Raw genomic sequence first — 419,539 nt, forward strand, 5'->3', positions numbered from 1 at the left:
GATGACCACGGCAGCACCTCTCCCCCGGCGAATCAGCGCATTCGTCCGATGGGTCGTGCGCACTCCCTGGCCCGTCTTCTCGCTGAGCATGCTGCAGGCCGACATCATCGGCGGCCTGTTCGTCCTCGGGTTCCTGCGTTACGGCCTGCCGCCCAACGACCGGATCCTGCTGCAGGACTTGCCGACGGTCAACGTGGTGATCTTCGTCTGCGCGGTGATCCTGCTGTTCCTCGCCGGATTCGCCTGGAACCTCAAACTGCTGGTGCCGGTCTTCCGCTGGCAGCGCCGGGACAACCTGCTGGTCGAAGCCGATCCGTCCACCACCGAGTTGGCCCGCACCCGCGCGCTGCGGATGCCGTTCTACCGGACCGTCACCACGGTCGCGTCCTGGGCGCTCGGCGGCATCGTGTTCCTCATCGCCAGCTGGTCGGTGGCCCGCCACGCCGCTCCGGTGGTGATGGTCGCCAGCGCACTGGGCGCCACCGCTACCGCGATCATCGGCTACCTGCAGTCCGAACGCGTGTTGCGGCCGGTGGCAGTGGCGGCGCTGCGCAGCGGTGTGCCGGAGAACGTGCGCGCCCCCGGCGTCATCCTGCGGCTGATGCTGACCTGGGTGTTGTCCACCGCGGTGCCACTGCTGGCGATCGTGCTGGCCGTGATCTCCGACAAGATCTCCCTGCTGCACACCACGCCGAACGTGCTGTTCAACCCGATCCTGTTGCTGGCATTGGCAGCGCTGGGCATCGGCGCGACCAGCACGTTATTGGTATCGATGTCGATCGCCGACCCGCTGCGCCAGCTTCGCTGGGCGCTCTCGGAGGTGCAGCGCGGCAACTACAACGCCCACATGCAGATCTACGACGCCAGCGAGCTGGGCCTGCTGCAGGCCGGCTTCAACGACATGGTCCGCGAACTGTCCGAGCGGCAGCGCCTGCGCGATCTGTTCGGCCGTTACGTGGGTGAGGACGTGGCCCGCCGCGCGTTGGAGCGAGGCACCGAGCTGGGGGGCCAGGAACGCGACGTCGCGGTGCTGTTCGTGGACCTGGTGGGTTCCACCCAGTTGGCCGCGACCCGACCTCCGGCCGAGGTGGTCCACCTGCTCAACGAGTTCTTCCGGGTCGTGGTGGAGACCGTCGGCCGCTTCGGCGGGTTCGTCAACAAGTTCCAGGGCGACGCCGCGCTGGCCATTTTCGGCGCACCCATCGAACACCCCGACGGCGCGGGCGCGGCGCTGGCAGCGGCACGTGAACTGCACGACGAGCTCATCCCGGTGCTGGGCAACGCCGAATTCGGGATCGGAGTGTCCGCCGGCCGGGCGATCGCCGGCCACATCGGCGCCCAGGCGCGATTCGAGTACACCGTGATCGGCGACCCCGTCAACGAGGCGGCCCGGCTGACCGAGCTGGCCAAGCTGGAAGAGGGCCACGTGCTGGCCTCGGCGATCGCGGTCAGTGGCGCGCTGGACGCCGAAGCGCTGTGCTGGGACGTGGGCGAAGTGGTCGAGCTACGCGGTCGCACCGCACCCACCCAGTTGGCGCGTCCGCTGAATCTGGCCGCTCCCGACGAGAAGCCGTCGAACCAGGAACCCGAGCGCGAGCGTAACGCCCCGGCGAAGAATCTCGCCTGAAATCGCAGCCGCGTCACCCACGCGCGCTCCGCAGAGATCAGCTGCGCTTGGCAGCCTTCTTGGCCGGGGCCTTCTTCGCCGGGGCCTTGCGGGTGGTCTTCTTCGCGGTCCGCTTCACCGGACCACGTGCCCGCCGATCGGCCAGCAGCTCAGAAGCGCGCGCGTCGGTGATCGACAGCACGTCGTCACCCTTGCGCAGGCTGGCGTTGGTCTCACCGTCGGTGACGTAGGGGCCGAACCGGCCGTCCTTGATCACCATCGGCTTACCCGACGCCGGGTCGGTGCCCAGCTCGCGCAGTGGCGGCGCCGAAGCGGCTTGCCGCCCAGAGCGTTTGGGCTCGGAGTAGATCTTCAGCGCCTCATCGAGGGTGATGGTGAACATCTGATCCTCGGTGGCCAGCGACCGAGAGTCGGTGCCGCGCTTGAGGTATGGGCCGTAACGACCGTTCTGCGCGGTGATCTCCTCGCCGCTGGCGGGATCCACCCCGACCACCCGGGGCAGCGACAGCAGCTTCAGCGCGTCCTCCAGCGTGACCGTCTGCAGATCCATGCTGCGCAGCAGCGAGCCGGTGCGCGGCTTGGGACCGGTCGGCTTCTTGCCCTTCTTGGCCGCCGACCCGTCGCCGCCGTCGTCTTCGGGTTTGGGCAGGATCTCGGTCACGTAGGGTCCGTACCGGCCGTCCTTGGCGACGATCTCGTGACCCGTCTCGGGATCCACACCCAACACCCGGCCCTCCTGCGGTGTGGCGAAAAGCTCTTCCGCCACAGCCAAAGTCAGCTCGTCGGGGGTCAGCGAGTCGTTCAGGTTGGCGCGCTGCGGGGTGGGCTCGCCGTCCTCGCCGATCACGGTGCGTTCCAGGTACGGCCCGTTCTTGCCGACCCGCACATAGACCGGGCGGCCCTCGGCGTCGTCGAAAACCTTGATGGAGTTGACTTCTCGGGCGTCGATACCTTCCAGGTTGACGCCGACCAGCTTCTTCAGCCCGCCGGAGCGGGCCACCGAGTCGGGTACCCCGTGGTCGCCGCCGAAGTAGAAGTTGTTGAGCCAGTTGGTACGTCGCTCGTTGCCCGAGGCGATGGCATCGAGCTCGTCCTCCATCGCGGCGGTGAAGTCGTAATCCACCAAACGGCCGAAATGCTGTTCCAGCAAGCCGATTACAGCGAACGCCACCCAGGACGGCACCAGGGCGCTGCCCTTCTTGTACACGTAGCCGCGGTCCTGGATCGTCTTGATGATCGACGAGTACGTCGACGGGCGCCCGATGCCCAACTCCTCCAGCGCCTTGACCAGCGAGGCCTCGGTGTAGCGCGCGGGCGGGTTGGTGGCGTGACCGTCCGGGGTCAGCTCGATGGCATCGAGCCGCTGCCCCTCGGTCAGCTGCGGCAGCCGGCTCTCGGCGTCGTCGGCCTCGCCGCCGGCCAGCTCGTCCACGGTTTCCACATACGCCTTGAGGAACCCGGCAAAAGTGATGGTCCGACCGCTAGCCGAGAACACCACCTGCCGACCGTTCGATTCGCCGGCGATCCGCAGGCTCAGCGTGGTGCCCCGCGCGTCGGCCATCTGCGAGGCCACCGTGCGCTGCCAGATCAGCTCGTAGAGCCGGAACTCGTCACCGTCGAGCTCGCGGCGCACCGCGTCCGGGGTGGCGAACGTCTCGCCCGCGGGCCGGATGGCCTCGTGCGCCTCCTGAGCGTTCTTCACCTTGCGGGTGTACTGGCGCGGCGAGGGTGAGACGTACTCGTCGCCGTAGAGCTGGCGCGCCTGGTTGCGTGCGGCGTTGATGGCCGACTCCGACAGCGTCGTGGAGTCGGTACGCATATAAGTGATGTAGCCGTTCTCGTAGAGCCGCTGGGCGATGCTCATGGTGCGCTCGGAGGAGAACCGCAGTTTGCGTCCCGCCTCCTGCTGCAGCGTCGAGGTCATGAACGGCGGGTACGGCCGCCGGGTGTAGGGCTTCTCCTCCACCGACGCCACGGTCAGCTGCGCGCCCTGCAGGCCGTTGGCCAGCTCGGTGGCGCCGGCCTCGTCCAGGACGGTCACCTCCTCGGCCTTGCGGAGCACGCCGAGCGAGTCGAAGTCCCGGCCGGTGGCCACCCGCAACCCGTCGACGTTGGTCAGCCGGGCATTGAAGGTAGGCGGCGTGGCCTTGGGGTCGGAGACGCTGGCGTCCAGCCTGGCCAGGATGTCCCAGTAGGAGGCACTGCGGAACGCCATCCGGTCGCGTTCGCGCTGCACGATGATGCGGGTCGCGACCGACTGCACCCGGCCGGCCGACAGCTTGGGCGCGACCTTCTTCCACAGCACCGGGCTGACCTCGTAGCCGTACAGCCGGTCCAGGATGCGCCGGGTCTCCTGCGCGTCGACCAGGTCGATGTCCAGGTCGCGGGGGTTCTCGGCGGCTTCCAGGATGGCCGGCTCGGTGATCTCGTGGAACACCATCCGCTTGACCGGCACCCGAGGTTTTAGGGTCTCCATCAGATGCCAGGCGATCGCCTCGCCCTCACGGTCACCATCCGTGGCCAGATAGAGCTCGTCGACGTCCTTGAGCAGGCCTTTGAGCTCGGTGACGGTGCTCTTCTTCTCCGGGCTGATGATGTACAGCGGCTCGAAGTCGTGATCGACGTTGACGCCGAGGCGTGCCCACGGCTCTGATTTGTACTTGGCCGGCACGTCGGCGGCGGCTCGGGGGAGGTCGCGGATGTGGCCGCGGGACGACTCGACGATGTAGTTGGACCCCAGGTAACCGGCGAGTTTGCGCGCCTTGGTGGGCGACTCCACGATCACGAGTCGCCGGGTGCTCCCGTTCCTGCCGCTGCTCGCCCTCTCGGGGCCCCCGTCAGCCACCTGCGCTTACGCTCCATCTCCTACTTCGGCCCCCTGGCGGAGCCGCCCCACAGGGAAAAGACGGTACGCCGCCGTACCTCTCCTCGCGGGCAACTGACAATTTCGCACCAATAGGCGGGCCTGCGCAAACCGGCTGACCCCGGGACGCACGGCGGCGGCCCCTCAGACCCGGGGCCACTGGTCGGCGGCCTCGGGGTCGTCGGGAGCGTCCCCAACGTTCTCTACCAGGCGCGATAGCCTGCGCCGGCCACTGATCCGAAGCGCTGGGCGGGCGCCCCGAGTGCCGATCAGGGTGGGTGCGATTCCGACCCGCATCAGAGCCGACGCCAGCGGCGAATGAGTGTCGGGCGCGTGCGGGTCCAGACCGAGCAGATACCGGTCCGCCTCGACGCTGCCCGCCGCCAGCGTCCACGCCCGCAACTCCCGCGGCCCGGGCAGCCAGCGCGGCGGAACCGTCTTGACCGCGCCGCGCGTCCACTCCTTGGCGATACCACGCAACCGCGGATCCACCGCCGTCCGCACCAACGGGTGATCTTCGTCGGTCCGGGTGATCTCGGGTACCAGACCGGCTTCGGTGATCATCTCGGCCAATGCGGCGGCGCGCCATGACTGCTCCACCACCACCGACAGCCTCGCGCCGGCGCCGACGGTCACGATCTGGCCCGGCGCGGCCAGCAGCCCGCACAGATCCTCGACCGCGGGCGGCACCGATTCCGCGGCGAAGAAGGAAAGCTGGCTCACGCCACAGACAGTAGGCCAGCAAGCCGGTCGGCCGCTGCTCCTTATCCGGCGCGGCGGTGAAAGGCGCCGGAGCGACGAAAACCCCCCGGGCGGTTCCCGCAGAAGCGGAGCGGCGCCGGGGGGTTGCGTCAGAATCTGCCCGGTTTAAAGGGAGCGGACTCCGGTGGCCTGGGGGCCCTTGGGGCTATGGCCGATCTCAAACTCGACCTTCTGGTTCTCTTCGAGGGTGCGGAAGCCCGTTCCCTGGATCTCCGTGTAGTGGACAAACACATCTGCGGAACCGTCCTCGGGGGCGATGAAGCCGAACCCCTTCTCCGCGTTGAACCACTTCACAGTTCCCTGTGGCATTTCTCGATCTTTCCTTTACTTTCTGGGTGCGGGGCGCCGCCTTTCGGTGCCCCGGGCCCGTTGCGACCGCCATACCTAGCGGAGTCGCCGGAACTTCACCCGACAGATAACCTCGCAGGAACCGCGATCGCAACGTCGATCCTGCGAAAGTTTGACACGAACACAGAAGCTACGACCGCAATTAGTCAACCACGTTCGTCGCGTCCGCGACAGCCTTGTTGGCTGCGTAGATCGCCGAACGGAGGCGCAATTTACGTCGGTGTCACCTAGCGGCCCCACCAGCACACCAGGAAGGCAGGCGATGGCCAGTTTCGGCAGCGAGCTACTCGCCGCCGCGCTCGCCGGTACCGCGCCCGGGGAACGGCCGCTGCGCCACGTCGCCGAGCTGCCGCCCAGGTCGGGCCGGCCGGGTGATTGGCCGCACTGGGTTCCGCCCGGGGTCGTTCGCGCGTTCACCGATCGCGGCATCCGAGCCCCCTGGTCCCATCAGCTGCAGGCGGCCGAACTCGGGCACGCCGGCCGCCACGTGGTGATCAGCACCGGCACCGCGTCGGGCAAGTCCCTGGCCTACCAACTGCCGGTGCTGTCCGCGCTGGCAGGCGACCCGCGCGCCCGGGTGCTGTACCTGTCGCCGACCAAGGCGTTGGGCCACGACCAGCTGCGCACGGCACATGCCCTGGTCGCCGGTGCTGAACTCGCCGACGTGGCGCCCACCGCCTATGACGGCGACAGCCCCGCCGAAGTGCGCCGCTTCGCCCGGGAACGGTCGCGGTGGCTGTTTTCCAATCCCGACATGATCCACCTGTCCATCCTGCGCAACCATGCCCGCTGGGCGGTGTTGCTACGCGGGTTGCGCTTCGTAATCGTCGACGAATGCCATTACTACCGCGGTGTTTTCGGCTCCAACGTGGCGATGGTGCTGCGGCGGCTGCTGCGGCTGTGTGCCCGCTACTCCTGCTATCCGACGGTGATCTTCGCCAGCGCCACCACGGACTCCCCCGGCGCGACGGCAACCGAGTTGATCGGGCAGCAGGTCGCCGAAGTGCTCGACGACGGCTCGCCGCAGGGCGGGCGGACCGTCGCGTTGTGGGAGCCGGCGCTGCGCACCGATCTTCTCGGCGAGCACGGCGCCCCGGTGCGGCGATCGGCCGGCGCCGAGGCGGCGCGAATCATGGCCGACCTGATCGTCGAAGGTGCCCAGACGTTGACCTTCGTGCGGTCGCGGCGGGGCGCGGAGCTGACGGCGCTGGCAGCGCGGGCGCGGCTGGACGAGGTGGCGCCGCAGTTGTCGGGGTTGGTGGCGTCGTATCGGGCGGGCTACCTCAGCGAGGACCGCAATGCGCTCGAGCACGCGCTGGCCGAAGGCCGGCTGCGCGGCCTGGCCACCACCAACGCCCTGGAGCTGGGCGTCGACATCGCCGGGTTGGATGCCGTCGTACTGGCCGGGTTCCCGGGCACGGTCGCCTCGTTCTGGCAGCAGGCCGGCCGGGCGGGCCGGCGCGGTCAGGGCGCGCTGGTGGTGCTGGTCGCCCGCGACGATCCGCTGGACACCTACCTGGTCCATCACCCCGCGGCATTGCTGGGCAAGCCCGTGGAACGGGTGGTGATCGACCCGCGCAACCCGTACCTCCTGGGTCCGCAATTGCTTTGCGCAGCAACAGAACTACCGCTGGACGAGGCCGAGGTCCGAGCGCTGGACGCGGTGGACGTCGCGGACGGCTTGGTCGATGACGGTCTGCTGAAACGCCGCGGCGGCAAATACTTTCCCGCCCCCGGTGTGGATCCTCATGGCGCAGTGGATATCCGGGGATCCATCGGAGGCCAGATCGTCATCGTCGAAGCCGACACCGGACGACTGCTGGGCAGTACCGGGGCCGGGCAGGCCCCGGCCTCGATTCATCCTGGAGCGGTATATCTGCATCAGGGCGAAAGCTATGTCGTCGACTCCCTGGACCTCGAGGAGGGCATCGCCTTCGTCCACGCCGAGGATCCCGGATACGCCACGTTCGCGCGGGAGATCACCGACATCGCCGTGTCCGGCGCGGGGGAACGTTCGTCGTTCGGGCCCGTCACGCTGGGTCTGGTCCCGGTGACCGTCACTCACCAGGTGGTGGGCTACCTGCGTCGCCGCACCGACGGTGAAGTGATCGACTTCGTCGAGCTCAGCATGCCGCAGAGTTCCCTGCCCACCGTCGCGGTGATGTACACGATCGATCCGGAAGCACTGGACCGCAACGGAATCGAACCGACCGCCGTTGCGGGTTCGTTGCATGCCGCCGAACATGCGGCTATCGGGTTATTGCCGTTGGTCGCCAGCTGCGACCGCGGCGACATCGGCGGGTTGTCCACCGCGCTCGGGCCCGACGGCCTGCCCACCGTCTTCGTCTACGACGGCCATCCGGGCGGGGCCGGGTTCGCCGAACGCGGATTCCACCAGGCGCGCGTCTGGCTGGGCGCCACGGCCGCGGCCATCGAGGCCTGCGAATGCCCGAGCGGATGCCCGTCCTGTGTGCAGTCTCCCAAGTGCGGCAACGGAAACGATCCGCTGGACAAGGCCGGTGCGGTGCGCGTGCTGCGCCTGGTGCTCGCGGCGCTGGGCCCGCACTGAGGCGAAAGCCATCGTTTCCGCTCCCCCAGCCGGGGGAGGAGATTTCATCCTCCGAATCGCGCGTTCGGGCGAAGGTCCCGCGGACCCATATGGACCACGGTGAAAAAGGGGCGAACCGCCTCGATCACCGAATCCCGCTGACGCGAAGAGGATGCAACCCATGTCGTACTTGATGACCACTCCGGAGGCACTGGTAGCGGCGGCATCGGATGTCGTGGGTATCGGTTCGACGCTGCAGTCGGCCAATGCGGCGGCCGCGCTCCCGACCACGTCCGTGTTGGCCGCGGGTGCCGATCAAGTGTCGGCAGCGATGGCAGCGCTGTTCTCCGCGCACGGGCAGGCTTATCAGCAGCTGAGCGCCCAGGCGCTGGCGTTTCACGACCAGTTCGCCCGGATCCTGGGCTCTGGGGCGGGCGCCTACGCCGCCGCCGAAGCCGCCAACGTCTCGCCGCTGCAGACAGCGCTGGACGCGGTCAACGCGCCCATCAGGCGGCGACCGGACGGCCGCTGATCGGCAACGGCGCCAACGCCGCCCCTGGTAGCGGCGCTAACGGCGGCGACGGCGGCTGGTTGTTGGGCAACGGCGGGGCGGGCGGCTCCGGGGCCGCGGGCACCGGCCAGCGGGGCGGCAACGGCGGAGCCGCCGGACTGATCGGCTCGGGGGCGCCGGCGGGGCCGGCGGCACCGCCACCGGTAACGCAGGCGGAGCCGGCGGGACCGGCGGAGCCGGCGGCTGGCTGTGGGGTAGTGGCGGAGCCGGCGGCCTCGGTGCGGCGGGCACCGTCGGTGGCGCCGGCGGGTCCGGTGGATCGGGCGGGCTGTTGGGTTCCGGGGTATCGGTGGCACCGGCGGCGACGGCACCGACGGCAACATCGGCGTCGGCGGGACAGGCGGTGCGGGTGGCACCGGCGGGCTGCTGTCCGGCCTGGTCGGCGGGGGTGGCGGCAACGGCGGCGGCGGCGGATCCGGCCAGATCAGCGGAGACCCGGGGTGCCGGGGCGGCGGTGGACACTTCGTCGGCGCCGGCGGCGCAGGCGGTGCCGGCGGATACGGCGCCAGCGGTGGTGTCGGCGGAAACGGTGGCAGCGGGGGATCGCTGTACGGCAACGGCGGCGCGGGCGGCACCGGCGGCGCCGCCTTCTACGGCACCGGAGGCGAAGGCGGGGTGGGCGGAAAGGCGGGGCTGCTGTTCTCCAACGGCGGTGGCGGCGGAGCGGGCGGGTTCAGCTACTACGACGATGCCGGCGCCGGCGGAGCGGGCGGCGACGCCGGACTGTTGGGCTTCGGCGGAACCGGCGGCGCCGGTGGATACTGCTCCGGCCCCCATGTCGGTGGTCCCGGCACGGGTGGTGACGGCGGCTCCGGCGGCCGCGGCGGGCTGTTGTTCGGCAACGGCGGCGCCGGTGGCGCCGGCGGCGAGGGTGGACCCAGCTCCGGTGGTGCCGGCGGCAGCGCAGTGCTGGTCGGCAACGGTGGCAACGGCGGGCTGGGTTCGACGATCGGCTCCGGCGGTATCTCGGGGACATTGCTGGGCTTGGACGGGTATAACGCGCCGACCAGCGGAACCAACCCGTTGCACGTTGCCCAGCAACAGTTGCTCAACGCGATCAATGCACCCGTCGAGTCGCTGACCGGACGGCCACTGATCGGCAATGGCGATCCCGGCGCCTTCGGCACGGGCGCAGACGGCAAGGCGGGTGGCTGGCTGCTCGGCGACGGTGGCGCCGGGGCTGCTGCCGAAGGCGGCAGCGGTGGCCACGGCGGCAACGGCGGCGCCGGCCTCTTCGGCACCGGAGGCGGTGGCGGCGCCGGAACGATGCAGGGAAGGGGACCGGCGGTGGCGGCGGCACCGGCGGAAGGGGCGGCTTGCTGGCCGGCGACGGCGGTGGCGGCGGAATGGGCGGCGGCGCTTTGAACGGGGTGGCGGCGCGGGCGGTGCCGGCGGCAGCGGCGGCTTGTTCGGCGCCGGGGTGCCGGCGGGGTCGGCGGAACCTCCATCGGTGGGCCGGTCGCGGGGGCCGGCGGTGCGGGCGGATCGGCGGGCCTGTTCGGCATCAGCGGTGGCGCCGGCGGCGACGGCGGGTTCGGCATGGACGGCCGTGGCGGGGCCGGAGGGTCGGCGGCAACGCCGGACCGCTAGGTGGCTCGGGCGGGTTCGGAGGTGCCGGTGCCAATAACGCCGCCGGCGCCGGTGGCGATGGCGGCAACGCCGGGCTGCTGTTCGGCAGCGGCGGATCCGGTGGTGCCGGCGGATCGACGATCGGTGCGCTCGGCGTGTCCGGGCCCGGTGGCGGCGCCGGCGGCGACGGTGGCAATGGCGCGCGACTGTTCGGCGGCGCCGGCGCCGGGGCTTCGGCGGAAACGCGTTCACCGCCGCCGGCGGGCCGGCGGCTCGGGCGGAGACGCCGGGCTGATCGGCAGCGGCGGCGCCGGCGCAGCCGGCGGATTCAGCTACCTCGGGGCGGCGGGCGGCGCCGGCGGATCCGGCGGCAACGGCGGCACGCTGGCCGGCCCCGGCGGCGCCGGCGGCGCCGGCGGCGCGGGCAACCCGAACTACGTCAACGGGCACGGTGGCGACGGAGGGGCCGGCGGCGGCGCGGTCTGGTTCGGCGACGGCGGCAACGGCGGCAACGGCGGGATAGGCGTCACCACCGGGGCCCCCGGCGCGGGCGGCGACGGCGGAAAGCTAGCCGGCCAGGACGGGCACGACGGCCTCTCCTGACCGCAGTCGCACCCGGAGAATTTTGCGGAAAACGGATATTCCCTTCCGGCGGAATTCCGTTTACGGTGCAACGTAGCCGTCCGCGCCGCGCACGGCCATCAGACACTGGCCGAGTCTGTCGAGCATCGATTCGGAGGTGTCGTTTGTCGCTTGTCAGCGCAGTCCCCGGCGCCATCAGTACCGCCGCCGCGAATGTCACCGGCATCGGTGCGACGATCAGCGCTGCCAACGCCCTGGCTGCGGCACCCACCACCGCCGTACTCGCCGCGGCCGGGGACCAGGTGTCCGCCGCCGTAGCAGCCCTGTTCTCCGTTCACGCGCAGACCTATCAGACCCTCAGTGAGCAGGCCGCGAACTTCCACGCCCAATTCGCACGGGCGATCGAGTCGAGCGCGAACGCGTATGCCTCCGCCGAGTCGGCCAACGCCTCGTCGATCGGCAACGTCGACATCGCAAAAACCGGGTCCGCCGCCGGCCCCGCCTGCGAGTACGTCGGGACCTTTCGCTCCGTCGCGGCTGAGCGCAGTGCGCCCGGCCAGACCGCCGCACCTACGGGCACCGATCGGGCCGCATCGGGCGCAGCGTCCGCCGAAACCGGTCCAGTCGTCGCCGGCGGCGGCAGCGGCGGACTGCTGCTCGGCCCCAGCCGAGCCGTGGTGGCGGGTAGCGCAGGCATGGGCAGCGCCGCAGCGGGCGGTTCCGGCGGAATCCTGAGCCGGCTACTCCAAGGCGGCGAACGTCGTGCCCGGGCCGGCGGGAGCGGCCGGGTCAGCGCGGGGACGGGCGTCGGGGTGTTGCTCACTTCACCGCAGACGCAGGACACGCTCCGTATTGCCACTGCGTGTTCGGCACCGGAACGCAGGCGCCTCGATTCACCGGCATGAGATCTCCCCGGACGACTGAATGTGCTGCAGCACAACACATTCAGAGCCGGAAAGATCGCATCCGTAGCGAACCGGGTCACGAGATCCGTGCTGTGATCCGTTGGATGGGCGACCGACCCCTCGAACGGTCGACCTCCACGGACACGCTTGGCGACGGTCGGACGACACACAATCCGTCGCATTCTGCGAATCATCGCGAGTGCAGCAGAAACCTACCCGGCAGTAAGCGCCAATTGCAACACATTGCGCCGCGATTCACGAAAGTCGCCGTGCGCGAATCCGTCTGACGGTATGACAAGCGCCCTCTGAGAAGACTCCGATTGTTGCGCTACCGTTGAAAGCCTACCGCTTCACTTAACTAGCCGACGTCGGCAGACCTTTCCTGCAACGGGGACAACGGATTTGACTCACGGGTCGATCCCGCCGCCGCACATCGCCGCGCACTGCGCTTCCCCGATCGCACCGGCGCCCGGTTAGCCGCCGAATCTGTTTGGTGCACAAGGCGATTCGGCTGTCACCGGCCCCGGCGGGGTTTGTGGCAGCCGGACCACATCAATGCGAAGGGTTGGACCGACCGACGGACCCGCCCCGTCAAGCTACCGACTCGCGATCAGTAAACTGCCGCTATGGGCCACGACTGGTTGCTCGTGGAGACGCTGGGCGACGAACCCGCCGTCGTCGCGCAGGGACGTCAGCTCAAGAATCTCGTACCGATCACCACGTTTTTGCGCCGAAGCCCGTATCTGGCCGCCGTCAAAACGGCGATCGCCGAGTCGGTGCAGACCGGGCAGGCGCTGACCAGCATCACCCCGAAGAGCGACCGCGTAATCCGCACCGAGCCGGTGATCATGTCCGACGGACGCATCCACGGCGTCCACGTGTGGAGTGGCCCGCCGGACGAAGACCCACCCGAACGTCCCGTCCCGGGTCCGCTGAAGTGGGACCTGACCCGCGGGGTGGCCACCGACACTCCCGAGTCGTTGTCCAACAGCGGCAAGAACCCCGCGGTCGAGGTCACCTACGGCCGGGCCTTCGCCGAGGATTTGCCGTCGCGGGAACTCAACCCGAACGAAACCAAGGTGCTGGCCATGGCGGTCCGAGCCGAGCCGGGTCTGACGCTTTGCAGCACTTGGGATATCACCGACTGGCAGGGCAATCCGATCCGCATCGGGTTCACCGCACGAAGCGCGGTGGAGCCCGGGCCCGACGGCCGTGACCATCTGGTCGCCCGAGCGATGAACTGGCGCACGGAGCGCAAGGGGCCGGCGGTGGTCGCCGACGACCTCGCGCAGCGGATCCTCAATGGCCTCGCCCAAGCTGGTGTCCATCGCGCCCTCGTCGACCTGAAGAACTGGACGCTGCTGAAGTGGCTCGATGAGCCGGCCCCGTTCTACGATTGGCGCGGCACCGATTCCGACAGGCAGCGGGTTCACCCCGATGACGAGCAGTTAATGGCTTCCATGACAGCCGAATTCGCCGATGGGGCCACCAGTCGGGTGCTGCGATTGCCCGGAAACGACACCGAGTGGGTTCCGGTGCATGTGACCGCCAACCGGATCGAACTCGAGCCCGACACCTACGCCGGTCTTCTCGCGCTGCGACTGCCCACCGACGAGGAAGTCTCCCGGGCGCGGTCACAGGACGTACCGACCGACTCCGGCCCGAGCTGATGGCATCGGCGCGTAGCTGATCGGCGACGGAAGGAAATGGCGCCGACCGGCACCGGGGATCCCGGTTCGGCCTGGCTCACCGGCGCGGTGCAGTACCCGGCCCCGTCCTGACCGGGCCCGCCCGCGCGGATGCGCGAGCAACACCGGCGAGTACGGCGGGCACTTCGACGGTGACGACGATGTCGAGATCGTCCGCCGCGCACCGGACATCGCCGACCCGCATCTGACGAGCTAGCGATGTCGCGCTTGCGCATGCCGCGGCGTAGCCCTGCGGAAGGCGCTCGGCACCGGCCAGTGCGGCCAGGTCGGCGGCGGCCTGGGCGCGGTGCCGGGCCACCACAGCGGACCCCAGGCACACGCCCGCGGCGGTGAGACACAACAGCCCGGCGACCAGAAAAGCGGCGAACACCGTCGCCGAGCCACGTTCATCGCGGCTCGGCGACCGATACCGCCCTGGCCGCAATATCCAAGGCAGGCAGCAACTTCGAGTGCGCCACCACGGTGGCGATCCACAGATCGCCGTCACGGCGAACGACGACTTGCGCCCCGGCCGGAGCGATACGGCGGGCAACCTGCTCGGCAGCGTCGCCGTCGCCGCGGGCCGACAACCGCGCCGCCTCACGAGCCGCGTCCACGCAGCGCACCTGCATCGACACCGCCGTAATACCGGCCAGGCACAGCACCAGCACCGCCACCAGCGCAGCGATGGCCAACGCGGCCTCGACGGTGCTCGAACCAGCACTGGCGACTAGACCTTGGTGCTGAGCGCGCGCCCGATGATGTGGTTCAACGCCGAAACGACGGAGTCGCCGGTCACCACGGTGTAGAGGATGGCACCGAATGCCGCCGCGGCAATAGTCCCGATGGCGTACTCGACCGTGGACATCCCCGACTCGTCGGTCGCCAGCACTGCCACGCGTGCCGCGAATCCTCGAAACATGTTGAACATCAACCACTTCCCTTCTCACAACAGACCTGACTGCAGGACATGGCCGGCCAATCCGGCCACCACCGGGACGATCCCCAGGCCTACGAAGGCGGGCAGGAAGCAGAGGCCGAGCGGACCGGCGATCAGGACGCCCGCGCGCTCGGCGGCTGCGCCCGCCGCGTGCGCGGACTCCTGCCTGGACTGGACCGCCAGTTCGGCGACGCCGTCGGCAAGCGCGGCCCCCGACGAAGCCGAGCGCCGCGCCAACCTCAGCAGGGCGTCGATCTGCGCATCAGCAGTCCCACCGGCCAGATCGGCCGGCCTGGACCAGGCGACGTCGGCGGGGGCACCCAGCGCCAGCAGATCGGCGGCGCGGCGCAGGACCTGCGCCATGTCCGTCGGCGCCGAACCGGCCGCCGCCGCTGCCGCAGTCGACACCGCCATACCCGCGCCGAGACAGACGGCAAGCACATCCAGGCTCGCTGCCACCGCCAGCCGATCCGGCGGGGCCGATCGGTGCGGCCGCTGTCGGCTCACGCGCGGGTGTGCTCCGGCGCGTGCGCGCACTACCGCCGGACCGGCACCGAACAACAGTGCCGCCGCCAGCAACAATGCCGCGGTGCTCATGTGTGGGCTCCCGCTCGCCGGGTCATCCCGACACCACCCGATCACCGATCCGGTCCGACCACAACAGCCCGCAGCACAGCAGCACCACGCCCGCCACCAGAAACCAACCGCCTACTCCCCCGCCGCACAGGAACCGTAGCGGCTGGGCCCCGATCAGCTGTCCGAGCAACATGCCCAGTACCGGCAGGCCGGCCAGGATGGCGGCGGTGGCGCGGGCGCCGGCCAGCCCCGAGACGACTTTCGCCGAAAACCGCTGCCGCTCGGCGACATCGCGTTGCGCGGCCCGCATCAGCGTGCTGATCGCCAGGCCGTGTTCGCCGGCAAGCTGCCAGAACACGGCGATGCGCTCCCACTGCGCGGGCAGCGCCGACGTCTGCCCGGCGGCGCGTAAACCGGCCGGGACATCGGCCCCAGCCGGGCGCGCGCGGCGACTGCCCGCATGGCGCGCGAAACCGGGCCGCCGCTCTCGTCGGCGGCGACGTCGAACGCATGGACCGGGTGGGCGCCCACCCGGAGCTCACCGACCAACACCTCGAGCGAGGCTTCCAGCGCCCTGCCCTCCGCTGCGGCACTGCGGCTGCGCCGACGCCGCAGCGCCCGCACAGCCACGGTCGCGGCGGCCATCGCCCCCGCCACCGCGGTCGTTAAGGGCAACACCGCCAGGGCGACCGCGACAACGCCGACACAACCCCAACCGACGGCCCCGGCATCCGCGGCGAGACGCCGTCGCCCGGACCCACCCGCAGCGAGCCGGCCCCGCGGCGAACCGGGTGCCACCAGCAGAGCCACAGCCAGCAACACCAGCCCGGTCATGCCGACCTCCCGGTCGGTAGCAGGGCAAGCAGCTCGCCGGCCTGATCGGTCTTTCCGCCCTCGGCGTGCCACGCCGTGACCGCGTGGACGTGACCGTCCCGGCCGCGGCGCAGCACGGCGATCTGGTCGAGCCGGCGGCGCCCGGCTCCGTCGCGGCAGACATGCAACAGCACCCGTACCGCCGCGGCGAGCTGGCTGTGCAGGGCGGGGCGGTCCAAGCCGCCCAGCGCGCCCAATGCCTCCAGCCGGGCCGGCACCTCGCTCGGGCTGTTGGCGTGCACGGTGCCCGCGCCGCCCTCGTGGCCGGTGTTCAGCGCGGCCAGCAGATCGACTACTTCGGCGCCCCGGACCTCACCCACCACGATCCGATCCGGCCGCATCCGCAGCGCCTGGCGGACGAGTTGGCGCACCGTCACCTCGCCGACGCCCTCGACGTTGGCGCAGCGTGCGACCAGTTTGACTAGATGCGGATGCCGCGGCGCCAGCTCGGCGGCGTCCTCGACACAAACGATCCGCTCGGTCGGCGGGACCGCGCCCAGCATCGCGGCCAGCAGCGTGGTCTTGCCCGCCCCGGTGCCGCCGGTGATCAGGAATGCGAGCCGCGCGGCGATGACGCCGGCCAGCAGTTCACCGGCCTCGGGTGTGATCGCCCCCGCCGCCCTCAGCGCCGCCAGACCTTGAGTCGCCGGGCGCAATACGCGCAACGACAGGCAGGTACCCGCGCTCGCCACGGGCGGGAGCACGGCGTGCAGGCGCACCGTGCTCCCGTTAGCCCCGATTCCGCTCAGCTGCTGCCCGTCCACCCAGGGCTGGGCGTCGTCGAGCCTACGGCCGGCGGCCAATGCCAGCCGTTGCGCCAGCCGTCGCACGGCCGCCTCATCGGTGAATCGAATGTTGCTGCGCCGCAGCCCTTCTCCGTCGTCCACCCACACGGCATCGGGCGCCGTCACTAACACGTCGGTGGTGCCGTCGGCACCCAACAGCGGGTCCAGGATGCCGGCACCGGTCAGTTCGGTCTGCAATAACCGGAGATTGGCCAACACTTCGGTGTCGCCGAGGATGCCACCGGATTCGGCGCGAATCGCCTCGGCCACCAGGCTGGGCTTCAGTGGACCGGCCTCGGTGGCCAGCCGCTCACGGACACGTTCGATCAGCGAGCCGGTCATGCCGCACGACCACCCGAACTCGTTCGGCCACTTGACAATACGCCGAGGACACGACGGGACGCCGAAGCCAGTGCCGAGCGGCGGCCCATCCGCAACCCACCGCGCTCGAGCCGTTCGGCCAATTGCGGTTCGGCCCGCATCGACGCCAACAGCGGCACGGCGGCGATCTCGGCGACCTCCGCGGCACGCAATCCTCCCGGCGACGGCCCGCGCACCACCAGCCCGACATTGGGGTTGATCGCGGCCAGCACGGGAACGATGGTCGCGGTGGCAGCACAGGCCCGGACGTCGCATCGGGTGACCAGCACCACGAGGTCGACGCCGTCCAGCGCGACGTGCGTCGCCTCGGTCAGGCGGCGCGGGAGATCGCAGACCACGGTGACGCCACCGCGGCGACCGGCCTCGACGATCGCATCGACCGGCCCAGCCTCGAGTTCGTAACCACCCCGCCGGGTGCCGGACAGGATGCTCACCCCGCCGTGCCGCGGCAGCACCTCGCGCACGGACGGCCAGCTCAGCCTGCCGCCCTGCAGTGCCAGATCTGGCCAGCGCAGCCCGGGCGCGGTCTCGCCGCCCGTCAGCAGATCGATGCCACCGCCCCACGGATCGAGATCGAGCAGCAGCGCCTCGCCTGCCGTCTGCGCCAGGGCGACCGCGAACAGCGATGCCCCGCCGGCCCCGCAGCCACCGATGACGGCGACAGCCTGACCGCGCAGGCTGTGCTCGCGAGCCGACTCGGCGGCTTCGGCCAATGCGCGGACCAGCGCCTGTTCTTGGGCAGGCACTTGCAGGACGAGTTCCGCGCCGACTGCGACCGCCGCGGCCCAGGTGGCCGTCGCCGGTGCGCCGTCGCTCAATACGCTGACGTGGGTGCGCCGCGGCAGCCCGGCCCGACCGCACAACTCGGCGGCGGGGGCGTCCAGGACCACGGCTGTTGCCGCTGACCAGGTCTTCCTGCTGACCTGCCCGCCGACATGGACCACCCGCACGCCGACGGCCGCGGCGACGCGGTCCAGTTCCGCACGCAGCTCCGGCTCCGCCAGCATTGCCAGCACACCGGCGCCGGCCCGCGCGGGACGAGAAGAGTTGGTCACATCTCTACCGTGCGGGCACTCGGGGAAGCACACCAGTGCCGCGACCGGATTTGTGGAGAAAGAACGGTCTGTGCACAAATCGTTCGCTGGGCGGCCGGGCTGTCCCCGACGATTACGATTCCCGCAACGAACCCCAGGCGGACGCAGGCAAAAGTGACCGGTGGTCAGTCAGAAATTTTTACCCTGGAAAAGGGACGACCCCCGCCAGGGGGGGAGGAGGCGAGGGTCGTCGTGTATCAGCCCCGGGGGGTCGGGCTGATACACCCTCGGCTCAAGGCCGAGTAATGCTTACTATACACATGCCAGCCGGGCTCAACGCAAGTACTCAGCCGAAACGAAAGTGCCGTTTGAGCCGTGAAAACGCCCACGGCAGAAAGACAAGCCGGGAATTAGAAGCCCGTTCTGACACCGATCCGCGCCAAAGATCCCGGCTGCGTCGAATCGCCGACCTATGCTGGATCGGTGACCGTCCCCGACTCGGCCGCGCACGGACAGAGCTCTCCGCAAACACCGGGACCGGCTGTTCCCGGTGTCCGCACCGCGGCGTTCTTCGATTTGGACAAGACCATCATCGCCAAGTCCAGCACGCTGGCTTTCAGCAAACCCTTTTTTGCGCAGGGACTACTTAACCGGCGGGCTGTGCTGAAGTCCAGCTACGCGCAGTTCATCTTCCTGCTCTCCGGGGCCGACCATGACCAGATGGACCGGATGCGCGCTCACCTGGCCAACATGTGCGTCGGGTGGGACGTCGAGCAGGTCAAGTCGATCGTCGCCGAGACGCTGCACGACATCGTGACTCCGCTGGTGTTCGCCGAGGCCGCTGACCTGATCGCGGCCCACAAGCTGTTCGGGCGCGACGTCGTGGTGGTGTCCGCATCGGGCGAAGAGATCGTCGCGCCGATCGCCCGGGCGCTGGGCGCCACGCACGCGATGGCCACCCGGATGGTGGTCGAGGACGGCAAGTACACCGGCGAGATCGCGTTCTACTGCTACGGCGACGGCAAGGTGCAGGCGATCCGCGAGCTGGCCGCCCGCGAGGGTTACCCCTTGGAGCACTGCTACGCCTACTCCGACTCGATCACCGACCTGCCGATGCTGGAAACGGTGGGGCACCCGTCGGTGGTCAACCCCGACCGTGGTCTGCGGCGAGAAGCCCTCGAACGCGGCTGGCCGGTGTTGTCGTTCTCCCGGCCCGTGTCGCTGCGCGACCGAATACCGGCGCCCTCGGGGGCGGCCATCGCGACGACGGCCGCCGTCGGTGTGACCGCGGTGGCGGCCGGCGCCGTCACCTACGCGCTGTTGCGGCGTTACGCGTTCTGACGGCGCCTGCCAGCACTGCCGTCGCAATTTTCCCAACCGTCCCGTCAGCAAACGCACGGACGGGAAATTCGCTGCAATTGCCGAACTTTCACCCGCGACAGGGGTTGCTGTGCCTGTGGTCTAGTAGTACAAAGGAACCACGGCAGCCCGGTGAGGCCAAGGTCGATCCGGAAGAGAAGGTTCGTTCTCCCGACCCGGGCACCCAGCACGGTTCTCGGCACCCACGCGGAGTCATAGCCGCGATAATGGCAGAAGTGTTGCGGGCCTGCGTAATTGCGAATGACGGAATGCCCCGACGGCCCTTTGGGTGGGGTCGCAGCAGGAAGTTTCGCAAACGCGCCGAGGCCACCCACGCAGCCCACATATGCACGCTTGGTACCCGGGAACCGTGTTGGCGGGCGGCGATTCGAATTCATTCGTATCGCCGCCCGCTTCGCATTTTCCGGTGCGCTATCTTTTCGGGCCCCCAGCTACCGAATCGGCAATCGCCACAGCTTCCTGCGCGCCGGCCCGCAACGCCCGGCAACACAGCACCAGCCAGGCCGCCACGCCGTCGGGGGAACCGGACGCGAACTTCAGCGCGGCGTCCCGGTAGGCCGCGGGCTGACGCATCCACATCACCTCCGGCACACCCAGCCCATGCGGATCCAGGCCGCCGGCAATGGTCACCAACCGAGACACCGCACGGGCGACGACACCGTCGGCGCTGCCGAACGGCTCGAGTGTCAGCAACTCCCCGTGCGCCACGGCGGCAACCACCGGCGCCGAAGCCGCAGTGGGTCGGGTGACGACGTCGGCGAGCAACTCCAGCCGCGGGCCGATCTCGGGTGCGGCACGCGGGCGGCCCAGCCGTGCCTCGTCGACCTGGTCGGCGGCCGCCAGCATGTGCAGCCGCGCCAGCGCCTGCAGTGGCGCTTTCCGCCACACGGCGACGAGTGACCCCTCGCCGCCTTCCAGGGCCTGGGCCACCCGCAACGCTCCGCCGAACACCGGGTCGCTGACGCCTGCGGCATCCGCGACGTCGTCGAGCTGCACCGGACCGCCGTCGAGCACCGAGGAGGCCCGGGCCGCTCGCAACGACGCCTCCGCGGCCGTCACCGGCCAGCCGCGCAGGTTGGCCCGGTGCCGATGGGCCCGCCCCAGCGCCTCGCGCGCCCGGTCGCTGGCTTCAGCGACACCCGGCAGGTCCATCAGCGGCGCCAGCGGATCCGTCACAGCTTGAAACCTACTGGCAAGGCGCCGAAGAGGCGCCGGGGATGGCTTCCAGCAGTTGCCGGGTGTATTCGTGCTGAGGTGCGCTGAACACCCGCTCGGTAGGGGCCTGCTCGACCACCTGGCCGGCGCGCATCACCAGCACCCGGTCGGAGATCTGCCGGATCACGGCCAAGTCGTGGCTGATGAACAGATAGGTCAGCCCCAGCTCGGCCTGCAGTTCGGCCAGCAGGTCCAGGATCTGCTGCTGCACCAACACGTCCAATGCCGACACCGCCTCGTCGCACACCAGCACGTCGGGCCGCAGCGCGAGCGCGCGGGCGATCGCGACGCGCTGGCGCTGCCCGCCCGACAGCTCACGCGGCAGCCGGTTCAACACCGAGGACGGCAGCGACACCTGGTCGGCCAGCTCCCGCGCCGCGCGTCGGCGCTGCCCGCGGTCACCGAGCCGGTGGATGCGCAGCGGCTCCTCGATGGCACGTGCCACCGAATACATCGGATCCAGGCTGCTGTACGGGTTCTGGAACACCGGCTGCACCCGACGACGAAAAGCGAGTTCGGCAGCCCGGTCCATGGTGGTGACATCGGCGCCGTCGAACAGCACGGACCCTGACGTCGGCTTGAGCAAGCCGAGCACCATGCGCGCCAAAGTGGATTTGCCCGAACCTGATTCGCCGACCACGGCGAGGGTACTGGCCCGCGGCAGCCGGAACGACACCGCATCGACGGCGCGGAACTCGCTGCGCCGCCACGGTGCGCCGCGGGTTTCCCGATAGGTCTTGGTCAGCTCCGATACCACCAGGATGTCGGCGCCGCCTTGCTCGCCGACCCGGGCGGGGCGTTTGTCCCGGACCCTCAGCGACGGCGCGGCAGCAACCAGCCGGCGCGTGTACTCGTGCTGCGGTTCGCTGAGGATCGACTGCGCCGCACCGGATTCCACTACGACGCCGCGATGAACGACCACCACCGACTCGGCCCGCTCGGCGGCCAGCGCCAGGTCGTGGGTGATCAGCAGCAGCGCCGTTCCCAACTCGTCGGTGAGCTTGCGCAGATGATCGAGCACCTGCCGTTGTACGGTGACGTCCAGCGCCGAGGTCGGCTCGTCGGCGATGAGTAGTCGGGGCCGCCCGGCCAGCCCGATGGCGATCAGCGCACGCTGACACATACCGCCGGACAGCTGGTGCGGGTAGCGGCCCGCCTGCTTGGCCGGATCCCGCATCCCGGCCTCGGCGAGCAGCTCCACCGCCCGTTGCCGCGCCGCGCGACGATCGGTGTTGGCGCGCAACGCTTCCCGAATCTGGAACCCGACCTTCCAGACCGGGTTGAGGTTCGTCATGGGATCCTGTGGCACGTAGCCGATTTGGCGGCCGCGGATGGAGCGCATCGCCCGCTCACCCGCCGAGGTGATGTCGCGCCCGTCGAAAACGATGTGTCCGGCGGTGATTCGGCCTCCCGGGGAGAGTAGGCCGAGAATCGCCGCCGCCGCAGTGGACTTACCCGAGCCCGACTCCCCCACCACCGCGACCGTCTGACCCGGCAGCACCGAGAACGACATGCCGCACACCGCGGGTTGGTCGCCGAAGCTGACTTCCAGGCCCTCGACCGACAACAGCGGGTTCATGCGCGCCACGCCCTCGACGCCGGGTCCAGGCCGTCGCGTAGCGCATCGCCCATCATCATGAACGCCAGCACCGTGATCGCCAGCGCGCCGGCGGGATAGAACAGAATGGGTGATCCCGCCCGCAACCGCATCTGCGCCACGTTGATGTCCCCGCCCCACGAGACCACCGATGTCGGCAGTCCGACACCCAGGTAGGACAGGGTGGCTTCGGTGACGATGAAGGCGCCCAGCACGATCGTGGCGACCGCGATCACCGGCCCGATGGCGTTGGGTATCGCATGCCGCAGCAGAGTCTGAAATCTACCCAGCCCAAGGGCTTTGGCCGCCAGCACATAGTCACTGGAGCGCACCTGCAGCACCGAACTGCGCGCGATCCGGGCCACCTGCGGCCAGCCGAACAGAGCCAGGATGGCGATCACCGTCCACACCGTGCGGTGATGCAGCACCTGCATCAAGACGATCGCGGCCAACAGCAATGGCAGCGCGAAGAACACGTCGGCGACGCGCGACACCAGCGCATCCACCCAACCGCCGTAGAAGCCGGCCAGTGCCCCGAGCGCACCCCCGACCACAAACACCAGCAGCGTCGCGCCCAGTCCGACCGTGACCGATGCCCGCGCCCCGTAGACGGTGCGCGCGTAGATGTCGTGGCCTTGCAGGTCGGTGCCGAACCAGTGCGCCGCCGACGGCGGGAGCAGGCTCTGGCTCGGATCGGCGTAGCCGGGGTCCGCGCCGGTGAACAGCGCCGGGAACGCCGCAACCGCCAGGATCAGCACGATCAGCGCCGCGGAGATGACGAACTTCGGCCGCCTATACATAGCGGATCCGCGGGTCCAGCGCCGCGTACAGCAGGTCTACCAGCAGATTGCTGAGCAGGTAGATCAACACCAGAACCGTCACGATCGACACCACGGTGGGCGCCTCCTGCCGGGTGACGGCCTGGTACAGCACACCCCCGACGCCGTGGATGTTGAAGATCCCTTCTGTCACGATGGCGCCCCCCATCAGCGCTCCCAGGTCCGCGCCGAGGAAGGTCACCACCGGGATCAGCGAGTTGCGCAGGATATGGACCGTCACCACCCGTGGTCGCGACAGCCCCTTGGCGGTGGCGGTGCGGACGTAGTCGGCGTGGGCGTTGGCCGCGACCGCGGAGCGGGTCAAGCGCACCACGTACGCGAATGACACCGAGCCCAGCACGATTCCAGGCAGCAGCAGCCGGTCGAAGCTGGCCTGCCCGCCGACGGTGACCGGGGCCCACCCCAGCCGTACCCCGAACACGAACTGCGCCAGGAAGCCCAGCACGAAGATCGGGATCGCGATGATGATCAGCCCGGTGAGAAGAACGGTGGCGTCGAAGGAGCCGCCCTGGCGCAGCCCGGCGATCACCCCGAAGCCGATGCCCAGCACCGCCTCGATCACCAGCGCGATCAGCGCCAGCCGGATCGTCACCGGAAAAGCGTGTGCCAGAACGGCTCTCACCGGCAGACCGGAATACGCGCGGCCCAGGTCGCCGCGCAGCAGCCCGCCCAGATAGCGCAGGTACTGCACCAGGAACGGGTCGTCGAGATGGTACTGCGCACGCAGTTGCGCGGCCACCGCCGGACTCAGCGGCCGGTCGCCGGCGATAGCCGCGATCGGGTCGCCGGGTAGCAGGAACACCATCCCGTAGATCAGCAGCGTGGCACCTAGGAAGACCGGCACCATGGTGGCCAGGCGGCGCAGCACATACCAGCCCATCTCAACCCTTCACCAGGTTCTCGTAGTCGGGCATCCCGTTCCAGGTGGGCCTGACGTTGCTGACCTGGTTCGACCATCCGATGACACTGATGTAGTACCACAGCGGCACGCTCGGCATGTCGCGCAACAGGATTCGCTGTGCGACATTGGTCAGCACGTCTGCGTCGCGCAGATTGGGCGCCGCCTGGGCCGCCGCCAGCGCGGCGTCGAATTCCCGGCTGGAGTAGCCGACGTCGTTGGATCCCGCTCCGGTGGCGTACAGCGGGGCGAGGAATTCGATCATCGACGGGTAGTCGCCGATCCAGCCGGCCCGGAACGCGGTGTCGATGGTGCGGTTGCCGACCTGGGTGCGAAAGCCGGCGAAGGTGGGGTAGGGCGCACCGGCCGCGTCGATGCCCAGCACGTTTTTGATGCTGTTGGCCACCGCGTCGACCCACTCCTGGTGGCCGCTGTCGGCGTTGTAGGCGATGGCGTAGCGTCCGCTCCACGGCGAGATGGCGTTGGCTTGCGCCCAAAGTTTGCGGGCCCGTTCAGGATTGAAGTCCAACGCGTCGTTGCCCGGGATGTTCGGATCGAACCCGGGTAGCGAGCTGGCGGTGAAATCCCTTGCCGGGCTGCGTGTTCCGTTGAAGATCTGCTGACAGATCTGCGGGCGGTTGATCGCCGCCGACAAGGCCAGCCTGCGCAACCGGCCCTCCTCACCGCCGAAATGCGGCAGCCGCAACGGGGTATCCAGCGATTGACTGACAGCCACCGGGCTCTTGAGCCAGTTGCCGCCCAGATCGCGTGGATAGATGGTCAGCGCGCTGGACGGAATCGTGTCCAGCACATCGAGATTGCCGGACAACAGATCGGAATAGGCGGTCTCGAGGTTACCGTAGAACTCGAACCGCAGACCTTTGTTGCGGGGTTGGCGGTTGCCGTGATAGTCGGGATTGGGTCGTAGGTCCAACCGGACGTTGTGCTCCCAGGCCGGGCCGTCGGAGCCCTCGGCGAGCCGGTACGGGCCGTTGCCGATCGGGTGTTGCCCGAACGCGGTCAGGTCGCGAAATGCCGAGGGCGGCAGTGGGTAGAACGCGCTGTGGCCCAGACTCAGCACGAAGTCCACCGTCGGCGCCCGCAACTGCACCGTGAACTCGAGATCGCTGAGCACCTGCAGCCCCGACATGGTGGTCGGTCGTCCGGGGCCCGGCGGGCCGGCCACCTCGTCGAACCCGGCTATCGGACTGAAGAATTGTTGCTGCAGTTGGGCATTGGCACTCGCTGCCCCGTAGTTCCACGCGTCGACGAACGAGTGCGCCGTTACCGGAGACCCGTCGGTGAATTTCCAGCCCGGTTTGAGCACCACCCGGTAGTTGACGTTATCGGTGGTCGCCACGGACTCGGCGACCTCCGGGGCCGGCCGGCCGGCGGCGTCATAGGACATCAGCCCGGCGAAGAGCCGGTCGATGATGCGACCGCCGTTGCTGTCGTTGGTGCCGGTCGGGATCAGCGGGTTGGGCGGCTCGCCGCCGTTGACGACCACCAGATCGGGCGTCAGCACACCGCCGCCGCAACCGCACAGGCAACCGGCCAGCAGGGTGGCCACCAGCAGCACGGCCCCCATCCTCCGATGCATAACAGCGACCTTAAGGGGTGCGCCGCCCGAGCCCCGGTCGCGGCGGAAGATGTACGCCAGGTGACCGGGAATTGAAGGATGACCGCCGGTGCCGGGTGCGGTATTACGCTCACACCCGTGACCACCACCGATGCCGAACACCCCACGGCCTATCCGCCCCCGACGCAGTTCGCCGAGCAGGCCAACGCCCGGGCCGCGCTCTACGACCAGGCCGAGCAGGACCGCCTGGCGTTCTGGGCCGAACAAGCCGAGCGGCTGACCTGGGACACTCCCCACACCGAGGTGCTGGACTGGTCGGACGCGCCGTTCGCCAAGTGGTTCGTCGGGGGAAAGCTCAACGTCGCTTACAACTGCGTGGACCGCCACGTCGAGGCCGGCAACGGGGATCGGGTCGCCATCCACTGGGTCGGCGAGCCGGAGGGCCACGAGCGCACGCTGACCTACGCGGACCTGCAGCGGGAGGTCGCTAAGGCGGCCAACGCGCTGGCCGGCCTGGGCCTGGTCGCCGGGGACCGGGTGGCCATCTACCTACCGCTCATCCCGGAAGCCGTGATCGCGATGCTGGCCTGCGCCCGGCTGGGCATCATGCACACGGTGGTGTTCGGCGGCTTCACCGCGCACGCGCTGCGGGCCCGCATCGCCGACGCCCAGGCCAAGCTGCTGATCACCGCCGACGGTCAGTTCCGCCGCGGCCACCCGGCTCCGCTCAAGGAGGCCGCCGACGAGGCCGTCTCGGTCGAGGACAGTCCCGTCGAGAACGTGATCGTGGTGCGGCGCACCGGAATAGACGTGGAATGGAACGACGACCGCGACCTGTGGTGGCACGAGGTGGTCGACGAAGCGTCGCCCGAACACACCCCGGAGGCGTTCGACGCCGAGCAACCGCTGTTCCTGCTGTACACCTCCGGCACCACCGGAACGCCCAAGGGCATCGTGCACACCAGCGGCGGCTACCTGACCCAGTGCGCGTACACCATGCACGCCGTCTTCGACGTCAAACCGGAGCGTGACGTGTTCTGGTGCACGGCCGACATCGGCTGGGTCACCGGGCACACCTACGGCGTCTACGGTCCGCTGTCCAACGGCGTCACCGAGGTGCTCTACGAGGGCACCCCCAACACACCCAGCGAGCACCGGCATTTCGAGATCATCGAAAAGTACGGCGTCACAATCTATTACACAGCGCCGACGCTGATCCGTACGTTCATGAAGTGGGGCCGGGAGATCCCCGACGCGCATGACCTGTCCAGCATCCGGCTGCTGGGTTCGGTCGGCGAGATCATCAACCCCGAAGCGTGGCGCTGGTACCGCGACGTCATCGGCGGCGGACGCGTGCCCGTCGTCGACACCTGGTGGCAGACCGAGACGGGTGCGGCGATGATCTCCCCGCTGCCCGGTGTCAGCAAGGCCAAGCCCGGCTCGGCGATGACCCCGCTGCCGGGCATCTCGGCCAAAATCGTCGACGATCACGGCGAGCCGCTACCGCCGGACGAGGACGGCGAGACACACGTCACCGGCTATCTCGTCCTGGATCAGCCGTGGCCGTCGATGCTGCGCGGCATCTGGGGCGACCCGGAGCGGTACCGCAGGACGTACTGGTCGAAGTACCCCGAGCACGGCTATTACTTCGCCGGTGACGGCGCCCGGTTCGACCCCGACGGCGACATCTGGGTGCTGGGCCGCATCGACGACGTGATGAATATTTCCGGGCACCGCATCTCCACCGCCGAGGTGGAGTCCGCGCTGGTCGGGCACCCGGGGGTGGCCGAGGCGGCGGTGGTCGGGGTCACCGACGACACCACCGGCCAGGCAATCTGCGCGTTCGTGGTGTTGCGCGGCAACTACGAGGCCACCGACGGCACCGTCGAGGAACTGCGTGCCGAGGTCGCCCACGAGATCTCGCCGATCGCCAAGCCGCGCGAAGTCCATGTGGTGCCGGAGTTGCCGAAGACCCGCAGCGGCAAGATCATGCGCCGGTTGCTGCGCGACATCGCCGAGAACCGCGAGCTGGGCGACACCTCGACGCTGCTGGATCCCAATGTGTTCGACGCGATCCGCGAGGCCAAGTAAGCGCGTCAGGAAATCGGCACGAAACCGGAGCCGGGCCGGTTCTTGGCGACGATGTCGGCCAGGTCGGCGTTGATCGACATCACCACCGCCGGCGTGTGCAGCGGAATGTATTTGGTGATGCAGCTGGGCAGGCTGTCGCTGAAGGCGCCGTGGATCATGCCGACCAGCTGGCTGTCCACCGTGACCGGCGCCCCGGAGTCGCCGGGCCCACCGCACACCTGCATCAGGATGGTGCCCGGGTCCTGGCCGGGTCCCCAGGTCACGCCGCACGAGTTACCGGTGGTGCGGCCCTGCTTGCAGGCGACCTGTCCGAACGTCGGGTCGGGTCCGATGCCGTTGATGGCGAAGCCGTTCAGGTTGGCCACCGGCGTCACCTTGGCCGGGTCGAACTTGATGACCGCGTAGTCGAGGCTGTCGTTGCCGGCGACCATGGTGCCCACCGGACCCCGGTTCTCGGCGTCCTCGGCAGCGACGGGAGCGCCCGGGCCGCCGCAGTGCGCCGAGGTGAAACCGATCAGGTCACCACGATTGTCGTGGCCGATCGCGGTCAGCGTGCACAGCGTGCCGGTGTTGACGACGATGCCCGCGCCACCACCCAGCGGCACCTTCTCGTCGGCGTTGGCGGTGCCGGCCGGCGCCAGCAGCAGGCCCAGGAACACGGCCAGGACGGCCGCGATGGCGGGTACGGGGCCGCTAGGCGCCTTCGGCAAAGTATTACTCCCGTCGGGATTTTGAACCTGGAGAAAGTTCGGAGACCAGTGCGTCAGTGTAGAGGATCGTCCCATGGCGGCCGGGGCCGTTCCGAGCAGCCGACAACCTCAGTTCGCGGGCCGATCCGGCGTCGTTCACGGACGGTTCGGCTGGCCTCGTCCGGCAACGGTTCACATGGCAACATAAGCGGCGACGCGGCGCGCCGGTGGGGCGCTGGACGAAGGCGTGAAACGGAGAGGACCGTCTGTGAGCAAACCCGATAAGAACGGTGTGCCCAACACGCTGACCACGATCCCGCTGGCCGACCCGCACGCCCGGGCCGGTGAGCCGACGGTGGGCGACCTGATCAAGGATGCGACCACGCAGATGTCGACGCTGGTGCGCGCCGAGGTCGAGTTGGCCCGCGCCGAGATCACCCGGGACGTGAAGAAAGGCCTGACCGGCAGCGTCTTCTTCATCTCCGCGCTGGTCGTCCTGTTCTACTCCACCTTCTTTCTGTTCTTCTTCCTGGCCGAACTGCTCGACACCTGGCTGTGGCGCTGGGTGGCGTTCCTGATCGTCTTCGCGATCATGGTCGTGGTCACCGCGGTGCTGGCACTGCTGGGCTTCCTGAAGGTGCGCCGGATCCGGGGGCCGAGCAAGACCATCGAATCGGTGAAGGAATTGCCCAGCGCGTTCACGCCGGGTCACGACAAGACGCCGTCGACCTCGAACGTCCCGGCGATCACCTCGGACAAGACACCCACCGATCCCTCGGGTTGGTAGATGCCGGCTCCAGATCCGTCGATGGTCCGCATCGGCGGGCCTTGGCGCCATCTGGACGTGCACGCCAACGGTATCCGGTTCCATGTCGTCGAGGCTGTTGCCGACGATGTGGAGGCTGGTGTGCCGGCCACCGCGCGGCCGCTGGTCATCCTGCTGCACGGGTTCGGCTCGTTCTGGTATTCCTGGCGCCACCAGTTGCGGGAGTTGCGCGGGGCCCGGGTGGTCGCGGTCGACCTGCGCGGCTACGGCGGCAGCGACAAACCGCCGCGCGGCTATGACGGCTGGACGCTGGCCGGCGACACCGCCGGGTTGATCCGCGCGCTCGGGCATTCCTCGGCGACGCTGATCGGCCACGCCGACGGCGGGCTGGCCTGCTGGGCCACCGCGCTGCTGCATTCGCGGCTGGTCCGCGCCATCGCCCTGGTCAGTTCGCCGCACCCGGCCGCATTGCGGCGAGCCACGCTGACCCGCCGCGACCAGGGTCGCGCGCTGCTGCCCACACTGCTGCGTTACCAGACGCCGCTGTTTCCCGAGCGGCTACTGACCAGGAACAACGGCGCCGAGATCGAACGGCTGGTGCGTAGCCGCAGCAGTGCCAAATGGGTTGCCTCCGAGGATTTTTCGCAATCCGTCGACTACCTGCGCCAGGCCATCCGGATCCCGGGGGCCGCGCATTGTGCGCTGGAGTATCAGCGGTGGGCGGTGCGCAGCCAGCTGCGCACCGAAGGCCACCGTTTCATCAAGTCGACCGTGGCACCCCTCGGCGTGCCGCTGCTGCACATTCGCGGCGACGCCGACCCCTACGTGCTGGCCGCGCCCGTCGAGGGGACCCAGCGCTACGCGCCGCACGGACGCTATATATCTGTGGCCGGCGCCGGGCATTTCAGCCACGAAGAGGCTCCGCAGGAGATCAACCGGCACCTGATGAGGTTCCTCGATCAGCAGCGGGTCAGGTGACGCAGGCGCCGGTGTTGACCTGCTGGGTGGCGCCGATCTTGGTCAGCTGACTGTTCACTTCCTCGGCGGTCAACACGAAGCCGGTGTCGGCGTCGTCGACCGCGGCGCCGAACACCACGCCGAGCACGCGACCGTTCAGGTCGATCAGCGGCCCGCCCGAATCTCCTTGTTCCACATTGGCTCTGATCGTGTAGACGTCGCGGGTCACCTGCTGCGGGCTGTGGTAGATGTCGGGTCCGCTGAGCTTGATGATCTCCCGGATCCGGGCCGGGGTGGCAGTGAAGTTGCCGCCGCCCGGGTAACCGAGGACAACCACGTCGGTGCCGGTCTTGGCCGGGGCGGTGGCGAACTCGAGTGGCGCCGACGGCAGTCCCGGCACGGCGAGTATGGCGATGTCCACCTGAGGGTCGTAGGACACCACGGTGGCGTTGTAATCCTTGCCCGCCACCTGCAGCGAGACATTGTTGGATCCGGCCACCACGTGCGCGTTAGTCATCACCCGCTCCGGAGCGATCACGAAGCCGGTGCCCTCCAAGATCTTCTGGCAGCTCGGCGCCATGCTGCGGATCTTGACGACGCTGGGCGCGACGGTGGCGACCACCGGGTTGTTGGCCAGCGCCGGATCCGGCGAAGCGACCGGAATGATCGGGGTTCGGCTGAACGGCGGCAGCACCGCCGGCAGACCGGAGATGTTGAGCAGCGCCGAAAGCCGCTTGGGCACCGTCTTCAGCCAGGTCGGGGCCACCTCGTTGACTTCGGCGAGCACCCGCGAGCCACGGACCGCGGCGGCCAGCTCCGGCTGATCTTTGGACTGGGTCAGCGGTGTCGCCAGCAGCCAGGCCGCCGTGAGCACCACCACGAGCTGCAGCCCCACCCCGATCACCGAGTCGACCAGGCGGACCGGCCGGTTGCGGATCGCACTGCGCACGGCCCGGCCCAGCACCACGCCGGCGACCTCGCCGACCACCACCAGGGCCAGGATCACGAACAGCGCGGCGAACAGTTTGGCGCGCGGCGCCGAGATGTGGCCGACCAGGTGCGGCACCAGCAACACCCCGGCCATACCGCCGAGCACCACCCCCGCGAACGACAGCATGGAACCCAGTGCGCCGGACCGCCATCCGGAGATCGCGGCGATGAAGGCCACCGCCAGCACCGCGATGTCGAGCCACTGCGACGGGGTCATCGAGTTCATCGGTCGTCACCGACCAGCACCATCGCGTCATCCAGCTCGCGCAGGTCGTCGGTATCCCACGGCTGGGACCAGCCCGCGACGTCGAGCATCGCGGAGATCACCTGCCCGGTGAAGCCCCACACCAGCATCTGGTTCAGCAGAAACGCCGGCCCGGCCCAGCGCTTGCCCAACGTGCCGCGGTAGACCATCAGCCGATTCTCCGGGTTGATGAACGCGCGCACCGGGACCCGCGCCACGATCGCGGTCTCGGCGTCGTTGACAACGGTGACCGGCCCGGGATCCGGCGAGTACGCCAGCACCGGGACGACGTGGAAGTTCGACGGCGCGATGAACGTCCGTTCCATGGTGGCCAGCGCATGCAGTCGGGTGACGTCGATCCCGGTCTCCTCACGCGCTTCCCGCAGCGCGGTCGCGACGGGACCGTCGTCACCGGGATCCGATGCGCCGCCGGGGAAGGCCGCCTGCCCGGCGTGGTGGCGCAGCGTGGAGGCCCGCACGGTGAGCAGCAGGTCGGCGTCGTCGGGTACGCCGGTCTCGGCAGGGGTGTGGTGCGGTCCGGAGAAGAGCACCAGCACGGCGGCGTCCCGGCCGGTGCGGCGCAGCGACGACACCGATCTGGCCGCGGTCACCATGGCGAGAACGTCGGCCGGCAGGCGGCGGCGGTACGCGTCGGGGATCTGGTCGACGTTGTCGACGAGGGGCCGAAGCCACGGCGGGCCCACGTCCGGAGTCAGGGGAATCGCTGCGGTCACCGGCGCCTCCCTCCTAACCCGCGCCATCTCCTACCGCGGCCGCGATCTCGTCTGCACTGTCGAAAGCCCGCGGCAGGGTTTTCGCAACGCTACCGTCTGGCCGCAGCACCACCGTCGCGGGCATCACGTTAACCATCCGCAGCGCGGACGCCACCCGGCGGCGGCCGTCCTGCAGCGTCGGCAACCGAACGCCGAGCTCGGCCAACCGGAGCAGCGCGGCCGTCTCGTTCTCGTCCTGGTGCACCGTCAGCACCAGCACGTCGTCCCCGGCCCGCCGTTGATATTCGGCCATGGCGGGCAGTTCGGCAGTGCACGGCCCACACCAATACGCCCACAAATTGACCACCACGCGGCGCCCGGCCAGCGCTTTCGCCACGTCGACGGGAGCGCCGTCGGCCGCACACTCCACTACCACGCCGCGCAGTGCCGGCGGCCCGTCCCCGCTGCCGGGGGCGGGACAGGGCGGCAGCCCGGCGCGCTGGCGCGGGCCGGCCAGCGCCGCGGGGGTGTCGTCGTCGCGGTGTTCACGCAGGGCAGGCGCCGGGGTCCCGGACGGCGTGGTGTCGTCCCGCAGTTGGGCCACCAGGGCCGCCACCATCGCGGCGGCCACCGCCAGTATCGCGACGGTCCAGCGGACTCTGGGTGTCAAAGCCCGGCCAGGGCCAGCAGATGGTCGGTTTCCGGGCCGTTGACCAGGGGCGCGGCCAGCAGCGGTTCGGTGGGTCCCAGCCCGAAGGACGGGCAGTCCTTGGCCAGCACGCACACCCCGCACGCGGGTTTGCGGGCGTGGCAGACGCGGCGACCGTGGAAGATCACGCGGTGGCTGAGCAGCGTCCATTCTTTGCGCTCGATGAGTTCACCGACAGCGTGCTCCACCTTGACCGGGTCCTCTGCTGCGGTCCACCGCCACCGCCGCACCAGTCTGCCGAAGTGGGTGTCGACGGTGATGCCGGGAATGCCGAACGCGTTGCCCAGGATCACGTTGGCGGTCTTGCGGCCGACGCCCGGCAGTGTCACCAGTTCTTCCATGGTCTTGGGGACTTCGCCGTCGAACCGCTCGACGAGCGCTTGGCCCAGCCCGATCAGCGACGACGCCTTGTTGCGGTAGAAGCCGGTGGGACGGATCAGCGCCTCGAGTTCCTCGCGGTCGGCCTGCGCGTAATCCAGGGCCGTGCGGTAGCGGGCGAACAGCGCCGGCGTCGTCAGATTGACCCTTTTGTCGGTGCTCTGCGCGGACAGGATGGTGGCCACGGCCAGTTCCAGCGGCGAGGTGAAGTCCAGTTCGCAGTAGACGTGTGGAAAGGCTTGCGCCAGTGCGCGATTCATCCGCCGTGCCCGGCGCACCAAACCGGCGTGGGTCTCGGTCGCGAAGCGCTTGGCGAGCACCGGACCGGGCGGGACGGGCTTGGTTTTGGAACGCCCGGATGATTTCGCCGCTGTCACCTACGACAGAGTACTGATTTCGTAATCTCGCTGAGACCTTCGCAGTGTTTACTCTCCTTGTGTTGTGGTTGCTGGTGGCCTGCATTCCGGGGTTGCTGATGCTCGCGACGCTCGGGCTCGGGCGCTTGGAGAAGATGCTCGCCGAGGGCAGCGTGACGGCCACCGACGTCGCCGATTTTCTGGACCAGGCAGACGCAGTCGACATGCGCACGCTGGCACGGGAGGGCATGCCCGAGGCGCTGGAGTACCTGCACCGCCGCCAGGCGCTGGGTTTGGCGGCGGCCCCGCGGCCCAAGCAGCTGACCGGTCGCCATCACGCCGAGACATTGTTTGCCGTCGAATACGTCGGACGTATCGAATCGGGCGCGTCCGCCCGGCACGCGGCCGGCTTCGAGTCGATTTACCGGGCCAACGCACAGGTTACGGTGACTCGACACGTCAATCGTGTGTAGCGTTGGCAGGTCGCGCCGTTTGGCCTACCTTTAGACTCGTGTCGACCGTCACAGGTTGGCCTGCCCATATCAACTTCGTTAGAACCTGAACAGGCAAGAAGAGGCAACGTGGACGAGATCCTGGCAAGGGCAGGAATCTTCCAAGGGGTTGAACCCAGCGCAGTCGCTGCGTTGACCAAGCAGCTGCAGCCCGTTGATTTCCCCCGCGGACACACGGTTTTCGCTGAAGGCGAGCCGGGCGACCGGCTGTACATCATCGTCGCCGGCAAGGTGAAGATCGGTCGCCGCTCACCGGACGGCCGAGAGAACCTGCTCACCATCATGGGCCCGTCGGACATGTTCGGCGAGCTGTCCATCTTCGACCCGGGTCCCCGGACGTCCAGCGCGACGACGATCACCGAGGTACGCGCGGTTTCGATGGACCGTGATGCGCTGCGGGCCTGGATCGCCGACCGCCCGGAGATCGCCGAGCAGCTGTTACGCGTGCTGGCCCGCCGGCTGCGCCGTACCAACAACAACCTGGCTGACCTGATCTTCACCGACGTGCCGGGCCGGGTGGCCAAGCAGCTGTTGCAGCTCGCTCAGCGGTTCGGCACCCAGGAGGGTGGCGCGATGCGGGTGACCCACGACCTGACCCAGGAGGAGATCGCCCAGCTGGTGGGCGCGTCGCGGGAGACGGTGAACAAGGCGCTGGCCGACTTCGCGCACCGCGGCTGGATTCGCCTGGAGGGCAAGAGCGTGCTCATCTCGGACTCGGAGCGACTGGCCCGCCGGGCTCGCTGACCCGTCGAGCCCTGCTCAGCCGCGCAGGTGGTCCAGCTGCACCTGCACCGACCATTCGGCGGCGTCCCACAGTTTCTCGTCGACGTCGGTGTAGACGTGCTCGACCACCTGCCGCGCACCGGCGTCCTCGCCGAGTTCGCGCAGGGCGGCGCGCACCTGCTCCAGCCGCTCCTGCCGATGCGCCAGGTATCCCTGCGCGACGGCTTCCAGATCGGGCAGCTCCGGCCCGTGCCCGGGTAATACCGCTCGGGCGCCCAGCCCGCGCAACCGGTGCAGCGATTCCAGATACGCGGTCAGGTTGCCGTCTTCTTTGTCCATCACGGTGGTGCCGCGACCCAGCACAGTGTCGGCGGTCAGGACCGCATCCTCGAGCACGAACGACAACGAGTCGGCGGTGTGCCCGGGGGTGGACATCACCTTGATCTTCACTCCGGCGGCGTCGATCACTTCACCGTCGATCAGGTGGCCGCCGAGTCCGCGCAGGAAACCGCTGCCTGCCGAGCGCACCGTTGCCCCGGTCAAGTCGACCAGCTTGTCGATGCCGTCGGTGTGGTCGACGTGACGATGGCTGATCAGCACCAGGGTGATGCGGCCCAGCGCGGCAACCCGGGCAATGTGCTCGTCGTCGTCGGGGCCGGGATCCACGATCACCAGCTCGTCGCTGCGCGGGCCGCGCAACACCCAGGTGTTGGTGCCCTCCAGCGTCATCAGCCCGGGGTTGTCGCACAGCAGCACCGAGACGGTGTCGGTGACGGGGCGCAGCTGACCGTAGGCGGGATGGGTGAGCGCTGTCGTGTCGGGCATCGGCCGCTAACCGACCTCCACGATGAGCTCCACCTCCACCGGCGCGTCCAGCGGCAGTTCGGCCACACCGACGGCCGAGCGCGCGTGCTTGCCGGCGTCGCCGAACACTTCGGCCAGCAACTCGGAGGCCCCGTTGACGACGCCCGGCTGGCCGTGGAAGCCCGGCGCGGAGGCGACGAATCCGACCACCTTGACCACTTGGGTCACCGCGTCGAGACCGACCAGCGCATCGACGGCGGCCAACGCGTTGAGCGCGCAGGTGCGTGCCAGCGACTTGCCGACATCGGGGGCCACGCCGGCGCCGACCTTGCCGGTGCCGGTCAGCTTGCCGTCCACGAACGGCAACTGGCCCGCGGTGTAGACGAGGTTGCCGGTGCGCACGGCGGGAACATAGGCCGCCAGCGGTGCGACCACCTGCGGCAGTTCCAGGCCGAGTTCGTGCAGCCGGGCTTTGGCGCTCACTTAGGGCGCTTCAGATAGGCGACGTGCTGTTCGCCGGTGGGTCCGGGCAGCACCGACACCAGTTCCCAGCCGTCGGCGCCCCACTGATCGAGGATCTGTTTGGTGGCGTGGGTGAGCAGCGGAACCGTGGCGTACTCCCATGTGGTGGGTTGGGTCATGCCGCGAGCTTATCGGCCAAACCGGTAGGGCTAGCATGCGATGGTGGCAAACACATCGAGCGGCGGTAGCTCCGTCGGGTGGCCGTCGCGGTTGTCCAAGGCCCGCCTCCATTTCGTCACCGGCAAGGGCGGCACCGGGAAGTCGACGATCGCGGCAGCGCTGGCACTGACCCTGGCCGCGGGCGGCCGCAAGGTGTTGTTGGTGGAAGTCGAAGGGCGCCAAGGCATTGCGCAACTCTTCGACGTGCCGCCGCTGCCCTACCAGGAAGTCAAGATCGCCACGGCCGAACGCGGCGGCCAGGTCAACGCGCTGGCGATCGAGCTCGAGGCGGCATTCCTGGAGTACCTGGACATGTTCTACAACCTGGGCCTGGCGGGTCGCGCGATGCGCCGGATCGGCGCCATCGAGTTCGCGACGACGATCGCACCCGGCCTGCGTGACGTGCTGCTCACCGGCAAGATCAAGGAGACGGTGATCCGGCTCGACAAGAACAAACGGCCGCTGTACGACGCGATCGTCGTCGATGCGCCGCCCACCGGTCGCATCGCCAGGTTCCTGGATGTCACCAAAGCGGTTTCGGACCTGGCCAAAGGGGGCCCGGTGCACTCGCAGGCCGAGGGTGTGGTGAAGCTGCTGCACTCCGACCAGACCGCCATCCACCTGGTGACGCTGCTGGAAGCGCTGCCGGTGCAGGAAACGCTGGAAGCCATCGAGGAACTCGCCGAGATGCAGCTGCCGATCGGGAGCGTGATCGTGAACCGCAACATTCCCGCGTTTCTCGACGCCGGGGACTTGGCCAAGGCCGCCGAGGGGGTCGTGGACGCGGACTCGGTGCGCGCCGGGCTGGCCACCGCCGGCATCGAACTCGACGACGACGATTTCGCCGGTCTGCTGACCGAGACCATCGAGCACGCCACCCGGATAGCTGCCCGCGCCGAGACCGCGCAACAGCTCGACGCGCTGCAGGTGCCACGGCTGGAGTTGCCGACCATCGCCGACGGCGTCGACCTGGGCAGCCTGTATGAACTTTCCGAAGTGCTTGCACAGCAAGGGGTTCGATGAACATGACGCACCCGCATAAACCCGAAACCCTTGACATGGCAGCACTTCTGGCCGACACGTCCAATCGTGTGGTGGTGTGCTGCGGCGCGGGCGGCGTCGGTAAGACCACGACCGCGGCGGCGATCGCGCTGCGGGCGGCCGAATACGGCCGCACCGTGGTCGTTTTGACCATCGACCCGGCCAAGCGACTCGCACAAGCGTTGGGCGTCAACGACCTTGGCAATACGCCACAACGGGTGCCGTTGGCTCCGGAGGTGCCCGGCGAGCTGCACGCGATGATGCTCGACATGCGCCGCACGTTCGACGAGATGGTGGTGCAGTACTCGGGATCCGATCGGGCGCAATCGATTCTGGACAATCAGTTCTATCAGACCGTCGCCACGTCACTGGCCGGCACGCAAGAGTACATGGCCATGGAGAAACTGGGGCAGTTGCTGGCTCAGGACCGCTGGGACCTGGTGGTGGTGGACACCCCGCCGTCGCGCAACGCGCTGGACTTCCTGGACGCTCCCAAACGGCTGGGCAGCTTCATGGACAGCCGGCTGTGGCGACTGCTGCTGGCGCCCGGCCGGGGCATCGGCCGCCTGGTGACCGGGGCGATGGGGTTGGCGATGAAGGCGATGTCGACAATTCTGGGCTCGCAGATGCTCGGCGACGCCGCGGCGTTCGTGCAGTCCCTGGACGCCACCTTCGGCGGCTTCCGCGAGAAGGCCGAACGCACCTACTCATTGCTCAAGCGCCGCGGCACCCAATTCGTGGTGGTGTCGGCCGCGGAGCCCGACGCGCTTCGCGAAGCGTCGTTCTTTGTCGACCGGCTGTCTCAGGAAGGTATGCCGCTGGCGGGACTGGTGCTGAACCGTACCCACCCGACGCTGTGCTCGTTGCCGGTCGAGCGGGCCATTGACGCCGTCGAGAAGCTGGAGGCCGACGATTCGGAGACGGCATCCTTGGCCGCCGCAGTGCTGCAGATCCATGCCGACCGCGCGCAGACAGCAAAGCGGGAGGTCCGGCTGTTGTCCCGGTTCACCGGCGCCAACCCGCACGTTCCCGTCATCGGCGTGCCGTCACTGCCGTTCGACGTGTCGGATCTGGATGCGTTGCGCGCCCTGGCCGACCAGATCACGTCGGTCGGCTAACTCCCGAAATCGGTTTCACCTGCGGTGATGGGTCTGACTACCCGCGTTATTTGACGCCGATGCAATGGTAACGGCCGTCGCCGTGCCCGTTCACCCCGGTAAATAGCGCCCTGACCTGCGTAAACAGCGGATCCCGGTTAGTTTGCTGGGCTATCGTGTAATAGAAATGTAATGATGAATACGCCAGGCCGAACGTCGTCCGACTCCGCTAGCTGAGCGCCCCGCCTAGGGTCGGCATCCTGCCGGGGACGGGCCTGACCGGCCGAGCCGCGTTTCGTCGCCGCGGTCACGGGGAGCCGCTCCGCATACCCGGCGAGCTGCGACGATATGGCCTCACCGCAGCGTTATTCGACGCTGGTTCAACGGCGCCCAATAACGGCGCATCGGTCAGCAAGCCAAAAAATGCCTACTGAGCTGCGAAAACAGCGTCATAGCACGCCGACTCCGAGGCATGCTGTAACGGAAATGAAATGATGAACGGGGTTGCCCGCCGGGGGTTCAGACCGGTTGTCAGATGATGCTGCGCCGCTTGCGCTTGTCGAAGTAGTCCGACCACGAGACAACCTCGGGGTGCTGCTTGAGCAGAGCCCGGCGCTGACGCTCGGTCATCCCGCCCCAGACGCCGAATTCGACCTTGTTGTCCAGGGCGTCAGCACCGCATTCCTGCATGACCGGGCAGTGCCGGCAGATGACCGCGGCCTTGCGCTGCGCGGCGCCTCGTACGAAGAGTTCGTCGGGATCGGTCGTCCGGCACAACGCCTGCGATACCCAGGCAATGCGGTCGTCCGCCTCGACGCTGCGCAGCAGGTTGCCGGTGGACGTTAAGTTCGTCTTGCGTGCGCCCGGGCTTGTTCCTGACACGAGCTGATCCCTTCCTTTCGGTCGCTAGCGGCGACCGCCCTCCTCGGGTACCAGCCAAGGTGCGATTTGAGACACTCCGCGCGCATCGCTGTTACCTGAATCTCACTGCGTATATAAGTTAGGTGGTCGAGCGCCAATTGCGCAACAGTACGATAACGCTTTTTCTGGCACAACCGTCCCGTCTTCGGTCGGCCAGCCGGGCAAAACGATCCAACTCGTCCCTTTTTGTGGCCCTGACCTGTGCCATCGGCGCGACCGCGACGACCACCTCGGCGGCAAACCTGTTCAACACCTGCTGAAGAATTTTTTTCCACCCGCGCGGCGTGGGCACGTGACGAAGGGCCGCTACTGTAGTACGCATGTCCGAGCGCCCCCCGGTCGCACTCACGCTGGCGAAGCTGGCAGGGTGCTGTCTGCTGGCCAGCGTCGTCGCCACCGCGCTGATGTTTCCATTTGCCGGCGGGGTGGGCTTGATGTCCAACCGGGCCTCCGAGGTCGTCGCCAACGGCTCGGCGCAGCTCCTCGAGGGCCAGGTCCCTGCCGTGTCGACGATGGTCGACGCCAAGGGCAACGTCATCGCCTGGCTGTACTCCCAGCGCCGCTTCGAAGTGCCGTCGGACAAGATCGCCAACACCATGAAGCTGGCGATCGTGTCCATCGAGGACAAGCGGTTCGCCGATCACAACGGCGTGGACTGGAAAGGCACGCTGACCGGGCTGGCCGGCTATGCGTCCGGCGACACCGGCACCCGCGGCGGCTCCACGATCGAGCAGCAGTACATCAAGAACTACCAACTGCTCGTCACCGCGCAGACCGACGCGGAGAAACGCGCGGCCGTGGAGACCACGCCCGCGCGTAAACTGCGCGAGATCCGGATGGCGCTCACGCTGGACAAAACCTTCACCAAACCGGAGATCCTGACCCGCTACCTCAACCTGGTGTCCTTCGGCAACAACTCCTTCGGAATTCAGGACGCGGCGCAGACCTACTTCGGCGTCAACGCCATCGACCTGAACTGGCAGCAGGCCGCACTGCTGGCCGGCATGGTGCAGTCGACCAGCACCTTGAACCCGTACACCAACCCCGAAGGCGCGCTGGCCCGGCGCAACCTGGTGCTGGACACCATGATCGAGAACATCCCCGACCAGGCCGACGCGCTGCGGGCGGCCAAGGCCCAGCCGCTGGGGGTGCTGCCGCAGCCCAACGAGTTGCCCCGGGGCTGCATCGCGGCCGGCGATCGCGCGTTCTTCTGCGACTACGTCCAGGAGTACCTGTCGCGCGCCGGGATCAGTAAGGAGCAGGTGGCCAGGGGCGGCTACCTGATCCGCACCACGCTGGATCCCGACGTCCAGATTCCGGTGAAAGCGGCCATCGACAAGTTCGCCCCACCCACCCTGAGCGGCATCTCGAGCGTGATGAGCGTGATCCTGCCGGGCAAGACCTCGCACAAGGTGGTGGCGATGGCCAGCAACCGTAAATACGGTCTGGACACCGAGGCCGGCGAAACCATGCGCCCCCAGCCCTTCTCGCTGGTCGGCGACGGCGCCGGGTCCATCTTCAAGTTGTTCACCACGGCCGCGGCCATGGATATGGGGATGGGCATCAACACCAACCTCGAAGTGCCCGGGCGGTTCCAGGCCAAGGGGCTGGGTAGCGGTGGCGCCAAAGGATGCCCGAAGGACACCTGGTGCGTGGTCAACGCCGGCAACTATCGCGGCTCGATGAACGTGACCGAGGCGCTGGCCACGTCGCCCAACACCGCGTTCGCCAAGCTGATCTCGCAGATCGGCGTATCGCCCGCGGTCGACATGGCCATCAAGCTGGGCCTGCGGTCCTACGCCAACCCCGGCACCGCACGCGACTACAACCCGGACAGCAACGAGAGCCTGGCCGACTTCGTCAAGCGCCAGAACATCGGCTCATTCACCCTGGGCCCCATCGAGGTCAACGCGCTGGAACTGTCCAACGTGGCAGCGACGCTGGCCTCCGGTGGCATGTGGTGCCCGCCCAACCCGATCGACAAGCTGATCGACCGCAACGGCAACGAGGTGTCCGTCACCACCGAGACCTGCGAGCAGGTGGTGCCCGAGGGGCTGGCGAACACGCTGGCCAACGCGATGAGCAAGGACGCGGTGGGTGGTGGCACGGCGGCGGGCTCGGCCGGTGCGGCCGGCTGGAATCTGCCGATGTCCGGGAAGACGGGCACCACCGAGGCGCACCGCTCGTCGGGCTTCGTCGGATTCACCAACCGCTACGCGGCCGCCAACTACATCTACGACGACTCGCCGTCGCCGACCGATCTGTGCTCCGCCCCGCTGCGGCACTGCGGCAGCGGCGACCTGTACGGCGGTAACGAGCCGGCGCGCACCTGGTTCACCGCGCTGCAGCCGATCGCGAACAACTTCGGTGAAGTCCACCTGCCGCCCACCGATCCGCGGTACGTGGAGGGTTCGCCGGCCGGCCGGGTGCCCAGCGTGGCCGGCCTCGACCTCGAGCAGGCCCGCCAGCGGCTGCGGGACGCCGGCTTCCGGGTCGCCGACCAGCCGAACTCGGTCAACAGCAGCGCCAAGTACGGCGAAGTCGTCGGGACCTCGCCCAGCGGCCAGACGATCCCCGGTTCGATCATCACCATCCAGATCAGCAACGGCATCCCGCCGCCACCGCCGCCACCGCCGGAGGGTCTGCCGCCGGAGGTGGTCGGATCGCAGGTCGTGGAGATACCCGGCCTGCCGCCCATCACCATTCCGCTGCTGGCCCCGCCGCCACCGGCGCCGCCGCCTCCGTAATCCCTGTTCGACGCGGGAAACGCGCCTCGACGCGGTGACCGGCAGTATCCTGCCTGCATGGCTGATGTACTGCCCGTCTTGTTACGCACCGGCGCCGCACTGGCCGGATCGGCGGTTGCCGGAATCGGTTACGCCTCGATAGTGGAGCGCAACGCGTTCGTGCTGCGCGAGGTGACGATCCCGGTCCTGAGCCCGGGTTCCACGCCACTGCGGGTGCTGCATGTCAGCGACCTGCACATGACGCCCAACCAGCGCCGGAAACAGGCCTGGTTGCGTGAGCTGGCCGGCTGGGAGCCCGATCTGGTGGTCAACACCGGCGACAACCTGGCCCACCCCAAGGCGGTTCCCGCGGTGGTGCAGGCGCTGGGTGATCTGCTGTCCCGGCCCGGTGTGTTCGTCTTCGGCAGCAACGACTACTTCGGCCCACGGCTGAAGAACCCGGCGAACTACCTGACCAACCCCGACCACCGGGTCAAGGGTGAGCCACTGCCCTGGCAGGACCTGCGGGCGGCATTCACCGAGCGCGGCTGGCTGGACATGACGCATACCCGGCGCGAGTTCGAGGTGGCCGGCCTGCACATCGCCGCGGCGGGCGTCGACGACCCACACATCGACCGGGACCGCTACGACACCATCGCCGGCCCGGCCAGCCCCGCCGCCAACCTGAAGCTCGGGTTGGTGCACTCGCCCGAACCGCGGGTGCTGGACCGCTTCGCCGCCGACGGCTACCAGTTGGTGATGGCGGGGCACACCCACGGCGGGCAGCTGTGCCTGCCGTTCTACGGGGCGCTGGTGACCAATTGCGGCCTGGACCGTTCCCGGGCCAAGGGTCCGTCGCAGTGGGGTGCGAACATGCGGCTGCACGTCTCCGCCGGCCTCGGCACGTCACCGTTCGCCCCGGTGCGGTTCTGCTGCCGCCCCGAGGCCACCCTGCTGACGTTGATCGCCACCCCGATGGGTGGCCGGGACGCGACCAGCAACCTGGGGCGCTCGCAGCCCACCATGTCGGTGCGTTGACCGATCGGGCTCGGGTCGCGGTTCGCACTCGGTCCCGCGATTGGGCCGACAACGCGATTCGGCTGATCGAGGCGGACGCTCGGCGTAGCGCCGACACCCATCTGCTGCGCTACCCGCTGCCCTCGGCGTGGGGTCACGACTGCGGAGTGGCGTTGTATCTCAAAGACGAGACGACGCATATCACCGGCAGTCTCAAGCACCGGCTGGCCCGGTCGCTGTTTCTGTACGCGCTGTGCAACGGGTGGATCGACGAGGGCACCACGGTGGTCGAGGCGTCTTCGGGTTCCACGGCGGTGTCCGAGGCTTATTTCGCGGCGCTGCTGGGTCTGCCGTTCGTCGCGGTGATGCCGTCGGCAACCAGCGCCGCCAAGGTCGGACTGATCGAATCCCAGGGCGGCCGTTGCCATTTCGTGGAGCACTCGGGCGAGGTCTACGCCGAGGCGGCGCGGGTCGCCGCGGAGACCGGCGGGCATTATCTGGACCAGTTCACCAACGCCGAGCGCGCCACCGATTGGCGGGGCAACAACAACATCGCCGAGTCGATCTATCTGCAGATGCGCGACGAGACACATCCGATTCCGGCTTGGATCGTGGTGGGGGCGGGTACCGGCGGCACCAGCGCCACGATCGGCCGCTATATCCGCTACCGGCGGCACGCGACCCGGCTGTGCGTCGTCGACCCGGAGAATTCGGCGTTCTTTCCGGCGTTCGCCGAGGGGCGCTACGACATCGTCACCGGCGCGTCTTCGCGGATCGAGGGGATCGGCCGGCCGCGGGTCGAGCCGTCGTTCCTGCCGTCGGTGGTCGACAGGATGGTCTCGGTGCCCGACGCGGCCTCGATCGCGGCTTCCCGTCATGTCAGCGCGGTGCTGGGGCGCCGGGTGGGGCCGTCCACCGGCACCAACCTGTGCGGCGCGTTCCAACTGCTCGCCGAGATGGTCGCCGACGGCCGTAGCGGATCGGTGGTGACGCTGCTGGCCGACAGCGGCGACCGCTACGCCGACACTTACTTCGACGACGACTGGGTGGCCGCCCAAGGCATCGATCCGAGCGGTCCGGCGCAGACACTGGCCGAGTTCGAGCGTTCCGGCCGCTGGGCATAGCCCGTGCCCCCTCTCGCCCCCGGGACCACGCGTTTGGCGGCGCGCGGGGGCGGTGCGATACGCTGTCGAGGCTTCAAGCGGGGTGTGGCGCAGCTTGGTAGCGCGCTTCGTTCGGGACGAAGAGGCCGTGGGTTCGAATCCCGCCACCCCGACTCAGTTTCTCAGCAGGTCACAGCGCATGCCGCCAGACCAGCACCGACAGCGCGGCCACCCAGGCCGCCGAGATCAGCAGGCCCGCGACGGCTTGGCCGCGCCCCTCGCCGGGATTCTTGATCTGGACCAGCGCGGTGATCGCACAGATCACGCTGAGGCCGACCGCGCCGATCATGGAGAACACGAATGCCGTCGAGGCATAGATATTGGTCGCGGGTTCCGGCGTCGCTCCCGGGGCGGTCGGCGATCCGCTGATGGCTCTGGTCATTTCGGCAATTTCCTTCCGTCAACAATTGACGGTCCCAACCGCCGCTTGGAAATCGCTCAAAGCTTTCTAAACGTACTCGCGATCGAAAAAGCCGATGCGGGCCGGGGGAGAAAACCCCCGGCCCGCATCGGCCCTGCTAACAGCGCTAGTACCAGACCCTGCGACCGCCAACGGGGCGCCCGACCGCGCCCAGGATCCACAACACCACGCCGACGAGCAGCAGGATGCCACCAATCGTGTACAGAATGCTGATGCCGGTGAAATAGCCCACCACCAGCAGAACAATGCCCAGGATAATCACGTCGCGCCCCTTCTGTTGAACGCTGTCGAATTGATCGAACGAGGTGTGAATACCCCACTGTTCGAAGCTCCAATCGCGAATTTTCGCGGCAGATTCTGCGAGGATCCGAGGCCGAGTTCTAGCTCGCCGCGCGCGGCCGGAACCGCACTCTGGTGCCGCGGCGCGGCGCCAGCATGATGGATCGCCGCACGATCCGCTCCGGCGCGGCGTCCACGGCGCTGAACTCGCCCTCGCGCAGCAGCACCTGCAGCACGGTGATCAGCTCACGCATCGAAAACGCCGCGCCCAGGCAGCGTTTGACGCCGCCGCCGAACGGTACCCAGGCGTAGCTCTGGGGTGCGGATCCCGAGAAAGCGCTCCGGCCGGAACTCGAGCGGGCTCTGGTAGACGGCCGGGTTGCGGTTGATGGCGATGATGTGCACGACGATGCGCGTTCCGGCCGCGACCGTATATCCGCCGATCGGAAAGGGTTTCGCGGCAACCCGCGCTGTCAGCGGCGCCGGCGGACGCACCCGTAGCGTCTCGTCGATCACCGCGGTGGTGAACGCCTCGTCGCCGCTCAATGCCTCCTCGCGCACCCGCCGCAGCGCGTCGGGGTGATGCAGCAGCAGATCGAAGATCCAGGCCAGCGTGGTCGCGGTGGTCTCGTGACCGGCCAGCATCAGGGTGACCAGATCGTCGCGAATCTGGCTGTCCGACAACCCTTCTCCGTCTTCGCCGCGAGCGTTGACCAGCAGCGAGAGGATGTCGCGTCGCGATACCGGATCGGGGTCGCGGCGGCGCCGCGCGGCGATGAGCGGCAGCACGACGGCGTCGATTTCGCGGTTGGCCCGGGCGCGCGACGGCCACACCCGCAGGGTGCCGAGTCCGCGCAGCGCATAGCGAACCGTCAATTGCTCTGACACACCGAGGTTCAGCAGTCTTTCGAAGGGCTGCCCCAGCCGTCGTACTTCGTCGGGATCTTCGGCACCGAAGGTCACCCGCACGATCACGTCGAGCATCAATGCCCTTGCCGCATGCAGCATTTCGAACGGGCGGTCGACGGGCCAGTCCCGCATCGCAGCCCGCGTGCACGCCTCGATGATCGGCACGTAGCCGTTGAGCGCGGTGCCGTGCAGCGGCGGCGTCAACAGTCGGCGACGCCGCAGGTGTTCGGGCTCCTCTTGCACGAACATCGAGCCGGACCCGTAGATAGCGGCGGCCGGCCCCACCCCCTCGCCCCCGAGTAACACGTCGGTGGATGCGGTGAACACTTCCTTGGCCAGCGCCGGGTCCGAGACGATGGCGACGTCCCCCAAACTGAGGATCGGCATCGTCATGATCGGCCCGTACCGGCGGATCAGCCGCAACATTCGTCGCTCGCCACCCACCAGGTAGGCGAGCGCGTAGGCGGCCGCGAAGAGGCTGCGCAGCCGGCGGGGAGCGGGTAACCCGGGTGGAGAAGCCGGCGGAGCTGCCACCCTCCCGACCCAACACGGCCGGGCGGGTCAGGTCAACAACCGGCGGGCGTGCGGCGACCGATCAGGCGCAGTCTGCGCAGATCTGGCGCCCGCCGCCGGAGACGCGCAGCCGGTTACGGTGCTGCACCAGGAAGCAGCACGAGCAGGTGAACTCGTCGGATCGCTGCGGAATCACCACCACCGACAGTTCCTCTCCGGACAGATCGGCGCCGGGCAGTTCGAAGAACGGAGATTCGTTGGGGTCATCGTCGATGACGGCGGTGGCCAGCTTCGGCAGCGGGCCCAGCTCGCGGAGGGCGCTTTTGTCTGCGGCGTCGGCCTCGGTCACCCGGCGGGCGTCGTAATCACTGACGGTCGGCATGGGGGTTCCTTCCTGCTGAGTGACCGGGTTACGCACCTCGCGGTGGCCCGTTGGCGCAGGAAGTACCCCGTTCGAAACCGAATCACACCCGGCAGATCGAACAATTCGCGATTACCGCGCAGGAGCGTGCACGGCGGACCAGCCATTCGATTCGCGGCTGCGGCCGCGCGACACCCAAGCCATGCCGAACCATGGCGCCATGATGGCCAGCACCAGCGCGACGCCGGCCACCAGCAGGTGCCCGGTGAGCAACGCGACTACGCCGACTATCAAGCCGACGGCCCAGACCCCGGCCGCGGCGAGGCCGGGCAGCGTCACCGTCGGTACCTCGGATTCGCTGCTCGGGACCGGCCCGTGGACGGCCGTGTCGGTTGCGATGTGTCCCATTGTCACTCCCCCAGCGAACCCGTCATCAGCACCTGGCTACTGTAGCCTATGGATACTGTTGACTCACGCGGCAATTTGCTCGCGACCCGCTAGGGCTACCCGATTCATCGGACCGGTTAAACCCAGCCGCGATGAGACGGCGGATAGCGGGTATAGCTTCGTGCTGTGAGCGACACTGCGCTGCTAGTTATCGACATGTTCAACGATTACCGCCATGAGGACGCCGACGAGCTGGCCCACAGTGCGGCCCGCGTCATCGACCCGCTGCTCGGGCTGATCGAGAACGCCAAGGACAATGCTGCCGTCGACCTCATCTACGTCAACGACAACCTCGGCGATTTCACCGCCGACCGTGGGGCCATCATCGACAACGCCCTGCAGGGGAAGCACCCCGAGCTGATCGAACCACTGGTGCCCACGCCCGACTGCCCGCTCATCACCAAGGTCCGGCACAGCGTGTTCTACTCCACCGCGTTGGACTACCTGCTGCATCGTCTCGACACCAAGCGCATCGTGCTGGCCGGTCAGGTCACCGAGCAGTGCATCCTCTACAGCGCACTGGACGGTTATCTGCGTCACTACGAGGTCGTGGTCCCGCCCGACGCGGTCGCCCATATCGACGAGGAGCTGGGGTCGGCCGCACTGAAGATGATGGAACGCAACATGAGTGCGGAGTTGCTGCCCGCCGCCCGCTGCTTTGCGAAACAAGAAAGGCAACCCCGATGACCGAACGCAAGAAAGCCGAATCCGACGTGGAGGCCGACGAGCACACCGCCAACTCGCGCGCGGGCCGTGGCGACGACGGCGAATACGTGGGACGCACCGCGGCCGACGACGACTTCGACGCCGGCGAGACCGGCGCGGAGGCGCGCAGCAAGGATCGGTGACCACCGCCCCGACGACTACCGGCGCACCTCGGTGACCAGGGCCCGGTGATCGGAGATCGGCATCAACTCCGCGGTCGCGGCAACGCCGTGCAGATCCGGGTCGTCGGTCAGGATGTGATCGAGTTGCCGCTGGGGTGCGGCGGCCGGAAAGGTCGGCGCCGTGGCCAGCGCGCGCATCCCCGACCAGCGGTGCACCGCCGCGGGAGTGAGGTTGAGATCGCCGATCAGCAGTCGCGGCCCGGGCAGCCCGCGCAGGTCGCGGGTCAGGCGCCGCAGCTGGCGCAAATTCCAGCCGGGCACAAAGGACAGATGGGTGTTGGCCACGGTCAGCGGCCCCAACGGAGTCTGCAGCCGGGCGATCACCGCCGCCCGCGGCTCCTCGTCCACGATCAGCACCCTGTTCGGGCCGGGCAGATACATCGGAAACCGAATCGGGATCCGGGGGAACCGGACCACCTGCCAACTGGTCGCGGGGAACCGGGACAGCAACGCGATCCCGTAGGCGGCGGTCCCGGGTTGTTCGCGACCCGTCGCCGCCATCCAGGTGGCCCCCGGCGTGCCCGAGATCGCGGCCACGAACCGGTGCTCGACGGCGCCCATCGCTTCGGCTGCCGCCGCGGTCAAGTCCGCGTGCCCGGAGCGGGGCTGGTCGAGGTCGACCTCCTGCAGTGCCAGCACGTCGGGATCGAGTCGCCGCACGCAGTCGCGCAGCCGCTGCGGGTCGACTCCGTCGCCGACGGTGCGTCCGTGCAGGATGTTGAAGGTCGCCACTCGCATGGCTAGGCCCGCGCTCCCGGCACCTCTTCCCGCGCCGCCACCGACCTGGCGTCGCCGGTGTCGAACACCTCGATGACGACGTCGTCGTCGCGGTAACAGCCCAGCGGCTCGAGCCCCGGTGTCGCCGCGATGACGGCGTGGGCGGCGTCACCGGTCAATGGATAGTCGGCGACGGGATGGCGCCAGTGCGCGGCGATCACGGTGGCGCCCGGCGCCAACCGAGGGCACTCCCGGCGCAACACCGTCGCCAGGGTGTCGGCATTCAGGTAGTACGCGACCTCGCTGAGCACCACCAGGTCGAACGGGCCGGCCGGCCACCGCTCGTCCAGCGATCCGCGGGACAGGCTCACCCGGTCGCGGCAGCCGTGCTCGCGTAGCCGGGCGTCGGCACCGGTTACGGCCGCCTCGGCCACGTCCACGGCGGTGATCCGCTCGCAGCGGGCGGCCAGCAGCGTGGTCAGCGCACCGATCGAGCAGCCCGGCTCGAAAGCGTGCCGGTACCGGCTGCGCGGTAGCAGGGCCACGGTGATCGCGTACTTGCGTTGCTCGTACCAACGCGAGGACAACTGCCACGGATCCTGGGCGTCGGCGTACATCCTGTCGAAGTACGCATCTGGCAAACGCGGGGTGTGCGCAGTCACAGAAACACCATCTCCCCCACCGCCATAAGCCGCTCCAGCACGAAGGGCGGCAGCACCGCGTCCGGTCCGTGCGGCTCGAACTGACTTCGAAAGCATTGTGCGGCTTGTCTTTTACGTTGCACGGCCCAGTCGTCGAGCGGCACCGTCCGGGGCCCGATGCCACGGCACGTCCGGGTCCCCCCGGAATTGCCCAGTGCCACATCCACACTGGGTATTCGATGAGTTCGACGCCGGTGCGTGCGCAGGCCGCGGCCGCGGCCCGCCCGACGGCTTCGTGATCGGGGTGGCCGTCGCCCCGCCAGGTCGCCGCACACCACGTTCCGGGCGGCCGACCGTCCAGGCACCGCGTCAGCAGCGCCGCCAGCCGATCCTCATGGTCGGTCAGCCGGCCGTCCGGCAGTCCGAGGCGCAGCGGGCTACCGACCTTTAAAATCTCTGCAGCACAGCGCAATTCGTCGCGCCGTCGCGCCTCCCAAAGTAAGCCGTTCGGCCGCCGACGCAGCCGGGTCCGCGCCACCCCCCGTCGCTGACCGCCACCAGTTGCACCGGCACGCCCGACGCGGCGAGCTGCGCGGCCGTCGCCCCGATGCCCAGAGTCTCGTCGTCGGGGTGCGGAGCGACCACCACCAGACCGGCGCACTCGTCCAGCTTCAGTGCCGGTGGCCGATCGGCCGCCAGCCAATCCTGCACGGCGGTACCGCCTCCGGCCAGCGGCCTGGCCGCAAACCGCGGCCCGTTGGTCTTCAACGCCCGCGCCGCCCGGCCAACCGCCCCAGTTCGGCCAGGTCGCGTTCGGCGTGACTCTGGCGTATGTAGATGCTCAGGTCGGCGACCCGCTGGGCGTGCCGACCGTCCTGGCACAGCGGTCCGGGCCCCAGCGCCCGTCCGGTGCGCGAGATCGCCTCGTCGACGGCATGTTCCACCACCGCGCGGACCCGGCGCGCCAGTAGTTGCGCCGTGCCGGCTTTGTCGAAGGGATCCGCGTCGACCTGCCCGGCGGCCAGGGCCAACACCGCGTCGCCGGCGGTCAGCGCGGCGTCTACCGCCCCCAGATGCGCCAACGCGTATGCGTCGGCGGATTCGCTGCCCGCACTGCGATACAACGGCTCGGCCACCCGCCGCGCCCCACCCAGCCAGCAGGCGGCGACACCGATCGCGCCGTGCCAGAATCCGGCGCGGCTCAGGTACCCACCGGGCGCCCCGACCAGGACTGCGTGCACGTTGTTGAACTGCACCGACCGGGTGTCGCTGCCGGCCATCCCGGGATTCCACCAGGTACTGGGCAGCGGTTTGACCCCGGCATCGGTGAGTGTGACCGCGAACAACCCGCGGTCACCGCCCTCCATCCGAGCGGTGACCAGTGCATTCGTGCAGAACCCGGCACCCGAGCACCACACCTTGGTGCCGTTGAGGACGAACCCGTCACCGGCGACCTGGGTGGCGGTCAGGACCGCCTCCGACGCCTCGGCCGCCCAAACACCCCACAGCTGACCGGGTTCCGGTGGTTTGCCGCCCAGCTCGTGCAGGATCGCGACGGCGTCGACGTGCGCCTCGGCGATCCGGGCGGCGGCGATGTCTTCCTCGGCCAGTCGGCCCAGGCGCTGCCAGCGTTCCGCGGTGCAGCCCGAGCCCGGCAGCGGCAATTCCAGCCGCCCGGTTTCCAGCCAGTGCCGGACCAGCCCCGCCGTCATGCGGGCTCCCCCGCCTTGGGGTGCACCGCAGTCCCCCGCCCCGCGCTGGTCAGGGAACGCAGATGACGGGCGAATCCGCGGGGTGCCCGCCCTTTGGTGCGCGCCGAGGTGACGACCGATTGCGCGGTGTCCCGGTGAATGCGGTAACCGGCCGTCTCGAACCGCGCCACCAGGTCCACGTCCTCGTCGGAGGAAAGTGAACGGAATCCCCCGACGGCCCAATAGGCGCGGGAGCTGAAACCCATGTTCGCGCCGTGCACGTGGTCGTGGCCGCCGTCCACCCGCTTGTTGTAGGCCTCCAGATACCGGCGCACCACGTCCAACCCGTGCGGCCGCCAATCGGCGACCCGCACCAGGCCAAGGAACATCTCTGCGCCACAACCCAATTGGCGGCTCAGCCAATCCGGTTCCACGGTGCTGTCCGCGTCGGTGGTGGCATACCAGGCGGCGAGGTCGGTCCCGCACAGGGTGCGGGCGTAATCGAAGCCGGCCGCGCGGGCGGCACCGACGTTGCGCGCGTCGATGCGGACGAAATGCACATCCGGCCCGTACCGGCCGGCGAGGTCGGAACTGTCGTCGTCGCTGGCGTCGAGCACCACCACGATGGTCACCGGAGCGTGTACGCACAGGGCCGCGGTGACCATGGCGCGCAGACAACCCGGCAAACTCGCGCGTTCGTTGTGGGCGGGTATCACCACGGCCACCTGCTCGTAGGTAGGCGGCATAGCGGTGGGCATGGTTCGCTAATTTCCCGTTTCGATACCGGTTAAACCGTTGCCGGACAGCATCACAGGTTGCCGGACGCGTCGGCGGGGTATCCGTCACCATCATGTCCGACACCCCGCCAGAGGCCGTTGCGCTACGCGACGCACTTCGGTGCGCGGCGTCGGCGCTCAAGGAGCACGGGCCGCCCTTCACCCTGGCCGGGGGCTACGCGTTATGGGCTTACGGTGCACCCGAACCGACGCACGACGTCGACCTGATGGTCTGCGAGGACGACGTTCCCGCTGCGGCGACCACGCTCGGCAAGGCCGGTTTCCGGATCGAACGACCACCCGAGGATTGGCTGTTCAAAGCGCATCTCGGCGATGCGATGGTCGACGTGCTGCACTGCGTCAACGGCAGGACGGTGACGCCGCAAGTATTGGGCGCAGCGGAACAGCGTGTGGTGCTGGCCATTTCGATGCCGGTGTTACCTCCCACCGAGGTGTTCATCCAGAAACTGCGCGCCCTGACCGAACACCACTGCGATTTCGCATCGTTGCTGCCGGCGGCGCGGGCGGTTCGGGAAAAGCTGGACTGGCCCCGGATCGAGGCCGAGACAGCCGACAATGCCTTCGCTGCCGCTTTTCTGATGCTGGTCGAACGTCTCGGCCTGCGCGACTGAGCGGCGCACGGCACCAAGGCTCAGTGGTTGCGTAGTTTCGCGACCAGCTTGTCCTTGGTCAGACTTGAGTAGCCGGTTACGCCAAGCTCTTTGGCCCGCTTCTTCAGCTCCGGCACGGTCCAGTCGTCGTAAGAGCCGGCCTTGCCGCCTTTGCGGGCAACTTTCGACTTCCCCTGTCCGGCGGCCGCGTTGGAGATCCTCGCGGCCTTCTCCTTCGAGTCGCCCTTCTTGCGTAAGTCTTCGTAGAGCTTTTCGTTCTTGATCGACGAGTTCGGCATGAGAAGTAACCTCCTGCGCACTTTTTTTGATACCGCAGGCAGGATGCCCCGTCCGGGGCCGGTCAAACCGCGGCAAACCGCCTTGCGCCGACAGGACACCACGCGACGGACTAGCCAATTAACGAACCGTTTGGCCAGCGCCGATTATCGGCGATATCAGGCCGGGTACCCGCAGAACTTGAAAACTTTGCCTCAACATTCCGCACGTAATGGTGACCAGATGCAGATCGCGATCGTCTGCGGCGATGACGAAACCGCCGTTGGTGGCGGGTTCGGCGGCTCTGAGCTGGCCGAATTCGGCGCCGCGCTCGCGGCGCAGCACCACACGATCAACGCATACCGGCCGCACGCCGAAGTTCCAGCCGAGCCGTCGGCGCCGACTCTGGTGCTTCCCCACCTCGGCGCGTGGGCCGACCAACTCGACCGCGCGTGGGCGGCGAATCCGCCCGACGTCGTACACGCCTTCGGATGGCTGGGTGGCTTGGCGGCTCAACTGGCCGCTCGCCGACACGAACTGCCCCTGGTGCAGAGCTTCCACGGTCTGGCCGAGTCGAGCATCCCGGGTGAACGGGTGCGCCTGGAGCCGCTGCTCGTCCGCAACGCGAACTGGGTGACCGGTGGCAGCAGCGCCGAGGTCGACGCGCTGGCGCGACTGCGCCGCAGCCGCGCCCAGCTCTCGGTGCTGTCCAGCGGAGTCGATGTGGATCGGTTCGCTCCCGCCGATCCGTCGGCCGCCGACGGGCCGGTCCGCATTCTGCAGGTGGAGCCGAATGCTCTGCCGCAGCACGGCTTCGACAAAGTGATTCGGATTCTGCCGATCCTGCCCGGCGTGGAACTCGTCCTGGCCGAGACCGACGCCGGCGACCCTCGCCATGACCGGGAACGCACCGCGCTCAACCGTCTGGCCACCGGGTTGGGAGTGCAGGATCGCGTTCGGTTCGCGGGTTCGGTTGCCGCCGAGGAACTTCCGGCGCTGGTGCGCTCTGCCGATGTGGTGGTGTGCGCAGCACGGCACGCTCCGCAGGCGACAACCGCGCTGCGGGCGATGGCCAGTGGCGTGGTGGTGGTGGCGACCGCTGTCGGCGCACTCACCGACACCGTCATCAATGGTGTCACCGGCCTGCTGGTCTCCCCGGCCAAGCCGTACGAACTGACCGCGGCCCTGAAATCGCTGCACGGTCAGCGATTTCAGCGTCAAAGCATGGGCGCGGCCGGCCGGGCTCGGGCGATATCACGCTTCACCTGGGATCGAATCGCCCTCGACGCGCTCGGCGTCTACCAGCGGGCGACCGCCGACCGCACGAAGTCCAGCGCGATAGCTTAGGCCGCGTCGCCCGTGTCGATTACGACCGCCGGCGATGCGATCCGCTACGAGGAGTTCCGCACCGCTGACACCGCCGCGATGCGACGATTCTTCGCGGACGCCTACCCGCCTAGCTGGCGGGTCGGCGCCGTGTCCGACGGTGCGCAGCTGACCCACCGGCGCTTCGCGACGGATTCGGTGACGCTGAACGAAGTGCTGATCGACGGCCGGCTGAGCTGCGAAATCGAGGCTTTCGACACGGTGCTGGCAATCCATCCGCTGTCAGGTTCCATGGCGGTGACGGCTGAACCGAAGCGTGGGCTGGAGACTGTGGTCATCGCCGCCGACGCTCTGCCGTGCGCGATCGATGTCGAGGACGCGCGGTTTCGGGTCGTGGGCCTGGGTATGAGAGAGCTGAGCAGGGTCGCGTCGGAGGGGAAAAGCATTCCGCCCCAACATGTTCGGTTCCTGGACTATAAACCGCGATCGGCCGCCGCCGCGAACAGCTGGACCAGGGCGCTGGACTACGTCGTCACCAGCTTCGGCGACGTGGATAGCGCGCGTCAGCCGTTGCTGGTCGGGGCGGCCGCGCACCTGCTGAGCGCCGCCCTACTGGACTGCTTCCCCAACAACGCCGGCACCGGGCAGGATTTGCTGAGCGAGCCGGACCTGCCGCCGGCGTTGAAAGGGGCGATCTCGTTCATTCACCGCCACTGCGCGGACGGCATCGGCGTCAACGACGTCGCCGACTCGCTGCGAATGACGCCGCGCGCGGTGCAGTACCTGTTCCGGCGCCACCTGGCCACCACGCCTACGGAGTATCTGCGCCGCGTGCGCCTGCACCACGCCCATCAGGAGCTGCGGGCCGGTGATCGATCGACGGCGACGGTGGGTGAGATAGCCCAACGCTGGGGTTTCAGCCACACCGGCCGATTCGCCGCGCTGTATCGCCGCAGCTACGGCCAGAGTCCGCAGGCCACCCTGCATCAGCAGGGCTAGTCAGCGCACCTCGCGCGGGGTGCGCACCAACCGATCTAATCGGAACGCCGCGTCTTCGTCGTGGTCGCCGTTCCCGGCGATCTCGGCGACCACGAGTTCGGCGATGTTGCGCAACTTGACGTTTGATTCCTGCGACATCTTCACCAACCGTTCGAATGCCGCATCGGAGTCGATGCCGTACCTCAGCATCAGGATGCCCATCGCCTGGTTGATCACCGCGCGTCGGGAATCCACGGCCAGCAGCGCCTCGCTGAGGTGCTTTTGCAGGTCAGCGTCGTACTGCTCGGTGATGTCGATGTAGTAACCGCCGATTCCGAGCAGCCGTCCATCCGGCCCCGGGAACCGGTCCCCGACCACCACCACGACGTGCGTTTCGCCGCGGGTGTCGACGATGCGGTGCCGGCTGCTGAATGCGGTGCCGTGCCGGCGTACCTGCTCGATCAGTTCGGCGACGCTCGGTTTGTCATCCGGGTGCTTATGTTTGAGCAGTAGTTGGGTGGTGGGCGTCACGCTGCGCGGTTCGTAACCGTGCATGCGGGCAACTTCTTCGGACCATTCCCACCGGTCTTCACGCGTCAGGTACCGGAAGCGCCCCACCGGCGGCCACCGCCGGCCCCTCTTTCGCCGCGAATCTGCGCACACCAGCTCAATAGTATTCGGACCTGCTGGTGCTGCGGTGTGAATGCAGAGAACCGAGTCCCCCGACCAGCCGGTGGAAGTCAGGCCGTCTTTGCCAGAGCGGACGGGCGGGATACCTTGTCATCCTTCGCGATTCGCTGAATCATCGCGCGGGTGGCTTTCTCCAGCACCTGTTGCGCCGCCGCCGGACGACGGGCCCGGCGGGCGCGCTGCGCCGCCGCAGCGATCGTGACGCCCTGCCGGTACGCACTGACCACTCGGGGATCCACATACGAGCTTCGCGCCACCGCGGGTGTGTTGCCGAGCTCCGCGGATACCTCGCGCATGACGGCGGCCTCGACTCGCTTGGCCACCCGCTGCGAGACGGCCGGGTCCGCATCGACGAAGGCGGCCGCGGCCAACACGGTGCCGTGCCAGGTGCGCAGGTCCTTGACGCTGTAGCCGTCGCCGAGGAGTTCCTTGAACCGCGTGTTGAGGTCGTCGGCCCGGACTTCCACCCAGTCGGAACCGTTGCGCCACACCAACAATCGGTCGGTGCCGCCAGTTCTGCGTAGCAGTGCCCGCACCGCGCGGACCACCTCGGCATCCTTGATCTCATAGGTGCGCTGGACTCCGCTCTTGGCGGGGTAGTCGAAGGCGACCGCGTCGCGGCGCACGCTCACGTGCTCACGCAGCAGGGTGGCCAGGCCGTACGACTCGTTCTCCTCGACGTATCGTTCGCCGCCGGCCCGGAAGTAGCCGAGATCCAGCAGATGCAGGCCGAGCGCCAGGACGCGTTCCCGGGACATGCCGCGGCCCTTGAGGTCACGCGCGATCCGCTCGCGCCACGCCGGCAACTCCGTGGACAGCTCGAGCACCCGGTCGAACTTCTCCTCGGCCCGTTCCTGCTGCCAGCTCTGGTGGTAGAGGTACTGGCGCCGACCGGCCGCGTCGGTGCCGACGGCCTGGATGTGCCCATTGGGAAACGGCGATATCCACACTTTGCGCCAGGCGGGCGGAATGACGAGGTCTTTGATGCGTTGTACCGCGTCCGGATCGGTGAGCAGGTCACCGTCGGGGCCGTAGTAGGCGAAGCCCTTGCCGCGGCGCTTGCGCGTAATCCCCGGCTTGTCCAGCACGCTGCGGCGTAGCCGCATCTTGGTCCTCCGCGCGTTCCCGACTCGAGTCGGCTGCAAGCTGAGTTACCCGCGCGGCCGACGGCTACACCTGCCGGCGTCCGGACTCTGGCAGGTCGCGGGTGCGCAACAACAGCGGCACCACCAGCCAGGAGAACCCGAACAGTGCCAGCGCACACGCCCCGGCGACCAGACCCGCGGCGGTGCCGGCTACCGAATCGAAGATGATGACGGTCACCCCGGTCAGCGCCAAGCCCAGCAGCACCAGCCCGCCGTAGGCGCACCGGTGCGCCGCCGACACCAGCACCGAGATCCGATGTCGCCGAAACAGCAACCGGTGCAAGCCCACTGGTGCGATCAGGAACACCGTCGCGGCCACCGAACAACCGACGGTGACCAGGTAAACCGCTCGCATGTCGTCGCCCAGCACGTCGAACCGGGCCTGGAACGGCAGAGTCAGCAGGAACCCGGTGAGCAACTGCACGCCGGTCTGCACCACCCGCAACTCTTGCAGCAGGCTGTTCCAATTTCGGTCCAGCCGTTCGACTTCGGTCTCGCCGCGCTCCCGGTGGTCCCAGCCCTGGTCTTCCTCGGGATGATCGACATCCATGGCCTGATAATGCCGAACGACCCGCCACTGCGCTGTGGCGGGTCGTTCGCGGGTTGTTGCGGGAGATCAGCCGGCCATGAACTCGTGGTAAGCCGATTCCAGGTGCGGCGGCAGCGCCGACACGTTGCATTGCTGTTCGGTGTCGCCGATCGGCGCCAGAATCCCACGCAGATCGTGGTATTCGTTCGGGTGCGCGGTGAAGTAGGCCCGAATGTTGGCGGCCGCGTCGCCGCGGGGCTGGCCGTAGGCGGCCATGACCACCTGGTTGGCGCCCGGGTGACCGGCCAGGTACTGCTGCGCCGCGCCCTGCACCGACGACACCGTCGCGTTGACACCTTCGGGGCTGCAGTCGGGTGCCGCCGCAGCCGACGGCGCACCGGCGATCCCGACCGCGATTCCCCCGAGCAGGCAGCCGGCGCTGATGCCGGCAATTCGCCGACGCGCGACAATACTGCTGATTTTCATGATGATTTGTTCCTCCGAATGAGTGAACCGATTTCGTGGAGCGCCCGAGTCCCCTGAATCCAAAGTAACCACGCGGGAACCGATGCGGCCGCTCTGTTCGCCGACGACGAACGTGCGTTTGAAACTGCCGCTGACGCTTATGTGACGCAACGCAACCTAAGTGGCGGAAAACGCTAAGCAAACTGGCAAATTTACGCCGGAGAATTGAGAATCCTTAAAGACCGCGAAGAATTCTTAACGGTCTGTGACCTTTATTCGTGACCCAACCGTGACGTCGGCCTCACCGGTTGAGCTTGCCTTCACGCACGCCGGTCAACCCGTCCTCCAGCGTCGGATACAGCGGAAAGGTCTTGTCCAGGCCGGTTAGGTGAATCGGACGTCGGGTCGCCGGGCCGCGTGCCACCACGCCGAACTCGGCGCCGTCCCCGAGTTTCTCGTAGGTGGACGCCAGAATTTTCAGCCCTACCGAGCCCAGGAAGTCAACCCCGGACAGGTCGATGATCAGCGCACCCGGATTGTCGGCAATCACGCCGCCGATTGCCTCTTCCAGGGCCGGCGCGGTGACCAGGTCGATTTCGCCGCCGATGCTGAGCACCACTACCCCGTCATGGTCGGAGACCGTGGCGGTGATCGAATCAGGAGCTGACAATGGCGATCCTTTGTCCGGGTCTTCGGTGTGCTGCCAGCCTAACGTGCGGCGCTTACCGCGAGAAGAAGAAGACCTCAACACGCCCGAGGTCACACCCCCAAGCTAGTCTCGCCATAGCGCGACCACTGGGTAGAGCTTTTCGCACGCGCCAGAGGGCTTGGAGGGACGGATGTCCGATTCGCCGACAGATCTCAGCACCGCCAGTACCACGGCCGGCGTCTCCAGCGAGGGTTTGCTGCCCCAGCTGGTCCAGCATCTGCGTCGAAACCGGACCGCCCTGCGCGAGGAGTGGGCCCGCCGGATCACCGAGGCCGAACTGCTCACCGCGATGACCCCGGAGGAGATCTTCTCCGAGGCCACCGCCGTCTACGACAACTATGTCGAGGTGCTCGAGACTGGCAGCGTCGAAGCCCTGCAGGACTATGCGCGCGATCTCTCTTGAGCGCATCATTCCCCGCGGCGTGGAAACCGACGAGGTGCTGGGCATCGTGCTGTTGCTGCGCGACGTGCTGGCGCGCTCGTTGTTCGAGAAATACCAGGCCGAGTTCGACATGCTCAACCGCGTCCTGGACGCCTACGAGCCGGCTGCCAACCGGATCGCCAACACCGTGGGCGTCAGCTTCGTCCAGGAACGCGAGCGCATCATCCGCCAGCAGCAGGAAGCGATCCGCGAGCTGTCCACGCCCGTGCTTCAGGTCCGCGAACAGCTGCTCATCCTGCCGATCATCGGTGTGCTGGACAGCCAGCGCGCCCGGCAGGTCACCGAGCAGCTGCTGCGCGCCATCCGCGCCAACCGCGCCAAGGTGGTGGTCATCGACATCACCGGTGTGCCCACCATCGACTCGACGGTGGCCAACCACCTGGTACAGACGGTCGACGCGTCCGGGCTGATGGGTGCCAGTGTCATCATCACCGGACTGTCCTCGGAAATCGCCCTGACCTTGGTGACGATCGGTCTCGACCTGTCCAAGATGAACGCCGTCGGCGACTTGCAGGGCGGTATCGAGGAAGCCGAACGCCTGCTGGGTTACGAAGTCACCCGCACCGGCGAGTAACGGCCCCGAAAACAGCCCATGCCAGTACCGATCTTGAAACAGGGCGCGATCCTGATCGCCACGGTGCAGGCCGCGCTGACCGACTCCGACACCGAGCGGCTGCGCGAAGACCTGATGGAACGGGTCAGCCGGTTCCGCGCGCAGGGCATTGTCGTCGACGTCACCGCGATCGACGTGATGGATTCCTTTGCGGCGCGGTCGCTGCGCACCATCGCGCACATGACCCGGCTGCGCGGGGCCACCACCGTGATCGTCGGTCTGCAGCCGGAGGTGGCCTTTGCCATGGTGCAGCTCGGGCTGGCCTTCGACGACATGAGCACCGCGCTCGACCTCGAAGAAGGCATCGCGCTGCTGCACAAACGTCTGGGACTGAACAGATCGACGATCGGGCGCGACGGTGGCGGGTGAGACAGTGGTCGCCATCAACACCTCCGACGACATCGTCGCCGCCCGCAAAGCCGGGCACCAACTGGCGCTCGATCTGGGTTTCTCGCTTACCGACGTCACCATGATCGCGACCGCGATCTCCGAAATAGCCCGCAACATCACCAGCTATGCCGGTCGCGGCCAGGTTCGGGTGGCGGTGGCCGAGCGGGAGGGCCGCAAGGCGCTGGTGGTGCGGGCCGAAGACGACGGCCCCGGCATCGCCGACATCGACCGCGCCATGGAAGACGGCTACACCACCGGCCGTGGTCTGGGCATGGGCCTGCCCGGGGCCCGCCGGCTGATGGACCGGTTGATCGTGGAGTCCGCGCTGGGCCGCGGCACGGTCGTCGAAATGTGGAAATGGGTTCCGGCCCGTGGGTGACCCAGTCCGATCCGCGGGCCGCTTCGGGCCCATCGAGTGGGCGATCGCGAGTCGCTCGCGTCCCGGGGAGCAGTACTGCGGCGATCAGGCGATCGCGGCGGCCATCGACGGCGACACCGACAGCCCCCCGAACCCGAGCCCGGTCGCGGCTCTGTTCGGCGTCATGGACGGCCTCGGCCACGGCCCGGACGCCGCCCGCGCCGCCGAAACCGCCGCCGAGGCTCTGGCCGGAGCCCGCGGCGAGCGACTCGAGGTGCTGATCGAGCTGTGCCACCGCGTGTTGGGCGGCACCCGCGGGGTCGCCATGACGCTGGCACGGATCGACTTTCAGACCGGCCAGATGAGCTGGACCGGCGTCGGCAACGTCAGCGCCCATCTGGTCGCCAAAACCGTCAGCGGTGTCCAGAGCCGCGCCAGCGCGCGCCTGGTCGGCGGCATCGTCGGCTATCGGATACCGGAAACCCGCCCCGCACAAGTGGTTTCGATTCGGACCGGGGACCTGCTGGTGATCACCAGCGACGGTATCGCCGACGATCACCTGGAGCACCTGGATTTCGCCGCGTCGGCCAAAGACATCGTCGAACAGATACTCACCAAGCACGCCAAGGAAACCGACGACGCCATGGTGCTGGCCGCCCGCCACCGGGGGATCACGACATGAGCGCGGCGGCGGATTTCCACACCCAGTACCGGGACACTCTGCGCAGCTACCTCGACACCCGCGACGAGAATTTGCTGGCCGCCGGGCACGAACTGGGGCGCCGGGCGCTGCAGGAACAGATCAGCATGCTCGGCATCGTGGAGAGCACATTCCGGCTGCTCAACGAGCTGTCCAAGACCGGCCCCGCCGACCGGGCCGCCGCCGTCGAGTTCCTGCTGCAGACGTTGGCCCCGCTCGATGTCGCGACCCGCGGATTCTTGGATGGCGCAAAGCGTTTCGCGCAGGAGCGCGCTCGTGCCGAAGACCTGGCCGACCGCGACAAGTTCCGCACCGCACTGGTCAACTCGCTGCAGGAGGGCTTCTTCGTCGCCGACCGCAACGGCGCGGTGATCGAGATCAACAACGCCTTCGCCGAGATCCTCGGGTACGGCGCAGCGGGTCTGCCCTATCCGTGGCCGCAAGCCTGGCTGGTCGACACGGAGCGCACCTATCAGGAGCAACAGCGGCTGCGTACCGAGGGCAGCGCCGAGTACGAGATCCCGGTCCGGCACCGCGACGGGCGCCTGGCCTGGGCGGCGGTCAGCATCAACGCCGTCCGCGGCCCCGGCGACGAGGGCGATGTCTACGTGGGCACCGTCCGCGATGTCACCGCCGAACGCGCGTTCGCTGCACGGGAGAGCGCGGTGCTGCGCCTGGCCACCTCGGTAGCGGTGGCCAAGAGTGTGGCCGAGGTGCTCGCGATCACCCTCGACGAGTGCCGGGCCGCGGTGGACGTGCAGCGGGTGGTCGCGGTGATGTGGCCGGCCGGCGAAGGCGAGCCAACCGTCCAGGTCGCCGGTGATCCGCCCGAATCAGGTTGGCGCACCATGGATCCCACGCTGCGGCAGACGTTCATGGACGCCCGCCACCAGTTGCCGCTGACCGCGAAGACCGTCGAGTGGCCGGACATGCCCGGCAAGACCCGCGGCATGGTCGCCATGCTCTCGGGCACCGGGGACGTGGCGCTGTGGCTGGAGCTGGGCACGCCGCGCTGGGTCAGTGCCGAGGATCGGCTGCTGGTCACGGTCCTGATCGGTCACCTCAGTCTCGCCATCGGGCATGTCCGCCAGTTCGAGATCGCCCGCGAAACGTCACTGACGTTGCAGCGGGCGATGCAACCGCCGATGAAGCCGCCGCCGGGCTTCGCCGTTCGCTACGAACCCGCGGTGCTGCCATTGGAGATCAGCGGCGACTGGTACGACGTGCAGCCCATCGATGAGCGTCGTATCGGCATCGTCGTCGGGGACTGCGTAGGGCGCGGTTTGCCGGCCGCCGCGATCATGGGGCAGCTGCGCAGCTCGTCGCGGGCGCTGCTGCTCACCGGCGCCCGACCGGCCGTCCTGCTCGAGCAACTCGACGCGGCGGCATCCACCATCCCGGACGCCTACTGCACGACGGTGTTCCTGGCGATTCTGGACGTCGAATCCGGGGTGCTGGAATACAGCAACGCCGGCCACATGCCGGCAGTACTGGTCCGAACACAACCGGGGCCCCAAACGGTGACCACCATGCTGACCGACGCCCGTTCGGTTCCACTTGCGGTGCGCCGCAACGAAACTCGACCGCAGGCCGCCGAAGTTCTGGGGCCCGGTTCGACGCTGATGCTGTTCACCGACGGTTTGGTCGAGCGGCGACACGAGTCGATCGACGAGGGTCTGGCCCGGGTCGCGGACGTCCTGACGGATTCGGCGCACCTGCCGATCGACGCCGTCGCCGACGCCGTGCTCGAACAGCTGGCGCCGGAAGCCGGCTACGACGACGACGTCGCGATGGTGGTGTATCGCCACCAGCTGCCGCCGCTGCGCATCGAAACCGAGGCGACGGCTGACCGATTGGCCGCGATACGGCGTCAGCTGACGCCCTGGCTGGAAACGACGAACGTCTCCGAGGAGCAGGCCTCCGACATCGTGCTGGTGGTCTGCGAGGCGGCCACCAACTGTGTCGAGCACGCCTACGCCGGCCAGGACGCCGGGAAGATGCTGCTCGAGATGGAGGCCACCGACGGTGCGATCCACGCCCGTATCACCGACTTCGGCTCCTGGAAGACGCCGGCCGCCGACCCGGGCAACAGCGGCCGGGGCCTGGTGCTGATGCGGGCCATGAGCGAGTCGATGGATGTAGTGCAGGGACCGGACGGCACCACCGTGGACATCGTCTTCCGTTTGCCCGGCCCGCAGACGGGTAAAGCATGAGTGTGAATCCCACGTCGATCGCCGTCGAACCCGCCCTGCCGGCGGCGCACGGTCCGTTGTCGACGACGGTGCGCCGCACTCTGACCGCACCGGCCGCCCGCGAGCAGTCCGGCCGGATCAGCGCCGCGGTGCGCGACGCCGACCCCTACGGCCTGGACCTGCAGCTGGCCTTATATATGTGCTACGAGCTGCACTACCGGGGCTTCGCCTCGGTTGATCCGGACTGGGAGTGGAACCCCACCTTGCTGGCATTTCGTGCCGAGCTGGAGCGGGCATTCCTGGCCGGCGTGCGCCGCGACGTGGGTCCGATCGAACCCGGGCACACCGCGGCGGCCGAGATGGACGCGATCGCCGTGGAACCGAAAGACGGCAGCGGACCCTCCTACTTCCTCCGTGACCACGGCACCTGGGAGCAGATGCGCGAGTACTTCGTGCACCGCTCGCTGTATCACCTGAAAGAGGCGGATCCGCACGCATTTGCCATCCCCCGGCTGACCGGTACCGCCAAGGCGGCTTTCGTGGCCGTCGAGTTCGACGAGTACGGGGCCGGGCAGGGCAGGCGGATGCACCAGCAGCTGTTCGCGGACCTGATGGATGCCGCCGACCTGGATTCGACGTATCTGCGCTACCTGGACGTGGTGCCCGCCGAAACGCTGGCGGCGGTGAACTTGATGTCACTGTTCGGCCTGCACAGAAAGCTGCGCGGCGCGGCCGTTGGGCATTTCGCTTCCACCGAGATCACCTCACCGCCGGGCTCACGGCGGATGGTGCAGGCGCTGCAGCGGATGCAGGCCCCCGAGGCGTGCGTCGAGTTCTACCGCGAGCACGTGGAGGCCGACGCGGTACACGAACACGTGGTACGCCGAGACGTGGTGGGCGATCTGGTGACGCGCGAACCGCAGTTGGACGGCGACATCGTGTTCGGCATTCGGGCGCACGCCCTGGTGGAGGATCGGTTGGCCGACGTGCTGATGGCCGCGTGGGCGCGCGGCGAAAGTTCGCTGCGGCGTCCGCTCAGCTGAGCATTTCTTTGACCTTGGCGCTGCGGCATCTGCGGTGGCTGGTGTCGCACAACGGGTAGTCCTGGCTGCGCCGGCAGGTGCAGATCGCCACCATGAACCGGTCGGATTCGACGACACCGCCGTCGGGCATCTCGATACGCACCGGGCCGGAAACCAGCACCGGCCCGTTCGGCACCACCTGTACCCGGGTGGTACTCACGGCTTGTCGGCCCTGATCACCACGAGTTCTTCGGTGCGGCAACCGGATTCGATCTGACCGGTCTCCTCCAGCCAGGCGGCCCGCGCCGTCAGGACCGGACCGAACGGAATCAGCCGCCGGGCCACCACATCGGCTTGCATACCGGCGGCGCGCAGCGCATCCAGCGTCCGCTGCACTCCGGCCAGCGCGGAGTGCACCAGGAGTGCGGATCCGCCCCGCCGCAACAGTTTCGGCGCGGCCGCACACAGCGGGTCCAAGATGCTTCGGCCGTCGGGCCCGGCGTTCCACGCCCATGAGGGTCCCGCCGACGCCGGAATCAGGTCCGAGTCGTCCACCGGCGGAGTGGGCACATAAGGCGGATTGGAGACCACCACGTCGAACGGACCCTGCTCGATGGCGAGTGCCCAAGAGCCGTGCCGCACATCGACTTCCACTCCGGCCTGTGCGGCGTTGCCGCGCGAGTGACGCACGGCGTGCGGGCAGATGTCCAGTGCGGTCACACTCGCGCAACCCATCTCGGCGGCGGCGATCGCGACGAACCCGGTGCCGGTGCACAGGTCGATGACGTGGCGCCCCGCGATCACGCCGGTGCGGCGCATCGTGTCGACGAGTAGGTGGGAATCGTGCTGCGGCTGGTACACCGGTTCGGCGACCAGTGAGTCTCCCGGCGCAGGGTACGTGATCGTCACGGAAAGCCTCTCTGCCTTTGCCGTGGCGGTCACGGCCCTGCCGTTTTAATGCCCGATTATCAACGGGTTAAACCGGACGCGGGACGCTGCACCGGCTGCGGCACTACTGCGACGAAGTCGCTTCTGCCTGCGTCAATTGCCGAAGAAGTGCCGAGCAGAACGCGTCCAGATCTTTCGGGGAGCGACTGGTGATCAGGTTGCCGTCCACCACTACTTCCTCGTCGAGGACTCGGGCGCCGGCGTTGCGGAGGTCGGTGCGGATACTCGGGTACGAGGTGAGACTACGGCCCGCGACCACACCGGCTTCGACCAGCGTCCACGGGCCGTGGCAGATCGCCGCCACCGGCTTGCCGGATTCGACGAACTGCCGCACGAACGCGACCGCGGAGTCGTCGAGTCGCAGCTTGTCCGGATTGACGGTGCCGCCGGGCAGCACCAGCCCGTCATAGTCGCTCACCGATGCGTCCGCGACCGTGCGGTCGACTGGAACCGTTCCGGCCGGCTCCAGGTCGTGATTACGTGCCTGGATCTCGCCGTCCTGCAGCGACACCAACTCGACCTGCGCGCCGGACTTGGTCAGCTCCTCGCGCGGCCGCTCCAGTTCGATCTTCTCCACGCCGTCGGCGGCCAGAATCGCAATCTTCTTGCCGTGTAGGTCATTTGACATGGTTTTGTGCTCCTCTAGGGATTCAGCACCACCTTGGTGCAACTGTCCTGCTTGTGTTTGAAGATCTCGTATCCGTGCGGGGCCTGGTCGAGTCGCAGATGATGGCTGATGATCACTGCGGGGTCGATCTCACCATTGCGGATTCGCTCCAGCAGCGGCCGCATGTAGCGGTGCACATGGCACTGCCCCGTTCGGATGGTCAACGAGCGGTTCATCACCGCACCGATCGGGAACTTGTCCATCAGGCCGCCGTACACCCCGAGGATCGAGATCGTGCCGCCGTTGCGGCAACTCATCACCGCTTCCCGAAGTGCATGTGGCCGTTCGGTTTCCAACCGGACCGCCTGCTTGACGCGGTCGTAGGCGTCGATCGCCGACGAACCGTTGCGGGCTTCCATACCGACGGCGTCAATGCATTTGTCGGGTCCGCGCCCGGCGGTCAGTTCCCGCAGTTCTTCGAGCACCGAGGTTTCGGCGAAGTTCAGCGGCGTCGCGCCCAGGCGCTGCGCGAGCTCCAGCCGGTACGGCACCCGATCGATGGCGATCACCTGCCCGGCGCCCAACAGCAGGGCACTGACGATCGCGAACAGGCCGACCGGCCCGGCGCCCCACACCGCCACCACCTCGCCCGGCGCGATGTCGCACATCTCTGCCCCCATGTAGCCGGTCGGCAGAATGTCGGACAGAAACAGCGCCTGGTCGTCGGTGAGGTCGTCGTCGATCTTCAGCGGCCCCACATCCGCGAACGGCACCCGTACGTATTCCGCTTGCCCCCCGGCGAATCCGCCCAGCATGTGCGAGTAGCCGTACAGGCCGGCCGGTGAATGGCCCATCAGTTTCTCGGCGATTCCCGCGTTCGGGTTGGAGTTCTCACACAGTGAATACAGTTTGCGCTGGCACGCCGAACACGCCCCGCAGGCGATGGGGAACGGGACGACCACCCGGTCGCCGACGGCCAGGTTGTCCACTCCCTTGCCCACCTCGACCACTTCGCCCATGAATTCGTGACCCAGCACGTCGCCGTGCTTGACGGTGGGAATGTAGCCGTCGTAGAGATGCAGATCCGAACCGCAGATGGCGGTCGAGGTGACCCGCACGATGGCGTCTCGGTCGTTGAGAATCTTGGGGTCCGGAACCGATTGCACCTCAACGCTATTGCGTCCCGCCCAGATGGTGGCTTTCATCACTACCCTTCCCGGCCGACCGGCTGAGCGGCCTGCTGATGCATTTGCCGGAACGCAACGGTGCCGTCCGGGGATCCGTCGGAACGCATCACCTGACCCGTTTCCAGGATCTGCTTGAACCGCCGCAGATCGTCGTTGACTTGCTGGTCCGGCGACTCCCCGAGCAATGTCGCCACCGCCTTGCCCAGCGCCCCACCCGGCAACTGATATCCGATGGTGACGCGGACCTCGGTGCCGTTGCCCGAATTGTCGGGGGAAAATTCGACACTTCCGCTGTTGGCGATGCCCGAACCGGGCAGTGACTGCCAGGCGATGCGTTTGCCGGGCTGATCTTCGACGATCTGTGCATCCCATTGCACCGGCTGCCCGATCGGTGCGTTGGCTACCCAATGCGTCCGGCCGTCGGGGTCCTCGGTCACCGACTCGAGGTGATACATGAAGCGGGGCAGGTTGGCGAGGTCGCGCCAGAACCGGTAAACGTCATCAGGGGAACGCATTACGGTGACGGCCGCGCGCAACGAATAGTGCCGTTGGCTGCCGGCGTGACGGGGCTGCTCGTCGCCGCGGGAGGTGCACAGCGCGGCGTACAGATCGACACCGCCGATGGCCGCGAGCGCGATTGCGGTGACGGCACCGCGACGACGTGTTCCCGGTGCACGACGGGCAACACCGACCGCGAGCACCGCGAGGTCCAGGACGTCGCCGGCGACCCGGGTCCACACCGTCTGCGGCGGGCCGACCAGAAGTGCTGCGCCATGGCCGCATTCGCGCACCCCGAGTGCTCGGATGACCGCCCTTGACCGCCGGGTGTCCTCGACGCCCGCGACGGCCGCTACGCCCGAGGGCGCCAGGATTTCGGACAGGCCCAACACCCAACTGGCTACTCCGAGGCCCTTTACCAGGGTTGCGGTCCGGTCCGTTGTGGAATCAGTCATCGCCAAGCGATACCCGCGCGTTGGTCGCCCAAACTCGCGCTCCTCAGTTCGACGCGCTTCGGAGCGCGTCGAGCAGGGGCTCGGCGGCTTCCTTCAAGAACAATTCCTGGTGTTGGCCGCCGATCTGAATGAGCGCTATATCGCTGAAGCCGGCCTCCCAGTAGGGCTTTACCGCTTCGACGATCGCGTCCAGGTCCGGGCCACAGGGAATGCTGTCCGCGACGTCCTCGGGGCGCACGAATTGGGTCGCCCCGGCGAACCCTGCTGGGGTGGGCAGGTCGGCGTTGACCGTCCAGCCGCCGGCGAACCAGCGGAATTGCTCGTGCGCGCGCTCGATCGCGGCCTCGCGGTCGGGGTCCCAGCAGACCGGTATCTGGCCCACTACCCGTCCGGCGCCGGGCCATCCGGTCCCTTGGCGCGCCACATGCCAGGAGTCGACCAGTTCTTTGTCGGGCTGCACCGCGACCAGATGGTCTGCGAGCTTGCCGAATTTCTCCACGCCCTTGTCGCCCGCCATGGCCACGGCGATGCCGGGTGGCACCTCGGGCAGATCCCACAGGCGGGCGGAATCCACCTGGAAGTACTCGCCGCGCCAGTTCACCAGTTCGCCGCCGAACAGCTCGCGGATGATCTTGATGGCTTCGCGCAGCATGTCCTGCCGGCGCTCGATGGCGGGCCAGCCCTTGCCGACCACGTGTTCGTTGAGGTTTTCACCGCTGCCCAGACCGAGGGTGAACCGCCCGTCAGCCAGGATCTGCACGGTGGCCGCCTGCTGCGCGACGACCGCCGGGTGGTACCGCATCGTCGGACAGGTGACATAGGAGTAGAGGTCCACCCGCTCCGTCGCGTGCGCCACCGCACCCAACACGGCCCACGCATTGGGCGCGTGGCCCTGCGAGGTCAGCCAGGGTGAGAAGTGATCGCTGCAAACCTCGAAGTCGAAGCCGCGCTGCTCAGCCGTAACAGCATCGCGCACAAGGTCTTTCGGGCCGCATTGCTCCGTCATCAGGGTATAGCCGAACCGTGCCATCTTTCTCGGGTACCCCGGGCAGCGGGGCGCAAACGGCTGTGCGTCAGAAGGGTGGTGGTTCGTCGTCGGGCGGGGCGGGGCCGGCGTGGCTGAGGTAGCCGACGTCTCCGGCGGTGCGGGTGGCGAGGCGGGCTTGGCGGTTGTGGCGGCGTTCGGCGGCGATGCGTGCCGCGCGGTCTTGGGCGCGGGTGCGCCGGCGCTTGGGCATCATGGCGGTGCGCTCGGCGCAGTAGTCCGCCGGTAGTGGGGTGTCGGTCTCGGGGCTGGGCATCCCGCCGACGGCGGCGCACAGGCTGGGGAACAGCAGGGCGCTGCCCGGCGTGGTGACGTGAGTGTCGCCGGCCGGGGAGGTCAGGATCAGGGTGCCGTCGGCGAGTTGTTTCTCCCGCCAACCCCAGAAGGTCTTCACCAAATGATGTGTGCGGCAATAACATTTGAGGTTCCCGGCGTGGGTGGGCCCACCCTGGGCATACGGGATGGTGTGGTCCACATCGCAGCGGGTCGCCGGCACATCGCAGCCCGGCCAGCGGCACGTCAAGTCCCGGCACCGCACGAAATCGGCCAGCGCCTTCGACGGCACATGCCCCGGCTCCGGGGGCCGGTAGCCGGGGTGGATCAGCGGTACCTGGGTGGCGCCCGCGGCCAGCTCGGCCAGAATTTCGGGGGTGATCAGCCCCTCGGCGCACACGTGAGTGACGAGCCCGGGCCTGCCGTCCAGCGCGGCCTGCTCGGCGATGACGTGAATGACCGTCGGTGCGGCCGCGGTGCGCTTCCCCGCGGTGCACTCGGTGCGCCCGCAGCGACACCCCAACCGATCCGCCCCGCCGGCCAGCGCCCCCAGGGCATCCGCGCGTCGCTGATCGGGGCTGCGCGGATCCTGCGGGCACACCGTGGCCGCCAACGCGCTCAACCGCTCCTCCAACGCCCGCGCATCCGGGGTGAACAACGCGCCCTCGACATAGGTGACGCCGTCATGATCGGCGGTGAACTCGACCCGACGGCCCGCCGCGCGCTCCTGGCGCCGGCGCACCGCATCAGCGTCGACCTGGGCCACGATCGAATCCACCTTGCCGCCCAACCGCCCCGCGGTCAACGACGGCCAGCGGGTCAGATTGGCCGCGATCAGCCCGTCCACCCGGGCCAGCACCTCGGGATCGGTGAGCAACTCGGTGCGCGAGACCACCGTGGCGAACGCACAGAAATCGATCTCCCCCGCCGCGAACAACGCACCCACCTTCGGCACCCGCTCGCGCATCGCACGCGCCCAGTGCAACTTGGTCTGCGCACGGCGCTGGCTGATCCGCAACCCCGCCGCCACCTCCGCAGCCACGGCCTCCATGGTGTCGATGGCCCAATCCTCGGTCTCCGCCGAGCGCGCCAACCGATCCGCGAACAACCCACCGATCGCCACCAACTGCGCCGCCGCCGCCTGATTCTCCACCCGCCCGGCCGCACAGATCCCCGCCATCCAGCCCCGAGTCTGCTCCGTCTGACCCGCCAGCGCCTCACGATGATCCATCACGCCGTCCATATAGGCGCGAAACCGCGCCAACTGCTCCTCGGAGTCGGCACTCCCCGAGATTGACTCGAACATGTGTTCGATTGTAGCAGAATCCGCCGACCACGCTCAGCGGCCCAGACGTAACCCCAGATCAGAGCCGGTCTTTGACTGCCGACGACAACCGTGAACCGTCAGCCTTCCCCTCGGCGATCCCGGTGGCGACCTTCATCACCTGGCCCATCTGCTTCATGGTGGGCCGATGCCCAAGCGTCTCGGCCACCTGGGCGATCGCGGTCTCCACGACGTCGACCACCTCGGCGTCGGTCAGCGGCGTCGGCAGATATGCATCGATGATGCGCGCCTCGGCGTGCTCGTTGGCGGCCAACTCACCGCGCCCGTTCTGGGTGTAGATCTCGGCCGCCTCGCCGCGCTTGCGGGACTCCTTGGCCAGCACCTTGAGCACGTCGTCGTCGCTGAGTTCTTTGGCCTGCTTACCCGAGACCTCCTCGGTCTGGATCGCGGCCAGCACCATGCGCAACGTCGCCGTGCGCAACTTGTCCTGCGTCTTCATCGCTTCGGTCAGGTCCGCCCGAAGCCGGGCTTTCAGTTCCGCCATACCTGAGACGCTAGACCTACGTTGAGAAATGCAGCGACCGCCTACAGGATGGACCCCATGACGAACGACGACAGCCGCTTCCTGCAGTGAGCACGCTGCCGCCTGGTTCCCCGGGAGGACCCCCGCCCGCCTACGGGCCACCGCCCGCCTACGGCCCGTCCCCGGCCTATGGCCCGCCCCCGGTTACGGCCCGCCCCCCACCTACCTACGGCCCACCGCCGGGCTACGCCACCCCGCCACCGGGCTACCAAGTCCCGCCGTTCGGCTACGGCCCACCACTCATCCCCGGTGCCGTCAAACCCGGCATCATCCCGCTGCGCCCCCTGACGCTCAGCGACATCTTCAACGGCGCCGTCGGGTACATCCGCGCCAACCCCAAGCCCACGCTGGGGCTGACCGCGGCAGTGGTGGTCGTCGTCCAGGTCATCTCGCTGCTCGCTACCCTCGGGCCGCTGACGGCCATCAACGACTTCGGATCCGGCCGATCCGAGGCGAAGACGGCCGTACTGGTCGCATACCTGGGCACGGTGGCCGGCAGCGCCCTGGTCGCCTGGCTGGGCGGCATCCTGCTCAGCGGAATGCTGACCGTGGTCGTCGGACGGGCGGTATTCGGATCCCCGATCACCGTCGGGGAGGCCTGGGCCAAGGTGCGTGGTCGCCTGCTCGCGCTGCTCGGACTGGCTCTGCTGGAGGCCGCCGGGATGGCGGTCGTCGTCGGGCTGGTGGTGGTGATCCTGGTCGGGGTCGGGGTGGCCGCCAATGCCGGCGTGGCCGTCCTGCTCGGCTTCCCACTGCTGCTACTGGTGCTGGTGTTGCTCGTCTACGCCTATACCGTGCTGATGTTCGCCCCGGTGCTGATCGTGCTGGAAAGAATGCCGGTGTTCGACGCCATCACCCGATCGTTCGCGCTGGTGCGCAACGGCTTCTGGCGGGTCCTGGGCATTCGTCTGCTGGCGAGCCTGGCGGTGGGCCTGATCGGCGGCGCCATCTCAGCGCCGTTCAGCATCGTCGGCGAGATCTTGACGATGGGCGGCACCGGCGTCACCGCACTTCTCGCCGGCACCACGCTGACCAGCATCGGCAGCGCCATCAGCCAGATCGTGACCGATCCGTTCCTGGCCGGCGTGGTGGTGTTGCTCTACACCGACCGGCGGATTCGTGCCGAGGCGTTCGACCTGGTACTGCAGTCGGGCGCCGCTGGTGGACCCGCCGCGGGGGCATCCACCGACAACCTGTGGCTGACCCGGCCGTTCTGACGAGAGCCAACCGTGCCCGCCATAGACATCGACCGCGATGCCGCCCACGAGGCAGCCCAACGCGAACTGAGCAAGCCGATCTACCCCAAGCACTCGCTCACCCAGGAGATCTTCGCCAAGATCACCGAGTTTTTGTTCCGGGTGTTGCAGAGGACGTCGTCGGTACCGGGCGGCTGGTTCACCGTCACCGTGTTGTCCATCCTGGTGGCGGCCGGCGTCGCCGCGGCGATTTACGTCGCGCGACGCACCATCCGCACCAAGCGGGGCGGTGACTACGAGCTATTCGATGCCGGTCAGCTGACCGCAGCGCAACACCGAGCCACCGCGGAAAGCTTTGCGGCCGAAGGAAATTGGACCGCAGCGATACGGCATCGGCTGCGCGCGGTGGCCCGCGAACTCGAAGAGACCGGGGTGCTCACCGCGGTTCCCGGCCGCACCGCCAACGAACTGGCTACCGACGCCGCCGCGGCGCTCCCCCGCCTGTCGGGCGAATTATCGCAGGCGGCAACCGCTTTCAACGACGTGACCTACGGTGAACGACCGGGCACCCAGGCGGCGTACCAGATGATCGCCGACCTCGACGACCACCTGCGCTCGCGCTCGGCCGTGAGCTCGACGGTGCAACAACCCGCGGCAACGAACTCGTGGGCGCAGATCCGATGACCGGGTCACCTCGCGGCGCGCCGGCCGACGCCACGCAAACACGACGCCCGTGGCGCGCAATCCTGCTGGGGCTGACCGCCATCGCGATCGTTGCCGCGATCACCACTTATCTCACGGCGCCCCGTCCGGGCGGCACGATGGACCCGGAAGCCACCAGCTCGTCCGGTGCCCACGCACTGGTGACACTGTTGCGCGACAACGGCGTCGAGGTCGTCGTCGCCGAAACCGTCGCCGACGTCGAACATGCGGCACGCCCCGACACGCTGTTGCTGATCGCCCAAACCCACTATTTGAGCGACAACGCCCTACTGGCCCGGCTGGCCAAAGTTCCTGGCGACCTGCTGCTGGTCGACCCCACCACGCGCGCCCGCACGGCGTTGACGCCGCAGTTACGCGCCGGTGGCGCGGACAAGTTCGCCACCGAACCCAATTGCACTTTGCCGCAAGCTAATCGAGCCGGATCGGTGAATTTCGGATCGAGTAACGGCTACCGGGCCCGAGGCCAACTGGACCTGGTCAGCTGCTACGGCGGAGCGTTGGTCAGCTACCGAGACGGCAACCGGACCGTGACGGTGGTGGGCAGCAGCCAATTCATGACCAACGACGGACTGCTCGAAGAAGGCAACGCCGCGTTGGCGATGAACCTGGCCGGCATGCGTCCCCGCGTCATCTGGTTCGCACCCCAGCACGCGGAAGGCCACACGTCGGCGCACGGCTCGATCATGGATCTCATCCCGGACAACGTGACGTGGATCGTCTGGCAGCTGTGGCTGGTGGTCGCGCTGGTGGCGGTGTGGAAAGGCCGGCGGGTGGGCCCGCTGGTCGCCGAGGAGCTGCCGGTCGTGGTTCGCGCGTCGGAGACCGTCGAGGGACGGGGCCGGCTGTACCGATCCCGGCGGGCCCGGGACCGCGCCGCGGAAGCCCTGCGCACCGCGACCCTGCAACGTCTGGTGCCGCGACTCGGATTGGGCCCCAACGCGACTCCGCCGGCGGTGGTGACCACGGTGGCACAGCGCAGCGGGGCGGACCCGGATTTCGTCCAGTACCACCTGTACGGCCCACCACCGAACAGCGACAGCGACCTCAGACATCTCGCTCTCGCGCTCGACGACATCGAAAGGCAGGTCACCCACTCGTGACACAACCGGATCCGGCACGCGAAGCACTGCTGGGATTGCGCAACGAAATCGGCAAGGCCGTGGTCGGACAGGAAGGGGTGATCAGCGGCCTGGTCATCGCCCTGCTCTGCCGAGGGCACGTGTTGCTGGAAGGTGTTCCCGGAGTCGCCAAAACGCTGATGGTCCGCGCCCTGGCCGCAGCCCTGCAACTGGAATTCAAGCGGGTGCAGTTCACCCCGGACCTGATGCCCGGCGACGTCACCGGGTCGCTGGTGTACGACACCCACACTGCGGAGTTCGCCTTCCGGCCCGGCCCGGTGTTCACCAACCTGCTGCTGGCCGACGAGATCAACCGCACCCCGCCCAAGACGCAGGCCGCGCTGCTCGAGGCGATGGAGGAACGTCAGGTCAGCGTGGACGGGGAGCCCAAGCCGCTGCCCGACCCGTTCATCGTGGCCGCCACGCAGAACCCGATCGAATACGAGGGCACTTATCAGCTGCCCGAAGCGCAGCTGGACCGTTTCCTGCTGAAGCTGAACGTGACGCTGCCCCCGCGCGACGCCGAGATCGCCATCCTCGGCCGGCACGCGCACGGTTTCGATCCGCGCGACCTGTCCGCCATCAAACCGGTGGCCGGTCCGGCCGAGCTTGCGGCCGGGCGGGCGGCGGTGCGCGAGGTGCTGATCGGCGACGAGGTGCTCGGTTACATCGTCGACATCGTGGGGGCCACCCGCTCGTCCCCGGCCCTGCAGCTAGGGGTGTCGCCACGCGGTGCCACCGCGCTGCTGGGTACCGCCCGGTCCTGGGCATGGCTTTCGGGACGCAACTACGTCACTCCCGACGACGTCAAGGCCATGGCCCGCCCGACGCTGCGGCACCGCATCATGCTGCGCCCGGAGGCCGAGCTCGAGGGCGCCACACCGGACGGCGTACTCGACGGCATCCTGGCCTCGGTCCCGGTACCCCGCTAGTGCGGCCACGATGATCCTGACCGGGCGCACCGGCCTGCTGGCGCTGATCTGCATCTTGCCGATCGCTGTAGCGCCTTGGCCGGCAACGGCTTTCGCTGTCCTGTTGGCGGTGCTGGCCCTCGTGGTGCTGTTCGATGTGCTGCTGGCGGCCAGCCCCCGCCGCCTGCGCTACCACCGATCACCGAACAGTTCGGTCCGGCTCGGCCAACCGGCACAAGCCGGCCTGTTGATCCACAACGACGGCAGCCGCCGTTTTCGCGGTGTGGTTCGCGACGCGTGGCCGCCCAGCGCGCGGGCGAACCCGCGGGTGCACCGACTCTCGATCGCGGCGGGCCAGCATCAGCAGGTGAGTACCGAACTGCGTCCCGTTCGTCGCGGCGACCAGCGTGCGACGGTGGTGACGGCACGGTCGATCGGACCGCTCGGCCTGGCCGGACGGCAGAGCTCGCAGCCGGCGCCGGGCCACGTCCGGGTACTACCGCCGTTCCTGTCCCGCAAGCATCTGCCCGCGCGCCTGGCCAGATTGCGCGAGATCGACGGACTGCTACCCACCCTGATCCGTGGGCAGGGAACCGAATTCGACTCGCTGCGTGAGTATGTCGTCGGCGACGACGTCCGCTCCATCGATTGGCGGGCCAGCGCCCGGCGCACCGACGTGATGGTCCGCACCTGGCGGCCGGAGCGGGACCGCCGCGTCGTCATCGTGCTCGACACCGGCCGGATGGCGGCGGGACGGGTGGGGGTCGACCCGACCGCGGGCGATCCGGCCGGCTGGCCCCGATTGGACTGGGCAATGGACGCCGCACTCCTGTTGGCGGCGTTGGCATCTCGCGCCGGCGACCATGTCGACTTCCTGGCCCACGACCGAGTCAGCCGAGCCGCGGTGTTCGGCGCGTCGCGCACCGAACTACTGGCTCAGCTGGTCGACGCGATGGCTCCGCTGCAACCCGCCCTCATCGAATCCGATTGGCGGGCAATGGTTGCCACCATATTGCGCAGGACCCGTCGGCGGTCGCTGGTGGTGCTGCTGACCGACCTGAACGCGACCGCCCTCGACGAGGGGTTGTTGCCGGTGCTGCCGCAACTGTCGGCCAGGCACCATGTGCTGGTCGCCGCGGTCGCCGACCCTCGCGTCGACCAGTTGGCGGCCGGGCGTTCCGACGCCGCCGCGGTGTATGACGCGGCGGCGGCCGAACGGTCCCGCAACGAACGGCGGGCCATCGCCTCCAGGCTGCGCCGCAACGGGGTGGAAGTGGTCGACGCGCCGCCGGCGGAGATCGCTCCCGGACTGGCGGACCGCTATCTGGCCATGAAGGCCACCGGGCAGCTCTAACCGGTGGGGACGACGTCGGGAGCGTCCTCGATGTCCCCCGTCTCTCCGGCGGCCACACCGCGGCGGCCGAAATAAACCACGTAGGACAGAAACGCCAGCTCGGCCAGCGCGCCGATACCGATGCGCACGAACGTCGGCAGCGGCGACGGCGTCACTAATGCCTCGATCAGGCCGGACACCAGCAGCACTCCCACCAGTCCGACGGCCACCGAGACGATCCCGCGTCCCTGCTCGGCGAGCACCTGTCCGCGCGGCCGATCCCCCGGCGAGATCACCGACCAGCCCAGCCGCATCCCGGCCCCGGCGGCCAGGAACACGGCCGTGAGCTCGAGCAACCCGTGCGGAAGCAGCAGACCCAGCAACAGTCCGCCCTTGCCGGCCGGGAACATCAGGCCGGCGATCACCCCGACATTCGCGGCGTTCTCGAAGATGATGAACGGGATCGGGAGACCCAACACGACCGACATCGCGATGCACTTGGCGGCCACCCAGGAGTTGTTCACCCAGACCTGCAGGGCGAACGCCGCGGCGGGGTGGTCGCTGTAGTAGGACTCGACGTCGTGGTTGATCAGTTCGTTGATCTCGGCCGGCGTCCCGACCACGGACTGCACCTCCGGGCTTGCAGCCACCCACCAGCCCATCACGATGGCGACGACGAAGAACCCCACCGCGCTGGCCAGCCACCAACGCCAGGAACGGTAGGCCACCACCGGAAACGACACCGTCCAGAACCGAACGAACGTACTGCTCATCGGAGCGTGGGCGCCCGTGACCGCGGACCGGGCGCGGGCGACCAGGCTGGACAGTCGACCGGTCACCACGGAGTCCGAGGACACCGACCGCAGAATGGAAAGGTGCGTGGAAACCCTTTGGTAGAGCTCGACGAGTTCGTCGATCTCAGCGCCGGTCAGCGAACGGCGACGCTTGATCAACTGGTCGAGCCGGTTCCAGGTGCCCTGGTGGGTCAGCAAGAACGCGTCGACGTCCACCCTGGGCAGCCTACCCATCGACGGCCGCAGGCCGACCGACGAAGCCTGTAGCGTTCCGTGTTATGTCGGAGGTGGTGACCGGGGACGCCGTGGTACTCGACGTCCAGATCGCACAGCTGCCGGTGCGCGCACTGAGCGCGATCCTCGACATCCTCGTGGTGGCTTTCGTCTACTTCGTCGGCTTGATGCTGGCCGCAGCCGCGATGTCGCAGCTGGACGAGGCCTGGATCGTGGCGTTCATCATCATCTTCACGGTGCTGGCCATGGTCGGCTATCCGGTCATCATCGAGACCCTGACCCGGGGCCGTTCGCTGGGCAAGATGGCGTTGGGGCTGCGCGTCGTTTCCGACGACGGCGGCCCGGAGCGGTTCCGGCAGGCGCTGTTCCGGGCGCTCGCCGCGGTGGTCGAGATCTGGGTGCTGCTCGGCAGCCCTGCGGTCATCTGCAGCTTGTTCTCGTCGAAGGGAAAGCGGGTCGGTGACTTGTTCGCCGGCACCGTGGTGGTCAGCGAACGGGGTCCACGGCTGGCGCCGCCGCCCATGATGCCGCCCCAGCTCGCGGGCTGGGCGGCGTCGTTGCAGCAGCTGTCCGGGCTCAGTGCCGGTCAAGCCGAGGTTGCGCGTCAATTCCTTTCTCGCGCAATGCAACTCGATCCACAGCTGCGGGCGCGGATGGCGTATCGGATCGCCGCCGACGTGGTTTCGTGCATCGCGCCGCCGCCCCCACCCGGCGTGCCGCCCCAGCTGGTGCTGGCCGCGGTTCTGGCCGAACGGCACCGGCGCGAGCTGGCCCGGATGCAACCGGTCGCGGGGCCACAATTCGCGCCACAGCAATTCGCGCCACAGCAATTCGCGCCGCAGCAATTCGGGGGGCCGCAATTCGCGCCGCAGCCGCAGGCCACCGCCCCCCCGGCCCGAGCCGCAGGCGCCGCCTACCGAACCGGACGGCGGCGGGTTCGCCGCGCCGAGCTGAACCTACGCGAAGCTAGAACTGCGCCACGCTGACCGCAAGATAGGCGACGTCGGCGACCAACAGCGCCAATCCGCCGAGCGGCACCACTACTCCTGCGCGCCGTTTGGCAGTGAACACCGAGGCGACGATCACCAGCAACGCCACCAAGGGTGGCCCGTAGAAAGCGGCGTCGAAGTTCAACCCGGCACCCAGATGCGGGCAGCGGCTCTCAGTGCAGGAATCGGTGCTCATCACCGCCCCCAGCGCGAACAGCATCACTATGGCGGCAGCAGGCACCGTGAGTAGGGCCAACACCCAGTTGACCCGGGTGCGGGCCTTGCCGGCGTCCCCGCCGGCCGGATCGGTGCCGCGGCTGGGACCGCGCTGCGTCGCCAGATCGCGATTGTTCCCAGTCATGGGTCAGGTGCTACCCATTGCGGGGGGATGCAAACTCGGCCTCGGGTGTGAAGTGAGCGCGTCGGCCGTGAACCCCGGGCGAGAAGACTCCATAAATCCCCTGGCCGCCCCACCCAACGCGGCAGCTACCCGCTCAACGCCACAACTTCATCACGCAACCCCGAGTCGCGCCGAACACGACAAACCGCGACGATGCAGCACCACCTGCGATGTTGCATCGCGTTAGTTTACGATATATCGTGATAGTCACCAACACATCGGAGTCGCCTCCCGCGCCTCCGCGCAACTTAGAAGGACTACCAACATGAACACCCCATTCACTCCTCCCTCCGGACCGTTCGGCACACCAGGATTCGGCTTCGGTGCCGGCCCCGCGCAGCGCCGCGCATTTCACGGCGCCCGACGACAGGCCCGGCGGGAATTCATCGAAAACCTCCGGGAAAACGCCGGCGGCCACGACGGGCCCTTCGGACCCGGCTTCGGCGGCCCCGGTTTCGGTCCCGGCTTCGGCGGCCCCGGCTTCGGCTTCGGCCGTCCTGGCTTCGGCGGCCCGCGTGGCGGCGGGCGCCGCGGTGGCCGCGGTCGCCGGGGCGACGTACGCGCGGCGATCCTGGTGCTGCTCGCCGAACGGCCCATGCACGGTTACGAGATGATCCAGCAGATCGCCGAACGCAGCAACGGAATCTGGAAGCCCAGCCCCGGCTCGGTGTACCCGACGCTGCAACTGCTCGACGACGAGGGACTGATCACCGCCAACGAAACCGACGGCAGCAAGAAGCTTTTCGAGCTCACCGACGAGGGCCGCGCCGCCGCGGAAAAGGTCGAGACACCGCCGTGGGACGAGATCGCCGAAGGCGTGGACCCGGCGCACCTCAACCTGCGCACCGCCGCGCGCCAGCTGTTCGGAGCCGTCGGGCAGTCGGCTCAGGCGGCAAGCACCGAGCAGCAGCAGCGCATCGTCGACGTGCTCAACAACGCCCGCCGCGAGATCTACGGAATCCTCGGCGAGGACTGAGTCCCGCAGCGAACAGCGGACCCTGGACCACGACGAACTCAGGACACGTCGACCCAGTTCAGGGTCCGCTGCACCGCTTTGCGCCAGCCGGCGTACCCCTCGGCGCGTTGCTCGTCGTCCCAGTTGGGCGTCCAGCGCCGGTCCTCTCGCCAGTTGGCGCGCAACTCCTGCGGACCACTCCAGAAGCCGACCGCCAGGCCAGCCGCGTACGCGGCGCCCAGCGCGGTCGTCTCGGCAACCACCGGACGCACCACGTCCACCCCCAGCACGTCGGACTGGATCTGCATGCACAGGTCATTGGCGGTGATGCCGCCGTCGACCTTCAAGATCTCAAGGCGCACACCGGAATCGGCCGCCATGGCGTCCACCACGTCGCGGCTCTGGTAGCAGATCGCCTCCAGCGTCGCGCGGGCCAGATGCGCGTTGGTGTTGAACCGCGACAGGCCGACGATCGCGCCGCGCGCATCGGATCTCCAATACGGCGCGAACAGGCCGGAGAACGCCGGCACGAAATACACCCCACCGTTGTCGGCGACCTGCCGTGCCAGGGACTCGCTCTGCGCTGCGCCGCTGATGATGCCCAGCTGGTCACGCAGCCACTGCACCGCCGATCCGGTCACCGCGATCGAACCCTCAAGCGCGTAAACGGGTTTGGCGTCGCCGAACTGATAGCAGACAGTGGTCAACAACCCGTTCTCGGATCGCACGATCGTCTCGCCGGTGTTCAGCAGCAGGAAATTGCCGGTGCCGTAGGTGTTCTTGGCCTCACCGGACTCCAGACACACCTGCCCGACCATCGCCGCATGCTGATCGCCGAGAACACCCGCGATGGGCACCTCGCCACCGATCGGACCGGTGTCCGCGGTGACACCGAACGGCTGCAGCGGAGACGACGGCCCGATCGTCGGCAGCATCTCGCGCGGGATATCGAACAGCAACAGCAGTTCGTCGTCCCAATCCAGCGTCTCCAGGTTCATCAGCATGGTCCGGCTGGCGTTGGTGACGTCGGTGGCATGCACGCCGCCCCGTGGGCCGCCGGTCAGGTTCCACAGCACCCAACTGTCCGCGGTGCCGAACAACGCCTCGCCACGTTGCGCGGCCTCGCGCACGCCGTCGACGTTCTCCAAAATCCACTGCAACTTCCCGGCCGAGAAGTAGGTCGCCGGCGGCAGCCCCGCCTTGCGGCGGATCACCGCACCGCGTCCGTCGCGGTCCAGCGCGGTGGCGATGCGGTCGGTGCGGGTGTCCTGCCACACGATCGCGTTGTAGTAGGGCCGGCCGGTCTTGCGATTCCACACCAACGTTGTCTCGCGCTGATTTGTAATACCCAGTGCTGCAATGTCTTTCGCGGTGATACCGGACGAGTTCAATACCGTCATCAACACCGAGACGGTGCGTTCCCAGATCTCGACCGGGTTGTGTTCGACCCAGCCGGCGCGGGGCAGGATCTGGTCGTGCTCGAGCTGGTGGCGCGCCACCTCGGCGCCGTCGTGATCGAAGATCATGCAGCGGGTGCTGGTGGTGCCCTGATCGATGGCTGCGATGAAGTCGGCGGACTCGGCCAACGAAAGTCTCCTAGGGGCTGGCGGGCGGCGCTGCATGTAATCGTCCATGATTGCTCATGTGGCCATAGACATCGAGGGTGACATCGAGCGGATGCCACGCGGGGGACCCGGCGCGTCGTGGCTGGACCGGCGGCTGGAGACCGATCGGCTGGAGTACATCGACCGCGACGACGTGGACCGCAAGAAGCGCGCCGCGATCCGCTCACTGGACCGGGTGGGACGACTGTTCGGCCTGCACAAGACCGTCGCACGAATCGTGCTCGACGAAGTCCGCGACGTTGCGGCGCCGCGGATCCTCGAACTCGGCTCCGGTCACGGCGCGTTGTCGCGGACGTTGCTGGCAATGCACCCCGAGACGCAACTGACCATCACCGATGTCGATCCCTCGCTGGTGGCCGCGATCGCCGCCGGGGACCTGGGCTCGCATCCGCGCGCCACCGTCCGCACCATGGACGCCACCGCCATCGACGCGCCCGACGGCAGTTACGACCTCGCGGTCTTTGCCTTGTCGTTCCATCACCTGCCGCCGGGGCGGGCGTCCCGGGTGTTTGCCGAAGGGACCCGCGTCGCGGACAAATTGGTAATCATCGATCTGCCCCGGCCGTCGCCGATCCTGCATATCGTGCGGTTGGCGCACATGCTGCCGCTGATGATGTTCCCGATGCCGCACGACGGCGTGATCAGCTCGCTGCGGTCCTACAGCCCGTCGGCGCTGCTGGCGCTGGCTCGGCACGCGGACCCAGCGATCGATGTCACACTGCGCGGCGGAAAAGTGTTCAACAGCACGCATCGCCCGCTACCACAGATCGTGATCGCCACCCGCGGACCCGGCCGGTTGCGCAGCGACCGGTAAACCTGTTGCATCGGCGGTGTGGGCGAGGAGATCAAACGCACCACGTATGGCCGCGAGCATCGGCGGGCATACCGGCGCAAGGTGCAACTGTGTCTGGATGTCTTCGAGACGATGCTCGCCCGGACCCCCTTCGATTTCGAGCACCCGCTCACCGGCATGGAGATCGAGTGCAATCTGGTGGATGCCGCCTACCAGCCCGCGATGTCGAACCGGATCGTGCTGGACGCGATCTCCGACCCGGCCTACCAAAGCGAATTAGGCGCCTACAACATCGAATTCAATGTCCCACCGCGGGTGCTGCGGGGACACACCGGGCTGGATCTGGAAGCCGAGGTCCGGGCCAGCCTCAACGACGCCGAGACCAAGGCCAACGCCGGCGGCTCGCACATCGTGATGATCGGGATCCTGCCTACGCTGATGCCCCAGCACCTGCACGACAACTGGATGAGCGAATCCAGACGTTACACCGCCCTCAACGAGTCGATTTTCAGCGCGCGCGGCGAGGACATCCCGATCAACATCGCCGGACCGGAACCGCTGAGCTGGCGGGCGGCCTCGATTGCACCCGAATCCGCTTGCACCAGCACGCAATTGCACCTGCAGCTGGCCCCGGACGACTTCGCCGCAAACTGGAACGCCGCCCAGGTGCTGGCCGGTCCTCAGCTCGCGCTGGGCGCCAACTCGCCGTACTTCTTCGGGCATCGGCTCTGGTCGGAGACTCGCATCGAACTGTTCGCGCAATCCACCGATACCCGGCCCGAAGAGCTGAAAACCCAGGGCGTGCGGCCGCGGGTGTGGTTCGGCGAACGCTGGATCACCTCGGTCACCGATTTGTACAAGGAGAACATCCGCTACTTCCCGCCGTTGCTGCCCGAGCTTTCCGACGAGGATCCGGTCGCCGAACTGAGTGCCGGGCGATGCCCGCGACTGTCGGAGCTGCGACTGCACAACGGCACCGTCTACCGGTGGAACCGGCCGGTGTATGACGTGGTGGGGGGCCGGCCGCACCTTCGGCTGGAAAACCGCGTCCTGCCTGCGGGCCCGAGCGTGGTTGACATGCTTGCGAATTCGGCGTTCTACTATGGTGCGCTGCGAACCATGTCCGAGGCCGCGCAACCGGTCTGGTCGCAACTCAGTTTCGCTGCGGCACAACATAATTTCCTGGAGGCCGCCCGGCGCGGCATCGAAGCCCGGCTGAGTTGGCCGGGTGTCGGGGAGGTCGGCGCCCGCGAACTCGTGTTGGACGTTCTGCTGCCGATGGCCCAGGAAGGACTTCGGCGGTGGGGTGTCGACGCGGAGGTGCGCGATCGCTTCCTCGGTGTGATCGAGGGACGGGCCAAGACCGGACGCAACGGAGCGAGCTGGCAGGTGTCCACCGTCGCTGCGCTGGAAGACGGCGGGATGACCCGGCCGCGGGCGCTGGCCGAGATGCTGCGCCGCTACTGCGAGCACATGCACGCCAACGAGCCGGTCCACACCTGGGATACTCAGCGGCTCAGCTGAATTCAGACGGCCAACTCGGCTCAGTAGTTCTGCAGCAGAATCCCGGCGAGATCGGAACCGATGTTGTCCAGCCCTGAGACAAAGTTGGCCACGGCGGCCCCCAAGAAGCCGATGTTGTTCAGGCCCGAAACCGCGCCGCCCAAGACCGTTATGCCTGAGGAATTCTCGCCGAAAACGTTGTAGCCCGACACTCCGGCAAGGCCCAACGGGTTACCTGTGAAGATGCCCGAGACATTGGAGCCGTTGTTGAAGAAGCCGGAGACGTTGCCACTCCCAGTGTTGAAGAAGCCAGAGCTGGTGACGATGCTGTCGGTCGTGTTACCGAAGCCCGGAGCCGGCGGAATCTCGAACTCGAAGAGCTTCTGGCTGGAGATGTGGATGGGCGGGATGTAGATGTCAGGCAGGTTGAAGGCGCCAACTCCAATGGGCGGCACCACGATGTCCGGCAACTGGAACGCCTGGGTAATGAGCTGCGGCAGGGTGAACTGGCCGAGCGCGATGGGCGGGATCCCGATCTGCGGCAGCGAGAACGCCTGGGTAAGCAGCTGCGGCAGGGTGAACTGGCCGAGCGCGATGGGCGGAATGCCGATCTGCGGCAGCGAGAACGGGGACGAAGTGAACTGCGGCAGGCTGAACTGCCCGATGCCGATCGGCGGGATGGTTACCGACGGTGTCTGGAACTGCGGCCAGCTGATCTGCGGCAGATCGAACGAGCCGAGTTGGATCGGCGGGATGGTCAGCGCCGGAGTCGAGAACTGCGGCCAGCCGACCTGCGGCAGGTTGAACGAGCCGAGTTGGATCGGCGGGATGGTCAGCGCCGGAGTCGAGAACTGCGGCCAGCCGACCTGCGGCAGGTTGAACGTGCCGAGCTGGATCGGCGGGATGGTCAGCGCCGGAGTCGAGAACTGCGGCCAGCCGACCTGAGGCAGATCGAAACCGCTCAGGCTGATCGGATTGATGGTGATCGACGGGATGTTGAAGCCGGACAGCCCGATGGACGGGATGATGTAGTTGCCGCCATTGTTGCTGATGTTGATGGTCGGCAACGTCATCGCCCCGATACCGATGCTCGGGAAGTTGAACGCGCCGATGGAGCCTCCGCCGATGCCCGTGGAGAAACTGAACGACTGGAGCTTGATGTCGTAGTTCGGGGCCAGGAAGTTTCCGGTGTCGAGGCTGAGCAGCGTTTGACCACCAGCAGTGCTGAACGGACTGATCGAGATCGACGGAATATTGAACCCTGGAACAGTTATCGTCGGCAGGCTCCACCCGGTGATAGTGACCAGAGGCGTTTGAATCGGCGGGATGATGATCTCCGGTAATTGAATGCCCGGAATCGCGATGGTCGGCGTGGTGATCGCCGGCAGGTTGAACCCACCGACGTGAATTCCTGCCGGCGAGGTGTAGGCCGGAACGGTGATCGACGGAATACCGATCGACGGCAGCCCGAAGCTGCCGATATTCACATTCGCCGGCGTCGTATAGGCCGGAATCGTGATCGACGGAATACCGATCGACGGCAGCCCGAAGGCGCCGATGTTGATGTTCGCCGGCGAGGTGTAGGCCGGAACCGTGATCGACGGAATACCGATCGACGGCAGCCCGAAGCTGCCGATATTCACATGCGCCGGCGTCGTGTACGCCGGGATGGTAATCGAGGGGATGGTGATCGCGGGTAGGTTGAACGCGCTCAATGCGGCGTTCACCGGAGAGGTAAACGCACCGATGTTGATCGGTGGAATGGTGATCTGCGGCAGGTTGAACGCCGTGAGCAAGCCCTGCGGCGACGTGAACGCACCGATGCTGATCGGCGGGACGGTGATCTGCGGCAGGTTGAACGCCGTAAGCAAGCCTTGAGGCGACGTGAACGGCCCGATGCCGATAGGCGGGACATGGACCTGGGGCAGATCGAAAGCCCCCAGCTGGATTGGGGAGAGGTGGATCGCAGGCAGAGTGATATCGGGCGTGGTGACGGCGACATAGACCCCGCCCTGCCGCACGCCAGTCCAGAAGAACCCGTTGTTCTGTTCACCGGTGTTGAACGCACCGGTGTTGTAATCGCCCCAGTTGGAATAGCCGGTGTTGGTGTTACCGATATTGAAGCTACCGGTGTTGTACGATCCCGGGTTGAAGTCGCCGCTGTTGTAATTGCCGGTGTTGTAGGTCCCGGTATTGCCGATGCCGGCGTTGAACGCTCCGGTATTGATGCTGCCCGAGCTGATAAATCCGGTGTTGGCCAGGCCTGAGTTACCGATGCCGGTGTTGAAGCTTCCCGAATTGAAGAGACCGACGTTCCCGTTTCCTGAATTGAAGAAGCCGATGTTGTTGGTGCCGGAGTTGCCGAAGCCGATATTGCCGGTACCGGAATTAAAGGCATTGAAGTGGAACTGGCCGGTCGACGTGTCGTAGTAGGCATTACCCAGACCCACCAAGTTGTTGCCGGAGAGGCCGAAGCCGATATTGAAGTTGCCGTTGTTGCCGAAGCCCTTGTTACCGGAACCGAAGTTCCCGTAGCCGATGTTGGACGTGCCCAAGTTGCCGGAGCCGACGTTCCAGCTACCCAAGTTGGCGCTACCGAAGTTGGACTGGCCGAGGTTTCCGTTGCCGATGTTGCCGTTGCCGAGGTTGCCCAAGCCGAGGTCGAACCCGCCGAAGTTCGCCCAGCCGAAGCTTGTCTGCAGCGACTCAGCCGCGGCCGGCAATGCTGCGACCGCAGCCGGCGCGGCGGACAGTTGAGTGGCGATACCCCCCACCAGACCCTGCAGCGACTGGGTGAACGGCGCCAATGCGGCGACCGCGGCCGACGCGCCGGCGTGATAGCCGAACATCGCGGCCACATCCTGCGCCCACATCGACTCGTAGGCGGCTTCGGCCGCCGCAATGGCAGGCGCGTTCTGCCCGAACAGGTTGGAGAGGACCAATTGCACGAAACCCGAACGGTTGGCCGCCACGGCCAGTGGATGCACCGTCGCGGCCACCGCCGACTCGAAAACACTGACCACCGCTTTGGCCTGGGCTGCCGCGCCGGAGGCCTGGGTGGCCGCCGCGCTCAGCCACCCCGCGTACGGTAGCGCCGCCGACGCCATCGCCGCGGACGCCGGCCCCTGCCAGGCCTGACCCGCCAGACCCGACGTCACCGACGTGAATGATTCAGCGGCAGTGGACAATTCGGCGGCAAGGCCATCCCAGGCCGACGCGGCCTCCAACAGCGGGCCGGCCCCGGCGCCGGTGAACAGGCGCAGCGAGTTGATTTCGGGTGGCAACACTGAGAAGTTCATCGAGCACCTTCCACCGGAGTCCTGGCGTCCTGCCAATACGACAAGGAGGTGGAGCGTGAGGCGCCCGTCCCTCCACTCCAATCCGTACCGAGCGAAAAGTTACTCCACACACGCCCAATATGACAGTAGTTAGAAGCGGTTTTTAAAACTTTCCGTACGGAACCTGTGCTCCAAACCGGGTGACGGTTTCGTCAATTAGCGACGGTGGCCGCTGTCGCTTCGATCAGCGCTTCGGCGAACATCTCCAAATCCGCGGCGGTGGTATCGACGTGCGGAGAGATGCGCAGCACGGGCGCAGTCAACTCGAGCGGCGCCCGCGGTATTCCGGCGAAAGTGGTCAGAATGCCGCGTTCGGCCAGCAACCAGGACCGCACCCCGTCGGGATCCGCGCCGTTTAGCGGCGCCAAAGTTGTTATAGCGCTAGGCTCTTCGACCTCCTCGACCACCGCCCAGCCCGGCACATCGGCCAGCAGCCGGCGCGCCAGCGCACCCAACTCGGCCAGCCGAGCCTGCACCGACTCCGGGCCGCCCGCCAGATACTCCCCTACTGCCACCGAAAACCCCACTCGCGCAGCGACATTGGCTTCACCGAAGCCGAACGGCACCGGCAACCGCGGCGTCAGCCCCGCCATCAGCTCGACCCGCCCCACCAACACCCCCACCCCGCGGGGCCCGGCGAGCCACTTACGCGAGGACGAATAGGTGACGTCGGCGCCCACCGCGCAATCGATCTGACCCAACGCCTGGGCGGCGTCCACCACCAGCGGCACGCCGATCTCGCGGCACAGCTCCGCCACCATCGCCAACGGTTGCACGGTGCCACGATGACTGGCCACCGGCGTCAAATGCACCAGGTCGGGCGGATTCTCCTGCAACTGCAGCGCGGCGTCGTCGAGCGCCAGCCGGCCGTCACCGAGTGTCGGCAGCCGGCGCACCTCGAACCCGTGCGCGCCCATCACGGTCAGGTTGGGACCGTACTCACCGGGTAGGCAGGCCAGCGTCCGCCGGTCGGCCGGCCAACTGCCCAGCAACAGATCCAGCGCATGCAACGATCCGGTGGTGAACACGACGGTGGCGTCCGGCAGGCCGCACAGGGATGCCACCGCGGCACAGCCCGCATCCAGGACCGACGCGGCCGCCTCGGCAGCCACGTAGCCGCCAACCTCCGCTTCGTGCACGGCGTGCCGGGCCGCCGCATCCAGCGCGGCGAAGCTCTGCCTCGAGCAGGCCGCGTTGTCCAGGTGCAGGCCGGCGAACTGCGGTCGAGCATCCCGCCATCGCTCGGCCAGCGGCGCACTCATTTCGCAGCCAGCGAAAGACCGAAGTCCCCGGCTTCGTCGGTCCACCACCGGGTCGCCTGCAGACCCACCTCGGCCAGTTCGGCGCGGACCGCGTCCGGCCGGAACTTGCAGGACACCTCGGTCAGCATCTCCTCGCCGGCCTCGAAGTCGACGGTCAAATCGAGCGCAGCGACCCGCACCCGCTGAGCGCGAACCGAGCGCAACCACATCTCGATGCGTTCCTCCACGGCGTTCCACCGGGCCACATGCTGGTAGGCGTCGACGTCGAAGTCGCCGTCGAGTTGGCGGTTGATCACCGCCAGCACGTTGCGGTTGAACCGTGCCGTCACACCGGCGGCGTCGTCGTAGGCCCGGACCAACCGTTCGGCGTCCTTGACCAGGTCGGTGCCCAGCAGCAGGCTGTCCCCCGGTCGCATCACGTCCGACAGCGTTGACAGGAACTCCGCACGCGGGCCGGGAGTCAGATTGCCTATGGTGGAGCCCAGGAACACGAACAGCCGGCGCCCGGCGCCGGGAATCTCGGCCAGGTGTTCCTCGAAATCGCCACAGACAGCCCGGATTTCGATGCCGGGGTATTCGCGCTGAATGGCCGCCGCGGCCGCGGCCAACACGCCGGCGTCGACGTCGAACGGCACGAATCCGCGCAGCGCCCCGCGGTCGCGCAGCGCGTCGAGCAGCAGCCGGGTCTTCTCCGAGGTGCCGCTACCCAACTCGACCAGGGTGTCGGCCCGGCTGGCCGCCGCGATCTCGGCGGAACGGGCTCGCAGTATGGCGGCCTCGGTGCGCGTCGGGTAGTACTCCGGCAACCGGGTGATCTGGTCGAACAGGTCGCTGCCGGCGTCGTCGTAAAACCACTTGGGCGGCAACGATTTCGGGGTCTGCTGCAGACCGACGAACACATCCCGCCGTAACGCGTGCAGGGCGGCGTCTTCGGCGAGGTGATTCGACAGTGTCAGCGTCATCAGGATCCTTTCGGCTTTCGGTCCAGCGGCGTCATCGTCACGCCCCCGTCGTCGACGTGCACCAGGTGGCGATCCGGGACGTCGGCCCAGGCGGGGTCGTCGTCGTAGGGCTCGCTGGCCAGCACCACCCCGTCGTCGCGGCGCAGGATGAACAAAGTGTCGCCCCAGGTAGTGGCGAGCAGTCGAGAACCGTTGGCCGCCAGGATGTTCAGCCTTGCCTGCGGGTCGTCGGCGCCGATGGCCAGCACGGTCTCGCCCAGTGCGTCCAGCCCCGCGGCGAAAATCGTTGCCGCCAAAACCGCGCTGTCACAAACGGACTCGGCCTCTCTGGTCAACGGCAGCACGGCGCGGTCGACGACACCGTTGTGCGACAACAGCCAGCGCCCGTCGGTGAACGGTGCGGTCGCGCTGGCCTCGAGCGGCATCCCGACGGTCGCGGACCGCACCGCCGCCACCACGCAATGACTGTGCAGCGCAGGGGCAATCGAGTCGAATGAGCTGTCACCCCACAGCGGGGCCGCGCTGCGCCAGCGACGTGGTGTGCCACCGTCGGACACCGGATCGAAGAAGCCCACACCCCAGCCGTCGGCGTTCATCAAGCCGTGCTTCTGCCGGCGCGGCGCGTACGACTGCACCCGCAGCCCCTGCGACGGATCGAGCACCAGCGAGGAAACTGCGACCCGCGCGCCCAGCCAGCCCAGGTGCCGGCACATCAGACCGACCACGCAAGGCGCACACCGGAAAAGATCTGACGACGGTACGGGTGATCCCAGTTGCGAAAGCTGGGCCGCAGAATGGCCGCCTCCACCGCCCACGATCCGCCCCGCAACACCCGGTAGTCGCCGTCGAAGAACGGCTGCGAATAGCGTTCGTAGATCATCGGCACGAATCCGGGCCACGGCCGCAACGGCGAGCTGGTCCACTCCCAGACGTCGCCCAGCATCTGCTCGGCCCCGTACGCCGACGCCCCGCAGGGGTACGCGCCGACCGGGGCCGGGCGCAGTGCCGTACCACCCAGGTTGGCGCGGTCGGCGGACGGCTCGTCGGTGCCCCACGGGTAGCGGCGGCGGGAGCCGGTCGCCGGATCCCAGGCGCACGCCTTCTCCCATTCGATCTCGGTGGGCAACCGGGCACCGGCCCAGGACGCGTAGGCCTGTGCCTCGAAGTAGCTGACATGCTGCACCGGCTCGTCGGCGGGAATGTCCTCGACGTGACCGAACCGGGTCCGGGTGCCGGCGTTCCAGAACTGCGGGGCAGTCAGGCCAGCCTGCTCCCGGTGCTGCCAGCCGCGGCTGGTCCACCAGCGCGGCTGCGCGTAGCCGCCGTCGTCGACGAACTCGCGCCATTCAGCGTTGGTGACCGGCACCCGGCCGATCCGGAACGCCGGAACGTCGACGACGTGCGCGGGGCGTTCGTTGTCCAGCGAGTACGGCTCGTCGGCGAGGTCCACACCCAGCACAAAGGGGCCGCCCGGTACCAGCACCGAAGTGCCCTGGATCCCGGGTCGACCGGGCGGCAGGCCGGCGGTGTCCCGCAGCAGCGGTGGGCCCGTGCGCAGGTTGAGGGCCTGCAACATTGTTTCGCCGTGCTGATTCTCGTGGCTCACCACCAGGCCGAACTGAAAATCGTCGGCATCGGCCGGTAACGCGTCCAGGGCCTCGAGAGCGGCCGAACGAACGGTGCGGCAGTACGACCTCGCCTGGGCCGGGGACAGCAGTGGCAGCTGCACCCGGCTGGCGCGCGAGTGCACGAACGCGTCGTACAGCCCTTCCACCTGCGGGGGCAGCATCCCGGGCCGATCCGGATTGCCGCCCCGCAACAGCCACAGCTCCTCCTGCTGACCGATGTGCGCCAGATCCCACACCAGGGGACTCATCAACGGGTCGTACTGCCGCCGCAGTTCGTCGTCGCTGAAATCAACCAACCGCAAGGTGCGGTCGCGCGCCCGCTCCAGGTCGTCGGCAAGCCGCTGCCGTGCGATCACAGCTCCCCTACCGCTGCCCGGGCAACCGTTGCGGCGATGCCGTGCGCCACCACCCGGTCGGCGAAGTCATCCGCCGGGCAGCGGCCGGCTTCGACACCGGCGATCAACCGCTGCATCCCGTCTGCCAGCGACTCGGGCGCCCGCTCAGCCGCGATCGCCACACACCGGTTGGCGGCCGCCCACAACCGGCGATCACGCAAACCAAGCCGGGCCGCGGTGTCCCAGGCCGTGGCGACCGGCTCGACCGCCTCGGCCGCCAGGTCGGCGGCGACGGGGTCGTCGAGCAGGGTGGTCAGCATGAACACCAGCGCGGGCCAGATGGCCTCGGGCACGCTGTCCAGATAGCGGACCTCCAGCCACTGCCGCGGCCGGACCGGCGGGAACAGCGTGGTCAGGTGATACTCCAGGTCCGCGACGGTGGGGCGGCGGTCCCCGAGCTGCACCAGGCCGTCCACCCAGTCGGTGAACGCCACGTAATGCGTCACCGGCACGGCGTCGGGAGCGTGCACCAGCATCACCGGGGCCTTCAACGCGTACCGGGCCCAGTCGGTGCCGGGGTCGTCGCCACTGACGGCCAGGATCGGCCCGCAGCGCGCGGAATCCATCTGGCCCCACACCCGCTGACGGGTCGACTGCCACCCGGAGAACTCGCCGCTCAACATCGGCGAATTGGCGGCTATCGCGACCATCGTCGGCCCCAGAGCGTGGGCCAGCCGCACCCGGGCCGCCCAGCCCGCCCGCGGCCCGGCGTCCAGGTTCACTTGGATCGATGCTGTCGAGGTCATCATCGCCGCACCTGCTGCGCCGCTGTGGCTGGCGGCGAAGAACTGCTCCATGGCGCGGTAGCGAGCGCCCGGGTTGATCCGAGCGGGCGGCCGCAGCGGGTCCGCGCCTAGGAAAACCAAGCCGAGCCCGGCATCGGCGAATGCGGAGCCGAGCACCGCCTGGTCGGTGCGCATGGCCGCGATAGCCGGCAGCACACCGTCGGCGGGCGGACCCGAAAGTTCCACCGCGCCACCGGGTTCCACCGTTATGTTGCTACCGCCGGGCAGCCGGCGCAGCCATTTGATGACGTCGGAGATCTCGTCCCAACCCGGCCGGCGGCGGGGATCGGCAGGGTCGAAACAGTGCGCTTCGAGTTCCAGGCCCACCCTGCCCACCGGACCGTCGACCAAGCATCCTTCGGCGATGTGCCGGGCGGCGGCCGCCGAGCCGGTCAGCTCGGTGTCGATCAGTTCCAGCTGCGGCGCCGCAGCGGTGGTGGTGGCGATGCGTGTCATGTCACGCTCCCTCCGGGGCAGCTAGGCGCTGGGCGCGCAGCTATCGGAACGATAACCACCATCACTACATCTTGCAGATGGGTCCGACATATTCCCGTACGGTTTGGGTGCACGGGGTAGACAAGTACCCAATTTCCGGACCGTCTACTGGCTCGGCGCGGCCCAGCGGATCAGCCGAGGTTCGCCCGCACCCCCTCCTCGACCTTCTTGCCCAGATCGGGGTCGACGTTGCGCCAGTACTCGAACACCCGCGATAGCACCGGCTCCTTCACGCCCTTGGAAACATGGCCGATGATGTTGGTAGCCAACCGATCCCGGGCTTCGTCATCGAGCACTTCGCGCACCAGCGTGCCCGCCTGTCCCCAGTCGTCGTCCTCGGCGCGCAGCGTGTACGCCGAGCGGATCATCTCGCCGTCGGCAAACCAACGCACCTCGGCGGCACGGCGCGGATCCGCGTGCGGCCCGCCGAAGGAGTTCGGCGCATACACCGGGTCGGACACGTTCTTCATCCGCATCGCGCCGTCCTTGGAGTAACTGTTCACCTCCACCTTCGGCGTGTTGACCGGAATCTGCTTGTAGTTGGTGCCGAGGCGGGCGCGGTGCGCATCGGCGTAGGAGAACCCGCGCGCCAGCAGCATCTTGTCGGGGCTCAACCCGGTCCCGGGCACGATGTTGTTCGGTTCGAAGGCAGCCTGCTCGATCTCGGTGTGATAGTCGGTGACGTTGCGGTTCAGCGTCATCTTGCCGACGTCGATTAGCGGATAGTCACCGTGCGGCCACACCTTGGTGAGGTCGAACGGGTTGAACCGATAGGTCTTGGCGTCCTCGAACGGCATGATCTGGACCTTCAGCGTCCAGGACGGGTGATTGCCGGCCTCGATCGACTCGTACAGGTCCCGCTGGTGGTAGTCGCCGTCCTCCCCGGCCAGCCGGTCGGCCTCGTCCTGGGTCAGAAAATCGATGCCCTGATCGGTGATGAAGTGATACTTGACCCAGACGATCTCGTCGCTCGCGTTGATCCAGCTGTAGGTATGGCTGCTGTAACCGTTCATGTGCCGCCAACTCTTGGGGATACCACGGTCCCCCATCAGCCACGTCACCTGATGTGCCGACTCCGGAACCAGAGTCCAGAAGTCCCACTGCATGGTGTGGTCACGAACGTTGCTGGCCTGCAGGCGCTTCTGGGAGCGGATGAAATGCTGGAACTTCATCGGGTCGCGGATGAAGAACACCGGGGTGTTGTTGCCCACCATGTCGAAGTTGCCCTCGCTGGTGTAGAACTTCAGCGCGAAGCCGCGCGGGTCGCGCCAGGTGTCTGGGCTGCCCCGCTCGCCGGCCACCGTCGAGAACCTGGCGAGCATCTCGGTCTTGGTGCCCGGCTGGAACACCGCGGCCCGGGTGTACTGGCTGACGTCGTTGGTCACCTCGAACTGACCGAACGCGCCGCCGCCCTTCGCGTGCGGCTGACGCTCCGGGATGCGCTCACGGTTGAACTGCGCCATCTGCTCGATCAGGTAGTGATCCTGCAGCAGAATCGGCCCGTCGGGCCCGATGGTCAACGACTGCTCGTCGCTGGGAGCGGGGGCGCCCGCATCGGTGGTGGTGTAGCGCTCCGTCATCTCGCTACCTCCTTTAACTGGGCTGTGTTAACGGAAGGTCAAGAGCGGCACGGTATTTGACGACAGACGCGGAGCAACTCGCCGAATCCGGCCGACATCACTGGGTTACCCGTCAACCCCGCGCCGAAACGGCGCAGTCAGCGGCCCGGCGGGGTCGGGGGTGCGCTCGGGGAAGTGGGCGACTGAGCAGGCCCGGAACTCGGCGGTCCGCCCGGTCCGCCCGGGAATCCCGGGCCCATGCCCGGAGGCGGCGGCCCTGGGAATCGGTACTGGTAGCCGGGGCCGCCGGGGCCCTCAGGTGCGTAGTAGCCGTGATGGTGATGCCAGTGACGGTGGTGGCAGCTTCCGCCCCACAGAAGTGCGGCACCGACCATGAACAGGGTCGACACGATGAAGATGGTGCCGGCGACGATCACCACCCACGCCGCTGCCGCGTAGAGCCGGGGGGGCTTTTCCCGGTAAGGCGGGGGCACGGGCTCGGCGTAAGCAGGCGGAGCTGGCGCGGCTGGCGGTGGTGCTGCATCACTCATGTCTTCGAGCATTGCTCAGCGCCGCGACGAGGTAAAGGGCTGCTACCGCAAAGTTGCCATGAATTGATGTAGCCCGGCGCTCGAGTGAGCGCCGGGCTATCGGTGACAGGTTTGATCAGCGGCCGGGAGCCGGGGACGGAGTGGCCGAAGGCGAGACGGACGACGGCACCTGGGCCGGCCCGCCCGGGCCGCCGGCGCCGCCGGGTCCGCCCGGACCCACTTCGGGGCTGCCGCCGCCGCGGAATCCGCTGCCGGGGAACCCGCCGTGATGCATCATCGCGTGCTTGTGGTGATGACCGTGGTGGTGGCCGCCGCCGTGCCCAGCCATCAGCCCCAGCCGGAAACCGGTGAAGAAGATGACCGAGACGACGAAGGTGATGCCGGCGACGATGGCGACCCAGGCGGCGGCCTTGAAGACCCTGGGTGTCCTGTGCTCGTGCACTTCGGTTGCCGGAGGCGTTGCTACCGCGGTAGAGGTCCGCGTGGTTGGGGTGTCAGAAATTTCGCTCATGACACAGATGATGGCGGGGCAACCAGTAGTGATCGCTATGGAGAACTTATGTAGCAGCTATGAGCGCGTGCCCGCTCAATAGGGCAGCCGGCCCACGTTGGTGGTGAGGATTCCCGCTACCCCGGTGCCGCTGTTGAACAAGCCCGACAGGAACCCGCTGGCATCACCAATCGGCAGGCCCAAGAACAGCTCAGAAATTCCGGTGTTGAAGAAACCGGACGTGAATCCGCTGTGCACCGAACCACCCGCCACCGAATTTCCGAAGCCAGAACTGCCACCGGTGCTCGGAGCCGGGCTGATGGAATTGTTGAAGCCGGAGACGAAATAGCCACTGTTGCCGTAGCCCGACACCGTCTCACCGGAGTCTGTGGTGACGCCGAATCCGGTGTTCACCGCGCCCGAATTCCACGATCCCGTGTTGATGTTGCCGGAGTTGCCGCTACCGGTATTTGCACCGCCGGAATTGCTGAACCCGGTGTTGGTGGGGCCACCATTGCCGAAGCCGGTGTTGAAACTGCCGCCGTTGCCGATGCCGGTGTTCACACTCCCGCCGTTGCCGAAGCCGAAGCTGCCGGCTCCGGAGTTCCCGAGGCCGATGTTGGCGGTGCCAGAGTTACCTATCCCCGCGGTATGGACCCCATATCCGCCGGACGTGTCGACACCGGAGTTGAAGATGCCGATGTTGCCCGAGCCGGAGTTGAAGAACCCGATGTTGTTGGAACCGGAATTCCCGAAGCCGATATTGCCGGTGCCGGAATTCAAGCCGGCGAGGACGAACTGGCCTGTTGCCGAGTTGTAGTACGCGCTGCCGACTCCGATCAGGTTGTTCCCGGTCAGCCCGAAACCGATGTTGTTATTGCCGGTGTTACCGGCCCCTTGATTACCGTTGCCGGTATTGCCGATGCCGAGGTTGTTGTTGCCGGTGTTGCCCAATCCGACGTTGTTGTTCCCCTTTGACGGGATCGGCGATAACGGCCCTCCGGCGCCCAACGGTCCACTGTTGCCCATACCGATATTGCCCGAGCCGATATTTCCGCTGCCGAAGTTGGCGCTGCCGATGTTGCCGCTGCCGACGTTGGCATCGCCGAGATTTCCGCCGCCGAAGTTGCCGCTGCCCTTGTTCCCGCTGCCGATGTTGGCGCTACCGGTGTTGCCGTTGCCCAGGTTGCCGGTGCCGGACTTGTTGCCGATCCCGACGTTGGGCAGACCGCTCAACAGGTTCTGCAGCACACTCTGCGCCGGGCTCAACTGCGCGGCGGCCGCGGACACACCGGTGTAGTAGTCGAACATCGCGGCGACATCCCTGGTCCACATCTGCTCATAGAACGCCTCGACAGTGGCGATTGCGGGCGCGTTGAACCCCAGCCAATTCGATCTGACCAACTGCACCAACGCATTTCGGTTCGCTGCAATCTCCAGCGGATGCACGATCGCCGCCCGGGCACTCTCGAACACACCGGCGACCGCATCGGCCTGGCCGGCCAACGAACCCGCGTGCGCCGAGGCGGCGGTCAGGAAACTCGCATAAGGCGCCGCGGCGGCGGACATCGCCGCTGCCGCCGGGCCCTGCCAGGCCTGACCGCTCAATCCGGAGACCACCGACGAAAAAGATCGGGCGGCGGAGTCCAATTCCTCGGCCAGACCCGCCCAGGACGCGGCGGCCTGCAACATCGGTGCCGATCCAGCACCGGTGAACAGGCGCAAGGAGTTGATCTCCGGCGGCAGAATCAAGAAGTTCACGAGTTGGACCTCCCCACGTGCGCCCGATCACGACGCCCTAACCCTATGAGGAAGATGGCGAGAAGGTTTGATATTCGTTTGAAAACCGTCTGAATTGTTCTACAACTGCGCAGCCAGCAGCTCCGCGATCTGGATCGTGTTCAACGCGGCGCCTTTACGCAGGTTGTCTCCCGAGATGAACAGCGCCAGACCACGCCCGTCGGGAACCCCGGGGTCCTGGCGGATGCGGCCGACCAACGATTCGTCGATGCCCGCGGCGGCCAGCGGGGTCGGTACGTCGACCAGCTTCACACCCGGGGCGCCGTCGAGCAGCTCGCGCGCCCGCTCCGGCGAGATCGGTCGGGCGAACTCGGCGTTGATGGACAGCGAGTGCCCGGTGAAAACCGGCACCCGCACGCAGGTTCCGCTGACCAGCAGGTCGGGAATGCCCAGGATCTTGCGGCTCTCCGAACGCAGCTTCTGGTCCTCGTCGGTCTCGCCGGAGCCGTCGTCCACCAACGACCCGGCCAGCGGCACCACGTTGAACGCGATCGGGGCGACGTATTTGCGGGGGGCCGGGAAGTCGACGGCGCTGCCGTCGTGCACCAGACGTTCCGCTCCGTCGATCACCGCGCGCGCCTGGGTCGCCAACTCCTCCACCCCGGCTACGCCGCTACCCGAAACCGCCTGGTAGGAAGACGCGATGAAGCGGGTCAGCCCGGCTTCCTCGTGCAGCACCTTGAGCACCGGCATCGCGGCCATGGTCGTGCAGTTCGGATTGGCGATGATGCCTTTGGGTCGGTTGTGCGCGTCGCGCTCGAAGTTCACCTCGGAGACCACCAGCGGCACGTCGGGATCCTTGCGCCACGCCGACGAGTTGTCGATCACCGTCACCCCGGCAGCGGCGAACCGCGGCGCCTGCACCTTCGACATCGCTCCGCCGGCGGAGAACAACGCGATGTCCAGGCCTGTCGGGTCGGCCGTCTCGGCGTCCTCGACCTCGATCTCCTGGCCGCGGAACGGCAGCTTGCGACCCTGCGAGCGGGCCGAGGCGAAAAAGCGCACCGACGAGGCCGGGAAGTCGCGTTCGTCGAGCAGCGTGCGCATCACCTGGCCCACCTGACCGGTGGCACCCACTACACCGATGGCGACCATTAGCGCCCCGTCCCCGCATACACCGTGGCCTGCTCCTCACCGCCGAGGCCGAACGCCTCATGCAACGCCACCACAGCCTTGTCCAATTCCGTGTCCCGGCAGAGCACCGAGATGCGGATCTCGGAAGTGGAGATCAGCTCGATATTGACGCCCACCGCGGCCAGGGCCTCACAGAACGTCGCGGTGACGCCAGGATGGCTGCGCATGCCGGCACCGATCAGCGACACCTTGCCGATGTGGTCGTCGTAGAGCAGCTGGGTGAAACCGATCTCCTCTTTGAGCGAGTCCAGTTTGGCCACGGCGGTCGGTCCGCTGTCGCGTGCGCAAGTGAAGGTGATGTCGGTCTTGCCGTCCTCGACCTTGGAGACGTTCTGCAACACCATGTCGATGTTGACGTCGGCGTCGGCGACGGCCCGGAACACCTTGGCGGCGTAACCGGGGATGTCGGGGATGCCGACGATGGTCACCTTGGCCTCGCTGCGGTCGTGGGCCACTCCGGTCAGGATGGGGTCTTCCATGGGTATGTCCTTGATCGATCCGACGACGACGGTGCCTAATTTGTCCGAGTACGACGACCGGACGTGCACCGGAAGGTCGTAGCGGCGGGCGTATTCGACGCAGCGCAGCATCAGCACCTTGGCGCCGCAGGCCGCCATCTCCAGCATTTCCTCGAAGGTGACGGTGTCCAGCTTGCGGGCGTTGGGGACGATGCGCGGGTCGGCGCTGAAGATGCCGTCGACGTCGGTGTAGATCTCGCAGACATCCGCGCCCAGCGCCGAGGCCAGCGCGACGGCGGTGGTGTCCGAGCCGCCGCGGCCCAGCGTGGTGACGTCGCGGGTGTCCTGGCTGACGCCCTGGAATCCGGCGACCAGAACGATGCACCCCTCCGCAAGCGCGGCCTGCAGCCGGCCGGGCGTGACCTCGATGATCTTGGCGTTGCCGTGCGTGCCGGTGGTGATGACCCCGGCCTGCGAGCCGGTGAAGGAGCGGGCGTGGGCACCCAGCGATTCGATCGCCATCGCGACCAGAGCGTTAGAGATGCGCTCGCCGGCGGTCAGCAGCATGTCGAGTTCGCGCGGCGGCGGGACCGGGCACACCTGCTGGGCGAGATCCAGCAGATCGTCGGTGGTGTCCCCCATCGCAGAGACCACCACGACGACGTCGTTGCCCTGCTTCTTGGTCTCCACGATCCGCTCGGCAACGCGGCGAATCCGGTCGGCGTCGGACACCGAGGATCCGCCGTACTTCTGCACGACGAGCGCCACTGTCAATTCTTTCGTTCGGATTGGCCGCACTGGGTGCGATCGAGTAAGCACAGAATACTTGGGGCGGCTCGGCACGGACGATCGGCTGTTGCGCACCTATCGGTGCAAGCTTATGGTGAGGAAGCCTTTCCGTCTCACTGCTTTGATGGCGGCCAAATTATGAGCGGCATCATTCCGCGGCTCTACTCGCCTGTCACCGGTCCAGCACCGGCCGTCACAGGTGGGACCGCTGGCACCGACTGTCCGGGATTGGTCGCCGAGCCCGCCGATAAATCTCCCGGCCGTGGCGTGCTTGCCGGTGCGTTTACGCTCCTCGAAGCGCTTGCTCAAGCCGACGACGGGTTGGGGCTCACCGCTCTGGCGCGCGTAAGTGGTCTGGCGAAGACCTCCGCGCACCGGCTCGCGGAGCAACTCGTCGAGCTCGGTGCCGCGCAGCGAGTCGGGCAGCGCTACTACGTGGGGCCACGGCTCGGGCGCATCGGCCAACACTGGCAGCCTGACCCCGAGCTGAGGAAAATCGCCCATGCCCCGGTGCACGACTTGGCCGTCAGCTCAGCGTGCGAAATGTCGGCGCTGGTCGTTCTCTACGGCGACAGACTGCGGGTGATAGCCGCCACGGCGCGGCGAGGCTGCACCTTCTACCCCGATGCGCTCGACCGAGAAACCGTGGCTCGCACGGCCGCCGGCCGAATCCTCTACGCAGTGCGACCCGGGGATCCCCCACCCCCGTCCTGCTGGAAGTCGCACGAATGGCAACAACTTCGCGAGCAGCTCCTCGATGTACGCGCGACCGTGTCCGACCTTCAGGACACAATGCCCGGGACCTGTTCAGTGTCGGCTCCGGTGCGGAACCGTCACGGCGAATGTCTGGGCGCGGTCTTCGCTCTCGAGTACGCGGCTGGCCCATCCCCGAAGCTCGGTGAACTGGTGCTGCGCACGGTCCGCCGGATCGAGGCCGCGTTGCCCTGAAGGACGGGCGGCGGTCCGCTGAGCGGAACGCTTACTTGTCTCATCATTGTGGCGGGTGTGGGGTGAGCAACCTCGGGGAACTGACATGGAGAACGCAGCCGACCTGGGCTACGAACTGCATGGCAAAGATCAACCGGAGCGCCGATCATGCCCTCTGAGGTACCGCCACCCCGAAAGAGGTCGGCCTACCCGAACACACCAGTGATCAACACCGCTCCTGGACCCGTGCTGATCCGCTCTCACGGTCCGCTGAGCGGACCCAAATGTTGCACGGCGACACGGCCTGGGCGCCCAATACCACTGGAGCTCGGAGCAACAGCCGTCCCAGGCGTCGCTGAGCTTCCCGAACAAGGGGGAGCAATATGCCATTACCTCTTACCTATCCAGGCGTATACGTCAATGAACTGCCGAATCCCGTGCGGCCGATCGTGGGCGTGCCGACGTCCGTTGCTGCGTTTGTAGGACTCGCCCCGCAGGGCATAGTCGACTACCCGTTCCAAGTGAACTGCTGGGCGGACTACGAGAACCAGTTCGGCGGCCTGGACAGCGATTGGCCGATGAGTTACGCCGTCTACCTGTTCTTCCTCAACGGAGGCGCTACCGCGTTGATCGTGCGCGCCGACAACCCAAGCGACACCACGAATTACTCCGTGGCCTCCCTCTCGCTGTCCTCCGACATCACGCTTCAGGCCAGCTCGCCGGGCGCCTGGGGAACCAACCTGTGGGCCACGGTCGATACCACGGCCCTAGTCAATCCGGCGGTCAACCAGTTCAACCTGACCATCCGGCAGGTGCAGCAATCGACCTCGGGAGCCCAGGTGGTGTCGCAGGAGGTCTACGCGGGGGCCAATCTGATCAAGGGCACACCTCAGTACCTGCCGACGCTGCTGGCGGGATCGCGACTGGTCACTCCCGCGGCGACAAATGGATGGACCAAGGCCCCCTCGAACACACCGAGCGGCACGTCCGTACCGGGCACGTCGACCCCGGGCGCACAGTTCGCGGCGCCGAAACCCGCAGCCCCAGCGGACCCCGCCGACGACGCCGATGCACAGCCTCCCGTCCCGCTCGGCGACCCCGCCAAGAAAACCGGTATCTACGCGCTGACGAAGGCCGATATTTTCAACATCCTCTGCCTTCCGGTCGATCCCGCGAACACCTACGATCCGACCACCATTCTTGAGCCCGCCGCCGCGTTCTGCGTGCCGCAGCGGGCGATGCTGATCGTCGATCCGCCGAAGGAATGGGCGTCGGTCGCCCCCCTCGACTTCCACGCCATCAGCACTAATCCACCGCTGACACCCAGCGCGAATGCGGCGGTCTACTACCCCAACCTCACGCTCCCCGACAACACCGGCGCCACCATCACCGTCGGGCCCTGCGGCGCGGTGGCAGGCGTATGGGCGGCCACCGACAGCGGCCGCGGCGTCTGGAAGGCGCCGGCCGGTACCGCCGCCGCCATCACCGGAATCACCGACTTCACCGCGCACATCGACGACGGTGAGAGCGGGACCATCAACCCGCTGGCGGTCAACGGGTTGCGCACCATGCCCGCAGCCGGGCCGGTGATCTGGGGTGCGCGAACCACAGTGGGCGCCGACCAGGCCCAGAACCAGTGGAAGTACCTGCCGGTGCGCCGGCTCGCCCTATTCATCGAGGAGTCACTGCGCCGCGGGACCCAGTGGGCGGTGTTCGAGCCCAACGCAGAGCCGTTGTGGTCGTCGCTGCGACTGAACGTCACCGCGTTCATGCAGGGCCTGTTCCGCAAAGGGGCGTTCGCCGGCTCCACACCCGCCGACGCCTACCTGGTGCAGTGCGACGTCAACAACAACCCCCCGGATCAGGTGGCTCTGGGCATCGTGAACGTCTTGGTGGGTTTCGCACCGCTCTACCCAGCCGAGTTCGTGATCATCAACATCCAGCAGCAGCAGCCCGGACAGTCGTAGGCCCAGGAGGAACGATGGCGGAGTTCAGTGTCAATGCCCAGCGGGTGATGTCCCAGGAGCGGTGTAAGGGCGTCACGTAGGCTCCCTGTTTTGCGTTGGTGATTTTATGCGATCGATGACGAATTGGATGCCGCCACGGCGAGCATGTCTTGGTCTTACTTAGATCGCCTCAATGCTCACTGACGCCGGTTTCGGATTGCCGGTCGAATCCGTTGCAGCAGTTGGAAGTCCCGTCGGTGGCAAGTCGACCGTTGTGTCCGACAGACCGTGCATCCGATCACCCCGGCGCGATGGAAAGAATCACCGGAATCATCGAGGTTTTAACCCTGTGCTGCTGATGGCTCGTGAATAGATACTCGATCGGACCGCCCACTCCTCGAACGGGAGGACATCTTTGACCACGACCGTGCCCCAAGGCCGTCAACTGCACCTCGCTGGGTTTTTCTCGGCTGGCAACGTGATCCGCCCGGTGCGTGGCGTCCGTGGGCGCCACAGATAACTCTCAGCGGTGAGTATTACAAGCGGATCGCTCGGACGTTGGAACGCGGGAAGTTCGATTTGTTGTTTTTGCCGGACGGTTTGGCGATCGAAGACAGTTACGGTGGGGATCTTCAGACCGGCGTCGGCCTGGGCGGTCAAGGCGCGATCGCCCTGGAACCGACCAGTGTTGTTGCAACAATGGCCGCGGCGACCGACAGATTGGGTTTGGGCGCGACGGTTTCCACGACGTACTACCCGCCCTACCACGTCGCGCGGATCTTCGCGACGCTGGACCATCTGTCGGATGGCCGGGTGTCCTGGAATGTGGTGACGTCGCTTAACGACTCGGAGGCGCGCAATTTCGGGGTCGACAAGCACCACAAATTTTGATATCCGCTACGTGCCGACGAGTTCACGGGGTCATTGAAGGCTGGCCGGAACTCCTGGGGCGACGATGCTCTGCTGTTGGACAAGGCGGGCGGGCGGTTTTGCCGATGAAAAAGGTCCATACGTTGCTGGGCACCAGTACAAATGGTTGTCGGTTCGCGGCCCGGTGCAGTCCCAGGTCACCGCAGGGCGACCGGTTATGCAGGCAGGATTGTCTGCCAGTCGGCGCTTCGCCGGGCGGTGGGCCGAAGCAGTGCCGTATCTCGCCGAATCTGGACATCATGCGTGCGACCTGTGGGACCTGCAGGCGAGAATGTGGCCGCCGCTGGCCGCGCGATCGGACGAACGAAGGTTTTTCACGGCGATCATGCCGGTCCTCGGAAACTGCGGCCATCATGCCCGAGACCGGCTGGAATACATCAACTCGCTGGTGCATCCTGAGGTCGGTCTGTCGACCCTGTCGAGTCATAGCGGGATTGATCTCTCGGCGTATCCGTTGGACATCAAGTACGCCGATATCGTGGCCGACCTTGGTGACCGGCATGTGCCGACCATGTTGCAGATGTTTTCCGCGACCGCTGGCGGCAGCGACTTGTCGCTCGGGGAACTGGGACGGCGATACGGGACCAACGTCGGGTTCGTGCCGCAGTGGGCGGGAACAGCCGAGCACATCGCCGAGCAACTCGTCAGCCATTTCGAGGCTGGTGCCGCAGACGGGTTCATCATCTCTGCGGCCTATCTGCCCGGCGTCTACGACGAGTTCGTTGATCAGGTGGTGCCGTTGCTGCAGGAGCGCCTGGTGTTCCGCACACCAGTACGAGACTACCTTTACGCGACGCATCTCGGGTTGAGCCGCCCCACCGGTAGGAGCGTGCAATGACCACGACTCCGGTCGAGCGTGATGTCCTGGCCTACAGTAACTGCCCGGTTCCCAATGCGCTGCTGACCGCCTTGGAAGCGGGTTTGTTGGCGCAGGAGGGTATCGCCCTGGAGGTGTTGAGCGGCGCCCAGGGCGCTTTACACTTCACCTAACGACCATCCCGCCTACACCAGGTTCGGTGGGGAGATCCCGCCGTTAGTCAGCGAGGGGCTGCGGGCACCGGGCGTACCCGCCTGGCAAAATTACCCTTCGCCGGGCCTGCAGGAGGCTTTACGTGTGCGCGGACAGTCCGGTGCGGTCGCCCGCCGAGTTGGCGGGCCGCCGGGTCGGGGTCTCGGCGGCGGCGATTCGCATCTTGCGCCGCGAGCTGGGTGACTATCGCCAGCTCGACCCGTGGCGGCAGACATTGATCGCCCTGGGCACCTGGGAGGCTCGGGGCCTGCTGTCCACGCTGGAGCGCGGCGGTGTGAAACTGGGCGATGTCGACCTGGTCGCCATCGAGACTCCCGGCGTGGATCTGCCCGCGGACCGGTTGAGCGCCGCCACCAGCGTCAAGGGCGCCGATCTGTTCCCCGCGGTGGCCCACCACCAAGCCGGCGTCCTAGACGCTGGCACAGTCGACGCGCTGTTCAGCTGGTTGCCGTGGGCTGCCGAACTGGAAGATCTCTACGGCGCTCGTGTACTGGCCGACCTCAGCGGCGACCAACGCAACCTATACGCCAGCGTCTGGACGGTCAGCGCGCAACTGGTCGAGACCCACCCCGATCTGGTGCAGCGGCTCGTCGACGCCGCGGTGCGCGCTGGCCAGTGGTCCCGTCACCACCACGACGAGGTGGTGACAATCCATGCCGCCAACCTCGGCGTGGCGCCCGCGGCGATCGACCGAGGATTCGGCCCCGACTTCGCTGACGCACCTGATACCGCTGGGCCGAATCACCATCAACCTGCTGGACCAGACACAGCGGTTCCTCCTCGACAACGTACAGTCGATCACTTACGGTCGATCTTGAGCAATAGACACACCGGAGGTTCTTAGCCGCAAGCCTGAACCGATCGACACCAGGCGGATCAGCGGCGGCGACCCAACGCGAAGCCCCCGGCCAGCAAGTATCGCCGAGCCCGTTGCCGTAGCGCGTGATCTGGCCCGGACATGGCAGGACGGCCTCATCGAGCGCGACCGTGCGGATCGGCCACCACCGAACGCGAGGACCTGCGCGCCAGCGGCCTACTGTCGCTGGCAGTTCCGCAACAGTTCGGGGATGGGTGCTGACTGGCCCACCATCTTCGGGTGATCGCGGGATCGCCAAAGTAGACGGCTCCTTGGGTCATCTGTTCGGTACCACACCGTGTGCATCGCGTTCATCGAGCTCTTGGGGTCGAGCAGACGAACCGAACGTCTACCGCCAGAGTGGCGCAACGCAACTGGTGGGCCGGCAACGCATCCGGCAGAACAGCGCAGCCACGTGCTGGACTGGAAGGTCAGTGCCACCCCACGAAGACGGAAGCTACTACCGATTTGAAGGCACCAAGCACTTCACCAGCGGCGCCACGGATTCGAACCTGCTGCTCGTCTTTACGGGTAGTTCCGGGCGTCAGCGCAGCAGAGGATCGATCATCACCGCGGTGATCCCGACCGACCGAGCCGGCGTCACAGTCGGCGGCGACTGGGACGCCCTGGAGCATGCGTCGCACCGACAGTGGCACCGTGAGTTTCACGACGTGGAGGTGCGCGCTGACGAGTTCTCGGAATTCAACGCCATCATCAGCGGCTTCTTCAGTTCAGCCCGCCAGCCTGTTCCGGGCCACTGGTCGGCTGAGCTTCGCCAGCGTCTGCCGCTGGGATCGCGCGAGCTCGACGCCGCGCGCGACCACCCGAACCCAAGCCCGCCCGTGGACGCAAGCCGGTGTCGCAGGCGTCGAGGATCCCTACGTCGTGCGCGCCTACGGCGAAATGGGCATTGCCTACCAAGGCGCGGACGCCGCCGCGCGAGACGCCGCGCGACTGTTGCAAACCGTCTGGGACAAAGGCCGACAACTGACCGCCGAGGATCGCGGTGAGCTCTTCGGTGCGTGTCGGAAGCGTTGGGTAATTGACCTCTGGGTCGCCCTCGATCACCAGCCGCATCTTCGGGTCATCGGAGCCCGCGGCACACCCCCGGTACGGATTCGACCGATTACTGGAGAAACATCGCACCCTTACCCTGCACGACCCGGTCTCCTACAAGATCGCGAAGTCGGCAACTACATGCTCAGCCGCTACCCGGTGCCCGGCTTCACGTCATAGCCGTTCGGGTGGAGGCTCGCTCCACCTGGAGAGCAGATAGTCGGCCTGTGACAATCGATTCTATGCGGTGGCAGCTGAATCGGTTGGCGCCACGCCGGTTTCGGCGTGAACTCCCGAATTCCGTTGCGGGAGTTCGGAAAGTGGGTCATGCAGCGACCTGCGCAGGTTGGCCAGCAGCCGCAGCCCGGCGGGCAATCGTGGTGGGCTACGCCACCCGGCCGAGGCGCGATCGAGCACCGCCCACACCAGCTTCAGACAGGAAACCTCGCCGGGCAGCCGACCGATGACCTTGACCCGGCGGCGGGTCTCACCGAACGTCCGCTCGATGAAATTGGAGTGCCGCACCCGGGTCCAGTGCTCACGCGGGAACCGCAGGTAGGCCGTCAGCGAGTCACGGTCGCTGAGCCGGGCCTACGCTGCCGGATAGGAGTCGCGCCAACGCCTTTCGAACACGTCGAGCCGCTTCTGCACATACCCGACCGCGTCGAGGCCGGGCTCGATCGTGTCGGGCACCTCGAAGATCGACCAGTAGTCGGCCTTGACCTCCGCTTGGGCGTTCTTGGGCACCTTGGCCAACACGTTTCTGGCGCGATGCACCAGACACCGCTGCCGCAGCGCCGCGCCCATGGTGCGCTCGACCGCGCCGATCAACCCGGCCGCACCGTCGCTGACCAGCAGCAGCGGACACGCCAACCCACGCTCACCGAGCCCGGTCAAAAACCCCTCCCACGCGTCACCGGACTCGCTTGAAGCGGCCTCCAGCCCGACGAACACCGGGTTGCCGTCGGTGTCGATACCCCACGCGGCCAGCACCGGGTCGGCCGACGCGTTGGCGTGGTATTTGAAGTGGCTGCCGTCGAGGAACAGGTAATCCAGCTCGATGTCGTCGAGCCGGCGAGCGCTCCAGGCCTCGAACTGGTCGCGGATGTCTTCGCAGATGCGCACCGTCGTTTGACACCGCGGCGGTCTCGCCGAGCGCCTCAGTCAAGGTGGCCTGCACATCGCGTGTCGACGGTCCGCGGGCCGGCGATCTGCCAGCGACTCAACGCGATGGTCTTAGTCACCCATACCGAACAACTGGGAGGCGAAAGCGCTCAGCGGTGCCGCGCACGCTCAGCCGCTCAACGTCACCGGAGCCGGCGGTGGTTTTCACCGTGGTCAGGCGGTACCTGCGCATCCCGGCGCCCAGGCGCGCACTGCCTGCGGCCCGCTCATAGCGGTCCCGGCCCAAAAACGCGGTCACCTCGGCCTCGATCGCGGCCTGCAACAGCAACCGGGCGCCGAGCACCGCGACCTGCTCGATCGCACCCGCCAGGTCCTCGCCGCCGGCGAACACCTCATCAATTTCTGCCTGCAACCGCTGCGCAGGCGATATCCTCTTCGACACGGACGTGGGTTCCTTCCTTCAGACTTGCTGGTCTTCGAGGGAACCTACGTCCGAACCCTTTTACACCGCTGGAGGGACACAACCTGCCCAGCGGGTCGATCCCTACAAGAACTTCAAGTTCCGGGTCAAGTGGGACGGCGCCTACGTCGCAGGGATCTCGAAGGTCAGCTCGCTGAAGCGGACCACCGAAGTGGTCAAGCACCGCGTGGGCGCCGACCCGAGCACGACCCACAAATCGCCCGGCCGAACCGAATACGAGGCGATCACGCTCGAGCGCGGGGTGACTCACGATCCGGCCTTCGAACTGTGGGCCAACAAGGTGTGGGACTACCAAAACGCACAGGCACTAGACGCCAACCAGGAGGTGTCGCTCGCGGACTTCCGCAAAGACCTGATCATCGACGTGTTCAACGAGGCCGGCCAGAAGGTGATCTCCTACCACGTGTACCGCTGCTGGGTGTCGGAGTACCAGGCGCTGCCGGATCTCGATGCGAACGCCAACGCCGTAGCGATACAGCACCTCAAGCTCGAGAACGAGGGCTGGGATCGAGACCCGGCCGTGGTCGAGCCGAGAGAGCCTTCGTTCGCCGGTTGATGAAGCGAGCTGACGGGGGAACGCGATGGAGACGAGTGCCGCACGCCTGCTCCAAGCATGGGAAGTGGGGGCCGCCGTTGCGCCGTTGGACCGGGCGCCATCGCTGCTGAGAACTCTCGACGCGCTGCCCGCGAGCGTGCCGGTCGATGAGCTGACGGTCGGTCAATGCGACGCCAGGCTCTTCGAGCTGCGCCGGACGGTTTTCGGAGAGACCCTGGATGCCGTCACGACCTGTCCGGCCTGCCAGACCGAGGTCGAATTGAACCTGCCGCTCGGCGAGCTGCAGCCGACCGGCAAGCATTCCGCCACGTCGACGACGGTGCACGCGGACGGGTACACGCTGCGCTGCCGGATTCCCAGGAATGCCGACCTACGCGCGCTCGATCTTCTCCACGGCCGGGCGACGCCCCGCGACCTGCTGGACCGGTGCCTGCTCGAGGCGGCCTCGCCCGCGGGCGACCCGGTCGCCGCACATCAACTGCCGGACGCAACCGTGGCTACCGTCGTCGAGGCGTTGGCCGACAGTGACCCCGGCGCCTGCATCGCCCTTCGGGTGTCCTGCACGTGCGGTAACCAATGGCTCGACGAGCTCGACATCCGCAGCGTGCTCTGGAACGACCTCACGGAATGGGTTGGACGAATGCTCTCCGAGGTGCATCGGCTGGCCCAGGCCTACGGCTGGTCGGAGACCGAGATCTTGGCTATGAGCGGGTGGCGCCGACGGTGGTACCTGGAGGCGCTGGGATGGTGATGCCCTACATCTCGCGGCTGCGCCCGACGACGGGCTTGCGACCCCGGCCGCGGTCGCGGTTCGAACCGCCGCCCGCGCTGCCCATCGACGGGCCTGCGTCGAACGGCCACGCTCTGCTCGGGCCGCCGGCACCGGACATCGAGCCGGTCACTCCGGAGACCGAGTTCGAGCCGGAACAGTGGTCCCCCGCCGAAAGTGATCCGGCGGCAGCCGAACCGGTCGCCGAACCCATGGTTGCCCCCACGAACCCGGCCGTTGAGGGTTCAGCGCTTGTCCGACCCCCGGCCCACGAACCCGATCCGAACCATCACCTGGTGGCACCCTCCGCGAAAACCCTGGAACCGCCACCGCGCCGGCCCGCCGCCGCGCCGGGTGCCAGCGCGGCCGAACCCGTCGCGGTCGCGAACCAACCGGTCAGGGCGCCCGTCGCAGCGGTGCGTCCGCCCGCCACGGCGCCGCCGCACGCCAACGCGGCCGCGCCACCAGATGCCAAGCCTGCGCAGGTTACCGAACCCGCGCCGTCCAACGGATCGCCACCGCCTATCGAACCGCCGCGGCAGTCCCGGCCCGCCGAGGCCCACCGTCCCGCGCCGACACCCCAGCCGTACCCCGGACCACCGGAAGCGGCGCCGACCGAAACAGGGCCAGAGGGGCCGTCCGACAACGTCCCCGCGCTCGCCAGGTGGCAAGGCGATCTCCGCGTCGACCTGGCGACCACCGAACCGCCGCAGCACCAGCGACCGGTGCACGCATCGTTGCCGGCGCCGCCACCGGCAGTGCCGCCGTCCGGTCACCACCCCGCCCACACCGACGTTTCGGTGACGATCGGCCGGATCGAGGTCCGGGCCCCGGCCGCCGACGCCGCACCGACGCCTCGCCAACCAGCCGGGCCGCGACGCCGTCCGCCCACCCTCGACGACTACCTCGCTTCGAGAACCAGGGCGAGAGGTCGCGCGCGATGAGCAACCATGCCGCGATCGCGGCAGTCACGGCGACCCTGACGAACATGCTCCAGTCGGCGGTTTCGGCAGACGAAGCGGTGAGCAGCGGAAAGGTGACCGCCCGGCCGCCTGACCGGGCGCGTCAGGGCGCAGCGGTCAATCAGGTCAACCTGTTTCTCTACCGGACTTCGATCGACGCCGCATGGCGAAACCAGGACCCGCCCGGCATCCGACCCGGTGAAGTGGGGCAGCCGCCGCTGCCGCTGGTGCTTTCCTATCTGATCACCGCCTACGGCGAAAACGACGACGAGATACTGGCCCACCGGCTGCTGGGCATCGCGATGGGCGTGCTGAACGACTGGCCGCTGCTGTCACGATCGCAGATCGCCAGCGCGCTGCCAGCTCCCGGATCGGGTCTGGAGAACCAGGTCGAGCGAATCCGGATCACCCCCGATCCCCGGCCCCAGGACGAGATCTCGCGCATGTGGGTGACATTCGGGACGGGCTACCGGCTCTCCGTCAGCTACGACGCCGCCGTCGTCCTCATCGACAGCACCCGCTCGCCCGTCGCAGCACCGCCCGTGCTCACGCGGGGACGGCAAGACACCGGCCCGGTAGCCGCCGGCTCCCCCTTTCCCCAGCTTCAACTCGCGGTGCCCCCGAACGGCCAGCCGGCGGCCCAGCCCGGCGACGTGCTGACTCTGACCGGCAGTTACCTCGACGCGGTCACCGCGATAGAACTGAGCCATCCGCTGGTCGATCAACCGGTCGCTTTGACGCCGCTGAGCGTCACCCCGGCTGCGGTAACAGTTCAGCTCCCCGATCCGCCGACCCTGCCGGCTGGGATGGCGACGGTCATGGCAACCTTCGACGCCCTGATGGACCAGACACTGTCCCCCGGCGCCGGACCGGTGACGGTTGCCAGCAACGCCGCACCCGTCGCGTTGGCACCCAAGCTGGTCAGTGCCACAGAACCACAGCTCAAGCTGACCAAAGCCGGTACCGGAAGCTTGACCGTGAGCTGCGTTCCCGCTGTGCAGCCGCATCAGAGCGTCGCCCTGATCGTAGGTAGTCAACTGGTGACGCCGGCGCCGATCCAGACGGCCACCGAACAGCTCACGTTCAACCTGCAGGGCTTCTCGGCCGGCACCTACCTGCTCCGCTTGCGGGTCGACTCGGTGGACAGCATCCCCCTGACCGCTCCCGCGGCAGCCGCGAACGGCAACCAGCCGGCGCCCATGCAATTCGATCCCAACCAACAGCTGGTGCTGACATGACCGCGGCGACCGGAGCTCGCGAAACAACGAACGAACCGGCCGACTGGGAAACGACGAACAATGCCTATCTGACCGCGGGACTGGCGTGGACCCGGGACCAGCTCAGCGGCGCTGCCTCGGATGCCGAGGCGTCACCGTGGTGGGAAATCGGCAGCGAGGCGGAGCCTCCGCCGGCGCTCGAGCTGCTGGGAGATCGGCTCGGGTTATCCCGATTCGAACGCCTCGTCCTGATACTCGCCGCCGCCATGGAACTGGACCCGAACACCCCCGCGCGCTGTGCCGACGCGAGCGGAAATCCGCACACCACCTACCCGACGATGGCGTTGGCACTGACAATGCTGCCCGGCGCCACCTGGGATGTCGTGTCGCCGCAACGGCCGCTGCGGTATTGGCGGCTCATCGAATTCGACGAACCCCGCGCCGATGCATTAACCGCCACCCGGTTCCGCATCGACGAGCGCATCGTCAGCTTCATCAAGGGGCTGAACGTGATGGACGAACGGCTCGCGGCGATCGTCTCCCCGGTGCCGATGGAGCTGACGCCGTCCCTGCCGCCGACGCACGAGCGGGCGGTCGCAGACATCATCGTGGCGCTGACCGAGGAGGGCGACGAGCAGCCGCCTGCCGTCCAGTTGGTCGGAGTGGACGCTTCGGTGCGCCGATACCTGGCCGGCACGGCGGCGCAGCGCCTGGGCCGCGATCTGTATGAGATCACGGCCGAACGGGTGCCGACGCACCCGCAGGAACTGTCCGACCTGATCCGGCTGTGGGAACGCGAGACACTCCTGCTGCCGGTGCTGATGTATGCCGACACGGCGGAGGTCTCCCGCGAAAGCTCGATTGGAATCGACGCGCTGTTCGAACGGGTGCGCAGCCACGTCTTGCTCGGCACCCGCGAACCCCGGCCGCTGCGATCACGCCGCCTGCGCGTAATCGACACGCCCCGACCAACCCCGGCCGAACAGCAGGCGTTGTGGCAGGAACTGCTGCCCGACGACACCGAAACGCCGCAGCGGCTGGCCGCCGAGTTCGACCTGAGTCAGCTGGCCATCACCGACGTTGTGCGCCAGTGCGGCCAAAATGGGAGGGGGTGCGGCGGGCCTCTGGTCGGCCTGCCGCGCGCAAACCCGGCCGCGATTGGACACACTGGCGCGTCGCGTCGAACCGTCGGCGGGGTGGGATGACCTCGTGCTCCCCCGACGCCGAACTCGCCCTGCTGCGACACATCGCCGACCAGGTGCGGGGCCGGGCAACGGTGTTGAGCTCCTGGGGCTTCGGCGAACGGATCACTCGCGGAAGCGCCGTGACAGCGCTGTTCGCCGGCGGCTCGGGCACCGGTAAGACCCTGGCTGCCGAGGTGATCGCCCACGAGCTCGAACTCGACATGTATCGCGTCGACCTCGCGGGAGTGGTGAGCAAGTACATCGGCGAAACCGAGCAAAACCTGCGGCGCGTCTTCGACGCCGCAGAAGAAGGCGGGTCGCTGCTGATGTTCGACGAAGCAGACGCGTTGTTCGGCAAGCGCAGCGAGGTCAAGGACAGCCACGACCGCTACGCCAATATCGAGGTCAGCTACCTGCTGGCGCGGATGGAGGACTACCGCGGGATCGCGATCCTGGCGACCAACCTGCGCCACGCCCTCGACGACGCGTTTCTGCGGCGGCTGCGATTCATCGTCGACTTCCCCTTTCCCTCACCGACCGAGCGGGCCCGCTTGTGGGCGCAGGCGTTTCCCGCCCAGGCACCGGTCGACGAGTTGGACCTCGAGCGCCTCGCCAGGCTCGCCGCCAGCGGCGGAATGATCCGCAACATCGCGATCAACGCAGCGTTCTGCGCGGCAGGACAGGGGACGAGGGTCGGCATGGAACTGGTGCTCGAGATGGCCCGGATCGAGTTCCGCAAACTCGAAAGGCATGTCAACGACGCCGATTTCAGGATCGAGGGAGCACCGGCATGAGGACCGATGTCCGGATCGATCACCTGGTGCTGGACGGGGTCGAATTGTCCCATCGGCAGCGCGACGCCCTCGGGCCGGCGATCGCGCGCGAATTGCGCAGGCTGGCCGACCGGCCAGTAGTTGGCCCGGCGGATCAGGGCGCCGCGGATCGCGGGCGGGACTCGACCGTCATCGAGATCGCACGTCAGGTCGCCGGCAGCGTTCACCGGGCCGTCAGCGCGGTGCGACCGCCGGCGGCAGTGACGCGTTCGGACATTCGCAGGGGACGCCGATGACCACTACCGGCTTCCCGGGGACACCCAAGACGCTGCGCGGCGGCCTGGTGCGAATCGACCCGAACGCGCGGACCCTGCTCGACGTGGTCGTCTTCCAATACAACCCGGACACGCTCACCCGGACGCTTCAGCCACGGGCGATCGGCGGCGAGCCCGGAGATCGACTCGAGGTGCTCCGATTCATCGGTCCCCCGCACGAGACCATCAAATTCGACGCCGAGATCGATGCGACCGACCAGCTGGAGAATCCGGCTGACAGCGCAAACCAGCCGGTCGTCACCTACGGGTTGCTGCCGGCGCTGGCGGTGCTCGAGCGGCTGGTGACACCCAGCGTCGCCGAACTCCTGGCGACCGACGCCCTGTTCGACAGCGGCACGCTCGAGGTCTCGCCGATGGAGGCGCCGCTGGTGCTGCTCGTCTGGGGAGTCAAACGAGTCGTGCCCGTGTTGGTGAGCAACCTGTCGTTCACCGAAGAAGCCTTCGACACCAAGCTGAGGCCCATCCGGGTCAAGGCCAGCATCGAATGCAAGGTCCTGACCAGCAGCGATCTTCCGCTGCAGCACGTCGGCGGAAACCTCTATATCGCCTACCGGCAGGCGGTGGAACAGCTGGCCGCGATGGTGACCAGCTCCGACGTTCGCCCCCTCGGATTGGAACACCTGCCATGAGCGTCAGCCGTTACGCGAATGTTGGGCAGGCGGTGTGGACCGCGCCCGACGGCTCTGAAGTCCCTTACCTACTGCGGCGGCTGCTGCCCGCGCTGGGATCCCTGCCGGCAGGCGGCGAGCACCGGGTCCGCCCCGGCGAACGGATCGATACGATCGCGAACTCCGCGCTCGGGGACGCGACCCTGTCGTGGCTCCTCGGCGACGCCAACCTCGCCACTCGCCCCACCTTGCTCGCAACCCCGGGCCGGCTCCTGGCGATACCGCCGCGGGGCGGCGCGCAAGGAGCCTCAGGTGCCCAGTGAGCTGACGCTGAGTCTCATGGTGGGCATGGGACTGGATCCCGCGCCCCGCGCGGTGATGGAGGCGCTTACCGACGTCAGCGTGTCCGTCGGCGCCGGCGGGTCCACTCCCAGCGGTTTCGATCTCAAGTTCGCCACCAGCAAGCTCTCGCCGATCACCACCCAGCTGCTGCCGACCGGCTATTTCGACCCGCCCACCCGCATTGTCATCGCGGCGACCCTGTCGGGGTCGACGACCGTTCTGATGGACGGCGTCATCACCCAGCAGGACGTGGTGCCCAGCGACGAAGCGGGCAAATCGGTGCTCTCACTCAAGGGCGAGGACCTGACCCGGATGATGGACGTGATCGACTTCAGTTCGATGATCGCCTACCCGGCGATGCCGGCCGAGGCGCGAGTCGCGCTCATCTTGGCCAAGTACCTGCCCGTCTACGGAATCGTTCCGCTTGTCCTGCCCAGCGTGCTGATCAACGTTCCGCTGCCCAACGAGACCGTCCCCCAGCAAAGCGGAACGGATCTGCAGTACATCAACACGCTGGCAGAGCAGGTGGGCTACACGTTCTATCTGCAGCCGGGTCCGGCGCCCGGGATGAGCATGGCCTACTGGGGACCCAAATTGCAGATGGCGATACCGTTCCTGGCCACGCCGCCGCCACTGGCGATCGACTGGGACGGACGCAGCAACGTCGAATCCCTGCAGTTCTCGTTCGACGGCTTCAAGAAGACGCGTTTCTTCGTGTGGGTTCAACTCCCCGACGTCCCGGTCCCCCTGCCGATTCCGGTCCCGGATGTGACGCCGCTCAGCCCTCCACTCGGGCAGAAGGATCCGCTCCCGCTAAAGGTGACACCGCTCAGCGGGCTATCGGGCTACAACCCGATTCAGGCGGCAGCCATCGCACTGGCGAAGACGGCCGACTCGGCCAACGTGGTCACTGGGCAAGGGACCCTCGACGTGTTGCGGTACGGGTCGATCCTGCCGGCACGGACGGTGGTTCAGGTGCAGGGGGCCGGAATCACCTTCGACGGAGAGTATTTCGTCTCCACCGTCACTCACACGATCAAGCCGGGCTCCTACAAGCAGAACTTCACCATGCAGCGCAACCGGCTGGTCGGCGGGAATTCCGCTGATCCGGCGAGTTATGGCCTCGGCCAACAACTCCCGGCATTTTCCAGTTCGGCGGCAACGGCCACGCCCGCGTTGCCTAGCCCAGGCCCGGCCCTGCCGGTTCCGGCGCCCGCCGGGCCGGCCGTTCCCGTGAACACCGGTGCTAGCACCGCGTCGTCCCTGCCGGCCTCACCGGCCGGCTGATCGATCGGAGAGCCCATGCCCGACAACAGTGTTTCTGGCGCCGTCCACCACACCACCATCGATCCGGACACGGCGCGGGAGCAGGACCCCGAACCGCCGGTGGCCAAGCGGTATTGGGGCAAATACCGCGGCACCGTGCTGGACAACGTCGACGTCCCACCGTCCGGGCGCCTGCTGGTCCGCGTGCCCGGAATCGTCACGGCCAACTGGGCCATGCCGTGCGTTCCGATCACCGACGTGCTGATGGGCACCTACCTGCGGCCGCGCATCGGCGCCAACGTGTGGATCGAGTTCGAACGCGGCGACGCGGACAAGCCGATCTGGGTCGGCTGTTACTGGGGTGACGGCGAAATCCCCACCATGGCCGAGGAATACAACGCCTACCCCGAAGTCACCGCGATCAGCATCGAGAGCGCCACCGCCGGAATATCGATCGCCGACGAGCCGATCCTCGGCGGCGGCGATACCCCCGGCTGCGTCAACATCATCGCCGGCAAGGGCGCGGTGGCCATCGCACTGACGCCGGGCAGCATCGACATCACCGCACCCGAGGTGACGATCACCACCGCCAGCTTCAACGTGATCACCGCCACCGGGACGTTCTCGGTCGAATGAGCACAGTCAACGTCGCCTTCCCCTACGGTCTGGATGGCCGTGGCCGAACGGCCACAGCGAGCTACGGCGACCACGTCGAGCAAATGCTCTTGCTGCTCCTGCTCACCCGCCCGGGAGAACGCGTCAACCAGCCCACGTTCGGCTGCGGACTGCTCGATCAGGTGTTCTCCCCGAACTCCCCGGAAATCGCCGCCGCACTGAACGTGACAATCGCGGCGGCGATCAACCTCTGGCTGCAAGACGTGCTGTCGGTGACTTCGCTTGGCGTGAGCAGCCAGGATGGCGTGCTGAGCGTGAACATCGGCTACGTCGTGCTGGCCACCGGCGCTGCGACCAACCTGACGCTGGCCGTCCCGGGGGGGGGCCATGAGCACCGAAATGCGGTGGGGCGACCTGGTGGTCAGCGGTGACGCGCGGCGGCGCACGCTGCATGAACGCCACGCCAACGGCCTGGACGGGGTGGAAGTCCACGACGGCGGCCGTCGGCTGCTCGTGTACTTCTTCGAGCACGCGCCGAGGGGGCTGCAAGCGGGCAACATCAGGATCGAGGCCCCCCGGGGCGCCCGGCCGGTGCGGGCGGTCGAGGTGCGCCGCGCCGAGGAGGCCGGGGGGCGACCTCGAAGACCGCCTGATCGTCGAACTCGACCACGCCGGCACGGCAGGCCCTTACCTGCTCCGGGTCGTCGAACGCGGGCCGGACGGGGCGCCGGGCTCAAGAACACATCACGGCATCGACCCGCGCTACGCACAGGTGCGGTTCGTCTTCGACGTCGACGAACCGCGGCCGCCGGTCCACCGGGGGCCGGGCGGCGGGCCCTTCTCCGACAACGCGGTGTCCTACCTCTACCGCGACTACGCGGGGCTGCGACAGCTCATGCTCGACAGACTCGCGGTCACCCTGCCCGAGTGGAGCGAGCAGCACGAGCCCGATATCTGGATCACCCTGGTCGAGCTGCTCGCTTACATCGGCGACGACCTGAGTTACTACCAGGACGCCGTGGCCACCGAGGCCTACCTGCAAACCGCCCGCAACCGGATCTCGGTGCGCCGACACGGCCGCTTCGTCGGCTACCGCCTGCACGAGGGTTGCAGCGCCAGGGGCTGGGTGTGTATCCGCGTGAGTACGCCGGTCTCCTTGCCGCTGACCGATATTCGTTTCGCCGCGGCGGGGGTCCTCAGCGACGACGGCCCGCCGGTGCTGAATGCGGACACGCTGCCCCCGGACGTTCTGGCGTCCTTCCCCCAATACAGCCCGGTGTCCGTCCAGCCAGGTGCGCAAGGGCCGCCGGCAGTCGCCGAGCTGCTACCCGCCCACAACACGATCGACTTTTGGAGCTGGGGCGAGGACGACAGTCACCTGGCCGCGGGCGCGACCAGCGCCGTACTGGTGGACGGGCAGGATTCCCGCGCCGCGCCAAAGGTCACCAAACGCCCACCGCAGCGGACCTTGCAACTGCATGCGGGCGACGTGCTGGTCCTCGAACAGACCAAAGACCCAGACACCGGCGGGGTGGGGCCCGCAGATCCCGCCCTGCGCCAAGCGGTCCGCCTCACCGGAACGCAGCTATTGACCGACCCGCTGTTCGATCAGCCATTGCTGGAAGTGCAGTGGGCCGCCGAGGATGCGCTCCGCTTCGACCTTGCCGTGACGGCAGCGGGCCACCTCTGCGGCCAGGCTTCGGGCAACGTGGTGTTGGTGGCCAACGGAGTGGCTGCCGCGGATCCACTCGATCCGTCCGCGCCGGCACTTTCCCGGCCAGGGCTGAGCTACGCGACACCATTCCCCGACCCGCGGACCGTCGGCCGCCACCAAGCCCGCCGGCTGCATTCCATCTACCACCGTTGGCGCGAGCAAATCGCGCATTGGCGCACCCAGGCCGACCACGGCACCCCGCTATCCACCGAACACCTGGAGATGCTGGCCCTGCAGGTTGGTGACGACGCGCTGGAGCGGCTCGGGCTCGGCGCCACCCGCCGCGGACTCCGCAAAGACATCCGGGCCGAGCTCGACGCCGACGCGCTCACCGAGTTACTCGCACGCGCCGACCGCCTGCTGGCGGGCCGCCGCCGGAGGCTGGACTATCTGGCCCGGGTCGCGGCGGGCACCGGCCCACTCGACGCGGTGCTGATCGACGAGCTCCAGCAGGATTGGGGGACGGAGCTGACGGCAGCGCTCGCGCCGGGGCAACCCGGCTCCTGGGGACCCGCCGCGACGGCGATTTCGCAGGACCCGCGCGCAGCGCTGCCGATACTCCAACTCACCGATGGCGCGGGCAACAGCCGGCGCCCGGTACTGGACCTGATCGGCGCCGCACCGACGGATCGAGTCTTTGTCGCCGAAGTGAACGACGAGGGAATCGCCCAGCTGCGGATCAACAACCCGCCGGCTGCGGCCGGGTCGCTATCCGGGGCGTATTGGGTGGGCAACGGCGCGGCGGGCAACGTCGAGACCGAGGCGATCAACGCGTTGGTCTGGGTGCCCGGCGAGCAGGCCGGCTCCGTCAAACCGCCCGCATTGAGCGGCATATCGGTGATCCGCAACCCTCTTGCAGTCGTCGGCGGAATCGAGGCCGAGAACGTCGCAGCCGCAAAGCTGGCGATCCCCGGTTGCTTCGCCGTCGGGCAGCAGCGGGCCCTCACCGCGGACGATTACGCGGCGCTGGCCGCCGCGCTGCCCGGGGTCCGGCGTGGCGCAGCCGAATTACGCTTCACCGGTTCGACGGTCGTGGTCGATGTGGCCGTCCAGCCCGACTTGGGCGAGGACCCTTCCGACGAGCTGCTCGCCGAGGTGCGCAGGTCGCTTGCGGCGGTGCGCCGGATCGGCCAGCAGGTACGAGTGCTGGCGCCGCACTATCGGCCAGTGGCCGTGGAACTCGAGGTCGGCCTCGGCCGCGGTGCGATCCGACGCGACGTTGCTCACCACCTCGCGCGGCTGCTCTCCGGCGGCTGGCTGCACGACGGTACGCCGGCGTTGTTCAACCCGGCGAAGATGGGCTTCGCCGCGCCCGTGTACTCCAGCCCGATACTGGCCGCCGTCGGCGCCGTCGCCGGCGTCGACTCGGTGACGCTCACCCGGTTCGGGTTCCTGGACCAGCCGGCCGCGAGCGGATCCGCGACGCCGGCTTCGCCGCTGCAACTCGGGGCGCTGCAGATCGCGCGCCTGGACAACGATCCCACCCGACCGGAGCACGGCTACGCGCTGGTTTCGCTGGAGGGCGGACGATGACCGGCGCCTTTGTCCCTCCGCACAACTCGGCCCGCCGCGCCGCGCTGTTCGAGCAGCTGATCGTCGCGTTGACGTCCAGCGACACACCGGCGTTGGGTCTCCAGACCCGCGTCCCGGACGACCCCACCATCGCACTGCTGGACGCCTGGGCAACCGTCGGCGACGTGCTCGGCTTCTATTCGGACCGGATCGCCGATGAGGGGTACCTGTCTTCCGCTGTCCAGTCGGGTTCGATCCTGGCCATGGCCAACCTCGTCGGTTACCAACCGGTACCGAGCCTGGCCGCGCAGGTGCACATGGCCTACACGCTGGCCCCTGATGCGGCCGACGGCGCGGTCCAGTTCAGCCCCGGTCTGCTGTTCCAATCGGTGCCCGGTCCGGGTCAGCAACCGCAGACCTTCGAATCCGCCACCAAGCTGACCGCACGGCCCAGTTGGAACCTGCTGACGGTCAAAACCGGCCAACCGGTTCAACCCACCGACACCTCGCTGGTGGTTGACAGCACCACCGCGAAGCTGGGCCCCAACAGCGTGCTCTTGCTGCAGGCCGGCACCGGCCAGTACCCGGTCGCCGTCCAGTCCGCCACGGTTGACTACACGGCCAAGGTCACCAATGTGACGCTGCAGCAATCGGCGATCCCGCCGCCGAAGGATCGGGCCGACAGTGTTGCGGCGGGTTCTTCGCAGGAGGTTCAGCCGCCTGCCAACACGACGGCCGCGATAGACGCTCTGCTCACTGACGGCCTCAGCAAGCCGGTACGAGCACCCAGCTCGTCGTACCCGCAGCCCCAGACATCGGGCAACGGCGCTCGAACACCCGCGTTCAGCACCGGCTCCGACAGCGTGCCGCGGCTGCTGGCGGCCCTGCAGCCGTCCATCGCCCCAACGCTGTATGCCGCGCTCGGCTCCACCACCATTGGATCAGCGCCGGTGACGGGCGCATCGGTCATGGCGGTCGCGGCGGCCCCGTTCGGCGGCGCCGCCCCTCCGCAGCCCATCTTCAATGCCGGCGGCCAGCCGTCCGGCAGCCGCGACTGGCCGCTCGGCGATACCTTCGACCTGCAGTTCAGTGTCACCGCGGCGGACTTTCTGCTTTTGCACCAGGCCGCGTTGGAGGCGCTGGGCATCAGGTTGGATCCCGCCCGGGCCGGCCTACTGCAACGCATACTCGGACGCATCGAACAGGATCGGACAACCGAATATCCAGTCCTGGACGTGCAATGCAGTGCCGGGACGTTCACCAGCCAGGCCACGATCACCGTCAACCCGCGCGCCTTCCCACCGTCGCCCGCCACCCCAACGCCGGCCTCTTTCGGCGCAGTCACGCTCTCGACAAACCCGGACCGCACGATTGCACTGGCCTACGCCGGCTACACGACGGCCGACCCGGCTTCGACACCCACACCCCCGCCGACGCCCGCGCTGACCGTGAACCTCGGTCTCAATCCCACCACCGGCGCGGTCACCCTGGCATTCACCGGCGGCCCGAACCAAGGCTCGTTGATCTGGGATCCCGCCGTGAACACCGTGTTCAACGGGCAGGTCGGGAACGCGCAAGTGACGATCGCCTGGTCGACCCCCACCGACGCGCCGCACTCGATCGCTCTCTCCATCGCGACGCCGCTGCCGCCGGCCGACCCGACGCTGCTGCTGCTTGACGGGAACTACCCGGGAATCACCGCGGGCAGCTCGGTGCTGATCCACCAAGCGGAGACCGACATCTCGGTCGCCACGATCGCGCAGGTCCAGTCGGCTGACACGGTGTCCGTGAGTGGCTTCGGGATCACCGGCAAGGTCACGCAACTGAAGCTGGACAGGGCCTGGCTCGACAGCGGAGCCGTACTTCAATCCGCACTGCGGCCGGTGACCGTTTACGCACAGCCGACCGTGCTGCCGCTACAGCCGGCGCCGGTGACCGACGACGTGGCCGGTGTTTCGATCGACCTCGGCGGCCTGGTCGCCGGCATGGATCCGGGCCGCCTGATCGCCGTGACCGGCACCCGCACCGATGTGCCGGGCGCGTCGGTTCCGGGCGGCGAGATCGCGACGGTCGCGTCGGTGTCGATGACCGCCGACGCCGGCGGCGCGCCCTACAGCACCCTGAACCTGGCGCAGCCGCTGGCCTTTAGCTATCAGCGCGCCACCGTGCAGGTCTACGGCAATGTAGTCTGCGCCCACCAGGGCGCGACGATCAAACAAGTGCTGGGTAGCGGCCAACCCGCGCAGGTGCCGCAGAGCTTCACGCTGTCAGCCGGGCCGCTGCTCGCCGACCCCGCGTCGTCGGTATCCGGCTACCGCTCCACCCTGTCCGTGACCGTGGACGGGGTGGGCTACGCCCAGGTCAACCGCGTCGACGACAACACGTCGGCGCAGGCTTTCGTGGCGAGAACCAATGCGTCGGGGCAAACCACGGTCGTGTTCCCGTCGCCGCTTCCGCCCGGCACCGGAAACGTCAACGCCACCTACCGGACCGGTGACGGCAGTCAGGGCAATGTGCCTTCCGGCCAGATAACGCAGCTGCTCAGCCGCCCGGCAAGCCTGAAGGGCGTCACCAACCCGTTGCCGGCCGTGGGTGGCACCGGCGGCGACGACCAAGACTCCGTGCGGGCCGCGGCGCCGTCGGGCCTGAGCTCGCTCGGGCGTGTTGTGACCGTCGGTGACTACGCCGCGCTGGCCGGGTCGGTTGCCGGCGTCGGCAAAGCCAGCGCCGCCCTGACCCCAGCCGGGGTGGTGGTCACGATCGCCGGGACCGATCCGACAGCACTGAGCCCGCAAGGGGGGCTGTGTGCTGGTGTCGCCGCCGTCCTCGCCGCGGCCGGCGACCCGATGGTGCCGGTGCGGGTGCTGCCGGCCGATGTATACCTGATAGCCCTGAGTGCCAACGTGGTCGACGATCCAGCCGCCAATTGGGAGGACACCGTGACCGCGGTGCAGGGAGGCCTGCAGACGAGGTTCGGCTACGCTCGACAGAACCTTGGCCAGGACGTCGCGGTCAGCGATCTACTAGCCGCGGCGCACACCGCCCCGGGCGTGCTGTCGATCACGATCACCGGGCTGGCACTGGTGCCCGCGACGGCCTCTGCAACGGACCTGTCCAGGAAGCTGCCGACGCTGCTCACCCAGCCGGTGCCGGCGGTGGCCACGCTTGCCGCCGTCGCGGCTCAGTGGGGACTACCAACCACCCCCGGCGCGCCGACGCCGGCCGCGGTCGCTTACATCTCCGATGCGGTTCCCGGCATCGTGACCCTGAACGAGCAGACATCGTGAGCACCGACCGACAGAGCACACCCGTGTCGCTGTACAACCTGCTGCCCGCGATCTATCGGATGCGCGACGCGCAACAACAGGACACGCCGCTACTGGCCCTGCTGACCGCGATCGCCGGACAGGTCGACCAATTCGACGCCGACATCGGGCAGCTCTACGACAACTGGTTCGTCGAGACCTGTCAGCCCGAGTTGCTGCCCTATTTCGCACAATTGGTCGCGCTGTCACTCGGGCCGAGCTTGCCGACGAGCGCTTCAGACGCCGGCGCCGACGCCGTCTGGCGCCGCGCCCAGGTCGCTGACGCACTCACCGACCGCAGACGTAAGGGCTCCTACTCGGTGTTGCAGGACTTGGCGAGGCAGGCGACCGGCTGGCCCGCGCTGGCGGTCGAGCTGCGCCAAGTCGCGCTGGCCACCCAGTCGGTACGGATGCCCGGCGTCGGGCGGCGGCGGCTGGTCGACTTGGGTGATTCGCAGGCTCTTGAGGTGTTGGGGACGCCGGCCTCGGACGCGGCGCCGATCGCCGACCTGCGCCGCCTGTCGTCGCACCGGACACCCGGCACCGTCGATCCGTCGGGTGTGGCGGTGTGGTTGTGGCGACTGGTTCCCGACCGGGTGAGCCAGGCCCCGGCCGCGAACGACGGCGAGGAACACCGCTTCACGTTCGACCAGCTCGGGAGAGCTCTTCCGCTCGCCGTGGTTCCGGTCAGCGCCCCCCACTGCCCACCTGCTACGGAGTTCGACGTGGCCACGACCATCACCCGGCGCGCCCTCGAGCTGCGCCTGGACGACTACTACGGACCCGCGCGCAGCATCTGCCTGTATCGCGGCGGCCAGGCCGTACCCCGCTCACAGATCCTCGTCGCCGACCTGAGCCGCTGGCACGAGCGAACACCGGACGGCCACGTCACCATCGACCCGCTCCTGGGCCGAATCGCGTTCCCGGCCCGGCGCCCACCGGACGAGGCGATCTCGGTGACGTACGCGCACCTCGGCATCGGAGCGATCGGCGGTGGCAGCTACCAGCGCCCGCTCGCAGCGACCGCGGACTATCAGGTCGGCCCTGGGCACCACGCCAGCATCGAGAACGCGTTGCGGGCCTGGCATGCGGCCAACAAGAGCGGGAAAAAGCCCTACGCGGTAATCGAAATCAACGACGACGGCGTATACCGCGAGCACCTCGACATCAGGCTCGCCGCCGGCGAGCGATTGCAGATCCGGGCCGCGCAGGGACGCCGCCCCGTGATCATCCCCGTCGAGGCCGGCGGTGGCCGCGCCGACCGGTTCCGGGTGCGGGGCATCGACGATCCCGGCGCCGCCGATCTGCCGCACTTCTCGCTCGACGGTGTGTGGGTGGCGCGTCATTCGCTCGACCTCTACGGCAGCTTCGATAGCGTGGCTCTGCGCCACTGCACGCTGGTACCGGCGGGCAGCCTGGCCGACGTGGAAGCGCCCGACCAGCGCGAGCTGCCCAGCCTGATCGTGCACGGCGCGCCGTGCCCGCTGTCGATCTCGTCGTCTGTCGTCGGCAAGATCCGCGTCGAAAGCCCCGAGACCGGGTTCGACCCGCTACCACTGAGCGTTTGCGATTCGGTGCTCGACGCGTCGGGCCGGCACAGGTGCGCCGTGCTGGGGGCCGACGATCGGCCGGCCTGGGTGCGCCTGTCGCTCTCCCGGGTGACCGTCCTGGGAGGCGCCGACGTGCACAGCGTCGGGCTCGTCGAGGACTCGATTATCACCGGCGCCCTGGACTGCGAGCGGCGCCAGAGCGGGAAGGTGTCCAGCTGCTACATCGCGCCGGGCTCCCGCACCCCCAAGCGCATGAATTGCCAACCCGACACGGCGCTCGCCCGCGCGAAGCTCTCCGGGTTGGCAGTCCATCAGCGCCTGCGGCGGGCGGCCCGCATCGTCGAGCGCCTGGTGCCGCGCTTCGATGCCGTCCAGTTCGGCCAGGCCGCCTACGCGCGGCTCGCCGAGAGCGCGGCTCAGGAGCTCACGCACGGCGCTCACGACGAAGGCGAGCTCGGGGCGTACCACGACCTGTGGCAGCGGCAGCGAGTTGCCGACCTGCGGTGCCAGTTAGAACAGTTCACTCCCGTCGGAGTCGACATCGACCTCCGCTTTGCGACCTGAAGGAAGACTCATGTACGGCGATTTCTCAAGGCTGCCAGTCGGTTTCGCGGACCCGTTCTCCAGCGTGTTGGCCCAGCAGGGCCGGCTGCTGCTCGACGCGGAACTCAACGAGCAGAACGCGATCCTGCTGGACTACCTGCGCGACCTGACCACCGACCTGATCGGCCCCTTCGGTGGCCCCGCGCACCGGGCCGGCTTCTCGGTCGAGCCGGTTATCGAGGACGGCACGCTCCGGGCCGTGCGGCTCGGACGCGGGCATTACTACGTTTACGGTCTGCGCTGTCAGGCTCCGGCGCCCTACCAATACGCCGAAGAGGAGCTGCCGATCGGCGAGCACGAACCGCCCGCCGTCATCTTTCTGGTGGTCTGGGAACAGTCGGTCAGCGCGCTGCAAGTACCCGAGCTCATCGACCCCGCGCTCAGTGCCAGCGTGCCGGACACGACGCGACGCAGCCAGGTGAAGTGGCGGCCGCTGGCCCGGCGCAAACTGCCGGTCGGCGACACCGACCTTACGGAACTCAAGCCAGACCAGATCATCCGCGCCTTCCACGAGTTCAATGCCAACCCGACCCACAAGCCGAGGCTGGGCGCTCGAGCCCACGCAGGCGGTGAGACCCGGCCGGGGCCAGCCACCGCCGCGACACCTTGGGGTTACCGCGGCGTCGAGAATCAGCTCTACCGCGTCGAGGTGCACCGTGGCGGTGACGCCGAGGAGGCGACCTTCAAGTGGTCGCGGGACAACGGCAGCGTCGAGTTCGGCATCGAGGAGCTGAGCGAACCCGACGGCGACGTACGCACCGCCATCCTGCAACGTGTCTGGTACGACGCACGGCAGGGTCTGGCGGTCGGGGACTGGGTGGAACTGGTCGACGACCACTGGGCGCCGGTAGGCACGGCGCCCGCATTGATGCAGGTACAGGGCGTCAGCCTGGCAACACGACAGGTCATGCTGTACGACACCGAAAAGAATCGTGCGGTCAACTCCACACTGCACCCGATCCTTCGCCGCTGGGACCAGCAACCCGACACCGAGGCGCCGGGCCACGGGATTCCGGTGCGGCTGGCCCAGCACGAATGGTTCGACCTCGAAGACGGGGTGCAGATCACGTTCGAGGCGCCCGAAGCCCAGTACGAGCGGGGGGATTACTGGACGATCCCCGCGCGAACGGCCACCGGCGGCGTCCTCTGGCCGCAGTCACGGGACAGTTCGCCCGCTCCCCTGGCGTTGCCCCCCGAAGGACCCACCCGGTATTTGGCGCCGCTGGCCTTGCTCCCGCAGCCGCCGGGTAAACCGGTCGAACTTCGAGTGCTGTTCGGATATCGGGTCCGCGAACCCGAAACGGGTTCGGAAACAGCCGTATCCCCGATGCCGCGGCAGCGACAGGCCGACGAGATAGCGACCACCGCCGTCCAGGCTGTGACCATTCGATTCTCATTGCGGTCCGTCTCGACGCTCGACCCGGGCACTATCCACCCGATCTTGGACGGGACAACCATCGGCCGGGCGGCCGACGCAGGAATCCACATTGACCATCCCGACATTTCACGCCACCACGTTGCCTTCAATATCGCCGACGGGATCCTGTCCGTCATGGACCTCGGCTCCACCAACGGCACCGAGGTCAACGGCCACGAGCTCGCGCCGAGAGTGCCGGTGCCGCTGTCGCCCGGCGACCTGATCCAGGTCGGCTCCCCCGAGCTGCAGTTCCGGGTGGAGGCGGCTTAAGTTGACGGACGGCGTGTTACGGAACCGTGGCTACGGTGGTCTGCCCCGGGTTCACCACCGCGATCGTGCCGGCCCAGGCGCACTGGCAGGTGGCCATCTCGTCGAAGACGGGGTCTCCGCAGACGGCGGCCGCTTGGGGCGGGGTCCATGGGTCCGCCGTGGCTGGGACGCAGGGGGCCGGGGTGAACGCACCGGCCTTGGCGGCGGTGGCGGCTATCACCGCCGGATTGGTCGGCGAGTTGCACATCCCGAAGGTCGGGATGTTGGTAAGCGGCAGGACGTCGGTGACAGTGGCGAGTTGGATGCCCGGCACCGGCGCGGAGGCGACGTGCGGCGGGCCCGGCGTCACGGTGAGAATCGACGGAGCGACTCCCATGTCGCACATTATTTGGGCGCCATTGGCGACGAGAATTGCCATGTGTTAATAGTTTCAGAACGACAGACGGTATTCAACAAATTTCCCCCTAATTCGGCCGATTTTGTCCCCAGCCGCCGCGATCAGCTTCGTGGCGAATCAATGGTTGAGTGCAGTGGCACCAAACTAGAATGCCGATAAAATAAATGAGGGACAACCAACATGACACGAGCTTTTAAAGCCGAACCGGCGTCGGCGCAGCCGACTCATCCACTTCGTGCTGTCGAAAAGATGCGATCTAGCCCAGGATTTGCGCTTGACCGCGACCTTCGGAACCGCATGGAGCATCGGTACGGCCGTGACTTCAGCAAAGTACGGCTACATGCTGACACTGCGGCAGCCGAGTCGGCGCATGCCATTCATGCTCGCGCGTACACGGTCGGACAACACATTGCCTTCGGCGCCGGGCAGTTTGCCCCTCATAACTCCGACGGCTTAAGGCTAATCACCCACGAACTCGCGCATGTGGTTCAGCAGACCGGATCAGACACGGCAGAGCCAGTCAAGCTGGACAATCCGGCTCACGCAGTCGAACGCGACGCGGAACGCGGCGCCGAGAGCGGTCGTGTCGCGGAGCGCACTCAGTCGAACGTTGTCCACCGCTCCTTCATCGGTTCATTACTTGGTGGGGTCGCCGGTGCGGGCGCGGGCGCTGCGTTAGGCGGACTGGTGGGTGGCCCTATCGGTGCCATCGTTGGGGGGTTTCGTCGGCATGGTGGGTGGCGCTATCGCGGGCAATGCCGCCACAACAAAGGAACGTGCGTTAACTACTGACGAGATCAATTACGCAAAAGAGATTTTCGTCAACAGTCTCGACTACTCCAAGATTCGAATCACACGAGACAGTATGTATGCGACGGGAGCACCGCGAACGATCGGTAATACTATTCACTTAAAATCTAGCTGGGGACATTTCAAAGGAGATGGCCTGGAGCTTACAGAGGAGGGCCGGGACAACTCTGATCCACGAAATGACACATGCTTGGCAATTCCAAAATGGCGGCCTAGCCTACATACCCCAAAGCGTGATTGCTCAAATCAAGGCTGCGTTGAAGGGTGGCGACCGAGGCGGAGCTTATGATTGGCGAGCGGCGCATAAAGAGAAGTTGCCATGGAGCAAATGGAACCCTGAACAACAGGCTAGCGCAGTCGAGGACTACAACAAGCTGCTCAGGGCAAGCAAAGACAAAACAGCAACACCTGACCAGATTGCCGAACTCGCCGTGCTCTCAACTTACGTGCGCTACGTCGTCAACCGGCAAGGAGCGCCTTCATGGTAAAGCGAACTATTCACAAGGTCAGGCTATTCTAATAGTATTACTGAATATTGCACGCAATCTCGTGAAATCGAAATCGGAATCGCTGAATAAATCTGCATAGTCGACCGGCGCCTTGATTCACGGCAAAGAGATCTCGCCATCTTCCCAGAAGCGAATTGCCCGTGCGATCTCATCGCACTCCGAACCAGGATCATCTCTATAACATTCACCGTACTTAAGCATCGCGATTAGGTTCAAGTACGTCACAATCGCCTCTCGTTCCCTGAGCGTGAACTGCGCCGCCCGCGTAAGAAAATATTCGTCATCGACCGGCAACGCAGGCGGAAAAAAGTTCGAATAAGACGAAGCTCACGATATCGTTGTTATCGAAGCAAAAAATTGTGTTCTGAGCTTGCTGGCTCATTGCTGAAATCCAGATCCGCGGCAGGCGTAAGACTAGCCAACATATAGGCAGGCATATAATAGCGAAACGCCTGACTGGTAAATAGAGGCAATGAATCGGCGAAATTCCCGATCATGTCCACTGAGACCTCTTGCCAACTCTTACCTCTGAAGTTCTCAGCAATCTGATCGCACTCTGGATCCTCACCTGGCTTGGCGACAACCAATATGTCGTCGCCCGGATAGGGCGTCTCGGCAAACGCCTCACGGATCGTCGCCATCGCGGACGAGTGCGCCTCAGTCACGTCGTCTCATGGTGTGGTCAGCTTCTTCTTTGCGAGCTCTTCGCATTCATGGAGCATCCTATAGAGAGCGCCGATCTGTTTCATATGTCCGTGGTAGTTTTTATCACCTTTCTGCCAACAATTCCACTGATATTTCTCCCGCGCAGAAATGCAATCATAGAGCTTTGCTATTTTCTCAATCATTGCCTCATGCGTATCTGTCTTCAAGCAGCTGAACTTACCTCGGTTCTTGCACGCTTTTTCCACCTGGCGATACAGGTCTGCCTGCACCGCCTCAGTGCACTTCTTGCTTCGTTGCCGCGGTACCGGCGCAGGGACTGGCGGCGCGCTCGGCGCGTGCGAGGTTCCAGGGTCGACATGTTCTCGCTCGCCCGCTATCGGAGGTTGCGGCGCGGAATGTTCCGCAGGCGGCGCATTTGGACCCGGGGCACCCGGTTGCGCCTCAATCCACTTCCTCAAAGTCTCAGCATCCGCGTCGTTGTGGCCGGGAATCTGAGGCATCCCGGTCGTCGGTCCGCCCGGCAATTGCGGGGATTGCAGAGGGCCCTGCGGACCAGGCGCTCGCGGCTGATGGCATCCGCCGATACAAACCTGGAGCGGATCCGGCAAGACCACGAATCCGTGCCGTTGTAGTGCCACTTGAAACGTTGCAAAGCCGATCAGATCCACTGCGGCGAGTATTACGTAGACACCTAGCGCCACCGGAATCGCGACTGCACCAATTCGTGCCGCCGCCGCTTCGGCTTCTCGCGCTGCCTGCTCTTCTGCAACCCGCGCAGCTTGAGATGCCCAGCGTTCAGTCGCTTTGGCTGCCGCCGACTGTGCCGGCGGCGCCGCGGCTGGAGGTGCTGTCGCTGGACTCGCACCAGCCCCGCCGGGTGCTAGGGCGGGCGCAGTCGCGGCAGCGAATCCCGCCGCGGGCGCGGTTCCCCCGGCGCTTCCTGCATCGCTTCCGCGCTCGCCCGCTTTTCCCGACTCTTCACCGAGTCCCGCCTTCAATCGCCCCGTGCGATATGCGGTGTAGGCCTCCGCCGAGGTTAGGAGCTTCTGACAGCTACCCTGCCGACATCTCCGCAACGCGTTCGCGGCCTCAATCATGCCCATACGTCGATATGTCGCTTCCAGTTCCGGCGACCACTTTTCGAATGGGACACCGGGCGGCCCAGTCGTAAAATTCGAATCGTGGACGCCACCGGTCGGCTGGCGTTGCACCCTTACGCCGGTGCGACCGGCCGACATCCGTCCGCCGCCCATGGGGCGCGCGCTCCCCTGCTGCACCGTATGTGCCAGCTCATGTGCGAGCAGGCGCCTACCGCTCTGCGTGCTGACGGAAAATTGATCTTGACCAAATACAACATGCGGGCCCACCGTGTACGCGAGTGCTCGTATCGATCGCGCGGACTCTGCGGCTCTTGTGTCCGCATGAATCCGTACTCGGGAGAAGTCACACCCAAACCGTTCTTCGAAGTCCCCGCGTGCAGCCCCTTCTAGCGGGACGCCAGGCGATTGCAGGACATCTTGGACGGCTGGCGAGATATCCAGGCTTCCGGTTGTGCTTCCAGACATCGCTTTGCGCGCAATTTTCTTTTCTTCTTCGTTCCGTTCACACGACGCGCACTTGTGATGCAGTTGCCCCTGGGTCTGGTCTTCCTGCTCGCATGATGCGCACTTTCGTTGAATGCCTGCAGCACCTAACTGCGCTGAGACTCGATGTCCGACATTCCGCACTCCGTGCCCATGCAGGGCCTCGTCAGCCATTTGATCTGCTTCCCGCTCCTGCGGATCGTCTATCGGCCCGATTTCAAGCTTTGCTTGTAGGGGGACCGAAGACCAGGAGCCCGAGCTAGATACCCAGCCTCTAGCGAAAGACGGATTGCTGTCGAACAAAAGTGTGTGAAGGCCGTCAGAGGCGGCGGCAGGAACTCCGCCCAGATGTCGATCCTTATCAGCAAAGCCCACGTTTACGGCGGGATTCTGCTCCCGGAGTTCACCGTCGGGCGCGGCGGATCGTAAATCCCGCGCTCCGGTCCTTCGATCCCTGGACTGTCCAAATCGCGTCGGACCACCGAGTGGGGGGATTTTGGGCTCCGCTAGGAACTCGGCAAACATCGATTCTCCCGCCCCCCTACTCGACGTGGAATTAGCATCGAAATGGCGCTCGACGCCGCACATCTCACCTTAGTCGCAATGATCCGCAGAGTCACTAGGGGTGAGCGGCTAGATCACGGTCGCCTGTCAGCCAGCGGCACGTAAGACGTCGAGCCAGATCGGCGTAACTGACCAGCCGCGGCAGAAACCAACGGCGACGAAATCGATGGTAGGCGTTTGGGACGCTTTGCGAGAGGTTTCGGAACCGTACGCCTGCTGGGTATTCTATGTTGTAGTCGAATAGTCAATTTCTCGACGCAACCGAGTCAATTTAATGGACGGTAGAACCCTGAATTAAGTGTGCTAAACAGGTAATTTTATTTTAGCCAATCCGGATTGCAAAGATCCGCGTCGGCTGCCCGGAATCCAGCCTTGTCGCCGGATGACGGACACCTGCGAGAGCAGCGCGGCCAGCGACCGGGAGCAACGCGGGACATCACAGCACCTTGACAGGCGCATGGGCGAAAATCGCGGGACTACCGCGCGCGTCGACCCGCCTGCGGGCTCAAGGACCGTAGCCACCTCCCCCTGCCATTTTGGCGCCCGACCCAAGCGCGGTAGAGTGCAGGGCGTGCAGCGGGTGCTCCTTCTCGGACGCCGCGACGGGGTCTGATCCAGACCGGCTTCCCGTCGCGGGTGTTCGCGATGCGCCGGTCTGAGGTTCACTCTTAAAACCCCAGGAGCACAATCGTGACTACCAATCCAGACGCTTACGTCTCAGCTCGCACCGTCATCAAGCCCGCGGGACCCCCGCGACCCGGCCAGCCCTCGTGGAACCCCCAGCGCGGCAGCGCGATGCCGGTCAACAGGTATCGGCCGTTCGCCGAAGAAGTCGAACCCATCCGGCTGCCCGACCGGACCTGGCCCGACCGGGTCATCGAGCACGCGCCACTGTGGTGCGCGGTCGACCTGCGCGACGGCAACCAGGCGCTGATCGACCCGATGAGCCCGGCCCGCAAACGCCGCATGTTCGACCTGCTGGTCGGGATGGGCTACAAGGAGATCGAGGTCGGCTTCCCCTCGGCCAGCCAGACCGACTACGACTTCGTCCGCGAGATCATCACCGACGGCGCGATCCCCGACGATGTCACCATCCAGGTGCTGACCCAGTGCCGGCCCGAACTGATCGAGCGCACCTTCCAGGCGTGCGACGGAGCGCCGCAGGCAATCGTGCACTTCTACAACTCGACGTCGATCCTGCAGCGCCGGGTCGTCTTCCGCGCCGACCGCGCGGCAGTGCAGAAGATCGCCACCGACGGCGCCCGCATGTGCGTCGAGGAGGCCGTCAAGCATCCGGGCACCCGGTGGCGCTTCGAATACTCCCCGGAGTCCTACACCGGCACCGAGCTGGAATACGCCCGTGACGTGTGCAATGCGGTGGGCGAAGTCATCCAGCCGACCCCGGACAACCCGATCATCTTCAACCTGCCCGCCACCGTGGAGATGGCGACGCCCAACGTCTACGCCGACTCGATCGAGTGGATGAGCCGCAACCTGGCCAACCGCCAGTCCGTGATCCTGAGCCTGCATCCGCACAACGACCGCGGAACCGCCGTCGCCGCAGCCGAATTGGGTTACCAGGCCGGCGCCGACCGGATCGAGGGTTGCCTGTTCGGCAACGGCGAACGCACCGGCAACGTCTGCCTGGTGACGCTGGGGCTGAACCTGTTCTCCCGCGGGGTGGACCCGCAGATCGACTTCTCCAACATCGACGAGATCCGCCGCACAGTGGAGTACTGCAACCAGCTGCCGGTGCACGAACGCCACCCCTACGGCGGTGACCTGGTCTACACCGCGTTCTCCGGCAGCCACCAGGACGCCATCAACAAGGGCCTGGACCAGATGAAGATCGATGCGGACGCTGCCGACGCCGACGTCGAGGACATTCTCTGGCAGGTGCCGTACCTGCCGATCGATCCCAAAGACGTCGGGCGCACCTACGAGGCGGTAATTCGGGTCAACTCGCAGTCCGGCAAAGGCGGGGTGGCCTACATCATGAAGGCGGATCACGGCCTGGCCCTGCCGCGGCGACTGCAGATCGAGTTCTCGCAGGTGATCCAGAAGATGGCCGACGGTGATGGCGGCGAAGTCTCGCCCAAGGAAATGTGGGAGGCCTTCGCCGAGGAGTACCTGGCCCCGATCCGGCCGCTGGAGCGCATCAAGCAGCGGGTCGACGCCTCCGAGGAAGACACCGGCAGCACCAGCATCGCCGCGACGGTCAAGATCGACGGGGTGGAGACGGAGATCAGCGGCACCGGCAACGGGCCGTTGGCGGCGTTCGTCGACGCGCTGAGCACCGTCGGATTCGACGTGGCGGTGCTGGACTACAGCGAACACGCGATGAGCTCGGGCGACGACGCCCAGGCGGCTGCCTATGTGGAGGCTTCGGTTACGGGTCGAGGCACATCAGGCCCATCAGGCCCCGCGGACGGGAAGACGGTGTGGGGTGTCGGTATCGCTCCGTCGATCACCACCGCCTCGCTGCGCGCTGTGGTGTCGGCGGTGAACCGCGCCCTGCGCTAGTCCTGCGCGGCGGGGCAAACCCGGCCCTCAGGGGTGCAGGGTCAAGGGCCGGGCTTGCGGTACTTTAAGACACAAGTTGAATAGCCCCAATGTCTTTGGCGCAAACGTCAATTCGCGACGGGCCTGGAACTGGGTTACGTCAGAACAGGACAAACTGCTCGTCGGCCGTCGTGACGTCGGCGAACTGTTCCATGCTGCGGCCACCGACGACGGAACTCACTCCGTCCATGAACTGCGCGTCAGAAACCACCGGAACACCCAGCTGGCGCGCGTGGTAACCCTTGCCCTGCACGGGTGCGTCGTCGTTGCAGACCACCAGCGAGGTCGCGTTGTCGACGTCGTCGCTGTAGGCCAGGCCGGCGTGCAACATCCGCTCGACGAGTTCTTCGTGGGTCCGGCGCACCTCGGTGGCCAGCGCCACCCGCATGCCCTGCACCAGCGGCCGGCCCGAGACGTAGCGACCCGGGTTCAGATACGGGCAGGGCATCCGGGCGGCCAGGGCCTTCAGCGGCCGCAGCTCGTCGTGGGTCACCCGGCCGTTGGGCCAGCGGCTGCGGGTCACCGGGTGCACCGGCAGCCAGATGTCGCGGTCACGGGCTCGCTGCAACGCCGACGCCAGCACGCCGGTCAACACCATCGCGTCGTCGAACGCGTCGTGCGGACGTTCCTGGGTGACACCCCAATGCGCTGCCAGCGTCTCCAGCCGCAGGTTCTCGACGCCGAGGTCCAGGCGCCGAGCCAACTCCACCGTGCACATCACCGAGTCCACCGGCAGCACGGCCCGCGCCATCTCCGCCTCGGCCGCCAGGAACGAGTAGTCGAAGGCGACGTTGTGTGCCACCAGCGTCCGGCCGCGCAGCACCTCGATCACGTCGTCGACGATCTCGGCGAACTGCGGCTGGTCCTCGAGCATCGCGGCCGTCAGCCCGTGCACGTGCGTGGGCCCCGGGTCCACACCCGGATTGAGCAGGCTGACCACGGACTGCTCCACCCGGCCGTCGGCGTCGAGGCCCAGCGCGGCGATGCTGAGGATCCGCGCTTGACCCGGACGGAAGCCCGAGGTCTCGACATCGATGACGGCCCATCCCCCGTCCGGCTCCCGTGCGGGCCGGCCCCAGGAAATCCGGTGCATGGCTTGAGAATGGCACGTCCGACCGACATCGCCGACAACGCGGCGCGCCGTGTCGGGCTCTAAACTTCCCGGGGTGATCACCGCGCGCGCACGTCTGGCCCTGGCCGCCGGCGCGAGCGCGCGCTGGGCGTCGCGGGTCACCGGTCGCGGTGCGGGGGCCATGATCGGCGGCCTGGTGGCGATGAGCCTGGATCGCTCGGTGCTGCGCCAGTTGGGAGCCGGCCGGCGCACCGTCATCGTCACCGGCACCAACGGCAAGTCGACCACCACCCGGATGACCGCGGCGGCCCTGGCAACCCTGGGGCCAGTAGCCACCAACGCCGAAGGCGCCAACATGGACGCCGGGCTGGTGGCCGCGCTGGCCGCAAACCGGCGGGCCGTACTGGCCGCCCTGGAAGTGGACGAAATGCACGTCCCGCACGTTTCGGATGCGGTCGAGCCGACGGCCATCGTGCTGCTGAATCTGTCGCGCGACCAATTGGACCGGGTCGGTGAGATCAACGTCATCGAGCGGGCCCTGCGCGCCGGCCTGGCCCGACATCCGGACGCGATCATCGTGGCCAACTGCGACGACGTGCTGATGGCCTCGGCCGCCTACGACAGCCCGAATGTGGTGTGGGTGGCCGCCGGCGGATCGTGGGCCAACGACTCGGTCAGCTGCCCACGCAGCGGTGAAGTGATCGTGCGGGAAAACGGGCACTGGTACTCCACCGGCGCCGATTTCAAGCGGCCCAGCCCGCACTGGTGGTTCGACCCGGAGGACGGCGGGAAGCTGTACGGACCCGACGGGCTGACCCTGCCGATGCGGCTGGCACTGCCCGGAACGGTCAACCGCGGCAACGCCGCCCAAGCGGTCGCCGCCGCCGTCGCATTGGGCGCCGACCCCACCAAAGCCGTGGCCGCGGTGGCCGGCGTCGACGAGGTGGCGGGGCGGTACCGCACTGTTCAGGTCGGCGCCCATCGGGTGCGGATGCTGCTGGCCAAGAACCCGGCCGGTTGGCAGGAAGCGCTGTCGATGGTGGACAAGCATGCCGACGGCGTGGTGATCGCGGTCAACGGGCAGGTGCCCGACGGGGAAGACCTGTCCTGGCTGTGGGATGTCCGGTTCGAGCATTTCGAGGAGACCCGCGTCGTCGCCGCCGGTGAGCGCGGCACCGACCTCGCGGTGCGGCTCGGGTACGCCGGCGTCGAACACACCCTGGTGCACGACACGCTTGCGGCCATCGCGTCCTGCCCGCCCGGGCGGGTCGAGGTGGTCGCCAACTACACCGCGTTCCTGCAGCTGAACCGCCGGTTGGCCCGTCATGGCTGACTCGACCGTTCGCATCGGGCTGGTGCTGCCCGACGTGATGGGCACTTACGGCGACGGCGGTAACGCCGTGGTGTTACGTCAGCGGTTATTGCTGCGCGGCATCCCCGCCGAGATCGTCGAGATCACCCTGGCCGATCCGGTGCCCGACTCGCTGGACCTCTACACGCTGGGCGGCGCCGAGGACTACGCGCAACGGCTGGCCACCCGGCACCTGATCCGCTACCCGGGCCTGCAGAAAGCGGCCGGACGCGGTGCCCCGGTGCTGGCGATCTGCGCGGCCGTCCAGGTGCTCGGGCACTGGTATGAGACGTCGTCGGGAGAACGGGTGGACGGTGTCGGGATGCTGGACGCCACCACCTCGCCGCAACACCAGCGGACTATCGGCGAATTGTTGTCCAGGCCCTTGCTATCCGGACTGACCCAGCAGCTGACCGGTTTCGAGAACCACCGCGGTGGCACGGTGCTGGGTCCCGCGGCCGCCCCGCTGGCCGCCGTCACCAAGGGCGCCGGTAACCGGGCCGGCGACGGCTACGACGGCGTGGTCCAGGGCAGCGTGGTGGCTACCTACATGCACGGGCCATGTCTGGCCCGTAATCCGGAGCTGGCCGACCTACTGCTCTCCCACGCAGTCGGCGAGCTGACGCCGCTGGAACTGCCCGAGGTGGAACTGCTGCGTCGCGAACGGCTAGCCGCGCGTTAGCCAGAGCAGTACCTTCAGCTGATGAGTGTTGCCGCCGCGACGCGACGCGGGTCCGCGCTGGGCGCGGCCGCGTGCTGCCTACTGGTCGTATTCGCCGGCACCGCGCAGGCCGACCCGAAAGCCAAACCCGGCGGCATGCACGGCGACCCGGTCGCCGCCGCACCCTACTGGCGTTATCAGAAGCAGGACCTCGACTGTGGGGAGATGGCGGTGGCCGACGTCATCGGCCAACTCACCGGCAACCTTCCCTCCGAGGAGGAGATCACTGCGGCGGCCGAAAACATCCCCAGCACAAGCCATTCCGGGCCGATCTACACACCCACGACCAGAACCAGCAACCACGACCTGCCGGTGCTGCTGGCGCACTACGGGATCAAGTCCGACGGGTCCGAAACCAACCTGGTCGCCGTGGAGCGGGCGCTGGATCAGGGACGGAAGGCGATCGTCGGAGTCAACGACAAGATCCTGTGGGACGAAGGCGGTAACCGCACCAAGGAGAACCACTTCGTCGTCGTCACCGGAATCGACACCGACGCCGCCGTGGTGCACCTCAACGACAGCGGCATCAAGGCCGGCCGCGACGAGCAGGTCTCCCTGGACACCTTCGAAGCGGCGTGGGCCACCAGCGGCCACTTCGCCGTCATCACCCGATAGACAGGGCGTCAGACCATGGCGCGGCGACCGGTGAGCGCCCTACCCAAGGTCAATTCGTCGGCGAACTCCAAATCACCACCCATCGGCAGCCCGGACGCGATCCGCGAGACGGTCAGGCCCGGGATGTCGCGCAGCATCCGCACCAGATAGGTGGCCGTCGCTTCGCCCTCGGTGTTGGGGTCGGTGGCGATGATCACCTCGGTGATGTCGACGTCGTCGACCCGCTCGCCGATGCGGGTCAGCAGCTCGCGGATGCGCAGCTGCTCGGGACCGATCCCCGACAACGGATCCAGCGCCCCACCCAACACGTGGTAGCGGCCGCGGAATTCGCGGGTGCGTTCGACCGCCTGGATGTCCTTGGGCTCCTCGACCACGCACACCAGCGAGCCATCCCGGCGCGGGTCGGCGCAGATCCGGCACCGCTCGTCGTCGGACACGTTGCCGCAGACCGCGCAGAACCGCACCCCGTCGCGAACCTTGCCCAAGACGGCCGTCAGGCGATCGATGTCCGGCGGTTCCACCGACAGCAGATGAAAGGCGATGCGCTGCGCGCTCTTGGGTCCGATGCCCGGCAGTTTGCCGAGTTCGTCGATCAGATCCTGAACGGGCCCCTCAAACATGCAGTCAGACACCCGGCACTTGGGGCGGCGGCGGCCCCGGCGGCGTGGGAGCGGCGGGCGGGCGCATGCCGCCGGCCAGCGCACCCAGCCGTTCCTGGGCCATCCGGGTGACCTGCTTGGAGGCGTCGCCCATCGCACCGACGATGAGATCCTGCAGGGTTTCGATGTCGCTGGGGTCGACCACCTTGGGATCGATCTTCACGGCGATAACCTCACCGCTGCCTTTGACGACGACCTGGACCAGCCCGCCGCCGGCTTGACCGTGCACCTCGGAGTTTGCCAGCTGCTGCTGGGCCTCGAGCAGTTTCTGCTGCATCTGCTGCGCCTGCGCCAGCAGCTGCGACATATCGCCTCCGGGTTGCATGACAGTCCCCTCGCATCTTGGTCTCGAGTTGGTTTCGCCTGCGGGTGTCGGGCGATTTGAAACATTCAGCCTAGTCCGAGCGGAGTTACGTTGACGCGGTGGACGTCAGACTGAGCCTCCGTGTCGGGATCGCCGTACTGCTGGGGGCGCTGTCCGCCGGTCTCACACCGTTGCACCCCACCGCCACGGCCGCCCCCGGCAGCCTCGCCGGCATGGTGGTATTCATCGATCCGGGTCACAACGGCGCCAACGACGCGTCCATCTCGCGTCAGGTGCCGACCGGACGGGGCGGCACCAAGGACTGCCAGGCCAGCGGCACCTCGACCAACAGCGGATACCCGGAACACACCTTTACCTGGGACACCGCGCTGCGACTGCGGGCCGCGTTGAACGCGCTCGGTGTGCGGACCGCGATGTCCCGCGGCAACGACAACGCGCTGGGTCCCTGCGTGGACGAGCGCGCCAACATGGCCAATGCGTTGCACCCCAACGCGATCGTCAGCCTGCACGGCGACGGTGGGCCGGCGTCCGGGCGGGGATTTCACGTCAACTACTCCTCGCCGCCGCTGAACGCGGCTCAGGCCGGGCCGTCGGTGCAGTTCGCCCGCGTGATGCGCGATCAGCTGCAGGCCTCGGGCCTGACCCCGGCCACCTACATCGGCCAAGGCGGGCTGTACGGACGCTCGGATCTGGCCGGCCTGAACCTGGCGCAGTACCCGTCGATTCTCGTCGAGCTGGGCAACATGAAGAACCCGGCGGACTCGGCGCTGATGGAGTCGGCCGAAGGCCGGCAGAAATACGCCGACGCGCTGGTCCGCGGCGTCGCCGGCTTCCTGGCCTCGCAGGGCCAGGCGCGTTAGCCGGGCTGGCCTTCCAGCCGGCTCTTGAGGTTGCTCAGCGTCTCGGCCTGAATCTTCTTCAGCCCCAGCGGCGCGAACGTCTTCTCGAAGAAGCCTTTGACGCCGCCGGCACCGGTCCAGGTGGTGGTGACGGTGACGCTGGCCCCGGGCCCGGCCGGGGCCACCGTCCAGTTGATGACCATCGACGAGTTCTGGTCCTTCTCGATGACGGTGTGGCCGGCGACGTCCACGTCCACCTGGACGTTGCGCACCCGCGACTCGGTTGCTTGCAGCCGCCACTTGGCGACCGTGCCCTTTCCCTGGCCGCCCTGCAGCACCTGGTACTCGCTGTACTGCGAGGGAAGAATCGCCGGGCGGACGTTCTGGTAGTCGGCCAACGCGGCGAGCACGGCCTCGGGCTCGGCGTTGATCAGGATCGTGCTGGCTGCCCTCACCTGTCCCATCAGGTGCACTCCTCTTTTCTGGTCGTGTCGTGTGTCCGGACCACGATATCGGTGCTAACCGTCGATGCGGCGCGCGCCCAATTCGTTCTGCAACAGCTCCAATGCGACCTCCTCGGGGTCGCGTCGCGGCTCGGACGGGTCGCTGCGACCGACCTCGGCGAGCATGCTCTCTTCGTCCTCGTCCGGTACGGCGACCACCGCGGGTGCCGGCTCCTCGACCGTGGGCGGTGGCGCGATCTCGGCCGCCGCCGGCGGACCGGTCTCACAGCGCACCCGCCAATTCACGCCCAGGGCATCCTTGAGCGCCTCGACGATCACGTCGGCATTGCGCTGTTCGGACAGCCGTTTGGCCAGCGGCGCCGCTTCGTGGGTCAGCACCAACGTGTCGCCTTCGACCCTCAACACTGTGGCTCCCGAGAGCATCACCGCGGTGGTTCGGCTGCGCTCGCGCACCTTGTCGCGGACGGTCGGCCACATGCTGCGCACCGCGGCGGCATTGGCTCACCCGGCGCCGCGGCCGGGTTCGCGGTTGCCGGGGCCGGGGCAGGTTTGGGTTCGGGCGCGGGTGGTGGTGGCGCGGTGGGCGGCGGCGGCGTTGCGGCCTGCGGCGGGGCGGGCGGCGCTGAGGTGGGCCGTTGTGTCGGGGGCTGTTGAGCGGCGACAGAGCGCCGGACGGGCGCGGGACGGGTCGGCGGCACATACGCGGGCACGCTGGGCTCCGCGGCACCGTCGGCGGCCGGAATCGACATCGCCAACCGCGTCTCGATGCGTTCGACACGCTGCAGCAACGCCGACTCGGTGTCCGTGGCCGACGGCAACAACAGCCGCGCGCACACCACCTCCAACAGCAGCCGCGGCGCCGTCGCGCCGCGCATCTCACCCAGGCCGGCCTGGACGACCTCGGCGTAGCGGGTCAGCGTCGCCGGCCCCAGCCGGGCCGCCTGCTCGCGCATCCGGTCCAGCACGTCCTCGGGCGCGTCGACCACACCGCGCGACACCGCATCGGGAACCGCCTGCAGCAGGATGAGGTCGCGGAAACGCTCCAGCAGGTCGGTGGCGAACCGCCGGGGGTCGTGCCCGGCGTCGATCACCGATTCGACGGCTCCGAAAAGCGCCGCAGCGTCCCCGGCGGCGAGTGCGTCGACGGCGTCGTCGATCAGCGCGACGTCGGTGGCGCCGAGCAGTCCCAGGGCCCGCTGGTAGCTGACCCGGCCGCCGTCCGATCCGGCTACCAACTGATCCAGCACCGACAGGGTGTCGCGGGGCGAGCCCCCGCCGGCGCGGATGACCAGTGGGTAGACCGCGTCGTCGACGACGACGCCTTCCTGCTCGCAGATCCGCCCGATGAGGCCCCGCATGGTGCGCGGCGGCAGCAGGCGGAACGGGTAGTGATGGGTGCGGGATCGGATGGTGGGCAGCACCTTCTCCGGCTCGGTGGTGGCGAAGATGAAGATGAGGTGTTCGGGCGGCTCCTCGACGATCTTGAGCAACGCGTTGAAGCCCGCCGTGGTCACCATGTGCGCCTCGTCGACGATGAACACCCGATAGCGGGACTGGGCCGGCGCATAGAAGGCGCGGTCGCGCAGTTCGCGGGTGTCGTCGACGCCGCCGTGGCTGGCGGCGTCCAGCTCGACCACGTCGATGCTGCCGGGGGCATTGGGGGCCAGCGCCTGACAGGAATCGCAGACACCGCAGGGGGTCGGCGTCGGGCCTTCGGCGCAGTTCAGCGACCGGGCCAGGATCCGCGCCGAGGACGTCTTGCCGCAGCCCCGCGGGCCGGAGAACAGGTAGGCGTGGTTGATCCGGCCCGCTTGCAGGGCCACCGACAACGGCTCGGTGACGTGCTCCTGCCCCACCACCTCGGCGAAGGTTGCCGGTCGATACTTGCGGTAGAGAGCCACGGTGAGCAGGCTACCCAGCCTGTCCGACGATGCGCGCCCGCAGGGCGCGAGGAGGAGGCGGGCAATCCGGCACAGCCTGTCCGACGATGCGCGCCCGCAGGGCGCGAGGAGGAGGCGGGCAATCCGGCACAGCCTGTCCGACGATGCGCGCCCGCAGGGCGCGAGGAGGAGGCGGAGAGCGGGTCGCCAGGCAGTGTGAGAATACCGACCCTTCCGGCCCGCCAGATTGAAATCCGGCCGGTCCGTCAACCCAACCTGTGACAAGACTGCGAAAGGCGAGCCTGACGATGCCGGACGACGTCCGCCCAGGCCGTCGATAAAGGAGCCGTTGATGACGCGTCACGCTGCTGGTTACATAGGCGAACGGGCATTGGTTGTCACACGAAAGGCTTCGAGTAAGGGGTTCATCAGATGATCGGCGGCGAGGTGCCGGGCCGCCCCTCGGCGCTGGAGAGCGACGAACTCGTTCCGGTCGGGACGCCCATCGACCTGGAGAATTGTGCGCGGGAACCGATCCACATTCCCGGCCACATCCAGCCACGCGGGGTGCTTGCGGTGGTTCGCGAGCCCGGATTCGAGCTGCGCCAAGTCAGCGCCAACGTCGGCGAGCTGCTGGGTCGGTCCGTCGACGACGTGTTGGGAAAACACCTGTCCGCGCTGATCGGCGTCGAGCAGGCCGCACGGATCGAACACGCGGCGGCGGCTTTCGGCGACCTGCGGCAACGCAATCCTCTCGAGTGCCAGATCTACGTCGACGGCGAGCCGCGGGCATTCGACGCCATCCTGCGCCGGGAACCGGACGGGATACTGCTGGTCGAGCTGGAAATCGCCTACGGCGAGCGGCCTTTCTCCTTTCCGAACACTTACCAGGCGGTGCGCAGCTCCATCGAGGATCTGAACGGCGCCGCCACCCTGGCCGAGCTCTACGACACCACCGCCCGCGCGGTCCGCGACCTCACCGGCTTCGACCGCGTGATGGTGTATCGCTACGACCAGGACTACAACGGCGAGGTGGTCGCCGAGTCCAAGCGCGACGACCTCAACTCCTTTCTCGGGTTGCACTACCCGTCCACCGACATCCCCGCGCAGGCCCGCGCGCTGTACGAGAAGAACTGGATCCGGCTGATCTCCGACGTCGACTACACGCCGACTCCGCTGGTGCCGGCGGTGGATCCAGACAGTGGCCAGCCACTGGACCTGACCTACGCGACGCTGCGGGCCGTCTCACCCATCCACATCGAATACCTGCAGAACATGGGCGTGCACGCGTCGATGTCGATCTCGCTGCTGCGCCACGGCCGGTTGTGGGGCCTGATCGCCTGCCATCACTATGCGGGCCCGCACCTGCCGCCGTTCGGCACCCGGGCGGCGGCCGAATTCCTGGGTTCCACCTTGTCGCTGCGGCTGGTCGATCGGTTCGAGGACGACCAGTTGCACAAGCGGCTGGCCGCCCAAGCGGTGCTCACCAAGATCATCGCCGCCACCCTGGACGACGGCGAGCCGCTGCCGTCGGCCCTGCTCGGTGCGCCAAATCTGCTGGACCTGATTCCTGCCGAAGGCGTCGTCGTCAACATCCAGGGCGACCGTCGGGAGCGCGGCACGGTGCCGCCGCCGGACGTGGTGGCCATGGTCGCCGCCTGGGCCCGCGGCGCGGGCGAAGAGATCGCCAGCAGCGAAAACCTGGTGACCGATCTGCCCGCCCTGGACCTCGACCCGCAGTTGGCCGCCGGCGCGCTCGCGCTGAACCTGCCCGACGGGCAGTACGCCATCTGGTTCCGCCGCGAGGTGCTGCGTTCGGTGGACTGGGGCGGCGACCCGTACAACAAGGCGATCGCGGTCAACGAAGGCGATTCGGTGCGGCTGAGTCCGCGCAAGTCGTTCGAGCGCTGGCGCGAGATCGTGCACCAGCGCAGTGATCCGTGGACGCTCAGCGAAACCGAATCCGCGGAGACGCTGCGACGTCACCTGGTGGAGTCGCTGTACCGCCGCACCCGGGGTGCGTTGCGGATGGCCGAAACGCTGCAGCGCAGTTTGCTGCCCGAGTCCATACCGCGACTGGACAGCTGGCACCTGTCGGCGCACTACGAGCCGGCCGCGGGCGACAACGTCGGCGGCGACTGGTACGACGCATTCCAACTGCGGGACGGCCGCTTGGTCCTGCTGCTGGGCGATGTCGCCGGTCACGGCGTCGCGGCCGCGGGAATCATGGCGCAGTTGCGCAACGCCCTGCGGGCTCAGCTGTTTGCCGGCGCCGCACCCGCCGAGGCGCTCAACCAGCTCAACGACTTCTGCGTGCACATGCTGCCCAGCGCGTTCGCCACCGTTATCGCCGCCCGCATCGATTTGGGCTCGGGCCAGGTGGAGGCCGCATCCGCCGGCCACCTGATGCCGTATCTGACCGACGCCGCATCGGCAGCCACCCAGGCCCCGATCCGGATTTCGCCGCCGATCGGGATCCGGGGCGTGACCTACACGCCGAGCACGTTCGTGGTCGCGCCCGGACACGGGCTGGTGATGTACTCCGACGGGCTGGTGGAGCGCCGCCGCAAGTCGATCGACGACGGTCTCGACCGGTTGGCCGAGACCCTCAGCCGCGTCGGCAATGCGTCCGCCACCCGGATCTGGCGGGCGATGTCGACGGTGTTGGGCAACACCGACGATGACGTCGCCATCGTCAGCCTGCGCCGCCCCTGATCAGCCGCTGATCACCGATACCGAACCGGTCGTGTAGTTGGTGACGTACACCACGCCGGTAAGGGGGTCTACCGCCACGCCGTACGGCGTGGTACCGACCGGGATGGTGGCGCTGACGGTGTTGGTACTGGGGTTGATCACCGACACCGTGCCGTCGACGGCGTTGGTGACGAAGACGTAGCCATTGGTCTGATTCGCCGCGACCGCGAACGGCCCAGTACCCACTCCCACGGTGCCGGTGACGGTGTTGGTCGACGTGTCGATCACCGACACGGTTCCGCTGCGGCTATTGGCGACATAGACATTGCTGTCCGGGCCGACGGCAATTCCGCGCGGTGCGTCGCCGACATCAATGGGTGACCCGGTGACGAAGTTGGTGTTCGGGTTGATCACCGACACGGTGTCGCTGTTGTAGTTGGTGACGTACACGTTTCCGCCCGGGTTGGCCGCGATCCCGGTCGGGCCGTCGCCGACCGGGATGCTCGGTACGGCGACGGTGTTGGTGGCCGGGTTGATCACCGTCACTGTGTCGCTGGTGTAGTTGGTGACGTAAATGCTGCCGCCCGGGTTGGCGGCGACGCCCAACGGATCGGTGCCGACGGCGATGGGTGACCCGGTGACGGTGTTGCTGGGGGCGTAGATCACCGATACCGTGTCGCTGCCCAAGTTGGTCACGTAGAGATTGCCGGTCTGACTGACGGCTATCCCGTAGGGCAGGTTACCGACGGCGATGACCCCGTTGATGCTGTTGGTGGCGGGGTCGAGGATCGAGACGTTGCCACTACCGGAATTGACGACATACACGTTGCCGCCCGGGTTCACCACCACCCCGTATGGGCGGTCGAAGCCGTAGACGGTGGTCACGGTGCCGCCGGAACCACCGGCGCCGCCGACGCCGCCGGCCCCACCGGTCTGGCCGAGCGCGGCACTGCCGGCGCCGCCCGCGGTGCCCGGAGCGCTGAAGCCGGCGAGCGCGGCGCCACCGGTGGCTCCGGTTCCACCGCCACCACCCGCACCACCGATACCCGCGGCACCCGCGTGTCCGGTGGAACCCAAGAAGCCGGTCCCGAAGATACCGGCGGCACCCCCGGCGCCACCGAGGCCGCCGTTGCCGCCGGCCCCACCGGTGCCGCCAGAACCACCGGCGACGCCCCAGCTGATGCTGGCCGCGCCGTTGCCGCCGACGCCGCCGGTACCGCCGTCACCGCCCAATCCGCCGGCCCCGCCGTGACCGAACAACCCCCAACTGGCCCCGCCCGCGCCGCCGCGGCCACCCGCGCCACCGGCGAAACCGGTGTCGCCGGAGGCGCCGTTGACGCCCGAGGCAGCTACGGTGAGGCTCGCCGCCCCGAGCCGCCGGCTCCGCCGTGTCCGCCGATCCCGAACAGCAGCGAGCGCCCGGCACCCCCGGCACCGCCTGCGCCCCCGGCACCGCCGGCTCCCGTCGTGCTGTCCGCCCCGTTTCCGCCGATACCGCCGGCCCCGCCGGGCTCCACCAGCCGCCGGCTCCCCGGCCCCGCCGGCGCCGCCGGCCCCACCGTTGACGCCGTTTCCGCCTGCTCCCCGGCGCCACCGCGCCCGAGCAGCCCCGCCGATCCGCCCTTACCGCCGGCCTGCCCAGCCCGCCCGAACCGCCGGCACCACCGTTGCCCCACAAGAAGCCGCCGTCGCCACCGGCCTGCCCAGTGCCCGCGGCGCCGTCGGCTCCGTTACCGATCAACGGGCGCCCAAACAACCACTCCGTCGGCGCATTGATCACGTCCAGCAACGTCTGCAACGGCGCCACGGCGGCCGCCTCGGCCCCGGCATACGCGCCGGCACTCGAGTTCAGCGCTTGCACGAAGCGTTCGTGTGCCAGACCCACTTGCGCACCGACGGTCTGGAACTCCTGCCCGAATTCGCTGAACCAAGTCGACACCGCGGCCGACACCTCGTCGGCAGCCGCCGGCAGCACACTGATCGTGGCCGGAGCCACCGACGCCGCCGCCGACCTCACCGCCGAACCGATCTTGGCGGCGTCCGCCGACGCCGCAGCCAGCACATCCGTATCGACAACCAAGAATGAAGACACCAATATCTCCTAACTACGCCCGATGACAGCAAACTTCAAAAACAACAGCAACTGCGCTCCGCGCGTCAGCGGCCAGCCCCAGCACCCTGTCGCGCCTCCTCTCCGGGACGAACCGGCAAACTTTAAGTCAGGTCATGCGCTGATCACCGAGACGGTGCCGCTCTGGAAGTTGGCGACGTAGACCGCCCCGGTCACCGGGTCGATGGCCACGCCGTACGGCGACGAACCAACCGGGATGGTTGCGGTGACGGTGTTGGTGGTCGGGTTGATCACCGAGACCGTGCCGTCCGCTAGGCGGTTGGTGACGAAGACGTAGTCGCTGGTCGGACTGACCGCCACCCCGTAGGGAGAACTCCCAGCGGCGACGGTGCCGGTGACGGTGTTGGTGGCGGGGTCGATCACCGAGACCGTGCCGCTGGCGGTGTTGGTGACGTAGACATTGCCGCCCGGATTGACCGCGACGCCGTACGGACCGTCGCCGACGCCGATCGGCGATCCGGTGACGGTGTTGGTGGCCGGGTTGATCACCGACACCGTGTCGCTGCCGTAGTTGGCGACGTACACGTTGCCGCCCGGATCGACCGCCACTCCATAGGGGGCCTGGCCGACCCCGATGCCGGTCACCGTGTTGGTGGCGGGGTTGATCACCGATACCGAGTTGCCGGAGGCGTTCGTGACGTAGACGTCGCCACCCGGGTTGACCGCCACCCCGTAGGGAGTCTGCCCGACTCCGATGCCGCCGGTGACGGTGTTGGTGACGGGGTCGATCACCGCGACCGAGTTGCTGTTGGGGTTGGTGACATAGATATTGCCACCGGGATTGACCGCGATACCTGTCGGATTTGCGACGGGAATGCTGGCGACGACCGTGTTGGTCACCGGATCGATCACCGACACCGCGGCGCCGTTGGGGTTGGTGACGTAGACGTAGCCGCCCGGGTCGAGCGCGACGCCGTACGGGGAGTTCAGGCCCGAGATGGTGGTCACCGTGCCGCCGGAGCCGCCGGTTCCGCCTACACCTCCGGCCCCGCCGGACACCCCGACGGCGGCGCTGCCGGTGCCGCCAGCAGCGCCGAAAGCGTTGAAGCCGGCCGTCGCGGCGCCACCCAGGCCCCCGGTGCCACCAGAACCGCCGGTACCACCCACACCGGCGGCACCGGTATGCCCGGTGGCGCCCAGGAAGCCCGTCCCGAAGAGACCCGCCGAGCCACCGGCACCGCCTGCCCCGGCGTTGCCGCCGGCGCCCCCGATTCCACCGGTCCCGCCGACCACACCCCAGGTCGTGCTGGCCGCGCCGGTTCCACCGACACCACCCACCCCGCCGTCGCCGCCGGCGCCACCGGAACCGCCGACACTGAACAGACCCCAACTTGTCCCGCCGGCACCGCCCCGGCCGCCGGCCCCGCCGGTGTATCCGGCGGCACCGGTGGCGCCCGCCGCCAAACTCGATCCGCCGTCACCACCGGCTCCGCCGGCGCCGCCGGGTCCCCAGAACACCGCCCGCCCGACACCTCCGGCGCCACCGGCACCACCCGCGCCCCCGGCACCGGTCGTGCTGTCCGCGCCGATCCCACCGACACCACCGGCTCCGCCGCGACCGGCCCACCAGCCGCCGGCTCCGCCCGACCCGCCAGCCCCGCGGCGCCACCGTTGAGACCATCTCCGCCGGCTCCGCCGGCACCGCCACGCCCGAGCAGCCCCGCGGATCCACCCTTGCCACCGGCTTGCCCGGCCCCGCCCGAACCACCGGCACCACCGTTACCCCACAGGAAGCCGCCGTCCCCTCCGGCCTGCCCGGTGCCCGCGGCGCCGTCGGCTCCGTTGCCGATCAATGGGCGCCCGAACAACCACTCCGTCGGCGCGTTGATCACATCCAGCGCGGTTTGCAACGGCGCCACGTTGACCGCCTCGGCACCGGCATATGCCGCCGCACTCGCGGACATGGTGCTCACGAACCGTTCGTGCGCCAGCCCCACCTGCGCGTCCAGTGTCTGGAACTCCCGGGCGAAGTCGCCGAAGAAGTTCGACACCGCCGCCGACACCTCGTCGGCGGCCGCCGGCACCAAGCCCACCGTGGCCGGCGCCGCCGATGCTGCCGCCGACCTGACCGCAGCACCGATACCGGCCAACTTCGCCGACACCGCCTCCAGCGCCTCCGGAGCTGCAACCACATGCGACGACACGAAGGCCTCCCGACCAGAACTCGACGGCACCGAACCTCGGCGCTCAGCAACCGATCGCCGCACTCCAAAAACCGGATTTCGACGGCTCTCAGGACCCGGATACGGCGCAGACTGAAATTAACTCAGCGCACTGTCGGGTGCTCTGGTAACAGACCAAAAGCCTTGCGCTACTTTGAAATTCCCACCAATAGGGGGATCAGGCATCCACCGATAGGGGGAGCCGTGGTCAGGCGCTCCCCGCGTTGAGCGGACCGCTGCGCCGACGCGCGGATCTACCTGTCGAGCAACGACTCGGTGGCGGCCAGCAGCGCGCAGGTCGACAGCCCGTCGACGGCGTCGCGCAGGTCCGGCAGCGACGGGAACGACGGCGCGATCCGGATGTTCTTGTCGTCCGGGTCCTTGCGGTACGGGAAGGACGCACCTGCTTCGGTGACCGCGATACCTGCGTCCTTGGCCAGCGCGACCGTGCGACGCGCAGTACCCGGCATGACGTCGAGGCTGACGAAGTAACCGCCCTTGGGGTCGGTCCACGAGGCGATCTTGGACTCCCCGAGCCGCTGTTCCAGAATCTCGGCCACCAGCGCGAATTTCGGCGCCAGGATCTGCTGGTGCCGCTGCATGTGCAACCGGACGCCGTCGGCGTCGCCGAAGAAGCGCAGGTGCCGCAACTGGTTGACCTTGTCCGGGCCGATCGACTTCTTCGCGGCGTACTGCAGGTACCAGGCGATGTTGCCCAGCGATCCGCCGAAGAAGCTCACACCGGCACCGGCGAAGGTGATCTTCGAGGTGGAGGCGAAGATGTAGGGCCGGTTGGGGTTGCCGGCCTTGGTGGCCAGTCCCAGTACGTCGACCTGACGGATGAACTCGTGGGTCAACGTGTGCACCGCGTACGCGTTGTCCCAGAACAGCCGGAAGTCGGGGGCCGCCGTCTGCATCTGCACCAGGCGGCGCACGGTCTCCCACGAGTAGGTGATCCCGGTCGGATTGCCGAACACCGGCACCGTCCACATGCCTTTGATCGCCGGGTCGGCGGCGACCAGTTCTTCGATCAGGCCGACGTCGGGGCCGTCCTCGAGCATCGGGATCGGGATCATCTCGATGCCCAGCGTCTCGGTGATGGCGAAGTGCCGGTCGTAGCCGGGTACCGGGCACAGGAACTTGACGGCAGGTTCTTTGATCCAGGGCCGCGGCGAGTCGACGCCGCCGTGCAGCATCGAGAAGGTGACGACGTCGTGCATGAACTCCAGGCTGGCGTTGTTGCCGGCGATCAGGTTCTGCACGGGTAGGCCCAGCAGCTCGGCGAAGATCGCCCGCAGGCCGGGCAGGCCGTGCAGGCCGCCGTAGTTGCGGGTGTCGGTACCCTCCGGGTCCCTGTAGCTGTCCTTGGATTCGTCGCCGGGCAGGCTCAGCAGCTGGTTGGACAGGTCGAGCTGCTCGGGTGCCGGCTTTCCGCGGGTGAGGTCCAGCGCGAGCTTCTTGGCTTGCAGTGCCGCGTACTCCTGCTGGTGGCGGGCATGCACCCCGGACAGTTCGTCAGGGCTGAGGGACTCGAACGACACCATGCGGCCCTTTCGCCGTCAGAAACGAAATCAGACGTGATCTCACAGAGGGGACCCCGCGCACCCGACAGAGCCCATTGACCCTTGCTGCCTTCCGGCCCTGGGGGGAGTTCACAGGATAGACGCCGCGCGGGGTCCATCGGCGAGTGTAATACCTGCGATCGGACGCCTCGGCGACGGCTTGGAGAGGCCGGTCGGCAGGTCCAAGGGACACTCGACTCCGTTCAGCCGCTACCATGACCACGGAGGATTCGCCTAGTGGCCTATGGCGCTCGCCTGGAACGCGGGTTGGGTTAACAGCCCTCGCGGGTTCAAATCCCGCATCCTCCGCCAAACGGTCCGCCGTGTGACCAGGGACGATACCGGTCCCGGTCGACTTCCGCGGCCTGAGCAGACCAGCCTGAGGAGGGGTATGGGGCGCAAAGTCGCCATGCTGTGGCACGCGTCGTTCACGATCGGCGCCGGCGTCCTCTACTTCTATTTCGTACTGCCCCGATGGCCCGAACTGGTGGGCGACACCAGTCAGGGGCTGGGGATGGCGCTGCGCATCGTCGCAGGCGTGCTGATCGGGTTGGCCGCGCTGCCGGTGGTGTTCACCCTGTTACGCACCCGCAAGCCCGAACTGGGCACACCGCAGTTGGCACTCACGATCCGAACCTGGTCGATCGTGGCGCATGTCACCGCCGCAGTCCTGATCGTGGGCACCGCGATCAGCGAGAACTGGCTCAGCCTCGACAAAGCCGGCCAGTGGTTGTTCGCGATCTACGGCGCTGCCGCCGCGATCGCGGTGCTGGGCTTCTTCGCGTTCTACCTGTCGTTCGTCGCCGAGCTTCCGCCGCCTCCGCCGAAACCGATCAAGCCGAAGAAAGACAAGAAGGAAAAGAAGCGCGGCCTGCGCGGGAAGAAGCGCGGCGCGGTCGGCGAGTCCGACGATCACGTCGCTGACGACGAAGACGAAGACGACGAGGACGAGGTTGCCGACGCCGAGGACGACGGCGTCGAGGCAGCCGAGGCCGAGGAAGACGCCGAGACCGTCGCGGCGAAGACCGAGACCAGCCAGACCGTCCCGGCTGACACCGAGGTGGCCCCCGCGGGCGTCAACCTGGAAAAGGACGAGAGCCCCGAGCCGGAAACGGTCGCCGACGAGGACACCGAGGCCGCCACGGCGGAAACCGTCGAGGCACCGGTGCCCGACTCGTCCGGGCAACCGCGGCTACGCAACCGCCGTCCGACCGGCAAAACCTCCCATCGCCGCCGGCGCACCCGGGGTGGCGTCGCGGTCGACGAATAACTCCTCGGCCCTCAGACCAAAACCACCGGGATATCGGTGTTCTCGTCGGTGTGGTAGCTCGCGCACACCCGGTGGTAGCCGTCGGCGATCTGCAGCGGGACACCTTTGGTGTAATCGCCGCGCACCAGCAGGATCGGCGAGAGCGGCTGACCCTTCTTGATCTTGGCCAGATCCGCGGCGACGTGCGGATTTTCCTCGGGCAGCAGCCGTAACCGCGCGGCCCGCAGGATGTCCTTGGCCTTCTTGTGCACGATGCTCGCAGCGCGCAGCTTGTCCGTCACGTCGTTGACGGTGTGCATGTCGGCGAGCAGGGCGAGATAGTCGGCGGCGGCTGGAAAGTCGTGGTCCTCGGGCTGTTTGAGCCACTTCACACTTGACATGCCGCCACCATAATTGGGATCGGTAGCGAGCGCGGCGGTCTGTACTTCTGCCATGACGACGCCAACGGGGCGGCGCATGACGGAAGGAAGTTCGATGAATCGTGTTATCGCGGCTGCGATCGGCACCCTTGGCTGCGCGACGGTGCTGGTGGGGTGTTCCAGCGGCGGCCACACGGCCGGCCCGGCGTCCAACGGCCCGGCATCGAGTATTTCCGCCGGCGGCGGCGCCACCGAGGTCAAAGTGGGCGGCACCGACCTGGCCGGGGTCAACCCGTCGTCGGTGACCTGCGTCAAACAGGGCGGCAAGATCAACATCGGCAGCGGGGCCACCAACGGCCAGCAACAGGCACTGGCGGTGGTGATGACCGACGCGAACCCGCCCACGGTCGACTCGCTGGCTCTGGTCGTGGACGGCAATGCCCTGTCGGTGGCCGACAACATGGGCAGCAAGGTCGGCTCGGCCAAGGTCGCGGTGGAGGGCAAGACCTACACCATCACCGGGCAGGCGCAGGGCGCGGACCTGAGAAACCCGCTGGCGGGCATGATCACCAAAGACTTCAGTATCAAGGTGACCTGCGGCTGATGAGGGGTGATCCGGCGCGGCGGGCATACAGTCGATGCCCGCCGCGCCGGACTTATGATGCAGCCGTGTCGATCCGCGACGAGCTGGAGCGCGCGCGGGACTTGGCGTGCGCCGCCGACGAGGATTCGGCGCGGGATCTGCTGTTGTCGCTGATGCCGCTCATCGAGCACGAAGATCGCGACGATCTGCTGTTGGAGGTCTTCGCCCAGCTCGGTGAGATCTACCTGGTTCGGGGCGCGAATGACGGTGTGCGCGAATGCATTCGGCGCATCTTGGGGCCGCTGGCGATCTATCGTGGGATCCTCGCCGGCACCCGGCCGGACGCTGCCGCCCTGGTGCAGATGCCGGGTCCCGCGATCGCGCACCTGGTGCAGCGCTATTCCCGGCGAGCAGGACTTCTCCGGGTCGGGTTGGCCGCGGCGCAGGGCGATCACGAGGGCGCCGCAACCGCTCTGGCCGACCTGGACGACGGCGACGATACTTTCGCCGATCTGGCCGACGAGCACGGTCTGCTCTTGCTGCACGCCCGGACGCTGTGCGCTGTCGCGCTGTGCGACGACGACCTGCAGGTGCGGTCGGTCCCCCTCTGGGACCAGGTGCTCGAGGCGTTGAACCGCGGCTTCGGCAGCTCGATATATGCCGAACATCTCTGGGTTTCGGCGGCCACCGGCTACGGCAGATTCTGCGTCGAGACGGGACGGCTGGCCGAAGCCGAACCATGGCTGCGGCGCGCCGGCGCGCGGGCGAACGCCAACGGGTGGGAACTCGACAGTGCCCGAACGCAATTGGAGCGCGCGGCGGCGGGCTGGTCGCTGGGCGATCACACCGCCACCGAGCGGCTGGTGTCGGAGGCCTATCCGGTGATCGCCCGGTACGCGCGTGCTCACGATGTGTCGCGCTGCTGGCTGTATCTGGGCCTCACCCGATTGGCCGCGGGTGCGCTGGAAGCCGCCGACGAGTGCTGGGAACACGCCGAGCGGCACTGGCGCGAGCTCGGCAAGCCGTTGCACCTGCACCGTATCCTGTTGCAGCGCAGCTGGATCGCGATATTCCGGGGTCGCTTCGCCGAGGCGGTCGAGCTGATCGCGCAGGCCCGGGAGTTGCTGGACTCGTCGCCACGCAGTAGCTGGCTGCAGTACGCGCTGCTGGACAATCACCTTGGGGTGGTGTGGCGGGCCGATGCGCTGGCGGACATGGGTTTCGACGGCTCGGGCGATCCCGACGAGACACTGCGACAAACCGAGGCACGCCAGGCCACGTCGCTGGGACTGCTGCACGGCGAGGTCGGCACCCCCGAGCACCGGCGGGCGATGACCAAGCTCGAGCGGGCCGCCGACCTCAAGGTTCCCGCCGCGCTGGCCGTCGACTCGGTTCGCTACTCGATCGCCCACGCCGATGCGAGAAGCTCGTGGGCGCAACGCGTCTCGGCGCCGGTACTGGCCGGCGCGTTCGCCGTCGCGTGGGAGTGGGAGAACTCCGAACTGGTCGCCGAACTGGTCGAGTACCACAGTGCCCGAGGAACTTTCGTTGATCAGCCACGCCGTGCGGCCATCGCCGACTGGGAGGCGACGGCGACCCCACCGGCATTCGTCGACATCGGCGACGGACCCGCCTCGGGTCCGCTTTCGCTGACCCGGCTGGGCCCGCTGCCCGCGCTGCGGATGCAGCCCGACGCGCAGCCGATCCTGGGCAGGTATCGCGCGCTGGCGCACCAGCGGTACGGCCGGGAGGTCACGGCCGCCGGGCCGGCCTGGTGCACCTGGCCGTGACCGAGATGCTGATCCTGCGCTACGCCGACGTGGGGATCGCCACCTACGCCAGCTTGCGAGTCGTCGGCCGGCCGCCGGTGACCTGGGTGGTGGAGGAACCGATTCTGTTGGCGGCCTTGCAGGAAATCACCGATGCACTGCCCGAGCCCGTCGGGTCCGAAGGCCGTCGCGAGGCGATCGCACGGGCGCTCACCCGGGGACCTTTCGCCACACCGGATTCCGAGCTCACCGTCGCCTACATCCTCGGTGTGCTGCTGATCGCCACTGCCGGCTGGCAGCTGCTGTGGGAGTGCCTGACAGGGTCGACGGGACCGCGCCCGACGCTGTTCGTCTCGCCCAGCGCGCGGCTGGCCCGGGTGCCCTGGGGTCAACTCGCCTTACCGAAATCCGGGCCCACCGACCAGGAATTGGTGCGCGCCCGGCAGGAAGCCATCACCGCCGCCGGCCGGGGCGCAGCCCGAATCCCCTGGCAACTGGCCGATATCGACGCGCATACCGACGGCTTCCGGTTGATGGAATTGGTCGACGTGCTGCTGGCTGTGCCCCAGCACATCGTGCACACACCGCGCGCGGCAGTGACATGGCAGTCCCGTCGGGATCGCCCACCGCTGCTGATACTGGATCCTCGGGTGCCGGGCCAGCGTCCCGACTCGGCCCTGGGTTCGGTGCTGGGCAGGCCTTCGCAGCAGACTCCGCTGGCCCGCTACTACGGCGACATGATGGGCCGGCGGACCGTGTTGCCGGACGCCGACGCCGCGGTCGAGCTGTTCCGCCGCCAAGACGCCGACCGCCGCTGGCTGGCGGAAATGCTTGCGCAACAACCAAGTCGGCTCCTCTATGTCGGGCACGCCAGCTCAGCCGATGGCGAGGCGGGTCACGCCGAACGGGCCGCGCTGCACTTGGCGTGTTCGGCGGCGATGCCCGGGAACGCCGCGCCGATCGGCGACCACCGGCCGTTGACGGCGTCGGACCTGATGGCGGCCAGGACGCCGATGCCGCCGCGAGTGGCGCTGTTGGCCTGCGCGTCCGGTGGTGACTATCAGTTCGACGAGGCGACGGGTCTGGTGGCCGCGATGATCCTCGGCGGGGCACAGTTGGTGACCGCCACGCTGTGGTCGCTGCCCACCACCGCCGCCTACCGGCAATTCGGCTCTGGGGCGGACGATTCCGCCGATCCGATGGCCGAGTTGGTGACGGCCGTGGACAGCGCGCATCAGGAAGACGATGCGGGGTGTGCCGTGAACCGTTGGCAGCGTGCGCAAATGCGGCGCTGGCGGGACGGCGATGTCACCGCCAGTCCGTTGTTCTGGGGTGCGTTGGTGACGTTCGCCGTGGATGGTGCGCGGTGAGTCAATATCCTGGGTCCATGAGCGCCGATCCGCAGGCGCCGGCCTCCGCCGGTGTGGGACAGCCTCGCCGCGCGGTGATCGAGCAGGCGTGGCGTGCGATCGGGTCCGGGGTCGAGGTGCTCAGTGCCGACGACGGTGGCCCGCTGACCCGGACCCTCAAACGCATCATCGACCCACTGGTGCTGCGCCTACGGTCCAACCCGCAGTATTCGGCACCGGTCGTCGCGGCCGACGCGGCCGCCGCAATGAGCAGCCTCATTGCCCAGAATGCACCAATTGCGTTGCACCGCAGCTTGGTTCGACTTACTGAAGGCCGAGCGCCGCCGGTTGCGGATCCGCAGCGGCAACGCTCAGGAGCTGTACTTCCAGGTGTGTTTCGAGCTCGCGGTGACCAAGGGTGCGCCGACGCCTCATGATCGTCAGACCGCCGCCGAGGTGCTGGGCGAGATCCACCGGGGCCCGGGACCGCACCGCGATCGAGGTGCTCAACGACTACATCGCCGACGCCGAAGTCGTCGCTGCGCTCACGTCCCAGCTGCACCGCAGCTGGCGGGATGTGCGGGCCGAAGATCTGGTGCTCGAACCGTTTCTGGCCGAACTGCGGACCGTGCTCGGCCTCGCGCACGGACACAACGCGGCCACCGCACGCCAGCGGGTCTGGTCGGCGATGGTGGTCGACACCACGCCATACAACCTGGGTGCACTGGCCCACGGGGCAACCGCCGAGCTGCCGTGGTCGATAGTTGCGCTGGGTCTGAGTTCGGTTGCGCCGCAACGACCACCGCAGATCACCGGAGAATCCGACGGCGATCGGCCGTTGGACCGGACCGTGCTGGACCGGGTACGCGCCACCTTGCGGCGCGCCCTGGACCGCGACGCGCTGCCCGACATCCCGATGCTGTGCGCCGAGGAGGTCGACCGCTCCTGCGCGCCCTGGGGTCTGCTCGGCGAGGACAAGCAGGCCACGCTGGTGGCCGGCATCGAGGTGGCCGTCGAGCTCGCGCCGCTGGACCGCGCCGTCACCAACCGGTACGCGCTGGCCGCCCGGATCCAGGCCCGGCTGCGCAAGGAGGCCTACGTTCTGCACGCGCGACGGTATCTCGCCGACGGCGGACCGATTCATCCGCGCCAGCAACAGGTGGTTGACGAGCTGGCCGCATTCGCCCAGCCCTACCTGAGCCGGCTGTGGGCACGGCTGCACGGGCGCGACGTCTGGCAGGAGCCCTGCGACGACGTCGAAGACGTCCGTACGCTGCTGGACGGCGTGGCCCGATCGGTGAGCCTGGACCATCGCCAGCGCATCAAGTCGATGCTGGAACTGCAGGCGGCCGGATGAGACTGGTCAACGAGCCCGCACCGCCCTCGCCGCTGGTCGCGGCCCTGGAAGTCGCCGGGGCCGTGCTGGTCTGGACCGTGACGGACCCGGCGGATGACGTGCAGGTCGCGTTCACCGATCCGGATCGGGCGGACTGGCTGTGGCGTCTGGTAGGAACCGAGGGGCATCTGGCGATCGCGTCGGGCGCGGACGTCGGCGGCGTCGACGTGGTGCCCGGGTCACTGGCGCCGCTGCACAGACTGGCGGTCGGACATTGGTTGCGGCGATGGTGGCCAGCGAGCCGGCGCGACGGCATCCCGGGTCTCGATGCGGCGCTGCTGGACGTCGAGGTGGCGCTGCTGACCGTCGCCGCGCAGGCCTTTTTTCTCCGACGACACCCTGGACTTCCGACGTGGCCGGGTTGCTCGCCCCGCACGCGGTGACCCTGATCGCCCTGCTGGGTTCCGGCGATCGCCGGGTACGGGAGCTGGTGCGGGCGGGTGCCGAGCTGGCCGAGGAGATCGGTGTCGACGGTATCGGTTGGGCGGAACTGTTTGCGGCCGTCGATGATTCAGCCTCGGCACCGGCGTTACAGCAACGGCGTCGGGACGACTACGCGCTGGCCGCGGGCTCCGACGCCGGCCCGGGGATCGCGGCGGCGATCGGCCGCGGCGTCGCCTCGATCAACTGGGCCGCGGTGCCGCCGGGCATCTTCGACGCGGCCGAGGACACCGTCGACTGGCGCGTCACCGCAGCGGGTCCGACGGTGATCGCCGAAGTCCGCGCCGCCCTCATCGGCCCGCACCCGGCGACCGACATCACGGTGCGGGTGCGGTCCGGGAACGTGACCGGCACCGCCGCCCTGGACGCCCGGGGCCGCGCCGCTGTCGCGCTCTTCGACCGCCGGCAGCACGCGTTGACCGAATCGGAGGCCTGGGATCACGACTGGCCGTCGACATCGGTGGTCGTCGGCGCCGACGTCAGCGAACCGCGGGAAATCCGGGACCGGATCCGCCGCTGGGTCCGAGCGCGGTTGGACGAACCGCCGCAGGACGCGTTCCTGGCCGAGATTCTGGCGGCCGAATCCTCTTACTGAGCGCGGTGCGCTTGCCTATGCTGAGCGAGTGCCCAACAAATATCGCGTCGTGCAATGGACCACCGGAAACGTCGGCAAGAGCTCGTTACAGTCGCTCGCCGCCAACCCCCAGTTCGAACTGGTGGGATGCTACGCCTGGTCCCCGGAGAAGGCCGGTCGCGATGCCGGCGAACTGGTCGGCATCGAGCCACTCGGGGTGACCGCCACCAACGACGTCGAGGAACTGCTGGCCCTCAAACCCGACTGCGTGGTCTACAACCCGATGTGGATCGACGTCGACGAGCTGGTCCGGATCCTTTCCGCAGGCGTGAATGTGGTGACGACGGCGTCGTTCATCACCGGGCACAACCTGGGCGCCGGCCGCGACCGCATCCTCGAGGCCTGCGAGAAGGGCGGTTCGACGATGTTCGGGTCCGGCGTGAGTCCGGGCTTCGCCGAGCTGCTGGCCATCGTGTCGGCGATGGTGTGTAACCGGGTCGACAAGATCACCGTCAACGAGGCCGCCGACACCACCTTCTACGACTCGCCGGACACCGAGAAGCCGGTCGGGTTCGGTCAGCCGATCGACAACCCCGACCTGCCCCAGATGGCGCAGAAAGGGACAGCGATCTTCGGCGAGGCGGTCCGGCTGGTCGCCGACGCGCTCGGCGTCGAACTCGACGAGGTGCGCTGTGTCGCCGAATTCGCCCAAACCACCGAGGACCTCGCGATGGAATCGTGGACCATCAACGCCGGATGCGTTGCGGGCGTGTACATCAGCTGGCAGGGCATCGTGGGCGGCAACACCGTCGTCGACCTCAACGTGCGGTGGCGCAAGGGTCAGACCCTGGAGCCGGACTGGAAGATCGACGGCGACGGCTGGGTGATCCAGGTCGACGGCCAGCCGACGGTGACCACCAAGGTCGGCTTCCTGCCGCCGCCGTATTTCCAGGCCACCACGCTCGCCGAGTTCATGGCGCTGGGGCACATCATGACGGCGATGCCCGCGATCAACGCGATCCCGGCTGTGGTCGCCGCCGCCCCGGGTATCGCCACCTACGCCGACCTGCCGCTCACCCTGCCCCGCGGGACGGTGCCAACCAGCTAGCCGCCAGCAGCCTTGCCCTCGCCTGAATGAAGCTATCGGCCTGCGGGTATGCAGCAGAACATGGCTGCAAACAGGGCAGGGAACAGGTTGAGCAACACGGCGCAGTACTGGGGCGGCCGGGCGAAGGAAACCGTCGGCCGACTCACCGGTGACCGGCGCACCGAGTACGAGGGCAGACTCGACCAGGTCAAAGCGAACGTCAAAGACGCCGGGAACCGCGTCGCGCACTCGTTCCGCCGGCGGCGGCGAAGTTTTTGATCCGCCCGTGATCGGGTACTCGGGCTGAGTCCACGAACGCGACCAACAAGGAGCGACATGAGCGGCGAAGACAAAGCGAAGAACAAGATCGAGGACCTGGGCGGTCGCGCCAAGGAGGCCGTCGGCAAGGTCACCGGCGACCGCGACACCGAGAACGAGGGTCGCGTCGACCAGGCCAAGTCGAGCCTCAAAGACGCCGGCGAGAAGATCAAGGACGCATTCAAGAAGTAAATCGCGGCCCAATCACCGGCTGTCCCGCGCGAGCACAACGTTAAGTCTCTCTCGCGCGGGACGGTCCGAGGCCGAACATATTTCGCGCAGCGCGCAGGACAGGTACACCTCATGAACAGCACTACACCGATTCGCCGCATCGCCGCGGGCATCGGCGTCACCGCAGTGCTCGGCGCTTTCGCGTTGCTGTTCGAGCCCGCTCCAGAGGCCGGCGCCGCGCCGTGCCCGGATGTCGAAGTGATCTTCGCCCGCGGCAGCGGCGAGCCACCGGGCCTCGGCAGCGTCGGCGGCCCCTTCGTCGATGCGCTTCGCGCGCAGCTCGGCGGGCGGTCGCTCGGGGTGTATCCGGTCAACTATCCGGCCAGCACCGACTTCGCCAGCCCGCAGTTCGCGTCGTCGGTGATCGACGGAATTCGGGATGCCGGCAGCCATGTCCAGTCGACGGCAACGAATTGTCCCAACACCAAGCAGATTCTGGGCGGCTACTCCCAGGGCGCGGCCTTGGCCGGTTACGTCACCGCGGCCGCCGTGCCGCCCGGAGTTCCGGCCGCCGCGGTACCTCAACCGCTGTCCCCGGACGTCGCGAATCACGTTGCCGCCGTAGCACTATTCGGGACACCCTCGTCGGAGTTCCTCGATCAGTACGGCGCACCCCAGATCGTCATCGGGCCCGCTTACCAGGCCAAGACCATCGAGCTGTGCGCCGACGGGGACAATATCTGCGCGGGCGGCGGCACCACTCCCACCGTGGCGCACACGTTGTACGCCGTCAACGGAATGGCCGGGCAGGCAGCGGATTTCGCGGCCGCCCACCTATAGGGGCCTAGTTCGGTTCGCTAGTCGGGTTCGTCGTCGTCTTGCGGCGGCGGCAGCGGGGGCGAGTTCTTCAACCAATTCCGCAATCGGAACAGCCCGTTGATGACGATGCCCAGGCCCAACAAGACCAGAGCCCCCACGATTATTGCTGTGGTCACTGCTCCATGGTGGCAGGTTCAGCCGGGGACTTATGTCAGGCCGGGGAAACCTCGAGGCCGACGTGTACTTTGTCGATTCCGCCGCGGACGATCGAGTGTGCATAGAACCACCAGGCGTGGTACCAGTAGCGCCGCAGCACCGCGTGGTAAACCCGCCTCGTTTCGGACTTCGGCAGGATACGCGCGACGCCCGCCACGGCCTCACTCTTCGGGCTGCCCAGGCCGCCGCTCTTGGCGATGGTCACCCGCGGCGTGTTGCGAATCCGCTTGACTTTCCAGGAATCGTCGTCGGTGATGACCAGCAGGCGGTCCCCCTCGGGCACCCCCCAGATGGCGGTCGGCTTGGGGCGGCCGTCCTTGGTGAATGTCGTCAACAGCAGGTATTTGGACTTGATCACGTCTTGGAAGCTGACGGCCACGGCGGGTGTTCCTCCTGGAATAGAAAGTTCAGAAAGTGAACTACCCAACGGGTGATTCGCGGAAACCCAAGCCCGATGTGGCCGAGGGCACAAGCCGATTGCAGAATGCAAGCATGCATGTTCTGATCACCGGAGGCACGGGGTTCGTCGGCGGCTGGACCGCCAAAGCCATCGCCGACGCCGGGCATTCCGTCCGGTTCCTGGTGCGCAAGCCCGAACGTCTGAAGACTTCGGTCGCCGCACTGGGGGGTGGATACCTCCGACTACGTCATCGGTGACATCAAGGACGGCGAGTCGGTGCGTAAGGCACTCGAAGGCTGCGACGCCGTCGTGCACAGCGCCGCCCTGGTGGCCACCGACCCACGGCAGACCCCACAGATGCTGGCCACCAACATGGAGGGGGCCCGCAACGTGCTGGGGCAGGCCGTCCAGGTGGGCCTGGACCCGGTGGTGCACGTGTCGAGCTTCACCGCCCTGTTCCATCCGAACCTGCCGACGCTCACCGCCGACCTGCCGGTGGTCGGCGGAACCGACGGCTACGGAACCTCCAAGGCCCAGGTCGAGATCTACGCCCGCGGCCTGCAGGACGCCGGCGCGCCGGTCAACATCACCTATCCCGGCATGGTGCTGGGACCGCCGGTGGGTGACCAGTTCGGCGAGGCCGGCGAAGGGGTCCGAGCGGCGCTGCAGATGCACACCATTCCCGGCCGCAGCGCCGCCTGGACGGTGGTAGACGTGCGTGACGTGGCAGCGCTGCACGCGGCCCTGCTGGAGCCCGGTCGCGGACCGCGCCGCTATATGGCCGGAGGTGAGCGGGTCGCGGTGGCGGATCTGGCGAAGATGCTGGGCGACGCCGCCGGCACCCCGATGATCTCGGTTCCGGTTCCCGACTCCGTATTGCGGGCTGCTGGAACGCTTTTGGATTTTGTGGGACCGTATCTGCCGTTCGACAACCCGTTCACCGCCGCCGGCATGCAGTACTACACCCAGATGCCGCAATCCGACGACTCGCCCGCCGAACGTGATCTCGGGATCACTTTCCGCGACGCCCGCACCACCATCGCGGATACGGTCGCGGCGCTGCGCGACGCCTGACCGAACCGACCGGGGTCAAGGCACGGTGCGGGGTCAGGAACCCCGGGGATGCTCGCTGACCAGGCTCAGGTAGCGCATCGCCGGCGGTGGATCTGTATGGACCACAACGGGTCTGGACATTTTCCCGGAGTCCAGGGCGGCGCGCAGCGTGGTGCGGGCGGTCTCGACGTCGGTGTCGATCTCGTAGAGGGTGATGAAGGACTCGCCGTCGGTCTGCCAGCGCCGCGCCGACACGAACCCGTCGACGGCGAGCATCTCGGGAATGTGGACCTCGTCGTGCCAGCGGTGGTATTCGTCGACCACATCCGATGAGGCGGGCTTGCTTTCGACGAAAAGTAGGGACTTGGTCACTGCGGTTCCCTTCGGGCTATTGGATCGGCTCGTCACCGAGAACGGTGGTGCGCAGCATCTCGCGCGGTGAATCGGGGTCGTAGGGAGCCGCCCGGTGCAGCACCCCGCGGTTGTCCCAGATCACGGTGTCGCCGACGGACCAGTTGTGGCTGTACACCCGCTCCGGCACGGTCGCCCGGTCCAGCAGCTCGGCCAGCAACGCGCGGCCCTGGTCCGGATCCATGCCCACCACGTAGTCGGCAGAAGCGCCCAGTACCAACGACTTCCGGCCACTGCGATGGGTCCACACCAGAGGGTGCTCGTGAGTGGGCCGGGATCGCCAGCGCGCCAGCTGTTCGGGGGTCGGGTCGGGGGTGACGCGCCGTTGCGAGGCTTCCAGCGAGTGCACCACCCGCAGCGTCCCGTAGCGCTGCTTCTCTTCGTCGGTCAGCGCGTCGTAGGCCGCATAGGAGTTCGCGAATTCCGTTTCGCCGCCCCGTTCGGCGACCTGCACCGCCGACAGCACGGTGGCTTTCTGCGGGCACTCGTCTCCGGTGGGCGTGCAGCCGTCGATGTGCCAGTCGAAGGTGGCCTTCAAATAGGCCGCCGAGGAATTTTTCGACCGGTCCAGCGTGATCGGGTAGATCCCGGCCACCGGATGGTGCCCGTCGGAGGAGTGGTCGACCTCACCGAGGCGGCGGCAGAAGGCGACCTGAGTCTCCGGGTCGAGCCCCAGGTTGCGAAACACCAGAACTCCGTTGTCTTCCAACGCATCCAAAATGGCCGCGCCGAGTGCGTCGTCAGTCAGCCGGTCCGGATTCAGGCCGGTGACCTCGGCGCCGACCGAATCGCTGAGCTTGGTGATGGTGAGCAGACTCATTGTTTTTTCCTTGCACTCTCGTTACGGCCACGGTTCGCCGGTGCGGTTCATCACGGCGTCGGCGGCATCGGTCGGGGCGGGCTGGTGCATGATCTCCACCGCCATGGCGACCATGATCAGCGAATAGATCAGGTGCAGCAGGTTGAGCGCGTCGTCGGGCAGGTTGTCCAGCTCGAACTTGTCGCAGTACTCGATGGCTTCTTCCAGGCGCGGCAGAAATGCGTCGTGGAACCGGTGCATCTCGGCCATGGTGCTGGCCAGCCGCTGGTTCCAGCGTTCGGTTTCGGTTGCCAGGCACCAGGTTTGGGCATACTCCTCGAACTCGGCGAAAGCGCTGGGCAGCAATGCATCCGACATGGTCACACCCCCGCCGGCTGCCGCTCGCGGCGGTAGGCCTCGACCCAGTCGACCACCACCTTGTGCAGGTGGCGCACCAGGATCTCCTGGTCGTTGAGCGGGAAGTCCTCGACGATCCCGTATTCCAGCGCGGCCTGGGTGCCGCCGAGCATGCCGGCGTCCTGCAGCGCAAATTCCTTGAGCACCACCGAGGCAACCTCGTGTTCGATCCGTTCGCGCACGGTGCGCGCCGGGTGGAAGTAGGTGTAGGCCTCGAAGCGGTGGGTGTTGTAGGAGGTCGGCCAGTAGCGGTAGAGCAGATACCAGCCGCCGTAGATCAGGATCTCGGTGTTGGGGGAAGATCTGGAAGTTGCTGATCCCCCACGGCTCGATGCCGCCCGGGTTCAGACCCGCCGGTAGTTCGCCGATATCCGGCGTGCGCCACGGACCGACCAGACCGCTCTTGGTGGCCCGCTCGATCGGATACATGTAGTCGGGCGGCAGCAGCCACAGCGCCGCCGCCCGGCCGTCGAGACCAGCCGGTGCGGACCGTCGAGTTGGAAATGGCCGCAGGTGAATCCGGCGTTGGGGTCACGCACCTCCGGCGGCACCTGCTGCGGGTGCAGCGACGGCACGTGATAGTACTCCTGGAACGCGTCGGCGAAGATCTTCCAGTTGCTGTTGTTGTGCGCGACCCATTCGTAGCGTTCGGTCAGCTTGTCGAACGGGTAGCCGTCCAGCCCGGTGACCATCGGGCCGAGGAACTCGCGCAGGCTCTGTCGCGGCTCGGGATCGAAGTTGACGAAGACGAACCCATTCCACACGTCGCAGTGCACCGGGGCCAGTCCGTGCCGGGCCGGGTCGAGGTCGAAGAACTCCGCGGACTGTTGCACATAGGTGAGCGCGCCGTCCAGGCCGTAGCGCCAGCCGTGGTACTTGCAGGTGAACTGCCGGCAGGTGCCGCGTGTCTCTTCGTGCGGAAAGTCGTTCCACACCAGTTTGTTTCCGCGATGCCGACAGACGTTGTAGAAGGCCCGGATCTGCTCGTCGCGGCCCTTGACCAGGATGATGGAGACGCGGGCGACCTCGATCTCCTTGGTCAGATAGCTACCGGCCCGCGGCAGCTCCTCGACGCGGGCCACGTTCAGCCACGCCCGCTTGAAGACCGCCTCACGTTCCAGCTCGTAGAATTCGGGCGACGTGGAATCGGCGAAAGAGACCGGCCCCGTGCCCAATTCGGGATAGTGCTCGGTCCAGGAACCCTCGGCCGGCCTGCCCTCTCGCGTCATTGGTGAACCTCCCTCACATCACCGCTCCGCCGTTGACACCCAGCACCTGGCCGGTGATGAAACCCGCTGCCTCCGAGCACAGAAACCCGACTGCCGCGGCGATATCGGCGCCGGTGCCCAGGTGACCGACCGGGATGTTGGCGGCGATCTCTTCGTTGGACTTCAGATACCCCGCCGCCTGCGCATTGTGCTGCATCGGGGTCTCGATGCCCGACGGCGGAATGTTGTTGACGGTGATTCCGTGCGCGGCGTATTCGCGGGCCAGCGATTTGGTCAGGGTGATCACCGCGCCCTTGGACGCCGCGTAGTGCGCGGCGAAGGGTGAGCCGCGCTGGGCGCTGGACGACGAGATCATCACGATGCGGCCCCATTTCGCGGCCACCATGTCCGGCAGGGCGACCTGACAGCAGTGGAAGGTGCCGGTCAGGTTGACGTCGACGATCCGGTTCCAGGACTCGGTGCTGATCTCCGCGAACGGGGAGAAGCCGAACATGCCCGCACTGGTGACCAGAATCGACACGGGCCCGAGTTCGGCACGCACGTGGGCGAAGGCCCGTTCGACAGCGGCGCGGTCGGTGACGTCGGCGCCGACACCGACGGCGGTGATCTCCTGCGCCCGAAGCGCATCGGTGACGCGTTGCGCCGCAACCTCGTCGATGTCCAGGACGGCGACCTGGTGCCCGAGTCGGCCAAGCTCGTGGCACGTCGCCTCACCCATGCCCGAGGCGCCGCCGGTCACCACGGCCACCCGGCTCATTCGTACACCACCCGAACCGTACGGGTGGTGGGCAGGGACTGGCAGGTGAGCACCCAGCCCTCCGCCACCTCGTCGTCGTCGAGCGCGTCGTTGTTGATCATCCGGGCGCAGCCCTCGGTCAATCGCGCCATACACGTTCCGCAGGAACCGATCTCGCAGGATGAGGGGGCGTTCAGCCCCGCCATCCGGGCGGTCTGCAGCAGGGTGTCGCCGGCGGCGTAGGCCACAGTGGTCGAGCGCCGATTCAGCTCGATGGTCACCGTCTCGGTGGCCACCTCGTCGGCGACGGCGGGCGGGGATTCATGCATCACCATCACAATATCAACTACTTGTCATCAGTATCAAGTACTAGATACACCGGGTGCCTCATCCCTCATTCCTCGACGTGGTCTTCGAAGAGTTGGTTACCGGTGCCCTTCTCCACCACCCGGGCCAGCAGTTCGCGCAACGTTTCCTTCTCTTCGGCGCTCAGCACGCCGAACACCTCCTCGTGAGCGGCCACCGCGTCGGCGAACACCGCCGCCACCACTTTGCGTCCGTCTTCGGTCAGATACGCGTGCAGAATGCGCTTGTGCGCCGGGTCGGGTTTACGCTGCACCAAGCCGCGCCGTTCCAGGGCGGTGAGAGCCAGCTGCACGCCCTGCGGGGTGATCAACAGCCGTCGGGCCAATTCGGCGCCGGACAGGCCCGGCTCGTTCGAAAGTTGGCGCAGCACACCGACTTGCGCGGTGCTGACACCGTGGCTGCTGATGGCGTCGTTCACGGTGGTCAGCGAGTAGTAGAAGGCCTGCTTGAGCAGCCACAGGATGTTCTCGGTGAGTTCCATAGCCGTCTCCCGCTCAGGCCGCCGGCGTCTTGTAGATCTGCCCGTCCTTCATGACGAACGAAACCTGTTGCGTGACACCGATATCGCGCGAGGGGTCGCCGGGCACCGCGATCACGTCGGCCAGGTAGCCCGGCGCCAAACGGCCCGATTCGTGGTCTGCTTCGACGAGTTCGGCGGCCACTACCGTGGCGGCGCGAATCGCCTGCATCGGTGTCATGCCGCGGGTCACCAGCGCCCCGAGTTCCTTGGCGTTCTGGCCATGCGGGATCGCCGGCGCGTCGGTGCCGCAGGCGATCCGCACCCCGGCGGCAATCGCCTTGGGCAGCATGGTTTTTGCCCGGGGAAACACGTCTTCGGCCTTCTTGCGCAGTTCGGGCGCGATCCGGTCGATGGCCATCGCCTCGGTCAGGTAGGTGGTGGAGACCAGGAAGGTCCCGTGGTCGGCCATCATCTGGATGGTGTCGTCGGAGGCCAGGAAGCCGTGCTCGATGCAGTCGATGCCGGCGCGGATGCACGCCCGGATGGCGGTGTCGCCGACCGCGTGGGCGGCCACCCGGACGCCCGCGCGGTGGGCCTCGTCGGCGATCGCGGCGAACTCGGCGTCGGAGTACTGCTGGGCGCCCGGCGCGGTGCTGTGCGACATCACCCCGCCGGACGCGGAGACCTTGATCAACTTGGCGCCGTGCCTGATTTGGTAACGCACACAGGCGATTACGTCGGGAACGCCGTTGGCGATACCCCTCGGCGATGGATAACGGCATGATCCCGGGCGCCAAGCGCTGGAAGACCGTCGGGTCAAGGTGCCCGCCGTAGGGCGTGACGGCGTGCCCGGCCGGATAGATGCGCGGGCCGGTGTGCCAGCCCTGCTCGACAGCGCGCTGCAGTGCGACGTCGAGCAGGTAGCCGCCGGTCTTGACCATCAGCCCGAGGTTGCGCACCGTGGTGAAACCGGCATCCAGGGTGGTGCGCGCGTTGACCGCGGCGCGCAGCGTGCGGTATGCCGGGTCGTCCTGCACACCGTGCATCGGGGCGGGCAGGCCCTCAGGTCCGCCCGGGCCGCCGATGAACAGGTTGAGTTCCATGTCCATCAACCCCGGCAGCAACGTAACGTCGCCGAGATCGATGACGGAAGCCGAAGCTGGCAGCGGCCCTTCGGGATTGACGTCGGTGATCCGGTTGCCATCCACCACCACCACGGCGGATTCGCGCACCACGCCGGCGTCCACGTCGGCCCAGCGCGCCGCCTTCAGGACGGTGGTCACGGGAACGGCTCGGACACACAGTCCAGGGTGGAAGCACCGGAGTCGGGTACCCGGGGCTGTTTCCAGCACTCCACCGGGAACGACACCATGATCATCGAATACAGCAGGTGCATCAGGTTCAGCACGTCTTCGGGCAGATCGTCGAGTGGGAACTTGTCGCAGTAGGCCAGGGCCTCTTCGGCGCGTGGCGTGATCGCGTCGTAGAACGCCTTCATCTCGACCATCGAGCTGGCCAGCCGCTTGGCGTAGCGCTGCGGTTCGGTGGGTAGACACCAGTCGGCGAACGGTTCCAGGTCGGCGAATTCGGTTGGCAGCACGGCAGACATCGGAGTCACACTCTCGCGGGGTCGGTGCGCTGGTACTCGTCGATCCACGCCGCGGTCTCCTTGTGCAGGTGGCGCAGCAGGATCTCCTGGTCGTTGAGCACGAAGTCGTCGACCACCCGCGACTCGATCATGCTCTGGGTGGCCTCCAGCGTGTTGGCGTCCTGCAGGCCGTACTCCTTGAACGACACCGCCGCGAGTTCCTGGGCGACCCGCTCGCGGGGAGTCCGCGGCTGCGGGAAATACAGGGTGCCCTCGAAGATGTGACTGTTGTAGGACGTCGGCCAGTAGTGGTAGGTCAGATACCAGCCCTGGCCCCAGAACAGGATGACGAAGTTCGGGAACAACTGGAACGAATCCAGGCCCCACGGATCGCATTTCGCCGGATTCAGCCCGGGCGGCATTGGGCCCAGGTCCGGCTTGTCCCACGGCCCGAACAGGCCGCTCTGGCAGATGTCCTCGATCGGCTTGCGCATCTCCGCCGACATCTCCCAGGCCCGCACACCCGAGGTGCTGACCAATCGGTGCGGGCCCTCCAACCGGTAGTGCGGGGCCTCGAACCCGGCCTCGGCGGCCGCCTTCGAGTACGCGGTCGGCGACTGGTTCGCGTGCAGTACCGGCGCGTGATAGAACTCCTGGAACGCGTCCATGTAGAGCTTCCAGTTCGCCTTCACCTCGGAGCGGTAGTACCAGCGCGAGGTCATCAGGTCGAACGGATATCCCTCCAGTGCGGTCACCATCGGGCCCAGGAATTCCCGCAGCGTCTGTTCCGGCTGCTTGGCGAAGTTGACGAAGATGAAGCCTTCCCAGACGTCGCAGTGCACCGGCACCAGGCCGTAACGGCTCTTGTCGAGGTCGAAGAACTCGCCCTCCTGCTGCACGAACGTCAGGTTCCCGTCCAGGTCGTAGCGCCACGCGTGGTACTTGCAGGTGAACTGGCGGCACGTGCCGCTGGTCTCCTCGAGCGGCATGTCGTTCCACACCAGTTTGTTGCCGCGATGCCGGCACACGTTGTGGAACGCGTTGATCTGTCCAGATGCGTTGCGCACCAGAATGATCGAGGTGTTGACGACCTTCAGTTCCTTGGTGAAATAGCTGCCCTTGCGTGGAAGCTGTTGCACGCGGCCGACATTGAGCCAAGCGCGTTTGAAGATCGCGGCGCGCTCCAACTCGTAGATCTGCGGGCTGATCGAGTCCTCATAGGACACCGGCCCGGTGCCCAGTTCGGGATAGTGCTGCGTCCAGCTGCCTTCCGGCGGCTTGGGAAATCGGGGCATAACGGCTCCTGTCTTCCGTCAGGGCCGACGGTATATGCTCAATACCCGAATCGCAAGTAGTTGATACTGGAAGGCGGCCGATGGGATCGCAGGTTTTCGAAGTCATCTCTCCGCACACCGAGCAGCCGATCGCCGAAGTCACCGCGGCCAGCGCCGCCGACGTCGACGCCGCGATCGCTGCCGCGCGCGCGGCCTTCGACTCCTGGGGACGCGGCGCACCCGCCGATCGCATTGCCGCGATCCGGCGGTTGGCTGACGTGTACGACGAGCGGCGCAAGGAGATGGCCCAGACCATCAGCGCCGAGATAGGCGCTCCGATCACCTTCGCCCAGCGTGCGCAGGTGGGCCTGCCCGCGATGATGATGCGTGCGTTCTGCGACCTGGCCGAGCGCCACCCGTGGCAGGAGAACCGGCGCGGCTTCTTCGGCACCGACGTCCAGGTGCGCAAGGAACCGGTCGGCGTCGTCGGCGCCGTCGTGCCGTGGAACATGCCACAGTTCCTGATCGTCACCAAGCTGGTGCCCGCGCTGCTGGCCGGCTGCACGGTGGTGCTCAAACCGGCGCCCGAATCACCTTTGGATGCCTTGCTTTTGGCCGAGATGTTGGCGAGTGTGGGCCTGCCGGAGGGTGTGGTCACGCTGGTATTGGGCGGCCGCGATGTCGGCGAAGCCCTGGTCAGCCACCCCGGCTTGGACAAGGTGTCGTTCACCGGTTCCACGGCGGCCGGACGCGCGGTGGCAGCCGCATGTGCGCCCAACCTGACCAAGGTCAGCCTCGAACTCGGCGGCAAGTCCGCGGCCGTCGTCCTCGACGACGCCGCCCCGGAGCAGGTCGCCGCGGGCGTACGATCGGCCAGCCTGTCCAACAGCGGGCAGATCTGCAACGCGCTGACCCGCGTGCTGGTGCCGCAGCAGCGCCACGACGAGTACGTCGACGCGCTGGCCGCCGAGATGGGAGCGCTGCGGGTCGGCGACCCCGCCGAAAAGGACACCCAGCTCGGCCCGCTGGTCTCCCAGCGCCAGCAGAGCCGGGTGCGCGGGTACATCGAAATCGGGCAACGGGAGGGTGCGCGAATGGTGCTGGGCGGCACCGAGATGCCCGACGGCGTGGACCGCGGCTGGTACGTCAAGCCAACTCTTTTCGCGGGCGCCGACAACGCGATGCGCATCGCGCGTGAGGAGATCTTCGGTCCCGTCATCACCGTTATCCCATACCGCGACGAGGACGACGCGGTGGCCATCGCCAACGACTCCGACTACGGCTTGGCCGGCTCGGTGTGGACCGGTGACACCGATCGCGCGCTGGCGATCGCCGGCCGCATCCGCACCGGGACGCTAGGCATTAACCAGGGCTACACAATGGACCCGTTCGCGCCGTTCGGTGGTGTGAAGGGCAGCGGGTACGGGCGTGAGCTGGGTCCTGAGGGGTTGGACTCGTACCTGGAGACCAAGTCGATCGCTGTTGCGCCGGGAGGCTGAGCGGGGTCGGGTGTGAAGCGGTAGCGTCGGGTGTGAAGCCGGGGCGTTGGGCATGAAGCCTGGGCGTTGGGTGTGAACCCTGGGCGCGAAAACCACGAAAATCCCGCCACCACAACACTTTCAACGCCCAAACTTCACACTCAACGCCACAGCTTCACACGCGAGACCTCAGCCGGGAAAAACCAGGCCCTAGCGCCGCGGAACCGCGCCGCTGCGCGTGAAGCTGGGCGTTGCGCGTGAAACCTGGGCGCTGCGCGTGAAACCTGGGCGTTGGGCGTGAACCCTGGGCGTTGGGTGTGAAACCTGGGTGCGAAAACCGCGAAAATCCCGCCACCACAACACTTTCAACGCCCAAACTTCACACTCAACGCCACAGCTTCACACGCGACACCTCAGCCGGGAAAAACCAGGCCCTAGCGCCGCGGAACCGCGCCGCTGCGCGTGAAGCTGGGCGTTGCGCGTGAAACCTGGGCGCTGCGCGTGAAACCTGGGCGTTGGGCGTGAACCCTGGGCGTTGGGTGTGAAACCTGGGTGCGAAAACCGCGAAAATCCCGCCACCACAACATTTTCAACGCCCAAACTTCACACTCAACGCCACAGCTTCACACGCGACACCTCAGCCGCGTAAAACCACGCCCTAGCGCCGCGGAACCGCGCCGCTGCGCGTGAAGCTGGGCGTTGCGCGTGAAGCCTGGGCGCTTGGTGTGAAGCCTGGGCGTTGGGTGTGAAACCTGGGCGTTGGGCGTGAACCCTGGGCGCGAAAACCGTGAAAATCCCGCCACCACAACACTTTCAACGCCCAAACTTCACACTCAACGCCACAGCTTCACACGCGGCCACACCTCAGCGGAACGCCCAGCAGGACCAAAACGCCCTTCAGGACTTCTTCTTCAAGTCCGTATCCCGGCTCGGCTGCACTCGTTTCGGCTCCCCCGGCATCTTCGGGTAGTTCGGCGGATACGGCATATCCCCCAACCCGCGCTGCTCGTCGGCAGCCACCATCTCCAACAGCGGCGCCAGCGATTGCGCCTCCTCGTCCATCCCGGCCCACGGGTCCGCCCGCGCGGCAATCAGATCGGGCACCGTGGCCATGGTGTAGTCGTCAGGGTCCGCATCCGCGAGTTCGTCCCAGCTCAGCGGCATCGAGACCGTCGCGATCGGGGTGCGCCGCACCGAATACGGCGACGCCATGGTGCGGTCACGGGCATTCTGGTTGAAGTCGATGAAAATGCGCTGTCCGCGCTCTTCCTTCCACCAAGACGTCGTCACCGCCTCCGGCGCGCGCCGCTCTACCTCGCGGGCCAGCGCGATACCGGCGCGACGCACCGCGATAAAGTCCCAGTCGGTGGCGATCCGCAGATAGACGTGCACCCCGCGACCGCCCGAGGTTTTGGCGTAGCCCACCAGACCGAGTTCGTCGAGCAGCGGCCGCAGCACCTCGACGGCAACCGTGCGAGCCTCGAGGAAGCCGGTGCCGGGCTGCGGGTCCAGGTCGATGCGCAACTCGTCGGGATGGTCGGTATCCGGGCAGCGCACCTGCCACGGGTGTAGCGTGACGGTGCCCATCTGCGCCGCCCACACGATCGCCGCCGGGTGCGTCACCTTCAGCGCGTCGGCGGTACGTCCCGACGGGAAGGTGATCCGGCACGTTTCCAGGTAGTCGGGGTGATGCTGCGGCACCCGCTTCTGGTAGATCTCCTCGCCGTCGATGCCGTCGGGGAACCGCTGCAGATGGGTGGGCCGGTCCCGCAGGGCGGTCAGCATCGGGCCGGCACCGACCGTCGCGTAGTAGTCGATCAGCCGGCCTTTGGTGCCGTCGGTCGCCAGCGCGGGAAAGTACACCTTGTCCCGGTTGGTCACCCGCACGGCGATGCCGTCGACGTCGAGTTCTTCTGCTTTGGCAGCCATGTCTGGCTACCAGCATGCCGCACGACACAATGATCCAATGGATTTACCTGTCATGCCGCCCGTGTCGCCGATGCTGGCCAAGCCGGTCAAGACGATCCCGAACGACGCCTCCTACGAACCCAAATGGGATGGGTTCCGCTCCATCTGCTTTCGCGACGGCGACGAGGTGGAACTGGGCAGCCGCAACGAACGGCCGATGACGCGGTACTTTCCCGAACTGGTCGCCGCGGTCAAAAAGCGAGTTGCCGCCCCGCTGCGTGATCGACGGGGAGATCGTGATTGCCACCGCGCACGGCCTGGATTTCGAAGCGCTGCAACAACGTATCCATCCCGCCGACTCGCGGGTGCGGATGCTGGCCGAGCAGACCCCGGCGTCGTTCATCGCGTTCGACCTACTCGCCCTGGACGACGAGGACTACACCGGGCGCCCGTTCACCGAGCGGCGCGCGGCGCTGGTCGAGGCGCTGACGGGCTCGGGACCGTCGTTTCACGTGACCCCGGCGACCACCGATCCCGCAGTCGCGCAACGCTGGTTCGACGAGTTCGAGGGCGCCGGCCTCGACGGGGTGATCGCCAAAGCCGTTGAGCGTCACCTACCAGCCGGACAAACGGGTGATGTTCAAGGTCAAGCACGAACGCACCGCCGACTGCGTGGTCGCCGGTTATCGCGTACACAAATCGGGCGCCGACGCGATCGGGTCGCTGCTGCTGGGGCTCTATCAGCCGGACGGTCAACTCGCCTCGGTCGGGGTGATCGGCGCCTTCCCGATGGCCGAACGCAGACGGCTGTTCGCCGAATTACAGCCGCTGGTCACCGAGTTCGACCAGCATCCGTGGAACTGGGCCGCGCACGAATCCGGCGAACGCACGCCACGCAAGAACGAGGGCTCACGCTGGAACGCGGGCAAGGATTTGTCGTTCGTGCCGTTGCGACCGGAGCGGGTGGTCGAGGTCCGCTACGACCACATGGAGGGCGTGAGATTCCGCCACACCGCCCAATTCAACCGATGGCGCCCCGACCGCGAACCGCGCTCGTGCACCTACGCGCAGCTGGACCAGCCGGTCACTTTCAGCTTGGGCGACATCGTGCCCGGGCTTTTGCCGGAAAGACACGTGATGGGCGGTGGAATGGCGCGGCCGCCGCGGAGATTACGTGGCGCAGCCTTAAGATGTCGTGATGCTGCACGTATGTTCACTGTTCGTTGCACGCACCGCCGCGTTCGACGAATATGGCGCGATCAACGCCACCTCCATTCCCATGGCGTGGTTTCAGGTCGACCAAATGCCGTTATGGGCAAAGGTTCCGGTGGTTCTGGTAGTGCATGCGCCGGCCGGTGGCGACTACGACCCGGATCTGCACGTGGTGTGCAAGGATCCGGCCGGCAAAGCGTTGGGATCGCTGCGCGCAGCCTGGCATTGGCCTGATGACGGAAAGCTGCCGTCGAAGTACCGGTGTTTCACCCAGGAGCTCGCATTTCAGGTGGAAACCGAAGGTGAATACACCATTGGCGCCTATTACGACGCCGACGGCAAATTCGAGTTGTCCACACCCGTCCCGATGTCGATCGTGCTGGCCGAAAAGAACCCCGAAAACGACGTCGACGACGACGACGAAGCCGCACTTTGAATTGATTCGACCGGTATTGCCAACGCCGGGTTTTCGCCAACCTCGCCCCGTTAAGCTGTCGTGATGCACGTAGCCGCACTACTCGTGGCGGGTTCCGCCAACATCGACGATTCCGCTATCGACGCCACCCGTCTGCCGACGACCAGTTACGACATCAACCAGGTTCCGATCTGGCTGACGGTCCCGCTGGTGCTGGTCGTGCACGCACCGGCCGGTGGCGATTTCGACCCGGAGCTGTTCGTCGTCGCGAAGGATCCCGGCGGGTCGATTCGCGGCACCCTGCGCTCTGCCTGGCAATGGCCGGACGAGGAGAACAAGGCGTCGAAGTATCGCTGCTTCACCCCGCAGCTCTCATTCGCGATCGAGACCACCGGTGAATTCACGATCGGCGTCTACCACGATGCGGAAGCCACCCGTCCCATCGCCACACCCATACCGCTGATGATCAACCTGGCCGGCGGGCGTCCGGGCCGCAACGGCAACTAGACCGCGACCGTCAGCGTCGACAGACCGCGCAGGGTGAGGTTCGGCTTGTACAGCGGTTCGCCGGCCAGTCGCGCGCCGGGAAAGCGTGCCGTCACCGCCGACAACGCCGCACTGGCTTCCAACCGGGCCAGCGGCGCACCCAGGCAGTAGTGGGCGCCGCGGCCAAAACCCAAGTGCCGCAACCCAACACGATCCGGATCGAAGACGTCGGGGCGCTCGAATTCGGCGGGATCACGGTGCGCTGCGGCCACCAGCAGCGTCATCATGTCCCCTTTGGCCACGTTGGTTCCGCCAATTGTCATGTCGTCCAACGCGATTCGGCTGAGTTGTTGCACCGGCGGATCGTAGCGCAGCGTCTCCTCCACCACGGCCGACGCCCGGGATGGGTCCTGGCTCAACGCCGTCCATTGCCGGCGGTCGCGCAGCATCGCCAGGATCGCGTTGCCGATCAGGTTCACCGTGGTCTCGTGCCCGGCGACCAGCAACAGCAGACAGGTCGAGACGATCTCCTCTTCGGTCAACTGATCGCCGGAGTCGTTGACCGCCACCAACCCCGACATCAGGTCGTCGCCGGGGTCGCGGCGCCGCAGCGCGATGAGGCTGTGCAGATATTCGCGCAGGCTCGCGCCGGCATCGAGGGCGTTGCTGATGTCGTCGGCCTCGCTGTCGGCGAAGAACGGGTCCAGTGACTTCGCCAGCACCGCCGACGCCCGGCTGAACTTCGGCTCGTCGTGCAGCGGCACGCCGAGCAACCGGCAGATCACCGCGACCGGCAGCGGGTAGGCGAAGTCCGCGACCACGTCGAAGCTGCCCTTCTCGGCGATCCGGCCCAGCAGTCCGTCCACCAGCGCACCGATCTCGGGTTGCAGCGCGTTGACCACCCTCGGCGCGAACGCCTTGCTGACGAGTTTGCGCAGCCGGGTGTGGTCGGGCGGGTCGAGAAACAGAAATCCCGGCGGCGTCTCCCGGCGTAGCGTCTGGTCGGCCTCGATCATCCGCTGCGCCGCGGTCGACTTGGAATGGTCACTGCTCGACGACGGATGCCGCAGCACGTCGTCGCAGTCGCGGTACGACGAGAACATGACGAAGCTGCCGCCCGGCAGCTCGACCGGGCCGAGATCGCGCAGCTGCGCGCACACCGGGTAGGGGTCAGGCCGGCTCGCCGGGTCCAGCAGCCGCAGCAACAGCGCCTGCGGGTCTTGCGCGGTGGACTGGGCTGGCGTCGGCGGCATGGGCCCCATTGTGCCCGTGTCGAGCGCGAGCCCAATGGCCCCGGCACTACTCCGCTGCGTCAAGGTGCGCCATCAGGCGGTCCAGGAACTCGCGCTGGCCCTTGAGCAGCTTGATCCGGGCCTGCGCCACCGGGAACCAGCCGACTCGGTCGACTTCGGGGAACTGCCGAATCTTGCCCGACCCGCGCGGCCACTCCAGCTCGAAGGTGTTGCTGCGCGCGTCGGTGACGTCGAGATCACCGGCGACGGCGAACGCGGTGACGATCTTGCCGCCGGACTGCTGCACCGCGCCGAGGTCGATGCGTGCCCCGGCCGGGACCGGCAGCCCGAGCTCCTCGCCGAACTCGCGTTGCGCGGCCGCCCACACGTCGTCGCCGTCGGTGTACTCGCCTTTCGGGATCGACCAGGCGCCGTCGTCCTTGCGCGCCCAGAACGGACCACCCGGATGAGCGATCAGGACCTCGACGACACCGCAGCGTGTCCGGTACAGCAGCAAACCCGCGCTGAGCCGCGGCATCAGGCTCCCACGGCCTGCTCCAGGTCCTTCAGCGACGACTCCAGATGGGCGAGCAACCGTTGCAGGTGCGGCACGCTGCGCCGGCAGCCGACCAGCCCGAAGTCCAGGTTGCCGGCGTTGTTGACCAGCGTGATGTTCAGCGCCTGGCCGTCCGGGATGTTGGACAGCGGGTAGCTGCCGTCCAGCCGCGCCCCGCCGTAGTAGAGCGGGTCCGCCGTCCCGGGCACGTTGGAGATGACGATGTTGAACGGCGGCGGCACCGCCGAGAGGAACCCCGGCACACCGGACAACAGCAACGGCGCCATGTTCAGCGCCGACAACGCCAGCACCTCATACGACGGCAGGTCGGCGAGCACTTTCTTGTTGCGGCGCATCGACTCGGCGATGATCTCGATCCGCTTCGCCGGGTCTTCGACATCGGTGGCCAAGTTGCACAGGATGCTGCCGACCTTGTTGCCGCCGCTGTCGGCGTCGGCCTCCGAACGCAGGCTCACCGGCACCATCGCCACCAGCGGCGTGTCGGGCAGTGCGTGCTGCTCGAGCAGGTAGTAACGCAGCGCACCTGCGCACATCGCCAGCACGGCGTCGTTGACCGTCACACCGGCGGCCTGCTTGACGCTCTTGACCCGGTCCAGTGACCAGGACTGTGCCGCGCACCGCCGCGCTCCTCCGACCTTCACGTTGAGCATGGTGTGCGGCGCGGCGAACGGCAGCGTCAACTGCTGTTCCAGCAGTGCCGCGCGGGCCAGCTTCAACGTCGAAGGGCCAACTCCCGCAAGCCCTTTGAGGGACCCCGCCAGTTTCATCAGTGAGTTCAGCGGGTTTGAGCCTCCTTCGGAGGGGGCTGCCGGTTTCGGCGGCCGCGGCAAACTCCACATCGCTTTGACTTCGGTGTCGTGCGGGTCGGTGGACAGCGTGCGCTGCATCAGCTTGACCGCCGAGACACCGTCGATCAGCGCATGGTGCATCTTGGTGTACAGCGCGAACCGGCCGTCCTGCAGGCCCTCGATCACGTACGCCTCCCATAGCGGGCGGTGCCGGTCGAGCAGGGCGGTGTGCACCCGCGAGGTCAGCTCCAGCAAGTCGCGGACCCGTCCCGGCGACGGCAGCGCCGAGCGCCGCACGTGGTAGTCGACGTCGACTTCGTCGTCGTAAGCCCAAGCGAGAGTGGCGATTCCACCCGCGATCTTCGCGGGGTGCTTCCGGAAAGTCGGCTGAAATTCGTCGTTGGCGATCAGCGCCTCGTAGAACTCCCGGACGAACTGCGGTCCGGCTCCCTCCGGAGGCTCGAACAGCGACAGGCCACCGACGTGCAAGGGATGCTCCCGCGATTCGCTGAACAGAAACATCGAGTCGGTGGGCACCATGAGTTCCATCCGGCCATTACACCCCGAGAATGCCCCGGACGTAATAGCCCTGCACGAACCGATGACCTCGGCGGCCTGAGTCCCCGCGTGAGAGTGAACGTCACGACGCGCCGTAAACCCGTCGCAGAAATCGCGCTCGGCCGGGGGTGCTCACCAAACGATCGCCTTGCCGCCCTGATTGGATTGCCGCTATGTCCAAGCGTGTCAGCCCCCTGAGCGTTCTGACCGTCGTCGCCGCTCTGGGCAACGCGGCCGTCGGCGGCCTGTTCTTTGCTTTCTCCGCCTTCGTCATGCGCGGCCTGGACCGGATCAACCCGGTGGACGCGGTTGTCGCGATGCGTGCCATAAATGCTGCCGCACAAGCGAATCCACCATTCTTGACGCTGTTCTTCGGGGCGGCTGTCACTGCACTGGCGGTCGGCATCGTCGCGGTGACACAGCTGGCGCGCCGCGGCAGCGGCTACCTGCTGGCCGGCGCGGTGCTGGCCGTCGTCGCGCTCGTCGTCACCGCCGCATGCAACGTGCCGCTCAACGAACAGCTGGACAAGGTCCGGCTCGCGACGGATGCCGCGCCGGCGTGGCATGCCTACTCCGGGCCGTGGACGGCGTGGAACCATGTGCGCACCATCTGCCCCCCTGCTCGGCGCGGCGCTGCTGGGTGTGGGTCTGCTGCGCCGCTGATCAGGGCACCTGATCCAGTAGGTTCACAGCAGACCACAAGGAGACGATGCGACGTGAGCGATGGATCCGCCGAAGACGGCATTCCGGCGCGGGTGGTGCACAAAGCGAGCACCACGCTGATCGCCGCGGCACGAAGGTGGGCCTGGACCAACCCGGCGGTGCCGATCGGACTGGCCAGCCTGGCGCTGGCGGGCTACCTCGTACATCGGGTGGGCGGACACCGGCGCTTGGGCAACGCGCTGGACTCCACGGTCGTCACCGCGGGCGACGTGCTCGACCCCGATCCCACCGACACCGCCTCGCTGCGCCACCCGGTGCGCCGGGCCGGCCACGCAATCATCGACCGGCTCACCCGCGGCGCGGCCGCCCGCCGCTCAGCGCCGCGTTAGTTAGGGTCAGCTAACTACATCGGCGGGGGCGTCGGTACGCTCGGTCTGTGCCGCAAGAAAACCCCACTACTTCCGATGAATCGGCCGGCGCCGGGTTCGACGCCCCGAAAAGCCTGCGCGAATACGCGCAGACGACCGTGATCAACACCGTGCCGCCGGTATTGGCGTACTACGGCCTGCGTATGTTCGGCGTCACGCCGTACCTGGCCCTGGTGGGTGCGATCGTCGTCGCCACCCTGCAGGGCCTGTCCACCGTGGTGCGCAAACGCAAGATCGAATTCGTCAACGTGGCCGTGCTGGTCTGCGCCGCCGTCTCGCTGGCCGTCGCGTTCACCACCAAGAACCCGCGCATCGTGCAGGTCACCGAACTCATCCCGGCCACCTTCCTGGTCTGGTCGGTGGTGGCCAGCGGCGTGGTGCGCAAGCCCACCTCCAAGATGATCACCGGCGCCATCGCGCCCGGCCTCGCCGACGCGGCACTGCCGCAACGGGGCTGGACCGATCAGGACATCCGCGACTGGCACCGCCTGCACACCCGGCTGTGCGTGCGCCTCGGGCTGATCTGCGGCATGTTCCCGGTCGCCGCGGTCGCGTGCATCTTCACGCTGCCCGTCGACATCTCGCAGATCCTGATCGTGACGGTCGGTCCGACGCTGCTGGTGGTCTGCATCGCGAGCGCCACTACCCTGCTGCGCAGGTTCGTCCGTCGCACCGACGAGGCGGCAGCCGATCGCGCCGCTGCGGTCACCCGACGGGCGTAGCTCCCGAGCTGGACAGGGTGAATCCTCGACCCGAGGCGACCGTGCAGGTGACACCGTTGGATTCGGAGCGGCAGGTGAAGGGGCCGACCGCGGCGGATTGACCGTAAGCCAGCGTCGGGGTGCCTTGGCCCGAATTACCCAGGCAGGTCTCCCCCCGAGCAGCTCTTGAACGACCCGTCGGTGCTCAGGCGCACCGACAGCGGCGGCGAGTTGGTTTGGCAGTACGTTTCGTCGGGGATGCCGCTACCCCGCTGGTAGCTCAGTTCGCAGCCGATGTTGCGGCTCGGCGACAGGAATGAACACCACGTACTGGTGCAGACCGGGTTGTCCGCGGCCGCCGTGGGCATCCCCGTCCACCCAGCCGTGACTAGGGCAGCTGCTACTGCGATTGCTGTCTTACGCACCGCAGAATTATCGGATTTTTCTCGTCTCCGGGACGCATGTTTCGGAGATTTCCGCGCATTCGTTGACAGTCGCTGTCATAAGGTCATACGTTGCCAGCCGGCATACCACTCATCCCACCGGAAGGTGACCCATGACCCCCACACCGTCCACATTTCGCGTCATCCAGTGGGCGACCGGGGGTGTCGGAAAAAGCCGCCGTGGAATGCGTGCTGAACCATCCGCAACTCGAACTGGCCGGCTGTTGGGTGCACTCCGCGGACAAGAACGGCCGCGACGTCGGCGAGATCGTCGGCATCGACCCCATCGGCGTCACCGCCACCACCGACGTCGACGAGATCCTGGCCCTGGCTGCCGACTGCGTCGTCTACAGCCCACTGATCCCCAACGACGACGAAGTGATCGCGATCCTGCGGTCCGGCAAGAACGTGGTCACTCCGGTCGGCTGGGTCTATCCGGACCTCAGCCACCCGCGCCATCGGGCCGTCGCCGACGCCGCGCTGCAGGCCGGTGTGACGCTGCACGGGTCGGGAATCCACCCCGGCGGCATCACCGAACGCTTCCCGCTGATGGTCTCGGGGCTGTCATCGGCGGTCACCCATGTGCGCGCCGAAGAGTTCTCCGACATCCGCACCTACAACGCGCCGGACGTGGTCCGTCACATCATGGGCTTCGGCGGCACACCCGAAGAGGCGGTGCAGGGGCCGATGGCGGCGCTGCTGGAACAGGGATTCCAGATGTCGGTGCGAATGATCGCCGACCACATGGGATTTCGCATCGATCCCGAGATCAGGACGATCCAGGACATTGCGGTGGCAACCGCGGACATCGACTACGAGCCCTTCCCCATCACCGCGGGAACCGTGGCCGCGCGCCGCTTCCGCTGGCAGGCGGTCATCAACGGCGAACCCGTCATCACCGCTGCGGTCAACTGGCTGATGGGCGAGGACAACCTGGAGCCCGCCTGGAACTTCGGCGACGCAGGCGAACGGTTCGAGGTCGAGATCACCGGCGACCCCACGGTGCACCTCACTTTCAAAGGGCTGCAACCCCAGACCGTGGCCGACGGGCTCGTCCGCAACCCCGGCGTGGTGGCCACGGCCAACCACTGCGTCAACGCCATCCCCGACGTGTGCGCGGCCGCGCCGGGCATCAAGACCTACCTGGATCTGCCGTTGTTCGCCGGACGTCCGGCGCCCCACCTCACGGGTGGCGCCTTGTGACCGTGCTCGGCGACGTGTCGTTCTGCCACTTGGTCATCGGGGTCACTGACATCGACCGCGCCCTGGAATTCTACCGGGATCTGCTCGGTCTCGACGTGGTGTTCGACAACACCATCTCCGGTGAACCCTTCGACACCGTCCTGCACGCCACCCGCAAGCAGGAGGGCCGCGTGGTCGGCGGCTTGCTGGGCGGGCTGATGATCGAACTGCTCTCGTTGACCACCGCCGCGCCCGAGCGCAAGCCGTCGCGGCCCGGTATCACTGGGATCCACAACTTGTCGCTGTCGGTCACGGACCTGGACGACACGCACCTCCGGATCACCGCGGCCGGCTACACCCCCGATCAGCAGCCGTTCGAAATCAGCGGCGTACGAATGTTTTTCGTCAAGGATCCGGCCGGCACCCCGGTCGAGTTCATCGAACTGCCCGGCGGGGCTCGCAGCACCTACGAACTGCACCGTGGGGTGCCGCTGCGACTGGGGCCGGCCCGATGAGCTACTCGCACCCGGACTCGCTGCGGGGGCAGGTCGCCGTCGTGACCGGTGCCGCCCAGGGCGTCGGAAGGGGCGTCACCGCCGCGCTGCTGGAGCGCGGAGCTTCGGTGCTGCTGGTCGACATCCAGGAGGCGAAGCTCGGTGCCACCGCCGACGAATTGCGGACAGAATTCGGTGCAGCGCAACGTCTCTCGACACTCACAGCCGATCTGCGCCACCCCGAGAGCGCGCGGCGCATCGTGGCCGCGGCGGTGGACGCGTTCGGCACCGTGCACGGACTGGTCAACAACGCGATCGCCACCAACGAGCCCAAGGCGTTCGTCGACATCACCGTCGAAGACCTGGCGCTCGGTTACGACGTCGGTCCGCGGGCGACGTTTCTGCTCATGCAAGCCGTGCACCCGTTGCTGGTGGCTGCCGGCGGCGGCTCGATCGTCAACCTGGGCTCGGGGACCGGTACCGGCGGTGAACCCAAGTGGGGTGGCTACGCCGCGGCCAAGGAAGGGATCCGCGGCTTGTCGAAAGTGGCTGCGCTGGAATGGGGCCGCGACAACATCCGGGTCAACGTGATCTGCCCCTTCGCCGAATCGGACGGCGTCAAATTCTGGAAGCAGTTCGCACCCGAGGACTATGCGAAGGCGGTGGGTCGGGTCCCGATGAAGCGGATCGGCGATGTACGGACCGACGTCGGGGCGCTGGTCGCGTTCCTACTGAGCTCCGACGCGACGTTCATCACCGGCCAGACCATTCACGTCGACGGCGGAATCGGCAGCTTCCGGTGACGGTGCCCGGGGAGTCGCTGCGCGATCGGCAGCGCGCCCAGATCCGCGCCGATATCCGGCGGGCGGCCTTCCGGCTATTCGCCCAGCGCGGCTACCACACCGTGACGACTGACGAAATCGCGGCTGCCGCTGGTGTTTCCCAGCGCACGTTGTTTCGGCATGTGACCACCAAGGAAGAGCTGCTGCTGGCACCGGCACGGCACGGCGGCGCCGAGGTGGTGAGCCTGCTCGAACAACGCCCGGCGCAGGAATCGCCGGACGTCGCGTTGGCCAATGCGATCGTCGCACGCACCCGCTCGTTCGGCGAGACCGACACCGAGGAGTGGCGGGCAGCGTTGCTGGTGGCCCCGGATCTGTTGGACCGGTTGAACTTTCATACCGCCGCCGACCGGCAGCGGGCGACGGTCAGCACCGCAGCGCGGATGGGCGTGGATCCCGACGCCGACGTCCGGCCAGGCCTGTTGGTGCACTTGAGCTTCGCCGCCGCCGATTTCGGTTTCCAGCGCTGGGTCCGGCAGAACTCGGCGCAGCAACCGCTGGATCGGTGCGTGGCCGAGGCGCTGGAAGCATTGCGCAGCTCCCGCTGGAGTTCCGGTCGCGGTTGACCCGTTACCGCAGCGCTTCCGGGTTGGCGATCCGCACGGGTGTCCCGTACAGCCAGGCGACCACGGCTTCGACGGTGTCGGAGTAGAACGCGCCCAGCATTTCCCGGGTGACATAGCCGAGATGCGGCGACAGCGTCACATTCGGCAGATGACGCAACGGATGGTCGGCCGGAAGCGGTTCGGCGTCGAACACGTCCAGTCCCGCCCCGGCGATCCGGCCGCCCCTCAGCGTTTCGATCAGCGCCGTCTCGTCGACAATCGGCCCGCGAGAAGTGTTGACCAGAAACGCGGTTGGCTTCATCGACATCAGTTCCGGCCGGCCGACCAACCCGTGGGTGCGCTCGGAGAGTACGACGTGGATGGACACCACGTCGGACTGTTCGAACAAGGCTTCCTTGGCGACCCAGCGCGCGCCCACCTCCGCCGCGGCCGCCTCGGTGAGGTTCTGGCTCCACGAAATCACCGGCATGCCAAAGGCTTTCGCGTAGCCGGCCATCCGGCTGCCGACCCTGCCCAGCCCGAGCAGACCCAGGGTCTTGCCGGATAAGGTCGTCCCGATGGTGGACTGCCATCCTCCCTCGCGCATCCGGCGGTGTTCTTCGGCCAGATTGCGCACCGTGGCGATCATCAGACCCCACGCCAGCTCCGGAGTGGCGTCGCGGACCGCACGGAAGCGGGGGTGGGTGAAGTTCGAGTGGGCGACCAGCACGTGGTGCTCCGTGGCGGCGGCCAGGTCCAGATTGGGCAGGCTGCGGCCGACGATGGTGATCAGCTTGAGGTTCGGCAACCGGGCGATGAGGCTGCGCGGAAACGCCATGCGCTCACGCATCGTGCATGCCACGTCGAACGGCGCCAGCGCCTCGGCCGCCTCGTCTTCGGACAGATGCCGATCGAAGACGGTGATGTCACAACGTTTTTGCACCGGCGACCAGTCGGCCAGCTCGAGGGCCATGCGCGCGTAGTCGTCCAGTATCGCCACCCGGGCGGTGCGCTCACCCATCCGATCCCCTAGTGCACGGCGGTGGGGTTGGCAGCACGCTGGGGTCCGGCGTAATGGCGCCACGCTTCCCACGTCGCGCTGTAGAGTCCGTCGACCACCCGAGGTTCCGGACGATCGATGACGACGGCGGCTTTGTCGTCGTTGTACGCCGGCCAACCAGCCGCACCGGTCCGAGCGAACTCGATCCAGTGCTGCCGTACCCAGTCGCCCAGCGCCCGGTATTCGCGGCGCTCACCGGTGGTGAACGGTTGCGTCGCGGGCATGTCGAACCCGAACACCAGCGGAATGTCGGTGGCGTGAATGGCGCCCATGCCTATCCAGCGCAACAGCGGCGGGGCGTAGTCCATTCGGTACAGGTAGGTCGGCGCGTGCCGAGCATGGGCCTCCGCCGCGGCGATCATCGGTCGCACGAAGAAGCAATCGGTGGCCAGCTTGGTCAGCGTTCTGCCGCTTGGGTAGTCCGGATAGTGCCGCAGGACCTCGTCTTTCGCGGCCGGGTCGGTGGCGGCGAACATGCGTTCCACCCGCTGAGGGGTGGTCGGGAACAGATCGACGAACCGCCGGACCGGTCCCCAGCCCGCGTGCCCCATCTCGTTGCGCATCGAGCCGATGAGCAGCGGGACGCGGTGCGCGTGACCGGCCGCCAGCGCCGCCGTCGGGTCCTGCGGCAGCAGATCTCCGTCGATCACCGGGGCCAGCGACATCTGGCAGGGAACCTCGCGCGCGATACGTAGCATCACCCGGATCGCCGTCCCCGCAATCGCTTTGGCCGGCGCCGTGCGCAGGGCATCCGCGGCGTTCTCGGGATCGATGCCGAGCGCCTCGACAATCCGGCGGGCGGTTTCGGCGGCCTGGTCCCGGGTGCGCACCGCATCGGGTACCGGGCTCTGCGCGATCGCGCGGTGGAACAGTCCCTTGGTGGCGGGCATCACCAGGTGGTTGAGAACGGCGCTGGCACCGGCGGACTGCCCCCACACGGTGACGTTCTCCGGGTCGCCACCGAACGCCGCGATGTTGCGCCGCACCCACTGCAGCGCGGCGATCTGGTCGCGCAGGCCGACATTGGATTCGAAATCCGCCGAGTACCGGGAGAAGTCGACGAATCCCAGGCCGCCGAGCCGGTAGTTGATCGTGACGAGCACGATCCCGAACCGGCGCACCAGCGGCTCGGGATTGTGGACCGGCAACGCGGAGCTGCCCTCGAAGAACCCGCCGCCGTGGATGAATACCAGCACCGGCCGGGGTGGTCCGTCTCCGGCGGGCGCGCAGACGTTGAGCGTCAGGCAGTTCCGGTCCGTAGCCGCCACGATGCCCAGCGGCGAGCTGAACAGGTGCGAATGTGCGGCGTTACCGAATTCGGTCGCGTCCCGCACGCCGCCCCACGGCGTGACGGGCTGCGGGGCACGAAACCGCAGCGGCCCGACGGGCGGCGCCGCGTACGGGATCGAACGCCAGACGTCGACGTCGCGGTGCCGCCGGCCGCGCACGGCGCCGGACTCCACGTCGACCCTGGTCACCGCTTCAGGTTACGTTGACGCTGCGCCCACGGCGCACGCCACTCGAACTTTCCCGCCCTGGACGCAGAGTCAACCGCCAGAGTTCGCGCATAGCGCGGCGCGCGCCAGCGTCTGCTCGGCCATCTTCACGTGCGCTGCGTCCACCAGCACGCCGTTCACCCCGACCGCACCCCGGCCGTTCGACTCCGCTTCCCGGTACGCCGCGACATTGCGTTGCGCCAAGGCGATCTCGTCGGCGGTGGGCGCATACACCTCGTTGGCGACCGGTACCTGCCCGGGATGAATCGCCCACTTGCCGGTGTATCCCATCAGCGACGCCCGGCGTGCATCGCGCTCGTAACCGGTCAGATCGCGAAAGTCGGGGTAGGGCGCGTCGATCGCTTCGATACCGGCGATGCGCGCCGCGACGATCACCTTGCTACGCGCGTACTGCCAGAAATCGCCGGGGTAGTCGCCGAGCGGGACGAAGTTGGTGTCCACCCGGGCGCCCTGGGACAGCGAGAAGTCGCCGACCCCGAAGATCAGCGCGTCCAGCCGCGGGCTGGCGGCCGCGATGGCTTCGGCGTTGGCCAGGCCCTCGACCTCCTCGATCAGCACCTCGAGCCGAATCTGCCTGTCGAGTAACAGTTTTGCTTCAAGCTGGGTGAGCAGCACGTCCACCCACCACACGTCGCGGGCGGTGCGCGCCTTGGGGATGATGACGGTGTCCAGGTTGGCGCCGGCCTTGGTCACCACCTCGATCAGGTCGTCGTGACACCAGGGGGTGTCCAGGCCGTTGATCCGGATCGCGCGAGCCGTGCGGCCCCAATCGATCTCGTTGAGCGCTGCGATCGCCTTGGATCGAGCCGACTCCTTGCAGGCCACAGGCACCGCATCCTCGAGGTCGAGAAACACCAGGTCGGCGCCGCAGCCGGCGGCCTTGTCGAACATGTCGTCGTTGCTCGCGGGTACCGCCAGCTCGGAACGGCGCAGTGTCACTTGTTCTCCTCCCTCACAGCACACCGTTGGCGTGCAGATCGTCAATCTCGTTGCGGCTCAGCCCGAGTAGTTCGCCGTACACCTCGTCGTTGTGCTCGCCGAGGCGTGGGCCCAGCTGCCGTACCGCGCCGGGGGCCGCGGAGAACCGGGGCACCGGCGCCTGTACCGTCACCGGCCCTAGTTCGGTGTCGTCGACCGAGACGAACACGCCCCGGTGGGCAAGCTGCTCGTCGCGCACCAGATCGGTGATGTCGTAGACGGGTGCGGCGGCCACCTCGTGCGCTTCGAACACCTCCATCGCCTGCGAAAGTGTCTTACCGGCAACCCAATCCGCCACCACCGCGTCGACCTCGCGGGCGCGGGCGAGTCTGCGCTGCGGATCGGAGAAGTCGGCGTCGTGCACCAGGTCGTCGCGTCCGATCGCCCGGAACACCCGAAGGGCCAGCGCCGGCGAGCTTCCCGACATCGCCAGCCAGCGGCCGTCGGCGGTGCGATAGGTGTTGCGCGGCGCGGAGATGTCCCAGCGGTTGCCGGACCGCTCGGGCACCAGGCCGAGTTGGTCGTAGCCCAGCAGCGTCTGCTCCAGCAATCGGGCCAGCGGATCGATGAGGTTGACGTCGATCAATTGGCCCGGCCCACCGTGTACGTCGCGGTGGTACAGCGCCATCATCACCGCGTATGCGGCATTCAGCGATGCGACCCCGTCGGCCAGCATGAACGGCGGCAGCGTCGGCGGCCCGCCGGCCTGGCCGGTGATGTGGGCGAAGCCGCTCATCGCCTCGCCCAGAGTGCCGAACCCGGGCCGCTCGCTCTTGGGCCCGGTCAACCCGTATCCGGTGATGTGCAGCATGACGATTCGGTCGTTGACCCCGCGCAGGCTCTGATAGTCCAGCCCCCACTTGCGCAACGTCTGTGGCCGGGTGTTGAAGATCGCGACGTCGGCGTGCCGCACCAGTCGGCGCACCAGCTCCTGGCCGGCGCTGCAGCGCAGGTCCAGCGTGATCGATTTCTTGTTGCGCGAGATGGACTTCCACATCAGGCCGACGCCGTCGCGCTGGTTGCCCCAGGAGCGGATGGGGTCGCCGTTACGCGGGTCCTCCACCTTGATCACCTCGGCGCCGAACTCGCCCAGATAGGTGGCGACCAGCGGCGCGGCCGCCAAGGTGGCCAGGTCGAGCACCCGCAGGCCGTCAAGCATTGGCGCCGACGGGTCGTTGCAACCCGAGGTGACCCCGCAGCGTCGACGACTCGTACGCGCTACGGAACAACCCGCGTCGTTGCAGCTCCGGAACCACCATCCGTACCACGTCCTCGAACGCGCCGGGCAGATGCGTTGCGGCCAAGACGAATCCGTCGCAGGCACCGCTTTCGAACCAGTCGGCCATCTGGTCGGCGACCTGCTCACCGGTGCCGACGAACCGCGGCCCCTGCAGCAAGGTGGCGCGGTGGCCGGCGAGATCGCGCACCGTGACCGTGTCGCCGCCGATATGCGTGCGCAGATTCTGCACCAGGCCCCGGATTCCCGAGACCGATGCGATCAGATCGTCGGTAACCGGATCGTCCAGATCGTGTTGAGCGAAGTCGTAATTCATCAACTCCGACAACAGGGTGAGCGAGGCCATCGGGTGCACCAGGTCGTTGAGGAACATCGCCTCGCGGTCCTTGGCGTGCGACTCCGATTCCCCCACCACCGCGTAGGCCATCGGGCAGATACGGACCGCGCCCGGATCGCGTCCGGCAGCGGCGATGCGGTCCTTCTGGTCGGCGTAGTGGCTGCAGGCCACTTCGATTCCCGGGTCGCCGGTGAAGATCAATTCCGCCCAGCGCGAGGCGAATTCGCGCCCGCGGCCCGAAGAGCCGGCCTGAATGATGACCGGCCGTCCCTGCGGGGAGCGGGGCACCGTCAGGGGCCCGCGCGCCGCGAAGTACTGCCCGACGTGGCCTAGCTCGTGCACCTTTGCCGGATCGGCGTAGTGACCCGTCGCGCGGTCGTGCAGTACGGCGTCGTCCTCCCAGGTGTCCCAGAGTCCGGTGACCACGTCCATGAATTCGTCGGCACGGTCGTAGCGTTCGTCGTGACCGAGGTGGGCCTCGACGCCGAAGTTCTGCGCCTCGCTGTCGTTGACCGAGGTGACGACGTTCCAGGCGGCCCGCCCGGCCGACAGGTGGTCCAGCGACGCGAAGGTGCGGGCGACGTGGAACGGCGCATAGTAGGTGGTCGAATAGGTGGCGCCGAGTCCGATGTGCGAGGTCGCCTGGGCCAGTATCCCCAGCACCACGCCCAGGTCCAGCTTGACCGGCCGGGCACCGTACTGGACGGCCTCGGCCACCGAGTTGCCGTATACCCCGGGCATCGCCAACCGGTCGTCGAAGAACATCAGGTCGAAGCAGCCTTCTTCGAGCTGACGGCCGATCTTGGCGTAGTAGGACGCGTCGAGGTACCGGTGCTCGGTCGCGGGGTGTCGCCAGGATCCGGCGTACACCGAAGTGCTGCCCGCCTGCATGAAGGCGACGAGGGACATCTTGTCGGTTCGCATGGTTCGGAAATCTAACACCTGATATTTCAGATTTCAAATGTTAGATTCTCGATTTGATATGCTGCCTCGATGGCAGCGATCGACATCTCCGGCACCGTGCGCGAGCGCGCCGCCCGGGAACTGCGTGACCGCATCCTGACCGGCACCATCCCCGCCGGGGCGCGTCTGGACCTCGACGCCATCACCGAGGAATTCGCCACCAGTCGCACCCCGGTGCGCGAAGCCCTGCTTGAGCTGTCTTTCGAGGGCCTGGTCCGCGTCGCGCCGCGCAGCGGAGTCACGGTGATCGGGATCAGCCCGGAAGACGTGCTGGACAGCTTCACCATCCTGGGGGTGCTGACCGGCCAGGCGGCGGCCTGGGCCGCCCAGCGCGTGGAACCGGACGAGTTGGCGATGCTGCGCGAACTGGCCGCCGACGTCGCGTCGAGGTCCGGTGACGACAGCATCGGCGAGGCGAACTGGCACTTCCACCAGAAGATCCACCGGGCCGCGCACTCGCCCCGGCTGATGGCCCAGATCAAACAGGCGGCGCGGGTGGTGCCCACCAACTTCCTGACGCTGTTCCCCGACCACGAGAAGCACTCACTCGATGACCACGAGGCGCTGCTCGACGCGTTCGCCGACAAGGACGCCGAGCGTGCCCGCGCCATCGCCGAACGGCATGTGCTGGATGCCGGGCGCTCCCTGGCGGAGTGGCTGGAACAGCGCGGCTGAGCCCGCGTCCAGCGGCGCTGATGTAGCACAAGACGTGCTACGTTGGCTGGATGGAGGTCATCGGGGTCCGTGAACTGCGACAACATGCATCGCGGTACCTCGCGCGGGTCGAGGCCGGCGAGGAGCTGGGCGTTGCCAATCACGGGCGCCTGGTTGCCCGCCTCGTACCGGTTGCGCAAGCGACGCGGTCCCGCACCGCCCTGATAGATGCGGGACTGCTACTCCCGGCCCGCAGCCCGGAAAATCTGTACGACCCCGCCGGCACATCGCCGCCGAGCGAAAAGCGCACACTGTCGGACGTTCTCGAAGAAATGCGCGACGAGCAGTGATCTACCTGGACACCTCGGCCCTGACGAAACTGCTCATCGCCGAGGCTGAGACGGCTGCACTGCGAGCGTGGCTCAACGCCCAGCACGAGCGGGGCGAGCACGCAGCGACCAGCACGCTGGGCCGCATCGAGTTGATGCGAGCCGTTTACAGGTACGCAGCGACTGAGTACGTCGGGCGGGCCCGCTATCTGCTGGACGGCCTTGACATGGTCACGCTCAGCGCACCTGTGTTGACCGCAGCGGAGACCATCGGTCCGCCTACGCTGCGTTCGCTCGACGCGATCCACCTGGCGGCTGCTGCGCAACTCAAGCAGGAGCTGACGGCTTTCGTCACTTACGACCGGCGTTTGTTGGCGGGCTGCCACGACGTCGGGATTCCGGCGATATCGCCCGGCTCATGAAAGTTGTTGCGGGGCGGCAACGGTATGGCTAAGGTATGGCTAACATCAGCGAAATCCGTTGTGCAGAACCGGTATACCGCAAGCGCAGTCATCCAAAGACCACATTCGTCCAGCGGCGGCTCAAAAGCCTCGGATAGCCGACGGATTCTCGGGTTGAACTTTTCTCCCCGATCGGGGGAGAAAAACCCGCCCGCGCAATCGTCGGCATGGAACCCAAACCTGGCCCCAAGATTCTCAAAGACGTTGCTGATAAGCACTTTTCGGCAACAACATGACGAGCTGCCAGCCGGGGGACCGGGTGCAAACGGGCGTTGCCACGGCCCTACGAAGACCCGTGACAGCCGGTCAGATCTGGTTAATATCGCCTTCCACGGTACCGACGAGGGCAAGGCTGCAGCTCGTGAGTCAAGGATTCGCACAGGTCATCACCGCCGGCGAACGCGCGGGCAACCCGGTCCAGATGCGGCGCCGGCGCCTGGGCTCGATGAGCTTCGACGAGCTGGAACTCGACTCCGAAATCCGCTACCGGATGGCACCGTTGGACCGGATCGTCTTGACCCGGGTTCGCACCGGCTATTTGGAGCTGGACCGGGCCGGCGGTCAGACCGAAGTCCTGACACCCCAGGACCAGGTGGTCGCCCTGCCCACCGAGGACCTGACGGTGGGGATGCGGGGCAGCTACGAGATGGTGACGTTCCAGACTGCGGATCTGACCAAGGTGGCCGTCAGGTGCGCCGCGGACGGTGAACCCGTTCGATTGCTGTCCAGCCGCCCGGTGTCGGCGGCGACCGCCCGGCAACTCAGCTCGCTGATCGACTATCTACGCGACCACGTGCTCAGCCAGCCCGAGGCGTGCGATTCACCGGCGATCGCCAGCAACGCCGCGGCACTGCTGGCCGCCTGCGTGCTGAACACCTTTCCCAGCAATGTGTCGGCCAAGGCCGACCCGCTCGACCCGATCAAGTCCAGCCTGGTGCGCCGCGCCGTGGCGTTCATCGACGAGCGCGCGGACACCGACCTGTCCCTCGACGACATCGCCGCCGCCATCCACGTGACGCCGCGCGGGCTGCAGCACATGTTCCGTCGCCAGCTGGGCTGCACGCCGATCGGCTATCTGCGCCGGGTTCGCCTCAGTCGCGCGCACGAGGAACTGTCGGACGCCGATCCCGCGACCGTCTCGGTATCGGCGGTCGCCGCACGCTGGGGATTCGCTCATGGCGGGCGGTTCGCGGCCTACTACCGGCAGCATTACGGTCAGCACCCGCGCGTGACGCTGCACGGCCAATCGTCTAAGTAAGACTCCCGCATCCGGGGGCGCCGGCCGAACCAGGCGCGCGCCTGCCCCCGCTTGTCCCGCCGCTCCTCATCGTCCTCTGGTCAGCCCGGCCGCAAAGGTATTGACGAGTTCGTTGATGATGTCGGCCTCGCTGCGGCCGGCGGTCGCCTCTTCGTTCAGGGCCAGGGCCGTGACCGCAGCGAACACGATCCGCACCGCGATATGCGGGTCGTAGCCGTAACCGTGCCGCCGTGCGATCTCGGCCGTCAGCTGCTCAAGGCGGTCCAGCACCGGGGGTTACGTGTGCACCGAACGGATCGGTGCTCAGTGCGCGGAACAATGCCCGGTTGGTGCGTACCAGAGTCCACAACCCCCTCGACGTAGACCCGCATCATCTGGTGAGGTTCGTCGCCCAACGCGACCACGTGCTGCCATTCGACCAGCTGCTGCTCGGCCAGCGCCTCGAAGGGCTGCAACACCGCGGCGGCGAACAGCTGCTGTTTGGACGCGAAGTGGTTGAACAGAAGTTGTTCGGTGACGGTCGCCCGCTCGGCGATCTCCCGGGTCGTCGCGTGGAAACCTTTGGCCGCGAACATCTCTCGTGCGGCATCGAGCATCAGCACCTTGACCTCGGACGCGGACCTGCGGCGGCGGACATTATTGGTATGCGCCATCTTGAAATTCCCAACCATGCTGCAATAGAGTGCTTACTCTACAGCCCGTCGTCGAATCGAGCAGGCAATGACGAATGTCGAGGTAGCCCTCAACTATTGGCCGAGCCGCTATCTGCCGCCCCAGGCCGGCGCTGACTTCGCCAAGCAGATCGAGGCGAGCGGCGTCGTCGACTGGTTCCAGACCTGGGACCAACTGGTCAGCTTCTTTCCGCAGGCGCTGTGGCGTCCGGATGTCACTCCCATGGCCAACCTCAGCGCCGACTGCGACTCGTACTACAACGCTGCAATGGTCGCATTGTTGGCTGCCGCCGCGACGAACACGCTGAACATCACGACCACCCTGGACGCGGTGCGCAACGGTCCCGCGGAACTGCTACAACAAATTCTCACGCTCTCGTCCGCGACGCCGGCCAAGGTGGCGCTCCAGTTGGCCGCGGGCGAGCTCAAGCAATGTAAGCCGTTCGGCTGGAAGCGATCCCAGGGCCTATCCCGGATGGAGGACATCTTCGCCATCGTGCGCAAACTGCTGTCCACCGATGGGCTGATCAGCCACGAGGGCAACCATTGGAACTACTCGGGCGCATGGATCGGCGCCCACTTCCCCAAGGTCCCCGAGATCTGGGCCCTCGGCGGCGGCCCCCAGCTGATTGACATCGCGACCACCCACGCCGACGGTTTCATCAGCATGGTGCCCAGCGCATTCAGCACACCGGAACAATGGGGAGAGCAAGTCGCCCAGATCGACGCTCAGCTGGAGCGCAAGGACCGCGACCCAGAGAAGTTCACCAACGGCTTCTGGCCGTTCGTCATCGCATACCGCAGCGACGACGAACGCGAACGCCTGCTCAACAGTCCGATCACCAAGTGGATGGCCGCGGTGTTCGGGCGACTGCACCACGGGGCCTGGCGCGACGAGGGCGAGCAGCTGATCTTCGAGGAGAACTGGCACTACGCGCTCAAAATGCTGCCGCACCAGATGAGCGCGGCCGAGGTCGATGAGATCGTCGCCTCGGTAACGCCGTCCATGATCGAGAAGTCCTACATCATCGGCACCCCGGACGAGGTGGCCGCCGAACTCCAGAAGTACGTCGATGCGGGCGCCGACTACATCGCACCGAGCGACCTCGCTCCGGCGATTTTGCAGGCCGAGGAACAACCTCGCGCGCTCGAGACAATCCTGCAGGTCTGCGCTTGCCTCAAGGGTGCGGAACTACCCGCTGCGTCCTGAGGATCGCCGCCGCGCCGTCCGTCAGGGCGTGCCGTGCGAGCCGGGTGCGCCGCTGCTGCCGGTTCCGCCGCCCGCGCCGGGCAGCCCACCGGTACCGCCGTGCGCATTGGCCATGTTCGGCGCCGTCGCGTCACCGCCGTTACCGCCGTTACCACCGGCGCCGTCCTGCGGGCCGCCGGCACCGCCATCACCGCCGTCGCCGGCGACGACCTGCGCAGTGGAGGCTGCATTGGTGGCTTTGGCATCACCACCGCGGCCACCGTTTCCACCGGTCCCGACGGAGTCCCCGGCGCCGCCGTCGCCGCCGTGGCCGGCGGTGACTGTGCCGAGTCCGTTGCTGTTCGCGGTACCGCCGTCGCCACCGGCCCCGCCCGACCCGTTCTGTGACTCAACAGGGCCGTTCGGGGCGCCGGTGCCGCCGTGCCCGCCGTCGCCGGCGCTGGCTGCCGCCGCGGACGCGGTGTTGTCGACCGTTGCGTTGCCGCCGTGGCCGCCGGCGCCGCCGCGACCGTAATCGGTTGCCGCACCGCCATTTCCACCGTCGCCGCCGGTAGCGCTGCCGGTGCCGAACGCGTGTGCGTCGCCACCCGTCCCGCCGGCGCCGGCGTTCGCGATGTAGTTGACCCGCAGTTCGCCACCGTCGCCGCCGTCGCCTCCGGTCGCCGAACCGCTGCCGTAATTGACGGCATCGCCGCCGGTTCCGCCGTGTGCATAGAGACCGCCCAAGAAGGAAAGGCCGCCGGTGCCCCCGTTACCGCCGACGGCATCGGCGGATGCGCCCGACGCCACGACCAACGCCTTCCCGCCCACACCGCCGGCCCCCCGCCGCTACCTGCTCCGCCGGTGCCGCCGGCCCCACCGACCACCCGCCCGGTAGCGGCGGTATTCACGGAGTCGGCGGAGCCTGCGTCGCCGCCCTTGCCTCCGAATCCGCCGGCATTCCCGCCGTCCCCGCCGGCTCCACCCGTGGTCGCGCCGGTACCCGCGTTGAAGGCGTCGCCCCCGCGGCCGCCGTCGGCGGCGTAGTTTGCGCCGCCACCGCCGTGGCCGCCAGCCCCACCGGTGGCGCTACCGGTGCCGGCGCTGTCGTTGATGTTGGCGTTGCCGCCCACCCCGCCGAAGCCGTCGCCGTCGTTGCCGCCGCTACCGCCGTTGCCACCGTTGCCGCCGGTGGCATTCAGGGTGCCGGCACCGATCGAGTTGCCCCCGCGACCCCCGGTGCCGGGGTGCTGGTTTCGTCGTAGCCGACGCTGCCGCCGTTGCCGCCGTTGCCACCGACGCCGCCGAGGCCGGCGTTCCCCCCGTCGCCACCTTTGCCGCCGGTGCTGCCCGGGGTGATCTGGTCGCTGTAGCCGTTGCCACCGTTGCCGCCGTTGCCACCGGCCAGTTGGGTGCCCGCTCGCCCGTCCGCGCCCTGGTGGGCGCCGGCACCACCGACGCCACCGGCGCCCACCGCGCCGGGATTGCCGCCGTCGCCACCGCGCGCGCCGTTGCGGGCGCTCGCATTGCCATCGCCACCGTTGCCCCCGTTGCCACCGGCCCCGGAGTTGCCGCCGGCGCCACCGGCACCGCCGTCGCCGGTGGCGCCGTGATGGCTCAGCAGCCAGCCGCCCTCGCCGCCGGCGCCGCCGGATCCACCGTTGCCGCCCGTCGCGCCGTCGCCACCCAGGCCGCCGCTGCCTCCGGCGCCGCCGGCGTTGGGGTTGGTGTAGCCGAGCCCGCCGGCCCCACCGGAGCCTCCCGTTCCACCGACGCCGCCGACGCCACCGCGCGCCGCCGTGGCCCCACAGGCCACCGCCGTTGCCGCCCCGGCCGCCACTGCCACCGTTACCGGCGGCGGTGCCATCGCCACCGGTGCCACCGACAGCCGTGGTGGAGCCGTCCGTGCCGACCAGGCCTTCCGCGCCACTGCCGCCGGCGCCGCCGATGCCACCGGTGCCGCCGCTGCCCAGCAGCGCGCCGCCGTGACCCCCGGCTCCGCCATTTCCGCCGTTGAGGCCGACCGCTCCGGTGCCGCCGATGCCGCCGGTTCCGCCCTTACCGAACAGGGTCGCCGACCCACCCACCACCTACCGCGTTCAGCCCGCCCGCGCCGCCGGCACCGCCATTGCCATACAGCCAGCCCCCGACCCACCACGACCGCCAGCAGCCCCCGAACCCCCGCCCCACCAGCCCCACCATGACCGATCAACCCCGCCGACCCACCAGCCCCACCGGCCTGACCCGCCGCACCCGAACCACCACTACCGCCATTGCCCCACAACAAACCCCCATCCCCACCCGCCTGACCCGACCCCGCCGCACCATTGGCCCCATTACCGATCAACGGCCGACCCAACAAATACTCCGTCGGCGCATTGATCAACCCAAACGGCTCCCACCCCGCCAACAACCCCAGATTCAGCGCCTCCGCCGACCCGTACGCACCACCAGCACCGGCCAACGACTCCACGAACTGCGCATGAAACGCCGCCGCCCGCGCACTAACCTCCTGAAACTGCCGCCCATGCCCAGAAAACAACTCCGCAATCGCCGCCGACACCTCATCCCCGCAGCCACCGCGATCCGCGTCGTCGACACCGCCGCACTCGACCCCGCCTGCTCCAACGCCGACCCGATACCGGCCACATCCGCCGCCGCCGACGCCAACAACTCCGGACCCACCACGACAAACGACATTTCGAACCTCCAGACCCGCAGCGGACGAATATCCGGTTTTGCGTAAATGCTCGCTGGCGTCAGTCAACCAACGAGCATTTGCGTGTGGCGCTTTATCGATCGCGACGCTCTGCCCCGGGATAAATCTCGTCGCTTCGCGGATATTGCAATTTCTGGTATGCCGGATTTATTGGAATCCCATTTCAGATACACCGAATCCCGGGGCCATAATTCACTGTTGGGTCGCGGTGACATGGCTCCCGGGATTCGGGTCCGTCGGCTGGGGCGCCGACGGTAATCGTCCTGCCGCTACGGCGTGCCGTCGGTGCCGGGTACGCCGCTGCTTCCGGTTCCGCCGCCTGCCCCGGCGCTGCCACCGGTGCCGCCCTCTTTGTGGGTACCGCTGGGGCCTGTCGCATTGGCGCCGTTGCCGCCGTTGCCGCCGGGTCCGTTCACCGGCCCGCCGGCGCCGCCGTCGCCCCCGTCACCAGCGATGATGTTGGCTGTGGACGACGTGTTGGTGGCACTGGCACCGCCGCCGTTGCCGCCGTTCCCGCCTTTGCCGGCCGCGCCTCCGGCGCCGGCGTCACCGCCGTCGCCGCCGGTGACGTTGCCGAGTCCGGTGCTGGATGCGCTACCGCCTTGACCACCGTTGCCGCCCCAGCCGGCCTGCGATTGAAAGGCGCCGTTCGTGCCGCCCGGACCACCGGAACCGCCGTGGCCGCCGGTGGCTGCCGCCTTGGAAGTGGCATTGCTGACCGTCGCGGTGCCACCGTTCCCGCCGTCGCCGCCGCGCCCGTAGTTGATGCCCTGGCCGCCGTTGCCGCCGTCACCGGCGACGGCATTACCCGTGCCGTATGCGGTGGCGTTGCCGCCCACACCGCCGTCACCACCGTCGGCGATGTTGGTGGTGTTGAGTACGCCGCCGTCGCCGCCTCGTCCGCCGATGGCGTTCCCGCTGCCGTAGTTGATCGCGGCGCCGCCCTTCCCGCCGACGGCAGAAGAGGCGTTGTTCGAGGAGGTGCCGCCGGTGCCGCCGTGACCGCCGACGGCATCGGCAGTGTTGGCGATTCCGCTGACGAGCGCCTGACCGCCGACGCCGCCGGTGCCGCCGATCGCGCCAGTACCGCCGTTTCCGCCGGTCCCGCCCAGGACGGTGCCGGCGGGGCCGGTGGTCGCACCGTTGGCCGAACCTCCCTGGCCGCCGCGGCCGCCGTTGGTGATCCCGTTCCCGCCGTCGCCGCCGTTGCCAGCGGTGGTGGTGCCGCTACCGGCGTTGTACGCGTCGCCGCCATCGCCGGCGTTGCCGGCCACGTTGCCGCCGTTGCCGCCGCGCCCGCCGGCACCCGCCGTCACGTTGCCGGTGCCGCCGGGGTCGGTGACCTGTGCGTTTCCGCCTTTACCACCGACACCGGCCTCGTTGGCGCCGCCGGCGCTGCCGCCGTTTCCGCCTTTACCGCCGGTGGCGCCGAGCGAACCCGAGCCGAACGAGTTGCCGCCGTCGCCGCCCTTGCCGGCGTTGCCGTTGTTGCCGTTCGACCCGACGCTGCCGCCGTCGCCACCGTTGCCGCCGACGCCGCCGAGTCCGGCGTTGCCGCCACGGCCGCCGTCGCCGGCGTCGAAGTTGGCCAAGTTCAGGTCGCTGTAGCCGTTGCCGCCGTTGCCGCCGTTGCCACCGGCCAATTGGGCGCCGGAGAGCCCGTCGGCTCCCACGTGTGCGCCGATGCCGCCGGCCGCCCCGCCAATTCCACCGATACCGGCCGCACCGGGATTGGCGCCGTCGCCGCCCCGTCCGCCCAGCCCGCCGTTGGGGCTGCCCGCGGTGCCGTTGCTTCCGTTGCCGCCGCTGCCGCCTGCCCCGGCATTGCCGCCGGTCCCGCCGGCGCCACCATTACCGTTGGCGCCATCTGGGCTCAACAGCCAGCCGCCCTTGCCGCCGGCGCCGCCGGCGCCGCCATTGCCGCCGGCCGCGCCGTTTCCACCCAGGCCGCCATTGCCGCCGGTTTTACCGCCGACGGTGGGCTCGGTGAAACCGGTGCCACCGGCCCCGCCCGAACCACCGGTACCGCCGACGCCGCCGTCACCGCCCATGCCGCCGTGTCCCCACAGCAAGCCGCCGTCACCGCCTCGGCCGCCGATGCCGCCGTCGCCGGCGGCGGTGCCGTCTGTCCCGGCGGCGCCGGTCGGGTTCTGTGGCGAGCCGCCCTTGCCGTTCACACCGTTGATTCCGTCGCCGCCCGCGCCACCGACGCCACCGTTGCCGCCGCCGCCCAGCAGTGTGCCGCCATCACCACCGGTACCGCCGTGGCCGCCGACGCCCTGCGCACCGCCGATCCCGCCGGCGCCACCGTCGCCGCCGTGACCCCAGATCCAGCCGCCTCGCCCGCCGGTGCCGCCGTCCCCGCCGTTGAGCAGACTGCTGGCCGCGGCGCCGCCGGCACCGCCGGCGCCGCCTGATCCGAGCAGGTATCCGCCGTTGCCGCCGGTTCCGCCGCCCGCTCCGGTGCCGCCGATGCCGCCGGTTCCGCCCTTACCGAACAGGGTCGCCGACCCACCCGCACCACCTACCGCGTTCAGCCCGCCCGCGCCGCCGGCACCGCCATTGCCATACAGCCAGCCCCCGACCCACCACGACCGCCAGCAGCCCCCGAACCCCCGCCCCACCAGCCCCACCATGACCGATCAACCCCGCCGACCCACCAGCCCCACCGGCCTGACCCGCCGCACCCGAACCACCACTACCGCCATTGCCCCACAACAAACCCCCATCCCCACCCGCCTGACCCGACCCCGCCGCACCATTGGCCCCATTACCGATCAACGGCCGACCCAACAAATACTCCTCGGCGCATTGATCAACCCAAACGGCTCCCACCCGCCAACAACCCCAGATTCAGCGCCTCCGCCGACCCGTACGCACCACCAGCACCGGCCAACGACTCCACGAACTGCGCATGAAACGCCGCCGCCCGCGCACTCACCTCCTGAAACTGCCGCCCATGCCCAGAAAACAACTCCGCAATCGCCGCCGACACCTCATCCCCCGCAGCCACCGCGATCCGCGTCGTCGACACCGCCGCACTCGACCCCGCCTGCTCCAACGCCGACCCGATACCGGCCACATCCGCCGCCGCCGACGCCAACAACTCCGAACCCACCACGACAAACGACATTTCGAACCTTCCCGCAGAGTCCAACAAGATCCGGTGCGCTGTTACTCGACCCATCCCATTCACGACGCCGAGCCGAGAGGCGTTAACCCGATTGCGTACCTGAATGCGAAGTGAAGCAATGAACCCGGCGGGCGCGGTGAGTTATTGGCGATGCAATACCGCGGTCGGACAAACATCGTCGTTCTCTGGATAAGCATTTAAATTCTCGGTTGTTGCCCGCGGAATTCAATTCTGGAACTCATTTACGAATTCCACGGCGGACGGAGCCGCGGCGGAGCGTTGCGCCAGCGTGGTCAGGGGCGACACAGGTAGCGTCACCGCACGCGCCGGGCGGTGTGGCTTGAGTATTTTCGTAAGGTGCCCGAGACCCCCGCGCAGTACCTCCGGTCGGCTGACGCGCCCAGGCCGCGCACGCTCATCGACATCATCAACGAGACAGCCGCGCGCTATCCGGATGCCGCCGCGATCGACGACGGCGAGGTGCAGCTCACCTACCGCGAACTGCTCGAGGACATGGCCGAAAGTGTGCGCTGGCTGGCCGCCCGGGGCATCGGCCGCGGCGACCGCATCGGCGTCCGGATGCCCTCAGGCAGCTATTCGCTGTACGTGGCGATCCTGTCGGTGCTGGCCGCGGGCGCCGCGTACGTCCCGGTAGACGCCGACGATCCCGACGAGCGGGCCGAGCTGGTCTTCAGCGAGGCCAATGTCGTCGCCGTGATTACCGAGAATGGCATCGAACGCACCCTGGGCGCCTCCCGCGGCTGGCGAGCCGGGGCGCCGCTGGCCCGCGACGACGCGTGGATCATCTTCACCTCCGGTTCCACCGGCACTCCCAAGGGGGTGGCCGTCACGCACCGCAGTGCCGCCGCGTTCGTCGACGCCGAGGCCCGACTGTTCTTGCAGGACAATCCGATCGGACCGGGCGACCGAGTACTGGCCGGGCTGTCGGTGGCGTTCGACGCGTCGTGCGAGGAGATGTGGCTGGCGTGGCGGCACGGCGCCTGCCTGGTCCCCGCGCCGCGGTCGCTGGTGCGCAGCGGAATGGACCTGGGCCCCTGGCTGGTGACCCGCGACGTGACTGTGGTGTCCACGGTGCCGTCGCTGGCCTCGCTGTGGCCCGCCGAAGCGCTGGAAGCGGTGCGGCTGTTGATCTTCGGTGGTGAGGCGTGTCCGCCCGAGCTTGCCGAGCGGTTAGCGGTGGAGGGACGTGAGGTGTGGAACACCTACGGTCCCACCGAGGCCACCGTCGTCGCCTGCGCCGCCCGGTTGGACGGTTCGCAGGTGAGCATCGGACTGCCGTTGGTGGGCTGGGATCTGGCCGTCGTCGATGACCAGTGCGAGCCGGTCGACTACGGGGTGACCGGCGAGTTGGTGATCGGCGGGGTGGGGCTGGCGCGCTATCTGGACGAGGACAAAGACGCCGAAAAGTACGCGGCGATGCCGACATTGGGGTGGCCGCGAGCGTATCGCAGCGGTGACCTGGTCCGTCTCGAGCGCGACGGCCTGTACTTCTGCGGCCGCCGCGACGACCAGGTGAAGGTCGGCGGGCGGCGCATCGAGCTCGGCGAGGTGGACGCGGCGCTGGTGAACCTGCCGGGGGTCAGCGGCGCCGCGGCCGCGGTGCGGCGCACCGGGGCCGGCGCCCCGGTGCTGGTCGGGTATCTGGTGAGCGCGGACCCGGACTTCGATATCGCCAAGGCGCGCAACCAACTTGCCGAGCATCTGCCCGCCGCCCTGGTGCCCCGACTGGTCCGCGTCGAGGCGCTGCCCACCCGTACCTCGGGCAAGGTGGACCGTGATGCGTTACCGTGGCCGCCACCGGGCGGCACCGACGAGACCCCGGAACTGGCCGGCACCGCCGGCGTGCTGGCCGGGTTGTGGCGGGACCTACTGGGCGCGGAAGTGGTTGGCCCGCAAGCAGATTTCTTCGCGCTCGGCGGTGGTTCGCTGGCCGCCGCGCAACTGGTCGCCACGTTGCGGCGACAGTACCCACAGATCACCGTCGCCGACCTCTACGACCATCCGCGGCTGGGATCGCTCGCCGGTTTCCTCGACGAACAGGAGGCGCCGCCGCAGGTCACCGAGCGGGTGGTAGTGCCGGTCCCCCGCCGCACCCAGGCGACCCAGCTGCTGTTGGCACTGCCGTTGGCGACCTTGGCTGCCTTGCAATGGGTTACCTGGCTGGCATTGGGGAACAACCTCGCCCGTGCGCTGCATGTAGTGCCGTGGACGGTCGCGGTGAACTGGTGGCTGGTGGTCGCCGCGTTCGTCCTGTTCGTCACGCCACTGGGCAGGATGGGCAGCGCAGTGCTCTGCGCCCGCCTGCTGTTGCGCGGCGTCAAGCCCGGCAGCTACCCGCGCGGGGGTTCGGTGCATCTGCGGGTCTGGTTCACCGAGCGGCTCGCCGCGGCCAGCGGGGCCGAAAACCTTGCGGGCGCACCGTGGCTCGTCTACTACGCACGCGCGCTGGGAGCCGAGATCGGCAAGGGCGTGGACCTGCACTCGATGCCGCCGGTGACCGGTCTGCTCAAGGTCGGGCAGCGCAGCGCGATCGAACCCGAGGTGGACCTGTGTGGGCATTGGGTCGACGGGGACATGTTCCACGTCGGGGCCATCACCATTGGCAACGACGCGACCATCGGCGCCCGGACCACGCTGCTGCCCGGCGCGGTCGTCGGCAAGAACGCCGACGTGGCACCGGGTTCGGGTGTGGTCGACAAGATCAAGAACGGGCAGTACTGGAAGGGTTCTCCGGCCGCGAAGTCCGGCCGGGTCAAGCACCCGTGGCCCGACGAGCGGCCACCGTCGCGCTCCTACTGGGTGGCCGGGTACGGGGTGACGTCGATGGTGTTGGCCGGCCTACCGCTGCTGGCCGCGGCCGCGGGGCTGGCCGTCATCGGGTTGGCGGTGCACCGTACGCGCAGCCTGGCACAGGCCGTGTTGCCGGCCCTGGTGTGGACACCGGTGGCCACCCTGGTCGCGGTGGCCGTGTACGCGGCGGCGACAGCGGTTGCGGTGCGGGCGTTGTCGATCGGGCTGCGCGAGGGATATCACCCGGTGCGCAGCCGGGCCGGCTGGCAGCTGTGGACCACCGAACGGCTGATGGACGCCGCCCGCAATTACCTGTTCCCGCTGTATGCCAGCCTGCTGACCCCGATCTGGTTGCGCATCCTGGGCGCGCGGGTCGGGCGCGGCACCGAGATCTCCACGGTGTTGCTCACACCCAGTTCGCCGTCATCGAGGACGGCGCGTTCCTGGCCGACGACACCATGGTCGCGTCGTATGAGCTTGGCGGCGGCTGGATCTACGCTGCCGAGACCACGGTCGGGCGGCGCGCCTTCCTGGGTAACTCGGGCATCACCCAGCCGGGCCGTCGGGTGCCCGACGACGGGCTGGTCGCGGTGCTGTCGGCGACGCCGCCGAAGGCCAAACGGGGCTCGTCCTGGCTGGGCAGTCCGCCGATGCGACTGCGCCGCCGTCCCGCCGAGGCCGACGAGGAGACCACCTACGCTCCGCCGACCCGGTTGAAGCTGATGCGGGCCGTGGTGGAGACCTGCCGGTTGGTGCCGATGATGGTCACCGCCGCCATCGGGCTGGCGATGTTGGGCGGGCTGCAGTACCTGGCGGGCTTCGGGATCGGGTGGGCCGCGCTGGGCGGAGGGTTGGTGTTGCTGGCCGCGGGTGTGCTGGCCGGGGTGGTGACGGTGGCGGCCAAATGGTTGCTGGTGGGCCGGATCCGCGCGAGCGAGTACCCGCTGTGGTCGTCGTTCGTCTGGCGCAACGAGCTCGCCGACACATTCGTGGAAACCGTTGCGGCGCCCTGGTTTGCGCGCGCGCAGCGGCCGGTACGCCGGTGCTGAACCTGTGGGGCTGCGCGGGCTGGGGGCGGACATCGGCCGCGGGGTCTGGTGTGAGACCTATTGGCTTCCCGAAGCCGACCTGGTCACTCTCGGTGCGGGCAGCACCGTCAACCGCGGCTGTGTGGTGCAGACCCATCTGTTCCACGACCGGATCATGCGGATGGACACCGTCGTGCTCGAGCCCGGCTCCACGCTGGGCCCGCACTGCGTCGCGCTGCCCGCGGCCCGGCTTGGCGCCGGAGCTTCGGTGGGGCCCGCCTCGCTGGTGGTGCGCGGCGACGAGGTGCCGGGATCGACGCGCTGGCAAGGTAATCCGGTACGGCCATGGAAACCGGCCCGTAATCCGGGCCGGAAGAAGGGCAAGAACACCGAAGCCGAAGGCACCGCGGCGTGAAGACCGCGGCCAAGAAAGCCTCGAAGAACGGGGCGCTCGATTCGTACCTGCCACAGAACGGCAACTTCGGCTACTCGGTGTCGCGCTACGAACTGGATCTGCAGTACAAGGTCGGCATCAACCGGTTGTCCGGCACCGCGACGATCACCGCGGTCACGCTCACCGAATTGCAGGTGTTCACCCTGGATCTGTCCAGTGTGCTGGCGGTCTCGAAGGTCTCGGTGAACGGTAAGCGCGCCGAGCGGTTCAGTTGCCGCGCCGGCAAATTGCGCATCACGTTGTCGTCGAAGCTGGCGACCGGCGCGGCGATGTCGATCGTCGTGCGCTACAGCGGCCACCCGAAGCCATTCCGAACGCTGTGGGGCGAAGTCGGTTTCGAGGAGCTGACCGACGGCGCACTGGTGGCCGGGCAGCCCAACGGCGCCGCCTCGTGGTTCCCCTGCAACGACCATCCCAGTGCCAAGGCCGCCTTCCGCATCCAGGTCAGCGCCGAAAGTGCTTATCGGGTGGTGGCCAACGGCAAGCTGGTGTCGCGTCGGGTGCGGGCGTCGCAGACCGTCTGGACCTACGAACAACCCGAGCCCACCTCGACTTACCTGGTCACACTGCAGATCGGTGTGTACGAGCCGGCCCGGCTGGCCAGGACGCCGGTGACCATCCGAGCGGCCCTGCCCGAACGGCTGAAGAAGAACTTCGACCACGACTTCGGCGAGCAGCCGCAGATGATGAAGTTGTTCGTCGAGCTGTTCGGGCCGTACCCGCTGGCCAACGGCTATACGGTGGTGGTCACCGACGATCCGCTGGAGATTCCGCTTGAGGCACAAGGTATTTCGATCTTCGGTGCCAATCATTGCGACGGCAGCGGAGACAGCGAGCGGCTGATCGCCCACGAGTTGGCGCACCAGTGGTTCGGCAATTCGGTGACCGCGCGGCGGTGGCGCGACATCTGGCTGCACGAGGGCTTCGCCTGCTACGCCGAGTGGTTGTGGTCCGAGCACAGCGGCGGACCCAGCGCCGGGGAGCTGGCCGCCGAGTACCACGAGGAGCTTCGCGGTCAGCCGCAGGACCTGCTGCTCACCGATCCGGGACCCCGGCGCATGTTCGACGACCGGCTGTACAAGCGGGGCGCCCTGACCCTGCACACGCTGCGCGGACGACTGGGCGACGTGAAGTTCTTTGCGCTGCTGAAGGATTGGACATCGCGGTATCGGCACTCGACCGCCAGCACCGACGACTTCACCGGCCTGGCGGCCAACTACAGCGACGAGTCGCTGCGGCCGTTGTGGGATGCGTGGCTGTATTCGACCGCGCTGCCCTGAGCCTTCGCGAACGGTTCGTATCCGGTCGCTGCGGCCTTCGCGCGGCAGCGGTCGATGAACTGCTGGTGGGTGTCAGCGTCGCCGTGTGCTCGGGCCAGTAGGCCCCGCAGCCGCAGCACGGTGAGTTGGTCGATGACGCAACCGGGTTCGGGTGAGGTGAGGCTGCGGCCAAGCGATCGACGGTGGCCTGCGCCTCGGCCAGATCGCCATCGGCACGCCGCTGCGCCAGTGCTTCGACGAGGACGTCGGCCGCCAGCCAAGCCCAGAACATCTCGCTCGTCTCGAGGTCGTTGTCGAAGACGGATCGAGCCAGCTCGACCGCTCCGTCGAGGTCACCGGTGCGGGCCAACTCTCGGGCCAGCTGAGGGTCGACAATCGGGACCGCAACGCGGGGGAAACCGCCCGATTTCCGCGGATTCGCGGGTGCGACGCAACAGCTCAAGTCCTTCATCGCGGGTGTGATCACCGTGGCGAATTAGCACGCCGCCGTGCGTCATCTGGGCAAGCCCCAAAATGAAGTCGTCACCCGTCTGCTCGGCGATCCGCAACGCCAGGGCCGTCTCGGTTAACGCGGTCGCATCCGCGGCGATAGCTCCGGCGGGGATGGCGCCGATGTATTTCCACATGATCGCGGCGACGTGGCTGGTCGGATCGATCGGGGCCGCCATCGTGATGGCCACGTCGGCGTCGGATTGCCATCCGTCGATGCCGAGTCGCATCATTGCCAACGCTTTCATCCCGATCGCCAGGGCGAGCGGCGAACCGAATACGAGATCGCCCAGAGTAGGTTTCCCCTCGGCAAGATCGACTATTCGTTGGGAGACGTGGAGTGCTTTACTGACCTCTCCGACCTCCGAGTACGCGTATGCCGCTCCGTTGAGCAGGGCGACGGCCAGGGTGCTATCCCCGATCGAATCGATCAAATCGATGAATTCCGAAGCCATTGCGGCGGCATCGCCCGGTCGTCCATTGGTTGCGAGCACCATCATCGGGCCGTACATACCGATAGCCAATGACTCCTTGGCACCAGCCGCCGTGCACAGATCCCGAAGTTCCTCGAATCCCGTCTCATTGAAACCGATACCGGCGATAAATGAGCTGGCGCACAACATGGTTCGGGGCTCGATCTGCATCCGCACCTGGTCCGGGTCAGTGCGCGGCAGTTGATCGGCGACACGGCGGGCGCGTTGCCAGCTCGCCCGGGCTGCGGCGCGGTCGCGATGATTGGACCACGCGGCAGCACGCATGTGCCAGCCGAACGCGGTCCGCTGATCCCCGGCGGCTTCCAGGTGCTCGGCGATCAGGGCAGCATTCTCATCGCTGCCGGGATCGCGTGCTTCGATGACTGCGGCCACCCGCCGGTGCAATTCGGCGCGCCCGGCCTTGAGTTGCGACTCGTAGGCGACCGTGCGAATGAGCGGGTGCCCGAATGCGTATTCCGCGTACGGAGTGAACCGCACCTGGTCGATCAGTTCGGCCCGCAGTAACTTGTCGAGCACCGGCTCGACGCCGAGCGCGGTGAGCAGGTCGGGGGTGAAGCGCGACCCGATGACTGCCGCGGCATTGATCGCCCGCTTGGCGCCGGCGTCCAACCGGTCGATACGGGCGGCGATGGTGGCCTGAAGGGTGGCCGGGAGGCTGACGGCGGCGGTTTCGTCGCGGCATTCGTAACCTCCACGGTCACCCCGGATTACGTTGCGCTCGGCCAGGTCCCGGATGATCTCTTCGGCGAAGAACGGATTGCCGGCGGCCTGCTCCGCGATCTGACGCGCCAGACTGCTCAGCGACGGGTGCGCCCCCAACAACTCACCGATCAACGCCAGCGTGTGCGCGGAGTTCAGCGGCGCCAACGCGATCGTCTGCCCGCCGGTGGTTCGGGACAGTGCGCCGCGGTATTCGGGCCGATAGGTGATCAGCACCAGCGAGTGGGTCTGCGGCACCACGGTTACGAAGTCGGCGAGCATCGCCTCGCTGGCTTCGTCGATCCAATGCGCGTCCTCGACCACGAAGATTGCCGGCGTGCTGCGGGCCAGCGCGGCGGCGTTGAACATCGCTCCCAGCCGTCTACGGCGCGCGTCGGAGGTGATGGCAGGAAGTGCGACGGCGGGATCGGCGACCCTCAGCAGATCGTCCAGCAACAGCAGATCTTCGGCGTCCGCCTCGGGTATCCGGACACGGGTACGTTCCCGGGCCACCTCGGGGGTGACGTCGTTGATCCCGAAGACCGATCGCAGCAACCGCTCAACCACATGGAAGGGCACGTCGCGGGTGTGTGATTCGCAGTAGGTGCTGAACACTTCGAGACCGGCGGACGTGGCGCGCTGCACTGCTTCGGCGACAGTTCGGCTCTTGCCGATTCCCGGCGGGCCGACCACCGCTGCCACACAACCGTTTCCCCCGATCGCCTGCTCCAATATCCCGCCGATGGTGTTCAGCTCCCAAGTGCGCCCAACCAGGGTCGACTCCCGCCGCGGCGATACGAACCGGCCGGAAGGCATGGCCAGCAGTCGACGCGCGGGCACTGGGGCTTGCGAGCCTTTGATATGCACTAGTTCGGGTTCGCCGAGCACCGCGAGGTTCTCGACCAGCTTGGCGGTGGACTCGCCGAGCATCACCCCACCCGGCGCGGCCGCGGACTCCATCCGCTGGGCCATCCCGACCTGCTCGCCTACCGCGGTATAACCCGAAGGGCCAGAACCTATTTCACCGGCGATCACTTGGCCGGAGTTGAGGCCCACCCGTAGCCGCAACGGGGGGCCGAGGCCGGTGTCAAGGTGTGCGACTTCGCCCTGGATGTCCAACGCCGCCAGACAAGCCCGCCGGGCGTGGTCCTCCAGCGCGACCGGCGCCCCGAATACCGCCATGATCCCGTCGCCGGTGAACTTGTCGACGGTGCCGCCATAGCGCTGCACAGCAGCCGCAGAACGGGTGAACACCTGCGCCATCAGGTCGCGCAGTCCTTCGGGTCCCAACGCCGCCGCGAGTCGCATTGACCCCACCACGTCTGCGAACAGCACCGTCACCTGCTTGTACTCTGCACGTTCGGAGTCTGGCTGCACCGCGGTGCCGCAGCCGTCGCAGAACCTGGCGCCGTCCCGAAGGGCGAGACCACATGCCCGGCAAGACCGTTGGGACATCTCAGAGATTTGCGATGTCGTCAGGCACGTCCACCGCGTGTTGCTGAAGCACCTCGAGCGGCACCACGTCCAGCGTGCGCTGATGGGTGGAGGCCAGCACCACGGGAGCGGCGCAGCCATCCTGGTGGGCGCGCAGCCAGTTCCGCGCGGTGACGCACCAGCGGTCGCCGGGCAGCAACCCGGGGAACCGGTACAGGGGCACCGGGGTGGACAGGTCGTTGCCGATGGAGCGCTGGTGCTCGAGGAACTGCGCGGTCACCACGGCACAGATGGTGTGCAGGCCGCGGTCCTCCTCCCCGGTGGCACAACAGCCGTCCCGATAGAAGCCGGTCATCGGCTCGGTGCCGCACGGTTCCAGCGGGCCGCCTAGCACGTTGCGATCGGGCATTGGCTCAGTATTGCGCTTCCGGCCCGCGGATGGCGGGCAAATCTCTCTGCGCACGGGTCGCGGTGGAGTCGTAACACCGCCGGGGTAGGTTCAGCGGCGTGATACTAACGGGCGCCTTCCTGGCCGACGCGGCTGCCGTCGTCGACAACAAACTCAACGTGTCGGGCGGCGTGCTGTCCCGATTCGGGCTCGGGCCCGACCGCTCGGCCCGATTCGTCTTGGTGGTGCTGACGCAGGCCGAACCCGGCAACACCGACCGGCAGATCAAGATCGAGATGCGCCCGCCCAACGACGACGAGCCGATCAAGCTGGAGTTCGAGGTGCCGGAGGCGGCTGTCGCCGAGTTCCCCGGGTTCGCGTTCTTCGAGCTGCAGCTGCAGCTGCCGACCGACGGCCGCTGGGTGATGGTGGTGACCGGCGGTACCGGAGCGATTTCGCTGCCGGTGCTGGTCAGCGAGATGCCGCAGCCGTCCGGGTTGAGCCTCTGAACTGGGCAGCTGGGCGGCTGGGACTCAAGCCTTCATAGCGCGAACGTCCCCAAAATGTCGGTATTCGACGCGGGGAACCGTACATTTGAGGCCGCTCGCCGGAAGATAGTTGCGGGCGGGCGCCGGGGCGCCGTAGGTGACCGCCTCCCGCCGGATGTGGTCGCCGAGTTCGGCCCAGGCGCGGTCGGGGTCCCGTGTAGGTAGATCATTCCGCGGTTGACCGGTCGGGGCATGACGACGAGCGGCTTGGTGCCGCCCTCGGCGCACAGCTGGTAGCGGGCCGCGACCTCGGGCAGGTGATCGGCCAGACCGAGCGGCAGCCCGAACCGCGCCGCACGCCGCGCGGTGGCCAACGACCCGCCGCCCACATAGAGCGGCTGATGCGGCCGGGTCCAGGTGCCGATGTCCGCCCAGAACGCCAGCATCTGTTCGACCAGGTTGTCCATCAGCTTGCCGCGCCGGCTGAATTCGACTCCCAGCAACCTCAGTACGGTGAGCAACATGGCTACGAGTTTCTTGCCACCTGCTGGGTGAGCCAGGCGGTTTCCCAGAAGTTGGTGCTGTCGGCCAGCAGGTGCTCGTGTGCGGTCTTGAGCACTTCGCGCGCGGCGGGTTGGTCGGCGACCAGTTCGGCGAGGTGGATGGCGTGCAGCGGACGGCCGGCCGCCAAGTGGCCCCGGGCGCGGTCGACGAGCGCATCAGCGCCGGCCAGTTCGACGACGTCGGCGGCCACCGCGCCGAACCCTACCGGATACAGTTCGGTGGTGCAGCGGTGATGGAACCAGCCCGAGTAGTTCTCCCAGATGGCCCGCACGTCCCAGGCGACCTTGCCGTAGCCTTGTCCCACTTCGTATTCCGCGGGCAGGGCGATCTCCCGCATCAACGTTTCGACGTCCTTGCCGCCGTTCATTCCGGCGACGGTCTGGTCGTGCACATACTGGATCGCGTCGCGCAATCGAGTGAGTTCCGCCTCGATCAGCTCGGCGCCGGCGATCGGCTCGAAGTGGCCGGTGACGAGCAGGTCCGGCTTCAGATCACGCACCCGCTCGACCGAGGCGATCGTCGTCAAGGCATCTCGGTAGCGGTCACCGCGCATGGTGACCAGGTTCGGAATATGCCCGAACAGTGGACCGAACGTGTTGCCGCACAGGCAGATTCGCTCCTCAGGTAGCCACACCACCAGCGAGTCGGTGGTCTCGCCCCCGGGCACCGAGATGAGCTCCAGCCGTCGTCCCCCGACCTGCAGGGTCAGCGTGTCGTCGAAGTCGAGATCGACCGCGGGAACGCTCTGCGGGGGCAGCCGTTTGGTGCCGAGCCGGCGTTGGATGGCTGGGATTCCGGCGGCCAGGGTGTCTTGGAACGCGAACGCGCTGCGACTGGCCCGGTACGGGATGAGGCGTTCGTTGTCGTCACGCCACAGCGTCCAGTTCGCCTGCGCGACAACGACTGTGTCGGGATCGCGGACGCTGTCCAGGCCGCCGACGTGGTCGACGTGGCCTTGCGTGAAGATGATGTAGCGCACCGGCGCGGTGTCGACGGCGTCGAAGTTGGCGCGGTGCACCGGCCCTTCGAATCCCATCCCGGTGTTGACGATCACCCGTCCGTCGTCGGTGGTCAGCAGGTATGAGTTGGAAAGCCCGGGCGAGCACCACAACCCGGGGGCGATCGGTTCGGCGCGTTCGGCGGCGGCCGGGCGCATCTGGTCGGCGCCTGGGCGACTGCGGTAGACGGGCTCGAAGTTCACTGTCTCTCCCTCATTCGGCACGAACGTCGAACCTGTCGAAGTAGAAACCGAATCGTGTGCGCACCTCTTCGGCGCTGACACCGAAATGCCGTTGCAGGTCATAGCGGATGCGGCCGTGCTTGCCGCGTGGGTTGGCGTCAAGGTATCCCTGGAAGCAGCGAGCGGCCTGGTCGGTCAATTCGACACCGCTGCGACGGTAAAGCTCGGTCAGTAGCTGCATTTCGTTGCCGTTGAGGTGATGGAATCCGACGTCGATGCTGCGTTCGGCGGGGACCAGGTCGCGGTCCCGCACGCAGGCACTGAGCAACCGGTGCACCCGGTCGGTCCAATAGTCCAGCAGCCAATCCGGGTCAATACTGTTGCGGCGCAGACGATCCGAGTACGCCATCATGGTGATCGCCGACTGGATCACCGCAGCGGGATCGCGGTGGGTGAAGGCGACGGTGGCGTCGGGGAATGTCGCCAGCAGCGGTCCGAGTTGCTCACTGTGTTGCGGGCTTTTGAGCACCCAGGTCCGCGGGCCACGCAGAAACGTCAAGGCCTGCAACACTTTGCGTAGATACGCATAGTGATGGTGCTGATCCAGACCCAGGTAGTAATCGCGCCAACTCGGCACCCGCGCATGCCATTCCAGCACATAGGAAGCCAGATCCAGGTCCAGGACCTCGACCTCCTCCTCGATGGCCTCGGGGAACCGGTCGTGCATGGCCGCCACCAGCGGCGCGCTGGCCATCAGCGCGTCGTGTTCCTGTCTGGTCCGCGTGTAGCGCGGGTCCACGCCGCAGGCGTCCGGCCCGTGGCCGCGAGCCGGTATCGGATCCTGGCTCTCCCAGTACGGCAGCGCACGCCGGCGCGGGTCGGCGGCGATCAGGTTGACCAGGTGCGTGGTGCCCGATCGCGGCATCCCGACCACGATGAACGGCTTCTCGATCGGGATCGACTCGATCTCCGGGTAGCGCTTGACCAGATCGGTCAACGACAGCCGGTTGCGCAACAGGCGCACCACCCGCTGGCGCAGCGTGGAGCGGGTGAGTTGGCGCAGGCCATCGTCGGCCTCGATCGCGGCGACGTGCGCGCTCAACCGGTCGGTGAAACCGTCGGTGTCGTCCAGATCGTCCGCCCCGGCCTGAGCGCGTGCCTCGGCGAGCATCGCGTCGACGTCGAACGTAACGGGCCTGGACTCGGTGAACTCCAGGATCTGACGCTGGGTCTCGGTCAGCTGGGGCGAGGTCAGGTCACTCAGGTCGATGTGGTCCACAAGATCCACGCTGCTGACCTCCGTTGGCCGTCTTGCCGCTCGTCGCCGCCCGTCGAATATATGCCGCGACCCACCTGCGCTGGCGGGCAGCGCAACGGTAGGTTCAGCGGGTGATAGTCGGGGCCTTCCTGGCCGAGGCCGCAGCGGCGGTGGACAACAAGCTCAACGTGTCGGGCGGGGTGCTGCTGCGGTTCGCCGTCGAGGAAGATCGGCTGGCGCAGTTCCTGCTGGTGGTGCTCACCCAGGCGGAGACCGGAAGCCCGGATCGGCGGGTCGAAGTCGAAATCCGCCCGCCCACCGACGAGGAGTCCCTGACCATCGAGTTCGAACTGCCCGAGGCCGCCACCACAGCCGAGCTCGGGTTCGCCATCTTCCCCGTCGAAGTGACCCTGCCGGTCAACGGGCGCTGGGTGCTGATGGTGACCGGCGGCGCGGGCATGATCTCGCTTCCGCTGATCGTCAGCGGATGACGGCGGCATAACGATTTTCCACCTCACTTGTCGCGGTCCGGTACGCCGCGCGTGAGGGGTCGCCGACCGAAACTACCGTCGCGTCGTGCACCGTCGAACCGCCCTCAAGCTGCCGCTGGCGCTGGCCGTGGGCACGGCGCTGATCGGTGCACCGCGCGCCGGCGCCGACGCGGGCCGGTGGCCGGCCGACCGTGCCCACAACTGGTATCAGGCGCAGGGTTGGCTCGTCGGGTGCAACTACACGACCTCGACGGCGATCAATCAGCTCGAGATGTTTCAGGCCGGCACCTACGATCCCGCCCGCATCGACCGCGAGCTGGGCGCTGCGCGCTTCCACGGGTTCAACACGGTGCGGGTGTTCCTGCACGACCAGCTGTGGGCTCAGGACCGGCAAGGCTTCCAGTCCCGGTTGGCGCAGTTCGTCGGTATCACCGCACAGCACGGCATCAAGCCGCTGTTCGTCTTGTTCGACTCCTGCTGGGACCCGTTTCCGCGGATCGGCCGCCAGCGGGCGCCCCGACCGGGGGTGCACAACTCCGGGTGGGTGGGTGCAAAGCCCCGGCGCCGAGCACATCGACGACGCCCGCTACGCCGGTGTGCTGCGCGACTACGTCACCGGGGTGCTGAGCCAGTTCCGCAACGACGACCGGGTGCTGGGCTGGGATCTGTGGAACGAGCCCGACAACCCGGCCCGCGAGTACCGCAAAGTGGAGCGCAAGGACAAGCTGGACAAGGTCGCCGCGCTGCTGCCCCAGGTGTTCGGCTGGGCGCGCTCCGTCGATCCGGCGCAACCACTGACAAGTGGTGTGTGGCAAGGCAATTGGGGTGATCCCGGGAGCCGCAGCGCGATCGCCGGCATCCAGCTGGACAACTCCGACGTGATCACGTTCCACAACTACGGACCGCCCGCCCAGTTCGAAGGCCGGATCAACGAGCTGGAGCCGCTGGGGCGGCCGATCATCTGCACCGAGTACCTGGCGCGATCGCTGGGCAGCACGGTGGAGGGCATCCTGCCGATCGCCCGGCGACACAACGTCGGCGCCTTGAACTGGGGCCTGGTGGCGGGCAAGACCCAGACGTATCTGCCGTGGAGCTCGTGGGACCGCCCGGTCACCACAGCGCCGAAACCGTGGTTCGCCGACCTGCTGCAGCCGACCGGCCAGCCGTTCGCCGACGGCGAGGTGCAGACGATCAAGAAGCTGGTCAGCGGGCAGAAACCGGACTGAACCCGGGCCGGACGGCTCAGTCCTTGCGGAGCAGCGCGACCAGGAAGTCCGAGTCGTCGGCCAACGGGCGCAGATCCCAGGTGGACAACAACAGCTCGGGCACCAACCCGGCGCGCGGAACGTCGTCGAAAAACTGTCCGAACTCGTAGCCGCGACCGGCGCCGAAACCGATGACGACCCGCCCGTCCGCGCCCAGATGGCGGCGCAGCCGGCGCAGTACTTCGACTCGGGTGCTCGGAGCGAGGAAGGTCATGACGTTGCCGGCCGACACGATCACGTCGAAGGGTTCGCTGATGCCACGGGCGGGTAGGTCGAGTTCGGCCAGATCGCCGACCAGCCAGCGTGGCCCGGGATGGTCCTGCTCGGCCGCCGCGATGAGGACGGGATCGACGTCGACGCCGACCACATCGTGACCGGCGGCGGCCAGATATCCGCCCACTCGGCCCGGACCGCACCCGGCATCGAGGATGCGGGCACCGCGAGGTGCCACCGCGTCCACCAGGCGTGCCTCGCCGTCCAGGTCCTCACCGGCGCGGGCCTTCGAACGGAAACGCTCCACATACCAGTGCGAATGCTGGGGATCGGCGCTGACCCTCTGCATCCAGAGGCTCTGCTCGACCATGACCTCATTCTTGTAGACGGCCTAATACCTGTCGCACCGCGAGTGCTACCCGACTGCGAAGGTCGGGGCTAGCAATCGCAGCCCGGTCGCATTCGCGGGCAAAAAGTTGGCGGTGGCGGAGGGATTTGAACCCTCGGACGGTTTTAGCCGTCACACGCTTTCGAGGCGTGCTCCTTAGGCCGCTCGGACACGCCACCGCCGAGCAGCTTACCGAACCACACGCCCATCACCCCAATCGCTGACGGGCGAAGAACTCTTCCAGGGGCGCCGCGCACTCTGCAGCGAGCACTCCGCCGCGCACCTCGGGGCGGTGATTGAGCCGCCGGTCCCGCACCACATCCCACAGCGACCCCACCGCACCGGTCTTGGGCTCCCACGCCCCGAACACCAGCCGGGCCACCCGGGCCAGCACCAACGCCCCAGCGCACATGGTGCACGGCTCGACCGTCACCGCCAGCGTCGCACCTTCCAGACGCCACCCGTCGCCCAGAGCCGAGGCCGCCGCCCGCAGCGCCAGAATCTCGGCATGCGCGGTGGGGTCACCCAACAACTCGCGGGCATTGACCGCCCGCGCCAGCTCGGTGCCGTCGGCCCCCACGACAACCGCGCCGATCGGCACGTCCCGCGGGCCGGCCGTCCCGGCCACCACCAACGCGGCACGGATCAGATCCTCGTCGGAAACGGACAGACTCACCGACCCCGACTGATGGCGGCGACCCGCAGCACCCGGCTCCGCCGCGCTTGCGGTCACCGACCCCGACTGATGGCGGCGACCCGCAGCACCCGGCTCCGCCGCGCTTGCGGTCACCGACCGAGGCGGTCGATCACCGCCGACAACTGCTCGGCGAAGCCCATCTCCCGGGCAATCCGGCCCAGCTGCTCGTCGGCGTAGAGGTCGGTCTCGTCGAGGATCACGCTGAGCACTGCCTCGGGCAGCCCTATGTCGGACAGCAGCCCCAGGTCGCCTTCCTCGAACGGGTCGGAATCCTCCAGGTCCTCGGGATCGATCTCGGCGTCCAGGCTGTCCAGCACCTCGGCGGCGATGTCGTAGTCCAGCGCCGCGGTGGCGTCCGACAACAGCAGCCGGGTCCGGGCAGGCGCGGGTCGCACGATGACGAAGAACTCGTCGTCGATATCGAGTAACCCGAAGACCGCGCCGGCGCTGCGCAGCTCGCGCAACTCGGTTTCGGCGGCCGAAAGGCTGGTCAGCGCCTTGGCGCCCATCGGCGCACAGCGCCACTGACCCTCTTCACGTACCACCGCAACGCCGAAGCCGTCCGGAGTGTCCGCGGACGGGCCTGTTGCTGAAGCCCGTTGTGCGCCCATGGGCGCCTACGCTAGTCCCTGACCTGGCCCGTGGCCAGACGAAGCCGGGACGGGCGTCCCACCGCAACCGTGCCTGTGCCACCCTTGATCCTGTGAGTAGTCCACCGGTGTGCGTACTCGGTCTGGGCCTGATCGGGGGATCGATTGTGCGGGCGGCGGCGAGCGCCGGCCGCGAAGTTTTCGGCTACAACCGTTCGGTGGAGGGTGCTGCGGGCGCCCGGGCCGACGGGTTCGACGCCACCACCGACCTCGGCGAGGCGTTGGCCCGTGCCGCCGACCGCGACGCCCTGATCGTGCTGGCCGTCCCGATGCCCGCCCTGCCGCACCTGCTCGGCCACGTCCGGGAGGCCGCGCCCGACTGCCCGTTGACCGACGTCACCAGCGTCAAGACGGCGGTGCTTACGGCGGTGACCGAGGCCGGCCTGCTGGACCGGTTCGTCGGCGGACATCCGATGACCGGCACCGCGCACTCGGGATGGGCCGCCGGCCACGGCGGGCTGTTCAACCGGGCGCCCTGGGTGGTCAGCGTCGACGACCACGTCGATCCCGAGGTGTGGTCGATGGTGACGGCGCTCGCGCTGGACTGCGGGGCGCACGTGGTGCCGGCCCGGTCCGACGAGCACGACGCCGCCGCGGCCGCGATCTCACACCTGCCTCATCTGCTGGCCGAGGCGCTGGCCATCACCGCCAGCGAAGTCCCGCTGGCATTTGCGCTGGCCGCAGGGTCTTTTCGGGATGCCACCCGGGTCGCAGGCACCGCCCCGGACCTGGTGCGCGCGATGTGCGAGGGCAACGCCGACCAGTTGGTGCCCGCCACCGACCGGATCATCGAGCTGCTCTCCCGCGCCCGCGACTCGCTAGCCGCCAACGGCTCGGTCGCCGACCTGGTCGACGAGGGCCACGCCGCGCGCACCCGCTACGAACGCTTCCCGCGCCACGACATCGTCGCCGTCGTCGTCGGCGCGGAGAACTGGCGCCAGCAACTGGCCGCCGCCGGCCGGGCCGGCGGAGTGATCAGATCCGCTCCGCCAACCCTGGGTAATCCACGATGAACCCGTCGGCGTCGACCGTCACCGTCGTGTCCGCCACCGGCGAGCGCAGCTTGATCCCGTCCAAGCGGCCCTCGCTGCTGTAGCTGACGGTGGCCGCGTCCACCGACATGTCCGGCACGTTCACATAGACCATCGGCAGAGTGATCACCTCGGCCCGTTCGTGAATACCGAGTCGCCGGATAGGCAGCGCGTTGAAGAACGGGCTGAACACCAGATCGACGTCGAGGGCGCCGTTGTACCCCGCGCGCCGCTGTCCCTGGTGGTCGGTGATCAACCACATGTTCTCTTCGTCGCGGGCGATGGCAAGCTGGCGTTCCCGCTCGGCCAGTGTGACGGTCAACCCGAACCGCTTGGTGGCGCCGGACTCGTCGGTCTGCAGTTCGTAGAAAGCACCGAACGCCGGGTTGGTCGCGGTGGCTGCCGCGACGATGCGGCCGTTGGCCTTGATTCGCTTGCCTGACAACTGGATTCGTACGGATTCCATGCGTGATACGTCCTGGGCGCGCCAGGTCAACATCTGTGGCCAGACGCTTGGACTCGAATCAGAAGGGGCTGCGTTCACACGTCTACCGTAAGACGTGTCCGGCCGCTGCGGCGGATTAGGCGGGAACTGTGATGTTAGGTACCTGTCCGGTCCTGCTCAGCCGTCCCGATCCGGGTGCCGCCGCCCACACCGCCGACGCCAGCAGCCCGTCCAGAATCAGCGCCAGCCCGGTCACCATCAGCGCACCGACCAACGCGGAAGCGAACTGTCGTTCCTTGATCCCGTCGATCAAATAGCGGCCCAATCCGCCGAGGCTGGCGTAGGCGGCCACCGTCGCGGTGGCGACCACCTGCAACGTCGCGTTGCGCAGGCCGCCCAGGATCAGCGGCAACGCGTTGGGCAGCTCGACGCGCAGCAGCACCTGCGGTTCGGTCATGCCCATCGCGCGGACCGCATCGACCACCAGCCGATCCACGCTGGCGATGCCGGCATAGGTCCCGGCCAGCAGCGACGGGATTCCCAGCAGCATCAGCGCGGCAATCGGCGGGCCCAGGCCGAGCCCGAAGATCAGCACGCCGAGCAGCAGCACCCCCAGGGTTGGCAGCGCACGCAGGCCGTTGACCGCGCCCACCACCAGCACCTGACCGCGACCGGTGTGCCCGATGACCAGCCCGAGCGGGACGGCTATCAGCGCCGAGGCGGCCACCGCCAGCGCGGTGTACTCCAGATGCTCACCGATCCGGGCGGCCAGTCCGGCGGGACCGGCCCAGTTGGCGGCGGTGGTCAGGAAGGACAGCGCTTGTCCGATGAAGCTCATCGGGCGCCGCCCACCAACGGCGTCGTGATGCCCCGGCTGCGCTCCCACGGCGTGAGCAACCGCCCGGTCAGGTTCAGCGCGGTGTCGATCACCACCGCGAGCAGGAACATCGCAATGATGCCGGCCACGATCTGGTCGCTCTTATTCATCTGGAATCCGGCGGTGAACCAGCTACCCAGGCCGCCGATACCGATGACCGAACCCACCGACACCATCGCGATGTTGGTCGCCACGACCACCCGCAATCCCGCCACCAGCACCGGGACCGACAGCGGCAGTTCGACTTTCACCATCCGGACCAGCGGCGAGTAGCCGAGCGCGACCGCCGCGTCGCGCACCGCGCCGGGCACCGCATCCAGAGCTTCCAGCACCGCGCGCACCATCAGCGCCGCGGTGTAGGCGCTCAGTGCGACCATCACGTTGGCTTCGTCGAGGATGCGGGTGCCGATGATCATCGGCAGCACCACGAACAGCGCCAGCGACGGAATGGTGAACACCACGCTGGCGGCAGCCGTGGTCAGCCGGCGCAGCGCCGGAGTGCGCTGCACCGCCACCCCGAGGGGCAGCGCCACCGCCAGCCCGATCAGCACCGGCACCAGCGACAGCCGCAGGTGCACCACGGTCAGCGCCCACGCGGTACCTAAATGGGTCAGCAGGTAGTGCATCAGTCCGGCTCGCTCCTGCGGCGCGCTTCGACCGCGGCCAGCACGTCGGCGGCCCGCACCCCGCCGACGACCTTTTCCGCGCGGTCGACGGCGACACCCACCGACGACGGCGAGGCCAGCGCCGCATCCAACGCCTGGCTCAGGTTGCCGTCCACGTGGAAGACCGACCCGACCGACGTCATCGCCTCCGACAGCGGTAGCCCGGCGCGGTGGTGGCGCAGCGCGTCGGCGTCGATCCAGCCCACCGGCGCGCCGCCGTCGTCGACCACCAGCGCCCAGCCGGCGGGGGGTTCGGCGGCGGCCAGGCCGGTGGCCGGGATCTGCGCGATGTCGTGCATGGGCAGGGCGGCCGCGCTCAACAGTTGCAGCCATCGGTAGCCGCGGCCCAGCCCGATGAACTTCGAGACGAACTCGTTGGCCGGGCGGGACAGCAGCCGCGCCGGGTCGTCGTACTGCTGCAGCACGCCGCCCGCCCCGAACACCGCCACCCGGTCGGCCAGCCGCAAGGCTTCGTCGATGTCATGCGTGACGAACACCACGGTCTTGCGTAATTCGCCTTGCAGACGCAGGATTTCGTTCTGCAACGTGTGCCGCACCACCGGGTCGACGGCCGAGAACGGCTCGTCCATCAACAGGATCGGCGGGTCGGCGGCCAGCGCCCGGGCCACCCCGACCCGTTGCTGTTCACCGCCGGACAGTTGCCTCGGATAGCGATTCGCCAGCTTGGGGTCCAGGCCCACCCGTTCGAGCACCTGGTAGGCGGCTTTGCGGGCGGCGCGCCGGGACTGGCCGTTGAGCACGGGAACCGTTGCGACATTGTCGATCACCCGCTGATGGGGCATCAGCCCCGCGTTCTGGATCACGTAGCCGATGCCGCGGCGCAACCGCACCGGGTTGACGGTCGCAACGTCGGCACCGTTTACGACGACACGGCCCGAGGTGGGGTCGACCATCCGGTTGATCATCCGCAGCGCGGTGGTCTTACCACAGCCCGACGATCCGACGAACACGGTCAACTTGCCTTCGGGCACTTCGAGATTCAAGTTGTCGACGGCGGTGGCGCCACCGTCGAACACCTTGCTGACACTCTCGAACCGGATCATGGCGCTACCCGACCGGATGGTCGAAACCGTTGTCGTGCAACCATTTCCGGGCCGCCTGGTCGGGGTCGAGGCCGCCGTTGCCGGACACCGCGACGTTGAGTTCGGCGATGCCGTTCGTGGTCAACTTGGCCGACACCGCGTCCAGCACATCCTTGAGCCGGTCGGACTTCTTCTGGGAATTCACCAGCGGCACAATGTTGCCGGCCAGGAAATTGTGGTCCGGATCCTCGAGCACCACAAGGTGATTCTGCAGCACCGCCGGCGCGGTGCTGAAGATGTTGGCGGCGGTCACATTTCCCTCGATCAGTGCGCGCACCGTCACCGGGCCACCGCCGTCGTTGATGGGGACGAAATTGCCCGGGCTGATATCGAGGCCGTACTTCTGCTTGAGGCCCGGCAGTCCCGACGGTCGGGTCGCGAACGCCGACGGCGCCGCGAAGCGCACTTCGGCGGAGTGCGCGGCCAGATCGGCGATGGTCTTCAGTCCCCACTTGGCTGCGGTCGCCGCGGTGACCGTGACGGTGTCGGTGTCGGAGGCCGGCGCAGGCGCCAGCAGCGACAGATCGCCCGGGAGACGTTTGTAGAGCGCCAATTCCACGTCGTCGAGCAGGGTAGCGGTGGCGGTGGGCTCGAAATAGAGCAGCAGGTTGCCGATGTACTCCGGCACCAGATCCACGGAATGATCTTTGAGCGCCGGGATGTACGTCTCGCGGCTACCGATCCCCATCCGCCGGCCGACTTCGAACCCGTTGGCCTGCAAGGCCTGTGCGTAGATTTCGGCGACGATCTGCGACTCCGGGAAGTCGCCGGACCCGACCACGATGGACTTCGGGCCGCCCGCCCCCGAGCCGAACGGATCGGGATTGCTGCACGCGGCGAGTAGGCACACCGCCGCCGCCCACCCTGCCGCGGCGAAACCCACGCGCCGCAGCATTCTCACCTTGCCGACACTAACCGTTTCCGTTGCCCGGACAACGCTTCCTGCGAGTTTCCCGCGTGGTTTGGTTTCAATCCGCTCAGGATGGGAGAAAGATAGACCTATGAGCAGCAATCCCCCAGGCGTGCCGTCCGAACGGCCGGCGCCCGATCAGTCGCCTGCGCTTAATCCCGAAGAGCGATCCCGTCCGATCCCCAAGGACAGGGCATCCACGTTCACCCGCGCCGGTGCGCTCTGGGCGTCGCTGATCATGGGTTTCCTGGTGCTGATCCTGCTGCTGATCTTCGTCACCCAGAACCTGGACCCGGTCAAGCTGTCCTTCCTGGGTTGGCAGTGGACGACGCCGCTGGGGGTGGGGATGCTGGTCGCCGCCATCGGTGGCGGGCTGATCACCTTCGCGGTGGGCACCGCGCGCATCGTTCAGCTGCGCCGCGCGGCCAAGAAGAACCTCACCGCCGCGGTGCGCTGACCCGAGCTCAGCTCAGCTTGGCGATCTCGCCGAGTCCGCGGGAGATCAACGGCGCCACCACCTCGGGCACGTCGTCGGAGTTTTCGGCCTTGCCGTCGGCCTGCGCCGACATCCGTCTGCGGAAGTCGATGCCCGCCGCGATGATCGCCAACTTGAAGTACGCCAGCGCCATGTAGAACTCCCACGGCCCCAGCGAGTGCCCGGAGACCAACGAGTACCGGTCGGCCAATTCGTCGGCGGACGGCAGCAGCGGCGACGTCCAGGCCGCTTGGGTGTCGATGATCAGGTCCAGCGCGGGATCGCGGTAGACGCACATCAGCGCCGCGTCGCTGATCGGGTCGCCCAGCGTCGAGAGCTCCCAGTCCACGACGGCCCGCACGATGGTCGGGTCTTCGGCGTCCAGGATGGTGTTGTCGATGCGGTAGTCGCCGTGCACGATCGAGGTCCGGCTCTGCTTCGGAATGGCCTGCTGCAGCGCCGAATGCAAGCGGGCCACGTCGCCGTCGCGGCGGTCGTCGGGCAACCGCACCAGCTCCCACTGCGAGCCCCACCGCCGCACCTGGCGTTCCAGGTAGCCGGTGGGTTTGCCGAAGTCGCCCAGCCCGACCGACTCCGGGTCGATGCTGTGCAGATCGACGAGCACCCGGATCAACGCGTCGACGCAGCCGTCGATGGCGCGCCGGCCCAGCGATTCCAGCTGGGCGCGCCGGCGCACCACCTGCCCGGCGACGAACTCGACGATCTGAAACGGCCCGCCCAGCACGGAGTCGTCCTCGCACAGCGCGATCGCGCGCGCCACCGGAACCGGGGTGTTTTGCAGCGCGGCCACCACTTTGTATTCGCGGCTCATGTCGTGCGCCGACGGCGTTAGCCCGTGCAGCGGCGGGCGCCGGACCAGCCAGCTGGTCGCGTCGTCGTAGACGCGGAAGGTCAGATTCGAACGGCCACCGGAAATGAACTCGCCGCGCAGTTCGCCGTCGCGGTCGATACCCAGCGAACGCAGATACCCGTCCAGCGCGGCCAGGTCCAGGCCGTCAAGTCGGTCCACCGAAGTCACCGCACTTGTTTACCACCGCGGGGTTCGAGCTGTACTACCACCTTTGGATTTGTTCGCTCCTCCTCAAGCCGCTACGCGGCTCGCATCGTCGACTCACCCCTTTGAATTTGTTCGCTCCTCCTCAAGCCGCTACGCGGCTCGCATCGTCGACTCACCCCTACCGAATCTGTTCGCTCCTCCTCAAGCCGCTACGCGGCTCGCATCGTCGACTCACCCCTACCGAATCTGTTCGCTCCTCCTCAAGCCGCTACGCGGCTCGCATCGTCGACTCATCACCGCTGGTTTCTCGGCAGCAGATCCCACACATGCTCGGTGCCGTTAACACTCGCCACCGTGCCCTGCCCCTCCCGGGAGAACAACAGCCGCGTCACCGACGTGTAGTCGATGGGAAACGACAGCAACCGGGCGGTGCCCAGCATCTCGTGCAACACCACGTTGATCACTCCGCCGTGGCTGAACGCCGCGATCGTCTCATCGGGCTCGGCGCTGGCGACCAGATCGTCGACGGCGGCCCGCACCCGGGCGCGGAATGCGTCCTCGTCCACCGCGCTGGGCAGATGCCCCTGCGCCATCCGCGCCCATTCCTCGGGGAACTCGGTCTTGATCTGCTCGACCGGTATGTAGGAGTGCAGATCGCGGTCGTATTCGGCGAACCGGTCGTCGATCTCGATGGGCAGCCCGTGGTGCTGCGCCACCGGTTCGGCGGTCTGGATGGCGCGCTTTTGGGGGCTGGAGACCACTCGGGAGATGGGAAACCGAGACAGCGCGTCGGGCAGGCGGGCGACCTGCTCGAAGCCCGTCTCCGACAGATGCGGGTCGGCGCCCTCGCCAGGTTCGCTGCGCAGCGGCAACGCGTGCCGGACCAGAAGCAGTTGCATGCGGCAAGCCTCGCATGGCGCCAATCCGGCCCTCCCAACACCGTGGAGAATGCTATTCTCCGCATGGAGAGTGAGGTGTGCGACCATGACCGATGCGCGACCGGCACCGAGGGGGATCCAGCTTGACTGCGGCGCACTCGGTCGGTGGCTCGACTCGGAGGGCGCTCCCGGCCAGGGTGAGGAGCCCGTTCTCGAGCAGCTCAGCGGCGGATCGCAGAACACGCTGTACCTGGTCCGGCGCGGACCGGAACGCATGGTGCTGCGGATGCCCGGCCCCCGCGCCGACGCCGCCCGCATCAACGGGCTGCTGCGCGAGATCCGGCTGGTCCGGGCGCTGTCCGGCACCGACGTTCCACACGCGGAGTTGATCGCGGCCGACGAGACCGGCTCGGTGCTGGGCCTGCCGTTCTACGTGATGACCGCCATCGACGGGTGGAGCCCGATGGACGGCGGCTGGGCTGAGCCGTTCGACACCGATCTGTCCGCCCGTCGTGAACTGGCGTTCCAGCTTGTCGAAGGCGCCGCCAAACTCGGCCGGGTGGACTGGCGCGCCCAGGGTCTCGAGGGCTTCGGTCGCCCGGACGGTTTCCACGACCGGCAGGTGGACCGGTGGCTGGCATTCCTGGACGCTTACAAAGTGCGTGAGTTGCCCGGACTGGACGAGGCCGCCGACTGGCTGCGCCGCAATCGTCCGGCGCGCTATAAGCCGGGCATCATGCACGGTGACTACCAGTTCGCCAATGTGATGTTCGCCCACGGAGCCCCGGCACGACTGGCCGCGATCGTGGACTGGGAGATGACCACCGTCGGCGATCCGCTGCTCGACCTGGCGTGGTCGCTGCTGGGTTACGACGGGGAAGAACCGCGCGCCGATGGCTTCTATCTGGACATGGCCGGCATGCCCAAGCGCAGCGAATTGCTGGACCACTACGAGAAACTCAGCGGACTGTCCACCGAGAACATCGACTACTACCTGGTATTGGCCAACTGGAAGCTGGGCATCGTGCTGGAGAAAACGTATGCTGCCGGCGTGCGCACCGGCAGAGTCGATCCGAAGATCAAGGGACGCGTTCGCAGCGATGATCCCGCAGTTGATTGCCACCGCGGCCGAGATGGCCCGCTCGCTGCCGGCCAAGGCCCGTTGAAATGGGTTACGCCGAGCAACTTTTCTCGACCTGACCGACCGAGTGGTGCTGATCACCGGCGGCAGCCGAGGGCTGGGCCGCGAGGTCGCTTTCGGTGCGGCCCGCTGCGGTGCGGACGTGGTGATCGCCAGCCGCAACCTGGACAACTGCGTGGCCGTCGCCAACGAGATCGAGTCCGAGACCGGCCGCACCGCAATGCCATACCAGGTGCACGTGGGCCGGTGGGATCAGCTCGACGGGCTGGTCGAGGCGAGCTATGACGCGTTCGGCAAGGTCGACGTCCTGGTCAACAACGCCGGCATGTCGCCGTTGTACGACAAGCTCACCGACGTCACCGAGAAGCTGTTCGATTCGGTGCTCAACCTCAATCTCAAAGGGCCGTTTCGGCTTTCGGCGCTGGTCGGTGAGCGGATGGTGGCTGCCGGGCGCGGCTCGATCATCAACGTAAGCACCGCCGGATCGCTGCGACCGACGCCCGACATCATTCCGTATGCGTGCGCGAAAGCCGGGTTGAATGCGATGACCGAGGCGTTGGCGAAGGCGTTCGGGCCGGCGGTGCGGGTCAATACACTGATGGCCGGACCCTTCCTCACCGACGTCAGCAAAGCCTGGAATCTCGACCAGGCCACCCGAAATCCGTTCGAACACCTGTCGCTCAAGCGCGCCGGCAATCCGTCCGAAATCGTCGGCGCTGCATTGTTTCTGGCGTCGGACGCATCCAGTTTCACCACCGGCTCGATCCTGCGAGCCGACGGCGGCATCCCCTAACGAGAGGAACGATCGATGGCGTGGGATTTCTCTACCGAACCGGAGTTCGAGAAGAAGCTGCAGTGGGTGCGCCAGTTCGTCCGTGCGGAAGTCGAGCCGCTCGAGGTGCTGTTCCCCGGCTGTGAGTTCCTGCCGCTGGACGACGAACGCCGCCGCATCGTCGACCCGCTCAAACAGCAAGTCCGCGACCAGGGCCTGTGGGCGCCGCACTTGGGACCCGAACTGGGAGGGCAGGGCTTCGGTGCCGTCAAGCTGACGCTGATCAACGAGATCTTGGGCCGTAGTCCTTGGGCGCCAATAGTATTCGGAACGCAAGCACCCGATACCGGCAACGCCGAGATCCTCGCCCGCTTCGGCACCCAGCAACAGAAGGACCGCTACCTGGACGGACTGCTGTCCGGTGAGATCTTCTCCTGCTTCTCGATGACCGAGCCGCAGGGCGGAGCCGATCCGCGGGTGTTCACCACGCGTGCGGTGCGCGACGGCGACGACTGGGTGATCAACGGCCGAAAGTTCTTCTCCTCCAACGCTTCGATCGCATCGTTCTTCATCGTCGTGGCGATCACCGATCCCGACGTGCCCGTGCACCACGGCGCATCGACCTTCCTGATCCCGGCCGGGACACCGGGTCTCACCATCGAAGCCAACCATCACCTGGTCGGTGCGGACCCCCACGAGCCGGGACACTCGCTGGTCCGTTACGACGACGTCCGGGTAGGACCGGACGCGCTGCTGGGCGAGGCCGGCCAAGGATTCCTGATCCTGCAAACCCGGTTGGCGGGTGGCCGGCTACACCACGCGATGCGCTCGCTCGGGGTGGCGCAGCGGGCCGTCGAGATGATGTCGCGGCGTGCGAAAAGCCGCTTCACCCAAGGCGGTTTGCTGGCCGAGAAGCAGATGGTGCAGGAGTTCATCGCCGACTCTTACACCGAGTTGACACCGTTCCGACTGACCGTGCTGCACGCCGCGTGGCTGATCGACAACGGCGATGAACGTGCCGCCCGCGCCGAGATCGCCACCTGCAAGATCCTGGCATCCCAGGTGCTCAAATCCATTGGTATGCGCGCGATACAGGTCCACGGCGCGCTGGGGCTCAGCGACCAGCTGCCACTGGTCAACACCCTGCTGGGTGGTATCGCGCTGGGCCTGGCCGACGGTCCCACCGAGGCGCACAAGGTCAACCTGGCTCGGATGCTGCTCAAGGGCTACCAGGCCGAGGAAGGCGAGTGGCCCAGCGAGATGCTGGATGTCCGCCGTGAAGCGGCCCGCAAGAAATACGCCGGACTGGTGGATCGCGTTCCGGCGCTGCCTGATTCGCCGTGAACGGCAGGGTCGCCGCGGCCGTCGGGCGGGCGCTCGACGACCGGCAGCGCGGCGCCACCGAGGAGGTGGAACGCATCCTTAACGCCGCGGTGCGGGTGATGGAGCGGGTGGCCCCCGAGCCGCCGCGGGTCAGCGACATCGTGGCCGAGGCCGGCTCGTCGAACAAGGCGTTCTACCGGTACTTCGCCGGAAAAGACGATCTGATCCTGGCCGTGATGGAGCGCGGAGTCGCAATCGTGGTGTCCTACCTCGAACATCAGATGGCCAAGGAGTCTCGGCCCCAAGACAAAGTTGCCCGCTGGATCGAGGGTGCGCTGGCTCAGGTCGCCGACCCGCACCTGCTCAGCATGAGCCGTGCGGTGGCCGGGCAGATGTCGAATTGGCATGTCGCCGACCAGGAAATGATGCAGCCGATGCGGGGGTTGTTGGTCGAACCGGTGACGGCGCTCGGCAGCGCCGATGTCGAACGTGACGTGGCGGCGGTCTACGGTTGCACGGTGGCGATGATGCGGCGTTATGTGGGCTCAGGTGATCGGCCGGGTCCTGACGACATCGGCCACCTGGTGCGGTTCTGTCTGCTGGGTCTGGGAGTGAATTGATGCGCGCAATCGTCTGCAACGCCTACGGTCCCCCGGAGGATCTGGTGCTCACCGAGGTGGCCGACCCGGTACCGGCGCCCGGGCAGGTGCTGGTGCGGGTGCACGCCGCGGCGGTTAACTTTCCCGACGTGCTGTTCGTCGCCGGCAAGTACCAGGTCAAGATTCCGCCGCCGTTCATACCCGGCAACGAGATCGCCGGCGAGGTGGTGGCCGTCGGCGAAGGCGCGACGTTCGACGTGGGCCAGCGGGTGTTCGGCACGACGTACGGCGCGTTCGCCGAACTCGCGCTGCTCGACGGGTCGGTCGCAGATGTGGTCCCCGACGGCGTCGACTTCGGGTCGGCCGCTGCATTCGGCGTGACCTACCGCACCGCCTATCACGCCCTGCGCTCGGTGGCCGAAGTCAAGGCGGGTGACTGGGTCGTGGTGCTCGGCGCGGCCGGCGGGGTGGGCCTGGCCGCGGTGGACCTGGCCGTGGCGATGGGCGCACACGTGCTGGCCGCGGCGTCCAGCCCGGAGAAGCTGCAACTGTGTCGGGAGCGTGGCGCGCAGGCCACCGTGGATTACGACAACGAGGACCTCAAGCTGCGTATCCGCGAACTCACCGAAGATCGGGCCCGCGTGGTGCTCGACCCGGTCGGCGGATCCTATGCCGAACCGGCGCTGCGCGGGCTGGCCCGCGGCGGCATCTTCGTCACCCTCGGCTACGCCGCGGGAACAATCCCGGCGATTCCGCTGAATCTGGTGATGCTCAAGGACATTACGGTCCGCGGCATGGAGATCCGCACCTTCCTCAGCGACTACCCCGACGAATGCGTCCGCGACCTGGCCGAGCTGTCAAAGATGTTCGCCGACGGCAAGATTCGGCCGTACATCGGCGCCCGCTTCCCGTTGGCGCAGACCGCGGCCGCGTTGCGTTACGTCGCGGACCGGAAGGTGCTGGGCAAGGTCATCATCGACGTCGCCTGACCGCGCAGCAAGCGGACTAGGGCGTGACGATGTTGAAGTCGGGGTCGGGCGCATCGAGCACCGCGATCAGGGACTGCAGCGCCGACCGGTCGCCCGAGAGCTCCAGCCCCGGTGAGTCGAAATCACCGATCGCCACCAGCAACAGCCGAACCTTGTTGGCCAGCTTGATCGTAACGGTGGCGGTGGCCGGGTCGGCGGGGACGCGGCGATGCACCAGCACGCCGTTGCGCAGGGCCAGACGGTAGTTGGTGTCCACATCGGTGAACGTGACGTCGATGGTGACGTCGAGATCCCAGCTGCGGGGACCGTTCACCCGGATGGCCAGGCTGTCGAACACCTGCTCGGGCGTCAGCTGCGCCAGCAACGTCGGCGACGTGACGCTGGTGGCGGTGCCGAAGTTGCCGATCCGTAGTTCGGTGGCGCCGCTGAGGAAGAAGTTGCGCCAGGTCGCGTTCTCGGCGCCATAGCCCAGTTGTTCCAGGGTGTCCGCATACAGCCGACGGGCCTCGCCGTGCTGCTCGTCGGTGAACATCGCGTGGTCGAGCAGTGTTGCCGCCCAACGGAAATCACCTTCGTCGAACGCGCCTTGGGCGAGTTCGACCACACGGTCCAGGCCGCCGATGGCCTCGACATAGCGGGGCCCCAGCGCCTCGGGCGGGTGCGGCCAGAGCCGGCCCGGGTTGCCGTCGAACCAGCCCATGTAGCGTTGGTAGACCGCTTTGACGTTGTGGCTCACCGAACCGTAGTAGCCGCGGGCATGCCAAGCTTGGTCCAAAGCCGGTGGCATTTCGAATATTTCGGCGATCTCAACGCCCGTGTAGCCCTGGTTGAGCAGCCGCAACGTCTGGTCGTGCAGGTAGGCGTAGAGATCCCGTTGCAGCGAGAGGAATTCGACGATGCGGTCGCGGCCCCACGTCGGCCAGTGATGGGAGGCGAACACCACGTCGGCGCGGTCGGCGAAGGTGTCGATGGCCTCGGTGAGATACCCCGCCCAGGCATGCGGATCGCGGACCAGCGCTCCACGCAGCGTCAACAGGTTGTGCAGGTTGTGGGTGGCGTTCTCGGCCATGCACAGAGCGCGGAATTGCGGGAAATAGAAGTGCATTTCGGCGGGCGCCTCGGTGCCCGGTGCCATCTGGAACTCGATCTGCACGCCGTCGATGGTGTGCGTCTCCCCCCGTCGACCGGATGTCTACCGTGGGCACGATCAGGGCCACCTCCCCGGTCGAGGCAACCTGACCGAGACCGCTTCCCACCTGCCCCTGCGGGCCGCGGTCCAACAGCGCCCCGTACATGTAGGTGGCGCGGCGCGTCATGGCCGGACCCGCGTACACGTTCTCCTGGACCGCGTGCGCCGTGAAGCCCTCCGGAGCCAGCACTGCGACCTTGCCGGCATCGACGTCGGCCTGTGAGGTGACCCCCCAGTACGCCACCGAAGTGGTCGACGTGGCTGTGGGTGTAGATGACCGCGACGACGGGACGTTGCCCGCCTCGGTGGGTCCGGTACAACTGCAGCGCCGCGGCGGCGGTCTCGGTGGACACCAGGGGGTCGATGACGATGACGCCGGTGTCGCCCTCGACGAAGCTGATGTTGGAGATATCCAGACCGCGGACCTGGTAGATGCCCGGAACCACTTCGTAGAGGCCTTGCTTGGCCGCCAGTGTGGACTGGCGCCACAGGCTGGGGTGCACCGACGTGGGCGCCGGGCCGGTGAGGAATGCGTACAGGTCGTTGTCCCACACCACCCGGCCGTCGGCCGCCTTGACGACGCATGGGGACAGGGCGGCGATGAAGCCGCGGTCGGCGTCGTCGAAGTCTCTGGTGTCGTGCACCGGCAGCGAATGATTTGCGTGTGCTGACTCGATGACCTCGGAAGGCGATTTGTGCTCCACTGCCAATACCTTGCCACCATTGCGGTCCGCCGAGTTAACGAACTATCGAGGAATTTTCCGCGGTTCCTGGACCCCGGGTCCGGTTCAGTCGCATACTGCCGGGGCGGTCCTCAACGACGACGGATCGTTTCCTCGGGCAAAGGAGCACAGGTGAAGCGTGGACTGACGGTTGCAGCAGCTGCAGCGGCCATTGTGGCGGCGGGTCTTTCGGGCTGTTCGAGCAACAACAAGCCGGCAACGAGCAGCGGCTCCTCCAGCGCGGCCCCCGGCGGGGGCAGCGGCACCTCCGCGTCGAAGGTCCTCATCGACGGCCAGGACCAGCACGTCAGCGGAACCACCCTGTGCACCACGGTCGGCGGCACCGTCAACATCGCGATCGGCGGACAGGCGACCGGGATCGGCGCGGTGCTCTCCGACGCCAATCCGCCCGAGGTCAAGTCGGTTGCGCTCGGCAACGTCAACGGCGTCTCGCTGGCCTACGCCCCCGGAACGCCCGATGCCAAGGCAGAAGCGACCAAGAACGGCAGCAGCTACAAGATCAGCGGCACTGCCACCGGGGCGGACATGGCCAATCCGACGGCGATCGTGAAGAAGTCGTTCGAAATCGACGTCACCTGCCCCTGAGGCTAATTCACCGACGGGTTCTCGGGCGGTGCGGTTGCCCACCCGTTCACGGGCAACCGCACCGCGAACTCGGTATTGCCGGGTGAGCTGTGCACCGTGATCGTCCCGTTGTGGGCGCGGACGACGGCGGAGACGATCGCCAGGCCCAGCCCGGTGCTGCCGCCTTTGCGTGACCGCGAGGTGTCGCCGCGCACGAACCGCTCGAAAACCTCCGACTGCTGCGCCGCCGGAATGCCGGGGCCGTTGTCGACGACCTGCAGCAGCGCATGCGTCGGCTCGGCGGTCAGCCGGGTGGTGACCACGGTGCCCGCGCCGGTGTGCACCCGGGCGTTGGCCAGCAGATTGGCCATCACCTGGCGCAGCCGGGCCTCGTCGCCGACCACCACCACCGGCTCGGCCGGCAGATCGAGCTCCCACTCGTGGTCCGGCCCAGCGATATGGGCGTCGCTGACCGCGTCGACGGCCAGCCGGGACAGATCCACCGGTTCCCGCTCCAACGGACGTCCCGAGTCGAGCCGGGCCAGCAGCAGCAGGTCCTCGACGAGTCGGGTGATGCGCTCGGTCTCCGAGGACACCCGGCTCATGGCGTGCGCCACCGCTTCCCGGTCGTCACCCATGCGTTGGGCCAGTTCGGTGTAGCCGCGGATGGCGGCCAGCGGAGTACGCAGTTCGTGGCTGGCGTCGGCGACGAACTGGCGGACCCGGGTCTCGCTGGCCTGTCGCGTGGACAGCGCCGCGGAGATGTGGTCGAGCATCCGATTGAGGGCCGAACCGAGTTGTCCCACTTCGGTATTGGGGTTGGCGTCGGTTTCGGAGACGCGTACCGGCAGTTCCACCTCGCCGCGGTCCAACGGCAATTCGACGACCTTGGTCGCGGTCTGCGCGACCCGGCGCAGCGGCGCCAGCGCACGCCGGATGATCACCACGCCGGCCGTGGTCGCCGCCGCCAGCGCGATCAAAGTGAGGATGCCGAAGATGACCAGCATGCGCAGCATGGTGGCGTCGATGTTGGACATCGACAGGCCGGTGACGATCAGGTCCTGCTGGTTGCGGCTCGGCGCGGCCATCACCCGGTAGCGGCCCAGACCGTCGAGGTTCAACGTCACCGGAGAGCGGGTGCCGGCGATCCGTTCCAGCTGCTGCTGGGCGGTCGGCGTCAACGCGGCCCGGGCACCACTGCTGGTCAGATAACCGGAGTCGACGGTCTTGCCGTCAGTAACCACGGCTGCGACCATGCCGGCCGGCTGGCCCGGAGCGTCCAGAAACCTGGGGCCGGGACCGCTCTTGACCGCGCGTGATTCGTGCCGGCGCGGCGGGTCGGGATACATCAGCGACGACCGGTAGGACGTTCCGCTCAATTGGCTGTCGAGTTGAGCCAGCAGGTGGTGGCGCAAAGCCAATTCGGTGGCCGCGGTGATTCCCACGCAGACGATCGCCAGCACGGCGACCTGCCCAACCAGGAGCCGCACACGAAGCGACCAGACTCCCGGCCTCCTAGCGCGCCGGCTTGAGGACATAGCCTGCGCCGCGCAGCGTGTGGATCATGGGTTCGCGTCCGTTGTCGATTTTCTTGCGCAGGTAGGAGATGTAGAGCTCGACGATGTTGGACCGGCCGCCGAAGTCGTAGCTCCATACCCGGTCCAGAATCTGAGCCTTGCTCAGCACCCGCTTGGCGTTGCGCATCATGAACCGCAGCAACTCGAATTCGGTGGAGGTCAACGAGATCGGTTCGCCGGCGCGGGTCACCTCGTGGCTGTCCTCGTCGAGGACGAGGTCGCCGACGACCAGCCTGCCGCCGCTGTCGACGGTGGTCACCCCGGTGCGCCGCAGCAACGCACGCAGCCGCAGCACAACTTCTTCGATGCTGAAGGGTTTAGTGACGTAATCGTCCCCGCCGGCGGTCAACCCCGCGATGCGGTCTTCCACCGCGTCCTTGGCCGTCAACAGCAGCACCGGCAGCCGTGGGTTTTCCTGCCGCAGTTTCTGCAGCACATCGAGGCCGCTCATGTCGGGCAACATCACGTCGAGAACGACCACGTCGGGCCGTTCGGCCCGCGCGGTGGCAATCGCCGATGAGCCGTCACCGGCCGTCGCGATATTCCAGCCTTCGTAACGCAAGGCCATCGACACCATTTCCGCGAGGACGGGTTCGTCGTCGACCACCAGCACGGTGACCGGTTGGCCGTCCGCGCGGCACATCACTACCCGCTCGACCGAAGTTTTTGGAGACGCCACGCGATCCAGTATCCGGGTATTCCCTTAGGCCGAGGCTATGGCGTTGCTGTGTGGCTGCTATGAAACGGTCGCGTGACCGCATTGCGATCACGCGACCGTTTCATGGTGGGTCGTTTAATACCAGTAGCGCCGGCCGGCCACCGGGCGGCCGATGGAGCCCATGGCCCACATCACCGCACCGACGACGAGCAGCACCACGCCGAGCACCGTCAAAAGATGGACGCCGAAAACGAATCCGAGGATGAGCAGGAGTGCACCGACGAGAATCATTGTGATTTTCCTTTACCTAGCAGGGATGAGTTCGATTGAATGCATTGCGCTGGGTTGCGGCAGGCGTGGTGCGTGGCAATCCTTTACCTTCGGATTCACGCCCATGTAATTCAGTGGCCCGGCAATGACCGTCACCGCAACGGTTCCCAGTGAGGCACAACTGGTTTCCTCACCTTTGAAATAGTCGCGCTGCCAGGCTGCGAGGATCCCTATGAGCAGCCACACCAGCACAATTGCGCCCAGAATTCCGCGACCGCGAACCATAGTTTCCTCCGTTGTCCCGATACAATTCCCGTGCCGAGAGCTTTGCCCGTTGCACTCGTACCTAAACCTGGACTGCGCGTAGAATCTGCGGTGCCGACCCACGACGTCGGCCCGGAACACCAGACGGCGCGCGCATTCGACGCGCCGGAGAACTTGTACGCCCGAGCCGCTGCCGGTACCTCCCCGCTGGCGCGAGCGCCGGTCTTGTCTCGGTAGCATGGTGCGACAACCATTGCGGCAAAGGGGGATAACGGCACCGTGACCGACACGTTGTTCGCGGATGTCTCGGAATACCAAGTGCCCGTGGATGACTCGTATCCGTACCAGGTGCTCTCGATTCGCGTCAGTGACGGCACCTACGTCGACCACAACTTCGCGCGCAACTACGCCTGGATGCGCACCGCGTTGGACAGTGGCCGGCTGGCGTTCGGCATCGTCTACACCTACGTGCGCCCGAATTGGCAGGCCACCGCCGATACGGTGCGTTCGGCAATCGACGCACAAGGCGGATTGCACCCGCGGGTGGCCCTGATGCTCGACGTCGAATCGGGCGGCAACCCGGCCGGCGACGGGTCGGGCTGGATCAACCCGCTGTACTGGAACCTGGCGGACTACGCCGGCTCGGCAGCGCGAATCATCGGCTACGCCAACGCCTATGACTTCTACAACATGTGGCGGGTGCGCCCAGATGGGTTGCGGTTGGTGGCCGCCGGATACGGCTCCAACCCCAACCTGCCCGGCCAGGTGGCCCACCAGTACACCGACGGTTCGGGCTACAGCCCGAATCTGCCCCAGGGCGCGCTGCCATTCGGCCGGTGCGACATGAATTCCGCCGACGGGCTGACACCGCAACAATTCGCCGCCGCGTGCGGCATCACCGCGAACGGAGGACCGCTGATGGCGCTCAGCGACGAGGAACAGACGGAGTTGCTGACCAAGGTGCGCGAGATCTGGGATCAGCTGCGCGGACCCGGGGGCGCGGGGCGCGGGCTGGCCACAGCTGGGCCAAAACAGCCAGGGCCAGAATCTCACCCCTGTCGACGCGATCGCGGAAATCAAAAAGGACGTGCAGAGCCCTCGACCCTCGAGCTGAAATATGTTGGCGGACAACGGTTTTCAATAATCAAACAGCTGGGCGGGACGTCCGCTGATGGTGACGCCGCGCTTACGGACGCTGGGCGGACACAAAAAAGGGTTGGCGGCAGCGAGTTTTCCCGCTCACCACCGGCGTCGCGGCCATATCGGGCCAGCAACTCCGCGAAGGTCTGCGCCGACACCTGCCAGCCACGCTCCCGCAACCAGTCGGCCAGCGGGGTGCGCTCCTCGGCGTACCAGAGGTCGTCGGGGTCCTCGACCTCGACATTGGCCAGTTGCGCGGCCACCGCACGCATCCGTCGCATGTCCGCACGCTGCCGTCGTACCAGCTCGGGATCCAGGAAGCCTTCGCCGGGAACGTTCGAGGCCAACCAGCTGCCCGACGGGCTGAGCGCGTCGATGCGCTCGAACAACAGGTCCTGAGCCTGGGCGGGTAGGTACCGCACCAAGCCCTCGGCCGACCAAGCTGACGGCTTGGACGCATCAAACCCGGCCTCCTGCAATGCCTTTGGCCAATCCTGGCGCAGGTCCACCGGAATGCTCACCAGCTGCGACGTGGGCTGGGCGCCATGCCGGCGCAAGGTGGTGGCCTTGAAGTCCAGGACGCGCGGCTGGTCCAGTTCGTATACGACGGTGCCGTCCGGCCAGGGGAGCCGCCAGGCCCGCGAGTCCAGCCCCGATGCCAGTATCACCACCTGCCGAACACCGGCATCGGCGGCGCCGAGGAAGAACTCGTCGAAGAACGCGGTGCGCGTCGCCATGAAGTCGACCATCAACCGCACCCGCGCAACCACTTCCGGTTCCACCTCGGCCGCACCGGACAGCAACTCCGGGTTGGCGTAGACGCTCCACACCCCTTCGCCCGCGGCATCCAGGAACACCCGCGCGAACGGGTCTCGGATCAGCGGGTCGTCGCTCTCGGTTTCGACGGCGCGGGCGGCGGCCACACCCAGAGCGGTGGCGCCGACACTTTCGGTGATGTCCCAGGAATCGTTGTCGGTACGCGGCATGCCGCCCATTCTTCCAGCCGACCTGAGTGGCAAACGCCCTTCAAGAGTCCCCTACGCTTTTTGCCAGACGGTAGACAGGTTGCATAGGAGCAGCATGACTCACACGCCGGTGTCCGCCCAGCGGGACGGGATGATCTGGGCGCAGACCCCGCGGGCCACATCATGACGTCGGTCGACCTGGACGCGGTGGCTCGGTGGATGTCGACCCAGGGGCTCGGCGAAGGCCCGCTGCAGGATGTCACCGCCATCACCGGCGGCACCCAGAACGTGATGCTGCGCTTCACCCGATCCGGCCGCTCCTACGTGCTGCGCCGTGGGCCGCGCCATCTGCGTGCCCGCAGCAACAGCGTGATCCTGCGCGAGACCAGGGTCCTGGCGGCGCTGGCCGATTCCGATGTGCCGCATCCACACCTGATTGCCAGCTGCGACGACACCAGCGTGCTGGGCGACGCTGTGTTCTACCTGATGGGAGCCGATCGAGGGCTTCAACGCCGGCGAAGGCCTGCCGCCGCTGCACGCGGGCAATGCCGAGGTCCGGCACGGCATGGGGCTGTCGATGGCCGACGCGCTGGCCAAGCTGGGCGCCGTCGACCACGTCGCGGTCGGCCTCGCCGACTACGGCAAACCCGAAGGCTTCCTGGAACGCCAAGTGCCGCGCTGGCTTTCGGAGCTGGAGTCCTACCAGGAGTACGACGGCTACCCCGGGCCGGACATCCCCGGCATCGAGGAGGTTGCGGGCTGGCTGGAGCGCAACCGGCCAACGAGCTGGAAGCCCGGCATCATGCACGGCGACTACCACGCCGCCAACGTGATGTTCTCCCGCACCGGCCCGGAAGTGGTCGCCATCTGCGACTGGGAGATGTCCACCATCGGGGACCCGCTGCTGGACCTGGGCTGGCTACTGGCCACCTGGCGCCAGGACGACGGGTCCTCGGTGTTCAGTCACGCCCTCGGCGGCACCGACGGGCTGGCCAGCACCGACGAACTGCTGGCGCGTTATGCGGAGAACACCACCCGGGATCTGTCGCACATCGACTGGTACACCGTGCTGGCCTGCTTCAAGCTGGGCATCGTGATCGAAGGAACCCTGGCGCGGGCCTGCGCCGGCAAAGCCGAAAAGGAAGTCGGCGACCAGCTGCACGCGGCCACCGTGCACTTGTTCGAGCGGGCTCTGCGGCTGATCGAGACGAGGTAGCGCTGGCTGCTGAGATAATCGGCCGATGACCTCCGAACGCTCCCCCGGCGATCCGACACCCCGCGTTACGCGCGAGGAGCAGGAGCGCTACAGCGACGAGGATGAAATGCGTTCGGCGCAGGACGAGCAACGCTTACGCGACGAGGCGCCACCACACCATCGGTGATCCCGGCAGCTGCTTTGGCCCTGCGACCTGCTGCGGGGCTCGCGTGAAATGTGGGCGGAAATCAGGCGGCAGAACCGCCCTGCGTTCACGCGGGGGAAGTGGAAAAAGCGCGCCCGAAGGGATTCGAACCCCTAACCTTCTGATCCGTAGTCAGATGCTCTATCCGTTGAGCTACGGGCGCCGGTCTTAAGTTGTCCTGCTGGTGTTGCGTGGCGGAGGCGAGAGGATTTGAACCTCCGGTTCCCTTTGAGGGGAACAACTCATTAGCAGTGAGCCCCATTCGGCCGCTCTGGCACGCCTCCTTGGCCTCCCTGAGGGTACCCGACCGAGGAACCCGGAACCGCCGGAGGCATAGCGTACACAGCCGCGACATATGCTGTCGAAGTGACCGCCCGCCTGCGGCCCGCGCTGGCCGGGCTTCCCGTGTACGTGCCGGGCAAGACCGTCCCCGGCGCCATCAAACTGGCCAGCAACGAAACGGTGTTCGGACCGTTGCCCAGCGTCCGCGCGGCCATCGAGAACGCCACCGAGCTGATCAACCGTTACCCCGACAACGGGTGCGTACAACTCAAGGCGGCGCTGGCCCGGCATCTCGGCCCCGAGTTCGCACCCGAGCACGTCGCGGTGGGCTGCGGATCGGTGAGCCTGTGCCAGCAGCTGGTGCAGATCTCCGCGTCGGCCGGCGACGAGGTGGTCTTCGGGTGGCGCAGCTTCGAGCTGTACCCGCCGCAGGTCCAGGTCGCCGGCGCCATCCCGGTCCAGATCCCCCTGACCGAGCACACCTTCGACCTCGACGCGATGCTGGCCGCCGTCACCGACCGCACCCGGCTGATCTTCGTGTGCAATCCCAACAACCCGACGTCGACCGTCGTCGACCCGGACGCGCTGACCCGCTTCGTGGAGGCGGTGCCGCCACACATCCTGATCGCCATCGACGAGGCCTACGTCGAATACATCCGCGACGGCATGGCACCGGACAGCCTCGGGCTGGTCCGCGCCCACGACAACGTCGTGGTGCTGCGCACCTTCTCCAAGGCCTACGGACTGGCGGGACTGCGGGTCGGTTACGCGGTCGGCCACCCCGACGTGATCACCGCCCTGGACCAGGTCTACGTCCCGTTCACCGCGACCAGCGTCTCGCAGGCCGCGGCCATCGCGTCACTGGAAGCCGCCGACGAACTGCTGGCCCGCACCAACACAGTCGTCGCCGAACGCGAGCGGGTCAGCACGGCACTGCGCGAGGCGGGTTTCCAACTACCGTCGTCGCAGGCCAACTTCGCCTGGCTGCCATTGGGCGCGCGCACCCGGGACTTCGTGGAGCAGGCCGCCGACGCGCTGATCATCGTCCGCCCGTACGGCACCGACGGTGTCCGGGTCACCGTGACGGCGGCCACCGAGGAAAACGACGCCCTGCTGCGGTTCGCCCGCAGCTGGATCAGAGGAGAAAACAGATGAGCGTGGCGCGTAAGCAGTTCGAGGACTTCAAGGAACGCACCGGCGCGATCCCGGACGCCGAGCTCGACGACTTCTGGGCGACGCTGCAGCCCGCGACGATCGACGGCATGCTCGGTGAGTGGAAGGGCGGCGAGTTCGTCACCGGCCACCCCATGAACGGACAGCTGGAGAAGTCCCGCTGGTACGGCAAGACGTTCAAGTCCGTCTTCGACGTGCAGCCGCTGGTGTGCCTGGACGACGACGGCAACAAGTTCTCCAACGTCCCGCTGGGCAAAGGCGAAGCCAGCCTGTGGCTGGAGGAATTCCGCGGCGAAATCACCGCGACGATGGTCTATGACGGCCAACCGGTGCACGACCACTTCAAGAAGGTCGACGACACCGCGGTGCTGGGCATCATGAACGGCAAGGGCGTCGTGCACGACGGCCGGTACTTCTACTTCTATCTCGAGCGGGTATAGCGGGCCGGGCCGCCCCCTCGCCGAACGTCACGCCAGCGTGACGCTGGGCGCCGACGGTTGCGGCAGCGTGACGCTCGACGCCCGGTCGTAGTCGGAGCATGGCGTCTGCTTGGACCTGTCGTCGCGGCCGATGGGATGAACCACTTGCGCAGCACCGCAAGGGTGGCTTCGGCGCTGGCCAGCTCGTCGGTGGGCGGAGAATCCGGTCCGGGTCGCAAGTCCGAGGGCATACTCGCCACGCTACGGTCTGACGCATGGGCGCAACATACGAATCGGTCACGGTCGAGATCAAGGATCACGTCGCGCAGGTGACGCTGATCGGTCCGGGCAAGGGCAACGCCATGGGACCCGCTTTCTGGGCGGAGATGCCCGACGTTTTCGCCACGCTGGACGCCGACCGGGAGGTGCGCGCCATCGTGATCGCCGGCTCGGGTAAGAACTTCAGCTACGGCCTGGACCTGCCCGCGATGGGCGGTACCTTCGCGCCGCTGATGGCCGACAACGCGCTGGCCCGCGCCCGCACCGACTTCCACACCGAACTGCGGCGCATGCAGGGCGCCATCACCGCGGTCGCCGACTGCCGCACCCCGACCATCGCCGCCGTGCAGGGTTGGTGCATCGGCGGTGGGGTCGACCTGATCTCCGCCGTCGACATCCGCTACGCCAGCGCCGACGCCAAGTTCTCCGTCCGTGAGGTCCGCTTGGCCATCGTCGCCGACGTCGGCAGTCTGGCCCGGCTGCCGTTGATCCTCAACGACGGGCATCTGCGCGAACTCGCGCTGACCGGCAAAGACATCGACGCCGCCCGCGCCGAGAAGATCGGCCTGGTCAACGACGTGTTCGAGGACGCGGAAGCCGCCCTTGCCGCCGCCCACGCCACCGCCGCCGAGATCGCCGCCAACCCGCCGCTGGCCGTCTACGGCGTCAAGGACGTCCTCGACCAGCAACGCATCGCGGCGGTATCGGAGAGCCTGCGCTACGTCGCCGCGTGGAACTCCGCGTTCCTGCCGTCCAAGGACCTTTCCGAAGCCATCGCGGCCACCTTCCAGAAGCGCCCGCCACGGTTCACCGGCGAGTAGCGCACGTACCCTCGGGTTTGATGACTCCCGACGGCAAGATTCGCGTTCCCGCCGACCTGGACGCCGTGACGGCGACCGCTGACGAAGACCATTCCGAGGTCGACAGCGCCGCCGTCGAACGGATCTGGCAGGCCGCCCGGCACTGGTATCAGGGCGGCATGCACCCCGCCATCCAGCTGTGCATCCGCCGCAACGGCAAGGTGGTGCTCAACCGCGCCATCGGGCACGGCTGGGGCAACGCGCCGACCGACCAACCCGACGCGGAGAAAGTCCCCGTCACCACCGGCACCCCGTTCTGCGTGTACTCGGCGGCCAAGGGGATCACCGCGACCGTCATCCACATGCTCGTCGAGCGCGGCGTATTCGCCCTCGACGACCGGGTCTGCGAGTACATCCCCAGCTACACCAGCCACGGCAAGGACCGGACCACCATCCGGCACGTACTGACCCACAGTGCGGGCGTCCCGTTCCCCACCGGGCCCAAGCCCGATCTGCGCCGCGCCGACGACCACGAGTACGCCCAGGAGCAGCTCGGCAAACTGCGGCCGCTGTACCGCCCCGGCCTGGTGCACATCTATCACGCACTGACCTGGGGCCCGCTCATGCGCGAGATCGTCTACGCCGCGGCCGGCAAAGACATCCGCGAGATCCTGGCGACCGAGATCCTGGACCCGCTGAATTTCCGGTGGACCAACTTCGGCGTGGCCCCGCAGGACGTCCCGTTGGTCGCCCCCAGCCACCCCACCGGCCGACCGCTGCCGCCGGTGATCGCGGCCCTCTTCCGCAAGGCGATCGGCGGCACCGTGCACGAGATCATCCCGTACACCAACACCCCGGCGTTCCTGACCACCGTGGTGCCCTCGTCCAACACCATCTCCACCGCCGACGAACTGTCGCGTTTTGCCGAAATCTGGCGCCGCGGAGGCGAACTCGACGGCGTGCGCATCATGAGCCCGGAGCGCATGTACGGGGCGGTGCAGGAATCCCGACGGCTGCGGCCGGACTTCGCGGTGGGGCTGCAACCCGCCCGCTGGGGCACCGGGTACATGCTCGGCACCAAACGGTTCGGTCCGTTCGGGCGCAACGCCCCGGCGGCGTTCGGCAACCTGGGCCTGGCCAACATCGCGATCTGGGCCGACCCGCAGCGCGGTCTGGCAGCGGGCCTGATCAGCAGCGGCAAGCCGGGGCGCGACCCGGAGCTCAAGCGCTACACCGCCCTGATGGACACCATCGCCGCCGAGATGACGGTCTAACGCGAACGTTTGTTCACCGGCGTGCGGGGTACCCCTGGGGTACCCCTGTCCGTCATGCACGCCGTCCGGTTCCGTGAACTGCTGGAAAGCAGCGGTCCGTTCGTGTCGGTGTATTACGAGGAATCGGTCGGTTTGGGCAACGGTGCCGGGGCCATTCAGCTCGACCACCGTTGGCAGGGACTGCGCGAGCGGTTGGAACGGCTCGGCGCCGACAAATCGATGACCGACGCGATCAAGCGGGCCGTCCTGCGATGGAACCGGCCGGCCATCCGTCGGGGCGGCCGCGCGGTGGTCGTCGGGCCCGAGGGCGTCTTGTTCAACGAGGTGTTGCTGCGTCCGACCGATTCGACGGTGGTACGCGTCTCGGAGCTGCCCTACATCGTCCCGATTCTCGCGCACGGACTGGAGAACCCGAACTATCTGCTGGCGATGGTCGACGCCACCGGCGCCGATATCAGCGCTTACCTCGGCGGCGAACTGCACTCCGAATCCGTCGACGGCGCACTGGGCCGGGTGGCGGCGCGGCTGACCAAGCTGCTGGACGAAACCCTGGCCGGCACCACGTTTGTAGCCGGCACCACCGAGGCGCGGGCGAACCTGATGGCCGCACTGCCGACATCGGTGTGCGGACAGGTGGTGTCGCTGCCGATCTGCGCACCTCGCGGTGAGTATGACTTCGACGAGCTCAAGTGGGCTGCCGAGGCGTGGTTTCTGGACCGCCAGCTCAGCGCGGTCGACGACGCCGTGGTGCGTTTCGATGCCGAGGCCGGCCGCCGCTCCGGGCGTGCCGTGCAGGGTTTGGGTGCGGTGTGCTCGGCGTTGCGGCAGGGAACAATCGACACATTGATCGTCGGCGACATCGGCGATGCGGTCGTGGTGGCCGACGAAGGAATGACCACCGTCGCCCCTCGCGGCGACGACCGGGAGCTGGGTTCCGGACGGGTGATGCGGGCCGACGAGGCGCTGCCGCTGTTCGCGATATCGGCCGGGGCGTCGCTGGTGCGCACCGACGAGCGGATCGCCCCGACCGACGGAATAGCCGCGGTGCTGCGTCACACTCCGAGTAGCTGAGGATTGGCGAACCAGCCTGCCATCAGATCGCGGTCGCCGGCATGGGGGTAGTCGTCGTCGGGCAGCGGCACCACGTCATGCTGCTCCAGCCAGTCGACGGGGTCGGCTTCCAGCGTCATCGAATCCATCGTTTTCTGGCCCCTCTCCTCGGATCTCTCAGTTGTCAGGTCAGCAGAACATGTTGGGGACGGGCCGCCCGCCCCGGGATGAGTCGCCCAACCTGGGCATCGGCGTGGTCGTCACCGCTGCAGGTGCCGACAGCGCCCACGATGTGGCCCGGGTGGCGAGCTGGCCCACTCGACTCGTTGGTGATGACATCACCTCCCTTCCTGCTCAACGTGGTCACCGGCGGGTGCCGGAGGGCTGCGTTGCACGGCATCGATTCGATGCGCCGGCCCGTGCCGCGGGTACGCCGGCAGCCGCCAAGACCGACCGGCAGACTTGGGCACGGCGAGGGCGCATCCGGTCGCCGGTGGTGCCGGTGGCCGACACCGCAGACGGCGGGCCGCCGCCCGCAGGATCGCGTCGACCTCGGCGATCAGCGCGATCACCGATGCGTCATCGGTGACCAGCGGCACCGTCTGCGGCGCCGGCGCCTCGACGGCTGCGCGTGACACTTCCCGCACCGCCCCCGTGCTGCACTGCGACATCACTGACCCAGCTTCTGTCGGCGGCCGCTCAAGCGCTGAGCGCGTGCTGGTTCTGGTTGTGGCTGATGGTGATTTTGCGGGGCTTGGCCTTCTCGGCCACCGGGATGCGCAACCGCAGCACTCCGGCGTCATAGGAGGCTTCGATGCGGTCGGTGTCCAGATTCTCGCCGAGCACCAACTGCCGGGAGAACACCCCTCGCGGCCGTTCGGTGGCCAGCATTTCCTTGCTCGAATCCACGTCTGGACGCTCGGCCCGAACGGTCACCACGTTGCGCTCGATATCCAGATCCAGCGAGTCGACGTTGATGCCGGGCAAGTCGAACTCGACGACGAACTGCTCGCCCTCGCGCCAGGCGTCCATCGGCATCACCGCCGGCCGCGCCGCGGTGCCCAGAACCTGCTGAGTGAAGCGATCGAGATCGCGGAACGGATCGCTACGCACCAACATGGTCGCCACCTCCAACACTCCAATCATCAATCGTTGTGGACAGGAAATCTATGTCTGACGACACACTTTTTATATAGCGCGACATGGAGGATTTGGCAAGTGTCTGCGACAAGATTTTAGCCGCCCGGCGGAGGCGAACGGGCGCTCCCGGGGAACTCGCGCTGCGGTGGCGGAGGGATTTGAACCCCCGGACGGTGTTAGCCGTCTCTCGCTTTCAAGGCGAGTGCATTAGGCCGCTCTGCCACGCCACCGCTGCTAAGGGTAACGGTGCTTGTAGCGTGACCCTCATGCGTGCCATCGTCGCCGAATCCGCCGAACAACTTCGCTGGCAGGACGTCCCCGACGTATCCGCCGGCCCGGGTGAGGTCTTGGTCAAAGTTGCCGCCGCCGGCGTCAACCGCGCCGACGTGCTGCAAGCCGCCGGCAAGTACCCGCCCCCGCCGGGCGCCAGCGAGATCATCGGCATGGAGGTCAGCGGTACCATCGCCGAAGTCGGCGCGGATGTCACCAATTGGTCTGTCGGACAAGAGGTTTGCGCATTACTGGCTGGCGGGGGTTACGCCGAGTACGTCGCCGTGCCCGCCGGGCAGGTGCTGCCGATTCCCGCCCCGGTCGACCTCGTCGACGCGGCCGGAATCCCCGAGGTGGCCTGCACGGTGTGGTCGAACCTGGTGATGACCGCCCACCTCGGCCCGGGCCAGCTGGTGCTGCTGCACGGCGGCGGCAGCGGGATCGGCACCCACGGGATCCAGGTGGCTCGCGCGCTCGGCGCCCGGGTTGCCGTCACCGCCGGGTCGGCAGAGAAGCTGCAATTCTGCCGCGACCTGGGCGCTCAGATCACCATCTCGTACAAGGACGAAGACTTCGTCGCGCGAATCAGAGAAGAAACCAACGGCGGTGGCGCGGACGTAATCCTGGACATCATGGGCGCGGCCTACCTGGACCGCAATATCGATGCACTGGCCACCGACGGGCAGCTGATCGTGATCGGCATGCAGGGCGGCGTCAAGGCCGAACTCAACCTGGGCAAGTTGCTGGCGAAGCGGGCGCGCGTAATCGGCACCACGCTGCGCGGCCGGCCGGTGAGTGGGCCCAACAGCAAAAGCGCCGTCGCCGAGGCGGTCACTACATCGGTCTGGCCGATGTTCGCCAGCGGGGCCGTCCGACCGATCATCGGCGCCCGGTTACCCATCCAGCAGGCCGCGGAGGCGCACCGGTTGCTGGTTTCGGGCGAGGTCACCGGAAAGGTCGTATTGACCGTCTGAGTTGCAGCGTCACGCCCCGCCCCATGGTCTAGTCGGCGCTCTTGCGTGCGATCACCGGGAACACCGTCGCCGTGCCGTGCCGGCCCTTGATCTCGACGCTTTCGCTTGGGCCCCAAGTGAACTGGTCTGCGACGGCGGCTTGCACGCCGCTGGCCGCCAACACCGGAGCGCGCCCTTGACGCCCCGCCATCGACGCCAGCCGGAATGCCACGTTGGTCGCATCACCGATCACCGCATCGGCCGACCTGGTCATCGCGGCCAGTGCGGCCACCCCCTGCACCACACCCCAGCCCATCCGGATCGGCCCGCCGTCCGGGCTGCGCAACGGCCACCCGGGCGCGAGCTCCTCGACAAGTCGATTCGCGGCCAACGCGAAATCAACGGCCAGCTCGGCGGCGTCCGGAAACCGGCGCACCTCCCAGACCGCGAACAGCGCGTCGCCGGCATAGTGGCTGAGCGTGCCCCGATGAGCGCGCAGCACACCACCCACCTGGCGCCAGAGCATGTACAGGCTGTGCGCCATGACCCCCTCGTCGGTCACCTGCGAAATCGTCGAGTAGTTGACGATGTCACCGACCACCATCACCATCGCGGATTTGCCGATCCGCGCCAGCGTGCTCTTCACCACCCGTTTCGGGATGCCGTTGAAGCGCTCCGCGCGGAATTTCAGCACCACGTCGCCGATCTGGATCTCGTCGCCGGGCCGGATCAGCAACGCCACCGCCCGTTCCAGCCGCACCCCGTTGAGCAAGGTGCCGTTGCTGCTGGTGTCGATCACGAAGGCCTGATCGGCTTCGGCGTGCAGCCGGATCTCGAGATGCGTGCGCGAGATCTCGGGATCGGGTATGACCAGCCGACGCGACGCCCTGATTCCCGCGCATTCGCGTCCGACGAACAGCTGATCGAAAATCGGGACGGTGCGCGTGCAGACATCGCCGTCCATCATGTCCAGGTAGCCCAACGGTTCCCGAATTTGCCCGCCGGTCAACCGGTCCGTCGCAATCATCGCCTCGCTGCTACCCGTCGCCGCTAGTGGCATCCGCAATATTGTCAGCATGCGCCCGCCGGTGCCAGTTCGAAACGGCGCCTCTCCGATTTCGGATCGGGTGACCCGGCGTATCCGCAAGTTACCCGGTGCGGTCCGTTTATCTGTAGTTCTGGTGTTTTCTGTGTGAAAATCGTCGGCAGCAAACGTGTGGTCCGGCGGTCCTGTGCAGTGCCGCCCTGACACCAGCCGCCGCCGCAGGAGGGAACAACAGTCGGACACCTCCGCTGGGAGCCGCACGAAAGCGCTTACACCCCAAGCAATTTCACAGTTGTACGCGGTGAGGAAAGGGACGCTGATGGACGAGGTCGCGTTCGGGCGCTACCGGCTGCTATCAGTCATCGGTCAGGGCGGCATGGGCACCGTCTACCGGGCTCACGACACGCTGATGAATCGCGATGTCGCGATCAAGGTGCTGCCCACCGCACTCGGCGACCGGGCCGATTACCGGGAGCGCTTCCGGCGCGAGGCCCACACCGCAGCCAGGTTGACCGAACCGCACATCATCCCGATTCACGAGTCCGGCGAAATCGACGGACAGTTGTACCTCGTGATGCCGATCGTCGAGGGCATCGACTTAGGGCAGTTGTTGCGACGCGACGGGCCGATGAGCGCGCAAGAGGCGGTGCATGTCATCGAGCAGTTGGCCAGTGCACTGGACGCGGCCCATGCCGTCGGATTGGTGCACCGCGACATCAAGCCGTCCAACGCCCTGGTGACCGGACGCAACTTCGTCTACCTGATCGACTTCGGCATCGCCCACGATGCGGCGGCGACGAAGCTGACCTCCACCGGCATGATCGTGGGCACCATGGCCTACATGGCACCGGAACGCTTCCTCGCCGGGACCGCCGGGCCCAGCTCCGATGTCTACGCCCTGACGTGTGTGCTGCACGAATGCCTCACCGGCGAACACCCTTTCCCCGGCGAAAGTATGGAGCAACAGATCGCCGGGCACCTGTCCTTGGATCCGCCCCGTCCCAGCGCGCAGCGCGCGCAGGTACCCGCTGGATTCGACGAGGTGATCTCCCGTGGCATGGCCAAGAAACCCGAGGACCGCTACGCCTCCGCGGTCGAACTGGCCGATGCGGCACGAGACGCCCTGATCGCGCCTGCCGTTCCCGCTCATGCCGCCGCCTCGGCGCCCACCGCTGTTGCCAACCCCGACGTTCCGACGACGCCGTACCGCCCGCGTCCCTATGCGCAGCAGCGTTCGGCGCGGTCCCCGCACGCCACTCCGCTGCTGCCGCGCTCTACGCCGCCCACTGGACGAAAGCGCTGGCTCTTGATCGGCGCCGGAGCTTTGGCGGTAGTTGTCACGCTCGCAATCATGGCTGTGAATTTCGGATCGAAGAAAGCGGGCACCACCGCCGCGACCTCGACCGCCACTCCGACCTCCGCGGCCAGTCCCGCGACCGGCCCAGCCGGCCCGAGCGGCCCGCCGCTCGTCGGCGAGGCCGACCTGCAGGGCCTGCTGCTGTCTCCCGATCAAATGGACACCGCGCTGGGCGCCACCGGACTGCGGGTCGACGGGCCGAAATATCCGACATCGACCTACGACGACAACGACACGGTGTCGGATAAGGCCTGCCTGCCCATGGTGAGCCCGGGAGAAAGCGAGGCCTACTCGGGCAGTGGCTGGAACGCGTTGTACGGACAAGAACTGGAGACACCGGGGAGCACAGCAGACTTCTACGGTATCCAGCTGGTGGTGTCATTTCCATCGGTGCAACAAGCCAAAGCGTTCTTCACCACTTCGTTTCAGCGCTGGTCGACCTGCTCGAACCGACAGTTCACCAAAACCGTTGCCGGCAAACCTGATCAGGTGTGGACCGTCGGGTCCGTCTCCAACGTGAATGGCATGCTGAGTGTGGGCAAAACCCTCAGCGGCCGCAACGCTGCCGAGCATTGGCTTTGGACGACCTGTCAGCGCGCGCTGACTGTGGCCGACAACGTGGCCATCGACGTAGTGGCGTGCAGTTTGCAGCATTCGGTCTCCGCGGTCAACGTCGCCCAGCAGATCGCCGCCAAGGTGCCGGCCGTCTGACTCGCGAATGTAACGTCACCGCGAATCGCCGCGCCGATCTCGCGGGCGGCTCAGCCCAACGAGGCCAACGCGCGTACCAGCTGGTCGACCTCGGCCATCGTCGAGTAGTGCGCCAACCCGACCGTTACCGCACCGCCGATGTCGTTGACGCCCAGCACGTCGAGCACCCGGGAACCGGCATTGGCGATCGCCAGCACCCCGTTGTCCGCCAACCGCTGCACCACCCGGTCGGCGGGCACGTCGTTGACCGCGAAGCTGACCACCGGGATCCGCGCCTCGGGCCGGCCCAGCAAAATCACCAACGGCAGCGACCGCAGCGAGGACATCAGATAGTCGTAGATCCGGTTGAGGTAGGACGACGCCGAATGCATCGACACCGACAACCGTTCGCGCCTGCTACCGCGGGCCGACTCGTCCAGCGACGCCAAGTATTCGATGCTGGCCACCACACCGCCCAGCAGACCGAACTGATGCACGCCCAACTCCAGCCGGGCCGGGCCGGTCGCGTACGGATTGGTCGACACCGACCCGAAGGGGTTCAACAACGCCGGGTCGCGGAACACCATCGCACCGATCGGCGGTCCGCCCCAGGCCACCGCGTTCACAGTCACCACGTCGGCGTCGGTTTCCTTCAGATCGAACAACCGGTAGGGTGCCGCCGCGGAATGGTCGACCACCACCAGTCCGCCGACGTCGTGCACGAGTTTGGTCATTGCCCGCAGGTCGGTGACGGCGCCCAACGTCCCCGACGCCGACGTCACCGCGACCAACCGGGTGGACTTGCCGATCAGGCTCTCCCACTGCCAGGTAGGCAGCTCACCGGTCTCGATATCGACCTCGGCCCACTTGACTTTCGCACCGTACAGATGCGCCGCGCGCAGCCACGGCGCGATGTTCGCCTCGTCGTCCAGCCGGCTGACGACCACCTCGTAACCCAAACCGGCCCGCGCGGACGACGCCTCGGCCAGCGACGACAACAGCACCGCCCGGTCGGAGCCCAACACCACGCCGGCCGGGTCGGCGTTGACCAGGTCGGCCACCGCCTCGCGGGCCGCCTCCAGCAGCGCGGCGCTGCGCCGCGCCGACGGATGGGCGCCGACCATGCTGGCCCCGGACCGCCGGAAAGCCGTCGACACCGTGGTCGCGACGGAATCGGGGATCAGCATGCCGGCCGGTGCATCGAAGTGCACCCATCCGTCACCAAGCGACGGATGCAGTCCACGCACCCGGGCGACGTCGTAGGCCATGCCAGCCACCTTAGAACTCTCCAGAGCACTCGCCATTTTGTAGACGGGTAGACGGTAGCGGGTGCGCCGGAGACGTTCCAGCCGTTACGGCCTCCCGAGCGAGGGCACCCGGGCAGCCATACTAGTCGAGTGAGCTTGTGCTTCGGAACGCTGATCGCATTGATCCTGCTGATCGCGCCGGGGGCCATCGTCGCACGTATCACGCAGTTGAGCTGGCCGATCTCGATCGCGGTCGGCCCTCCGCTGACGTACGGCGTGGTGGCTTTGGCGATCATCCCCTACGGCGCGGTCGGCATCCCGTGGAACGGCTGGACGGCGCTGGCCGCATTCGCGGTCGTCTGCGTGTTGGCGACGGCCTGGACCCTGCTGCTCGCCCGGTTCCGCGACCGGCAGGCCGAGGCCCACGGCATGCGCCCGGGACCCGGTCTGGTGGTGGCCGCCGGCGTGCTGCTCGGTGCCGGGCTGATCGGCTGGGCCGCGTTCGCCGGCATCCCGCACTGGCAGTCGATCCCCAGCACCTGGGACGCGGTCTGGCACGCCAACGAGGTGCGCTGGATTCTGGACACCGGCCAAGCGTCCTCCACCCACATGGGTGAGCTGCGCAACGTCGAAACCCATGCGCTGCTCTACTACCCGTCGGTGTTTCACGCGCTAACGGCGGTCTTCTGCCAGCTCACCGGGGCGGCGGCCACCACCGGTTACACGCTGTCCTCGGTGGCGGTCGCGGTCTGGCTGTTCCCGGTCAGCGCCGCCGTACTGGCGTGGCGCGCGCTGCGCACCCACACCACCGAGTGGCGCACCGCGGCGGTCGCGGCCACCGCGGCGGCATTGTCGGCGTCCTTCACCGCGGTGCCCTACGTGGAATTCGACACCGCCGCCATGCCGAACCTGGCGGCCTACGGGGTCGCCATCCCGGTGATGGCGTTGATCGCCTCGACGCTGGGGCACCGGGACCGTATCCCGGTTGCCATCCTGGCCTTAGTCGGCGTGTTCTCCGTGCACATCACCGGAGGGATCATCGTGCTGCTGTTGCTCGGCGGCTGGTGGCTGTTCGAAGTGTTCTGGCACCCGGTACGCAGCCGGCTGGCCGACCTGCTGACGCTGAGCGGCGTGGGCGTGGCTTCCGGGCTGATCCTGCTGCCGCAGTTCCTGTGCGTCACGCAGCAGGAGGACATCATCGCCGGGCACTCGTTCTTGACCTACCTGAGCATGCGGCACGGCCTGTTCGACGCCGTGTTCATGCACTCCCGGCATCTCAACGACTTCCCTTATCAGTGGGGGCTGAGTCTGCTGTGCGCGATCGGCGGATTCATCATGCTGGTCAAAAAGATCTGGTGGCCGCTGGCGGTGTGGCTGACGCTGATCGTGATCAACGTCGACGCGGGCACGCCACTGTGGGGTCCGTTCGGAAGGGTCGCCGGGTTGTTCGGCGAGTTCTTCTACAAAGACCCACGCCGCATCGCCGCCGCCACGACCCCGCTGTTCAACCTGATGGCGGCCGTCGCGCTGGTCACCCTGGTCGCCGGGGCGGTGGCGCTGGCCAAGCGATTCGTCCAGCCCCGAAAGGCCATGCCGTCCCGGTTCTGGGCCGGCGCCACCGCGGCGCTGCTGGTCGGCATCACCGTGGCCACCGCGTGGCACTACTTTCCCCGGCACCGGTTCCTGTTCGGCGACAAGTACGACCAGGTGATGATCAATCAGCAGGACCTGGACGCGATGGCGTACCTGGCTCAGCTGCCAGGTGCCCGCGACACCCTGATCGGCGACTCCAACGTCGACGGCACGGCGTGGATGTACGCGGTAGCCGGGCTGCACCCGCTCTGGACGCACTACGACTATCCGGTCCAGATGGGTCCGGGCTACCACCGCTACATCTTCTGGGCGTTTGCCCGCAAGGGCGACAGCGATCCGCGCGTTCCCGAGGCGATCAAGGCGCTCAACATCCGTTATGTCCTGGCCAGCGGTCCGACGGTGCGGGGGTTCAAGATTCCCGACGGGTTAGTCTCACTGGACAAGTCGCCTTACTGGACGATGATCTACGACAACGGCGGCGCCCAGATCTACGAATGGCACGGCTACGCGCCGCCACGCTCTTGACAGACGCAGCACGAGGACGGTGATTGGGTTGAGTGACGGACACGGCGAGCCCGATGTCGACGACGTCGAGGTAATCGGCGGCGGCGTCGATCCGCGCCTGATGGCGATCCGGCAAGCCGAGGACGACGACTCCGACGAGCAATCGCTGACCGACCTGGTCGAGCAGCCGGCCAAGGTGATGCGGATCGGCACCATGATCAAAGCAGCTGCTCGAGGAGGTCCGCGCCGCACCGCTGGATGACGCCAGCCGCACCCGGCTGCGCGACATCCACGCCAAGAGCATCAAAGAACTCGAAGACGGCCTGGCGCCGGAGCTGCGCGAAGAACTGGAACGGCTGACCCTGCCGTTCAACGAGGAAGCGGCTCCGTCCGACGCGGAGCTGCGGATCGCGCAGGCGCGCAGCTGGTGGGCTGGCTGGAGGGGTTGTTCCACGGCATTCAGACCGCGCTGTTCGCCCAGCAGATGGCCGCCCGCGCACAACTCGAGCAGATGCGCCAGGGCGCGCTGCCGCCCGGGGTGAGCAGGCCCGGTCACGGGGGCCACGGTGCCCACGGAACCGGACAGTATCTGTAAGCCGTGTCCAGCGGTCCGCACATCGAAACCCGCGACGCGTGGGTGGAGTTTCCCATCTTCGACGCCAAGTCCCGCTCTTTGAAAAAAGCGTTCCTGGGCAAGGCGGGCGGCGCAATCGGGCGCAACGCCTCCAACGTCGTGGTCATCGAGGCGCTGCGGGACATCACCATGTCGCTGGAGCTCGGTGATCGGGTGGGCCTGGTCGGGCACAACGGCGCCGGGAAATCGACACTGCTGCGGCTACTTTCGGGCATCTACGAGCCGACCCGCGGCTGGGCGAAGGTGACCGGCCGGGTGGCTCCGGTCTTCGACCTGGGCATCGGCATGGACCCGGAGATCTCCGGTTACGAGAACATCATCATCCGCGGACTGTTCCTGGGGCAGACCCGCAAGCAGATGCTGGCCAAGGTCGACGAGATCGCCGAGTTCACCGAGCTGGGCGACTACCTGTCGATGCCGCTGCGCACCTATTCCACCGGCATGCGGGTGCGGCTGGCGATGGGAGTGGTGACCAGCATCGACCCGGAGATCCTACTGCTCGACGAGGGCATCGGCGCGGTGGACGCCGAGTTCCTCAAGAAGGCGCAGTCGCGGCTGCAAAGCCTGGTCGAGCGATCCGGAATCCTGGTGTTCGCAAGCCATTCCAACGAATTCCTGGCCCGGCTGTGCAAAACGGCGATGTGGATCGACCACGGCGTCATCAAGCAACGCGGTGAGATCGAGGACGTGGTGCGCGCCTACGAAGGTGAGGACGCCGCCCGGCACGTGCGTGAAGTCCTGGCCGAGACACGGCGCGACAACCTGACCCAAAGAGCTTCTGGCGGTGAGTGATTCCGTCTTCGCCGTGGTGGTCACGCACCGGCGCCCCGAGGAACTCGCACGCTCGCTGGACGTGCTGTGCAGCCAGACGCGGCCGCCGGACAAGCTGATCGTCATCGACAACGACAACTCCGGCGACACCCGGGTGCACGCCCTGGTGACCGGGCAGCAGATCCCGCAGATCTACCTCAACTCACGCCGAAACCTCGGTGGTGCAGGCGGTTTCGCGTTGGGCATGCTGCTGGCACTGGCCCACGGCGCCGACTGGATATGGCTGGCCGACGACGACGGTTACGCACAGGGCACCGAGGTGCTGGAGACCCTGCTGGCGTGCGCCGAGAAGTACGGCTTGGCCGAGGTGTCACCGATGGTGTGCAACATCGACGACCCCGAGCTGCTGGCTTTCCCGCTGCGCCGCGGACTGGTATGGCGCAGGCGGGCAAGCGAATTGCGTACCGAACCCGGCCAAGACCTGCTGCCCGGCATCGCGTCGCTGTTCAACGGCGCCCTGTTCCGGGCGTCGACGCTGGACGCGGTCGGCGTGCCGGACCTGCGGTTGTTCATCCGCGGCGACGAGGTGGAGCTGCACCGCCGGCTGGTGCGATCCGGGTTGCCGTTCGGCACCTGCCTGGACGCGGTCTACCTACACCCTTGCGGCAGTGCGGAATTCAAGCCTATCCTCGGCGGCCGCATGCACACTCAATACCCCGACGACCCCAAGAAGCGGTTCTACACCTATCGCAACCGCGGCTACGTACTGTCCCAGCCCGGGCTGCGCAAGCTGTTGCCGCAAGAATGGGTGCGGTTCGCCTGGTTCTTCCTGGTGACCCGCCGTGACCCCCGGGGCCTGATGGAGTGGTTCCGGCTGCGCCGGCTGGGACGACGTGAGCAGTTCGGAGCGCCGGGAGGTTCGGCATGACATTCATCGACGCCGCCGCGCAGTCCAAGACGTTCGGCCGGGCCCGCGGCGATCTGGTCGACGGCTTCCACCGCCGCGAATTGTGGCTGCACCTGGGTTGGCAGGACATCAAACAGCGGTATCGCCGTTCGGTGCTGGGCCCGTTCTGGATCACCATCGCCACCGGCACCACCGCGGTGGCGATGGGCGGGCTGTACTCCAAGCTGTTCCACCTCGACCTGTCGGTGCACCTGCCGTATGTCACGCTCGGGCTGATCATCTGGAATCTGATCAACGCCGCCATCCTGGAAGGCGCCGACGTGTTCGTCGCCAACGAGGGCCTGATCAAGCAACTGCCGACACCGCTGAGCGTGCACGTGTACCGGCTGGTGTGGCGGCAGATGATCCTGTTCGCGCACAACATCGTGATCTACGTAGTGGTCGCGATCATCTTCCCCAAGCCCTGGTCATGGGCGGACCTGTCGGTGTTGCCCGCGCTGGCGCTGATCATGCTCAACTGCGTGTGGGTGTCGCTGTGCTTCGGCATCCTGGCGACCCGCTACCGCGACATCGGCCCGCTGCTCAATTCGGTTGTGCAGCTGCTGTTCTTCATGACGCCGATCATCTGGAACGACAGCACGCTGCGGCAGCAGGGCGCGGGCGGCTGGTCGAAGATCGTCGAACTCAACCCGCTGCTGCACTACCTCGACATTGTGCGGGCCCCGCTGCTGGGGGCACCTCAGGAGCTGCGGCACTGGGCGGTGGTGCTGGCGCTGACGTTGATCGGCTGGGCGTTGGCGGCGGTGGCGATGCGCCAGTACCGGGCCCGCGTGCCCTACTGGGTGTAAGCGATGAACGATTCCCGCCCCGACAAAGTCGACGCCAGCATGCTCACCGGCGTCTCGGAGACAGCGCTGTTGACCCTCAATGGCCGTGCCTACCAGGCCGGCCACCCCGAGGCGATCATCGACGATCCGATGGCCATCAAGCTCGTCGAATCCATCGACTACGACTTCGCGAAATTCGGCCGCAAGGGCCAGGAGATGGCGTTGCGGTCGCTGGCGGTCGACAAGTGCGCGCGGGCCTACCTCGCCGAGCACCCCCGGGCCACCGTCGTGGCCCTGGCCGAAGGCTTTCAGACCAGCTTCTGGCGGCTCGACGCGGCACTGCCGGATGCCCAGTTCCGGTGGGTGTCAATCGACCTGCCGCCGGTGATCGAACTGCGGCGGCGACTACTGCCGCATTCGCCGAGGATCACCGAGATAGCGCAGTCCGCCCTGGACTACAGCTGGATGGACCACATCGACACCGGCGAGGGCGTGTTCATCACCGCGGAGGGGCTGCTGATGTACCTGCAACCCGACGAGGCACTGGGACTTATCGCGGCGTGTGCCGAACGGTTCCCCGGCGGTCAGATGTTCTTCGACCTGCCGCCCACCATCGTGAAAAAGGTTGCGCGCAAGGGCATGCGCTCGTCGCGGCATTACCGGGTGCCACCGATGCCGTTCAGCCTCTCGCCGGGTCAGCTGGCGGATCTGGCTCGAACCGTTCCCGGCATCCGCGCGGTGCACGACATACCGATGCCCAACGGGCGGGGCTGGTTTTTCGGCTCGGTGTACCCCGCGCTCTGGCAGTTCGGGCCGATCAGACCGTTCCGCGGGGCCTACACGGTGCTCGAATTCGGTTGAGGCTTCCGCAGTGATGGGGACTTCGACGGAGAGCAGATCTGCGCGATTCGCCGACGTTTAGCCAGGGAAAGACCAGGAATATCCACTATCGGCAAATTCCGAACACCCTGTCGCTGAGCAGCTTACGCTCCACCAACATTGGAGCGGGTAGGTATCTAGGTCGTCTCCGACAACTGCATCGACGCAACTGCCGGAAATTCCCGCATGGCCACCGGACCGAACGAAAGGACATCGGCGATGAGGGACGTCTACATCACGGCGTGCGGCGCGGCTCTTCCCAACAGCCCAGTGGACAACGAATCCATGGAACGGATCATCGGATACGTCGGAGGTCGACCGTCTCCGCTGCGCACCAGGATTCTGAACAGCAACGGAATCACCTCCCGGCACTACGCCATCGACCCCGTCACAAGGGAATTCACCCATTCGAACGCCGAGCTGACCGCCGAGGCGATCCGCAACCTCGAGCAAGACGGGGTGGATATCGACACCATGCAGGCGCTGGCATGCGGCACGTCGACGCCTGATCAGCTGATGCCCGGCCACGCGTTGATGACGCAGGGTCTGCTTGGCGTCTCCGACATTCCGGCGGTGACCACCACCGGGCTCTGCCTCGCCGGACTCACCGCCTGGGAATTCGCCTGGCTCAGTGTGGCCAGCGGCCGCTACGACAACGCGGTGGCCAGCGCATCGGAGATCTACTCGGCAGTGATGGCCGCAGAAACATTCTCCCGGGAAGCCGAACACACCACCATCGATCCAGAGATCGGGTTGGCCATCGCTTTCGAACGCGACTTCCTGCGGTGGATGTTGTCAGACGGCGCCGGGGCGATATGGCTGTCCGCCGAGCCACGAACTGACGAGCTCAGTCTGCGCATCGACTGGCTGGAGACCATCTCCTATGCGGGCGAGATGCCCTTGTGCATGCACCGCGGATTGAAGGTCAACGAAGACGGCAGCACGACGGGCTGGCCGCAACTGCCGTTCGATACCGCGCTTAACGACGGGGTGTTCTCGCTGCAGCAGAACGTGCGCCTGCTCAACAAGAACATCGTCTACTACACGCTGGAAAAGCCGCTGGCGAAGTTGATGGTCAAGCACGGACTCAGTGCGGACAAGATCGATTACGTCCTGCCGCACTACTCCTCGATGTACTTCCACGAGCGATCGGTAGCCGGTCTGAAGCGAATCGGCCTGGACGTCGACGAGCGCAAGTGGTTCACCAATCTGACCTACAAGGGCAACACCGGCTCGGCCTCGATCCTGTTGATGCTCGAGGAGCTGTACCACTCGGGACGTTTGAAGGAAGGCGACCGGATAGTCTGCGCCGTCCCGGAAAGCGGTCGATTCTCAACGGGTTTCGCTCACCTCACGGTGGTCTAGCCCATGAATCCGGATCAGACTCAGGAGCTGGCCGACTGGCTGTTGAGTAAGGTCAGCCGATACCTCAACGTGGCTCCGGACACCATCGATTTCGACGTACCGCTGGCAGACTTCGGCATCGACTCGGCGATGAGTTTGTCGCTCTGTGCCGACCTGCAGCGCGAGCGCGGGGTACAGGTCGACACCACCATCGTCTACGACTACCCGACGATCAACGCGATGGCGGAATACCTGTCCGGCCAGGGTGAACCGTGACCGCGATCGCCGTCGTCGGCATCGACTGCCGCTTCCCGGGGGCACCGGACAAGGACGCCTACTGGCGGTTGCTGACCGAGGCCACGGTCACCGACACCGATGTCCCCGCGCAGCGGTGGGACGTCGAAACCTACTACCACCCACGCGGAGTCGCGGGCTCGATGAATACCCGGCGCGGCCACTTCCTGGACGACGTCGACGCCTTCGATCACGAGTTCTTCGGCATCACTCCGGTCGAGGCGGCCGTCCTCGATCCACAACAACGGCTGCTGCTGCAGACGTCGTACCGCGCCCTCGAAGACGCCGGGATCGACCCCAAGTTGTTGTCGGGGACAGCGACCGGAGTCTTCGTCGGCGTCATGTCCAGTGAGTGGAGCAGCTGCCAGATGCTCGATCTCGAGCGGATATCGGCGTTTCACGGCTCCGGCAGCGGCTATTTCATGCTGGCCAACCGAATCTCCTACCACTTGAACCTGGCCGGGCCGAGCATGGCGATCGACACCGCGTGCTCGTCGTCGTTGGTAGCGGTGCACCAGGGATGCGCGGCGCTGCGCGCAGCAGAAGTCGACACTGCGATTGTTGCCGGCACGAATCTGCTTCTCACACCCGCGCTTTCGGTGTTCTACACGCAGGCCGGACTCTCGGCTTCCGATGGGCGGTGCAAACCGTTCTGCCAGGGCGCCGACGGTATCGGGCGCGGTGAGGGTGTCGGCGCGGTGGTGCTGCGCCGATTGGACGACGCGATCGCGGCGGGCCAGCAGATCTATGCGGTGATACGCGGTTCGGCGGTCAACCACGACGGTCGCAGCAACGGCATCACCGCTCCCAACCGGTCGGCCCAAGTCGCGCTGATGCGTCAAGCACTGGCCCGTGCCGGGGTACAAGCCCATCATCTCGCCTTCGTCGAAGCCCACGGCACCGGAACGGTGTTGGGTGACATGATCGAAGCCAACGCGCTCGGTGACCTGCACCGGTCGCGGGTCGACGGGCCCTGCCTGCTGGGGTCGGTCAAGGGAAACATCGGGCACACCGAGGGCGCCGCCGGTATCGCCTCGTTCATCAAAGCCTGCCTGGCGCTGCATTTCCGGGTGCTGCCGCCGACCGTGATTGCCGGACAAGCCAATCCAGGACTGCGGCTCGAGTCACAGGGCCTGACCCTGGCCGCCACGGCATCCGACCTGCCCGCCCAGGGGGCACTGGGCGGGGTCAGTTCCTTCGGTCTTGGCGGCAGCAACGCCCACGTGGTGCTGGAATCCGCGTCTGCGACCACTGCGACCGCCGGTGCCCCGACGGGTGTGTTGACACTGTCGGCACCGAACGAACGGGGATTGCGGCGCAACGCAGCCGTCTTCGCCGACGCCATGGCCGGCGTGGATTCGCAGCACATTGCCGCGTGGTGTCGTGCCAGCAACATTGTGAAACGGTCGCACCGACATCGGCTGGCCCTGGCCGGCGACCGGGACGCCCTGTTGGCGGGGCTGGCCGGCTATCTCGCCGGAGATCGCGATGAACTCGGCTCGGCGGCGCCGGTCCGCAAAGGCCCCGCCGAAATTGGATTGTTGTGCTCCGGGCAAGGTGCGCAGTTCCCAGGGATGACGCTGCCGCTCTACCGCTCCCATGCCGGCTACCGGAATCAGCTCGACGCCGTGTGCGCGGTGCTCGATCACCACCTGTGTGCGCCGCTGCTGCCCGCCATCTTCGGCGAACACGGCAACCTCGACGACACCGGCACAGCACAGCCGGCCTTGTTCGCGGTCTCCTACGCATTGGGAAAGTCTCTGCTGCTCAGCGGAATCAGCCCGGTGTTCGGGATCGGGCACAGCGTTGGCGAGATCGCACTTGCGTGTCTTGCCGGGGTGTTCTCCGTCGCCGACGCGGCCAGGATGGTGGTGACCCGCGGCGCACTGATGGGTTCGCTGCCACCGGGTGGGGCCATGATCGCAGTGGATCTGCCGGCAGCCCAGGCACAGGCGTTGGCCGACGCCGAGCCGGACTGTGCGGTTGCCGCGGTGAACGGTCCGCGTTCGGTGGTGATCTCCGGTCCGGCGCAGTCCCTGGACACCATCGCCGCAGCGGTCCGCCGCCAGGGCGGGCGAGCACGGAAGCTGGTGGTATCGCATGCTTTTCACTCTCCGCTGATGCGACCCATGGTCGCGGAGTTCCGTCGGGAGATCGCCGGCATTCGTCTGAGCCCGGCAGAATTTCCGATCGTGTCCACCGTTACCGGAGCATTGGTGGAGGGCCAGGAAATGGATGCCGACTACTGGGCTCGACAGATCTGCGACCCGGTCCGGTTCGCCGACGCGTGCGAGATTGCCACCCGCAGCTTCCGGGCTCGCTACATCGCCGAGGCCGGGCCGCGGGCCACGCTACTCACGCTGGCCCGTCAGTCCGGCGTGACCGCTGGTTCTTTGACGCCGTGCAACGGACCGGATTCGCGCGGCCACGAGTTGGTGGAAGTGGCGGCGACTCTGCTGCGCGACGGGTATCCCGTTGAGCTGTCGCATATCTACGGCCATTCCGCCGAGCCGCCCGGGCGAATCCCGCCCTACGAGTTCGACGATGGCCCTCGATTTTGGTCTGACGGCCAGACCACACTCGTACCGGAGCGACGCGCAACCGAAACCCCGCCGCCGGACTCAGCGGATGTGGCGACCGACATCCTCTCCCTGATCGCGGCGATCGGTGGCCTTCCGCTGAGCACTGTCACTCGGTCGAGCCGCCTCGGTGAAGACCTCGGCTACGACTCGCTGCTGCAACTGCGGTTGTTCGAGCAGATGCGCCGAAATTACCCGCAGTTGGCGCTGCAGGACAGCGCCGATCTGCCGGCCGACATCGCTACCGTCGGTGATTTGGTCGACTTGGTGGCCAGGCGCCTCGAGTTGGCGAGTACCAACCCATGACCGCCCTCGAACTCGTGTGTTTCCCGCACGCCGGCGGTGGCGCCGCGTCATTCAACTCGCTGCGCCGCGACCTCTCGTCGGTCGGCGCGAATGTCAACGTCACCACCGTAGAGCTTCCCGGACGTGGCGAGCGTTCTCACCAACAGAGGTTCGTCGACGTCCGCGCTTGCGCACGGTCGCTGGCCGAACAACTCGCCGACAAGCTGTGCGGTCCGCATGTGCTGCTCGGCCACAGTATGGGTGGCTTGCTCGCTTATCTGGTTGCACGGCAACGTATCGCCGAGGACTTGCGGCCCCCTGAGGCGGTAATCGTGGTGGCGGCAGCCGCGCCGCACTGCAACAGTCACCTGCGCGACGTCGATGCCATGCATGACCAAGATCTGGCGACCGAGTTGGTCAGCTGTGGCGGGCTGCCTGCCGAGGTGCTGACGCGACCGGAATGGCTGGACATTTTGATACCCGTCATCCGCGACGATCTTGCGCTGTGCCGGTCCTATCGCCCCGCCGCCGAAGCACCGCTGCCCTGTGCTCTGCACATCTTCGGCGCCCATTACGACCCGCTGGTGCCGATCGAGGCGCTGGAGGCCTGGTCGGATTATTCGCTACGGCCGCAGCCGGTCCGGTTGTTCGCCGGCAGTCACTTCCTCTTCCGGCCGGCCAATCCCGAACGGGTGTCCGCCGTTCGGGACATCACCGAGAACGCCTTGGGTGGAAGGGAATTGGTGTCATGAGTGTGCTGGTCGACAGCATTCTCGCCGCTGCCCGCGGCACCCGGTGGGCGCTGACCGTCGGTACCGTTGCCGAGCCGCACCACATCCCATGGAGCGAGGTGCACCGGGCAGCGGCCGGCATGTCGACCGCGCTGGCCGACAAGGGAATCGGGCACGGCGATACCGTCGCGGTATTGGCCGGCGACGCCGCTGACGTAGCACCGCTGGCGCAGGCGCTCTGGATCCGCGGCGCAGCGCTGACCATGCTGCAACAACCCACCCCGCGGATGGACCTTGGCGTCTGGCTCGCAGACACCCTGCGGGCGCTCGAGATGCTCCGGGTCGCCGGCGTGGTCGTGGGTGTGCCGTTCGAGATGGCCGCGCCGCCACTGGCCGAGCAGGGGTTGCCGGTGTGGAGCGTCGATTCCCTTCGCGAAGCAGGCCCGATCGCCCTGGTGCAAGCCGACGAAGCCGATATAGCGTTGCGGCAGTTGACATCCGGTTCCACCGGAATCCCGAAGGCCGTCGAGATCAGTCACGGCAACCTGGCCGCCAACATCGATTCGACCGGCCGGGCGACCGGCGCCACCAGCGACAGCATTGCCGTCAGTTGGCTGCCGCTCTGCCACGACATGGGGATGATCGGATTCATCTGCATGCCAATGGTATACGGCGCCCAGGCGGTAGTATTGCGCACCGAGGAGTTCCTGCGCCGGCCGATCGTGTGGGCCGAGATGATCACCAGGTTCGGGGCGACGATCACCGCGGGCCCCAATTTCGCCTACTCGGTGCTGGCCCGGATGTTGGAGCGCTGCGAACCACCAACCATCGACCTGTCGTCGCTGCGTGTCGCGATCAACGGGGCCGAACCCATCGATCACCGCGACCTGGAGCACTTTCAATCGGTTGGCGCCCGGTTCGGCCTGGGCCCCGGGGTGCTCACCCCGTTCTACGGGCTGGCCGAAGCGACCGTGACGGTGTCCGCGGGAGTGTTCGGTGTGCCGCCCGTGGTGGACCACGTGTCGCGCGCACGCATGGCGGCGGCCGACGTCGCCGAACCTGTGGCACCCGATTCGCCCGACGGCCAACCGGTGGTCTGTGTGGGACGGCCCGTGCACGACATGCGGGTGCGCGTCACCAAAGACGGAAACATCTTGGGCAGCAGGGAGATTGGTGCGATCGAAGTTGCCGGCCCGTCGGTCGCCCGCAGCTATCTGACCACCGACGGCACCGTGATGCTGGCGGACGAAGACGGGTGGGTCGACACCGGCGATCTCGGTTACCTGGACGAGCAGGACCGCCTCTATATCTGCGGCCGCAGCAAGGACCTGATCGTGCTGGCAGGGCGCAACCTCTACCCACACGACATCGAACGTGCCGCCGCGGGCGTCGAAGGCGTGCGCAAGGGGTGCGTGGTGGCCTTGCGCATCGACACCGACCGTGAGGGTTTCGCGGTACTGGCCGAGGTATACGACCGCTACGGCGAGCAGGACCGGATGCGGCTGCGCCGTGAGATCGCAGCCCGGGTCAGCAGCCACGTCGGCCACGTGCCACGTGAGGTGAAGCTGCTCACGCCGGGGAGTCTGCCCAAGACAACGTCGGGAAAGCTGCGGCGCAGCCATGCGCGCGCGCTACTGGGGTGACGTTGCCCCGCAACGGGATTCGCGGCCGGCTACCACCCGGCCGTCCAGGCTGTCGCAGCGGATATCCCAAAAGGCCCACCGATATCCACTTCACGACAACGCGAACATGGCTGTACCCGAACCGGTTACGATCCGCCCCGTTGTTGCGGGTCGGCAAACAGCTCGATAGGAGATCCCCGTGTCCTACTTAAGCACTGTTCCGGAAGCGTTGACTTGCGCCGTCTCCGAATTGGCCGGCATCGGTTCGGCAATTCAGACTGCCAATGCAGCCGCCGCCGGCCCCACCACCCGCGTGCTGACCGCGACCGCCGACGAAGTGTCCGAAGCGGTCGCGGCGCTGTTCGGCGCACACGCTCAGAGCTATCAATCACTGAGCCTGCAGGCCACGGCGTTTCACGAGCAGTTCGTGCGGGCGCTCAACGCGGCCGGCAACTCCTACGCACAGGCCGAAGCGGCCAACGCCGCGCCGCTGCAACTGGCCCTGGACGTGATCAACGCACCCACCCAGGCGCTCCTCGGCCGGCCCTTGATCGGTAATGGCGCCGCCGGCACAACGGTCAACGGCGTCGGTCAAGCCGGCGGTGCCGGCGGAATCTTGTGGGGCAACGGCGGAGCGGGCGGGGTTAGTACGGCCGCAGGCGCAGCCGGCGGATCCGGCGGTAGTGCCGGCCTGTTCGGCAACGGCGGGGTCGGCGGTCAGGGCGGCGCGGTGCAGCGGGCGGGTCCGGCGGGACCGGCGGACTGCTCTACGGGGATGGCGGCACTGGGGTACCGGCGGCGCCGCCCTGGCCGGATTCAACGGCGGTCAGGCGGGGAGCGGCGGTACCGGCGGCAACGCCATCGTGTTCGGCAACGGCGGGTACGGCGGTCAGGGAGGCGTCGGGCTCAACGGAACCAACGGGGTGAACCCCACTCCCACCGGGGCGGCGGCAGCGACCGGAACGTTCGGCTCGAACAATTCCGGAACCGGGTCGGAGCTGGTCGCCGGTGGGGGTACCGGCGGCGTGGGCGCGACCGGTGGTCCCGGCGTCGCGGGCGGCACCGGCGGGATGGGCGGCCAGGGCGTCGCCACCGGCACCGCGGCCGGTGGGGACGTCCTGTTCGCTGCGGGCGGCGCAGGCGGCAATGGGGGTATTGCCGGCGCCGGCGCCGCCGGAGGCACCGGCGGCGAGGGCGGCCTCGGCTACACCATCGACCCGAGCGGCACCGGCTCCTTCACCGGGGCAGCCGGCGGTCAAGGCGGACTCGGCGCCCCGGGCGGACAGTACGGCGGCAGAGGCGGTGACGGTGGCGCCGGTGGCAACGCGACGGCGCAAGCGAACTTCGCCACCTACACATACGGTGGTCCCGGCGGCGACGCCGGCTTCGGGGGCACCGGGATGGCGGGCAGTGCCGGTGGCATCGGAGGCACCGGCGGCAACGGCGGCCACGCCGGCCTGCTGATCGGCAACGGTGGCGGCGGCGGTGCAGGCGGCTTCGGTGGCGCCGGCGGATCGGGCGACTTCGGCGGCGACGGCGGCAATGGTGGCCACGGAGGTGCCGCCAGCGTCGGGGTCACCGGAAGCACCGCCACGGCCGGCGATGGCGGCGACGGCGGTGACGGCGGCGCCGGTGGTGCCGGCGGAGCAGGGGGCGCCGGGGGCGCTGGGGTCAGGGCGGCGGCGCTGGACTGCTCGCCGGCAACGGCGGTGCCGGCGGACCCGGAGGCGCCGGAGGGACCGGAGGCGGCGGCGGACTCGGTGGTGACGGCGGCAACGGCGGCGCCGTCGGCAGTAGCGGCACCGGCCAAATCGGCGGCGCTGGCGGATCCTCCGGCGCCGGCGGAGTCGGCGGCGAGGCAGGCGCCGCGGGAAGCGGGGGCAGTGGCGGCGCCGGTGGCGCGCTGATTGGCAGCACCGGCGTGAGCGGTCACCTCGGCGCGACAGGTCAGATCGGCGCCGACGGCCTAGCTGGATCACCGGGCCGCCAAGGCTAAGCCCAGCCCCGCTCGCCGATGGTCCGGGCGGTTTATTCCGGTAGCCGGAAAATGCCGAAGAATATCCGCTTTCCGAATACCCCGAACATGTTGTCGCCGTGGCGATTACGCTGCGGCCACGTGTTGCACGGTGGGCAATACGAGTCGGATGGGAGCTGCAGTTGTCCTATTTAGTCGCTGTCCCGGAAGCATTGGCCTCGGCGGCCGGCACGGTGGCCGAGATCGGTTCGGCCGTACGTGCCGCCAGTACCGCAGCGGCGCACCCGACCACCACGGTGCTGGCCGCGGCCGCCGACGAGGTGTCCACGCAGATCGCCGCACTCTTCGAGCAGCATGCTCAGAGCTACCAGGCGATCAGCGCCCAGGCGGCCACCTTTCACGAGCAGTTCCTGCAGGCCCTGAACGCTGCCGGAAGCTCCTACGCCTCGGCCGAGGCGGCCAACGCGGCGCCGCTGCAGACAGCCGAACACACTGTGCTCGACGTGATCAACGCCCCGACCCGGGCGTTGCTGGGCCGCCCGCTGGTCGGCAACGGCACCGACGGCAGTTCGCCGGGCCAGGCCGGCGGCGCGGGCGGGTTGTTGATCGGCAACGGCGGCAACGGAGCTGCCGGTGCGACCGGCCAGGCCGGTGGCGCGGGCGGTTCGGCGGGCCTGCTGGGTCGGGGCGGTAACGGCGGCACCGGCGGCGCCGGAGCGGTCGGCGGCAACGGCGGCAACGGCGGCCTGCTGTTCGGCAGCGGTGGCACCGGCGGTACGGGCGGCACCGGCGCGGCCGGCGGCATCGGCGGCAACGCGCTGCTGTTCGGCAACGGCGGCGCGGGCGGCGTCGGAGGCAATGCGGCGGCAGCTGTCAACGGTGGTCATGCCGGCGCCGGCGGCGACGGTGGTGCGGCCGGGTTGTGGGGCAACGGCGGATCCGGCGGGGCCGGCGGCCATGGCCTGGCCGGGGCAGACGGAGTCAATCCCGGCAGCAACGGCGCTTCGGCAGGCGCCGGGACCGCGGGCGCGTCGCAAACCGTGTCAGATGGTCAATCCGACACCCGAGCTTTCGGCGCCGACGGGCAGCGGGGCGGCACCGGTGGTACGGGGTGGGCCGGCGGCACCGGCGGGCAGGGCGGCAACGCATCGGCCACCAACACCGATCCCGTCGGGGCTTACGTCCGTGCCGACGGCGGCCAGGGGCGCCGGCGGTACCGCCGGAACCGGCGGCGCCGGCGGGACCGGCGGAGCCGGCGGGAATGCGACCGCCGTCAGCAGCAATACCACGAGCCACCCAATTCGATTACTGCCACGGCCGGGAACGGCGGCAACGGTGCTGCCGGCGGGAGCGATGGCGGCAGCGGCGGGACCGGCGGAGCCGGCGGTAACGCAACCACCTCCACCTGGCAGTACGACAACAACACCGCGTACGGCGGCAACGGCGGCAAGGGCGGTGACGGGGGCATCGGCACCACCGGCGGAACCGGCGGCAGCGGCGGAGCCGGCGGCAACGGTGGCCGTGGCGGACTCTTGTTCGGCGATGGCGGCAACGGCGGCGCGGGAGGAACGGGAGGCACTGGCGGGCACGGGGCCATCGGTGGCACCGGTGGTAACGGGGGCAACGGCGGCACCAGCAACAGCGTGGACGCCGGCGACGGTGGCGACGCGGGCCGGGGCGGCACCGGCGGCACCGGCGGCACCGGCGGCACCGGCGGGGCCGGCGGCAACGGCGGCGCCGGCGGGTTGCTCTCGGGCCACGGCGGCACCGGCGGGGCCGGCGGATCGGCCGGCGACGGCGGCACCGGCGGGATCGGCGGCACCGGCGGTCATGGCGGCAACTCGGGCGGCACCGGTGGCGTCGCCGGTGCGTCAGCCGACGGCGGCGACGGTGGTGACGGTGGGGCGGCCGGAACGGCGGGCAGTGCCGGCAGCGGCGGCACCGGCGGCGTGCTGGGCTCGGCCGGATCCGGCGGCGCACTGGGTGGAGCCGGTTCGTCGGGCAGCCAGGGCGGCAACGGCGCGCACGGGTAGCACCTGCCCGTATCAAGGATCCGCCAAGAATCCTTTGAGGATCCGTCGAGAATTTCTCCAGGATCCGGCCCGAGGCTGGGTCCCATGCTTCGCCACGACAACGGCTCCGCGCTGGCGGTCGCCACGGTCCTGCAGTTCCCCGTCGGCCGCCGGACCGCACTCGAACTATTGCGGCCGATCCGCTTTCAGTCGCTCTGCGAGGAGGAGCACCTGCTGCCGTTTCACGGCGCGGTGCACATCGGTTACCTCCCCGGTGAAAAGCGGTTCAGACAACCAGAATTCGAGCGAGCTGTAGCAGCCTGCTCGGGCGGCATCCAGATCCAGCAACCGATGACCACCCGGATCGGTCTCTGGCTGCACCACCAACTCGCCCCACGAGGGGGTGGGCGTGCTGGTGGAGGGTGCCTACGCCTGCGCTGCGGCGGCCGGCGGCACCCGTACGGCCGGGCCCGCCAGCACCCTGGCGTTCTACGGCGCACTGCGGCACAACGTCGAGTTGCAGCGCGAATTCCTCACCCGGACAAGGCAGGAACTCGTCCGGATAGGTGAGGGGTGACTCTCGGCGGCGCCCGCGGGGACGGATCGAAACCTGCCGCGACTCGACTCCGAGCACCCCGAAGGAGCATCATGCGATCGTGAGCGCCTCGGTCATCGGTTGCGTGGGGACCGTGATAGTGCCGACCCGCGGCGCGGATGGTGCCGGCGAGGTCTTGCTGACGGTACGCGGCACCAAAGAGGCGTTCCTGGCCCGCTCCGACCGACCGCTGGCGAAAGGGACCACGGTGCTGGTGGTCCAAACCCACGGTCCCCGAACGGTCTTCGTCGAACCTTGGCACGACCCAACACACTCTTAGTCAGAAACGAAAACACAAGGAGTACAACAATGCTCGGTTACAGGGTCCCGCTCCGGACGAGGCGATGCTGATCTCGGGCGGCAAAGCAAAAGGGCAACGCGCCCTTCCGGGTCGTCACCGGCCATGGCGCGTTCGTGGTGCCGTTCTTCCGCAAGGCCGCGTTCCTGACGCTGGCCATGTGCGAGGCCGAGGTCGCCGAGAAGTGCGTCACCCAGCAGGGCATCACGCTCAATGTGCGGGCCGTCATCGCGTTCAAGGTCGGCAACGACCCGGAGAGCATCATCGCCGCGGCGCAGCGCTTCCTGTCCGAACAGGATCAGATGCAGGTGCTCACCGGGCGGATCTTCGCCGGCCATCTGCGCTCGATCATCGGCTCGATGACCGTCGAGCAGATCATCCGGGAACGTCAGAAGCTGGCCACCGAGGTACTCGACGGCTCCAAGGAAGAAATGGCCCGCATCGGCCTGAGCGTCGATGCGCTGCAGATCCAGTCCATCGACGACGACGGGCTGGGCTACATCAAGGCGATGTCGGCGCCGCACAACGCGGCCGTGCAGCAGCAGGCGCAGATCGCCCAGGCCCAGGCCAACCAGAAGGCCGCCGAAGCCGAACAGGAGTCGCAACGCAAGCAGGCCGAATTCGCCCGGGAGACCGCGATAGTCAAGGCGCAGTACAAGGCCGAGGTCGACAAGGCCCAGGCGGAAGCCGCGCAGGCCGGCCCGCTGGCCGAGGCGGAGGCGCAGCGCGAGGTGCTGGCAATGCGCACCGAACTGGCCGAGCGGGCTGCCGAACTGCGCCAGCAGGAACTGGTCGCCGAGGTGGTCAAGCCCGCCGAAGCCGAAGCCGAGCGGGTCCGGATCCTGGCCGTCGCCGACGCCGAGAAGATGCGCATCCAGGCCGAGGCGGCGGCGTCGCACAACCGCGTCGCGCTGGACCGGATGATCATCGACCAACTGCCCGAAATCGTGGACAAGGCGGCGCGCGGCCTGGCCGGCTCCAACTTGACCGTGCTCAACGGCGCCGAGGGCATCAGCCAGGTGACCAGCGGACTGGTCTCGCAAGGCCTGGCGATTTTCGACGCGGTGCGCAACGGGCTGGGCCAGTACGACGAGGACGCGGGCGAGGTTGTCCCTTTCAACAGCAAAGACGCCACGTGAAAGTGCTTTGAGGTCGCTTACGCCGGGGTAAACGAGGACGAAATACCCGTGACGGCCGGGTTCGTTGTGGTGTATCACTGTAAGCCACGAATCCGGTTCGATGGCCCCAGGAAAGGTCGGCGCAGGTGAGCGAGGAAGCCCAGGCAACGGACTTGGCGGCTGCAGCGCGGGAGAACCTCGCCGCCGAGCTGGAGCGGCTCAAGCAGCGGCACGACCGGCTGGAGGTCGAGGTCAAGAACGACCGGGGCATGGTCGGCGACCACGGCGACGCCGCCGAGGCCATCCAGCGCGCCGACGAACTTGCCGTGCTCGCCGAACGCATCAACGAGCTGGACCGACGGTTGAAGGCCGGCCCGGCCGGCACGGAGGCCTCCGAGGACGAGCTGCCCGGCGGCACCGAGGTGACGCTGCGGTTCGCCGACGGCGAGGTGGTCACCATGCACGTGATCTCCATCGTCGAGGAAACCCCGGTGGGCCACGAGTCCGAGACGCTGACCGCCCGCAGCCCGCTGGGCCAGGCGCTGGCCGGACATCAGGCCGGCGACACCGTGACCTATTCGACCCCGCAGGGACCGGCGCAGGTCGAGCTGATCTCGGTGAAGCTGCCCTCCTAACTTCGACGCGGTACTTTGACGCGATGATCCCGCCCGAGCCCGATGCCGCGCCCGCCGATCAGGATCAGCACCAGCACCTGCACCTGACCACCCAGGCACTGCGCTTCCTGATCACCGGCGGGTTCGCCGCCATCGTGGACTTCAGCGTGTACGTGGCGCTCTACAAGGGTGCGAGCCTGCAGGTCGACCTGTCGAAGTTCATCAGCGTCGTCATCGGCACCATCACCGCCTACCTAATCAACCGGCGCTGGACGTTCCAGGCGGCGCCGAGTCGCGCCCGGTTCGCCGCCGTCATGGCGCTCTACGGAGTCACCTTCGCCGTCCAGGTGGGCCTCAACCACCTGTCCCTGGCGTTGCTGCACTACCGCAGCTGGGCCATCCCCGTCGCATTCGTGATCGCGCAGGGCGTGGCCACGGTGATCAATTTCGTCGTGCAGCGAACCGTGATCTTCCGCGTCCGCTGAGCCGCTGCCAGGAGGCGGTACCCTCTTTGACGATGTTCAGCGCTGATATTCCGACCACCCCGACCCGGCTCATGGGCTTCGGCCGGACCGCCCCATCGGTGGCCCAGGTGTTGTCCACCCCCGACGTCGAGGTGATCGCCAAGGCGGTGGCCCAGGTGGCCGACTCCCCCGGCCGGGGCGTGATCGCCCGCGGTCTGGGGCGCTCGTACGGCGACAACGCCCAGAACGGCGGCGGCCTGGTGATCGACATGACGCCGCTGAACCGCATTCATTCGATCAGCGCCCAGACCTGCCTGGCCGACGTCGACAGCGGGGTGAGCCTCGATCAGCTGATGAAGGCGGCGCTGCCGTTCGGGTTGTGGGTGCCGGTGCTGCCGGGCACCCGCCAGGTCACCGTCGGCGGCGCGATCGGCTGCGACATCCACGGCAAAAACCACCACAGCGCGGGCAGCTTCGGCAACCACGTCCGGTCGATGGACCTGCTGCTGGCCGACGGCTCGGTGCGCACCATCACCCCCGACGGCGAAGATGCCGAACTGTTCTGGGCCACCGTCGGGGGCAACGGGCTGACCGGCATCGTGCTGCGCGCCACCATCGCGATGACCCCTACCGAGACGGCGTACTTCATCGCCGACGGCGTCGCCACCCACGATCTCGACGAAACCGTCGCCGTCCACCTCGACGGCAGCGAGGAAAAGTACACCTACTCCAGTGCCTGGTTCGACCTGATCAGCCCGCCACCGAAACTGGGGCGCGCCTCGGTCAGCCGCGGCAGCCTGGCGCGACTGGACCAGCTGCCCGACAAGCTGGCCAAGAACCCGCTCAAATTCGATGCGCCGCAACTGTTGAAGGTGCCCAACGCATTTCCCGTCAGCGCGATGAACAAGTTGTCGTTCATGGCGATCGGCGAGGTCTACTACCGGCTGGGTGGTAACTACACCGGCAAGATCATGAATCTGTCCCAGTTCTACCACATGCTCGACCTGGTCAGCGGATGGAATTATGCTTACGGCCCAGCCGGTTTCGCCCAGCATCAGTTCCTGGTCCCGCCGGACGCGATGGACGAATTCAAGGCCATCATCCGATGGATCCAGACCCAAGGCCACTATTCGGCCCTCAACGTCTTCAAGCTTTTCGGCCCGGGAAACGTTGCGCCGCTGAGCTTCCCGATGGCCGGTTGGAATGTCGCGATGGACTTCCCGGTCAAGGCCGGCGTCAACGAGTTCCTCAACGAACTCGATCGACGAGTCCTGCAGTTCGGTGGCCGCGTCTACACCGCCAAGGACTCTCGGGTCAGTGCCGAGAATTTCCACGCCATGTATCCGCGCATAGACGAGTGGATCGCCTTGCGCCGCAAGGTAGATCCCGCCGGGGTGTTCGCCTCCGACATGGCCCGACGTTTGGAGCTGCTCTAGATGGTGCTGGACGCTGTCGGTAATCCTCAGTCCATCCTGTTACTCGGAGGCACTTCCGAGATCGGGCTGGCCATCTGCGAGCGGTACTTGCAGAACGCCCGCGCTCGAATCGTGCTGGCCGACTTACCCGACCACCCCCGCAAGGCCGATGCGATCGCCGCCATGCAGGCCGCCGGCGCCAAGACCGTCGAGTGGATCGACTTCGACGCCCTCCGGTCCGACGCCCACCCGGCGGTGATCGAACAAGCCTTCGCCGGCGGCGACATCGACGTCGCTATCGTCGCGTTCGGTGTCCTCGGTGACGCCGAGGAGCTGTGGCAGAACCAGCGTAAGGCCGTGCAGGCGGCCGAAATCAATTACACCGCAGCGGTTTCGGTGGGCGTGCTGCTGGGCGAGAAGATGCGCGCCCAGGGCTTCGGCCAGATCATCGCGATGAGCAGCGCCGCGGGTGAACGGGTGCGGCGGTCCAACTTCGTCTACGGTTCCACCAAGGCCGGTCTGGACGGCTTCTACCTCGGGCTCGGGGAGGCGCTGCGCGAGTTCGGGGTTCACGTGCTGGTGATCCGGCCCGGCCAGGTCCGCACCTCGACGACGATCGCGCACTGGAAGGCGACCGGCGCCAAAGAAGCCCCGCTGACCGTCGACAAGGAGTACGTAGCCGACCTCGCGGTGACCGCGGCCGCCAAAGGTAAGGAATTGGTTTGGGCACCAGCAACATTCCGTTACGTGATGATGGTGTTGCGACACGTCCCGCGGAAGATCTTCCGCAGGCTGCCCATCTGACCATGCGCAACGCGCTGGCCACGCTGGGCCAGATGGCGGTGGCCGCACTGGTGGCCACCGCGGTCGCGGTGGTGTCGCTGACCGCGATCTCGCGGGTCCAGTGGCCGGCCTACCCGTCGTCCAACCAGTTGCATGCGCTGACCACCGTCGGCCAGGTGGGTTGCCTGGCCGGGCTGCTGGCCGTCGGCCTGGTGTGGCGGCACAGTCGCTGGCGGCGGCTGGCCCAACTGGGTGGGCTGGTGTTCGTCTCCGCGTTCACCGTCGTGACCCTGGGCATGCCGTTGGGGGCTACCAAGCTTTATCTGTTCGGCATCTCGGTGGACCAGCAGTTCCGCACCGAATACCTGACCCGCCTGGCCGACAGCCCCGCCCTGCGCGACATGACCTATCAGGGGCTGCCGCCGTTCTACCCGCCGGGCTGGTTCTGGATCGGCGGGCGCGCCGCGGCGCTGACCGGGACCCCGGCCTGGGAGATGTTCAAGCCATGGGCGATCACCTCGATCACGGTGGCCGTTGCGGCGGCGCTGGTGCTGTGGTGGCAGCTGATCCGCTTCGAGTACGCGCTGCTGGTCACCACCGCGACCGCCGCGGTGACGCTGGCCTACAGCTCGCCGGAGCCCTACGCCGCGATGATCACGGTGCTGCTGCCGCCGGTGTTCGTGCTGACGTGGTCGGGTCTGCTGGCGGGCACGCGACCAAGTCCCCTCGCCGAACGTCACGCCAGCGTGACGGCCGAGGCCGAGCGTCACGCCAGCGTGGCGGTCGGCGAAAACGCGGTGGGGCGTCACGCCAGCGTGACGGCCGAGGCCGAGCGTCACGCCAGCGTGGCGGTCGGCGAAAACGCGGTGGGGCGTCACGCCAGCGTGACGGCCGAGGCCGAGCGTCACGCCAGCGTGGCGGTCGGCGAAAACGCGGTGGGGCGTTCGGGCTGGGCGGCAATCGTCGGCGCCGGATTGTTTCTGGGCTTCGCGGCGAACTGGTACACGCTGCTGTTCGGCTTCAGCGCGTTCACCGTGACATTGATGGCGCTCGGCCTGGCCGCGGCGCGCTGGCGGGCCCACGGCTTCGCGGCGGCACTGGATCCGCTGCGCCGGCTGGCGGTCATCGGCCTCATCGCGGCGGCGATCGCCGCCACCACCTGGCTGCCCTACCTGCTGCGAACCTTGAGCTCCCCGATCAGCAATTCCGGTAGCGCCTTCCACTATCTGCCCGCCGACGGCGCCCAGCTCACCTTCCCGATGCTGCAGTTCTCGCTGCTGGGCGCGATCTGCCTGCTCGGCACGCTGTGGCTGGTGATCCGGGCGCGCTCGTCGGTACGGGCCGGCGGGCTGGCCATCGGTGTGGCCGCCGTCTACCTCTGGTCGCTGCTGTCGATGCTGACGACGCTGGCGCGCACCACGCTGTTGTCGTTCCGGTTGCAGCCGACGCTGAGCGTGCTGTTGGTGGCCGCCGGAGTGTTCGGCTTCATCGAAGCCGTCCACGCACTCGTTCCGCGCAGCCGCGCCGTCTTCCCGGTGGCAGCGGCCGTCGGCCTCACCGGTGCCATCGCCTTCAGCCAGGACATTCCCGACGTGCTGCGACCCGACCTCACCATCGCCTACACCGACACCGGCGGCGACGGGCAACGCGGCGACCGGCGTCCGCCCGGCTCGGAGAAGTACTACCCGGCCGTCGACGCCGCCATCCGGAAGGTGACCGGCAGGCCCCGCGACCAGACCGTGGTGCTCACCGCCGACTACAGCTTCCTGTCGTTCTACCCGTACTGGGGTTTCCAAGGCTTGACGTCGCACTACGCCAACCCGCTGGCCCAGTTCGACAAGCGGGCCGCCCAGATCGAGAGCTGGACGCAACTCAAAACCGCCGACGAGTTGATCCACGCGCTGGACAACCTGCCGTGGCCGCCGCCGACCGTCTTCCTGATGCGCCGCGGCGCGAACAACACCTACACCCTGCGGCTGGCCGAGGACGTCTACCCCAACCAGCCCAACGTCCGGCGCTACACGGTGGACTTCAAGGCGGCCCTGTTCGCCGACCCGCGCTTCGCCGTCGAGACCATCGGCCCCTTCGTGGTGGCCGTCCGCAAGCCGGGCGCCTGATGGCGACCGAAGCCTCGCCCCAGGCGGTCAACGAATTACCATCTACCTCCGTGAGCGACGCGGGAGCTAACTACCGGCTCGCCCGGCTCGTCGCCGTCGTCGCCGGTCTGCTGGGGACGATTCTTGCGCTGGCCACGCCGTTGCTGCCGGTCCGGCAGACCACCGCCCAGCTCAACTGGCCGCAGAACGGCACCTTCGGCAGCGTCGAAGCGCCGCTGATCTCCTATGTGGCCACCGACCTGAACATCAGCGTGCCCTGTCAGGCCGCGGCCGGGCCGGCCGGACCGCAGAACGCGGCCAAGACGGTGTTGCTGTCCACGGTGCCCAAGCAGGCGCCGAAGGCCATCGACCGCGGATTGCTGTTGCAGCGGGTCAACGAGGACCTGGTGCTGATCGTGCGCAACGTCCCGGTGGTCACGGCCCCGATGAGCGAGGTGCTGGGGCCGTCCTGCCAGCGCCTGACGTTCACCGCGCACGCCGACCGGGTGACCGGCGAATTCGTCGGGCTCAAACAGGGCCCCACCACCGAACACCCCGGGGAGCCGCTGCGCGGCGAGAAGAGCGGCTACGACTTCCGGCCGCAGATCGTGGGCGTGTTCACCGACCTGTCCGGGCCGGCGCCGCCGGGCCTGAGCTTCTCGGCGACCGTCGACAGCCGCTACTCCAGCAGCCCCACCACGCTGAAGATGGCCGCGATGATCCTCGGCCTGGTGCTGACGGCGGCCTCGCTGGTCGCGCTGCACGTGCTGGACACCGCCGACGGCACCCGGCACCGGCGGTTCCTGCCGTCGCGCTGGTGGTCGGTCGGCGGGCTGGACGCATTGGTGATCGCGGTGCTCACCTGGTGGCACTTCGTCGGCGCGAACACCTCCGACGACGGCTACATCCTGACCATGGCCCGGGTGTCCGAGCACGCCGGATACATGGCCAACTACTACCGCTGGTTCGGCACCCCCGAGGCGCCGTTCGGCTGGTACTACGACCTGCTGGCGCTGTGGGCGCACGTCAGCACCGCCAGCGTCTGGATGCGACTGCCCACTCTGGCGATGGCGCTGACCTGCTGGTGGGTGATCAGCCGGGAGGTCATCCCGCGGCTGGGTTACGCCGTCAAGAAGAGCCGCGCCGCGGCATGGACGGCGGCGGGCATGTTCCTGGCGGTGTGGCTGCCGCTGGACAACGGGCTGCGTCCCGAGCCGATCATCGCCCTGGGCATCCTGCTGACCTGGTGCTCGATCGAACGCGCCGTGGCCACCAGCCGGCTGTTGCCGGTCGCGATGGCCTGCATCATCGGTGCCCTGACGCTGTTCTCCGGGCCGACCGGCATCGCCTCCATCGGCGCGCTGCTGGTCGCGATCGGCCCGCTGCGCACCATCCTGCACCGGCGCTCCAAACGGTTCGGCATCGTGGCGCTGGTCTCCCCGATCCTGGCCGCCGCCACCGTCACCGCGATCCTGATCTTCCGCGACCAGACGCTGGCCGGCGAGGCGCAGGCGAGCATGCTCAAGCGGGCCGTGGGTCCCAGCCTGAAATGGTTCGACGAGCACATCCGCTACGAACGGTTGTTCATGCCCAGCCCGGACGGGTCGGTGGCGCGCCGCTTCGCGGTGCTGGCATTGCTCCTCGCGCTGGCGGTCGCGGTGGCGATGTCGTTGCGCAAGGGGCGGATTCCGGGCACCGCGGCCGGACCGAGCCGCCGCATCATCGGCATCACCATCATCTCGTTCCTGGCGATGATGTTCACCCCCACCAAGTGGACGCACCACTTCGGGGTGTTCGCCGGGCTGGCCGGTTCGCTGGGCGCGCTGGCCGCGGTGGCGGTGACGGAGGCGGCGATGCGGTCCCGGCGCAACCGCACCGTGTTCGCGGCCGCGGTGATCTTCGTGATGGCGATGTCGTTCGCCAGCGTCAACGGCTGGTGGTACGTGTCGAATTTCGGTGTGCCCTGGTCGAATTCGTTCCCGAAGTGGCGGTGGTCGCTGACCACGGCCCTGCTCGAACTCACCGTCGTGGTGCTGCTGATCGCCGCCTGGTTCCACTTCGTCGCCGACAACGACGACGGGCCCCCCAAGACGCGCTTCGGCGCCCGCATTACCCGGATTCTGCAGTCGCCGTTGGCAATCGCCACCTGGCTGCTGGTGCTGATGGAGGTCGCGTCGCTGACGATGGCGATGATCTCCCAATACCCGGCGTGGTCGGTGGGCCGGTCCAACCTACAGGCGCTCACCGGCAAGACCTGCGGGCTGGCCGAGGACGTGCTGGTCGAGCTTGACCCCGACGCGGGCATGCTGGCGCCGGTGTCCGCCCCGGTGGGCGAGGCCCTGGGTGCGGGACTGTCGGAAGCGTTCACGCCCAACGGGATTCCCGCCGACGTGTCCGCCGACCCGGTGATGGAGCGCCCCGGTGACCGCAGCTTCGTCAACGACGACGGAATGATCACCGGCACCGAGGCCGGCACCGAAGGCGGTACCACCGCTGCGCCCGGAATCAACGGCTCGCGCGCCCGGTTGCCGTTCAACCTGGATCCGGCTCGGGTGCCGGTGCTGGGGAGCTGGCGATCGGGCATCCAGGTGCCGGCGATGTTGCGGTCCGGCTGGTACCGGTTGCCCGCGAGTGGTGAGCGGAAGAACACACCGTTGTTGGTGGTCACCGCGGCCGGCCGGTTCGACGCGCGGGAGGTCCAGGTGCAGTGGGCCACCGACGACGAGGCGGCAGCCGGAAAACACAGCGGCGCAATGTCGTTCGCCGACGTCGGAGCATCCCCGGCGTGGCGCAACCTGCGGGTTGCGTTGTCCGCGATCCCCGACACGGCGACGCAGATCCGATTGGTGGCCGACGACAACGACCTGGCGCCGCAGCACTGGATCGGCCTGACGCCGCCGCGGATTCCCAAACTGCGGACCTTGCAGGACGTGGTGGGCTCCAAGGATCCCGTCTTTCTCGATTGGCTGGTGGGGCTGGCGTTCCCCTGTCAGCGCCCGTTCGGCCATCAGAACGGTGTGGTCGAGCCGCCCAAGTGGCGCATCCTGCCGGACCGCTTCGGCGCCGAGGCCAACTCACCGGTGATGGACAACCTCGGCGGCGGGCCGCTGGGCATCACCGAACTGCTGGTGCACGCGACCACGGTGGCCAGCTACCTGAAGGACGATTGGTCTCGGGATTGGGGTGCGCTGCAACGCTTTACGCCCTACTACCCCGACGCGGTGCCGGCCCGACTGGAGCTGGGCACGGTGACCCGCAGCGGACTGTGGAATCCGGCGCCGCTGCGCAAGAGCTGAGCGCGTATCACGCCATCGCGTTGTCCGGGGTGCCCGTCGATTCCGAACGGTGGCGTTGGTGAACTTTGAGGTTTGCACCGCCAGCCCGCTTCGCCTCGTACATAGCAGCATCGGCTTGCCGCAGCAGGTCGTCGAGGGAGAAGTACGGGTCGTCGACGGAGTGCGAAGCGACGCCGATGCTCGCAGTCAACGTGACCGTGTCGATGCGGGTGAACGTCAACGCCGACAGTCGGTTCAGCAGGTCGCCTGAGCCGTTCGTCTCGTTGCGAAAGACCACCAGCACCAGTTCGTCGCCACCGATGCGCGCGGTGATCTCCTCGGGGCACGCGATCGCCCGTAGCTTGACTGCCATCGCGATCAGGGCGGCATCGCCGACCGGATGCCCGTGGACATCGTTGAGCATCTTGAACCGGTCGATGTCGCACACCGCGATGACCACGGTAGTGCCTGGCCGCTGCCGCCGGATCGCGACCTCGAATGAGGCGTTCAGTCCGCGCCGGTTGCGCAGCCTGGTCAACGGGTCGTAGTGCGCGGAGCGGGCGGTTCGCCGGATCGCGCGCCGACCACCTTCGATCAGCGCCAGGCCCGCCAGCGGCACGGCGACCACCCAGGTCAGCGCGGGCATGAAATAGATGAACAAACCGAACGCACTGGCGTGGTCGACCAGCACCGCCCACGCGGTGATGCCCACGATCACCAAGGCGCCGAACGCGCAGTGCCAGGAGATCGTTTCCGCGCCCAGCAGGAAGGCGGCGAACACACCGACCAGGCCCAGATACAACGTCGCGCACAGTCGCGAGTCCGGCGTCGCCATCGTCGCGGCAGTCGCGGCGATGCCGACATCTCCCCACACGACGAAGGCCAGCGCGTAGCGGTACCTCGGCCATGGGCCGAGCAACCACACCATTCCGTAGATGACGCCGGTGCAGGCGATTCCGATCTGGACCCAGCGGGCCACTGGCCCCGCCGGGCCGCTCGGGTGAAACTGGACCGCGATAAGCAGCGCCGTCAAACCGAAGCAGCACGCCGCGGCGACCGCGCCGAACGCGCGCACCAAGCGTCCTTCGCGCAGCGCCTGCGTCGCGAAACGATATTCGCTCCTGCCCACATCGGCCCCCACGGTGCTGTTGAATTCATCCGGACGACAACCACCGGATGTCGAATGATAATTGCACGTCAACGGCAGTCATCGTCGATCATCTACTGGTCTCTACCGACGGACATCCCGAAGCTGTCCCGATATTCGGCAATCGAGTGCCGGATGCGTACCCCGTCTCGTCCTCGCGCCCGCTACGCGGCCCCGCATCCTCAACGGACTTAACCCGAATTGTCCGCCTCGTCCTCGCGCCCGCTACGCGGCCCCGCATCCTCAACGGACTTAACCCGAATTGTCCGCCTCGTCCTCGCGCCCGCTACGCGGCCCCGCATCCTCAACGGACTTAACCCCGTCGCCTACGATCGAGCCTCGTGTCCCCCGACGGTAATGAGCGATCCCACCGGGTCGCCCGCTTACTAGCCGTCGTGTCCGGGATCGCCGGCCTGCTGTTGTGCCTGCTGGTCCCGCTGCTCCCGGTGCGCCAGACCACCGCAACCATCTTCTGGCCGCAGGGCGCCGACGCGGACGGCAACATCAGCCAGATCACCGCGCCACTGGTGTCCGGGGCACCGCGGTCGCTGGACATCTCCCTGCCGTGCTCGGCGATCGCGACCCTGCCCGCCGACGGCGGCCTGGTGCTGTCCACCCTGCCCACCGACGGCTTCGAAACCGGCAAGCACGGCCTGTTCGTCAGGGCGAACAAGGACAGCGTGGTCGTCGCGTTCCGCGACACAGTGGCGGCGGCCGCACCCCGTGCCGCGATCGCAGCCGGCACCTGCCAACGGCTGCACGTCTGGGCCGACGCGGGTGGCGCCGGCGCGGACTTCGAAGGCATCCCCAACGCCGCCGGCAAGCTCTCGCCCGAGAAAAAGCCGCAGGTCGGCGGCATCTTCACCGACCTGAAGGTGCGCGCCCAGCCCGGGCTGTCGGCACGGGTCGACGTCGACACCCGGTTCATCCTCGCGCCCACCACCCTCAAGACCCTCGCGATGGGCCTGGGCGTACTGGCGATCCTGGTGGCCATCGGCGCGCTGGGAGCGCTGGACCGGCTGAGCCGCGGCGAACAAGTGCGCAACTGGCGATCGCCCATCGCCTGGCTGGCCCGCTACCGTCCCCGGCTGCACCGATCCAGGATCTGGCGGGTCGGCCTGGCCACCTGGCTCGCCGATGCCGGAGTGATCGCGACGCTGCTGGGCTGGCACGTCATCGGCGCCATCTCCTCCGACGACGGCTACAACCTGACCATCGCCCGGGTCGCACCCAAAGCCGGATACGTCGCCAACTACTACCGCTACTTCGGCACTACGGACGCACCCTTCGACTGGTACCTGAGCGTGCTGGCCAAGATGGCCGCGGTGAGCACGGCCGGCGTATGGATGCGGCTGCCCGCCACCCTGGCCGGGATCGCGTGCTGGCTGATCATCAGCCGCTGCGTACTGCGCCGGCTGGGTCCGGGAGTCAATGGCCTGGCGGCCAACCGCGTCGCGGTGTGGACGGCGGGCGCGGTGTTCGTGGCCGCCTGGCTGCCGTTCAACAACGGTCTGCGTCCCGAACCGCTGATCGCGCTGGGCGTGCTGGCCACCTGGATGATGGTGGAGCGCTCGATCGCGCTGGCCAGGCTGGCCGCCGCGGCGGTCGCCATCATCGTCGCCGTGTTCACCGTGACGCTGGCCCCGCAAGGACTGATCGCGGTCGCGCCGCTGCTGACCGGCGCGCGCGCCATCGCCCAGACGATCCGGCGCCGGCGCCCCACCGACGGGGTGCTCGCGCCGCTCGCGGTACTGGCGGCGTCGGGATCGCTCATCTTCGTGGTGGTGTTCCGCTCCCAGACCCTGGCCACCGTCGCCGAATCGGCCCGCATCAAGTACACGGTCGGCCCGACCATCGCCTGGTACCAGGATTTCCTGCGCTACTACTTCCTCACCGTGGAGAGCAACGCCGACGGCTCGATGGCGCGCCGGTTCGCCGCGCTGATCCTGCTGTTGTGCATGTTCGGGATGCTGTTCGTGCTGCTGCGCCGCGGCCGGGTGCCCGGACTGGCCACCGGGCCGGCCTGGCGGCTGATCGGTACCACCGCGATCGGCCTGCTGCTGCTGACGTTCACCCCGACCAAGTGGGCGATCCAATTCGGCATCTTCGCCGGACTGGCCGGTGCGCTGGGCGCGGTCACCGGCTTCAGCGTGGCCCGGATCGGCCTGCACAGCCGACGCAACCTGGCGCTCTACGTCACCGCGCTGCTGTTCGTGCTGGCCTGGGCCACCTCCGGGATCAACGGCTGGTTCTACGTCGGCAACTACGGTGTCCCCTGGTACGACATCCAGCCCGTGGTCGCCAGCCACCCGGTGACGTCGATGTTCCTGATGCTGTCGATCCTCACCGGACTTCTGGCCGCCTGGTACCACTTCCGGATGGACTACGCCGGCCACACCGAGGTCAAGAACAACCGGCGCAACCGGGTACTGGCCTCCACCCCCCTGCTGGTGGTGGCGGTGATCATGGTGCTGGGCGAGGTCGGCTCGATGGCCAAGGGCGCGGTGTTCCGCTACCCGCTGTACACCACGGGCAAGGCCAACCTGCGCGCCATCGAATCCGGCCTGTCACCCAACAGCTGCGCGATGGCCGACGACGTGCTGGCCGAACCCGACTCCAATGCCGGGATGCTGCAACCGGTTCCGGGTCAGCAGTTCGGCCCGGACGGCCCGCTCGGCGGCGTCAACCCGGTCGGCTTCAAGCCCGAGGGCGTCGGGGAGAACCTGCAGTCCGATCCCGTCATCAGCAAACCCGGCGTGGTCAACTCAGACGCCTCCCCCAACAAGCCCAACGCCGCCATCACCGACTCCGCCGGAACCGCCGGTGGCAAAGGCCCGGTCGGTGTGAACGGCTCGCACGCGGCGCTGCCGTTCGGGCTGGACCCCGCCCGCACACCGGTGATGGGCAGCTACGGCGAGAACGCCCTGGCCGCGCGGGCCACCTCGGCCTGGTACCAGTTGCCGCCGCGGCGACCGGACCGGCCGCTGGTGGTGGTCTCGGCCGCGGGCGCCATCTGGTCCTACAAGGAGGACGGCGACTTCATGTACGGCCAGTCGCTGAAACTGCAGTGGGGTGTGGCCAAACCCGACGGCAGCATTGCGCCGCTCGGCGAGGTGTTCCCGATCGACCTCGGTCCGCAACCCGCGTGGCGCAACCTGCGGTTCCCGTTCCTGTGGGCCCCGCCGGAGGCCAACGTGGCCCGCATCGTCGCCTACGACCCGAACCTGAGCTCCGAGCAGTGGTTCGCCTTCACCCCGCCGCGGGTACCGGAGCTCGAGCCGCTGCAGCAGCTGATCGGGTCGCAGAACCCGGTCCTGATGGACATCGCGACCGCCGCGAACTTCCCGTGCCAGCGGCCGTTCACCGAGCATCTCGGCATCGCCGAACTGCCGCAGTACCGGATCCTGCCCGACCACAAGCAGACCGCGGTGTCGTCGAACCTGTGGCAGTCGGCGGGCACCGGTGGGCCGTTCATGTTCACCCAGGCCCTGCTGTGGACGTCGACGATCTCGACGTACCTGTCGGGCGACTGGTATCGCGACTGGGGTTCGGTCGAGCAGTACCACCGGCTGGTGCCGGCCGACAAAGCGCCGGAGGCAACCGTGAACCAAGGCGTGGTGACCGTGCCCGGCTGGAGCCGGCAAGGACCGATCCGGGCGCTGCCATGACGACCAGCGAGGACACCGGCGCGGTTTCCGGCGCGAGCAGTCGCAAAAGGCCCCTAGATGGCGCTGATCCGGGGGCCTTTGCGTCTACTCGCGCAACGAGGTGGGTCGCCACCATCGCTGGGCTGGTCGGATTCCTGCTGTCTGTCGCCACGCCGCTGCTGCCGGTCGTGCAGACCACCGCCATGCTGAACTGGCCGCAGAACGGCCAGCTGAACAGCGTGACCTCGCCGCTGATCTCACTGACACCGGTGGACTTCAAGGCGTCGGTGCCGTGCAGCATCGAACGGGACATGCCCGCCGACGGCGGCGTCATCTTGGGCACCGCACCCAAGCAAGGCAAGGACGCCAACCTCAACGCGCTGTTCGTCGTCGTCAGCGCCAAGCGCGTCGACGTCACCGACCGCAACGTGGTGATCCTGTCGGTGCCGCGTGAACTGATGCGCTCCCCGAACTGCGAACGCATCGACGTCACCTCCACCCATGCCGGCACCTTCGCCGAATTCGTCGGGCTCAAGGACCCCCGTGGCGCCCCGCTACGCAGCGGCTTCCCCGACCCCAACCTGCGCCCGCAGATCGTCGGGGTGTTCACCGACCTCACCGGGCCCGCACCGCCCCAGCTCAAGCTCTCGGCGACCGTAGACACCCGCTTCTCCACCACCCCGACCACGCTGAAGCTGCTGGCCATGGTCGGCGCGATCGTGTCCACCGCCATCGCCCTGATCGCGCTGTGGCGGCTCGACCAGCTCGACGGTCACCGGATGCGGCGCTGGATCCCGGCCAACTGGCGCAAATTCACCCTGCTGGACGGCGTGATGATCGTCGCGTTCCTGCTCTGGCACGTGATCGGGGCCAACTCGTCGGACGACGGCTACATCCTGGGCATGGCGCGGGTGGCCGACCACGCCGGCTACATGTCCAACTACTTCCGCTGGTTCGGCAGTCCCGAGGACCCGTTCGGCTGGTACTACAACCTGCTGGCCCTGATGACCCACGTCAGCGACGCCAGCATCTGGATGCGGCTGCCCGACCTGTTCGCCGGGCTGGTGTGCTGGTTGCTGCTGTCGCGGGAGGTGCTGCCCCGACTCGGCCCCGCAGTGACGGCCAGCAAGCCCGCCAACTGGGCCGCGGCGATGGTGCTGCTGACCGCGTGGATGCCGTTCAACAACGGGCTGCGGCCCGAGGGGATCATCGCGCTCGGCTCGCTGGTGACCTACGTGCTGATCGAGCGGTCGATGCGCTACAGCCGCCTGACGCCGGCGGCGCTGGCCATCATCACCGCGGCGTTCACCCTGGGTGTGCAGCCGACCGGCCTGATCGCGGTGGCCGCGCTGGTGGCCGGTGGCCGCCCGATCCTGCGGATCCTGGTCAAACGCCGTCGCATGGTCGGCGGCACGCTGCCGCTGCTGTCGCCGTTGCTGGCCGCCGGCACGGTGATCCTGACCGTGGTGTTCGCCGACCAGACGTTGTCGACGGTGTTGGAGGCCACCAGAGTTCGCAGCAAGATCGGGCCCAGCCAGGCCTGGTACACCGAGAACCTGCGCTACTACTACCTGTTCCTACCCACCGTCGACGGATCGCTGTCGCGCCGGTTCGGATTCTTGATCGCCGCGTTGTGCCTTTTCACCGGGGTGTTCATCATGTTGCGGCGCAAGCGGATTCCCGGCGTGGCCCGCGGGCCCGCGTGGCGGCTGATGGGCGTCATATTCGGCACCATGTTCTTCCTGATGTTCGCCCCCACCAAGTGGGTGCACCACTTCGGCCTGTTCGCCGCGGTGGGCGCCGCGATGGCCGCGTTGACCACGGTGCTGGTGTCGCCGGCGGTGCTGCGCTGGTCGCGCAACCGGATGGCTTTCCTGGCGGCGGTGTTGTTTGTGGTGGCCCTGTGCTTCGCCACCACCAACGGCTGGTGGTACGTGTCCAGCTACGGGGTGCCGTTCAACAGCACGATGCCCAAGATCGCCGGAATCACGGTCAGCACAATGTTTTTCGTGCTGTTCACGCTGGCTGCGGTGTACGCCGCGTGGCTGCACTTCGCCCCGCGCGGCAGCGGGGAGGGGCGGATCACCACCTGGCTCACCACGGCGCCGGTGGCGCTGGCGGCCGGGTTCATGGCGCTGGTTTTCGTCGCCTCGATGGGGATCGGCATCGTGCGGCAGTACCCCACCTACTCCAATGGCTGGTCGAACCTGCGGGCGTTCACCGGCGGCTGCGGCCTGGCCGACGACGTGCTGGTCGAGCCGGACCCCAACGACGGCTTCATGGCGCCACTGCCGGGCGACTACGGTCCGCTCGGTCCGCTGGGCGGGTCCAACCCGGTCGGCTTCTCCCCGAACGGGGTGCCGGAGCACACCGTCGCCGAGGCGATGGTGATGAAGCCGAACCAGCCCGGCACCGACTACGACTGGGATGCGCCGACCAAGCTGAAAGCCCCTGGCGTCAACGGATCGACGGTGCCGCTGCCGTATCAGCTCGACCCGGCGCGGGTGCCGCTGGCCGGCACCTACACCACCGGCGCCCAGCAACAGAGCCGGCTGGCCTCGGCCTGGTACACGCTGCCCAAGGCCGACGACGGGCATCCGCTGGTGGTGATCACCGCGGCGGGCAAGATCACCGGCAACAGCGTGCTGCACCACTACACCACCGGCCAGACGGTGGTATTGGAGTACGCCCGGCCCGGCGCCGGTCCGCTGGTGCCCGCCGGGCGCTTGATCCCCGACGACCTGTACGGGGAACAGCCCAAGGCGTGGCGCAACCTACGGTTCGCTCGCGACAAGATGCCGGCCGACGCCGTCGCCGTGCGGGTGGTGGCCGAAGACTTGTCGCTGACGCCGGAGGACTGGATCGCGATCACCCCGCCGCGGGTGCCCGAACTGCGGTCGCTGCAGGAGTACGTCGGGTCCACTCAGCCGGTGCTGCTGGACTGGGCGGTCGGGCTGGCCTTCCCGTGCCAGCGGCCGATGCTGCACACCAACGGCGTCACCGAGATCCCGCGGTTCCGCATCACACCGGACTACTCGGCCAAGAAGCTGGACACCGACACTTGGGAGGACGGCGTCAACGGCGGCCTGCTCGGGATCACCGACCTGCTGCTGCGTGCGCACGTGATGGCCACGTACCTGTCGCGGGACTGGGCGCGGGATTGGGGGTCGCTGCGCAAGTTCGACACGCTGGTCGACGCCCCGCCCGCCCGGCTGGATCTGGGCGAGGCCACTCGCAGCGGACTCTGGTCACCGGGGCAGATCCGCATCAAGCCCTAGGCAGGAACACGGTCCGCGGGCCGGCGCCGGTGTCGGCCCAGTTCCGCTCAACCTCGCTGAGTGGGACGGGGCGGGCCGCGATCTGCAACGCACCGGAGCAGACCGGCGTGATCAGCTCGGGCAACTCCGCTAGGAAATCGGCGTCCGGTATGGAGCCGAACCCGCTGCCGACAATCTCAAACGGCCGCTTGCGCAGCACTGCCGCCGCAACGGCGGCCTCGGTGCCGGCCATCCCGCCGATCTGGACCCACCGCAGCGGCTGGTCGGGGTCGGCTCGGTGGACGGCAAGCGCGGTCATGACCTGCGCGGCGACCTCTCCCCACAGGTAGTCCAGCACGACGTCGACGGAGTCCGCGGCGGCGGCGATGTCGGCGGCGGACCGTTCGGCGCCGAGCGCAATGGTGGCGTCGGCGCCCAGCCGGGCGGCCTCGGCGAGCCGGTCCGGGTTGCGGCCCGCCCCGACCACCCGGCTCGCACCCAGCAGCTTGGCGACCTGCACGGCCATCAGGCCCGAGGACCCGGTGGCGCCGAGCACCAACACGCTGTTCCCGGCGGCGAAGGCGCTGCGTCGGCGCAGCGCCATCCATGCCGACATGGCCGGGTTCGTCGCGGCCGCGACCTGGACGGCGTCGGCGCCGGCGGGCAGTTCGAAGCTGCGGCGCGGGTCGATCACCGCCCGCTGGGCCATCGCCCCGTCGGCCACGAAATAGCGCAGCGAGCCGTCCGGCATCCGCGCGACACCGTCGGCGCCGGCCACCTGCGGCAGCACCGCGGTGCTGCTGTAGTGCAGGCCGGCCGCTTTGGCGCGGACCAGCTGGTGCAGCCCCGCTGCGACGACGTCGACGACTATTTCGCCGTCGCGCTTGGGCACGGGGTCGGGCACCTCGAGGTAGCCCGGCGGGGCATCGAAGCTGGTGACAACGGCAGCATGCACGGCAAGCTCCTTCAATTCAGTTCGATGAGCGGCGGCCGCTAGCGGGGCCGCGGCAGCGGCGGCGTCTGGTTCAGCACGGCGCCGCCGCCGTCCAGCGCCTGCACTTGGTAGTACCCGTCCGGCTTGTCCCGCAACGGAATTGGCGTGTCATAGCCCGACCAGTCGACAGTGGCCACCTCCGTCATCGCGTTGCTCAGCGTGCCGTGCAGCAGCCGCCACCGGGCCACCGTGGTGGCGCCGTTCCAGCTGGCGCGAATGCCGTTGTCGGTGAACATTAGTTGCGGCGGCAACACCGGGTCGCCCGTCCATTCGTCGAGGAACGCGCGATAGGTGCCGTCGGTCAGGGTGGCGTCGTAGAGCATGTCGCCGTCGGCGGCGAATTCGGCGATGTGCCCGGCGGTGCCCCAGCCGGAAAACGCGGTGCCGCCGGGAAGTTGCTGCAGGTTGCCCATCGCGCCCGCGCTCAGGTTGCCGGGGTGTGGCTGCGCGCGCACCAGGGTGGCGGTGCGGGCGGCGAAATCCAGTCGGATCCATTTCAGCCGGGTGGGGACGGATCCGCCGCCGGGTTGGGCACGGCTGCCTTCGAAATGGTTGTCGAACACCGTCAGCGTGGTGGGGTCCGGCATCTCGGCGTCGTGCTGGAACGCGAACTCGACACCGTCGCCGAGCTCGAATGTCGAGTGCTTGCCGCCCAGCTGCCAGTTGATCGCGCCGCTGCGCGGGTCGATGTTGAACACCGTGGACACCGCCCGCAGGCTGATCAGCAAGTTGCCCGCGGGGTCCAGCGCGATCGAGTTCATGTGGTACGGGTCGAACACCTCGCCCGGGGCGTGCTTCTCCGGCGAGTCCGCCACCGGCACATGGCTGAGCGCATCCCACTGGAACAGTGTTTTGCGCGTCGCCACGTCGACCACTGTGGCGATACAGTTGAAGATCCGGCCGTCTTTGGGGCCGCCGACAGCGGTGAGGTCGGTTGTCACCTCCTGGTAGGCGGTGATTAGGGCGTGCCCATCGGGGGTGAGCCGGAACTCGTGGATGTCCGAGGACAGGTCGCCGCCGGGAGTCAGGGTGGTGAGCACGTTGTAGTGCTGGTCGGCGATGCAGTTGAAGCCGATGCCGTGGCTGCCCATCCGCAGGCCCTGCCACCAGGTGAGCACCGGCCTGCCCTGATAGGTCTGCACGCGTAGGTTGCCGCCGACCTGGCCGGGCGGCAGTTCGCGCTGCCACACCACCCGGCCGGCCTTGTCGGCGATCACCAGGACCGAGACGCCGCCGCCTGCGGTGGGATTGGCCGCCGAGGTGCCGGAGACGAAGAACACGTAGCCGGGTGCGCCGCCGGGTTTGTCGACGTTGACGGTGTAGCCCAACGACTGCGCTGACACCGCGTTGTTGCCGGGCGGGGGCGGCGGCGAGGGTGCATTGGGCGCCGGTTTGTGGTCGGTCGAACTGCACGGCACCGCCGTTGCCGCCAAGGCGCCACCGGCCAGCATTCCGAATCGTCGCCTCGATATCCCGTTGGGCACCTGGCCATTACATCAGGCGGCGCTGGGTGCCCGGATGAAACACTGAGCTGCATGGTCTCGACGCGGCTGGGCATCGCCATGCTGGTGGGGTGCGTGTGCGTCGGATGCGCGGCGGCGCCGCCGGCGGGGCCCGGATCGGCGTCGCGACCGCGGTACGTCGCGATGGGTGATTCCTTCGCGGCCGCGCCTGGCGTGCCGGAGCGGGCCGCGCCCAGAAATTGCCACAAATCGACCAACAACTATCCGGCCATACTGGCGCGGCGCCTGGCGGCCACCACATTCCGCGACGTGACCTGCAGCGGCGCGACCACCGACGACATCTACAGTCGCGCTCAGCAGACTGGCGACGGCCTGGTGCCGCGACAACTCGACGCGCTCGACGCAACCACGGAACTGATCACGATCACAGTCGGCGCCAATGACGTCGGACTGGCCGCCGACGCCGAATCCTGCGAGGTCAAAGGCTCGAATCCGAGGCCCTGCAGCGAAAAACTCGTCGTCGATCAGGTCGACAGCGTCTCCCGGCTGATCTCCGAGCAGGCGCCGGTATGGGCCGCGATGCTCGACGAGGTCCGCGCGCGGGCGCCGCACGCCCGAATCATCGTGGTGGGATACGGGCTGTTCTTACGGACCGACGGCTGTTACCCCGAGCAGCCGATCCTGCCGGCCGACGCCAATTATCTGCAGGCGAAGATCGATGAGCTCGACGATCGGCAACGGCAGCTCGCGACGCAAAAGGGCGTCGAATTCTTCGACACCCGTGCGATGTCGCGGGACCACGACATGTGCGCACCGCCCGCGGAGCGATATGTGGAGGGCTATGCCACCAGGAATCGTGCGGTGCCACTGCATCCGACCGCATTGGGCGCGGCGGCCATTGGCAACGCGCTGACCGATTATTTGGTGCTCTCGGAGAACAGGTGACGCGTAAAAGCGGCGCCAGTTGTGCCGAAAGCTCCCGCTCAACAGCGCTTTTCGCGACGTCGAACAGGTCGAGGCCGATGGCCGGATATTGACGTCCACTTGAATTCGTAATCCCGCATCGGAACGCAATCAAGATCAAATTGGTACTTAACCGAACAAACGGTCAATGCGGACGGGAACCGAATGTTTGGTTTCTTCGAATCGGGTCAATAGAAGAATCGCCATCAGTGCGCAATCAGAGATGGGTAGGCCAATGCGTGCGATTCATCTGGGAATACCGGCAGCGACAATCACCGTGCTCACCGCTTCGACGCTGCTCCTCGGAACGGGCGCGGCCGGCGCCACCGGAACGATACCGATCTACGCCGCGCTCCGAAACTGCGACTTCAGCCGAGTCCAGACCTCCGTGGAGGTGCCGCATCCCAACATGGGTCACGGCACCGCCCAGTTCACCAGTACCGGATCGAGCATCGCCGCCCACGTCCAACTGGTCGTCGCCGGCGAACCCGGCCACCACTTCGACGTCGGCCTGATCCAGGAACCGTTGCCGTCGTCGGCGAGCTGCGGTCCCGGCGCCCCGGGCAGCACATTCACCGGTGCGGACACCGATGGGAGCGGCCAGCTGGACGTCACCCTGCAAGCGCCGATTCGGCAGGGCGCGACCGGCGCCTGGGTCGTGGTCGAGTCGCCCAACCCGCACAACAACGCCCCAGCCGAGTTCTACTCCACCGAATACTTGGCGCCCGTATAAGCCGAAACGATCCGGCGTAGCGTCAGGTCCATGACGGAGTACGCCCCCGAGTCCGTGGATCGGCTACCGTTCTCGACGCCGGACAAGTCGCAGCGCTACCGAACCGAAAACTACAGCGGCGCAACGGGTCTCAACTGGTACCTGAGCGACCCCACGCTGCAGTTCACCATGGCCTACTATTTGCAGCCCGACGAGTTGGCCGTCGCGGAGCCACACCTGGCCGACATCGGCGCGCTGATGGGCGGTCCGGTCACCCGCTGGGCCGACGAGACCGACCGCAACCCGCCCCGGCTGGAACGCTACGACCGGTGGGGCCACGACGTCAGCCGCGTCGTGTTGCCGGAGTCGTTCATCCAGTCAAAGCGCGCGGTGCTCGATGCGCAGCAGACGTTGCGCACCGCGATGCGGGACGCGGGTTTTCGTTCGACGCTGGCGCTGTTCGCGGCCAACTACCTGCTGGACGAGGCCGACATCGGGATGGCCTGCGCGCTGGGTACCGGCGGCGGCATGGTGCAGTCGCTGGTGGCCGCCTACGCACCGCCGGACGTGCGGGAGCATGTGCTGGCCAAGTTCGAGTCCGGGGGAGTGGGCGGGCGAGACCGCCCAGCTGCTCACCGAGCGCACCGGCGGCTCGGATCTGGGTGCGCTGGAGACGACGGCCACGCCCAACGGCGACTCGTGGCTGCTCAACGGCTTCAAGTGGTTCGCCTCCAACTGCGCCGGCGAGGCGTTCGTGGTGTTGGCCAAACCCGAAGGCGCCCCCGGATTCCAGCCGGGGCGTCGCCAACTTCCTGGTGCTGCGGACTCGCCGGGACGGCACCCGCAACGGGGTGCGGGTGCGCCGGCTCAAGGACAAACTTGGCACCCGCTCGGTGGCGTCGGGCGAGGTGGAGTTCGCCGACGCCGAAGCCTTCCTGCTGTCCGAGGAGCCCTCGGCGGACGCGGGCCCGTCCGACGGCAAGGGCCTGGGCCGGATGATGGAACTGACCAACGCCGCACGACTTGGAATCGCGCTGTTCGCGCTCGGCAACGCGCGCCGGGCTCTGGTCGAATCGCTGTGCTACGCCCGACAGCGCCAGGCGTTCGGCGGTCCGCTGATCGACAAGCCGCTGATCCGCCGCAAGCTGGCCGAGATGATCGTCGACGTCGAAGCGGCCCAAGCACTGGTGTTCGACGGCACCGGCGCTCTCAACCATCGCCAGCCGCGCAACCTGCGCCAGCGCATCGCGGTGCCGGTCACCAAGCTGCGGGTGGCCCGGCTGGGCATTACTGCTGCCTCTGACGCGATCGAGATTCACGGTGGGAACGGGTATATCGAAACCTGGCCGGTGGCAAGGCTGTTGCGTGATGCGCAGGTCAATACCATCTGGGAGGGCCCGGACAACATCCTGTGCCTGGACGTGCGGCGAGGTATCGAGAAGGTCCGTGCACACGAGACGCTGCTGGCCCGGCTCCGCGATGCGGTGTCGGTTTCCGACGACGACACCACCACCGGTCTGGTCGCCGAGCGGATCGACGATCTGGACGCGGCCGTGACCGCCTGGGAGAAGCTGGACGACGGAGTGGCCGAAGCACGGCTGTTCCCGCTGGCCCAGTTCATGGGCGACGTGTACGCCGGCGCGCTGCTCACCGAGCAGGCAGCCTGGGAGCGCGACGTCCGCGGCGACGAGCGCAAGGCGCTGGTGGCGCGGCTGTATGCGCAGCGCTACCTCGCCGACCGGGGGCGGTTGCGCGGGATCGACGCCCACGACGACGAAGCGCTGGAGCGGTTCGACGAACTCGCCGACGGCGCGCTGCTCCAGTAACCCCGCCCGACTGTGCCCGGCACGGCGCTCAATCGGCGTGTCGCGCAGCCTAATTCACACTCGCGGAAGGCGGAAGAAGCGGAAGACGCAGGGGCTAGATCGGGATCAGGCCATGCTTACGCGCCAGCCGGGCCCAGTTCTGCTTGTCACGCAGCAGGTGCAGCGACCGGCGCAGCAGCAACCGCGTCTGGTGCGGGTCGATCACCGCGTCGATGAATCCGCGCTCGGCGGCGGTCCACGGGATCGCCATGTTGAGGTTGTAGCCCTCGATGAAGTCCTTCTTGATCTGCTGCGCCTCGGGCGTGGTGGGGTCGGGGAAGCGCTTCATCAGCAGCTGCGCGGCCCCCTCGGCCCCGATCACCGCGATGCGCGCAGTGGGCCACGCGTAGTTGAAGTCGGCGGTGAGCTGGCGCGAGCCCATCACCGCGTACGCGCCGCCGTAGGACTTGCGGATCGTGATGGTCACCTTCGGTACGTCGGCCTCCACCACGGAGTACAGGAACCGGCCGCCGCGCTTGATGATGCCGCGCTTCTCCTCCTCGGCGCCCGGCAGGAACCCCGGGGTGTCCACCACGAACACCAGCGGCAGCTGGAACGAATCGCAGAATCTGATAAAGCGTGCTGCCTTGTCCGAAGCCTCGTTGTCGATCGCGCCGGACAAGTGCATGGGCTGGTTGGCGATCACACCGATCGGGCGCCCGTCCACCCGGGCGAACCCGGTGATGATGGCCGGCCCGTGCTGCGCGGCGACATCCAGGAAGTCCCCGTCGTCGAATATCCGCAACAGGATCTCGTGCATGTCGTAGGCCATGTTGTCCGAGTCCGGCACGATCGCGTCGAGCTCGAGGTCGGTCGAGGTGACCTCCGGTTCCAGTCCGGGGTTGATCACCGGCGGATTGTCGAAGCAGTTCGACGGCAGGAACGACAGGAAGTCCCGCACGTACTGGAACGCCTCGGCCTCGGAGTTGACGACCTGGTGGATGTTGCCGTAGCGGGCCTGAGTGTCCGAGCCGCCGAGCTCGTCGAGGGTGACGTCCTCGCCGGTGACCTCCCGGATCACGTCAGGCCCCGTCACGAAGAAGTAGCCCTGGTCGCGCACCGAGATCAGCAGATCGTCCTGGATCGGCGAATACACTGCTCCCCCAGCGCATTTGCCGAAGATCAGGGAGATCTGCGGCACCACGCCGGACAACGCCTCATGACGCTGGCCCAACTCGGCGTACCACGCCAGCGAGGTGACCGCGTCCTGGATCCGGGCGCCACCCGAGTCCTGGATACCGATGATCGGGCAACCGACCATTGCGCACCACTCCATCAGGCGCGCGACCTTGCGGCCGAACATCTCCCCGACGGTGCCCTGGAACACGGTCTGGTCGTGCGAGAACACCCCGACCGGGCGCCCGTCGATCAGGCCGTGGCCGGTGACCACGCCGTCGCCGTACAGCGCGTTCGGGTCGCCCGGGGTCTTGCACAGCGCACCGATCTCGAAGAAGGTGCCGGGGTCCAGCAGCGAGTGCACTCGGGCGCGGGCGCTCGGAATGCCCTTCTTCGCGCGCTTGGCGGCGGCCTTCTCGCCCCCGGGCTCCTTGGCCAGCTCCAGGCGTTCGCGAAGCTCGGCCAGCTTCTCCGCGGTGGAATGGATGACGGGGGCCGGGCCTGCTTCGGTCACTTGGCTACCTAACTCGTCCGTGCGGCGTCGATGTTCTCCAAGGCGCGGCTCATGTGTTCGCCGACCTTGGCGATGATCGGCTCGTCGATGGCCTGGATGTGCTCGCCACCGATCGGCACGACCTCGAGGTCGGAAACGTACTCGCCCCAGCCGCCGTCCGGTTTGCGGATGGCATACCGCGGCTCGAACATGATCGCGTCGTCATGGTAGCGATCGGCCATGTAGAGCGTGACATGCCCATCGAACGGCTGGATCTCAGCGGTGTCGATCGCCCGGTTGTCCAGGTACGACGTGCGCTGGTGCTCGATGATGCCGGCCGGGATCTGCACCCCGCTCTGACTGACCGCGTCGAGCACGAACCGGACCTGACCCTCGTCGTCGAGCTCCTCGAGCTGCTCGTAGGGGATCGCCGGCACGGTAACGTTGAATGTCTTCTCGGCGAACTTGGCGTAGCGGTCCCAGCGTTTGCGGACCTCTTCCTTGGTCTGCGGGATTTCCTCACCGGCGCGCACCGCGTCGATCAGGCCGACGAATCGGACGTCCTTGCCGAGCCGCTTGAGGCCGATCGCGCAGGCGTAGGCCAGCACCCCGCCCAGCGACCAGCCCACCAGGATGTAGGGCCCGTCGCCCTGCATCTCGATCAGCTTCGGTACGTACTGCTCGGCACGCTCTTCGATCGACCCCTCGACTCGTTCGAAGCCGTACATCGGGGTGTCGGCCGGGAGCCGGGCCAGCAGCGGCTCGTAGACCACCGTGGAACCGCCGGCCGGGTGGAACACGAAGACGGGCGGCTTGGTGCTGCCTTCGGGACGCGCGCGCAAGGTGCGCACGAACCCGTCGATCACCCCGGCCTCCAGGTAGCCGCGCACCTTGTCGGCCAGCTCCTCGATGTTGTGCGAGCTCTGCACGTCTTCGACGGTGATCGGGCCTTCGGCGCGCTCGGACAGCCGTTGCGCCATCCTGGCCGCCTTCTCGTCGTCCAGCTTGGGCAGCGGGTTGAAGATGCCGCCCGCCGACTTTCCGGTGATGATCGCCCAGGTGGCGAAGACGACGCGCTCGGCCGCGTCGCGCGGAGGCACGTCGGAGTTCAGCGCCTTGGCGACGGCCTCTTGGTTGAGTGCCTCGGCAGCGCCCTTGAGGTCCGCCGACTTGGGCTGCTCGCCCTGGGAGCCGTTGGCGCCGTTGGCGCCGTTGGCGCCGTTGCTGCCGTTGGCTGCCGGTCCGGCGGGGTTCGTCGGCGGCGGCGGGATCGGCACGTCCGACGGCGGCGGCACGGCAGGTGCTGCAGGTCCGGCGGGTTCAACCGGGGCCTCGGTCCCGGCGGTCGCGGCGGTCGCGGCGGCCGGCTCGGCCGGAGCCGTCTCGGGCACCTTGCCGTGCAGCAATTCCGCCTGCATCCGGGCGATGTCCTCGGCCGTCTGCGTCTTCTGGTGCTCATGCAGCGCCTCGACCTCGTCGCGGTGCTCGATCGCGTACTCGATGAGCTTCTCGACGTTGTACAGGTTGGCGTCGCGCACCGCGGTCAGCTGGATCGGCGGCAGGTCGAAGTCGTACTCGACGCGGTTCTTGATCCGCACCGCCATCAGCGAGTCCAGGCCGAGCTCGATCAGCGGCACCTCCCACGGCAGGTCCTCGGGCTCGTAGCCCATCGCCGCACCGACGATGGCGCCCAGGCGTTCGGCGATAGTCTCGCCGGACTCCGGCGACCATCGGCCCATTCCGGCCGGCATGTACCGCGTGGTCAGGCTGTCCGTCAGCGTCTCGGCGTCGTCATCGGCCTCCGGCGGCGCCGCGGCGACATCCGGTAGGGCCTGCGCGGATGCGACCGCCGTTGCGGCCCCGATGGCGGCCGGCAGCACCGCCGCTTCGGTACCGCCCCGGGTCACCAGCGCGTCGTAAACCAGCGTGAACGACTCCTCGATGCGGGCGTGGACCTGCACCGCGGCGCCACCGGGGTGGCGCGTCAAGGTCGTCACCAGCCGGGCGCCCAGGCCGGGTACCGCGCGCTGCTCGGCGGCGGTCAGCACGGCGTCGGGCAGCACCGTCGTCGCGGCGGAGCGCACCAGGGCGGCAAGGTCGGTCTTCTCCCGGGGGGCGTACTCCCACACGTGCCGGCCGTCGGGCAGCGCGACGTGGTTACCGGGCATCAACACCGAGCTGTCGCCGGCGAAGTGCGCGTCGAGCCAGTGCTCCTTGCGCTTGAAGCGGGTCGGCGGGATGTTCGCGTAATCGTCCGGCCCGTTGGCGCGGGTGAACAGCGTCCGCACGTCCAGGTCGTGGCCGTACACGTAGAGCTGGGCCATCGTCGAGATCATCGACTCGACTTCGTCCTGCTTGCGGGCCAGCGTCGCGATCAGCTGGGCGTCGTGCAGACCCGCGTCGGCGGTGGTCAAGCCGACCTGCATCAGGGCCACCGGGTTGGGCGCCAGCTCCAGGAATGTGGTGTAGCCGCTGTCCACCGCGTTGCGGATGCCGTGGGTGAAGTAGACCGAGTGCCGCATCCCCTTCATCCAGTACTCGACGTCGTGGATGGGGTCGCTGCCGGGCTTGACGAAGGTGCCTTCGTGCACGGTCGAGAAGATCCCGATCTGCGGCCGCAGCGGCTTGATGCCCTGCAGTTCGGCGGAGAACTCGCCGAGCAGCGGATCCATCTGCGAAGTGTGGCCGGCGCCCTTGGTCTGCAGCTTGCGGGCGAACTTGCCCTCGGACTCCGCGCGGGCGACGATCGCGTCGATCTGCTCGGGCGGCCCGCCGATCACGGTCTGGCTCGGCGCGGCGTAGACGCACACCTCCAGGTCGGGGAAGTCACCGAACACCGTCTTGAGTTCGTCGGCGGAGTACTCGACGATCGCCATGAACCGGATGTACTCGCCGAACAGCATCGCCTCGCCCTCGCCCATCAGGTGCGAGCGCGAGCAGATCACCCGGGTGGCGTCCGGCAGCGACAATCCGCCGGCGAAGTACGCCGACGCGGGCTCGCCCAGTGACTGGCCGATCACCGCGGCGGGTTTGGCGCCGTGGTGCTTGAGCAGCTCACCCAGCGCGATCTGGATCGCGAAGATGGTGACGTTGCTGGTTTCGATGCCGTACTCGTGCGAGTCGTCCAGGATCAGCTCGAGCACCGAGTAGCCGCGCTCGTCCTGGATCAGCGCGTCGACCTTCTCGATCCACTCGGCGAAAACCTCGTTGCGCAGGTACAGGCTCTTGGCCATCTTGCGGTGCTGCGCACCGAAACCGGCCATCACCCAGACCGGGCCGCTGGTTACCGGGCCGTCGACGCTGAACACGTTCGGTCGCTGCTTGCCCTCGGCGACCGCACGCAGACCCTTGACGGCTTCTTCGTGGTTGTGCGCCAGCACCACCGCGCGGGAGCGGCCGTGGTTGCGCCGCGACAGGGCGCGCCCGATCGACTCCAGCGACGACGACTGCCCCTCGGGGCTTTCCATCCAGTCGGCCAGCTCGGCGCCGCCGCCTTCTTGCGGGAAGGTCAGGAACGCCGACACCACCAACGGGATCAGCGGTTCTGAATGTTCTTGTGCCGCAAGCTCTTCCAGAGCAGCAGCCTTGAGGGCCAGCGCTTCTTCGGTGACACCGGGCAGCTCGTATGCCGACTCCGCGACAGGCACGGCGCCGTCGGCGATGATCTCGCCGTACTCGTCGAACCGCAGCGAGTGTCCTTCGCCTTCGGTCAGCTCGCCGCCGGCGGAGACCACCGCGGCCTGCGGCGTCGTCTCCACCTCGACCGCACGCTCCACCACGTCGCGCGGCAGCACCTCCCGCACCACCACGTGCGCGTTGGCCCCGCCGAAGCCGAAGCTGGACACCCCGGCCAGCGCGTAGCCGCCGTACCGCGGCCAGTCGGTCGGCTCGGTGATGACCTTCAGCCGCATCGCGTCGAAGTCGATGTAGGGGCTGGGGCCGGCGAAGTTGATCGACGGCGGCAGCTTGTCGTGCTGCAGGGCGAGCACCACCTTGGCCATGCTGGCCACCCCGGCGGCCGACTCGGTGTGCCCGATGTTGGTCTTGATCGCACCCAGCAGCGCGGGCCGATCGGCGGGACGGCCCTTGCCGACGACGCGGCCCAGCGCCTCGGCCTCGATCGGGTCACCCAGGATGGTGCCGGTGCCGTGCGCCTCGATGTAATCGACGGTGCGCGGGTCGATCCCGGCGTCCTTGTAGGCGCGGCGCAGCACGTCGGCCTGCGCGTCCTGATTGGGGGCGATCAGGCCGTTGGAGCGGCCGTCGTGGTTGACGGCGCTGCCGGCGATCACGGCCAGGATCTGGTCGCCGTCGCGGCGGGCGTCGTCGACCCGCTTGAGCACCAGCATCCCGGCTCCCTCGGAGCGGGTGTACCCGTCGGCGTCCGAGGAGAACGACTTGATCCGGCCGTCGGGTGCCAGCACCGCGCCGATCTCGTCGAACCCGAGTGTCACCGCCGGCGTGATCAACGCGTTGACGCCGCCGGCCACCGCCACGTCGGCCTCGCCGTTGCGCAGCGCCTGCACGGCCTGGTGGATGGCGACCAGTGAACTCGAGCACGCGGTGTCGACCATCACCGACGGGCCGCGGAAGTCGTAGAAGTAGGACACCCGGTTGGCGATGATCGCTCCGGAATTACCCGTGATCGCGTACGGGTGGGCCACGCTCGGGTCCGAGATGGCCAGGAAGCCGTAGTCGTTGTTGGTGACGCCGACGAACACGCCGACGGACTCACCGCGCAGGCTGGACGCCGGAATGCGGGCGTTCTCCAGCGCCTCCCAGGTCAGCTCCAGCGCCATCCGCTGCTGCGGGTCGATGTTGTCGGCCTCGGTCTTGGCCACCGCGAAGAACTCCGAGTCGAAGCCCTTGATGTCCTTCAGATAACCGCCGCGGGTACGCGCCTTGGCCACGCGTTCGGCCAGCCGCGGCTCAACCAGGAACTCCGACCAGCGCCCGTCCGGCAGATCGGTGATGGCGTCGCGGCCCTCCATCAGCGCCTGCCACGTCTCCTCCGGGGAGTTCATGTCACCCGGCAGCCGGGTGGACAGGCCCACCACCGCGATGTCGACCCGCTCGGCGGGGCCGTTGCGCGACCAATCCACCGCCTCGGCGTCGGCGTCCTCCGGCTGTTCGGGCTCGCCCTCGATGATCCGGGTCGCCAGCGACTCGATGGTCGGATGCTGGAACGCCACCGCGACCGACAGCGTGACGCCGGTCAGGTCCTCGATGTCGGCGGCCATCGCCACCGCGTCGCGCGAGGCCAGGCCCAGTTCCACCATCGGCACCGACTCGTCGATCGAGTCCGGCGACTTCCCGACGGCCTTGCCCACCCACTCGCGCAGCCATCGACGCATCTCGGGGACCGTGGTGATGGCCCCGGTGGCGCCCTCGTTGCTTGTCGTTGTGGCGGGCAGGTTCTCCTGGGAATTCTCGATCTCAGACTTCTCGATCTCAGACATAGTTACCTGTTCAGTCCTGTTTCAGGCCGGGGTCGGCCGATCCTAGGTGGCGAAGGCGGTCGGCGAGCTGATGCCGCTGCGCAGACTGCCGTCGATGTAGGCGGTCCGGCAGGCGCGGCGGCCGATCTTGCCGCTGGAGGTGCGGGGAATCGAGCCGGCCTGCACCAGCAGCACGTCGCGCACCGTCACCCCGTGCCCCACGGCGATCGCCGCCCGGATGTCGTCGGCAATCGGCTGGTATTCCAGCTTGTGCGCCCCGGCGGCCCGCTCGGCGACGATCACCAGTTGTTCGGAGGTGTCCTCGGGGTCGGCGGCCAGGCCGGCGTGCGGGTCGTCGAACACCTTCTGCGGCAGCTGGTTGGCAGGCACCGAGAAGGCCGCGACGTAACCGACCCGCAACGCCTTGCTGGCCTCCTGCGCGGTGAACTCGAGGTCCTGCGGGTAGTGGTTGCGGCCGTCGATGATGACCAGGTCCTTGATCCGGCCCGCGATGTAGAGGTGGCCGTTGTGGTAGGTGCCGAAGTCACCGGTGCGCACCCACATCCCGTCGTCCGGTGCTCCCTCGGCGTGCGACTCGGCGACCCGGGACTTCAGGATGTTCTTGAAGACGTGGTTGGTCTCTTCCTCTTTGCCCCAGTAGCCGACGCCGAGATTGTTGCCGTGCAGCCAGATCTCGCCGATCTGCCCGTCGGGCAGCTCGCTGGCCGAGTCGGGGTCGACGATGACCGCCCACTCGTCGACGCCGACCTTGCCGGCGGAGACCTGTGCGACGGCGTTGGGTGCGTCGGCGGCCACCTCGACGAAGTGCTGTTTGTTCAGTTCGTCCCGGTCGACGTGGATGATCCGGGGCTCTTCGTCCATCGGCGTGGTCGAGACGAACAGGGTCGCCTCCGCCAGCCCGTAGGACGGCTTGACCGCGGTGGGCTTGAGGCCGTAGGGCTCGAATGCCTTGAAGAACTTGCGCATCGAGGCCGGCGACACCGGCTCGCTGCCGTTGAGGATGCCCTTGACGTTGCTCAGGTCCAACGGCGGCTCGCCGTCCTTGGGCACCCCGCGCACCGCGGCGTGCTCGAACGCGAAGTTGGGCGCGGCCGAGTACACACCGCCGGTCTCGCCGGGCTTGCGGGCGAGTTCGCGGATCCAGCGGCCGGGCCGGCGGACGAACGCCGCGGGAGTCATGAAGGTGAAGCTCTGACCGAGCACCGGGGCGCACAGCGCGGTGATCAGGCCCATGTCGTGGAAGAACGGCAGCCAGCTCAGGCCGCGGTCGCCTTCGTTGCCTTCCAGCGCGACCAGCGTCTGCAGCACGTTCGTGGGCAGGTTCAGGTGGGTGATCTGCACGCCGGTCGGGGTGCGGGTGGAGCCGGAGGTGTACTGCAGGTAGGCGATGGTGTTCTCGTCGGCGACCGTTTCCTGCCAGGTGGAGGCGACCTCGTTGGGTACCGCGTCGACCGCGATCACCCGCGGCCGCTCCTTGACCGACCGGGCGCGGATGAACTTGCGCACCCCTTCGGCGGATTCGGTGGTGGTCAGGATCGTCGACGGGGTGCAGTCGTCGAGCACCGCGTGCAGACGGCCGACGTGGCCGGGTTCGGCGGGGTCGAACAGCGGCACCGCGATCCGGCCCGAGTACAGCGCTCCGAAGAACGAGATCAGGTAGTCCAGGTTCTGCGGGCACAGGATGGCGATGCGGTCGCCGGGCTGGGTGACCTGCTGCAGTCGGGCGCCCACGGCACGGTTGCGGGCGCTGAACTCCGACCAGAGGATGTCGCGTTCGATGCCGTCGCGCTCGGTGGAGTAGTCCAGGAACCGGTACGCCAGCTTCTGGCCACGAACCTTCGCCCACTTCTCGACGTGCCGGACCAAGTTGGTGTTCTGCGGGAACTTGATCTTGCCGTTGACAACGAACGGGTTGTGGTAGGCCATGCGCCCTCTCCTGTTACGAACTTCGCTGGTTTTCGGGCCGCACCTGGGCGGGTATTCCCGACTTGGTCAGCCCACGCCGACCGCAAATCCGCGCGCAACCCGACACCGACCCGTTCCCGGCTGGAACTTGTCGCTGTCGGCTTCGACGCGCGCGGGTCAACCACATGCTCTTAATTTTCTCTTAATGTTAAGGGCCGCTGGGCGGCAAACCAAATCACAAGGTACGCCTCATCGCAGCCGCAACCGCCGCACCAACCCGCTGTGTCCGGCGAAGTCACCCATGTTTGGGGTGCGGGGCCTTCTCCAACACCCCATGTGCCCAGTTCAACGTCCACTGGGTGGCCGACTGGCCGTCCGAGCTCCAGAAATCGGTTGTGGCATACATCGCATGAACCGGCTGCCCCGCGCCACCGGCGAGGGTGTTCAACGTGGTGGGCAGATTGGCCGGGCTGAACGCCTCCTTGGGCGCCGCGCAGATCAGGTCGCCCTCGGCGCAGATCTCGTTGGTGCGGGCGTCCAGCGCGCCGAATCCACCCGGCCGCGCGCCGGTCATGGTCAGGCCGAGCCCGGCCAGCACCGGTACCTCGTGCAGGGTCACCTCCGCGCCCACCCCGGGCGGAGTCGGCGGGATGTTGTTGCCCACTCCACCTTCGCGGCGGCCGTCGGCGATCAAGGTCACCCCCGAGCACCAGATCCTCGTCGACGGGTCCGCGGCCGTTGCCGATGTCGCTGGCGACGTCGCCGGCGATGACCGCGCCCTGCGAGAACCCGATGATCACGTAGCTGGTCAGCGGGCACTTGTTGTTCATGTCGGTGATGGCCTTGACGGTCGCGCGGGTGCCTTCGGCGCGGCTGTCGTTGTAGGTCATCTGGTCGTCAGCGCTCAGCGGGTTCCGGAACTGCGCCGTGTAGGGCACGGTGTAGGTCTGCACCCTGGCCTGGTCGAATTGCTGCCGGATCGGCCCGGTCACGTTGAGCAGCAACGCCTTCGGAAACTGCACCGGGTTCAGCGGGTCGTCGGTGGGCCAAGATTCCCAGGTGCCCGGTACCGACACCAGCTGCACATCGGGGCAGGACGCGTCCTGCGAAGCGGGCCGCGGTTTCTTGTGTTGGGAGCTCGGCGACGGACCCGGCGGCAGTATGCCCGGCGGCACCGCGCTGGGCGCGGTGTTGTTGTTACGCAACAACGTCACCGCGGCGATGATGACCATCGTCACCGCCAAGGCCATCGAGGCGGCTGCCAACCAGGCCAGACGTCGTTGGCGTTTGCGGCGGGTGGTGTTGGCCATGCTCTCCTGCTAACACAGTCCGGTAGGAGCCCGGAGGTCCCTGGTGAATGGGCTGGGCGACAAGCGCACCGTCGCGCCCTGACTCACCCCGCGCAGCCAGGCCTCGGAATCATGGACCCGCTACTGCGCTCTCTACACGGTACCGGCCCGTGTCCGCGCACCATCCGCGCGCCTTACCGGACGATCGGGCCGCCGATCAGCGGATGGCGCCGACGATGTCCCCGGACATGGCGCCCAGCTGGCCCGCCCACGAGCCCCAGCCGTTGTCGCCGCCGCCCGGGAAATCGAAGTGGCCGTTGTGGCCACCGACCTCCCGATAGTGCTGGTAGAACATCCGGGCGTTGCCCATCGCCGAATCCCCGGCGCCCAGCATGGCGGCGGGATTGCTGGCCGCACCGGTGGTCGGGCTCCAGACCCAGACGCGGGTGTTGTTCTGCGCCAGCAGCGCCTCGTGCACAAACGGGTCGTGCCATTTCCACCGGCCCAGCTGTGGGGCTCCCCACATGCCGGCGCCGTCCACCCCACCGAACTGCTGCAGGCCGGCCATGATCGCGCCGTTGGTGGAGGTCTCCGACGGGTACAGGAAGCCGGACAACGAGCCGGCGAAACCGAAGCGGTCGGGGTGAAACGTGGCCAGCGCCATCGCGGCGTAGCCGCCCTGCGAGGCGCCGACGACGCCGTGTCCACCCGGGGCCAGACCCTTGTTGGCGGCCAGCCAGTCGGGCAGCTCGCTGGACAGGAAGGTGTCCCACTGCTTGCTGCCGTCCTGCTCCCAGTTGGTGTACATGCTGAACGCACCCCCGGCCGGGGCGACCACCGAGATCCCCTTGCCGGCCAAGGTGTTCATCGCGTTGCCCGCGGTGACCCAGTTGCTGACGTCGGGGGCGGCGTCGGCGGCGTCCAGCAGGTACACCGCGTGCGGCCCGCCCGCCAGGAACGCCACCGGGATGTCGCGGCCCATCGCGGCCGAGGGCACCATCAGGGTTTCGTACGGGGCTGCCTTCGCGGTGCCGGTCGACCCCGACGGGATTCCCGCGATCGCGCCCAACGTGATCGACAGCACGCCGACGCAGAGCAGTCGCAGCAGCACGGACAGACCCCTCATGTGCACCTCCATCGTGTCCGGCTACCGCCCCGGTGACAGGCCCCCGGTAACACCTGGCCCGGAAAGTAGCTAACCACACCGGTATCGGCGGGATAAAGAGGAGCTCACGAGCTGATAACAACGGCGGCGACCCGATATGGGTCGCCGCCGTCGTTTGAGTTGCGTCAGTAACGCCTAGTGGTGACCTAGGTGCCCTGGCCGGCCGCCGGAGCGGGAGCGGCGGTGGCAGGCCCGGCGCCGGGGGTGGCCCCCAGCGTCGCCTGCAGGTCGCCCTTCATCGCGTTCAGCTGCTGGCCCCAGTACTCCCAGCTGTGTGTGCCGTTGGCGTCGAAGTTGAACACCGCGTTGTGTCCGCCGGCAGCGTTGTAGGCCGTCTGGAACTTGATGTTGCTGTCGCGGACGAAGCCCTCCAGGAACTTCGCGGGCAGGTTGTCGCCACCCAGCTCGGACGGCTTGCCGTTACCGCAGTACACCCAGATGCGGGTGTTGTTGGCGACCAGCTGGCCCACCTGCAGCGTCGGGTCGTTGCGCTGCCAGGCCGGGTCGCTCGTCGGGCCCCACATGTCGTCCTTCTTGTAGCCACCGGCATCGCCCATGGCCAGGCCGATCAGCGACGGGCCCATCCCCTGCGAGGGGTCCAGCAGCGCCGACAGCGAGCCGGCGTAGACGAACTGGCTGGGGTGGAAGGCGGCCAGGATCAGCGCGGACGAACCGGCCATCGACAGGCCCACCGCAGCGCTACCGGTCGGCTTGACCGACTTGTTGGCCGCCAGGTACGCGGGCAGCTCGCTGGTCAGGAAGGTCTCCCACTTGTAGGTGGTGCAACCCGCCTTACCGCAGGCCGGCTTGTACCAGTCGGAGTAGAAGCTGGATTGCCCGCCGACCGGCATCACGACCGCCAGGCCGGACTGCAGGTACCACTCGAACGCCGGGGTGTTGATGTCCCAGCCGTTGAAGTCGTCCTGGGCGCGCATGCCGTCGAGCAGGTACAGAGCCGGCGCGTTGGCGCCACCGCTCTGGAACTGGATCTTGATGTCGCGGCCCATCGCCGCGGACGGCACCTGCAGATATTCCACCGGCAGGCCCGGCCGCGAGAACGCACCCGCGGTCGCCGAGCCGCCAGTGACATTCAAGACACCGACCAGACCCGACAGCAGGACCGCTGCTGCGGCGCCCACCATGAGTCGGCGCGGCATACCTGTCACGGCGCCACGAAACCTGTCAACAAGCTTCATCCTTGCTTCCTCATCCTCATCCTTTGTGGGCACATCCTTACGCATCGCTGTGCTTGGGGGCATGTCCCGAATTGGGTCAGACTGCACGCACGCGGCGCTGCAGTGCTCGTTCAGTGAACCACACGTTGCGGCACCCGCTCTCCCCCGGGACGTCGCCGGCGGCGCGATCGGACCCGGTTCGGGTCTTATTGACGCTGCTGAAACCGGGTCCTGGAACGGTATTTATGCATGTGCCGACAGTCGGTGGGGCGCTGGTAACGGGTCAGATGTGAAGTTGCTGGCAGTCCCGGGCCGAGTGCTGTGGAAACCGTTTCTGGTACGGGTGAAAAATTTCGGCGGAAGACGCCGGGGTTCGCCTTCAGTCGCGGGGCGGGGTGGGCGGTAACCGCGGAACCTCGAGCCCACATTTGATCAGCTCGTTGAGCGGAATCCGGTCGATCCGGTACTGGGTGAACTCGTAGGCGTGCAGCACGTTGGACACGAACCGGCGCATGGTCAACGGTGCGCGAACCGAGTTGAGCACCGCCTGGGTGGCGGGGCATTTCAGGGCCGCCTCCGCCTCGGCCACCCACTGCTGGTCGAGGTAGGCCGGGATGCCCGGCGGCCATTTCACCCACGGTCCGTCGGCCACCACCCAGTCGGGGAACAGGTTCTTGTCGTGGCCGATCCGGCCGTGTTTCAACCGTTCGGTGTGCGCGGCCAGCGGATTCGCCAGGCCGATCTGGTCGATCACCCGGACATTGAGGCCCACGTTCATGCCCACCATGCCCAGGTTGGTGAAGAACACCGTGTGCTGCGGCTTGAGGTCGGCCGGGATGCCCGGGGCGCTGCCCGGCGGGATCATCGGCACCAGGTCCCACTGGGTGTAGTTGCCCGACGGCAGCAGCAGGGCGCCCTGCGGGGTGTTGTCCAGGGCCACCAGCACGGCGGCCATCCGCGGGTAGTCCAGGTAGTCGGCGGCGGTCAGCGGATGCGCCCGGCCGGTGGCCTGGGCATAGAAGCGGCGTTCGTCGACGATTCCGGTGTAGGTGACATGCGTGGCGTCGTCGCCCATGCCCGGCGAATTCGCCGCCCACAACGACCATCCCGCGACGCCGAGCCACAGCGCGCTGACCGCGCCGGCCAGCCAGTAACCGGTCTCGCGGCTGACGTCTTTCCCGTCCGGGATCAGCACCGGGATCACGGCGACCGGCGCCAGCAAACAGAACAACGGCACCAGCAGCACCCGCCCGTGCATGAAGTCGCCGCCCTGACGGATCCAGTAAAGGGCCTGCAACAGTCCGCTGACCAGCATCCACAGCACCACCGCCGTCGGGCTCTGCACCGACCGGGCCACCCGACCGTAGTCGGGCGCCAGCGCGGGACGCAGGAATGCCGGCCGCCGGCGCATCAGCATCAGCACGATTCCCAGCGGCACCAGCAGCACGAGCGGCACCCACAGCAGGTACGGCTGGTTGAAGTTGGACAGGTAGATTAACCCCTGCGACCACTTGTCGCCCCCGGCGTCCTTGGCCAAGGCGGTACCGGGCACCAGCAGGCCGTAGTAACCCATCCGGAAGATCTGGTAGGCGACCGGCAGCAGGCCACCGGCCAGCACGATCAGCGCCCGCCGTCGCCAGTTGCGCGCCGCGATCAGCATCATCACCAGCGCGGCCCCGCCGATCAGCGCCAGCTCCGGGCGCACCAACACGCTGCAGCCCGCGACGAACGCCAGCGCGACGATGAACGCCCGGTTTTCCGGACGGACCCGCAGCGGCTGCGCCCAGCAAACCATCATCCACCAGAGCAGACCCAGATAGGCCAGCGCCAGCCCGCTTTCCAGGCCCGAGGTGGCGAAGTCGCGCGCGGGCGGCACCGCGATGTAGACCAACACGCCGGCGGGCAGCATGACGGCACGGCGGCTGCGCAGGCTGGGTGCGTACAACCGACCGGTGCCCAGCATCAGCAGCACCACACCGAGCACCGACAACGTCAGGGCGACCGCCAGTGCCACATATTCCAACCGCAGCGGCCCACCCACCCAACTGCCGACGTAGAGCAGGTAGGTCCAGATGGTGGAGGTGTTGGCCTCCACCCGCTCACCGGCGTTGAACACCGGCCCGTTGCCGGCCAACAGGTTGCGTACGGTGCGCAGCACGATCAGCCCGTCGTCGGCGATCCAGCGGCGTTGCCAGGCACCCCAGCCGAACAGCGCCGCGACGACGACCACGCTGACCCACAGGCTGACGCGGGTCGTCGTTCCGTAGGGGAACACCGGCCACTTGATCCGACGGACCGCCGGTCGGCGGGTCCCTACCTGCAGTGCCGCCGCTTGCAGCGCCCTGAATCGTTGACTAGCCGAAAGCAACAGCAGCACCCACTGTTGCGATCCACGCCAGCGCCAGCAGTTGCAGCACCCGGTCGCGCAGCGCGATGTCCTCGGGCTCCCCGGCCAGCCCGCCGTCGACGTCCACGGCGTAGCGCAGGATCGCGATGGTGAACGGGATCATCGACACCGCGTACCAGGATCCCTTGTCGCCGTCGCGCTCGAACGCCCACAGCCCGTAGCACAACACCACCGCGGTGGCCGACATCGTCCAGACGAACCGCAGGTAGGTGCTGGTGTAGCTTTCCAGCGACTTGCGGATCTGGGCGCCGGTGCGCTCGGCCAGTTGCAGCTCGGCGTAGCGCTTACCGGCCACCATGAACAACGACCCGAAGGCCGCCGTCAGCAGAAACCATTGGGACAGATGGGTGTTGGTGGCCGCGCCGCCGGCGATGGCGCGGATCAGATAGGCCGACGACACGATGCAGACGTCGAGCACCGCCTGATGTTTGAGCCCGAAGCAGTAGGCCAGCTGCATGACGAGATAAACCGCCATCACCACCGCCAGGTTCGGTGTCAACCACCACGAAATACCCAGCGAAGCCGAGCCCAGCAGCACCGCCAGCAGATACGCCAGCCATTCGGGTACCACCCCGGCGGCGATCGGGCGGTACTTCTTGGTGGGATGCTCCCGATCGGCCTCGACGTCGCGGACGTCGTTGACGAGGTATATCGCCGACGCCGCCAGGCTGAACACGGCGAAGGCGACCGCGACCTCGGTCGCCAGCTTGGCGAAGTCGTATTGGCTGCCGCGGCCGGCGGCGGCCAGCGGCGCGGCCAGCACCAGCACGTTCTTCACCCACTGCCGCGGGCGGATCGCCTTGATCAACCCGGTCACCAGGTTGGTCGGCGGTCCGGGCACCTTGGCGGGCTTCTCGTTGGCCGGCTTCTCGGCCCGTTCGACCACGTCGCCACTCATCGCGTCCACCCCTTTCGGGCTGCGCCGTCCACCCGGACGGCTATCGCGGCCACACCCGCGCCCAGCGCGATCCCGGCCGCCACATCGCTGGGGTAGTGCACGCCCAGCAGGATCCGGGACAACGCCATGGGTGGAATCAGCGCCACGGGCAGGGGGGCTGCCGGTGGCCCTGCTCATCAAGAGGGCCGCGGCCGTCGTGGAGGTGGCATGCGCCGACGGGAAACTGAGCTGGCTGGGGGTGCCGACGTTGACCTCTACCGCCCGATGGTGGGGCCGTTTCCGGCGCACCACGCGTTTGACCACCACGGCCGCCGCGTGGGCGGCGAACGCACCCGCACCTGCCACCAGCCACTCCCGGCGCCGCCGCGGCCACAGCAGCGCGCCCAGCAGGGCCACCGCGAGCCAGCCGATGCTGTGCTCACCGAAATGGGACAGCGCGCGCGCCACGGTCAGCGCCCCCCGGCCGATCGGCCAGCGCGGCTTGGACGGCCACCATCGCGGCGACTTCGCCGGACGGCGGTTCCTCCGCCGGGAGTGCGTCAGCCATGTCGGGGCTCGTGAGTTGCCGCTCTGGCGGCCGGCTCGGGGCACTTGTCGCTTTCGGGGCGCAGTACCGTCTCCCACTTCTGCTGGCTGGACAGCACCGGCAGCGCCTGCCGGTACACCCTTCGCATCTCGTCGAAGCGGCGCGCCAGTTGCCGCTGCCGACGCAACGACTGGGTCAGCAACGTGAACATCTTGGCCCGGTCGCGCTGGCGGTAGACGACGCCGCACCCGTCGGCGGTCGTGACGGTCACGCCGTCGACCGTGCACAACCGGAACCAGCGCGCGTCCTGGGTCGGCACGTTGTACTCCGGACGTTCGTGGTGCGCCGGATTGGTGGGCTTGAGGTTGTGCAACACACCGCGGGCCAGCCGGTAGCTGATCACCAGCGGGTTGACCGGCGGCTTCATCACTTTGTTCTTGTGCAGCGGCGCCGGGAGTTCGCTGGCCGCCGGCAGCACCACCGCGTCCGGGTAGGCCTTGCGCAGGCGATGCACTTCCGGCAGCGCCGATTCCAGGATGGAGAAGATGTGCTCCGGCCCGGCCAGGAAGTCGTCGATCGCCCGGTTCTGGATCTCTACCGTCGAATACTCAAGGCAGGCAAGGTGTTTCAGTGTCGCCCGGAGGTGGCTGCGGACCAGGCCGGAGACGTCACCGTCCCAGTGCATCGCGGCGACCACCAGGCGATTGCGCAAGTGGAAGTACGCCTGCCAGTCGATGGCGTCGTCCTTATCACTCCACGCCATGTGCCAGATCGCGGCACCGGGCAACGTGACGGTGGGGTAGCCGTGCTCGGCGGCCCGCAGCCCGTAGTCGGCGTCGTCCCACTTGATGAACAGCGGCAACGGCTGACCCAGCTCCTCGGCGACCTGCCGGGGGATCATGCAGGTCCACCAGCCGTTGTAGTCGACGTCGATGCGCCGGTGCAGCAGCTTGCTCTTGTCCTCTTTGTCGCTCAGCGGATATTCGGCGAAGTCGTGGTCGTACTCGGCGTGCGCCGCCGCCGTCCACATGAAGTTCGACCGATCCACCACCTCGCCCATGATGTGCAGGTGGGACGGCTCCTGCAGGTTGAGCATCTGCCCGCCCACCAGCATCGGGGTCTTGGCGAACCGGCTCATCGCCAGCACCCGCAGGATCGAGTCCGGTTCGATGCGGATGTCGTCGTCCATGAACAGGATCTGTTGGCAGTCGGTGTTTTTCAGCGCCTCGTACATCACCCGGCTGTAGCCGCCGGAACCGCCGAGGTTGGGCTGGTCGTGCAGGGACAGCCGGTCGCCCAGCCGCGCGGCGGCGGCCGGGAAGTCCGGGTGGTCGCGCACCTTCCGGGTGCCCTGGTCCGGCACGATCACCGCGCCGATCACCTCGTCGACCAGCGGGTCGGCGGTGAGTTCGCGCAGCGCGTTGGCGCAGTCGGCGGGGCGGTTGAACGTCGGGATGCCCACGGCGATGTTCGCGGTGCCCGGAGCCGGGATCGGCGCGTACCACCCGCCGCCCAGCAGGGTCACCTTGCTGTCGGTGGTGACGTCGAACCAGATCCAGCCGCCGTCCTCGAACGGACCCAGGCCCACCTCGATCTCGAGGGTCTCCGGGGCGTCCTCGGTACCGGCGAAGCCGCGGCCCTCGACGAAGATGCGGGCACCGGTGGCCTTGGTCCGGTACAGGTCGACGCGACCGGAGCCGGTCAGCTCGACGCGCAGCACCACCGAGGTGCAGATCGACCAACGCCGCCAGTAGCTGGCCGGGAAGGCGTTGAAGTAGGTCGCGAACGACACCTCGGACTCGGCGCCGATCTGCAGCGACGTACGGGTGGTCGCGTGCGCACGCCGCGCGTTGGTGGTCGACTCCTCGAGGTACAACTTGCGCACGTCCAGGGGTTCGCCGGGACGCGGCAGGATGATGCGGGACAGCAAGCTGACGGCGGTCATTCCGGGGCTCCCACGAGCGGAACGCCGTCCCTGAGGTGCGGCGCGAGGACGTTGTCGTACATGCTCAAAGCGCTGGCGATGGCCATATGCATATCCAGGTACTGGTAGGTGCCCAAGCGCCCGCCGAACAGCACCTTCGCTGCCGCGGTCTCGGACTTCGCCCTGGCCCGATAGGCGGCCAACAGGGCGCGGTCGGCCTCGGTGTTGATCGGATAGTAGGGCTCGTCGTCGTCTTCGGCGAACCTGGAGTATTCGCGCATGATCACCGTCTTGTCGGTCGGGTAGTCACGCTCGGGGTGGAAGTGGCGGAACTCGTGGATGCGGGTGTACGGGACGTCCGCGTCGTTGTAGTTCATCACCGGGGTGCCTTGAAAGTCCCCGCAGTCGCCGAGCACCTCGAGCTCGAAGTCCAGCGTGCGCCATCCGAGCCGGCCTTCGGCGTAGTCGAAGTAGCGGTCCAGCGGGCCGGTGTACACCACCGGGGCGTCCGGGCTGGCCGCGCGCAGTTCGTCGCGCACGTCGAACCAGTCGGTGTCCAGCCTGACCTCGATGCGCTCGTCGGCGGCCATATTCTGCAGCCAGGCGGTGTAGCCGTCGACCGGCAGGCCCTCATAGGTGTCGTTGAAGTACCGGTTGTCGAAGGTGTAGCGCACCGGCAGCCGGGTGATGTTGGCCGCGGGGAGTTCCTTGGGGTCGGTCTGCCACTGCTTGGCCGTGTAGTGCTTCACGAACGCCTCGTAGAGCGGCCGGCCGATCAGCGAAATCGCCTTCTCTTCGAAGTTCTGCGCCTCGGCGCTGTTGATCTCGGCGGCCTGCTCGGCGATCAGCTTGCGCGCTTCCGCCGGGGAGTAGTAGCGGCCGAAGAACTGCGCCACCAGGCCCAGACCCATCGGGAACTGGTAGGCCTGCCCGTTGTGCATGGCGAACACCCGGTGCTGGTAGCCGGTGAAGTCGGTGAACTGCTGCACGTAGTCCCACACCTTCTTATTGGAGGTGTGGAAAAGGTGCGCCCCGTACTTGTGCACCTCGATCCCGGTCTGCGGCTCCGGTTCGGAGTAGGCGTTACCGCCGAGGTGCGGGCGCCGCTCCACGACGAGGACGCGCTTGTCGAGCTGGGTAGCCACGCGCTCGGCGATCGTCAGGCCGAAAAATCCGGAGCCGACGACGAAGAGGTCGAAACGAACGTGGGGGTCGAAACGAGCGGTCATCGGTTGCCTAGGGTATCCGACCTCGCCGCCGAAACCCGATTAGGCGGGTCGCGCGGGGCCGGGTTTTAGCAGGTGCGAGAGGACCGGATCCCAATATGTCGGTGCAACGTCACACCTGTGAACCACTCCCCTCACGATTCGGTCTCGCCACACTAGTCACACCAATCTCACTCGTACCATCAGTCATGTGGGTCTCGCGCCCACACCCGAGTAGTCCAGATTGAGGAGACTTTCGTGCCGAACCGACGCCGACGCAAGCTGTCGACAGCCATGAGCGCGGTCGCCGCCCTGGCAGTCGCAAGTCCGTGCGCTTACTTTCTCGTTTACGACTCGACCGCAGACACCAAACCCGTGGAGCACCACGAGTTCAAACGGGCGGCCAGCGTCGCCGACCTGCCGAACGAGTTGATCTCCGCCCTGTCGCAGGGGCTCTCGCAGTTCGGGGTCAACCTGCCGCCGGTTCCCGCCCTGGGCGGTACCAGCGCGAGCACCGGGTTGGGCACGACCGGCCTGGGCACCACCCCGAGCTTGGCCAGCCCCGGCCTCGGCGGCACCGGCTTGGGCACCACTCCGGGCCTGACCCCGTCCGTGCCCGGAGCGCTGACGTCGCCGGGCACCGCGTTGTCCCCGACGGGTGCCGGCGCGAATCCCGCGCTCAGCAATCCCGGACTCACCAGTCCGACGGGGGTGACTCCCGGAACGGCCGGGCTGACTCCGGCCGCCGGCACCGGCGAGGTTCCGATCACCGCCCCCGCCGGCTTGGACCCGGGCGCCGACGGCACCTACCCGATCCTGGGCGACACGTCCGGCCTCGGCGGCGGTGGCGGCACCGGATTGTCGCCGGTGGCGGCCGGGTCTGGCAGCGGCGGCGGCGGTGGCGGCGGACTGGTCAGCGACCTGATGCAGGCCGCCAACCAGCTGGGCGCCAGCCAGGCGATCGACCTGCTCAAGGGGCTGATCATGCCGGCGATCATGCAGGGCGTCCAAGGCGGGGCCGCGGGTGCTCCGGGCGCTGCTGCCGGCGCTACGCCCGCGCTCCCATCGATACCCGGAATCCCCGCCGCGGCGGCTCTGCCTGGTGCCGCGGCAGCCGTGCCTGGCGCGGCGGGAGCCCTGCCCGGCGCGGCGGCGGCCCTGCCCGGCGCGGCGGCGGCAATCCCGGGGGCGGCTGGGGCGGTGCCCGGCGCTGCCGCGGCAATCCCTGGTGCGGCGGCGGCCATCCCGGCTGCCACGGCGGCTGCCACCGAGGTGCCACCCGTCTAACCGGCACGAAAGCCTGTCACCTGACGGCACCGCAGAGTCACGCATCGGCCCCCGCAACCGGCCGGCGAACATTCTCTGCGGTGTCGTCGACGGGTTTCCAGGAGATTTCGGGCATTCGGGTCGTGTCGTCACACCAGAAACATTCGACACACACGTAACATCGCCTCGTGTCCAGCAGTCGCGCCCCGACGACGCTGCTCACCGCTTTCGTCGCGACGGTGGTGATCATCTCGTGGCTGCTGGTGCACCCGGGCTCCGCCACGCATCCGGTGTCGCCTGGCGGTGAAACCGAACTCGCCGAGCAGCCGCTGGTCGGCCTCGGCGGCGGGGTGACAGTCCGTGAACTGTCCCAAGCCACGCCGTTCTCCCTGGTCGCGCTCACCGGTGATCTGGCGGGGACGTCTGCCCGGGTCCGCGCGAGAAGGCCGGACGGTTCGTGGGGGCCGTGGTATCAGACCGAATACCAGACCTCGGCGCCCGACCCGGTCGGCGCGGGGACAGGCACGGCGTCGAAAGACCCGCGCAGCACCGAACCGGTGTTCGTCGGGACGACGACGTCGGTGCAGATTGCCGTCACGCGGCCACTGAATGCGCCGGTGACCCAGGCGCCGCCGGCGCCACCGGCGCACAGCGATCTCGGATACCGGCCCGCCTCCAAGGAACAGGCGTTCGGGCAGAACCTCAACGCGATACTCATCTCGCCGCCACGGGCGCCCGTCGAGACGCATTGGACACCGCCGGCCGGTGTCACCATGCCGGGCCAGGCGCCGCCCATCATCAGCCGAGCGGAGTGGGGCGCCGACGAATCGCTGCGCTGCGGCAGTCCGCAGTACGACCGCGCGGTCCGGGCCGGGGTGGTGCACCACACCGCCGGCAGCAACGACTACTCACCGCTGGAATCGGCCGGGATCGTCAAGGCGATCTACACCTATCACAGCAAAACCCTGGGCTGGTGCGACATCGCATACAACGCGCTGGTGGACAAGTACGGCCAGGTGTTCGAGGGCAGCTCCGGCGGGCTCACCAAACCGGTCGAGGCGTTCCATACCGGCGGGTTCAACCGCGAAACCTGGGGCGTGGCGATGATCGGCAACTTCGACGACGTACCGCCCACGCCGATCCAATTGCGCACCGTAGGGCGGCTGCTCGGATGGCGGCTCGGCATGGCCGACGTCGACCCACGCGGCACGGTGGAACTCGAGTCGGCGGGCAGCTCCTACACCGTCTACCCGGCCGGCGCGATCGCGAAGCTGCCTGCCATCTTCACCCACCGCGACGTCGGGAACACCGACTGCCCGGGCAATGCCGCGTACGCGCTGATGGACGAAATCCGGGACATTGCAGCACATTTCAACGACCCGCCGGAGGAACTGATCAGAGCGCTGGAGGGCGGCGCGATCTATAAGCACTGGCAGGAAATGGGCGGCATGAGCAGTGTGCTCGGGGCTCCGACGTCCCCGGAGGGCGACGGGGCGAACGGATCGCGGTTCGTCACGTTCGCCAAGGGTGCGATGTACTGGTCGCCGGCCACCGGGGTGCAGCCGATCACCGGCGCGATCTACGAGGCGTGGGCGTCGCAGAGCTACGAGCACGGCCCGCTGGGGCTGCCGACCAGCGCGGAGATCCAGGAGCCCCTGCAGGCCACGCAGAATTTTCAGCACGGAACACTGAACTTCGAGCGCCTCACCGGGAACATCACCCAGGTGCTGGACGGGATCGCCACGCCGCTGTCGACACAACCGCCGAGCGGCCCGAACGTACCGCCCGAACACTTCTCCATGCCGGCGCACCCGCCCAACTAGTCTGACGGTGGCAACCCGCCGCCACTAGTCTGATCGGGTGCAGGCCACCCCTTACCTGACGATCGATCTGGATCAGGTGCGGGCGAATCTGCGCGATTTGCGACTCGCGCTGCCCGATGCGCGGATTCGCTACGCCGTCAAGGCGAATCCGGCGGCACCGATCCTGCGGCTGCTCGCGGAGTGCGGCGCGGACTTCGACGTCGCGTCGATCGGCGAGGTCGACGCGTGCATTGCGGCCGGTATCGACGGCGCGCGGTTGGCGTTCGGCAACACGATCAAGACGGCTGCCGCCGTGGCGGCGGCGTACTCCCATGGCGTGCGGCTGTTCAGCTTCGACACCCCAGACGGCGTGGATGTGATCGCCGCGAACGCACCGGGTTCGCGGGTGGAATGCCGCATCGCTGCGCCGGTTCCGTCGTCGGTGACGCCGTTCGGGGACAAGTTCGGCTGCTCGCCCGACGACGCCGTCGGCCTGTTGAGGCGCGCCAGGTCGGCGGGGCTGATTGCGGACGGGGTCAGCTTTCATGTGGGTTCCCAGCAATTGGACGTCAGTGCCTGGGAGATCGGTATCCGTTGTGCGGCAGCGATATTCGATGCTGTCGACGGACTCATCGTCGTCAATGCGGGCGGCGGCATACCGCTCCCCTATGCGGGTGCGGCCCCTTCCCTCGAGGCGATCGCCGACACCGTGACGGCTGCGCTGACGCGCTATTTCGGTTCCAGCGCACCGCAACTCGTGCTGGAGCCGGGCCGCGCGATCGTAGGCTCGGCCGGCACCATCGACTGCGCAGTCGTGTCGGTGCGCACCGCTACTGACGGCCGACGCTGGGTCTACCTCGACATCGGGCGTTACAGCGGCCTGGCTGAGACCGAGAACGAGTACATCCGGTACCGATTGCAGACCCCGCGTGCCGCCGACGCGGTTGCCGACGCCGTGGTCGCGGGACCCACCTGCGACGGCGACGACGTGCTCTATCGAAGTTATCCGCTTCCGGTCACACTGCGCGCGGGCGATCGCATCCGTATCGCGGATGCGGGTGCCTACACCGCCAGCTATGCGTCCGTCGACTTCAACGGATTTGTGCCACTACCAACCGTTTTCATTCCTCCTGTCGTTCCGGCCGTGCGAACCATCGTTGAGCCGCTGGCACCGGGACTGTCTCGGAGCTGGCTCGTTTCGGAAGTGATCTGCGAGGCGCGCACCGACTTTCAGCATCTGGTGATCGGTCGCACCGGGCAGGGTGTCGCGTTGTTCAGCGACGACGAGCGCCAAAGCACCGAATTCAGCCAGCTCGTCTACCACGAGGCACTGCTCGTGCCGGCGCTGCTGTTGGCCGACAAAATCGAACACGTGCTTGTCATCGGCTCCGGCGAGGGTGTGGTGAGCCAGATGGCGGTAGCCGCGGGCGCCAAGCGCGTCGATCACGTCGACATCGACGCCGACGCTGTCCGGCTGTGCGCACAGCACCTGCCTTATGGATACACCGCCGATGAGTTGCTCAGGGCGGAACAAGGGTTCGGTGCAATCCAGGTCTATTACGGTGACGGATGGGACTTCGTGGAGCGGGTCGCTGCCGGAGCACCCGATACCGGACACTACGACATCGTGGTCGTCGACCTGCCCGACGAACGCATCGAGTCTGCGCAGCACAACCGCCTGTACGACACCGGCTTTCTGCGGCGCTGCCGCCGTATTGGTCAGGTGGTGGTGGGCCAGGCCGGCTGCCCGACGTTGTGGCGCAACGAGACATTGCGGTCATCTTTGCGCCGCTTCGATGAAACCTTCGACACGGTAGTTTATTTCGGCAGTGACGAGCACGAGTGGGCCTTTCTGTCCGGCTTGTCGGGCCGCGTCGCAGACGCGGAAGCCAGCGCGGTGGGCACAATGTCAGCCAGGCTGCACACGCTGGCCTACCGGCCGCGCACCATCGACGCCGCCTCATTGGTGGCGGGCACCATCCCGCCGAAGTCGTTGCGTACCTAGGGATCGTCGTTGTCTTCGTCGGGGGCGAAGAGTCGTTCGGGGTGGTGGATGGTGTTGATGCGTGGTTGGCCTCGGTCGTGGTGTGCCGTGGGTAGCCATTCGATGAGGCCGCGGTGGTTGGTGCGGGTGGTCCAGCCTTTGTCGGCGAGGCGGTTGTGGATGCCGCAGGCCAGGGCGAGGTTGGTGATGTGGGTGCTCAGGCAGGTGTGCCAGGCGGTGAGGTGATGGACCTCGGTGTGATACGCCGCAGCGGTGCAGCCGGGTCGGGTGCAGCCGCGATCGCGGGCATACAGCAGGAGGCGTTGGGCGCGGTTGGCCAGCCGTTTGGTGTGGTAGAGGGCCAGGGGTGTGGCGCCGTCGAACAGGGCGAGGTAGGGGTGCGCGGCGCCCGACCAGCGGATCACATCGGACATCGGCACTAGACTGCCGCCGCCGGTGCGGGCTGTGCCGGTGCCGGCTTCCAGTTCGGCCAGGGTGGTGGTGACCACGATGGTGACGGGCAGCCCGTGGTGGCGGCCCAGGTCCCCGGAGGCCAGTAGCGCCATCAGCCCGGCGTGCAGGCCGTCGTGGCGGCGTTGGGTGGTGCCGCGGGTGTCGCGGCGGACCGCTTTGGGGTCCGGCTCGTCCTCGTCGATGTGGGGCAGGTGGTCCTCGGGGTTGGCGATGCCGGGGGCGGCCAGTTTGGCCCAGGCGGCTTCCAGGGCGGCGCGCAGGGCGGGGGTGATCCAGCCGGTGAGTTTGGACATGCCGTCGGGGTCTTGTTTGCCCAGACTCAGGCCGCGCTTGCGGGCGCGTTCGTCGTCGGAGAATTCCCCGTCGGGGTGCAGGTAGGCCAGCAGCGTGAGGGCGTAGTCCTTGAGTTGGTCGGGGCGCATGGCGGCGGCTTTGCCAGCCAGGTCGGCTTCGGCCTGTTCCCGGGTGCCGGCATCCACTTCCGTCGGTAAGTGTTTGACGAAGTCGCGGATCTCGTTCACGTGGCCGCTACCGATACGGCCGCGGCGTTGGGCGGCGGCGGTGGCCTCCAACCGCGGCGCCAACGGCTCCCCCGTCAGCGACACCCGCTCGCCCAGGTCGGCGGCGTCGGCGATCCGCCGGCCAGCCTCCGAAGTCGTGATCCGCAGCCGATCGGCCAGCGCGTTACGCAGGGTGTCACCCAACTCCTCCTTGCTCACCGCGGCGAGCTGATTCAACAACTGATGCTGCGGCACCGGCAGCCGCCGCACCACCGTCTCCAAGCGCTCCAGGATCGCCATCCGCTCCGGGGTGCTCAGCACCTCAAACCGCAACTCACACACCCGCTCGACCGCCGCATCGAGCACGTCGAGAACCTCGACGATCTCCGCACGCGTGCTGGCTGTCATACCCCGGATTCTACGAACACCCACCGACAACCCGCGTCCCGCAAGGACGCTGAAGACGCAGCAGGGCAAGAACTTTCGAGAATGGAACCAAACACAGTCCCGGTGCGTCTAATGCCTTTGGGCACCTGTAGTGCGCGCGAGGGTCTTCGACTTACTCCACTTGGCCAATCATGGGGGTCGCATTAAACGGTGGCGTGACGACGGCGGCAACGGCTAACCCGTCACGCCCTGAATTCCTCAATCCCCGTCATCGGCCGCCCGTTGCGTCATACGCTCACGAGGAGCAGCTCGGTGATCCAAGGGGAGGAAATCGACTATGTCGTTTGTGGCTACCGCGCCGGACTTACTGACCACCGCGGCCAAGGATCTAACCGATATCGGCTCGACGCTGCGGGAGGCGACGACAGTCGCCTCGGCCCCTACCACCGCTCTCGCGGCGGCGGCCGCCGATGAGGTGTCGGACGCCGTCTCGCAGCTGTTCGCCAGCTTCGGCCGGGAGTTCCAAGCGGTCAACACCCAGGCGGCAGCCTTCCATGCCGAGTTCGTGCAGCTATTGAGTGGCAGCGCCGCGCAGTATCTGAATGCTGAGATCACCAATGCTGCAACGACTTTAGCTAACACACCGGTCCAATCCCTGCTGGCGGGCGGCCCGGCAGCCACGACAGTGCCGGGTGGCGCCTACGGGCAACTGGTCATTAACACGGCCACCAACCTGCAGACCCTCGGGAATGCTTGGTCTGCTGACCCCTTCCCGCTGCTGCGTCAGATCGTCGTCAATCAACAGGGCTACGCCAAGCAGATCGGGGCGACGTTCGCCGCCGCCATCCAGAGCTTTCCTGCCAACCTGGCGAACTTACCAGCCGGCATAGAGGCCTCCGTTCAACAGCTGATCACCTTCCCCGCGGCGTCTTACATCCAACAATTCGTCGCGACGCAACTCGGTTTCGCTCAGACGGCCGCGACAGCGGCTAACCACGGAATCACCGGCCTGGTGGCTGGGCTGCCGGCGTTCGGGACGGGATTGCAGACCACGTTTCAGACGCTGCTGACGGGCAATTACACCGGCGCCCTGGACGATCTGGGTCGGGCCTTCGCGAATCTACTGGTCACTGGAATCTACCCCGGTCCGGTCACCGTTATCGTTGACCTCACGCATCTTACGCTGACAGCTTCCCCTCTACCCGAAACTGCTTGGCCCACTTGGCGATTTGTTCACCATCATGAACCTCCCCGGCCAAGAGGCACAGTATCTCACCAACCTGATGCCCCCCCCTCAATCCTGCGTCAGATGTCGCAGAACTTCACCAACGCAGTCAATACCCTTACGCTACCTAGCATTTCAGTGCTCCTCACGCAGCCGTTGACCGCAACAGGAAGTCTGGCCGCCAACTTCGGGATACCGTTGGCCCTGACCTATGCGGCGGCCGGCGCACCGTTCTCGGCCTTGAACGCGCTGGCGACCAGCGCCGAAACAATCGGACACGCTGTGTCGACCGGCAACCCACTAGGAGCCGTCGCTGCCGTAATCGATGCTCCGGCCAATGCGCTGAACGGATTTCTCAACGGTGACAATGCTTTTGATACCCTGATTCAGGTTCCGACCAACCTCCCGGTCGGGTACCCCCCAGGACGTGACGATCACGCTGCACCTGCCCGTCGACGGTATTCTCGTTCCACCCCAGCCTGTGACGGCAACCGTGGACCCCCATCTGCCACAATTCGTCAGTCCATTTGACGTGACCATCCTCGGCACGCCGTTCCCGGGCTTGGTGCCGTTGCTGGTCAATTACCTGCCCCAACAGCTCGCCGCCGCAATCACGCCCGCGTAACCGTTTCAGCAGCGACCAGACGCCACTCAGAGAATCGCTACCGCCACCACGATGCCGAGTGCGAACTGCGCCGCCGCCACCATGAGCGCGTCGTAACTGAACTCCTCGGCGTAGAACAGCCTGTCCATATCGATGCCGAGCGCAACCGTCGCGATCCGCATCATCACTACCTGGGCGACGATCCCGACCAGCCCGAAGATCGCCGAACCGGCCAAGCCCTCCAACAGTTTTCCCGAAGACGAGTAGATCGCCAGCACCACTATCAGAGCCATGCTGATCATCCCGGCGGCCGCGACGATGATGGCATTCGGCTTGCCGGCCTCGACCATCTTGCGCAGTGGGCCCGGTGTGGTCAGGTCGATGGCGTAGAACCCGACCAGCATCAGCACCAGCCCGACGATCGCATACAGCACGATGGCGCCCGCGCCACGACCGAGCACGGCCATATAGCCGGCGTCCCAATAGCCGGAATTGGCTGCGACAGTGGATGTCGTCATCGAAGACCAACTTTCTTTTCGGTTACTTGAGTGGGATCCGGTGCGGGACGAATGCCGCGCCGTCGTCGGTGATGAGTCCGGCCGTCTCGCGGATGCCGAGTCCCGCCGAGGTATCCCCGACCACCCACGCGCCCAGTGCGGGACGCATGCCGTCGAATTCCGGTAGCGGGTCCAGTAATTGGTAGACGAAGCCCTCTTCGCCGTAGAAACCGCCGGTGGCGGTCTCCAGGCCGGCGCCTACGACGGTGACGTTGGCGCCTTCCCGGCCCAACTTGGGTTTACGCACATATTCGGTGAGTTCGTGCGGATCGTCGAGATAAGCCGGTAGCAGGTTCGGGTGTCCTGGATACATTTCCCACAGCACCGCCAGAATCGCCTTGTTCGACAACAGCGTCTTCCACAGTGGCTCGATCCACATCGTCTGCGGCAGAGTGGATACCACGCTCTTACCGAATTGGTCATCGAGCACCCATTCCCACGGATGCAGCTTGAAGATCGCCTGGATCGGGTCCTCTTCGAGGTCCACGAACCGCTGCAGTGCGGAGTCCCATCCCACGTCCTCGATGAGCAGCCCGACGGTCGCAAACCCGGCTTCCGCCGCGGTCTCCTGCAGGTAGGTTGTGGTGATCTGATCCTCGCCGGTGGTCTCCACTCCGGACCAGGCGAAATGTAACTCGTTGCTGGGCAATATATTACGGACCACTTTCCAGCGATCGACCAGCTGCTCGTGCAACGAGTTCCACTGGTCGTCGTCGGGAAACTTATCTTTGAGCCAATACCATTGCACGATGGCGGCTTCCAGCAGCGTCGTCGGCGTATCGGCGTTGTACTCGAGCAGCACCGCAGGTCGTTTCCCGTCGTAACGTAAATCGAAGCGGCCGTACACATGTGGGTCCGAACGGCGCCACGACTCGGCGATGTGTGGCCAACTCCATTCCGGCAGACCAAAATCGGCGTATCGCTCCATCAGGACGATCTGCTCGACCGCGTTCAGGCACATCGAGTGCAGCAGCTCGACGTCGGCTTCCAGTGCCAGGATTTCGTCCATCTCGAACTCGTAGTAGACCGATTCGTCCCAGTACGGGCGGGCAGCACCGGTCGCGTCGCGCGCGGGTGTCCCGTAGACAAGTCCTTGCGATTCGACGATCGCCGGCCAGTTCGGCCGCGGCTGTGTCCGGCCACGTTTCACGAGCCGCCGCTCCCGCCCTTGCCTCCGCTGCCACCCTTGCCCCCGCTGCCACCCAACCCACCGCGCTGAATGGTGGTGCCCGACTTGGTGGTGACGGTGGCCCCCTTGGGGATCGAGGTTGAGCCGCCAATCGGCCGCTGGCCGACCGACCCGGAACTGCCGTAGTAGTAACGGTATTGGTGCCCGCCCCAGAAGAAGAATCCGTTCAGGCCCGGAGTGTGCCCGGTGCAATAACTGTCGGGGACGATCACCGGCTGACCGCTCGGGTCGTCCTGGACGCACTGCGCGGTGACGTGCTCGGGCGACAGCAACCAATACCCGACGCCCGCGACCAGACCGACCACCCCGACAGCGGCGGCGGAACCCATCAGGATGCGCTTCTGCCTCTTGCGTTTGGCCTCGGCGGCCAACCGCGCCTCCTCGGCCTCGCGCTGCTGATCCTCGTACTTCTGCCGAGCACGCAGCTCGGCCGGAGTGGGTGGTCGCGGCTTGGTGGTGGCCGCGTCCTGAAAATGGACGCTGCCGACGGGTTTGGTGGGCACGTCCGGCTTCGGCGGCTCGCTCGGCTGCAAAGGCCCGCCCGGCTGCAAAGGTTCGCTCGGCTGCAAAGACCCGCTCGGCTGCAAAGACCCGGTGCCCTCATCGTCCGGGTCGGCCTTCCCGTGCGGCATCACCCTGGGCGGCGGATCAGCCTTACCGGGTCCGCTCTTGTCGGGCCGGTTCGCCCCGAACGCACCCCGGCGGGGCCCACTTGGCGTGGCTCCGCCGTCCTCAGCGTCCTCAGGCGAACCTGGATCTGACCCCACTACCTGTCCTCCGGCCCATTCCGGTCGCAATCCGGCCGATACGCGAACACGCGGGCAGTCTCCCACATCTCGGGAGCAAAATCGTCAAGTCCACCAACGCTCGAGCACGCGCGCCACACCGTCTTCGCTGTTGGGGGCCGTCACTTCGTCGGCGGCGGCCCGCGCGTCGGGGTGCGCGTTGCCCATCGCCACCCCCAAACCCGCCTTCAGCAGCATCGGGATGTCGTTGGGCATGTCGCCGAAGGTGACCGCATCGGCGATGTCGAGTCCCAGCGGTTCGGCGACCTCGCTCAGCCCGCTGGCCTTGCTGATGCCGCGCGGCACGATCTCGAGCAAACCGTTGTTGGTGGAGTACGTCAGGTCACCCTCATCGCCGATGTGTCCGGCCATCGCGGCCGCCATTTCCGCGCTGGACGCGCCGGCCATGCGGATCAGCAGCTTGATCGCCGGCGCGCTGAGCAGGTCCTCGAAAGACACCTCGGTGTTGTCCGGGTTGAGCCAGGCGTGTTCGTAACCCGGCGAGCTGACGAACTGCGGGGTCGCCGAGTCGTGCGCGCGTTCCCCGATCCGCTCGACCGCCAACCCGGCACCCGGAATGACGCGCCGGGTGATGTCGGCCAGCGCAGCCAGCGTCTCGACGGACAGCGTGCGCGCGGCGACCACCCGGTCGTGCTGGGGGTCGTAGATGACGGCGCCATTGGCACAGACCGCCATCGGGGCGAACCCAAGGGCCTCGACGACCGGTCGGACCCAGCGCGGCGGACGGCCCGAGGCCAGCACGAACTGTGCACCGTCGGCGACCGCGGCCAGCACCGCCGCGCGGGTACGCGGGGTGAGGGTCTCGTCCTCGTTGAACAGGGTGCCGTCGACGTCGCACCCGATGAGCGCAGGCTTACGGCCGGCGGGTGTCGTCAGCTTGGTCCGCCCTTTTTCGGATTTTTCGAGGTGACGCCGTCGTAGCCGAGCTTTTGTGCGCGCTCGGCCAACTCGGCGATCCGGAACTCTTTGGACTCGTCCGGGGTCGGCGCGCTGCCGCCCAAGCGCCGCGGTACCCAGTACTCACCCTCCGGATGCGGATACTGCTCCTGCACCCAGTGCAGCATCGCCTCCATCGCCTGCCGCAGTACGGCGTTGAACTCCTCGGGAGTCCCCTGCGGCCACAGCGGCCGGCCGATCGCGGCGGTGATCGGCACCTTGCTGCGGAACAGCTTCTTCGGGTGGTCTTTGGGCCAGATCCGGTGCGCACCCCAGACGATCATCGGGATGATCGGCACTTGCGCCTCGATCGCCATCCGGGCCGCCCCGGTCTTGAATTCGCGGAGTTCGAAACTGCGGCTGATGGTCGCCTCCGGGTGGACTCCGACGAGTTCGCCCTCACGCAGGCGTTGCACCGCCACCGCATAGGCCTCGGCGCCCATGGTCCGATCCACCGGGATGAGCTGAATGTGCTTGATCACGTAGTTGACGGCTTTCACGTCCGCCATCTCGGCTTTGATCATGAACCGCAGTCGCCTCTTGCGCTCCTTGGCGGCCAGCGACGCGGGAATCCAGTCCACGTAACTCGTGTGGTTGAGCGCGATGATCGCCCCGCCGCGCTCGGGAATGTTTTCCAGACCCTGATAGGTGATCTTGTTGCCGTTCAACGCCACGACGGACGGAACGAGATATTCCAGCATTCGGAAGACCGGCTCAGCCATTGCTCGACTCTCCTTCTACCCCTAACTCGACCGATGCGGTGCCCGACCGGCGGCCCTCGCCGCGGTCTCCTCAGCGTCCATCTGCGCAGCCTCCTCCAGCGTCGGCGCGGAACCGCCGAGACGGCACGGCACCCAATTTTCACCGGCGGGATGAGGATAGTTCTGCTGGACTTGGTGCAGCAGCGAAGTCATCGCGTCGTGCAGCTGTTGGTTCGTCACCGTGACGTCGGGATCGGGCAGCAGCGGCCGACCTATCGCGACGGTGATCGGCACCTTGTGGTGGCCGATGCGTCGCGGCAGGCCCTTGGTCCAGATGCGTTGGGAACCCCAGACGATCACCGGCACTATCGGCACGCCGGCTTCGACGGACATCCGGGCGGCGCCGGTCTTGAAGTCTTTGAGCTCGAAGCTGCGGCTGATCGTGGCTTCCGGGAAGACGGCGACCGCCTCTCCCTCCCGCAGTCGCTCGACCGCGGCGGCATACGCGCCGGCGCCGGCGCTGCGGTCGACCGGAATCGCCCGGTTGTGTTTCATCATGAAGTTGACGATCTTCACCTGCTGCATCTCGACCTTGACCATGGGCCGCACCCGTCGGCCCCCCGGCCGGCGAAATGCCAGCGCGGCCAGTGCCCAGTCGATATAGCTGGTGTGGTTGATCGCGACCACGCAGCCGCCGTGGGCCGGGATGTTCTCCTCGCCGAGGTAGGTGACGCGGCTTCCGGTGAGACGGAGAAACATCCTCGAGACGAACTCACTGGCGCGGTAGACGGGTTCGGCCACGGGTCACTGCTCCGGTGATCTGGTGGGATGTGCCCGCTCGGCTCGCAACGCCGCTTTCTGCGCTGCTTCCTCGGCGTCCAGCTGCGCCGCCTCGGCCAGCGAGGGGGCACCGCCGCCCAGCCGGCGCGGCACCCAGAATTCGCCGGCCGGGTGTGGCCCGTACTGCTCTTGCGCGCGGATCAGCAAATGCTGCATCCGGGAACGCAGCAGGCTGTTGAGTTCGGCGACGGGCAGTGTCGGGGCGATCGGCTCGCCGACGATGATCTGGATCGGCACCTTGGGTCGGTAGATCTTCTTGGGGTGATCCTTCGTCCAGATCCGCTGCGCGCCCCAGACGATGTGCGGGACGATGGGCACCCCGGCGTCGACGGCCATCCGCGCGGCCCCGGACTTGAATTCCTTGATCTCGAAGCTGCGACTGATCGTCGCTTCCGGGTAGACGCCGACCAGTTCACCGGCCTTGAGGTTCTCCACGGCAGCGCTGTAGGAAGCCGCCCCGCTGTCGCGGTCCACCGGAATATGCCGGAAAGCGCGCATCAGCGGCCCGGTTATCTTGTGATCGAATACCTCTTGCTTGGCCATGAACCGCACCTTGCGACCGAGGCCCTGGCGGTAGGCCGGCAGACCCGCCAGCATGAAGTCCAAATAGCCGGTGTGGTTGATTGCGACCACGGCGCCGCCGCTGGTCGGCAGGTTCTCCACGCCGGTCACCGAGATCTTGAGGCCCTGCAGGCGAAAGATCATCCGGGCGAGCGTGATGGCAGTGCCGTATGCGGGTTCCACAGCAATTCAGCCTAGTGCTCCAACCCGACGAGCGGCCCAAGTGGCAAAGAAAGGCGGAGTGAAGCGCTGGTGTATCCCGAGTCCCCGCGTCCGTTCGACTGGTCGGTGCAGACCCGGTTGCCCCTCCTGCATCCCGCGCACCGGGCGAACCTGCCGGAGCCGCCGCCGGTCGATCGGCTGGTGGTCTGTCACGGCGACGCGTGCGCTCCCAACACCTTGATCGACGACGTCGGTCGCTATTGCCGGCAGGTGGACCTAGGCGAGCCCGGGGTGGCCGACCGGCGGGCCGATCTGGCGGTGGCAACGCTGTCGTTGGGCTGGAACTTTCCCGGCCGCGATTGGGAGCCGGACTTCTTCGCCGCCTACGGTGTGGACCCCGACCCGCTGCGGATCGACTACTACCGGCGGCTGTGCCAGGACCCTGACCTCTGAACCAAGCTAAGCTCAGGGCTGGTATTACAGCCACCCGGATGGCTGAACGAAAGGTATTTGTGCAGGTCACCAGCGTCGGCCACGCCGGCTTTCTGATCCAGACCGCCGCGGGCAGCATTCTGTGCGACCCGTGGGTCAACCCCGCCTACTTCGCCTCGTGGGTGCCGTTCCCGGACAACCGCGAGCTGGACTGGGACGCCCTCGGCGACTGCGACTACCTCTACGTCTCGCACCTGCACAAGGACCACTTCGACGCCAAGCTGCTGGCCGAGCACGTCAACAAGGATGCACTGGTGCTGCTGCCCGACTTCCCGGTGCCCGACCTGCGCCACGAGTTCGAGAAGCTGGGGTTTCACCGGTTCTTCGAAACCACCGACTCCGTCCGGCACCGGGTGTCGGGGCCCAAGGGCGACCTCGACGTGATGATCATCGCGCTGCGCGCGCCCGCCGACGGCCCGATCGGCGACTCGGCGCTGGTGGTGTCCGACGGCGAGACCACCCTGTTCAACATGAACGACGCGCGACCTGTCGATCTGGACGTGCTGGCCGCCGATTTCGGCGCGATCGACGTGCACCTGCTGCAGTATTCGGGCGCGATCTGGTACCCGATGGTCTACGACATGCCGGCCCGCGCCAAAGAGGCGTTCGGTATCCAGAAGCGGCAGCGACAGATGGACCGCGCCCGCCAGTACATCGCCCAGGTGGGTGCGACGTGGGTGGTGCCGTCGGCCGGGCCGCCCTGTTTCCTGGACGCCGAGTTGCGGCACCTCAACGACGACCACGGCGACCCGGCCAACATCTTCCCCGACCAGCTGGTGTTCCTGGACCAGATGCGCAGCCACGCACACGACGGTGACCGGTCCAAAGGCCTGTTGATGATCCCGGGGTCGGTCGCCGACTTCACGGGCTCGACGCTGAATTCGCTGCACCACCCGCTGCCCACCGAGCAGGTCGAGGCTATCTTCACCACCGGTAAAGCCGCTTACATCGAGGACTTCGCGCAGCGGATGGCGCCGGTGCTGGCCGCCGAGAAGGCCACCTGGGCCCCCGCTACCGGCGAACCGCTGCTGGAGCCGTTGCGCGCCTTGTTCGAGCCGATCATGCTGCAGAGCGACGAGATCTGCGACGGCATCGGATACCCGGTGGAGTTGGTCATCGGCCCCGAAACAGTGGTCCTGGACTTTCCGAAACGTGCTGTGCGGGAAAGCATTCCCGACGAGAAGTTCCGCTACGGGTTCGCGATCGAGCCAGAGCTGGTGCGTACGGTGCTGCGCGACAAGGAGCCGGACTGGGTCAACACCATCTTCCTGTCGACTCGTTTCCGGGCCTGGCGCGTCGGCGGTTACAACGAATACCTGTACACCTTCTTCAAGTGCCTGACCGACGAGCGCATCGCCTACGCCGACGGCTGGTTCGCCGAATCGCACGACGATTCCGCGTCGATCACGTTGGACGGGTGGCAGATTCAGCGTCGCTGTCCGCACTTGAAAGCGGACTTGTCCAAATTCGGTGTGATCGAAGGTAATACGCTGACCTGCAATCTGCACGGCTGGCAGTGGCGCCTCGACGACGGCCGCTGCCTGACCACCCGGGGGCACGAGCTGCGGAGCTGCCGGGCATGAGCACGATGGCCGACCTGTGTTACGACGACGGCGTCGTCCAGTTGGACCGCGCGGCTCTGACGTTGCGCCGCTACCACTTTCCGTCCGGCACGGCGAAGGTGATCGGTTTGGACCAGATCCGTTCGTACAAGGCCGAAGACCTCGGCCTGTTCACCTGCCGGTTCAACATCTGGGGCAGCCCGGACCTGCGCCGCTGGCTACCGCTGGATCTCTACCGTCCGCTCAAGTCGACGCTGATCACCCTCGACATTCCCGGGTCGAAGCCCGCATTCACTCCGGCGCGGCCCGAGGAGTTCCTGGCCTGTCTGGACGAACTGCTGGCCGCCCGCGGTTGATTTCCCGTGGCCGGCCGGCTCGGCTCGCGTGAGCACAGGGCGATTTCCGGGCCCGATTTCCGCCCACATTTCACGCGAGGCGTGAGCTCGACGCCGGGGCGGCTAGCGGTCTTCCAGCGCGGCCCGTCCGGCGTTGTAGCCGGGCGTGAAGGTGATTCCCGGGCCACCGTGGCAGCCGGCACTGCCCAGGTACAGCCCTTTGATGGGAAGTGGTTGGCCGATATAGCCTTTGGGCCCCGGGCGGTTCTGTCCGATCTGGTCGGAGTGCAGCAGTCCGTGGCAGTAGTCGCCGCCCGGCGCCCCGAACATCACCCCCATGTGCTTGGGCGTGAACGTGGTGTGCCGGATGATGCTGCGCTCGAAATTCGGTGCCAGGCGGGTGATCTTGTCGATCACCCGTTGGCCCATCTCGACCTTGGCGGCACCGTAGCGGCCCTCCTCGTCCATGTTCCCTTCGACCGGGAACCACAGCGCGAAGGCCGACGCCGCGTGCTTGCCGGGTGGGGCGAGGGCGGGATCGTGCACCGACGGGATCTGCAGCACCAGCGTCGGGTCGGCCGGAACGACGCCGCGGCGGCAGTCCTCCCACTGCTGCTGGACCTCTTCGGGTGTGCAGAAGATGCCGATTGAGGCCTGCAACGTCGGGTCGTTCAGCGCCTCGTACGGTGCCGCGAACTCCGGTGCTTCGGACAGCGCGAAGTGCATCTGCAGGTAGCTGCCGCGGTGGTCGGTGCGTGCGTAGCGGTCCCGGACGTCGGCGGGCAGCACCGACGGATCGATCAGGTCGTTGACGGTGACGTCGGGTGCGACGGCGGAGACGACGATCGGGGCGTGCAGCTCACCCGATTCCAGGCGTACCCCGCTCACTCGGTTGTCGGCGACCAGGATCTCGGTTACCTTGGCGCGCAACCGAACTTCGCCGCCGCTACCCTGCAGTACTTCGGTGAGATGGGCGGTGAGCGCGCCGATCCCGCCGCGCAGTTTCTTCATCTGCACGAAGTCGCCCTCGGGGATGCCGAGCCCGAAGGCCAGCGCGGCGGCGCTGCCCCCGGCGTGGACGGACCGCGGTAGAGGGTGTTGACGGCCAGCATCGTCATCGATCCGCGGATGGCGCCGTGCTTTTCGCGGTCCGGGAAGTAGCGGTCGAGGACGTCGGTGACCGATCCGAATAGCATGTCGTCGATCGCGGAGCGCTCGAATTCGTTTGTGGCACAGGCATACATCTGGTCGAATGTCTTGGGCAACGTGCCCGCCTCGAAGCGGCCCAGCGCCCGCGTCGGCGCCTGCGCCCACATCAGCAGCCCACCCATGCCGGCGACGGCGTCGGCCCCGTGCACCTCGTTGAGGTGGGCGAACATCTTCATCGGGTCGGAGTACTGGACCAGCGGGTCGTCGCCGACGCCGCGCAGCGCAACCGACATCACCTCCAGGTCCACCGTCGGCAGTGCGTCCAGGCCCAGTTCGCTGATCACCTCCAGCGAGGTGGGGAACTGCACCGAGCCGGCGATCTCGAACTGGTAGCCGTCGAACAGTTCCACGGTGGAAGCCATGCCCCCGGCGTAGAGCTTGCCGTCCAGGCACACCGTCGCAAGCCCGGCCCGCTGCAGCAACACCGCCGCGGTCAGTCCGTTGTGCCCGGCGCCGATGACGATCGCGTCGTACTGAGATTCAGACATACCGACCTCCCGTGAGGGAGGCTCGCACGCGGTCGAAGTTTTGTCAATTATGACGAAACTGCGGTGCACCAGGTCCCGGCGACGCCGGCTCGCAGCGACTCCAGCGCCAACTGGCACACCCGCGCCAGTTCGCCCAGCGATCGGTCCGCTCCCAACATCCACACCTCCATTGCGCCGAACACCGCGGCCGCGATGCTCCGCGCGATCACCGCGGTGCGCACCCGGGCATCCGGCGTCTGCTCGGCCGGGCTACGGCGCCGCAGCTGCGCGGCGATGGCGTCGGCGAAGTCGGCCTGCACGTCCTGCATGTGCCGCACGATGCGGCTGGGGTCCAGCTCGCCGCCGCGCAGCGCCGCGACCTTGGTCACCGCCTCGACGTCGTAGGGAAAGGCGAAGATCGCGGTCTGCACCGAATCGATGATCGGCTCGTCGGCGGGCCGGGCGTCCAGCGCCGCGCGAAACCAGTTCAGGCCGGTGTAGTCGGCGAACAGCAGATCGTGCTTGGACCGGAAGTGCCGGTAGAAGGTGCGCAGCGACACCCCGGCATCGGCGGCGATCTGCTCGGCCGAGGTCTCCTCGACACCCTGGGCCAGGAACCGGGCCAGCGCGGCTTGGCACAGCGCGTCCCGGGTGCGTTCGCTTCGCACCGTCTGCGCGGGCCTGACCATGGCAGACAACGTACCCCAGGACCGTCGCGGCGCCTTCCGCCGGTTATGACAATATTGACAAAACTTTGGCGCCGGGGTGAGACTTCGGCCATGGTCTCGCTGCTCGCTCACGCCGTCCTCGGTATCGCCGTGATCGTCTGGATCGTCCGCTCGAACCCGGCGGTCTACGCCAAACCGGCGGAGGGGCCGATGTTCTCGCCGCTGGAAGTCGTCTACTACGTGGTGGGCATCGCCTCGATCGCGCTGGGCTGGTACTTCAACATCCGCTTCGTGCAGGGGTACGCCCCGCACGGAATCAGCGGGACGCACAACCCGATCTGGGGGCCCGGCAGCTGGACGCAGTACATCCAGTTGATGTTCGTCAATCCCGCGGCGGGCTCGGCCGGCCAGGACTACACCATCGCCAATGTCATTCTGCTGCCCCTGTTTTCAATCACGGACGGCTATCGCCGCGGGTTCAAGCGGCCGTGGCTGTTCTTCGTCAGCAGCCTGTTCACCAGCTTCGCGTTCGCCTTCGCGTTCTACTTCGCCACCATCGAGCGTCAGCGTCGCCACGAGCGGGCCCGGGCAGCGGTGCACGCCTAAGGTTCCAGCACCTCGGCGCCCACGAACGGCACCAGCGCGGCCGGCACCCGCACGCTGCCGTCGGGCTGCTGGTGGTTCTCCAGCACGGCGACCAGCCATCGGGTGGTGCCCAACGTGCCGTTCAGGGTCGCCGCAACCTGCGGTTTGCCGTTATCGTCTCGATACCGGGTGGAAAGCCGGCGGGCTTGGAACGTGGTGCAGTTCGACGTCGACGTCAGCTCGCGGTAGGTCTGCTGGGTGGGCACCCACGCCTCGCAGTCGAACTTGCGGGCGGCCGAGGAGCCCAAGTCGCCGGCGGCCACGTCGATCACCCGGTAGGGCACCTCGATCAGGGCCAGCATTTGGCGCTGCCAGCCCAGCAGCCGCTGATGTTCGGCCTCGGCCTCCTCGGGGCGGCAGTAGACGAAGCCTTCGACCTTGTCGAACTGATGCACCCGGATGATGCCGCGGGTGTCCTTGCCGTAGCTGCCGGCCTCGCGCCGGAAGCACGACGACCAGCCCGCGTAGCGCAGCGGACCGGCGGACAGGTCCAGGATCTCCCCCGAGTGGTATCCGGCCAGCGGCACCTCCGAGGTGCCCACCAGGTAGAGGTCGTCGGCTTCGAGTCGGTACACCTCGTCGGCGTGCGCGCCCAGGAAGCCGGTGCCGCTCATCACCTCGGGACGGACCAGCACCGGCGGGATCATCGGGACGAAACCGTTCTCGACGGCCACTCGCAGCGCCAGCTGCAGCAGGCCGAGCTGCAACAAAGCACCGCGGCCGGTCAGGAAGTAGAACCGCGATCCCGACACTTTGGCGCCGCGCTGCATGTCGATCAGGCCCAGCGACTCACCGAGTTCGAGGTGGTCCTTGGGCGCGGTCAGCGCTGGTGGTTCACCCACCACGTCCAGGACTGCGTAGTCGTCTTCACCGCCGGCCGGGACGCCGTCGATGATGACGTTGGAGATGGCCAGGTGCGCGGCGGTGAAGGCCGCCTCCGCGGCTACCTGATCGGCCTCGGCGGCCTTGACCTGCTCGGCGAGCTCCTTGGCGCGCTGCAGCAACGCCGGGCGCTGCTCCGGCGAGGCCTTCCCGACGGATTTGCTGGCGGTCTTCTGTTCGGCGCGCAACGAATCCGCCGCCGAGATCGCAGCGCGGCGCGCGGCGTCGGCGCTCAACAGGGCGTCCACGGCTGCGGGGTCTTCGCCGCGGCTGAGTTGGGAACGCCGCACGGCGTCGGGGTCTTCCCGGAGCAGCTTCAGGTCGATCACGGCCGCAAGACTACTTTTGCGTCGCCGGACGGGTCGCGGCAGCCAGACCACTCCGTCCCCGGTATCACATCTGCAACATTGGTAACACCGCTGGTCGGGTGCTGTCAGAATGGAGCCGATGTTGGACGCGCCGGAGAAAGATCCGAAACCCGAGCACCCCGCCGACGGCGAGGTCGACGAGTCGACGACGGCCGTCGAGGGATCGGCGCTGGTTGACGCTCCCGACTCACTCGCCGGTGAGCCAGGTGAGCCAGGTGAGCCCGGCGAGCCCGGCGAGGCCGATGAACCGGAGGAATCGCATGACGAATCCGCCGAGGCTGCACCGACGACTCCGGGTTCGCCCGGGTTCCGCTGGCCGCGCGCTCTGCAGGCCTCGGCAACCAGGCGGGCCCTGCTGCTCATCGCCCTGGGCGCGCTGCTGATCGCGGGCCTGCTCACCGCGCTACCGGACTTCGGCGCCGGACCGGATCGGCTGGCCGGTTACCTCAACAGCGACCCGGTACCCAGCACCGGCTCCAAGACCAACAGCGCCTTCAGCCGCGCCAACAGTGGTGACTGCCTGAACTGGCCGGACGGCACACCGGAATCCGCCAGCATCGTCAACTGCGCCGAGGACCACCGCTTCGAGGTCGCCGAGGCGGTGGACCTGCAGACCTTCCCCGGCTCGGAGTACGGACCCACCGCCGCTCCCCCTCCCCGGCCCGCATCCAGCAGATCAACACCGAGCAGTGCGAGCCCGCCGTCCGTCGCTACCTGGGCACCAAGTTCGACCCCAACAGCAAGTTCACCGTCAGCATGCTGTGGTCGGGCGATCATGCCTGGCACCAGGGCGGTGAGCGCCGGATGCTGTGCGGCCTGCAGTTGCCGGGGCCGAACAACCAGCAGGTCGCCTTCAAGGGCAAGGTCGCCGACATCGACCAGTCCAAGGTCTGGCCGGCCGGCACCTGCCTGGGCATCGATCCGGCGACCAACCAGCCCGTCGACGTTCCGGTCGACTGCGGGGCGCCGCACGCGATGGAAGTCACCGGCACCGTCAACCTGGCCGAGAAGTTTCCCAACGGGTTCCCTGCCGAGGCGGATCAGGACGGCTTCATCAAGGACGCCTGCACCAAGATGACCGACGCCTACCTGGCGCCGATCAAGCTGCGCACCACCACGCTGACCCTGATCTACCCGACGGTGTCGTTGCCCAGCTGGGCGGCGGGCAGCCGCGAGGTCGCGTGCAGTATCGGCGCGACGCTGGGTAACGGGGGCTGGGCCACGCTGGTCAACAGCGCGAAGGGGCCGTTGCTGATCAACGGCCAGCAGCCGGTGCCGCCGCCCGACATTCCCGAGGAGCGGCTGAACATTCCGCAGCTGCCGGTTCAGCTGCCCACCCAACAACCCTCGGCTCCCGCCCCGCAGCAGACCCCCACCGCTCCACCGGGCAACCAGCATCTGCCCAACCAGCAGCCGGTGGTGACTCCCACCCGGGAACCGTCCTCGCCCGCCCCCAGGCCCCGGCCGCCCCGCCTGTGCAGGGGCCCCTGGCGGTGGCGCTCCGGCGCCGGCGCCGGCGCCGGAAGGTCCAGCGCCCGGCGAACCCCCGGCCTAGCGCCATGGCCGTGCCGATGGACCCGCAGCGCTTCGACGAACTGGTCTCCGACGCACTCGACCAGATCCCCTCCGAGCTGACCGCGGCCATGGACAACGTCGTGGTACTCGTTGCCGACCGCCATCCCGACGACGACGAGCTGCTCGGCCTGTACGAAGGGGTGGCGTTGACCGAGCGCGACTCCGACTATGCCGGGGCGCTGCCGGACGCGATCACGATCTACCGCGACGCCCTGCTGGATGTCTGCGGGTCCGAGGACGAGGTGGTGGAGCAGGTGGCGATCACGGTGATCCACGAGATCGCCCACCACTTCGGCATCGACGACGGCAAGCTCGACGAACTGGGCTGGGGCTGATCATTTCCGGCCCGCAGCGGTCAATTCCGGCCCCCAACGGCGGGGCAGCTCGGATTTGTCGGCGCCCGGTGTTATGAACGGGTTATGAGCACAGGCTGCCGCGACTGCCGGGCAGGTTTTGACCACTGCCACGGCACCATGATCGTTCATTCGCTGAGCAGGCCGGAATGCACGGAGCCCGACTGCGCGGTTCCTGAGTTGTTCACGCACGCGTTCGTCATCGACTGCGACGTGGTCGGGTGCGAGTGCGCGCAGGCGGACGGCGAAGCGGGCTGGTCAGCCCATCGGGTCGGTGCCTAACGCGACGGCATCTTCGACCGGTGTGATGGCCGGTTCGGGGTAGAAGGGCGGGGTGAGCGCACCCCAGTGCACGCAGCTCCACCGCCCGTCGGTGGTCGGCGCCAGCACCACCGACTCGGCGTTGTTCAGCGGGTTGTCGAGCACGAAGGTGCCGTCCACGCCGGCCAGCACCGCCGAGGCCAGCCGGATCGCCGCGCCGTGGCTGACCACCACGATGTCGCCGTCCCATGCGGGGTCGTCGAGGTAGCGCATCCGCAGGTCGGTGAGCACCGGCACGTATCGATCCAGCACCTCCTGCGCGGACTCGCCACCGGGTAGCGGGATGCTCAGCTCGCCGAGATGCCAGCGCTTGTAGATGGCGTTGAATTCGGCGACCGCTTCGTCGTCGCTGCGATTCTCCAGCTCGCCCACCTGGACCTCGTGAATCCCGGCCAGCTCCCGGGCCGCCACACCGAGCTCCGCCCCGATCACCGCCGCCGTCTCCGACGCCCGGATGGCCACCGAGTGCGCCAGGACGGCGGGCTTGCGCCGCGGCCCCAGTTGGCGTTGCGCGAAGGTTCGCGCCTGGTCGCGGCCCAGCGGAGTCAGCGCCGCCCCCGGCGGCACGGTGTCCAATCTGCGTTCGACGTTGCCGAACGACTGCCCGTGTCGCACTAACACCAATCGTCCGCTCATCGCGGCCCCTCCCCCCGTCCGTCGCGCAGCCGTGCCAGCCAGCGCGACGCCTCCTCCGACACCGGAGGTAACGCGCCCGCGGGCTGGCCGGTCGGCCAGGAACCCAGGTAACGCACGTCGGCACAACGACGGTGCAGCGCCTTGAGTGCCTCGGCGACGGCGTCGTCGTCGATGTGCCCTACACAGTCGACGAAGAACATGTAGGTGCCCAAACCGGTCCGGGTCGGTCTGGATTCGATTCGGGTCAGGTCGATACCGCGGATTCCGAATTCGGTGAGTACCAGCAGTAGTGCACCGGGTGCGTTTTCGATGCGCAGCACTACCGACGTGCGGTCGGCGCCGGTCCGGGCCGGCGGGGGGGCCGGGCGGGCCGATCAGCACGAATCGGGTGCGCGCACCGGATTCGTCCACCACCCCTCTTCGGCGAGCGCCGGCAGCGCGTAGTGGGCGGCGGCCAGCGGTGACGTCACCGCTGCGTCGACACGCCCGTCGGCCACCTGCCGCGCCGCGTCGGCGTTGGAGTAGGCCGGGCACAGCTGCACCCCGGGTAACTGCGCGTTGAGCCACTGCCGCACTTGCGCCGCGGCCACCGGGAACGCGGCCACGGTGCGCACGTCGGTGACGGCGCGACCGGGTTGCGCGACGATGCTGAATGCCACGTCCAGCGTCGTCTCGGCGAATATCTGCAGCGGCGAGCCGATGGCCAGGCTGTCCAGGGTGGAAGCCAGCGATCCGTCGATCGAGTTCTCGATGGGCGCGCACGCAAATTCCGCGGCACCGGTTCGCACCGCGTCCAGGGCCGCCGGCGTGCTCTCCACCGACAGTCGGTCCACCGCGCCGTCGTTGGGAACCAGTCCGGCGTCGGCGATTTGAAGCAGCGCGGCCTCGGTGAAGGTCCCTGCCGGGCCGAGGTATGCGATGCGGGTCACACGCACAACCCTAACGGCGCACCTCCACACGGACGCGCCTCTTGCGACCTAGCCTAGCCTAAGTTACGTTAGGCTTACCTAAAAAGCTGGAGGTAATCGTGCTACCGGTCACATATCCGACGCCGACGACAGCCGAGCGTATCCGCAGCGCGTGCGCGCGAGCGGGCGGCGCCCTGCTGGCGGTCGAGAGCGCCGACCCGGTGGCCACCCCCGTACACCACCTGCTCTACGACGGCACCTTCGCGGTTGCGGTGCCCAGCGCAACAACGACCAGTGACATCGATTGCGGATCGCAGGCGCTGCTGGAGCTCACCGACTATGCGCCGCTGCCGGTGCGCGAGCCGGTCCGCTCCCTGGTGTGGGTGCGCGGCCGGCTGCACCGGGTTCCGCCCGGAGCGGTGGCCAAGTTGCTCGACCTGATCGCCACCGAGAACCCCGACCCGGCGTTGCTGCAGGTCGACACCCCGCGATCCGGGCCGGCCCGCGACGACGAGACGCGGTACACGCTGCTGCGGCTCGCGATCGACTCCGTGGTGGTGACCGACGCGACCGGCGCCGAACCGGTCAGTGTCGGCGACCTGCTCGCGGCGCGGCCCGACCCCTTCTGCGAGATCGAGTCGACGCTGCTGTGGCACCTGGCCACCGCCCACAACGACGTGGTGGCGCGGCTGGTCTCGCGGCTGCCGGCACCGCTGCGCCGCGGACAGGTACGTCCGCTGGGCCTGGACCGCTACGGGGTGCGGTTCCGCGTCGAGGCGAACGACGGTGACCGTGACATCCGGCTGCCGTTCCATAAGCCGGTCGACGACATGAATGGCCTCAGCCAGGCCATCCGGGTGCTGATGGGTTGCCCGTTCGTCAACGGCCTGCGCGCGCGTCCGTAATCGCACGTCATCGGCTACCCGTGTGGTGGTCCACCACGTAAATTGACCGGGTGGACGGCGAGCGGTCACCGCGACGACGGCCGGAGGCCGGTCGGTCTCGACGGCCGGTGCCGCGCCCGGTCCCGGAACCGCCGCCGGTGTTGCGCCGCCCGAACCGACCGCCGGCCGGAGCAGCCTTCGCCGCCGAGCCGACGGCACCGCTGCGGTCCCCGCCGGCGCAGCCCAGCCCCGCACCACCGGCCCGGCCCGTCGCCCCGCGGCCACGCCGTCACCGCGGCAGCCGCCGTCGGCTGCGCACACTGGCGCTGAGCCTGGTGGTCGTGCTGCTGCTGGCCGCGGCCGGCCTCCTGGGCCTGACGCTGTGGTTCGATTCGGTCATGCACCGCGCGACGGTGCTGGCCGACTATCCGGATCGGCCGGCCCCCGGCCGCGGCACCACCTGGCTGCTGGTGGGCTCCGACAACCGCCAGGACTTGTCCGCCGCGCAACAGGAAGAGCTGTCCACCGGCGGCGACGTCGGGTCCGCCCGCACCGACACGATCCTGCTGGTCCACCTCCCCGGGTTCGGGTCGGCCACCCCGACCACGCTGGTGTCGATACCGCGAGATTCCTATGTGCCGATCCCCGGCCACGGCCGCGACAAGATCAACGCCGCGTTCGCCCTCGGTGGGGCGCCGCTGCTGGCGCAGACGGTCGAGCAGGCCACCGGGTTGCGTCTCGACCACTACGCCGAGGTCGGATTCGGCGGCTTCGCCGTGCTGGTCGACGCCCTGGGCGGCGTCACGGTGTGCCCGGCCGAGCCGATCCACGATCCGCTGGCGGGACTGGATCTGGCCGCCGGCTGTCAGCAGTTGGATGGTCGCCGGGCGCTGGGCTATGTCCGGACCCGGGCCACGCCGCGGGCGGACCTGGACCGCATGGTCCACCAGCGACAGTTCATGTCGGCGCTGCTGAGTCGCGCCACCAGCCCGGCGGTGTGGCTCAACCCGTGGCGCTGGTATTCGGTGCCGCATGCCGCGGCCGCCGCGCTGACGGTGGACCGCGGGGTGCGCGCCTGGGACCTGGCCCAACTGGGTTGGGCGCTGCGCGGTCACCCCACCGCCCTGACCGTGCCGATCGGCGAGTTCACCGACAACGGCGCCGGTTCGGTGGTGGTCTGGAATCACGATGCGGCCCGCGCGCTGTTCGAGGCGATTGCCGCCGACGCACCGGTTCCGGCCGCCGCGATGGACGAACAGCCGTAACCGGCAAATGGCCGGGCAATTGGACGGATAGCTTAGGTAATCCTTCGGCGATCTTTCGCCCGCCCGGCTGGGCCAAGGGAGAATATGATTATTGTGGGCCAACAGTTAGGAAACCCTTTCCTGAGTAAGTGATACCTTCGTTGCTGATGCCCCGTGAACTGGGATAACCTGCGCCCATGACCGATTACGACGGAACGAAGACAAAATTCCATGCACTAATGCAGGAACAGATTTTCAACGAATTCACCGCCGCCCAGCAATATGTTGCCATTGCCGTTTATTTCGACAGCGAGGATCTTCCGCAATTGGCGAAGCACTTTTACGCTCAAGCGGTCGAGGAGCGCAACCACGCGATGATGCTGGTGCAGCACCTGCTCGACCGCGACCTACGGGTGGAGATCCCGGGAGTGGACGCGGTACGCAATCAGTTCGACCGACCGCGGGAGGCGCTGGCGCTGGCGCTGGATCTGGAGCGAGTCGTCACCGACCAGGTCAGCCGGATGACCGCGGTGGCTCGCGACGAGGGTGACTACCTGGGCGAGCAGTTCATGCAGTGGTTCCTCAAGGAGCAGATCGAGGAGGTCGCGCTGATGTCCACCCTGGTTCGCGTCGCCGATCGGGCCGGCGCCAACCTGTTCGAACTGGAGAACTTCGTGGCACGCGAGGTGCCCACTGCTCCGGCCGGACCGGGCGCGCCGCCCGCCGCCGGGGGCACCCCGTAGCGCCTCAGCCGTTCTCCAACCACGCCTTGGTGCGGCCGGGGTGGTTGGTGGCGATCCACGCCACCCCGACTTCGCGGCAGAAGTCGACGTCGTCGTACTCGTCGACGGTCCAGCAGTACACCGACCGGCCCTGGGCCGCCGAGCGGTCCACGAGTTGCGGGTAGTCGCGCAGCGCCGCCAGCGAGGGTCCCACCGCGGTGGCGCCGACCGCAGTGGCCGCGCTGCTGGTCAAGTACCGTCCGGTCTTGCCGAGCAGCACGGTCGGCAGCATCGGGGCTGCGCGCCGGATCCGCCATACCGCGGCTGCGGAGAAGGACATCACGACCGCGCGCGATCGATCCGCGGAGGCCGGGGCGGCGATACCGAACCGGTGCAGCAGCGCCAGCAGCTTGCTTTCCACCAGGGAGCCGTAGCGCACCGGGTGCTTGGTCTCGATGAAGATCTTCACCGGCCGGTTCCAGTCGAGAACCAGCGCTACCAGCGCGTCCAGGGTCAACAGGCGGGTGTCTCCGTGGGTCCCGTCGGCCCGCCAGCTGGCGTGCCAGGCGCCGTACTCCAGCTCGTGCAGCTCGGCCAGCGTCGCGGTGCTGACCAGGCCCTCGCCGGTCGAGGTCCGGTCCAGCCGGCGATCGTGCACGCAGACCAGGTGACCGTCGCGGGTCAGGCGCACGTCGCATTCCACGCCGTCGGCGCCTTCTTTGAGAGCCACGTCGTAAGCCGCCAGGGTGTGTTCCGGCCGGGCTGACGACGCGCCACGGTGGGCAACCACGAAAGGGTGCCCGGCGAGGACCTCATCCGCCCGCGTCATACGCCTATGCTGCCGGTTCCTGTCCCTCCAGCTCAACCGCAGCGACCGGCGCGGGGCTGGTCTGCTGGTCCGGCTCGACGACGAGCCACCGGTGGGCGGGCCGCTGGACCGGCTTGCGTTCGAATCCTTCGAAGACCCGCGCGACGGCGGCCACGGTGAGTGCGGCGACCAGGTACCCGAGCACCACCATGACGGTGTTGTTGGCGATGCCCTGCGCGTCGGTGGATAAGCAGGTGAGAATCCCGAAAAGCGAGATCAGGTAGCTGACGACCCACGCGAGCCACCAGATGGTGACTTGTTTGCGCACCCGCTCGTAGTTGTCTTCGACGAGCGCCAGCTCGATGACGTAGACCGGCGCCATCACCAGGTTGGCGAACGGCAACAGGCACCCGGCCCACAACCGGCGCACCGAGCGATGCTCGGGCAGCCCGTGGTACTCGAAAGCTGCAGCCCGCCGGCAGATCAGCCATTGGATGAGGGCGACGAAGCAGGCCAGCAGCGCCACCATCGCCGCCACGCTGGCCGCGATGCCCAGCCAGTCGGCGGCGAAAGCGACCAGCGGGTTCAACAGCGTGTTGCGGTTGTAGATCAGCAGCCCGTAGCGCACCGCGTACACCAACGCGGCGCCGCAGAGCACCAGCTGAGCTGCGAACATCAACACGCGCACCAATTCCGGGCGCGGCCCGGCCTTCGCCGGGGTAACTCCGGACGCCGGCACCGCCTGCGGAACCCGATCGACCAGTCCCCAGCGGGGGATGACGCTGTACCGCGGCGTCGGGCCCAGCGGCCGCCGCGGCCGACGCCGCGGCGGTGCGGCTCCGGGACGAACCGCTATCCAACGGAAGCCCGGCGGCAGCCGAGGCGCCTCGCGCGGAGTAGGCGCAGCGGGCGGACGCCACCGGGGGGTCACCCGGGGGCACACGTCCGGCAGCGGCGCCATCAGGGCACCCCGGCAGCGGGGACACCACATGCGCTGTCGCTCGCGAACGTTCCATCGAGTGCCGCACTGGGAGCACACCTGGATCACCGCACCAGGGTAACCGCGGCGATGGCGGCCGGCGTGCAGCATCCGCGAGAGTGTGGTTGCACCCTGAACGCGCCGTGCGCCGGCTCGCGCCATAAGTGACGTAGGCCACAGCTACCAAGACCTATCCACAATTTCCACAGGTTTATCCACAACGTGGCGAGGCGGTGCAGACAGCTTCTATCGGCCAGGTTCGACGTGAGCTGTGGATAACATTGCGATAACGGCCGGACCCATCGACAGGTTCACGGCTCGTCCGAGCGAAATTCGCTAAGAGGCGGAACCGTTCACTTGTACCCCCTGCGGTCGGCGGCCAAACATTCGCATCAGCAACGAATTTGGCCGCCGACCCGCCGCCGTGGGCATTACGGATCACGAGGATTTTTCATGCCGCGCAGTGCGCGCTATGATCGCGGACACACGTTCGGTTGTGACTCAACTCACTGAAAACGATGCGCACAGCGAAGAACATGCAGGTGGAAGGCATTTAGATGGCCACACATTCGTTCGGCCCGGGATCGACGCAGTCGAGCTCGTACTCCGGGGTCGCCCGCCTGGAATCACGCGTACGTCATCGCCGCCTTGCGCGCGGGCCTTATCGCGCTGGCCTTGCTGGCCGTGCTGGCGCTGATCGCGCTGTCTTGATTCCCGATTGATCGCCGGGCAGGGTACTCGAGCCCAACAACCCTCGGGGTCATCCTTGCGGCATGAGCGGTGATGGAGCAGGGTTGAATAGGTCATGCCGCCGCGTGGCGGGACCCCGCGAACGATGCGTCAGACGATCCGCTCATCAAAGGAAGGAATGCCGTGGCTGAATACACCCTGCCCGACTTGGACTGGGACTACGCAGCGCTGGAACCGCACATTTCCGGTCAGATCAACGAGATCCACCACAGCAAGCACCACGCCACCTACGTCAAAGGCCTGAACGACGCAGTCGCCAAGCTCGAGGAAGCTCGCGCCAAGGACGATCACTCCGCGATCTTCCTGAACGAGAAGAACCTGGCTTTCCACCTCGGTGGTCACGTCAACCACTCCATCTGGTGGAAGAACCTCTCGCCGAACGGTGGCGACAAGCCCACCGGCGACCTCGCCGCCGCGATCGACGACCAGTTCGGTTCGTTCGACAAGTTCCGCGCCCAGTTCAGCGCCGCGGCCAACGGTTTGCAGGGCTCGGGCTGGGCGGTGCTGGGCTACGACACGTTGGGCGACAAGCTGCTGACGTTCCAGCTCTACGATCAGCAGGCCAACGTTCCGCTCGGCATCATCCCGCTGCTGCAGGTCGACATGTGGGAGCACGCTTTCTATCTGCAGTACAAGAACGTCAAAGCCGACTACGTCAAGGCGTTCTGGAACGTGGTCAACTGGGCCGACGTTCAGGACCGTTATGCGGCTGCCACATCGAAGACCTCGGGCCTGATCTTCCCCTGATCTTCGCCGCACTCGACTGGGGCGTCGCGCTGGTTTGCGCGGCGCCCTTGTCGTTGGCGGACTTTCGGTGTTGCGGTTGCTTTCCCAGCAGTCGTCGTGTCGAGTTGCGTGCCGCCAAATCCCCGCGCATTCTTGGTTATTCAAGCTAGATTTACCTTTTGGCAATTCGAGCTACCAGCGTGGTTACTTCGGATGGAGGCGGTTCGGAGGGCGAGATGGATGCCGGCTCAGGTAGACCTATTGGGGTTGCTCCCTTTCATTCTCGTGGGGCCCTGAAGGGATTCGTGATCTCTGGGCGCTGGCCCGATTCCACCAAGGAATGGGCCCAACTGTTGATGGTCGCCGTCCGGGTCGCTTCGCTGCCCGGATTGCTCTCCACCACAACGGTATTCGGTGCCCGCGAGGAACTGCCCGACGAACCGCAGCCCGACACAGTCGGGTTGGTGCTCGCCGAGGGCACGGTGTTCGGCGATCAGGCGATTCAACCGGGTTACTTCGCGGAGCATCAGCCTCCCGCGCTGCTGATGCTGCATCCGCCGTCCGAGACGATGCCGTCGTTGCCGGAGTGCACGGGTGCGGCGTCGGGATGTGTGCTGCTGCCCGGACTGCCGTATCTGGGTTTGGAGCACCGGGCCGCGTGGGTGGAGGCCGAGGCCGACGGAACCATCACCTCGATGGTGAGCCGGGTCGGTGTCGACCCGATCAGCCACCCGGACACCGCGATCCTGGCGATGCTGCTGGCCGCTTGACGGCCGCGGTGTTCTCGCGGGGCGCGCCGGCACCCGGGCTCCGCCGTGATCGGGGGTCTGCTGACGGTGCGCAGAGCACTCGGAACGGCGGCGCACGGTAGCTCGGCGGGGCCGCGGCGCAAACTCGACAGCGCGGCGCGGGGCGGCTGGACTACGTAGTCGGTGGGGTCGCAGGCCGCCCGCTGCGAGCGATGCGGCCGGGGGTCCTAGAGGTCCCGGCGCGCATTCGGTACAGCCCGCGTTGCGGGCCGCCGGACGGGTCCGCCAGAGGCGGCGCAGGTCAACCACAGTGGCCTCGGCGGCACCGGGCAGCAAAGTGGGTATTTGCGGCTTCCGCTCCATCGACTGGTTGCCCGAGGCGGAGCGATCGCGTCCATCGTGGCTCCGCTGACTTATTCGTCAATTCGGCTGACCGCGGGTCATCGCGTCCGTTCCGGGGGTGTATTCTGCGGATAACCTGTGAATCCGGCCAATTTGTGGACACCCGGTCATATCATTTGAATGCTCAGCGGGGACGCCCCGCGCAGGCGCCCGCAGCCCTGGTACCGAATACGCGCAGGTTTGCAATTGGTTGTGGACGACGGAAGTCGCTACCATGATCAGCAAATAACTAGGAATACCCGTTTGATCTTATTGCCCGGTGGAGGTCATATCGATGAGCACGACGTTCGCTGCCCGCCTGAACCGCCTGTTCGACACGGTTTATCCGCCCGGCCGGGGCCCGCACACGTCCGCGGAGGTGATCGCCGCGCTCAAGGCGGAGGGCATCACGATGTCGGCGCCCTACCTGTCGCAGCTACGTTCCGGCAACCGCACGAACCCGTCGTCGGCGACCATGACCGCGCTCGCCAACTTCTTCCGCATCAAGCCGTCCTACTTCACCGACGACGAGTACTACGAGAAGCTCGACAAGGAGTTGCAGTTCCACGCCACGGTGCGCGACAACGGGGTGCGCCGCATCGCGACCCGGGTGCACGGTCTGTCGGAGGAGGCGCAGCAAAAGGTGCTCGACCTCGTCGACGAGTTGCGCCGCACCGAAGGGATCGACTCCTGACCTGACGGACCGCCGTCGGCGTCGCCGGATTAGGGTTGGCGCAGCGCTCGCGCACGCGCACGCGATAGTCCACGAGAGACCGGGAGGCGGCGGGGAATGGGCCTGTTCCGCAAGCGAAAGAGCCGCGCGACCCGTCGCGCCGAAGCCCGCGCGATCAAGGCCCGCGCCAAGCTCGAGGCCCGGCTGTCGGCCAAGAACGAGAGACGCCGCATCAAGTCCGCCCAGAAGGCCGCCGACAAGGCGTTCAAGGCGCAACTCAAGGCACAGAAGGACAGCGACCGCGCCGCGCTGAAGGTCGCCGAGACCGAACTCAAAGCGGCGCGGGAGGGCAAGTTGCTCTCGCCCACGCGTATCCGCCGGGCGTTGACGGTGTCGCGGCTGCTGGCTCCGGTGCTGACGCCGTTGATCTACCGGGCGGCCGTCACCGCCCGCGGGTTGATCGATCAGCGGCGTGCCGATCAGCTGGGTGTCCCGTTGACCCAGATCGGGCAGTTCTCCGGCCACGGCGCCCGGCTGTCGGCGCGCATCGCCGGCGCCGAGCAGTCGCTGCGCACGGTGCAGGAAAAGAAGCCGAAGGACCCGGAGACCAAGGAGTTCGTCACCGCGATCAGCGCGCGGCTGGCCGATCTGTCGGCGGCCGTCACCGCCGCGGAGAACATGCCCACCCAGCGGCGCCGGGGCGCCCACGCCGCCATCTCCTCGCAACTCGACGGCATCGAGGGTGACCTGTTGGCCCGCCTCGGGCTCGGCTGACCGCCATGTCAGGACGTGGTTTCGAGGCGAAGGCGCAACTGCGGCGGCTGATCGTGCGGATGGGCCTGCTGTCGGCCGTCCTGGTCGGGTGCGCGGTCCTGACGGCCGGTGTGGCCTCGGCCTACGCCGCCGCGCCGCACGAACCGGATCCCAACCCGCCCGTATGGCCGTTTGTGGTCGGGGCGGTTGCCGCCGTCGCGGTTGTGGCGATCTGGCAGGTACGGCGCAGGCCGTAGCCGGCCCGGACCCGGCTGGCATGATGGGACCCGGGGTGTTCAGCGACCTCGTAGGCAACGATTGAGAGCTGTAAAGGAGCGGCCGCATGGCAGACCCGCAGGATCGACCCGACAGCGAACGAGCCGCAGACCCGCCGGCCAGGAAGCAGCCCCCCAAGAAGGCACCCGAAAAGGCGGCCAAGGCGCCCGCCGCCAAGGCACCCGCTGCGAAAGCACCCGCTAAGAAGGCTCCGGCGAAGAAGGCCCCCGCGAAGAAAGCGGCGGCCAAGAAGGCACCCGCCAAGAAGGTCGAGCCCGCACCGGCACCCGTCCAGGCGCCGGCCGCCGTCGACAAGCCTGCCGACCTGCAGCAGCACGCCGAAACCAATGGACAGCTCGAGGCCGCGAAAGATGTTGCGGCACAGGCGAAGTCGACTGTGGAGAAGGCGCAGAACCCGCTGCCCGCCGAGGAACCCGAGGCTTCGCCGCTGCAGTCGCCGCTGCCGTGGGTGGTTGCCGTCACGCTCAGTCTGCTGGCCATGCTGCTGATCCGGCAGTTGCGCCGTCGCTGACCATGACCGTCTCGTTCCGCCCGACGGCCGATCTGGTCGACGACATCGGCCCTGACGTGCGCAGCTGCGACCTGCAGTTCCGTCAGTTCGGGGGCCGCTCGCAGTTCGCCGGGCCGATCACCACGGTCCGCTGTTTCCAGGACAATGCCCTGCTGAAGTCGATTCTGTCCCAGCCGGGCTCCGGTGGAGTGCTGGTGGTCGACGGCGACGGTTCGCTACATACGGCGCTGGTCGGTGACCTGATCGCGGAACTGGGCCGCTCCAACGGGTGGGTAGGCCTGATCGTCAACGGCGCGGTGCGCGACTCCGCGGTGTTGCGCGGCATCGACATCGGCATCAAAGCGCTGGGCACCAATCCCCGCAAGAGCACCAAGACCGGCGCCGGACAGCGGGACGTCGAGATCACCTTGGGTGGTGTCACTTTCACGCCGGGCGACATCGCCTACAGCGACGACGACGGCATCGTCGTGGTCACCGCGGATAACTAAACTGCTACCGCCGCAGGCTTTTTGGCGAAGCGCAGCCCCTCGTCGTCGATCTTGCCGCGCCGGATGAGGTGGATGTCGCGCAGATAGTTCTGGTTGAGCCGCCACGGGGTCCGCGAGCCCTGTTTGGGCAATTCGTCCAAAGACCGCAACACGTAGCCCGGGGTGAACTCCATGAAGGGCCGTTCCTCGACATCGGCCGCGGGCTCCTCGACCACGACGGAGTCGAAACCGTTGTCGTCCATGTAATTGAGCAGGCGGCAGGCGAATTCCGACACCAGGTCGGCCTTCAGGGTCCATGACGCGTTGGTGTACCCGACCGTGTAGATCATGTTGGGCAGACCGGACAGCATCATGCCTTTGTAGGCCGTCGTCTTGCTCAGGTCTACAGGCCCGCCGTCGACACTGGTGGTCGCGCCGCCGAACAGCTGCAGGTTCAATCCCGTTGCGGTGACGATGATGTCGGCCGGCAACTCGGTGCCCGAGTTCAGCCGGATACCGGTCGCGGTGAATCGGTCGATGGTGTCGGTGACCATCTCGGCCTTGCCGTGCCTGATCGCCCGGAACAGGTCGCCGTTGGGAACCAGGCACAACCGCTGGTCCCAGGGACTGTAGTGCGGGCCGAAATGCTTTCGTACGTCGTAGCCTTCGGGCAGCTGACGCTGGGCCCAGCCCATCAGGGTCTTGCGCATGCGCCGCGGCCATTTCTTGCAAGCGCCGTACACGGCCGCCTGTTGCATCACGTTCTTCCACCGGATCGCGGTGTATGCCGCCTTTTCCGGCAGGACGCGGTTCAGCCGGTCGGCGATGGGATCTTTTTGTGGCTGCGACACGATATAGGTGGGTGAGCGCTGCAACATGGTGACGTGCTTGGCGCCCGAATTCGCCAGTGCGGGAACCAGAGTAACGGCGGTGGCGCCGCTGCCGATCACGACGACGTTCTTGTCCTGGTAGTCGAGATCCTCGGGCCAGTGCTGCGGGTGGATGATCGGGCCGGTGAAGTCCTCGGATCCGGGGAACTTGGGCGAATAACCTTCGTCGTAGTTGTAGTAGCCGCTGCACAGGAACAGAAACGAGCAGATGATGGTGGCGGGCGTGCCGTCGTTGTCGATCTGCAGGGTCCAGCGGTTCTCGGTGCTCGACCAGTCCGCACCAGTGACCTTGTGGCGGTAGCGGACGTGCTTGTCGATGCCGTACATGGCGGCGGTGCTCTTGACGTACTCGAGGATCGGCTTGCCGTCGGCGATGGCCTGGCGCTCGGTCCAGGGACGGAACCGGAAGCCGAGGGTGTACATGTCGGAGTCCGAGCGGATGCCCGGGTAGCGGAACAGGTCCCAGGTGCCGCCCATGTCGGCACGCTTTTCCAGGATGGCGTAGCTCTTGGTCGGGCAGCGGTCCTGCAGGTGCCAGGCCGCGCTCACCCCCGAGATGCCGGCGCCCACGATCACAACGTCCAGGTGCTCAGTCATGCAGCCACGCTATCAACGGTGTGGCCTTCGCTATGGAGAGTCGCCGCAGCTGTCGTACCGGCATGCGAACATTTGTTCGTGCGCGGTGAGGCATCGATCCTGCACGCGGATCTGGACTCGTTCTACGCCTCCGTCGAACAGCGGGACGACCCTGGCTTGAGGGGCCGTCCGGTCATCGTCGGTGGCGGGGTGGTGCTGGCCGCCAGCTACGAAGCCAAGGCCTTCGGCGTGCGTACCGCGATGGGCGGCGCCCAGGCGCGGCGGTTGTGCCCCTCGGCGGTGGTGGTACCGCCGCGGATGCGGGCCTACTCCAAGGCCAGTGACGACGTCTTCGAGGTGTTCCGCGACTGCACCCCGCTGGTGGAGCCGCTCTCGGTGGACGAGGCCTTCCTCGACGTCAGCGGGCTGGGCCGGGTGTCCGGCACGCCGGTGCAGGTCGCCACGCGGCTACGCGCCGAGGTGCGCAGGCGGGTCGGCCTGCCGATCACCGTCGGCGTCGCGCGCACCAAGTTCCTGGCGAAGGTGGCCAGTCAGGAGGCCAAGCCGGACGGGCTGCTGCTGGTCCCACCCGACGGCGAGCTGGCCTTCCTGCACCCGCTGCCGGTCCGCCGGCTGTGGGGCGTCGGCGCGGTGACGGCCGAGAAGCTGCGCGCGCACGGCATCACCACGGTCGCGCAGGTCGCCGAGCTGACCGAGTCGACGCTGGCCTCGCTGGTCGGCCACGCGATGGGGCATCAGCTGTACGCCCTGTCGCGCAATATCGACAACCGCCGGGTGCACACCGGGGTGCGACGGCGATCGGTCGGTGCCCAACGGGCGCTCGGCCGCGCCGGCAGCTCCATGTCGGCGGCCGAGGTCGACGCGGTGGTGGTCAACCTCGTCGACCGGATCACCGGCCGGATGCGGGCTGCCGGGCGCACCGGACGCACCGTGGTGCTGCGGCTGCGGTTCGACGATTTCACCCGGGCGACCAGGTCCCAGACAATGCCGTGGGCCACGTCGTCGACGCAGCCGATCCTGACCACGGCTCGCCGTCTCGTTGCGGCGGCGGCGCCGCTGATCGCCGAAAAGGGTCTGACGCTAATCGGTTTCGCGGTGTCGGGTATCGACCGCAGCGGGGCCCAGCAGCTGGCGTTGCCGTTCGACGCAGAATCACCGGCGGTCGACGCCGCCATGGACGAGGTGCATCGCCGCTACGGGAGGTCCGCCTTGACCCGGGCGGTGCTGGTCGGTCGTGACCCGGGATTGGAGGTGCCGCACCTAGCCGACTAGCTGCCCGACGCGGCCCACCCCAGCAACTTCTCGGCCGGCCAGGTGTTGACGATCCGGTCCACCTCGATCCCGGCGTCCAGCGCGCGCTGCGCACCGTAGCCGAGGAAGTCGAGCTGACCGGGCGCGTGCGCGTCGGTGTCGATGCTGAATACGCAGCCGATGTCGCGGGCGAGTTCGAGCAGCCGTGTCGGCGGGTCCCGGCGCTCGGGACGAGAATTGATCTCGACCGCGGTGCCGTGGTCGCGGCAGGCGGTGAACACCTGCTCGGCATCGAATTTCGATTCCGGCCGGATCCCGCGGCCCCCTGAGACCAGCCGGCCGGTGCAGTGCCCCAGCACGTCGGCCTGCCCGCCCGAGACCGCGCGCAGCATGCGACGGGTCATCGCCGCGGCGTCCATCGAGAGCTTGGAGTGCACGCTGGCCACCACGATGTCGAGGCGGTCGAGCAGTTCGGGCTCCTGGTCCAGGCTGCCGTCGTCGAGGATGTCGACCTCGATGCCGGTCAGGATGCGCATCGGCGCGAACCGGTCCCGCAGCTCGTCGATGACGTCGAGCTGTTTGCGCAGCCGGTCCGGCGACAAGCCGTTGGCGATGGTCAGCCGTGGCGAATGGTCGGTGAGCGCGCAGTACTCGTGCCCCAGCGCGGCCGCGGTGGCCATCATCTCCTCGATCGGCGCCGATCCGTCCGACCAGTTGGAGTGCAGGTGCAGATCACCGCGCAACGCCGCACGGATCGCTCCCCCACCAAGATCCTTTGCCGCGGAACGCAATTCGATCAGCTGGTCGGGTTCCTGGCCCGCCCAGGCCTGCGCGATCACCTTGGCGGTCTTGGGGCCTATCCCCGGGATCGACTGCCAGCTGTTGGCCTGGCCGTGCCTTTCCCGAGCTTCGTCGTCGAGACGTTCGATGATGTCCGCGGCGTTGCGGTAGGCCATTACCCGCCGGGAGTCCTGCCGCTCCCGGTCTTTGTAGTAGGCGATCTGACGCAGCGCGGCCACCGGATCCATCAGAGCAACTGCCCCGCGACGAACCCGGCCAGCACCACCGCGAATCCGCCCATCTCGCACAAAATCAGCAGCACCATGAAGAGGCCGGTGCCGCGCACCGGCGGGTCGAATTGGTTCTCGGTGTCGCGGCGCGCCCCGTGCACGATGTAGCCGACGATGGCGGCGACGAAGAAGAACACCGCCGCGCCCGTCGCCACCAGGTTCACCCACACCGGCCACGCGCTCAGTTCGACGAATACCGCGAACAGCGCCGTCGCGAACGAGTACAGCAGCGCCGCCCGGTGCGCGATGTCGACGTAGACGTGCGCGCGGTGGTCGTCGGCAATCATGATCTGGCGGTACTTCCACACCCCGAGGCCCAGGGCCAGCAGGAAGATCAACCCGGCCGCCAGCAGGGTGATTTTGGTGTCGATTCCGAGTGCCATCGTTGTACCGAGTCTAGGTGGCGCGACTACGGTCGAAATCATGCGATTCGCGTTCAAGACCTCACCGCAGAACACCACCTGGGCCGACATGCTGGCGGTCTGGCAGGCCGCCGACGACATCGACGTCTTCGAGTCGGGCTGGACGTTCGACCACTTCTACCCGATATTCAGCGACTCCACCGGCCCCTGCCTGGAAGGCTGGACCACATTGACGGCACTGGCCCAAGCCACCAAGAGGCTGCGGCTGGGCACCCTGGTCACCGGCATCCACTACCGGCATCCCGCGGTGCTGGCCAACATGGCCGCCACGCTGGACGTGATCTCGGGCGGGCGCCTCGAGTTGGGCATCGGCGCGGGCTGGAACGAGGAGGAATCCGGCGCCTACGGCATCGAGCTGGGCAGCGTCCGGGAACGTTTCGACCGGTTCGAGGAGGCCTGCCAGGTGCTGATCGGCCTGCTCAGCCAGGAGACGACCAGCTTTGACGGCAAGTTCTACCAACTCAAGGACGCCCGCAACGAACCCAAGGGCCCGCAGCGCCCGCACCCGCCGATCGTGATCGGCGGCAGCGGCGAAAAGCGCACGCTACCGATCACCGCGCGGTATGCGCAGCACTGGAACTTCGCCGGCGGCACGGCTGAGGAGTTTGCCCGCAAGCGCGACGTGCTGCACGCCCGCTGCGCCGACATCGGGCGCGACCCGAAGGAGATCACGCTCTCAGCCCATCTGGGCCTAGGACCGGACCGCAATTACGCGCAGCTCATCGAGAACGCGGCCGCGCTGGGGGCCGAGGGGCTGGACTTGGGGATCGTCTACCTCGCTCCGCCGCACGACCCTGCCGTGTTGGAGCCGGTTGCCGAGGCGATCCGGGAATCGGGGCTTCTCACGAGTTGAAGCTGCGGGTCGTCCGCGAACGCTCAGCGACGTCCCGATCGGCGTAGAGCAAACCTTTGCCGCGCTGGTCGCAGCTCCGGCGAGCGATCAGAAAGCGAACCGCAGCAAGTCCTCGGCCGTGACCAGGCGCTCGTGCTTGGCGGGAAACTCGCGGCTCTTCACCGGGTGCCGAACCAACGACCAGGCGATTCGCCCCATACGGGTCCGGGGAACTGGGTTCATGTGCACAGTGAACACTCCTGCGATCGTTCAACACAACCAGGCTTCGAGGCGACGCTGCTGCACCTCCGGTGTGATGAAGCCCACAGGCAGTTATTAGACACCCATCTGCTGGCAAACTGTCGGCGGCGCGCCGACCGAATATAAAATGTTTCGGATGTGACTGGTGTGGTTACGTGAGCGGGGCTGCCGTCGGCTTGATCGGGGCCGGCAATGCGGTGGAACCCATCAAGAACCGGTCCACACCCGCAGCCGCGGCACGGCCCTCGGCGATCGCCCACACGATCAGCGACTGCCCGCGCCCCATGTCGCCGGCGACGAACACGCCGGGCACCGAGGTGTCGAAGTCGTCGCCGCGGGCGACATTGCCGCGCTCGGTGAGCTTGACCCCGAGCTCGGTGAGCAGGCCTTCCTTCTCCGGTCCGACGAAGCCCATCGCCAGCAACACCAGATCGGCGGGCAGCTCGAAGTCGGTGCCCTCGACCTTGACGAACTTGCCGTCCTGCATGGTCACCTCGTGCGCCTTGAGCGCCGTGACGTGGCCGTCCGCACCGATGAACTCCTCGGTGTTCACCGAGAAAACGCGCTCGCCGCCTTCCTCATGCGCCGAGGAGACCCGGTACATCAACGGATACGTCGGCCACGGCGTCGAACTGGCGCGGGTTTCCGGCGGGCGCGGCATGATCTCGAACTGGTGAATGCTCGCCGCGCGCTGGCGGTGCGCGGTGCCCAGGCAGTCGGCGCCGGTGTCACCGCCACCGATGATGATGACGTGCTTGCCCTCGGCCGTAATCGGCGGCGGACCGTCCAGATCGCCGGCCGCAAAGCGGTTGCCCCACGGCAGATACTCCATCGCCTGATGGATGCCGTCCAGGTCGCGCCCCGGCACCGGCAGGTCGCGCCACGCGGTGGCACCCCCGGCCAGCACGACGGCGTCGTAGTCGGACAGCAGCTGCTCGGCGGTGATGTCCACCCCGACGTTGACGCCCGGCCGGAACTCGGTGCCCTCGGCCGCCATCTGCTCCAGCCGACGGTCCAGGACGCGCTTCTCCATCTTGAACTCGGGGATGCCGTAGCGCAGCAGGCCGCCGATGCGGTCTTCGCGCTCGAACACGGTGACCTTGTGCCCGGCCCGGGTAAGTTGTTGCGCCGCAGCCAGACCGGCCGGGCCCGACCCCACCACCGCCACGGACTTGCCGGTCTCGCAGTGCGGCGGCACCGGTGTCACCCAGCCCTCGTCGAAAGCCCGGTCGATGATCTCCAGCTCGATCTGCTTGATCGTCACCGGGTCCTGGTTGATGCCCAGCACGCAGGCCGGTTCGCACGGCGCCGGACACAGCCGTCCGGTGAAGTCGGGGAAGTTGTTGGTTGCGTGCAACCGCTCGATCGCATCGCGGAAGTGGCCGCGTCGCACCAGGTCGTTCCATTCCGGGATCAGGTTGCCCAGCGGACAGCCGTTGTGACAGAACGGAATCCCGCAGTCCATGCAGCGGGTGGCCTGCTCCCGCAACGTCTCGGTCTCGAATTCCTCGTAGACCTCTTTCCAGTCCTTCAACCGCAGCGGAACGGGCCGCCGCTTGGGCAGCTCGCGGTGCGTGTACTTCAGGAAGCCGGTCGGGTCAGCCATGAGCGGCCGCCATGATCGCCTTGTCGACATCGGTGCCGTTGCGTTCGGCTTCGGCGATGGCCTCCAGCACCTTGCGGTAGTCCCGTGGCATCACCTTCACGAAATGCCGCTGCTGGATCCGCCAGTCGGCCAGAATGCGTTGTCCGACAGCCGAATCGGTGGCGTCGACGTGCGCCTGGATGATGCCGTGCAAAAACTCCACGTCCTCTTCGTCGAGAGCCTCGGGGTCCACCATCTCGGTGTTGAGGTTGTCGGGCAGTTTCTCGTCCGGGTCGTAGACATAGGCCACGCCACCGGACATGCCGGCGGCGAAGTTGCGGCCGGTGCGGCCCAGGATCACCACCCGGCCGCCGGTCATGTATTCGCACCCGTGGTCGCCAACCCCTTCCACGACGGCGTGGGCGCCGGAGTTACGCACCGCGAACCGCTCGCCGACCACGCCGCGCAGGTACACCTCACCGCTGGTGGCGCCGAACAGGATCACGTTGCCCCCGATGATGTTGTCCTCGGCGACATAGCCTTCCGGGGCGTTGTCGGAAGGCCGCACCACGATCCGGCCACCGGACAGCCCCTTGCCGACGTAGTCGTTGGCGTCGCCGTAGATCCGCAACGTGATTCCCTTCGGCACGAAGGCGCCGAAGCTGTTGCCGGCCGATCCTTCGAACGTGATGTCGATGGTGCCGTCCGGCAACCCTTGGCCGCCATAGGCTTTGGTCACCTCATGGCCGAGCATGGTGCCGACCGTGCGGTTGACGTTGCTGATGTTCGTCGAGAACCGAACCGGCTTCTGGGAATCCAGCGCCTCCCGGCTCATCACGATCAGCTGCTGGTCGAGCGCCTTGTCCAGGCCGTGGTCCTGCCGGGAGCTGCAGTACAGGTCCTGGTTCATGAAGGCCGACTCGGGCTCGTGCAGAACCGGAGTCAGGTCCAGCCGGTGTGCCTTCCACAGCGCCCGGGCCAGGGTGGTGTCCAGCGCCCCGGCTTGGCCGACCGCTTCGTTGATGGTGCGGAAGCCCAACTGCGCCATGTATTCCCGCACTTCTTCGGCGATGAACATGAAGAAGTTCTCCACGAACTCCGGCTTGCCGGTGAACCGCTCCCGCAGCAGCGGGTTCTGGGTGGCGACCCCGACCGGGCAGGTGTCCAGGTGGCAGACCCGCATCATGATGCAGCCGGCCACCACCAACGGCGCGGTGGCGAAACCGAATTCCTCGGCGCCGAGCAGCGTCGCGATCATCACATCTCGCCCGGTCTTGAGCTGGCCGTCCACCTGGACGACGATGCGGTCGCGTAAACCGTTGAGCAACAACGTCTGCTGTGTCTCGGCCAGACCCAGCTCCCACGGCGCTCCCGCGTGCTTCATCGACGTCAGCGGGGTGGCCCCGGTGCCGCCGTCGTGACCGGAGATCAGCACCACGTCGGCGTGCGCCTTGGAGACGCCGGCCGCCACGGTGCCGACCCCGTTCTCCGACACCAGCTTCACGTGCACCCGCGCGGACGGGTTGGCGTTCTTCAGGTCGTGGATCAGCTGCGCGAGATCCTCGATCGAGTAGATGTCGTGGTGCGGTGGCGGCGAGATCAGGCCGACGCCGGGGGTGGAGTGCCGCACCGAAGCGACCCACGGGTACACCTTGTGCCCTGGAAGCTGGCCGCCCTCACCGGGTTTGGCGCCCTGGGCCATCTTGATCTGGATATCGGTGCAATTGGTCAGGTAGTGCGACGTGACGCCGAACCGGCCGGAGGCCACCTGCTTGATAGCGCTGCGCCGCCAGTCGCCGTTGGGGTCCGCGTCGAAACGCTTGACGTCCTCCCCGCCCTCGCCGCTGTTGGATCGGGCGCCGAGGCGGTTCATCGCGATCGCGAGCGTCTCGTGCGCCTCGGCGGAGATGGAGCCGTAGCTCATCGCCCCGGTGGAGAACCGCTTGACGATCTCACTGGCCGGTTCGACCTCCTCGATCGGCACCGGAGGACGCACGCCCGCACGGAATTTCAGCAATCCGCGCAGCGACGCCATCCGCTCGGTCTGGTCGTCGACCAGCCGGGTGTACTCCTTGAAGATCGAGTACTGGCCGGTGCGGGTGGAGTGCTGCAGCTTGAACACGGTCTGCGGGTTGAATAGGTGGTACTCGCCCTCGCGGCGCCACTGGTACTCCCCGCCCACCTCGAGTTCGCGGTGCGCCCGCTCGTCCGGCCGGTCCAGATACGCCAGCCCGTGCCGCGCAGCGACGTCGGCGGCGATGTCGTCCAACGTGATACCGCCGGTCGGACAGGACAATCCGGTGAAGTATTCGTCGAGCACATCTTCGGAGATCCCGACCGCCTGGAACAGTTGTGCCCCGGTGTAGGACGCCAACGTCGAGATGCCCATCTTGGACATCACCTTGAGCACGCCCTTGCCGGCGGCCTTGACGAAGTTGTTCAGCGCCTTGCTGCGCTCGATGCCGTCGATGACGCCCCGGTCGATCATGTCGTCGATCGACTCGAACACCAGGTAAGGGTTGATGGCGGCGGCACCGCAGCCGACCAGCATGGCCATGTGGTGCACCTCGCGGGCGTCGCCGGTTTCGACGACGAGTCCCGCGTGCGTGCGGGTCCGATCCCGGACCAGGTGGTGGTGCACACCGGCCACCGCCAGCAGCGACGGGATCGGCGCCATCGTCTCGTCGGAGTTGCGGTCGGACAGGATGATGACCCGGGCGCCGTCGGCGATTGCCGCCGAAGCCTGCGCGCGCACGTCGTCCATCGCGGCCGCCAACCCGGCGCCACCCTCGGCGACCGGGTACAGACAACGAATCACCTTGGACCGCATGCCGTGTGGCCGGCCGTTGACCTCGTCGTCGGGGTTGAGGTTGATCAGCTTGGCCAACTCGAAGTTGCGCAGGATCGGCTGCATCAGTGAGATCTGGTGACAGGAATACTCGTCCGGGCTGAGCAGGTCGCGCTCCCCGCCGGTGGTGCCCTGCAGGCTGGTCACCACCTCTTCGCGGATGGCGTCCAGCGGCGGGTTGGTCACCTGGGCGAACAGCTGCTGGAAGTAGTCGTAAAGCATCCGCGGACGCTTCGACAGCACCGCGATCGGGGTGTCGGTGCCCATCGACCCGATGGGTTCGGCGCCGGTGCGGGCCATCGGAGCCACCAGCAGATTGAGCTCCTCGTAGGTGTAGCCGAAGGTCTGTTGCCGCACGACCAGCCGGTGGTGCGGCATCCGCACGTACTTGTTCGCCGGCAGCTTGTCGATCGGGACCAGTCCCTTGTCGAGCCACTCCTGATACGGGTGCTCGGCGGCCAGTTCCGTTTTGATCTCCTCGTCGGAGACGATCCGCCCCTGGGTGGTGTCCACCAGGAACATCCGGCCCGGCTGCAGGCGCATCCGCTTGACCACCTTGGCCGGGTCGAGGTCCAGCACACCGGCCTCCGACGCCATCACCACCAGGCCGTCGTCGGTGACCCAGATCCGCGACGGGCGCAGACCGTTGCGGTCCAACACGGCGCCCACGATGGTTCCGTCGGTGAAGGTGATCGACGCGGGCCCGTCCCACGGCTCCATCAGCGACGCGTGGTACTGGTAGAACGCCCGCAGTGCCGGGTCCATCGACTCGTGGCGTTCCCACGCCTCGGGGATCATCATCAGCACCGCGTGGGCCAGGCTGCGACCGCCCAGATGCAACAGTTCGACCACTTCGTCGAAGCGGGCGGTGTCGGAGGCCCCGGGGGTACAGATCGGGAACAACTTCTCCACGTCGGCCTGCGAACCGAAGACGTCGGTCTCGATCAGCGCTTCCCGGGCGCGCATCCAGTTCTCATTGCCGGTGACGGTGTTGATCTCGCCGTTGTGCGCCACTCGCCGGAACGGGTGCGCCAGCGGCCAGGACGGGAACGTGTTGGTGGAGAACCGGGAGTGCACGATACCCAGCGCACTGTTGATGCGGTTGTCCTGCAGATCGAGATAGAACGCCTTGAGCTGCGGGGTGGTCAGCATGCCCTTGTAGACGAAGGTCTGCCCGGACAGGCTGGGGAAGTACACCGTCTCTCGGCCCGGCCCGTCCTGCCCGGGCCCCTTGGTGCCCAGTTCGTGCTCGGCCCGCTTGCGCACGATGTACGCGCGGCGCTCCAGCGTCATGCCGGAGGCGCCCGTCATGAAGACCTGACGGAAGGTGGGCATCGCGTCGCGGGACAGGGCGCCCAGCGACGAGTCGTCGGTCGGCACGTTGCGCCAGCCGAGCACCTGCAGGCCCTCGGATTCGGCGATCTTCTCCACCGAAGCGCACGCGGCGGCGGCGTCCTTGGCCGATTGCGGCAGGAAGGCGATACCGGTCGCGTAGCTGCCGGCCTCGGGCAGGTCGAAGTCCACGACGGCGCGCAGGAACTCGTCCGGCACCTGGATCAGGATGCCCGCGCCGTCCCCACTGCGCGGTTCGGCGCCGGCAGCGCCACGATGTTCGAGGTTGAGCAGGGCGGTGATCGCCTTGTCCACAATGTCGCGGCTGCGCCGGCCGTGCATGTCCACGACCATGGCGACCCCGCACGAATCATGTTCGTATACGGGGTTGTAAAGCCCGACGCGCTTGGGCGCCATACCCACCTAACCCTTCAACAGACTCACTGCACCGCCGCTCTTGCGGATCGACTTTCCTGACCGAGGGGAACCACACCCGGAGGTTGCGGGCCGAGACCCCCTCGGTCTCGTCGATAGGCTGACCGCCAAGCGGAGATGATCCGGTCAGGACTTCGTCCGTGCAGCTTTGAACGGTGACCCTGTACCTGGTTTCGACAAGTCTTCAAACGATATGACAAAAACCGCCTGACATGCCAACTTACCCATACTATCTTGCGAACTGGCGGCCTCGTAAATTCGCTGTTACCAGCGTTTGACGGCCGCGCGACAGGGCATCCGAGCGGCTGAAATCCCGTCCTGCCGATGCGCCGGCCGCGCTGGGCCGAGTCTCGGCTTCGGCGGCGACACCGGTTAGCTGGAGACGGTCCGAACACCCCGCCTGGGGACCCGCGCGCCTGCCACACCCGCAACAAGGTGCCCGATAAGGCGTGGCAGCCAGGTGCGCGCGATCTCTTCCCGGCGGGGCCGAGGGCAGGTCGGCACGCCGGAAATCGTGCCCCCACGAGTTTGCGCAGCGCCGCAGGGCGCACCGCTGCGGCGCTGCGCTGTGCCCAAGCTGAATCGGCCGCGTTCGGTGCGACCGGCGGTTGCCCGATACTGGACTTGCGCGTCGCGTGCTGGCCGACAGACCGTGGGGTTCGTCACCGGAAGAACTTTGCGAGGTCAGTCACAGGCGCGACGATCCGCCGCCGTCGCACCGAGGAGCCCATGAACGAGCCCCAGGAATTCCTGCGTAATCGAGTGCGGGCCGATCAACCGGCGACCCCGCATCCGCCGGTTCCACGGCGGGAGGCCGCGCGACCGGTCCCGGCACCGGGTTTTCGCCGCCACCCACTCCGGTCCGGCCTGCGCAGCCGGCGCCCCGCCCGGCCCCACCGCCGCCGGCCCCACCGCCGCCGAGCGGGGACGCGCCACCGCCGCCACCACCCCAACCGAGGCAACGTCAGCCTCAACGGACGAGACTAAAACACCTCCCGCGCCACCGCGCGTGGACCAGCCACCCCGCCCGGCGCCACCGCACCAGCAGGAACCCCGGCCCCGCAGTTCGTGCCGCCACCGGCACCGGAGGCACCGAAACCGCCCGCCGCACCGCACTCCGAGCCGGCCCCGAGGCCCCCACTTCCGCCTGCGTCGTCGCACCCGATGCCGGCTCCGCCGTTGGCACCGCCGCACGGCGGCGCGCCGGCACCCGCGCCACAGCACCGCCCGCCGGCCCCGCCCTACCGTCCGGCGGCCGCGCCGCCGCCGTCGCCGAGCCTGCCGGCGTCCTCGTCGGCGCCCCCGCGGCCGAGTTCATGGCAGGGCACCGGCGCGGGCCCGGTGCGCACCGCATCCCAGCCGACCGAGCGCGGCTGGCGGCGCATGGTGCGGGTGGCCACGTTCGGGCTCGTCACGCCCGGCCCGTCCGCCGCGCAACGGGACATCGCGCAGTTCGAAGCGGCAATCCGCACCGCCCTGCACGGCAATCACAAAGTCGGCGTCCTGGGCAAAGGCGGCGTCGGGAAGACGTCGGTGGCCGCCAGCGTCGGCTCGATCCTTGCCGAGCTGCGCCAGCAGGATCGCGTCGTCGCCATCGACGCCGACACCGCTTTCGGCCGGCTGAGCAGCCGCATCGACCCCCGCACCACCGGCTCGTTCTGGGAACTCACCGCGGACAAGAACCTGCAGTCGTTCGCGGACATGACCGCTCGGGTGGGCCGCAACGCGGCCGGTCTCTACGTCTTGGGCGGTGAGCCGGTTTCGGGTCCGCGCCGGGTGCTCGATCCGGCGGTCTACCGGGAAGCCGCCCTGCGCCTGGATCGCCACTTCGCGATCTCGGTGATCGACTGCGGATCCACGATGGATGCGGCGGTCACGCAGGAAGTGCTGCGCGACCTCGACGCATTGATCGTGGTGTCCTCGCCGTGGGCGGACGGGGCCGCCGCCGCGGCCAAGACCGTGGAATGGCTGGCGGATCACGACCTGCGCCACCTGCTGCACCGCAGCGTGGTGGTGCTCAACGACTCCGACGGCCACGCCGACAAGCGCACCCGGTCGTTGCTGGCACGCGAGTTCGTCGATCACGGCCAGCCGGTGGTGGAGGTGCCCTTCGATCCCCACCTGCGGCCCGGCGGCGTCATCGACGTCACCAACGAGATGGCGCCGGCGACGCGACTGAAATTTCTGCAAGTCGCCGCCACCATCACCGGCTACTTCGCCTCGCGGGCCGACGCCGGGCGGGAACGACCCGGCGCCTGACCACGCGAAGCTGACGAATCGAGCAGCCGCCGACGGCGCGAGAAGACATCCAATCTCTCACGCCGCCAACGTATTTCGCAGTTTCCGTTACCCCGGCCGCTGGACGCCGCCCGGCGGGCACCGGGTCATGCCGATTGGGCGGTCACCCGCTCACGAACCGCGAGCCCGTTGCGCTCGGCCAGCGAACGCAGCTGGTTGAGCGCGAAGGTCCGGGCACGGCCCGAGTCGGGGATCACCACACCGGCCCACAGGCCTTCGGCGCCGGGTAGTTCCACCGCTTCCTTGGCGCACAGCCAACGGCGGGGGCACGCCCGGCACAGCGTCTTGGCCTCCGCGTCGGGAGTCGTCGTCCAACGGTCGGGGTCTTGGGTGCACACGCCGAGCTGCGGGACCTCATACAGAGTCGTAGCAGTCATGTCTTTACGTTCCTCCAAAAACGTTGCGGGTTGTGCCCCTCCGGTTCAGAAGGTTATAGCACCAACCGTTGCAGTGCAACAGTTCATTTCCATGACACCGGCTGGGCGCTATGACTTTGCCAAAAGGTCGCAGACCGTAGCGGCCAAACCTTCGGTTACCTGGGGGATTTGCTGTCAATTAGCTGTAAAACCCCTGCTGATCGGCTGTCCAACGACTAGCAGGAGGCCGGGGAGCGGTTCTGGTAACTGCCGCTGGCGCGGCGATAACCGTAGCGTTGAGCACGTTCCGGTTCATTCGGAGCGGGTCCGCATCACGTCGGGAAAGTGTAGCGAAGGTATAGCAATAGGCGGGTGCAACGGTTACGCTGTTGGTCAGCGGTACACGCTTGCGGTCCGCACCGATTGCCGCCGAATGCCGACGAGGAAGCTGCAGATGCCCAACGCCCAATCGACCGTGGGGCCAGCCGCGCTGGCCGCGTTCGGGGGCGTCAGGCCGGCCGCGCCCGGCGTCATCCAGGTTGGCGGCCCGTCGCGGGCAACCCGAGCGACCACCCGAGCCGACCTTCGAGTCGCGTCCCGCGAGGGTCCGCGGCACATCGTCGCACCGCGCGACGGCTCGGTCACCGTCAGCGACAACCCCGACATCGGCGAACCAACTGGAGGCAAGGCGTTGACGTTCGAAGCCGTCAGGCCGGCGAATTCGCCCGAAGAGCACACGCGCGCGGGTCAGGCCGAGCAGCCGACCGACTCCGCGGACGACCACACCAACGGCCTCGATCCCGGCCTGGTCCGGGCCGGCGCGGCCGCCGCGGCGCGGCGGCGGGAACTCGACATCAGCCAGCGCAGCCTCGCGGCCGACGGAATCATCAACGCCGGCGCGCTGATCTCCTTCGAGAAAGGCCGCAGCTCGCCCCGCGAACGCACTCGGGCCAAGCTCGAGGAAGTGCTGCAGTGGCCCGCTGGAACCATCGCGCGGATCCGCGACGGGGCACAACCGGCGCACCAGTCCGCACCCCATCCGGCGCCGCAACCGGTGCCCGACGCCGCCCCCGAATCAGCGCCGCCCGCACAGGGTCCGGCATCGTTGATCGCCCAGGCCGTGGCCGCCGCGGTGGACACGTGCAGCCTGGCGATCGCGGCACTGCCCTCGCCCCAGGATCCCGAGTTCACCGAGCGCGCGGCGCCGATCCTCGCCGATTTACGGCAACTCGAAGGCATCGCCGTTCAGGCCACCCGCATCAGCCGTATCACTCCGGAATTGATCAAGGCGATGGGTGCGGTGCGCCGATATCACGACCAATTGATGACGCTGGGCGCAACGGCACCCGGCGCCACACTGGCGCAGCGGCTGTATGCAGCGCGCCGGCGCGCCAATCTTTCTACTTCGGAGACGGCACAAGCGGCCGGAGTCACCGAGGAAATGATCGTTCGCGCCGAAGCCGAAGAACCTTTACCGGCCGAGACCGCCGCGGCGATCGAAACGCTTATCAGCCAAATCAATTGAGCTGCCCTCCGGTGCCGCGGCGCGCTCTCGCGGCACCGAGGCTGCTCGACGGATGGCGCGCCGACAATACCGCCAAGCCCAGCCCGGCCGATTCCGCATACGCCCGAAAAGCACGGCGCAGCCTGAAAATTCGTGCATCTAGCCCTGCCACCACGCTGTTAAGCTCGTCCTACGGTGCGAAGGTGCATAACGAAAACGAGACCGTGCACTCCAACAAGCCAACGTGAGGAACTCTGCAAATGTCGGGTAGCGCGATATGCAAGACCACCAGTAACTTCATTTACACTCAACTGTTTTTACTGGGCGACGGCATTCCCGACCCGGGCGACGTTTTCAACGCAGGTTCGGCGCTGTTCAAAGGAGTGGCCGACAAGATCGGTTTGGCCATTCCGGGCACCAACTGGATCGGTGACGCGGCCACCGCCTATTTGAATCAGAACACCGCCCAACAACTTCGCGCGAAGTTGATGGGTGAGATCGACGGTCTGACCGGCAACCTGATCTCCAATCAGGCCGAGCACGTGGAAAGCACCCGCAAAGTACTGCGCGCCATGAAGAGCATGGTCGACGGCGTGTACAAAGCCTGCAAGTGGTGCGAGGACAACCTCTGGATCGTCGGTGACGCCATCTCGGTGGCGATGGCGATCCCGGCGTGCGGGTTGGCGATGACTGTCGTCGGCGGCGCCCTGCTGTACCTGACGATCATGACCGCCATGAACGCGTTCAACATGATCGGGCTCGGCGGCCGGCTGCTCGACATCTTGACGAACCTGCCCAGCCTGGCCGGGCTGATCCCCGACATCATCGGCGACATCATCGACACCGTCTGGCCGCCCAAGCTGCCCGACATCCCGATCCCCGGCCTGCCCGACATCCCCGGCCTGCCTGACTTCACCTGGCCGCCCCAGGTCGGCGTCCCCGACTTCACCCTGCCGATACCCGGCCTGCCCGAGTTCCAGTGGCCGTCCATCCCGGGCCTGCCCGACTTCGGCGGCAGCCTGCCCGACCTGGGCGGCCTCATCCCCGGCTTCCCCAGCCTGCCCGGGTTGCCCGGCATCCCCGACCTATTCCCCGGGCTACCCGGACTCGGCGATCTATTCCCCGGCGTCGGCAACATGGCAAAACTGCCCACCTGGACCGAATTGGCCGCGCTACCGGACTTTTTGGGTGGTTTCGCCGGTCTGCCGGCGTTGAGCTTCAGCAATCTGCTCAGCTTCGCCCAGCTACCGGGCGTCGGGCAGGTCACGTCCACGATGGGCCAGCTGCAACAACTCATGGCGGCCGGCGGCGGTCCCGGCCAACTGGGCAGCATGGCCGGCCAACAGGCCCAGATGATTTCCGCCCAGGCCCAACAAGGCAGCCAGCAGGACGACTCGGACGACGAGCAGGCGGGTGCGGCCGCCGGAATCGCCGGCGCCGAACGCGCGCCCGTCGACGCGGGAACCGGTGGCGGACAGAGTCCGCCGGGAACCGTGCTCTAAGACTCGGCAATCGGCCTGTAACCAGCCAAAACCATAGCAAGCCAAAGCCATAGCGAGTAGAACCTTAACCGTAGAGGAGGGTTTTCCCATGTCAGGAGTTCTCGGCGTCGTGCCTTCGTTCCTGAAGGTGCTGTCGGGTATGCAGACCGACATCGCAGGCCAATTCCAGACCGCCACCAGTTCGGTCACCGGGATCAGCGGGCGAGTCTCGATGACCCATGGTTCGTTCACGTCGAAGTTCAACAACGCGCTGCGCGACGTGGAGACCAACCGTGCCAACACCGGTAAGGGGGTGCAGGCCGTCAGCAACGGGTTGGCCACCAACCTGCTCTCGGCCGCCAGCGCCTACCTCAAGGCCGACGAAGGTCTGGCCGGCGTCATCGACAAGATCTTCGGCTGATCATGGCCGGTCCGCTCGCTTCCGGCCGCGCGGGCCTGTACGACGACGTCGTCGGGGTCGAGTTGACCATCGACGGCATGCTGGTGATCGCCGATCGACTGCACCTGGTCGATTTCCCTGTTGCACTGGGGATCCGGCCCAACATCCCGCAAGAGGATCTGCGCGCTGTCGTATGGGACCAGGTGCAACGCGATCTCACCGGGCAGGGCGTGCTGGACCACAACGGCCTGCCGCATCCGGCTGTCGCCGCCATGGTCGACACGATCAGCAGGGCCGACCGCACCCTGGAGTGCCGCTGGTGGCGACGCGACCGGGGCGTGATGGTGCGATTCGTGGTGTGCCGCAGGGGCGAAACCCACGTGGTCGCGGCCCGCGACGACGACCTGCTGGTGTTGCGGCTGGTCGCTGCCCAGGTCGGTCTGGCGGGAATGCTGACGACCGTGCTGGGGCCGGCCGATCCGGCCAACGTCGAACCGCTGACGGGGCTGGCCCACGAGTTGGCCGAGTGCACCACGGCCGCGCAGCTGACTCGGCACGGCGTCGCGCCCGCCCAGGCCCGCATCTTCAGCGAGATCGTCAGCAACCCGACCGGTTGGGTGGAGATCGTGGCCAGCCAACGCAATCCCGGCGGCACCACCGCCACCACCCCGGCGGCCGCGGGTGTGCTCGACTCCGAGCACGGCCGGCTGGTGTCGCTCCCGCGGCGCGTGGGTGGCGAACTGTACGGGAGTTTCCTCGCCGGCACGCAACAGAATCTGCAGCGGGCGCTGGACAGCCTGGTCGAGCTGTTACCGGCCGGCTCTTGGTACGACCACGCCGAAGCCGCCGCATCAGGCTGACACACTTTTCGCCAGCCACGAGTTCAGAAAGGGGCGCCACAGTGGACCTGCCCGGGAACGACTACGACACCGACGATCTCGGTGCGCTGGATTTCTCCGGCGGCAGCGCCGCCGAGGAATCGTCGCTGGACGCGCTCAGCGACTATGCACCGCCCGTCGGGGACACCGAATCCGGTGACAGTGGAACGGAACTGGACGCCCTTGCCGGTCTGACGGAACACCAGGACGAGCCCGACCTTGCGTTGTTCACGGTGACCAACCCGCAGGGTTCGGTGTCGGTGACGGCGCTGATGGACGGACGCGTCCAGCACATCACCGTGACCGACAAAGCCTCGAGCATGTCCGAGTCCGCGTTATCGGAGGAGATCTTCGTGATCGCCGACCTGGCTCGGCAGAAGGCCCGGGCCGCCCAGCACACGTTCATGGTGGAGAACATGAGCGAGATGACCGGTGACGGCGACGCGCAGAACAACCTGCTGCACGAGTTCGTCGGGATGACGCTGAACCTGCCGACCCCGGAAGAGGCGGCGGCCCGCGAGGCCGAGGTCTTCGCCACCCGCTACGAGGTGGACTACACCGCCCGGTACAACGGTGATCAATGACTGATCGCCTGGCCGGTCTGTTCGACAGTGCCGTCGGCATGCTGCCGTTGTCGGAGGCACGTTCACTCGATTTGTTCACCGAGATCACCGATTACGACGAGTCAGCGTGTGACGCCTGGGTGGGCCGGATCCGGTGCGGCGACACCGACCGGGTGACGCTGTTCCGGGCCTGGTACTCGCGCCGCAACTTCGGCCAACTTTCGGGGTCCGCACAGATCTCGATGAGTGCGGTGAACGCACGGGTCGCCATCGGCGGGCTCTACGGCGACATCACCTACCCGGTCACGTCCCCGCTCGCCGTCACCATGGGATTCGCGGCATCCGAAGCGGCCCAAGGTAATTACGCCGACGCGCTGGAGGCCCTCGACGCGATGGCGCCAGGAGCGGCGGGCGGGTCCGAGCACCTGGTGTCCTGGCTCAAGGCGGTGATCTACGGCGCCGCCGAACGCTGGACCGACGTGATCGACCAAGTCAAGGGCGCCGGCAAGTGGCCGGACAAGTTCCTCACCGGCGCCGCCGGGGTCGCGCACGGGGTGGCCGCAGCCAACCTGGGCCTGTTCACCGAGGCCGAGCGGCGGCTCACCGAGGCCAACGACTCGCCCGCCGGGGAGGCATGCGCGCAGGCCATCGCGTGGTTTTTGGCGATGGCGCGGCGCAGCCAGGGCAACGAAGACGCGGCAGTGGCGCTGCTGGAGTGGCTGCAGACCACCCATCCGGACCCCAAAGTGGCTGCAGCACTGAAAGATCCGACCTACCGGCTGAAGACGACGACGGCCGAGCAGATTGCCTCCCGCGCGGATCCGTGGGATCCGGGCAGTGTGGTGACCGACAACTCCGGCCGCGAGCGGCTGCTGGCCGAAGCCCAGGCCGAACTGGATCGCCAGATCGGCCTGTCCCGGGTCAAGACGCAGATCGAGCGCTACCGGGCGGCAACCCTGATGGCCCGGGTGCGCGCCGCCAAGGGCATGAAGGTGGCGCAACCCAGCAAGCACATGATCTTCACCGGCCCACCCGGCACCGGCAAGACGACGATCGCGCGGGTGGTGGCCAACATTCTGGCCGGACTGGGGGTCATCTCCGAACCGAAGCTCGTGGAGACCTCCCGCAAGGACTTCGTCGCGGAATACGAGGGGCAGTCAGCGGTCAAGACCGCCAAGACGATCGACCAGGCTCTGGGCGGTGTGCTGTTTATCGACGAGGCGTATGCGCTGGTTCAGGAGCGCGATGGCCGCACCGACCCGTTCGGCCAGGAGGCGCTGGACACCCTGCTGGCCCGGATGGAGAACGACCGCGACCGACTGGTGGTGATCATCGCCGGATACAGCAACGACATCGACCGGCTGCTGGAGACCAACGAAGGGCTCCGTTCGCGCTTCGCCACCCGGATCGAATTCGACACCTACAGCCCCGACGAACTCCTCGAGATCGCCAAAGTCATTGCCAAAGACAATGACTCGATGTTGAGTCCCGAAGCCGCCGACGAATTCCTCAACGCGGCCAAGGAACTGCACGACCGCACCCTGCGCGGCCGGCCGGCCCTCGACATCGCCGGGAACGGCCGTTACGCAAGGCAATTGGTCGAGGCCGCCGAGCAGTGCCGGGACATGCGGCTGGCGCAGGGCCTCGACATCGAATCGTTGGATGTGGACCGACTACAGGAGATCAACGGCACGGACATGGCCGAGGCAATCGCCACGGTGCATGCCCACCTCAACACGAGAGAGTAAGACATGGGGCTTCGCCTGACCACCAAGGTCCAGGTCAGCGGCTGGCGCTTCCTGCTCCGCCGCGTCGAGCACGCGATCGTGCGGCGCGACACCCGCATGTTCGACGATCCGTTGCAGTTCTACAGCCGGTCGGTATGGCTGGGCGTCGTGATCGCGGTGGTGATCCTGGTGGGCGCGGGTCTGCTGGCGTACTTCAAACCTCAGGGAAAGCTCGGCAACACCACCCTGTTGACCGACCGGAGCACCAACGAGCTGTACGTGATCGTCTCGGGGCATATGCACCCGGTCTACAACCTGACCTCGGCGCGGCTGGTGCTGGGCAGCCCGGCCAACCCCGCCGCCGTGAAGTCCTCCGAACTGAGCAAGATGACGCTGGGCCAGACCCTGGGCATCCCCGGCGCGCCCTATGCGACACCGGTGTCCGGCGGCAACAACTCGGTGTGGACGTTGTGCGACACCGTGTCCCGCGCTGACAGTGCCGCGCCGGTGGTGCAGACCTCGGTGATCGCGATGCCGTTGCAGATCGATCCCACCGTGGACCCGGTCGACTCGAACGAGGCCCTGCTGGCGACCTACCAGGGCCAGCAGTGGATTATCACCGAAAAGGGCCGCCACGCAATCGATCTCAACGACCGCGCACTCACCTCCGCGATGGGGATACCGGTCGACGCCAAGGCCGTGCCCATCTCCGAGGGGATGTTCAACGCGCTGCCCAGCCAAGGCAATTGGCAGCTGCCACCGATCCCGGACGCGGGCGCGCCCAACACCCTGGGGTTGCCCGACGAATTGGTGATCGGCTCGGTGTTCCTGATCCACGCGGAGAAAGGACCGCACTACTACGTGGTGCTGCCCGACGGCATTGCCATGGTGAACTCCACCACCGCGGCGGCACTGCGCGCCACCCAGTCCCACGGACTCATCGCTCCCCCGGCGGTGGTACCCAGCGTCGTGGTGAGAATCCCCGAGCGCGTCTATCCCTCACCGCTTCCCGACGAACAACTCAAGATCCTGGCCCGGCCCGCCGAACCCACGCTGTGCTGGGCCTGGGAACGCGCCTCCGGGGACCAGGCACCCAAACAGACGGTGCTCTCCGGTCGGCATCTGCCGATATCGCCGTCCCTGATGAACACCGGGATCAAGCAGATTCAGGGAACCGCAACGATTTACATCGACGGCGGCAGGTTCGTACGGCTGCAGTCACCGGATCCGCGGTTCGGCGAATCGATGTACTACATCGACCCCGAAGGGGTGCGGTACGGAGTGCCCAACGCCGACGCGGCGAAGGCCCTCGGCCTGAGTTCGCCGAAAACCGCTCCCTGGGAGATCATTCGGCTGCTGGTGGACGGTCCGGTGCTGTCGAAGGAGGCCGCGATGCTCGAACACGAAACCTTGCCCGCCGACCCGACCCCCCGGAAAGTACCGGCCGGCACGCCCGGTGTCCCCCAGTGAGGACCGACATTTCATGACGACCAAGAAGTTCACCCCGACCATCACCCGCGGCCCCCGGCTGACCCCGGCGAGATCAGCCTCACCCCGCCCGACGACCTCGGCGTCGACATCCCGCCGTCGGGCGTGCAGAAGGCGCTGCCCTACGTGATGGGCGGCTGCATGGTCGGCATGATCGCGATCATGCTGGTCGGCGGCACCAAGCAACTGTCGCCCTACATGCTGATGATGCCGCTGATGATGATCATGATGATGGTCGGCGGGATGGCCGGCGGCACCGGCGGTGGCGGCAAGAAGGTGCCGGAGATCAACGCCGACCGCAAGGAATACCTACGTTATCTCGCGGGGTTGCGCGGCCGGGTCACCTCCTCGGCCACCTCGCAAGTGGCGTTCTTCTCCTACCACGCACCACATCCCGACGACCTGCTGTCGATCGTCGGCACCCAGCGGCAGTGGTCCCGGCCGGCCAACAGTGACTTTTACGCGGCCACCCGGATCGGGATCGGGGACCAGCCGGCGGTGGACCGGTTGCTGAAACCGGCCGTCGGCGGCGAACTGGCGGCGGCCAGCGCGGCGCCGCAACCGTACCTGGAGCCGGTGAGCCACATGTGGGTGGTGAAGTTCCTGCGCACCCACGGTCTGATTCACGACTGCCCGAAACTGCTGCAGCTGCGCACCTTTCCGACCATCGCCCTGGGCGGCGAGCGGCCCGGCGCGGACCGGTTGCTCACCGCCATGATCTGCCACCTGGCCGTGTTCCATCCGCCGGATCTGCTGCAGATCCGGGTCCTCACCGACGACCCGGACGATCCCGACTGGTCCTGGCTGAAATGGCTGCCGCACGTTGCGCATCAGACCGAGACCGACGCCGCCGGACCGGTCCGGCTGATCTACACCCGCCCGGACGGCCTGGCCGACCTGGCCGCCCGCGGCCCGCACGCCCCCGATACGTTGCCGACCGAACCGTACGTCGTCGTCGTCGACCTCACCGGCGGTAAGGCCGGATTCCCGCCCGACGGCCGCGCCGGGGTCACGGTGATCACGCTGGGCAACCACCGCGGCTCGGCCTACCGCATCCGGGTCGCCGAGAACGGCTCAGCCGACGACCGGCTGCCCGGCCAGCAGTTCCGCTTGGTGGTCTCGGCCGCCGACGGCATGTCACCCGCGGAGGCGACCCGGCTGGCCCGCAAGTTGGCCGGCTGGTCGATCACCGGCACCATTCTCGACCGGACGCAACGGGTGCAGAAGAAGGTCGCCAGCGAGTGGCACCAACTGGTGGGCGCCAAGAGTGTCGAGGAGGTGACACCGGCCCGCTGGCGGATGTACACCGACACCGACCGGGACCGCCTCAGGATCCCATTCGGCCACGAGCTCAAGACCGGCAACGTGATGTACCTCGACATCAAGGAGGGCGCCGAGTTCGGCGCCGGTCCGCACGGTATGCTGATCGGTACCACCGGGTCGGGCAAGTCGGAATTCCTGCGCACCCTGATCCTCTCGCTGGTCGCGATGACCCACCCCGATCAGGTGAACCTGCTGCTCACCGACTTCAAGGGCGGGTCCACTTTCCTTGGTATGGAAAAGCTTCCGCATACCGCCGCCGTCGTCACCAACATGGCCGAGGAAGCCGAGCTGGTGAGCCGAATGGGTGAGGTGTTGACCGGCGAACTGGACCGCCGGCAGAACATCCTGCGGCAGGCCGGCATGCAGGTGGGCGCGGCCGGCGCACTCTCCGGCGTCGCCGAATACGAGAAGTACCGGGAGCGTGGCGCCGACTTGCCGCCGCTGCCAACGCTTTTCGTGGTGGTCGACGAGTTCGCCGAGTTGCTGCAGAGCCATCCGGACTTCATCGGCCTGTTCGACCGGATCTGCCGGGTGGGCCGTTCACTGCGGGTGCACCTGCTGCTGGCCACCCAGTCGCTGCAAACCGGCGGGGTGCGCATAGACAAACTGGAACCCAACCTGACGTATCGAATCGCGCTGCGCACCACCAGCTCTCATGAGTCCAAGGCGGTGATAGGAACACCGGAGGCGCAGTACATCACCAACAAGGAGAGCGGCGTCGGGTTCCTGCGGGTCGGCATGGAGGATCCGGTGAAGTTCAGCACCTTCTACACCGGTACCCCGTACCTTCCGCCGGTGGTCTCCGACACCGACGGCGACGGTGGGCGCGGCGGTCCGCCGGCCGCCAGGCAGGCCGTGAGGATCCACCGATTCACCGCCGCCCCGGTGACCGAGGAGGCGTTGACGTCATGACCGAGACTGCCGAACCGCGCGCGCTGCGCGAGGTGATACTCGACCAGCCTGGGCACCGGCGAGTCCCGCGCATACAAGATGTGGCTGCCGCCGCTGGCCGACCCGACGCCGCTGAACGAACTGATCGCCCGGGATCGACGGCGCCCGTTGCGATTCGCCCTGGGCATCATGGACGAACCGCGGCGGCACCTGCAGGAGACATGGGGTGTAGACGTGTCCGGCGCGGGCGGCAACATCGGCATCGGCGGTGCGCCGCAGACCGGAAAGTCAACGCTGCTACAGACATTGGTGATGTCGGCGGCCGCCACCCACTCCCCGCGCAACGTGCAGTTCTACTGCATCGACCTCGGTGGCGGCGGTTTGATCTATCTGGAGAACCTGCCGCACGTCGGCGGGGTGGCGAACCGCTCCGAGCCCGACAAAGTGCATCGCGTGGTCGCCGAGATGCAGGCGGTGATGCGGCAACGCGAGCAACTGTTCAAAGAGCACCGGGTCGGCTCGATCGCGACGTACCGGCAACTGCGCGACGACCCGAACCAGCCTGTCGCGGCCGATCCCTACGGTGACGTGTTCCTGATCATCGACGGGTGGCCCGGTTTCGTCAGCGAGTTCTCCGAACTGGAAGCGCCGGTGCAGGATCTGGCCGCGCAGGGCCTCGCGTTCGGCGTCCACGTCATCATCTCCACACCGCGGTGGACGGAGCTGAAGTCACGCGTGCGCGACTACCTGGGCACCAAGATCGAGTTCCGGCTCGGCGACGTCAACGAGACGCAGATCGACCGGATCACCCGGGAGATCCCGGCGAACCGGCCCGGCCGGGCGGTGTCGATGGAAAAGCACCACCTGATGATCGGCGTCCCCAGGTTCGACGGCGTGCACAGCACCGACAATCTGGTGGAGGCGATGACGGCCGGCGTGGCCCAGATCGCGGCCCAGACCACCGAGCAGGCGCCGCCGGTCCGGATGCTGCCCGCGCGGATCCACCTCTACGAACTCGATCCCAACCCGCCCGGACCCGACGCGGATTACCGCACCCGGTGGGAAATTCCGATCGGATTGCGCGAGTCCGATCTGACGCCGGCCTACAGCCACATGCACACCAACCCGCACCTGTTGATCTTCGGGGCGGCCAAGTCGGGCAAGACCACCATCGCGCACGCCGTCGCCCGCGCCATCTGTGCTCGCAACAGTCCGCAGCAGGTGCGCTTCATGCTGGCCGACTACCGCTCCGGCCTGCTCGACGCGGTCCCGCAGTCGCATCTGCTGCAGGCCGGTGCGATCAACCGCAACAGTGCGAGCCTGGACGAGGCGATTCAGGCGCTGGCGGTGAACCTGAAAAAGCGCCTGCCCCCGACCGATCTGACGACACAACAATTGCGTTCTCGATCGTGGTGGAGTGGATTCGACGTGGTGTTGCTTGTCGACGACTGGCACATGATTGTCGGCGCGGCCAGCGGCATGCCGCCAATGGCGCCGTTGGCCCCGTTGTTGCCGGCAGCCGCGGATATCGGATTACACATCATTGTCACCTGTCAGATGAGCCAGGCCTACAAGGCCACGATGGACAAGTTCGTCGGGGCCGCGTTCGGGTCGGGCGCACCGACGATGTTCCTCTCCGGCGAGAAACAGGAGTTTCCCTCCAGCGAGTTCAAGGTCAAACGTCGGCCACCTGGCCAGGCATTTCTCGTCTCTCCCGACGGAAAGGAGGTGATCCAGGCCCCGTACATCGAGCCCCCCGACGAGCTCGCAGAATAAGTGTTCGGAGCACCCCCGGACCCCGGTTAGGATTATTTCGACACCGACGAACCGGGTTCTCGCCGACACCGAGAAATCGAGCTACGACAGTCACCGACCGCCGGATTCGTGTAGGGCGATAACGACGACGTTCAGGCCCGGGAAACCATTTCCTCATTGCATAACTGAACAAATTGGAATGGCGCCTGCGTTTTCGCCGATTACCGACAAAATCGAGCCGGAAGGGAGTTGATCACCATGCTGTGGCACGCAATGCCGCCGGAATTGAACACCGCTCGGCTGATGGCCGGTGCCGGACCGGCACCGATGCTGGCTGCCGCCGCGGGATGGGAATCCCTGGCCGCCGCCCTGGACGCTCAAGCCGTCGAACTGACCGCGCGGCTGAACTCCCTGGGCGAAGCCTGGACCGGCGGCGGCAGCGACAAGGCGATCTCGTCCGCGCTGCCGATGGTGACGTGGCTGCAGACCGCCTCGGCGCAGGCCAAGACGCGCGGCATGCAAGCTGCCGCCCAAGCCGCCGCCTACACCCAGGCGATGGCGACCACACCGTCGCTGCCCGAGATCGCGGCCAACCACATCACCACCGCGGTGCTGTGCGCCACCAATTTCCTTGGCATCAACACCATTCCGATCGCGTTGAACGAGATCGACTACTTCGTCCGGATGTGGACCCAGGCAGCCGTGGCGATGGACATCTATCAGGCCGAGACGCTGGTCAACACGATGTTCGACAAGATCGAGCCGATGGCGGCCATCCTCGACCCGGGGATGAGCCAGAGCATGGCGTCGAGCCCGCTGATCGGTATGCCGGCCCAGCTCGGCGCGCTGACCCCGGAGACGGTGCAGGCCACCGCCGGGCAGGTCGCCGAACTCAGCGGCCCCATGCAGCAGCTCGCCCAGCCGGCGCAGCAGATGACCTCGATGTTCAGCCAGCTGGGCAGCAACTCGGGCGGCACCGGTACCGGACTGGGCGACGACGAAGCCCAGCTGGGTCTACTCGGGGCCAGCCCGCTGTCCAACCACCCGCTTGCGGGCGGCTCGGGCGCGAGTGTCGGCGCGGGATTGCTACGCGGGGAAGCAATCCCGGGCGCCGGCGGCACGTTGGCCCGCACACCGCTGATGACCGGGCTGATCGACAAGCCGGCCGGTCCGGCGGTGCTGCCGGCGGCCGCAGCCGGGGAATCGGCGACGGGTGGCACCGCCCCGGTCGGTACCGGCGCGCTGGGTCAGGGCGCACCAGGCGGCGGCACCCGGGCGGCGCTCGCCGTTCCGGCCGCAGCGGCCGACGAGCACGACGAACCAGAAGAAGACCTGTGGGACGACGATGACGACTGGTGATCCCCACAGCCACCGCAGACTTCCCGGTCAACCGGGCCGGAAGACTTGCCAACCGATGGCGAGGAATGGAAAGAGAGAAAGAAGTCCAGCATGGCAGAGATGAAGACTGATGCCGCTGCCCTCGCGCAAGAGGCAGGTAACTTCGAGCGGATCTCGGCCGACCTGAAGACCCAGATCGACCAGGTCGAGTCCACCGCAGCGTCGCTGCAGGGTCAGTGGCAGGGTGCCGCCGGTCAGGCCGCCCAGGCCGCCGTGGTGCGGTTCCAGGAAGCCGCCAACAAGCAAAAAGCCGAACTCGACGAGATTTCGACGAATATCCGTCAGGCCGGCGTCCAATACCAGCGGGCCGACGAGGAGCAGCAGCAAGCACTGTCCTCGCAAATGGGCTTCTGATCAGTTTCCTCAAATCCCCCAAATACCACCAAGAAAAACGGAGCAACGACATGACAGAACAGCAGTGGAATTTCGCGGGTATCGAGGCCGCGGCCAGCACCATCCAGGGAAATGTCACGAGCATTCACTCCCTGCTCGACGAGGGCAAGCAGTCCCTGACCAAGCTCGCCGCGGCATGGGGCGGCAGTGGTTCGGAGGCCTACCAGGGCGTTCAGCAGAAGTGGGACGCCACCGCCCAGGACCTCAACAACGCGCTGCAGAACCTGGCCCGCACGATCAGCGAGGCCGGTCAGGCCATGCAGTCGACCGAGGGCAACGTGACGGGGATGTTCGCGTAACAAAACCCCTTTGTACGCGTAGACTCTCGAGGCACGAGATCGGGCGAGTTCAACCCAGTTCGGGGGATCTCGCCCCTTCTCGTGCTTAATACGTTCTGGCGAAATTCCGAGAGGTTCTGATGCCGGCCGACTATGACGCGCTCTTTCGGCCCGCCGCGGATTCCGATTTGCGCGAAGATGACGCCGGGCAAACTTTTTTCGACCCGAATGCCTTGGCCGGGGTCGTACCCGAAAATGGCCGGAGTACGCCCACCCCGCCACCGGTCGACTGGTCACAGCCACCAGCGCCGGTGGCGTTGGCGCCCGCGCCTCCCGCGCCTCCCGCGCCTCCCGCACCGCCGCCCGCCGCTCCCGCACCGCCCGCGGCTCCCTACCGCCTTCCGCGCCTCCCGAACCGGCGCCCGCATCTGCCGAACCACCCTCCGCGGCAACGGAGCCGGCGCCGGTCAGCGGGCCAGCCGCGGGTCGAAATCACCACTTCCGCCGATGCCCATCGGTGGACCGCCACCACCGCCGCCGCCCGCGCTGCCGCAGTACGAGCCCGAACCACCGCCCGTGGCGCCGCCCGCAGCCGAGCCGCCACGACAAGATGCGGAGCCTGCCGGCGAAGCCGCGCCCGCCGAGCAACAGCCCGCGCAAGCCGAACCACCTCGCCCGCAACAGATCTCGGCCGCAACACCTGCACCACCGCAAGCGCCGTCAGCGGCCCCGGCGCCCCGGTTCGGCCCCCGGCCCCAAGGCGCCGTCAGCCCCTCCCCACCAATGGCGCGCCGCCGCACCGCGCCGCCCCGACCGGACCGCCGCCGGTCCGGTGGGATCGTCCGGCGCCGCCTCCGGTGCCGCCGAGCGAGCGCACCCAGACCGCGTCCGGCGACATCCCCAACCGGCGGGTGCGGCTGGGCCCGACACAGCAGCCCGCACCGCACCCCACCGAGGCGCACCCACCCGAGCCGCCGCGGCGGGCGCGGCGCGGACACCGCTATCTGCCGGACCCGGATTCCGGCGAACCAGACCCGGGGGGCGGCCCCTACTTCCGCGTCCCGATGCCCGAAAACCAGGTCGGGCAGGCACGCCCAGTCGCGCCCGAACCGCCGACTGTACCGTTCCAGCTCAACCAAGCCGCACCTGCCGCGCGGGCACCCAAGCCCCCGGCGACCCGGCCCCGACCCGACTCGCAGCCTCCCGGCGAACGACGCAGTGCGGCACCGAAACCCCCTCCGGTCCGGCCGGCGCCACCGAGCCCGGCGCCGTCGGCGTCCACCCCCGCTGCACCGGCTGCACAGGCCACCGCACCGGCGCCCACCGCTGCACCACAGCCGCAGCCACCGGCACCGGCCGGCCCCAAGCCCATCCCCCAACGGGGTTGGCGCCGTGGCCTTTACCGGCTCACCCGGATCAACCCCGGCCTGTCCCGGGACGAGAAGTACGAACTGAGCCTGCGTACCCGGATTCGCCGTCAGCCGCGTGGTTCGTACCAGATCGGGATGCTCGGCCTCAAGGGCGGCGTCGGCAAGACCACCACCACGGTCACGCTGGGCACCATGCTCGCGCAGGTGCGCGGCGACCGCATCCTGGGGCTGGACGCGGATCCCGGCTGCGGAAACCTCGCCGAGCGCGCGGGCCGCACCTCGCCGTCGTCCATCGCCGACCTGGTGGCCGACAAGAACGTGTCGCACTACAACGACGTCCGCGCACACATCAGTGTGAACTCCGACAACCTCGAGATACTGCCGACTGCGGAGTACGCCACCGCCGCGCGCGGGCTGAGCGGCGAGGACCTGCGCCTCGCGGTCGACACCGTGTCGAAGTTCTACAACCTGGTGCTCGCCGACTGCGGCCCAGGCCTGTTCGACCCGGTGACCCGAGGCGTGCTGGAGACGGCGTCGGCCATCGTGATCGTGACCAACGTGTCGGTGGACAGCGCCCGGCAGGCCGAGAGTGCCCTGAAGTGGTTGCGCCACAACGGTTATCAAGATCTGCTCGATCGTGTGGTGGTGGTCGTCAACCACGTCGCGGTCGGCGAGACCAACGTCGCGGAGAAGCAGTTGGTGCGCCAGTTCCAACAACTGGTACGGCCCGACCGGGTGGTACTGCTGCCGTGGGACAAGCACATCGCGACCGGGTCCGAAATTCAACTCGACCAACTCGACCCCGACTACAAGCGCCGGGTCCTCGAACTGGCCGCGGCTCTGTCCGACGACTTCGAAAGGGCGGGACGTCGTTGAGCGCACCTACTGCCACTGCCGGTACCAGCACGGCGGGCGCGACGCCCGCACGACCCGCCACCACTCGGGTGACCGTGCTGACCGGACGGCGGATGACGGATCTGGTGTTGCCCGCGGCCACACCAATGTCCACCTACATCGACGAGACCGTCGCGGTGCTCGCCGAGCTGCTGGAGGACACCCCGCCCGACATCCTGGCCGGCTTCGACTTCGCCGCACAGGGCGTCTGGACTTTCGCCAGGCCGGGAGCACCGCCGCTGAAACTCGACCAGTCCCTGGACGAGGCAGGAGTCGTCGACGGATCGTTGCTGACCCTGGTGGCCGCGAGCCGGACCGAACGGTACCGACCGCTCGTCGAAGACGTCATCGACGCGATCGCGGTGCTGGACGAGTCCCCTGAGTTCGACCGGCCGGCCGTGGACCGGTTCATCGGGGTGGCGATTCCGATCCTGGCGGTGCCGATCACTCTGGCGGCCATGCGGGCGTGGTGGCTGACCGGCCGCAGTGGTACTGGGCACTGGCGCTGGGCTTGGTCGGAATCGCCGTTCTGGCAGGATCTTTCGTGGCCAACCGCTTTTACCGCAAGGCCGAGTTCGCCGAGTGCCTACTGATGGCATCGGTGCCGTTGATCGCGGCCGCGGCGGCGATCGCCGTGCCGCTGCGCCCCGCGGGGTGAGCGCGCTGGGCGCGCCGCAGCTCGCCGCCGCTGCCACCGCGGTGCTGCTCGTCACCTTGTTGGTGCGTGGCGGGCCGAGGCGACGCCACGAGTTGTCCTCGTTTGCCGTGATAGCCGCGATCGCGCTGCTCGGTGCCGCGATCGCGTACGGATACGGCTACCAGCGCTGGGTCCCGGCCTGTGCGATCGCCTTCGGCCTGTTCGTCATCACCACCGCGGCCAAATTGACGGTCGCCGTGGCCCGGATCGCGTTGCCGCCCATACCCGTTCCGGGCGAGACCGTGGACAACGAAGAACTGCTCGATCCGGTCGCCACCGACGAGACGACCACCAGCGAGACCCCCACCTGGCAGGCGATCATCGCGTCGGTGCCCAACTCGGCGGCCCGGCTCACCGAGCGCAGCAAACTGGCCAAGCAACTGCTGATCGGCTTCGTAACAGCGGGTGCGCTGATTCTGGCCAGCGGCGCGGTTGCGGTGGTGGCACGAGGGCACTTTTTCGTCCACACCCTGGTGATCGCCGCGCTGCTGATGGTGCTCTGCGGCTTCCGTTCCCGGCTATACGCCGACCGCTGGTGTGCCTGGGCATTGCTGGCCGCGACTGTCGGCATCCCGACCGGGGTCACCGTCAAGCTGAGTCTCTGGTACCCGCAGTGGGCCGCGTTGATCCTGGGCGGTTACCTCGCGCTGGTGGTCATTTCTCTGGTGGTGACCGGCGCGACGGCGCCGGTGCGGCGCGTTTCGCCAGTGGCCAAACGGATTTCGGAGCTGATCGACGGCGCTGTGGTCGCCTCCGTCATCCCGCTGCTGCTGTGGGTGACCGGTGTCTACGACATGGTGCGCAATCTGCGGTTCTGAACCGGCCGGGTCAGACCGGGCCGGCGGCACCACCTGATGCGGGTGTACCGGCAGCAGCCGCCGTGTCCGCCACCGGGGCGCTGACCAACGTAGCCGAACCCGCCGCGGCACGATCGGCCGACTGCGTTTCGTCGTCGCCGTCGTCGTCCTGGTTCTCGCCGTCGGGCTTGTTGTCACTGGCCAGCTGGGCCGGCGAACCGCCGCCCTGCGACGCTTGCGACGCGGCCTGCTGCACGCTCTGCCCCACCTGCTGGCCCATCGGGGTCAGCTGCTGACCCAGCGGCGCCAGCTGAACCAGCTGCGGCACGGTCGCCTGCAGGTGCGGGGTCACCGCCGCGACCTGCCCGCTGACCGCCTCAGCGAACTGTTGGCCAACTCCGGCCACGGCCGCGGTGCCACCGGCCGCACCCGGCAGTTGTCCGGGCGCGCTCGCCGGCCCGCCCAGCGTTGCCGCACCGAGCGTGCCCGCGTCCGTCTGACCCGACGCGGCCGCCATGGCGCCCAGCGTCGGTGCGGCGCCGTCGAACCCGTCCTGCGACAGCGCTTGGCCCAGCGACTGGTCGGCTTTGGTGTAGATATCCGCTGCGGCGATCATGCGTCCGGCGGTCCGTCGCAATGCTGCGGTGACACCGGGCAGGCCGTCGGAGACCAGGGACTCGATGCCCGGCATCGTCTCGTTGATCGCCGCCGACACCGCGTCCGTCCCGGCCACCTGCATCGGGGCGGGCGGAGCGGGGAAAACGAGTTCGGAGAGTTTGCTCGCCGCAGCGGTGAGACGGGTGGGATCGACAGCCAGTGGTTCAGCCATCACAACATCCCCTCGGTGCGAGCCCCATTCGACGAATTTTACCGGACCTGACGCGCCCTTCCCGCGCCAATTCTGTTGCCGAACCCGTCTTCAGCAGGTTCCGGTCAGGGCACTGTCGAGCAGCGCGGCGACGCACCGCCAGTACAGGAAGTCCTCGACGGCCAGGCGCTGGGGTTGCCCGCCCGCCGCACCGTAAGCGCGGTGCAGCGCGAGTTCGCGACAGTGCGTGGCGTAAGCGAAAAATGCTCGCAAATGCGCGATTTCGCGACCGGTGGCGGTGCTGGTCATCGGCTTCATCAGATCGAACCAGAGCATGTGCCGCTCGTCGTCGGGTGTCTTCTCGTCGGCCGGGGCCGGCGGCAACAGGTCCAGCAGGTGCAGGTCGTCGGTTTCCTGCAATTGGGCCGCCGACGACGGGTCGACCACCTCGAGCCGGGACCGGCCGACCATCTTTCCGCTGTCCGGGATGTCGTCGTCTTCCAGGACGATCTTGGCCACGCCCGGATCGGAATTCGCCAGTTGCTCCGCGGTTCCGATCACCGCGCGCAGCTCAAGGTCGTGGAAGGCGGCCCAGCCCTGCACCGCCAGCACGGGATAGGTTGCGGTGCGCGCCTTTTCGTCGGCGGGAAGGGCGCGGTCGGCGGTTGCCATGAAGACCTTGGCGGGCAGCTGGACTTCCTCGGGGATGTAGGCCAGCCCGTAGCTGTTGGCCACCACGATCTCGCCGTCGGTGGTCACCGCGGTGATCCAGAAGAACCCGTAGTCGTCGTCACCGCCGCTGTCGCGTGCGTTGAGTGCCGCGGCGACCCGTCGAGCCAGCCGCAGCGGGTCCTTCTTGGCGCCGCGGGCGCCGACGGCCGCGGCAACGGCATCGCGTGCCGCGCGAGCCGCCGAGACGGGCACCGACGGCAACGCCGTCACGTCGTCGGACGGCTTCTTCTTGTCGGTGTCCTCGCTTGGGGGCGCCGGACGTGCCGGCGGCGCGGTCCGCGCTCCCGCCGCGCGGGTCGACGTGGCGACCGGAGCCTTGCCCGCCTGGGGGGCGCGCCCGCCCGCGGCGCGGGTTCCGGCCGCCGCGGCGGCACCGGTGCCCTGGTTCGTGGCCGCAGCCGTGGGTGCGCCGCCAACTCCGGGCGACGAACCTCGCATCGGCGCCGCCATACCGGTGGCGGCCGCGGGTGTCATGGCCGGGGACGCGTCGTCGCTGCGGTGTGCGGGTCCGGAGGAGCCCGCGGGCTGTTCGGTACGGCCGGGCGAAAGGTCGTTCGCTGCAGCCGGTTTCACGTGTACGGGCTCGGTGCTCGGCGTACCCGATGGGCCCGGCGTCGGGGATGCACCGGGGCCCGCGGGCAGCGACGGCTGATTCGGCGATGGGTTCGTCGGCGACGGGCTGGGGTCGGGTGCGACGGGCTGACCGGTGCCGGCGACGGGGTGGGCTTCGGGCTCGGATTGACCGGCGTCGCAGGGGCGATCGGAGTCACCGGCGTCGCAGGGGCGACCGGACGATCCGGGTGCGGCTGGGCCGGGGTGACCGGTGTGACCGGCGGGCTCGGAATCACCGGCGTGACCGGGATGACCGGGGTTACCGGGGCGCCAGGGTTCACCGGGTCGTAAGGGTTCGCCGGCGTCGGCTCGAACGGCGTCGGGGTCACCGGCGGCACCGGAGTGCCCGGCCCGACCGGCTGGTAGGGATTGGCCGGTGTCGGCTCGAACGGAGTGGGCACCGGGGCGACCGGGCTGGGCACGCCAGGCGACGGAACCACCAGGGTCGGCACGTCCGGGGCCGGGGGCATCACCTGGTGCAGCAGATCCTGCAGCGCATTGTGCGGCGGTCTCCAGTCCTTGGAGGCCAGAACCTGTTCGGCGGTTTCGGCGACCAAACTGCTGTTGGCCTCGTGCGTCGCCCGGACCACCGCGTTGATGGCGGCGACGCGCGCTTCGGCTTGGAGTTCCGGATCGTGCTCCAGGATGGATATCTCGCGCTGAGCACCGTCCACGTTGTTGCCGATCTCGGCCTTCGCCGCAGCGATCAATCCGGCGATGTGCCGGTGCCAGGTGATGACGGTGGCCAGGTAATCCTGCAGCGTGCTCAGCTCGGTCAGATTGGTGCCGAGTGCGCCGTTGGCCGCGTTGGCCGCACCACCCGACCAGACGCCGCCGTCGAAGACCTCGACCTGTTGACGACGGGCCGCGTCCATGACATCGGTGACCTTGCGCAGCATCCGGTTGTACTCCTGCGCGCGGTCGTAGAACGTGTCCTCGTCAGCCTGCGGCCAGGCGCCCGGTTCGAGCATCTGACCGGCGTACTCGCCCGTCGGTCGCGGAATGCCCATCACCTGCTCTCCTCTCGCCGATCGTGAATCTCACTACGCGACACGCTGATTCGCCGTCGGGTGATTCACACTCGGCGGCGATAAGGAAGTTGTTTCAGGCGTTGCTCGCCCTGCTCATCGCTTCGAGTGCGGCGGTCAATTGCTCCCCCGCGGCGGCGTTGTACTCGCTGGCCGCCGCCTGCGCGTTCTGCAGTGCCTCGTTGACCCGCGCGCCGACCGCCTCGGCCCCCAGTTCCCGGATCAGGCCGTCATTGATACGCACGCCGGTCAGCCACTGGTGCCCGTTGATCGTCACCTCAACCGTCTCGGCCGCGTCCTTACCGCGGAACGCACCGGCGTTCATCTGGTTGAGGGTGCCTTCGAGGGCCTGCTGGAATCGTGCCGCCAGCGCCAACGCCGCCGCGACGTGCGGCTCCATCTCCATGTCGGTCACTTCGACTCCTTGCTGTCCTGCCGGCGACGTTGACCGATGACGGCCTCGGTCCATTCCCGGTCCTCGGTGTAGAGCGCCTCGTCATCCTGTTGTGCGCCTTTGGTTTTGGACCCGCCCCCGCCCTGGCCATGGGCGCCCATCGGCATTCCCATACCGCCGCCGCCCGGGCCGGCGCCCCGGCCGGCACCGGCCTGTCCGGCACCGCCGATGTCGCCCGCGCCGGCCGGCCGCACCGACTCACCCGCGACGCCGGCGCCGCCCGCCTCCGCCAACGGCATCGACGGCATTCCGCCGCCACCGCCGCCACCGAGCGACATCGGTTTCATGCCAGGCTCTTTCGGCAGACTCGCCGCCGCGTCCCGGCCGGCCGCCGACAACTCGGCACCAACGCCGGACGGCATGCCACCGCCGGCACCGCCACCGGTCATCGGCATCATCGGCGCCTGCATTGGCGAACCCGAACCCCCGCCGGCCATACTCGCCGCCTGCATCACCTGGGTGGGGATCAGACCCGGGGTCTGCGCCGGAGGCGGCGGGTCGATCTTGATCGCGGCCGGCGGCTTCGGCGGGTTCACCGCTTCCAGTTGAGCCTTGTTCGTGTACTCGTTGAGCACCTGCTCGGACTTGGACTGGTACTCGGCGTAGAGCTTGATCGCCTGATCCTTGTAGGCCGGATCCTTCGACAGCTCTTCGAGTTTGGTGATGTCGGCCAGCGTCGGGTGCGAGCGCCTGGCCCACAACTGCAGCTGCGCCAGGTAGGTGCCCTGCTTGCCCAGCGCGGTCGCCAGCTTGGCCATGTGGGTGATCCACTCGCGCTGCTGGTCCAGCGAGGCCTCACACGCGGTGGCCGCGTCGCCCGTCCAGTTCTCGAAGATGCGGAACCGCTTGACATCTGCCTGCAAAGCGAAGCTCAGCTGGTTCCATCCGTCGGCGAACGCCGCCAACGACGCGCCCTGGTCGCCCGATTCCAGTTTCGTTGCGGCAGCCTTCAAATCGGTGAACCCGTCGTCGCCGGCGGCAGCGACCTGCTGGGTGTCCTGCAGGCCCGCGGAGTTGTCGCCGCCGACGCCGCCGGCCGATTCGCCGGACACCTCGCCGCCGTCGTTGTTCAGCGCCGTCGCGCCTTCCTCGTCGACGTCACCGTAGGCCTTGGCCGCGTTGCGCAGGGACGTCGCCAGCCGCTGACGCTCCCGCACCCCGGCAGCCAAAAAGTCCCGCATGTTCTGGGCGGACAACCGCAGCTGCTCGGCGGCGTTCTTCGCCGCCGTCAGGCCGCACGGCGCCGCGGGGACGTCGGCCGGTGGCGTGGCCATCGGGGCTTCCACCTCGTCGGCCCGCGACAGGATTTCCTGCTGGTCCACCGTCACGGTCTGCGGCTGAGTCATATCGGATAGTCCTCCTTAATGCTCTAACCATTATCGTCGCCGCACGACGGGCTCCCCGCACCAAAATCGGCCGGATAGGTCGACCACTACTTGGGCAGGGCCAGCGCGAACCGGCTCTCCTCGGGCGGCGACACCCGCCTGATCGGCAGCTCCCGGTGCCGTGGGGTGCGGACCAGGTTGTGCCGCAGCACCACCTTGTCGACGCCGGGATGCGGGCCCAGGTACGTCGTCGCGTTCGGCCACGCGACCTTGGCTTCGGAGCCCACCTGCGCGCCGACCAGCCGGGCGAATTCCTCGAAATGCGCGCCGACGGTCACCGTCGCGCCCGCCGCCGCCGCGCGCACCACGAATTGCGTAAATGCTTGTGCGTCACCAAGATTAAGGCTCACGTCGACGTCGTCGAACGGCAGGTAGACCGGGCAGCGGTGCACCGTCTCGCCGACCAGCACACCGGCCGACCCGATAGGGATCTGACAGTGCCGGTTGGTGACCAGATCCTGGCCCGTCAGCGCCGGCCGCTGCCCGCCGAACAGCCGGGTGAAGCCGCGCGGCGTCTTGGGTTTACCGGCCGTGGTGAGCAGCACGGTGGCCTGCGGCGGCTCGCCGGGCCGGATCCGGACCCGGGTGACGGTGTGATCGGCGCGCGCCGACCACCACTGGTCGGGACCGCCCAGCGCGGTATACGCGGCGGTGTAGGAGTCGCGGCCTTTGATCATCGACCACTTCTCCCGCACGAAGCCGATGTCGATCGCGTGGTCGTAGTCGTCGAAACTGCGTCCGCATACCGCGTCGACGCCGTGGCTGGCCAGGTCGTCCGCGATGCGCGTCGCCGAGGCCACCAGATACCGGGCCAGCCCGGCGACGCCCTCGTCGCGGCGCTGTGCCGCGCGGCGGGTGCGTTCGGGGTCGGCGCGCAGCATGATCCAGGTCCGGCGGTTCGCCGGGGCCGGATCGGCGCCGATCACCCGCTGGTACAGGCTCACCACGTCCGGCGCGGCGGTGCGGCCCACCCGGAAACCGGCCGAGACCACGTCGGCTTCCAATCTGGGGCAGTGCACCTCCAGCAGCTGTTCGAGCAGCCTGGTGTCCAGCACGTCGTCGGTGTGGGCCACCCCGTCGACGATCACCGTCGGCGTGAACGGCCGCGGCCTGAGTTCGATCACCGCGATCAGGTGATCGCGGCGCCAGCGCACCGCGACGTGATCGCCGGGCTTGACGGTGGCTCCGACTTCCGGCTCGGACGGCACGTCGGGCGGCTTGCGCCGTCGGCGCAGCCACGCGAACACGGTCGCCACCCAGCCGGTGAGCCGGCGGTCGAAGAAGGTGACGAATACGACGACGGCACCGACCGCGACCAGGACGATGCCCACCCACCAGTACCGCGTCGGGGCGAACACCAGGGTGGCCAGCGGGGCCAGCACCGTCAGGACAACCGTGTGGCCGGTGGTGAACCGCAGCCGGACCGGGTTTCTCATCGGCGCCTCAGTGCCCGCGCCGTCAGCGCGCCGAAGACCAACGCCAGCAGCAGTCCGCCGACGGCCAGCGTCACCGCCGTGATGGGCCGGCGATCGGGCGCCGGCACGGGGGCCGGCGACGGCAGGCGCCGGACGTTGTACGGGATGGTCGCCGGGCCGGGCGCGATGTCCCACGTCAAGGCCGCGACGGCGTTCACGACACCGGCGCCGACCAGGTCATCGACCCCACCGCCGGGATGCCGTGCGGTCGCGGTGATCCGGTTGATGATCTGCACCGCGGTCAGCGCGGGAAACCGCTGCCGCAGCAGCGCCGCCAGACCGGAAACGTAGGCCGCGGCGAAGGAGGTACCGGCGATGGGAACCGGACCCTCCTTACCCTGCAGGGCGTTCACGGGGTCGCCGCGGTCACCGAGCGCGACGATGCTCTCCGCCGGTGCGGCCACCCCGACCCACGGGCCGTGCATGGAAAACGTGCTCGGCACCCCGCTCTCGCCGATCCCGCCGACGGGCAGCACCAGCGGCGCATACCAGGCCGGTGTCACGACGGTCTGCACCTTGTTCCAGCCACGCGAATCAGTGGGCGTCGCGGCGTCGGGCAACGGATTCTGCGCGCAGTCGCCACCGGTGTTGCCGGCCGCGACGACGATCACCGCCCCCTTCACATTGGCGGCGTAGTCGATGGCGGCACCCAGACTCGCCTCGTCGATCGGCTTGCTCACCTTGTAGCAGGCGGCTTCGCTGATGTTGATCACCCCGGCGCCCAGATTCGCCGCGTGCACCACCGCCCGAGCCAGGCTGCGGATCGACCCGGCCGCCGGGGTGGAGTTGGGATCGTTCGGATTCGCTTGGGCGCCAACGGGTTCGAAGGCCTCCGAGGTTTGCCGTATCGAGAGCAGCCGTACGTCGGGGGCGACGCCCACGTACCCGTCGGTGGGCGCGGGCCGACCGCCGATGATGGCCGCGGTCAGCGTCCCGTGCGCGTCGCAGTCCGATAATCCGTCGCCGGCCTGCGCTACGAAATCGCCGCCGGGCTCGGCCGGCACCCGCGCAGACGCGGCGACGCCGGTGTCGATCACCGCGACCGTCACCCCGGCTCCGGTGGCGAACTTGTGGGCTTCGGTGACCCCGACGTAGGAGTTGCCCCACGGCGGGTCGTGGAACGTGGAGTCGGGGAACACCGTCGCCGAGGTGCACTGCACCCGCTGCTCGGTCGGCTGGTCGGGACCGGTCACGTCCGGCGGCAGCGCGCCGGGATCGATAGCGGGCGGGGTGATTGCCATGGCGGACGGTGCGGTCAGCGGCGCCATCGTCAAGGCCAGCGCCACCGTCGTCGACAAGATCCGGTGCACCCCCGAATCACTCCGTTCATCGAGTCAGTACGGCCTGGCAATCCTGGGAGCAGTTTAGACGTAACGGGTGCGTAAACGGTGCTATTCGGATCGGGGCTTGGCGGCGCGTGTGTCCCGTCGCCCAGGCTGCGGAACACGCCGATTTGCGGCCTGAATTTCCGATAGCTCGCCAAGTGCCGGTGCGCTGGCCGATCCGGCCGGCCGGGCGTTACATAGCTCACCACTATTGTAAATACGGTACTTGCTACGATTGGGCTCGATTCCCGACAGAAAGCTCGAGGTTTGTTCATGGCCACACCCGTTATCGTCGGCGCCGTTCGGACCGCGATCGGTCGTTCGTTCAAGGGCACGCTCGTCAACACCCCGCCCGAGACGCTGATCACCGCGGTATTGCCCGAGGTGGTGCGCCGCTCCGGGGTGGACCCCGCCGCGATCGACGACATCATCTTCGCCGAATCACATTACGGCGGTGGTGATTTGGCGCGTTACGCGGCGACGGCCACCGGACTCGAGCACGTGCCCGGCCAGTCGGTGAACCGGCACTGCGCGGGCAGCCTGACCGCGATCGGCAACGCCGCGGCGCAGATCGGTTCCGGCATGGAGCGGGTGCTGATCGCCGGCGGCGTGCAGTCGCTGTCGATGACGCCGCTGACCAACTGGCGTATTCCCGGCCCGGAGCTGAAGTTCGAAGAGCGCTGGATGCCGCCCACCCATGTCGAGACCCCGGACGCACCGGCCAAGGACATGTCGATCACCGTCGGATGGAACACCGCGCAGTCGGTCGGCATCACCCGCGAAGAGATGGATGCCTGGGCGGCCCGCTCGCACCAGCGCGCCGTGGCAGCCCAGGACGCCGGCAAGTTCGCCGAGGAGATCCTGCCGCTGAAGATCACCCAGTTCGACGGCTCGGTGGTCGACTTCTCCGTTGACGAGCACCCGCGCCGCGACACCACGGTGGAGAAGCTGGCCGGCCTGAAGGTGCTGCACCCCGAGATCGAGGGCTTCTCGATCACCGCGGGCAACAGCAGCGGCACCAACGACGCGGCCGCCGCGGTCGCCCTGGTGGACGCCGATTACGCCGCCGCCGAGGGGTTGAACGTGATGGGCAGGGTCCGGGCCTGGGCCGCCGCCGGGGTACCGCCGCGCGACTGCGGGCTGGGCGCGGTCAAGGTGATCGGCAAGGTGCTGCAGCGGGCCGGCCTGTCGGTCGGGGACGTGGCGCTGTGGGAGATCAACGAGGCGTTCGCCTCGGTGCCCATCGCCGCGTGCCGCGAGTACGGCATCGACGAGGAGCTGGTGAACTTCTCCGGCAGCGGTTGCAGCCTGGGCCACCCGATCGCCGCCTCGGGCGCGCGGATGGTGACCACGCTGACCTATGAATTGGCAAGGCGCGGAGGCGGTATCGGGGTCGCGGCCATGTGCGCAGGCGGCGGTCAGGGCGGGGCGGTCGTCATCGAGGTGTGATCACCGCGTTCAGTTGCTGGTGGGAGCTCTGCCCTGAGCCGGGTAGCGTTCTACCGTGGGCTTGAACATCAAGAGTGACCGCACTGTGGCGCTGGTGCGTGAGCTCGCCAGCCATGCCGGCACCAACCAGACCGCGGTGATCCAGGACGCTGTCGCGCGCCGGCTCGCCGACGGTTAGACCATGCTGAGTCCCGGAACGGTAGTGGCGGGATACCGCATCGAGCGGCTGCTGGGCTCCGGCGGCATGGGCGAGGTGTACCAGGCCGCCCATCCGAATCTGCCGCGGTTCGACGCGCTCAAGGTCCTCAACGCGCAACTGTCCCAGGACCCCGATTTCCGGGTCCGCTTCCTGCGCGAGGCCGACGTCGCCGCCCGGCTGGACCATCCCAACATCGTCTCGATCTACAACCGCGGCCAGACCGAGCAGGGCCAGCTGTGGATCGCGATGCAGTTCGTCGACGGCACCGACGCCGACCGCGCCCTGGAATCCGGTGCGATGACCCCGGCCCGCGCGGTGCACATCGTCGGCGAGGTCGCCAAGGCGCTCGACCACGCGCACGGCCAGGGCGTGGTGCACCGCGACGTCAAGCCCGCCAACTTCCTGCTGTCCGGACCGACGGGTCCCGACGAGCGGGTGTTGTTGGGGGACTTCGGAATTGCGCGCGCCCTGGGCGATGCCGGGTTGACGGTCACCGGTTCGGTGGTGGCCACGCTGTCCTACGCGGCACCGGAATTACTCAGCGGCCAGCCGTTCGACGGTCGCGCGGACCTGTACTCGCTGGGGTGCGCGCTGTTCCGGTTGCTGACGGGCAAGGCGCCGTTCTGTTGGGCCCAGGGCTTGCCCGCGCTGGTGGGCGCACACCTGCAGGCCCCGCCACCGCGGGTCACCGAATGGGCGCCGGGGTTGCCGCCGCGCCTGGACGCGGTGATCGCCACCGCGATGGCCAAGGACCCCGCACAGCGGTTCGCGTCGGCGCGGGAGCTGGCGGCAGCCGCCGCGGACGCCCTTGCCGAACAGTCGACCTCGACAACCGCTCCGTGGCAACCGATCTCGAGCAACCAGGTCAGTGACTACTCGACCCCGGCGCCGGCGTGGTGGCAGCCGGGCCAGGACCGCACCCTGGCGGCCACACCCGCACCGGCCGCGCCGCCCGCGCCACCCCGCCGGGTTGGCCGACGCCGGCGCCTGCGCCTGCCCCGCGCCGTCGCCGGGGCCGGATCGCCGCCGCGATAGTGGCGGCGGCCGCAGCGACAGCCGTGATCGCTACGGTGGCGGTGCTGACCGTGCGCTCGCCGTCGCACCCACCCGCATCGGCACCCCCGTCGACCACATCGGTGACCAGCGGCGCTGCGACCACCACGACGGCCAATGGTCCGGTGCCACCGGTGATCGCTTCCGAGCTACCCGGATTCCTGCTCCCCGCCGACCAGATCAAAACCATAATGGGCACTGCCGCAATGCAAGTCGTCGAATCCGACGCCGATTCGTGGGCCAACGCCTCGTCCTACATTTCCGACCAGGACTGCGTCGGGCCCTACCAGCCTGCCGACTTGGCCGCCTACAACAACTCCGAAGCCAAAGGATCGCAACGCCAGTTCCTGACCAACCCCGCCGGGGGGGCCGACGTCCAGCAGGCCGTCATCGTCTTTCCCAGCGCCGACGCCGCGCAGAAAGCTCTCGCCGCGCAGCATCCGGTGTGGGCGGCGTGCGCGGGGCGCACCTTCACCGTCACGCTGCCAAACGAGAGTCCGCACCGGTGGAGTTTCGGTGCGTTGAGCAACCCGGACGGCGGCCTGGCGATCACCACCGCTCGCGAGGGGCACCACTACGTCGGTTGCCAGCGCGCGCTGACCGCGGCCAACAACGTGCTGGTCGACGTCGGTGCCTGCAGCATGAGCACCGACCACCACGGCGTCGCCATCCTGGAGGCGATTTTGGCGAAGATCCCGCACTAAAGTCGGGTGCGATGAGCATGCTGAGCCCCGGGTCCATGGTGGCCGGGTACCGGGTCGAGCGGGTACTGGGCACCGGCGGCATGGGCGAGGTGTACCTGGTCGCCGATCCGAATCTGCCCAGACATGCCGCGCTCAAGGTTCTTCCCGTCGCGCTGTCCGGCAACCCGGAGTTCCGCGCCCGGTTCCTGCGGGAGGCCGATATCGCGGCGCGGCTGGATCATCCGAACATCGTGTCGATCTACGACCGCGGCCAAACCGAGCACGGCCAGCTGTGGATCGCGATGCAGTTCGTCGACGGCACCGACGCCGCGCACGCGCTGCGGGCCGGCACCATGACCCCGGCGCGGGCGGTGCACATCGTCGGTGAGGTCGCCAAAGCGCTGGACTACGCGCATCAGCGCGGCGTGGTGCACCGCGACGTCAAGCCCGCCAACTTCCTGCTGTCCGGTCCGGCTGGTCCCGACGAACGAGTGTTGCTGGCGGACTTCGGTATTGCCCGCGCGCTGGGTGAGACGGGATTGACCGGCACCGGTGCGGGGATGGTGACGTTGTCGTATGCGGCGCCGGAGGTGATCGCCGGCGGACACGTCGACGCCCGTGCCGACCTGTATTCGCTGGGCTGCAGCCTGTTTCAATTGCTGTGTGGGACACCGCCTTTCGCCAGGGACGGTGGTGTTGCCGCGGTGGTGGCCGCGCATCTGCACGCGCCGCCGCCGCGGGTCGGCGAGCGGGTGCCCGGCCTGCCGCCGGAGCTGGATGCGGTGATCGCGACGGCGTTGGCCAAGGACCCCGCGCAGCGTTTCGGCTCGGCGCGGCAGTTGGCCGCCGCGGCCGCGGCTGCACTGTATCCGGCTGCGCCGGTGGCTCATCCGGCGCCGCGGCCACCGCTGCCCGCCCCGCCCCCACCGTTGCCCGCCCCGCCCCCACCGTTGCCTGCCCCCGACCCGGGGCGGCGCGGCCGCATCGTCGCCGCGGCCGCCGGTCTCACCGTGATGGTCGCCGCGGTGGCCCTGGCGGTGACCATGATCATTCGCTCCCCGGCGCCGCGCTCGGCCGCCCCGCCCTCTTCGGCCGCGCCGACATCGTCACCGGCCAGCACGTCCGCGACACCCACCATGGCGCCACCGGCGGCGGTGTCGCTGCTCCCGCAATTCCTGTTGCCGCCCGAGCAGATCGCCGGCCTGCTGGGCGTCGCCGCGATGAAGGTGTCCGACTCGTCGTCGCACGGGTTCACCGACAACACGCAGTTCGTGTCGGACAAGGAGTGCACCGGCCCGTACTCCCCCGGCGACCTGGGTGCCTTCGGCCGCTCGGGGTCGATCGGTTCGCAACTACAGTTGCTGACCAACCCCGATGGCCCCAACGCCGTGGAGCAGGCCGTCATCGCCTTTCCCAGCGCCAGCGCGGCCCAGCAGGTGCTCGCCGCCCAACAGCGGCAATGGCAGGCGTGCTCGGGACGCACGTTCACCGTCACCACCCCCAGCGAGACACCGTCGGACTGGACTTTCGGCCCGCTGACCACGTCCGGCGGGACGCTGGTGATGAGTTTCGTTGCCCGGCTGCGTAGTTCGGTCAGTTGCCAGCGGACGATGGCCGTTCGCAACAACGTCATCATCGACATCGCGGTCAACGGGTTGAACGTCGGCAACCACGGGGTCGACGTGCTCAACGCGATCGCGGCGAAGATACCCGGGTGATCAAAGCGCTATCGGCACATGCTTTTCCGCACACGCATCGCGCACGGCGGTGATCACGTCGGCGGCGCGTAGCGTCTGTAGGTCGTCGACCGTCACCGAGCCCTTCGCGCTGCGGTGCTGCGCGGCCACCCGCGAATCCCGCAGCCGCTCGGCACGTTCCACCACATTGCGGGCGAACCGGCCGTTGTGCATCACGTCGATGCCGTGCGTGCCGTCCGGGGCGTGGTACTCGCCCAGCACCGTGCACGCCGCGTTCAGCGCCGCTGCGGCCTCGGGTGCGATCACCGTGGCGCGCGGATCGCCGTAGCGCACCGCAATCTCGACCAACTCGTCCGGGGTGTAGGACTCGAAGCGCAGCTTGCGGTTGAAGCGACCGGCCAAACCCGGGTTCACGGTGAGGAATTCGTCGACTTCCTTCTCGTATCCCGCGCCGATGAAGCAGAAGTCGAACCGGTGCACCTCCAGCGCCACCAGCAACTGATTGACCGCCTCCATGCCGATCATGTCCGGCCGCCCGTCCTGGTGTCGCTCCACCAGCGAGTAGAACTCGTCCATGAACAGGATGCGGCCCAGCGACCGGTTGATCAGTTCGTTGGTCTTGGGTCCCGACGCCCCGATGTGCTCGCCGCAGAAGTCGGCCCGCTTGACCTCGACGATCTCGGGGTGCCGGACGATCCCGAGCCCGGCATAGATCTTGCCCAAAGCCGCCGCGGTGGTGGTCTTTCCGGTCCCGGGGGGTCCCACCAACAGCATGTGGTTGGTTTGATTGGCCACCGGCAGCCCGGCCGCAAGGCGCAGGGCGCGAACCTCGATCTGATCCTCGAGCTCCGCCACCGCCCGTTTCACATCGGCCAGCCCGACCTGGTTGTCCAGTAACGCGCGCCCCTCTGCCAGCAGCTCGTTGCGTCGCTCCTCGTTCTCGGCTTCGGTGCGCTGCTTCGCCGAGCGCTGGGTGCTGACGTCCCATTTGTCCGTCCGGGTCGCGATGACATCCTCTTCGGTGATCACCAGTTGCAAGCCCGGATCAGCCAACGCCTGCTTGGCCGCCTCCATCAGCGCGCCGTTGATGGTCGCGCGGGACAACCACACCTGCGCCTGCTGCTCCTCGCCTAGCTGACGGTGTGCCATGCCACGCACGTAGGCCAAATCTGCTGCGATCAAGGGGAACTCGGCGGCATCGATCGCTGCGGAGGTCAGTTGCCGGCGAGCCTGCGTCGGACTGGGATGGTTGGCCCGCACCTCGACGCGATCCGCCCACTCCAGCGCGACCCGCGCCTGCCCCAGGTGCGCCGCCGCGTGCGCGGCCAGCGCACAGGTCGCCGCCGTGACGGCCGACATGATGATGGCCTGCGGCGGCAAGATCGCCGCCGCGACCGAGATCACGTCCGGCCAGCGTTGCGTCGCGAACATCAGGTACGCCTCGAGATGTTGCTGCCACTGATGGTTCTCCCACGCATCCAGCAGAGCCGAATCCGCCAGCAGCGCTGCGGCTTTCTGATACTGCCGGTCGTCGATGAGGGCACTGGCCAGCGCCAGACCGGCGTGCGAGGCTTCGGTCACCGAGATCGACAGGTACGGGCCCGCTTTGACGGGTGCCGACAGCCGCACCCCGATCCGGTTCGTCTCCCGATGCAACCGGGGCCCGTATTCGTAGAGCTGTTGCACCGTCGGCAGGGACTCGTCACCTGCCGCGATCAGGCCTAGCCACGCATCGGCCATCGCGGGATCGATCTCGGTGGCTTCCCGGAAACGCGCTCTGGCACCGGCCAGGTCGTTGTCCAGCAACGCCATCGCTTGGTCGAAGCGTTTGCGGGCGGCGGCGGTGCTGGTGCTGCTGGTCATGGCGCATCCACTGGTTCGAGTTCGCCACTGCGCAGGACGGTCGGCTCGGACGACACGTAGCGATTCTCGGCGCGAAACAATTCGATCTCCACGGTATGGGTCCGGCCGCCGGCGGACACCTCGACGGTCGCCGGCCCGGTCTGCGTGATCAGGACGCTGGCGAAACCCCGGTAGGCTGCGTCTCGGTCGCCGACCGAGACCACGGTGTTCGGGCGCGGCGACGGCGTCACGGTCCCGTCCACGACACTGACGGTGGTTCCGGCCACCGGTTTGGCCGCGTCGGTGACGGCAACATCGGGCATGCGAACACTGGTCCAGCGTCCGGGGTTTCGGGTATGCACCGTGATCCGCTCGCCAGCGCCCGCCAAGCGCACCACGATGCGCTTGGCCAGTGCATCCTCGGCGGCGATGTGCACGCGGCTGAACTCCCCCGGATCATCCAGCGGCAACAACATCCGATCGCCCGCGCCGACCTTGCCCAGCAGCACTCCGGACGGGCCGACGGGTATCACGACGGGACCGGTCAGCACGCCGTGGGCGACACCGCGCAACACCGGTAGCGGGCCACACAGGCTGGCCGCTACGGCGTTCGCCTGCTCTCCGGGCAAGGTCTGCAACATCGTGCTCGGCGGGGCGGTCGGTGGTTGTGCGGTTCGGGCCGTCAGCGTCGCGGCGACACCGCCATCTGCGAAAAGCGTGATGTTCTGCGTGATTCCGTCAGCCCGCAGCATCCAAGCCTGGGCCAGCGCGGCAGTGGTGATGTCGGCGGGCCGGTAGGAGTAGCTGGTCAGCCAGCCCGCGTCGGCACGCACTGAGCGCCACCGGCGATTCGCGGCGTCCAGGGCCGAACGTCCCAGCCGCCGTTCGAGTTCGACGATGTCGGTCGCAGTCGCCACCTTGGCCCGGATTCCGTGCTGGCGCATCACCGCGGCGATCCGCTGCGCGACGGCCAGGGTCGCGGTGCCGATCGAGGAACGGCATTGCAGCGCCTCCACATTGGCCAGTGCGGCCACCCGCACGATCACCCAGGTCTCGCGCTGCCCGGCGTACGGAGGAGTGCCGATCAGTGTGTCGTACACCCGCGGGTAGTCCCCGGTGCTACGTCGTCGGGCACCGGTAGTGACGACACTCAGCGAATGGACCACAAGGCCCAGGCTCTGCCGCATCAGCGGCCGCAAAGCGGCGATGTCGACGGTGTTTTCGGTCCGAGTCGAGGTGGAGCCGGTGAACAGGGTCGCGACGTGCGGCTTGCCGAGCAGTTGTACTGCGGCCACCGCGACCCCATCTTGATATCGCACTCCGCCACCGGCGCGGTCGTTGGCAACCGTCAGCGGATCGACCAAGGTGATCGGCCGGTGACGCCGCCCCCACAACAGCAGCCATTCCCAGCCCGTCCGGCCTCGCCAACGCAGCAGACACAAAGCCGCCACGAACGCCGAAACCGCTGTGGCACAAAGGTATCCATCGATCGCCAATCCGGTCAGGAAGGCAGTGAACACAGCGGCGATGATGGTCAGCCGCTTGGTCGCCGTCATCGTTCCCGCCGCACTCGAGCGATCAGGGCCACACCGGCGGTGACCGCCAGGACCACGCCGGCGAAGACCAGTGCGGCGCTGCGGGCACGGTGATCCGGTGGTGCCGGCGGCGCGGTGGGTGTGATGACCCGGCTGTGCGCCCCCGGCGCGAGCCGATCCCCCCACCGGCACGTCGAAGGTCAATGCAGCCACCGGATCGACGACGCCGTAACCGACTTGGTTGTCCACGCCGCGCGGCGGGGTTGTGCGCGGTCTGCAGGATCCGATTGATGATCTGGTGCGCCGACAGGGTGGGGTACTTGGCGCGCACCAACGCGGCGACACCGCTGACATAGGCGGCCGAGAAGCTGGTGCCCCAGATGGGCATGTTCTTCTCGCCCGGATGAATCGGCGGGTAGGCGTTGACCGGGCCACCGGTTTGCGGGGACAACCCCATGATGCCCACGCCCGGCGCGGCGGCAGCCACCCACGGCCCGGCGAGGCTTTTGCTGATCGGCGCCCCGGTATTGTCCACCGCCCCAACAGATAAGACGTAATCGGAGAACCAGGAGGGAGACGAGACCGTCTTCACCTGATGCCAGTCCCGCGGATCCGAGGCGTCCAACGGGTCGAAGGAGGGGTTCTGTGCGCAGCCGTCCTCGCTGTCGTTGCCGGCGGCGGCGACGATCACTGCGTCCTTGACCGTGGCCGCATACCAGACGGCCGCGCCGATGGCGGCCTGGTCCAGCGGATCGGCGGCCGAAACACACGATGTCACACTGATATTGATCACCTTTGCGCCCATGTTGGCGGCGTGCACGATGGCGGTAGCCAGGGATGCGATCGACCCGGCCTTCTTGCGGACCTCCGAATCACCGGGGCCGGGGTTCACCGGTTCGAACGCCCGGGAGGACTGGCGGATGGAGATGATCACCGCGTGCGGCGCGACGCCCACCACCCCGTCGGGTGCCCCGGCGCCGGACCCGGAACCTCGGGAACGTCGGCGGGCCCGGTGCCGGGATCCCCTGGACCGCTGGACGGTTCGTCGGACGGCGGGGGCGGGGGTGTGCCGGCTTGGTCTCGGTGACCGTCACCGGGGTGGGCGGCGGCGGGGTGCCGGTGGCGGCGGGGCACCGCCGGGCGGGGGCGCCGCGGACTCGACCGGTGCCGGGCCGGCCGGCGGTGGGAAGGCCGGGGCACTCGGCATCGGCGCCGGCATCGGACTGCCTTGCGGCGCAGCACCTATCAGTGACGCCACGATGGTGCCGTGCGCGTCGCAGTCCATCAGCCCGTCACCGCTCATGATGTAGTCCCCACCCGGCACCACCCGTAGCCGGGGGCTGGGGTTGATGCCGGTGTCGATGATCGCCACCGGTACCCCGTTGCCGGTCGAGTACTGCCAGGCCTTGCCGATGTTGAGCATGGTGAAACCGGGCGCGGTGACGGCCACGTTGGGATCGGCGATGGTGATGGTGCGCGCGCACATGTTGCTCTGCCGCATCGGCTGGTCCGGCCCCGGTCTACCGTCCGGCGGGACCCGGGCGGGATCGATGGTGGGCTGCGGAATCGCCAGCGCCACAGGCACGTTAGCCGACAACGCCACCGCCAAGGTGACCAGCGTCAGCACCAACAGCCGTCCGCCGATGGAACTCATCGCATCCGCACCCAGGTGAACAGCCCGCCAATCCACGCTGCCAGCGGCAACGCGGCGATGATGGCCACGATCTCCAGCCATTCGGCTGCCATCCGCACCAGCGGGGTGAACCTGGTGACGGGCACCAACAGCGCCGCCAACAGTCCCGCGCCGGCGAATGCCGAGAGCAGCACCGCCGCACCCAGCACTGCCTGCCCGTGGGAAGCCGGTTCGTGCACAACGTATTTGATGACGCCGGCACAAGTGGCCACCGCGGCGCCGCAGACCAAGGCGACCGCTTGGCGCTTGTCGGCGAAGGCCCGGCCCCGGCTGATGAAGATCACCACGAACAGCCCACACAGCACCGCGGCCGCAGTGGCACGGTCGCGGCCGGGCATCAAGGTGGCCCATACCGCTGCCGGCAGCGCCGCGGCGGCACCCACGCAGATCCCGGTCAGCACACTGTTGGCACGTATCGCCGCCCGGGCGATCTGCGCCCCACGGGCGGTGGTGTCGGGATTGACATCCTCCGCGCCACCCTCCGTGCCGTCGCTCACCGGGGAGACGGCGTCGACCGGCATACCGTCCGCGCGCCGGAACAGATCGCGCCCGGTGATCGAGCCGAAGTACGGCGGCCGGATGCGGGCGGCCCACAGCGAGATGGTCGGGGCCATCGTCAGAACCAGCAGCAGGGCTACGAGGGTGCACATGCCCAGCCACTGAGCCGGAATCGGCCACCACATCCGCGGCGCGGCCACACTCGCCCCAAGTGCGCACCAGGTCACCACCGCCGCTGCCGCATCGACATGGCGCCGGGTCGCCGTCGCGAGGCCGCACGTCAGCACCCCGACCGCCAGCACCGCGATGAAGACGTGGGCCGACCCGAGCCTGCCGGGCGCGGCAGCGCCCAGGCTGACCGCGATCAGCGGCACGGCCAGCCAGCCGAACCCGTCGAGCATGTCGACCCGGCGCGGCCACCACCGCCACACCGCCACCGCCGTGCTGCCCAGGACCAGCCCCGTCCCGCCGGAAACCAGCGCAGCCAGCAGCGAGTCGGATGAGATCCGCTGCCGCACCACTAATCCGAGAATCGTGACGGCGACCATCGCGACGATCGCCAGCGCGGTATGGGCGGCCGTCTGCACGGTGACGGGTTCGAAGAGTTTCTTGCCCACCCGTGCCAGACCGGTGGACAGCGACTCGTATTGCGGCTCGAACGACTCCCCCTCGGTCGCGGGTACCAGCGTGAGGGTGGCGCCGTCCTCCACGCCGAGTTCGTCCAGCGTCTTTGTGACGTCCAGGCGGACCCCGTTGGCTTTGTGGAGTTCGTATCCGACGCCGGATTCGAGCCCCGGCAAGCCACGGCGCCTGAGTTCGTCGTTGACGAGTTCGACGACGTTGTCGACGAAGACCTCGATCGGCACCGAGGCCGGGTACACCTGCGAGAGCAGGTGTTCGCCGCAGACCACGGCGACCGCGCACCGCGCCGGGAACGAGACCTTGCCAACCAGCGACGTCATTTAGCGAGGCCTGTCGGCGTCCGGAATGTACTTGTCGGCCAGCGCCGCCGCGATCTCGAACAGTCGCAGCCGCGATTTCTTTTTCAGTTCGTGGCGGGTATCGATGATGCCGCCCTTGGCGAGATACGGGTCATAGGGCATGAATTCGACTGTTGCACCGGATTGCTGGAACCGCTCGGTCAGGTATGCCAGGGCGTCGGCGTCGTACTGGTCGCGGCTGTCGTTAAGGATCACCGTGCTGCGCGACACCAGTTCGTGGTATCCCATCGACCGCAGCAGATCGATGGCGCGCGTCACCGGCAGCGACGTGTCGGCGGTCAGCCCGGAGACGAACACCAGCGCGTCGCAGGCATCGAGCACCGCCTTCATCACCGGGTGTTCGATGTCGTCGGATGTGTCCACGACGATCACGGTGTGGGTTCGGCGCAGCCGCGACAGCACCCCGGTGAACATGGACGGAACTAGCGGCCGGGGCTGATCCGAGGCCCGGTTACCCGCCAATACATCGAGGCCGATGCTGTTCTGCCCCAGATGTTCTCGGATATCCGCGTAACCTTGCACGTCGGTGTCGTTGAGCACCGCCGAATAGTCGCCCGGCGGGGATTCGTCGATGCGTCCGGCCAACGTCCCGAATCCGGGAGCGGCGTCGATCGCAACGACGTTGTCGGGTCGGCATTCTCGGAACACACCTCCGATGCACGCCGTCATCGTGGTCTTGCCGACGCCGCCCTTACCCGAGACCACCCCGATCACGTACTGCTTACGGATGTGGCGTCTGATCCGGGCCTGCAGCTCCCGATAGTGTCGCTCAGCCGGTGACTCACCGAGGTTAATCGTCTGAAACGAGATGTTGTACAAGAACTTTCGCCATCCCGAACCGGGCGGGATCTTCCGCGGCGCCACCATGTCAGAAATCCGCAGTGTGCCCGACACCGACTCTTGGTGCACGAAGCGCCCAGCGGGCACGTCCCGTTGGGTCATCCCCGACTGCTCGGCATTGGGGCCGGCATTCCACGAGTTCGTCACGACACGTCTTCCGACACTTTGAGTTACACCTCTCGACTACACAACTTTGCGGTACGAAAACCATTCCTGTTCGGCGGGCAGGCGCCGCATCATGCGGTTGATCGCGCCGGCGATATTGCCGATGGTGCCGGGCGCGATGATCATCCACTTTCGGCCGGCGGAGTCGACGTCCTCGGCGACCAGCCGCCCTTCGGGAGTGTCGATGACCGTTACCGCACCGGCTTCGACGTGCGTGCGCAACGATCTGCCGGTGGCCACTCCGGTCTGCACGGCCACAATCGAGGCTTGCGCCGACCGCCTGGGGTCGGCGGCCAGCGTCAGCAACCGCACCTGGTCGGACTCGAGCCCCTGACTGCCGATGAACGCGTCGAGTTCGGACCGGCTGACCGACGCCGCGCGCAGGGCCTCGGCAGCGAGTGTGACGGGCCGCAGCGTGGCCGGCGCGTGCTGGCCGCACCACCGTTCGATCTGTGCACGGATCACATTGCCGGCCGATCCCTCCGCGCTGGAGGTGCCCGCGGCGCTGATGCGAATCAAGTCTGCGGAGCGTTCCAGGGCGACCCACCACTGCGCGAAACGCGCGAGCAGCGCCCGCGCGGGCTCCTCATCGCCGGGTCCGCGCAGCTGCACGAACAGCCCGATGTCTCGGCGCGCCAGCACCGTCAGCCATTCCAGCACGATGCCGTCGACCGCTCCGGATTCGTCGACAACCCCGGCGGCGCGCAACTCTGCGGTGACGGGGTGCCGCAGCGCCAGACTCCTGGGTTCCACACTGGGCAGCAGCGGTCGCAACCCCAACTCGGGGGCGACGGTTTCGATGCCGGTAAGGACCTGTAGGGCCCACAGCCCGTCGACGGTGGTGGTTAACACGGTGTTCCTCGACATAGGCCCGGGGCGCACGCGTCGCATGCGCCCCGGCCCGATCAAAGTGGCTAGGTGAAGAGGTTGCCCATCTGGGCGTCGGTGGCCTGGGCCATCTCGTCGACGCTGTGCACAGTGTGGGCGTGCCGGCTGACGGTCTGAATCAGATCTTCCAGCCCGTGCAGCATCTGCTGCTGCGCGTCGAAAAACGCGGTAGCGCCGTGGCCTTGAAAGAAGTCCCCCAGGGCCTGAGTCAGGTTGAGGACGTCGCTGTGGATTTCCATCGGCTGCGCGGCCTGGGCCCCGACCTCGCCGGCGAACCCGACGACCGCTCCGTGGTTGTAGACGATGTGATCTGCCATGAACGTTCCTAACTTGTGGTCAGTGGAATGGGTGAACAGCGATTCGGGCTAGACCGCTTGGGTCCCGCCGCCGAACACACCGTTGAGGTTGTGCGCCGCATCGGCCTCGTGGTTCTCCATCAGCACCGCCGCTTGACCCAACCCGTGCGCGAGCCGTTGACCGCCCGTCATGATCTGTTGGAGGTCGTGATGGATCTGACCGGCAGTATTCAGCGAGGTGTTTCCCGCGTCGCCTGCCCAGCCGGTGGCGCTGATGATGTTCTCGTGCCCGCTCAGGTACTGGTTGGCGATCGCGGCGGCTTCTTGCAACCGCGTTTCGATCCGCTGCTGGGTGCTGCGCAGCAGCTCTGGAGTGACAACTGTTGCGTTTGCCATACTGAAATCTCCCTCGAATATTTGCTTTCGCCGAAGCCGGATCTGCGTAAAGCTAGATCAGCTTGCCCCCGACTGTCACTTCACCCACATGACCACTGCACATAGGTGGAACAGGCTGTTTAGTGGACAACAGAATTCTCCGCGTGTCAAACGATGGACGGCCGCCCCACTCCGGATAGCCGAGGTCACCCCGGCCCCGCTTCCGGCCGGGGTGGGCTGACAATTAGCTGGTGGCCTTTTCTCGGCAGACTCACACGGCTGCGGCGCCGTCGGCTGACCCGTCGCCGTCGGAATCGGAAAGCCGGATATCCCAGCGTCCGTCACCGTCGGTGTCGACGTATCCGGTGACTCCTGCGGGACCGGTGCACACCACCTGATCGGCAAGTCCGTCGCCGTCGCTGTCGACCAGTCGGTCATTCGGTTCGCCCTGTCCGTCGAAGTCGACGAGCGGCCCGCCGGAATGCTCCACACCGTCAAGGCCGAACCACCGCACCTGCCGGTCCACGGCGACCGTCCACGTCCCGGACCCGTCGTCGACGAAGTAGCTCTCCGGGATGCCGTCGTTGTCGACGTCCAGGACGGCGTGGTCGGCGGTCCCGTCATGGTCGAGGTCCAGCAGCGCGTCGTCGCGCAGTCCGTCACCGTCCAGATCCAGCCCGACGGCGTCGAACGTGCCGTCGCCGTCCAGATCGAGGTCGGACGGACGATTCCAGATCGAGGCGGTGCCGTCCGCACCGCTCACGCAGTACTCCATGCACGGTTGGACGCAGACCCGGCGCGGCGGGTTCCGGTGACCTTCAGTCGCCCCGGTTCTGCCACCACGCCAGCAGTTCGGCGGTGGCCTCCTCGCGGGACAGCGGCCCCCGATCCAGCCGCAGCTCCTTGAGGTACTTCCACGCCTGGCCCACCTGGGGACCGGCCGGGATGTCGAGCAGCCGCATGATCTCGTTGCCGTCCAGATCCGGACGCACCCGGTCCAGGTCCTCCTGGGCGGCCAGTTCGGCGATCCGCTCCTCCAGCCGGTCATAGGACGCGCGCAGCCGCGCGGCCCGGCGCTTGTTGCGGGTGGTGCAGTCGGCACGCACCAGCTTGTGCAGCCGCGGCAGCAGCGGTCCGGCGTCGGTGACGTAGCGGCGCACCGCGGAGTCGGTCCACTTGCCTTCCCCGTAGCCGTGGAACCGCAGGTGCAGATACACCAGCTGGGACACGTCGTCGACCATCTGCTTGGAGTACTTCAGCGCCCGCATCCGCTTGCGGACCATCTTGGCGCCGACCACCTCGTGGTGGTGGAAGCTCACCCCGCCGTTGGGTTCGTGGCGGCGGGTGGCGGGCTTGCCGATGTCGTGCAGCAGCGCGGCCCAGCGCAGCACCAGATCGGGGCCCTCGTCCTCGAGTTCGATGGCCTGGCGCAGCACGGTCAGCGAGTGCTGGTAGACGTCTTTGTGCTGGTGGTGCTCGTCGATGGCCATCTGCATGCCGCCGACCTCGGGCAGCACCACCGCGCCCATCCCGGACTGCACCAGCAGGTCGATGCCGGCCACCGGGTGCGCGCCGAGCAGCATCTTGTCCAGCTCGACGGCCACCCGTTCGACGCTGATCCGCCCCAGCTGCGGCGCCATCGCCTCCAGCGCGGTCAACACCCGCGGAGCGACGGTGAAGCCGAGCTGGGAGACGAACCGGGCGGCGCGCAGCATCCGCAGCGGATCGTCGCCGAAGGACACCTCCGGGGCCGACGGAGTGTCGAGCACCTTGGCGCGCAGCGCGGCCAGGCCACCGAGCGGGTCCAGGAATTCCCCCGCCCCGGCCGCGGTGACGCGCACCGCCATCGCGTTGACGGTGAAATCGCGGCGCACCAGGTCGTCCTCGAGGCGGTCCCCGAACCGCACGTCCGGGTGGCGCGACACGTGGTCGTAGGTGTCGGCGCGGAACGTGGTGATCTCCAGGCGGTGCTCGCCCCTGCCCACCCCGACGGTGCCGTACTGGATACCGGTGTCCCACAGCGCATCGGCCAGCGGCCGCACGATCTGCTGGATCTGGTCGGGGCGCGCGTCGGTGGTGAAGTCCAGGTCCGGGCTGAGCCGGCCCAGCAGCGCGTCCCGCACCGAGCCGCCGACCAGGTACAGCTCGTGCCCGGCGGCGGCGAACGCGGCGCCGAACTCGCCGAGCAGGCCGGCGTACCGGTGCAGTGCGACCGCGGCCGCGGTCAGCAGATCAGCATCCTGGACGGGTTCCACCACGGTCGGTGAGCCTAATAGCAATGCTTCGGTGACTCAGCCCACGTGCGACGGCAGCGGCGGGGCGTCGAGTGTGCAATGGCGGCGCCCAACGTGAACCGACGGCCTTGCGTGTGAAGCTGGGGCGTTGCGCGGGTAGCCAGGGCGGGAAAATTGCCCGGATCCCGCCCTACGTTCACGCTCCGCGCCGTGTGCTCACACTCAACGCCATCGGTTCACCCTGAACAACGAGGCGGTAGAGCGCCCAGACGCTCACGAGCGGGCCGACCCCCGACGAGCGGGCGTTCTGTGGCGTAAGCGATGCACGCGACTAAAGTGACCAAAGGTGTCAACGGACGGCGAGTGCGTCCGGTACACCAGCCCCAGCCAGCTAATATCGCTTGAATGTCGGACGGCGAACAAGCCAAACCACGTCGACGCCGGGGCCGGCGTCGCGGTCGTGGCGCGGGACGTTCGGCGGATCAGAAGCCCAACGGCCAGTCGGCCGACACTGCGCCCACCGCCCCCGCTGCCCCCACCACCCCAACCCGGCCACCGCCGCCAAACGCCGGGTGCGCCGCAGCCCCGACCGCATGCGGACCGTGCACGAGACCTCGGCCGGCGGACTGGTCATCGACGGAATCGACGGTCCGCGCGACGAACAGGTCGCGGCGTTGATCGGCCGGGTCGACCGGCGCGGCAGGATGCTCTGGTCGCTGCCCAAAGGCCACATCGAACTCGGCGAGACCGCTGAGCAGACCGCCATCCGCGAAGTCGCCGAAGAGACCGGCATCCGCGGCAGCGTCCTGGCCGCACTGGGACGCATCGACTACTGGTTCGTCACCGACGGCCGACGGGTGCACAAGACCGTGCACCATTACCTGATGCGGTTCTTGGGTGGGGAGCTCTGCGACGAAGACCTGGAGGTCGCCGAGGTGGCGTGGGTGCCGATCCAGGAGCTGCCGTCGCGGCTGGCCTACGCCGACGAACGCAAACTGGCCGAGGTGGCCGACGAACTGATCGACAAGCTGCAGAGCGACGGCGAGGAGGCGTTGCCGCCGCTGCCGCCGAGCGCGCCGCGCCGCCGCCCGCAGACCCATTCCCGCACCCGGCACGCCCACGACTCCGCATCCCGGAAGAACGGTAACGGGCAGGGGCCGTGACCGGGCCGCGACTTCGACGGGCCCCGGCCAGGGCCGAAGCCAACGCCAAGGTGGGCCGCCTCGCCGCAGTGATCGGCATCGTGGCCGGCTTCGCCACGATGCTGACCGGCAGTCCGCCGCACGCGAACGCCGGCGAACCCACCGCCACACCCTTCGTGCAGGTCCGGATCGACCAGGTGACACCCGACGTCGTCACCACCACCAGCGACCCCGTCGTCACCGTCAGCGGAATGGTGACCAACATCGGCGACCGACCGGTGCACGACGTGATGGTCCGGCTCGAGCACGCCGGCGCCGTCACCTCGTCCACCGCGCTGCGGACCTCGCTGGACGGCGGCACCGACCAGTACGAGCCGGCCGCCGAATTTCTCACCGTCGCCCCCGAACTGCAGCGCGGACAGCAAGCCGGGTTCACCCTGTCCGCCCCGCTGCGCTCGCTGACCAAACAATCGCTGACCATCGACCAGCCCGGCATCTACCCGATGCTGGTCAACGTCAACGGGACCCCCGACTACGGCGCGCCGGCCCGCCTGGACAACGCCCGCTTCCTGCTGCCGGTGGTGGGCGTACCCCCAGACAAACCGGCGGGCATCGACGCGGCTGTGGCGCCGGAAACCCGCACTCCGGTGTGGATGACGATGCTGTGGCCGCTGGCCGACCGGCCCCGGCTGGCGCCCGGGGTGCCCGGCGGCACCATCCCGGTGCGGCTGGTCGACGACGAGCTGGCCAACTCGCTGGCCAACGGCGGGCGGCTGGACACCCTGCTGTCCGCGGCCGAGCTGGCCACCAGCCGTGACGTCGACCCCGACGGCGCGGTCGGGCGGGCGCTGTGCCTGGCCGTCGACCCCGACCTGCTCGTCACCGTGAACGCGATGACCGCCGGCTATGTGGTTTCCAACTCCCCCGACGGGCCCGCGCAACAACCCGGCACGCCGACCCACCCGGGCACCGGCCAGGCCGCGGCAGGCCTCTGGTTGAACCGGTTACGCGCGCTGGCACACCGCACCTGTGTGGTGCCGCTGCCCTACGCCCAGGCCGACCTGGACGCCCTGCAGCGGGTCAACGATCCGGGGCTGAACACCGCGGCCACCGCCGCGACCGGCGACATCGTCGACCGCATCCTGGACGTCGCCTCGGTGCGCGGCACCGCCCTGCTCTCCGACGGCCCGCTGACCAGCCGGGCGGTGACCCTGCTGGACGCCAACGACAGCACGGTCGCGGTCGCGGCCGCCGAAGCACCCGGTCAGGACGCCGACACCGCCTCCGGCAGCGCCGACATCTCGCCCCGCCGGCTGTCGACGCGGGTGGTGACCGCCCCGTTCGACCCGGCCATCGGCGCCGCGCTGGCCGGCGCGGGAACCAACCCGATCGTGCCCACCTACCTGGACTCGTCGCTGTCGGTGCGCGTCACTCACGACTCGGCCACGGCGCGGCGCCAGGACGCGCTGGGCGCCATGCTCTGGCGCGGGGTCGCACCCGATGCCGCGCCCCGCACTCAGATCCTGCTGCCGCCGGCGTCGTGGACCTTGCAGGGCGACGACGCGCAGTCGATTCTGACCGCGCTGGCCACCACAATCCACTCCGGGCTGGCGGTGCCGCGCCCGCTGCCCGCGGTGATCGCCGACGCGGCGGCACACACCGAGCTGCCCAGCCCGCCGGGCGCCTACCCGTCGGTGCGGGGCCGGTTCACCGACGAGGTCACCGGCCAGATCACCGACCAGGTCGGCCGGGTGTGGAAGCTGACCACGGCATTGATGACCGATGATCGCACCGGGCTGACCGGCGCGCAGTACACCGCGCCGCTTCGCGAGGACATGCTGCGCGCACTGAGCCAGGCAGTGCCCCCGGACACCCGCAACGGGCTGGCGCAGCAGCGGTTGAGCGTGGTCGGCACCACCGTCAACGACTTCTTCCGCTCGGTGACGATCGTCAACCCCGGCGGCTCCTACACCCTGGCCACCGAGCACAGCCCGTTGCCGCTGGCCCTGCACAACGGCCTGGCCGTGCCGATCCGGGTCCGGCTGCAGGTCAACGCGCCACCCGGGATGACGGTCTCCGACGTCGGCGAGATCGAACTGCCGCCGGGATACCTGCCGCTGCGGGTGCCGATCGAGGTCAACTTCACCCAGCGCGTCGCCATCGACGTCGGACTGCGCACCCCGGACGGGACGGCGCTCGGCGAGCCGGTGCGGTTGTCCGTCCATTCCAACGCGTACGGCAAGGTGCTGTTCGCGATCACGCTGACGGCGGCGGCGGTGCTGGTGTTGTTGGCCGGGCGGCGGCTGTGGCACCGCTTCCGCGGCCAGCCCGACCCCGCCGACCTCGACCGCCCCGATCCGCCGTCCGCCGGGCACGGCCGGGCACCCGAGCAGCCCCGCGCCATCTCCGGTCGGGTTCACGAAGAGCATCGCGTATGACCCCCGCACCCCGGCAGGTGCAACCATCGCAGTCGCCGCCGCAGCGGCCGCCGCTGTCGCAACCGAGGTCTGCGGTGCCACCACCGGGCCTACCGCCGCGGCCCGGCTGGACCCCGCACCAGCCGCCCCGCCCCGCCCCGCGCCGCCCGCGCCGCGCCGAACTGTCCGACGCCGCGCTGGTCAAACGCTCCTGGGGATGGCGTTCGCGACGCTGATCAGCCGGCTCACCGGCTTCGCCCGGATCGTGCTGCTGGCCGCGATCCTGGGTGCGGCGCTGTCCAGTTCGTTCTCGGTGGCCAACCAGCTGCCCAACCTGGTGGCCGCGCTGGTGCTGGAGGCCACGTTCACCGCCATCTTCGTGCCGGTGCTGGCCCGCGCCGAGCAGGACGACGCCGACGGCGGCGCGGCCTTCGTGCGCCGGCTGGTCACCCTGGCCACCGCCCTGCTGATCGTGGCCACCGCGCTGTCGGTGGCCGCCGCGCCGCTGCTGGTGCGGCTGATGCTGGGCCGCACCCCGGAGGTCAACGAGCCGCTGACCACCGCGTTCGCCTACCTGCTGCTGCCGCAGGTGCTGGTGTACGGCCTGTCCTCGGTGTTCATGGCGATCCTGAACACCCGCAACGTGTTCGGGCCGCCGGCCTGGGCGCCCGTCGTCAACAACATCGTGGCCATTGCGACCCTGGGCGTTTATCTGGCGGTGCCGGGCGAGCTGTCCGTGGATCCGGTGCAGATGGGCAATCCCAAGCTGCTGGTGCTGGGGATCGGCACCACCCTGGGGGTGTTCGCGCAGACGGCGGTGCTGCTGGTGGCGATCGGCCGCGAACGCATCAGCCTGCGCCCGCTGTGGGGCATCGACGAGCGGCTCAAACGCTTCGGCACCATGGCCGCCGCGATGGTGCTGTACGTGCTGATCAGCCAGCTGGGTTTGGTGATCGGCAACCAGATCGCCAGCACGGCGGCCGCCTCCGGCCCGGCGATCTACAACTACACCTGGCTGGTGCTGATGCTGCCGTTCGGGATGATCGGCGTGACGGTGCTGACCGTGGTGATGCCGCGGCTGAGCCGTAACGCCGCGGCCGACGACATCCCGGCGGTGCTGGCCGATCTGTCGCTGGCCACCCGACTGACCATGATCACCCTGATCCCCGCGGTGGCGTTCATGACCGTCGGCGGCCCGGCGATGGGCAGCGCGTTGTTCGCCTACGGGCATTTCGGCCAGGTCGACGCCGGATACCTGGGCGCGGCGATCGCGCTGTCCGCGTTCACGCTGATCCCCTACGCGCTGGTGCTGCTGCAGTTGCGGGTGTTCTACGCCCGCGAACAACCGTGGACACCGATCGTGGTCATCGTGGTGATCACCTCGGTCAAGGTCGCCGGCTCGATCGCCGCGCCGCATCTGACGTCCAACAAGCAGCTGGTGGCCGGATATCTGGGGACCGCCAACGGCCTGGGATTCCTGGCCGGCGCGGTGGTCGGGCACCTGCTGCTGCGGCGCAGCCTGCTCCCCAAGGGCGGCCGGTTGATCGGCCTCGGCGAGGTGCGCACCATCCTGGTGACCATCGCGGCCTCCCTGCTGGCCGGCCTGATCGCGCACGTCGCCGACCGGCTGCTGGGGATCGACCGGTTGACCGCCCACGGCGGCATCGGGTCGCTGCTGCGCCTGGCGGTGCTGGCGGTGATCATGGTGCCGATCCTGGCCGGGGTGCTGCTCGGCGCGCAGGTCCCCGAGGCACGCGCGGCCCTCGACGTGATCCGGCGCCGGCTGGGCACCCCGGATCGGGGGGCGGCCCCGCGCAGCACGACGGTTTCGTCCGGGCGGGCCCCGGTCACGTACCCTGAGCAAAGAAATGCGGCCCTGCCGGGCGATAACGCGGTCCGGGAGCCCATCCGGCGCGAACCCCCGGCGACCAGGGCCGGGCTAGCGAAAGGACCGGAGGTGACCGACCGCACACCGGACAGCGCCTCGTCCCCCCGCAGCGCCCAGGCGGGACAGGACCGGCCGCGGGCCGACGACTTCCAGCCCGACATCCCGCCCGCCGCGCACCGGGCTCCGTCGCGCGAGCAGGTCAACGGGGACGCCGCCGAAGCGCGAGCCGCGCTGCCGTTCGACGCTCCCCGCGAACGCGGACCCGAACCAGCGCCAGACGACGCCAACCTGGTTCCCGGCGCCCGCATCGCCAATGGCCGCTACCGGTTGCTGATCTCACACGGGGGCACGCCGCCCCTGCAGTTCTGGCAGGCGATGGACACCGCTTTGCACCGGCAGGTCGCACTCACCTTCGTCGACCCCGGGGGCGCCCTGCCCGAAGACGTCGTGCAGGAGATCCTGTCCCGCACGCTGCGGCTGAGCCGCATCGACAAGCCCGGCATCGCCCGGATACTCGACGTCGTCCACACCGGCTCCGGCGGGCTGGTGGTCGCCGAGTGGATCCGCGGCGGCTCTCTGCAGGAGGTCGCCGACACGTCGCCGTCCCCGGTGGGGGCGATCCGGGCCATGCAGTCGCTGGCCGCCGCCGCCGACGCCGCCCACCGCGCCGGTGTCGCGCTGTCCATCGACCACCCCAGCCGGGTTCGCCTCAGCATCGACGGCGACGTGGTGCTGGCCTTCCCGGCGACCATGCCCGACGCCAACCCGCAGGACGACATCCGCGGAATCGGCGCCTCGCTGTACGCCCTGCTGGTCAACCGGTGGCCGCTGCCGGAGACCGGGGCACGCAGCGGATTGGCGCCGGCCGAACGGGATGCGAACGGGCAGGCCGTCGAACCGACCGTCGTGGACCGCGACATCCCGTTCCAGATTTCCGCGGTCGCCGTTCGATCCGTTCAGGAAGACGGCGGAATACGAAGCGCCTCAACACTTTTGAACCTGCTGCAGCAGGCGACAGCGGTGGCCGATCGCACCGAGGTGCTCAGCCCGATCGCCGAACCACCCGCCCCGGCGTCGCCGCGCCGGTCCACCGGGCGGGGCGACGAAACCTACTCGCGGCGCCGCCGCAACCTGCTGATCGGCCTGGGTGCGGGCGCGATCGTCCTGGTGGTGGCGCTGGTGGTGCTCGCCTCGGTGGTCAGCAAGATCTTCGGCGACGTCGGCAACGGACTCAAGGGCGAGCAGCTGGGCTTGAACAACAACCCGCCGTCGTCGGCAACGGAGACACCCGGCCCCACCGCACCGTCGGGCAGCACGGTCAAGCCCACCAAAGTCACCGTCTTCTCCCCAGGCGGCGACGCCGACAACCCCGGTGACGCAGCCAACGCGATCGACGGCAATCCGGCCACCTCCTGGCAGACCGACACCTACACCGACCCGGTGCCGTTCCCCGGCTTCAAGAGCGGCGTCGGACTGCTGCTGCAGCTGCCCAAGCCGACGGTGGTCGGCGCGGTCACCATCGACATCTCCAGCACCGGCACCAAAGGTGGAGATCCGCTCGTCGTCGTCGCCGAACCCGTCGCGGCTGGAAGACACCACCGTGCTGACCCCGGCCACCGCGCTCAAAGCCGGCCACAACACGATTGCGGTCAAAGCGTCCGCACCGACGTCGAACCTGCTGGTGTGGATTTCCACCCTGGGCACCACCGACGGCAAGAGCCGCGCCGACATCTCCGAGATCACCATCCAAGCCGCTTCCTGAAGTGCTCGGCGTGCGCCGATTGGTTACTGTCCGGCGGTGGCATTCCGGCAGGGCGCGCGGCGGCGCAGCGACGCCGAACTGCTGACCGCGCACGCGGCCGGCGACCGCCACGCCTTCGCTGAACTGTTCGCCCGCCACCACCGACCGCTGTACCGGTTGGCGCGGCTGACCAGCCTCAACGCCGAGGACGCTGACGACGCGCTGCAGGAGGCGATGCTGTCTGCGCACCGCGGTGCCGGCTCGTTCCGTCATGACGCGCAGGTCGGTTCGTGGTTGCACCGCATCGTGCTCAACGCCTGCCTGGACCGGATACGCCGCAGCAAAGCGCGGCCGGCGGTCCCGCTGCGCGAGGACTACCCGGCCGCCGACCGCACGGCGCAGGCCGACACCGCGATCGTCGTGCAGCGGGCACTGATGCGGCTGCCGATCGAGCAGCGGGCCGCGGTGGTCGCCGTCGACATGCACGGCTACTCGGTCGCCGAGACCGCCGCGCTGCTGGGAGTGGCCGAAGGCACCGTCAAGAGCCGGTGCTCGCGCGCGCGGGCACGGTTGGCCCGGTTGCTGGGATACCTGGACGCCGGCGCGCCGGGCCTGCCGGGCAGTGCCGGCGCCGAACCGAGCATGACGCACACTGGGGCGGATGAGTCCCGCCGAGAATCACGCCGATCCGGAACCGCCGCCGACGGTTGAGCAGCTCGCCGACCTGCAGGCCGGACTGCTCGACGACGACACCGCCGCGGCCGTCCGCGCCCGGATCCGCACCGACCCGCAGGCCGCCGCGTCGCTGCAGGCGCTGCAGCAGGTGCAGCGCGACCTCGCCGCACTGGCCGCCGCGCCCGCGCCCGAGGCTCCCCCGCAGGTTGTCGGCGACATCTCCGCTGCGCTGCGCGCCCCCCGTGCCGCACACGCGTTGCGGCCACCGATGCGTCCTCTCCGACTCGTCGCCGGCGTGCTCGGTTGCGCCGCCGTGCTGGCCGCCATCGGCGTGGGCACCGCCGCGCTGCTGCGGTCGCCCTCCTCCGATTCGCGAACCGAACCGACCGCGAACCACATCACCGTCTCCACGCCCGTCCCGGTGATTCCGCTGTCGGACCCGGAGATCATCGCCTTGACGCACCGCCCACCGGACTTCGGCGCGCTGGGCAACCCCGCGCAACGCGCGTCGTGCCTGGGTGGGCTGGGCTACCCGGCGGCCACCGAGATCCTGGGAGCGCAACCGGTCGAGGTCAATGCCCGCCCGGGGGTGCTGCTGGTCATGCCCGGCGACACGCCAGACACCGTGACCGCCTACGCGGTGGCATTGAACTGCAGCGCCGCCGACACCGGGCTGCTGGCCACCACCACCATTCCGCGTGCCTGACCGGTTGCGCCGGGTGTCGCGTGCGATGGCCGGGAACACCACTGCCTAGGCTGGCGTTCGTAGACTTTGCAGATCCATCTCGACATCGAAGATTCAGGCCCCGCCCGCGAAAGGCCCGCATGCCCGCTTCAGACACCATCCACGACGTGATCATCATCGGTTCCGGTCCCGCCGGCTACACCGCGGCTCTGTACACCGCGCGTGCTCAGCTCAAGCCGCTGGTCTTCGAGGGGACCTCGTTCGGGGGGGCGCTGATGACCACGACCGAAGTGGAGAACTACCCGGGTTTCCGGGACGGCATCACCGGCCCGGAGTTGATGGATCAGATGCGCGAGCAGGCCCTGCGCTTCGGCGCCGACCTGCGGATGGAAGACGTCGAATCGGTGTCGCTGCGCGGCCCGGTCAAATCCGTGGTCACCGCCGAAGGCGAGACGTTCCGGGCCCGCGCGGTGATCCTGGCGATGGGCGCCGCGGCCCGCTACCTGCAGGTACCCGGCGAGCAGGAATTGCTGGGCCGCGGGGTGAGTTCGTGTGCCACTTGCGACGGCTTCTTCTTCCGCGACCAGGACATCGCCGTGATCGGCGGCGGCGACTCCGCGATGGAAGAGGCCACCTTCCTGACCCGCTTCGCCCGCAGCGTCACCCTGGTGCACCGGCGCGAGGAATTCCGCGCGTCGAAGATCATGCTCGAGCGCGCGCAGACCAACGACAAGATCACCATCCTCACCAACAAGGCCGTGCTCGGTGTCGACGGCGACACGACGGTTACCGGGCTGCGGCTGCAGGACACCGTGACCGGCGAAACGTCCACGCTGCCGGTGACCGGTGTGTTCGTGGCGATCGGCCACGAACCGCGCTCGGCTCTGGTGCGCGATGCCGTCGACGTCGATCCGGACGGCTACGTGCTGGTCCGGGGCCGCACCACCAGTACCTCGCTGGAAGGTGTGTTCGCGGCCGGGGACCTGGTGGACCGCACCTACCGGCAGGCGGTCACCGCCGCCGGCAGCGGCTGCGCCGCCGCGATCGACGCCGAACGCTGGCTCGCCGAGCACGAAGCGGCGGGAGAGGCCGACAGTACCGACACCCTGATTGGAGCAAAGCGATGAGCGACGCCGAAAAGTCGGGAACCATCGAGGTTTCCGACGCCTCCTTCCCCACCGACGTGTTGTCCAGCGACAAGCCGGTGCTGGTGGACTTCTGGGCCACCTGGTGCGGGCCGTGCAAGATGGTGGCCCCGGTGCTCGAGGAGATCGCCACCGAGCGGTCGGCGCAACTGACGGTGGCCAAGCTGGACGTGGACGCCAACCCCGAGACGGCGCGTGATTTCCAGGTGGTGTCGATCCCCACCATGATCCTGTTCAAAGACGGTGAACCGGTGAAGCGGATCGTCGGCGCCAAGGGCAAGGCGGCGCTGCTGCGCGAGTTGTCCGACGCTGTTCCGGGCCTGGGATAGCCCGGCCCCGGTCCACCCCGCGCCCGGCCCCGATGGCCGCGCGTTTTTGCAGAAACAAGCCCCCGACTGGCCTGGGGTTTTCCCGATCCGGCCGAGGATCTGCGACAATACGAGTTAATTGCGCTGCTTTTGGCGGCGATGTCAATTAGTCCCGGAGGACCCTTGGTATGCCGAGTCCGCGCCGCGAAGACGGCGACGCGCTGCGCTGTGGGGACCGCGGCGCAGCTGTCACCGAAATCCGGGCGGCGCTGGCCGCGCTGGGAATGCTGGACGGCTCCGACGAGGATCTGACCACCGGTCGGCACGTCGCGGTCGAGGTGTTCGACGAAGAGCTCGACCATGCGGTCCGCGCCTTCCAGCAGCATCGCGGACTGTTGGTGGACGGGATCGTCGGCGAGGCCACCTACCGCGCGTTGAAGGAAGCCTCCTACCGCCTCGGCGCGCGCACCCTGTACCACCAGTTCGGTGCCCCGCTGTACGGGGACGACGTCGCCACCCTGCAGGCCCGCCTGCAGGACCTCGGGTTCTACACAGGTTTGGTGGACGGGCATTTCGGCTTGCAGACCCACAACGCGCTGATGTCCTACCAACGCGAGTACGGCATGGCCGCCGACGGGATATGCGGCCCAGAAACGTTGCGCTCCTTGTATTTTCTCAGCTCACGCGTCAGCGGCGGTTCGCCGCACGCGATCCGCGAGGAGGAGCTGGTGCGCCGCTCGGGGCCCAAGCTGTCGGGCAAGCGCATCATCATCGATCCGGGCCGCGGCGGCAACGACCACGGTCTGATCACCTACGGCCCGGCCGGACCGATCAGCGAAGCAGACGTGCTGTGGGACTTGGCAAGTCGCCTCGAAGGTCGGATGACAGCCATCGGCATGGAGACGTTCCGGTCTCGGCCGCACGACCACAGCCCGTCGGATGCCGAGCGCGCCGCGATCGCCAATTCCGTTGGCGCCGACCTGATGATCAGCCTGCGTTGTGAAACCCAGGCCAGCCCTTCGGCCAACGGCGTGGCCTCGTTCCACTTCGGCAACTCGCACGGCTCGGTATCCACCATCGGCCGCAATCTCGCCGACTTCATTCAGCGAGAAGTGGTGGCCCGCACCGGATTACGGGACTGCCGGGTGCACGGCCGGACGTGGGATCTGTTGCGGCTCACCAGGATGCCCACCGTGCAGGTCGATGTCGGTTACATCACCAATCCCCGCGACCGCGAAATGCTGATCACCACCCAGACGCGTGACGCGATCGCCGAGGGAATTCTGGCCGCGGTCAAAAGGCTCTACCTGCTGGGCAAGAACGACCGGCCCACCGGTACGTTCACGTTTGCCGAGCTGTTGGCGCACGAACTGTCCGTCGAGCGGGCGAGCCGCATCACCGGCTCCTGACCCCTGCTAGTCCGAGGGGTTTTCGCACTCCTGCGGCGCGCGTAGCACGTTGCCCGTCGCACTCCCCGCCGATGCCGCGCCGACCGGTTGCTCGAGCTGAGCGTTTTCCAGCAGCCGCTCCAGCGCCGCCTCGACTTCGGCCTTCCAGCCCAGCCCCTTGTCCAGCTCCAGCCGCAGCCGCGGGAAGTACGGGTGCGGTGCCACCACCACGAATCCGACGTCGATCAGGAAGTCCGCGTCGATGATGCAGTTCTCGACGGAGCAGTCGTTGAGCGCTTCGAGCACCGGCCGGATGTCCTCGTCGATCGGCTCGCGCAGCTCAGTGGCCGCCTCGGTTCTACCGAAGGCCTCGAGGGCACGCACACCACGACGCACCAGTTCGTCGATGACCCCGGTGATCAGCTGGTCCGGGAGGTCACCCATGACGTCGGCGTGGGCCTGGCCACGCTCGATGCCCATCGACGTCAGCAGCACCGCGTCGGCCGATACCGGCGCGGTGGGAAATCGGTGCGCGCGGGGCACCGCTCGCGGCGGGGCGTAGAGGACGTAGCCGACCACCGGCGGTTCGGCTTGGCTGCGCTCGTCGGGGATCGCGGTAGCGACCTGCCCGCACGAACCCCACTCCAGCATCACCATGGACAGCCACGCTTCTTTTTCGAATTCGGGGTCGGCCAAGTGGTCGTCTTTGCCCAGGGTCGCCGGATCGACTTCCCAGAAGACGCAGCGGCGCGCATGCTTGGGGAGTTGCTCGAAGGCTTCGAGCCGCAGCGCTGAAATCCGAGCTGACACTAGTCTCCTGGCCTCCGTGCGATGCTCAAGACCCTCAAACCCATAAGCCCCACTCCTGTGCGGGCCGGTCCGGCTCGCGTCGTCGCAAGGCCCGCGGTCCGCGGCGTCTCGCGCTGTTGCACTGCGATCCCCCGGCGACCACTTGCTCCGGGCTGTACACCGGAGGTGCGCCGGCAACCCTTCCAGGATAGGGAGTCGGTGCGGATCGGGCCAGTGGTGGCCCGCCCACCACGCAGGGCATGGCGAGTGAGCCGCCCACCACAGCCGGGCACCGCCGGGATCGCCGTGCGGCAAGGCCGGCGATTCCCGAAATAGGTTGCTGCATAACGGATCTGCTGTAGGTGCGGTCGCCTGACAGGGGCAGTCCCACGGCGCGACGTCGGCTTGGTGTCACAGTGACGTAATTACACGATGTGGTGGGTCGTGCCAGTTCAGCCTTGCTTCGCGGTCATCAGGTCGATGATCCGCTGCAGATCGTCGACGGAGCCGAACTCGACGACGATCTTGCCCTTCCGTTTGCCGAGTGCGACCGTGACCCGGGTGTCGAAGGCGTTCGACAGCCGCTCAGCAACGTCCTGCAGTCCTGGCATCTGAATCGGTTTGCGACGCGGCTGGGTCGGCGTGGCACCGTCACCGCGGTTGGCCAGCGTGACCGCCTCTTCGGTGGCACGCACCGAAAGACCTTCCGCCACGATCCGGCTCGCGAGTTCCTCCTGCGCGTCCGGCCCCGACTCCAGCGACAGCAAGGCGCGAGCATGCCCCGCGGACAGCACCCCCGCGGCGACCCGCCGCTGCACCGGGATCGGCAACTTGAGCAACCGGATCATGTTGGTGATCAACGGTCGCGACCGGCCGATGCGGGCGGCCAGTTCGTCGTGGGTGACACCGAACTCGTCCAACAATTGCTGATAGGCCGCCGCCTCTTCCAACGGGTTCAGCTGCACCCGGTGAATGTTTTCCAGCAATGCGTCGCGCAACAGGTTGTCGTCACCGGTCTCGCGCACGATGGCGGGCAGGGTGGCCAGGCCGGCAGCTTGCGCCGCCCGCCACCGCCGCTCCCCCCATCACGATCTGGTAATGCGCGCCGCTCGCCGAAGCCGGCACCGCGCGCACCACGATCGGCTGCAACAAGCCGAACTCGCGGATCGAGTGCACCAGTTCGGAGAGGGCTTCGTCGTCGAACACCTGCCGGGGCTGCCGCGGGTTGGGCTCGATGTCCGACGGCGCGATCTCGCGGTACACCGCGCCCATCGCGGTGGCGTCGGGCAGCGGCCCGCCGATCACCACGTCGGCGGCCGCGGACCCCATCCGCGGCCCGAAGCTCGACGGTCCCGAATCACCTTCAGCTGGGCCGGTCGGAATCAACGACGCCAAGCCGCGGGGCCGAGGCCGCCTTTCCTGCGCGACGGGTTCGTCATTCGTCATTCCCTCCCGGCTGGTCGATCGCGCTGCGCTAGCTCGCGGCTGGCGTCGAGGTAACTCATCGCGCCACGCGAACCGGGATCGTAATCGATGATGGTCATGCTGTAGCCCGGCGCCTCCGAGACTTTGACGCTGCGCGGGATCACGGTGCGCAACACCTTGTCGCCGAAGTACCGGCGGACTTCTTCGGCCACCTGATCGGCGAGCTTGGTCCGGCCGTCGTACATGGTGAGGACGACGGTGGTGACGTCGAGCTGCGGGTTGAGATGTGCCTTCACCATCTCGATATTGCGCATCAACTGGGAGACGCCTTCGAGGGCGTAGTACTCGCATTGAATGGGGATCAGCACCTCGGGTGCGGCCACCAAGGCATTGATGGTGAGCAACCCCAGCGACGGCGGGCAGTCCACGAAGACGTAGTCGAAGTCGAACTCATCCAGCTCGGCCAACGCGTTGCGCAGTCGATTCTCCCGCGCAACCATGCTGACCAATTCGATCTCGGCACCCGCCAGGTCGATGGTGGCGGGCACACAGAACAGGCGCTCGCTGTGGGGGCTGCGCCGCAGCGCTTCCCGCAGTGGCACCTCGCCGATCAGCACTTCGTACGAGGATGGCGTGCCGGATTGGCGGTCGGTGATGCCCAGCGCGGTGCTGGCATTACCCTGCGGATCGAGATCGATGACGAGAGCCTTGAGACCCTGGACGGCGAGGGCCGCGGCGAGGTTGACCGCTGTCGTGGTTTTACCCACCCCGCCTTTCTGGTTGGCGACGGTGAAAACCCGGCGCTGACGGGGCCGCGGTAGCGGTGCGTAGGTGGTGTGCAGGACTCGCATCGCTCGTTCGGCGGCAGCACCGATAGGGGTGTCGAAGTCGGTCGATGTTTCACGTGAAACATTCACGGAGGGATTGTGCTCCTCCGTCGGCGGACCCGCCAACTCGGGGGTGGTCGCCGCGCGCCCCGCACCCGGATCAACCGCCGCCGCAGCGGGGGCCGTTGACGGCGCCGCCTCGGCTCGCGCCGGCCTCGGGACGGTAGTCGGTTCGGCGGGGGGTTCGCCGCGGTTGGCGCTGCGGCCGAATCTCATGTTGCTGCCCTTTTCGCCGACGGCTTCCGCCGCGTGGTTGCGCCACGCCGCGCCGTTACGACGGTGGTGGGCTGCCGCAGCAGGGTCGCTCCACATGTCACCACCCTGACATCGACTGCACCCAGCGAGGCCATCACACGCCGATGTTCCCGGACTTCGTCCGGTGCCCGCTCCCCTTTGATCGCGACCATCAACCCGTCTTGTCTTAGCAACGGCATACTCCACTTCGTCAGTTTGTCCAGCGGGGCGACTGCTCGGGAGACCACCGCATCGGTGTCGCCGAGTTGCTTTCGGATCCCTGGTTCCTCGGCTCGACCGCGCACCACCTCCACCGGCAGCTCAAGCTCAGCGACCACCTCCCGAAGGAATTCGCTGCGTCGCAGTAGCGGCTCCACCAGCACGACACGTAGGTCCGGTCGGGCCATCGCCAACGGCAACCCGGGAAGGCCGGCGCCGCTGCCGATGTCGACGACGGTTGCGGCGTGATCCAACAGTTCTCCGATCACCGCGCTGTTGAACAGATGCCGCTCCCACAACCGGTCGACTTCGCGGGGCCCGAGAAGTCCGCGTTCCACCCCCGCGGCCGCCAAGATCTCCGCGTACCGCCGGGCCTGGCCGATCCGGGAGCCGAAGATCGCCGCGGCGGTGTCCGGGCTGTCCGGATCAAGTTCGGTAGGTCGGTGCGGATCGAGATGTTTCACGTGAAACATTCCTCCGTTCTCCGCACGCCCGATCCGCTTCGCCGACTCGATCGCGTCAGAACTACATGCCTGTAACTCCGATGGTCACCGCGCGATCACGGTTGACAGTCGAGTCAGTCACGCAAGACGACGACGCGGCGTGACGGCTCCGCGCCCTCGCTCTCGCTGTGCACGCCGGCGACCGCAGCGACGGCGTCGTGCACGATCTTGCGCTCGAACGGCGTCATCGGCGACAACGCTTCGCGCTCGCCCGTCTCGGCCACCCGCCGCGCCACCTTGTCGCCGAGCGCCGCCAGCTCTTCACGGCGCCGACGACGCCAGCTCGCAATGTCCAGCATCAGCCGGCTGCGCACTCCGGTCTTCTGATGCACCGCCAGCCGGGTCAGCTCCTGCAGTGCGTCGAGAACCTCTCCCCCACGGCCGACCAACTTGTTGAGGTCATCGCTGCCGTCGATGCTCACGACGGCCCGGTTGCCCTCGACATCCAGGTCGATGTCGCCGTCGAAATCCAGTAGATCCAACAGCTCTTCCAGGTAGTCGCCGGCAATCTCACCCTCGGCTACCAGACGCTCTTCCAGGTCGTCACCCTCGCCGACGGATTCCGCTGGGGAGTCGGTCTGCTCGTCTTGGGTGTCGGTGTCGAGTTCGGTGGTGTCCGCTTCCGTCATCGCTTTCTTTCCCCTCATCCAGGAATTGGTGGTCACACGGCGTTACGCCGCGAGGTCTTCCTCGGTACTACTCGGCCCGCCCGGCGGCGTAGGACTCAGCTGGTCCGCGGGCGGCAGCCCTATCGTTTGCGCTTCTTCGGCCGTGCTCCCGGCCGCGGTGCACGACCCGGACCGCTGCTGTTGCGCGCGGCCGGATTCGGCTTGGTGGACTGGCTGGGCGAGGATTCCTCGGCATCGGCAGACCCCGACTCGGCCGTCGGATCGCTCTCCGCGACCGGCGTCGACTTGGCCGAGCGGATGGGTTTGGCGCCCGGGGCGGGCGCGTTGGCCGCCCGACGTTCGAGCACTTCCTGCTTCTTCGCCTCGTCCTCTTTCTCGATCATCCCGAACACGTAGTGCTGCTGACCGAACGTCCAGATGTTGTTGGAGAACCAGTACAAGATGATGGCCAGCGGCATCGGGAAGAAGATCGGACCGATCAATACGCCGAGCGGAAACACGTAGAGCGCCAGCTTGTTCATCATCGCCGTCTGGGGGTTGGCCGCCGCCTCCGCGCTCTGCCGTGCCACCGACGCACGGCTGTTGAGGTAAGTGGCGATACCGGCCAGGATCATCACCGGCAGGCTCACCGCAATCAACATGCCCCGGTCGAAGTGGCTGAACGCGTCCAGCCCGGTGGTCTGCCTGATTGCCGCCCCGATCGGCGCCCCGAACAGGTTGGCGTCCAGGAAGTTCCCCACGTCCTTGGCGCTGAACACGTAGTTACCCAGACTCCGGTTCTGCTCCACCGACAGCCCCATCCGCCCGATGCCCGACTGGGTCCGGTTGAACGACATCAGCACGTGGTAGAGACCGATGAACACCGGCAACTGGGCCAGCATCGGCAGGCAGCCCAGGATCGGGTTGAACCCGTGCTCGCGCTGCAGCTTCTGCATCTCCATCGCCATCCGCTGCCGGTCCTTGCCGTACTTCTTCTGCAGGGCCTTGATCTGCGGTTGCAGTTCCTGCATCTGGCGGGTGGTCCGGATCTGTTTGACGAACGGTTTGTACAGCAGCGCACGCAGGGTGAAGACCAGAAACATCACCGACAGCGCCCAGGCGAAGAAGTTCTTCGGGCCCAGCAAGAACGCGAACGCCTTGTACCAGACCCACATGATCGCCGATACCGGGTAGTAGACGAAGTCGAGACTGAAGAAATCAAACAAACGATTCACTCTCCCCTTGAGGTGCCGCGCTTCGGTTTCCGTCCGCGGCTTCATCGACGACATCGGCGTGCCGGCTGCACTCGTGACGCTCCGGGATCGGATCCCAGCCGCCGCGATGCCAGGGACCGCACTTGGCCAGTCTGGCCACCGTCAGCCAGCCGCCGCGAACTAGGCCGTACTCACTGAGCGCATCAACCGCGTATTGGCTACAGGTGGGAACGAACCGGCACGATGCCGGCCGCAGCGGCGACACCATGTGCCGGTACAGCTGGATCAGATAAATGACCGCCCGCACCGCCGCGGATCCCACCCGACCCAGGAAGCGCGCCGGCGGTGTTGCCGTGACAGTCATCGGCCGGTGCCCGCCAGCTCGAAAGCTCTACGTAGCCCGCTGCGCACCTGTTGCTCCAGCCGGGCCGACGAGACGTTCCGGCTACTCGGCAAGGCGCGAATCACCACCTGGTCAAGTGGATCCAGACTTCCCAGCATCGGGCGCGCCACATGGCGCAGCCGCCTGGCCACCCGATGCCGCTCGACCGCAGAGCCCACCCGCTTGGCCACGATCAGCCCTACCCGGGGCCCGCGGTCGCGGTCCGGATCCAGGCCGTGCGGGGGCGCGCTGCTGCGCCGGAAATGCACGACGAGGTCCGGCTGCACCGAACGCATGCCGTACTTCACCGTCGCGTCAAATTCCGTCGACCGCCTCATGCGGTTGCGTGCGGAAAGCACCGCTGGAAGACCCGATCTTGCGATCAGGCAGTTAAAGAGCGGCGACCCTTGCTGCGCCGGTTCGACACGATGGCCCGTCCGGCGCGGGTGCGCATCCGCAGCCGGAAGCCGTGAACCCGGGCTCGCCGCCGGTTATTCGGCTGGAAGGTCCGCTTGCCCTTGGCCACCGCGTTCTCCTCGCTGTGTTCGGCATAACCATCCGCCCGCTGATGCTTGGCAGCTCGTCGGGCGGAGAGTGTCTCGCTTACTGGCCGGCGCGGTCCCCGGACCTCTGGTCCCGGTCGCAGCCGTATCGCCGACTTTCGGGCGACTGTTTGAGGGTACTGACCACATGTGTCCTGGTCAAACCTCGGCCGTCACAGCAGACCCAGGACCGCCGCCCGCATCCGCCCGTTCGACACACCTGCGGATCGTTCCTATCGACCAGAATTATCAAGAACGCCACCGGAACCCAAAGAACTGTTGGCAGCCGGAACGAAAACTGTTAGCTTCGGGCGGAGTAGTTCCAAGCCGGGGCGGATTTGAAACTCTGTCGACATGAAGCGAGGACGGCGGATCGACCAACTGGTCGGACCACCTTGACGGTTGTCCCCAGTTCCGAAGGATCGCAACCTGCGGCGGCAGCGGTTGCGGT

Annotated in this window: 336 protein-coding genes, 6 tRNA genes, 1 other RNA gene and 56 pseudogenes (1 of these 399 cut by a window edge); 196 read left to right on the plus strand and 203 right to left on the minus strand. The window is 67.9% G+C overall.

All coding sequences use genetic code 11. The features are described from left to right. Window positions 1–1,627: pseudogene (locus tag L6444_RS27970) on the plus strand (adenylate/guanylate cyclase domain-containing protein) (its annotated part extends 54 nt beyond the left edge of the window); the annotation flags it as partial. 37 nt (window positions 1,628–1,664) lie between these two features. Here the strand turns inward: L6444_RS27970 and topA are convergent. The 3 genes from topA to cspA all read right to left on the minus strand — a co-directional run bounded on the left by topA (window position 1,665) and on the right by cspA (window position 5,561). Beyond that, entirely contained in the window at window positions 1,665–4,472 is a 2,808-nt protein-coding gene (topA, locus tag L6444_RS27975; RefSeq protein WP_236978614.1) for a type I DNA topoisomerase, read from the minus strand. 162 nt (window positions 4,473–4,634) lie between these two features. After that, window positions 4,635–5,213, minus strand: a complete 579-nt coding sequence (locus L6444_RS27980) for a hypothetical protein (RefSeq protein ID WP_236978616.1) — start codon at window positions 5,211–5,213, stop codon at window positions 4,635–4,637. A 144-nt stretch (window positions 5,214–5,357) separates the two neighbouring features. Continuing rightward, the gene (gene cspA, locus L6444_RS27985; protein WP_003419650.1) at window positions 5,358–5,561 is read right to left on the minus strand and encodes a cold shock protein CspA; all 204 of its coding nucleotides are present in this window, start codon (window positions 5,559–5,561) and stop codon (window positions 5,358–5,360) included. 301 nt (window positions 5,562–5,862) lie between these two features. Between cspA and L6444_RS27990 the strand changes: the two genes are divergently transcribed. The 5 genes and pseudogenes from L6444_RS27990 to L6444_RS28005 all read left to right on the plus strand — a co-directional run bounded on the left by L6444_RS27990 (window position 5,863) and on the right by L6444_RS28005 (window position 13,445). Then, window positions 5,863–8,169: a DEAD/DEAH box helicase gene (locus tag L6444_RS27990; protein ID WP_236978617.1), complete on the plus strand. Its 2,307-nt coding sequence runs from the start codon at window positions 5,863–5,865 to the stop codon at window positions 8,167–8,169. A gap of 160 nt (window positions 8,170–8,329) precedes the next feature. Next, a pseudogene (locus L6444_RS31325) lies at window positions 8,330–9,733 on the plus strand (PE family protein); the annotation flags it as partial. A gap of 597 nt (window positions 9,734–10,330) precedes the next feature. Further along, window positions 10,331–10,891: a hypothetical protein gene (locus L6444_RS31330; protein ID WP_459561264.1), complete on the plus strand. Its 561-nt coding sequence runs from the start codon at window positions 10,331–10,333 to the stop codon at window positions 10,889–10,891. 143 nt (window positions 10,892–11,034) lie between these two features. Beyond that, window positions 11,035–11,775: a PE family protein gene (locus tag L6444_RS31335; protein WP_370653043.1), complete on the plus strand. Its 741-nt coding sequence runs from the start codon at window positions 11,035–11,037 to the stop codon at window positions 11,773–11,775. 626 nt (window positions 11,776–12,401) lie between these two features. Further along, complete coding sequence (locus L6444_RS28005) at window positions 12,402–13,445, plus strand: PAS domain-containing protein (protein WP_236978618.1); 1,044 nt, start codon at window positions 12,402–12,404, stop codon at window positions 13,443–13,445. Window positions 13,446–13,521: 76 nt separating this feature from the next. Here L6444_RS28005 and L6444_RS28010 read toward each other — a convergent pair whose 3' ends face one another. From L6444_RS28010 to ssd, 7 genes and pseudogenes are all read right to left on the minus strand, one after another. Then, on the minus strand, window positions 13,522–13,854 hold the full coding sequence (locus L6444_RS28010) for an Rv3654c family TadE-like protein (RefSeq protein WP_236978619.1): 333 nt from the start codon (window positions 13,852–13,854) through the stop codon (window positions 13,522–13,524). A gap of 16 nt (window positions 13,855–13,870) precedes the next feature. Further along, the gene (locus L6444_RS28015; protein ID WP_370653044.1) at window positions 13,871–14,158 is read right to left on the minus strand and encodes a TadE family type IV pilus minor pilin; all 288 of its coding nucleotides are present in this window, start codon (window positions 14,156–14,158) and stop codon (window positions 13,871–13,873) included. A gap of 35 nt (window positions 14,159–14,193) precedes the next feature. Beyond that, on the minus strand, window positions 14,194–14,394 hold the full coding sequence (locus tag L6444_RS28020; RefSeq protein ID WP_236978620.1) for a DUF4244 domain-containing protein: 201 nt from the start codon (window positions 14,392–14,394) through the stop codon (window positions 14,194–14,196). A gap of 15 nt (window positions 14,395–14,409) precedes the next feature. Beyond that, entirely contained in the window at window positions 14,410–15,000 is a 591-nt protein-coding gene (locus L6444_RS28025) for a type II secretion system F family protein (RefSeq protein ID WP_236978623.1), read from the minus strand. A gap of 22 nt (window positions 15,001–15,022) precedes the next feature. Continuing rightward, window positions 15,023–15,813 (minus strand): annotated as a pseudogene (locus L6444_RS28030) (type II secretion system F family protein). After that, window positions 15,810–16,979, minus strand: coding sequence for a TadA family conjugal transfer-associated ATPase (locus tag L6444_RS28035; protein ID WP_236978628.1), 1,170 nt, complete (start codon window positions 16,977–16,979; stop codon window positions 15,810–15,812). Before L6444_RS28035 ends, L6444_RS28030 begins: the two are co-directional and overlap by 4 nt. Continuing rightward, complete coding sequence (gene ssd / locus L6444_RS28040; RefSeq protein WP_236984455.1) at window positions 16,976–18,025, minus strand: septum site-determining protein Ssd; 1,050 nt, start codon at window positions 18,023–18,025, stop codon at window positions 16,976–16,978. The genes L6444_RS28035 and ssd overlap by 4 nt, the downstream gene beginning before the upstream one ends. Before the next feature lie 510 nt (window positions 18,026–18,535). Here ssd and L6444_RS28045 point away from each other — a divergent pair. Further along, complete coding sequence (locus L6444_RS28045) at window positions 18,536–19,393, plus strand: HAD-IB family hydrolase (protein ID WP_236978629.1); 858 nt, start codon at window positions 18,536–18,538, stop codon at window positions 19,391–19,393. Window positions 19,394–19,843: 450 nt separating this feature from the next. Here L6444_RS28045 and L6444_RS28050 read toward each other — a convergent pair whose 3' ends face one another. From L6444_RS28050 to L6444_RS28070, 5 genes are read right to left on the minus strand one after another with little or no spacing between them, the layout of a single operon-like run. Then, on the minus strand, window positions 19,844–20,584 hold the full coding sequence (locus L6444_RS28050; RefSeq protein ID WP_236984457.1) for a Fic family protein: 741 nt from the start codon (window positions 20,582–20,584) through the stop codon (window positions 19,844–19,846). Between the two features lie 34 nt (window positions 20,585–20,618). Continuing rightward, window positions 20,619–22,226 carry a dipeptide ABC transporter ATP-binding protein gene (locus tag L6444_RS28055; RefSeq protein WP_236984459.1) on the minus strand — a complete coding sequence of 536 codons (1,608 nt, stop codon included), beginning with the start codon at window positions 22,224–22,226 and terminating at the stop codon, window positions 20,619–20,621. Beyond that, entirely contained in the window at window positions 22,223–23,044 is an 822-nt protein-coding gene (locus L6444_RS28060) for an ABC transporter permease (protein WP_236978630.1), read from the minus strand. Before L6444_RS28060 ends, L6444_RS28055 begins: the two co-directional genes overlap by 4 nt. Beyond that, window positions 23,037–23,963 (minus strand): ABC transporter permease, encoded by a 927-nt coding sequence (locus tag L6444_RS28065; protein ID WP_236978631.1) that lies wholly within the window; start codon window positions 23,961–23,963, stop codon window positions 23,037–23,039. The genes L6444_RS28060 and L6444_RS28065 overlap by 8 nt, the downstream gene beginning before the upstream one ends. A gap of 1 nt (window position 23,964) precedes the next feature. Next, window positions 23,965–25,581 carry a peptide ABC transporter substrate-binding protein gene (locus L6444_RS28070; protein WP_238305133.1) on the minus strand — a complete coding sequence of 539 codons (1,617 nt, stop codon included), beginning with the start codon at window positions 25,579–25,581 and terminating at the stop codon, window positions 23,965–23,967. A 78-nt stretch (window positions 25,582–25,659) separates the two neighbouring features. On the opposite strand from L6444_RS28070, the gene acs reads away from it, so the two are divergent. Continuing rightward, window positions 25,660–27,651 (plus strand): acetate--CoA ligase, encoded by a 1,992-nt coding sequence (gene acs, locus L6444_RS28075; protein ID WP_370653045.1) that lies wholly within the window; start codon window positions 25,660–25,662, stop codon window positions 27,649–27,651. Window positions 27,652–27,656: 5 nt separating this feature from the next. Here acs and L6444_RS28080 read toward each other — a convergent pair whose 3' ends face one another. After that, window positions 27,657–28,328, minus strand: coding sequence for a S1 family peptidase (locus tag L6444_RS28080; protein WP_236984461.1), 672 nt, complete (start codon window positions 28,326–28,328; stop codon window positions 27,657–27,659). Between the two features lie 280 nt (window positions 28,329–28,608). On the opposite strand from L6444_RS28080, the gene L6444_RS28085 reads away from it, so the two are divergent. Continuing rightward, a complete protein-coding gene (locus tag L6444_RS28085) occupies window positions 28,609–29,127 on the plus strand; it encodes a phage holin family protein (protein ID WP_236978634.1) in 519 nt (172 codons plus the stop codon). Further along, a complete protein-coding gene (locus L6444_RS28090; protein ID WP_236978636.1) occupies window positions 29,128–30,084 on the plus strand; it encodes an alpha/beta fold hydrolase in 957 nt (318 codons plus the stop codon). Here L6444_RS28090 and marP read toward each other — a convergent pair. Genes marP through nth form a run of 4 tightly spaced genes read right to left on the minus strand, consistent with a single transcriptional unit; the run spans window position 30,077 to window position 33,357 of the window. Then, the gene (gene marP / locus L6444_RS28095; protein WP_236984464.1) at window positions 30,077–31,270 is read right to left on the minus strand and encodes an acid resistance serine protease MarP; all 1,194 of its coding nucleotides are present in this window, start codon (window positions 31,268–31,270) and stop codon (window positions 30,077–30,079) included. The genes L6444_RS28090 and marP overlap by 8 nt on opposite strands. A gap of 5 nt (window positions 31,271–31,275) precedes the next feature. Next, window positions 31,276–32,058: an NUDIX hydrolase gene (locus tag L6444_RS28100; protein ID WP_236978637.1), complete on the minus strand. Its 783-nt coding sequence runs from the start codon at window positions 32,056–32,058 to the stop codon at window positions 31,276–31,278. Beyond that, the gene (locus L6444_RS28105; RefSeq protein ID WP_236984466.1) at window positions 32,045–32,629 is read right to left on the minus strand and encodes a TlpA family protein disulfide reductase; all 585 of its coding nucleotides are present in this window, start codon (window positions 32,627–32,629) and stop codon (window positions 32,045–32,047) included. The genes L6444_RS28100 and L6444_RS28105 overlap by 14 nt, the downstream gene beginning before the upstream one ends. 47 nt (window positions 32,630–32,676) lie before the next feature. Further along, window positions 32,677–33,357 carry an endonuclease III gene (gene nth / locus L6444_RS28110; RefSeq protein ID WP_236984468.1) on the minus strand — a complete coding sequence of 227 codons (681 nt, stop codon included), beginning with the start codon at window positions 33,355–33,357 and terminating at the stop codon, window positions 32,677–32,679. A gap of 161 nt (window positions 33,358–33,518) precedes the next feature. On the opposite strand from nth, the gene L6444_RS28115 reads away from it, so the two are divergent. Together L6444_RS28115 and crp are read left to right on the plus strand one after the other, a co-directional pair. Continuing rightward, window positions 33,519–33,926: a hypothetical protein gene (locus L6444_RS28115; RefSeq protein ID WP_236978638.1), complete on the plus strand. Its 408-nt coding sequence runs from the start codon at window positions 33,519–33,521 to the stop codon at window positions 33,924–33,926. Between the two features lie 108 nt (window positions 33,927–34,034). Further along, the gene (crp, locus tag L6444_RS28120) at window positions 34,035–34,709 is read left to right on the plus strand and encodes a cAMP-activated global transcriptional regulator CRP (RefSeq protein ID WP_036362963.1); all 675 of its coding nucleotides are present in this window, start codon (window positions 34,035–34,037) and stop codon (window positions 34,707–34,709) included. A 15-nt stretch (window positions 34,710–34,724) separates the two neighbouring features. On the opposite strand, the gene L6444_RS28125 is transcribed toward crp, so the two are convergent. The 3 genes from L6444_RS28125 to L6444_RS28135 are packed head-to-tail and all read right to left on the minus strand — an operon-like array spanning window position 34,725 to window position 36,133. Next, a complete protein-coding gene (locus L6444_RS28125; protein ID WP_236978639.1) occupies window positions 34,725–35,513 on the minus strand; it encodes an MBL fold metallo-hydrolase in 789 nt (262 codons plus the stop codon). A gap of 6 nt (window positions 35,514–35,519) precedes the next feature. Continuing rightward, the gene (locus L6444_RS28130) at window positions 35,520–35,975 is read right to left on the minus strand and encodes a RidA family protein (RefSeq protein ID WP_236978640.1); all 456 of its coding nucleotides are present in this window, start codon (window positions 35,973–35,975) and stop codon (window positions 35,520–35,522) included. Further along, on the minus strand, window positions 35,972–36,133 hold the full coding sequence (locus L6444_RS28135; RefSeq protein ID WP_099051178.1) for a DUF4177 domain-containing protein: 162 nt from the start codon (window positions 36,131–36,133) through the stop codon (window positions 35,972–35,974). Before L6444_RS28135 ends, L6444_RS28130 begins: the two co-directional genes overlap by 4 nt. Window positions 36,134–36,173: 40 nt before the next feature. Between L6444_RS28135 and L6444_RS28140 the strand changes: the two genes are divergently transcribed. Together L6444_RS28140 and L6444_RS28145 are read left to right on the plus strand one after the other, a co-directional pair. Continuing rightward, on the plus strand, window positions 36,174–37,196 hold the full coding sequence (locus tag L6444_RS28140; protein ID WP_236978641.1) for an ArsA family ATPase: 1,023 nt from the start codon (window positions 36,174–36,176) through the stop codon (window positions 37,194–37,196). Window positions 37,197–37,198: 2 nt separating this feature from the next. Next, window positions 37,199–38,332 carry an ArsA family ATPase gene (locus L6444_RS28145; protein WP_370653046.1) on the plus strand — a complete coding sequence of 378 codons (1,134 nt, stop codon included), beginning with the start codon at window positions 37,199–37,201 and terminating at the stop codon, window positions 38,330–38,332. A gap of 510 nt (window positions 38,333–38,842) precedes the next feature. Here the strand turns inward: L6444_RS28145 and L6444_RS28150 are convergent. Both L6444_RS28150 and L6444_RS28155 read right to left on the minus strand, forming a co-directional pair. Then, window positions 38,843–39,193, minus strand: coding sequence for a WhiB family transcriptional regulator (locus L6444_RS28150; RefSeq protein ID WP_236978643.1), 351 nt, complete (start codon window positions 39,191–39,193; stop codon window positions 38,843–38,845). A gap of 118 nt (window positions 39,194–39,311) precedes the next feature. Beyond that, the gene (locus tag L6444_RS28155) at window positions 39,312–39,524 is read right to left on the minus strand and encodes a hypothetical protein (protein ID WP_236978644.1); all 213 of its coding nucleotides are present in this window, start codon (window positions 39,522–39,524) and stop codon (window positions 39,312–39,314) included. Between the two features lie 28 nt (window positions 39,525–39,552). Here L6444_RS28155 and ponA2 point away from each other — a divergent pair, with 28 nt between their 5' ends. The 4 genes from ponA2 (at window position 39,553) to L6444_RS28175 (ending at window position 44,251) form a co-directional block, all read left to right on the plus strand. Further along, a complete protein-coding gene (gene ponA2, locus L6444_RS28160; protein WP_236978654.1) occupies window positions 39,553–41,979 on the plus strand; it encodes a transglycosylase/D,D-transpeptidase PonA2 in 2,427 nt (808 codons plus the stop codon). 57 nt (window positions 41,980–42,036) lie between these two features. Next, window positions 42,037–42,996 carry a metallophosphoesterase gene (locus L6444_RS28165; RefSeq protein ID WP_236978656.1) on the plus strand — a complete coding sequence of 320 codons (960 nt, stop codon included), beginning with the start codon at window positions 42,037–42,039 and terminating at the stop codon, window positions 42,994–42,996. Further along, window positions 42,993–44,099, plus strand: a complete 1,107-nt coding sequence (gene cds1, locus L6444_RS28170) for an L-cysteine desulfhydrase Cds1 (RefSeq protein ID WP_236978658.1) — start codon at window positions 42,993–42,995, stop codon at window positions 44,097–44,099. The genes L6444_RS28165 and cds1 overlap by 4 nt, the downstream gene beginning before the upstream one ends. Window positions 44,100–44,177: 78 nt before the next feature. Beyond that, a tRNA-Pro gene (locus L6444_RS28175) sits at window positions 44,178–44,251 on the plus strand. Window positions 44,252–44,268: 17 nt separating this feature from the next. Here L6444_RS28175 and L6444_RS28180 read toward each other — a convergent pair. From L6444_RS28180 to L6444_RS28200, 5 genes and pseudogenes are all read right to left on the minus strand, one after another. Continuing rightward, window positions 44,269–44,520 carry a hypothetical protein gene (locus tag L6444_RS28180; protein WP_236978660.1) on the minus strand — a complete coding sequence of 84 codons (252 nt, stop codon included), beginning with the start codon at window positions 44,518–44,520 and terminating at the stop codon, window positions 44,269–44,271. A 145-nt stretch (window positions 44,521–44,665) separates the two neighbouring features. Then, the gene (locus L6444_RS28185; RefSeq protein ID WP_180915734.1) at window positions 44,666–44,821 is read right to left on the minus strand and encodes a hypothetical protein; all 156 of its coding nucleotides are present in this window, start codon (window positions 44,819–44,821) and stop codon (window positions 44,666–44,668) included. 118 nt (window positions 44,822–44,939) lie between these two features. Then, window positions 44,940–46,281 (minus strand): annotated as a pseudogene (locus tag L6444_RS28190) (cytochrome P450). Between the two features lie 61 nt (window positions 46,282–46,342). After that, window positions 46,343–46,642 (minus strand): DUF4193 domain-containing protein, encoded by a 300-nt coding sequence (locus L6444_RS28195; RefSeq protein ID WP_236978662.1) that lies wholly within the window; start codon window positions 46,640–46,642, stop codon window positions 46,343–46,345. A 111-nt stretch (window positions 46,643–46,753) separates the two neighbouring features. Continuing rightward, window positions 46,754–47,029: a hypothetical protein gene (locus L6444_RS28200; protein ID WP_236978665.1), complete on the minus strand. Its 276-nt coding sequence runs from the start codon at window positions 47,027–47,029 to the stop codon at window positions 46,754–46,756. 165 nt (window positions 47,030–47,194) lie between these two features. Between L6444_RS28200 and L6444_RS28205 the strand changes: the two genes are divergently transcribed. After that, on the plus strand, window positions 47,195–47,755 hold the full coding sequence (locus L6444_RS28205; protein WP_236978667.1) for a cysteine hydrolase family protein: 561 nt from the start codon (window positions 47,195–47,197) through the stop codon (window positions 47,753–47,755). Then, window positions 47,752–47,916 carry a hypothetical protein gene (locus tag L6444_RS28210; protein ID WP_236978668.1) on the plus strand — a complete coding sequence of 55 codons (165 nt, stop codon included), beginning with the start codon at window positions 47,752–47,754 and terminating at the stop codon, window positions 47,914–47,916. Before L6444_RS28205 ends, L6444_RS28210 begins: the two co-directional genes overlap by 4 nt. Before the next feature lie 15 nt (window positions 47,917–47,931). On the opposite strand, the gene L6444_RS28215 is transcribed toward L6444_RS28210, so the two are convergent. From L6444_RS28215 to L6444_RS28240, 7 genes and pseudogenes are all read right to left on the minus strand, one after another. Further along, complete coding sequence (locus L6444_RS28215; protein ID WP_236978670.1) at window positions 47,932–48,693, minus strand: endonuclease/exonuclease/phosphatase family protein; 762 nt, start codon at window positions 48,691–48,693, stop codon at window positions 47,932–47,934. Between the two features lie 2 nt (window positions 48,694–48,695). Next, entirely contained in the window at window positions 48,696–49,289 is a 594-nt protein-coding gene (locus L6444_RS28220) for an SAM-dependent methyltransferase (RefSeq protein WP_236984470.1), read from the minus strand. Between the two features lie 41 nt (window positions 49,290–49,330). After that, a complete protein-coding gene (locus L6444_RS31340) occupies window positions 49,331–49,477 on the minus strand; it encodes a hypothetical protein (protein ID WP_236978672.1) in 147 nt (48 codons plus the stop codon). Between the two features lie 158 nt (window positions 49,478–49,635). Beyond that, a pseudogene (locus L6444_RS31345) lies at window positions 49,636–49,851 on the minus strand (hypothetical protein); the annotation flags it as partial. Further along, window positions 49,761–50,081, minus strand: a complete 321-nt coding sequence (locus tag L6444_RS31350; RefSeq protein WP_255731106.1) for a PIG-L deacetylase family protein — start codon at window positions 50,079–50,081, stop codon at window positions 49,761–49,763. The gene L6444_RS31350 and the pseudogene L6444_RS31345, both read right to left, overlap by 91 nt. Further along, window positions 50,078–51,025, minus strand: coding sequence for an acyl-CoA dehydrogenase family protein (locus tag L6444_RS28235; protein WP_236978674.1), 948 nt, complete (start codon window positions 51,023–51,025; stop codon window positions 50,078–50,080). The genes L6444_RS31350 and L6444_RS28235 overlap by 4 nt, the downstream gene beginning before the upstream one ends. After that, window positions 51,022–51,762, minus strand: coding sequence for a glycosyltransferase family 2 protein (locus L6444_RS28240; protein ID WP_236978676.1), 741 nt, complete (start codon window positions 51,760–51,762; stop codon window positions 51,022–51,024). The genes L6444_RS28235 and L6444_RS28240 overlap by 4 nt, the downstream gene beginning before the upstream one ends. Before the next feature lie 92 nt (window positions 51,763–51,854). Here L6444_RS28240 and L6444_RS28245 point away from each other — a divergent pair, with 92 nt between their 5' ends. Beyond that, on the plus strand, window positions 51,855–52,412 hold the full coding sequence (locus L6444_RS28245; protein WP_236978684.1) for a nucleotidyltransferase family protein: 558 nt from the start codon (window positions 51,855–51,857) through the stop codon (window positions 52,410–52,412). A gap of 20 nt (window positions 52,413–52,432) precedes the next feature. Here L6444_RS28245 and L6444_RS28250 read toward each other — a convergent pair whose 3' ends face one another. After that, the gene (locus L6444_RS28250; RefSeq protein ID WP_236978686.1) at window positions 52,433–52,690 is read right to left on the minus strand and encodes a DUF7218 family protein; all 258 of its coding nucleotides are present in this window, start codon (window positions 52,688–52,690) and stop codon (window positions 52,433–52,435) included. A gap of 220 nt (window positions 52,691–52,910) precedes the next feature. On the opposite strand from L6444_RS28250, the gene L6444_RS28255 reads away from it, so the two are divergent. Next, on the plus strand, window positions 52,911–54,014 hold the full coding sequence (locus tag L6444_RS28255) for a glycosyltransferase (RefSeq protein ID WP_236978687.1): 1,104 nt from the start codon (window positions 52,911–52,913) through the stop codon (window positions 54,012–54,014). Window positions 54,015–54,026: 12 nt separating this feature from the next. Continuing rightward, window positions 54,027–54,992 carry a helix-turn-helix transcriptional regulator gene (locus L6444_RS28260; RefSeq protein WP_236978689.1) on the plus strand — a complete coding sequence of 322 codons (966 nt, stop codon included), beginning with the start codon at window positions 54,027–54,029 and terminating at the stop codon, window positions 54,990–54,992. On the opposite strand, the gene L6444_RS28265 is transcribed toward L6444_RS28260, so the two are convergent. The 5 genes from L6444_RS28265 to L6444_RS28285 form a co-directional block, all read right to left on the minus strand. Beyond that, on the minus strand, window positions 54,993–55,589 hold the full coding sequence (locus L6444_RS28265; protein WP_236978691.1) for a PAS and ANTAR domain-containing protein: 597 nt from the start codon (window positions 55,587–55,589) through the stop codon (window positions 54,993–54,995). 122 nt (window positions 55,590–55,711) lie between these two features. Then, window positions 55,712–56,767, minus strand: a complete 1,056-nt coding sequence (locus L6444_RS28270) for a DNA topoisomerase IB (RefSeq protein WP_236978693.1) — start codon at window positions 56,765–56,767, stop codon at window positions 55,712–55,714. A gap of 64 nt (window positions 56,768–56,831) precedes the next feature. Beyond that, a complete protein-coding gene (locus L6444_RS28275; protein ID WP_236978695.1) occupies window positions 56,832–57,356 on the minus strand; it encodes a DUF6328 family protein in 525 nt (174 codons plus the stop codon). A gap of 66 nt (window positions 57,357–57,422) precedes the next feature. Further along, a complete protein-coding gene (locus tag L6444_RS28280; protein ID WP_236978701.1) occupies window positions 57,423–57,821 on the minus strand; it encodes a heme-binding protein in 399 nt (132 codons plus the stop codon). Window positions 57,822–58,101: 280 nt separating this feature from the next. Beyond that, window positions 58,102–58,470, minus strand: coding sequence for an STAS domain-containing protein (locus L6444_RS28285; RefSeq protein ID WP_236978702.1), 369 nt, complete (start codon window positions 58,468–58,470; stop codon window positions 58,102–58,104). Between the two features lie 169 nt (window positions 58,471–58,639). On the opposite strand from L6444_RS28285, the pseudogene L6444_RS28290 reads away from it, so the two are divergent. From L6444_RS28290 to L6444_RS28315, 6 genes and pseudogenes are all read left to right on the plus strand, one after another. After that, window positions 58,640–59,525, plus strand: a pseudogene (locus tag L6444_RS28290) (STAS domain-containing protein). Between the two features lie 18 nt (window positions 59,526–59,543). Further along, window positions 59,544–59,933 (plus strand): STAS domain-containing protein, encoded by a 390-nt coding sequence (locus tag L6444_RS28295; protein ID WP_180915757.1) that lies wholly within the window; start codon window positions 59,544–59,546, stop codon window positions 59,931–59,933. Beyond that, window positions 59,923–60,333: an anti-sigma regulatory factor gene (locus L6444_RS28300; protein WP_236978703.1), complete on the plus strand. Its 411-nt coding sequence runs from the start codon at window positions 59,923–59,925 to the stop codon at window positions 60,331–60,333. Before L6444_RS28295 ends, L6444_RS28300 begins: the two co-directional genes overlap by 11 nt. Window positions 60,334–60,364: 31 nt before the next feature. After that, window positions 60,365–60,994 carry a SpoIIE family protein phosphatase gene (locus tag L6444_RS28305; protein WP_370653207.1) on the plus strand — a complete coding sequence of 210 codons (630 nt, stop codon included), beginning with the start codon at window positions 60,365–60,367 and terminating at the stop codon, window positions 60,992–60,994. Next, window positions 60,991–63,225, plus strand: coding sequence for a SpoIIE family protein phosphatase (locus tag L6444_RS28310; RefSeq protein WP_236978712.1), 2,235 nt, complete (start codon window positions 60,991–60,993; stop codon window positions 63,223–63,225). The genes L6444_RS28305 and L6444_RS28310 overlap by 4 nt, the downstream gene beginning before the upstream one ends. Then, window positions 63,222–64,247 (plus strand): iron-containing redox enzyme family protein, encoded by a 1,026-nt coding sequence (locus L6444_RS28315; RefSeq protein WP_236978713.1) that lies wholly within the window; start codon window positions 63,222–63,224, stop codon window positions 64,245–64,247. The genes L6444_RS28310 and L6444_RS28315 overlap by 4 nt, the downstream gene beginning before the upstream one ends. Here the strand turns inward: L6444_RS28315 and L6444_RS28320 are convergent. The 8 genes from L6444_RS28320 to L6444_RS28355 form a co-directional block, all read right to left on the minus strand. Then, complete coding sequence (locus tag L6444_RS28320) at window positions 64,240–64,446, minus strand: CDGSH iron-sulfur domain-containing protein (RefSeq protein ID WP_236978714.1); 207 nt, start codon at window positions 64,444–64,446, stop codon at window positions 64,240–64,242. The genes L6444_RS28315 and L6444_RS28320 overlap by 8 nt on opposite strands. Beyond that, complete coding sequence (locus L6444_RS28325; protein WP_236978715.1) at window positions 64,443–65,135, minus strand: HemK2/MTQ2 family protein methyltransferase; 693 nt, start codon at window positions 65,133–65,135, stop codon at window positions 64,443–64,445. The genes L6444_RS28320 and L6444_RS28325 overlap by 4 nt, the downstream gene beginning before the upstream one ends. Window positions 65,136–65,238: 103 nt before the next feature. Then, on the minus strand, window positions 65,239–65,802 hold the full coding sequence (locus L6444_RS28330; protein ID WP_236978716.1) for a type 1 glutamine amidotransferase domain-containing protein: 564 nt from the start codon (window positions 65,800–65,802) through the stop codon (window positions 65,239–65,241). Between the two features lie 14 nt (window positions 65,803–65,816). After that, entirely contained in the window at window positions 65,817–66,986 is a 1,170-nt protein-coding gene (locus L6444_RS28335; RefSeq protein ID WP_236978717.1) for a zinc-dependent alcohol dehydrogenase, read from the minus strand. Window positions 66,987–66,988: 2 nt separating this feature from the next. Continuing rightward, window positions 66,989–67,921 (minus strand): SRPBCC family protein, encoded by a 933-nt coding sequence (locus tag L6444_RS28340; protein WP_236978718.1) that lies wholly within the window; start codon window positions 67,919–67,921, stop codon window positions 66,989–66,991. Between the two features lie 43 nt (window positions 67,922–67,964). Next, window positions 67,965–68,951, minus strand: coding sequence for an LLM class F420-dependent oxidoreductase (locus tag L6444_RS28345; RefSeq protein ID WP_236978719.1), 987 nt, complete (start codon window positions 68,949–68,951; stop codon window positions 67,965–67,967). A 43-nt stretch (window positions 68,952–68,994) separates the two neighbouring features. Further along, entirely contained in the window at window positions 68,995–70,545 is a 1,551-nt protein-coding gene (locus tag L6444_RS28350) for an HNH endonuclease signature motif containing protein (protein ID WP_370653047.1), read from the minus strand. 58 nt (window positions 70,546–70,603) lie between these two features. After that, window positions 70,604–71,068, minus strand: coding sequence for a GatB/YqeY domain-containing protein (locus L6444_RS28355; protein WP_236978721.1), 465 nt, complete (start codon window positions 71,066–71,068; stop codon window positions 70,604–70,606). 86 nt (window positions 71,069–71,154) lie between these two features. On the opposite strand from L6444_RS28355, the gene L6444_RS28360 reads away from it, so the two are divergent. The 5 genes from L6444_RS28360 to L6444_RS28380 are packed head-to-tail and all read left to right on the plus strand — an operon-like array spanning window position 71,155 to window position 76,409. Further along, window positions 71,155–72,324 carry a hypothetical protein gene (locus L6444_RS28360; protein WP_236978722.1) on the plus strand — a complete coding sequence of 390 codons (1,170 nt, stop codon included), beginning with the start codon at window positions 71,155–71,157 and terminating at the stop codon, window positions 72,322–72,324. 12 nt (window positions 72,325–72,336) lie between these two features. Next, entirely contained in the window at window positions 72,337–72,987 is a 651-nt protein-coding gene (locus L6444_RS28365) for a DUF4129 domain-containing protein (RefSeq protein WP_236978723.1), read from the plus strand. Next, complete coding sequence (locus L6444_RS28370; RefSeq protein WP_236978724.1) at window positions 72,984–74,126, plus strand: DUF4350 domain-containing protein; 1,143 nt, start codon at window positions 72,984–72,986, stop codon at window positions 74,124–74,126. Before L6444_RS28365 ends, L6444_RS28370 begins: the two co-directional genes overlap by 4 nt. Continuing rightward, complete coding sequence (locus L6444_RS28375; protein WP_236978725.1) at window positions 74,123–75,076, plus strand: AAA family ATPase; 954 nt, start codon at window positions 74,123–74,125, stop codon at window positions 75,074–75,076. Before L6444_RS28370 ends, L6444_RS28375 begins: the two co-directional genes overlap by 4 nt. 10 nt (window positions 75,077–75,086) lie before the next feature. Continuing rightward, window positions 75,087–76,409, plus strand: a complete 1,323-nt coding sequence (locus L6444_RS28380) for a DUF58 domain-containing protein (protein WP_236978726.1) — start codon at window positions 75,087–75,089, stop codon at window positions 76,407–76,409. Here the strand turns inward: L6444_RS28380 and L6444_RS28385 are convergent. After that, window positions 76,406–77,398: a stage II sporulation protein M gene (locus L6444_RS28385; protein ID WP_236978727.1), complete on the minus strand. Its 993-nt coding sequence runs from the start codon at window positions 77,396–77,398 to the stop codon at window positions 76,406–76,408. The genes L6444_RS28380 and L6444_RS28385 overlap by 4 nt on opposite strands. A 62-nt stretch (window positions 77,399–77,460) precedes the next feature. Between L6444_RS28385 and L6444_RS28390 the strand changes: the two are divergent. Continuing rightward, window positions 77,461–78,370, plus strand: a pseudogene (locus tag L6444_RS28390) (RDD family protein). Window positions 78,371–78,382: 12 nt separating this feature from the next. Here L6444_RS28390 and L6444_RS28395 read toward each other — a convergent pair. Then, window positions 78,383–78,766, minus strand: a complete 384-nt coding sequence (locus L6444_RS28395) for a hypothetical protein (protein ID WP_236978731.1) — start codon at window positions 78,764–78,766, stop codon at window positions 78,383–78,385. Between the two features lie 304 nt (window positions 78,767–79,070). Here L6444_RS28395 and L6444_RS28400 point away from each other — a divergent pair, with 304 nt between their 5' ends. Beyond that, the gene (locus tag L6444_RS28400; RefSeq protein ID WP_236978734.1) at window positions 79,071–79,781 is read left to right on the plus strand and encodes a PadR family transcriptional regulator; all 711 of its coding nucleotides are present in this window, start codon (window positions 79,071–79,073) and stop codon (window positions 79,779–79,781) included. A 38-nt stretch (window positions 79,782–79,819) separates the two neighbouring features. Here L6444_RS28400 and glpK read toward each other — a convergent pair whose 3' ends face one another. Continuing rightward, on the minus strand, window positions 79,820–81,382 hold the full coding sequence (glpK, locus tag L6444_RS28405) for a glycerol kinase GlpK (protein WP_236984474.1): 1,563 nt from the start codon (window positions 81,380–81,382) through the stop codon (window positions 79,820–79,822). Window positions 81,383–81,392: 10 nt separating this feature from the next. Between glpK and L6444_RS28410 the strand changes: the two genes are divergently transcribed. Further along, window positions 81,393–82,199, plus strand: a complete 807-nt coding sequence (locus tag L6444_RS28410) for a class I SAM-dependent methyltransferase (RefSeq protein WP_236978735.1) — start codon at window positions 81,393–81,395, stop codon at window positions 82,197–82,199. Between the two features lie 18 nt (window positions 82,200–82,217). Further along, a complete protein-coding gene (locus L6444_RS28415) occupies window positions 82,218–83,702 on the plus strand; it encodes a glutamate--cysteine ligase (RefSeq protein ID WP_236978736.1) in 1,485 nt (494 codons plus the stop codon). A gap of 20 nt (window positions 83,703–83,722) precedes the next feature. Here L6444_RS28415 and L6444_RS28420 read toward each other — a convergent pair whose 3' ends face one another. The 12 genes from L6444_RS28420 to L6444_RS28475 all read right to left on the minus strand — a co-directional run bounded on the left by L6444_RS28420 (window position 83,723) and on the right by L6444_RS28475 (window position 99,306). Continuing rightward, a complete protein-coding gene (locus tag L6444_RS28420; RefSeq protein WP_236978738.1) occupies window positions 83,723–86,980 on the minus strand; it encodes a PPE family protein in 3,258 nt (1,085 codons plus the stop codon). A 191-nt stretch (window positions 86,981–87,171) separates the two neighbouring features. Beyond that, window positions 87,172–88,281, minus strand: coding sequence for an ergothioneine biosynthesis PLP-dependent enzyme EgtE (egtE, locus tag L6444_RS28425; RefSeq protein ID WP_236978739.1), 1,110 nt, complete (start codon window positions 88,279–88,281; stop codon window positions 87,172–87,174). After that, on the minus strand, window positions 88,278–89,243 hold the full coding sequence (gene egtD, locus L6444_RS28430; RefSeq protein WP_236978740.1) for an L-histidine N(alpha)-methyltransferase: 966 nt from the start codon (window positions 89,241–89,243) through the stop codon (window positions 88,278–88,280). The genes egtE and egtD overlap by 4 nt, the downstream gene beginning before the upstream one ends. Further along, window positions 89,243–89,956 (minus strand): ergothioneine biosynthesis protein EgtC, encoded by a 714-nt coding sequence (egtC, locus tag L6444_RS28435; protein ID WP_236984476.1) that lies wholly within the window; start codon window positions 89,954–89,956, stop codon window positions 89,243–89,245. Before egtC ends, egtD begins: the two co-directional genes overlap by 1 nt. Then, entirely contained in the window at window positions 89,956–91,227 is a 1,272-nt protein-coding gene (egtB, locus tag L6444_RS28440; protein WP_236978741.1) for an ergothioneine biosynthesis protein EgtB, read from the minus strand. The genes egtC and egtB overlap by 1 nt, the downstream gene beginning before the upstream one ends. Beyond that, window positions 91,224–92,507, minus strand: coding sequence for an ergothioneine biosynthesis glutamate--cysteine ligase EgtA (gene egtA, locus L6444_RS28445; protein ID WP_236978743.1), 1,284 nt, complete (start codon window positions 92,505–92,507; stop codon window positions 91,224–91,226). The genes egtB and egtA overlap by 4 nt, the downstream gene beginning before the upstream one ends. Window positions 92,508–92,677: 170 nt before the next feature. Continuing rightward, window positions 92,678–94,126: a catalase gene (locus tag L6444_RS28450; RefSeq protein ID WP_236978744.1), complete on the minus strand. Its 1,449-nt coding sequence runs from the start codon at window positions 94,124–94,126 to the stop codon at window positions 92,678–92,680. 137 nt (window positions 94,127–94,263) lie between these two features. Next, window positions 94,264–94,668 carry a hypothetical protein gene (locus L6444_RS28455; protein ID WP_459561265.1) on the minus strand — a complete coding sequence of 135 codons (405 nt, stop codon included), beginning with the start codon at window positions 94,666–94,668 and terminating at the stop codon, window positions 94,264–94,266. A 103-nt stretch (window positions 94,669–94,771) separates the two neighbouring features. Continuing rightward, the gene (locus tag L6444_RS28460; RefSeq protein ID WP_236978746.1) at window positions 94,772–95,167 is read right to left on the minus strand and encodes a hypothetical protein; all 396 of its coding nucleotides are present in this window, start codon (window positions 95,165–95,167) and stop codon (window positions 94,772–94,774) included. 75 nt (window positions 95,168–95,242) lie between these two features. Then, window positions 95,243–96,907 (minus strand): PPE family protein, encoded by a 1,665-nt coding sequence (locus tag L6444_RS28465; protein WP_236978749.1) that lies wholly within the window; start codon window positions 96,905–96,907, stop codon window positions 95,243–95,245. A 99-nt stretch (window positions 96,908–97,006) separates the two neighbouring features. Next, a complete protein-coding gene (locus tag L6444_RS28470) occupies window positions 97,007–98,041 on the minus strand; it encodes an aspartate-semialdehyde dehydrogenase (RefSeq protein ID WP_236978754.1) in 1,035 nt (344 codons plus the stop codon). Next, window positions 98,041–99,306 carry an aspartate kinase gene (locus tag L6444_RS28475; RefSeq protein ID WP_236978756.1) on the minus strand — a complete coding sequence of 422 codons (1,266 nt, stop codon included), beginning with the start codon at window positions 99,304–99,306 and terminating at the stop codon, window positions 98,041–98,043. The genes L6444_RS28470 and L6444_RS28475 overlap by 1 nt, the downstream gene beginning before the upstream one ends. A gap of 249 nt (window positions 99,307–99,555) precedes the next feature. On the opposite strand from L6444_RS28475, the gene L6444_RS28480 reads away from it, so the two are divergent. The 6 genes from L6444_RS28480 (at window position 99,556) to L6444_RS28500 (ending at window position 105,004) form a co-directional block, all read left to right on the plus strand. After that, entirely contained in the window at window positions 99,556–100,275 is a 720-nt protein-coding gene (locus tag L6444_RS28480) for an IclR family transcriptional regulator (protein WP_236978757.1), read from the plus strand. 362 nt (window positions 100,276–100,637) lie between these two features. Next, window positions 100,638–102,221, plus strand: coding sequence for a phage tail sheath family protein (locus L6444_RS28485; protein ID WP_236978764.1), 1,584 nt, complete (start codon window positions 100,638–100,640; stop codon window positions 102,219–102,221). Between the two features lie 537 nt (window positions 102,222–102,758). Then, complete coding sequence (locus L6444_RS28490) at window positions 102,759–103,091, plus strand: LLM class flavin-dependent oxidoreductase (RefSeq protein WP_236978766.1); 333 nt, start codon at window positions 102,759–102,761, stop codon at window positions 103,089–103,091. Window positions 103,092–103,455: 364 nt separating this feature from the next. After that, complete coding sequence (locus tag L6444_RS28495; protein ID WP_236978767.1) at window positions 103,456–103,968, plus strand: LLM class oxidoreductase; 513 nt, start codon at window positions 103,456–103,458, stop codon at window positions 103,966–103,968. Then, window positions 103,965–104,120: a hypothetical protein gene (locus tag L6444_RS30890; protein WP_459551884.1), complete on the plus strand. Its 156-nt coding sequence runs from the start codon at window positions 103,965–103,967 to the stop codon at window positions 104,118–104,120. The genes L6444_RS28495 and L6444_RS30890 overlap by 4 nt, the downstream gene beginning before the upstream one ends. A 122-nt stretch (window positions 104,121–104,242) precedes the next feature. Then, entirely contained in the window at window positions 104,243–105,004 is a 762-nt protein-coding gene (locus L6444_RS28500) for a 2'-hydroxybiphenyl-2-sulfinate desulfinase (RefSeq protein WP_459551885.1), read from the plus strand. A 738-nt stretch (window positions 105,005–105,742) separates the two neighbouring features. On the opposite strand, the gene L6444_RS28505 is transcribed toward L6444_RS28500, so the two are convergent. Beyond that, the gene (locus tag L6444_RS28505) at window positions 105,743–106,093 is read right to left on the minus strand and encodes a hypothetical protein (protein WP_236978768.1); all 351 of its coding nucleotides are present in this window, start codon (window positions 106,091–106,093) and stop codon (window positions 105,743–105,745) included. Between the two features lie 219 nt (window positions 106,094–106,312). Beyond that, window positions 106,313–107,639 (minus strand): annotated as a pseudogene (locus L6444_RS28510) (IS256 family transposase). A gap of 4 nt (window positions 107,640–107,643) precedes the next feature. On the opposite strand from L6444_RS28510, the gene L6444_RS28520 reads away from it, so the two are divergent. The 16 genes from L6444_RS28520 (at window position 107,644) to L6444_RS28595 (ending at window position 126,676) form a co-directional block, all read left to right on the plus strand. Further along, window positions 107,644–108,234, plus strand: a complete 591-nt coding sequence (locus tag L6444_RS28520) for a phage tail protein (RefSeq protein ID WP_236978770.1) — start codon at window positions 107,644–107,646, stop codon at window positions 108,232–108,234. Window positions 108,235–108,259: 25 nt separating this feature from the next. Further along, window positions 108,260–108,985 (plus strand): T4 family baseplate hub assembly chaperone, encoded by a 726-nt coding sequence (locus L6444_RS28525; protein WP_236978771.1) that lies wholly within the window; start codon window positions 108,260–108,262, stop codon window positions 108,983–108,985. Further along, entirely contained in the window at window positions 108,979–109,947 is a 969-nt protein-coding gene (locus L6444_RS28530; RefSeq protein WP_236978772.1) for a hypothetical protein, read from the plus strand. The genes L6444_RS28525 and L6444_RS28530 overlap by 7 nt, the downstream gene beginning before the upstream one ends. Beyond that, window positions 109,944–111,203, plus strand: coding sequence for a Pvc16 family protein (locus L6444_RS28535; protein WP_236978773.1), 1,260 nt, complete (start codon window positions 109,944–109,946; stop codon window positions 111,201–111,203). The genes L6444_RS28530 and L6444_RS28535 overlap by 4 nt, the downstream gene beginning before the upstream one ends. Beyond that, a complete protein-coding gene (locus tag L6444_RS28540) occupies window positions 111,200–112,387 on the plus strand; it encodes a hypothetical protein (RefSeq protein ID WP_236978775.1) in 1,188 nt (395 codons plus the stop codon). Before L6444_RS28535 ends, L6444_RS28540 begins: the two co-directional genes overlap by 4 nt. Continuing rightward, a complete protein-coding gene (locus L6444_RS28545; RefSeq protein ID WP_236978777.1) occupies window positions 112,384–113,160 on the plus strand; it encodes an ATP-binding protein in 777 nt (258 codons plus the stop codon). The genes L6444_RS28540 and L6444_RS28545 overlap by 4 nt, the downstream gene beginning before the upstream one ends. Continuing rightward, window positions 113,157–113,435 carry a hypothetical protein gene (locus L6444_RS28550; RefSeq protein WP_236978778.1) on the plus strand — a complete coding sequence of 93 codons (279 nt, stop codon included), beginning with the start codon at window positions 113,157–113,159 and terminating at the stop codon, window positions 113,433–113,435. Before L6444_RS28545 ends, L6444_RS28550 begins: the two co-directional genes overlap by 4 nt. Beyond that, complete coding sequence (locus L6444_RS28555) at window positions 113,432–114,103, plus strand: hypothetical protein (protein WP_236978779.1); 672 nt, start codon at window positions 113,432–113,434, stop codon at window positions 114,101–114,103. The genes L6444_RS28550 and L6444_RS28555 overlap by 4 nt, the downstream gene beginning before the upstream one ends. Further along, window positions 114,100–114,405, plus strand: a complete 306-nt coding sequence (locus L6444_RS28560; RefSeq protein ID WP_236978781.1) for a hypothetical protein — start codon at window positions 114,100–114,102, stop codon at window positions 114,403–114,405. Before L6444_RS28555 ends, L6444_RS28560 begins: the two co-directional genes overlap by 4 nt. Then, on the plus strand, window positions 114,395–115,711 hold the full coding sequence (locus L6444_RS28565; protein WP_236978782.1) for a hypothetical protein: 1,317 nt from the start codon (window positions 114,395–114,397) through the stop codon (window positions 115,709–115,711). Before L6444_RS28560 ends, L6444_RS28565 begins: the two co-directional genes overlap by 11 nt. Window positions 115,712–115,726: 15 nt before the next feature. Continuing rightward, window positions 115,727–116,326, plus strand: a complete 600-nt coding sequence (locus tag L6444_RS28570; RefSeq protein ID WP_236978783.1) for a phage baseplate assembly protein V — start codon at window positions 115,727–115,729, stop codon at window positions 116,324–116,326. Beyond that, the gene (locus L6444_RS28575; protein ID WP_236978785.1) at window positions 116,323–116,736 is read left to right on the plus strand and encodes a GPW/gp25 family protein; all 414 of its coding nucleotides are present in this window, start codon (window positions 116,323–116,325) and stop codon (window positions 116,734–116,736) included. Before L6444_RS28570 ends, L6444_RS28575 begins: the two co-directional genes overlap by 4 nt. A 341-nt stretch (window positions 116,737–117,077) precedes the next feature. Further along, on the plus strand, window positions 117,078–119,552 hold the full coding sequence (locus L6444_RS28580) for a putative baseplate assembly protein (RefSeq protein ID WP_236978787.1): 2,475 nt from the start codon (window positions 117,078–117,080) through the stop codon (window positions 119,550–119,552). Next, complete coding sequence (locus L6444_RS28585; RefSeq protein ID WP_236978789.1) at window positions 119,549–122,818, plus strand: baseplate J/gp47 family protein; 3,270 nt, start codon at window positions 119,549–119,551, stop codon at window positions 122,816–122,818. Before L6444_RS28580 ends, L6444_RS28585 begins: the two co-directional genes overlap by 4 nt. Further along, window positions 122,815–124,950 (plus strand): phage tail protein, encoded by a 2,136-nt coding sequence (locus L6444_RS28590; protein ID WP_236978791.1) that lies wholly within the window; start codon window positions 122,815–122,817, stop codon window positions 124,948–124,950. Before L6444_RS28585 ends, L6444_RS28590 begins: the two co-directional genes overlap by 4 nt. Before the next feature lie 10 nt (window positions 124,951–124,960). Further along, a complete protein-coding gene (locus tag L6444_RS28595; protein WP_236978793.1) occupies window positions 124,961–126,676 on the plus strand; it encodes a DUF6519 domain-containing protein in 1,716 nt (571 codons plus the stop codon). Window positions 126,677–126,692: 16 nt separating this feature from the next. On the opposite strand, the gene L6444_RS28600 is transcribed toward L6444_RS28595, so the two are convergent. Further along, the gene (locus L6444_RS28600) at window positions 126,693–127,094 is read right to left on the minus strand and encodes a DUF4280 domain-containing protein (RefSeq protein WP_236978795.1); all 402 of its coding nucleotides are present in this window, start codon (window positions 127,092–127,094) and stop codon (window positions 126,693–126,695) included. 228 nt (window positions 127,095–127,322) lie between these two features. Between L6444_RS28600 and L6444_RS30895 the strand changes: the two genes are divergently transcribed. Together L6444_RS30895 and L6444_RS28605 are read left to right on the plus strand one after the other, a co-directional pair. After that, on the plus strand, window positions 127,323–127,865 hold the full coding sequence (locus L6444_RS30895) for a DUF4157 domain-containing protein (RefSeq protein ID WP_459551940.1): 543 nt from the start codon (window positions 127,323–127,325) through the stop codon (window positions 127,863–127,865). A 251-nt stretch (window positions 127,866–128,116) separates the two neighbouring features. After that, window positions 128,117–128,371: a hypothetical protein gene (locus L6444_RS28605; RefSeq protein ID WP_236978797.1), complete on the plus strand. Its 255-nt coding sequence runs from the start codon at window positions 128,117–128,119 to the stop codon at window positions 128,369–128,371. A 362-nt stretch (window positions 128,372–128,733) separates the two neighbouring features. On the opposite strand, the gene L6444_RS28610 is transcribed toward L6444_RS28605, so the two are convergent. The 3 genes and pseudogenes from L6444_RS28610 to L6444_RS30900 all read right to left on the minus strand — a co-directional run. Beyond that, window positions 128,734–129,057 (minus strand): DUF6714 family protein, encoded by a 324-nt coding sequence (locus tag L6444_RS28610; protein ID WP_236978799.1) that lies wholly within the window; start codon window positions 129,055–129,057, stop codon window positions 128,734–128,736. 6 nt (window positions 129,058–129,063) lie between these two features. Then, a complete protein-coding gene (locus tag L6444_RS28615; protein WP_236978801.1) occupies window positions 129,064–129,726 on the minus strand; it encodes a hypothetical protein in 663 nt (220 codons plus the stop codon). A gap of 603 nt (window positions 129,727–130,329) precedes the next feature. Next, window positions 130,330–131,229, minus strand: a pseudogene (locus tag L6444_RS30900) (eCIS core domain-containing protein); the annotation flags it as partial. Between the two features lie 666 nt (window positions 131,230–131,895). Here L6444_RS30900 and leuA point away from each other — a divergent pair. Further along, complete coding sequence (gene leuA, locus L6444_RS28620) at window positions 131,896–133,728, plus strand: 2-isopropylmalate synthase (RefSeq protein ID WP_236978803.1); 1,833 nt, start codon at window positions 131,896–131,898, stop codon at window positions 133,726–133,728. Between the two features lie 139 nt (window positions 133,729–133,867). On the opposite strand, the gene L6444_RS28625 is transcribed toward leuA, so the two are convergent. Further along, on the minus strand, window positions 133,868–134,860 hold the full coding sequence (locus tag L6444_RS28625) for a DEDDh family exonuclease (RefSeq protein ID WP_236978805.1): 993 nt from the start codon (window positions 134,858–134,860) through the stop codon (window positions 133,868–133,870). Between the two features lie 73 nt (window positions 134,861–134,933). Here L6444_RS28625 and L6444_RS28630 point away from each other — a divergent pair, with 73 nt between their 5' ends. The 3 genes from L6444_RS28630 to L6444_RS28640 are packed head-to-tail and all read left to right on the plus strand — an operon-like array spanning window position 134,934 to window position 137,526. Next, window positions 134,934–136,172 (plus strand): Mur ligase family protein, encoded by a 1,239-nt coding sequence (locus L6444_RS28630; protein ID WP_236978807.1) that lies wholly within the window; start codon window positions 134,934–134,936, stop codon window positions 136,170–136,172. Then, window positions 136,165–136,872, plus strand: coding sequence for a type 1 glutamine amidotransferase (locus L6444_RS28635; RefSeq protein ID WP_236978809.1), 708 nt, complete (start codon window positions 136,165–136,167; stop codon window positions 136,870–136,872). Before L6444_RS28630 ends, L6444_RS28635 begins: the two co-directional genes overlap by 8 nt. Window positions 136,873–136,893: 21 nt before the next feature. After that, window positions 136,894–137,526, plus strand: a complete 633-nt coding sequence (locus L6444_RS28640; protein WP_236978811.1) for a C39 family peptidase — start codon at window positions 136,894–136,896, stop codon at window positions 137,524–137,526. Window positions 137,527–137,534: 8 nt separating this feature from the next. On the opposite strand, the gene recR is transcribed toward L6444_RS28640, so the two are convergent. Both recR and L6444_RS28650 read right to left on the minus strand, forming a co-directional pair. After that, the gene (gene recR / locus L6444_RS28645) at window positions 137,535–138,146 is read right to left on the minus strand and encodes a recombination mediator RecR (protein WP_236978818.1); all 612 of its coding nucleotides are present in this window, start codon (window positions 138,144–138,146) and stop codon (window positions 137,535–137,537) included. 4 nt (window positions 138,147–138,150) lie between these two features. Beyond that, complete coding sequence (locus tag L6444_RS28650; protein ID WP_236978826.1) at window positions 138,151–138,510, minus strand: YbaB/EbfC family nucleoid-associated protein; 360 nt, start codon at window positions 138,508–138,510, stop codon at window positions 138,151–138,153. Between the two features lie 98 nt (window positions 138,511–138,608). Between L6444_RS28650 and L6444_RS28655 the strand changes: the two genes are divergently transcribed. Next, entirely contained in the window at window positions 138,609–139,370 is a 762-nt protein-coding gene (locus L6444_RS28655) for an Rv3717 family N-acetylmuramoyl-L-alanine amidase (protein WP_236978834.1), read from the plus strand. On the opposite strand, the gene L6444_RS28660 is transcribed toward L6444_RS28655, so the two are convergent. Beyond that, on the minus strand, window positions 139,367–139,813 hold the full coding sequence (locus L6444_RS28660) for an SRPBCC family protein (protein ID WP_236978836.1): 447 nt from the start codon (window positions 139,811–139,813) through the stop codon (window positions 139,367–139,369). The two genes, L6444_RS28655 and L6444_RS28660, sit on opposite strands and share 4 nt — an antisense overlap. Before the next feature lie 54 nt (window positions 139,814–139,867). Further along, a pseudogene (locus tag L6444_RS28670) lies at window positions 139,868–141,714 on the minus strand (DNA polymerase III subunits gamma/tau). Window positions 141,715–142,125: 411 nt separating this feature from the next. Here L6444_RS28670 and L6444_RS28675 point away from each other — a divergent pair. Beyond that, window positions 142,126–144,408: a SpoIIE family protein phosphatase gene (locus tag L6444_RS28675; protein WP_236978842.1), complete on the plus strand. Its 2,283-nt coding sequence runs from the start codon at window positions 142,126–142,128 to the stop codon at window positions 144,406–144,408. On the opposite strand, the pseudogene L6444_RS30315 reads toward L6444_RS28675, so the two are convergent. From L6444_RS30315 to ffs, 6 genes and pseudogenes are all read right to left on the minus strand, one after another. Further along, a pseudogene (locus L6444_RS30315) lies at window positions 144,409–145,632 on the minus strand (Vgb family protein); the annotation flags it as partial. It lies immediately after the preceding gene. A 122-nt stretch (window positions 145,633–145,754) separates the two neighbouring features. Then, a pseudogene (locus L6444_RS30905) lies at window positions 145,755–146,479 on the minus strand (PE family protein); the annotation flags it as partial. 132 nt (window positions 146,480–146,611) lie between these two features. Further along, a complete protein-coding gene (locus tag L6444_RS31355; protein ID WP_459561292.1) occupies window positions 146,612–146,818 on the minus strand; it encodes a YncE family protein in 207 nt (68 codons plus the stop codon). Continuing rightward, window positions 146,792–148,650: pseudogene (locus L6444_RS31360) on the minus strand (PE domain-containing protein); the annotation flags it as partial. The gene L6444_RS31355 and the pseudogene L6444_RS31360, both read right to left, overlap by 27 nt. A 284-nt stretch (window positions 148,651–148,934) precedes the next feature. Further along, a complete protein-coding gene (locus tag L6444_RS28715; protein ID WP_236978844.1) occupies window positions 148,935–150,221 on the minus strand; it encodes an aminotransferase class I/II-fold pyridoxal phosphate-dependent enzyme in 1,287 nt (428 codons plus the stop codon). 44 nt (window positions 150,222–150,265) lie between these two features. Continuing rightward, an RNA gene (gene ffs, locus L6444_RS28720) (signal recognition particle sRNA small type) lies at window positions 150,266–150,363 on the minus strand. A gap of 102 nt (window positions 150,364–150,465) precedes the next feature. Between ffs and L6444_RS28725 the strand changes: the two genes are divergently transcribed. Further along, window positions 150,466–150,554, plus strand: a tRNA-Ser gene (locus L6444_RS28725). 79 nt (window positions 150,555–150,633) lie between these two features. Beyond that, entirely contained in the window at window positions 150,634–151,512 is an 879-nt protein-coding gene (locus L6444_RS28730; protein WP_236978845.1) for a hypothetical protein, read from the plus strand. An 11-nt stretch (window positions 151,513–151,523) separates the two neighbouring features. Here the strand turns inward: L6444_RS28730 and L6444_RS28735 are convergent, their stop codons facing one another. Continuing rightward, window positions 151,524–151,892 carry a hypothetical protein gene (locus tag L6444_RS28735; RefSeq protein ID WP_236978847.1) on the minus strand — a complete coding sequence of 123 codons (369 nt, stop codon included), beginning with the start codon at window positions 151,890–151,892 and terminating at the stop codon, window positions 151,524–151,526. Between the two features lie 94 nt (window positions 151,893–151,986). On the opposite strand from L6444_RS28735, the gene L6444_RS28740 reads away from it, so the two are divergent. From L6444_RS28740 to L6444_RS28780, 9 genes and pseudogenes are all read left to right on the plus strand, one after another. Next, the gene (locus L6444_RS28740; RefSeq protein WP_236978849.1) at window positions 151,987–152,475 is read left to right on the plus strand and encodes a lipoprotein LpqH; all 489 of its coding nucleotides are present in this window, start codon (window positions 151,987–151,989) and stop codon (window positions 152,473–152,475) included. A gap of 65 nt (window positions 152,476–152,540) precedes the next feature. Next, window positions 152,541–154,244 (plus strand): hypothetical protein, encoded by a 1,704-nt coding sequence (locus L6444_RS28745; RefSeq protein ID WP_236978851.1) that lies wholly within the window; start codon window positions 152,541–152,543, stop codon window positions 154,242–154,244. A gap of 5 nt (window positions 154,245–154,249) precedes the next feature. Next, window positions 154,250–155,593: a CHAT domain-containing protein gene (locus L6444_RS28750; RefSeq protein ID WP_236984483.1), complete on the plus strand. Its 1,344-nt coding sequence runs from the start codon at window positions 154,250–154,252 to the stop codon at window positions 155,591–155,593. Window positions 155,594–155,610: 17 nt separating this feature from the next. Continuing rightward, window positions 155,611–156,929 (plus strand): annotated as a pseudogene (locus tag L6444_RS28755) (hypothetical protein). Further along, a pseudogene (locus L6444_RS28760) lies at window positions 156,926–158,004 on the plus strand (hypothetical protein). The pseudogenes L6444_RS28755 and L6444_RS28760 overlap by 4 nt, the downstream one beginning before the upstream one ends. A gap of 28 nt (window positions 158,005–158,032) precedes the next feature. After that, complete coding sequence (locus L6444_RS28765) at window positions 158,033–159,091, plus strand: NAD(P)H-dependent amine dehydrogenase family protein (RefSeq protein WP_236978861.1); 1,059 nt, start codon at window positions 158,033–158,035, stop codon at window positions 159,089–159,091. 87 nt (window positions 159,092–159,178) lie between these two features. Then, window positions 159,179–159,349, plus strand: a complete 171-nt coding sequence (locus tag L6444_RS28770; protein WP_236978862.1) for a CsbD family protein — start codon at window positions 159,179–159,181, stop codon at window positions 159,347–159,349. Between the two features lie 57 nt (window positions 159,350–159,406). After that, window positions 159,407–159,580 carry a CsbD family protein gene (locus tag L6444_RS28775; RefSeq protein ID WP_236978865.1) on the plus strand — a complete coding sequence of 58 codons (174 nt, stop codon included), beginning with the start codon at window positions 159,407–159,409 and terminating at the stop codon, window positions 159,578–159,580. A gap of 111 nt (window positions 159,581–159,691) precedes the next feature. Continuing rightward, window positions 159,692–160,399, plus strand: coding sequence for a cutinase family protein (locus L6444_RS28780; protein ID WP_289624958.1), 708 nt, complete (start codon window positions 159,692–159,694; stop codon window positions 160,397–160,399). Window positions 160,400–160,416: 17 nt separating this feature from the next. Here the strand turns inward: L6444_RS28780 and L6444_RS28785 are convergent, their stop codons facing one another. Next, window positions 160,417–160,554 (minus strand): hypothetical protein, encoded by a 138-nt coding sequence (locus tag L6444_RS28785; protein WP_236978867.1) that lies wholly within the window; start codon window positions 160,552–160,554, stop codon window positions 160,417–160,419. A 35-nt stretch (window positions 160,555–160,589) separates the two neighbouring features. Further along, entirely contained in the window at window positions 160,590–160,973 is a 384-nt protein-coding gene (locus L6444_RS28790) for a PPOX class F420-dependent oxidoreductase (RefSeq protein WP_236978869.1), read from the minus strand. A 113-nt stretch (window positions 160,974–161,086) separates the two neighbouring features. On the opposite strand from L6444_RS28790, the pseudogene L6444_RS28795 reads away from it, so the two are divergent. After that, window positions 161,087–162,068, plus strand: a pseudogene (locus L6444_RS28795) (NAD-dependent epimerase/dehydratase family protein). Window positions 162,069–162,101: 33 nt separating this feature from the next. Here L6444_RS28795 and L6444_RS28800 read toward each other — a convergent pair. The 10 genes and pseudogenes from L6444_RS28800 to L6444_RS28845 all read right to left on the minus strand — a co-directional run bounded on the left by L6444_RS28800 (window position 162,102) and on the right by L6444_RS28845 (window position 169,348). Then, window positions 162,102–162,419, minus strand: coding sequence for a hypothetical protein (locus L6444_RS28800; protein ID WP_236978871.1), 318 nt, complete (start codon window positions 162,417–162,419; stop codon window positions 162,102–162,104). A gap of 16 nt (window positions 162,420–162,435) precedes the next feature. Next, window positions 162,436–163,278: a TauD/TfdA dioxygenase family protein gene (locus L6444_RS28805; RefSeq protein ID WP_236978873.1), complete on the minus strand. Its 843-nt coding sequence runs from the start codon at window positions 163,276–163,278 to the stop codon at window positions 162,436–162,438. 21 nt (window positions 163,279–163,299) lie between these two features. Beyond that, window positions 163,300–163,635 carry a hypothetical protein gene (locus L6444_RS28810; RefSeq protein ID WP_370653048.1) on the minus strand — a complete coding sequence of 112 codons (336 nt, stop codon included), beginning with the start codon at window positions 163,633–163,635 and terminating at the stop codon, window positions 163,300–163,302. A gap of 2 nt (window positions 163,636–163,637) precedes the next feature. Continuing rightward, a pseudogene (locus L6444_RS28815) lies at window positions 163,638–164,903 on the minus strand (aromatic ring-hydroxylating oxygenase subunit alpha). Between the two features lie 13 nt (window positions 164,904–164,916). Beyond that, the gene (locus L6444_RS28820) at window positions 164,917–165,660 is read right to left on the minus strand and encodes an SDR family NAD(P)-dependent oxidoreductase (RefSeq protein WP_236978877.1); all 744 of its coding nucleotides are present in this window, start codon (window positions 165,658–165,660) and stop codon (window positions 164,917–164,919) included. Continuing rightward, window positions 165,657–165,932, minus strand: a pseudogene (locus L6444_RS28825) (2Fe-2S iron-sulfur cluster-binding protein); the annotation flags it as partial. The pseudogene L6444_RS28825 and the gene L6444_RS28820, both read right to left, overlap by 4 nt. 101 nt (window positions 165,933–166,033) lie before the next feature. Next, window positions 166,034–166,486: a MarR family winged helix-turn-helix transcriptional regulator gene (locus L6444_RS28830; RefSeq protein ID WP_236978879.1), complete on the minus strand. Its 453-nt coding sequence runs from the start codon at window positions 166,484–166,486 to the stop codon at window positions 166,034–166,036. A 13-nt stretch (window positions 166,487–166,499) separates the two neighbouring features. Next, a pseudogene (locus tag L6444_RS28835) lies at window positions 166,500–167,748 on the minus strand (metal-dependent hydrolase family protein). Further along, on the minus strand, window positions 167,745–168,074 hold the full coding sequence (locus L6444_RS28840; RefSeq protein ID WP_370653049.1) for a hypothetical protein: 330 nt from the start codon (window positions 168,072–168,074) through the stop codon (window positions 167,745–167,747). The pseudogene L6444_RS28835 and the gene L6444_RS28840 overlap by 4 nt, the downstream one beginning before the upstream one ends. 5 nt (window positions 168,075–168,079) lie before the next feature. Further along, window positions 168,080–169,348, minus strand: coding sequence for an aromatic ring-hydroxylating oxygenase subunit alpha (locus L6444_RS28845; RefSeq protein ID WP_236978883.1), 1,269 nt, complete (start codon window positions 169,346–169,348; stop codon window positions 168,080–168,082). An 80-nt stretch (window positions 169,349–169,428) separates the two neighbouring features. Between L6444_RS28845 and L6444_RS28850 the strand changes: the two genes are divergently transcribed. Further along, a complete protein-coding gene (locus tag L6444_RS28850; RefSeq protein ID WP_236978885.1) occupies window positions 169,429–170,826 on the plus strand; it encodes an aldehyde dehydrogenase in 1,398 nt (465 codons plus the stop codon). Window positions 170,827–171,702: 876 nt separating this feature from the next. On the opposite strand, the gene ligD is transcribed toward L6444_RS28850, so the two are convergent. Beyond that, window positions 171,703–172,734, minus strand: coding sequence for a non-homologous end-joining DNA ligase (gene ligD, locus L6444_RS28855; RefSeq protein WP_236978887.1), 1,032 nt, complete (start codon window positions 172,732–172,734; stop codon window positions 171,703–171,705). 37 nt (window positions 172,735–172,771) lie between these two features. On the opposite strand from ligD, the pseudogene L6444_RS28860 reads away from it, so the two are divergent. From L6444_RS28860 to L6444_RS28870, 3 genes and pseudogenes are all read left to right on the plus strand, one after another. Continuing rightward, window positions 172,772–173,835, plus strand: a pseudogene (locus tag L6444_RS28860) (ATP-dependent DNA ligase); the annotation flags it as partial. Window positions 173,836–174,214: 379 nt separating this feature from the next. Continuing rightward, the gene (locus tag L6444_RS28865; RefSeq protein WP_236978889.1) at window positions 174,215–174,361 is read left to right on the plus strand and encodes a hypothetical protein; all 147 of its coding nucleotides are present in this window, start codon (window positions 174,215–174,217) and stop codon (window positions 174,359–174,361) included. Window positions 174,362–174,424: 63 nt separating this feature from the next. Continuing rightward, entirely contained in the window at window positions 174,425–174,847 is a 423-nt protein-coding gene (locus L6444_RS28870) for a hypothetical protein (protein WP_236978891.1), read from the plus strand. On the opposite strand, the gene L6444_RS28875 is transcribed toward L6444_RS28870, so the two are convergent. From L6444_RS28875 to L6444_RS28885, 3 genes are read right to left on the minus strand one after another with little or no spacing between them, the layout of a single operon-like run. After that, the gene (locus L6444_RS28875; protein ID WP_236978893.1) at window positions 174,844–176,079 is read right to left on the minus strand and encodes a cytochrome P450; all 1,236 of its coding nucleotides are present in this window, start codon (window positions 176,077–176,079) and stop codon (window positions 174,844–174,846) included. The genes L6444_RS28870 and L6444_RS28875 overlap by 4 nt on opposite strands. Window positions 176,080–176,125: 46 nt before the next feature. After that, window positions 176,126–176,596 (minus strand): NUDIX domain-containing protein, encoded by a 471-nt coding sequence (locus L6444_RS28880; protein ID WP_236978895.1) that lies wholly within the window; start codon window positions 176,594–176,596, stop codon window positions 176,126–176,128. After that, the gene (locus L6444_RS28885; protein ID WP_236978897.1) at window positions 176,596–177,972 is read right to left on the minus strand and encodes a WS/DGAT/MGAT family O-acyltransferase; all 1,377 of its coding nucleotides are present in this window, start codon (window positions 177,970–177,972) and stop codon (window positions 176,596–176,598) included. The genes L6444_RS28880 and L6444_RS28885 overlap by 1 nt, the downstream gene beginning before the upstream one ends. A 182-nt stretch (window positions 177,973–178,154) precedes the next feature. Here L6444_RS28885 and L6444_RS28890 point away from each other — a divergent pair, with 182 nt between their 5' ends. Then, entirely contained in the window at window positions 178,155–179,033 is an 879-nt protein-coding gene (locus L6444_RS28890; protein WP_236978899.1) for an anthrone oxygenase family protein, read from the plus strand. A 47-nt stretch (window positions 179,034–179,080) separates the two neighbouring features. After that, entirely contained in the window at window positions 179,081–179,794 is a 714-nt protein-coding gene (locus L6444_RS28895) for a VC0807 family protein (RefSeq protein WP_236978901.1), read from the plus strand. 134 nt (window positions 179,795–179,928) lie between these two features. On the opposite strand, the gene L6444_RS28900 is transcribed toward L6444_RS28895, so the two are convergent. After that, the gene (locus tag L6444_RS28900) at window positions 179,929–180,141 is read right to left on the minus strand and encodes a hypothetical protein (RefSeq protein ID WP_236978909.1); all 213 of its coding nucleotides are present in this window, start codon (window positions 180,139–180,141) and stop codon (window positions 179,929–179,931) included. A 188-nt stretch (window positions 180,142–180,329) separates the two neighbouring features. Here L6444_RS28900 and L6444_RS28905 point away from each other — a divergent pair. From L6444_RS28905 to L6444_RS28920, 4 genes and pseudogenes are all read left to right on the plus strand, one after another. Further along, window positions 180,330–181,419: pseudogene (locus L6444_RS28905) on the plus strand (NAD(P)H-dependent amine dehydrogenase family protein). After that, the gene (locus tag L6444_RS28910) at window positions 181,416–181,913 is read left to right on the plus strand and encodes a VOC family protein (protein WP_370653050.1); all 498 of its coding nucleotides are present in this window, start codon (window positions 181,416–181,418) and stop codon (window positions 181,911–181,913) included. The pseudogene L6444_RS28905 and the gene L6444_RS28910 overlap by 4 nt, the downstream one beginning before the upstream one ends. Further along, window positions 181,910–182,695, plus strand: a complete 786-nt coding sequence (locus L6444_RS28915; RefSeq protein WP_236978911.1) for an SDR family NAD(P)-dependent oxidoreductase — start codon at window positions 181,910–181,912, stop codon at window positions 182,693–182,695. Before L6444_RS28910 ends, L6444_RS28915 begins: the two co-directional genes overlap by 4 nt. A 2-nt stretch (window positions 182,696–182,697) precedes the next feature. Beyond that, entirely contained in the window at window positions 182,698–183,300 is a 603-nt protein-coding gene (locus L6444_RS28920; protein WP_236984489.1) for a TetR/AcrR family transcriptional regulator, read from the plus strand. Between the two features lie 4 nt (window positions 183,301–183,304). Here the strand turns inward: L6444_RS28920 and L6444_RS28925 are convergent, their stop codons facing one another. The 5 genes from L6444_RS28925 to L6444_RS28945 form a co-directional block, all read right to left on the minus strand. Continuing rightward, a complete protein-coding gene (locus tag L6444_RS28925; RefSeq protein WP_236978913.1) occupies window positions 183,305–184,300 on the minus strand; it encodes a D-2-hydroxyacid dehydrogenase family protein in 996 nt (331 codons plus the stop codon). Window positions 184,301–184,308: 8 nt separating this feature from the next. Then, complete coding sequence (locus L6444_RS28930; RefSeq protein WP_236978915.1) at window positions 184,309–185,817, minus strand: carboxylesterase/lipase family protein; 1,509 nt, start codon at window positions 185,815–185,817, stop codon at window positions 184,309–184,311. A gap of 69 nt (window positions 185,818–185,886) precedes the next feature. After that, on the minus strand, window positions 185,887–186,795 hold the full coding sequence (locus L6444_RS28935; RefSeq protein ID WP_255731129.1) for an HpcH/HpaI aldolase/citrate lyase family protein: 909 nt from the start codon (window positions 186,793–186,795) through the stop codon (window positions 185,887–185,889). 13 nt (window positions 186,796–186,808) lie between these two features. Continuing rightward, window positions 186,809–187,993 carry a CaiB/BaiF CoA transferase family protein gene (locus L6444_RS28940; protein WP_236978917.1) on the minus strand — a complete coding sequence of 395 codons (1,185 nt, stop codon included), beginning with the start codon at window positions 187,991–187,993 and terminating at the stop codon, window positions 186,809–186,811. Beyond that, window positions 187,986–189,332 carry an LLM class flavin-dependent oxidoreductase gene (locus tag L6444_RS28945; protein ID WP_236978919.1) on the minus strand — a complete coding sequence of 449 codons (1,347 nt, stop codon included), beginning with the start codon at window positions 189,330–189,332 and terminating at the stop codon, window positions 187,986–187,988. Before L6444_RS28945 ends, L6444_RS28940 begins: the two co-directional genes overlap by 8 nt. Before the next feature lie 69 nt (window positions 189,333–189,401). Between L6444_RS28945 and L6444_RS28950 the strand changes: the two genes are divergently transcribed. From L6444_RS28950 to L6444_RS28965, 4 genes are all read left to right on the plus strand, one after another. Continuing rightward, window positions 189,402–190,046: a GntR family transcriptional regulator gene (locus L6444_RS28950; protein ID WP_236978921.1), complete on the plus strand. Its 645-nt coding sequence runs from the start codon at window positions 189,402–189,404 to the stop codon at window positions 190,044–190,046. A gap of 50 nt (window positions 190,047–190,096) precedes the next feature. Beyond that, entirely contained in the window at window positions 190,097–190,375 is a 279-nt protein-coding gene (locus tag L6444_RS28955; protein ID WP_236978923.1) for a type II toxin-antitoxin system Phd/YefM family antitoxin, read from the plus strand. Then, window positions 190,372–190,776, plus strand: coding sequence for a type II toxin-antitoxin system VapC family toxin (locus L6444_RS28960; RefSeq protein ID WP_236978924.1), 405 nt, complete (start codon window positions 190,372–190,374; stop codon window positions 190,774–190,776). The genes L6444_RS28955 and L6444_RS28960 overlap by 4 nt, the downstream gene beginning before the upstream one ends. A gap of 400 nt (window positions 190,777–191,176) precedes the next feature. Beyond that, a complete protein-coding gene (locus tag L6444_RS28965; RefSeq protein ID WP_236978926.1) occupies window positions 191,177–192,073 on the plus strand; it encodes a helix-turn-helix transcriptional regulator in 897 nt (298 codons plus the stop codon). Between the two features lie 66 nt (window positions 192,074–192,139). Here L6444_RS28965 and L6444_RS28970 read toward each other — a convergent pair whose 3' ends face one another. Both L6444_RS28970 and L6444_RS28975 read right to left on the minus strand, forming a co-directional pair. Further along, complete coding sequence (locus tag L6444_RS28970) at window positions 192,140–192,343, minus strand: hypothetical protein (protein WP_236978928.1); 204 nt, start codon at window positions 192,341–192,343, stop codon at window positions 192,140–192,142. After that, the gene (locus L6444_RS28975; RefSeq protein WP_236978930.1) at window positions 192,319–192,726 is read right to left on the minus strand and encodes a helix-turn-helix domain-containing protein; all 408 of its coding nucleotides are present in this window, start codon (window positions 192,724–192,726) and stop codon (window positions 192,319–192,321) included. The genes L6444_RS28970 and L6444_RS28975 overlap by 25 nt, the downstream gene beginning before the upstream one ends. A 67-nt stretch (window positions 192,727–192,793) precedes the next feature. Here L6444_RS28975 and L6444_RS28980 point away from each other — a divergent pair, with 67 nt between their 5' ends. Beyond that, the gene (locus L6444_RS28980; RefSeq protein WP_236978932.1) at window positions 192,794–193,954 is read left to right on the plus strand and encodes an LLM class flavin-dependent oxidoreductase; all 1,161 of its coding nucleotides are present in this window, start codon (window positions 192,794–192,796) and stop codon (window positions 193,952–193,954) included. 21 nt (window positions 193,955–193,975) lie between these two features. Here L6444_RS28980 and L6444_RS28985 read toward each other — a convergent pair whose 3' ends face one another. The 3 genes and pseudogenes from L6444_RS28985 to L6444_RS30925 form a co-directional block, all read right to left on the minus strand. Continuing rightward, a complete protein-coding gene (locus L6444_RS28985) occupies window positions 193,976–194,743 on the minus strand; it encodes a hypothetical protein (protein ID WP_236978934.1) in 768 nt (255 codons plus the stop codon). Window positions 194,744–195,371: 628 nt separating this feature from the next. Continuing rightward, a pseudogene (locus L6444_RS31365) lies at window positions 195,372–196,633 on the minus strand (PE family protein); the annotation flags it as partial. A 288-nt stretch (window positions 196,634–196,921) separates the two neighbouring features. After that, window positions 196,922–199,785: pseudogene (locus L6444_RS30925) on the minus strand (PE family protein). Window positions 199,786–200,142: 357 nt separating this feature from the next. Here L6444_RS30925 and L6444_RS29020 point away from each other — a divergent pair. Next, window positions 200,143–204,039 (plus strand): annotated as a pseudogene (locus L6444_RS29020) (Pls/PosA family non-ribosomal peptide synthetase). Continuing rightward, the gene (locus L6444_RS29025) at window positions 204,036–205,358 is read left to right on the plus strand and encodes a M1 family metallopeptidase (RefSeq protein WP_236978938.1); all 1,323 of its coding nucleotides are present in this window, start codon (window positions 204,036–204,038) and stop codon (window positions 205,356–205,358) included. The pseudogene L6444_RS29020 and the gene L6444_RS29025 overlap by 4 nt, the downstream one beginning before the upstream one ends. Before the next feature lie 332 nt (window positions 205,359–205,690). On the opposite strand, the gene L6444_RS29030 is transcribed toward L6444_RS29025, so the two are convergent. Together L6444_RS29030 and L6444_RS29035 are read right to left on the minus strand one after the other, a co-directional pair. Then, entirely contained in the window at window positions 205,691–208,615 is a 2,925-nt protein-coding gene (locus tag L6444_RS29030) for an adenylate/guanylate cyclase domain-containing protein (protein ID WP_459551889.1), read from the minus strand. Continuing rightward, window positions 208,497–208,883 (minus strand): DUF2237 family protein, encoded by a 387-nt coding sequence (locus L6444_RS29035; RefSeq protein WP_236978939.1) that lies wholly within the window; start codon window positions 208,881–208,883, stop codon window positions 208,497–208,499. Before L6444_RS29035 ends, L6444_RS29030 begins: the two co-directional genes overlap by 119 nt. A 98-nt stretch (window positions 208,884–208,981) precedes the next feature. On the opposite strand from L6444_RS29035, the gene L6444_RS29040 reads away from it, so the two are divergent. Next, entirely contained in the window at window positions 208,982–209,371 is a 390-nt protein-coding gene (locus L6444_RS29040; RefSeq protein ID WP_236978942.1) for a hypothetical protein, read from the plus strand. Window positions 209,372–209,500: 129 nt separating this feature from the next. Here the strand turns inward: L6444_RS29040 and L6444_RS29045 are convergent. From L6444_RS29045 to L6444_RS29055, 3 genes and pseudogenes are all read right to left on the minus strand, one after another. Further along, window positions 209,501–209,850, minus strand: a pseudogene (locus L6444_RS29045) (LLM class oxidoreductase); the annotation flags it as partial. A gap of 26 nt (window positions 209,851–209,876) precedes the next feature. After that, complete coding sequence (locus L6444_RS29050; protein ID WP_236984493.1) at window positions 209,877–211,070, minus strand: MBL fold metallo-hydrolase; 1,194 nt, start codon at window positions 211,068–211,070, stop codon at window positions 209,877–209,879. Between the two features lie 55 nt (window positions 211,071–211,125). Continuing rightward, window positions 211,126–212,382, minus strand: a complete 1,257-nt coding sequence (locus L6444_RS29055; RefSeq protein ID WP_370653051.1) for a sulfotransferase family protein — start codon at window positions 212,380–212,382, stop codon at window positions 211,126–211,128. Window positions 212,383–212,483: 101 nt separating this feature from the next. On the opposite strand from L6444_RS29055, the gene L6444_RS29060 reads away from it, so the two are divergent. Both L6444_RS29060 and L6444_RS29065 read left to right on the plus strand, forming a co-directional pair. Further along, window positions 212,484–212,843, plus strand: coding sequence for a hypothetical protein (locus tag L6444_RS29060; protein ID WP_236978944.1), 360 nt, complete (start codon window positions 212,484–212,486; stop codon window positions 212,841–212,843). Between the two features lie 85 nt (window positions 212,844–212,928). Next, a pseudogene (locus tag L6444_RS29065) lies at window positions 212,929–214,069 on the plus strand (glycoside hydrolase 5 family protein). A 16-nt stretch (window positions 214,070–214,085) separates the two neighbouring features. Here the strand turns inward: L6444_RS29065 and L6444_RS29070 are convergent. The 4 genes from L6444_RS29070 to L6444_RS29090 all read right to left on the minus strand — a co-directional run bounded on the left by L6444_RS29070 (window position 214,086) and on the right by L6444_RS29090 (window position 216,017). Further along, entirely contained in the window at window positions 214,086–214,691 is a 606-nt protein-coding gene (locus L6444_RS29070) for a class I SAM-dependent methyltransferase (RefSeq protein WP_236978946.1), read from the minus strand. Window positions 214,692–214,798: 107 nt separating this feature from the next. Continuing rightward, a tRNA-Ser gene (locus L6444_RS29075) sits at window positions 214,799–214,888 on the minus strand. A gap of 29 nt (window positions 214,889–214,917) precedes the next feature. Further along, window positions 214,918–215,379, minus strand: coding sequence for a nucleoside deaminase (locus tag L6444_RS29080; RefSeq protein ID WP_236984497.1), 462 nt, complete (start codon window positions 215,377–215,379; stop codon window positions 214,918–214,920). Between the two features lie 116 nt (window positions 215,380–215,495). After that, window positions 215,496–216,017 (minus strand): tRNA adenosine deaminase-associated protein, encoded by a 522-nt coding sequence (locus L6444_RS29090; RefSeq protein ID WP_236978948.1) that lies wholly within the window; start codon window positions 216,015–216,017, stop codon window positions 215,496–215,498. Window positions 216,018–216,124: 107 nt separating this feature from the next. Between L6444_RS29090 and L6444_RS29095 the strand changes: the two genes are divergently transcribed. Beyond that, complete coding sequence (locus L6444_RS29095; protein ID WP_236984499.1) at window positions 216,125–217,069, plus strand: prephenate dehydrogenase; 945 nt, start codon at window positions 216,125–216,127, stop codon at window positions 217,067–217,069. On the opposite strand, the gene L6444_RS29100 is transcribed toward L6444_RS29095, so the two are convergent. Genes L6444_RS29100 through L6444_RS29120 form a run of 5 tightly spaced genes read right to left on the minus strand, consistent with a single transcriptional unit; the run spans window position 217,032 to window position 221,072 of the window. Beyond that, window positions 217,032–217,631: a putative glycolipid-binding domain-containing protein gene (locus L6444_RS29100; protein WP_236978959.1), complete on the minus strand. Its 600-nt coding sequence runs from the start codon at window positions 217,629–217,631 to the stop codon at window positions 217,032–217,034. The two genes, L6444_RS29095 and L6444_RS29100, sit on opposite strands and share 38 nt — an antisense overlap. 37 nt (window positions 217,632–217,668) lie before the next feature. Beyond that, window positions 217,669–218,370, minus strand: coding sequence for an ABC transporter permease (locus tag L6444_RS29105; RefSeq protein WP_236978961.1), 702 nt, complete (start codon window positions 218,368–218,370; stop codon window positions 217,669–217,671). After that, window positions 218,367–219,035, minus strand: coding sequence for an ABC transporter permease (locus L6444_RS29110; protein WP_236978963.1), 669 nt, complete (start codon window positions 219,033–219,035; stop codon window positions 218,367–218,369). The genes L6444_RS29105 and L6444_RS29110 overlap by 4 nt, the downstream gene beginning before the upstream one ends. Continuing rightward, window positions 219,035–220,138 carry an ABC transporter ATP-binding protein gene (locus tag L6444_RS29115; RefSeq protein WP_236978965.1) on the minus strand — a complete coding sequence of 368 codons (1,104 nt, stop codon included), beginning with the start codon at window positions 220,136–220,138 and terminating at the stop codon, window positions 219,035–219,037. Before L6444_RS29115 ends, L6444_RS29110 begins: the two co-directional genes overlap by 1 nt. Before the next feature lie 4 nt (window positions 220,139–220,142). Next, window positions 220,143–221,072 carry an ABC transporter substrate-binding protein gene (locus L6444_RS29120; protein WP_236984501.1) on the minus strand — a complete coding sequence of 310 codons (930 nt, stop codon included), beginning with the start codon at window positions 221,070–221,072 and terminating at the stop codon, window positions 220,143–220,145. Window positions 221,073–221,178: 106 nt separating this feature from the next. On the opposite strand from L6444_RS29120, the gene L6444_RS29125 reads away from it, so the two are divergent. Then, window positions 221,179–221,544, plus strand: coding sequence for a LapA family protein (locus tag L6444_RS29125; protein ID WP_236978967.1), 366 nt, complete (start codon window positions 221,179–221,181; stop codon window positions 221,542–221,544). A gap of 7 nt (window positions 221,545–221,551) precedes the next feature. Here the strand turns inward: L6444_RS29125 and L6444_RS29130 are convergent, their stop codons facing one another. After that, window positions 221,552–222,601, minus strand: a complete 1,050-nt coding sequence (locus L6444_RS29130; protein WP_236978969.1) for a phosphotransferase family protein — start codon at window positions 222,599–222,601, stop codon at window positions 221,552–221,554. 272 nt (window positions 222,602–222,873) lie between these two features. After that, window positions 222,874–223,479, minus strand: a complete 606-nt coding sequence (locus L6444_RS29135; RefSeq protein WP_236978971.1) for a histidine phosphatase family protein — start codon at window positions 223,477–223,479, stop codon at window positions 222,874–222,876. 85 nt (window positions 223,480–223,564) lie between these two features. Between L6444_RS29135 and L6444_RS29140 the strand changes: the two are divergent. From L6444_RS29140 to L6444_RS29160, 5 genes and pseudogenes are all read left to right on the plus strand, one after another. Further along, window positions 223,565–224,624 (plus strand): annotated as a pseudogene (locus L6444_RS29140) (phosphotransferase family protein). A 1-nt stretch (window position 224,625) separates the two neighbouring features. After that, window positions 224,626–225,392, plus strand: a pseudogene (locus L6444_RS29145) (SDR family NAD(P)-dependent oxidoreductase). Between the two features lie 15 nt (window positions 225,393–225,407). Continuing rightward, the gene (locus L6444_RS29150) at window positions 225,408–226,715 is read left to right on the plus strand and encodes an acyl-CoA dehydrogenase family protein (RefSeq protein ID WP_236978972.1); all 1,308 of its coding nucleotides are present in this window, start codon (window positions 225,408–225,410) and stop codon (window positions 226,713–226,715) included. Continuing rightward, entirely contained in the window at window positions 226,712–227,314 is a 603-nt protein-coding gene (locus L6444_RS29155; protein WP_236978974.1) for a TetR/AcrR family transcriptional regulator, read from the plus strand. Before L6444_RS29150 ends, L6444_RS29155 begins: the two co-directional genes overlap by 4 nt. Continuing rightward, a complete protein-coding gene (locus L6444_RS29160) occupies window positions 227,314–228,282 on the plus strand; it encodes an NADPH:quinone oxidoreductase family protein (RefSeq protein WP_236978976.1) in 969 nt (322 codons plus the stop codon). The genes L6444_RS29155 and L6444_RS29160 overlap by 1 nt, the downstream gene beginning before the upstream one ends. Before the next feature lie 16 nt (window positions 228,283–228,298). Here L6444_RS29160 and L6444_RS29165 read toward each other — a convergent pair. After that, window positions 228,299–230,181 (minus strand): annotated as a pseudogene (locus tag L6444_RS29165) (alkyl/aryl-sulfatase). 144 nt (window positions 230,182–230,325) lie between these two features. Here L6444_RS29165 and L6444_RS29170 point away from each other — a divergent pair. After that, window positions 230,326–230,799: a lipoprotein LpqH gene (locus tag L6444_RS29170; protein WP_236978978.1), complete on the plus strand. Its 474-nt coding sequence runs from the start codon at window positions 230,326–230,328 to the stop codon at window positions 230,797–230,799. A 2-nt stretch (window positions 230,800–230,801) separates the two neighbouring features. Here L6444_RS29170 and L6444_RS29175 read toward each other — a convergent pair whose 3' ends face one another. The 5 genes and pseudogenes from L6444_RS29175 to L6444_RS29195 form a co-directional block, all read right to left on the minus strand. Continuing rightward, window positions 230,802–232,316: a sensor histidine kinase gene (locus tag L6444_RS29175; RefSeq protein WP_236978980.1), complete on the minus strand. Its 1,515-nt coding sequence runs from the start codon at window positions 232,314–232,316 to the stop codon at window positions 230,802–230,804. After that, complete coding sequence (gene tcrX, locus L6444_RS29180) at window positions 232,294–232,998, minus strand: two-component system response regulator TcrX (protein ID WP_236984503.1); 705 nt, start codon at window positions 232,996–232,998, stop codon at window positions 232,294–232,296. The genes L6444_RS29175 and tcrX overlap by 23 nt, the downstream gene beginning before the upstream one ends. 150 nt (window positions 232,999–233,148) lie before the next feature. Then, window positions 233,149–233,304, minus strand: coding sequence for a DUF6131 family protein (locus tag L6444_RS29185; RefSeq protein WP_236978982.1), 156 nt, complete (start codon window positions 233,302–233,304; stop codon window positions 233,149–233,151). Window positions 233,305–233,316: 12 nt separating this feature from the next. After that, on the minus strand, window positions 233,317–233,568 hold the full coding sequence (locus L6444_RS29190) for a hypothetical protein (RefSeq protein ID WP_236978984.1): 252 nt from the start codon (window positions 233,566–233,568) through the stop codon (window positions 233,317–233,319). A 1,187-nt stretch (window positions 233,569–234,755) separates the two neighbouring features. Then, window positions 234,756–235,673 (minus strand): annotated as a pseudogene (locus L6444_RS29195) (class I SAM-dependent methyltransferase); the annotation flags it as partial. 162 nt (window positions 235,674–235,835) lie between these two features. Here L6444_RS29195 and L6444_RS29200 point away from each other — a divergent pair. Both L6444_RS29200 and L6444_RS29205 read left to right on the plus strand, forming a co-directional pair. Next, window positions 235,836–236,868 (plus strand): annotated as a pseudogene (locus L6444_RS29200) (phosphotransferase family protein). Window positions 236,869–236,893: 25 nt separating this feature from the next. Then, window positions 236,894–237,034 (plus strand): hypothetical protein, encoded by a 141-nt coding sequence (locus L6444_RS29205; protein ID WP_236978985.1) that lies wholly within the window; start codon window positions 236,894–236,896, stop codon window positions 237,032–237,034. 108 nt (window positions 237,035–237,142) lie between these two features. On the opposite strand, the gene L6444_RS29210 is transcribed toward L6444_RS29205, so the two are convergent. Together L6444_RS29210 and L6444_RS29215 are read right to left on the minus strand one after the other, a co-directional pair. Further along, window positions 237,143–237,215, minus strand: a tRNA-Arg gene (locus L6444_RS29210). A 29-nt stretch (window positions 237,216–237,244) separates the two neighbouring features. Further along, window positions 237,245–237,336: transfer RNA gene (locus L6444_RS29215), tRNA-Ser, on the minus strand. 82 nt (window positions 237,337–237,418) lie between these two features. Here L6444_RS29215 and L6444_RS29220 point away from each other — a divergent pair. Both L6444_RS29220 and L6444_RS29225 read left to right on the plus strand, forming a co-directional pair. Then, window positions 237,419–238,489, plus strand: coding sequence for a pyridoxal phosphate-dependent aminotransferase (locus L6444_RS29220; protein WP_236978987.1), 1,071 nt, complete (start codon window positions 237,419–237,421; stop codon window positions 238,487–238,489). Beyond that, on the plus strand, window positions 238,486–238,947 hold the full coding sequence (locus tag L6444_RS29225; RefSeq protein WP_236978989.1) for a DUF4334 domain-containing protein: 462 nt from the start codon (window positions 238,486–238,488) through the stop codon (window positions 238,945–238,947). Before L6444_RS29220 ends, L6444_RS29225 begins: the two co-directional genes overlap by 4 nt. Before the next feature lie 84 nt (window positions 238,948–239,031). On the opposite strand, the pseudogene L6444_RS29230 reads toward L6444_RS29225, so the two are convergent. Then, window positions 239,032–239,177, minus strand: a pseudogene (locus L6444_RS29230) (TIGR03086 family metal-binding protein); the annotation flags it as partial. 24 nt (window positions 239,178–239,201) lie between these two features. Between L6444_RS29230 and L6444_RS29235 the strand changes: the two are divergent. From L6444_RS29235 to L6444_RS29245, 3 genes are read left to right on the plus strand one after another with little or no spacing between them, the layout of a single operon-like run. After that, window positions 239,202–240,026 carry a crotonase/enoyl-CoA hydratase family protein gene (locus tag L6444_RS29235; protein ID WP_236978991.1) on the plus strand — a complete coding sequence of 275 codons (825 nt, stop codon included), beginning with the start codon at window positions 239,202–239,204 and terminating at the stop codon, window positions 240,024–240,026. A gap of 17 nt (window positions 240,027–240,043) precedes the next feature. After that, complete coding sequence (gene lipE, locus L6444_RS29240; RefSeq protein ID WP_236978993.1) at window positions 240,044–241,279, plus strand: lipase LipE; 1,236 nt, start codon at window positions 240,044–240,046, stop codon at window positions 241,277–241,279. A 54-nt stretch (window positions 241,280–241,333) separates the two neighbouring features. Beyond that, entirely contained in the window at window positions 241,334–242,350 is a 1,017-nt protein-coding gene (locus L6444_RS29245) for a baeRF2 domain-containing protein (RefSeq protein ID WP_236978995.1), read from the plus strand. On the opposite strand, the gene L6444_RS29250 is transcribed toward L6444_RS29245, so the two are convergent. From L6444_RS29250 to L6444_RS29265, 4 genes are all read right to left on the minus strand, one after another. Further along, window positions 242,332–242,478 (minus strand): hypothetical protein, encoded by a 147-nt coding sequence (locus tag L6444_RS29250; RefSeq protein WP_236978997.1) that lies wholly within the window; start codon window positions 242,476–242,478, stop codon window positions 242,332–242,334. The genes L6444_RS29245 and L6444_RS29250 overlap by 19 nt on opposite strands. 189 nt (window positions 242,479–242,667) lie before the next feature. Next, the gene (locus tag L6444_RS29255; protein ID WP_236978999.1) at window positions 242,668–242,967 is read right to left on the minus strand and encodes a hypothetical protein; all 300 of its coding nucleotides are present in this window, start codon (window positions 242,965–242,967) and stop codon (window positions 242,668–242,670) included. Between the two features lie 61 nt (window positions 242,968–243,028). Continuing rightward, entirely contained in the window at window positions 243,029–243,448 is a 420-nt protein-coding gene (locus tag L6444_RS29260; protein WP_236979001.1) for an Hsp20/alpha crystallin family protein, read from the minus strand. Between the two features lie 164 nt (window positions 243,449–243,612). Next, window positions 243,613–243,699 (minus strand) — tRNA-Ser (locus L6444_RS29265). Between the two features lie 36 nt (window positions 243,700–243,735). Here L6444_RS29265 and L6444_RS29270 point away from each other — a divergent pair. After that, window positions 243,736–244,713 (plus strand): NAD(P)H-quinone oxidoreductase, encoded by a 978-nt coding sequence (locus L6444_RS29270; RefSeq protein ID WP_236979003.1) that lies wholly within the window; start codon window positions 243,736–243,738, stop codon window positions 244,711–244,713. A gap of 28 nt (window positions 244,714–244,741) precedes the next feature. On the opposite strand, the gene L6444_RS29275 is transcribed toward L6444_RS29270, so the two are convergent. After that, the gene (locus tag L6444_RS29275) at window positions 244,742–245,752 is read right to left on the minus strand and encodes an adenylate/guanylate cyclase domain-containing protein (protein WP_236979005.1); all 1,011 of its coding nucleotides are present in this window, start codon (window positions 245,750–245,752) and stop codon (window positions 244,742–244,744) included. A 286-nt stretch (window positions 245,753–246,038) separates the two neighbouring features. Between L6444_RS29275 and L6444_RS29280 the strand changes: the two genes are divergently transcribed. Beyond that, window positions 246,039–247,805: a serine/threonine-protein kinase PknH/PknJ gene (locus L6444_RS29280; RefSeq protein WP_236979007.1), complete on the plus strand. Its 1,767-nt coding sequence runs from the start codon at window positions 246,039–246,041 to the stop codon at window positions 247,803–247,805. A 50-nt stretch (window positions 247,806–247,855) separates the two neighbouring features. Here the strand turns inward: L6444_RS29280 and L6444_RS29285 are convergent, their stop codons facing one another. Beyond that, window positions 247,856–249,052 (minus strand): cysteine desulfurase-like protein, encoded by a 1,197-nt coding sequence (locus L6444_RS29285; RefSeq protein WP_236979009.1) that lies wholly within the window; start codon window positions 249,050–249,052, stop codon window positions 247,856–247,858. Between the two features lie 129 nt (window positions 249,053–249,181). On the opposite strand from L6444_RS29285, the gene L6444_RS29290 reads away from it, so the two are divergent. The 23 genes and pseudogenes from L6444_RS29290 to L6444_RS29400 all read left to right on the plus strand — a co-directional run bounded on the left by L6444_RS29290 (window position 249,182) and on the right by L6444_RS29400 (window position 276,667). Next, window positions 249,182–251,149, plus strand: a complete 1,968-nt coding sequence (locus L6444_RS29290; RefSeq protein ID WP_236979011.1) for a DUF6541 family protein — start codon at window positions 249,182–249,184, stop codon at window positions 251,147–251,149. 100 nt (window positions 251,150–251,249) lie between these two features. Beyond that, window positions 251,250–251,723 (plus strand): annotated as a pseudogene (locus L6444_RS29295) (bacterial proteasome activator family protein). A 3-nt stretch (window positions 251,724–251,726) separates the two neighbouring features. Continuing rightward, window positions 251,727–252,554 (plus strand): galactan export ABC transporter ATP-binding subunit Wzt/RfbE, encoded by an 828-nt coding sequence (gene wzt / locus L6444_RS29300; RefSeq protein WP_236979013.1) that lies wholly within the window; start codon window positions 251,727–251,729, stop codon window positions 252,552–252,554. Beyond that, window positions 252,547–253,461 carry a galactofuranosyltransferase GlfT1 gene (glfT1, locus tag L6444_RS29305; RefSeq protein WP_236979014.1) on the plus strand — a complete coding sequence of 305 codons (915 nt, stop codon included), beginning with the start codon at window positions 252,547–252,549 and terminating at the stop codon, window positions 253,459–253,461. Before wzt ends, glfT1 begins: the two co-directional genes overlap by 8 nt. Further along, window positions 253,458–254,288 carry a galactan export ABC transporter permease subunit Wzm/RfbD gene (gene wzm / locus L6444_RS29310; RefSeq protein ID WP_236979016.1) on the plus strand — a complete coding sequence of 277 codons (831 nt, stop codon included), beginning with the start codon at window positions 253,458–253,460 and terminating at the stop codon, window positions 254,286–254,288. Before glfT1 ends, wzm begins: the two co-directional genes overlap by 4 nt. 3 nt (window positions 254,289–254,291) lie before the next feature. Continuing rightward, entirely contained in the window at window positions 254,292–255,128 is an 837-nt protein-coding gene (locus L6444_RS29315; RefSeq protein WP_236979018.1) for a class I SAM-dependent methyltransferase, read from the plus strand. A gap of 237 nt (window positions 255,129–255,365) precedes the next feature. Then, entirely contained in the window at window positions 255,366–256,511 is a 1,146-nt protein-coding gene (locus L6444_RS29320) for a beta-ketoacyl-ACP synthase III (protein WP_236979020.1), read from the plus strand. A gap of 3 nt (window positions 256,512–256,514) precedes the next feature. Continuing rightward, complete coding sequence (locus tag L6444_RS29325; protein ID WP_236979022.1) at window positions 256,515–256,766, plus strand: acyl carrier protein; 252 nt, start codon at window positions 256,515–256,517, stop codon at window positions 256,764–256,766. Then, the gene (locus L6444_RS29330) at window positions 256,763–259,669 is read left to right on the plus strand and encodes a type I polyketide synthase (protein ID WP_236979024.1); all 2,907 of its coding nucleotides are present in this window, start codon (window positions 256,763–256,765) and stop codon (window positions 259,667–259,669) included. Before L6444_RS29325 ends, L6444_RS29330 begins: the two co-directional genes overlap by 4 nt. Continuing rightward, complete coding sequence (locus L6444_RS29335) at window positions 259,666–260,400, plus strand: thioesterase II family protein (RefSeq protein WP_236979026.1); 735 nt, start codon at window positions 259,666–259,668, stop codon at window positions 260,398–260,400. The genes L6444_RS29330 and L6444_RS29335 overlap by 4 nt, the downstream gene beginning before the upstream one ends. Then, complete coding sequence (locus tag L6444_RS29340) at window positions 260,397–262,022, plus strand: fatty acyl-AMP ligase (protein WP_236979028.1); 1,626 nt, start codon at window positions 260,397–260,399, stop codon at window positions 262,020–262,022. Before L6444_RS29335 ends, L6444_RS29340 begins: the two co-directional genes overlap by 4 nt. A 178-nt stretch (window positions 262,023–262,200) precedes the next feature. Next, window positions 262,201–263,997 (plus strand): annotated as a pseudogene (locus L6444_RS31370) (PE family protein). A 161-nt stretch (window positions 263,998–264,158) separates the two neighbouring features. Continuing rightward, window positions 264,159–266,009, plus strand: a pseudogene (locus L6444_RS29355) (PE family protein). An 84-nt stretch (window positions 266,010–266,093) separates the two neighbouring features. Further along, window positions 266,094–266,378, plus strand: a pseudogene (locus L6444_RS30945) (GTP cyclohydrolase I); the annotation flags it as partial. Between the two features lie 19 nt (window positions 266,379–266,397). Next, entirely contained in the window at window positions 266,398–266,565 is a 168-nt protein-coding gene (locus tag L6444_RS29360; protein ID WP_236979032.1) for a hypothetical protein, read from the plus strand. 79 nt (window positions 266,566–266,644) lie between these two features. Continuing rightward, window positions 266,645–266,863: a hypothetical protein gene (locus L6444_RS29365; RefSeq protein ID WP_236979034.1), complete on the plus strand. Its 219-nt coding sequence runs from the start codon at window positions 266,645–266,647 to the stop codon at window positions 266,861–266,863. 29 nt (window positions 266,864–266,892) lie between these two features. Beyond that, window positions 266,893–268,020 (plus strand): annotated as a pseudogene (locus L6444_RS29370) (SPFH domain-containing protein). 125 nt (window positions 268,021–268,145) lie between these two features. Next, the gene (locus L6444_RS29375) at window positions 268,146–268,634 is read left to right on the plus strand and encodes a GreA/GreB family elongation factor (RefSeq protein WP_236979038.1); all 489 of its coding nucleotides are present in this window, start codon (window positions 268,146–268,148) and stop codon (window positions 268,632–268,634) included. Window positions 268,635–268,732: 98 nt separating this feature from the next. Further along, window positions 268,733–269,098 carry a GtrA family protein gene (locus L6444_RS29380; protein ID WP_236984505.1) on the plus strand — a complete coding sequence of 122 codons (366 nt, stop codon included), beginning with the start codon at window positions 268,733–268,735 and terminating at the stop codon, window positions 269,096–269,098. Window positions 269,099–269,130: 32 nt separating this feature from the next. After that, complete coding sequence (locus tag L6444_RS29385; protein ID WP_236979040.1) at window positions 269,131–270,513, plus strand: FAD-binding oxidoreductase; 1,383 nt, start codon at window positions 269,131–269,133, stop codon at window positions 270,511–270,513. Beyond that, window positions 270,514–271,296, plus strand: coding sequence for a decaprenylphospho-beta-D-erythro-pentofuranosid-2-ulose 2-reductase (locus L6444_RS29390; RefSeq protein WP_236979042.1), 783 nt, complete (start codon window positions 270,514–270,516; stop codon window positions 271,294–271,296). It begins immediately after the preceding gene. A 2-nt stretch (window positions 271,297–271,298) separates the two neighbouring features. After that, a complete protein-coding gene (locus L6444_RS29395) occupies window positions 271,299–273,392 on the plus strand; it encodes a galactan 5-O-arabinofuranosyltransferase (RefSeq protein ID WP_236979044.1) in 2,094 nt (697 codons plus the stop codon). Beyond that, window positions 273,392–276,667 carry an arabinosyltransferase domain-containing protein gene (locus tag L6444_RS29400; RefSeq protein WP_236979046.1) on the plus strand — a complete coding sequence of 1,092 codons (3,276 nt, stop codon included), beginning with the start codon at window positions 273,392–273,394 and terminating at the stop codon, window positions 276,665–276,667. Before L6444_RS29395 ends, L6444_RS29400 begins: the two co-directional genes overlap by 1 nt. A gap of 7 nt (window positions 276,668–276,674) precedes the next feature. On the opposite strand, the gene L6444_RS29405 is transcribed toward L6444_RS29400, so the two are convergent. After that, entirely contained in the window at window positions 276,675–277,721 is a 1,047-nt protein-coding gene (locus L6444_RS29405) for a GGDEF domain-containing protein (RefSeq protein WP_236979053.1), read from the minus strand. 413 nt (window positions 277,722–278,134) lie between these two features. Between L6444_RS29405 and L6444_RS29410 the strand changes: the two genes are divergently transcribed. After that, window positions 278,135–281,461: an arabinosyltransferase domain-containing protein gene (locus L6444_RS29410; protein WP_236979055.1), complete on the plus strand. Its 3,327-nt coding sequence runs from the start codon at window positions 278,135–278,137 to the stop codon at window positions 281,459–281,461. Continuing rightward, window positions 281,458–284,718 carry an arabinosyltransferase EmbB gene (gene embB, locus L6444_RS29415; protein WP_236979063.1) on the plus strand — a complete coding sequence of 1,087 codons (3,261 nt, stop codon included), beginning with the start codon at window positions 281,458–281,460 and terminating at the stop codon, window positions 284,716–284,718. The genes L6444_RS29410 and embB overlap by 4 nt, the downstream gene beginning before the upstream one ends. Here the strand turns inward: embB and L6444_RS29420 are convergent. Together L6444_RS29420 and L6444_RS29425 are read right to left on the minus strand one after the other, a co-directional pair. After that, on the minus strand, window positions 284,708–285,652 hold the full coding sequence (locus L6444_RS29420; protein ID WP_236979064.1) for a zinc-binding dehydrogenase: 945 nt from the start codon (window positions 285,650–285,652) through the stop codon (window positions 284,708–284,710). The genes embB and L6444_RS29420 overlap by 11 nt on opposite strands. 38 nt (window positions 285,653–285,690) lie before the next feature. Continuing rightward, complete coding sequence (locus tag L6444_RS29425; protein WP_236979066.1) at window positions 285,691–287,175, minus strand: arylsulfotransferase family protein; 1,485 nt, start codon at window positions 287,173–287,175, stop codon at window positions 285,691–285,693. A 51-nt stretch (window positions 287,176–287,226) separates the two neighbouring features. Here L6444_RS29425 and L6444_RS29430 point away from each other — a divergent pair, with 51 nt between their 5' ends. The 3 genes and pseudogenes from L6444_RS29430 to L6444_RS29440 all read left to right on the plus strand — a co-directional run bounded on the left by L6444_RS29430 (window position 287,227) and on the right by L6444_RS29440 (window position 290,655). Continuing rightward, window positions 287,227–288,099, plus strand: a complete 873-nt coding sequence (locus L6444_RS29430; RefSeq protein ID WP_236979069.1) for an SGNH/GDSL hydrolase family protein — start codon at window positions 287,227–287,229, stop codon at window positions 288,097–288,099. A gap of 253 nt (window positions 288,100–288,352) precedes the next feature. Next, window positions 288,353–288,850 (plus strand): hypothetical protein, encoded by a 498-nt coding sequence (locus L6444_RS29435; RefSeq protein WP_236979071.1) that lies wholly within the window; start codon window positions 288,353–288,355, stop codon window positions 288,848–288,850. 30 nt (window positions 288,851–288,880) lie between these two features. Continuing rightward, a pseudogene (locus L6444_RS29440) lies at window positions 288,881–290,655 on the plus strand (acyl-CoA dehydrogenase family protein). A 94-nt stretch (window positions 290,656–290,749) separates the two neighbouring features. On the opposite strand, the gene L6444_RS29445 reads toward L6444_RS29440, so the two are convergent. From L6444_RS29445 to glf, 11 genes and pseudogenes are all read right to left on the minus strand, one after another. Further along, window positions 290,750–292,324: an acyl-CoA carboxylase subunit beta gene (locus tag L6444_RS29445; protein WP_236979073.1), complete on the minus strand. Its 1,575-nt coding sequence runs from the start codon at window positions 292,322–292,324 to the stop codon at window positions 290,750–290,752. A gap of 8 nt (window positions 292,325–292,332) precedes the next feature. Then, a complete protein-coding gene (pks13, locus tag L6444_RS29450) occupies window positions 292,333–297,762 on the minus strand; it encodes a polyketide synthase Pks13 (protein ID WP_236979075.1) in 5,430 nt (1,809 codons plus the stop codon). A gap of 42 nt (window positions 297,763–297,804) precedes the next feature. Next, window positions 297,805–299,688 (minus strand): long-chain-fatty-acid--AMP ligase FadD32, encoded by a 1,884-nt coding sequence (gene fadD32, locus L6444_RS29455; RefSeq protein WP_236979077.1) that lies wholly within the window; start codon window positions 299,686–299,688, stop codon window positions 297,805–297,807. Between the two features lie 274 nt (window positions 299,689–299,962). After that, window positions 299,963–300,977 (minus strand): annotated as a pseudogene (gene culp6 / locus L6444_RS29460) (carboxylesterase Culp6). A 196-nt stretch (window positions 300,978–301,173) separates the two neighbouring features. Further along, complete coding sequence (locus L6444_RS29465) at window positions 301,174–302,082, minus strand: alpha/beta hydrolase-fold protein (RefSeq protein WP_236979079.1); 909 nt, start codon at window positions 302,080–302,082, stop codon at window positions 301,174–301,176. A 185-nt stretch (window positions 302,083–302,267) separates the two neighbouring features. Then, window positions 302,268–303,317, minus strand: coding sequence for an esterase family protein (locus tag L6444_RS29470; protein WP_236979081.1), 1,050 nt, complete (start codon window positions 303,315–303,317; stop codon window positions 302,268–302,270). 358 nt (window positions 303,318–303,675) lie between these two features. Next, window positions 303,676–305,634 carry a terminal beta-(1->2)-arabinofuranosyltransferase gene (aftB, locus tag L6444_RS29475; RefSeq protein WP_370653130.1) on the minus strand — a complete coding sequence of 653 codons (1,959 nt, stop codon included), beginning with the start codon at window positions 305,632–305,634 and terminating at the stop codon, window positions 303,676–303,678. Window positions 305,635–305,650: 16 nt separating this feature from the next. Further along, on the minus strand, window positions 305,651–306,601 hold the full coding sequence (locus L6444_RS29480) for a decaprenyl-phosphate phosphoribosyltransferase (RefSeq protein WP_236979083.1): 951 nt from the start codon (window positions 306,599–306,601) through the stop codon (window positions 305,651–305,653). After that, window positions 306,598–307,148, minus strand: a pseudogene (locus tag L6444_RS29485) (phosphatase PAP2 family protein). The gene L6444_RS29480 and the pseudogene L6444_RS29485 overlap by 4 nt, the downstream one beginning before the upstream one ends. Further along, window positions 307,141–309,072: a glycosyltransferase gene (locus tag L6444_RS29490; RefSeq protein WP_236979085.1), complete on the minus strand. Its 1,932-nt coding sequence runs from the start codon at window positions 309,070–309,072 to the stop codon at window positions 307,141–307,143. Before L6444_RS29490 ends, L6444_RS29485 begins: the two are co-directional and overlap by 8 nt. Then, entirely contained in the window at window positions 309,069–310,280 is a 1,212-nt protein-coding gene (glf, locus tag L6444_RS29495; protein WP_236979087.1) for a UDP-galactopyranose mutase, read from the minus strand. Before glf ends, L6444_RS29490 begins: the two co-directional genes overlap by 4 nt. A gap of 234 nt (window positions 310,281–310,514) precedes the next feature. On the opposite strand from glf, the gene L6444_RS29500 reads away from it, so the two are divergent. The 3 genes from L6444_RS29500 to L6444_RS29510 all read left to right on the plus strand — a co-directional run bounded on the left by L6444_RS29500 (window position 310,515) and on the right by L6444_RS29510 (window position 315,329). Further along, complete coding sequence (locus tag L6444_RS29500; protein WP_236979089.1) at window positions 310,515–311,543, plus strand: PirG; 1,029 nt, start codon at window positions 310,515–310,517, stop codon at window positions 311,541–311,543. A gap of 167 nt (window positions 311,544–311,710) precedes the next feature. Then, on the plus strand, window positions 311,711–313,345 hold the full coding sequence (locus tag L6444_RS29505; RefSeq protein ID WP_236979091.1) for an LGFP repeat-containing protein: 1,635 nt from the start codon (window positions 311,711–311,713) through the stop codon (window positions 313,343–313,345). Window positions 313,346–313,382: 37 nt separating this feature from the next. Further along, window positions 313,383–315,329, plus strand: a complete 1,947-nt coding sequence (locus L6444_RS29510; RefSeq protein ID WP_236979093.1) for a spermine/spermidine synthase domain-containing protein — start codon at window positions 313,383–313,385, stop codon at window positions 315,327–315,329. Here L6444_RS29510 and L6444_RS29515 read toward each other — a convergent pair. Continuing rightward, window positions 315,326–316,690 carry an HNH endonuclease signature motif containing protein gene (locus L6444_RS29515; protein ID WP_236979095.1) on the minus strand — a complete coding sequence of 455 codons (1,365 nt, stop codon included), beginning with the start codon at window positions 316,688–316,690 and terminating at the stop codon, window positions 315,326–315,328. The two genes, L6444_RS29510 and L6444_RS29515, sit on opposite strands and share 4 nt — an antisense overlap. 316 nt (window positions 316,691–317,006) lie before the next feature. On the opposite strand from L6444_RS29515, the gene L6444_RS29520 reads away from it, so the two are divergent. Further along, the gene (locus L6444_RS29520) at window positions 317,007–318,425 is read left to right on the plus strand and encodes a PE family protein (RefSeq protein ID WP_236979097.1); all 1,419 of its coding nucleotides are present in this window, start codon (window positions 317,007–317,009) and stop codon (window positions 318,423–318,425) included. Window positions 318,426–318,545: 120 nt separating this feature from the next. Here the strand turns inward: L6444_RS29520 and L6444_RS29525 are convergent, their stop codons facing one another. The 7 genes from L6444_RS29525 to L6444_RS29555 all read right to left on the minus strand — a co-directional run bounded on the left by L6444_RS29525 (window position 318,546) and on the right by L6444_RS29555 (window position 324,271). Next, entirely contained in the window at window positions 318,546–319,016 is a 471-nt protein-coding gene (locus L6444_RS29525; RefSeq protein ID WP_236979099.1) for a DUF350 domain-containing protein, read from the minus strand. 22 nt (window positions 319,017–319,038) lie between these two features. Next, complete coding sequence (locus L6444_RS29530) at window positions 319,039–320,205, minus strand: glutathionylspermidine synthase family protein (RefSeq protein WP_236979101.1); 1,167 nt, start codon at window positions 320,203–320,205, stop codon at window positions 319,039–319,041. Continuing rightward, complete coding sequence (locus L6444_RS29535) at window positions 320,202–320,747, minus strand: hypothetical protein (RefSeq protein WP_236979103.1); 546 nt, start codon at window positions 320,745–320,747, stop codon at window positions 320,202–320,204. Before L6444_RS29535 ends, L6444_RS29530 begins: the two co-directional genes overlap by 4 nt. Before the next feature lie 348 nt (window positions 320,748–321,095). Beyond that, a complete protein-coding gene (locus tag L6444_RS29540) occupies window positions 321,096–321,926 on the minus strand; it encodes an HAD family hydrolase (RefSeq protein ID WP_236984509.1) in 831 nt (276 codons plus the stop codon). After that, window positions 321,923–322,708 carry a lysophospholipid acyltransferase family protein gene (locus L6444_RS29545; protein WP_236979105.1) on the minus strand — a complete coding sequence of 262 codons (786 nt, stop codon included), beginning with the start codon at window positions 322,706–322,708 and terminating at the stop codon, window positions 321,923–321,925. Before L6444_RS29545 ends, L6444_RS29540 begins: the two co-directional genes overlap by 4 nt. A 21-nt stretch (window positions 322,709–322,729) precedes the next feature. After that, window positions 322,730–323,488, minus strand: a complete 759-nt coding sequence (locus L6444_RS29550) for a lysophospholipid acyltransferase family protein (RefSeq protein ID WP_236979107.1) — start codon at window positions 323,486–323,488, stop codon at window positions 322,730–322,732. 3 nt (window positions 323,489–323,491) lie between these two features. Further along, on the minus strand, window positions 323,492–324,271 hold the full coding sequence (locus L6444_RS29555; protein WP_236979109.1) for a lysophospholipid acyltransferase family protein: 780 nt from the start codon (window positions 324,269–324,271) through the stop codon (window positions 323,492–323,494). Window positions 324,272–324,361: 90 nt separating this feature from the next. On the opposite strand from L6444_RS29555, the pseudogene L6444_RS29560 reads away from it, so the two are divergent. The 3 genes and pseudogenes from L6444_RS29560 to L6444_RS29570 form a co-directional block, all read left to right on the plus strand. Further along, window positions 324,362–324,703: pseudogene (locus tag L6444_RS29560) on the plus strand (phosphotransferase); the annotation flags it as partial. Between the two features lie 59 nt (window positions 324,704–324,762). Next, entirely contained in the window at window positions 324,763–326,325 is a 1,563-nt protein-coding gene (locus L6444_RS29565) for an MBL fold metallo-hydrolase (RefSeq protein WP_236984512.1), read from the plus strand. A gap of 5 nt (window positions 326,326–326,330) precedes the next feature. Continuing rightward, entirely contained in the window at window positions 326,331–326,660 is a 330-nt protein-coding gene (locus L6444_RS29570; protein WP_236984514.1) for a hypothetical protein, read from the plus strand. 102 nt (window positions 326,661–326,762) lie between these two features. On the opposite strand, the pseudogene L6444_RS29575 reads toward L6444_RS29570, so the two are convergent. Next, window positions 326,763–328,336 (minus strand): annotated as a pseudogene (locus tag L6444_RS29575) (phytoene desaturase family protein). Between the two features lie 47 nt (window positions 328,337–328,383). Then, window positions 328,384–329,004 carry a TetR/AcrR family transcriptional regulator gene (locus L6444_RS29580; RefSeq protein WP_236979111.1) on the minus strand — a complete coding sequence of 207 codons (621 nt, stop codon included), beginning with the start codon at window positions 329,002–329,004 and terminating at the stop codon, window positions 328,384–328,386. A 90-nt stretch (window positions 329,005–329,094) separates the two neighbouring features. Here L6444_RS29580 and L6444_RS29585 point away from each other — a divergent pair, with 90 nt between their 5' ends. Next, window positions 329,095–329,589 (plus strand): DUF2834 domain-containing protein, encoded by a 495-nt coding sequence (locus tag L6444_RS29585; protein ID WP_236979113.1) that lies wholly within the window; start codon window positions 329,095–329,097, stop codon window positions 329,587–329,589. On the opposite strand, the gene serS is transcribed toward L6444_RS29585, so the two are convergent. After that, window positions 329,586–330,839, minus strand: a complete 1,254-nt coding sequence (gene serS / locus L6444_RS29590; protein ID WP_236979120.1) for a serine--tRNA ligase — start codon at window positions 330,837–330,839, stop codon at window positions 329,586–329,588. The two genes, L6444_RS29585 and serS, sit on opposite strands and share 4 nt — an antisense overlap. A 118-nt stretch (window positions 330,840–330,957) precedes the next feature. On the opposite strand from serS, the pseudogene L6444_RS29595 reads away from it, so the two are divergent. From L6444_RS29595 to L6444_RS29605, 3 genes and pseudogenes are all read left to right on the plus strand, one after another. Then, a pseudogene (locus L6444_RS29595) lies at window positions 330,958–332,513 on the plus strand (septum formation family protein). Continuing rightward, a pseudogene (locus L6444_RS29600) lies at window positions 332,438–332,876 on the plus strand (metallopeptidase family protein). Before L6444_RS29595 ends, L6444_RS29600 begins: the two co-directional pseudogenes overlap by 76 nt. Next, entirely contained in the window at window positions 332,873–333,088 is a 216-nt protein-coding gene (locus tag L6444_RS29605; RefSeq protein WP_236979122.1) for a hypothetical protein, read from the plus strand. Before L6444_RS29600 ends, L6444_RS29605 begins: the two are co-directional and overlap by 4 nt. Here L6444_RS29605 and L6444_RS29610 read toward each other — a convergent pair. Continuing rightward, window positions 333,065–333,763 (minus strand): histidine phosphatase family protein, encoded by a 699-nt coding sequence (locus tag L6444_RS29610; protein WP_236979124.1) that lies wholly within the window; start codon window positions 333,761–333,763, stop codon window positions 333,065–333,067. The genes L6444_RS29605 and L6444_RS29610 overlap by 24 nt on opposite strands. Further along, window positions 333,760–334,692 (minus strand): annotated as a pseudogene (gene pheA, locus L6444_RS29615) (prephenate dehydratase). The gene L6444_RS29610 and the pseudogene pheA overlap by 4 nt, the downstream one beginning before the upstream one ends. Window positions 334,693–334,790: 98 nt before the next feature. Here pheA and L6444_RS29620 point away from each other — a divergent pair. The 3 genes from L6444_RS29620 (at window position 334,791) to L6444_RS29630 (ending at window position 337,542) form a co-directional block, all read left to right on the plus strand. Beyond that, complete coding sequence (locus L6444_RS29620) at window positions 334,791–335,576, plus strand: DUF2470 domain-containing protein (protein WP_236979126.1); 786 nt, start codon at window positions 334,791–334,793, stop codon at window positions 335,574–335,576. A gap of 50 nt (window positions 335,577–335,626) precedes the next feature. Further along, window positions 335,627–336,820, plus strand: coding sequence for an LCP family protein (locus L6444_RS29625; RefSeq protein ID WP_236979128.1), 1,194 nt, complete (start codon window positions 335,627–335,629; stop codon window positions 336,818–336,820). Between the two features lie 176 nt (window positions 336,821–336,996). After that, window positions 336,997–337,542, plus strand: a complete 546-nt coding sequence (locus L6444_RS29630) for a ferritin (RefSeq protein WP_236979129.1) — start codon at window positions 336,997–336,999, stop codon at window positions 337,540–337,542. 4 nt (window positions 337,543–337,546) lie between these two features. On the opposite strand, the gene L6444_RS29635 is transcribed toward L6444_RS29630, so the two are convergent. Continuing rightward, the gene (locus L6444_RS29635; RefSeq protein ID WP_236979131.1) at window positions 337,547–338,350 is read right to left on the minus strand and encodes a glycerophosphodiester phosphodiesterase; all 804 of its coding nucleotides are present in this window, start codon (window positions 338,348–338,350) and stop codon (window positions 337,547–337,549) included. A 4-nt stretch (window positions 338,351–338,354) separates the two neighbouring features. Further along, on the minus strand, window positions 338,355–339,377 hold the full coding sequence (locus L6444_RS29640; protein WP_236984516.1) for a DUF4328 domain-containing protein: 1,023 nt from the start codon (window positions 339,375–339,377) through the stop codon (window positions 338,355–338,357). An 804-nt stretch (window positions 339,378–340,181) separates the two neighbouring features. Between L6444_RS29640 and L6444_RS29645 the strand changes: the two genes are divergently transcribed. From L6444_RS29645 to rraA, 7 genes are all read left to right on the plus strand, one after another. Then, entirely contained in the window at window positions 340,182–340,805 is a 624-nt protein-coding gene (locus L6444_RS29645) for a superoxide dismutase (RefSeq protein WP_236979133.1), read from the plus strand. A 215-nt stretch (window positions 340,806–341,020) separates the two neighbouring features. Then, window positions 341,021–341,554 (plus strand): peptidase, encoded by a 534-nt coding sequence (locus tag L6444_RS29650; RefSeq protein ID WP_236979135.1) that lies wholly within the window; start codon window positions 341,021–341,023, stop codon window positions 341,552–341,554. 655 nt (window positions 341,555–342,209) lie between these two features. Next, window positions 342,210–342,608, plus strand: a complete 399-nt coding sequence (locus L6444_RS29655) for a transcriptional regulator (RefSeq protein WP_236979137.1) — start codon at window positions 342,210–342,212, stop codon at window positions 342,606–342,608. Window positions 342,609–342,704: 96 nt separating this feature from the next. After that, the gene (locus L6444_RS29660; protein ID WP_236979139.1) at window positions 342,705–343,361 is read left to right on the plus strand and encodes a DUF6474 family protein; all 657 of its coding nucleotides are present in this window, start codon (window positions 342,705–342,707) and stop codon (window positions 343,359–343,361) included. A gap of 5 nt (window positions 343,362–343,366) precedes the next feature. Continuing rightward, entirely contained in the window at window positions 343,367–343,597 is a 231-nt protein-coding gene (locus L6444_RS29665) for a hypothetical protein (protein WP_236979142.1), read from the plus strand. Window positions 343,598–343,683: 86 nt separating this feature from the next. Beyond that, the gene (locus tag L6444_RS29670) at window positions 343,684–344,148 is read left to right on the plus strand and encodes an Rv3852 family protein (protein WP_236979144.1); all 465 of its coding nucleotides are present in this window, start codon (window positions 343,684–343,686) and stop codon (window positions 344,146–344,148) included. A 2-nt stretch (window positions 344,149–344,150) separates the two neighbouring features. Beyond that, window positions 344,151–344,636: a ribonuclease E activity regulator RraA gene (gene rraA, locus L6444_RS29675; RefSeq protein WP_236979146.1), complete on the plus strand. Its 486-nt coding sequence runs from the start codon at window positions 344,151–344,153 to the stop codon at window positions 344,634–344,636. Here rraA and L6444_RS29680 read toward each other — a convergent pair. Beyond that, window positions 344,633–346,102 (minus strand): flavin-containing monooxygenase, encoded by a 1,470-nt coding sequence (locus L6444_RS29680; protein WP_236979148.1) that lies wholly within the window; start codon window positions 346,100–346,102, stop codon window positions 344,633–344,635. The genes rraA and L6444_RS29680 overlap by 4 nt on opposite strands. Before the next feature lie 72 nt (window positions 346,103–346,174). Here L6444_RS29680 and dinB point away from each other — a divergent pair, with 72 nt between their 5' ends. After that, a complete protein-coding gene (dinB, locus tag L6444_RS29685; RefSeq protein WP_236984518.1) occupies window positions 346,175–347,374 on the plus strand; it encodes a DNA polymerase IV in 1,200 nt (399 codons plus the stop codon). On the opposite strand, the gene L6444_RS29690 is transcribed toward dinB, so the two are convergent. Then, a complete protein-coding gene (locus tag L6444_RS29690) occupies window positions 347,371–348,381 on the minus strand; it encodes a PHP domain-containing protein (RefSeq protein ID WP_236979150.1) in 1,011 nt (336 codons plus the stop codon). The genes dinB and L6444_RS29690 overlap by 4 nt on opposite strands. Then, complete coding sequence (locus L6444_RS29695) at window positions 348,381–348,806, minus strand: hypothetical protein (RefSeq protein ID WP_236979157.1); 426 nt, start codon at window positions 348,804–348,806, stop codon at window positions 348,381–348,383. Before L6444_RS29695 ends, L6444_RS29690 begins: the two co-directional genes overlap by 1 nt. A 40-nt stretch (window positions 348,807–348,846) precedes the next feature. On the opposite strand from L6444_RS29695, the gene L6444_RS29700 reads away from it, so the two are divergent. Next, window positions 348,847–349,698, plus strand: a complete 852-nt coding sequence (locus tag L6444_RS29700; RefSeq protein WP_236979159.1) for an LLM class F420-dependent oxidoreductase — start codon at window positions 348,847–348,849, stop codon at window positions 349,696–349,698. Between the two features lie 391 nt (window positions 349,699–350,089). On the opposite strand, the gene L6444_RS29705 is transcribed toward L6444_RS29700, so the two are convergent. From L6444_RS29705 to L6444_RS29715, 3 genes are all read right to left on the minus strand, one after another. Further along, a complete protein-coding gene (locus L6444_RS29705) occupies window positions 350,090–351,544 on the minus strand; it encodes a glutamate synthase subunit beta (RefSeq protein ID WP_236979161.1) in 1,455 nt (484 codons plus the stop codon). Next, window positions 351,537–356,120 (minus strand): glutamate synthase large subunit, encoded by a 4,584-nt coding sequence (gene gltB / locus L6444_RS29710; protein ID WP_236979171.1) that lies wholly within the window; start codon window positions 356,118–356,120, stop codon window positions 351,537–351,539. Before gltB ends, L6444_RS29705 begins: the two co-directional genes overlap by 8 nt. Before the next feature lie 1,259 nt (window positions 356,121–357,379). Further along, window positions 357,380–357,538 (minus strand): hypothetical protein, encoded by a 159-nt coding sequence (locus L6444_RS29715; RefSeq protein WP_236984658.1) that lies wholly within the window; start codon window positions 357,536–357,538, stop codon window positions 357,380–357,382. Between L6444_RS29715 and L6444_RS29720 the strand changes: the two genes are divergently transcribed. Beyond that, window positions 357,480–358,397: a MinD/ParA family ATP-binding protein gene (locus L6444_RS29720; RefSeq protein WP_236984520.1), complete on the plus strand. Its 918-nt coding sequence runs from the start codon at window positions 357,480–357,482 to the stop codon at window positions 358,395–358,397. The genes L6444_RS29715 and L6444_RS29720 overlap by 59 nt on opposite strands. A gap of 125 nt (window positions 358,398–358,522) precedes the next feature. Here L6444_RS29720 and L6444_RS29725 read toward each other — a convergent pair whose 3' ends face one another. Continuing rightward, window positions 358,523–358,813, minus strand: coding sequence for a WhiB family transcriptional regulator (locus L6444_RS29725; RefSeq protein WP_236979173.1), 291 nt, complete (start codon window positions 358,811–358,813; stop codon window positions 358,523–358,525). A 433-nt stretch (window positions 358,814–359,246) separates the two neighbouring features. On the opposite strand from L6444_RS29725, the gene L6444_RS29730 reads away from it, so the two are divergent. The 14 genes and pseudogenes from L6444_RS29730 (at window position 359,247) to eccD (L6444_RS29795) (ending at window position 376,650) form a co-directional block, all read left to right on the plus strand. Beyond that, window positions 359,247–360,317, plus strand: a complete 1,071-nt coding sequence (locus L6444_RS29730) for an FHA domain-containing protein (protein WP_459551892.1) — start codon at window positions 359,247–359,249, stop codon at window positions 360,315–360,317. Window positions 360,318–360,556: 239 nt separating this feature from the next. Continuing rightward, window positions 360,557–361,798, plus strand: a complete 1,242-nt coding sequence (locus L6444_RS29735) for an EspA/EspE family type VII secretion system effector (protein ID WP_236979175.1) — start codon at window positions 360,557–360,559, stop codon at window positions 361,796–361,798. A gap of 88 nt (window positions 361,799–361,886) precedes the next feature. Further along, window positions 361,887–362,198: an ESX-1 secretion-associated protein gene (locus L6444_RS29740; RefSeq protein WP_236979177.1), complete on the plus strand. Its 312-nt coding sequence runs from the start codon at window positions 361,887–361,889 to the stop codon at window positions 362,196–362,198. A 2-nt stretch (window positions 362,199–362,200) separates the two neighbouring features. Then, on the plus strand, window positions 362,201–363,037 hold the full coding sequence (locus L6444_RS29745) for an ESX secretion-associated protein EspG (RefSeq protein WP_236979179.1): 837 nt from the start codon (window positions 362,201–362,203) through the stop codon (window positions 363,035–363,037). 41 nt (window positions 363,038–363,078) lie between these two features. Next, complete coding sequence (locus tag L6444_RS29750; RefSeq protein ID WP_236979181.1) at window positions 363,079–363,639, plus strand: DUF2694 domain-containing protein; 561 nt, start codon at window positions 363,079–363,081, stop codon at window positions 363,637–363,639. Then, window positions 363,636–365,366: a type VII secretion AAA-ATPase EccA gene (gene eccA / locus L6444_RS29755; protein ID WP_236979189.1), complete on the plus strand. Its 1,731-nt coding sequence runs from the start codon at window positions 363,636–363,638 to the stop codon at window positions 365,364–365,366. Before L6444_RS29750 ends, eccA (L6444_RS29755) begins: the two co-directional genes overlap by 4 nt. A 3-nt stretch (window positions 365,367–365,369) precedes the next feature. Continuing rightward, window positions 365,370–366,815: a type VII secretion protein EccB gene (gene eccB / locus L6444_RS29760; protein WP_236979191.1), complete on the plus strand. Its 1,446-nt coding sequence runs from the start codon at window positions 365,370–365,372 to the stop codon at window positions 366,813–366,815. Between the two features lie 13 nt (window positions 366,816–366,828). Continuing rightward, window positions 366,829–369,068 (plus strand): annotated as a pseudogene (gene eccCa / locus L6444_RS29765) (type VII secretion protein EccCa). Continuing rightward, a pseudogene (gene eccCb, locus L6444_RS29770) lies at window positions 369,065–370,823 on the plus strand (type VII secretion protein EccCb). Before eccCa ends, eccCb begins: the two co-directional pseudogenes overlap by 4 nt. A 237-nt stretch (window positions 370,824–371,060) precedes the next feature. Next, entirely contained in the window at window positions 371,061–372,161 is a 1,101-nt protein-coding gene (locus L6444_RS29775; protein WP_236979193.1) for a PPE family protein, read from the plus strand. A 90-nt stretch (window positions 372,162–372,251) separates the two neighbouring features. Beyond that, window positions 372,252–372,554, plus strand: a complete 303-nt coding sequence (locus L6444_RS29780) for a WXG100 family type VII secretion target (RefSeq protein WP_236979194.1) — start codon at window positions 372,252–372,254, stop codon at window positions 372,552–372,554. A 50-nt stretch (window positions 372,555–372,604) separates the two neighbouring features. Further along, complete coding sequence (gene esxA, locus L6444_RS29785) at window positions 372,605–372,892, plus strand: type VII secretion system ESX-1 WXG100 family target ESAT-6 (RefSeq protein WP_236979197.1); 288 nt, start codon at window positions 372,605–372,607, stop codon at window positions 372,890–372,892. A gap of 119 nt (window positions 372,893–373,011) precedes the next feature. Further along, window positions 373,012–375,117: pseudogene (locus L6444_RS29790) on the plus strand (MinD/ParA family ATP-binding protein). Next, window positions 375,114–376,650, plus strand: a pseudogene (eccD, locus tag L6444_RS29795) (type VII secretion integral membrane protein EccD). The pseudogenes L6444_RS29790 and eccD (L6444_RS29795) overlap by 4 nt, the downstream one beginning before the upstream one ends. A 10-nt stretch (window positions 376,651–376,660) precedes the next feature. On the opposite strand, the gene L6444_RS29800 reads toward eccD (L6444_RS29795), so the two are convergent. The 6 genes and pseudogenes from L6444_RS29800 to mycP (L6444_RS29825) all read right to left on the minus strand — a co-directional run bounded on the left by L6444_RS29800 (window position 376,661) and on the right by mycP (L6444_RS29825) (window position 384,433). Further along, complete coding sequence (locus L6444_RS29800; RefSeq protein ID WP_236979201.1) at window positions 376,661–377,458, minus strand: hypothetical protein; 798 nt, start codon at window positions 377,456–377,458, stop codon at window positions 376,661–376,663. Window positions 377,459–377,548: 90 nt separating this feature from the next. Further along, window positions 377,549–379,791: pseudogene (locus L6444_RS29805) on the minus strand (secretion protein EspK). A 94-nt stretch (window positions 379,792–379,885) separates the two neighbouring features. Next, the gene (locus tag L6444_RS29810; protein ID WP_370653131.1) at window positions 379,886–380,215 is read right to left on the minus strand and encodes a YbaB/EbfC family nucleoid-associated protein; all 330 of its coding nucleotides are present in this window, start codon (window positions 380,213–380,215) and stop codon (window positions 379,886–379,888) included. Window positions 380,216–380,220: 5 nt separating this feature from the next. After that, window positions 380,221–381,609, minus strand: coding sequence for an EspB family ESX-1 secretion system-associated protein (espB, locus tag L6444_RS29815; protein WP_236979205.1), 1,389 nt, complete (start codon window positions 381,607–381,609; stop codon window positions 380,221–380,223). Between the two features lie 86 nt (window positions 381,610–381,695). Further along, window positions 381,696–383,084 (minus strand): type VII secretion protein EccE, encoded by a 1,389-nt coding sequence (gene eccE / locus L6444_RS29820; protein WP_236979207.1) that lies wholly within the window; start codon window positions 383,082–383,084, stop codon window positions 381,696–381,698. After that, window positions 383,081–384,433, minus strand: coding sequence for a type VII secretion-associated serine protease mycosin (mycP, locus tag L6444_RS29825; protein ID WP_236979209.1), 1,353 nt, complete (start codon window positions 384,431–384,433; stop codon window positions 383,081–383,083). Before mycP (L6444_RS29825) ends, eccE (L6444_RS29820) begins: the two co-directional genes overlap by 4 nt. A gap of 288 nt (window positions 384,434–384,721) precedes the next feature. Between mycP (L6444_RS29825) and L6444_RS29830 the strand changes: the two genes are divergently transcribed. From L6444_RS29830 to L6444_RS29850, 5 genes and pseudogenes are all read left to right on the plus strand, one after another. Next, the gene (locus tag L6444_RS29830) at window positions 384,722–385,897 is read left to right on the plus strand and encodes a thiolase family protein (protein WP_236979211.1); all 1,176 of its coding nucleotides are present in this window, start codon (window positions 384,722–384,724) and stop codon (window positions 385,895–385,897) included. A 55-nt stretch (window positions 385,898–385,952) separates the two neighbouring features. After that, window positions 385,953–386,069: pseudogene (locus L6444_RS29835) on the plus strand (type II toxin-antitoxin system VapB family antitoxin); the annotation flags it as partial. A 9-nt stretch (window positions 386,070–386,078) separates the two neighbouring features. Further along, window positions 386,079–387,131 carry a serine/threonine-protein kinase gene (locus tag L6444_RS29840; RefSeq protein ID WP_236979213.1) on the plus strand — a complete coding sequence of 351 codons (1,053 nt, stop codon included), beginning with the start codon at window positions 386,079–386,081 and terminating at the stop codon, window positions 387,129–387,131. A 35-nt stretch (window positions 387,132–387,166) separates the two neighbouring features. Next, the gene (locus L6444_RS29845; RefSeq protein WP_236979215.1) at window positions 387,167–387,853 is read left to right on the plus strand and encodes a sensor domain-containing protein; all 687 of its coding nucleotides are present in this window, start codon (window positions 387,167–387,169) and stop codon (window positions 387,851–387,853) included. A 17-nt stretch (window positions 387,854–387,870) separates the two neighbouring features. Further along, entirely contained in the window at window positions 387,871–389,550 is a 1,680-nt protein-coding gene (locus L6444_RS29850; protein ID WP_459561293.1) for a serine/threonine-protein kinase PknH/PknJ, read from the plus strand. Here L6444_RS29850 and eccA (L6444_RS29855) read toward each other — a convergent pair whose 3' ends face one another. The 10 genes and pseudogenes from eccA (L6444_RS29855) to L6444_RS29900 all read right to left on the minus strand — a co-directional run bounded on the left by eccA (L6444_RS29855) (window position 389,551) and on the right by L6444_RS29900 (window position 400,920). Next, window positions 389,551–391,392 carry a type VII secretion AAA-ATPase EccA gene (gene eccA / locus L6444_RS29855; RefSeq protein WP_289624961.1) on the minus strand — a complete coding sequence of 614 codons (1,842 nt, stop codon included), beginning with the start codon at window positions 391,390–391,392 and terminating at the stop codon, window positions 389,551–389,553. It lies immediately after the preceding gene. After that, entirely contained in the window at window positions 391,389–392,927 is a 1,539-nt protein-coding gene (gene eccE / locus L6444_RS29860) for a type VII secretion protein EccE (RefSeq protein WP_236979219.1), read from the minus strand. The genes eccA (L6444_RS29855) and eccE (L6444_RS29860) overlap by 4 nt, the downstream gene beginning before the upstream one ends. After that, a pseudogene (mycP, locus tag L6444_RS29865) lies at window positions 392,924–394,560 on the minus strand (type VII secretion-associated serine protease mycosin). Before mycP (L6444_RS29865) ends, eccE (L6444_RS29860) begins: the two are co-directional and overlap by 4 nt. Beyond that, window positions 394,557–396,059, minus strand: coding sequence for a type VII secretion integral membrane protein EccD (gene eccD / locus L6444_RS29870; protein ID WP_236979221.1), 1,503 nt, complete (start codon window positions 396,057–396,059; stop codon window positions 394,557–394,559). The pseudogene mycP (L6444_RS29865) and the gene eccD (L6444_RS29870) overlap by 4 nt, the downstream one beginning before the upstream one ends. Then, on the minus strand, window positions 396,060–397,085 hold the full coding sequence (locus L6444_RS29875; protein ID WP_370653053.1) for a MinD/ParA family ATP-binding protein: 1,026 nt from the start codon (window positions 397,083–397,085) through the stop codon (window positions 396,060–396,062). Between the two features lie 36 nt (window positions 397,086–397,121). Further along, window positions 397,122–397,955 carry an ESX secretion-associated protein EspG gene (locus L6444_RS29880; RefSeq protein WP_236979223.1) on the minus strand — a complete coding sequence of 278 codons (834 nt, stop codon included), beginning with the start codon at window positions 397,953–397,955 and terminating at the stop codon, window positions 397,122–397,124. A gap of 62 nt (window positions 397,956–398,017) precedes the next feature. Beyond that, window positions 398,018–398,308 carry a WXG100 family type VII secretion target gene (locus L6444_RS29885; RefSeq protein ID WP_236979238.1) on the minus strand — a complete coding sequence of 97 codons (291 nt, stop codon included), beginning with the start codon at window positions 398,306–398,308 and terminating at the stop codon, window positions 398,018–398,020. Window positions 398,309–398,356: 48 nt separating this feature from the next. After that, window positions 398,357–398,683: a WXG100 family type VII secretion target gene (locus tag L6444_RS29890; RefSeq protein ID WP_236979246.1), complete on the minus strand. Its 327-nt coding sequence runs from the start codon at window positions 398,681–398,683 to the stop codon at window positions 398,357–398,359. A gap of 250 nt (window positions 398,684–398,933) precedes the next feature. Continuing rightward, a complete protein-coding gene (locus tag L6444_RS29895; protein WP_236979248.1) occupies window positions 398,934–399,437 on the minus strand; it encodes a pullulanase in 504 nt (167 codons plus the stop codon). Window positions 399,438–399,480: 43 nt separating this feature from the next. Next, complete coding sequence (locus L6444_RS29900) at window positions 399,481–400,920, minus strand: CCA tRNA nucleotidyltransferase (RefSeq protein ID WP_236979250.1); 1,440 nt, start codon at window positions 400,918–400,920, stop codon at window positions 399,481–399,483. A 381-nt stretch (window positions 400,921–401,301) separates the two neighbouring features. Between L6444_RS29900 and L6444_RS29905 the strand changes: the two are divergent. The 8 genes and pseudogenes from L6444_RS29905 (at window position 401,302) to L6444_RS29940 (ending at window position 412,306) form a co-directional block, all read left to right on the plus strand. Next, window positions 401,302–402,059: pseudogene (locus tag L6444_RS29905) on the plus strand (NUDIX hydrolase). Beyond that, entirely contained in the window at window positions 402,056–404,476 is a 2,421-nt protein-coding gene (locus tag L6444_RS29910; RefSeq protein ID WP_236979252.1) for a hypothetical protein, read from the plus strand. Before L6444_RS29905 ends, L6444_RS29910 begins: the two are co-directional and overlap by 4 nt. Next, window positions 404,473–408,105: pseudogene (murJ, locus tag L6444_RS29915) on the plus strand (murein biosynthesis integral membrane protein MurJ). The gene L6444_RS29910 and the pseudogene murJ overlap by 4 nt, the downstream one beginning before the upstream one ends. 36 nt (window positions 408,106–408,141) lie before the next feature. Then, on the plus strand, window positions 408,142–408,795 hold the full coding sequence (sigM, locus tag L6444_RS29920; RefSeq protein WP_236979253.1) for an RNA polymerase sigma factor SigM: 654 nt from the start codon (window positions 408,142–408,144) through the stop codon (window positions 408,793–408,795). Further along, complete coding sequence (locus L6444_RS29925) at window positions 408,746–409,465, plus strand: alpha/beta hydrolase (protein WP_236979255.1); 720 nt, start codon at window positions 408,746–408,748, stop codon at window positions 409,463–409,465. The genes sigM and L6444_RS29925 overlap by 50 nt, the downstream gene beginning before the upstream one ends. A 91-nt stretch (window positions 409,466–409,556) precedes the next feature. Next, window positions 409,557–410,571, plus strand: a pseudogene (trxB, locus tag L6444_RS29930) (thioredoxin-disulfide reductase). Then, a complete protein-coding gene (gene trxA / locus L6444_RS29935; protein ID WP_236979259.1) occupies window positions 410,568–410,918 on the plus strand; it encodes a thioredoxin in 351 nt (116 codons plus the stop codon). Before trxB ends, trxA begins: the two are co-directional and overlap by 4 nt. A 167-nt stretch (window positions 410,919–411,085) precedes the next feature. After that, the gene (locus tag L6444_RS29940; RefSeq protein WP_236979261.1) at window positions 411,086–412,306 is read left to right on the plus strand and encodes an N-acetylmuramoyl-L-alanine amidase; all 1,221 of its coding nucleotides are present in this window, start codon (window positions 411,086–411,088) and stop codon (window positions 412,304–412,306) included. Window positions 412,307–412,312: 6 nt separating this feature from the next. Here the strand turns inward: L6444_RS29940 and L6444_RS29945 are convergent, their stop codons facing one another. The 9 genes and pseudogenes from L6444_RS29945 to rpmH form a co-directional block, all read right to left on the minus strand. Continuing rightward, window positions 412,313–413,095 (minus strand): acetyltransferase, encoded by a 783-nt coding sequence (locus L6444_RS29945; RefSeq protein ID WP_236979263.1) that lies wholly within the window; start codon window positions 413,093–413,095, stop codon window positions 412,313–412,315. A gap of 431 nt (window positions 413,096–413,526) precedes the next feature. Then, window positions 413,527–414,513: pseudogene (locus L6444_RS30950) on the minus strand (ParB/RepB/Spo0J family partition protein). Between the two features lie 3 nt (window positions 414,514–414,516). Continuing rightward, complete coding sequence (locus L6444_RS29960; RefSeq protein ID WP_236984526.1) at window positions 414,517–415,452, minus strand: ParA family protein; 936 nt, start codon at window positions 415,450–415,452, stop codon at window positions 414,517–414,519. Between the two features lie 146 nt (window positions 415,453–415,598). Continuing rightward, entirely contained in the window at window positions 415,599–416,312 is a 714-nt protein-coding gene (gene rsmG, locus L6444_RS29965; protein ID WP_236979274.1) for a 16S rRNA (guanine(527)-N(7))-methyltransferase RsmG, read from the minus strand. A gap of 104 nt (window positions 416,313–416,416) precedes the next feature. Further along, complete coding sequence (locus L6444_RS29970) at window positions 416,417–416,971, minus strand: Jag family protein (RefSeq protein WP_236979276.1); 555 nt, start codon at window positions 416,969–416,971, stop codon at window positions 416,417–416,419. A 119-nt stretch (window positions 416,972–417,090) separates the two neighbouring features. Then, window positions 417,091–418,185 (minus strand): membrane protein insertase YidC, encoded by a 1,095-nt coding sequence (gene yidC, locus L6444_RS29975; protein ID WP_236979278.1) that lies wholly within the window; start codon window positions 418,183–418,185, stop codon window positions 417,091–417,093. Continuing rightward, a complete protein-coding gene (gene yidD, locus L6444_RS29980; RefSeq protein WP_370653132.1) occupies window positions 418,169–418,432 on the minus strand; it encodes a membrane protein insertion efficiency factor YidD in 264 nt (87 codons plus the stop codon). The genes yidC and yidD overlap by 17 nt, the downstream gene beginning before the upstream one ends. 92 nt (window positions 418,433–418,524) lie before the next feature. Next, window positions 418,525–418,905, minus strand: coding sequence for a ribonuclease P protein component (gene rnpA / locus L6444_RS29985; RefSeq protein ID WP_236979280.1), 381 nt, complete (start codon window positions 418,903–418,905; stop codon window positions 418,525–418,527). A gap of 23 nt (window positions 418,906–418,928) precedes the next feature. Continuing rightward, window positions 418,929–419,072, minus strand: coding sequence for a 50S ribosomal protein L34 (rpmH, locus tag L6444_RS29990; RefSeq protein ID WP_180916038.1), 144 nt, complete (start codon window positions 419,070–419,072; stop codon window positions 418,929–418,931). Window positions 419,073–419,539 lie beyond the last annotated feature (467 nt).

The sequence above is a fragment of the Mycobacterium kiyosense genome, assembly GCA_021654635.1.
Lineage (GTDB): Bacteria > Actinomycetota > Actinomycetes > Mycobacteriales > Mycobacteriaceae > Mycobacterium > Mycobacterium kiyosense.

Bases quoted from the DNA above. Each gene is read 5' to 3' on its own strand.
- acs (WP_370653045.1), top strand. From the start codon at position 25,660: ATGACCGCCGGTGCCGGGTGCGGTATTACGCTCACACCCGTGACCACC.
- L6444_RS28550 (WP_236978778.1), top strand. From the start codon at position 113,157: ATGAGGACCGATGTCCGGATCGATCACCTGGTGCTGGACGGGGTCGAA.
- L6444_RS28340 (WP_236978718.1), bottom strand. From the start codon at position 67,921: ATGACTGATTCCACAACGGACCGGACCGCAACCCTGGTAAAGGGCCTC.
- wzm (WP_236979016.1), top strand. From the start codon at position 253,458: ATGACATTCATCGACGCCGCCGCGCAGTCCAAGACGTTCGGCCGGGCC.
- L6444_RS28330 (WP_236978716.1), bottom strand. From the start codon at position 65,802: ATGTCAAATGACCTACACGGCAAGAAGATTGCGATTCTGGCCGCCGAC.
- L6444_RS29430 (WP_236979069.1), top strand. From the start codon at position 287,227: ATGGTCTCGACGCGGCTGGGCATCGCCATGCTGGTGGGGTGCGTGTGC.
- L6444_RS29135 (WP_236978971.1), bottom strand. From the start codon at position 223,479: ATGCAACTGCTTCTGGTCCGGCACGCGTTGCCGCTGCGCAGCGAACCT.
- L6444_RS28310 (WP_236978712.1), top strand. From the start codon at position 60,991: ATGAGCGCGGCGGCGGATTTCCACACCCAGTACCGGGACACTCTGCGC.
- L6444_RS28570 (WP_236978783.1), top strand. From the start codon at position 115,727: ATGCCCGACAACAGTGTTTCTGGCGCCGTCCACCACACCACCATCGAT.
- L6444_RS29070 (WP_236978946.1), bottom strand. From the start codon at position 214,691: ATGGTCGAGCAGAGCCTCTGGATGCAGAGGGTCAGCGCCGATCCCCAG.
- L6444_RS29665 (WP_236979142.1), top strand. From the start codon at position 343,367: ATGTCAGGACGTGGTTTCGAGGCGAAGGCGCAACTGCGGCGGCTGATC.
- L6444_RS28055 (WP_236984459.1), bottom strand. From the start codon at position 22,226: ATGAACCCGCTGTTGTCGGTCGAGGGCCTGGAAGTCAGCTTCGGCGAC.
- L6444_RS29780 (WP_236979194.1), top strand. From the start codon at position 372,252: ATGGCAGAGATGAAGACTGATGCCGCTGCCCTCGCGCAAGAGGCAGGT.
- egtD (WP_236978740.1), bottom strand. From the start codon at position 89,243: ATGACGCTGACACTGTCGAATCACCTCGCCGAAGACGCCGCCCTGCAC.
- L6444_RS28820 (WP_236978877.1), bottom strand. From the start codon at position 165,660: ATGAGCCGGGTGGCCGTGGTGACCGGCGGCGCCTCGGGCATGGGTGAG.
- egtA (WP_236978743.1), bottom strand. From the start codon at position 92,507: ATGACACGCATCGCCACCACCACCGCTGCGGCGCCGCAGCTGGAACTG.
- trxA (WP_236979259.1), top strand. From the start codon at position 410,568: ATGAGCGACGCCGAAAAGTCGGGAACCATCGAGGTTTCCGACGCCTCC.
- L6444_RS29525 (WP_236979099.1), bottom strand. From the start codon at position 319,016: ATGACGACATCCACTGTCGCAGCCAATTCCGGCTATTGGGACGCCGGC.
- L6444_RS29695 (WP_236979157.1), bottom strand. From the start codon at position 348,806: ATGGCACTCGGAATCGACACCAAAATCACCCTGCTGGCGGCCGGGTTG.
- L6444_RS28220 (WP_236984470.1), bottom strand. From the start codon at position 49,289: ATGTACGCCGACGCCCAGGATCCGTGGCAGTTGTCCTCGCGTTGGTAC.
- L6444_RS28675 (WP_236978842.1), top strand. From the start codon at position 142,126: ATGATCGGCGGCGAGGTGCCGGGCCGCCCCTCGGCGCTGGAGAGCGAC.
- L6444_RS28595 (WP_236978793.1), top strand. From the start codon at position 124,961: ATGTACGGCGATTTCTCAAGGCTGCCAGTCGGTTTCGCGGACCCGTTC.
- L6444_RS28660 (WP_236978836.1), bottom strand. From the start codon at position 139,813: ATGGGACAGGTGAGGGCAGCCAGCACGATCCTGATCAACGCCGAGCCC.
- L6444_RS29260 (WP_236979001.1), bottom strand. From the start codon at position 243,448: ATGTTGGTGCGTAGCGATCCGTTCCGCGATCTCGATCGCTTCACTCAG.
- L6444_RS28735 (WP_236978847.1), bottom strand. From the start codon at position 151,892: ATGTCAAGTGTGAAGTGGCTCAAACAGCCCGAGGACCACGACTTTCCA.
- L6444_RS29660 (WP_236979139.1), top strand. From the start codon at position 342,705: ATGGGCCTGTTCCGCAAGCGAAAGAGCCGCGCGACCCGTCGCGCCGAA.
- L6444_RS28575 (WP_236978785.1), top strand. From the start codon at position 116,323: ATGAGCACAGTCAACGTCGCCTTCCCCTACGGTCTGGATGGCCGTGGC.
- L6444_RS29635 (WP_236979131.1), bottom strand. From the start codon at position 338,350: ATGACGCGGGCGGATGAGGTCCTCGCCGGGCACCCTTTCGTGGTTGCC.
- cspA (WP_003419650.1), bottom strand. From the start codon at position 5,561: ATGCCACAGGGAACTGTGAAGTGGTTCAACGCGGAGAAGGGGTTCGGC.
- yidD (WP_370653132.1), bottom strand. From the start codon at position 418,432: ATGGTGTCGCCGCTGCGGCCGGCATCGTGCCGGTTCGTTCCCACCTGT.
- L6444_RS28060 (WP_236978630.1), bottom strand. From the start codon at position 23,044: ATGTATAGGCGGCCGAAGTTCGTCATCTCCGCGGCGCTGATCGTGCTG.
- L6444_RS28750 (WP_236984483.1), top strand. From the start codon at position 154,250: ATGCTGATCCTGCGCTACGCCGACGTGGGGATCGCCACCTACGCCAGC.
- L6444_RS28395 (WP_236978731.1), bottom strand. From the start codon at position 78,766: ATGACTGGGAACAATCGCGATCTGGCGACGCAGCGCGGTCCCAGCCGC.
- tcrX (WP_236984503.1), bottom strand. From the start codon at position 232,998: ATGTGCCGCGCGGACGGCCAACCGGTCACCGTGCTGGTGGTCGACGAC.
- L6444_RS28950 (WP_236978921.1), top strand. From the start codon at position 189,402: ATGGCAGCGATCGACATCTCCGGCACCGTGCGCGAGCGCGCCGCCCGG.
- L6444_RS28845 (WP_236978883.1), bottom strand. From the start codon at position 169,348: ATGCCCCGATTTCCCAAGCCGCCGGAAGGCAGCTGGACGCAGCACTAT.
- eccE (WP_236979219.1), bottom strand. From the start codon at position 392,927: ATGACGGCGACCAAGCGGCTGACCATCATCGCCGCTGTGTTCACTGCC.
- eccB (WP_236979191.1), top strand. From the start codon at position 365,370: ATGGGGCTTCGCCTGACCACCAAGGTCCAGGTCAGCGGCTGGCGCTTC.
- L6444_RS30890 (WP_459551884.1), top strand. From the start codon at position 103,965: ATGACCACGACTCCGGTCGAGCGTGATGTCCTGGCCTACAGTAACTGC.
- L6444_RS29315 (WP_236979018.1), top strand. From the start codon at position 254,292: ATGAACGATTCCCGCCCCGACAAAGTCGACGCCAGCATGCTCACCGGC.
- L6444_RS28455 (WP_459561265.1), bottom strand. From the start codon at position 94,668: ATGCTCGAAGACATGAGTGATGCAGCACCACCGCCAGCCGCGCCAGCT.
- L6444_RS29435 (WP_236979071.1), top strand. From the start codon at position 288,353: ATGCGTGCGATTCATCTGGGAATACCGGCAGCGACAATCACCGTGCTC.
- L6444_RS29120 (WP_236984501.1), bottom strand. From the start codon at position 221,072: ATGCTGCGGCGCGTGGGTTTCGCCGCGGCAGGGTGGGCGGCGGCGGTG.
- L6444_RS29630 (WP_236979129.1), top strand. From the start codon at position 336,997: ATGACCGATTACGACGGAACGAAGACAAAATTCCATGCACTAATGCAG.
- L6444_RS29125 (WP_236978967.1), top strand. From the start codon at position 221,179: ATGAGCAGCAATCCCCCAGGCGTGCCGTCCGAACGGCCGGCGCCCGAT.
- L6444_RS28370 (WP_236978724.1), top strand. From the start codon at position 72,984: ATGACCGGGTCACCTCGCGGCGCGCCGGCCGACGCCACGCAAACACGA.
- L6444_RS29725 (WP_236979173.1), bottom strand. From the start codon at position 358,813: ATGACTGCTACGACTCTGTATGAGGTCCCGCAGCTCGGCGTGTGCACC.
- L6444_RS29340 (WP_236979028.1), top strand. From the start codon at position 260,397: ATGAGTGTGCTGGTCGACAGCATTCTCGCCGCTGCCCGCGGCACCCGG.
- eccA (WP_289624961.1), bottom strand. From the start codon at position 391,392: ATGACCAGCAGCACCAGCACCGCCGCCGCCCGCAAACGCTTCGACCAA.
- L6444_RS29515 (WP_236979095.1), bottom strand. From the start codon at position 316,690: ATGACAGCCAGCACGCGTGCGGAGATCGTCGAGGTTCTCGACGTGCTC.
- L6444_RS28600 (WP_236978795.1), bottom strand. From the start codon at position 127,094: ATGGCAATTCTCGTCGCCAATGGCGCCCAAATAATGTGCGACATGGGA.
- L6444_RS28215 (WP_236978670.1), bottom strand. From the start codon at position 48,693: ATGCGAGTGGCGACCTTCAACATCCTGCACGGACGCACCGTCGGCGAC.
- gltB (WP_236979171.1), bottom strand. From the start codon at position 356,120: ATGGCGCCCAAGCGCGTCGGGCTTTACAACCCCGTATACGAACATGAT.
- L6444_RS28180 (WP_236978660.1), bottom strand. From the start codon at position 44,520: ATGACCAGAGCCATCAGCGGATCGCCGACCGCCCCGGGAGCGACGCCG.
- L6444_RS29655 (WP_236979137.1), top strand. From the start codon at position 342,210: ATGAGCACGACGTTCGCTGCCCGCCTGAACCGCCTGTTCGACACGGTT.
- L6444_RS29035 (WP_236978939.1), bottom strand. From the start codon at position 208,883: ATGCCCGATCGCAACGTGCTAGGCGGCCCGCTGGAACCGTGCGGCACC.
- L6444_RS28945 (WP_236978919.1), bottom strand. From the start codon at position 189,332: ATGCGAACCGACAAGATGTCCCTCGTCGCCTTCATGCAGGCGGGCAGC.
- L6444_RS28650 (WP_236978826.1), bottom strand. From the start codon at position 138,510: ATGCAACCCGGAGGCGATATGTCGCAGCTGCTGGCGCAGGCGCAGCAG.
- L6444_RS29175 (WP_236978980.1), bottom strand. From the start codon at position 232,316: ATGTCCTCAAGCCGGCGCGCTAGGAGGCCGGGAGTCTGGTCGCTTCGT.
- L6444_RS29480 (WP_236979083.1), bottom strand. From the start codon at position 306,601: ATGAGTGGCGACGTGGTCGAACGGGCCGAGAAGCCGGCCAACGAGAAG.
- L6444_RS29840 (WP_236979213.1), top strand. From the start codon at position 386,079: ATGCTGAGTCCCGGAACGGTAGTGGCGGGATACCGCATCGAGCGGCTG.
- L6444_RS28635 (WP_236978809.1), top strand. From the start codon at position 136,165: ATGGCTGACTCGACCGTTCGCATCGGGCTGGTGCTGCCCGACGTGATG.
- L6444_RS29570 (WP_236984514.1), top strand. From the start codon at position 326,331: ATGGCCGACCTGTGTTACGACGACGGCGTCGTCCAGTTGGACCGCGCG.
- L6444_RS29205 (WP_236978985.1), top strand. From the start codon at position 236,894: ATGACCTCCGAACGCTCCCCCGGCGATCCGACACCCCGCGTTACGCGC.
- ligD (WP_236978887.1), bottom strand. From the start codon at position 172,734: ATGGCTGCCAAAGCAGAAGAACTCGACGTCGACGGCATCGCCGTGCGG.
- L6444_RS29270 (WP_236979003.1), top strand. From the start codon at position 243,736: ATGCGTGCCATCGTCGCCGAATCCGCCGAACAACTTCGCTGGCAGGAC.
- L6444_RS29395 (WP_236979044.1), top strand. From the start codon at position 271,299: ATGCGCAACGCGCTGGCCACGCTGGGCCAGATGGCGGTGGCCGCACTG.
- egtE (WP_236978739.1), bottom strand. From the start codon at position 88,281: ATGAGTGCGCCGCTGGCCGAGCGATGGCGGGATGCTCGACCGCAGTTC.
- eccA (WP_236979189.1), top strand. From the start codon at position 363,636: ATGACTGATCGCCTGGCCGGTCTGTTCGACAGTGCCGTCGGCATGCTG.
- L6444_RS28730 (WP_236978845.1), top strand. From the start codon at position 150,634: ATGGGGCGCAAAGTCGCCATGCTGTGGCACGCGTCGTTCACGATCGGC.
- L6444_RS29890 (WP_236979246.1), bottom strand. From the start codon at position 398,683: ATGGCAAACGCAACAGTTGTCACTCCAGAGCTGCTGCGCAGCACCCAG.
- ponA2 (WP_236978654.1), top strand. From the start codon at position 39,553: ATGTCCGAGCGCCCCCCGGTCGCACTCACGCTGGCGAAGCTGGCAGGG.
- L6444_RS28890 (WP_236978899.1), top strand. From the start codon at position 178,155: ATGTCCAAGCGTGTCAGCCCCCTGAGCGTTCTGACCGTCGTCGCCGCT.
- L6444_RS28195 (WP_236978662.1), bottom strand. From the start codon at position 46,642: ATGCCGACCGTCAGTGATTACGACGCCCGCCGGGTGACCGAGGCCGAC.
- L6444_RS29970 (WP_236979276.1), bottom strand. From the start codon at position 416,971: ATGACGGAAGCGGACACCACCGAACTCGACACCGACACCCAAGACGAG.
- L6444_RS29320 (WP_236979020.1), top strand. From the start codon at position 255,366: ATGAGGGACGTCTACATCACGGCGTGCGGCGCGGCTCTTCCCAACAGC.
- L6444_RS28485 (WP_236978764.1), top strand. From the start codon at position 100,638: ATGCCATTACCTCTTACCTATCCAGGCGTATACGTCAATGAACTGCCG.
- L6444_RS28270 (WP_236978693.1), bottom strand. From the start codon at position 56,767: ATGCGGCTACGCCGCAGCGTGCTGGACAAGCCGGGGATTACGCGCAAG.
- L6444_RS29670 (WP_236979144.1), top strand. From the start codon at position 343,684: ATGGCAGACCCGCAGGATCGACCCGACAGCGAACGAGCCGCAGACCCG.
- L6444_RS28875 (WP_236978893.1), bottom strand. From the start codon at position 176,079: ATGCCGCCGACGCCAGCCCAGTCCACCGCGCAAGACCCGCAGGCGCTG.
- L6444_RS29850 (WP_459561293.1), top strand. From the start codon at position 387,871: ATGCTGAGCCCCGGGTCCATGGTGGCCGGGTACCGGGTCGAGCGGGTA.
- glpK (WP_236984474.1), bottom strand. From the start codon at position 81,382: ATGCAGCGCCGCCCGCCAGCCCCTAGGAGACTTTCGTTGGCCGAGTCC.
- nth (WP_236984468.1), bottom strand. From the start codon at position 33,357: ATGAATCGCGCACTGGCGCAAGCCTTTCCACACGTCTACTGCGAACTG.
- L6444_RS28065 (WP_236978631.1), bottom strand. From the start codon at position 23,963: ATGGGCTGGTATGTGCTGCGCCGCCTGGCCACCATGGTGCCGGTCTTC.
- L6444_RS28530 (WP_236978772.1), top strand. From the start codon at position 108,979: ATGGTGATGCCCTACATCTCGCGGCTGCGCCCGACGACGGGCTTGCGA.
- L6444_RS29470 (WP_236979081.1), bottom strand. From the start codon at position 303,317: ATGAAGCTTGTTGACAGGTTTCGTGGCGCCGTGACAGGTATGCCGCGC.
- L6444_RS28210 (WP_236978668.1), top strand. From the start codon at position 47,752: ATGACCGAACGCAAGAAAGCCGAATCCGACGTGGAGGCCGACGAGCAC.
- L6444_RS29235 (WP_236978991.1), top strand. From the start codon at position 239,202: ATGGGCGCAACATACGAATCGGTCACGGTCGAGATCAAGGATCACGTC.
- L6444_RS28805 (WP_236978873.1), bottom strand. From the start codon at position 163,278: ATGAGTCTGCTCACCATCACCAAGCTCAGCGATTCGGTCGGCGCCGAG.
- L6444_RS29895 (WP_236979248.1), bottom strand. From the start codon at position 399,437: ATGGAGTACTGCGTGAGCGGTGCGGACGGCACCGCCTCGATCTGGAAT.
- L6444_RS28525 (WP_236978771.1), top strand. From the start codon at position 108,260: ATGGAGACGAGTGCCGCACGCCTGCTCCAAGCATGGGAAGTGGGGGCC.
- L6444_RS28925 (WP_236978913.1), bottom strand. From the start codon at position 184,300: ATGGGTGAGCGCACCGCCCGGGTGGCGATACTGGACGACTACGCGCGC.
- L6444_RS29705 (WP_236979161.1), bottom strand. From the start codon at position 351,544: ATGGCTGACCCGACCGGCTTCCTGAAGTACACGCACCGCGAGCTGCCC.
- L6444_RS28555 (WP_236978779.1), top strand. From the start codon at position 113,432: ATGACCACTACCGGCTTCCCGGGGACACCCAAGACGCTGCGCGGCGGC.
- L6444_RS28140 (WP_236978641.1), top strand. From the start codon at position 36,174: ATGGTGGCAAACACATCGAGCGGCGGTAGCTCCGTCGGGTGGCCGTCG.
- L6444_RS29740 (WP_236979177.1), top strand. From the start codon at position 361,887: ATGTCAGGAGTTCTCGGCGTCGTGCCTTCGTTCCTGAAGGTGCTGTCG.
- L6444_RS28050 (WP_236984457.1), bottom strand. From the start codon at position 20,584: ATGGACCTGCCGGGTGTCGCTGAAGCCAGCGACCGGGCGCGCGAGGCG.
- eccE (WP_236979207.1), bottom strand. From the start codon at position 383,084: ATGAGAAACCCGGTCCGGCTGCGGTTCACCACCGGCCACACGGTTGTC.
- L6444_RS28740 (WP_236978849.1), top strand. From the start codon at position 151,987: ATGAATCGTGTTATCGCGGCTGCGATCGGCACCCTTGGCTGCGCGACG.
- L6444_RS29775 (WP_236979193.1), top strand. From the start codon at position 371,061: ATGCTGTGGCACGCAATGCCGCCGGAATTGAACACCGCTCGGCTGATG.
- L6444_RS29810 (WP_370653131.1), bottom strand. From the start codon at position 380,215: ATGGAGATGGAGCCGCACGTCGCGGCGGCGTTGGCGCTGGCGGCACGA.
- L6444_RS28980 (WP_236978932.1), top strand. From the start codon at position 192,794: ATGACGAATGTCGAGGTAGCCCTCAACTATTGGCCGAGCCGCTATCTG.
- pks13 (WP_236979075.1), bottom strand. From the start codon at position 297,762: ATGTCTGAGATCGAGAAGTCTGAGATCGAGAATTCCCAGGAGAACCTG.
- L6444_RS28200 (WP_236978665.1), bottom strand. From the start codon at position 47,029: ATGGGACACATCGCAACCGACACGGCCGTCCACGGGCCGGTCCCGAGC.
- L6444_RS28250 (WP_236978686.1), bottom strand. From the start codon at position 52,690: ATGCCGAACTCGTCGATCAAGAACGAAAAGCTCTACGAAGACTTACGC.
- rraA (WP_236979146.1), top strand. From the start codon at position 344,151: ATGACCGTCTCGTTCCGCCCGACGGCCGATCTGGTCGACGACATCGGC.
- egtC (WP_236984476.1), bottom strand. From the start codon at position 89,956: ATGTGCCGGCACCTGGGCTGGCTGGGCGCGCGGGTCGCAGTTTCCTCG.
- L6444_RS28545 (WP_236978777.1), top strand. From the start codon at position 112,384: ATGACCTCGTGCTCCCCCGACGCCGAACTCGCCCTGCTGCGACACATC.
- L6444_RS29885 (WP_236979238.1), bottom strand. From the start codon at position 398,308: ATGGCAGATCACATCGTCTACAACCACGGAGCGGTCGTCGGGTTCGCC.
- L6444_RS28005 (WP_236978618.1), top strand. From the start codon at position 12,402: ATGGGCCACGACTGGTTGCTCGTGGAGACGCTGGGCGACGAACCCGCC.
- L6444_RS29030 (WP_459551889.1), bottom strand. From the start codon at position 208,615: ATGGCTGCGCCGCTCCCGTGGTGCTGGCCTCCACCCATCAGCGCACGC.
- L6444_RS28020 (WP_236978620.1), bottom strand. From the start codon at position 14,394: ATGTTCAACATGTTTCGAGGATTCGCGGCACGCGTGGCAGTGCTGGCG.
- L6444_RS29225 (WP_236978989.1), top strand. From the start codon at position 238,486: ATGAGCGTGGCGCGTAAGCAGTTCGAGGACTTCAAGGAACGCACCGGC.
- L6444_RS28335 (WP_236978717.1), bottom strand. From the start codon at position 66,986: ATGAAAGCCACCATCTGGGCGGGACGCAATAGCGTTGAGGTGCAATCG.
- L6444_RS29730 (WP_459551892.1), top strand. From the start codon at position 359,247: ATGCCCAACGCCCAATCGACCGTGGGGCCAGCCGCGCTGGCCGCGTTC.
- L6444_RS28070 (WP_238305133.1), bottom strand. From the start codon at position 25,581: ATGCATCGGAGGATGGGGGCCGTGCTGCTGGTGGCCACCCTGCTGGCC.
- L6444_RS28420 (WP_236978738.1), bottom strand. From the start codon at position 86,980: ATGAACTTCTCAGTGTTGCCACCCGAAATCAACTCGCTGCGCCTGTTC.
- L6444_RS28145 (WP_370653046.1), top strand. From the start codon at position 37,199: ATGACGCACCCGCATAAACCCGAAACCCTTGACATGGCAGCACTTCTG.
- L6444_RS28810 (WP_370653048.1), bottom strand. From the start codon at position 163,635: ATGTCGGATGCATTGCTGCCCAGCGCTTTCGCCGAGTTCGAGGAGTAT.
- L6444_RS28235 (WP_236978674.1), bottom strand. From the start codon at position 51,025: ATGACGGCGGGGCTGGTCCGGCACTGGCTGGAAACCGGGCGGCTGGAA.
- L6444_RS28275 (WP_236978695.1), bottom strand. From the start codon at position 57,356: ATGGATGTCGATCATCCCGAGGAAGACCAGGGCTGGGACCACCGGGAG.
- L6444_RS28585 (WP_236978789.1), top strand. From the start codon at position 119,549: ATGACCGGCGCCTTTGTCCCTCCGCACAACTCGGCCCGCCGCGCCGCG.
- L6444_RS28495 (WP_236978767.1), top strand. From the start codon at position 103,456: ATGCCGGTCCTCGGAAACTGCGGCCATCATGCCCGAGACCGGCTGGAA.
- L6444_RS30895 (WP_459551940.1), top strand. From the start codon at position 127,323: ATGCGATCTAGCCCAGGATTTGCGCTTGACCGCGACCTTCGGAACCGC.
- L6444_RS29110 (WP_236978963.1), bottom strand. From the start codon at position 219,035: ATGCACTACCTGCTGACCCATTTAGGTACCGCGTGGGCGCTGACCGTG.
- L6444_RS28850 (WP_236978885.1), top strand. From the start codon at position 169,429: ATGGGATCGCAGGTTTTCGAAGTCATCTCTCCGCACACCGAGCAGCCG.
- L6444_RS28100 (WP_236978637.1), bottom strand. From the start codon at position 32,058: ATGGCGCGGGTTAGGAGGGAGGCGCCGGTGACCGCAGCGATTCCCCTG.
- L6444_RS28870 (WP_236978891.1), top strand. From the start codon at position 174,425: ATGCACGTAGCCGCACTACTCGTGGCGGGTTCCGCCAACATCGACGAT.
- L6444_RS29090 (WP_236978948.1), bottom strand. From the start codon at position 216,017: ATGGGCGCACAACGGGCTTCAGCAACAGGCCCGTCCGCGGACACTCCG.
- L6444_RS28915 (WP_236978911.1), top strand. From the start codon at position 181,910: ATGAGCTACTCGCACCCGGACTCGCTGCGGGGGCAGGTCGCCGTCGTG.
- L6444_RS28625 (WP_236978805.1), bottom strand. From the start codon at position 134,860: ATGCACCGGATTTCCTGGGGCCGGCCCGCACGGGAGCCGGACGGGGGA.
- L6444_RS28035 (WP_236978628.1), bottom strand. From the start codon at position 16,979: ATGACCGGCTCGCTGATCGAACGTGTCCGTGAGCGGCTGGCCACCGAG.
- eccD (WP_236979221.1), bottom strand. From the start codon at position 396,059: ATGACGTCGCTGGTTGGCAAGGTCTCGTTCCCGGCGCGGTGCGCGGTC.
- L6444_RS28135 (WP_099051178.1), bottom strand. From the start codon at position 36,133: ATGACCCAACCCACCACATGGGAGTACGCCACGGTTCCGCTGCTCACC.
- L6444_RS28355 (WP_236978721.1), bottom strand. From the start codon at position 71,068: ATGGCGGAACTGAAAGCCCGGCTTCGGGCGGACCTGACCGAAGCGATG.
- L6444_RS28460 (WP_236978746.1), bottom strand. From the start codon at position 95,167: ATGAGCGAAATTTCTGACACCCCAACCACGCGGACCTCTACCGCGGTA.
- L6444_RS28840 (WP_370653049.1), bottom strand. From the start codon at position 168,074: ATGTCTGCCGTGCTGCCAACCGAATTCGCCGACCTGGAACCGTTCGCC.
- L6444_RS28780 (WP_289624958.1), top strand. From the start codon at position 159,692: ATGAACAGCACTACACCGATTCGCCGCATCGCCGCGGGCATCGGCGTC.
- L6444_RS28470 (WP_236978754.1), bottom strand. From the start codon at position 98,041: ATGGTCGCCATCGGTGTAGTGGGTGCCACCGGTCAGGTGGGCCAGGTG.
- L6444_RS29700 (WP_236979159.1), top strand. From the start codon at position 348,847: ATGCGATTCGCGTTCAAGACCTCACCGCAGAACACCACCTGGGCCGAC.
- L6444_RS28940 (WP_236978917.1), bottom strand. From the start codon at position 187,993: ATGCTTGACGGCCTGCGGGTGCTCGACCTGGCCACCTTGGCGGCCGCG.
- L6444_RS29545 (WP_236979105.1), bottom strand. From the start codon at position 322,708: ATGGCTGAGCCGGTCTTCCGAATGCTGGAATATCTCGTTCCGTCCGTC.
- L6444_RS29190 (WP_236978984.1), bottom strand. From the start codon at position 233,568: ATGGTTCGCGGTCGCGGAATTCTGGGCGCAATTGTGCTGGTGTGGCTG.
- L6444_RS29115 (WP_236978965.1), bottom strand. From the start codon at position 220,138: ATGATCCGGTTCGAGAGTGTCAGCAAGGTGTTCGACGGTGGCGCCACC.
- L6444_RS28410 (WP_236978735.1), top strand. From the start codon at position 81,393: ATGATTGCTCATGTGGCCATAGACATCGAGGGTGACATCGAGCGGATG.
- L6444_RS29325 (WP_236979022.1), top strand. From the start codon at position 256,515: ATGAATCCGGATCAGACTCAGGAGCTGGCCGACTGGCTGTTGAGTAAG.
- L6444_RS28560 (WP_236978781.1), top strand. From the start codon at position 114,100: ATGAGCGTCAGCCGTTACGCGAATGTTGGGCAGGCGGTGTGGACCGCG.
- L6444_RS29735 (WP_236979175.1), top strand. From the start codon at position 360,557: ATGTCGGGTAGCGCGATATGCAAGACCACCAGTAACTTCATTTACACT.
- L6444_RS29580 (WP_236979111.1), bottom strand. From the start codon at position 329,004: ATGGTCAGGCCCGCGCAGACGGTGCGAAGCGAACGCACCCGGGACGCG.
- L6444_RS28245 (WP_236978684.1), top strand. From the start codon at position 51,855: ATGTCCGACACCCCGCCAGAGGCCGTTGCGCTACGCGACGCACTTCGG.
- L6444_RS29245 (WP_236978995.1), top strand. From the start codon at position 241,334: ATGCACGCCGTCCGGTTCCGTGAACTGCTGGAAAGCAGCGGTCCGTTC.
- rsmG (WP_236979274.1), bottom strand. From the start codon at position 416,312: ATGTTTCACGTGAAACATCTCGATCCGCACCGACCTACCGAACTTGAT.
- L6444_RS28345 (WP_236978719.1), bottom strand. From the start codon at position 68,951: ATGGCACGGTTCGGCTATACCCTGATGACGGAGCAATGCGGCCCGAAA.
- L6444_RS29150 (WP_236978972.1), top strand. From the start codon at position 225,408: ATGGCGTGGGATTTCTCTACCGAACCGGAGTTCGAGAAGAAGCTGCAG.
- L6444_RS29050 (WP_236984493.1), bottom strand. From the start codon at position 211,070: ATGCGCCCGGCCGCCGCCGAACGCGCCGAACCGATCGCCCCCGGGTTG.
- glf (WP_236979087.1), bottom strand. From the start codon at position 310,280: ATGACCGCTCGTTTCGACCCCCACGTTCGTTTCGACCTCTTCGTCGTC.
- L6444_RS28255 (WP_236978687.1), top strand. From the start codon at position 52,911: ATGCAGATCGCGATCGTCTGCGGCGATGACGAAACCGCCGTTGGTGGC.
- L6444_RS29650 (WP_236979135.1), top strand. From the start codon at position 341,021: ATGGATGCCGGCTCAGGTAGACCTATTGGGGTTGCTCCCTTTCATTCT.
- L6444_RS29610 (WP_236979124.1), bottom strand. From the start codon at position 333,763: ATGAGCGGACGATTGGTGTTAGTGCGACACGGGCAGTCGTTCGGCAAC.
- L6444_RS29400 (WP_236979046.1), top strand. From the start codon at position 273,392: ATGGCGACCGAAGCCTCGCCCCAGGCGGTCAACGAATTACCATCTACC.
- L6444_RS28165 (WP_236978656.1), top strand. From the start codon at position 42,037: ATGGCTGATGTACTGCCCGTCTTGTTACGCACCGGCGCCGCACTGGCC.
- esxA (WP_236979197.1), top strand. From the start codon at position 372,605: ATGACAGAACAGCAGTGGAATTTCGCGGGTATCGAGGCCGCGGCCAGC.
- L6444_RS28090 (WP_236978636.1), top strand. From the start codon at position 29,128: ATGCCGGCTCCAGATCCGTCGATGGTCCGCATCGGCGGGCCTTGGCGC.
- L6444_RS28315 (WP_236978713.1), top strand. From the start codon at position 63,222: ATGAGTGTGAATCCCACGTCGATCGCCGTCGAACCCGCCCTGCCGGCG.
- L6444_RS29285 (WP_236979009.1), bottom strand. From the start codon at position 249,052: ATGGCCTACGACGTCGCCCGGGTGCGTGGACTGCATCCGTCGCTTGGT.
- ssd (WP_236984455.1), bottom strand. From the start codon at position 18,025: ATGCTGGCGGAGCCGGAGCTGCGTGCGGAACTGGACCGCGTCGCCGCG.
- L6444_RS29185 (WP_236978982.1), bottom strand. From the start codon at position 233,304: ATGATTCTCGTCGGTGCACTCCTGCTCATCCTCGGATTCGTTTTCGGC.
- recR (WP_236978818.1), bottom strand. From the start codon at position 138,146: ATGTTTGAGGGGCCCGTTCAGGATCTGATCGACGAACTCGGCAAACTG.
- L6444_RS28540 (WP_236978775.1), top strand. From the start codon at position 111,200: ATGACCGCGGCGACCGGAGCTCGCGAAACAACGAACGAACCGGCCGAC.
- L6444_RS28830 (WP_236978879.1), bottom strand. From the start codon at position 166,486: ATGGAACTCACCGAGAACATCCTGTGGCTGCTCAAGCAGGCCTTCTAC.
- L6444_RS28125 (WP_236978639.1), bottom strand. From the start codon at position 35,513: ATGCCCGACACGACAGCGCTCACCCATCCCGCCTACGGTCAGCTGCGC.
- L6444_RS28885 (WP_236978897.1), bottom strand. From the start codon at position 177,972: ATGGAACTCATGGTGCCCACCGACTCGATGTTTCTGTTCAGCGAATCG.
- L6444_RS29605 (WP_236979122.1), top strand. From the start codon at position 332,873: ATGAGCACAGGCTGCCGCGACTGCCGGGCAGGTTTTGACCACTGCCAC.
- L6444_RS28505 (WP_236978768.1), bottom strand. From the start codon at position 106,093: ATGCGGCTGGTGATCGAGGGCGACCCAGAGGTCAATTACCCAACGCTT.
- L6444_RS28975 (WP_236978930.1), bottom strand. From the start codon at position 192,726: ATGGCGCATACCAATAATGTCCGCCGCCGCAGGTCCGCGTCCGAGGTC.
- L6444_RS28640 (WP_236978811.1), top strand. From the start codon at position 136,894: ATGAGTGTTGCCGCCGCGACGCGACGCGGGTCCGCGCTGGGCGCGGCC.
- L6444_RS29390 (WP_236979042.1), top strand. From the start codon at position 270,514: ATGGTGCTGGACGCTGTCGGTAATCCTCAGTCCATCCTGTTACTCGGA.
- L6444_RS29335 (WP_236979026.1), top strand. From the start codon at position 259,666: ATGACCGCCCTCGAACTCGTGTGTTTCCCGCACGCCGGCGGTGGCGCC.
- L6444_RS29800 (WP_236979201.1), bottom strand. From the start codon at position 377,458: ATGGCTGAACCACTGGCTGTCGATCCCACCCGTCTCACCGCTGCGGCG.
- L6444_RS28025 (WP_236978623.1), bottom strand. From the start codon at position 15,000: ATGAGCACCGCGGCATTGTTGCTGGCGGCGGCACTGTTGTTCGGTGCC.
- L6444_RS28280 (WP_236978701.1), bottom strand. From the start codon at position 57,821: ATGAAAATCAGCAGTATTGTCGCGCGTCGGCGAATTGCCGGCATCAGC.
- L6444_RS27990 (WP_236978617.1), top strand. From the start codon at position 5,863: ATGGCCAGTTTCGGCAGCGAGCTACTCGCCGCCGCGCTCGCCGGTACC.
- L6444_RS29520 (WP_236979097.1), top strand. From the start codon at position 317,007: ATGTCGTTTGTGGCTACCGCGCCGGACTTACTGACCACCGCGGCCAAG.
- L6444_RS29275 (WP_236979005.1), bottom strand. From the start codon at position 245,752: ATGCCACTAGCGGCGACGGGTAGCAGCGAGGCGATGATTGCGACGGAC.
- marP (WP_236984464.1), bottom strand. From the start codon at position 31,270: ATGACCCCGTCGCAGTGGCTCGACATCGCGGTGCTGGCGGTGGCCTTC.
- L6444_RS28380 (WP_236978726.1), top strand. From the start codon at position 75,087: ATGATCCTGACCGGGCGCACCGGCCTGCTGGCGCTGATCTGCATCTTG.
- L6444_RS28775 (WP_236978865.1), top strand. From the start codon at position 159,407: ATGAGCGGCGAAGACAAAGCGAAGAACAAGATCGAGGACCTGGGCGGT.
- L6444_RS29160 (WP_236978976.1), top strand. From the start codon at position 227,314: ATGCGCGCAATCGTCTGCAACGCCTACGGTCCCCCGGAGGATCTGGTG.
- L6444_RS29385 (WP_236979040.1), top strand. From the start codon at position 269,131: ATGTTCAGCGCTGATATTCCGACCACCCCGACCCGGCTCATGGGCTTC.
- L6444_RS29250 (WP_236978997.1), bottom strand. From the start codon at position 242,478: ATGGATTCGATGACGCTGGAAGCCGACCCCGTCGACTGGCTGGAGCAG.
- L6444_RS28450 (WP_236978744.1), bottom strand. From the start codon at position 94,126: ATGACGGAGCGCTACACCACCACCGATGCGGGCGCCCCCGCTCCCAGC.
- L6444_RS28350 (WP_370653047.1), bottom strand. From the start codon at position 70,545: ATGTTCGAGTCAATCTCGGGGAGTGCCGACTCCGAGGAGCAGTTGGCG.
- L6444_RS29585 (WP_236979113.1), top strand. From the start codon at position 329,095: ATGGTCTCGCTGCTCGCTCACGCCGTCCTCGGTATCGCCGTGATCGTC.
- embB (WP_236979063.1), top strand. From the start codon at position 281,458: ATGACGACCAGCGAGGACACCGGCGCGGTTTCCGGCGCGAGCAGTCGC.
- L6444_RS28535 (WP_236978773.1), top strand. From the start codon at position 109,944: ATGAGCAACCATGCCGCGATCGCGGCAGTCACGGCGACCCTGACGAAC.
- L6444_RS28295 (WP_180915757.1), top strand. From the start codon at position 59,544: ATGCCAGTACCGATCTTGAAACAGGGCGCGATCCTGATCGCCACGGTG.
- L6444_RS29690 (WP_236979150.1), bottom strand. From the start codon at position 348,381: ATGGATCCGGTGGCCGCGCTGCGTCAGATCGCCTACTACAAAGACCGG.
- L6444_RS28400 (WP_236978734.1), top strand. From the start codon at position 79,071: ATGAACACCCCATTCACTCCTCCCTCCGGACCGTTCGGCACACCAGGA.
- L6444_RS28105 (WP_236984466.1), bottom strand. From the start codon at position 32,629: ATGGTGGCGGCCCTGGTGGCCCAACTGCGGGACGACACCACGCCGTCC.
- L6444_RS29680 (WP_236979148.1), bottom strand. From the start codon at position 346,102: ATGACTGAGCACCTGGACGTTGTGATCGTGGGCGCCGGCATCTCGGGG.
- L6444_RS29490 (WP_236979085.1), bottom strand. From the start codon at position 309,072: ATGACCGCCGTCAGCTTGCTGTCCCGCATCATCCTGCCGCGTCCCGGC.
- L6444_RS29830 (WP_236979211.1), top strand. From the start codon at position 384,722: ATGGCCACACCCGTTATCGTCGGCGCCGTTCGGACCGCGATCGGTCGT.
- L6444_RS29940 (WP_236979261.1), top strand. From the start codon at position 411,086: ATGCCGAGTCCGCGCCGCGAAGACGGCGACGCGCTGCGCTGTGGGGAC.
- L6444_RS28880 (WP_236978895.1), bottom strand. From the start codon at position 176,596: ATGCCGCGGCTCAGCGCGGGTTTGCTGCTGTACCGGACACGCTGCGGT.
- L6444_RS28240 (WP_236978676.1), bottom strand. From the start codon at position 51,762: ATGCCCACCGCTATGCCGCCTACCTACGAGCAGGTGGCCGTGGTGATA.
- espB (WP_236979205.1), bottom strand. From the start codon at position 381,609: ATGACTCAGCCGCAGACCGTGACGGTGGACCAGCAGGAAATCCTGTCG.
- fadD32 (WP_236979077.1), bottom strand. From the start codon at position 299,688: ATGGCCTACCACAACCCGTTCGTTGTCAACGGCAAGATCAAGTTCCCG.
- L6444_RS29745 (WP_236979179.1), top strand. From the start codon at position 362,201: ATGGCCGGTCCGCTCGCTTCCGGCCGCGCGGGCCTGTACGACGACGTC.
- L6444_RS29465 (WP_236979079.1), bottom strand. From the start codon at position 302,082: ATGAGGGGTCTGTCCGTGCTGCTGCGACTGCTCTGCGTCGGCGTGCTG.
- L6444_RS29925 (WP_236979255.1), top strand. From the start codon at position 408,746: ATGAGTCCCGCCGAGAATCACGCCGATCCGGAACCGCCGCCGACGGTT.
- L6444_RS28955 (WP_236978923.1), top strand. From the start codon at position 190,097: ATGGAGGTCATCGGGGTCCGTGAACTGCGACAACATGCATCGCGGTAC.
- L6444_RS29105 (WP_236978961.1), bottom strand. From the start codon at position 218,370: ATGAGCTTCATCGGACAAGCGCTGTCCTTCCTGACCACCGCCGCCAAC.
- L6444_RS28900 (WP_236978909.1), bottom strand. From the start codon at position 180,141: ATGCCCACGGCGGCCGCGGACAACCCGGTCTGCACCAGTACGTGGTGT.